This is a genomic window from Halobacillus sp. Nhm2S1, from assembly GCF_019599545.1.
GTDB lineage: Bacteria > Bacillota > Bacilli > Bacillales > Halobacillaceae > Halobacillus.
This window is the reverse complement of the sequence record NZ_JAIEZV010000003.1, coordinates 346,030-712,408: the sequence shown is the minus strand read 5'-3', so window position 1 is coordinate 712,408 and position 366,379 is coordinate 346,030. Positions and strand designations below refer to the sequence as shown.

Sequence of the window (366,379 nt, the reverse complement as noted above, 5' to 3'; positions counted from 1 at the left end):
CTTTATATTGATGTGGTGGTGAAGGCGAAGAGGTCACACCTGTTCCCATGCCGAACACAGCAGTTAAGCTCTTCAGCGCCGATGGTAGTCGGGTTTACCCCCGTGAGAGTAGGACGCCGCCACGTTATACGTCAACCCTTCAGGAATATTCCTGAAGGGTTGTTTAGTTATGGATATCTGAAAACTTTTGGTAAAATAGTAGTGTACATAGAACTCTTAATTTTTTACTAAGCTGATCCAACCGTTGAGTACATGGAAATAAACTGAAATGTAATAAATGAAAATTTATTTAGGAGAGAAAGGATGTAGACAATGGCAGAATTGGTAAGGAAAAGGAATACGTTTTGGAATTGGAAATACGCAATGATGCTTTTATTAATCCCACTTGGTTTTTATTTTGTATCGTTAAAGGAGGACATCGGTTTTCTTCAACATATTTTCTTTGTAGGGATTATTGTATGGCTTGCCTTTGTCGGAGTATTTGGCATCACCAACCGTTATGAAAGACTAAAAACGTATGGATTCTTATATTTATCTAGCAGTCTTCTCTTCGCTTATTTAGGACTTGTATTTATTTGGTAGAAATTGTTGTGTTTCTTAGTAATCCTCGTTATACTGTATATGAGAATGTATGTTCGGAGGGACCCGAATGCAACTAGTGCGTTGGAGCTACTCAAGAAGAAAAATGGTCCGAGGGTATTTTGATAAATTCCCATATTCTACGGTTTATTTTAGAAGGATTCGAAGGTTTTATATTGTGTATATGGTCGATTGGGATGAGAGCGATCCTCTTGTTTCTCACGAAGATCGTGAAGAGATGCAGCATTTAATAAATGAGGAACTAGGTAGATTGAAAGAATATGAACAAAGAAAGTCGAGAAAGGGCTAACCCTCTCTCGACTTTTTTGTATCAACCTTTTTAAACATAAGCTCCCGATTGTGGGAGGCTCAGCTTTGGGTACTTTTGAGGAGCGTTGGGCCTGCAGGGAATGGCTCGTTTTCCGCGGGAGCGTGGTGAGACTCCTCAGGAAAGTCTATCGAGCCTTCCATCATCCTGTCAAAAGGTGAACAAGGTAGGGAAGCTATAGTTATTTTAGAGTTATGACATAGATTCCCATGCAGCGTGCATACCTGCAACTCTACCGGTGACCATGGCAGAGGTGATGTTGTACCCACCTGTATAACCGTGGATATCAAGGATTTCCCCGCAGAAATAGAGGCGTTCCATAAGCTTGGATTGCATTGTATTTGGGATGATTTCTTTTATGGACACACCACCGCCTGTGACGAAGGCTTTTTCAATCGGCTGGGAGTCATGAACATGGACATGGAAGTTTTTCAACATATGAGTGAAATTCCGTAATTTTTCATTTGATATGTTGGCAGACTTTTCATCCGGAGCTATTTCGGATTTCTCAAGAACGAAATCAAGTAGTCGTTCGGGCACCATACCTTTAATCACGTTCCTGAAAGTTTTCTTTGAATGTTCTTCCATCATTTTTTGAAGCCTTTCTAATAGAACATTTTCTTTCTCATCAGGTAGTGCGTCAATTTCAATGGTTACAGGACGATGTCCTTTCATGAATTCTTTCACCACATACTGAGAGCACCTTAGAATTGCAGGACCTGATAAGCCAAAATGGGTGAACAACATGTCCATCCGGTGGGTGACGATTTTTCTACCTTTTTCATTTAACACAGAGACATCCACGTCCCTGAGGGAGAGCCCTTGCAAAGTTTTGTTTTTAATAAATGGATCTTTGGAAAGAAGGGGCACTTCTGTTGGGAAAAGCCGAGTAATGGTATGCCCCGCTTTTTTCGCCCATGCGTATCCATCCCCAGTGGAGCCCGTGTGAGGTACAGCCTTACCACCTACAGCAAGAATCAGGGACCGGGTCACAATCTTTTCCTTGGATTTTAAGATCACATGGTGTTCGTTTTCTCCGTAATGAATGGCGTCCACAGGAGTTTCTGTGCGAACTTCAATATTCAATTCTTCCATACGGTTCAGAAGGGCCTGGACGACATCTTTGGCCTTATTACTGACAGGGAACATTCGTCCATGGTCTTCTTCTTTCAGTGCGACACCAAGGCCTTCAAAGAAATCTATAATGTCATAATTGTTAAATACAGAAAAAGGGCTGTATAAAAATTTACCATTTCCAGGTATATGTTTGATCACTTCATCTTCTGGAAGCCGGTTTGTGACATTACAACGTCCTCCGCCCGATATAGCCAGCTTTGTTCCTAGTTTTTTTCCTTTATCAATCAGTAGAGTGTCGACACCTTGCTCGGCGGCAGCAATTGCAGCCATGAGTCCTGATGGGCCTCCACCAATGACAGTTACTTGGTAAGTCATGGATGTCTTCCTTTCTTAGGTCATTCGTTCCTTGTTCTTCCTTTATCTATGATAAAATAGATGAGGTCGATTCTACAATAAAATTGAAGGTGAAAAGCGAATTATGTCAAAGATACTTAAAGGTACGATGTTATTAACGGCCGGAACATTTTTGTCAAAGTTTCTAGGAATGATTTATACCGTTCCGTTTGAAAATATGGTAGGTACGGAAGGAACAGATTTATTCTCGATTGCTTACGTCCCTTACAGCATATTACTTAGTCTTTCCAGTTTGGGAGTACCTGTAGCTGTCTCCAAGTTTGTTTCAAAGTATAACTCTTTGGGAGACTATGAAACAGGACGGAAGATGTTAAAAGCTGGTTTGACGCTTATGTCCATTACTGGTGTATTGGCATTCTTGATCTTGTTCTTTTCTGCAGAGCAGGTGGCTGCATGGACGGTTGGTGAAGACTCTGATCGCCTTGGACATGCCACGATGGTCATACAGATGGTCAGCTTTGCCTTACTTGTCATACCGCCGATGAGTATTACAAGAGGGTTCTTCCAAGGGCATGAATCTATGGCGCCTACAGCTGTTTCACAGGTGATTGAACAAATTGTAAGAATTGTATTATTGCTTGTTTCTGTTTTTATAATAGTACAAGTTCTTCAAGGACCTATTCCACAAGCGGTTGGTTTTGCAACGTTCGCTGCATTCATTGGAGGAATTGCTTCTTGTATTGTCCTTTATTGGTATTGGAGAAAGCGAAAGCCGTTTCTGGATCGTCAGTTAGAGGCTCAAGAGTACACGTATGGTCTGTCCAACAAGGATATGTTCAAAGAGTTATTCGCATATGCAGGTCCATTTATCCTAGTGGGGATTGCTACACCTCTGTATCAGCTTGTCGATCAGTTTACATTAGAAAAAGCAATCAAAGCCTCAGGGTTGGAGTATAACAATGCTTTTTCAATCATCAATTTCCTGAGTCATAAATTAATTATGATTCCGGTAACACTAGGTCTAGGATTATCGTTAGCTCTTTTACCGGCAATCACTCAGGCTTTCACTAAAAATGAGATGAACCGTTTGAATCACCAAATCAACCAGGCGCTACAAATCGTCGCCTTGTTGATTATCCCAGCTGTCGTCGGTCTTTCCGTAGTGGCTTTTGAGGCTTATGGGACATTCTACGGGGTGGATGAGCTCGAATATCGGGGAGATTTATTACGCTGGTATGCGCCTGTCGGGTTGTTCCTGGCATTATATACAGTAACTTCCTCCATCCTACAAGGAATCAACAAACAGAATTTTGCTGTCATAAGTCTTGGGACAGGCATACTGTTAAAACTGGGACTGAACTGGTGGCTCATTCAACTATTTGGAGCAAAAGGTGCAATCATTGCAACAGGCATTGGTGTTGCTGCAGCGGTTATCCTTAACTTCGCACGTATTTTCACTTCCATTGAATTCTCTTACCAACAGTTGTTTAAGAGGACGTTGCTCGTTATGATTTTGACAACAATCATGGCGCTCGTTGTGCTCTTGGTCAAATGGGTGCTCGGCTTCATTTTAGATCCGATGGAAAGTAGACTGGATGCACTGATTGTCCTGTTCTTCAGTATAGGTGCTGGAGGTCTTGTTTACCTGTGGTTAACCTATCAAACAACACTACTTGAGCGTGTCTTAGGTGATCGTGTTCGTGTATTGGATAGATTTTTAAAAAGAGGATAAAAGGAGGTTCTGACCAAGATGAGAATCGATAAACTTTTAGCAAATATGGGATATGGCACAAGGAAAGAAGTGAAAACTCTTTTGAAGGGTGGAAACGTACGAATTAATGGAAACCCTGAAAAAAGCCCCAAAACCCATGTGAACCCTGGTGAAGATCTGGTCACAGTGATGGGTGAGGAAGTAGAGTATAGAGAATTCATTTATCTGATGATGAACAAACCAGGCGATTTGATTTCTGCGACGGAAGATGCCCACGATCCAACAGTGATTGATATTTTGCAGCCTGAGGACCAGGTCTTTGACCCGTTTCCTGTCGGTCGATTGGATAAAGATACAGAGGGGTTGTTGTTGATTACGAATGATGGACAGCTTAATCATCGACTAACCTCTCCCAAGAAAGATGTCGGAAAAACATACTTCGCTGTCATTGATGGAGAAGTAACTGAAGAAGATGTCAAGAGATTCTCTGAAGGCGTCACTTTGGATGATGGTTATCAAACCAAGCCCGGGAAATTGGTTATTCTTGAATCTGGAGACGTTTCCGAAATAGAGTTGACCATCACTGAAGGGAAATTCCACCAGGTGAAACGTATGTTTGAAGCTGTTGATAAGAAGGTGACTTATCTTAAAAGGGTCATGATTGGCGAACTTGAGCTGGATGAGGATCTTGACCTTGGAGAGTACAGAGAACTGACAGATGAAGAGATTGACTATTTGATGGGAATCACCAACTTAGAACAATAGACATCTTTGAATAATCAACCAAAAAAACACCCGGAATTTTTTCCGGGTGTCATCTATATCCTCATCTTCTATGATATTTTGACTTTCTTTTCAGTGATTGTCCATTTTCCACGATGCGGACTTGATACAAGCCCGTTGTATTCCAAAATGCTTAAGTCCCTCTGCATAGTACGGTCAGTGATACCGAACTCGTCTGCTAACTCATTAGTCGATACTGTTCCTCGGTCTCTAATATAGAGGTAAACAGCTTTAATCCGATTGAGCATGCGGGATGATGGATGATTCAAAAAACCACTCCTTAATCGTCATTGTATGGAACTTGTGGTGCATGTGAATCTCTGAAGTTGGTTTCATTCTACAATAATGAGACGGAACGTGCTACTATAATCGTTTTAATTTACAGATTATTCATCTAATTTACAAAATATTAAAAGTTAGGAGGCTGGAACGATGATGTTACTTCGGAAGATCTTTTTTAAAATGGTAAGAGTCAACAACACTGTCCTTTTCACTGCGAGCGCTCTTCTTATTCTGTTCTCAAGTATTTTAATTGTTGTTGTGGAAAAGGATACCTTCCCAACTCTCTTTGATGGCTTTTGGTGGGTGATGACAACAGTTACGACTGTAGGATATGGTGACTATTTTCCGGTGACGGTAGCAGGACGTTCCATTGCGATACTATTATATGTCATAGGTATTGGACTTATTGGTATTGTGATAGGAAAAATTATTGATGGCTTAGCCATTTTCCGAAAAAAACGACTGGAAGGTGATATTGTGTATAAAGAGAGCGGTCATTTCGTCATTATTGGATGGTCTCAAAAGGCCCACTTTGCTGTAAAGGAAATGATGGAAACAAACAAGCAATGCAATATTGTCATCATTGATCAATTAAAAGAAGCTCCCATCCTTACGGAAAACATCCACTACATAAAAGGCGAGGCTTCAGACGAAGATACATTGGAAAAGGCAAACATTTCTCAGGCAAGAGCCGTCCTAATTTTTGCAGATGAGCGGATGGGGAATGAACAGATGACAGATGGGAAAACCCTCTTAATTGCTTCTTCTATTGAAACTGTAGCACCTAATGTTCATACCATTGCGGAGATCATGGAAGAAAAACATGTGAAAAATTTCAAGCATGCCCAAATCGATGAATTCATCGTTTCCAATGAAACAATTTCTTCTCTTGCCGTCCGTTCAGCTTTTAGAAAAGGTGTTTCGGGGATCTACGGGCAGTTGCTAAAGAGATCGGTAGGAGAAGACTTATATTACATTCCGAAAAAAGGCAATTGGGGAACCTATCGGGATGCTTTTCAGTCTTTACTTGATGATGGTGCGACATTAATTGCTGATCGGAATGATCTAACCATTAATCGTAAATTAGATGAACCCATCCCGGACGGGGCAGAGTTATATGCTGTATGTGACAAACCGACATATGAGAAAATTCTAAGTAGAGGAGATTAAGTATGGACTTTCATGCGTTGAGTAAAAAGTACGAAAAGGAATATGTAGAGAACGTGATGGAGTTATTGGAAATTCCAAGTGTATTTGAGAAAGATTCTATGTATCCCTATGGAAAACCTATTCATGATGCATTGGAGAAAATGCTGAGTATAGGGCAGGATGATGGATTTATCACTAAAAACGTGGATGGACATGGCGGTCATATCGAATTCGGAGAAGGAGATGAAATCATTGGTGTTCTTGGCCATTTGGATGTTGTCCCGGCAGGAGCTGGTTGGACCACACCTCCTTTTGAACCAACCATAAGGGATGGAAAGTTATACGCCCGTGGTGCTCAAGATGACAAAGGGCCTGTGATGGCTGCCTACATCGCTCTGAAACTTTTAAAAGAGGAAGGGTTCAAACCGAAGAAAAAAATTCGATTGATTCTTGGTACTGATGAAGAGCGAGACTGGAAGGGGATTGATTATTATTTTAAGAAGGAGTTGATGCCTTCTCTAGGCTTCACCCCTGATGCATCCTTTCCGGTCATTCATGCTGAAAAAGGGTTGTTAGACAGCTATATCACCTATCCAGTACCTGAAAATAAGGGAGAAACGAAGGTAGTTTCTGTACATGGTGGGGACCGTTTAAATATGGTGCCTGATGAGGCAGTGGCTTGGATTGAATCGCCTCTGAATATAGAGAAGGTTTTCAATGATTATTCAGCCGAGTACAAGCTAGAAGGGACAGTAAAGTCTGCAGCGGGACGATATGAGGTGATAGTGAAAGGGAACGCCGTGCACGCTAGCAAGCCGGAAGAAGGGTTGAATGCCATTACAGCTTTATTACGTTTCCTACAATCCCTCCCTCTGAATGGTGAGTATGAATCATTTATACAAAAAATATATAAGGCTTTTGAAACGACAGACGGTAAAGGACTGAATGTTAAGCAAATGGATGAAGTGTCTGGACCTCTCACTTCGAACCTTGGATCAATCGAAATGGATGAACAGACGTGTAAGCTTGGTTTCAATCTTAGGTATCCTGTAAGTGCAGATTATAGTGCCATAGATCAGGAATTAAATGATTTTGCTGCAAAAAATAAGGGTAGGTATGAGGTCTATGACCACCTGGCATCGATTCACCTGGAAAAGGACCATCCGTTTGTGAAAACATTGCTTTCTGTTTATAACAAAGTCACAGGTGAAGAAGCGGAAGTGAAGACGATGGGAGGGGCGACCTATGCGAGAGCCCTTGAAGCGGGAGTAGCTTTCGGTGCTTTATTCGATGATAGTCCGGACACCGCTCACCAAAAGGACGAACACGTAAGAATTACTGATATGATCAAAGCCATTGAAATCTATGCTGAAAGTCTATACGAATTGACAAGATAAAGAGAGAGGGACCACGTAATGCCCGAACAATCCGCGGAGAAGACATATCGTTTTATTCAGATGTTTTACTTTTTCACTTTTTTTGCCTTCGGTTCCATCTTTCCATTATTATCTGTCTTTTTAGAAGAGGAAAAAGGGCTGAGTCACACCGAAATCGGAATGGTCATCGCAGCCCTCCCCCTGGTCACTATTTTTGTACAACCGGTTTGGGGGATGCTGAGTGACTATACAAGGAATCCGAAACGATTATTGATGATCGCTTCCATTTTCGCTTCTGTACTAGGATTTTTTTATCCCTGGTTGCAATTATTCCCCGTCCTATTACTAGGTATCATTTGTATCGCGTTGTTCCAATCAGGAATTGTTCCTTTGTCTGACAGCCTATCATTGAATTTCGTCCAACGGAATGGAAAGGAATATGGCAACATCAGGCTATGGGGAGCGGTTGGTTTCGCTGTGGCTGTTTTTGTCTTAGGAAGGTTGACGGAAGCAACTGGTTCGATGACCTGGATTTTTTATTCTTTTTCGTTAGGATTAGTATTCGCCTTAACCACGTTATTTGAATTTCCAAAGCGCGCTGATGAGGTGACGGTTTCCTTCAGAGAAGGATTACAGACCTTACTCAAAGAAAAGCCTTTCTTGCTTTTCCTTGTATCTAACTTCCTCATCTTTGGTCCGGTCCTAGCGAATAATTATTATTTCGGTACGTTTATTTTAGCTGTAGGGGGGACACTTTCTGGAGTAGGTTTTGCTTTTTTACTTGCTGCTGGAAGTGAAGCTCCATTCATGAAATTCGCTCAAAGGGTCATCAATCGCTTTGGGATCGTATTTATTATTATCTTCAGTGCATCGATCTCTTGTTTAAGATGGTGGTTTTATTATTTTGAGCCTTCCAGTACAATCGTCTACGCAACGACAGTCGCCCAGGGGATCTCCGTTGGGCTTTACATACCTGCTGCTCTCATTCTAGTTCGGGAACTGGCACCCGCTGATGTAAGGGCTACAGCTGTGGGTTTGTATTCAGCTGTCGGAAACGGGCTTGGGAATGCTTGTTTTACTTTCATTGGAGGGCTGTTGATTGATCTTAGGGGTGTTTCTTTCATGTATGGCGTATTTGCTTTTATGACTTGTATAGGTATCATCATTCTTCTGGTCGTTAATAAAATGTTTCAACCTGAATGGAAGGAGCGTATGGCATGAGTCATTATTTTATTGGTATAAAAGTCAATGATGAGATTAGTGGAAAATTGATGAACTGGCAGTCCATTCTACGGGGCTCAATGAATTATAAAGATTGGACGGCCAAGGAAGATTTGCATGTCACACTAAAGTTTCTCGGCAGTTGTTCCGATGAAACGGTTGAACGATATGTGCAGCGTTTGAGAAATGAAAGTTGGCCTTCTGCGTATCCGTTAACTGTCGGTCCGGCCGGGGGATTCGGTGACCAGCAGCGGCCAAGAGTTTTCCATGCTGGAGTAGAGAGGGTACCTTCCTTAATGGAGACTAAAGAAAAAGTGGACTCTATTGGTGAAGAGTTAGGCTTTCAAAAGGAAAAACGCAAGTTCAATCCGCACATCACACTGGCGAAAAAGCAGGCAGAAGGGTTGTCCCCATTAATGGACGCTTCCAAGGACTCTGCCCTATTGGAGACGTATGAAATGGTCGTGAACGAATTCTCTTTTTTCCGTATCCATCCTGGAAACCATCCTAAATACGAAACAGTGGCGACGATTAAAGGTGGTCAGAAGATTTAATATGGCACAACTAATTAAATTGCAAGATTATATTTCCAGATATGAAACGAATATCTATCAATATCCAAGCCAGTTCGTAAAATTAAAAAATGACCATTGGAATAAAATGAAGAGTCGGTTCGAACAAGGCTGGACTGAAGAACCAACAGAAGAAGACATAAGAAGAGAAGAAGACACGTCTAAAGGAATTAAGAATTTTTTCAAAAAGAAAGCAAAAGAGGAACAGAAACTAAACAATGAAGTTTCGGTTAGTGAGGTGGAATTCCCTTCCTCTGAAGAAGACTTGAAGCAATACTACTTGGATGGTTTAATCCCATTTCAATTGAAGTGGGCGACGACCACGTTAAGGGAAAAATCGTTTCTTGCTTCTTCTTACAAAGAAAACAAGGATCTGAAGTATTTCTTACAACATTTTCCGGATACTTTCCTTCTTATGTTTGAGCCTGTTGTGCAAATGAAGAATGCAGAGGTAGAGATTGACCATCTGCTTATTGGGCCATCAGGTATTGAAATCATCTCTATTCTTTCTCACCCAAACGGTGAAACGATCCATCCCGTTTCAGAAAAAAGTTGGATTATTGAAAAAGAAGGGGTGCAGAGCAAGGTGCTGAGCCCGATGCACTCCCTCCGAAGGACGGAAACATTCGTGAAAAGCGTACTGAACAAATACCGATTGGACTTTCCATACCGCAAAGTCGTCTTATCCAAAAACATGCGATTCGATTCGGGACAGGTGCCCTATCAAACGGATTGGATTGGTAAAGACCACTACTCCTTGTGGTTGCATGAGAAAAGGGCAGCTAGGTCTCCGATGAAGCATAATCAATTGAAGGTAGCAGAATGTTTGTTGAAGCATTGTCGAACAACTGCTGTTAAACGTCCAGAATGGGACATGGATGAAAGTTTTATGGAAGGATGAGTTCCTTTTCCGGCACAGCCTGAGGTTTACCGATGTAATAACCTTGGCCAAAATCAACACCTAATCGTTGAAGCCATTCCCATTCCTCCTGCAATTCGATCCCTTCAGCGAGTACGTGGATGTTCAACTGTTTTGCCCGTTCCATTACATCGAATAGAAAAGCTTGATTATTCACGTCTGTGTGACAATTTTGAATGTAAGACCGATCAATTTTCAAATAATCCGGCTGGAGCAGGCTGAGCATCTCTAATGTGCTGTAACCAGAACCGACATCATCCAATGCCACTTTCATTCCTGAAGCCTTGTATGTTTCGAGGATGGACTTCAAATGTTCAACATCATCGATTTTCTCTGTTTCCACGACTTCAAAAACCAGGTCTTCTGGATCGATGTTGAATTCTTTAACGATTTGGAATGTGTGCTTCAAGCAAAATTCTGGGACATAAATCGTCGATGGTAAAAAGTTGATAAAGATCTTATCTCCTGAATTAAGGTGTTCGGACTTTGCTTTTACCGCCGTCCTTCGGGCTTTTTGATCAAGCATAGATTGTAAACCAGAGCGGCTGGCGTATGAAAATAATTCCCCGGGTGGTACAGAAAGGTCCTTCGTCCGAAGTAGAGACTCATATCCATAGACGCGGTTGTTCTTCATGTCCACGATTGGTTGTAAGTGTGATTGAAAAAGTCCGGAATGGATCAACTCCGCTAGTTCAGGGTATTGTAACCTTTCATATAAATGTCGAATGGATATCGGAAATGATTGAGAATTTTCGGTATTGAGAATATGTACCCAATAATCTGGTATCGTCTCTTCAAACCAATCGACGAGTGCCAGTCTTAATTCATCTTTATTATTATAGGTGTATATTTTTGCCTCTGGACTTTCATAGGTGTGACGAAGCGGAAATACATTCCCTTCTTTATTGGAATGTTTGGAGTTCAAAACTAATGCTCCCTGTTCGGGTATAAAGACTGAAGTACCACAATATTGACAATCGGTAGCCAAAATATATTCCTCCTTTTTTACTAATAGTATACTAGAATAATAGGAACGTTGTATAATGATATGATTACATAGGTAGGAGAAATGTCTCATGTACATAATGATTGTCAATCCCGCAGCTGGTAATGGCAAAGCGATGAACCTGTTTCGGCGGATACAAAAAGAACCGTTATACAAGAAAGAGAATTGTCGGTCATTTCTAACTCAAGAACCCGGGCATGCAGAAAGGTTGGCACTTCAAGTGACGAAAATACACCGTGAGACTTTAAAAGGTATTATTGTCCTTGGTGGCGACGGGACACTTCATGAAGTTGTGAATGGTATAAGACATTATTCTGAAACTCCTGTTTGTTTTATACCCGCGGGTTCAGGGAATGATTTTGCCCGGGGCCTAACCTTGAAAAAGGGAGGCTTAAAGCTGTTCCGATCCTATGTGAGAAATCCAAAGAAAAAAAAGGTCCTTCTTTCTGACTACATTCTTAATCAAAGGCAGAAGCAAGGAAGACGTACGTTTATAAACAGTATCGGTTTTGGGCTTGATGGTTTAGTAGTAGCTGCAGCGAATCAGCCAAAATACAGATCTTGGACTAGAAAGTTTCACATAACTAAACTTACCTACCCCTTTGCTCTTCTTCAGTCTATTTCTAAAGCCAAACCCATCCATTTTGAGCTTTTTCTTGATGGAAAACAAATCAACATCAACCAGGCTATGATGGTGACCATAACCAACCATTCTTATTATGGGGGTGGAATGAGGATTGCCCCGAAAGCGAAGATAAATAGTAAAGGGTTATCCATACTAGTGGTCAAACCGATTTCTAAAAAAAAGCTGTTGGCCATGTTTGTCAGCGTATTTTTTGGTTTGCATACGAGGATGAAGGAAGTGGAAGAGTGGAGAGCCTCCACTGTGCATATAAGCTCAGAACAACCGCTCCCTTTTCAAGTGGACGGTCAAAGTGGATCTTGCTTTGATTGCAGCATTAAGAAAGCGGAAACATCGACAACATTCTACTCGGATTGATAGATATCTCTTGAAAGTTGACAGAATGATGGGTTAATCTAAAATAAGGTAACTGTTGAATCGGTATCATGAAAATTTTGGATCATTACCAAAGTACGATATACTAGAACAACAAACAAAGACGTAATTCAATCACAAGAGGATTTGAGGAATTGAAGGTGAATTGGTTGGAACATATTCTTGGTAGTAATTGGACGATAACACCAGCAGGCGGTTCGACAGGAGAAGCCTACTACGCTCAGACCGAAGGGAAACGTTTATTCTTAAAACGAAATTCTTCCCCCTTTTTAGCCGTTTTATCTGCTGAAGGTATTGTGCCAAAGCTTGTTTGGACCAAACGGCTTGAGAACGGAGATGTAATCACAGCACAGGAGTGGCTGGAAGGGCGCGAACTAAAGCCTGAGGAAATGAAACATAGACGTGTGGCTAACCTTCTTAGCAAGATCCACCATTCCACAGAACTTCTTGATATGCTAATGAGACTAGGGAAACATCCGTTAACACCGGATGAAGTCCTGAAAGATATCAAAGAAAACCAAAAAATCCTGGATCAAGTCGATCCACGTATAGAAATTCATCAAGCCATTAAATTTTTAGAAAAACATGCTCACCATGTCCACCATGATGTACACGTCGTTTGTCATTGCGATACAAACCATAATAATTGGTTGTTGTCTTCCAAAGACCAGCTGTACCTTATCGACTGGGATAACGCAATGGTAGCTGATCCAGCTCTTGATCTTGGCATGCTTCTATACAATTATATCCCTGAAGATCACTGGAATGTATGGTTAAAAGAATATGGAATTTATCCTGATTCTCATATGTTTGAACGAATGAAGTGGTACTCTGTGTCGCAGGCGTTGGCTTTCATACAATGGCATCAAATGAGAGGCGAATACGATGAGGCTTCCATTCGGACAGAGAAGCTGAAAAAAATTATGAGAAAGCATGAAATCATATAAAAAAGTTCCATCTGAATTTATTCAGATGGAACTTTTTAAATTTCATACATATTCAACTAAATGGTAGGATTGTGGAAGACTCGATTTCGAGACTTTTATGGAAGATTAGGGGCTCCGGGAAAAGGTTCGCTTTCCGTGGGCGAGTGATGAGCCTCCTCGAGCTAACGCTCTGCGGGGTCTCATCTACCACGCACTCCCGCGGAAAGCGAGTTATTCCCCGCAGCCCCCGCCCACTCAAAAAAGACTCGAAACTTAGTCTTCAAGTAAAGGGAGCGATAGTGAAGGAGTAGAGAATTTGATGTAAAAAGAAAAACCGCTGCTTAAGCAACGGTTTTTTCAGTAGCTGGTGTATATTTAAGTTTCTTTTCTTTCACTTCAGCGCTCATCATTTCTGATAATTTTTCAAAAGGATATATAAATAGTGCATAACCTGCAAATAGTACAGAGAAAACAGCCAATACAGTCAGTTCAATTGCTTTAGAGATCATTTTCATATTCTTGATCATCACTCCTGTCTATTTAATAAGGCACGATACTAATGCTATATCAGAAAGCGCTTACAACCCAACCCCTTAAACCATTCATATTTCGAAATTTATCGTTGATATTCATATTGGTGTATTATTAGCTCATGCATCGTCTGATATAAACGGTTTACATCCGTTTTCCCTTATATAGCAAGGAAAACGAGAAAAATTTTTATTTTAAGCAGCTTCGTGGTACCATTTTATCGATAAGAAGGAGGAATCCATTACATGCGTTTAAGAAATAAACCGTGGGCTGATGACTTTTTAAGGGAAAAAGATGAAGTGGTCGTCCAACAACCGTTTGAAATGAAAGGCAAATGGAAGGAGCTTTTTGATAACCAAGAACAGCCCTTGCATTTAGAAATAGGTTCAGGTAAAGGTCAGTTCATTGCTGGTATGGGGAAACAGCATCCGGATATTAATTTTGTAGGATTGGAATTTGTGAAAAGTGTAATTGTCGGAGCTGTCAAGAAAGTCCTGGCAGCTGAAACAACCAATGTCCGCATGGTTAACGAAAATGCGAAAGACCTAAGGGATCTGTTTGAAGATAACGAAGTGGATCATATCTACTTGAACTTTTCAGATCCATGGCCTAAGAATAAACATGAAAAACGCCGTTTGACTTTCCATACGTTTTTAGAACAGTATCAAGCTGTGTTGAAGGAAGAAGGACAAGTTACATTGAAGACAGATAACAAAGGACTCTTTGAGTACTCTCTCGTAAGTTTCTCAAATTACGGGATGATATTGGAAGATGTCTCAGTGGACTTGCATGCAGATGAAGATCCTTTAAATGTCGAGACTGAATATGAAGAGAAATTCTCCGCAAAAGGGCAGCCCATCTATCGTTGTACAGCACGTTTCCCTGAATGATACCGTTTTCATTAGCTCTAGTTATTGTGATAAACTAGAGCTATCTTTGGTATTGGGAGGAGATTACGGTGGAAAAACTGAAATTGGGACGGGCTTCATTGACCTGGTTGAATGGTGGGGTGACTCATATGGATGGGGGAGCTATGTTCGGAGTAGTTCCGAAACCATTATGGAGCAAAAAATACCCTGTCAATGAAAACAATCAAATAGAATTGCGAACAGATCCGATTTTGTTAGAGGTTGATGGGAAAAAGATGCTGATTGATTCAGGAATAGGAAATGACAAGATGTCTGAGAAGCAAAAACGGAATTTTGGAGTTTGGGAAGAGTCTTCTATCCTGCGTTGTTTAGATAGCTTAAATATAAAGCCGGAAGAGATCGATGCCTTGCTTATGACTCATATGCACTTTGATCATGCTTGTGGAATGACGAGATGGGAAGATGATCAGCTCGTTCCTACTTTTCCTAACGCGATCATCTACACAAGCAAAGTGGAATGGAATGAAATGCGCCATCCGAATATGAGGTCAAAAAACACGTATTGGCAGGCGAATTGGGAAGCTGTCGAAGGAAAGGTACATACGTTTGAAAATTCCTTGGATGTGCTGCCCGGCTTGAAGATGATCCATACAAGTGGCCATAGCCATGGACACTCCATTATCACTTTTGAAGATGGGGATGATGTATTCATTCACATGGCAGACCTTATGCCAACGCATGCACACCAAAATCCGCTCTGGGCCCTCGCGTATGATGATTATCCAGTAACCTCTGTACATGAGAAGAAGAAATGGATGGAGTATGGGTATCAACGGCGTGCGTGGTATGTTTTCTACCATGATGCTGTGTACAGAGCGTTGAAGTTTGATGAGGAAGGACAAGTTCTGGACAAGCTAAAGGAGAAGGAACACCACTATCAATAAAAAATACCCTCGAGACCGAGGGTATTTTTTATGTTTAGGCTGTAGTTTCGGCAACGTCAACAATCGTTCCTGTTTCTGTATCGATGTAAAATTCAAATTGAGATGTTTCTCCGTCCTGGTTTTTAGAAATACCTCCACGGTACACATCGTAATTAATTCCATTCTTGTTCAATTCTTCCGGTTTCATGTAAATCCATGAACCACTGATCGGTCCTTGCTTTTTAAAAGCTTCTTTAGCAATTTTCAATGCTTTTTCAGGAGTCACTCCTTGGCCATTACTCAATTGCTCTTTTACTACATAGCCTGCCAATGCTCCTACACCAGCTGCTAGTGCGACTTTTTTCCAGTTCATTAACCAATCACCTCACAACTTATTTCTAACCCACAGTATACTAAATATTCCCGATAAAAGGAAATCAAAACTTATAAACACGACACATTTGTAGAAACGTTTTCAAAATTCCGTTAAACTATGGAAAGAAGGAAAAAAAGGAGATGTACATATGAATCAAGAAACGCAAAGTCTTTTTAAAACATTGACAGAACTCCCGGGCGCTCCTGGGAATGAACACCTTGTTCGACAATTTATGAGACAGGAACTTGAAAAGTACTCAGATGAAATTGTACAAGACCGTTTGGGCGGCGTTTTTGGATTGAAGAATGGGAAAGGACCTACTGTCATGGTGGCAGGCCATATGGATGAAGTAGGTTTCATGGTTACGCAAATCACGGATAACGGTATGCTTCGCTTCCAAACCCTTGGAGGTTGGTGGAATCAGGTCATGCTTGCCCAACGTGTTCAGGTCATGACAGAGAAAGGCCCTGTAATCGGAGTGATCGGCTCCATTCCTCCCCATAATTTGACACCTGAACAACGGAAAAAACCGATGGAAATTAAAAATATGCTCATTGATATTGGTGCCGATGACAAAGACGATGCTAAAGAAATCGGAATTAAGCCAGGGCAGCCGATTGTGCCGATTTGTCCATTCACGCCGATGGCTAATGAAAAGAAAGTCCTGGCAAAAGCATGGGACAACCGTTATGGTTGCGGCCTTTCCATTGAGCTATTAAAAGAGTTGCAAGGAGAAAAGGTTCCGAACAAACTTTATTCAGGTGCTACAGTTCAGGAAGAAGTAGGACTGCGAGGAGCACAGGTAGCCGCTAACATGATTCAGCCAGATATTTTCTATGCGCTGGATGCTTCTCCTGCTAATGATATGAGTGGGGATAAGAAGGAGTTTGGCCAGTTAGGTAAAGGTGCACTCTTAAGAATTCTCGATCGTTCAATGGTGACACATAGAGGGATCCGTGAATTTATACTCGATACTGCTGAAACTCATGATATTCCTTATCAGTATTTTGTTTCTCAAGGGGGAACGGATGCAGGAAGAGTTCATATGGCGAACGATGGGGTTCCATCCGCGGTCGTTGGTATATGTTCCCGTTACATCCATACATCTTCTTCCATTATTCATGTAGACGACTATGCAGCGGCGAAAGAGCTTCTAGTCAAACTGGTAAAAACAACAGATCAAAATACCGTGGACCAAATCAGAAGAAATGTGTAATAGAAATGGAAGTCACGCCAGCTGATTTCAGCCGGCGTGACTTTATGCTAAAATTGGTGAACAGGTCCCATTGATCTTGTATGAAGTCCTCAATCAAGAGAAATAATGGCAATAAACGGCTAGAGAAGGAGAAAGGTGCTCGCTATGCTGAAAATTTATGTGGGATCCCAAAACCCTACGAAAATTGAATCCGTAAAAAGTGTATTTCCGGACATGGAAGTCATCGGAATGGAAGTAGAATCGAAGGTTGCAGCTCAACCTTTTTCTGATGAAGAGACATTAGAAGGGGCAATCAACCGTGCGAGGGAATGTGCATCTCAAAACAAAGCCAATATAGGAATTGGACTTGAAGGTGGAGTCATGGAGATTGAAGATGATCTCTACCTATGTAATTGGGGGGCCTTAGTAGATGGGAAAGAGAACGTCTACACCGCGAGTGGTGCTCGTATCCCCCTTCCTGATGAAATTAAAGCAGGATTGGAAAAAGGGAAAGAGCTTGGAGAAGTCATGGATGAATATACGGACAAACATGATGTAAGAAAAAAAGAAGGGGCCATCGGTATTTTTACGAATGGCGTCATTCACAGGGAAGAAATGTTCACTCATGTAGTGAAATTGTTAAAAGGACAGTGGTCCTACGATCAATAAGAAAAGGATGCATCTTTATTCGATGCATCCTTTTCTTATGTCTTTCGTACATAAGATCCCAATTGAGGAACACTCAGTATCGAGATCATTGGGGATCGTTTGCCGCGTTGAGAGTCAGGGATGGTTGGGAATCGAGTCATTCCCTGCAGCCCCATCTACTCAACAAAAGCTTCGAAATCGATTCGACCATAATCCTGACCGTTACTTTAGTAGCCAATTAGAGGTTTATTCGTATAAGTAGGTGAGGACTTCAAGGGCTTGATCCAATGTCTCTACGGTGACATCAGCTTGATTAGATAATTCTTTGAGCGGGTGAATAAGAGATTCTGGTCTTACTAAAATTAACGGTTTTCCTGCTTGGATGGCCGCTCCTGCGTCCATTGCTGTATTCCACTGTTTGTATGACTCACCGAAATAAGCAATGACAGCATCAGATTTCTGGAGCATAACACGTGTTCTGAAATTATTTACGCTGGATGCAGCATCATCACGATAAACTTTACTTGGCTGTTCCCCTAGAATCTTCTCTCCGATATCGTCAGAAAGCGCATGATTTTCTTGGGGACTTACGAAGTGGATGGGCAACTTTTCTTTTTCTGCATTTTTTCTTATCTCATTTCGCCAATCATCATGAATCTGACCTGCTAAATAAATCGTTAACTCCATTGGTTTTTCCTCCTTAAAATTCCCTTTAGTTTAGTATGAAAGATGTGAAAAAGGAAGTCCAGCAAAGGGTCTTTTGCTGGACTTCTCTGTAGTTATGAAGATAATCTTTCCTCTTCATGGATGGGTTCTTTTTTGTTGTTAGTACTGGAAATTGAATGTTCTTCAAAGTCTCCCGTTTCCAATTGGTCTTCCGCTTCCTTGAAAGCTTCATCCATGACTTCCGATTCCAATCCTTCCTGAATCTGCTCTGTATTTTCTTCTACTGCTGTATTTTCATTGATGGTGAACTGGCTGATCTCAGCAGAAAGTTCCTGTGAAAGTCCTTGGAGATCCATAGCTGAATGGTGAACTTTTTCTATGGATGTTAATTGATTCTCACTAGAAGCGGCGACTTCCTCTGCTGTAGCTACTGCTTCTTCGGAAATTACACTAATACTTTGGAGCCTTTCTTTCACTTCCTCATTTACACGATCTACACCGTCAACGGCTTCATTTACTTCCCGGATTTGTTCATTCATAGATTGTACGTAGGAGGCGATTCGGTCGAAGGCATCTTTCGTTTGAGTGACAGCTTTACCTTGTGAAGATTGGTAGTGTTTAAATTTCTCTGCTTCATCAGAAAGAGTCGTCATTTGGGTGGACATGACTGTGACCATTTTTTGAATGCTTCCTGCTTCCTGTTTTGAACGCTCCGCTAATTTCCTAACTTCATCTGCAACGACAGCGAAGCCTTTTCCTGCTTCACCGGCCCTGGCTGATTCAATAGCGGCATTAAGGGCTAACAGGTTTGTACTGTCCGCAATTCCTTCAATGGTTGTGACCACTTTGTTTACTTCTTCAGATTTTCGTGAAGCGTTCTGAACTTCCTCTGCCATGTGGGAGGCAAGTTCGATGAAGTCTTTGGAAGTCTTTTCTAATTCGGCGACTGTTTGTAAACCGGCATCACCTTCGGTTTCTGCTTCCATCAGTCTGCCTGCTATTGTTCCTGTAGCTTTTTTTGTATTGGTGATCGCTTCTGTGACTTGCTGGATAAATTGGTGAGTTTCATCAATCTTTTGAGCTTGATCCTGAGAGCCAGCTGCTACGTGACTAATGGCTTCGTTCACTTCCTCCGCTTGATTTGCCGTTTGATTAGAAATTGTTGCCAGACTTTCAGAAGATGTATTAAGTATACCTGTTGCTTGAAGTACCTTCCGTACGGATTGTTCCATTCTGTCAGCCATGTGGTTAAACTGTAAGCCCAGCTCAGCCATCTCATCTTTGGAGGTCAAATCCACGCGATGAGATAGATCGCCGTCACCAATAATTGTGGCACTTTCCTTTAGACTGTTAATGGATTTTTTTATGGAACGAATCAAGAAGAAACCAGTGGTCAATATGGCTAATAATATGATTGCGCCAATAATTGCGAGTAATGTTGTTAACCATTGCTGTCTTTGTTGCTGCTCTTCAAGCATCGAAGCATTTAATTGATTGGCTGTAGACATCACTAGATCCACCTGACTTGAAACATCGGCTGCAATCCCTTCAAAGGATGCGCGAATGGAGTTTGCCTGTGTGAATGTATTATCCATGGAATTAATTGTCTGTTCATACTTTAAAAGGTTCTTGCTTAAGATGGAAGACTGCTCAGCATCCAAATCCATTTCTTTAATGGTTTCCTTGAAATTTTGAGAACTGGTTTTAAATGCAGATAATTGCTCAGAGTTTGGTTCATTAATGTAATTTCGTTCGCTTACTTTCATGGCGAGCAAAGAATTTTTCAATGGTTCACTATTCACGGACTCAATCACATCATTGAACTTTTTATAGGACGTTTGTATGTGTTGGTGCAGCCCTTTATCTTCAGTAAAGCCCACTAATTTGTACATATTCACCAAAGGACCTAGTTCTTCTTCATACTCAATAGCTTTTTTAGTGATTTCCGTGAATTGATTGCCAATCTCAGGATAACTTTTATACGTGTTGGCAAAGTTAGTGGCTTTTTCTTTTACTGATTGGATGGCTGCAGCTGCTGTCTCCCCTTGGTCAGCGCTTGGGTTATGGAAGAAAGTTTGTTGTTCAATCAAGGTTTTAGACATTAAGTAATTAATTTCTTGACTATCAGCGAGTGACTGTTGAACTTTTTTTGATCGTTGTGCCATCTCTTTCTGTTCTTGAAAAAAATATGTAGAAAAAACAAAGATGGCGAAAATTCCAACGACCGCCACGATCAACAGAAAACGCATCCGGCCTTTAATCGATCTCATTCGACCCCTCCTTCGAAAAATTTGCAAATTTCTCTATATACTGATTAATTATAGAACTTTTTATCTAGTAAAACAATAGGAGGAATACGCTGGAGAGGGTGTCTTTTGGCTTATATTGACTAAACATAAGTGTATTTACACCTGTTTGAATTGGGTGTATGATAGTTTTGGTCGAATCAGGAGGTTTAGCAATGCTTACTTTTTTAAAAAGAAAAGGGATTCAGTTGTCCTTTCAGGCATATTTTGTAACGGCGTTAAGCTATATGGCGTTAGGGCTCTTTTCTTCACTAATTATTGGATTAATTATTAAAACGATTGGCGAACAGACAGATATTATTGTTTTATCTGAATCATTTGTAGAGATGGGTACTTTTGCAATGGACACGAAGATATGGGGCGGAGCCATTGGAGCTGCGATTGCTTATGGTTTAAAAGCGCCTCCGCTCGTCATATTTGCAGCATTATTCAGTGGAGCTTCCGGCGCAGAGTTAGGCGGCCCGGCAGGAAGTTATATTGCAGCTCTAATAGCGACGGAATTCGGAAAAATCGTCAGTAAAGAAACCAAAATAGATATCATTCTGACTCCTTTTGTCACAATTATTATAGGTTATTGTGTGGCGGCAGCGATCGGGGCCCCCATTGGACGTTTTATGGCAGGGGTAGGGAGCCTCATTAATTGGGCGACTCAACAACAACCAATCATCATGGGGGCACTTGTAGCTGTTTTAATGGGAATTGCATTGACAGCACCTATTTCCAGTCTGGCCATTGCTTTGATGCTCTCTTTAGATGGCGTGGCGGCCGGAGCAGCCACGGTGGGTTGTGCAGCACAGATGATCGGTTTTGCCACCATCAGTTACAGAGATAACGGATTTGGCGGTGCTCTCGCTCAAGGGATCGGAACATCCATGCTTCAAATTGCGAATGTGGTAAAAAAACCACTGATCATACTTCCTCCAACCATAGCGGGAGCGGTGCTGGCTCCTATTGCCGCCGTCTGGTTAAGTGTAGAAAATAATGCGGCAGGTTCGGGAATGGGGACAAGTGGATTTGTGGGCCAAATTATGACATTTGAGTCCATGGGTTTCTCCTGGGAAATCTTCTGGATCATTGTCGTTTTTCACTTTATAGGTCCTGCTTTGATCAGTTATCTCGTAGCCTTCTGGTTCCGCAGAAAAGGGTGGATCCAACCAGGTGATATGATTATTCAATACGATTGATGGTATGCTAGAATAGCTGTGGAGGTGACCAGAAATGATTACACTAGAATCAGATCAGCAGATGAAAGAACTACAAAATAAAGAATCTGTCATTTTTCTATTTTCGGCAGACTGGTGTCCAGATTGCAGGGTGATTGAACCATTTCTTCCAGAATTGGAGGATAAGTATCCAGATTGGACATTTGTATATGTCGATCGTGATCAATTCATCCACATCTGCGCAGAAAACGATGTTTTCGGTATTCCGAGTTTTCTTGCCTTCAAAGATGGAGAAGAAGTTGGCCGTTTTGTCAGTAAAGACCGAAAAACAAAAGAACAGATCGAAGACTTTATCAACAAACTTGACCAATAAAAAGAAACAGACCGTGCCAAGGTGCGGTCTGTTTCTTTTTATTCAATCTCCATCCCCCAGACACTTGTGTCATAAGCTGAACATCAAAAGAATGAAAAAAATCCTACCATATCTTAGAATAGCGTTGTGCTTTTGTTATGAAGGTATAAATGTGTATAATAGAAAACGATGTAGTTTGAAGAAACGAAAATAAGAACAAATTCTTTCTTCCCATAATAAAGGAGGAAAAAAGATGAAAATGACAAGTATCAAGATGAAGAAAAAACTTGAAGAACGATTAGCGAATGATCAATGGAAGACGACATTCAATAGAGATAAAGATACTTTCCGTGTCGAGTGGAGTCACTCAGGAAAAGGAATTACAATTACACTGCCTAATGTAATTTCAAAGTATGAGGCACGGGGAGAGGAAGCTATTGATGAGCTTGAAGACCATGTGAAAGAAGCTCTTCGAGTTATGAATGAAGATCATAAGTTGACAGGCAAAGAGCAGCACATTTTCCCTGTTATAAGAGCCGCTTCTTTTCCAACGGAAACAGAACAGGGGAAAAAGTTGATTTATGTTGACCATACAGCAGAAACACGTATATATTATGCTTTGGATTTAGGCAAATCTTATCAATTGATCGATGAGAAAATGTTAAAAGATGAAGGTTGGTCTCTAGAGAGGGTCAAGGAAGTGGCTGGCTTTAATGTGCGTTCTCTTCCTGTTGAAATGAAAAAAGACAGCGTGTATGGAAATGACTTCTATTTCCATTCAGCAAGGGACGGCTATGATGCAAGTCGTATCCTGAATGAAGCTCTTCTGGAAAAGCTAAAAGCCGAGTGTAAAGGTGAGCTTGCCATCAGCATCCCTCACCAGGATGTTATTATCTTTGCAGATGTCCAAAATTCTGAAGGATATGATATATTAGCCCAGATGGCTATGAAATTCTTTGCAGAAGGAACGGTGCCTGTTACCTCCTTATCGTTTTTATATGAGGATAAGCAGCTGGAACCGATTTTCATTCTTGCTCAGAAGAAACCGAATAAGGATCGAAAGGAAGAGTAGACCATGGATGTATTTTACAACAAGCAAGGAATCGGAGATGTCCTGATTATTCCAATTAAAGAAGGAAACCGCGATACTTTTAAACAGGAAGCATACGGAGATGTAGTGAAAATAACGGATAGCAAGGACGGTTCTTTGCTTGGCTACAATATCTTCAACGCCTCTAAGTACTTTAACCTCGATGGGCAAGGGAAAATGCGTATGACCGAAGAAATGCTAACTCCAATCAAAGACCTTTTTACTGAAAATCAGCTCAACGATGTTCTAGACTTTGATTTAAGTCCAAAGTTCGTGGTTGGATATGTGAAGGAAAAAGCGGGCCACGAGAACGCCGACAAATTGAGTGTGTGTCAAGTGGATGTTGGAGATGAAACATTGCAGATTGTCTGCGGTGCGCCAAACATCGATCAGGGGCAGAAAGTCGTTGTTGCTAAAGTAGGAGCGGTTATGCCTAGTGGAATGAAAATTAAAGATGCGGAGTTGAGAGGCGTTCCTTCCTCCGGCATGATTTGTTCCGCAAAAGAGTTGAACCTACCAGATGCACCAAAAGAAAAAGGAATCTTAGTTCTTGACGAAGATGCTGTTATTGGGCAGCCTTTTGAAGTTTAATCAGGATACAGATAAGCAAAGTAGCCCAGCTGCTTTGCTTTTTTTGATTCAAAAGTCATTTTTAAAGGTATTGTAAACCAACCAATGCCTTAAACCTGTTAAAATAGGGATAATCCTATAAGTGATTTTAAAATTGAAAAGAGAGTGAACGTAATGTGGAAAGACTTAAGAAATAAGATGAAAAAATTGCTGGATACAGAAGAAAAAAATGACCAGGAGACGCTACATAAAATAGAAGAAAGAAAAGATGTAAACGCTAAAACAAAAATGACGTACCGCTACCCGAAACAAGGTGAATTTCGTTTTCCTGTTATTCCGGACGCTCCAGGAAAATCTCAAAATGAAAATGGAAGTTATCAACGTCCTCGCCGCAAGAAACCAGTTGAAAAACAGGAACCTGTGGAGGAGTTTTCCCAAAGAAAGAAAAGGCCGAGGAAAGAAGAAAATGGGACTGATGAGCTTCCGGAAGCTTCATCTATCCCCTTCACACCGACCGATGTTCCATCCCCTATTTACGGTTACCAAGCACGCCAACTTACTAAAGGCTTGGAAAGGTTGGAATATGCCGTTGAAGAACAGCAATCAAAACCGGAATTTTTTACTGATTCCAATGATGAAAAGCAATGGCAGGAATTGCGGAAGCGGATGAGAGCACGTGTCGATGAAGAAAATTCCAGACCAAAAGCTGTTTCCGATCTACCGAAACTCCTGGAGCGGGAAGAGGCGGCCACTACGGAAAACACCTTGTCCAAGGAGACGAAGGAAGAGCCAGGAAGTGAGTACCGGGGAGACATCAGACCAAGTATATCCAAAGAGTATCGGGGTCTCACCTTCGCTGATGAGGAAATGGATCAACCTGCAGAAGACTCAGTCGAAGAAACTTTATCGATGGACAATGAAAATTCAGGTGAAACGAACACACAGGATGTAGCCTTAGAAAAAAGAAAAGGAGAAGAACATGAAGAGGATGAAGTAGAAAAGGGGGGGCAAGAGAGCCTTTCTGAATCTCTGCAAGAGGCTATTCAAAGAGGAGAAGAAGACTCATTAAATCCTTCGGAAGTGAACGAATATGATGAGGATGAGACGACTTTAAATTCCTTTGATGATGAAAGAGAAACGAATGAAACACAGACAAGCTCGTTGGCTGAACTTGAGGAAACACACAGCGTGAATCATGACAAAGAAGAGCCAGCTTTATCCATGGCCGATGACCAAGAAGAAACAAGCACAAAAAATGAAGAAGTCGAAGCTGGGGGACTGGATCATTCAGATTCTAAAGTCACGGAATCACAGGGCACTGATGAGCAAACAGAACTTGAAAATGAGCAGGAGAACGAAGAGGGCCAAGAAGAACCTTCCTCTCTTAATAAGGAAGAGGAGATGTCTCCCAAAGAAAATACGGACCAGACGGAATCCGAATTAGTAGAAGAACACAGGGTAGAGAATCTTTCGTCCTCAACAGAACCTTATGATGAAGAAACGGAAATGTATCAACAAACGGAAGTGGAAAAACCTAAGAGTGCAGAACCACCTCAATCTGGGAACGAAACGCAAAATAAAATGGCCACAAATTCACATGAACCTTCGAAAAAGAAAGAGGAAGCAAAACGTAGTGTGCCATTTAATGTCCTTATGACGCCAAGGGACAAAAGAAATCGTGATCATGGCAATCCACCTAAAAGGCAGGAGAAGAAGCCTGAACCAATAAAAGATGAACCTGCAGGCAGCGAAGTCGTAGAAGAAAAAAGCAAAAGAATAGAGTACCATACGCCTCTTCATCTGCTTGAAGACCCAGTACGTCCGACTTCTCTAGATGATAGTTGGATAACAGAACAAATGGAACTGCTCGAAACCACTCTTCGACACTTCCATGTGCGTGCAAAAGTCGTTAATGCAATGAAGGGCCCGACAGTCACAAGGTTTGAAGTGCAGCCGGAACCAGGTGTTAAAGTAAGTAAAATTACCAACTTGTCTGATGATATCAAACTTAGTATGGCGGCAAGGGACATAAGAATAGAGGCGCCGATCCCAGGAAAACAAGCCGTAGGAATCGAAATCCCCAATAAACAATCCATGATGGTCGGTTTGCAGGAGATTTTTGAATCCGATGCTTTCCAAAATGATGATTCACCCCTGACGGTCGGATTAGGTCTAGATATCGGTGGAGATTCTATTGTTACAAACTTGAAGAAAATGCCTCATGGTTTGATTGCGGGTGCGACAGGATCAGGAAAGAGTGTATGTATCAATACGATCTTGATCAGTCTTTTGTATAAAGCCCATCATGAAGATGTGAAGTTTTTGCTTATTGATCCGAAAATGGTTGAACTAGCCCCTTATAATGACCTTCCACACCTTGTGTCACCGGTTATTACAGACGTTAAAGCAGCCACCACCGCATTGAAGTGGGCTGTGAAAGAAATGGAAGAGCGTTATGAGAAGTTTGTAAAAGAAGGGGTGCGGGACGTTGAGCGTTACAATGAAAAAATGAAGAAGCAACAGAGAGACTCTGAGAAACTTCCTTATTTAGTCATTGTCATTGATGAGCTCGCCGACCTAATGATGGTTTCCCCACAGGATGTCGAAGATGCTATTTGCCGCATCGCTCAAAAAGCAAGGGCCTGCGGAATTCATTTGCTACTAGCAACCCAGCGACCGTCTGTGGATGTCATTACTGGATTGATCAAAGCTAATATACCGACAAGGATTGCTTTTAGTGTATCATCACAAGTGGATTCTAGAACCATCATCGATTCAGGAGGAGCCGAAAAACTCCTGGGTAGAGGCGATATGCTCTTTGTTGAAAATGGTTCAGGTCAGCCAGTTCGTATTCAAGGGGCTTTTGTTTCTGATGATGAAATTGAAAGAGTGACTCACTATGTGAAAAAGATCGCTCCTCCGCAATACCTCTTTCATCAGGAAGAGTTGATGAAGCAGGTTTCCACAGAAGAAGAAACGGATGAAATATTTGACGAAGCTGTAGAGTTTGTTCTCGAGCAGAATGGTGCGAGTGCGTCACTTATTCAGCGCCGATTCAAGGTAGGGTACAATCGGGCTGCCCGATTGATTGACCAGATGGAAGCCTATGGAATTATATCGGAACAAAAAGGAAGTAAGCCGAGAGACATCTTATTAACAAGGCAGCAAATTGAAGAAATGATGGAGTGAATCCTTCATTTCGGCAAAAACCTTGTGCAAAACTTCTCAATTTTATATGATTAACAATGAATGAAAACGAGAGAGATTATGACCTCTATGTTTAAGGAGTTAAGCCATGAAGGAAATAGCACTGAAGTTGAATGGCGAAATCAGCCGGTTAACGAACAAAACGTTTAAATTTGATGAACGTGTAGCAGAAGGCTGGTTTTCTGCTGTCTACTTTTTAAAGACAAGAGATATTGTAGAAAATCATTTACCTGATAATAAAGTAACGATGCAATTTTTTCAAAAGGATCATGCGGTATTATGCGGAACCGATGAAGTCATCGCGTTGATTCATACGTTCGCCGAGCACCCGGAAGAGCTTGAAATCCATTCTTTGAAAGACGGAGATAAAATCAGTCCTTATGAGACTGTTCTAACAGTTACTGGTCCTTATCAGTATTTCGGGTTTTTAGAAGGGATTATTGATGGGATCCTAGCGAGACGAACTTCTGTTGCCACCAATGTATATAATGTCGTCAAAGCAGCTCGTTCATCCGGTAAGCAGAAACCAATCATCTTTATGGGGGACCGGGATGATCATTTCACGCAGCAATCAGGCGATGGGTATTCTGCTTTTATCGGTGGTTCCACAGCACAAGCGACCCACGCCATGAATGAGTGGTGGGGCAAAGAGGGCATGGGGACCATGCCTCATGCGTTGATCCAGATGTTCAAAGGCGATGTTGTAGCAGCAACGAAAGCCTATCATCAACAATTCCCGGATGATCAATTGATGGCCCTTGTTGATTACAACAACGATGTCATTACTGATTCTTTAAAGGTAGCTCGAGAATTCGGAGATGAATTGAAAGGTGTTCGTTTAGATACTTCACGTAACCTGGTGGACAAATATTTCTTAAGAAATCAGCATCTCATGGGTACTTTTGACCCAAGAGGAGTAAACCCTGAATTAATTTTTGCTCTCAGACGTGCCTTGGACCAGGAAGGCTACAAGCATGTGAAGATTGTAGTCAGCGGCGGATTTACCAAGGAACGAATTCGAGCATTTGAAGAAAAGAAAGTACCTGTAGATATGTACGGTGTCGGTGGTAGTTTATTGAAAATTGGAATTGGTTTTACAGGGGATAATGTATTAATTGATGGTGAACCTGAAGCAAAGGAAGGTAGAAGGTACAAACATAATCCACGTTTGGAGTATGTTGAATATACTGGAGCAGAGGAATGATCGCTTGAGAAAGGCACGGACATCGATGGTTTGTGCCTTTTGATTGGGTCATATTTACTTTTTCTGCAGTCCATTCCGTGATATGATTAGGTAATGCAGATGCGCGGTTTTATATAGTGCAACTTTAAATCGCATATCCATGATTATTACATATACTATACTTAAAGTGACCCACTTTATTTTGGAGGTTCTTGTTTATGACAACTTACCATTTCATTGGTATCAAAGGAACAGGAATGAGTTCGCTTGCCCAGATTCTTCATGATTCTGGTGAGAAAGTTCAAGGATCAGATGTTGAAAAACGTTTTTTTACTCAAGAAGTTTTAGAATCTAAGAATATAGAAATCCTGCCTTTTTCAAAGGGAAATATTCATGAAGGATTGACGATCATTGCTGGGAATGCATTTAGTGATGACCATGAGGAAATCCAAGAAGCAAGAGAGCAGGGATTATCTTTTTATCGGTATCATGAGTTTTTAGGAGAGTGGCTGCAAAATTATACAAGTATTGCAGTGACTGGTGCACATGGAAAGACCTCAACAACAGGATTATTGGCACATGTTTTATCTGAAAACTACCCGACGTCATATCTCATTGGAGATGGTACAGGTAAGGGGCATGAGAATAGCCAATATTTTGCTTTTGAGGCGTGCGAATATCGCCGTCACTTCCTTTCGTATCAACCGGATTATGCCATCATGACGAATATTGATTTTGATCATCCTGATTATTTCAGTAGCATTGATGATGTGTTCCAGGCCTTTCAGGAAATGGCGAAACAAGTGAAAAAAGGAATCATTGCTTGTGGGGATGATGAGCACCTTCAACATATCCAAGCGAATGTACCGGTTCTGTATTATGGACTGGCGGATACCAATGATTTCCAAGCTCAGAACATAACTGAAACATCAGAAGGAACTTCATTTGATGTGTTCGTGAGAAATAATTATTATGATACATTTACCATTCCACAATACGGCAATCACACCGTATTGAATGCGTTAAGTGTCATAGCGTTGTGTCATTATGAAAACATGCAGTCAGAGGAAATCAAAAAGCTTGCTACATTTAAAGGTGTTAAACGGCGTTTCACTGAAAAACAGTGGCATGATCAGGTGTTAGTAGACGATTATGCACACCATCCCATTGAAATTACAGCCACGATTGAAACGGCACGTAAAAAGTATAAGGACCGGCCTGTTGTCGCGATTTTCCAGCCTCATACGTTTACTAGAACTAAGACCTTCCTTAATGAATTTGCGGAAAGCTTGAATGAAGCGGATGAAGTTTACCTTTGCGATATCTTTGGCTCAGCCAGAGAGAATGAAGGGAAACTGACGATTAATCATCTGCAGGAATTAATTCCAGACTCCCGCGTATTGCAATTGGAAGAAGTCGATCAGCTTTCAGCACATGAAAATGGTGTTCTCTTGTTCATGGGAGCAGGGGATATTCAGAAGTTCCAAGAGGCTTATGAAAAGCAAAATGACTAATCTAACATGCGGCTTTTATAAAAGCCGCATGTTTTTTATTCTTCAATCAAATAGATCGCTAACTTGAGGATGACTTGATTTTGATCCAGCCAGAATCCCCTGACATATGAAAAGTCAATGGGGTTGGGAAACTACCAACTTTCCATTACATCCGGGCCTAAGGAATGACAGGGAATAAACCAATCCATTCCGCGGAAGTCTGCCTTCTTCTCAAGCACCCTCATTTGACTTAGAGGAGAAAAGAACCGTTATCCCAAAGGGGAAGTTCCATCTCCTACATGGTTTAGAGGGATATGTATGTTATAACCACTGTCCAACGTAATGGCAACATCTTACTGTTATGAAATTAAGTCATCTAGAACATATTTGGTGGAGTGGAATGTTTAGGCAAACGATCAAAGTAAAAGGGAACTTTTTCGAACAAAATATCCGAATCGTGAAGGAATTTGGGGATTAGATAGCGAATAAGTCCATTTATAGTAGCCATCACGTTTAGAAATGCCCATTTAGGGTATAAACTAAACTGTGTTGATTACATAAGAAGGAGTGTGCAGGGGGAATGATTATTATTCTGTACATTGCTGCACTGATTGCAGCAGTGGCTTTTGCTGTTCTTGTCATATTTTTGGCGAGGACACTTACGGCGGTGCGCCGTACGATGAACAATGTTGCTGACACACTTGAGGGTGTGGAAAAGCAAATGGAAGGAATCACCTTAGAGACAACCGAGCTCTTGAATAAAACCAATAAATTGGCTGAAGATGTCGGAGAAAAGTCACAAAAGTTGAATACTTTAGTTGACGGAGTCAAAGGCATTGGTGACACAGTTCAAGAGTTCAACCAGTCCATTCGATCTGTATCCAAAGGGTTAACCCAATCAGCCCATGAAAATACGGATACAGCAGCTCAAGCCATGAAATGGGGGCAAGTGGCCATCAATTTGTGGAAAAAAGCAAAGAAAGATGAGACTAAATCTTAAGGAGGAATTCGTTTATGACTCAACAAAATCAACAAAATGGTAATGGGAGAGATTTCGTACTAGGTTCCTTAATTGGTGGACTTGTAGGTGCTGCCGTCGCACTCCTTTTCGCACCAAAGTCTGGTCGTGAACTTAGAGAAAATATCAATAATAGTTCCAGTGAATGGAAAGAGCGTGCAGGGGAGTGGAAAGACGTTGCTTATGAAAAAAGTGGCGTATGGAAAGATAAGGCGGTAGAGTCTTCTTCCCAACTTTCTAAAAACGTAACAGAGAAATCCCAGCAGTTCAGTGGAGCTGTGAAAGATAAAGTGAAGAACTTCCGTTCAAATGAAGAAGATGAAGCTGAAAAAGCAGCTCAAGAAGTGGCAGAAGCCATTGAAGAAGCTGCACAAGAGCTTGAAAAGCAGCAAGATTCCACGACATCATCTAATTTATAATGAAATATGAGATGGGGGTTGAATATTCAACCTCCATCTTTTCTGTTGAAGGAGGAAACATCTTGAAACAAGAAGTGATTAAAAATAAAGAGGAATTTATAAACATCGTAGAAGCGAATCATGAGTTTTTCTTACTGAAGCATAGTTTAACCTGTCCGATCAGTGGAGCCGCTCACCAACAGTACGATCGCTTTGCTGAAGAAACATCTGTTCCATGCTTTATCCTTTATGTACAGGAATCGAGAGAATTATCCGACCACATCGCGGAATTTACAGGAATCCGTCATGAGTCTCCTCAGGTCATTCAGTTTCAAGAAGGAGAAGCTGTATGGCATGACAGTCACTCAGCAATCACTAAAGAGAGATTATTGAAAGTCTAACGTGTTTAGGCCTGCAAAAAAGCAGGCCTTTTTTGTTTAGGAAGCTAAGGATTATGAAAGTTCATTAAACTTTTCATAAAGAATTTCATGAAAACCTTTTATAGGGGTGACAACTGTCGAAATATTAGCTATAATTGTCCCTAATTATTTAAAGTATTCATCCATTTCATAACACTAAATTCTTTGTAGGGGGACGAACATAATGAGTAATCAAAATCTTGACCAGCTGCGTAGCCAATTAGATGAGGTAAATTTACAGCTTTTGAATTTAATCAATAAACGCGGTGATCTGGTAAAGGAAATTGGTCAGATCAAAGAGCAGCAGGGGATGAATCGTTTTGATCCTGTGAGGGAAAGAGCGATGCTCAATCAATTATCTCAACATAATAAGGGTCCTTTCGAGGATTCAACAATCGTTCACTTATTCAAAGAAATTTTCAAGGCAGCCTTGGAGTTACAAGAAGATGATCACAGAAAAGCCCTGCTTGTATCACGGAAGAAAAAACCTGAAGATACCGTTGTAGAAATTAAAGGAGAAAAAGTTGGAAGTGGAGCACCATCCTTCATCATGGGGCCTTGTTCCGTAGAAAGTTATGAACAAGTGTCAACGGTTGCAAAAGCTGTCAAAGACCAAGGGCTTAAACTTCTGCGCGGAGGTGCATTCAAGCCAAGAACATCCCCTTACGATTTCCAGGGGCTGGGGATCGAAGGTCTCAAGATGCTTAAACAGGCAGCAGACGAACAAGATTTAGCAGTTGTCAGTGAAATCGTAAATCCTGCGGACCTGGAAGAAGCACTGGATTACTTGGATGTTATCCAAATTGGTGCACGTAATATGCAGAACTTCGAACTTCTTAAAGCGGCCGGCTCTGTGAATAAACCGGTCCTATTAAAAAGAGGAATGTCTGCGACAATTTCTGAGTTCATCAATGCAGCGGAATACATTATTTCAAGAGGGAACCAGGATATCATTCTTTGTGAACGGGGCATCCGAACGTATGAGAAAGCGACCAGAAACACCCTGGATATCTCTGCGGTACCTATCCTAAAACAAGAAACTCACTTGCCTGTAATGGTGGATGTCACACACTCTACAGGGCGTCGTGACCTATTACTACCTGCTGCAAAAGCGGCTCTAGCCATTGGTGCAGATGGAGTCATGGCAGAGGTTCACCCAGATCCAGCTGTAGCCCTGTCTGATTCAGCACAACAAATGGATATCCCGACGTTCCACTCATTCATGGAAGAATTAAAAAATATTTAAAGACCCATATTTTATACATTCGAAGTCATAGATGAGAGCAATTGTTATAAAAAGTTAGGCTGGTTAGCCAGTCTAACTTTTTTTGTGTTCTCACGCTCTTCCAATTGATGATACTATGGAAATCTTATGAATCGAGTTTACCTTTACCATATTCTTTTGCAGGGAAGCGGCTATCCGTTATAATATTTAGGGTATAATAATACAGAGAAAAGTAACGAATATTGCGCGGGTAAGCGATTTATCGTATGATTATCCTATTGAACAAAATGAACGACTGGATTTGACGAAGGAGGATGCATGATGAATGTAACAATATATGATGTAGCAAGAGAGGCCAATGTATCGATGGCGACGGTATCAAGGGTGGTTAATGGGAACCCGAATGTAAAACCGGCGACTCGGAAAAAAGTACATGACGCCATTGAAAGACTAGGATACCGGCCGAACGCTGTGGCTCGTGGATTAGCAAGCAAGAAAACGACAACCGTCGGAGTAATCATTCCCGATATTTCAAGTATTTTCTTTGCTGAACTAGCACGCGGAATTGAAGATATCGCAACGATGTACAATTACAATATTATTCTGAGTAACTCTGATCAGAATAAAGATAAAGAACTACACTTAATTAATGCCATGTTAGGTAAACAAGTGGACGGGCTGATCTTCATGGGCGGAGACATTACCGAAGATCATATCCGTGAATTCAAAACTTCATCTGTTCCGATTGCTCTAGCTGCAACTGTGGATGAGACAAAAGAAACACCATCTGTCAATATCAATTACGAAGAGGCTGCATATGATGCGACGAAGCTGCTGCTTGAAAATAATAAGCAAATCGCTTTTGTTTCAGGACCGGAAAATACGGTGATTAATACAGAAAAAGTAGAAGGCTTCAAACGTGCCATGAAGGAAAGTGGTGAAGACCAGCCGGAAAAATGGATGGTCACGGGCGATTACTCTTATGATTCAGGACTTGAAGCTTTAGAACAGATCGTGGAGATGGACAATCAGCCAACTGCGATTTTCGTCTCTTCAGATGAAATGGCTCTCGGTATTATACACGGCGCACAAGACCGCGGAATTCGTGTTCCAGAGGACATGGAAGTCTTCGGGTTTGATAACACACGTTTAGCTACAATGGTACGCCCAACGCTTTCTACAGTGGTGCAGCCGATGTACGATATTGGTGCGGTGGCCATGCGTCTACTGACGAAATTCATGAATAAGGAAGAAGTAGAAGAGCAGAACGTCATTTTGCCACATAGAATTATCGAAAGAAACTCAACTCAGCAGAAATAGTACCGATATATGTACTATAAGGTACTTGTTCGAAACTGAGGAGAGAGTGGAATGACAAAAAAAGATTTATTGACTCCCATCGGAATTACTGTCGGATTTGCCATGGTCATGTTTGGGATCATGGCAAACGCCGGTTTCGGGGGATTTAAGTCGTTTATTCAAGTGTCTTCGATCTTGATCGTTCTTGGGGGACTTGCGGCAGCGATTCTAGTAAACTTCAATATGAATGAAGTGAAGCTCACGTTCCGTGTGACAAAAGAGGCTTTCAAAACGAGTGACATGAATTTAAGAGAGTTGATTACCTTATTCGTAAGCTTATCGGAAAAAGCAAGAAGAGAAGGTTTGCTTGCTCTTGAGACAGAATTGGAAGAAGTAGAAGATCCTTTTATTAAGAAGGGGATTCTTCTCGCTGTAGATGGGATCGAACCAGAAGTCATCAACGACATTATGAAAGCAGAAATCGTAGCTGTGGAAGAGCGGCATCAAAGAGGCAGAGCAATTATTGAGAAGGCAGGAGAGTATGCCCCTGCATGGGGGATGATTGGGACTCTGATTGGCCTGGTTCTTATGTTACAAAGCTTATCCAACCCTGCTACTCTTGGCCCTCAAATGGCTGTAGCTCTGCTCACTACTTTTTACGGTACATTGCTTGCTAATTTAGTTTTTATTCCAATGGCCGGAAAGCTTGAAAACAAAACGTATGAAGAAATATTCATAAAACAAGTCATTATTGAGGGTGTCATTGGGGTTCAGTCAGGACAAAACCCTAAAATCTTAGAAGAGAAACTGAGCGCTTTTCTATCTGAAAGCGATAAAAAACTAGAAGAAAAAGAACAAGTAGAGGAAGAAACATTAGGAGCTACAGCTAATGAATCTTAGGCGTAGTAAGGAAAAAAAGAAGGGTGCACCGAAATGGATGACTACATATGCAGATATGATTACATTGGTGCTCGTGTTCTTCATTCTTCTATTCTCCATGTCTCAAATTAATCTAGTAAAATTTGAAGCCATAGCAGAATCCTTTCGTAATCGGATGATCTTCGATTTTTATCCATCAGCTATTGAGAGCGACTATCCTACAGAACAGACCAAGATTCAGGAGAATGGGGAGAAAAACAATGAATTTGAAGACCCCACAGAAAACCCGGATCATGTTGCATCCAAAGAGGCCGAGCAGACGGAAGATCTCGAAGAACTAAAAAAAGAAATTGATGAGTTTCTTAAGGAAAACGAACTCAGCGACATTATTGCTGCCACTCAAACAGAGCGGGGAGTTGTGCTGGTCTTAGAAGAACAATTGCTGTTCGAAACGAGCCGTGCTGAAGTTCTGGATGGAGCGAAACCTTTCCTTACAAAAGTAGGGACACTGTTAACGAACATTCCTAATTTCGTGAAAGTGGAGGGCCATACCGACAATCGGCAGATCAACACCTATCGTTATCCTTCAAATTGGGAGTTATCTGGAGCTAGAGCAAGCAGCGTCATCCGCTATATCCTTACGAATACGGAAGGATTAGATCCTAAACGTTTTACTGCGGTCGCTTATGCAGAAACAAGACCGGTTGCACCGAATGACTCGGAAAAAAATTGGAGTAAAAACCGGAGAGTGGAAATTGTAATTCTTGATCCGGATTATGAAAGTTCCTCTAGCTAATTAAAGCCACTACTGAAAGAGTAGTGGCTTTTTCTTTGTTACATAGAATTGAATTTCTTTTGATTGTGGATTAATTGTAAGGCTTTTGCCAACACTTTTTTGTTTTTTTCCGTTATTTCTTCCCGGCGGGGGATTGGCTTGAATGCATCAGATGGATCATGCCATGTTTCTATCAGATTCACCGGAGCTTCCTTCTGCCATTTTTGAACCCACTCTACTGGTAAGGAACCTTGAAAAGGAGTTTGATCATTCATCACTTTCCAAATCTGTGCCCAGGCACGTGGGACCACTCTCCAAATGTCATAACCGCCCCCTCCGAGAGCAATCCATTTGCCTTCACAATATTCGTGAGCGAGTTCATGAGCCAATTTAGGAATAGCTTCGTAAATTTTCATTGTGGAGCACAAATGAGTTAGTGGGTCAAAATGGTGGGCATCCGCCCCATTTTGTGTGACGATGACATCCGGTTTAAAGAAGTCGACAATTTCTCTGAAAGCGGATTCATAAACATTTAAAAAAGATTCATCTTCCGTAAAAGCATCGATTGGTATATTGAAGGAATAGCCATAACCTTCTTTCAATCCACGTTCATTTACGTTTCCCGTGCCGGGAAAGAGGTATCGTCCTGTTTCATGAATGGAAAAAGTGCAGACGTTCGGGTCATCATAAAAAGCCCACTGAACACCATCTCCATGATGCGCATCGGTATCTACATACAAGACTTTAGCCTTGTATTTTTCTCGTATATATTTTATTCCTACGGCTCCATCGTTATAGATGCAAAATCCAGAGGCTTTACGTTCAAAACCGTGATGCAAGCCCCCGCCAAGGTTCAATGCGTGCTTCACGTTTCCTTCCATGACTGCATCAATTGCCGATAATGTACTCCCGACGAGTAACTGAGATGCTTTATGCATGCCTTTAAACATCGGAGTATCTTCAGTGCCTATCCCATACTCCATACCTTCATCTTCTGTCAATAACCCTTGCCCAGCTTTCTTGACAGCTTCGATATACTTCTTACTATGCGCGAGAGCCAACTCCTCTTCTGTAGCCAGACGTGGAGCTATCATATCCTTTTCAGATAACGCACCTGCAGCTTCTAACAATTCTTTTGTCATCACCACACGCATTTGATTGAAAGGATGATCCTCACGAAAACGGTACGTCGTAAAATCTTCGGAGTATACGAATCCAGCATGACAGGTCATGTTGGAATTCCTGGCATTTGAGGCCACAGAACTTCGTAGCCTTCAGATTTTAAGTCTTCGATCGTAGGCAAGGGATTCATTGTTTGGATTCTTACAACAATGATTTTATATTTAGGATCAGGTTTGTAAGGATAGATCAGAACAGAGCTGATATTCACTTTTCTTTTACCGAACACTTGAGTGACTTGTGGGAGTATGCCTGGTTTGTTGATCACTTTTACTTCGATTTGTGAACTTTGGACGTGGGTGCCCGTCAGTTGAATAAGCGTGTACAACATATCTTTTTCTGTTATGATTCCGACCAGCTTTTCATCTCGAGTCACGGGTACACAGGCAATTTCCTGCTCATAAAAGATTGATGCCACTTCCTCTACAAAATCGAGTGGATGGACCGTTGTCACAGGAGATGTCATAATGGAGCGAATCGGATTTTTCAGCTCTTCATAATTGGTTTCTTTTTCAAAGGTTGAAGGACTTGCATCTCTGACATCGCGATCTGAGACGATTCCAATGACTTCATTTTCTTCGTTGATAATCGGGATATGGCGAATATGATGTTCATGAAGGAGTTTCAGTGCTTTCTCAATAGTATCTTCAGGTGAAAGTGTAATGACTTTCTCTTTCATGATTTCTTCCACTAACATATGACTACCTCCTCATTCGGTATTGGTGTCTTGTTAAAAACCTTAATTTATCAAATTGTTCAACAGAAGACTCGGAAACATGGCGTCCTATTTTCACCATCAAGCAGTTTGCAGGGTGGGAAATGATTTCTGGATCATCGGTAGGAGAGGGGGTAAGTCCACCTGCTGCCATCATTTTTTCCATGACTTTTCGGTAATCCCAAATGTTCAGTCCCGTTCCTTTCAAATCCCAGTGCCAATAATATTCGGTTGAAATGATGATGTAGTTTTCCATGTACTCATCCATCATAGAGACTTTCAATAGTCGAGAACCAATCCGATAGCCACGAAACTTGGGTATGACTTCAATCGCTCCGAGCTCTATGAGGTCCTCCATGTTTCCTTCTGACCAACGTTCTAGAGGGTCTGGGTGGAGATAAGTTACATACCCGATGATTTCTTCGTTGTGCCTTGCAATAATAATGCGTCCTTCTTCAAAGTCTGCAATTCCTTTAATGGCCTCGAATTGTTTTTCTGAAGGACGGAAGGCAGTCAAACCTTCATTGAATGTGTACTTCTCAAGATCTTTAGCGGGCAATGGACCTTCTACGATGACAGGTCCATGTTCTGTGTCAAATGCCTCGTAATAATACGTCTTTTCATGATTCATTCAGCCACCACCTGTCATAGATTGATAGATTATTTTACTAATTTCCTCCATTATACATGAAACCCTGCTTGTTTTTCATGATGAATACAAAAATCCGACCGGCAAGCCGATCGGATTTTTCCTTTAATGTTCAATTTTATTGAGAGTCTGCTTCAGAATCACTTTCTCCTGAATCATTACCTGAATCATTACCTGAACCATCTCCAGAGCTTTCTCCGTCAGAATCCCCTCCAGAGTCGTCGCCTCCGGTTTCGCTGTCTCCGGAATCATTGTTCTCTGATTCGTCATCCCCATCTGAACTTCCATCATCAGATTCATTCTCACCAGAGTCATTTTCGTCTGAATCATTAGAGTTCCCATTCCCATTATCGGAAGAGTCATTTCCTGAATCAGAATTGCCTTCAGAATTGTCGGAAGAGGTTTCTTCATCATCCGACGGTTCTGGTGCGCCAGGATTCCCTACGGTCGTCGTTCCGGATAATCCTGAAGATTGACCGAAGTAATCGACGGCTCTTACAGCATAAATTCCGCTTCCTCCTGAGAAGCCGAGGGAATTGTCTGTCGTATTTCCAATAAACGAGAAGGAGCCACCCGGAGTAGAAGCGCGATAAACGCGGTATCCTACAACATCGCTACTGGAGGATGGTGTCCAGGAAATAGCCGATCCACTAGCACTTACGGAACTTGGTGCAGCCGGTGCCTTTCCATCGTTTTCGATAGAAGAAGCCGTGGATCCGATACTTTCTGTAGAAGGGAGAGCCACTTTAGACCATGCGCCTGAATTCGGTAAGAGTTCTTTTAATACTTCAGAACTTGTATATCCATTTTCTTCTAAGAATTCAGGGCTGAGTGTAACTCCGCCACCATCAATAATAAATTCACCAGGTGTGTTTGGACCTGCTACAACCAGTTGATCTTTGACACGTACAAAATCACCGCTGATCAAGCTGTCATCTACTTCTGTTGGTGCATAGTCGGCATCGTACAGATCGCTTTCCACAAGACCTACAGAAGAACATAGATCCGATGCCAGTAATCCTGATGTTGCACAATAAGACCGTGTCACCAAACCACCTGGGCTTTGAAAGTCGTTCTTTGGAACCATCAATTCTGGTCGGAGTTCAGAAACGGCATTGACAACATCCGCCCATAAGCCCTGTGTACGCCGGTTGTAGTTCAAGTGCTGCATGTTTCCTTCAGCAAAACCTGTCCACATGCCAACCGTAACATTAGGGTTTGTCGCCACAAACCAGGAGTCTCGGGTTGATTGTGATGTTCCGGTTTTTCCGGCCCAGTCCACGCCTCGATTATACAGCATACCGCGAACCCTGGAACCTGTTCCATATTCCAATACATCACGCATGACATCGATCGTCAGGTAAGCCGCCTGTGGGCTATATACTTCTGTTTCTTCCACTTCATGTTCGTAGATGGTTTCTCCATCTTTTGTTTCGATTTTTTCAATCATATACGCATCCACGAATTTACCCATGTTTCCGAAGGTAGCATAAGCGTTTACGTTGTTTTCGACAGTAATTCCGTACGTTAGACCGCCAAGTGCCATCGATTCGTTGGTATAGTCGGCTTTAACCAAATTCTCTCCCATTCCCATTTTGACCAAGTAGTTTTGCACGGGCTTTTGAGATTGAATCTGGTGATACTGTTTCACTGCTGGTACGTTATAAGATTGAGCGAGAGCATAGCGTGCTGAAACAAATCCTTTATGGTTCCTGGAAAAGTTACGAACTTCCTTACCCCCGTTGTAATAATAAGGTACGTCTGCAATGACTGAGCCGGGTTGAGCAGCCCCCATATCGAAGCTAGGACCATAGACGAGTAAAGGCTTCATGGTACTTCCATTCGAACGACGAGCTTGGGTTGCGTGGTTCAGATTTTCTTCTCCAAAATCGTATCCACCGATGAAACCGTAGATCTTTCCTGTCGAGTTTTCAATTATCACACTTCCCAGCTGCAGAGGAGAGTCAACTTTTATTTCTTCGCCTTCACTGTTTAAGGCTGTTTCTTTACCCCATGGCCAATTCCCTTCCGTATAGGAATCTCTCACTTTCTGCATAGCGTCATAGACTTCTTTATCTAGTGTCGTATGAATCTGGTAACCGCCGGAAGAAAGTTCTCGCTCGGCCATGGTGTTATATTCCTCCGATAGCTCATCATCCTCAGCAAGGTCTTCTTCGGTATGACCGTTTTCCTTCATTAAATGCTCTTTAATTCGCTCTTTCGCTCTGCCTTGGACTTCCTGGTTAATGGCAGGGTAAGTACCAAGAGCAGTAGCTTTTGGCTCGGTTAGTGTTTCTTCATTGATCTGGAACTTCATTGCTTCATCATACTCTGCCTGGGTGATGTACCCAGCCTCGTGCATACGTTCCAGAACTTCGTGCATCCGGTCGATTCCCGCTTCCAGGTTTTCTGGTTCTTTTATCGTTCCGTCATTATAAAAAGGAGTATAGCCGAACGGAGATTGAGGTAAGCCTGCAATATAAGCGGATTGAGCCAATGTTAAGTCTTTGGCATCTACACCAAAAATACCTTGGGCGGCTGTTTGTACCCCTGCTACATTTTGTCCATTCGCATTTCGACCGAAAGGTACAATGTTTAAGTAGGCTTCCAAAATCTCATCTTTATCAAGGAACCGCTCAATTCTCAATGCTAGCAGCATTTCCTTGGCTTTCCGTTCAAACGATACTTCGTTCGTTAGAATCTGATTTTTGACCAGCTGCTGGGTCAATGTACTGCCACCTGTTTTTACGGAGGAGTTGGTTACTTCTTGAACGACAGCTCGCATAACTGCTTTTGGAACCACACCTTTGTGTTCCCCGAAGTATTCATCCTCTGTCGCAATTACAGCATTTCTCAAATCTTCACTGACCTGATCCAGTTGGACTTCCTCACGATAGAGATCTGACCTGACGTCACCAATCTCAGTTTTTTCATCATTGAAAAACATGGTCGAGGTCTCTGAATAGTTATAAATCGTTTCTTTCATTTGCTCTTCGCTTCTAACCTCTTCATCTTTAACAAGAGAAGCAAAATAGCCGGCGCCTACACCACCTGCGAAAAATAACCCGATAACACCGATGATGATAAAAAATAAGATGACGTTCCATACGACATCATAGGTGATCCGGCCATTTTTCTGGATGGTCCCACTCTTCCATAAAGAGCGTAAATCCAGCTTTTTTCGCTCGTTTTCCGGTTTATTAGACATGATAATACCTCCTAAAAAATCCACCAATATTATAACACACCAAGGGGAGATAGCATATAATTCTACCCGTGGTTTATTGCTTTTTGGATTGTGTTGTGATAAATATATACGTAGATGAATATATGTGCGTTGAAGGACTGGAGTAAAAAACAATTCCCTGTTTCAGAGAGCCGGCGGTGGGTGAGAGCCGGTATATAGTTGTTTTTGAATTACGACCTGGAGCATTCTTCTGGTATGAATCAGAAGACGGTGAAATGCCGTTATCGATCGGAGTGGCACATGATACGTATGTGCAACAAGGGTGGTACCGCGAGACCTCGTCCCTTTATACAAGGGGATGAGGTCTTTTTTGTTTTCAGAAAATTCATCTCTTAGACCTTAGCACAAGTCTACTTATAACAGATTGAGGAGTGATCCAATGGATATTTTGAAGGATTTGCAACAACGTGGTTTGATCAACCAGATGACAGACGAAGAAGGATTGAAAAAGCACCTTGAAACAGAACAGGTGACGCTATACTGTGGTTTTGATCCGACAGCGGATAGTCTGCATATTGGACATCTGCTTCCAGTACTCATGTTGAAAAGGTTCCAACACGCGGGACACCGTCCGATTGCCCTTGTTGGTGGCGGTACAGGCATGATCGGTGATCCGAGTGGCCGTTCAAGTGAAAGGCAGCTGAACAGTGCGGAGGTCGTTCAAGGGTACAGTGAAAGTATTAAAGAACAGTTGGCGAGAATACTGAATTTTGATGAAGGTGAAAATGCAGCGGTTGCGCGTAATAACCATGAGTGGTTATCTCAAATGACTATCATTGATTTCCTTCGGGATACTGGAAAACACTTTGGCATCAATTATATGTTGGCAAAAGATTCTGTGGAGTCCCGCATAGAGCAGGGAATCAGCTATACAGAGTTCTCTTACATGATTTTGCAGTCTCTTGACTTCCAACAGTTGTATCAAAAAGAGAATTGCACCCTTCAAATCGGTGGAAGTGATCAGTGGGGGAACATTACAGCGGGTCTTGAACTGCTGAGACGATCTGCCGCAGGAGAAGAAGAAGTGGAAGCCTACGGTTTGACTGTTCCGTTGATTACGAAAGCTGATGGATCGAAGTTCGGGAAGACAGCTGGTGGAGCAATCTGGCTTGATCCTGAGAAAACGTCTCCTTATGAATTCTATCAGTTCTGGATCAACGCAGATGATCGTGATGTCATCCGCTTCCTGAAGTATTTCACATTCCTAAGCTTAGAGGAAATTTCTGAACTTGAAAAAGAAGTAGAGGTCCAACCGGAAAAACGTGTGGCTCAGCGTCGTCTAGCTGAAGAAATGACAAAACTTGTCCATGATGAGGAAGCCTTGAAACAGGCGGAGCGCATTTCTGCTGCTTTATTCAGTGGAGATATCAAGGCTTTATCAGGCGCAGAAATCGAGCAAGGATTTAAAGATGTTCCAACATACAATTCTGAGGAAAAAGAACCGCAGCTTCTGGATTTACTTGTGAACGCAGGCATCTCCTCTTCTAAGCGTCAGGCGCGGGAGGATATCGGCAATGGTGCTGTTTATATTAACGGAGAACGTAATCAGGATCTTAAACATACGATTGGTCAGGAAGATCGAATTGAGGATCGCTTTACGATTATCCGTCGTGGAAAGAAAAAGTATTTCTTGATCAAGTTCCAATAACAAGTGGAGAGGCAGACCATTGTGGTCTGCCTCTTTGTTTAATTAAAGCAGAGGGAGACTACTTCCTTTTCTGCACAATAGTTTTGATAAAAAAAGCGCCTATGAAATGTAAATAACATTCCATAGGCGCTTTTGTCGTGAATCTGCAAAAGCAGAAATTAACGAGAGTAGAATTCAACGATAAGAGCTTCGTTGATTTCAGAAGGAAGCTCAGAACGCTCAGGGAAACGAGTGTACGTTCCTTCACGCTTGTCTTCGTCGAAAGTAAGATATTCTGGTACGAAGTTATTTACTTCGATCGCTTCTTCTACGACGTTAAGCTTTTGAGATTTTTCGCGAAGGCTGATCACTTGACCAGGAGCTACGCGGTAAGATGGGATATCAACGCGACCACCATCAACAGTAACGTGACCGTGAGTAACTAGCTGACGAGCTTGGTTGCGCGTGCGAGCTAGACCTAGACGGTAAACAAGGTTATCCAAACGGGATTCAAGAAGCATCATGAAGTTTTCACCGTGGATTCCTTTCATGTTACCCGCTTCTTCAAACAAGCGACGGAATTGACGCTCAGTCAAGCCGTACATGAAACGAAGCTTCTGCTTCTCTTGTAGTTGAAGACCGAATTCGGATAGTTTTTTACGTTGGTTTGGACCGTGTTGTCCAGGAGCGTAAGGGCGCTTTTCAAGCTCCTTACCAGTTCCGCTTAAAGAAATACCATAACGACGTGATTTTTTCCAGGTTGGACCTGTATAACGTGCCATAGAAATTTCCTCCTTTTTATTTTATTTTGCATAAAATAAAAACAGTGTGTCCCTTCGATCATTGCTCATTATGTTTTCATGCACCTTCGCCCCAGCAGCAGAGAGTTACACGATGCACCTCATAGCGAGGAACAAAATGATGACAATGGTGGTTCACATAGGCTGCCATTTATTTTACACAACGAACATTGTAATCCTATTAGGGATAGAAGTCAAGGGGGGATGGAATGAAAAATGGGAAAAGCAATGGTGAGAGGACAATGAATAACTAAACAGCAATAGAATGATATAATAGTGAACAGTTAATAAAGATATATATTTACATATTAATGGTCGTTTTTGTGATTAAAGTAATGGTACAATATACTCAAATTGTTTGTTAGGGAAGATAGGTGAGTCGAATGATTGTCCAATCCCTCATAAAAAAGAGACTGGAAAAACTACAAAGTCTTTTGTTCGAATTTATGACTTCAGAATCACCCTATACGTTCGAACAGTTTGTTGTCAACCTGACTGATGAAATAAAAAGCTTTTCACATTCTTCTGTTTGTGCCATTTATTTACTGGATGAATGGAAAGGGCGCTTTCAACTTTATTCAAAGGGGGGAGCTGCTGAAGAATCATTGAGAATTCACTTTTCTTTGGATGATTTACATAACCAAAAGACAAGTGAACCTGACGTGCACCAGCTCATTGATGCAAAATCAGTCGGTTCCTCGTTAAGAATAACGTCCCTGTACTCTGAGGGTACCGTTTTTGGGTATCTAGTTTTGAAAGGGGCGTCTTCGGTGCAGATAGAGGATGGGTTCCTGGGTGCCATCGGTTTAGAGGTTACGAAATGCATAAAAAAGATCGAAGGCTTTTATATGTCCATGGAAGAAGAGAAAAAATACGAGTTGTTATATAAAGTAACTTCTCACTTTCATTCTTCGATCGATACAGATGGAGTCTTAATAGAAATCATTGAAACCTTAAGAAAAACCTATCCCGATTTTCAATACTATTTGCTGTTGTCGAATGATTATACGAAAGATAATGATCTGCCTGTCCGCGAGCTCACCTACGACATGGACCTTGAGTCAAGCGCAAGTACCCAGGCTTATTTAACAGGTGAAGTACAAATAGAAGATCATTTGGGTGAAAAGCGTTCCATTCTGTATGCTCCGCTTAAAGGGAAACAAGGCATATACGGTGTGTTAAAAGTAGTGACCCCGGATTATTTGTACTTTCCTAAAAAAGATGTTGAATTTTTTATTTTCATAGCAAATACAGCAGGGAAGGCTCTTGAAAATGCCCAACTTTATCAACAATCAAGAAAGTTAAACAGTGACCTGCAATTAATTAACTCCACCTCACAAAAGCTTAATTCCAATATGCGTTTAACTGAAAAGATTCGTTATATGGCTTATAAAATTCAACAGTCTTTTCATGCAGATGAAGTAGGTTTTGTGACGTATGAAGAGCTTTCAAGTCATAACGTTCTTGAGGGGAGTACGGAATACTTTACTTCTTCCGAATCAAGCGCTCTTGTGCATTATGTAATGGAATCCATATCTCATCAAGAAGGGCCGCTTTTCATAAGTGATTTGGAGGCGAAGCCGATCGACCATGTTCTGCAATATCGTTCTCTGATGGCTGTACCAATGAAAGATCATGAACATATCAGCGGTCTGGCTATCGTTCTCCATAAAGACCCGTATTTTTTTACGTTTGAGTCATTCAAGCTTCTACAGTCGCTGGTTGCCCACTCTACGCTGGCTTTTGCAAATTCAATTCTGAGAGAAGAGTTGGAGAAGGCGGTCATCACTGATTATCTAACGAAACTTCATTCCAGGGTTCATTTAGATCGGTGCGTGGAACAACATGTCAAGCATGATGAGAATGGCAGCTTGATTCTATTTGATATCGATAATTTTAAAAACATCAACGACACCTATGGCCACCAGGTGGGTGATGAAGTCATTTGTCAAGTGGCTGACATCATCAAAACCGTGATTGGTGATCAAGGTCTATCCGCACGGTGGGGAGGAGAAGAACTCGCTGTCTATATTCCCGTGCTTCCATCTGAAAAAGCCCATGATTTAACAGAAATAATCCGAGAAAAGATTGCGTTGTCAACTTCTCCTGCTGTAACCGTTTCATGCGGGATTGCTCCGTGGAGGTCAGAATGGCTCAGGCCGGACCGAAAGCAAATTGTCCAGCAAGCGGATCAAGCATTGTATAAAGCTAAAAGTTCTGGAAGAAACCGAATTGTAACCGCCCATCCAATTAAGGAGAAAGGCTAAAAGAAAGCCGCTGGAGTAAAAAACACTCCAACGGCTTTCTTTTAAATGTATTCTTGTAAAGTTTGGACAAATTCAACTAGTTTCTCTTCGTCCACTTCATCAAATCTTCCTTTGGAAGGGCTGTCGATATCCAGGACGCCGAAAATTTCATCATCTTTTACAATAGGTACGACAATTTCAGATTGGCTGGCAGCGTCACAAGCAATATGACCAGGAAACGCGTGGACATCTTCAATGCGCTGAACTTTTTTTTCGGCTACGGCTGTACCGCAAACCCCTTTGCCAGATGGGATCCGGACACAAGCGGGAAGACCTTGAAATGGACCGAGAACAAGCTGGCTCTCTTTCCACAGGTAGAAGCCGACCCAATTGACATCATCTAGGAACTGGTTGAGAAGGGAAGATGCATTGGACAAGTTTGCGATTTGATCTGGCTCGTCCTCGATGAGAGCTTTTAATTGTTTGATGACCAGATCGTATTTTTCATTTTTTGTACCTGTATAAGAAGTGGATTGGAACATGAATATACCTCCTAAGCTTATAATATTCGACAAAGAACAGAATTTTCTGTCGGTATTTGATGGACGATTGCAAGCAGGAAATCCAACAAATGTAGAGAATCTTTTCCTGAGGGGGAAAAATAATGAGCCGACCAAACGTAACGCGTGACAAAGTGTTAGATGTAGCCTGCCGCCTTTTCTACAGCCAAGGTTTCAATGGAACATCTGTCCGAGATATCGCGAAGGCAGCTAATGTTAATGTCTCGTTGATCCATTACTACTTTAAGAGTAAACAAGGCCTTTTTGAATCACTCGCCGTCAGCTATTTCGAGCCTTATCTTGAAATGCTGGAAAACGAGGAACCCTCAGAAGGCGAATATCGTCTAAATCAATTAGTGAAAAAAATTCTACATTATAAACAGTCAAATTATCAACTATCTTGTTTATTAAATAGGGAGCTTACGTTGAACACAACGTTTGCACGAGAGATGCTCGTCACTTACTTGGCGAAAGAGAACCATTTACTTACTCAAATCCTTTTCGATAAAAACTCCCATATTGATGTCACTTTTAAAGAAAAATTATGCCTGCTTCAATTGAAAGGACTATTAAATGCTCCGTTCATGATGCCACATGAGTTTAAAGATCCATTTATTACAGACGCTTCTCTCAACCACTTTGTAGAAATGTATAGTGGACTAATGAACGATCACCGCTCCGTCCAAGAGCTTGCTAAAGCTTGAGAATCCGGTGGTCGATCGAACTGTATCCTTGACCTAGCCCTGATGCTGTGTGAGCGTCAGAACCATAAATTAAAGGAATACCCATGGAAGAGGCTTGTCTTGCCATTTGTAATGGAGGGTAAGTCTCTTTGCAATGTTCCTTCACTACTCCTGCACCGTTATAATCAAGGGTAAATCCATGATTTTGAACGAGTTCAAGGAACGAATGAGCCTGCTTTTCCCAATTTTTCGGTGCGGGATAGAGGTGTTGGAATTTCTTCACAAGCGTCATATGACCGACACGGGTTGGTTTGTAATCGCCTAAATCACGCAGTACCGATTGAGTGAGCGTATCGTAGTAGGCTTGGTAAAGCCGCTCCACTCCACCGAAATCATGGATCGCATCCTTATACATATCGGGACTGTAGTCGATGCAGTACCAATGGCTTGGTCCCTTTAAGAAGTGAACGGATAGGATGCTGTCATCAAGAGAGGGGCCATAGGTATTTAGAAAGCTTTCCACCTCTTTTTCATACCCTTCGATATAATCTACTTCAAATCCTTTCTGAATCTGAATTTCCTTTTTGTATTCTGCTTTTAGCTGGTCGATTTCTTTTAAATATTCTTCCACTTGTTGAAAAGACATCCCGCTGTCCTTTTCTGGAACGGGATCTTCAAATGAGGAAGGAAGCGGCGCGTGCTCTGTAAATGTCATGGAATGATACCCGCGTTTTATGGCGTGTTCAATGTAACTTTTCAGGGTGTCTGAAGAGCCGTGGGGGCAATAAGGTGTATGGATGTGACCATCAATCATAGTCGTCTCTCCTTTGCGCTTGAAATTTTTGTCAATATGATAATAAATTTGAAATATTTTAGCCAAAAGGATGTTTTACATGGTATCATTATAAACAACTAAATCACAATTCGGAACGTAATACATCCGTATGGCACGTTTATTGTAAGGAGGCTGTTTATGAAGTACGTCATCGGGGCTATTTTACTACTCATCGCATTGTTCATCATAGGGCTGATTTGGCGGAAAAAGGTCTATGATGAAGTGGATCGCCTGGAAGGTTGGAAAATGGATATCATGAACCGACGCGTCACTGAAGAGTTATCCAAAGTGAAAAGTTTAAACCTTTCTGGTGAGACTCAGGAAAAGTTCGAAGCGTGGCGGGCTCGCTGGGATCAAATATTGACAAAAGAGCTGCCTGAGCTTGAGGAAGACCTTTTCGATGCAGAAGAAGCGGCGGATCGCTATCGTTTTAAACGAGTGAAAGTCGTCTTGGCAAACACCGAGAAAAAGTTAGTAGCCATTGAGGAAGACATCAAAATGATGCTCCAAGAGTTGGAAGACCTCCTTGATTCTGAAAAGCAAAGCCGTTTGGAAATTGAATCGATGGAGCCGGAATTGAAAGAGCTTACCAAACTTCTTATTCAAAACCGTCATCAATACGGCAAAGCTGTCCGCGTTTTTGAGCAAAGAGTGAGTGAATTGAAGGACAAGCTCCACGAATATGAACAATTAACTGAGCAAGGGGATTACATTGAAGCCAATACTCTTGTGCAAACGATACGTCAAGAGACTACTCAATTGCAGGAGGATGTCCAGCATTTTCCTGATCGATTGAAACAAGTGAAGATTGAATTACCTGAACAGTTGAAAGAGCTGAAAAACGGTGTAGAAGAGATGAAGTCGGAAGGTTACCGTATCTCTCATTTTGATTTCCTTCCAGAGTTACATAATTATGAACGGTCTCTGGAGGAAATGCTCGTTCAAATGGAGCAGGGGGATCAATCAGGAATTGAAGAAGCATTGGCAGAAATACAGACAAGAATTCAGGAAATGTATCAGCTGCTGGAAAGTGAAGCGGTGGCACATCATTATGTAGAAAAGCAATTTGTACCGCTTAAAGCTCAGTTGGATGAGTTGGAATATGTTTTGGCAGACACGGAACGGGAACTGGAGGAAATACAACAGACGTATCAAGTAGAGGAAGGACATTTGGAGTCTCACCGAAGCTTGAAGAAGTGGTTGAATCAAATGCGTAAACGCGTAACAAGCCTTGATTTCAGACGAGCAGATGGTGAAACTTCCTATGCCCTTCTCCGCGAAGAGGTTGAAGATACGGAGAAACAATTGCAAGAGCTTGAAGAACAACATGGATATTTCCAAGAGCGTGTCCAAAACCTCAGGAAAGATGAACGAGAAGCCAAGCAGAAATTAACGAAGATGGAAAGCCTTCTTTTGGATACTCATCGTAGATTAAAAAGAAGCAATATTCCTGGTATTCCTACGTCGATCTATGAAGATATGAAAGCAGCAAGTCATAAAGTAGATGAGGTGTTCCAGAGTCTTGAAGCCCAGCCGCTCGATATGGCTGTGGTCAACGAAAAATTGGATGAAGCTATGGAAATGACAGAGCAGTTGAGTCACGATGCTGAAAAGGTTATGGAAACAGCTCAGCTTGCAGAACGCGTGATTCAATGCGGCAATCGTTATAGAAGCAAGTATCCAATCTTAGCAGCTAAACTCCTTGAGGCGGAGGAAAAGTTCAGGTCTTATCATTATGAACAAGCGTTAAACCTCGCTACAGAGGCCATTAAAGAAGTGGATCCGTCTGCACTTTCCAAAATTGACAAAGAGGAAGAAGTCCTCGTTTAGGAAGTGTTTCATTTGAAAAAACGAATTATGGTTGGATTGATTTCGGGAACCGCTATCATATGGGGGATTGTCCTTAGTTTGATCGTTCTGAGCCCAGATGCTACGGTTTTCGATAGTAAAGAGCATGGCTTAATCAGGTCCTTCGATACAGAGGGTAAAAGCTTGAATCATTCACTAGCCGCTGGATTTTTTGAAAGAAACATGGGAGTAGAAAATGAGGTTTCAACGATCATTGGAGACAGAGCATTGACGGAAGACTGGATTAACGATGTTCGTGAAGACGGAAAACTCAGCATCGATACCCTCCTTGATTCTCTTGAACTAAATAAGAATGATAATAGTTAAGATGTAGAGCACCTGCGTAAGGCAGGTGCTTTTTATTGTTCATGGAGCAAGTGTTTCATTTGCCTTCGTGTTATGATAAAATAATGAGCTGCAATTCGAAAAAAAAGGAGTCAGAGCCCATGATTTACCTAGATAATAGTGCCACTACTCATCCGCACCATGAAGTGTTGGAGAGTTTTCAAAAAGTTGCGGACCAATATTTTGCCAATCCCTCATCCGTTCACCGTTTTGGGAGCGAAGCTGAACGTTTATTGGATCGATCAAGGAAACAAGCGGCCCAGCTATTAAATGTTGACTCTCAGGAAGTGGTTTTTACCTCAGGGGGAACGGAAGGAAATAATATGGCTATTAAAGGGATTGCGCTTCAACACCAAACAAGAGGGAAGCATTTGATTACGACTGTAATTGAGCACCCTTCTGTGATGGAAGCATTCAAGGCACTGGAAACATTGGGTTTTGAAGTCACTTATATAAATGTTGATCAGAACGGGAAAGTTAACCCCGAAGATATAAAACAAGCGTTACGAGACGATACGATTCTTGTCAGTGTGATGAGTGTGAACAATGAGCTTGGTACTATTCAGCCCGTGCAAAGAATCGGAGAAATACTCAAGGCTTATCCTAAAGTCTTCTTCCATGTCGATCATGTTCAAGGGTTAGGTAAAATAGACCTCTCCGTTAAAGATTGGGGCATTGACCTTTGCACTCTCTCCGGACATAAGATTCATGGATTGAAAGGGACAGGGGCTCTACTCATGCAAAGGCACGTGCGTATTTTCCCTCTGTTGCATGGAGGAAGCCAGGAATCAGAAGTCAGAGCTGGAACAGAAAATCTACCTGGAACGGTAGCGTTTGTAAAAGCCCTCCGTCTTCTCCATGAGAATCGGGAACAAAAAGTAAACCATTTAAGTACCATGAGAACGATGTTATGGAAAGGACTTATGCTGCGGGATTATAGTAAAATCAACTCACCGCAGGATGGAGCTCCTCATATCATAAACTTTTCCATTCCAGGATTTAAACCTGAAGTTATTATTCACGCCCTCGGGGAAGAAGGGATTTTCATTTCCACCAAATCGGCTTGTTCTTCCAAACAGCCGGACGTGAGTGCTGTACTCAAGGCATGTAACTTGGATTATGAGCGGACGACTTCTGCTTTGCGCGTCAGTCTTTCTGCATGGAATGAAAAAGAGGAAATGGATCTATTCCTGAAAAAGTTAGATCAAACCGTTGAAAACTTACAAGCGACGATGGGGTGAGCATAATGAATTTTGATCGGATTTTGATTCGATATGGTGAAATGGCGTTAAAAGGGAAAAACAGACGGGCATTTGAACAAAAACTGCAAAGTAACATTGCTATAAAGTTGAGAAAGTACCCAAACACAACGATTAAAAAGACACAAGGGCGCATGTTTGTCCTGTTGAACGGGGAAGATCCTCATGAAGTTATGAAAGAATGCCAGGAAGTATTCGGCATCCATAGCTTGAGTTTCGCTGTGAAAGTGGAAAAAGAAGAAGAGCAAATGAAAGAAGCTGTTATGCTGGCGTTCCGTGATGCAATGAATGCCAGCACATTCAAAATATCATCAAAACGAACAGACAAAACATTTCCTATTCCTTCTCAGGAGCTTAATCCTTTATTAGGTGGACATATCCTCCGTCAAACGGAAGATGTCAAGGTCGATGTGCACCACCCTGATGTGGAAATAAAAGTCGAAGTTCGACATGAAGGGTGTTATGTGACGGCACAGGATTACCGAGGAGCAGGCGGGCTTCCTGTTGGTACCACAGGGAAGAGCTTATTGATGCTTTCAGGAGGAATTGATAGTCCTGTCGCCGGTTATTTGACTATGAAACGTGGAGTCGAAATTGAAGCGATTCATTTCCATTCCCCACCATATACTAGCGAGCGGGCAAAGCAAAAAGTCATCGACCTTGCCCAGGCCCTATCCAAATATGGTTCAAAGGTAAAGATTCATGTCATTCCATTCACAGAAATCCAGCAGAAGATCCATCGTGAAATGCCAGAAGGATACAGCATGACCATTATGCGCCGAATGATGATGCGGATCAGTGAGCAGGTAGCTGCGCAAAATGACCTTCTTTCCATTACGACAGGTGAAAGTCTTGGACAAGTAGCCAGTCAGACGATGGAGAGTATGAATACAATTAATGAAGTCACAAACTACCCAATCATCCGGCCGCTTGTTTCTATGGACAAGTTAGAGATCATCGATATTTCCAGGAAAATTGGAACGTATGAGATTTCTATACGCCCTTTTGAAGATTGCTGTACAGTATTTGTGCCGAAAGCACCGAAGACAAAACCGACACGAAAAAATGCCAATTATTATGAATCCAATTCAGATTTTACCCGTGATATTGATAAAGCGTTGGAAGAATCCTATATCATTGAAGTCTCCCCTGACCATCAATCGGGACAACAAGACGATGAATTCGATGATTTACTCTAGATGATTTACCCTCTGGCCCGATAGCCAGAGGTTTTTTATTGTCCAGAAAATAAATGGAATGCAGAATGATGACACCTCGCTACCTGAAAGGAGAGATTTTCCCTTGTCTTTTAATGGCTAGTACTTCATTTCTGTACCTATATAGATTAAGGTATAGATAAAAGGAAGAAAGAGGGAGTGTTTATAGTGAAGCTTTGGTATGGTGGGAAAATATATACGATGAAAAAAGAAGGAGAATGGGTGGAAGCGGTCGTGACTGCAGAGGGAAAGGTGAAAGCAGTTGGTGATACCCAGCTTTTATATCAAACCTACAAAGATCAAATTACGGAAGAACACGATTTAAAAGGGGCTGTCATGTACCCTGGATTTACGGATAGTCATTTGCATATTATCGGCCACGGGGAGCGCTTGATGAGGCTTGACCTTTCGTTTATGAAGTCTGCAGAAGAAGTGAAACAGGCCTTACAACAGCACGCAGAACAACTTCCAGCGGGAGAATGGATTATCGGAGACGGATGGAATGAAAATCAATGGGAAGAAAAACGCATTATACATAAAGATGAGCTTGATGAGATTTCATCCGAACACCCGATGATGCTGACGAGGGTGTGTCGACATGCCCTTCTAGCCAACACAAAAGCGATGACCATGGCCGGGATTGAAGCAGACACCGAAGACCCACAAGGTGGGGTGATTGTAAGGGACGAGCGAGGAGAAGCGACAGGTTACTTCCATGACCAGGCACAGGAACTAATTAAAGATGCCATGCCTGAAGTGACACCTGAATATTTGAGAAAAGCTACGGACTTAGCCGTTAAGGACATGCATTCTTTTGGCCTTGTAGGCGGCCATAGTGAAGACTTAAACTACTACGGGGGTTTCAGAAAAACTTTTGACGCTTTTCTACATGTGATTGATGGGGTAAAAACAAAATTTCGTGCCCATCTTCTTATTCATCATGGCGTCATTGAACAGGTAGATCAAGAAAAACTAGGGTTCAAAAAAGGAACAAATTTTGTGGAATTAGGGGCCTTGAAAATTTTCTCTGATGGAGCTTTAGGAGGTAGAACGGCATGGTTAAAAGATGCATATGCAGATGACCCGGAAAACCATGGAGTGGCTATCCACACAAATGAAGAGCTTGATCAACTTGTAAAAGAAGCAAGGAAAAGGGACATGCCGGTAGCGGTCCACGCTATTGGTGACGGGGCTGTCGAAGCGGTTGCCAACGCCATCGCATCTAATCCCCTAAAGAACGGAGAACGGGATCGGATTATTCATGCACAGATTCTAAGCCCTGGATTAATTCATCAATTGCAGCGTTTAAATATCGTCTTGGATATCCAGCCGACATTCGTTGCTTCTGACTTTCCATGGGTCATTGAACGTCTAGGGAATTTAAGGTTGAAGAATTCCTACTCCTGGAAAACGTTGCTTGATGCAGGAATTAAGTGTGCCGGGGGATCTGACGCCCCCATCGAAGAAATTAATCCTCTGCTTGGTATCCGGGCAGCTGTAGACCGAAGGGCATCTTACGATCACGCTGTCTATCAATCCGAAGAGAAGCTTACCGTTTATGAAGCCATATCCCTTTATACAAAGGGGAGTGCTCAAGCCATTCACAAGGAGGATGAGCAGGGGATGATTCAGGAAGGCTTCCTTGCAGATTTCACTGTATTGGATAGGGATCTCTTTGCCTTGAAGTCCCATGAACTGGCAGATGCAACGGTTACCATGACCGTTGTAGACGAAGAAATCGTCTACCAACGCTCTTGATATCTTAACATTACTAGTTATTCAACAATCTGGCAGGATTGTTGAATACTCGATTTCGTGACTTTCATGGGAGCTTAGGGGCTCCGGGAAAAGGTTCGCTTTCCGTGGGCGAGTGATGAGCCTCCTCGAGCTAACACTCTGCGGGGTCTCATCTACCACGCACTTCCCACAGGAGTCTCACCGTTTCCCTCCGCCCCTTTGCCATAAAGAGGTTCTCGAAATCCATCTAACAAATTGACAAGTTCTGTAGTGAAAACCCGCTCAGGCACGCCGTTAAAGAGTTGTTTTAATCAAAGATTCCACACGAATAAGCGTGGAAGCAGGGTCTGGGAAACGTCCGCATGAAAAGCGAATGGAGACACGAACGTGTGTGTTTTTCTACTGTCTGATCCAAACCACTGCAAATTGTCGTTTCCCTGACCCCGTATCCATGGCCAGGGAGGGTCCTTCATTATTTCAACCAGGCCAGGCTTCCTTTAAGGGAGCGCGGTATATGCTCACCGCACTCCGTCGGAAAGCGAGTTATTCCCCGCAGCCCCCCACCCGCTCAACAAAAGTCTCGAAACTGAGTCTTCAAGTAAAGGGAGCTTATGTATAATAAGTATTTTTTTATGAAAAAGGAACTTCCAATGTGCTGGAAGTTCCTTTTTCAGGTGTTGGGTATTTTTAGAGAAACGTACGTTTAACGCGGTCCCAGTACGTATTGTTTTTAAGTTTGACGGTCTTAATGACATTTTCACTAAGATTGATCGTGACGTCATGAATATTACGAATGGAAAAGGCTTCGTTATCCATGCCGATAATCGGATAGTCATTACCATCTTGGCGGACTTTCAGCTTCAATGATCGTTCTCCACTCAAGATAAAGGAGGAACCGAGTGTGCGGTAGCGGTTGTTGTTAAGAGATGCGAGCTCACTGATCTGGAAACATGGAAGTTTTGGATCCACGACTGCGCCGTTGATGGATTTATTGTAAGCGGTGCTCCCAGTAGGGGTGGCGATGATTAACCCATCTCCGCGGAAAGTTTCAAAATGCAAGTCGTCGATGTGGACATCAATCACAATGGATTTGATCAACGTCGAGCGTACACTGCATTCGTTTAAACACATGAAGGTGGATTCATCATTAATGGTGGTTTCAATAACTGGGAAACGGCGTACTTCCACTTCAGAATTCTTCATCGCATCAATCATTTCATCGTGGTCATCAATATCGAAGTCACAGTAAAGCCCTGCTTCATGACCGGTTCTAATTCCTACATAAAGGCAGTCCTGTCGGAACCCCGATTTGCGGACAGCCTGCAAGAAGGTGCCATCGCCCCCTACAGCGATGATGATGTTGGCATCTGTGGAATCCTCAACGATATGGAAATCGTTGTCTCTGGCGAGTTGGAATAAGGACTCCAATTTATCATTTAATTCTTCGGTTTGCTGATAAAAAAAGTATAAATTTCTTCGTTGGTCGTTCATCTAGCATCCTCCTCTTATGTATAGCTTGATGTCATTTTATCATTTCATTCTTGAAACCGCACACAATTTTCAAACAAATCGGGAAAGTTTAACATTGTTGAATTGAAGGGTGGAATTCGATATGGTGGGTATAGACGAAAACGTAAACGAAGGTTGGCGCATCATGTTTGATTCAAACAGCTGCGCCAATTTCTTTTGAGATGGTCCTATAAAGTTTACCAAGCATGATTTTATTTGAAGGAGAATGATTATGAAGCAGGAACAAGTGGAAAAACTATTTCAATGGATCGATGATACTTCAACGGTAATATCTGAAGACTTGAATATTACCTATTTAGAAGCGATTGCAGAAACAATGGATGTCCTGTTCAATGGCCAGCCATTTGATGACATGGGAGAGGCTTTGCAGACATTTCTAACGAATGAACTGTTAAAGGTAAAAAAAGAAGAGTTTGAAAAAGAAGAAATAAGAAAAGCGGTTCAACTGGCCATTCTCAAGGGTATGAAGGGAGCTACTCAGCAGCAACATTTGATCACACCAGATTCTGTCGCCATGTTCATGGGTTACCTGGCTTCCAAATTGTTTGAAGGGGAAGAAAGCCTGAAACTCTTCGATCCGGCTTCAGGAAGCGCAAATTTAATGACTTCCGTTATGAACCAGCTGGATATGACGCTGCAAGCATATGCCAGTGAAGTAGACCCTACCCTTATTCAGCTTGCCGTTGCGAATGCCAACTTGCAAAAAAATGAAATTGAATTCTTCCACCAGGACAGCCTGGCTCCGTTCTTAATGGAGCCTGTCGATTTTGTACTGGCTGATCTTCCTGTCGGATATTATCCGGATGACGCTCAAGCAGCAAGATATAAGCTTAAAGCGGATGAAGGCTTGTCGTATGCTCACCACCTGTTTATTGAGCAGGGATTGAATTATACAAAAGAAGGCGGCTTCCTTATGTTTATTGTGCCGAACTTCCTTTTTGAAAGTGAGCAGTCTAAGGCGCTGAATGAATTCTTACGTGAGCATGCTCACATCGTGGGAATGCTGCAGCTTTCCGATAGCTTATTTAAAGATGAAAAGCATGGAAAGAGCATCTTGATTTTACAGAAAAAAGGTCAAGAAACGAAAGCACCTAAGCAAGCATTGTTGGCCAAGCTTCCTTCCTTTAAGAATCCGAATGGAATGGCGGATATCCTTGCTCAGATGAACCAATGGTTTGATGAATATAAAAGAACGCAATTGTGAGAAAATAACGAATATAACAAGTAAACGTTATCATAGCTCAGCGACCTTGAAATCGATGATAACGGGTGATTAAATAGTAGTGGTAGAAAATTACGAACCTATATTTTTAAGGGGATGAGCAACGTTGAGTAATAAAATTCTTGCTATAAATGCAGGTAGTTCATCACTGAAATTCCAACTGATTGAAATGCCTGAAGAAACTGTAATTACCAAAGGTCTAGTCGAGCGTATCGGCTTGAATGATGCTGTATTTACCATTGAATTCAATGATGAAAAAGATGAAACCGTAACAGATATCCCTGATCATGGAGAAGCTGTAAAAATGCTTCTTGATAAATTGACTGCGAATGGAATCATCGACTCTCTTGATGAGATCAATGGTGTGGGTCACCGTGTCGTTCACGGAGGCGAGCGCTTCAGCGAATCTGTACTCATCACGGATGAAGTTATCCAAGAAATCGAGGAAGTATCCGACTTGGCTCCATTGCATAACCCTGCAAACTTAACTGGAATCAACGCTTTCCGTGAAGTGCTTCCGAATGTCCCTCACGTAGCGGTATTTGATACGGCGTTCCACCAGTCCATGCCAGAACAGTCTTACCTGTACAGCCTGCCATATGAGTATTATGAAGACTATGGCATCCGTAAGTATGGTTTCCATGGTACTTCCCACAAGTATGTTTCAGAACGTGCTGCTGAGATGTTGGGACGTCCAGTGGAAGAACTTCGACTTCTATCCTGCCACCTAGGGAATGGTGCTAGTATTGCAGCCATCGAAGGCGGCAAGTCCATTGACACATCTATGGGCTTCACACCACTTGCTGGGGTTACCATGGGGACGCGCTCTGGTAACATCGACCCTGCATTGATTCCATTCATCATGGAGAAGACAGGTAAAACAGCGAATGAAGTCATGAATGTATTGAACAAAGAAAGTGGTATGCTTGCACTTTCTGGTTTCTCCAGTGACTTGAGAGATATCGAAAAGCGTGCCGAAGATGGAGATGAGCGTGCCGAGCTTGCTCTTGAAGTCTTTGCCGCTCGTATTCACAAATATATCGGTTCTTATGCTGCACGTATGCACGGAATCGATGGAATTATCTTTACAGCTGGTGTCGGTGAAAACAGTGTGGCTATGCGTGAACGTGTCCTGAAGGGACTTGAGTTCATGGGCGTGTACTGGGACCCTGCTCTTAACAAAGTTCGTGGAAAAGAAGCATTTGTAAACTACCCTCACTCCCCAGTGAAGGTCATGATTATTCCAACCAACGAAGAAGTCATGATTGCTCGTGACACCGTTGAAAAAGGACTATAAAAGGAAAAGCAATCGCACCCAGGTGCGATTGCTTTTTTTTGAGCTTTCAGTCTACAATATATGGTAAGGAACAAAGACGAGGAGGGAACGCTTTGTCACACCAACGAATACGTACGGAACTAAAAACATGGTTGGAGCAATACCAGCAATATCAGCCGAATGATTTTGAAATGGTTTATGATCATTGGGTTCAACAAAGTTTGACGAATGTGGATCCTCAAGTGAAAAAAGCATTTTTCTCAAAATTAGATGCCTGGTTTTTTCATACCCATGCTTTTTTACAGGGAACCTCTTATCAATACGAGGCCAGAGAACGGATACTAACGGTGGGGAGAATTTTTTCCAATCAGATTGAAAAAATTGAAGATATGGAGAAAGAGTTGACCGTAGAACAGTTAACCTACATAGCTGAGCAGCAGATGGCCAGGGGGCGTCTTTATTCATTTGCCCAGGGTGGCTTGACAGGGGCCGGCGGCTGGCTTTTCCTCGGGATGGATTACCCTCTGATGATGCTTATGAATATAAGAGCGATACAGCTGATTGGTTTAACATTTGGCCATGAAATGAACCATCCTTATGAAATGATGATTTCCCTCAAAGTATTTCATGCTGCTACCTTACCGAAAAGACTAAAAGCGAGTGCTTGGAACGAGTTAATTGAAGAAGTGAAGAAGAAAGAACACCCTTTCATCTTTGCGGGGGAGGATCAATTGACAGATGAAGGTTGGATGGAACAACCCATGAAACAGTGTTTTAAATCCTTATTCATCCTCATGTTCAGAAAGAAGCTCGTTCAAGGTCTACCATTCATCAGTATCGCGATAGGAGCTTACTCGAACTACCATTTAACAAAACAGGTGACAGAGTTTGCCATGAAGTTTTATCAATACCGTCACATAATGAACAAGGAAGGAGTGTCTTGATTGGCTGTTGAAGAACATAAAGCAAGAGGAAATGATTCCGTTTCCTGCCTTGTGCTCACCGTGAGCGACACACGCACAGAAGAAACCGACAAAAGTGGTAAGTTGATGATCGAAAAGCTTACGAATACAGGACACACGGTAAGGAAGTACCATATTGTGAAAGATGAACAAAGTCAAATTCGTGACTATACGAAGCGAGGGGTGGACGATCCCGACATCGATGCGATTTTAATAAACGGCGGTACAGGGGTTGCCCAACGGGATATAACGATTGAAGTGATTGAAGAGATGCTTGAGAAAGAGATGCCTGGCTTTGGAGAAATTTTTAGAATGCTTAGTTACACAGAGGATATCGGATCTGCGGCGATCTTGTCACGGGCCATTGCTGGTGTAACTGGACGAACGGCTATATTTTCTACACCGGGCTCTTCGGGCGCCGTAAAGCTCGCGATGGATCGATTGATACTTCCTGAACTTCCACACATTGTCGGAGAACTGAATAAAGACAAATAAAAGAACCCCGGGTCCGGGGCTCTTTTATTTATTTTCTTTTTCTTTTGCATCATCCGGGCGAACTACAAGCACATCGCAGGTCGCGTATCTTGTGATATGTTCGGATACACTACCGATAAAGAAACGTTCCATCGCATTTAAGCCTGTTGCGCCGCAAATAATAAGGTCAGCATTATATTTCGGAGCGACATCTTTAGCAATTTTCACTTTTGGGGAACCGTATTCAATATCAACAACTACGTTCTTCACACCGGCTTTTTCTGCTTTTTCCTGGTAGTCATTTAATAATTCGGTCGCATATTGTTCGGCGCGGATTGCAAGGGAACGATCATAGGCTTCTACGGTTGCAAAGGCTCGTGTATCCACCACGTGAGCTAGTACCAGCTTCGCCTCATTTCGGTTCGCAATGTCAATGGCTTTATTAAAGGCCACTTCTGCCGTAACGGAGCCGTCGACTGCCACAACAATATCCTTATATTCAAAAGTCATGCTGGATGCCTCCTCTCTTTTCTATATCTTTATTATATCATGCCTGATTATTGGATAGACGCGCATTTGACGCATAATTATAACAATTTTGAGAAAACTAAACAGGGAGGTGGTACACGTGAAGAAACCGAAGAATCCAATCGAGAGAGAAAAAGATATGGAGCAGGAACAACAACTTATGCAGTCGATCAATGAAAGTTACCAATCCGGCAATAAGAAAAAAGACTCCCGTTAATAAAAGCCCCAACAGCTTTATGCTGTTGGGGTAATTAAGTTATCTTCTCTTTATAAAGATAGGGTATATTGTGAAAATGACTAAGAATGTTGAAAAACCTGGTGACCATGCATCAGGAAGAAGGAAATAAAGTACACTTCCTGTCAAAATCGCTCCCATAGCTAAGATGTTCACGTATCGTGGTTTCGTTAATAAAGACAAATCTTCTTCGTTTAAACGTGTTCTTTTTACAATGAGGTAATCACTGCAAATCACAGCTGAGATAGGAATGATTAATCCACCAAGCATAGAAATAAAAGATTCTGCTTCATTTACAAGAGCAGGGAAACCGCTGAGCATCACACCTACTGCACCGAACACAACAGCGGCTTGAACTCTAGAAAGTTTTGGGAAGGTATTCAAAAGGCTGAACCCACCTGTATAAGCATTACTGACATTAATGCTGATCATGGAAATAATGGCTGTCCCTGTAATAATCGCTATAAGAAGCGGAGAATTCGTCAAGGCAGTGGATGATACATACGGGTTAATATCGTGAAACAGATAAGCAGAAGCAGACCCGATGACCGCTGTAATGAAAAAGCCAATCCCATTACCAATCAGTAGTCCATAAAACCCGTGAGCAGGGGATTTTGCATACCTCGTCATATCCGCTGATGCACTTACGCCTGATACATACTGAACAAACGCAAGGCTTGCAAAAAATAACATGGACGAGAATGACCCTTCCATCCCTCCATCATGAAGCATCATCAGTGAACCGGGGGTTTGATTTGTAGTAAAGTAAACATACAAGATCGTTGCTTCACCGATGAGTAATAAAGGTAAAAAATAGCTCATGGTTTGTTTTACCGCATCAAAACCAACAATCGCAAGTGCCACCATGAGTATGGAAAGCGGAATAGAGTAGACCCAAAATGGAAGATCTATCCCGGTCAGACGTAAGATTAGTTGCTGGATGACATAAGTTCCACCGATGGTTTGTACACTAAACCAATAAAGGGAAGTGAGGCTCCGGATCGGGGCGGATAAAAATCGGGTACCATTTACTCCGAGAATTGTACGCAGTGCATATTGAGCCGGGATGCCAAGTCGGGCACCTGGTAAGGATAAGAAGGATACTAGTAAGAAGCCGAGAAGTGCTCCGATGATCGTGGAGATGACCCCTGCCCAGAAGGAAAGTCCTCCTTCCAAGACAGCCAATGCGGGAACGAGGAAGTTGCCTGCATTGGCAGCTATGGCAATCTGTATGAAAGCAAAGCGGTACCAAGGGGTGTCCCGTTTTTCAGCGGGAACAGCCTCTAAACCATAATGTTCAATCATTTGTTTCCGGGGAGCATAAGCTCTCAAGACATTCACGTCCTTTCTGACCCAATCATTGTACAGAAAGGCGACCTAAGTGTAAATAAAAATAGAGACTTAAGGAGGTTTTAAAAGATGAGGCATGCACTGATTACAGCTGGCACCAAAGGGCTCGGGAGGAAGGTAGCCGAGCATATGCTGAAACAAAATCATTCCATTACTGTTACATATAGAAGTGATGAAGCTAAAGCCCTTTCTTTGCTCGACGATTTCCCTGAAGATCAAGACAGAATTCAAATTATAAAGGCTGACATGACAAAGAAGGAAGAGATCCATTACCTTACAGAAAAAACTTTGAAGCGCTTTGGTAGAGTAGATTTTTTAATTAATAATGCAGGTCCCTATATCTTTGAAAGAAAAAAATTAATGGACTACACAGAAGAGGAATGGAATTCGATGATTCGAGGAAATCTTGATGCGGTATTTCACCTTATGAAAGCCATTGTTCCTCAGATGAGAAAACAAAACTTCGGTAGGATCATCAACTACGGCTTCCAAGGGGCGCAATCGGCTTCAGGGTGGATCTATCGTTCTGCTTTTGCAGCAGCAAAAGTTGGTCTTGTATCCCTGACTAAAACCATTGCTTATGAAGAAGCAGAATATGGCATCACATCAAATATGATCTGTCCGGGAAACATAACAGGAGAGTGGAAGGAATCTTGCATTGAAGTGAGTAGAAAAAGTAGAGATGAAGAAACTCCGATCGGCCGCCCGGGGACGGGGGAAGATGTAGCAAGAACCATCGATTTTTTATGTCAGGAAGATTCAGATATGATCACAGCTACGATTTATGAAGTCACCGGCGGATTGGACGTTATCCACAGGCACCGGTAAGGAATAAGGAAGTGGTCGAATTTTGGATGTTCTTCATCCTATAGAAAACATTTGGTACAATGAAAGGGCTTTCTTTTCTTATTTTTGAAGACTTGCAAGATAAACATTACTAGAAGAAGTAAATTTCATGTATAGAATAAGGAGGATGGGCTGCGGTGAAAATAGGAGTACCAAGAGAAGTGAAAAACAATGAGAATCGTATAGCGATGACGCCTGCAGGGGTGGTCAGCTTAACCAATGCAGGGCATGAAGTATTTGTAGAAACCAGTGCAGGACTAGGTTCAGGATTCACCGATGAGCAGTACAGGGAAGCTGGTGCTTCAATCGTTAGTTCAGCTCAGGAAGCATGGAGTCAGGAAATGGTGATGAAAGTAAAAGAACCTCTTCCGGAAGAGTACGGATATTTTTATGAAGGATTGATCTTATTTACTTACTTGCACTTGGCTCCGGAACCGGAATTGACGAAAGCTCTTGTAAGTAAGAAGGTTATTTCAATTGCCTATGAGACCGTTCAAGTGCCGAGTGGATCTCTTCCGCTTTTGACCCCGATGAGTGAAGTAGCAGGAAGAATGGCCTCCCAAATCGGTGCTCAATACCTTGAAAAATCAAAAGGTGGAAAAGGAATTCTATTAGGGGGGATCCCTGGTGTAAGACGCGGAAGAGTCACCGTGATCGGTGGAGGCGTTGTAGGAACGAATGCAGCCAAAATTGCCATGGGTCTTGGAGCGGATGTCACCATCATTGACCTCAATCCTGAGCGTTTACGTCAACTTGATGATATTTTTGGTTCTGATATCAACACGTTAATGTCGAACCCGCTAAATATTCAAGAGGCCTTGGAGGAATCTGATCTTGTCATTGGAGCCGTTCTTATTCCAGGAGCTAAAGCGCCAAGTCTCGTTACAGAAGATATGGTCAAATCCATGAAAGAAGGATCTGTCATTGTTGATGTTGCCATCGACCAAGGCGGCATTTTCGAAACGACCGATCGAATTACCACTCATGATGATCCTACTTATGAAAAGCATGGGGTTCTCCACTATGCGGTAGCTAACATGCCGGGCGCTGTACCGAGGACCTCCACCATCGGGTTAACGAACGTTACGGTTCCTTACGCTCTTCAGTTAGCGAATAAAGGATATAAGAGGGCCTGTCAGGAAAATGAGGCACTTTATAAGGGCCTTAACACGCTTGAAGGACATGTGACCTACAAAGCGGTTGCTGAAGCTCAAGGTCTTGAATATACAGATGCCAATCAACTTTTTAATAAATAGAGAAATGTAAAAAAAAGCGCGGACTCCACGTCCACGCTTTTTTCATAACTTCTAAACCATCCCTGATCCCTAGCTCAGTGTTGAACTATGTCTATCAGAAAACCTGAGTGTTGGACAATCGGGAGTTTTTTGAATATTAATCTTTAACGTTGTTTTTAGGCAGATTTGATGTGATTCTGTTTTGTATCTTTTATGTCAGTATCCTTCTGTTTTCTAAAGATGGTAGCAATGATGGGGCCGGAAATATTGTGCCAAACACTGAAAATAGCACTGGGTACAGCAGCGAGCGGGTTAAAGTGTACAGCTGCAAGTGACGCTCCAAGACCTGAGTTTTGCATACCAACTTCAATGGAAATCGCTCGTTGTTTGGCCGGTTCCATATGGAACAGCTTTCCTAAACCGTAGCCAGCTAGATAACCAAGGATGTTGTGAACGACAACAATCGCGAATATAGCTGCCCCCGTCTTGGCGATTTGAGATTGATTGACACTTACGACTGCAGCGACAATGGCTACAATGCTGATCACTGATATAAGCGGTAGAGCCTTCACCGTTGCTTGTATTCTTTTCTTGAAAATGGCTTGGACGATCAAACCTAGTATAATCGGTACAAGAACCACTTTAACAATGGAGACAAAAAGGGCCCCTGCTGAAACCGGGAGCCACTGACTGGCGAATACCCAAACGAGTAAAGGGGTGAAAATAGGCGCCAGCAGAGTCGATACGGCTGTAATAGAAACGGAAAGAGCCGTGTCACCTTTGGAAAGGTAAGTCATAACATTGGAGGAAGTTCCACCCGGACAACATCCTACAAGAATGACACCTACCGCTACTTCTGGTGAGACAGGAAGGATAGTCACTAATAGAAAAGCGAGAAGCGGCATGAGCGTAAACTGTGCTCCCACACCTATGGCTACACCTTTCGGCCTTTTGAATACCTCCTGGAAGTCTTGTTTAGATAGAGTCAGCCCCATTCCAAACATGATAATTCCCAATAAGGGAACAATATAGGGGGCAATCCATGTGAATCCTCCTGGAAGATAAAAAGATAAGGCCGCAAAAGGAGAACCCAGATAGCGAAAGTGCTGCCTGCAAATTGACTTACTTTTTCTAATGTTTTCATCATATTCAACTCCTTATGTAGAAAGATATTTTCTGATTATACGCTCTTTTCAGAAAAAACAAAGGTGATTGACTCAGAAAAAAATGAAAAAAATCACGATATGGCCAAGAATTTGAGATTCTTTAAGTTCCTGCGTAAAATAAAAAGAAAAAGGTGAAACCTTTTAAGAACGAGACACGTACATACAGGTACACAGGGTCACAGTTGAAGGAGAGGTGAAGATTTGGGTTTCTTTTCTAGATTGTTTTCAAAAAGTGAAAAGCAGGCACCAGAAGTAAAAGAACGGACACCGTTGAATATCCAAGTCGGTGACATTGTCACATACGATCTTGTGGATTATGAAGTTGTAGGGAAAATCACGTATCGTGACGGTGGTTATGAGTGGTTCTCATATCAGCTATTAGAAGGTAATCAAACGAAGTGGCTGGCTGCTGAAATGGATGATGAGCTTGAATTAGGGGTATATGAGACGGTCAAACTTCCCGTATCTCTACCCTTCCCTGAAAAACTCGAATACGAGGGTCAAACCTTCTTTAAAGATGAAGAAGGGGAAGCACGCGTAACGGGAGAGGGGAGAAGTACAAACATTAATGGCCGGACGTCCCGTTATGCAGAGTATATGTCTGAAGATGAAAAGACGTATCTAAGCCTTGAATCATGGGGCAGTGAAGTAGAAGCGAGTGTTGGGTATGAGATCGAAGCCTATGAAATCAAAATTTTGGCAGGTTCAAAATAAGGAGGAAGAAAAATGTTTAAATTTTTTAATCGTGTAAAAACAGTCGTAGGTTCAGAGTTGAACGCCATGTTGGATAAAGCAGAAGACCCTGTGAAAATGCTTGATCAATTCATGCGTGATATGGAGAATGACATCCGCGAAGCTGAAAGTGCGGTAGCGAAGCAGATCGCGAATGAAAAGATGTTGAAACGAAAATACGATGACTCTCAGGCCCTTGTAGATAAGCGCATGAAGCAAGCTGAAAAAGCCATTGAGGCTGGAAATGAAGATTTGGCCCGCCGTGCCCTCGAAGACAAGAAGAACCATCAGGACCAGGCGGACCAATTCAAGGCTTCTTGGGAGCGTGCTCAACAGGATGCGAACAACCTTCGTCAAAAACTAGACGAAATGAAAAAAGAATATCAGGAAATGAAGCTGAAGAAAGATTCCTTAAAAGCGCGTGCCGAGTCCGCGAAAACGCGCACGAAGATGAACCGCACGATGTCTAACATTGGTGGGGATCAGTCCCGACAAGGTTTTGAGCGTATGGAAGAAAAAGTCATGCACTATGAAGCAGAGGCTGAAACGAGTGAGGATATGTCTTCTCAAAGCCGCTCCTTAGACGATGAATTCGAAGACTTAGATAACAAAGACAGTGTTGATAATGAGTTAGAAGAATTGAAGAGAAAGATGAACAAAGAGTAATCTCTGGTCCATGATTCGTGCCTGGCCAAGTGGTCAGGCACGGCTGTTTTATGGCCTGGGATTTTAACAAAGTCCGAGATACGGATGGGATTTTCCAAAATAGCGACATCCGGCTCCGGTGCCCGGTCTTCATGATATAAGCCATTCGGCTTGCAAAGGGGAAGTTTATCTTCTTACGGCCGTTTGATTAGGCGTGTGTTGACTCCGGGGCGTCCCTTGAGCCTTTGTTCTGTGGAAGGAGGATGTGTGTTGAAAGATTATGCAGGGATCATAGTCGTAGGAATCATTGCCTTTTTCTTATTGTTTAATGTATTTGGCGGAGATGACCAAAGAGGAATGTCAGGTTCTTATACCGAAGATACATATGGTGAATTGCCTTCGGAACCCGATCGGTCAAAAATTTTAAGTGGAATTGAAAATTCGGAAGAGGACGATATCGATTCATTGATTGAGGATCATTTCCCTCTATTGGATACGGTCCGATCCGAACAGGGGATCTCGAAAATTTATATGACAAGAGAACTGACGTTAAAAGAGGTGTCAGATTCTTTGTCCTCAGCGATACCTCCAGAAGAAATAAGTGAAAGGCAGGAAAATAAGCAGGCTCTCATTTATCCAGATCATTTTGTTATCCTACAGGAAAGTACGGAGGAGCCCGGGGTCATTACGATTGAACTTGCATCCGATAATTTTGTGAGGAACCATTATTCTCCGGGTTTCTTCAGTGGTTTATTTTTAGGGTCTATTCTTAACCGTTCTTTGGGGTCGAATGATTGGTATGAGCGCCGAAGGGCAAATTGCCAGCAGACAGGGAACTGTTATGGTGGATATGGGATGTACGGGAATTATAATTCAGGTGGAACCACTTCTATGAGAGGGTCCTCAACTCGCGGCGGCGGCCCTGGTACAGGAAAATAAAGGAGGTTATCATTATGGAACCATTTTTGGCTACGTTAGGCTATTTTGTGATGGCTGTTGTGATTGTTGTAATTGGTTTAGTTATCTTTGAGTGGTTAACCAGACAGTATAAGGATTGGGAAGAGGTAAAGCAGGGGAATCAGGCAGTGGCGATGTCGATTGCTGGAAAAATCATAGGAATCTGTATTGTTCTATCATTCGCCATTTATCATAGTTTCACTGTATGGGATACGTTAATTTGGGGAGCGTACGGAGTTGTCCTCCAAATGATTGCCTACCTTTTATTTGAATTGTTCACACGTAAGTTTTCTGTGGAAACGAAATTGAAGGAAAATAATACAGCGGTCGGAATCATTACGATGGGTGTCTCGATTGGTTTAGCCTTTGTAATCGGTGCGTCCATTACATAACGGCCAGAAAATATTTGAGAGAAGCCACTATGAATCATTCTCATAGTGGCTTTTTAACATACAAGTTTAAGTGGAGTGAACAAAGTGGAAGCGAATATTAGAAAAAGTCATTTTATATACTGGGCCTCAGGCATTGTTTCCATATGCGGGATTATCTTTGAAGTTTTATTTGGTGCGCTTGGCTCTTATATTCTCGGTGATGGTGTAAAGCAGTACACGTTAACGATCAGTTTGTTCCTTACCGGCATGGGGATTGGTGCTAGTATAAGTGAGAGAGTGATGAAGCAGCTGATTGTCACGTTCATCTGGATTGAATTCATGGTGGCCCTAATTGGAGGCTTTTCAAGCTTCACGATGTTTGGGATGACGGCTTTTGCTCCTGCAGGAACGGATGCCCTGTTCCTATACTTGGTCACATTTACTATAGGAGCCTTGACTGGTCTTGAACTGCCGATCCTGATTAGAAAGGCCAATGAAATAGGTGTGGAGCTCAACCGAAGCACGGCCAGGGTGCTATTTTCTGATTATGCAGGTGGATTGATTGGTGGGCTGCTTTTCGCTTTTTATCTCAGGCCGCAAATGGGCATGGTGAAAAGTGCATTCTTTGTGGCTTGTATTAATTTAGCCGTCGCTGTTTTAGTCTTGTATTTATTTCGCTCTGAAATTAAGCGTTTCTCTATCCATCTGACAGGAGCCATCCTAATCGGGGCACTTCTTATTGGTGGATTATTTTTCGGTGAAGAAATGGCCTTCTCTTTCGAACAAAAGCTCTATAAAGATCCAATCATTCATATGGAAGAAAGCGCTTATCAACGAATCGTACTTACAAAAGAGCAAGGGGATACACGCCTCTATTTAAACGGGTCCTTGCAGTTCAGTTCAACAGATGAACATCGCTATCATGAAACACTTGTCCATCCTCCTGTAGCTTCTTCTGATAAGCAGGACCATGTACTGATCCTTGGGGGAGGAGATGGGATTGCTGCGAAAGAGCTATTAAAGTATCAGGAAATCAAGAAGATTACGCTCGTGGACCTTGATCCTGCTGTCACAAATCTTGCAAGGTCCAATTTTCATCTGCTGCAAGTGAATAAGGGAGCGCTAGATGATCCTAAGGTCAGTGTAATGAATAAAGACGCGTTCGAGTTTCTGGAAAATGCGGATCAATTGTATGATGTGATCATCATCGACCTTCCTGATCCGAACAACGAAAGTCTGAACAAACTCTACACACGGGAGTTCTATTCTTTAGTGAGAAACCATTTATCTCCTGGAGGGGCAGTAATGATCCAAGCGACAAGTCCCCTCTTTGCGACAGAGGTTTACTGGACGATTGATAAAACGGTAGCCTCTACAGGTTTGTACACGGAGAATTTCCATGTAGATGTTCCGAGCTTTGGGAATTGGGGGTTCATTATGGCCTCGAGGGAACCGCTCGAGGTCGAGGATATCCAGTTTACGGTGGAAACTAAATTTCTGACAGAGGAAGTTTTCCAATCGATGACAGTGTTTGGAAAAGATGAAGATGGGGAAATCTTGAATGGTGAAGGCCAAGTGGTCAAAATGGAACCCAATACCCTTATCAATCCACATCTCATTCAAAAGTATGAAGAAGCTTGGCGGAACTATTAAATTAGCAATCGATAAAAGGAGTGTTATGGATGAAAGTTTCTTATCATGGTCACGCTGTAGTGAAAGTTGAAGCCAATGGAAAAACCATTCTTTTTGATCCGTTCATTTCAGACAATGGGAATACAGATCTGGATGCAGATCAAGTGAAAGCGGATGTAATTTTACTTACTCATGGTCACAACGATCACGTTGGGGATACTTTTGAGATTGCAAAAAGAAATGATGCTCAGGTTATCGCTCCGTTCGAGTTAGCTACTTACCTTGGAAATAAAGGCTTGAATGCTCACCCAATGTATATTGGTGGAGGTCACGAATTTGATTTTGGACAGGTGAAATTCACCCAGGCTTTTCACGGTTCTTCTTATCAGGAAGAGGATGGAACAATCGTGTACACAGGGATGCCTACGGGTATTTTACTGACGATTGATGGAAAAACCATATACCATGCCGGAGACACTGGTTTGTTCTCGGATATGAAGATGATCGGGGAACGGAATGACATTGACCTTGCTTTCCTCCCTATTGGTGACAATTTCACGATGGGACCTTCTGATGCGCTCGTTGCTGCTGAGTGGCTCCAAGCGAAACAGGTCGTGCCTGTCCACTACAACACCTTTGATTTAATAGCTCAGGACGGGGATGCATTTGCCCAAGAAGTGAAATCAGGTAAAGGTACGGCATTAAAGCCGGGAGAATCCATCGAGCTTTAAGCCTGCAATATTCAAAGCCGTTTGTCTACTCAATGACAAACGGCTTTTTCTGAAACTTCAGGAAGAAATTGCGGATCATCTGTATCAACTGTATAATAACAATTATAAGAAATTGGATTAGTACAGTTAGAAAGTTTGGTGGGCGTATGGCAACAAAACATGAACAGATCCTGGAACATATTGAATCCCTGTCAGTGGGCAGTAAAATATCTGTCAGAAGAATAGCGAAAGCATTGAATGTCAGTGAAGGTACAGCCTACAGGGCCATCAAAGAAGCGGAGAATCAGGACCTTGTCAGCACGATGGAACGTGTCGGAACCATCAGAATTGAAAAAAAGAAAAAAGAGAACATAGAAAAATTGACGTTTGCTGAAATTGTAAATGTCGTTGATGGTCAAGTGCTTGGCGGACGAGAGGGTTTATATAAAACCCTAAGTAAATTCGTCATAGGTGCGATGAAGCTTGAAGCGATGATGCGTTATACAGAAGCGGGCTCTCTTCTTATCGTAGGGAACCGGACAAATGCTCATGAGCTTGCGGTTAAAGAAGGGGCAGCCGTTTTAATTACGGGTGGATTTGACACGAGTGAAACGGTTAAGAAGCTAGCTGATGAAAAGAAGCTTCCCGTCATCTCTACCAGCTATGATACATTTACAGTCGCAACGATGATCAACCGAGCCATTTATGATCAATTGATAAAAAAAGAAATTGTGCTTGTTGATGATATTTATACTTCCTTTGAGGAATCAAAGTTCCTGCAGTCATTGGATCCGGTTTCGAAATGGCATGAATTTAACACAGCCACTGGCCACAGCCGTTATCCAGTCGTAGATCAGCAGAATCGAGTGGTCGGAATCGTCACCTCAAGAGATGTGATCGGTAAAGATAAAGAGACACGGATTGAAAAAGTCATGACTCGAAATCCAATGACCGTACATGCGAAGACCTCTCTTGCGAATGCTGCCCATGTCATGGTTTGGGAAGGAATTGAACTGATGCCCGTTGTTGACCCTTCTCATAAACTTCAAGGGATCATTTCCCGACAGGACGTGTTAAAAGCTTTGCAGCATATCCAAAGGCAGCCTCAGGTAGGCGAAACGATTGATGATTTGGCCACAAACCGTATGGAGGTCATTGCAGAAGATGACTCAAACCCTGTATGGAAGACCAAAGTAACACCTCAGATGACGAACCCACTAGGGACGATGTCTTATGGCGTTTTCATTTCGTTAATCACTGAAGCCTCGAGTAGACTATTAAGGAAATATAAAAAGGGCGATCTTGTGGTTGAAAACATTTCGGTCTATTTTATTAAACCTGTTCAAATTGAAAGTGATATCGAAGTGCGTCCTCAGATTTTGGAGGTCGGAAGGAAATTTGCAAAAGTAGACATCGAGGTTCATCATGAGAAGTCCATTGTTGGAAAAGCTCTCCTCATGGCCCAGCTCATTGACCGATAAAAAAAGTCGCTGAACAACAGCGACTTTTTCTTAGATATTCAAGATTGGGGACTTGTCCGGTGCTTTTGAAATTCTGCCCGGTAGTGCTTGCTTGCTTTCCACCCCAGCTGGGCTTGGAAAATACCAAGGGCAATGAATACGAGGCCTACAAATAGTGAAAGTTTCGTTTGGTAGAATACATATTGGTTAATCCCAAAAAAGAAAATGAAACTTCCAAGGAATAGCTTGGACTTACTATTTAAGTATTCTTGAGTTAGAGGATCGTTGGAACGGACAATCATTACCTTGTAGTAGATGTAAAGCACAAAAGAGATTAATATAAGGATCGGAAAAATAATCATTTGATCGACTCCTGCGTTTGAATTTCTCTTTTATTGTAGCTTGTTTTTTCGGAAAAGGCTACCTGTGCATAGAATTCTATGATTAAATAACACGCAAAGCAAAAGAGGAGGACTTTTTTATGAGTAAGCAGGCCATTATGAAAGCTATCAAAGATCATGAAGTCATTATCATCCATCGCCATGTGCGTCCAGACCCGGATGCCTATGGATCGCAGGCTGGTTTAGCTACATTAATTCAAGCCACTTTTCCACAAAAACAAGTGTTCATCACCGGCGCAGGTGAACCCTCGCTAGAGTTTCTTGCTTCGATGGATGAAGTACCTGATGAAGCCTTTAAAGGGGCTCTTACGATCGTGTGCGACACCGCAAACCAGGCTCGTATCGATGATCAGCGCTATGATCAGGGAGACGTATTAATAAAAATCGATCACCACCCGGAAGTAGATGCCTATGGAGATATTCAATGGGTGGACACATCAGCAAGCTCCACCTCGGAAATGATCTATCAATTGTACTCTGAGTTCGCAGAGGAAGGGTTGGTCCTTAATGATGAGGCAGCTCGACTTCTTTACGCAGGAATTGTGGGGGATACGGGCCGGTTCCTTTTTCCGAGTACGACGAAACAGACGCTCTCGTATGCAGCTGATCTTGTGAATTTTGAGTTCGATCGACCAACTTTATATAATAACATGTATAAGACACCTGTTCATGTTGCTAAGTTGAAAGGGTATGTGTTACAAAATTTCACCGTTCATGAAGCTGGGTATTCAACGATTCGTCTCGATCGTAAAACGTTGAGCGAGTTTAATGTTTCTCCTTCGGAAACGAGTCAGCTCGTAGGTTTGCTTGGCGACATAGAAGGAATGCTTGCATGGGCATTTTTCGTGGAGGAAGAAGATACCATCCGTGTCCGTTTACGCTCGAAAGGGCCGGTGATTAATGGGATCGCAGCCAACCATAATGGAGGCGGCCACCCGATGGCCTCAGGGGCTTCAGCTTCTTCATGGGAAGAAACGGAGGATATTGCTAAAGAACTTGAAATGGTATGTCAGAAATATAAGAACGAGCAGGCGGACTAAGCCTGCTCAAGTTTTTAACGTTTCAGTTTAATTTCCAGATGTAGCTGCAGGGTTTCAGCTACAATTAATCTCGTCACTTTTAACTCATAGGTGAAATCATCGACAACATAATTTTTATTTTGTATCGTTGAAATGATGAGATCGACTTGATCAGCAACGATGGAGACATCTTTTCCTGTTACAGTAACGAGTTGATCTTTGACCAACGCATTCAACTGGTGCTGGGTCAGCAGATCCACCTCAAGTTTTTTTGCATTTGTAAACACGACACTTATTTCTTTAACATTCATGGGCTTGCCTTCTGATTCTTGATCCTGGTTATTCAGGAGAGCTTCATATTTGGTTTCCCATTCACTTAATTGTGCCGTCATCTCTATATGTTCTTCTGTATATTTTTGCTGGAGTTGCCCATGAACATAAATGAAAAAGGCATAACCAATAATCGCACCTAACACAAGACCTGCAAAAAAACGTCTCCATTCTTTATTTTTATGATAGGCAGGAAAGTGCATTATGTCACCTCATCACCCAATAACCATTCAAAAAGAAGCAGTGCTGTTTTCACTCCACCCATCGCGGCAATAATAATCATCACCTGCTTGAAGATATCAAAAGTGGAACCATCAAAAATTCCTTTTTCGAAGTTGCTGATGGCATCAAATGTTCCACCAATGGCTGCCACGATCGCCCAAATCCTCAACCCTTTGGCAATCCGAAACATGGATGTTAAAGCGGCTTCCCCAGTTAATAAACTTCCAATACTTCCGATAATGGTTCCGCCTACGATCACACCGAACGCGATAAAGAAGCATTGAATCATGGATATGACTAAACGATCTTCCATCTTGTCCCTCTTTTCGCTATCTGAAAATTGTCTCTTACCTAACCATTATTCTTTCATCTCTTTCTTTATGCAGAAGGCTTTCATCCAATCTCCAGAGTAGCTATAATTTACATGAAAGAAGGTGTGCGAAATGACATTTACCCATTTGAATGTGCAATCAGGGTATAGCTTGATGAACAGTACGATTAAAATCAAGGATCTTGTACGAACAGCCAAAAAATCCGGATTTGGTGCTGTTGCTCTTACTGATCAGGATACGATGAGCGGAGCGGTTTCCTTTTATGAAGAATGTAAGAGCGAGGGGGTAAAACCGCTTATTGGTCTGAAGACCACTGTCATTGATCAATCATTCTCCTTTCCGATGATTCTGTTGGCGGAATCGAACAGAGGGTACCACAACCTGCTCGAGATAAGTACGATCGTGCAAACAGAAAAGGAAAACATTACACTAGAGCAATTGGCTATGTACAAAGAAGGGTTAATTTTCATTCAGATCACCGCTAGTTCTCCGTGGGCCGAGTCGATTTCTAATCGTATGGCTGACAAAATAGAGAACTCTAGAGCGCGCTGGGTAAATCTCTTAGGAAAGAATCGTTTATATTTGAGTATCCAGGATCGTGATCTTCAGTCAGAGCGCCACTTACATACACCTCTTAAAGAATGGGTGAATAGAAACGGAATGAAAGTCGTGGCCATTGGGGATGTGCGTTATCTGGATCCCCGGGATGCGGATGCTTTCCAATGTTTGCGTGCCATTGATGAGGGAGTGCGGTATAACTCTGAAAACAAGGATCACCATTACTATATGAAGTCTCAAGAAGACATGGAGAACTTTTTTGGAGAATGGTGGCCGGAAACCCTTGAAGCAACGAAGGAAATTGTTGATGCGTGCCAGGTAGATTTGGAATTGAACAGGCAATTACTTCCTTCTTATCCTTCGCCGGAAAATAAAAGCTCAGATGAATACTTACGCGAGCTATGTGAAGCTTCACTGCCTCAAAAATACGATGCAGAGGATCGCCATCAAGCGGAGGAGCGACTGAATCATGAGCTATCCATCATAGCTTCTATGGGCTTCAGTGATTATTTCCTAATCGTTTGGGATTTCATCAGTTACGCAAGGGAAAATGGGATTCATGCAGGTCCGGGTCGTGGTTCTGCGGCGGGATCTATCGTCTCCTATTTGCTGGGGATTACTCAGGTGGACCCGTTAGCGTATCACTTGTTATTTGAACGATTTCTCAACCCGGAAAGAATTACGATGCCCGATATAGATATCGACTTTCCGGATCATCGTAGGGACGAGGTGATCTCCTATGTAGCTGAGAAATATGGAAGTGACCATGTGGCTCAAATTTGTACATTTGGTACGTTTGCGGCACGGAGTGTGTTAAGAGAGTTGTTCAAGGTATTGAAAATAGATGAAAGTGATGCCTCTTTCATCCTTCACCAAATTCCTAAAACGGCTACTTCTTCACTCGTGGAAGTCGTGAAGAAATCGGAGGAGCTGAAAGAATATATTAGAAACTCGGAACGTTTAAAGTTGTTGTTTCGAGTGGCTACGAAGCTAGAAGGGCTTCCGCGACATGTATCGACCCATGCGGCCGGTGTCGTATTAAGTGAAGAACCACTAGTGAACTATACGGCTCTATTGAAAAGTCAGGGGCCTGTATCTTTAACCCAATACGCCATGGGGGACCTGGAAAAAGTGGGACTTCTCAAAATTGACTTTTTGGGTCTTAGGAATCTCTCTTTCCTGGAAAGGATGGAACGGAAAGTAAAACGATATCGTCAAAAGGATTTTTCAATCAGTCATATTCCGCTGGATGACGGTCCAACATTTGAACTCTTAAAAGAAGGACGAACGAATGGAGTTTTTCAATTGGAGTCTCAAGGAATGAAAAATGTGCTGCTTCGGTTAGAACCGAGTCACTTTGAAGATGTTGTTGCCGTTAACGCGCTTTACAGACCAGGCCCGATGGAATATATTCCTTTGTATATTGACCGAAAGCATGGAAGGAAAAAGATTGAATATCCACATCCTGATTTAAAGCCGATTCTTGACCGTACGTTTGGGGTACTGGTTTATCAAGAACAAATCATGGAAGTCGCTCGTCGTGTGGCGGGATATTCTTTAGGTGAAGCCGATCTTTTGAGACGAGCAGTGAGTAAAAAGCAAGGCAGTGTTTTGGAAGAAGAACGGTTGACCTTTCTCCACGGTTGTAAGGAAAAAGGCTATGTTGACTCGGTTGCTCAACAGTTATTTGATTGGATTGTCAAGTTTTCCAATTATGGATTTAATAGAAGCCACGCCGTGGCTTACAGTTTGATTTCTTACAGATTAGCATACATGAAAGCCCATTATCCTTCTTATTTTATGGCAGAGTTGATGAATGCTCATCTAGGAGATCATGAAAAGATGACGTTATATATTCGTGAGGCCAGAGATATGAACGTAAAGGTTAAAGCTCCCTCTGTGAATAGAAGTCAAGCGCTGAATCACGATGATTCAGGAGAAATCAGAATTGGAATGACAGCTGTCAAAGGGGTTGGCTACCAGGCCGCCCAAGCAATCATTGAAGAGAGAACGAAGGGACCTTTTCGGAACCTTAACGATTTCTGCCTGCGTGTGGACGGAAAGGTTGTTTCAAGAAAAGTGATTGAAAACCTTGTCCTTGCGGGCGCCTTCGACGATCTTCACCAAAATAGAGCGAGCGTTCTTGCGAGCATTGATCAAGCTTTAGAGCAGGGCGAGCTTTTTAAGGAATTTCAAGATCAACCTGGATTTTTCGGCAATGAGCTGGACATGGAAATGGTGGAAGTGGATCCATTCCCACCGTTGAAGCGTTTGTCGATGGAAAAAGAAGTGTTAGGCACCTACATGTCCCAACACCCATTGGGACATCAACGGGAAGAACTTGATGAGAAGGGGATTCTTCCGGTTCGGGAGGCGCACCGTCTTACGAAGAAGCAAGTCGAGGTTGCTGCGGTTATTGATGGTCTCCGTGAAATACGTACGAAACGAGGCGACCCGATGGCGTTTTTGACCATTAGTGATGAAACCGCTGAAATGGATGCTGTTCTTTTCCCAGAAACTTATCGAAATATAAAAGTTTGGGTGAAAGAACAGATGCTTGTGCATTTACAGGGGAAAGTCGAAGAAAGAAAAGGACAAAAACAATTGATCATTAACCATGCGGACCCTTTAGGGATAGATGAAATTCCACGGCAACAAAAACAACGGCTTTTTATCAAGGTGACGGAAGAACAGGAACACTATTCTATAGAAAAATTAAAAAAGCTTGCTGAATATTTCCCGGGGAATACACCAATCTTCATTTTTCGATCAGAAGATCGAGTGACTTATAAACTGGATGAAACCTATTGTATTGAGGTCAATGACGTTTCGATGGGGAAATTGAATGAATTTTTCGGGGAGTCATCTGTAGCGATCAGGCCTGTGAAAGCAGGACCAGATCGATAAAACCTCAGTCCGGATTTTTGTATTTCTTTACACGCTATATTCATCTGTTATAATTAAGAGGTTAATGGTGGTCAGACCACCAAGGTCGGTTCACTATAAGTTTAAAAGGAGAGTGTCGTCGTGTCGAATTTAAGAGATGAAGCTTTGCATATACACCGTGTCAATAAAGGGAAACTTGAAACCCATTCGAAAGTTCCTGTCAGAAATGCCAGAGACTTGAGTCTTGCCTACTCCCCTGGAGTGGCAGAGCCTTGTAAAGAGATTTATGACCATAAAGAGACGGTGTACGATTATACAATGAAAGGCAATATGGTAGCCGTTGTTAGTGATGGATCAGCTGTTCTTGGTCTTGGGAATATTGGTCCTGAGGCTGCCCTGCCAGTCATGGAAGGGAAAGCTGCTTTATTCAAGAGTTTTGCAGGAGTAGATGCATTCCCCATTTGTTTGAACACGCGTGATATTGACCAGATCGTTCAGACAGTGAAATTGATGGAACCTACTTTTGGCGGTGTGAACTTGGAAGATATCGCCGCACCCAACTGCTTCATCATCGAAGATCGACTAAAGAAAGAAACGAATATTCCAATCTTCCATGACGACCAACATGGCACGGCAATCGTTACAGTAGCAGGATTAATGAATGCATTAAAAATAACTGGAAAAACCTTCTCAGAAATCAAAGTGGTGGCTAATGGCGCTGGAGCTGCTGGAATTGCTATTATTAAATTGCTCTATCATTTCGGTGTTCGTGACATCATTATGTGTGATTCCAAAGGAGCTATTTTCGAAGGCCGCGATTATGGAATGAATGATGTAAAAGATGAAATTGCTAAAATTACGAATAAGGACCGTACAGAAGGGAATCTTGAAGAAGTCATGGAAGGCGCGGATGTGTTCATTGGGGTATCCGTCGGAGGGCTGCTCTCAAAAGAGACTGTATCTAAAATGAACGATGATTCGATCATCTTTGCCATGGCGAATCCTGAACCTGAAATTATGCCGGAAGATGCAAAAGAAGCCGGAGCGCGTGTCATCGGGACAGGCCGTTCTGACTTCCCTAATCAGGTAAATAATGTGCTTGCATTCCCGGGGATTTTCCGTGGTGCATTGGATGTAAGAGCGACTCGAATCAATGAAAAGATGAAGATTGCTGCCGCCGAAGCCATTGCCTCTTTAGTAAGTGAGGATGAATTGAGTGAGGATTACGTAATCCCTGCACCATTTGATCCACGGGTAGCACCAGCAGTTGCTGCAAGTGTAGCGAAAGCCGCGATGGAGTCCGGGGTCGCCCGTCATCACGTAGACCCTGAAGAAGTGGCAGAAAAAACTAGACAACTGACTTTAATTGACGAAGATTGATATGAGAGGGGGGAGCCTTTCGGTTTCTCCTTCTACATAATTTGATTGTGGTTAGAGATGAAAAGAGGTGTCCGGGAACGTGACCCAGGAGCAGCGAGGAAAAGTTTATGAAGGTGTTCTTCAACAATTGAAATCTTACATTGAAGAGCATCGTTTAAAGCCTGGAGATAAGCTCCCTTCAGAACGAGAGTTGAGTGAACAGTTGAATGTAGGCAGATCATCCATTCGTGAGGCCTTTCGAGCGATGGAACTTCTAGGATTGATTGAAACCAGGAGGGGTGAGGGCACCTATATGCGAGCCTATCGTCCTTACCATATGGTCGAACTGCTTTCGAATTTTTTACTTAATGAATCGAGGACCAAGAGTGAGTTGATGACTGCTAAACAAATGATAGAGAAAGAAGTACTGTTCTTATTGAACGGGAATTTGGACAGCCGGAATAGGAGTGAGTTAAAAGCAATCATTTCCGGTTATTCATACACACAGAGACACCAAAAGGTATTTGAATATTTATTCAGCCTCTGTGATCAACCTCTCCTTCTGTCGATGTGGCAATTCATCTCAGGATTCACCCATACTGTCCATGATGTAAACTATTCAGATGAATGGTATGAAGAATTGATGAACGTCATGGAGGAAGAAGATACACTGAAAATTATACGTCTATTTCAATAATCGTATCGTGTCGAATCTACTTCGACAGAATGAGTCATATTATGAAATGGAATTTATGTATATTGATAAGAAAGGAAGCTTTGTCCCAAAGGAGGAATCACCTTGCTAAGAGACTTTTTCAGCAAGAAAAAAAGATACGCATCCATTCCCAGCCAAGAAGCAAAGCAGGATGTACCTGAAGGTTTGATGCAGAAATGCCCAAACTGCCAAAAAATCTTTTATAGAAAAGAATTAAATCGAAATATGAATGTTTGCCCTCATTGTGATCATCATCATCGTCTCAGTGCGTATGAACGCATCCAACATTTATTTGATGAGGAATCCTTTGTAGAATGGGACAAGCACATGATCTCAAATAACCCATTGCATTTCCCTGAATATGAAGAAAAACTGGAAAAAGACCGTCAGAAGTCTGACCTGAATGAAGCAGTGGTTACCGGAAAGGCAAAAATGAATGGGATGGAAGCAGCAGTAGCTGTCATGGATGCCCGTTTTCGTATGGGGAGTATGGGTTCGGTCGTAGGTGAAAAAATTACGAATGCCATCGAGAATGCCAGGAAGGAAAATCTTCCATTTATCATATTTACAGCATCCGGTGGAGCAAGGATGCAGGAGGGTGTTCTCAGCCTAATGCAAATGGGGAAAACATCTGTTGCTCTCCAGCGCCTACATGCTGATGGTGGTCTGTTCATTTCAGTCATGACTCATCCGACAACCGGTGGAGTTTCAGCGAGCTTTGCATCACTTGGAGATTATAATTTTGCAGAGCCAGGTGCTTTGATTGGATTTGCAGGTCGGAGAATCATTGAACAAACGATTCGCGAAAAACTGCCAGAGGACTTTCAGACTGCTGAATTTCTTCTAGAGCACGGTCAATTAGACAAAGTCATTCACAGACATGAGATGAAAAAGACATTAACGACGGTTCTTGATCTTCATAATGTGGGAGGTGACCAATCGTGAAGCACGTACTTGAATTCGAGAAACCTGTCATTGAATTAAGAGAGAAGATCTCTGATTTGAAGCGACTGACTGAGAATAGTGAAATGGATTTAAGCGACGAAATCGTCACACTAGAGAAACGATTGGAAAGACTTGAAACAGATGTGTATGACCGGATGGCTCCATGGGATCGTGTACAAATGGCACGGCACCCTGAGAGACCGACGACGCTCGATTATATTGAATATCTTTTCACTGATTTCCTTGAGCTTCACGGGGACCGTAATTTTGGGGACGATGCCGCGATTGTCTCTGGAATCGCTAAGTTCAAAGGTCAGCCCGTAACCGTAATCGGGCATCAGAGAGGAAAAGATACAAAAGAAAACATTCGTCGTAATTTCGGTATGCCGCATCCTGAAGGATACAGAAAAGCTCTCCGTTTAATGAAACAGGCGGATAAATTCAAAAGACCGATCATTACATTTATTGATACCAAAGGAGCCTACCCTGGAAAAGCAGCAGAAGAAAGAGGTCAGAGTGAAGCGATCGCGAGAAACTTGATGGAAATGGCAGGACTCACAGTCCCGGTCATCTGTATAGTGATCGGTGAAGGTGGTAGTGGGGGTGCACTCGGTCTTGGCATCGGAGATCGCATTTTCATGCTTGAGAATTCCACCTATTCCGTCATATCTCCTGAAGGGGCTTCCTCTATTTTGTGGAAGGATGCAGGCCTCGCCCAAGAAGCGGCAGAGTCCATGAAAATTACTTCTTATGATTTGAAGAAATTGAATGTGATCGATGGTGTCATTCCAGAGGTAAGAGGAGGAGCACACAGGGATATCCAGGCCCAGGCTCAGGAAATTGAGAAAATCATTTCCGACTCTTTAGAAACGTTGAGCGCTCTTGAAGTTGACGAATTATTAGAAAAACGTTTCTTAAAGTATAAAAATATTGGCGATTATACCTATCTTGATTTATAATAGGATGGTTGAAAATAATAAGTCCGTAAAGAAAGGTCGCACTTTGGTGCGGCTTTTCGCATCTTAACAGGATGGTAACGCTATCATTGATGAATGGAATGTTGAAGTTTTATTAATTGTATAGACTAGAGGATAGGCTATCCTTATAAAAATAGACGGAGGTTTCGATTCATCTTTGGTTGGGGACAACATAACTAGAAAACTTTTGAGGTGATGAGAATGAAGAAAATCGGAGTACTTACTAGTGGGGGCGACGCTCCAGGAATGAATGCAGCCATTCGTTCAGTCGTTCGTAAGGCGATTTATCATGGTTTAGAGGTTTATGGGATTAAGTACGGATACCAGGGCTTAATTGATGGTGACATTGAAAAGATGGAGCTCGGTTCTGTTGGGGACATCATTCAACGAGGAGGTACAAAGCTTTATTCTGCTCGTTGTGAGGAATTCAAAACAGAAGAAGGTCAGCTTAAAGGGATCGAACAAATGAAAAAACATGGCATCGAGGGCTTGATAGCCATCGGTGGTGATGGTACCTTTATGGGGGCTAAAAAAATTACGGAAAAAGGATACCCATGCATTGGTGTTCCGGGAACGATCGATAATGATATCCCTGGAACTGATTTCACAATTGGGTTTGACACAGCCTTGAATACGATTATTGATGCCATTGACAAAATACGTGACACAGCTACGTCCCATGAACGTACATTCATTATCGAAGTTATGGGTCGTGACGCTGGTGATCTTGCCCTATGGGCGGGACTCGCAGACGGAGCTGAAAGCATCATCATCCCAGAAGCTGAGGATGATTTTGAAGATATTATCGATCGTTTGAAGCGTGGACATGATCGTGGCAAGAAGCACAGCATTATTATTGTAGCTGAAGGTGTCGGCAGTGCTGTGGACCTTGGTCGGAAAATTGATGAAGCTGCTGGTTTAGAATCACGTGTAACCGTTCTTGGGCACACGCAGCGCGGAGGTTCTCCAAGTGCTGCTGACCGTGTACTGGCAAGTCGTCTTGGCGCTTATGCGGTGGACTTATTGTTGAACGGCCATGCCGGTCGTATGGTAGGTATACAGGAGAATAAATTGGTAGATCATGATATTGTAGAAATCCTGAACACGAAGCACAAGATCGACTTCGATATGTATCGTCTTTCCAAAGAACTATCTATATAATGCAAGAGGCACTTGAGGAGGAAATAAAATGTTTAGAAAAACAAAAATCGTTAGTACAATCGGACCTGCTTCTGAGTCTGTAGAAAAATTGACCCAGCTGATTGAAGCAGGGATGAATGTTGCTCGTTTGAATTTCTCTCACGGAGATTTTGAGGAGCACGGAGCTAGAATTGACAACATCCGTGAAGCTTCTAAGGCAACAGGAAAGACTGTAGCTATTCTACTTGATACAAAAGGCCCTGAAATTCGAACGGGAATATTGAAAGATGGAGAAGCTTACTTGGAAAAAGGCTCGACGACTTATGTTTCTATGGATGAAATTGAAGGGAATGCCGAACGCTTCTCTGTTACTTATCCTGGACTGATCAATGATGTTCACCCAGGCTCTAAGATCTTGTTGGATGATGGCCTTGTTGAACTTCAAGTAGAAGAAATCGACAAAGAGAAAAATGAAATTAAGACGACTGTATTGAACAATGGCCCATTAAAAAACAAAAAAGGTGTCAATGTTCCTAACGTAAGTGTCAACTTGCCTGGAATTACAGAAAAAGATGCGAAGGATATCGAGTTCGGAATTGAGCAAGGGGTTGACTTTATCGCTGCATCTTTCGTACGTCGTGCGTCAGATGTCCTGGAAATTAAAGAACTTCTTGAGAAGCATAACGCCAGTCACATTCAAATCATTCCTAAAATCGAAAACCAAGAAGGTGTCGATAACATCGATGATATCCTTGAAGTCAGCGATGGCTTGATGGTTGCTCGTGGTGACCTGGGTGTCGAAATTCCAGCTGAAGATGTACCGCTTGTACAAAAGCGTTTAATTCGTAAGTGTAATGAAGCAGGAAAGCCTGTCATTACAGCTACTCAGATGCTTGACTCTATGCAACGTAACCCACGCCCAACACGTGCAGAAGCGTCTGACGTTGCGAACGCCATCTTTGATGGTACAGATGCTATTATGCTATCAGGTGAAACCGCAGCAGGAGATTACCCTGTTGAAGCCGTTCAAACCATGCATAACATTGCAAGCAAAACAGAAACAGGCTTAAACCACATGGCTCTATTGCAAGAACGTTCCAAACATAGCGATATGACAATTACAGATGCGATCAGTCAATCGGTTACTCATACCGCTATCAATTTGAATGCAGCAGCGATTGTTACACCTACGGAGAGCGGACACACGGCACGGATGATTTCTAAGTATCGTCCAAAAGCCCCGATTGTAGCGATCACTTCTGATGAAGAAGTAAACCGTAAGCTATCACTCGTTTGGGGTGTTTATGCTGTGATGGGTCCTCGTGCTTACTCTACGGATGATATGCTGGACGTTGCAGTTGAACGCAGTCTTGCTTCCGGTCTTGCCATTCGCGGTGACCGTGTAGTCATTACTGGCGGGGTACCTGTGGGTGAAAGTGGTACGACAAACTTGATGAAAGTACACGTCATTGGAGATGTCCTTGTCAAAGGACAAGGCGTCGGCCAGAAGAGTGCTTATGGACGTGCTATTGTTACTAAAAATGCGCAGGAAGCTATCGACCGCATCGAGGATGGAGACATCCTGGTCACTCAAGGTACTGACCGTGACATGATGCCAGCCATTGAAAAAGCGGCCGGTATTATTACAATGGAAGGTGGACTTACATCTCACGCAGCTGTTGTAGGTTTAAGTCTTGGTATTCCAGTAATTGTTGGGGTTAATGATGCTCTTGAATTGATCAAGGATGGCTCTGATATTACAATTGATAGCTCACGCGGAGATATTTACGAAGGTCATGCCAGTGTTTTATAAGTCAGATACCGATTGAAAAAGGCAGGGGAGTATTAACTTCCCTGCCTTTTCTTTTCATTGTGTTCTGAAAAAAGGTATAATAGAGGAAATGGAAAGAAGGGAAGATGCTATGTTTCGTTGGTTATTGCTGTTTATTTTAGTGGTACCCGCATTAGAGATTGGCGTGCTCATATGGACAGGAAACTTAATTGGACCATTATGGGTCATTCTATTAATTATTCTGACGGGTGTTTTAGGTGCATGGCTGGCGAAGAAGCAGGGATTAGAAACGATTAGGAACTTTCAACAGTCCGTGCAGTACGGACAGATGCCTCAAGATACCCTTTTGGATGGTGCCTGTATACTTGTCGGTGGTGCGGTATTGCTTACACCTGGCTTCATCACAGATGCGATTGGTTTTTTACTGTTGTTCCCAGCAACCAGACTCCCTATTAAACGTGTGATCCGAAATGCGATTCAAAAAGCCATGCAAAAAGGGACGATTACAATATACAGAAAATAAACGCAAACTCAGAGATTCATTTCTCTGAGTTTTTTTCATTTTTCTAATTCTCATTTTAAAATTTTACATAAGCTCTCTATACTTGAGGACTCAGTTTCGAGACTTTTGTCAAATGGATGGGGCTCAGGGGAATGGTTCGCTAGGTTTTTCCGATGATATATGTCCAAATTTCTCTCGTCACCCCTGTCTTAACTAATGTCTGTAATGTCATGAGCACCATAGGGCTGATCAGCATTCCTAAACCTCCAAAAAGTTGAAAACCGAGAAAAAGACTGATGAGAAGAATAATTGGAGGAACTCCGAAATGGTCAGCCAACAATTTTGGTTCTAAAGTTTGTCTTGTAAGCATGACAATCATATAAAGAATGGATAAACAAATCGTCATCATAAATTCTCCCGTAAGGAATTGATAGATGATCCATGGGATGAAGATGATGCCTGTTCCTACATAAGGGATGAAATCGACAAGAGCAGCAAGAAATGTTATGGTCAGAGGGTGTGGAGCGCCAATAATTAGTAAACCTGTCGCAATGATTGAAGTAGATATCATAACGAGAATACACTGAGCGCGGATCAGTCCTTTGATGGTTTGAATAAATTCACCACGGAAGATGTACATACGTTCAGCAAGCGCTTTAGGGAAGCTTTTTCTTAAGAACTTCACGATTATATTCCAGTCTTTACATATGAAAAAAGTAGCAAGCAGGGTAATGAAGATGAAGGCAAAAGAAGATGGCAGCTCTGCAAGGAAAAGGCCTGTTGCTTCAAGAGCGGTGTTTAACAAGGAAAGGCTTGTCTCACTGAATTTTTCCTGGGCCATTCCTAAGTATTCTTCCAATCTTTGTTGCTGAGTCACACTCAACTTGTCGGTGAATGCCTCTCCCTTTGATACCAGGGGTCTCAAGAGATTCATTACCCCTTGAGTTAAGTAGTTCGTTAGTAGATAAAAGTGACCAGGAACTCCAGACGCTAGATATTGAATACCTCGAATAATTTCTGCCACTAATAAAGCAAAGATCCCACCTGCAAGCCCGCCGAAAATGAACAGAACTAGCAAAATAGCCGTTCCCCTTGGGATTCGCAATTGTTTGGTTAACAATCGAATAAAGGGCTGGAAGAAGAACGATAACAAAAGAGCAAAAATAAAAGGCTGCAAGTAGATCCAGGAGAAAAAAATTAGAAATAGAAGGCTGATTGTGATAAGTACAACGAAAATAATGCGCAGGAATACTTGCAATATTTGGTTATTCATATCATCTACCTCCTCAACGTTAAAAGAGTTCAAGCTTTGATCAGACAATGAATCTAGAGGAATCAATGAATATATATCCCTAACAATCAGGTAGGAATATTCGATAAAATCCTGCAAAATTAAACGGTTTCAATTCACATTCTCTTCAGAATACTTTATAATTGTCTGTGGGGTAGTTTTCCTATAAAGGTAAATAAGCAAATAGTAAAGCGTTTTCTTATCGGTAATGTTAAGAAAAATGGAATTTTTTGAAAGGGAGAGATTGTATGTCATCATCAACTAAAGGTCTTGAAGGAATTACAGCAACTGAATCATCCATAAGTTCTATCATCGACGATAAACTGACATATGTCGGATATGATATCGATGACTTGGCCGATAATTCCAGTTTTGAAGAGGTTGTCTATCTTCTCTGGAATCAAAAGCTACCAAACAAAGAAGAATTGGATGCTTTTAAGGAAGAACTTATTTCTAATATGGACATTCCGACTGAGGTTGTCGATCATCTGAAGTCTTATGATCTATCGACAGTACACCCTATGGCTGCTTTACGTACGGCTGTTTCCATGCTTGGACTCTATGATCCTGAGTCTGATGTCATGGAAGAGGAAGCGAATAAACGAAAAGCGCTTCGTTTACAAGCGAAAATTCCTACGGTTGTAACTGCATTTGCTCGTATCCGTAAAGGAGAAGAGCCGGTTTCACCTAAAAAAGATTTAAGTTTTGCAGGAAATTTCCTTTATATGCTTAACGGAAAAGACCCGGAAGGTTTAGAAGTAGAAGCCTTTAACAAAGCACTTGTCCTTCATGCCGATCATGAGCTGAATGCATCTACGTTTACAGCCCGTGTTTGTGTGGCTACGCTCTCTGATGTGTATTCTGGAGTGACGGCAGCGATCGGAGCTTTGAAAGGTCCATTGCACGGTGGTGCAAATGAACGTGTTATGAAGATGCTGACCGAAATCGGAAGCGTAGAGAACGCCATACCTGCCATTGAGAAAAAACTTGAAAATAAAGAAAAAATCATGGGTATGGGACACCGTGTCTATCGTTCAGGAGATCCACGTGCAAAACACTTGAAAGAAATGTCCCGTGAATTGACAGGACTTACAGGTCACTCCAAATACTATGAAATGTCTATTAAGATCGAGGACTATATCAAAGAAAACAAAGGTCTCCCTGCAAACGTGGATTTCTACTCTGCTTCTGTCTATCATAGTCTTGGAATCGATCACGATATTTTCACACCGATCTTTGCCGTTTCCCGTGTGTCCGGCTGGTTGGCGCATATTCTTGAGCAGTACTCCAACAACCGTCTGATTCGTCCACGTGCGGAATACGTAGGACCTAAAGGCCAGAGCTATACACCAATTGAGGATCGATAAGAGTGCAGCCGGTACGCCGGCAAGCCTCCCTTTTTATTCAACTTATTTTAACGTATGATAGAAGAGGATGATCCATCCATATTTCTTACAAAATATTAGGAGGGTTTATTGTGACACAAGCACAAAAAATTACAGTCGAACAAAACGGAACACTAAATGTACCAGAGCGTCCGGTCATTCCTTACATCGAAGGAGATGGAATCGGTCCTGATATTTGGGCAGCCGCTAGCCGCGTTATCGAAGCTGCCGTTGATAAAGCATACAATAGTGAGAAATCCATCGAGTGGAAAGAAGTACTTGCTGGTCAGAAAGCCTATGATGAAACAGGTGAATGGCTTCCTGAAGCAACCCTCGATACTATTAGAGATTATAAGATTGCAATCAAAGGGCCTTTGACGACTCCAATCGGTGGCGGAATCCGTTCATTGAACGTAGCTCTTCGTCAAGAGTTGGACTTGTTTACATGCCTGCGTCCTGTACGTTACTTCGAAGGGGTACCTTCCCCGGTTAAGCGTCCCGAAGATACAGATATGGCAATCTTCCGTGAAAACACTGAAGATATTTATGCAGGGATCGAGTGGCAAAAAGGAACACCAGAAGTGAAGAAAGTGATCGACTTCCTTCAAAATGAAATGGGTGTACATAACATTCGTTTCCCTGAAACTTCCGGAATCGGAATCAAGCCGGTATCCGAAGAAGGTACGAAGCGATTGGTTCGTGCAGCAATTGATTATGCATTGAACGAAGGACGTAAAAACGTCACGCTCGTACACAAAGGAAACATTATGAAGTTTACAGAGGGCTCTTTTAAGGCTTGGGGTTATGAAGTTGCTGAAGAGGAGTATGGTGATAAAGTATTTACATGGGCAGAATATGACCGCATTGTAGAAAAAGAAGGCAAAGACGCTGCAAACAAAGCTCAGGATGCAGCAGAAGCTGAAGGTAAAATCATCGTAAAAGATGCGATTGCAGATATCTTCCTTCAACAGATCCTTACTCGTCCGAAAGAGTTCGATGTTGTTGCAACGATGAACCTGAATGGCGATTACATTTCTGATGCACTGGCTGCACAAGTGGGTGGAATTGGAATTGCTCCAGGAGCCAATATCAACTTTGAAACAGGACACGCGATCTTCGAAGCAACACACGGTACAGCTCCGAAGTATGCTGGTCTTGATAAAGTGAATCCATCTTCTGTCATCCTTTCTGGTGTGCTTATGCTAGAACACCTTGGTTGGAGAGAAGCAGCTGACTTAATTACGAAGTCTATGGACAAGACGATCGGAAGTAAAGTTGTCACGTATGATTTCGCTCGTATGATGGATGGTGCCACAGAAGTTAAATGCTCTGAGTTCGGTGATGAACTTATTAAGAATATGGACTAATCAATAAGGGAGAGTGGGTCATGATGGCTATTCGTAGAAACAAAATATCAGTAATCGGTGCTGGTTTCACTGGTGCTACGACAGCGCTTATGCTCGCACAAAAAGAGCTGGGAGATGTTGTTCTCGTTGATGTTCCTGATATGGAAGATCCAACAAAAGGGAAGGCTCTGGACATGTTGGAAGCTAGTCCTGTACAGGGTTTTGATGCCAAGGTTACTGGAACGTCTGACTATAAGGATACGGAAGGGTCAGACCTTGTCATCATCACTGCAGGGATTGCTCGTAAGCCTGGTATGAGTCGTGATGATCTAGTCAATACAAATTCAAAGATCATGAAGAGTGTAACGAAAGAAATCGTCAAAAACTCTCCTGATTGCTTTATCGTTGTATTGACAAACCCTGTTGATGCCATGACTTATTCAGTATTCCAGGAAGCTGGTTTACCTAAGAATCGTGTCATCGGGCAGTCCGGCGTTCTGGATACAGCGCGCTTCCGCACGTTTGTGGCTGAAGAACTTAATGTATCTATTAAAGACGTTACAGGCTTTGTCCTAGGTGGTCACGGTGACGATATGGTCCCACTTACACGTTATTCTTTCGCTGGCGGCATTCCTTTAGAGAAATTAATCTCAAAAGAGCGTTTAGATGCGATTGTAGAAAGAACGCGTAAAGGTGGAGGAGAAATCGTAGGTCTTCTTGGAAATGGAAGCGCCTATTATGCACCTGCTGCTTCGTTAGTTCAAATGGCAGAAGCAATCTTGAAAGATCAGCGTCGAATTCTTCCTTCCATTGCTTATTTAGAAGGTGAATATGGATATGATGGAATCTATCTAGGAGTTCCTACTATCCTTGGTGGAAATGGAATTGAAGAGGTTATTGAACTTGAACTGACAGAAGAAGAAAAACAGCAGTTGGATAAATCGGCGGATTCTGTTAAAAATGTATTGAATGTATTAAAATAAAGAAGAAGGGATTCGGGGGAAACCCTCGAATCCCTTTTTTAAACGGTGAAGAAAACGTTTACAAGAGGTGAGGATATGTTAGGCAGAAAAAGAAAGCTTGGAAAGAAGATCAATGATATAAAAACCGGCGAAAAATTCACAACTTCTTTTACAGTCGAAGACCGTGATCTACTCATGTACCTAGGTTTGACCGATGATGCGAATCCTTTATACATCCAGCATGATTATGCTTCGCAAACTCCATTTAAACGTCCGGTAGTACCGACAGTTATGGTGTTTGGTATGGTTTCTTCTATTGTGTCCATGCATTTACCAGGTCCAGGTAGTCACATTATTCAGCAAAACCTAGAATACCCTAAGCCGGTTTATCATTATGCAGATGTTCGTTTTCATGCCGAAGTGACAGCTATCCATAAAGAAGACCATCAAGTTGAACTTCAAGTAGTAGGATATGATGAAGAAGGTGACGAGGTCGTGAAAGGTACGCTTATTGTTCAACCCCCGTATGAGCCCGATTCTATGAATTCAATCTCGTTAGAAAACTTTTATTAAGTCTCGTTTAGTTTTTAATCCATACCACAAGCCGCTTGGACTCAAAGAGACCAGCGGTTTTTTTCACTTTTCTATGCACATATAGAGATTGTCGCACCCCCTGCATCCTTTTCCAATTCGTCTAAGAGTCTTTAAGCGGATGAAAAAGAGCTTAGTGTCTATATTAAGATTAAGTAAAAATGGTAAAGATCCGTATTCAAATTGTAAACTTCATTGTATGATGAAAGTAACTTGTAGTAGAGGTGATGGCATTGGAACAAAAAATTCTAATCGTAGATGATGAGGAGTCTATTGTAACTTTATTAAAATATAATATTGATCAAGCTGGATATGAGACAGATGTGGCTTATAACGGTACGGATGCTCTCGAAAAAGCATCGAAAGATCACTTTGATTTGATTGTTCTTGACGTCATGCTTCCAGGGATGGATGGGATGGAAGTCTGCAAGAAATTAAGGCAAATGCAAGTGAATACTCCTGTCCTTATGTTGACAGCTAAAGACGATGAATTTGATAAAGTTCTTGGTCTTGAACTTGGCGCAGACGACTATCTGACCAAACCATTCAGTCCTAGAGAGGTCGTAGCTAGAATCAAAGCGATTTTAAGAAGAATGGTTAGAGAAAATGTTGTAAACGATCAAAAGATCATCCAGATTGCCGATCTATCTATTTACCCCGAACAATACGAAGCAACAATAAAGGACGAGCCTTTAACGTTTACTCCTAAAGAATTTGAACTTCTCCTGTACCTTGCACAAAACTTAGGTCGTGTTCTTTCAAGAGACCAACTTTTAAGTGCCGTATGGAATTATGACTTTGCCGGTGACACTCGTATTGTTGATGTTCATGTTAGCCATTTACGTGAGAAAATTGAACCTGAGACGAAAAAGCCAGTGTATATAAAAACGATACGCGGTCTCGGTTATAAGATGGAGGAACCTAAGTAAATGACCTCCAATACTAGGCCACTAATGACCTATACGGTTTTAGTGGTCATTGTCATGCTCGGGCTGGGGATCATTCTTGCTCAACTGACCCGCGGCTATTTTATCAACATATTTGAACAGCGTGTAGAGTTAGAAAGTCAATATTTCATCACGTATTTGGATCGATTTACAGAAGACCGGGAAGTGAGTCAGGATGAGTTATATAACTTTAGTGAACAGTTGAATACAGGCATGATTTTTATATCAGATTCCGGAGAAAGAATGATTGATACTGTTGATGCTGTACCTGTTATAAGTCAAGACGAGAAGCAGGAAGTGATCACACGTGTGGAAAGTGGCACTTCCCCGATGAATGAAGGGCAGATGCTGGATGAGATCTTCTATTATCCTGTGAATAATAGTGTAGATGGTATAAATGGCACCCTTATTCTTCTTTCACCCGTGGAGGCTTTGACCAATATTACAAAAAACATTTGGCTTCTAATTGGATTTACGTTACTTCTTGGGCTTTTAGTCATTTTTGTTATTGGATTTAACGTGTTCTCTAAATATATCCGTCCAATTCGATCAGCCTCTAATGTTGCTACAGAACTTGCGAAAGGAAATTATAAAGCAAGAACATATGAAGGGCATTTTGGTGAAGCGGGACAGCTTAGCCAGTCGATCAATATTCTGGCTAGGAATTTGCAGGAGATGACGAGTACAAAGGGTATGCAGGAGAATCAATTAGAAGCGGTCATCAACAATATGGGGAATGGGTTAGTGCTGATTGATGAAAAAGGCTATATTCTTCTTTTGAATCGTGCTTTCTTAGAAACGTTCAAAGGAGAACAAAAAGATTTTATCGGCCATTTGTATCACGATGCTATTCCTTACACAACCATCCACGAAACTGTACAGAAGATATATATGTTTGAAGAAACGGTGAGCGAAACGTTTGTGCTGCCTGTTAATATTGACCGTAAGCACTTGGAAGTAACCGGAGCACCCATTTTCAGCGAAGACCGAAAGTGGAGAGGTGTCGTATTGGTTTTCCATGATATATCAGAGCTAAAACAATTGGAGCAGATGAGAAAAGACTTTGTAGCCAACGTCTCACATGAATTGAAAACTCCGATTACTTCCATTCGCGGCTTTTCAGAAACCCTGCTTGACGGGGCTATGAAAGATGAAAAGATGCTTGAGCAGTTTTTACAGATTATCTTGAAGGAAAGTGGCCGGTTGCAGTCCTTAATTCAAGATCTTCTGGAGTTGTCCAAACTTGAAAGGGATGACTTCCTTTTAAATGTTGAACAAGTGGAAGTCCAACGGTTGTTAAATGATTTACTGCCTATTGTTGAACAACATGCCGAGCAAAAAGAAGTGAAGCTCCACGCTTCCGTGCATGGAAATACTTTGATTCAAGGTGACTCCAGCCGCTTGAAGCAAGTGTTCATGAACTTGTTGACAAATGCCATTAATTATTCAGGAGATGAAGGGGAAGTTACATTAGAATTTCAAGAATCTGAAAATCATGTAACGATTAAAATCACTGATAATGGTGTTGGAATACCTGAGGAAGAAATATCCAGGATTTTTGAAAGGTTCTACCGTGTGGATAAAGCGAGAAGCAGGAATTCAGGAGGCACAGGTCTAGGTCTTGCCATTGTAAAACACATTGTAGAAGCCCATGAAGGGACCATCCATGTAGAAAGTGAAGTGGATGTCGGGACGTCGTTTTATGTTGAGATTCCAAAGAAGTTTACGGAAAATTAATATTTTATTAAATTAAGGTTAACAATACTTCGGTAGAATACCTTTGAAACCCTTTCATCCAAGGTGTTTTCTCTTTATGGCAGAAGCTTCCCTCGCTTCTGCCTTTTTTTATTTCGATTCCGTTATGATCTTGTAAAAATACACCCCCAAACTTCCCATTCATAATTCATCCTTTAACCCGAAATTCTACTATATGGCAGGATTGTTGAAGACTCAGTCTCAATATGCTCTCGGGGATCGTTCCCTGGTTGAGCGTCAGGTATGTATGGAAAGCCACTCGTCCAGTTCTATCGCCCAGACACTCGCGCCACAAGGAGAATAGCTTCCTAGGGAGTTGATTCCTCTCAGATTACCATGTAAATCAAAGCAGCTTATTCCGGAAGGGGTTTCTAGATACATATATGGAAAAGAGAATGGGGAGACTGCGGGAATTGAGCTATTCCCCGCAGTCTCCCCACCCAGTCAACAAAAGTCTCGAAACGGAGTCTCCCACAATCAGGATCTTTAGTGATGGAAAAATGATGTTACTTTTTTGAAACCTTTTTGTTACATAGTCGTAATTATAGTATCCATAAAAAGACAAAGGGGAAGTCGATATGAGTCTTAAACAATTTTACAAATGGACGGGCCTAGTCGTCGTGGGTGTGTTGTTGGTTATTGCCCTTATTACAACATGGTACACCGTGGATGAATCAGAGCAAGCTGTGGTGCTTACGTTCGGGAAAGCTGAAGATGGCATCACCGAACCAGGCTTGCACTTCAAAATGCCATGGCCGATCCAAGAAGTAGAAAAAATGTCGAAAGAAACGTTCAGCTTGGATTTTGGTTTCGATGACAGTGGAGAAGAAACAGATAAAGTAACGATGATTACAGGGGACGATATGATCTTACAGGCAGATCTCGTCGTCCAATGGAAAATCACAGATCCAGCGGCTTATTTATTTGCCTCAGAAAACCCTGAACAAGTATTATTCAATGCCACATCCTCTTCACTTCGAGGTGTGATTGGGAGTAGTGAAATTGATGAGGCTCTAACTTCCGGTAAAGCAGAGATAGAAAATGAAGTAAGGGAAGGCTTGGTCAGCTTGGTTGAAGGCTATGAAATTGGTGTATCTATTATAGATGTCCGACTTCAAGAGGTTGATCTTCCGAATAAGGAAGTGCGCTCTGCGTTTACAAAGGTGACCGATGCTCGGGAACAAAAGCAAAGTAAAGTGAACGAAGCGGAGAAATATGCCAATCAGAAGCGCGAGGAAGCGCTTGGTGAAAAGGACGCGATTATTCAACGGTCGGAAGGTGCCAAAGTTGAGAGAATTCAACAGGCTACCGGTGCTGTTGCTAGCTTTAATGCCTTGCTTGAAGAGTATCAGGGTAACGAAACAATTACCCGTGATCGTCTTGTCATGGAGACACTTGAAGAAGTGCTACCAGAGGCTAACGTGTACATTATGAATGATGATGGAAACACAATGAAATACTTGCCTTTAAATCAAGGAACGGTTCAAAATGTAGTGCCTCCTAGTTCGGCGGAAGATGAGGAGAGTGAAGAATCATGAGTGAAGAAATCTTTAATGAAAATGAAAAACAAAAGAAGGATCTCAGGAAGTACGTAAGAGCTGGAGTTACATTACTCGTCATTATAGGGATTCTCCTTATTGGTATAAATTCAATCGTGATTGCTAAAGAGGGAGAGTATAAGGTCGTTCGTCAATTTGGAGACGTTGTGAAGATTCACGAAGAACCGGGGCTTAAGTTCAAAATCCCATTAGTACAAGAAGTTTCCACCCTCTCCAAAAAGAAAATGGTCTATGATGTAGATGAAAAAGAGATAACCACATTGGATAAAAAGCGGATGATCATTGATAATTATGCCATTTGGAGCATCACGGACCCAGAAGATATGATTGCTAACGCCCGTACTGAGATGAATGCAGAAGCGAGAATGGGAGAATTTATTTTCTCCATTGTCCGATCTGAATTAGGAAAGATGAATTTTTCGGAGATTATTAATGAGGAAGAGAGTTCCAGGGGAGTATTGAATGAAGAAATTACAGCTAAAGTAAATGAATATCTACAAAGAGATAATTACGGCATTGTTGTAGATGATGTGCGAATCAAGCGTTCAGATCTACCGGAAGCCAATGAAGAAGCAGTTTTTAATCAAATGATTACAGACCGCGAGAAAATTGCTCAACAGTATTTATCCGAAGGAGAAGCGGATAAGAGCAGAATACGTGCAGAAGTGGATCGTGAAGTACAGGAAATGTTGTCTACAGCTCGAGCCAATGCTGAAAAAATTCGAGCAGAAGGTGAACAGGAAGCGGCACAGATCTATAACAATGCCTTTTCTCAAGATCCAGAGTTCTACCAACTTTACCGGACCCTGGAATCCTATAAGAAGACGATCGATGGCGAGACGACCATTATCCTTCCCCAGGATTCTCCTTATGCTGAATTACTTTTAGGTTATTTTGAATAAACGATCAGGCACGCCTTTTTCCTCTCTACTGTAAACATGGTAGAATGATGAAAAAGGCGTTTTTTATCGGGTGTTGTAACCTCAGATTCGATGGAAGAAGCATACATTGATTCATTAAACCCAACGAAGACTAAGGAAAAAGAAACAGACGAAGATCCTCCATCGAGCATCTTCTATAACGAGGAGTGAGCCAATGGCTGAGAAAGTGGTATTAATTGATGGGAACAGTATTGCGTACCGGGCATTCTTTGCACTGCCTTTGTTAAACAATGATAAAGGGGTGTATACGAACGCGGTTTATGGTTTTACAACCATGTTGTTGAAGATTCTGGAAGAAGATCAACCGGATCATCTGCTCGTTGCTTTTGATGCTGGTAAAACAACATTCCGTCATAAAACATATGAGGATTATAAGGGTGGTCGGCAGAAAACTCCTTCTGAACTATCTGAACAGTTCCCGGTGCTAAAGGAGCTTCTGGATGCATTTGAAGTCAATTATTATCAGCTTGAGAATTACGAAGCGGACGATATCATCGGAACTCTTGCTACACAGGCGGGAGATAAGGGCCTCGAAGTGAAAGTGATCTCAGGAGACAAGGATCTCCTTCAACTTGTGAATGAGAAAATCACCGTGAGCCTCACTAAAAAAGGGATTACTAATGTGGATACATATACCCCTTCTTTCCTTATGGAGAAGATGGAAGTCCGGCCGGATCAGATTATTGACCTGAAGGCGCTCATGGGAGATAGTTCTGATAATATTCCAGGTGTCCCTGGGGTGGGGGAGAAAACGGCGGTCAAACTGTTGAAGCAATTTGATACGCTGGAAAAACTCTATGAGAATTTAAATGATGTAAGTGGTAAGAAATTGAAAGAAAAACTGGAAACGAATAAGGAAGAGGCGTTGATGAGTCAGCAGCTTGTAACCATTGAGCGTGAGGCGCCGATCGAAATCAGCATTTCTGATATTGGATATTCCGGTTATCAGTCCCAAAAAGTGAGCGAGTTTTTTAAAGAGCTTGGATTCCAGTCGTTGCTTTCCCGTGTTCAAGAAGGCGGTGTAGAATCTGAAGACGCCCAAGAACTCCCAGAGATTGATGTGGAAGTAGTCCAGGAAATAACAGCAGATCTTTTTACGGGGAAAGAGTCGGTGGTAGTGGAGATGCTTTACGACAATTACCATACGGCGCCAGTGGAAGGCATTGCTGTTGTAAATGATCAAAGAAAATTCGTCCTTTCCATGGAAGATGCTAAAAATTCGGACGCGTTTCAAACGTGGGCGGAAAGTGCAGAAAATGAAAAATGGGTCTTTGATGCGAAACGGACGAGTGTGGCGCTTTTACGTCATGGCATTGAGATGAAGGGAATCACGTTCGATTTATTGCTTGCTTCTTATTTGATTAACCCCGCTGAGAATAACCATGACATTCCTGCGATTGGCCATCGTTTAGGTGAAACAGCCGTCAAATACGATGAAGAAGTGTATGGAAAAGGCGCTAAAATGAAACGTCCAGAAAATGATGATGAGTTCTATGAGCATATTGGACGGAAAGCATCTCTTCTTTATAACATGAAAGAGGACATGGAAAAGAAATTGAAAGAAAATGAACAATATCAGTTATTCAGAGAACTTGAAATGCCATTAGCGCTTATTCTTGGTCGAATGGAGCATCGCGGTGTTTGTGTGGACGTTGAGAGGTTGGAAAATATGGGGGAAGAACTGGAAGAACGGTTGAATAAGGTTGAACAGGAAATTTATGAACTTGCAGGAGAGAGCTTCAACCTCAATTCCCCTAAACAACTAGGGCCCATTTTATTTGAAAAGCTGGAGCTTCCGGTAATCAAAAAGACGAAGACTGGTTATTCCACTTCTGCGGATGTTTTAGAGCAATTGGAAGATCAACATGAGATCATCCCTAAAATCCTCCTTAACCGTCAGCTCAGGAAGTTGAAGTCGACATATATCGAAGGTCTTCTTAAGGTCGTTCATGGAGAGACTGGGAAAATCCATACACGCTTTAACCAAGCTCTTACACAAACCGGGCGATTAAGTTCCACGGACCCTAACTTACAAAATATCCCGATCCGTCTTGAAGAGGGGCGTAAAATAAGACAGGCCTTTATCCCATCTCAAAAAGGGTGGGTTATGTTTGCGAGTGACTATTCTCAAATTGAACTTCGTGTCCTCGCCCATATTGCTCAGGATGACAAGCTTATGCAGGCGTTTAAAGAAGGGGAAGATATCCACACCCAAACAGCAAGTGAAGTTTTCGGTGTATCGAGGGACGACGTTACAAGTGAAATGAGAAGACAGGCGAAAGCCGTAAACTTCGGGATCGTTTACGGAATCAGTGATTATGGCCTGTCTCAAAGCCTGGGTATTACTCGTAAAGAAGCACAAGCTTTCATTGATAAATATTTTGAGAGCTATCCAGGAGTCAAGTCTTATATGGATGAGACCGTGAGGGAAGCGAAAGAGACAGGATATGTATCCACATTTATGAACCGTAGACGGTACCTTCCTGACATTAAAAGCCGAAATTTTAATAAGCGCAGCTTTGCCGAGCGGACGGCGATGAACACACCGATTCAGGGAAGTGCAGCCGATATTATCAAAAAAGCGATGATTGACCTTGAAGAAAAACTTCAAGAAGAGAACATGCAAGCCAAAGTTCTGCTTCAAGTGCATGACGAATTGATCATTGAAGCACCAAAAGAAGAAGTAAAACAACTAGAAGAGATTGTATCATCTGTCATGGAAAATACCGTAAATTTAGATGTTCCTCTAAAAGTCGATTCATCTTATGGGGACACTTGGTATGATGCAAAGTAAGAGGAGAATGAAACAATGCCAGAGTTACCTGAAGTAGAAACAGTTAGAAAAACTTTGAAACATCTCGCTTTAGGAAAAGAGATTGAAAAGGTATCCGTGTTTTGGGGGAATATCATTAAACAACCCCAAGATCCTAAAGAGTTTGAGCAGTTATTGGTGGGGCAGACCATTCAGGACATTGATCGTAAAGGGAAATTTTTAATCTTCCATATGGATGATATTGCCCTCGTTTCCCATTTGCGGATGGAGGGGAAGTTTGGTGTTTACGAGGGTGCGACCGAAAAGCCGAAGCATACCCACGTGATCTTCCATTTTACTGATGGAACAGAACTTCGATATAACGATGTGCGGAAATTCGGGACCATGCACGCTTTTCCAAAAGGAATGGAGCTTAAAAACAAACCGCTTATTCAATTAGGACCTGATCCATTCAATGAAGCTTTCACCGTCGATTATTTTTATGAGAGGCTGAGGAAAACGTCTAGAAATATGAAAGCGGTCCTGCTTGACCAATCGATTGTAGCAGGCCTTGGGAATATTTATGTAGACGAAGCCCTCTTCAGGGCAGGCATTCACCCTGAGCGAATCGCCAATACTTTAACAAAAGCTGAGGTTGAAAAGATTCGTGAAGCCAGTATTTCGGTCATCCTTGAGGCTATCGAACAAGGCGGGACGACCATTCGTTCTTACTTGAACAGTCAGGGGGAAATCGGGATGTTTCAGCAGAAGCTCCAAGTTTATGGAAAGCAGGATTCGGAGTGTGTCCAATGTGGTACTCCGATTACGAAGTTGAAGGTCAGTGGAAGAGGGACTCACATTTGTCCTAAGTGTCAACCCTTACACACTACTAGGTAAACCCCCATATACTATCCCACAGCTTAAGATATGAAGGTGTGGGATACATGGGGATTGGCATGTTCATTTTTTTGTTCGTTACAGCAGTCAGCATAGACAGCTTTGGAATCGGCTGCGTATTGGGTTTGAAAAAGGTCGGCCTTACTTTAAGAGGCGTCTTTTTAATTGCGAGTGTTTCCGGTTGTATGTTTCTGTTGTCCTCTTATTTTGGACATTTGCTGGCAGCAGTGGTGGCAGCGGAAGACGCCGAACGCGTGGGAGCACTTGCGTTAATCGGAATCGGTATCTATTTTTTATGGCAATTTTTTAAGAAAGAGAAAGATAGTGAAGAAAAGAAAGAGCCATGGCTTAATCCGGCAAAAGTATTGAATGACCCTTTAGCTGCGGATGTGGACCACTCCGGTGGTATCCGTGGAAAAGAAGTATGGCTGCTTGGGGCCGCTCTATCCCTCGATACCATTGGAGCTGGAATCAGTGGAGCGCTCATCGGAATTCCTATCTTATTTACAGCGGTTATGATTACTGTAGCGACTTTCTGCATGCTTGGTTGTGGAATTTTGAGCGGCTCAAAGCTTAGTGATAAAGCAGAAAGTTTGTCCATTTTACCTGGAGTGTTACTCATCATCATCGGACTGATTAAGTTGTCTTAAGGAGGTGGCAGGATGACTTTAGTCATCGGATTAACAGGAAGTATTGCAAGTGGAAAAAGTACCGTAGCAGAAATGTTCAGAGACATGGATATTCCTGTTATTGATGCGGATCAAATATCAAGGGATGTCGTCAAGCCGGGGAAACCGGCTTACAAAGAAATAGTTGAAACCTTTGGAGAACAGGTGCTGGAAGATGACGGGGATCTGGATCGAAAAAAACTTGGTAAGGTCGTATTTAGCGACGAGACGAAGCGAAAACAGCTGAATGGGATTGTCCACCCTAAAGTAAGGGAAGAAATGATCAGGCGGCGTGAGCAGTATAAACAGCAGCAATATCAAGCAGTCGTCCTGGACATTCCATTGCTGTTCGAAAGCAACTTAACTGATTATGTAGAGAAAATTCTTGTTGTGTATGTGGATGAAGAAACACAAATGGAGCGTTTGATGGAAAGAGACCAGTCAGGACGTAAGGATGCTGAAGAGCGGATCCAAGCGCAGATCCCTGTGAAAAAGAAAGCAGAGATGGCGGATGCGGTCATTGACAATACTGGAACAATCGAGAAAAGTTTACACCAATTAAAAGACATACTTCAGGGTTGGGGCATCGTATAATAACACGTCTGGGCAGACGTGTTATTTTTTGTGGAAAGTTTTCGTTCTGTATGTAAAACCGCTTACAATATGTTATACTAATCTAGGAATTACAGAGTAAAAGTATATCATATATAGGGGGCTGGAACAGCATGGGGAAAACAAAGATTGCTATTAATGGTTTGGGAAGAATTGGTCGCATGGTATTTAGAAAGGCTGTGGCGGATGAATCTATGGATTTGGTAGCCGTTAATGCAAGTTATCCAGCTGAAACAATTGCTCACATGATTAAATACGACAGTGTTCACGGGCGTTTTCAAGGTGAGGTCAATGTCGTGGATGGGGACTTGGTCGTCAATCGGAAAAAAGTGAAGCTGTGCTCAACAAGGAACCCATTGGAGCTGCCGTGGGACGAACTGGATATCGACATTGTAATTGAAGCGACAGGCAAGTTTAAAACAAAAGAAGAAGCAGGTCTTCATTTAGAATCAGGAGCTAAAAAAGTCATCATTACAGCACCTGGAAAACAAGTAGATGCAACGATTGTGATGGGTGTTAATGAAGAAACCTATATGCCGGACAGTCACGATGTCATCTCAAATGCATCCTGTACAACCAATTGTCTTGCCCCTGTAGTAAAAGTGTTGGAGGATGAATTTGGCATTGAAAATGGTTTGATGACGACCGTCCATGCCTTCACCAATGATCAGAAGAATTTAGATAACCCACATAAAGACTTACGACGCGCCCGCGGGTGTACTCAATCGATCATCCCGACGTCAACAGGAGCAGCAAAAGCCTTAGGAGAAGTGATTCCGAGTCTTCAAGGAAAATTGAATGGTATGGCCTTGCGTGTACCGACTCCAAATGTATCCCTCGTTGATCTTGTCGTCGATTTAAAAAGGGAAGTTACAGCAGACGAAGTGAATGAAACCTTTGCGAGAATGGCAAAGGGTGAAATGAAAGGAATATTGGAATACAGTGAAGAGCCACTCGTTTCCGTTGATTACACGACTTCTTCATCTTCGGCGATCATTGATGGGTTAACTACACAAGTTATTGATGACCGTAAAGTAAAAGTTCTGGCCTGGTATGATAATGAATGGGGCTATTCCTGCCGCGTGGTAGATCTTGCTAAGTATGTCGGGAACATGATGAAGCAAGAAAAAGAGGCGCGCGTATCATAATCAACAATCTCCTGTTGTATCTGAGTCCCCCAGGGGAGCAGCAAGAAGAGTTGTCCAAAAGCGAGTAAAATATTTCTTGCAAAATAGGGGTAAACCATATATACTTTCTCTTGAACTTCTGAATTTCATATAAATTCATGTCTACTCAAAGGGTTAGGACCTCTCAGGACTAACTTTCCCCCGTGGTAGTTCATGGCTGTTATTTCAGAGGTATTGAAGTGAATGTACAAAGGGGGATCCTTAATATGGATACAATGGGAAGACACGTAATTGCTGAATTATGGAATTGTAATGAAGAAAAATTGAACGATATGTCGTATATAGAACAAGTTTTTGTAGATGCTGCTCTTAAAGCTGGTGCGGAAGTGCGGGAAGTCGCATTTCATAAATTTGCCCCTCATGGAGTTAGTGGAGTAGTCATCATTTCTGAATCACATTTGACGATTCATAGTTTTCCAGAGCATGGATATGCTAGCATTGATGTTTATACATGTGGAGATCGCATTGATCCCAATGTCGCTGCACAGTATATTGTTGATGCACTAGAAGCAGGTAAGAATGAAACGGTAGAAGTACCAAGAGGAATGGGACCTGTAGAAGTACAGCAGTCTCGTGCCCTATAATAGAAAGAGAAGCCACGCAGGGGGATCTGCGTGGCTTCTTTTATCATGATAGATCGTCCTCTACTTCTTTAATCAGTTGTGCCACTCAAGTGGAGTATTCCTAGAGACATCCTTGGAAGGTTTGATTGATGATTATGGAGGGTGTCAAGAGCTCTCCTCCTTCCATAATCATCCCTACTAAAATCTGTTAAAGACGTTAGGTTTCAATAATTATTTCTTATTTGTATGAGTCGTGTTAAAATAAAGGGAGATTATGTCGAATGGAATTGAAGGGGTTAGGTAAGTGAAAGCATTTATTTCCAGGTATTTCAGCAAACATTCCGAAACGAGTGAAGAGCATAAGGATTCTGCGCTTGTCACACACTATTATAAAGCCAAGCATGATGATCTTTTCCGTGCTGTTGAAGGACTGTTTACATCGCCTTCAGAAATTGTAGCAAGTTCTAAAGAACGTGGAGAACTGACCGTCAAATATAAAGGGAACAGACGCGCGTTTATAGTGGCGACGATCATCATGGTGCGCCCTTTTCGAACAGCCGTAGACTTTTCTGTCACAACGGACTCAGGAGGTCCTGTTGATTTTGGATACAGCCGGAATTTAATCGTTCAGCTTTATAAAAAATTGGACAGTCAGTTCACAACGGTGGATCCTTCCTGACTACTGCCGAAAAGAAGATGATGTGGAGTTGATCATACGTGAAGTGCCCGAATTGCCACTATAAAAGTACAAAAGTCCTTGATTCCAGGCCGATTGAAGAAGGACAGTCCATTAGACGACGTCGTGAGTGTGAACAATGCCAATTCAGGTTCACAACTTTTGAACGGATTGAAGAAGTCCCGTTGATTGTTGTGAAAAAAGAAGGCACAAGAGAAGAATTCAGTCGTGAAAAATTGATGCGTGGATTGATTCGAGCATGTGAAAAGCGACCGGTGGCCGTGGAGGAATTGGAACGAGTGACCATGGATATCGAAAAGGAATTAAGAAATCGTGGCGTTTCTGAAGTCATGAGTGAAGATATTGGTGAAATGGTGATGGAGCGTCTTTCAGACATTGATGAAGTTGCTTATGTTCGTTTTGCTTCCGTATATCGACAGTTCAAGGACATCAATGTTTTCATTGACGAATTAAAAGAACTAATTAAACATGAAGACAATGAATGAGCCTGTTCCGGCTCATTTTCTTTTTCTAGGATCATAGATTAAGGAGGCCGTTTTGGTTTCACGTGAAATGGATGCCGGCTTCCTGTTTGGAATATAATGAATAAGTTTTAACGATTGAAGGAGGTGGAGGCGGTGAGTTACTCTATTGGCAAACTCCTCCCTGTGGACGGTTTTAAAATCATACGTAATGGAGAGCTGCCTCGTAGTTTTCATCGTTCCTTGTCACATTTATACCAGCCGATTGTAGGGAGGCTGGCGATTTCACTTTATCATGTCCTTATATCCGAATCGGATATGATGGAAGGGGAACAGATACAGTCTCACCATACTTTAATGTCTTACCTGTCTGCGCCATTGGACAAAATTTATGAAGCCAGAGGGAAACTGGAGGCCATCGGTCTACTACGAACGTTTCGCTCTATGGATGAAGATCACCAGGCGGTATATCTGTACTCAGTACATCCCCCTTTCTCCCCAGAAGAGTTTTTCCTTGATGATATGCTCTCTTTGTTGCTGCATCATGAGTTGGGGAAGGAAAAGTATGAGCGTTTGAAAAAGCGGTTCTTGAACGCGGGACAATCGTTTGAGGGTTTTACTGAAGTAACAGCTACTTTTGATGAAGTTTTCCATAATAAAATGATTGAATCTGTCCAGAGAGAAACGGAAACCATTGCAAAACAGCAGAAACACCAACAAGAATCCAGAGGACCGATAGCTTCTATGGACCGAGTGGATTTCCAGTGGCTGAACCATGCATTAAAAAAGCGCATGTATCCATCAGAACAAATACTAAATGGGCGCAATAAGAAATTGATTGTCCAGTTGGCGACGTTGTATGATCTCTCAAACACTGAGCTGGAAAAAGCAATCACGTGGGCTATTGATGAAAATCATTATTTAGTGGAAGAAGAACTGAAGGCAGCTTGTCATGATTTCATGAAAGAACAGAAGAATGACAGGGATAGAGATTCGGCTCTAGATCGTAGAGAGAAAATGAAAGTGGAAAACACGTCCACAAGTGGGACAAAAGAGGATCAATTTATTCAAATGCTTGAGGAAATCTCTCCAAGGGAACTGCTTGAGGATGTATCCAGTGGTAACCGTGCCTCTGAACAAGACTTGAAAATGATTCGTGACGTGATGACAGAACAGGGGATAGCACCAGGGGTTATGAATGTACTCGTCCATTACGTCCTATTAAAAACGGATATGAAATTGTCGAAGCCTTACCTTGAGAAAATTGCAAGCCACTGGGCTAGAAAAAATGTAACGACCGTGAGACAAGCGATGAACCTGGCCAAGGCTGAGCACCAGAAATATCAGCAATGGGGCAAACAGAAGTCTCAAAAGCGGAAAAACCAAAAGGAAGAAGTCATCCCTGCCTGGTTCAAACAGCAAGAAGTGCCTGAGCATGAGAAAGAAGAAGCGGTACAAGTGAATACGGATGACATAGCGGCAAGGATTAAGAAGCTGACGAACAAAGGGAATTAAAAAGGGGGGATACCAATGGAACCTATTCAACAATCATTAAAAAAATGGATGCGTAACAACGAGCAGTTTCAAAAAAGAATGAACCATATGAAAGCGGAAGTGATGGAATCCTCGGAAGTAAAAAAGTTAATGCAGGAGCATGAGGAGTTAACGGAAGAAGCCATCGAGAAACAGTTGATCAAACTCTATGAATACCGGACTCAATCAAAAAATTGCGAGAAATGTCCAACACGTGAAGAATGTATCAATATCCTTCCTGGTTACGTTCCAAGAGTAGAAGTAGAAGGTTCTGATGTGAAGCTGATCTATGACAAATGTCGCCGTCAGCGGAAACATGAACAGCAGGAAGAGCAGAAATCCTTAGTGAGAAGTCTCCATATGCCACGTGAAATCCTTGAGGCTTCATTAGAACGCATGGATCTTCAAGACCCGGATCGGGGAGCTGCTGTGGAACGAACCGTCCAATACATTGAAGGTCTTAACGATGAACTGCCAAGTAAGGGACTTTACTTTCATGGGCCGTTTGGTGTGGGGAAAACTTATTTCCTGGGAGCTATCGCTAATGAACTAAGCTCTAAGAATATCCCATCTATGGTTATCTATATGCCGGAATTTGTAAGAGAGATTAAGGCATCCATTAAAGACGATTCCATGAATGAAAAGATTGAAGCATTCAAAGAGATCCCTGTACTGATGCTTGACGATATAGGGGCAGAATCTCAGTCGGCTTGGTTCAGAGATGAAGTTCTCGGAAGTATTCTCCACTATCGGATGATGGAAAGACTCCCGGTTTTCTTCACCTCCAACTACAACTTGAACGAGTTGGAAAAAGTGTTGATGACGAGCAACCGTGGAGATGTAGAACAAGTAAAAGCCAAAAGAATTACAGAGCGGATCCGCCAACTGAGTGAAGGTGTCCATGTAAATGGTAGGAATAGACGAGGATAACGATTACAAAACAGAAGACAATAGCATGATTCCCTCTCCTGTCACATAAATATAACAGGGAATAGCCAACTTTATGTCATAGAAGCGTCAACTTTTAATGGCTGATAATCAGGGCTGATTCCTGGTGTCTTCCATTGAACATAGTGGTTGAATGAAGTCGGGACGAGGGGGAATCTTGGTGTTTTGCATTCATTTTTCTAATCGTACGGAAGCGATCCAATTCTATAATGCAATTGTCTCAGAACAAAAGCTTTGGATTTTCAAGGAACATAAAGACGGTTTTGATGTGAGGTTGATGAATGCTTCATTGAGTGGAGCGGCTTATGTGGAGGCGATCCGTGCCTTTTTACAATTAATACGGAAAAGGAAAATGCTCGGTTGGATGGAAGGCGTATTGAAATACCGTTACTATTACGAGGATGCACAAGAAGTTCAACGGATGCTTGAAATTGGACAAGACTTCGAAGATAAACCACCCGCAGGTCTTAAGCTTCCACCGATCTACCACTACTTACGCGCTTTTATTCAGGATTATTTGATTGCCAGAAGTTTTGTAGAATTTGATGAACTCAGTGCTGCTTGTTTGCAGTCCGTGCATGACTCGCTTATTGAATACACCGGGAAAATCATTGATGAGTACAAACAAGAAGAGTCCTATCAACTGATGGTGGATTCATGGCGTTACCGCGTCCATCATAAGGATACAGGTGTTCAACTGCTTCATTTGCTGGATGATGGTCGTTTAACTTACTATCATGATGAAGGCAATCCAATCAGTGAATCAGAAACAAAACTGTACATGAAGCAATACCCGGATGATTCTATTGCTCATCTGCCTATTGAATGGCCGGTCACACCAGCTCTAGCTCATGCACCTGATGAGTTAATCATCTATTCGGATGCAACGGACCATTCAAACTTAGAGTTATTGATGAATATTTTCGAAGAAAAAGCTTCGTGGAGGCCTAAATCACAATTTCCTTTTAAAATGGGTTGATTTCCTTTTCCTAAATGGATATAATAACGTACATATCTAAACAACGGCTTGGAAAAGGACACGAACATAAAGTGGCGCAAGACCAGAGAGAGGGGCCATCGGCTGGAAGCTCCTTGTTGACGGCTTTACTGTTTACCACCTTGGAGCTCTGTCTGTGAACATACCATTAGTAATAGACAGCGTCTGATCCGCGTTAAGGAGAACGAAGCCGCATGGTCTAACGTTGCGGGAATTTGGGTGGAACCACGAGTGATAACGCTCGTCCCTTAGCTTATATGCTGAGGGACGGGCGTTTTTTATATTTATTTTAGATAAAGGAGTGTTAAACATGTCGAATGCGATTCAAATCAAATTTCCAGACGGTAACATCAAGGAGTTTGAGAGAGGTACGACAGGTGAAGAAATCGCACAGTCGATCTCCCCTGGCTTGAAAAAACAAGCCCTGGCGATCAAATTAGACGGCGAACCTTATGATTTGAGAAGGCCGATTGAACAAAATGGTGACATCGAAATCTTGACATATAAAAATCCTGAAGGGTTGGAAGTGGTCCGCCACTCTTCCGCTCACTTGATGGCACAGGCGATTAAACGTCTTTATGGCAATGTGAAGCTTGGTGTCGGTCCAGTCATTGAAAACGGGTTTTATTATGATATCGATATGGAAGAATCCCTTACACCAGAGGACCTTCCGAAGATCGAAAAAGAAATGCAGCGCATTGTTGATGAGAATTTAGAGATTGAACGTATCGAACTTTCCCGTGAAGAAGCGATTGAAAAGTATAAAGAGATCGGCGATGACTTGAAGCTTGAGCTAATCGAAGCGATCCCTGAAGGAGAGCAAGTGACAATCTACCAGCAGGGAGAGTTTTTCGATTTATGCCGCGGGGTACACGTCCCACAGACAAGTAAGATCAAAGTCTTCAAGCTGTTAAGTATTTCTGGTGCCTACTGGCGTGGAGACAGCGACAATCAAATGTTGCAGCGTATTTATGGGACAGCTTTTGAAAAGAAAGCCCACCTTGATGAGTACCTGAAAATGCTCGAAGAAGCAAAAGAAAGGGATCATCGTAAGTTAGGAAAAGAACTCGATATTTTCACAGTTAATCAAAAGGTTGGTCAAGGGTTGCCGATGTGGCTTCCAAAAGGAGCGACAATCCGTCGTACGATTGAACGCTATATTGTAGATACAGAAGAACGTCTTGGCTATGATCATGTCTATACACCTGTTCTGGGAAGTGTGGATTTGTATAAAACAAGTGGACACTGGGATCATTATCAGGATGACATGTTCCCAACAATGGAAATGGACAATGAAGATCTTGTCCTTCGTCCAATGAACTGCCCGCACCATATGATGATTTACAAAAATCAATTGCACAGCTATCGTAATCTTCCTGTTCGTATTGCGGAGCTCGGCATGATGCACCGTTACGAAATGTCCGGCGCACTTGCAGGATTGCAGCGTGTACGTGCAATGACATTGAATGACGCCCACATCTTCGCTCGTCCGGATCAATTGAAGGATGAATTCAAACGTGTTGTTCGTCTCGTACAGGAAGTGTATCGCGACTTTGGTATCAATGATTACTACTTCCGTCTTTCCTACAGAGATCCTGAGGACAAAGAAAAGTATGTAGACAATGATGCGATGTGGGATAAAGCGCAGGCGATGTTGAAAGAAACAATGGAAGATATGGAGCTTGAGTATGTGGAGGCAGAAGGAGAAGCGGCCTTCTACGGTCCAAAACTGGATGTTCAAGTGAAGACAGCTCTTGGAAAAGACGAAACATTGTCCACTGTTCAGCTTGACTTCCACCTGCCAGAGCGTTTTGATCTGACATACGTTGGAGAAGATGGAGAAGATCACCGTCCGGTTGTTATTCACCGTGGAGTGGTATCAACAATGGAACGCTTTGTTGCTTTTCTTATTGAAGAATATAAAGGTGTATTCCCGACGTGGCTTGCTCCTGTTCAGGCGAAAATCATCCCTGTCTCCGCAGATGTTCATCTCGATTATGCAAAGAAACTTGAAGATGAGTTGCGTGAAGCAGGTGTGCGTGTCGAAGTCGATGAGCGTAATGAGAAGATTGGTTATAAGATCCGTGAAGCTCAAATGCAAAAAATTCCGTTCCAGCTTGTGGTTGGTGACAAAGAAATCCAGGACAATGCGGTCAATGTCCGTCGTTATGGAGAACAAGACTCCGCGACAAAACCACTGGATACATTTAAACAGGAAATCCGCAACGAAATCGATCAAAAACTTCTACGCAAGTAAAAGGACAAAACCCGAAAGTCTCCCCAAAGACTTTCGGGTTTTTATTTCTCTATATGGCAGGATTGTGGAAGACTCAGTTTCGAGACTTTTATGGGAGCTTAGGGCTCCGGGAAAAGGTTCGCTTTCCGTGGGCGAGTGATGAGCCTCCTCGAGCTAACGCTCTGCGGGGTCTCATCTACCACGCACTTCCCACAGGAGTCTCACCGTTTCCCTCCGCCCCTTTACCAAATGAGGTTCTCCAAATCCCTCTTAAAGTAACATGCCTAGTTGTGTTGGGAAATCCTGCTTAATCTGCATCGGTATAGGATTCCTAACTACAAAAGCTCTTATTACTGGAAGGTAGTTTCGAGAATGTCTTACGAAAAGCGAGCTATTCCCCGCAGCCCCATCCACTCAACTAAAGTCTCGAAACTGAGTCTTCAAGTAAAGGGAGCTTTAGTGGAAGAAGGTGGATTGGGGGCGTGGCTAAAAAAGCCTTGATTTTTGTGGGTGCATGCCTTATCCTAGTTTAAGTAGTCATGTCGGCGGAATTTGGTTGTTGACATGCATCATAAGGCATGCTATCATAATTTAGGTAACTGAATGAACGGATCTAGAGACAAGTAGGAGCACCCGCTTCTCACCTGATCGACGCAAAGCGCAGTTGGCAGGTCACTTATTCCTTTGATTATTAGGAGTCGTGTGGGTGCAGTATGTGTACCGACACTTTTTTTATTTGCATCAGGAAATCTTGTCGATGACAGATCTCATATAAGTTTTCTAAAATTTGTTGGAGGTGGCTCGATATTAGCAAGGATAACATGAACGTTAATGAAAAAATCCGTGCCCGTGAAGTTCGTCTGATCGACGTGAATGGTGAGCAACTTGGAGTTAAATCACGTAACGAAGCTCTTGATATTGCAGCAAATGCGAATCTTGACCTTGTTATGGTGGCACCAAATGCGAAGCCTCCGGTTTGCCGAGTGATGGACTACGGTAAATATCGTTTCGAGCAGCAGAAGAAAGAGAAAGAAGCTCGCAAGAAGCAAACGGTCATCAAAGTTAAAGAAGTTCGTCTCAGCCCAGGGATTGAAGACCACGACTTTAACACAAAACTTCGTAACGCACGTAAGTTCTTGGAGAAAGGTGACAAAGTGAAAGCATCTGTCCGTTTCCGCGGTCGTGCAATCACACACAAAGAACTTGGACAAAAAGTACTTGAACGCATGGCGGAAGAGTGCAAAGACATTGCCCAAGTTGAGACCAAGCCTAAAATGGAAGGTCGTAGTATGTTCTTAATGCTTGCTCCTCTTAACGAGAAGTAAGAAATTGTATCAAGTTAAAGGAGGAAATTCACATGCCAAAAATGAAAACCCATAAAGGTTCTCAAAAACGCTTCAAAAAGACTGGAACAGGTAAGGTGAAACGTTCTCACGCTTACACTAGCCACTTGTTCGCGAACAAATCTACAAAACAAAAGCGTAAGTTGCGTAAAGATGCACTAGTTTCTGCTGGAGACTACCGTCGCATCAAGCACATGCTTCCAAACGACTAATATACATTGATTTAATTAGGAGGGATTACCATGCCACGAGTAAAAGGTGGAACAGTGACACGTCAACGTCGTAACCGTGTCCTTAAACTAGCAAAAGGTTATTATGGTTCAAAACATGCACTATTCAAAACTGCAAAACAACAAGTAATGAAATCAGGTCAGTATGCTTACCGTGACCGTCGTCAGAAAAAGCGCGACTTCCGTAAGCTATGGATCGCTCGTATCAACGCTGCAGCGCGTTTGAACGACATTTCTTACAGCCGTCTAATGCACGGTTTGAAGCTTGCAGGTGTTGAAGTTAACCGTAAGATGCTAGCTGATCTTGCTGTAAACGATGAGCAAGGTTTCGCAAGCCTAGCAGAGCAAGCTAAATCTGCTCTTAAGTAATAAAATGACAATGATAAAGAGCCATTTCCGATCGGTAGGAAATGGCTCTTTTTTATACTCGTAAACTTAGCCATTTACATAGTACATTATTTTGGAAAGTTCATTTTCGAGCCGTTTGTTTTGCAAATGGTCTAGAGGAGGGGAAGGAATTTTTATGGATGTTGCTATCCTTGTTGGTATATATGGACTGGTGATCAATCTTGTCCTTTTCATTATGATGGGCGTGGATAAACGTCGTTCTAAAAGAGGGTCTTGGCGTATTAAAGAAAAGAAACTATGGGGAATAGCTTTAGCAGGTGGAGTCCTTGGGGGATGGGTTGGAATGAGTGTATTCAGGCATAAAACGAAACATACCTCCTTCAAACTCGGTTTTCCACTCCTAAGCCTCTTTTATATCGCTGGAGTGGCCTACCTGGCGTATCGGTTCTATCTCTAGCTGCTCTGTCATATTATGTAGACAGGGAGGGGGATGAGATGGGCGAAACAACAAGTACCATTTTTGCATGGTTAGAACATCAAGAAGCCTGGGCACCGCTCTTATTCATCGCTATTCATTTATTACGTCCTTTTTTGTTTTTACCTGTTATGATCGTCTGTATCACGGGTGGCGTTTTGTTTGGTCCGATTGCTGGTAGTGCATATTCGGTGGTGGGTACAATGCTCTCTAGTTTATTGTTTTACCGCACCATCAGGCTCGTTCCTTCTGGCTTTAAGAAATTGAGAGCCTTAAAAGAAAAATGGTTGAATAAGAACTCTCATTTGACGGTGAAACAGGTCGCAGTCTTAAGACTTGTACCTTTTATTCATTTTCATTTACTTTCCTACTGTCTCTTGGAAATCAGTGCAGACTTTAAAGAATATGCGAAGTCATCCTTGTTTGCAAACTTACCTTTGGCCGTTGTTTATACGTCTGTGGGACAATGGATATCCTTGTTTTCCATTCCAATGATGGTTCTTTTTTCGGGAGCTTTGATTGGGTTATGCTTCTTGATACGCAAAAAATATGAAGTTTTTTTATGGAGAGACTTTTTCCAGACGAGTCCATAAAGGAAAGCCTCACTCAAAGGAGTGGGGCTTTTTTTCATCGTGATTCTTTAATGGCTGAATGATTAAACGGTTCATTGGGTATTTCCACTCAATGGAAGCATAAGGGTATCGAATCAATATTTCTTTTTCCATAAAGTAAAGATCTTCTCTGTCCAGACCCTGTAACTTTTCAGGGTTGTGTACACTCACGCTAATGTTAATGACTTCAAACGAATCCTCTGTGGTTCCTAAGTATTTCTCTCCTTCAAAGACATGTCCTTTTAGCGTCATCAAGAAGTTCTCTTTTGTATTCTCCTTGTTATCATGAAAGTAAAATTGTTTCTTGTCTCTGGCAAGCTCTAATTTTCTCCTTGGATTGACTATGAATTTATAGGCGGTATAAATAATGAAAGCTATGGCAATCAGTAAGAGCAACCGGAATAATAGGATGATCATTTCTTTCATCTCCCTGTAAACTGTTCTTTTGCTTCCATACGGATGAACGTATCCTTTTGTTTCAAAAAATGATACATTTAATTAGAAAATTTTTTAATAAAGCTCTGCTTGATGCTTATGCTGATTATTAAAGCATGTGGCAGGAGTGTTCATTTTCAAGATGTTCGTGAGGTTCGAAGGCATCGGGAAAAGGTTCGTCTTGCTACGACGTCGAAACACTTCACTCATAAGCAGAACAGTGAAAAGGCAGTATGAAGGAGAGATCGATCATGAATTGGACGAGTTTGTATGATATGCAGCGGAAATTAGATCATTATATAGAACGGCAGCACAGAATTGAAAGAGGACAAAAAGTTGAGGAAAAAATATTGGCTCTGCTTGTCGAGTTAGGGGAGCTCGCAAACGAAACCAGATGCTTTAAGTTTTGGAGTACGAAAGGGCCGAGTGACAAATCTGTGATATTGGAAGAGTATGTGGATGGAGTGCATTTCCTCCTTTCTTTAGGTTTGGATCTTGAGTATCGTTATACATCAACTGAACTCGTGGAAGCCGATTCCCAGACAACGGCTTTTCTATCTGTCTATTCTTCGATTGAAAATTTGAGGATGAAAAAGGACGAACAATCCTATGTAAAAGCTTTTTATGATTATTTAATACTTGGTCTTACGTTAGGAATTACAGAGAAAGAATTGATTGAAGCGTACGAAAGAAAAAATGCTATCAATTTTGAGCGGCAAGATGAAGGGTACTGATGATCAGGAAACTGAATTTTTTGTGAAATCGCTTCAAAAGGTATATAATATCCATTGGATAGGAAAAGGAGGAATGATTACATATGGCTAAAAAAGATGAAACACTGCAAATGTTAAAAGATTTGACAGATGCTAAAGGCGTTCCTGGTAATGAGCGGGAAGCTCGTGATGTGATGAAGCAGTACATCGCTCCTTACGCAGATGAAGTGTTTACAGATAATTTAGGCAGTTTAATCGCGAAAAAGGTAGGAAATAAAAAAGGCCCAAGCGTTATGGTAGCAGGTCACCTGGATGAGGTAGGCTTCATGGTTACCCGTATTGATGACAATGGCTATATTTATTTCCAAACCGTCGGCGGCTGGTGGAGCCAAGTAATGCTTGCCCAGCGTGTGACTATTATGACACGTAATGGAGATTTGACAGGGGTGATTGGATCTAAACCACCACATATCCTGCCTCCGGAACAACGGAAAAAAGCGGTAGATATTAAAGACATGTTCATCGATATTGGTGCTTCGAGCAAAGAAGAAGCGATGGAATTTGGTGTGAAACCAGGAGATTCAGTCGTTCCGTACTTTGAATTCACCCAAATGAAAAACGAGAAAATGCTTCTTGCTAAAGCTTGGGACAACCGTATTGGTTGTGCGATCGCTATCGAGGTACTGAAACAGCTGAAAGGTGAAAAACACCCGAATATCGTCTATGGTGTTGGAACCGTTCAGGAAGAAGTAGGTCTTCGCGGAGCACGTACGTCTGCGAATGTGATTAACCCGGATATTGCTTTTGGTGTTGACGTTGGAATTGCTGGTGATACACCTGGCGTGTCAGACAAAGATGCCTCAAGCAAGATGGGCGAAGGTCCTCAAATCATCCTTTATGATGCTTCTATGATTTCTCATAAAGGTCTGCGGGATTTTGTAACAGACACGGCCGATGCCAATGAGATTCCATACCAATTTGATTCTCTTGCAGGCGGTGGAACGGACTCTGGTGCGATTCATTTAAGTCATGATGGTGTTCCTGCATTGTCCATTACGATCGCAACACGCTATATCCACTCTCATGCAGCGATGCTTCACCGTGATGACTTCGAAAATGCGGTACGTTTAATTGTTGAAGTCATAAAAGGACTTGATGCAGATAAAGTGCAGGAAATAACATTTAACTAATGCAATGATTTAAAAAAGCCAACCTTCTTCAGGTTGGCTTTTTATTATTGGTTTTGCTTCAATCCCTGCTCTAAAGTATCTAGAATTTCTTGTCTTTCTTGTTCATCGGATTCTTTCCATAACATTTCAAAAAAAACACCAAGGCCGGGAAGCATTTTTTCTTCTCCTTTTTGCAAGGCATCATCGATTGTTGCTTCTAATTGTTCGGCATTATGTCCGCTAACGTTAGAAAGAATCGCTGCTCTTAAGTTCAAGTTCATTGATCATTCACCCTCCTTTTCTGCATAACTTCGAGAATATTCTTCTTTAGTTTGACCAACCATGGTCCTGCTATGTATGATGAATGAGAAATAAACACGTAAATGAGGGACTACTATGTTGACTTCCTTACAAAATACAAAGGTGAAGGAATGGAAAAAACTACATAAACGCAAATATAGAAATCAAACAGGAACCTTTATTGTAGAAGGTTTTCATCTCGTAGAAGAGGTGTTGAAAAGCGATTGGGAGATCGTTGAAATGATTGTTCGTGAAGGAACGGATTTTTCAATCCCAACAGATATTCCTACGGTAATGGTGAATGATGTTGTGTTTCAGGCTATTTCAGAAACTGAAACACCTCAAGGTATTGCAGCAGTCGTGAAACAGAAGGAATCATCTGTAGATCAAGCAGCATTAACTTTAATGCTTGACTCCGTGCAGGATCCTGGGAATGTAGGTACACTGATTCGGACAGCCGATGCAGCAGGTTTCGACCAGGTGATTTTAGGTTCAGGAACCGTTGATGTTTACAATGATAAAGTCATCCGGGCTACGCAGGGATCCATTTTTCATATCCCTGTCCTCTCAGGGGAGTTAGAAGAGTTTATAGACCCAATGAAAAGAGATGGGGTTCAGATTCTGGCTTCTGCTCTTAAGGATGCTGTCCCTTTTCAACAACTGCAAGCTCCTTCTAAAGCAGTTCTTATTGTAGGGAATGAAGGACAGGGGATTCAGGAGAATCTTTTGAACCAAGCTGATCAACGTGTCTACATTCCGATATATGGACAGGCAGAGTCTCTGAATGTAGGAATCGCTGGTGCTGTTCTTATGTATCATTTAAAGGGATGAGGTTGCATCCATAAACTTCTTTGACTATAATATATTCAGTTGATAAAAATTTAAAAATGAAAAGCTTAGATAGAGCAAAGTAGATGAATGTAAATCGTTATAGGGAGGAAGCATCTTGGACTGGAAGTGCTTCTAACGTGGCATGTATCGAAATTTCACTCTGGAGCTGGCCATAGGCCCGGATTTTATCCGTTATTTTCATCAAAGTGGGCACATGTCATTGTGCCAACAAGGGTGGTACCGCGAAACGACCATACAAGTCTCGTCCCTTTTTTAAGGGAGGGGGCTTTTTTTATTTTCCTACCGTTTATACAGTTAAGAAGTTCAACAAAAGGAAGGGAAATAGAACGATACAATTTAAAGGAGGAAAAAGCATGAAGGAACGTTTAGAAGAGCTGAAACAGGAAGCTCTGGCGAAAGTTGACCAGGCGGATTCAGTTCAAGGCTTGAAAGATGTAAAAGTCGAGTACTTAGGGAAAAAAGGTCCGATTACGGAAGTTCTTAGAGGAATGGGGAAATTGTCTAAAGAAGAGCGTCCGGTCATCGGCCAATTGGCTAATGATGTACGGGAAAGTATTGCTCAAGCCATTGAGACCAAGCAGACAGCGCTTGAGGATGCGGAATTAGAGAAGCAATTGGAAGAAGAAAGCATTGATGTCACACTCCCTGCTCGTCCTGTAAAAGTCGGCGGGCCGCACTTATTGACGAGCATCGTAGAAGAAATTGAAGACCTCTTCATCGGTATGGGCTTTGAAATCAAAGAAGGGCCTGAAGTGGAGACAGATTATTACAATTTTGAAGCATTGAATCTTCCGAAAGGCCACCCTGCTAGGGATATGCAGGATTCTTTCTACGTTACGGAAGAACTTTTAATGCGTACCCATACGTCTCCTGTTCAAGCACGGACAATGGGAGCTAAAGATGGCAGTGAACCCGTCAAAATGATCTGTCCTGGTAAAGTGTACCGTCGTGACACAGATGATGCTACGCACTCTCACCAATTCACACAAATTGAGGGTCTTTTAGTTGATAAAAACGTCCGAATGAGCGATTTGAAGGGCGTACTGAATGCCTTCGCGAAGCAAATGTTCGGAGCGGATCGGGAAATCCGTCTGCGTCCAAGCTTCTTCCCATTTACAGAGCCATCTGTAGAAATGGATATCTCCTGCAAAGTTTGTGGAGGTAAAGGCTGCTCGGTATGTAAAGGAACCGGCTGGATCGAAATTCTCGGTGGGGGAATGGTTCATCCGAACGTGCTTGAAATGGCAGGCTATGATCCGAAAGAATATTCCGGATTTGCATTCGGTATGGGACCAGAGCGAATCGCCATGTTGAAATATGGAGTGGATGATATCCGTCACTTCTACACGAATGATGTTCGATTCTTAGAACAGTATCACAAGGCTTAAAGGAGGAATAAAACCATGCTTGTATCATTAAATTGGTTGCAAGAATATATTGATGTCAGTCGTTATTCGCCAGAAGAGCTGGCAGAAATCATTACGAAGACCGGAATTGAAGTGGAAAGTGTTGAACCTGTAGCAGAGGAGGTCACAGGTGTTGTGGTCGGGTATGTTCGTTCTTGTGAACAGCATCCGAACGCCGATAAACTCAACCTTTGCCAAGTGGATGTAGGAGAAGAAACGCTTCAGATTGTTTGTGGCGCACCGAACGTTGCTGAAGGTCAAAAAGTGGCTGTAGCAACACCGGGAGCGGTTCTTCCAGGAAATTTTAAAATTAAAAAGACGAAGCTGCGTGGAGAAGAATCGAATGGAATGATCTGTTCGCTCCAGGAGCTTGGAGTCGATGAGAAAGACGTCCCGAAAGAATACGTGGATGGTATCTTTGTATTTCCTGAAGACGTGGAAGTTGGAGCAAATGCTGTTTCCTTGTTGAACCTTGATGATTTAATCATCGAGCTTGGTTTGACACCAAACCGTTCGGATGCTCTAAGCATGGCAGGCGTAGCCTATGAAGTGGCAGCGGCGATCGATGGGACGTATGAATTGGCTGATGAAAATGTCCAAACATCCGAAGAAAAAGCAGCAGATCATGTCTCTGTAGTTGTGGAAGACTCGGAAGCGAATCCTTATTATGGAGCTTTCATTATTAAGGACGTTCAAGTGGGTCCATCTCCACTATGGATGCGCAACCGTCTGACTGCCGCAGGTATCCGCCCAATAAACAATGTGGTGGATATTACGAATTATGTACTTATGGAGTATGGTCAGCCCCTTCATGCTTTCGACTATGATCGCTTTGGCTCGAATACCATCGTTACACGTCGTGCGAAAGATGGAGAGAAGATAACGACGCTTGATGACCAAGAGCGTACGCTGAAAAGTGATCATCTTGTCATTACGAATGGAGAGATAGCCCACGCCATCGCTGGGGTCATGGGCGGAGCGGAGTCCGAAGTACAAGAGGATACGAAGACAATCATCTTAGAAGCCGCATATTTCCACCCATCCGTTGTACGTGAAGCTTCTAAAGATCATGGACTTCGCAGTGAGTCCAGTACACGATTTGAAAAAGGTGTCGATCCAAACCGTGTAGAACGTGCGGGCAAGAGAGCCTGCGAACTTCTTGCGAAATATGCAGGAGGAACGGTCTTGGAAGGTGTCGTGTCCCATGACGAACTGGACCGTTCTGAAAAACAAGTCACTGTAAACACGAGCACCATCAACGATCGACTTGGAACCGAAATTTCTAATGAAGATATCGCTGACATTTTCCGTCGTCTTCAGTTCAATTATGATCAGAATGGGGATGAGTTCCAGGTATCTGTTCCGACACGCCGTGGGGACATTACGATCTTTGAAGATATGCTGGAAGAAGTGGCACGGATTTATGGCTACGATAACCTTCCATACACGCTTCCACAAGGTGCGTCTCAAGCAGGAGGCCTGACGCTTGAGCAACTGGTGAAACGTAAAGTGAAAGCATACTTTGAAGGTGCAGGACTTCATGAGACCATCACTTATTCCCTTACTCATAAGGATAAAGCTCAAATGCTTGTCAGTCCTGAAGTGAAAGAAAAATCCTTAAGTCCTGTCGCTCTAGCTATGCCTATGAGTGAAGATCATGGAACGCTTCGGTTGAGCATGGTTCCTGAGTTGTTAGAGTCCTTATCCTATAACGTGGCACGTAAACAAGAAAACCTTGCTTTCTATGAAGTGGGTACCGTGTTTATCAGTGAAGAGGAAAAAGTAACGAAACAGCCGCAGGAAATGTTGCGTGCATCAGGCGCATTGACAGGGGAATGGCTTTCCCACCCGTGGCAGCAGGAGAAAAAAACGGTCGACTTTTTCGTTGCAAAAGGTATTTTGGAAGGATTAAGTGAACTGCTGGACCTACCTTTCACTTATGAAAAAACGAAGTTGGATTATATGCACCCGGGACGTACGGCAACCGTGTCGGTCCATGGAGAAGTCATCGGCTTCGTTGGTCAGGTTCATCCGAAGCTTCAAAAACAGCTTGGATTGAAAGAAACCTATGTCTTCGATGTGAACTTGGAAGCTCTCATTGAGGAATATAAGAAAGAAGAGAAATTCCAGACCATCCCTCGCCACCCATCTGTTTCTCGTGACATTGCACTTGTCGTAGATGAAAGTGTCCCGGCAGGATCAATTGAGAAGACGATCGCAGAGGCTGGAAGTCCATTAGTGAAGGATGTTCAAGTATTCGACCTGTATCAGGGTGAACATTTAGATGAAGGGAAGAAGTCTCTCGCTTTCCGTCTGCTTTACCTGGATCCACTTCGTACATTGAAGGATCAAGAAGTAGAAGAGGCTCACAATGCTATCCTGGAAGCGGTGAAAAATCAGCATCAGGCTGAGCTTCGTGGATAAACCAAAGGATAAACACAAAAAGCTCAGAGTTCTCTAAACTCTGAGCTTTTTGTATAAGCAACTGTTGGTTATTTGACAAATTTTTTCGCTTTTTGCGTGGTGGCAAAGTGAACTTTAGCTAATTCATCCAGCTTTTCTTCACCGTAAGCTTCAATGATAGCCGCTGCAGCACGATCCACTTTTCCGGAAGCTCCTTTTGGTATCGGAAGACCGGTATCAAATTCCATCTGATTCATCGCTTTTACAAAAGCAGACCTTGCAATGATGGAAGCAGTTGCGACAGCTATCGAATAACTTTCCGCTTTTGTCATAAAGTAAACATGTTCTTGAAGTTGCTGGTTTTCACTTCTCAGGTGTTTCTTGTACACATCTGGTTCTGAGAATTGGTCAATTAATATGCCATCTGGTTTATCAGGTGCAATCTTCTCAAGAAGACGGTTCAAGGCTTGATGGTGGAGCATGGTTTTCATTTTTCCTTGACTCCACCCTTTCCTCTGCCACTGGTTGTATTTTTTATTTGGCAGCCTCAGGAGACTGTATGGAATTTTCATAGCCACAATATCTTTTGCCAGGTTGGTAATTTGGGCATCGGAAAGGTTTTTTGAATCTTTGACACCGATCGCTTTCAATTGTGGAATTTGTTCTTTTGTAACAAAAGCGGCTGCTACAGTTATGGGCCCAAAATAATCTCCGGTCCCTGCTTCATCAGATCCAATATGTGAGCTTACGAAAAGCTCGTGATCAGGGTGATAAGCATGACGTTTATTCTTGCTTTTGTTCGGACCTCCGGAGGCCGTGGGAGAAACGGTTCCCCATTTCTCAGCCTCTTCTTCTGGTTTCTGACCTTGGAAAAGTACCTTGCCTGATTTATAGGCTGTAATCGTACAGTTCGCTGTTTTAGCTGCAAACAGTGCCGTTGGGGGACAATTCTTTTGGCTTGAGGCGTAATACTTCTTCATCTTCTCTAGTGTAGAGACAGGTAATTTCAATACAACTTGGGGCATAATGGATTCCTTTCTGTCTAAAATGATAGGATTAGTATAGCAAAGTGGATGGCAAAAGAGAACATTTGCGAAAAACATCCATATTGGTTTCCTATTTGTCAAGCTTCGTGTTAATATAAAGTTTAGGATTGAGAGAAACTAGGGGGTATGAATGTGTCGCAGTCAGACCAAGAGAAAAAAAGAATTACAGTGGAGATCAACAAGCGATCTTACACTATAGTTGGTCATGAAGAGCCCCATCATATCCGTATGGTATCCAGTCTGGTGGATCAAAAGATGCGAGAGATCCATGAAGCAAATCCTAGCCTGGATACGGCAAAGCTCGCCGTTTTGACCGCTGTGAATACGATGAATGAATATATGAAATTAAAGGAAGAATGTACAGAACTTATGAATTATATTGAAAAGAAAGAGAAAGAGGACAGAGGGTAAAATGATTGATTTATTGTTGTTGTTTATTTTGTTTATTGGTGTAATAACGGGTTTGAAAAGAGGTTTTATCCTCCAGCTTTTCCATCTTATCGGATTTATTGTAGCCTTTGTACTCGCTGTCATCTACTATGATGACCTTGCGCCGAAACTTACGTTATGGGTCCCATATCCAGAACTGCCTCAGGATTCTTCCTGGGCGATCTTTTTAGAAAATTTGCCTCTGGAACAAGCCTTTTATAACGCTGTTGCTTTTGCCATTATCTTTTTTGGAGCCAAAATCATCTTACATATTATTGCGTCCATGTTGGACTTTGTTTCGGAACTGCCGATTCTGCATTCGTTGAACACGTTGTTGGGTGGAATTTTGGGCTTTATTGAAAATTATGTCATCTTATTCGTGGTGCTGTACATAGCTGCGCTTGTACCTCTTGCTGGAGTGCAAAGTGCTTTGGACGGATCGATTCTTGCACAGCTGATCATCGAACACACACCAGTCTTTTCAGAACAATTGAAAACGCTGTGGATTGAACATGTAGCTGGCTGAGTAAGACGTTAGGATGAAAGTACAGGTAGAGCCGCTATGATTATGATCATGGCGGCTCTTTTTCAGCTTGAAAACAGGATAAAACGTGAAGGAGTCGTTAAATCATGGCAATCGATAAAAAGCAAGTCATTAAACTGTTGGAAAAAATCGCTGTTTACTTAGAATTGAAAGGCGAGAACCCTTTTAAAATTTCTGCTTACCGTAAGGCAGCCCAAGCTTTAGAGCGTGATGACAGATCATTAAGTGAGATCGATGATTTCACCAAAATGAAAGGAATAGGAAAAGGTACGGCAACGGTCATTGATGAATACTTGGAAAACGAGGAATCAGACACGTTGAAACAATTACAGGCTGAAGTCCCGGCTGGCCTTGTCCCGTTACTTGATCTTCCAGGTCTCGGTGGGAAGAAATTGGCGAAACTTTACCAACAGTTAGGTGTGACCGATGCAGAGACGCTGAAGGAAGCTCTGGAGGCTGGGAAAGTAGAAGCACTGGATGGTTTCGGGAAAAAGTCTGCTGAAAAGATGTTGAAGGCGATTGAAGAAGCAGGAGCGCGCCCTGAACGTCTACCAATTGCTGTCATGCTTCCATTAGCTGAGAAAATTGAGCATTTTTTGGAACAAGGGAAAACATTCACACGCTTTTCAAGAGCGGGAAGTTTAAGAAGAATGCGTGAAACGATTAAAGACTTGGATTTCATCATTTCGTCTGAACATGCTGTTGAAACTCGAGATGAGCTTTTGGCTTATCCAGATATAAAAGAGGTTATTGCCTCCGGTGAGACGAAAGTTTCTATAGTTGTCAATGAGGGCTATGATATAGGCATTGACTTTCGTATTGTAGCACCAGAAGAATTTGCTACGACCTTACACCATTTCACAGGGTCCAAAGACCATAATGTGGCTATGAGACAACTAGCAAAAGAGAACGATGAAAAAATCAGTGAGTATGGGATTGAAAAAGCGGAAACGGGAGAAGTCCAAACGTTTGAAACGGAAGAAGAATTTTTCCAACATTTTGGTCTTCATTTCATCCCTCCTGAAGTTAGAGAAAATTATGGGGAAGTAGAGAAATTCAAGGAACCTATTGAACTCGTGGAATTAGACGACATTCACGGGGATCTTCATATGCACTCGACTTGGAGTGATGGAGCGCAATCCATTAAAGAAATGGCGGAGAAAGCAAAAGCGAAAGGGTATGAGTACATCGCCATAACTGATCACTCAAAATACTTGCGTGTAGCAAACGGCTTGAATGAGGAACGGTTACGTCTGCAAAGGAAAGAGATTGAAAAGGTGAATGCAGAAATGGAAGATTTCCATATCTTTGCTGGTATTGAAATGGACATTCTTCCAGATGGATCTCTGGATTTTGACGATGAGTTCCTAAAGGAGATGGATTTTGTCATCGCATCCATCCACTCAAGCTTTCAACAATCACAGGAACAAATTATGGAAAGGTTGACCAATGCCCTCGAAAACCCTCATGTCCATATGATCGCTCATCCGACCGGACGCTTAATTGGCCGACGCGAAGGCTATGACGTGGACCTAGAAGCATTGATTGAAGGAGCGAAACGAACAGGGACGATCCTTGAACTCAACGCGAACCCCAACCGGCTGGATTTGAGTTGGGAATGGTTGATGAGAGCTCAGGAAGAGGGCGTGAACATTGCTGTTAATACGGATGCTCACAGTTATCCAATGTTGGAGCACATGAAAATAGGAGTTGGAGCAGCTCGAAAAGGGTGGCTGAGAAAAGATACAGTCATTAATACATGGACGAAAGAACAGTTGATGGATAAGTTCAAGATCCATAAGGAGTAATAAAGGAGACGGTTACACATGAATCAACGCATCCTTCATGTACTAGAATTCAAAAAAATCATAGAACAATTGAACGAACAAGCAGCATCTTCCTTGGGGAAGGAAAAAACGGCTGCTTTGAAACCATCTTCTGACTTGGAAGAGGTTCGTCACTTGCAAATGGAAACGGATGAAGCTGGACAAGTGCTGCGTTTGAAAGGCCATGTCCCACTTGGCGGTATTTTCGATATCAAACCAAGCTTGAAGCGAACCACAATCGGCGGTACTTTGAGCGCTCTTGAATGTTTAGATGTTGCGAGTACGATCTATGGTGGGAGACAACTGAAGCGTTTCATTGAAGACATGGAAGAACCGGAAATGCCGATTTTAAGAGATATGGTTTCGAAAATCGCTCCATTGAGAGAACTGGAGAGTGAAATCAGAAACTGTATCGATGATCATGGTGGAGTCATGGATGGGGCATCTGAGAAATTGAGATCCATCCGTTCGAAAATCCGTACCTATGAGAGTCGGGTAAGGGACAAGATGGAGTCTTTTACAAAATCTAAATCCAAAATGCTTTCCGATGCGATTGTCACGATAAGAAATGAACGTTATGTTCTTCCAGTTAAACAAGAATATCGCGGATCTATTGGCGGGATTGTTCATGATCAGTCATCTTCTGGGGCGACATTGTTCATAGAACCCCAAACGGTAGTTGATTTGAATAACCAACTGCAGGAAGCTCGTGTCCAAGAAAAAAATGAGATTGAGAAAATCTTGAAAGAACTTTCCGATGCGATTGCTGAAAACCATGAACCCTTATATGAAAACGTCAATGTCTTAGGGCATATGGACTTTATGTTTGCCAGAGCGAAGTTAGGTAAGCAGATGAGAGCAGCCATGCCTAAGATGAATGACGAAGGTCGCATCGATATAAAACAAGCGAGACACCCGCTAATACCTGAAGAAGAAGTCGTGCCCAATGACATTGAAATAGGTACGGACTACACATCCATTGTTATAACTGGTCCAAACACAGGTGGGAAAACGGTTACTCTCAAACTCGTAGGTTTGTGTACGCTGATGGCACAGTCCGGCCTACAGGTACCTGCATTAGATGGATGTGAGATGGCTGTATTCAAAGAGGTTTATGCAGACATCGGAGATGAACAGTCCATCGAACAAAGCTTATCTACTTTTTCTTCCCACATGACCAATATCGTAGACATTTTGGATAAAGTGGACGATCAGTCCTTAGTCTTGTTTGATGAACTTGGTGCTGGAACGGATCCGCAGGAAGGTGCCGCTCTTGCGATGTCCATTCTAGATGAAGTGGTTAACCGGAAAGCCCGGGTCATCGCAACGACGCACTATCCAGAATTGAAAGCTTATGGATACAATCGTCCCGATGTTATTAATGCTTCGGTGGAATTTGATATTCAAACACTAAAACCGACCTACCGCTTGTTGATCGGCGTTCCAGGTCGAAGCAATGCGTTTGAGATTTCCAGACGCTTAGGTTTAAGAGAATCCGTGATTGAATCCGCAAAAGGCCATATCGGTGTGGATTCTCAGAGTGTTGAAAATATGATTGCTTCATTAGAGGAATCGAAACGGGGAGCAGAACAGGATTATGAAGAAGCAGAACGATTGCTTGCAGAAGCGGAAGAGCTCCGGAATGAATTGAAGCAAAAATGGGACCAATTCGAAGATCAACGTGAAAAGTTATATGAGAAGGCTGAACAAAAAGCAGAAAAAGCTATTCGACAGGCCAGAGAAGAAGCGGAAACAATCGTCGGCGAGATCCGAAATATGAAATCACAGGCACAAATGAAAGAACATGAATGGATTGAAGCTCGAAAGATGTTTGACGAGGCGCAGCCTGAACTAGCGAAAAAGAAACCGAAAGCAGATCCAGCACCTAAGAAAGAGTCGAAAGAGTTGAACCCTGGAGATGAAGTAAAACTACTGACTCTTAACCAGCAAGGGACCATTGTGGAACAGACAGGTAAGAATGAATACCAGGTCCAGGTTGGTGTAATGAAGGTAAAAGCCAAACGGAAAGAACTTGAATTCGTAAAGGCCAAGCAACCATATAAAGAAAAGCCTATGGCGACAGTCAAAGGGAAGAACTTCCATGTGAAAACAGAACTAGATTTACGTGGCGAACGATATGAAGATGCGTTAAACCGTTTAGAAAAATACATTGATGACGCTCTGTTAGCAGGCTATCCACGAGTATCCATTATCCACGGAAAGGGGACGGGCGCTCTTCGGACAGCCGTTCAAAGTTTTGCGAAAAATCACCGTAGCATATCCAGCCATCGGGCAGGAGGCATGAATGAAGGTGGAAGTGGAGTGACCGTACTTGAGTTTCGGTAATTCATTAAAAAGGGAGCGGAGGAATGAGTAATTTTTGGGAATACACGTTAGTGGAAACCGCCGCTCGTTACAGTGTTGTTGTTCTTTGCTTAGTTCTTTTTATGGCGATATTTGAAATCGTTACTTCCTATAATAACTGGGAAGAAATCAAAAAAGGCAACATTGCTGTAGCGATGGCGACCGGGGGGAAACTATTTGGAATTGCAAACATCTTTCGATTTTCAATTGAACATAACGACTCACTCACCCAAACGATGGGGTGGGGCTTGTATGGTTTTGCCCTTCTCCTCTGCGGTTATTTCATTTTTGAATTCTTAACCCCATCTTTTAAGATTGATGAGGAAATTGCAAATGACAACCGTGCCGTTGGATTTATTTCCTTAGTCATTTCCATCGGCCTTTCGTATGTAATTGGAGCGAATATCATTTAAGGAGAGAGACAGTGGAAACCTTAGCCAAAATATTAATGGTCGTTGCCGCGGCCTTTCTCATCGTCGGCATCCTGTTTTTTATCATATAAGTGTTAGATTTATCATTAAACAAGAAGCTCATCGAGCTTCTTGTTTTTTATGTTCATGTAATAATAATTATTAAAGTAAATGGCAGGATTGTGGAAGACTCAATTTCGAGACTTTTGTTGAGTGTGTAGGGCTGCAGGGAATGACTCGCTTTCCGCGGGAGCGCGGTGAGCCTCCTCAGGCTAACGCCTTGCGGGGTCTCACCAAGCACTCTGTTCCCGCAGGAGTCCCGCCATTCCCCTCCGCCCCTTTGCCATGGAAGATTCTCGAAACCACTTCTGGAAAGCAGTATGTATCATTGAAGAAGCGGATCGTATAAACCGCTCCAGAGTACGTAAAAGCTTGATACAGAGCATTTTATACTACTAACAGTGGGATAAAATGCAACTTGGTACAGAGGTTCGTTTCTCCCTTACATGGAATGGGGTGGTTGGGAAGCTGCGAGACTCCCGTGGGAGAAGGAGATAGGCGAGATCCCGCAGGACGCAGTCCGAGGAAGCTCGGCGCTCCCCCACAGGAAAGCGAGTAGCTTCCCAGGCACCCCTGACGCTTAACCAGGCAACGAACTCCGGAAATATCTCGGACTTGAGTCTTCCACAATCGGGAGCGTATGTGCAGGAACGGGCTTGGTTTCAAGGGTAATATTTTCAATTTTTTAAATAATAATTCAAATATGAGCCTATAGTCGTTATAATAGGAGAGAAGACAATTATTAGGGAGGTCTGTCAAAATGAGTGATTTTCAACGTCCATGGCACAAGTTGTACCCACCAGAAGTCCCTGTCACCATTGATTACAAAGAACAACCACTCCACGATTACCTTAGAGAAAGTGCTGAAGTTTACGGAGAAAAGAAAGCGCTTTATTTTATGGGCAAGGAGTTGGACTATAAAGAAATTTATGAACAGGCACAAGCTTTAGCCAGTTATTTGCAGGACCTTGGGTTGGAAAAAGGCGATCGTGTGTCCATCATGCTGCCGAACTGCCCTCAATCCGTCATCTCCTATTATGGAGTCCTTATGGCTGGAGGAATTGTTGTCCAGACGAACCCTCTCTATATGGAAAGGGAATTGGAGTATCAAATGAATGATTCAGGAGCCAAAATGATCATTTGTCTTGATATTCTTTATCCAAAGGCAGCCAACATCAAACCTGATACCCCTCTTGAACATATCATCGTGACAGGTATTAAAGATTACCTTCCTTTCCCTAAAAATAAAATTTATCCTTTTATTCAAAAACGGCAATATCAAGTACTAGTCAAACCAGAACAGTCTACAGATACCCATCTATGGACTCATATTTTGAAAAACGCAAGTGGAAACGTCTCAGAAGTAGAAATCGATCCAAAAGAGGATCTTGCTTTATTGCAATACACAGGAGGAACGACTGGTTTTCCAAAAGGTGTCATGCTTACTCATTACAATTTGATTGTCAACACACAGATGTCGAAGAAATGGTTGTACAAGTGCAAAGACGGTGAAGAAACCGTTCTCGCTATACTGCCGTTCTTCCATGTATATGGGATGACTTCAGTCATGAACCTTTCTGTCATGATGGGGAACAAAATGATTCTCATGCCAAAGTTCGAACCGGAAGATGTTTTGAAAGTCATTGAAAAACAAAAACCGACCTTATTCCCTGGAGCTCCTACGATTTATATTGCCTTATTGAACCACCCGAACTTGAAAAAATATGATCTTTCATCAATTGAAGCCTGTATAAGTGGCTCGGCTCCGTTGCCTGTTGAAGTTCAAGAACGTTTCGAAGCTGTGACTGGTGGCCGGCTCGTTGAAGGGTATGGGTTGACGGAAACCTCTCCAGTCACTCATTCCAATCTCGTATGGGGTCAGCGTATGAGTGGAAGCATCGGTGTACCGTGGCCGGATACAGACGCAAAGATCTACAAGATGGATGCTGATGAAGAGGCTGAAAATGGGGAGATTGGAGAAATCGTTGTCAAAGGTCCTCAAGTAATGAGAGGTTACTGGAACAGGCCGGAAGAAACAGCTCAGGTTCTCAGTGAGGATGGCTGGTTCCGTACTGGGGATATGGGGTATATGGATGATGCGGGATACTTTTATATCGTTGATCGGAAGAAAGATATGATTATCGCAGGTGGGTATAACATTTACCCGCGTGAAGTAGAAGAAGTCCTTTACGAGCATTCTGAGATTCAAGAAGCAGTTGTGGTAGGAGTTCCTGATCCGTATCGTGGAGAAACTGTCAAAGCCTTCATCGTTAAAAAACAGGGAAGTGAAATTACGGAAGATGAACTGAATGAATATTGCCGTAAAAACATCGCTTCCTATAAAGTTCCGCGTTTGTATGAATTCAGATCCGAGCTACCGAAAACAGCAGTTGGTAAAATCTTGAGGAGGACTTTGATCGATGAAGAAAAGCGTAAATATGAGGAATCAGAAAGTATTCAATAAACTAAAAAAAGAAAGTTGACAGAATATTTCTTTGCTTGTAGAATAATAGATGAATGATGATTCATTCATTTTTCAGTTCGCAATAGCAAGGAGATATACCATTGAAGAAAAATAAACCGAAGTTCAAACAAATCATTGATGCAGCTGTCGAAGTCATTGCTGAAAATGGCTACCACTCTTCCCAGGTTTCTAAGATCGCGAAAAAAGCGGGAGTGGCAGATGGAACCATCTATCTTTATTTTAAAAACAAGGAAGATATCCTTGTATCATTGTTTCAAGAAAAAATGGGGCAGTTCATAGAAAAGATTGAGCAGGAAACAACCTCTAAGCAGTCAGCGGAACAAAAACTTTTAACTTTAATTCAAACACATTTTGAACAGCTGGCTGCCGATCACCATCTCGCAATTGTGACACAGTTGGAATTGCGCCAATCGAATAAAGAGTTGAGACAAAAAATCAACCATGTATTGAAGCGCTATTTAAACGTTATTGATCAAATTGTTGAAGAAGGTGTCGAGGAGGAGCTGTTCCGTAGTGGCCTGGATCGCCGTCTTGTACGTCAAATGATTTTTGGAACGATGGATGAGACGGTGACAAACTGGGTGATGAAGGAGCAGAAATATAACATAGAAGAACAGGCAAAAGAAGTCCATAGCTTAATTGTGAATGGATTAGCCCGTCATGATAAGTGAGAAAGGTGATGATGATTTGTCGACTTTATCTTCACAGGTAAAAGGAAATGTAGCAGAAATCACGATTCAAAGCCCACCTGCAAATGCATTGTCCAGTTCCATCCTTCAGGATCTTTCCAAGGAACTGGACCAGATTGAGAGTGATCCTTCCATAAAAGCCATTCTTCTTAAAGGGGAAGGACGCTTCTTCTCTGCAGGAGCAGATATCAAGGAGTTTACTTCTCTCCAAGGAGCAGATGATTATAAGGGCTTAGCAGCTAAGGGGCAGCAATTGTTTAGCAGAATAGAAAATTTCCACATCCCAGTAATTGCTGCTATTCATGGAGCAGCGCTAGGTGGGGGCCTTGAGCTCGCCATGTCCTGCCACATCCGCTATGTAGCGGATGATGCAAAGTTAGGATTGCCTGAATTGAATCTTGGAATTATTCCTGGCTTTGCAGGTACCCAAAGATTACCGCGACATGTAGGCACAGCGAAAGCTTATGAAATGATCCTGACAGGTGTGCCGATTAGCGGGGAAGAAGCTGCACGAGTGGGGCTGGCAAATCAAAGCTTTTCAAATGAGGAACTCTTTGAGAAAGCAGGACAACTGGCTAAAGCCATTGCCCAGAAGAGCGGGCCAACGATTCACCATGTGATGAAGTTGATTCCGTATGCTCATACCTCTCAGTTTGAAGCAGGGAACAATGCGGAAGCAGAAGCTTTTGGCGAGGTCTTTGGAAATGAAGATGCTAAAGAGGGCATCCAAGCCTTTATTGAAAAAAGAAAACCAGAATTTAAAAATCAATAGTCCAGGAGGTATATAGACATGAATATTTACGTTTTGCTGAAAAGAACGTTCGACACAGAAGAAAAAATCTCTGTAAGTAATGGAGTAATTGCTGATGACGGGGCAGAATACATCATCAACCCTTACGATGAGTATGCGGTAGAAGAAGCCATCAATCTGCGCGATGAGCACGGCGGTGAAGTGACAGTTGTAACGATTGGAGAAGAGGAAGCAGAGAAACAACTCAGGACAGCTCTTGCCATGGGAGCGGATAAAGCGGTTCTGATTAACACGGAAGATGATCTTGAAGAAGGTGACCAGTTCACCACAGTTAAGATTCTTGAAGCATTCTTTGAAGATAAAGATGTCGACATTATTCTTGGCGGAAACGTTGCCATTGATGAAGCAAGTGGTCAAGTAGGTCCTCGTCTTGCCGAACGTCTTGATATGCCATGTGTAACGACGATCACGGATATTAAAATTGATGGCACAACCGTTAACATTGAACGTGACGTCGAAGGAGATGTCGAAAAGGTCGAAACAACACTTCCTGTACTGGTTACATGTCAACAAGGTTTGAATGAACCAAGGTACCCTTCTTTGCCAGGGATCATGAAAGCGAAGAAAAAACCACTCGATGAACTGGAAATTGATGACCTTGATCTTGATGAAGATGACGTCGAGCCAAAAACGAAAACGACTGAAATTTTCCTTCCACCTGAAAAAGAAGCTGGAAAAGTGCTCGAAGGAGAAGTCGATGATCAAGTGAAAGAACTTGTATCTTTATTAAAAACAGAAGCGAAAGTACTTTAAATAGACAAGGGAAAGGAGAATCTTTATGAGTAAAAAAGTTTTGGTGATTGGGGAAGCTAGAGAAGGATCCCTTCGTAATGTTACATTTGAAGCCATTGCAGCAGCGAATATCGTCAGTGATGGGGGAGAAGTTGTTGGAGTCCTTTGTGGAGATGGTGATTTAAGTGAAATGGGTCAGGAGATGGTTTACTACGGGGCGTCCAGAGTCATCACTGTTTCAAACCCAGATTTGAAAACGTATACATCTGACGGTTATGGTCAGGCTGTATATCAGGTTATCCAAGATGAATCACCTGAAGGGATCATCATGGGTCATACTGCAATTGGTAAGGATTTGACTCCGAAACTTGCAAGTAAACTTGAGTCTGGATTAATTTCAGACGCTACTGAAGTAATCGCAGAAGGTGGAGACGTTGTTTTCACACGTCCGATCTACTCAGGGAAAGCATTCGAGAAGAAAATGGTTACAGAAGGACTCGTGTTTGCGACCATTCGTCCAAATAACATCCCCGCTCTTACTAGAGATGATTCTTTAGCAGGAAGTATATCCGAAAAAGAAGTGGAAATCTCGAATATCCGTACAATTATTAAAGATGTCCTCCGCAAGTCTTCGGATGGTGTCGATCTTTCTGAAGCGAAAGTCATCATCGCAGGCGGTCGTGGCGTGAAGAGTGCGGAAGGTTTTGAACCACTGGAGAAACTCGCTGAGGTCCTTGGCGGTACAGTCGGTGCCTCCCGTGGTGCTTGCGATGCGGGTTATTGTGACTATTCTTTACAGATCGGTCAGACAGGGAAGGTTGTTACGCCGGACTTGTATATTGCATGTGGTATATCCGGAGCCATTCAACACTTAGCTGGAATGTCAAACTCTAAAGTCATAGTCGCGATTAACAAGGACCCGGAAGCCAATATATTTAATGTAGCGGATTATGGAATAGTTGGCGATCTGTTCGATGTTGTTCCTAAACTAATTGAAGAAATCAAAGAAATGAAAGTAAACGCCTAACTTCAAAGCCGAAGCCAAATATTTGGCTTCGGCTTTATTCCATGTTTAAATAAGGTATAAACAAATTGTTAGTCACTAAAAATAGATAGTGATATACTCTTAACAGACTATTAGGTCGAGGAGGAATTATAGAATGTCAATTGTAAAAGCAACTGATCAAAACTTTACAGAAGAAACAAATCAAGGTCTTGTCCTAGCTGACTTTTGGGCACCATGGTGCGGACCTTGTAAAATGATCGCACCCGTATTAGAGGAATTGGATGCGGAAATGAGCGATCAAGTCAAAATCGTCAAGCTTGATGTTGACGAAAACCAAGAAACAGCAGGTAAATTCGGTGTCATGAGTATCCCGACACTCCTTCTGTTCAAAGATGGTCAAGTGGTTGATCAAGTTATCGGCTTCCAACCAAAAGAAGCCCTAGCTGAACTGATTCAAAAACATTCCTAATGAATGAAGTTACCATGAAAGCCGCGTTGCCAAGCAGCGCGGCTTTCATCATCTTTTTAGGATATTCCCAGGTTCAAGATCTTAAGCAGCTTTTTGCGTGATTGTCATGACTCGAGACGCTGCTTAAGTTGGTCCAGACGATTGAACCTGCATACTTGTTCCATAGTTGTGGTATTTCCAATATATAATCTACAAGTCATGGAGTGAACTTATATGAACTCAACAATTAAAGAGAAGCTGGCTGTACTACCGGACCAGCCTGGTTGTTATTTGATGAAGGATAAAAATGATACAGTCATTTACGTAGGAAAGTCTAAAGTTTTAAAAAACCGAGTCCGCTCCTATTTCACTGGTGCACATGATGGGAAAACACAGCGACTTGTCCGTGAAATCATCAACTTTGAATATATTGTGACCACTTCAGAGATTGAAGCTTTAATATTAGAAATGAACTTGATAAAAAAATACGATCCAAAATACAATGTTTTATTAAAAGATGACAAAACCTATCCATATTTGAAGGTCACATCAGAGAGACATCCCAGGCTGATCGTCACTAGAAATGTGAAGAAAGATAAAGGGAAGTATTTCGGCCCCTATCCAAACGTCATTGCTGCAAGGGAAACAAAAAAGCTTCTAGATCGATTGTACCCATTAAGAAAATGTAATACCATGCCCGACCGTGTCTGTCTTTATTACCACATGCACCAGTGCCTTGGACCATGTGAGTATAAGGTCTCTAAAAAAACGAATGAAGAAATTGTGCAAAATATAACGTCCTTTCTGAACGGTGGTCATGCAGATATTAAGAAAGATTTAAAAAAGAGGATGCTCGAAGCTTCAGAAGAGCTTGACTTTGAACGTGCAAAAGAATTAAGGGACCAAATTGAGCACATCGAGTCTGTCATGGAACAGCAGAAGATGACCATGAATGATCAAGTTGACCGGGATATTTTCGGTTATTCCTATGATAAAGGATGGATGTGTGTCCAAGTCTTTTTCGTCCGCCAAGGGAAACTCATCGAACGGGATGTCACGCTGTTTCCATTTTTCGATGATCCAGACGAAACGTTCATCAGCTATATCGGACGCTTCTACTTGCATCAAAACCATCCATACCCTAAGCAGGTCCTCGTCCCGGTGGCAACGGATGTGAATGTTCTAGAAGGAGCATTGGATACGAAAGTTCACATTCCTATGCGTGGTCGGAAAAAAGAGTTGGTTGAGCTTGCCATGAAGAACGCAAAGATATCCTTAGAGGAAAAATTTGCTTTAATCGAACGAGATGAAGAGCGGACCATTAAAGCAGTGGAAGCACTTGGGGATCATCTTCACATTGAGACACCTCATCGGATCGAAGCTTTTGATAACTCTAATATACAAGGGGCGGATCCTGTTTCAGCTATGGTTGTTTTCATTGATGGAAAACCTCAGAAAAAAGAGTACAGGAAGTATAAAATCAGGGATGTAGAAGGACCTGATGATTATGAAACCATGAGAGAAGTAATTCGAAGAAGGTATAAGCGGGTGTTAAAAGAAAATCTTCCCCTCCCTGATTTAATCGTGGTCGATGGTGGGAAAGGCCAGATGACGGCCGCTCTTGATGTGCTTGAGAATGAACTCGGGGTTGACGTTCCTCTATGCGGATTAGCGAAAGACGATAAACACAAAACCAGTGAATTATTATATGGAGATCCTCCGAGTCCTATTGATCTTGATCGTCAGTCCCAAGAATTTTATCTGGTCCAGAGAATACAGGATGAGGTACACAGATTCGCTATTTCTTTTCACCGGCAACTTCGGGGCAAAGGTGCCATTCAATCCGAATTGGATCGTATTCCAGGTGTCGGTCAAAAGCGTAGGCGGTTGTTGTTGAGACACTTTAAGTCTGTTGCGGAAATTAAAAATGCATCCATTGAGGATATTACAAAATTAGGCGTTCCTGAGCCTGTAGCTAACACGATTCTTATCCATTTGAATCAGGACAACGTAGAAGAACCAGCTGAAGAATAACAGCTGGTTCTTTGCTATCTTTATTTATCCTTTTAGTGCTTTAATCTCAACAAAGTTTTCTTTGTGGTTTTTCTCTTCAAAACATTCATATGTATGATCACTCATCTGGCAGATAATCTCTGCCATAAACCCACATTCCATGCGAAAATCGACTTCAAACATCTTTTGATTCAGCCTCTTCTCTATCATATGGCCGCTCAATTTAAAAACCATTTCTTTTCTTTTTTCTTTGACTAAAACAAGCTCTCCCCAGCCCATGTACTGGAAAAACTCATAGAGTTCATCCATGGTGCTGATCTCTGTCTGTCTAGCCATGTTTTTCCCCATATAATAAAGGAGGTAGGGGGCATCTTTCCCTAAGAAGTCCGGAAGGGTGTAATAACGCATCAGATCAAAGCCTGCGCCTGTCCCTACAAGCGATGAAATGTTGCCAGTTGTTAGCTTCGTAGATTCTTTCAAAACGCTCAGTCCTTTCTCTCCTTATTATCACTCGAAACGAGGTTCGGTGCAATAAAAATTGTCCCTTTTTATCGAAAGGAAATAAATGTGTATTTTCGAGCAAATTATGAACGTGCTTTCTTGACGCTCATACGGGATAGAAGTACAATAAACATGTCACAAATTGTACATTGGTCAGACAAGTAAGAAGGGAAGAGGGGCTTTTCCTATTATTTTTAACGCTAAATTAAAGCGCTTAACTGTCTGAAAAATGTTCATATTCAAACTGTTATCATCTTGAGGGGGGTAAATATGGCGGGAACACGCGGATACGTTAATCGAAGACTGCATTCACTTTTGGGAGTCGTCCCGATCGGGATCTTTTTGATCCAACACTTGACTGTGAACTATTTTGCAACACGTGGACCAGAAGCATTTAACGCTGCAGCTCATTTTATGGAGAGCTTGCCATATCGTTATGTACTGGAGACTTTTATCATCTTTTTGCCACTGTTGTTCCACTCTATTTATGGAGTGTATATTGCTTTCACAGCGAAAAGTAATTTATCTAACTTCGGTTATTTCAGGAACTGGATGTTCATCTTCCAACGGATCACTGGAATCATCACACTCATATTCATTGCATGGCATGTATGGGAAACGAGAATTGCTATTGGTTTCGGTTGGGCAGAATTGAACTATTCGTTGATGGAAGGCATCCTTACAGAACCTTTCTTCTTTTGGTTCTACATAGTAGGGGTCATTTCAACGACTTTCCACTTCTCTAATGGTCTTTGGTCGTTCTTTGTCAGCTGGGGAATTACAGTATCACCTCGCTCACAGAAGATTATGACCTATGCAAGCATCATCATTTTCCTTGCGATTTCTTATGTTGGTGTTCGTACACTGATTCAATTCGCATATGGCATATAGTCAATGAAAATTTCAATCACAAAACGGTAGATTTTTAGTATTCAAGGGAGTGAGCTTCAATCATGACAAACCGTAATATTGTTGTTGTCGGTGGTGGTTTAGCCGGCCTAATGGCAACAATTAAAGCAGCAGAACAAGGGGTTCACGTGGACTTGCTTTCCATTGTTCCTGTTAAGCGTTCTCACTCTGTATGTGCCCAAGGCGGAATCAACGGGGCAGTTAATACGAAAGGGGAAGGCGATTCCCCATGGGAACACTTTGACGATACAGTTTATGGAGGCGACTTCTTAGCGAACCAGCCTCCAGTAAAAGCGATGTGTGATGCAGCACCAGGAATTATTCACTTGCTTGATCGTATGGGCGTTATGTTCAACCGTACTCCGGAGGGATTGCTTGATTTCCGTCGTTTTGGCGGAACACAGCACCACCGTACAGCATTTGCTGGAGCAACGACTGGACAACAGCTTCTTTACGCTTTGGATGAACAAGTGCGTCGCCACGAAGTCAATGGGCTAGTAACGAAATATGAAAATTGGGAATTCCTATCCGCAATCGTCGATGACAATGGTGTAGGCCGAGGTATTATTGGTCAGAACCTTAGTGACCACGAAATTAAGGCCTTCCCAGCAGATGCAGTTATTATGGCAACTGGCGGACCTGGAATCATTTTCGGTAAGTCGACAAACTCTGTCATCAATACAGGATCTGCAGCAGGTGCCCTTTATCAACAAGGCGTAGACTATGCTAATGGGGAATTCATTCAAATTCACCCGACAGCCATTCCTGGGGATGACAAACTGCGCCTTATGAGTGAATCCGCTCGTGGTGAAGGTGGACGCGTATGGACATATAAAGATGGGGAGCCTTGGTACTTCTTAGAAGAGAAATATCCGGCTTATGGAAACCTCGTTCCACGTGACATTGCGACACGGGAAATCTTTGATGTTTGTGTCAATCAAAAGCTTGGAATCAATGGTGAAAACATGGTGTATCTTGACCTTTCCCATAAAGATCCGAAGGAATTGGACGTTAAGCTTGGCGGAATCATTGAAATCTATGAAAAATTCGTAGGCGATGATCCGCGTAAAGTACCGATGAAGATTTTCCCTGCCGTGCACTACTCTATGGGTGGCATGTGGGTCGATTATGACCAAATGACCAATATTCCAGGTATTTTTGCTGCCGGAGAATGTGATTATACTCAACACGGCGGGAACAGACTCGGGGCAAACTCACTTCTATCCTCCATCTTTGGTGGAATGGTAGCTGGACCGAATGCAGTTAAATATATTGATGGACTAGAAACACTGGCGGATGATATGACATCCAAGCTGTTTGAAGAGAAAGTAAAAGAAGAACAGGATAAATTTGAGGAAATTATGAACATGGATGGCGACGAGAATGCTTACCAAATTCATAAAGAGCTTGGGGAATGGATGACTGACAACGTAACAGTTGTTAGGGAAAACGAAAAGCTTCTCAAAACCGATGAAAAAATCGTGGAATTGATGGATCGATACAAACGTATCAACATCAATGACACTTCTCGCTGGAGCAACCAGGGAGCGATGTTCACTCGTCAACTTTGGAACATGCTTCAATTGGCTCGTGTTATTACTCAAGGTGCTTACAATCGTAATGAAAGCCGCGGTGCGCACTATAAACCTGAGTTTCCTGAACGTAATGACGAAGAGTGGCTGAAGACAACGGTTGCTAGCTTTGATAAGGAAAACAATAAGCCGGTATTCCGTTATGACGAAGTCGATACATCCTTAATCGAGCCTCGTAAACGTGATTACTCGAAAAGTAAATAAAGGAGGTAACGATCATGAGCGAAAATAAAACGATCACGATGATCATCACTCGTCAGGACCACCCTGATGAACCATCTTATGAAGAGAAATTCGAGATTCCTTATCGTGAAAATATGAACGTCATCTCTGCGCTTATGGAAATTCGCCGTAACCCTGTCAATGCAGATGGGGAACCGACGACTCCTGTTTATTGGGATATGGGTTGCTTGGAGGAGGTATGTGGTGCGTGTTCTATGGTGATCAACGGAACACCGCGTCAATCCTGTACAGCACTTGTTGACCAACTTGAACAGCCGATCCGCTTGGCTCCTATGACGACATTCCCAGTCAACCGTGATCTCGCTGTTGACCGAAGCCGGATGTTCGATTCATTGAAGAAAGTGAAAGCCTGGATTCCAATTGATGGAACCTACGATCTTGGTCCAGGACCCAAAATGCCAGAAAGTAAGCGTCAGTGGGCTTATGAGCTATCCAAATGTATGACATGTGGAGTATGCTTGGAAGCTTGCCCGAACGTCAATAGTAAGTCTGACTTCATCGGACCTGCTCCATTGTCTCAAGTTCGTTTATTCAACTCCCACCCTACAGGGGAAATGAATAAGAGCGAGCGTTTACAGACAATCATGGATGAAGAAGGACTTATGGGCTGCGGGAACGCACAAAACTGTGTTCAAGCGTGTCCAAAAGGAATTCCATTAACAACTTCCATCGCTGCACTTAACCGTGACACAGCTATTGAATCTTTCAAAAGCTTCTTCGGAAGCGATCAACGCGTATAATCTTACTATTAAAAGAAGTCTCCATTTTATATGGGGGCTTCTTTTTTCTACCATATATATCTATCTCCTCCACAAAAGGTCCCTATTCTGGAAGAATCAGTTTCGAGATGTTTGAGTGAGTTGGGGATCAGGGAAACAGTTCGGTTACCGTGAAAAGACTATGGGTTGTAGGCTGAAAGTTCCGTAGTATAATAGACTTGGTTGAATAATGTTCGAAGGTGGATTTATATGCTTAATTTCAAATGGTCTCAGTGGCTGGTCCTGTCTTTTTTTATCCTATCCGGCTGTTACATGATCGTATTATCCGTCACACAGCCATACCTTGGAATCGACGTGAACGAAAGACAAGGAGAGTGGGTGGTGACCTCTGTTCATAGTGGAAGTTGGGGAGACCGTCATGGAGTTCCTCTCGGGGGGGAAGTCCTTACAATAAATGGCGCATCCCCAGAAGAACATCGTTCTGTTTCAATGTTTGATGAACTAGAGGGAGCGAACTCCTTTTCGATACAACACAACGGAGAAGAAATTCTCTTCAATGACATTGAAAATTCAAGTCCCATTCATTGGTTATTGTATATTGTCCTCCCTGCTCTTTACTTTTTAGTCATTTTGGGTATATCCTATTTGGTCTATAAACGGGTGCCGAAAAGGTATTCGGCGGGACAGTTAATTTTGTTCTTTCTTGCTATTGCAACTGGTTACTTAAGTAACAGCGGGGCTGTAAGAGATGATTTGTACGGGTTGTTTTTGAACACTGGGTTGTTCTTGTTTGCGCCTGTCATTTTAATCCATTTCTTATATAATTATTTTCAGGAGTTGGACATTTATTGGTTTTCTAAGAAAATGGTGTACTTGTTATACCTTACTGTAGGGCTTGTATCTTTATTAGAAGGCTACTTCCTTCTCACTGAATCTTATCCAGCATTTTTTGAGCCTGTTCCAGGCCAGTTGCTTTTAGTGTTGTATATTATTTCTTTTTATATCATTTACCGAGGATTGTATATTCACAAAGGTGCAGCGGTAGGACCTATTTTCAAATATATGGCTGTAGGAATGACGATTGCTTTCTTTCCTTACATTTTCCTTTATTTAATCCCTGGACTTGCTTTCGGGGTGAAAGTGATTTCTCTTGAAGTTGGAGCTATGTTCCTCATCGCTTTACCAATCACCTTCCTGTATTTGGTGACGAGAGAAAGATTAATTGATATTGATTTTGTCATGACACGTGTACGGTATTATATGATCCTCTCGGTCCTTCCAAGTATAGCGCTGATGTTTACAATTGGTTGGCTGGTTGAAGAAGATCTATACGTTGTCAGTTACATTCAAATGTTCCTATTGTTTCAATCTTCTTTAGTTATATTTCTATCAGCAAAAGAAGTGCTCGATTTCAAACTTCAGCGTTATTTATTTTCCGCTCGCTATGGTTATCAGGAGAGCATGCACCGTATGGCGCAGGACATGAAGGACCAATCCAACGCGGTCGATTTGATGAAAGTCATGCGTGACGAAGTGAAAAATGTGCTGAATGTTCGAGATATTTACATTTATTCCAAGCATAATAAACGAAATATGTACTGTGTCTATGATCAGATTCCAGGGGACATCATTGACCATTTTGATGAGCATTTGAACAACCACCATTATGATATTGGTTCGGTGATTGAAACGGAGAAGGGGTTTGGGGTCATTGTTGGCTACTCATTAGAAAAGCTGACTATGATGTGGTGTAAAGGCAAAAAAGATTACACAAACTTGAACCGGGATGAGAAGACGTATTTGCAAACCATCTCCCATAATGCCAATATTGCCATTCAAAATATGAACACGATTGAAGATCTTTTAAAAGAACTTCGCAAATTGAGAAGTGACCAGACTCAGAAGTATCCGACCTGGCTTTCCAGGTTACTGTTCACGATCGCTGAAAATCAACGAAAACAGCTTTCCATTGATTTACATGATACGGTGCTTCAAGAGCAACTGTACCTTTACAGAAAGATGGATGATTTGATCAGGCAAAGAAATGATTTAACTCCAAGTTTACATGCAGAATTGATGGTTTATAAAGAGTCTCTCCTTGATAGTATTCATTTGATACGCGAGACATGTAACGAGCTGCGTCCGGCATTCATTGAGGAGATGGGACTTGTTCAATCTTTAAAAAACTTGATTCATCAATATCAGCTCCGCTCAAACTTTACCGTCTATTTTACGGATGAACGTTTTGACGCAGCACTAGATCAAGAGCGGATACTAGCTATTTTCCGAGTTGTTCAAGAGCTTTTGACAAATGCCATGAAACACTCGGATGCAAAGATTGTTAAACTCTCATTATCCAGCCAGGGGAATCAAGTGATGCTTTTGTATTCCGATAACGGCAGAGGCATGGACTATTCGGTTCAACGTGATTTGTTCTCACACATTGGGTTATCAGGTATTGAACAACGGGTCAATGGTCTGAATGGACATCTGGAAATAGAGACAGCACCAGGCGAAGGGTTTAAGACGATGATTACTTTCCCAATCGAAATAAAAAGGGAGGTCCAAGTATGATGAATGTGTTAATCGTCGATGATCATCCTGCTGTAGGGGCAGGTACGAAGTCGATGCTCGAGCAAGAAGGGGACATGAAAGTAGATGTCACCCATGAAAATCAAAAGGTAGAACCCCTTCTAAAAGAAAAAGACTATGATATTGTTTTATTGGATTTATACATGCCGGGGATAAACGGAATTGAGCTGGCGAAGAAAATTCGTAAGTCCTATCCTGATCTTAAGCTCCTTATTTATACAGGGTTTGATTTGAACACCCATTTTAATATGTTAGTGGAAGCAGATATTAATGGTTTTGTCAGTAAGACGGCAACTAGTGAGCAACTGGTAACCGCGATTCGTTGTGCATGCAGAGATGAGGTAGTTATTCCTATCCATTTGTTTAAACAGTTACGAAGATCAGAGGCTAGTGTAAGTACTCCTTCAAACGCAGAAGAAGGCAATGGATTTTCATTAAATGAAAAAGAACAGTCCATTTTACAGGAAGTAGCCTCTGGTTATACCAACAGAGAAATCGCACAAACCCTTCACATGTCGCAGCGAAGTGTGGAATACACCTTGACTGGGATTTTTAATAAACTAAATGTAAGATCGCGTACGGAGGCGCTCTTTAAAGCACAAGAACTCGGGCTTGTGTCTAAATCGTGAAAGCGTAGCACAGGGCGACCCTCCTGTTCATACGATACAGAGACTAAATAATTCCCCTCATATAAGCTCAGGGACAACAAGGAGGGGTACGCTTGTGAAGGAGGACGGCTATCGGCCAACACAAATTCTTACCAAGCGGGAGCGAGAAGTTTTCGAGCTTCTAGTACAGGATAAGACGACACGTGAGATCGCAAAAGAGCTCTTCATTTCAGAGAAAACTGTGCGGAATCACATCTCGAACGCAATGCAAAAGCTAGGGGTGAAAGGGCGCTCCCAGGCAGTGGTAGAACTTCTGCGTATGGGAGAACTGGAATTGTGATCTCCATAGAACAGCAAACCATTGCTTTTGAGATGGAGAGGGTCCTTTCAGGTAGGGTCGCGTAAAACGCAGCCATACCTGAAAGGGTTTTTCTTATAAAGAGAAGTTAGACCTTGAATTTTTGTGCTCAAACCATGAGAATGGAATTTATAAAGTATTTTCGTGAGGAGTGCTGAATGTGACAAAATCACAACAGACGTCCATGATGGCTGATGTAGAAAAAGAGTTGAGATACATAGCCGGAATTATTAAACAAAGAGGACGAGTTATCTTAAACCATTATCCAATTACAGCTCCACAATTCGTTGCTCTCCAGTGGCTTTTAGAAAAGGGAGACATGACAATTGGAGAGCTCTCCAATTATATTCACCTTGCTTGCAGCACGACAACAGACCTTGTGGACCGTATGGAAAAGAATGAGCTTGTAGAGAGAGTTCGTGATCCTAAAGACCGCCGTGTTGTCCGTATTCATGTATTGGAAAAAGGAGAGAAAATCATCCATGAGGTGATTGAGAAACGCCAGAATTACCTCGAAGAAGTTTTGAAGGACGTACCGGAAGAGGATGTAGAAACACTCAACCGCTTACTCCACGTTCTCCATGAAAGCATGAAAGAGACAGACAAAGAAGCAGACAACTAAGATATAAAAGAGGGATGCGAAGTGAAACAACCGATAGGAGTTATAGACTCAGGCGTGGGTGGTTTAACGGTAGCAAGAGAATTGATGCGTCAATTACCTAAAGAGACTTTTCTTTATCTAGGTGACACAAAAAGATGTCCATATGGTCCTCGTTCTGAGGAGGAAGTCCGGGCTTTCACTTGGCAAATGGTCAATTTCTTATTAGAGAAAAAAATAAAGATGTTGGTAATCGCCTGTAATACAGCCACGGCTTTTACGCTAACAGAACTTCAGGAAACGCTGGATATCCCTGTAATTGGCGTCATTGAACCGGGAGCCCGTGCAGCCATTAAATTCAGTCGTAATAAACGAATTGGTGTAATCGGTACGGAAGGAACAATCGAAAGCAAAGCGTATCCAAATGCACTTGTTGCCATTGACCAAAACATACGAGTCAATGGTCTTGCATGCCCTCCTTTTGTGCCGATGGTAGAAGATGGAATTCTCTCTGGTCCGAAAGCAGAAGGGATCGTTTCCAATACGCTACATCCTCTGAAAGAGATGAATCATATCGACACCCTTATTTTAGGTTGTACCCATTATCCTTTGATTAAGGACCTCGTGCAAAAAGAGATGGGAGATCATATACAAGTGATTAGTTCAGGAGATGAGACAGCAAGGGAAGCCAGCCTGATCCTTGCATACCATAAGCTTTTAGAGAAAGGGAACGAGTCTCCTGTTCATGAATTTTATACAACGGGTAATATTGAAAAGTTCCGTTTAGTAGCAAACAGTTGGTTTGAAGAACCCGTTCAAATCCTTAAATCTGTGCAAATTGAACATGTGCCAAGCTCTGCTTACTAAGCAGAGCTTTTTTGTTGAAAGTCATGTGAAGTATTGATCACAAACCCTGGCACCTCAAAGAAGTTTTTTGATGCCTGTCCCTGTATAGGGGCCTCCAGGGTGCCGGGCACCGTCATAATAGTGTCTAGTGTCAGGCACGTATATAAAGTATAAGTCAGCAAGCCGGTATACACTTTTTCAATAAACATCTCAATCTCATACATAAAATTCTCTGGTCTAATCCTTCAAGGGGCTCGTATATATGGTAGTACAATCTATCTCAGGAGGGAAAACTATGAAGAATTACGGCTACAAACCCTTTATACTCGCGGTTTTATTACTGTTGAGTACAGGGTTACTTTCAGGCTGCCTTTTTGAAGGAGAGCAATCATTAGAGAAAATGGATACACCTGAAGAGGCGGTTACAACAACGCCAGATCCGAGTAGTGATGAACCTCAACCTGAAGGAGAAGGTGAAAATACAGAAGGGGAAGATGGAGAAGGAGCAGAAGGAACAGAAGGTGATGCTTCTTCAGCCACAGTCGCTCGTGAGGTGTATTTAATGGACGCGAACGGCATGGTTGCACCACAAACACTAGAATTGCCGGCCTCAGAAGAGGTTGCTACACAGGCACTTGAGTATATGGTGAAAGATGGACCTGTGACGAATTTACTGCCGAATGGTTTTGAAGCGGTTCTTCCTGCTGGAACAGAGATTCTTGGAGTGAATGCCAAAGAGGATGGAACGCTTGTGGTGGATGTATCAGAAGAATTTAAAAACTATGCGGCTGAAGATGAAGAGAAGATTTTACAAGCTATGACCTATACACTGACTCAGTTCGAAAATGTGAAACGAATTAAGCTTTGGATCAACGGTCACGAACAGCAAGTGATGCCTGTCGATGGGACTCCAATTTCAAAAGGGGTCTCCCGGGCTGACGGGATCAACCATAGTGTAGGGAACAACACTGATATTATAAACAGTGAAGCGGTCACGGTTTACTTCCCTGCTCAAAATGGAGAACAAGTTTATCAAGTCCCTGTAACCACTCGGGTAGCAAAGGGAAGTGACGAATATACCGCAATGGTTCAGGCGTTACTCGAAGGCCCTGAACTCGGGAGTGCACTGATGAACCCATTCAATGAAGGGGCACAATTGGTCAAATCCAAGCTTGAAAACGGGGTTCTGACGGTGTCCTTCAATGAGAACATCCTGACGAGTGTGGACGAGCAACCCTCTTTATCTGATGCGGCGTTAGCGAGCCTTGTCATGAGTCTTACTGATCAAGCGGACGTTGAGTCCGTTGAGGTTCATGTCGATGGAACAGAACAAGTGTTCAATGAGGCGGGAGAGCCTCTGGCTGAGCCTGTTTCAAGACAGGATATTAATGGCGCAGAAGCCATGTAGTGATAAAATATAATCATGATGCGCTTCAAAAGTGAAAAGCTTTTGAAGCGCTTTTCCATTTGAGCTTTAACTACCTCACGCATGTAATTTGTGTTAAGATGGGCAAGGATAATGGTGTAGGTAAAAGGAGGTCGTTACTGATGAGAAATGATCATCGGGAAGTCAACGAACTAAGAAAAGTAACAATCGAAACGGATTATGTGAAGCATCCAGAAGGGTCCGTACTGATCAGCTTTGGAGATACGAAAGTAATTTGTAATGCCAGCGTAGAGGATCGTGTACCTCCTTTTTTACGTGGACAGGGAAAAGGTTGGATTACAGCTGAATATGCAATGCTGCCTCGTGCAACTGAACAAAGAAATATCCGTGAGTCTTCCAAAGGGAAAGTTTCCGGCCGTACGATGGAAATCCAACGTTTAATTGGCCGTTCCCTCCGTGCCGTTGTAGATTTAGATAAAATAGGCGAGCGTACCATCTGGGTTGATTGTGATGTCATCCAGGCTGATGGAGGAACACGTACAGCTTCCATTACTGGTGCCTTTGTTGCCGTGGTTATTGCCCTAGGTAAATTAGTGGATAAAAAGGCGATCAAAGAACTGCCGATTACAGATTTCTTGACAGCTATTTCTGTAGGTGTATTACCTGACGGCAACGAGATCCTTGATCTTTGTTATGAAGAAGACAGTAAGGCACAGGTGGATATGAACGTCATTATGACGGGTAAAGGTGAATTTGTTGAGTTGCAGGGGACTGGAGAAGAAGCAACATTCTCTATGCAGCAACTGAATAAGATGTTGTCTCTTGCAGAGGAAGGCGTTGCAGACCTAATCAAACTCCAGGAAGAAGCCATCGGAGAATGGTCAGACGTCATCCGTACAAAAGCGGAGGCAGCTAAGTAAATGAAGGAACTGATAGTAGCGACGAAGAACCCGGGTAAAGTGGATGAGTTCCGTCAGATGTTTTCAAAGTACAATATTTCTGTGAAATCCTTGCTGGATATTGATCGTTCCATAGATATAGAAGAAACAGGATCAACATTTGAAGAAAATGCGGTCATTAAAGCGGAAGCGATGGCAGAGCATTTTGGGGTCCCTGTCGTGGCTGACGATTCAGGATTAGAAGTCGACGCGTTGAACGGAGAACCAGGGGTTTATTCTGCCCGCTATGCAGGAATAGAGAAAGATGACGGGAAGAATACAGAAAAACTTTTAAAAGAGCTACATGAAGTACCTGAAGAAAAACGTTCAGCCCGGTTTGTGTGTGCCGTAGCGGTCGCTCGGCCAGGCGAACACACTTTTGTCAGAAGAGGGACATGTGAAGGGACGATTGCGGGGGAACCTCAAGGCACGAATGGTTTCGGTTATGATCCTGTCTTTATACCGGAAGGATCATCCCGCACGATGGCAGAACATTCCTCTGAAGAGAAGAACGCAATCAGCCACCGACACCACGCCATTCAACAAATTGAAGAGTGGTTGAAAACTCAAAGCTAATTGAGGTGACTTGTATGCCAAAAGTTTTAATAGTGAGTGATACCCACGGTTTAAAAAGTGAAGTGATGGAAATTAAAAAGAGACACCAGGATGTCGATGCTATGATTCATTGCGGGGATTCTGAACTTGCTTATAATTCCAAAGAACTGGAAGGATTCTCTTATGCAAAAGGGAACTGTGATTTCGAACCAGAAATGGAGGAAGAACAAACTTTTGAAGTAGGGGAAGTAACGTTTTTGGTCGTTCATGGACATCTGCATCAGATCAAGTCAACGTTGATGCCGCTCTCTTATCGTGCAGAAGAAGTTGGTGCTCAAGTTGCCTGTTTCGGGCACTCGCATAAAGCAGGGGCAGAAAAAATCGGTGACACGCTTTTCATTAACCCAGGCAGCGCAAGGCTTCCGAGAGATCGGGAAGAACCAACATATGCGATCTTGGAATGGAATGACCTTAGTGATGTACAATTGCAATTTTATCATGTGAACGGCGACATTATGCCTGACTTGCACATGACAACAGCACTTGCAGCGAAGAATTAAATTCTTTGCTGCAAACCTGTTGACATTTCTCCATATCCTTAATATAATAATTCTTGTCCGCTTCACAAGACAGCAACAAAAACTTGTTTTCTTAAAAGCTGATTTTCAACTACGCGGGTGTAGTTTAATGGTAAAACCTCAGCCTTCCAAGCTGATGACGAGGGTTCGATTCCCTTCACCCGCTCCATTACATAACTTAAACTTTTCAAGAGTATGTCCCAGTAGCTCAGCTGGATAGAGCAACAGCCTTCTAAGCTGTGGGTCGGGAGTTCGAATCTCTCCTGGGACGCTAACTGCGAAAACGCTGAAACCTTTGATATATAAGGATTTCAGCGTTTTTCTTTATGGATACTAATATAGGTTGTAATTATTAGAAAACCCCATTTGGGGCAGAAATGGGGCAGGATTTTTTATAAGTACTTTAACCTTCTCATTTTTTTATCTTAAGTGGTGATTTTTAAACTAATTATTTTTGCTAATGAGCATTCAATAAAGGGAAATAATGTTAAAATTATTCTATATACATAAAATTATTACTGTGTGAAACAAAAGGGGAGGAAAGACTTTGAAAAAGGGAATAGTAGGCATTTTCCTTTTATTTATTCTTTGTGCGTGTTCTAATCAAAAATACAACGATGGAATGCAGGATTTAGAATTGTTGCTGGAGGAGCAAAAATTTGATCAAGCAGAAGCGAAATTAAGTGAAGTGATAGAAGTAAAAGAAACTGAGGAGAACACTGTAACTCAAAATCTTTTGGAATCGTTATTATATGCTATAGAAACTGAAAGTGATAATGAGCTTGCTTCAGCAAAGTTATTGTATGAAGATATTCTAAAATACAATAATGAACATAACTACAAGACGATATCTATAATTAAACGGTATGCAAATCAAAGTCATGAACAGATTAATAGTTGGATAACTCATGAAGATAAAATTAATGAATCGATCCAAACCGCATTTTCTTACGCAGAAGAAAATGAATATGAGGATGCGCTGACTTTATTGAATGAGTTAAAGAATGAGAAGACCACACATCCCAATAAGAAAGAGTTGATGAGTAATGTCGATTCTTCAATTGAAAGTGTTGAAAATAACAAAAGAGACTATGAAGCTGAGCAGATGGAGTTAAAGAAAGCTGAAGAAGAACGTTTAGCTAAATTAGAAGCTGAGAAAAAGGCTCAAGAGGCAGCAAGAAAGAAAGAAGAGGAAGAGGCAAAATTAAAAGCTGAAAAAGAGGCTCAGGCGGAGAAGGAAAAAGAAAAAGAAAAAGAACAACAAAAAGAAAGTAATGAAGAATCCACACCTTCTAATTTATCTAAAGAACAGGCTGCGGGCTACGTAGTAGAGTATGCTCAAGTCCCAATAGATAACCCGAATGTCTTTGTAGAATATGATCATGATAATCAGCATGGTGATTGGGTTTATCAAGTATATGAAGTGGTAATTGATAATCCTGAAACAAAAGAGGGGCATACGGCAACGTGGGGATGGTACGCAGTCGACCCTAACACAGGATATATATATAACAATATGCAATAAGAATTGACAGCCTCCTTAATTTTCAAGGAGGCTGTTATATTATGAAAGATCTTTTTTTTGAAAGAATTGACTAAAGTGATCGGCTGCAACCTGATCAACTTCTTCAATATGATGGCCATAAATGTCCATGGTAGTTCCAATCTTTCTGTGACGTACACGCTGACTTATGGACTTGGTAGGTACATTCTGTTGTATTAAGTAAGTTACTGAATAGTGCCTTAAGTCATGAAACCTTAATCCATCGATTTTATGGCGCTTTCTAAATCTTCCCCACCATTGACTAACACTATCAGGCCTCATAGGCTTCCCTAATTCATCTGCAAAAAGGAAAACTCTATTAGGATCGTACTGACGGTCTCTAGTCCGAATGAATTCTTTTTTACGCCGGTTCTTAATCTGAGTAACCATTTCCAGAAGTTCATTAGGTATGGAGGCTGTACCCTCCATACCGTTTTTAATGTCTTTAATAAGTAATTCTCCACTCTTTTGTTGAGAAAGCGACTGTTCAAAATGAATAGCGCTTTTCTCATTAAGTATATGTTTTTCTTCTAATGCAACGAGTTCACCCTCTCGACATCCAGTTACAAAAGCAATCCAGAACATTACCTGTTTTTCAAAAGGCTCCTGGTTAATACATTTGATTAGGTGATCTATTTTCTCCCTGGAGTAGGAGAGAGGTTTCTTTTGTTTAACAGTAGGTGGCTTTATATTCCTTGCAGGGTTATTCTTTATTAGATCAAACTCATCTGCAGCTGTCAGTAAGCTTTTAAAAGCCTTGTAACAGTTCCTGATAGTTGAAGGGGATAACGCCTCTTCTTTACCATCTAACCTCCTCGTGGCGTCCTTTAAATCATCTAGAAAGTTAACTACATGCATGGCTTTGATATCAGACAACTTTATATGACCATAGTCAGGTAAGATTCTTTTCTCAATAATACTCATATACTCTCTCAGCGTCCTGGGGGAAAGTTTGTCTTCCGCATACTTCTTAATCCAGTCAGGATAAAAATCTTCTAGCCTTGTGTAGTTGGGCTTTGAATAATCGCCACTCAAGACTTCTGCTTCGAATTTTGCTAACTCCTGTCGGGCTAATGTTTTATTTTTAACTTTAACGTTTTTTCTTTCACGAATCGGTTTCCCTTTAGCATCATAACCTGTAACCACAGAGAGTCTAAATGATCCTTTACCTCGCTTTTCAATGCTACCCATAGATACCACCTCCATATTTTATTTTAATAGCTGACATAAAACTGGTTGGTACAATTTGAACGTCGTTTTATTTGGTCAAGTCTTTCCTCGCATAGCTCATAAGATACCTTAAAATCATGAGACCACCGGTCCAAGATTTCAGGATCATCAAGATCATATCGTCTAATCATGTGATAGGGGAGAGCTGCGTATAGCGTGAAATGCCTTGCATCACGTTCTTGCAATTCTCGAAATGCTTCTGGCATCATAGATTGTTTTCCAACATGCCTCATAGCATGACAGAATTCATGAAAGAACTGTTCGCGTTGTTGTAAGGGGTCCAATGAAGTATTGAGAACGATTTCCTTATACCGTCCAAAGCGGACATAGCCACTTTGCATGGGTTTGTAGTGAATAAAGATTTCGTATTTCATGGCTATTTTTTTTAGTTTTAGGTCTATTGGATATTGGAATTTGTGCTTTATGTACCAATTAGATACCCAATCTTCTAGTGCAGTTGTAGTGTATTGTGGGAACTTCATACTATCACCATCCTCGACAGTATTATACGAACAAATGTTCTTATTTTCAATTCATAAACATAAAAAAAGAAGTGCCTGGAATTATCCAGACACTTTTTTGTCACTTTTTATTTCGTAATTTGTTTAAAAGGTTTTCTGCTTTCTCTCTAGCTTTCTTTGTTTCATCTTCTAGAATGGTTGCATTTTTCAGCGAACCATCATTTGCAAATTGCACGTCTAAGATGTCGCCTTCTTTAGCATTAGCTGGCAAGTTATCTTTGTCGGCATTTACGATGACTGTTTCATCAGGCCTATACAAAAGTACAGCATACTTTCCCTCGAATCGATCAAGTGTATATTTACCGTTTGAACTCATCAATTAATCCCCCTTGAGGATCATAAAGTCTAGCAGTATCACCATTATTATCCCAAAGATAAGCTCGAGACCACTGCAATACGCTTGGTCGATTCTCATATGAGCTTCTTCCGGAGGTCACAGTGACAGTTGCGCCTTCCTTCAGTGTGTAATCGCTAGGGAAGTTAAACGTTTGGTTTCCATCAACACTTACTAATCTCCAACCATCCATGGAAATATCTCGATTATCAATATTTTTAATCTTAACCGTTTCTGCATCAAGATCTAAGTTAGTAATATCAAGCTTTCCTGTCGTTGGTTCAGGATCTGGTTCTGGATCCGGCTCAGGAGCAGGCTCGTCCGTGTTACAAGCAGATGGAGAGGAACTTGCTGAAAGTGATGAATCTCCCTTATTAGTAAATACGACATCTTCACCATTTAGCTCCCAAATCATATAGTCGCTTACCCCAGCTCTATGAAGCCTTTCGATAACTTCACTGTCAGGATGTCCGTATTGGTTATCAATACCGGCAGAAATAACGGCAAAGTCCGGAGAGACTTCATCTAAGAATACTTGAGTGGAGCTTGAGTCTGACCCGTGGTGTCCAACTTTGTAAACTTCGGATTGTAGGTCAAAGTTTTGAACCATATTCATTTCTGCTTCTGCAGCAGCATCCCCAGTTAGAAGGTAATCATTCTCACCATAAGAGACTTTTAACGCTACGGAAGCGTTGTTGTTATCTGAATATCCATCCCCATTATTTAGTACTTGGATATCCACAAGAGGATCTACATTAAGATAGGATCCCACTTCAGGAACATCGAATGGAATATCCTTTTGATCTACAAGGTTAAGATAATCCATGTAAGTTTGAGATGTATGTGATTTTCCACTGTCTATAACCTGTTTCACAGGGAACTCATTCATTACATCAATTAAGCCGCCAATATGGTCAGCATCTGGATGTGTAGCGACTACCATGTCTAAAGATTCCACCCCGTGATCTTCCAAATAACAAATCACATCATCACCAGCACTTCTTTTACCGGCATCAATAAGAATGTTTTTACCATTAGGGGTTTGAATTAATGTGCTGTCCCCTTGACCTACATAGATGAAGTGTACCTTCATATCACCTATAGTGAGGAGGTTAGTTACAACATTTTGAGATATAGCGTTTTTGCCACCCAAGATTACTGCTTTACCATCTACAGTCGAAAGATATTCTTTAGTTTCTAAGATTGTAGAGGTAGGATGGGACAAAACAATGTCCATTCCAAGTTTATTAGCAAGTCCAGAAGCAGCCACGGCATCTGGATAGTCTTCAGTAGACTTACTTACAGATGTTCCTCGGACAAGAATGAAGTCATCGCTTGAAGTGTTTAAATCTTTAGCAGCTTGAATATTTGTAGTATATCGGTTCTTGCCGGAAATACGTTCAACTGTAATTCCTTTTTGTTTAAGAGACGACTCAATACTTGGGCTTACTACACCTGTACCACCATAGATGGTTACCTTGTTGATGTTACTAGGTAAACTCGCTGGTATCTTGTCTTTAGTAGATAAGTAGATTGGAACTTCATTTATAGCTGAATTACTGGATGCAGATAATGCGTCAGCTACAGTTAATCCGTTAACAAGGATCGCTTCGGAGTTTTTATCTGTTCCAGCTTCTTCATTGATAGCAGAAGCAGTTTCAAATCGGTTCTTACCACTTACGCGTTCCACGGAATAGCCTTTACCCTTTAGATCGGAAATGACGACGTTGCTGATGGCGTTAGTCCCACCAAGAGCATAAACTTTTTCTGCTCCAAGTCTCTTTAGCTCATTATGTACAGAACTAGGAAGGCTGTTTGTACTTGTGAGCAAAATTGGTGCATCTTTAACCCCTGCTAGACTGGCAGAGGCTAGGGCGTCAGCCGGGTTATCAGCTCTAGCTAATACTACGGCCTTTTCACTAGTTTCTAAGCCATTAGGCCATCCTTTCTTTGAAATAGCAATAGCTGTTTCATATCGGTTGTCACCTTTGACCCGTTCAGAACCACTAGCTGCACTTGCAGTACTAGGGACTTGATACACTAATGACAACGAGAGTAGGAAAATAGTTATTAAACTAACGAACTTCTTCATGTATATCCTCCTTGTAAATTTATGTAATATACTAGTTATCTTATCATATTAGGAGAGGTATTAAACAGTGGATTGGTGTATAAAAAATATTTAAAACCATTGTGAAAAACAACCTACTAGTTTTGCAATTGTGTGGTGGTATTTTATATTATTACAATCTTATGTGTTACACGAGCAAGGTTCTTTTTAAAATAAAATGCAGCTCTTGGGTATATTCCAAGCGCTGCATTTTATCGAGGGAATTTTAACTAAGCACGTTTAGTATTAACCCTTACATATTTAGCTTTTTTGGTCAATGAGGAGATATAATCGACTTCTTTAAGCTTATTTAATAAGTCATCAACAAATTTATTCCTATCTATTTTAGGTGCTTTTCCTTTAACAGCAATATCACTAAAAGGATAACCTAACAATTTTAAGGAAGAGCTAATTGTATCTTTATTTATTGTATATATTTGTTCAGAAAGTATTCTAATCTTTTGATTAATATTTATATCTGTACACAATAGGCTAATCCAGATTTCATTCGGTGGTGTTTTTGAATAGACTAGCACATGATTTACAAAGTTGCTTGTAGTTGATAAATTTGAGTTCTGTATAATCTCTACATCTAAGCTGTCGATTAGTTCTTTTTTATTATCCTTACTCAATAAATTGTTTGATAATATAGCGTTGGCATCATCTAAGTTAATCTCATATAAATCCTGATTAACAACGAATTCAGTGAAGTTATATTGGAGTAGGATTAAATATAGATCGTGATGCTTTTCCTTTAAAGATTCGGCAACGTTTTGTGTTAGAGGCAGTAGTTGTTCTCTTATTAAATTTTCAATTCTCGCTTGGTGAATCTCATCTAGATCGTATCCTTCTGAAGGTATTAAACTTGGTAATAACATTAAGAAATTATCCTCAGAGATTCTAGTATTTTTCGCTATGCTCTCAGACACATAAAAAACAGTTTGTTCTTCAAATTCCTCAAAATAATTCTCTAGATTAATTTTAGATAAAGAAAAACAATTCTCTTTATTGTTTAAATAATTACCAATAATGTTGTCAATTTTTCCATATTCATAAGAGTAAGCTATTATGTTTGACCAGTCTGCAGCTATCTTCATTTCATTGAATAGCACATCCCATAATTCAACCTCATTTATATCTCTTATATTTTCAATTCTTATATTTATCTGAGAGATGATTTTACTTTTTAGATTAAACTCAATCTCTTCATCATTTAACAACATTATTATATTATCTTGTGTCTCATGCTTGATATGTCCCTTTTGCGCTATTTCCTTTATATACTTAATTATATTTTCTTTGATATAATTATATAGTGATTTATGTTCTGCATTTTGGAGTTGATCTAACGATAGAACTTCTGATTTGGTAATAGTAAGAAGGTTTTTCTCGTTAATTTCAAATAAATTATTGCGGTATATAAAGTCAAAGAGTTCTTCTACTTCAGAGTACAATTGAATGGATTTAAACTTGACATTAAGTGTATATAATACATTCAATATCTTGCTTAATCCGTTTTGCGAAGTATCTAAATCTAAATCTAGAATGTTTTCTTTAGCCGATAAAACTGATGTCAAAGTATTGTTTTTGTTTAATGCTTCAATATTATTAAGAGTTACATACTTTATTATGTCTCCTAGAATATCCTCCAGGGCTTCGTGTGATAGTGCGGAACTTTCATATAAGTAATCCCACATCCTTGGCCAATGCTCTGTTAAATTATTATAGAATACTTCATTGTTTTCTATGTGGAATCTGTATTGATTAATGAAATCAATAGATGTCTCTGATTCGTCAGAAAGTTGGGTTATTATAGTTTGAAAGCTCAATTCATACTGACGGACATGTTTAATTAGAAAGTTCATTAAATCAAAATTTAGAATGACCTTATTTTTAAAATCATTAGTGTTTAAGCGCTCTAATATAGAAGGGATATTAGTTAAATTGAACCTATATGGTAAAGATTCCCTGTCTTTAACGCTCATGATGAATTTCATGTCTTCTGTTGTGATAGAGCCAGAGTAAAAATAATTAATATACTGACTGTATAATTCATCTATATATCCATTCCTAATTAAATTCACTAATAACTTCTTACTGAAAATTTCTTCTGTGAATATACTTTCTTTAATATAACTTTCATCATTCATTTGGATAATATCTTTTAATGATAGGGCCTTAACTTCTTCTTTTTCCTTCCTCAGTTGATTCAGTTGGTCTCTTAGGTCTTTTAACTTCTCTTCTTCTTTAATGGTAATATAGTGTTCCCTTTTGAAGTAATCCTTCTTTTTGCCAAATACTGTAGAGATCTCCTCAATGGTTGCAGATTCCATGCCTCTCCCGAAGTTATATTGTATATTTTTAGCCTTTTTGAGTTTACTGAAAAAGTGGGGATCCCAAGAATCTATTGTAGTATTATCTATTTTTATTACCTTTTTATTGTAAGATGTATTCTGCCTATAAATTCCTAAGGCAACAAAGTAAGCAATTTGAAGCTCTTCAATCGTTTCGAGGTTTTCTGTTTCTGAATTACTAAGATCTTTTGCAATTTTATTAATCTCATTATCCAATCTACTAATGCGCTCTTTAATAATAAGCTGTTTTTTGTTAAATACACTATAAACCCAGCCTTTATTAAATAGTAAATTAGCGTAGTCTTCTGGATAAATGTTTTTATAGATAATCATAGCCAATAAATTATTCGATATTAAGTCTATTTGGTTCAATTTCTCTTTATAAATGAAGAATTCGTTCAAGATATTTTTTAGTATCCGCATGTCATCTATGTATATAGTCACATCGTTAAGGAAATCTGATGTCACCCCATCCCCTAGAGATGAATTGCTTAATTTCTTCTTAAATACTTCTCTTGAATTTGAGGATGTAATAACAGGTATTACTGGTATTATAAAATCGAAAAATTTAGTTCTATTTTTACTTTCTAAACTACTTCCTTCCAAAGCAAAAATGTCATCTTTAACTGCATATATGAAGGTGATTTTCCTTCTTATATTCTCTGAGTTATTGATTAGTGCATTGAGTTCTCTTAATCTTTCGAATATTTCTATATTATTAAATCTGTCTAAATCTTCAAATATTACCACGTTATAATTAGTGACTTCAAAGTAATAAATAATTTCATCAATATATTTATCAAAAGCTGAAAATTCTTCTGAAGAGTTATTCATTTCGAGAGTGGTATTCGCAAATGTTAACTTGCTCAAGTTTACATTACTTTTAATTATGCTGTAAAAACTGGTTGCAAAAAAGAATGTGCAGAACCCAACAAATGCTATTAAAGCAAATAAACTTATAATTTTTAGAAAAGATGGGTTGCTTATAACGGTCTCTATATATGTTGATTTATAGAATGATTCGATCCCTTTTGGGGTTAACAATGCAAACATAGATAAAATAAACGTGATTAAAAGTAGAGTATAAAAGGTAACTAGTTTACGTGAAGTATGATTAATTCTCTTAAATCTCGAGAATGGTATTTTTGAACTCTTCACCCTATAAAACATTTGCTGAAGAATACTTTTTTCTAACTCTTTTTCATCACCTTCTTTGTTTTTAAAAGTAGCGAGTGATATATGTAAAAAATTCAATTGACTTTTACTGATAAATGTTTTTAAAATACTACTTTTTCCTGAACCATAAGGGCCGGTTAAAGCAATATTTTTTATTTCATCATCATTCAATGCCCAATTCAAATTCTTCACATATTGTCCATCTTCGTTACCATCTTCACTTGGAGTTAAATTTTCAAATGGTTGTTCTGCTATTACACCCTTATTATCTTCTTTAGTAGAATTGAACTGTAATAATTTCCACAATATCTTCCACCATTCCTCTACTTTTTTATTATTGTAGTAACCTTCAAGTTCCATAATTTGTTTCAGGAGTTATAACTTTCTAGTTTCATTTAGTGATTTTCTTAGTGCCTAATTATTTATTATTGCTGGTATTATATTCACTATTGCACGATTTATTTGAGTAAACTTTCAGCTATTTAATTCTCATTATAGCTCTATATGCATTTTCATTCATCATGGTCCTCCTTAGATATAATAGATAAAGCACACCACATAAAAAAACATCCTCCCGGACGTGTTTATTTTTTATTTCGTCCTTGTCTTTAGATTTTTGCACTAAATACTGAAAATAACTCTCCAGCTTACGGATCTGCTCCGCCCACATCAATATCCACTTTTCACTATCGAAGAGAACACTTAGAGTGATCTCTTCGGTAGAATTTTTATAAAATAAGAATCTTCCAATACTCGGGGACAACTATACTACTTTGCAACAGTTCGTAATTCCATGGTGGTCAACCCTTTAGGGTGTTTTGAGTGAATAATTTATTTTGTGAAACTGTTAACGTGTAATAATGTATTCTACTAGATTAGGGTATTTACTGGCTACTTCAGTATCACTTAGGAGGTCTACAATATATGGATATATATCCAAACCGGAATGTAAAGCTGATTGAGTCTCTGTAAAATTAGGACTGTATCCATCGTGTACAATATTATTCCTCATTAAATAGGTGTTGCTCCACCATTTTGATATTACAGTATTAGATTTCTCGAGATCAAAATCTCCCCCGATTCTGTATTCTATTTGGTGGGTTACTAGGTTTTTGAATCTTATATCTCGGGCTTTTTTTGTTGCTTCACCTTTTTCTATCCCTTCATCAATTAAAAATACTTTATATAAATTTGATAGAAATGATTCTATAGATGTTTGTATAGTTATGACGGAATTTCTGAAATCGCCTATTTTAAATTCCCTCTGAGACTCTAGTTTTAATTTTATTGAATAAGTGAATGGATTGATTTCGTTATCTAGAACGTCAATAAAATCCATGATAGTGCTCGTGTCCATAGGTAACAAGGTATCTCTATGTTTATCCAATTTATTGCTATGTAATATGAATAATCCAGTATTAATTTCTTTGAACCGTTTCCCATCACACACTCTGTACAATATTGTGGGATCAAGCATTTCTTTAGTTATGTTATAAATATCATAGTCTTGTTGCTTTATCCTGTAGGAATCTATAACAATATTCAGTTTACGTAACAGAGACTCGAAAATATCGGTAAGAGAATCGTTCTTATCGTCTTCTTGGATTATAGACTCAGGAAGCGAATTTTTGGTGATAAAAGTCATTTCTACTCTACTTATCTTATTTTCAATTACAAATTCTTCTTCTATATAGGCGCCTGAGTAAATCTTATCTTTGGAAGTGATAGCAGAAAAATGAAAATGTGCGAGCTCGTTGTTGTTTAATTTATACGTAAGGTTGGTGTTATCCTTGAAAGGTACGTAAAAGGGTAAGACTATACCAAATTGTATAATGTATTTTGGATTGAAATACTTTTTGATTTCAGGCAGCATTTTCATAAAGTAATTTCCTTTGGTGTAATAAAAAGGTCTGTTTTCCATTAGTAATCATCCTTATCAGTGAAATTTTGTTTATTCTACACCTAACATCAGCCTTTTAACTAAACTATTTATAAAGATTTTTCATTGCTCCATAGAAAAAACACGTCAATTGACGTGTTTATTTTTCACCCATACCTTTCGACTTCTGAACTAAGTATTGAAAGTAACTTTCTAATTCTCTAATCTGTTCAGGACTCATAGATTTCCACTTCTCAATATCGAAAAAAGACATATCATCGATTTCGTATTTAACAAGTAGTCTATTTATTTCTGCGATAGAATCATTCGAGCTTTCTACCTGAGTATTATGTGCATTAGACCGACCTAATAGGTAGTCTGTTGTAACATCGAAATGATCAGCTATTTTCTGTAAGGTATCATAATCTGGCTTTCTGGAACCTCTTTCGTATGCTGTATAAGCAGGACGAGTTACCCCTAGCATATCAGCCATTTCTTGTTGAGTCTTTCTATTTTCTTTTCGTAGGTAAACTAATCTTTGACTTAGCATTGGGACTCACCTTCTTTCTAACTATATTTTACTGTAACAGATAGTTACTTTAAATATTATGTAACAAAATGAAACTTTTTATACGTTAATTGTTGACTATGTAACAAAATGATACTATTATAAAAGTAACGAAACGAAACATTTTAGTTTCTAGGAGGTGAATTCATTGAGGGAATGGTTAAAAGATATTCGTGATGAACATGGATATACTCAAGATCAAGTAGCCAAACTATCAGGAATCGAAAGGTCATACTATACCATGATTGAAAAGGGGAATAGAACACCTAGCGTATTTGTTGCCAAATCAATTGCAGTTAACCTAGGGTTTGAATGGACTATTTTTTTTGATATTGAATGTAACGAAACGAAACATTTAAATTCCGAGGAGGTAATCTAAATGAATAGACGAACAATGACCGTCGTTGAAGCAGCTGAATATCTCGGTGTATGCAAAGACACTATCTACACGATGGTAAGGACTAATGAAATTCCGCATTTTAGATTGCGCCGTAGGATTTTCTTTTCACAAGAGACCATCGACGCTTGGATTAATGAACAAGAACAAAACCTCATGCAAGAATCAGAGGCTATGTAATATCTCAACTTTAGATTAGCACCATGATAACTAAATAATGGTACCTCTTTAGGTACAAAAGGAGTGCTAAGAAATGAAAAAGAGTAAAGCTGCTCGGATGATGAAAGAAGCTAGGATACAGAATGGAAAAACACAGCAACAACTCTCGATGGACATGTTTCAGTCACGTGAGTATGTAGCTAAACAGGAGAACGGAGAGAGAAAACTTACTCCTTCAACAGTTCAACATTTCACAGAGACAAATAACAATCCATGGATAGCGTTAGAAGCAGCATTTGAATACACAGGTTGGGGAGTGACTCGGTTAGATGGTCCGGCAGTTGATCTCCATCGATCAGCGGTAAGAGAGAAAGCGCTGGAAGAGTTAAGGGAGGCTATTGATGCGATGGAAGAAGTGAAACTCACTAAGAATCCCTCCTTTACTCAATCATTCGAGCTTCAGGACATAGAACGATCCGCAAGAGAGCACATCGATGTTATTGGAGCCTCGATTACTTACGTTGCCACACTTTGTGAAGAGTATGGATTGAGCTGGAATCAGCTATGGGAGGACCACCACCGAAAACTTCAATCTAGGGGGTACGTCACGACATGAATAATTTAGATAACTACTTGGAGCAGGATGCCGGTAAAGCAGCTAAGGAGATTCGTTGCTTATATGATCTTAAGAGGAAGCAGGAAGAGTCCATCACTCAAAGTAACTTTTCAAAAGCAAAACTGTTAGGCGTCGATATCTTGAACAGCCTCAACGAATTAGAGTTCTTGCGTGAAAGAAAGATGAACCACGATAACCTTAAGAAAGTTGCCATAGATCTTGAGAATCAAGGCCTGATGGTTGCTGTGGTGAGACACGGTTATGAGTAGGAGATATACCAGGCTTGATGTAACATACCTCGTACTTTTTATTATCGCTTTTGGAATATTATACACGTCATTTATCAGCTATTAATTATTGAAAGGAAGATTGAAATGAAGGCACTTGGAATCGTACGGAAATTGGATGAATTAGGACGGGTTGTTGTACCAAAGGAAGTCAGAGATTCACAGGGTTGGAGGCATGGACAGCCACTGGAAATGTTCATGAATGATGACTCTTTAGTGATTCGACCTTATGGAAAAGAAGAGGAGAAGCAAATTGTTATTGAAGAGTTAAACCAAATTAAAAGAAAGTTGTCTAAGGAATCACAAGAGACTATTCAAAAGGTAATCGATTATGTGGAGTAATAAAAATAGCCACCTGGATGGCGGTCCAGATGGCAAAAACATATCAAAATAAATAAGCATTCTTAGTTTACCACGCATTCTTCTCTCCTAGCAAGGTAGTGAAGTGGAGGTAGGTACAAGGACATTTAGTTACTTCGACAGGCCCAGCCTGTCGTTGAAGCTAGGAACAATACCGCTTTATGAAATGATTCGTCTATACATGTTCCTGGCTTCAACGATGCGCTGGCATCAGAAAGGTGGTGTGAATATGAATCACCCAGTACTAGATCAAATAGAAAGAACCGGTTATCCAGTAGGTGTACCTGAGCCTGATCATTATGGTTTAGATGGTCTTGGTAATGAAGTGTTTTCCGGTGATGAAATTTATGTATTGAATGATGAGTTTTTCTTGAAAGAAACGCTCATGCAGGAATCCCGAGAGGTTTTAGAGACTCTTGGCGCAGAAGAAAAGAAGGCATGAAAAAATCCGCACGGCAATGCGGATACTTAAGAAAGTTCTTTGACAACATTATATCAGAAATCTTGAGGAGGTCCAATATGGGAGTAAAAGCACAGGTTCTTCAAAGCACGGCTGACATGGAAGAAAAAGAATGGTTGGAGTCTCGACGGAAAGGTATTGGAGGTTCAGATGCAGCTGCAATTGCTGGCTTTAACAAATGGAAGTCTCCGGTAGTTGTTTATATGGAGAAGATCGGTGAAGTGAAGTTAGAGTCCTCTAATGCAGAAGCTGCTTACTGGGGGAACGTGATGGAGACAACTGTTGCTCAGGAGTTTAGTAAGCGAACAGGTTTGAAAGTCCGGAAAAGGAATGCGATACTTCAACACCCTGAACATGAATGGATGCTCGCAAACGTTGATCGTCTTATCGTTGGGCACAACGAAGGCTTAGAGTGCAAAACGGCTAGTGAGTATCTCAAGGATGAATGGGACGGGGAAGAGATTCCGATAGCTTACTTACTCCAATGTCAGCATTACATGGCTGTTACTGGCGCTGATGCTTGGTGGATTGCTGTTCTTATAGGGGGAAATAAATTCGTCTATAAGAAAGTGGAGCGCGATGAAGACCTTATCCAGAACCTCATTGCTCTAGAAAAGGAGTTTTGGGAAGGGAACGTTTTAGCGCAGAATCCACCGGAGATTGATGGTTCAGATGCTTCTGTAGACTTCATAAAAGCAATTTACCCAGATGCGGATCCAAGCAGTGAAACGGAACTGGATTCTGAATCGGATAAGCTGCTTGAAGCATTAGAGCAAATCAAACGTGAAGAAAAAGATCTCAAAACCAAAAGAAACGAATATGAGAATCGTTTGAAGCAAAAGCTAGCAACCTATGAAAAAGGTTTCACCAATCAATACGTTGTTACTTTCAAGAATCAAGAGAGACGTACGGTAGATTCCAAACGTTTGAAAGCTGAAAAGCCGGACCTATATGAAGAGTACTCGAAGGTCAGCATTTCAAGACCATTGAAATTTAAGGAGGCTAAATAATGGCGACAAATAATACCGCGAAAAACCAGCTAGCTAATAAGAAGAATAAGAGCTGCACTCCGCAGCAATCAAATAATCAAGTGAACACCATTCAAGCGTATCTCAAGAAAATGGCTCCGGAGTTCGAACGGGCCCTTCCAAAACACATGGACGCGGATCGTCTGGGGCGAATTGCGATGACAACAATTCGTCAGAACCCGAAGCTTCTTGAGTGCTCCATTCCGTCTTTAATGGGAGCTGTCATGCAAGCTGCACAACTCGGACTTGAGCCTGGATTGATCGGTCATTGCTATCTGGTACCTTTCTATAACGGAAAGATGAAAGAGACTGATGTTCAATTCATTATTGGTTATAAAGGGATGATTGATCTTGCTCGTCGGTCCGGCCACATCGAGAGCATTTACGCTCACACAGTCCATGAGAATGATGAGTTTGAATATCAGCTCGGATTACATCCGAAACTCGTTCACAAGCCTTCAACGGGCGAGAGAGGGGACATGAACTTTGTTTACTCTGTAGCTCATTTTAAGGATGGTGGCTATCAATTTGAAGTCTTCAGTCGTAATGATGTAGACAAGGTGAAAGAACGATCTAAAGCAGGTAAGTTTGGCCCTTGGCAGACGGACTATGAAGAGATGGCCAAGAAAACGGTCATCCGTCGAATGTTCAAATACCTACCTATCAGTGTGGAAATTCAGAATCAGGCGACTCAGGATGAGACGGTGCGAAAAGATGTCACAGAGGGCGCTGAGTCGATCTACGATCAAGAATATATTGATATCCCTACGAATGAAGAGCATCCGAAACAGGATGAAGAGAAAGATCGGTCGGCCGTATCTCCAGAGCAAGCTGCTATGGAACTGAAGTAATGGAAAGAAAAATAGCCATCCCGCATTTTTATGTGTGGATGGCTCAAGTCAATGAGGATCCAAAAGAGTTATTCCGGTTTTATGTAGCCGGTTATGTCCGTAAAACATCTCCAGGCTGGAATCTGGTCGCATAGAGAAGATGTACGCAGTGATTTCACGTGAAAAACATGAGAGGCGGTGACAGCATGGTTCGACCATACAAAGAAGGTATTGATTACTTCCCGTTAGATATTGATATGGATCAGGATGATAAAGTTGCGATCATAGAAGCAAAGCATGGCATTGAAGGTTTTGGGGTCTTAGTGAAGCTGTTAATGAAGATTTATAAAGAAGGATACTATTACGAGTGGAACGATAGGGAACAATTACTCTTTTCCAAGCGAGTTAATGTCAACATTAACCTCGTTAAAGAGATAGTAAATGATTGCATTGAGGAAGGTTTATTCGACAAGAACCTCTTTAATGAGCACCGAGTGTTAACAAGTAAAGGGATTCAGAGACGGTATTTAGAGGCAGTAAAGCGAAGAAAAGAGGTTCGATTCATTGCTGACTTCTTCTTGATCCAGGACGTGAAATCAGTGCTTGGGAACTCCAAAACGGCTGTTTTATTGGTTAATGATGACGGAAACGAAGTTAATGTTAACAATAACTCCAAAAATGCTGACATTAGTACACAAAGGAAAGTAAAGAAAAGAGAAAGTAAAGAAAAGGATAGTAAAGAACAGCAGAGTAAAGAACCTGCGCCTGAAAAAACACATGATGCTGATAACGATGCCCTGGTATTCTACCAGCAAAATTTTGGACTTCTACGACCGAACATGTCTGAAAAGATCTTGGCATGGATTGAAGACCTTTGTGATGGCATGGTGATCAAAGCTATGGAGAAGACGCTTGAGCAAAACAAGAGCAATTGGGCATATACAGAATCCATACTCAAGAACTGGTCGTCGAAAGGTATCACCACACTGGAGCAAGTAGAAGCTGAAGATGTTCAATTCCAGAATCAGAACAAGTCTAAATCTAACGGCAATAAGAGCAGCGAAGTCATACCAGCCTGGTTTAATGATCAGAAGTCTGAGAGTCAACCAAAACCAAGCATAGACTCTGATGCGCAAGCTCTTGATCTCGGTATTCGGTTGAATCGATCTCTAGATGATCTTCTTACTGGGTCACTGGAACGCTATGGTCTTACTGGTGAAGAGGTTGAAACTGTGAAGAATGGGTCCATGACTGCCTTAAATTTGCTGCAATCAAAGTCAAAACTTAGAGCTGTTGGTAATTAGGAGGTGAGCTGATGTGTATGTCACTGTCAGAAAAACAGAGAGTGAGAGAGGTTGCTGATCGTAAGGAGGACTTGAAGAATTACCTCTACCGTCGAGGGCTTACTAAAGCTCCTGATGGTCGGGATATTGAGCAGTTGAGCTTGTTCTCGCTTGAGCATGTGGTAATTACCGTGAAGGCTAATATTGCTAGAGGAGTTGTTGGGTGGGGAGTAAAAGAGTGAACCATGGAGGTTCACTCCTATATTCTAGCGACTCATCGGACGCTCTAGCGTGCGTACTTCTTCTTCAATTGAGGAGTACTGAGTTTGCAGAACGCTTATGGCATCGTTTACCGCATTATTATAAAAGTGTGAGGCTAGTGAATCTTTGAAGAATTCCAAGATGCTTTCAGCTGCAAACTCGGATATTTCTTCCCCTCTTTCGTTTAAGAAGAAATACTGGATGTCTTCAATCATCACATGTCTCTGTTCTTTGGTTAATTTGAATTTCATGAGATCACTCCTTTAAATAAGCAACAGGAGCATTATACAATCCAGTTTTATAGCATGGTAGTCTTTAATTCTTGGATTTTTTATGTACAAGGAGTAATTAGGTATAAAAAAAGCCAAGGACAAGGCCCTCAGCTGAAACATGACAAATATATTATAACACGGGGGCCTGCTTTATGCGATTGAATCAATTGCCGGTAGAAATAAAGGATGGAAAAATTAATATAGAATTGAATATTCAAGAAGGAGATACGCCGATTTGTGTCGTATATTGCGGTGGTAAGGCCAAAATGACTACTTTACCTGATCATGGTGAGACGAAAGTCATTACTCACCAGGGGAAGGTGAAGAGGGTTAAGTTTGATGAGGGGGAAGAGTTTTGAAATGGATTAAAAAGCCTGAATTTAGTTTGTTCTTTATAATAATAATTTTCTTGTCGCTACTAATAGCTACGCATTGGAAGTATAACGTAGGATGGGAGGCTATTGTCCAAACAATAGGTTCTATGTTTGGTGTTTTAATTGGTAGTTTTTTAGCTGGAAGATATGCCATTAACTCAGTTAAGGAACAAGTAAATTATGATAAAGAGAAAGTTAAACAACAAGAGGAAATCAGTGAGCGTAAATACGATCTTTTCTTGAAAGGACATATAAATATTATCAAGAAATGTACACGTAGTATAGAATTTTATATTAAAGAACATGAAACTGGGCTGAATGTGTATGAAGTGGACTTCATAGAAAAAATAGAGATAACCATCAATGAAATGAAGAACATCTTCGATAGAGTATATAATATAGACCCTATTCATATCTCATTCAAGCAATATAAGTTCCTTGGAGAAATGTATGAAATGTTACATGAAATAGAATCTAGTCTAGAAGCGTACCAATCGGTTACAGACGAAGACGATGTAAGAATCAATGCTGAAAAAATATACTCCAGAGCTAAAAAATTAAATGAATATGCATGGAATTATTCATGGAGTAACAAATTATTGTAATTGCTACTAGCTACTGGAGAACACCGATCGAGAGTATCACACGCTTGGTTTGTGTCCTTTTTCTGCGCTTGCTCTGAAGGAAATGCTCTGTTCTGTGTCTTATATTTCGTAGGAAAGACAAAAATTACTACTCTTCCGGATCATGGTGAGACGAAGGTTATCACGCATCAAGGGAAGGTTAAAAGAATTAGGTACGATGAGGGGGAAGAGTTTTGATTCAATTAAATCCTGGAGAAGTTATCAATAATAATGACTTAATTGATATGTTCAAATGTGCACCTCAAGGAGGTATGAGGCGGGGAACTAGGACAAATGTTCTAGTCTTAGTTGCAAGTTACATTAAAACTTTATGTGTTAGATTAATTACTACTAGAAAAGGGTGCAGGACTGAAAGATGAAGTTGCTCAAAAAGCTTAAAAATAAACTTAATAAAGATAGAGTGGAGGAAGGAAATGTAGAGCAAAATAAAGGTGTAGATATTTTTGATCAAATTTTAGCCCAAAGTAAAAATCAGAGGGAATCTTCAAATGAAATAGAGAAGGACTTTAGTCATTTAACACTACAACATGCTCTTGTCCTCTTTATATTTACGACCTTTATATACAAAATAACTCTCTCCTTATGGAAGATTTATTTTGAGAAGATGAGTTTTGATTACTTGAGAACTCAAAGTGAGTTCATTACAATCTCCACGCTTCTCCAAATTTATGTTATGAGTGTCTTTATTGTAATTTCTGTACTTTTCCTATTCTATTTAGTAAGGCTGGCACTATTCATGATGAACCTAAATCAAGATAAGGTCACATTGATGCATTTAACATATAGTGAGTTTACATTTAACTTAATAAAGTTGTTCTTAGAACTTCCCTTCATGTTATTGTTTATGTACAATTTTTATTATTCGACTCTAGGGTCATTTAGTAATAACTCATTGTTTACGTGGAATGAGGTCTTTACACTCCCAATATGGGGGATAGTGATTTGCCTCTTCATCTTTCTCTATTTGCAAAAGCTTTACAGAGATTTTTTCTACGCTAAAGGGTTTAACTCTAAATTGACACACATCATGCTTATAATTGTTATTTTCATATACAGTGGATTTTCTATTTATTACTTTTATAATAATCAATTTGCCTTGAGGTTGGACTTTCCAAAGCACGTTTTTTATTCCAGTGAAGATTCAGGGATAAAATTTGAAAGCAATAGATCTATTGTTGGCATAGAGCTTAAAGAAAAGTTTAGTGAGAAGAAAAGATTACTGAGGTCTGATACTGAACGACTTAATAATGTCTATGAATCTAGCCTTAACTTTAATGAAAACTATATTACACAAGGCAACTATGTACTTCTAATCGAATTAAACCCTTCTCTTGGGACTGAAACTAAAATAGTAGAGAAAGAGTTTGTGTACCAACACACAGGAAGAGGTAAGGAAGATTTCGAGGATTACCTAAATCGATACATAGGGCAAATAATTTTGGAAGTTGGTCGTGAAAACTTTATTGAGTTACAACCCACGATAAAAACTTTGAAGAAGAGTTTATTAAAAGGCGAAGACAATATAGAAGATATGGAACAGAGGTTAATTAATCAGATTAATGACAAGAATATTAGCGACGAAGTGAAATATATACTACTAGATTTAAGGCGTGAATATTATAATTTTCATGCTACTAATAATCCAATAGAATACTTTGGTGGAAATTAATTTTATATCTTAATATAAGTATATGGTAAGGTGGTTATTTAGTTGTTAACTACCTATTAACTACGGACCTTTAACAAGGAGGATGTAAGTGACTATATTAAAGAATATAAAAGCCAAAGCTTCAGACTTAAGTATCACTTTGCCTATAATAGCTTATGGTTACTTGTTTCAGTATGCCGATTATCAATTTTTAATAGATAACAGTGAAAAATTAAGTGAGTTGTTTTTTTTGATAATGATTGCCCTAGGTACATTTACTCTAGGTTTAGCTGGCTTTGTTGAAAAAGGTATAAATGAAGAAGTTAGAAGAAAGAAAGAATTATTTAAACATTATATCCTATCAGTAATTACTTTTTTGTTTTTTAATTTAAATTTTTATTTCATTAATATAGATGGTGACGTTAGTAAGTGGGAAATTATCTTATCTTATCAACTTTTAATGATCATAATATTGGTTTTAGTGAATAGAAAAATAAAACTGTTGAATATACTATTGAGTTAGTAGTTCTACCAGCCAACTGGAGGACACAAATTGGGCGTAATGGACGCTTTGTTTGTGTCCTTTTTTAATTTTTACGATAGGAGTGTTATCCATGGACAAGAAGCAAACAGAAAACACATTGCGTGATTATAACTGGATGATTAATGAGATTAAGAGACAGAGAGAGCTTCTTAAACATGCCGGAACGAACCTTGTTGCTCAATCTGGTATTGAATCAACACTTCCTAAGGCACACGGTGAAACTGGTGATCCAGTGGCGCGTGAAGTAGTTCGTCGCGATAAGAAGCTCACCTGGATTCATAAGCTTGAAGTGAAAGTTTCTTTTATCCAGGAACGCATGATTGTGATTGAAGAGGAGAGAGAGAAGGCAGTTCTGGAATGTTTGCTCGATGGCATGAGTATGGTGGCTATTAGTAGACATATGGGATTATCAAGAAGGCACATATATAACCTAAGGGATAACATAGTTGAGAAAATCTCAAAAAAGCCCAATTACTCACTACCAAAGGCCAATTGTTCATAATATTATACGTTGGTATAATGTTCCTCTATATCTAATTTATGTAGTGGGAGGATACTATGAAATTTAATACACTGTTTTTTAATGGGAAAAGAGTAGATATTACAGGACAGTATTCTCATAGAATAGACGGTTCATTAGTACTGCAATTAGACAAATCAATGCCATCTAGAGAAATGCATAGGTTGACCGAGGAAGGGATTTCATACTTAGGGATAGAGAGAGCTGAAGGAGGACAGTGGGTAGTGCAAAAAGGGCCATTTTCCTTGAGTGAAAAATATGGACTTATAGTACTATCCCTTTTTAAATGATTACACATATTGCACACTTTTCCCTAAAGATGACGAGTACATCTTGAAATGTGTAAACTAGATGGCAGGACGGACAGGCGGAGATCCTTGGCTAGGAATAATGAATAGGTTATTATGCAGGCACCCTTTTGGGTGTCTTTTTGTGCAGGAATATCCCTTCTTTTGTCTAATTAGTAAGAAAAGGGGGATTATAATGTTTGGTAACAAAGAAGAAAAGAACCAAAAGAAAATGGAAAAGTTATTGGAAAAATACCACTTAGAAGAAATCGACGAGAAGGATATGGAGGTTCTCAATAATATATCTGGAGAGTTATTAGGCCTTGGTAAAGTAGCTGGCATGATGACAATGAACTCTACGGAACAATCGAAAATACAACATCTGTCGGTGTTAGTAGAGCAAAACTGGTTAATTATTAAAAAACTTAGTGAAATAAGTAGAAAACTTGATAAGTAAGAGCATCCCATTGGGGTGCTTTTTTTTTCAATCTAAACAGTAAAGTGAATAGTGCAAGGGGGGAGGTGTCATGTGATGGTGAAGATGACTGAGAGGCAAAGAAGGTTCGCTGACAAATATATCAAGACGGGAAATATATCACAGTCCTATAAGACAGCGTACCCTAATGTTAAGAAAGACTCAGCAGCGAGAGCTTCTGGGAGTCGTCTGCTAACAAAGGCTAACGTTAAATTCTACATTGATGAACGCTTAAAAGAGTTGAAAAAGGAAGCCATTGCTGATCAGGATGAAATCCTCCAGTACCTCACATCAGTCATGCGAGGTGAGGTTAGTGATGAACAACTGCTTGTCATAGGTGATGGTGAGTTTGGATCAGAAGTCGGGCGACACAGCAAACGTTCTGATACAAGTGATAGAACTAAAGCGGCTGAACTTCTTGGGAAACGCTATGTTATGTGGACCGATAAGAACCAGGTTGAAAACATCACCCCTGAGTTTATTGAGGATGTGCCATACGATGACGACTAAGCAACGCCTGAGAATATCAGTCAGCAGGATCATAGGGAAAGGGTACAATCGGTTCTGGAACAACAAGCAATTCTACAGAGTTGTAAAGGGGTCTCGCGGTAGTAAGAAATCAAAAACGACAGCTCTAAACTACATTCATCGCATCATGAAATATCCATGGGCCAACCTGTTAGTGGTCCGTCGTTATTCGAACACGAACAAACAATCAACTTATACAGATCTAAAATGGGCAGCTTCCATGTTGGGAGTTGCTCATTTGTTTAAGTTCAATGAATCCATGCCGGAAATCACTTACAAGCCCACTGGCCAAAAGATATTATTTCGTGGACTAGATGATGAGTTGAAAATCACTTCAATTACAGTCGATGTTGGCATTTTAGCCTGGGCATGGTTTGAAGAAGCATATCAAATTGAAACAGAAGATAAGTTTCGGACGGTCGTAGAATCGATTCGGGGTATGTATGATTCTCCAGACTTCTTTAAGCAAATCACAGTTACCTTTAACCCCTGGTCTGAGAGACACTGGCTTAAGAAAGTGTTCTTTGATGAAGAAACCAGGGAGAAAGATACTTTTGCTACTACAACTACATTTAGAGTGAATGAGTGGCTGGATGATGTAGACAAGCAAAGGTACCTAGATTTATATCGTACTAACCCCAGGCGTGCTCGCATAGTTGCAGATGGGGAATGGGGTGTAGCTGAAGGTCTTGTATTTGAGAACTTTGAAGTTAGGGACTTTAGTATCCAACAGAAAATCAAAGAGATTCAAGAAACAGCTCACGGAATGGATTTTGGTTTTACAAATGATCCGACCACAGAAGTGAGCTCTGTTGTTGATCTAGAGAATAAAGAGCTCTGGATCTACGATGAACATTATGAGAAGGCCATGCTCACTAAAGATATTTATGACATGTTGGTTGAAAAAGGATTGGATGAAGCGACAATTACAGCTGATTCTTCCGAAAGAAGATTGATTCAAGAACTTATCAATAAAGGTATTCGACGAATGAGAGGATCGCTTAAAGGATCTGGAAGTATCAATCAAGGTATCCTCTTCATTCAAGGATTCAAAGTGTATATTCATCCTCGGTGTGAGAGTACGATCGAAGAATTCAATACCTACACCTTCGATCAGGATAAAGAAGGTAAGTGGCTAAACACACCAATTGATGCGAACAACCATATTATCGATGCTCTTAGATACAGTCTTGAGCAATACCATTTAGGCGTCGAGAAGAAAGCCAATACGTACAAAGCGTTGCAGAATTTAGGTTTATAGGAGGTGTGGATTTGACAAGTGCAAAAGGTTTTGAACGAGCATTAAACGGTGTGGAAAATACTAAACGACGATTTAGTAGGGAGGCTAACATTCAATACACTTATGAATCGTTAGAAGAGTTATTGAAGAACACGAATGATTTATCTGCTATGATTAAGCACCATATCGAGCACCAACAGCCAAGGTTAAAAGAGTTAGATGATTACTACAAAGGCAACAATACTGTGATTTCAGTAATGAATAGGCGAAAGGAAGATGACAAGGCCGATCATAGAGCAAGACACAACTATGCGAAGTATGTCTCGAACTTTATGCAGGGCTTTCTTGTGGGTGTTCCAATTGTCATGACTCATACAGAAGATGCAGCTCAAAAGAGGATTGATGAGGTTAATAAGGCGATTGAGAGCGATGCATTAAATGCTGACTTGATTTTAGATATGTCCATTTATGGTCGAGCGTATGAGCTCGTTCATCGAAACCAGAGTGATGAAACTAAAGTTTATTTATCATCGCCCTTAGAGACATTCTTAATCTATGATAATACGATTGAAAAGAACATTGTAGCTGGTGTGAGGTACTTCATAGTAGGTTATGGCCACGATAAAAAAGTGAAGGTACTTCTCTACACGCCTACCAATATCCATACGTATTACACAACAAATTTCGGTGATTACAACCTTACCTTTGATAGCACGGTTGACCACCCTTTTGGAGATGTGCCGATAAACGAACATTCGAACAACAGGTTTAGACAAGGTGATTTTGAGAATGTGTTGGATCTTATTGACCTCTATGATTCAGCTCAATCGGATACGGCCAACTACATGACCGATTTAAATGACGCTATGTTAAAAATCGTGGGGAATGTAGATTTGGATCCAGAAGAAGCCAAGAAAATGAAACAGAGTAACATCATCTTCTTAAAGCCTTCCACTAATAATGCTGAGGGTAAAGAAGGCTCTGTTGATGCTGATTATATTTATAAACAATATGATGTTGCCGGAGCAGAGTCCTACAAAGATAGGCTGCAAACGGACGTTCATAAGTTTACGAATACTCCCGACCTTACTGATATTAATTTCAGCGGCCAGCAAACAGGCGAAGCTATGAAGTACAAGCTCTTTGGTCTGGAACAAATCCGTATTAATAAGGAGCGTCTTTTTAAACGATCACTCAACCGTAGGTATCAGTTAATTGGAAATGTTATGAGTCTTGCCAGTGAAGCGAAGAAAGAGGAGTTCACCGGCATCACTTATAAGTTTACTCCGAACCTTCCGAAATCAACGAAAGAAGCAGTGGAGATGTTTAATGCTCTTGGTGGTGAACTTTCTCAGAAGACTAAGCTCAAGACAATACCGATGATTGTAGAAAATGCTGAAGAAGAAGAGCATCAGATTGAAGAAGAGCGAAGTAAGCAACGCCAGGCATCTAGTTATATGGAGAATTGAGGTGGTTAGGTGGCTGACGGTAAGGATTACTGGATAGAGCGCGAGCGGGACAACATTACAAGAGAACAAATGAAGGATGCTGAGGTAACAGAGCGATTAAGGAAGATCATTAATCAAGCTCTTAGAGAAGCTGAGAAAGAGATTTACTCATTCTATGCTAAATATGCTTATAAGAACGAGATTAGCAAGGCGGAGGCTAAGAAGCGTGTTTCTGAGATGGATGTCCAAGCGTTTGAAGAAACTGCTGCACGATACGTAAGAGAAAAGAACTTCAGTGAGAAGGCAAACCGTGAGCTAATGACTTACAACACGAAAATGCGTATTAGCCGACAAGAGCTACTAATGATGCAACTGAACGCTCACTTAGTTGCTATGGCCGATGATCATATTGATGTGTTCCAGAATTACCTCGAACAAGCTGGCGTTTCTGAAGTGGCAAGGCAAGCCGGTATTCTTGGAGCTAACATCGTTATATCTCAGGAAACGCTCCTATCGATTGTGGGAGCTTCTTTTTATGGGGCTAAATGGTCTGACCGCATATGGAGTGATATGAAAGCACTTAGAGAAGAGCTTGAAGTTATCATCAACAGTTCCATCACTCGAGGGGTCCATCCTCAACGATCCGTAGCAAAGATCAGAGAACGCTTTGAAGTCACTACGTTTGAGGCTCGTAGGTTATTGATCACTGAAACAGCCCGAGTTCAGACGGATGCTCAGAAACTTTCTTTCGAGGCACTAGCTGAAAGTGATGAGGAACAGGAATATGAGTTTGTAGCAAAGCGTGACAAAAAGACCTCAGAAACGTGTGAGAACCTTGATGGAAAACGATTCAAGGTAAGTGACATGATGCCAGGAGTAAACGCTCCACCCATGCATCCATTCTGCCGATCTGGCACTATGCTGGTCTTGGGAGAGTGGCGAGATAAACTTTTTGGTGACAAGAAAGAGAAGTATATCCTTTGAATTTGTCTTTGAGCAATAGACGTTAAACAGGCTTATAAATTACTATACTATCTGGGCTTTTAGCAATAACTGAATAGTTCTACTGAGGATAAGCACTAAACGGGACGTTATGGACTGTGAGGGGCTTATTTTTTATGGATTTAAAAGTTATTTGTTAGGGACTGGGTGGGATAAGGAGAATGGAAATGACTGAATTGCAAAGTAAGTTATATCGGTTGAACCTACAGTTCTTCGCAGAAGGTGCTTCTGACAATAATAACAACACAGAAAGTTCAACATCTGATGACAGCGACGATAATTCTGATAACGACAAAGACCAGACCTTTACTCAGTCAGAAGTTGACTCGGCCATTAGTAAAGCTGTAGATACAGCAATCAACAACAAGCGCAAAGAGTTTGAAAAGGAAAAAGAGAAAGCTGTGGCAGATGCAAAGAAGGATGCTAAAGCATACGCCAAAATGACCAAAGCTGAACAAGAGGAAGCTGACTATCAAAAACGATTAGAAGACTTAGAAGATCGAGAGCGTCAACTAAACCTCAAACAACTTAGCACAGAGGTGGAAAGTGACCTTAAAGAAGAAGGTCTCCCTACTGACTTTGCAGCTTCATTAGTTGCAATGGATGACAACGAAAAAATAAAAGAATCTATCTCTAATATTAAGAAAGTATTTGATGAAGCAGTTAACCACGCTGTGAAAGAGAAGTTGCGACAGGATCCACCTGAAGGCAGTCAGTCATTTAAGGAGCGTCAATCATCTAGCAACAGATCCCGTGCAGAGATGGCGAGAAATGCACGGATTATTTAACTAATAGGAGGAATGATGGAGTGACTACAAAGAAACCATATCTAAAATTGAATCTGCAGCACTTCGCAGAACAAACCTTTAACCCAGACAACGTAATGATGAGCGATTCTAAAGACGGTACTGTACCAAAGGAATACGGAACATTGATCATGAATGACATGATGCAAAATTCGAAAATCATGCAGTTGGGTGTCTACGAGGAAATGAACAAACAAGAGAAAGAGTTTGATTACTTTGCAGAGGGTCCTGGGGCGTACTGGGTCAATGAAGGTGAGCGTATTCAGACATCCAAAGCTAAATGGCTGAAGATCACGATGAAAGCTAAGAAACTTGGGGTTATCCTTCCGGTCTCCCGTGAGTTCCTGCAATATAGCATGTCTGACTTCTTTGAGCAGATGCGCCCGAAAATCAGCGAAGCGTTTTATAAGAAATTCGATGAAGCGGGTATCTTGAATGTATCGAACCCATTCTCTCAATCGATCGAACAATCCGTAACAGCTGCAGACCACGTTGTTGAAGGTGATATTACAGGAGACAATATTTTGGTTTTGGAGGATCAATTACTCGATGACGATTTCGAGGCCAATGCTTTTATATCAAAAGCTCAGAACGCAACTGCTTTGCGTCAAGCGACGATTGGAGAAGGGAACTTGCAACAATCCATTTACGATCGGTCCAATAACCGGATTGATGGACTTCCTGCAGTAAACTTTAAGTCATCAAACCTTCCGAAAGGAACTCTTTACGCTGGAGACTTTGATCATCTCCACTATGGTATTCCTTTTGATATTTCCTACAAGATTGCTGAAGAAGGAACTATTTCAACAATCGTGGACCAAGATGGTGAACCGATTAACCTATTCGAACGTGAAATGGTTGCTCTACGTGCCACGATGGATGTGGCGATGATGATTGTTAAAGATGATGCCTTTGCTAAGTTGATGCCGGCTCCTACAGTGTAATAAAGAAAGGGTGACGTAAATGCCTTACAAAGTAATCAGAGGATTCAAGGATAAGAATACTCAAATCCATTACCGAAAGGGAGTGTTTTATCCAGGAGGTAGTGTATCTGATGAACGTCTTAAAGAATTGATGTCTGAAGGGAATGCTGTGAAGACCCCCGTATTGGTAAAAGTAGAAGAAATACCAGGGTCAAAAGAAGAACCACCGGAAGAAGAAAAACAACCACAAGAAAATGAGTTTCCTAAACACAAGGGAGGACCCTGGTATGAACTCTCAAACGGTGAAAAGATTCAAGGTAAAGAAGAGGCTGTTCAAGCTGAAGAAGAATTGAAGTGATTTCATGGACTCTATTAAACAAAATGTAAAAGCAATCTTGGGGATCGATGATGATCTTCAAGACCAAGTCATAACTATCCTTATTAACAATACACAGTCTCACTTGAAGCTGTGGTTGAAGAAACATGCCGGACTGGATGAGATACCGGCTGAGCTTACTTTTATTATTGAGGAAATTACTATTAACCGTTTCCAGAAGATCGGAAGCGAAGGAATGAAGTCCGAAGCTATTGAGGGCAGATCTGTAACCTATCGTGAGGACGATTTTAAATCGTATTTGTCTATTTTAGAGTCTTACATTCCAAAGCAAGATGGATCTGGGAAGGTGATGTTTTTCTGATGAGGTATGCAGATCGTGTGACCTTACACAAGACAGTCGGTAGTGGATATAACCCCGAAACAGGGAAGAACAAAGTTCAAGTCGATATCGGAGTCATTCTACCTTGTAATACTTCGCCTTTGAGCATGGAAAGAGTGAAGACCATATTTGGTTCTATAAATAAAGAAGTTACTTCAGTAAGGATTCAACGTCCCTTTAAAGGAAATCCAGATAAGGCCATGATCGGTGGTCACAGATATAACGTTCTTCGCCATGTAAGACATCGGTCGGAGAGCGTTTTTTATTTGGAAGAGGTGAGCGTATGGAGTTAGACGGTTTAGATGCACTGCTCGCCAAACTGGAACGAATGGAAGAAGATATTGAGGACGATGTGAATACAATCGTCAAAAATAACACGATCGAGATGACTGGAGAGGCCATACAGAATGAGCGGGCACGATTCAATAAAGGTTACTGGACAGGACATACCGTGAGAAATACAAGGACTCAAAAGCTAGGGAGCTTACACTATCGAACCTTTGTAGATTCTGAATATGCAGGGTATCTCAATTTTGGTACTCGTTATATGGACCCGACTTGGTTTCTTAGAGATGCTTATTACAAGCAAAAAGAAAAGTTTAAAGAAAATCTTGATCGACTCGTAAAGTAGGTGGATGAATGTTATCACCACAAATTCAATTATTTAACGCGATATTCGCCGCATCTTTAAATCTTGGATATAAGACTATTGATTACTCTCCAACGAGTGATGACAGTCTGCCTTATCCATTCGTGTTTGTTGCAGAAACTAATAGCGATGACGTGATCAATAATAAAGATGTCATTACAGGGAGAGTCAGGCAAACCGTGCATGTGTGGGGGTATGCTCATGACCGCGCCACGTTCACTGATATAGTCTATCAATTGGAAATGAAATTGAGACATTTAACAACACTTAAAAACTACCGCTTGGAAATTACCGAGTTAAATTCCAACCAGATAATCGATAACACTACTACGGATAATTTGCTCCATGGAACAATTGAAGCAGAGTACAAATTAAGTTAGGAGGAACATGCATGAGTGAAATTGCGAAAGGCGTATACAAGGTCTTGTACTTCCGTAAGCTTGGAGAAGCTGCCGAAGGTGCAAAGCTTGTATTTCAAACGGAACACTCGAAGTCTTATTCTCGTGAGCGCGAAAAAACAGAAACCAAAGACGGTTCGGTTTCTGGATCATCCACACTGGAAGATGAAGTGAGTATCTCAGCCCTTCAATCTACAGAGGATCCAACGTTCAGTATGCTAGAAGATTCTATTGTTGATGACTTTCCAGTGGAAATGTGGGAGGTCGATTTAGCCACGAAAACAGTGGACGATAGCGGGACTGAACCTGTAACAAAATTCGATGCTGAGTATCGCCAAGGCTATATTACAGAGTGGGAACCTACGAACCCAGCTGAAGGAGATGCGGAAGTTGAAGGAACATTTATGACTGAGGGAAAACGTCAGAAAGGTCAAGTGACCTTACCGGATGGAGATCTCCAAACATTATCATATGTATTCCATGATCTATTGTCCGATGATGTAGCTAACGATGGTTTGGCACCAGAAGAACCTGCTGTATAAGGGAGTGGGAGAACCTCTCTCTTTTTCTATGGAAACTTTTAAATAAAGGTGGAATTGAAATATGCATATTAACTTTAACGGAAGAGAGATTCAGCTTGTTTTCGGACTACGGACATTAACAGAAATTGATCGAGAACTAGGATTTGAAATTGAAGGAGCAAGCCTTGGAGAAGGACTAGAAATGCTCATTCCCAAACTGCAAACCGGGAATATCGTTGGGCTTTCTAAAATTATTAAAGCAGCCACTTCACATGATAAAAGATCCCCTGAAACGTTCGATGAATTGGAAGAGGTATTGAACGATATTGCGGAAGAAACAGGGTTTGAAGCTTTTGGTGAACAAGTTATTGAAGAACTGGGAAAGCGACCTATGACCCAAAGTCTTCTTCCAGACGATCTAAAGGAAACTCAAGAGAGCAAGGAGAAACCAACCAATCTAGAAACGGTTTAACCTACGATGAAATTGTGATCTATGCTTTGAGGAAGTTGGACATGGAGCGCTTACGAGATGTGGAACAAATGACACTATCTGAGTTTCACTATAAATACTACGCTCAAGAATACAAAGAAATCGACAATGAATACGAACTTCATAAAATGGCATTCTTAATTCGCAATGCTAAAGCAACAAAGAATGTCGGGACGGATAAGAATCCGAAAGAAGAATATGTGTTCAAGGAGTTCGAGGACTTTTTTGATTATGAAAAGGCATTGAAGCTCATTGACGAGCCATTTGAAGAAAAGAAAGAGGATGTAGCAACAGCTAAGCTGTCACCTGCTCAATTAGCAGCTCAACATAACAGTCGAAAGGGGGGGAATTATGGCTGAGTATTCAATTGAAGCTGAATTAAAGGCGAATGCTAGTAAGTATAAGCGGGCTATTCAATCTGCAAAGCGCGTAACGGAAAAATTCAAACGGGAGTCTGAAACCATCAAAGAAGCTAGACTTGGAGCTGATACATCGCCTTTGAAGCGGAATTTAAAGAGAGCTCGTAACATGATGAAGTTGTTTGCGCGTAATAAGACTAAAGCAGATGTTGATGTTGGCGTCGATGATTCAGAAGCTAAACGTAAAATGGGCCTGCTCATGGCTGTTAAACAAGCTCTAAGCCGAAGAATTGTTATCCCGGTGGAAGCAAGAATTGAGAAATTCCAGAAGACCATGGGGCGCATAGCTAATTCCATACAAGCCTTTGATACGGTTGCGGGCAACACTTTCAGAGGTTTAGGTCTTATGGTGTCATCAAGTCTTGTACCAATAATCGCCTCCATGATTCCGGCTATCATGGCTGTTGGTAATGCATTAGGAGTGGTTGGATCGGGAGCGGTTGCTTTAGCTGCTGCGTTTGGGGTAGCTGGTAGTGCGGCCATTGCTTATGGCGCGGCTGCGGCCCCTACGATCCAATCCATTATTGAAGGAACGGCTGAGTCTACAAAAGAAAACATCAAAGCAGCCAAGCAGTTAGGCTCTCTTAAAAACGCTTGGAGACAAGTTCAGGAAGCCATTGCACCTCAAGTTGCTGTAGCTTTTGGTAATGCGATGGAAGGATTAGAGACGATCATTCAGTCTTTGAATCCAATGTTCACCCATATAGCAGACAGCGTAGCCAGACTTTCAGAAAAATTCAAGACGTTCTTTGAATCCTCATCAGCGCAGAGTTTCTTTGATTATTTAAATGGAAGTGCAGCCCCTATCCTCGAAAAGATAGTTAATGGAATTACTGGTTTCATAGAAGGTCTTATGAACCTCACAGTCGCTTTCGGTCCATTAACTGATTTCATGGCTCAAGGATTCGAAGATATGGGTGGATCATTCGCTAGCTTTACAGAGAGAGTAGCTAAGTCGAAAAAGCTCCAACAATTCATCAAATACATTAAGGAAAACTTGCCGGTAATCAGACAAATCTTTGGTGATGTGTTCAAAGGAATTATTAACTTATTCGTAGCGTTCAGCGATAACAGCGCATTAATCTTTACGTCATTATCCACTATGGCTGCCAGGTTTAGAGAGTGGTCAGCTGCCATATCGGAATCGGATGGCTTTCAAAAGTTTATTCAATACGTCCAAGAGAACGGCCCGAGGGTTATATCTCTTATCGGTAACGTTATATCATTCATTATCAACCTGGGAATTGCATTAGCTCCATTAGGATCTAAAGTGATGGAGATTGCCAATAGTATACTGAGATGGACAAACTCCATGTTGGAAAATTATCCGGTTATCGGGGAAATCGTTGCGATTGCTACTGTACTTGGTGGAGCGCTAATTGCCTTAATTCCTAACATCGTAGCATTAGCCAGTCTGTTTTCAGGACTAGGAGCTAAGTTAGTCGTCTTGTTCACAAGGGTGAATGGCGTTCTGCCAATTATGACGAAGTTACGCGCAGCCTTTTTAGCCATAACAGGACCGATTGGGATTGCTATCGCTGTGATCGTTGGGCTAGTCGCTTTATTTGTGACGATGTATAACCGCTTTGATTGGTTCCGGGAGATGGTTCACAAAACTTGGGCTGCTATCCAATCTGCATTTTCTACCGCGCTCTCCTTTATACAACAAGTTGTGACTTCGGTTTTGGCTGCGATCGTTTCTTTTGGAGGTGCTCAGCTTGAAAAATTCCGTGGTTTTTGGGATGAGAACGGCGCTCAAATTTCTAGCTTAACAAAAAAATATTTTCAATTAGTCCTATCTGTGATTCAAACGATAATGTCCACCATTCTTGGGGTCTTTCAAACAGTCTGGCCCATTTTGTCTAACACTGTGAAGGTAACGTGGTCCCTTATTAAAACCATTGTTTCAACGGGAATAGACATTTTACTGGGTCTCTTTGAGGCAGGACTAGCTATACTGCGAGGTGACTGGTCAGGTGCCTGGCAAGCGATAGAACAAATCGGAAAGAATATCTGGCGTAATATTGAGTCATTTTTCTCTAGCATTGACCTTACACAAATGGGTAGAGACATTATCCAAGGGTTGCTTAATGGTATTAGTTCCATGTTTGGTTCGATTAAGAGGATGGTTTCTAGAGCAGCGGACCTGGTTCCTAATTGGCTGAAGAAAAAATTAGGAATTGCTTCTCCTTCCAAAGTTACGACTCGATTAGGTGAGTTCACAGGGGAAGGGATGGTCGTAGGTGCTGGAAAGATGCTTCCTAAAATCGCTAAGAGGGCGAAAGAAATGGCTGGAGCGATTACCCCTAAAGAGAAGGACATGGCCATAACTCCTACACTTCAATCAACAAAAATCTCATCAAGCTTGAGAAAGCTTAAGAAAAACAGCGCATCTAAAGTTAGAAGTGCTGTGAATGCTAGTGTGGAATATCGGGATAAACAACCTGCTAATATCCAATTAACAATTGGCAGAAGAAGCTACCGAGCTTTTGTTGAAGACATCACAAACGAACAGGAATTGAGAGAAGAGTTGAATCGGAATTTCGCATAGAGGAGGCACAATATTGTATAAGTTTGTAGATTTCACCGAGAGAGGTACAAGAAGTGCCTCTTCTTCTATACAAACAATTTTCAATGAGGCTAATTTAGATCAATTGCTTACAAATGAAACTGGAAGCTTTCAAACACTCACTGTTCAAGGAAGATCCAATGTTAATAATCGAATTAATACTCAAGAAGTGGCTGGAATGGATGGGTTGTTGGAAACAGAGAGTACTACATTGAGTGAGAGAACGCTAGTAGTTAAATATCAAATTAAAGATAAAACACAACAAGGGTTGAGAGATAGATATAATCAATTGAACCAATTGTTGCAAGGGTCTCAGAAGCAGTTGATATTTACGGATGAGAATAAGTACTTTTATGCCACTTTAAGCGTGCATGATGTCCCTGAAGAAGATAGTAATACTTTAATTGGAAAGATTACTTTCTTATGTTCAAACCCTGTGAAATACGGAGAAGAGGACGAAGCTTATATATCTAGTACAGATGCAACGACAGTGTTCATTGAAGGAACTGGCAATACAAAACCCATCTTCGAATTGGAAGTATTAAATAAAATCACTTATGTCCTGGTTGCTAAAGACGATAGCGAGTATATGATGATCGGGCAGCCATACGATATAGAAAATCAAGAGTATGAAAAGTATGAGACTGTCTTGTTTGAAGACGCATCAAGTGTGAGCGGGTGGACATCGGCAAATGCAGGGGAAGTAAACGGCACAATTACTGGAGAAATGAAAAGCAATGGCTATCGCTTTCAAACTGTTGATTATGGTGTAGGTTCTTCTTGGCATGGTCCAGCAATTAAGCAGGGACTAAGTAATGCTATTACCGATTTTCGGGTAGAAGCGAAAGTGACATTTAGAAATACAGAGACAAAGGACATCGGTCGAGTCGAAATTTATGGCTTAGATGTTCATGGGAACCAGCTCTTCAAACTCGCGATGAAAGACATCCTTGGAGGTAAGAAACAATCCTTTGGTGAGGTAAGAGCGGGTGGAGGATCCACAAACCATTTTTTAATTGCAGAAGCAGGTGATAAAGGATGGGAGTGGAATGATTTTGAGGGTGTTCTTCGAATTGAACGAGATGGCAAACATTGGACGGCCTATATTGCTCGTATTAATGATGAAGGGCTACACTCTGCGAGTCGAACGAGAGAATGGGATGACAATGAAGGAAAGTTCACAGCTGACTTAGCGCAAATTGTTCTTCATACTTCTCAGAATGGAATATATCAAGTCCCCATGCAAGGGATTGATTCAGTTAGGGTGGAAAAAATTAATCAACAGTCTACAGGGGTTCCTTATATTGCTGGGCCAGGCGACACAATTGTCTTCAACCATAAAACTAAAGAAATCTTCATTAATGGGGAGCTTCGCAAGGATCTAAAGAACTTGGGGGCTCGCCATTTTTCATTGCCACCGGGGTACAACATATTATCCGTGCTTCCCACGGGAGATGTCCAAGGACTTGTGAACTGGCACCCTACTTACCGTTGAGGAGGTGTTCATATGGGACAAACGAAGACTATTATCCACATATTTGACTGCCAATCAGGAAAGTTGCTTGACTATTTGGGTGAGGATGAATACTGGGGTGACGAGCGAATCCGTCATTTGAAAAATCAGCAGGACACGTGGGATTTCGAAACCTTTTCCGACCGGTCCTATTCTCAACACCTGCGAGATCGTAACCTTCTCCTGATTCCAAACAAGAAGAGTCCTGGTTATTCAGAATTCATTATAGAAGAAAACAAACCTTACATGGGCACTGATGGATCTCATAAACTCATCGCTTATACATCAGCAAGTTATGTTGAAATTAAAAAGCAAAAAATCATTGATCCACAGGTTACGGGGGCACTTACTGCAGAACAACATGCCAATGCAGCCGTTTTAGGGACAGAGTGGAAGGTAGGGCAGATTGACTTCGACGGTGTGCGAACTTTTACTTTTGAAGAACACACAAACCCTCTTCATTACCTAAGGAAAATTGCGAATGAATTCAAGTTAGAATTGAATTTCAGAGTTGAGACTGATGGATTAAAGGTCACTGGTCGTTATGTTGACTTAGTTAAGCATATTGGATCCTGGAAAGGGTATGAAGCTACTCTTGGACATAACCTTCAAGGAATTGAGAGACACGAGAATAAGCGAGGAATTTTAACAGCTCTTGTTGGCGTTGCTCCAGCAGATGAAGAAGGGAATCGAAAGACGGTATTCTTGAGTGATGATGATGCTCTTCAGCGATGGGGTAATCGAGGGAACCACTTAATCGAGGCCTATTATCCAGAGTCAACGGACCAAGACATGTCAGAAGAGACACTGATACTGCTTACTGAAAATGAATTGGAAAGACGAGTAAATAGTAACGTCAAGTACTCCGGGGAAATTGCAGTGGTGGCTGAGCAAGCCGGTATTGAAGAGGTGGATTTACACTTCGGGGATACCATCAAATTGAAAGATGAAAAATTCAGTCCCCCACTATACTTGGAAGCGCGAGTTTATGTTATGAAAGAATCTGTTAAACAGGATGGACCAGTTGATGTGGAACTGGGCGAGTATATCGAGTACACCGAGAAGCAAGTCTTTTCTATTTGGAGACAACTACAAAAAGAAGTATCTAAAAAGGTAACGGATGAGAAGTTAAGAAACTATGCAGAACCCAAGAAAATTCGGTCAAACAATCCACCTTCAGACAAGAATGCCGTATGGATTGATACCTCTGGTGAAGAAGATGTATGGTATTCCTATGATTTTGAAGCAGGAAAATGGAGGCCGGGTCCAAGTGGTCCTCAAGGTGTCCCGGGGCCGCCTGGTGAAGATGGCCAAACCTTATATACATGGATTAAATTCGCTGATGACGTAAATGGAAACGGACTTACTGACACGCCTGAAGGTAAAAAGTTCATCGGGATTGCTTATAATAAGCAAACGTCCATTGAATCTAACGAACCAGGTCACTACACCTTTTCTCAATGGGAAGGGGACCAAGGGGTACAAGGACCACCAGGCGAAGACGGCAGAGAAAAATATACCTGGATAAAGTACGCTGACGATGCAATAGGAACAAACATGACCGACGACCCGACGGGGAAAGAATACATCGGTTTGGGATACAACAAGAGTACGCCCTCTGAAGGAACCGACTCTACAGCATATACATGGGCAAAAATGAAAGGGGAAGAAGGCCCTCAGGGTCCTCAAGGAGAAAGGGGATTGCAAGGTCCACGAGGTGACCAAGGTATCCAAGGACTTACCGGAGAGGACGGAACTTCGAGTTACACACACATCGCCTATGCCGATAGTGCCGACGGAAGTGCAAACTTCTCCATATCTAACTCTGACCGAGATTTCATGGGTATGTATGTCGACACAAACCCGATGGATTCAACTGATCCAAACAAGTATAACTGGACGCGCACGAAAGGAATAAAAGGCGATCAGGGCATACCTGGACCAACAGGTGACGATGGGCTAACCTCTTACCTCCATATCGCTTATGCTACGAATTCATCAGGGACGAGTGGTTTTAGCACTACCACATCGACAAATAAAACGTATATTGGTCAATATACAGACTTCACCCCCGCTGACTCTAATGATCCGACTAAATATATATGGACAAAAATCAAGGGAGATAAAGGTGACACAGGAGCAACTGGATCACAAGGACCACAAGGTGAAAGAGGCCTCCAAGGCCCAAAAGGCGACCAGGGGATCCAAGGACCACCGGGAGAGGATGGGAGTTCGAGTTATACACATATAGCTTACGCTAACAGTGCGGATGGCACTAGCGGATTCTCAACGAGCAACAGCAGCAACAAATTGTACATTGGTATGTATGTTGATTTTAATTCGACTGATTCCACCGATCCGACGAAATACAATTGGACACTTATCAAAGGGCAGGATGGATCCCAAGGCATCCAGGGACCAGCTGGTGATGATGGACAGACTCCGTACCTCCATATTGCTTATGCAAATAATTCATCGGGCACAAGTGGTTTTTCGACTACAGATAGTAGAAATAAATTATATATTGGTCAATACATCAATTACACAGCAGCAGATTCGACTAATCCTTCTATGTACACATGGACACGAATTAAAGGGGAAAAAGGTGATCAAGGATCCACCGGACCAACCGGACCCAAAGGAGACCAGGGAAACACAGGACCTCAAGGACCGCAAGGGACACGAGGTCCCGAAGGGCCTGAAGGACCTGAAGGACCACAGGGGCCCAATGAAGTGAACTCGGGTACTTTATTTGGAGAAGAATTCGAAATGCTTAGTAATAATTATTATTACTATACGACGGTAGAACAAGAAAACTCGGGATCATGGTATAGAATAGCTAGGAACAACGGTAGTAGAGCTTTTGCGAAGTTCTTGTTAAAAGACACTACAAGTGGCAAGCACCAAACAGTTTCTTTTGAGGCGGCAATCCATTACGGTAGAAATCCATTTATCGCAGTAACGACAACTAGCACATATTCAGCGCCGACATTTGAGAAGTTGAGAGTCGTATATAACGGAACCTATGATGATGTTTACCTGGAGGTATTCATTCCTGATACTGGGCGTACCAGCAGCATGCACCTCTATATTACGGACAACATTCAAGACTCCGGGTGGGTAGGTGTTGACTGGGAAAAGATAACAACCGTACCCTCTGGATATCGCACATATGAGCGTATGTGCTCTAACGGGCACACGTCGCAAGATTATGCTGATAGCGCAAAAGGAAGCACTGATCTGTGGAAACACCCCAACTCTACTTATATAGACGGAGGAAAAATTTATGCTGATAGTGTAACAGCTAACCAAATCAGCGTCTCACACCTTTCTGCAATTGCTGCAGATTTAGGAGATGTGACAGCTGGTAACCTTACGACTGACACTTTCATAAATGTAGGAACGAACCTGGGCGTGGGTGATGCTATTTTTATAGGTGATCCAGGAGATAACTCGAGTACAAAAAGGATCATATTTGAACCCGAGGAAGACCCGGATCCTTATGGTATGCCGAGTCTGATTGGTTACAATATATCTGGGGGAGGTTCATCAGGCATAGGCGAGGTTTATTTAGGACAAACATTAAGATTACAAGCTGGACGACTCGAGTTAGGTCTGGGAGTGACAGACTTTTGGGTTGAACGTGATGAACTCGGATCAGGGGATGTGAAAATTTCATTTGATGATGCCAACCCTTCATATAATGGTGCTTCCTACGGCAGTGAATTTTCATTTTACGGAGATGGGAGCATAACTAAGTCCCTTTTGAATGCTGGTGGTCTTCGGCTTCATAATTCGAAAATGCATTTCACTAGTGGCCCATACTTAAATGCAGGAGGGGGAGTTTTCCGGGCAGTAACTGATGCACAAAATTACTTGAGAATTAATTCAGGGTCGACGGATATTGTTAATGCCTCAGAATTAGCATTCCGTTTCAAGGTAGATAAGGCAGATAATAATCATAGAATCATAGATGCAGGTGGTAGGACTTCCTTAAAAATGTTGTCAGGTTCATCAACCAGCACACCTCAGGTACAATCCAGAAATGGAAATGACACAGGTTACGGGATTTTTGTAGGGTCAGACTTTGTAGTGGGGTCAAGTAAAAAAATAAAAGATAACATCATACCAGTTTCAGACGTTATTGAGAAACTTATGGCCTTGGAAGTAATTAATTTTAATTACCTTGAAGCAGAAACAGAGCCCAAAATTGGTTTGACTTATGAACAAGCTAGTGATGTGTTCCCAGAGATAACCAGGGTGGCTGATGATGGTTTCAGTGGAGGGATTAATCAATCTAATCTACTGAACGCTTTGCTAAAAGGGTTTCAAGAAGTTGTAGCGAGATTGAATAAAATAGAAGAATCTCATTAATGAATTTGCAGACTTATCCTGAGGAGGTTTCGAAGAGCATGGAGGAGTTGAAATTTAATCAAAACGATGTGAATGGATACCTTTGTAGCCGAATCGCTGTTCTGGAAAATGAGAAAGCCATTCTCCTGGCAGAAAAGAATGCATTGATTCGGCGAGTAAATGAAATAGAAGGAAATGACTGCGCCAATTAAGGCGTATTTTTTATGCGAAAAAAGGGAGTGACCCAACCTGCCACTCCCTCCAAGGCTCAGTACGAGAAGAGGTTCCAACCTCCATATGGGGGACTGAGCTAAATCGATTATGCACCAGGTAGTTAAATATTACCACTACTTTAGGTGGTATTTACAAAATATTAACACAAATAGATTTTCTTCTTATGTGTTATTTAGAAGGGGGACAAGCATGACAGAGCAGAAGGAAGTGGAGGACATGGAAAAATTCATGAATGTACTCATGGATGTGAAAGTGGCTTTAGCAAAGCAAACGGAAAAGCTAGATAATGTCCTTGATATGAAGCAAAAAGTCGATGCAGCACACGACACAGCCAAGGAAGCAGATGCAAGGTCGACTAGAAATGAAAAAGCTATTAAAGAGTGGAACCACAACATGGATAAAAAAGCTGATCAGGATGATGTAGAACGCATCATTAAAGAAAAAGATAATTGGCAACGGAACCTTCCAGCGTGGATTGCGGTGGTTATATCTATTATCGTGTTCTTGTCTAACTACATTTCAATAGGAGGATAACTATGAAAGAGAATATTAAAGAAGTAGCCACCTTAGTTGGTGGCTTTTTTACTGCCATCATGGGGTTTCTAGCAACTTTGAATATCAAATATGCCTGGTTAACGGAAGCGAGTATTAGTGCTTTTGTAACTGTCATTATTGCAGGAGGGATGTTAGCTGTCGGTATCTATACAGCTTGGAAAAACACTTATGTCAGTAAGAGAGGGAGAAAGCAGAAAGCAGAACTCCAAAAGAAAGGTTTGAAATAAAAGGGGCTTGAGACAGCCTCACCATCTTAAACGACTTGTCATAAAGTATACAGTCTATGAAAGGAGACAAAAAAATGGCCAAGTTACTAAAGCCAAAGAGTAATTGGAATGGGAAATTGATTGCGTTGGATGATGGACATGGTATGCAAACACCAGGAAAACGAACACCTTATATCCCGGAATTAGGTAGGTCGATTAGAGAAAACGAATTTAATCGTAAAGTTGTCGCTTTTCTCTCTGATATTCTGTTAGAACATGGTTTTAGAGTCTTATTAGTAGCTCCAACAGATGTAGACACACCATTAAACTACCGGACCGATTCTGCAAATAATTATAAGGCTGATATCTATGTATCTATCCACTACAATGCCATGAGCTTCGATTTTGATTACTCTACAGCTAGCGGAATAAGCGTGCACGTCTATCTCGATAACTTGAAATATGAATCTGGCAAGTTAGCAAGAGCAGTAGGTAAATACCTACAACGAGGGACTAGACAAAACTGGCGAGGATACAAGGAGGACAACTTCCATGTTCTTCGAGAAACAAATATGCCTGCTATTTTGACCGAAAATGGATTTATGGATAATAGAGAAGAAGCACTAATGATGTTGAATGAGGACTTCCAAAAAGAAGTAGCCATTGAACATGCTCAGGGTATTTGTGAATACTTTGGCGTTTTTTATAAAGGTACAGGAGGTCTTTGGGATAAGGGATACTTAGAAAGAGGGGATTATGGTGTTCAAGTTAAGCAGCTCCAGGAAGACCTTCTTTTTCTTGGATATGATCTAGGTGGTTACGGAGCCGATGGATCTTTTGGTCCAGCTACTGAGAATGCATTGAAACAATTTCAGAAAGATCAGGGATTAGTACAAGATGGTATATATGGCCCGAATACGAAGGCGGCCATGGATGATGCTGTCGCAGCTTATGAAGAAAAATTGAGGGAGGAATTGATTATGGAAAAGAACATCTTCATCGTGAACAGCTTTAAGGATGTAGCCGCCGTCGAAAAGGCATTGAAACGTAATGGTGGTGCACTGAAATTCAGATACAATGCTGAGCGCGAAGAAGTTAATGCTACTGATAATCTTTATATTGTTGGTGGTGGTAGAGACGGTCTAAAGCTTGGTAAGGGGAAAGTAATAGATTTAAGTGGTGACACGGCTGAAGCAACTGCTTCAAATTTGTATAATCATTTCAACTTAGTGTAATTTATTATTTTTTATAGTAGCCTTTCTGATTAGGAGGGGCTATTTTTGTTGAGCGATATTTAATATTAATGTTAAATGTAGTAAGATACCCATGAATGCTTACTTAAAGGGGAGAAATCAAAGTCTTGAATAAAGACGTAAAGATATTTGAGGTTTTTTCTTCGTAAGCTTTGATCTTAAATTAAATCAGTAGGTTTTAAATTAAGAGAAGCAATCAACTGAAAAAAATTACAAAAAAGTAAAAAGGTGGGTTTACAATGCTGGAAAATTTTAATATCATTGGCGTTGTCGTTCTGATAGTTGTTGTAGCGATCGCTATCTTGGCAATTAAGAGCATATTAAAAAAAATGAAAGGATGATTTTCATGAGGAAATTATTTACTAGTATCATGGTAGCTCTTTTACTTAGTTTCTTTACTGGGTACATAGTACAGGCGGACACGTTAACAGAGGATGAAATCACAGAAAGATTCCTTGAAATCAATGAGAAATATGATGTTGGTGAGGAGCTAAATGAGGTGGACAAAGCTTTTGTTAAAAAGTATGCTGAACCTCAAAATGAAGAAAAAGTAAGCGAACCGATAGTCCAACCTTTAGCTCTCGATTATTTCTATGAAACTAAAACATACGGATCATTTACTGGTTACCTATCTGGTAATGTAACTTCTGACCATGGTTTCCTTGAAAACTCATTTAGTGTAGATGCATCCTCTGGAAGATACTCAAGTGACGATGCAACTCCTTCTGAAATTGAAACTTTTGCCACTCACGTAGCTTTTGGAACAGTAGGAAGCGGTGGGGTTGGTAAGGTTTATGGAAAAACTGTATCAAGTAAATCAACTGATTCTAATGCTAATTACTTAAATACTTCTAGGAGCTATACAGCAAGTGTTGTATATTCCACAACACGAGCATATACAGATATCTCTGTGCTTGGTGGAGAATTTACCATTGAAGTCGATGCTCAATAATAGTCTCTTGAACTATATAAAAAATCCCCGACCTTTAATCTAGTTGGGGGTTTTTTATTTGTTTATTTATTTAGTTAAAGGTAAAAAAGCGTGGTCAATTTGTAAAAAAGGATTTTTTTATTTCATTCAATAGACGAATAACAGTCGGGATATCAGCAGGCGCCCACTTGAGATCACTAAGTTCTTTAACATTCATCCAGTGTAACTCTTCATGTTCAATGGCCTAAGGGGTCCCAGCAATAATTTTAGCTCTGTATGTAGAAAGGCTTATGGTATTGGTGTCACTTTCCGCAATGGTTTTTTCAACCACAGAGTTTACCTCGATATCACAATTAAGTTCTTCATTTATTTCCCTCTTCAATGCTTCCTCATGAGTTTCTGTCTCTTTAATTCTGCCTCCTGGGAATTCCCAAAGAAGCCCCAGTGACATTCTTGAACTTCTTAAAGCACAAAGAACATATTTATCCTTTTCAATAACGGCCCCTACAACTTCAGTAACTGGTTTCAGAAAATCACTCCTAATAAATTCTTCAAGCATAAACTTGTTTGTTTAATTCTAAAACTACACTCATAATATTCCTAAATATATATAATCATTTTAAACTACCATTGGAAAAAATATGAGATTATGGGAATACTTTTTTTCAAATTCTCTAAACATATAATTTTTTCTTCCGATATCACTATTGAAACGTCAAGGAGGATGATAGTCATGGCTTTAGTATTGGGCAGGAAGCCTGGAGAAAAGGTGATTATAGAACACAATGAAGAACTGTGTGAGATTGAAGTTGTTAAATCTCCAGAAGGACATTTGCGATTGAAACTTACTGGAGATAAATCTTTTAACTTCTATCGTGAGGAAGTATTCTATGATAATGACTCTATAAAATAGAGTGATTATAGATTATGTAGCCAAATGGATGTGGCTATGTAGAAAACAATTACACGGAGGTTTTATTAATGAGAATTAATCACAACATTGCGGCGCTAAATACGCACCGCCAACTAGGTCAAGCAAACCAAGGTCAACAAAGTTCGATGGAGAAATTATCTTCTGGTCTTCGTATTAACCGTGCAGGAGACGATGCTGCCGGCTTAGCAATTTCTGAAAAAATGCGTGGTCAAATTCGTGGATTAGACCAAGCGTCTCGAAATGCTCAAGATGGAATTTCATTAATTCAAACGGCTGAAGGTGCTTTGAATGAGACACACGACATCCTTCAAAGAGTACGTGAATTAGCTGTTCAGTCCTCTAATGATACTAACACGGATTCAGATCGAGCGGAAATTCAAAAAGAAGTAGACCAGTTAGTAGATGAAGTTGATCGTATTGCTGGTAATACAGAATTCAACACGAAAAATTTACTAGGTGCTAAAGATGCTGGTGGTAATTTCACAGGAGCTGCTCAAAGTTTCACTTTCCACATTGGGGCAAACTCCGATCAAAAATTGAATCTTTCCATTAACTCTATGGATTCAGCAAGAGTTGGTACTGACACAACAGATAACCTTGCAAGTTTGAAAACTGGTGGAGCTAATGAGATGAAGACTTCTCAAGCAAATTCTGACGGGGCAATAACAATTATTAATGATGCAATTGAACAAGTTTCTGCGGAGCGATCAAAATTAGGTGCTAACCAAAACCGTTTAGAACATACTATTAATAATTTAGGTACTTCTTCAGAGAACCTTACTGCAGCAGAATCACGTATTCGTGATGTTGACATGGCTGCAGAAATGATGAACCAAACTAAAAACTCTATCCTGGCTCAAGCATCTCAAGCTATGTTAGCTCAGGCTAATCAACAACCACAGGGTGTACTTCAGCTTCTTCGATAAAGCTATATAAAAAAGCATTTTACTTATATTAGGAGGAAGAACATATGAGAATTAATCATAATATCGCTGCGCTGAATACACACCGTCAGTTAAATCAAGCAAACCAAGGGCAACAAAGTTCGATGGAGAAATTATCTTCTGGTCTTCGCATTAACCGTGCAGGAGACGATGCTGCCGGCTTAGCAATTTCAGAAAAAATGCGTGGTCAAATTCGCGGGTTAGACCAAGCTTCCCGTAATGCTCAGGATGGAATTTCATTAATCCAAACGGCTGAAGGTGCTTTGAATGAGACACACGACATACTTCAAAGAATGCGTGAATTAGCTGTTCAATCATCAAACGACACTAATACGGATACTGATCGCCAAGAGATTCAAAAAGAGGTAAATCAGCTAGCTGAAGAAATCACAAGAATTGGTGATAATACAGAGTTTAACAGTAAGAATTTGCTTGATGGAAGTTTTAGTGGCACATTTCATATTGGTTCTAATGAAGGACAAAACCTTCAGCTTAGTGTTGGGGACATGAGATCTGATAATTTAGCTGTTGGTACGAAATTTGAAGCTGGAACAAATGGAGATACTTTATTAGATCCAACTGATGGTACTACAGTAGTTGCGACTTATGTTGATGCTGCTACAGCTGATAGTGGGGTTGCTGGCTATTATGCAGGTGCCGGTGCTAGTCATGCCATAGGAGACTTAGCTTTAGAGGCTGGTTCCAAGTTAACTGCAGGAGATACGGGGTCGTTTGGTTTGAATGTCACTTCTCAGGGGAACGCAGACTCAGCTATTACCACTATTAATCAAGCTATAGAAACTGTTTCGGCCGAACGTTCAAAGCTGGGTGCTACCCAAAATCGATTAGATCACACAATTAATAATCTTGGTACTTCATCTGAAAATCTTACTGCAGCAGAATCACGTATTCGTGATGTTGATATGGCTGCAGAAATGATGAACCAAACTAAAAACTCTATCCTGGCTCAAGCATCTCAAGCTATGTTAGCTCAAGCTAATCAACAACCGCAAGGAGTTCTTCAACTTCTACGTTAATTCTTAATTTATTTAAAAGCCCACTTTTTTAGTGAGTGGGCTTTTTGTTATACTCTTAACTCTACTTTCACTTTATCTGGAATATATAAAATATATGGATAAGTGACAGAAAAAGACAATATTATAAGGAAGAAACTCGATTCAACTTATACAACCTGGGGCAGAAAATGGGGCAGATTTTTATTATTATTGCCCCATTTTTATTTTGATATATCTACTTTAATCATAAATAACGTTGATTTAATAGTGTTCTGTATTAGTTCATCTTGTGCAATCATACCCACTCCAACAGCCTTCTAAGCTGTGGGTCGGGAGTTCGAATCTCTCCTGGGACGCTAAATGAAAAAACTGCTTCTTTTGCTTTAGCAAAAGAAGCAGTTTTTTATTGATATTAAATCAATATCTTTGCATAATTACCATTATAAAGTCTTCAAAGAAAGGCTTGATTTAAAGCATGATCATGGACATTGCAATCATGAATGGTTTTTGACACATTGTTCTGAATTTATTAAGCATAGCATCCAGTTCCTGAGATTTAACAAGAGCATTGGAGTAATTTTGATCGATGAGATACGCTTGGTACATCTCTCTTCTTTTATCTTCTATTTCATTTCTTAGTTTTTCACAATCCATACGACTTCTCCTTTTTAAAAATAATTTTACCCTATGGAATTGTTGGTAAGTAATTATTTGACACTTTTTTCGAAAAAATGTCACAATTTCGAGGTCTTGTGCTGATTTGAAAAATGTAGTCAAACTGAAACTTCGAATATCATGTGAATCAATTTCTCGATATCCAAAAGAAAGCGATGTATTCGTGTAATAGCATGGGTCAGAGATATAAAAACGAAAGAAGCATCCAGATATAAGGATCTGCATGCTTCTTTTTCTTTAAAAACTCATAAAAATCGTTTCTTCATCTCGGGTGATGGCAGTTGGCAGGCCTCTTGTTTACCAAACCAATCATAGCGGTTTTTAGACAAGATTTCGTATGCCCAATCCCTAATCTGTTTAGGGACTAAGGTGAAAACAAATCCAAATTTCCAAAAACCTTTCAAGCCTTTACATATTCTTAAGGCAGCCGTGGATTGAAGGTAAGCTTCAGAACCTTCAATGAGGACCAGGCTGTCGACTTCATTTGGAATATCATATTCCCGCATGAACGATGCTCCAACTCCACTTTGTTGAGAAGCAAATTTGAAACGACCTTTTGGATCTCTTTTAATAATGAACTGCACACTTTGATTACAAAAATTACATTCCCCGTCAAACAGGATGATCCGTTGCATGTCCAATCACCTCTACATTTATTTTATCATGTTTAACTACAAAAGGTGTGCTTATCATGAGGCACATGTCACGTATTCTTCATACGCTATGGTGTAGAAGGGGTGATTGGTTTGATTGCTTTCACATATATCCTCATTGGTTTGTTTTTTTGCTTTCATCAAAAAGAACCTGTAGACCAGACCAAAGAAGAACAATCCATATATATGTTCGTGCTATTAGGTTGGATCATTCTTTGGCCTCTATTCTTGACCTTTATATTCCTTAAAGGTAAATAAAGGATAGAGAAGATGGTTTTAACTCACATAGATGCACCTTTTCAGGCACACAATAGGAATGGCTCTTAGGCCAAGCGATTTGAGGAGTGATCAGGATGGAGAAGATGAATGTTCAGTGGTTGCCGATTGTCGCTTCTATCGGAATCGGTGCTGCCACCTACAGCATGATGACTGGTCAGGCAGGGCAGTTGCAGAACGTTATCCCAAGCATTGCTAAAATGTCTGGACAACGCCAAGGCAACTCAACCTCTAATCAATAAAAAAAGGGTGTGCATGGTATGCACACCCTTTCTATATTCCTCTATAATAACGTTCTCATTTTGTGCGAACGTTTGATGTCGATTCATGTAAGTTGGAGATTTTCTTTAGGCAATTCCATAGATCGCTTATCAATTTCTCTCGTCAGTAAGTGGACGAATTCATCATCTAATTGAAGTTTTACGGACTCTATGTACGTTTCCAGCAATGTTTGATCATCTAGCAATGACAAAACGATACATCTCCTTAAATTTATAATTCGGTGAAATTTTATTCACATTCACTAATTTTAGCAAAAAAAATGAAAACATCATGAGTAAAAAGTCCTGTTTTTTGCTAAGATGAAACAAATAAGGATATTATATTGAGATAAAGTTCCCGAATGATTAAAGGAAGTGTCCATCTATGTCTGTACACAACGAATGATGACGCAATTTCCATTTAAATAGAAAGCAGAAGTGTTTTCTTTGTGTTTGTTGTGAATATACTTTAGTATATCCTAATAAGCTGAATGAATAGAGGTTTGAAAAACATACAGTAAGGTTAAAATGAGGGAAGTATAAACTCTAGGGAAGGGTGTCTTATGGAAAATAAAAACGGGAACTTAGTCATGTTCCCAAAATGGAAAACCACTCTGGAACGAGTAGGACTGGAAGCTTTAAAGGAAAAAAGGTATAAAGATGCTTCAGAAGCCTTGGAGCCTCTTGTGGAGTATGGCGTTGCGAATGCGGATGTGATCACAGGACTTTTGATGAGTTGGATTGAACTTGGATTGTTTGATGAAGCGGAAGAGTTATGCCAAAAGCAAATGAAAGAAGATTACGAACAGTACTACCATTATTTACATATCTATATCACCATCTTATTTCAAAGTAATCAGTATGAGGAAATCATCAATCTTTTGGAAGAAGTATTTGAATCAGAGGACATTCCTCAGCAAAGTCGTACTCAACTCTGGCAAATGTTTGAGGTAAGCCGGAAACTTCTCGAAGATCGCCATAAAGAAGAAGGTACAAAGTATTTTGATGAATTTCATCAAGCGTTGGATTCTGATGATATACATAAGCAATGGCAGGCACTTGACCAATTGAAAAAACAATCTCCTGACCCTTTTAAGGAGGATTTTCAACAGACTTTAATGAAAGAAACCGTCCACCCGATTATTAAATCCTCCATATTGGAATGGTTCCGGGATGCAGGATGGAGTGAGGAGTTGACAATCAAAAAATTTGGGCAGACCTCAACGATTGTCCCTTCGGAATTAACACAGCTTCATTCCGATTACATTATTAAACAAATACAAATGAGACTTGGGCAAATTGAACAAAACAATCCGACGATGTATGAGATGATTAACCGTCTTTTATATCATTATTGCTATGTCCGGTATCCAATTTTTCCTAATGAAAAGGAAGTCCCGGTTATCGTTGAAGCCCTTAAACAATTAGGGCATGAATATTTACAGCTTCCGTTGTCTGTAAATGACGAATTGGAGAACGTGGAGAAATACAAATCTGAAATTGAACTATGTGAACAACATTACGTATTGATCATAGGGGAATAAATGAACAGGTCACGGCTTGAAAGGCTGTAGGATTATGTTATAATGTAGTGGTTGCAAACGAGATTCGTATGTAAAAAGAGTCATAGAATCATCAGATCATCGTCTTCGGACGAAAATGAATGAATAGATGTTGGAGGGAATTTTTTATGTCAGCAAAATGGGAAAAGCAAGAAGGCAATCAGGGTACTTTGACTGTAGAAGTACCTGCAAGTGAGTTCGACAAAGCACTTGACCAAGCCTTCAAAAAAGTAGTTCAACAGGTACAAGTACCTGGTTTCCGTAAAGGTAAAGTACCACGTAAACTTTTCGAACAGCGTTTCGGAGTGGAGTCCCTTTATCAAGATGCCCTTGATATCGTTCTTCCGCAAGCTTACACAGAAGCTGTTGAAGAAACAGGAATCGAACCTGTTGATCGTCCAGAAGTAGACGTGAAACAAATCGAAAAAGGTCAAGACCTTGTATTCACAGCTGAAGTTACTGTGAAGCCAGAAGTGAAACTTGGCGACTACAAAGGTCTTGTTGTAGAAGAGCAGGATACTGAAGTTTCTGATGAAGATGTTGAAAACGAACTGAAGCAAATGCAAGAACGTCAAGCAGAGCTAGTTGTGAAAGAAGATGCAGCTGTTGAAAATGGCGACACAGTCGTTATGGATTTTGAAGGTTTCGTTGATGGCGAAGCATTCGAAGGTGGACAGGCAGACAACTACTCCCTAGAAGTTGGTTCTGGCTCTTTCATCCCAGGTTTCGAAGAACAGCTGGTTGGTAAAAAAGCAGGAGAAGAAACAGAAGTTGAAGTTACTTTCCCTGAAGAATACCATGCAGAAGATCTAGCTGGTAAAGCGGCTACTTTCAAAGTGAAAATTCACGAAGTAAAAGGAAAAGAACTTCCTGAGCTTGATGATGAATTCGCGAAAGATGTCGATGAAGAGGTCGAATCTCTTGAAGAACTGAAGACAAAAACTCGTGAGCGTCTAGAAGAGCAGAAGAAAACAGACGCTGAAAACAGCAAGCGTGACACGCTTGTAACGCAAGCTTCTGAAAATGCAGAAGTTGAAATTCCTGATGCGATGGTGGATACAGAACTTGACCGCATGGTCCAAGAATTCGAACAGCGTCTACAAATGCAAGGGATGACTAAGGACATGTACTTCCAGTTCACTGGTCAAGACGAAGATGCCCTTCGTGAGCAAATGAAAGAAGATGCTGCGAAGCGCGTGAAGACGAACCTGACTCTTGAAGCAATTGCAGAAGCAGAAAATGTCGAAGCTTCTGAAGAAGATGTGAACGCTGAACTTGAAAACATGGCTTCCATGTATCAAACAGACGTTGCGCAATTGACTCAAATGCTTGGCGGAAACACAGACATGATCAAAGAAGATCTTAAAGTCCGTAAAGCGATTGACGTTCTAGTTGCAAATTCTAAAGCTGAATAATAAACTAAGAAGACAAGGTGCATGATCGTACCTTGTCTTCTCATATATTTCTATAGTATAGAGTATATAGAAAGAGATTAATGGGGATGATAGTTGATACTTCTCCAGCTGTTTACATACAATAGTATTGATGCTCCATTGTTTGACTTATCTGCAGTTGAATTACATAATGAGGATGGTGCAGGATGAGTTGCGCACACCTCTGAAAAGGTATTGCTTTTTTGTTTGAAGTTAATCTGATATGATGGGCAAAAGAAGTGAAGTGGAAACGTAAGCGTCGTATCATGAAACTTCAGTCGCAACGATTGCGTCATTATAATAAGGGGTGAAACGAATGTTTAAATTTAACGATGAAAAAGGACAGTTGAAATGTTCTTTCTGCGGTAAAAGTCAGGAACAAGTCCGTAAACTCGTAGCAGGACCTGGCGTATATATATGTGATGAATGTATTGAACTATGTACGGAAATTGTTGAAGAAGAGCTGGGTAATGAAGAAGAAGTGGAATTCAAAGAGGTACCGAAACCTCAAGAAATCCGCGAAATCCTCAGTGATTATGTTATTGGGCAGGATCAAGCTAAAAAGAACTTGTCCGTAGCGGTTTATAACCACTATAAACGTATCAATGCAGGGGTAAAAAATGATGATGTAGAACTTGCAAAAAGTAACATCCTCATGCTTGGACCTACAGGTAGCGGTAAAACTCTACTTGCTCAAACTTTGGCGCGTATTCTGAATGTGCCATTTGCCATTGCTGATGCCACTTCCTTAACAGAAGCCGGTTACGTTGGTGAAGATGTTGAAAACATTCTTTTAAAGTTGATACAAGCAGCAGACTATGATGTAGAGAAAGCAGAAAAAGGAATCATCTATATCGATGAAATCGATAAAGTTGCTCGTAAATCAGAAAACCCTTCCATCACAAGAGACGTGTCTGGTGAAGGGGTGCAGCAAGCGCTTCTTAAAATCCTGGAGGGAACACAGGCGAGTGTACCTCCACAAGGTGGACGCAAACATCCTCATCAAGAGTTCATCCAAATCGATACAACCAATGTGCTGTTTATCGTTGGAGGAGCATTTGATGGCATCGACCAGATTATTAAGCGTCGTTTAGGGCGTAAAGTAATTGGCTTTGGTTCTGAACAAGCAGCTGATGAAGCTGAGAAGAAAGAATTGCTTACAAAAGTTCTGCCAGAGGACTTGTTAAGCTATGGTTTGATCCCAGAATTCATCGGACGTCTTCCAGTAATCGGCAGCCTCGAGCAGCTTGATGAAGATGCGCTTGTAGAAATCCTTACAAAACCGAAGAATGCTCTTGTGAAGCAATATCAAAAGCTGTTCCAAATCGACCATGTCGAATTGGAGATGGAAGAAGATGCGCTTCGTGAAATCGCACGTCTGGCTATAGAACGTAAGACAGGGGCTCGTGGATTGCGCTCTATTATTGAAGGAATCATGCTGGATGTTATGTATGAACTTCCATCGCGCGATGATATTGAGAAATGTATCATCACAAAAGAGACAGTCACTGCTAAAAATGGACGTCCTAAGCTGATCTTAACGGATGGCACTGTGGAAGATGATAATAAACAATCTCCTAAAGAGAGTGCGTAAACCTTAAGGAATAAAATCCAAGAAGCCGTGCTACGAAAACGTTGTAGCACGGCTTCTGTATTATAAAAGAGACAGATGGCTACATAAGCATGAAAGGCAGGTTTCTGTTCATAATAAAGTATTAGAGGAGTGAGCCCCTTGACAGTAGTTGGTTAGGGGATTTCGGTGTTGGAATCATTTGGGGCCGTTTCGTTTACTTTCCAAGTACATTTATATATGATTAAAATACGTAGTTGCTATAATCGGAGGTGCAAGAAATGACAGACAAACAGAGAAAGAAGATACCTCTACTTCCTCTCAGAGGGTTGCTTGTGTACCCTTCTATGGTCCTTCACTTGGATGTGGGGCGTGAAAAATCGGTACAAGCGTTGGAGCAATCCATGATGGATGACAATGAAATTTTTCTCGTGTCACAAAAAGAAGTGAATATTGATGAACCATCGAAAGATGACCTATATGAGATCGGAACGATTGCCAGAGTAAAACAGATGGTTAAATTGCCGAACGGCACCAATCGAGTCCTTGTAGAAGGTCTGTATAGAGCCCGTGTTGAACAATTAGTCGACGATGAAGACTTTTATCACGCGAATATCTCAAAAATTGAGGATGAGCATGTAGGGGGAAATGAAGAAGAAGCTCTCATGCGAACGCTTATGGATCAATTCGAGAAATTCGTGAAAGTGTCTAAAAAAGTAAGTCAGGAAACGTTCAATACCGTATCCGACATCGATGAACCGAGTCACATGGCTGATATGATTGCTTCTCATCTGCCTGTGAAACTGAAAGAAAAGCAGTCTATACTAGAAACAGCGAATGTGAAGGAGCGTCTTCAAAAGCTTGTCGACATGATTGGAAACGAACGTGAAGTTTTGCAGATTGAGCAAAAGATCGGAAAAAGGGTTAAAAAATCCATGGAAAAAACGCAAAAGGAATATTATTTGCGTGAACAGATGAAAGCGATCCAAAATGAGCTGGGTGATAAAGACGGAAAATCTGGCGAGGTAGCTCAGCTTAAAGAAAAAATAGAGCAGGCCAATATGCCTGAGAGAGTGGAAGAAGTAGCATACAAAGAGCTTGGAAGGTATGAGAAAGTACCACAAAGCTCTGCGGAAAGTTCAGTCATCCGAAATTACATTGAATGGCTTGTGGCCTTGCCATGGTCCAATGAGACGGAAGATAACCTGGATGTGAACCGTGCAGAAAAGATTTTGGACGAAGATCATTATGGTTTGGAAAAGGTTAAGGAGCGCGTCCTCGAATACTTAGCCGTTCAAAAGCTGACTCAAACGATTAAAGGACCGATTTTGTGTCTGGCTGGACCACCAGGGGTAGGGAAAACCTCCCTTGCCAAGTCCATCGCTCGTTCCATCAATCGAAAATTCGTAAGGATCTCTTTAGGCGGAATCCGTGATGAAGCTGAAATCCGCGGCCACCGTAGAACTTATATAGGCGCTATGCCTGGGCGTATCATTCAAGGAATGAAGCGTGCTGAGACCGTGAACCCTGTATTTTTACTTGATGAAATCGATAAAATGGCAAGTGACTTCAGAGGAGATCCTTCCTCAGCCATGTTGGAAGTGCTCGATCCCGAACAAAACGGAACGTTCAGCGATCACTTCATTGAAGAAAACTACGACCTGTCAAAGGTCATGTTTGTTGCCACAGCTAATAATATTTCGAACATTCCTGGACCATTGCGTGACAGAATGGAGATTATTACCATTGCTGGTTATACAGAAGTTGAAAAGGTTCATATTTCGAAAGAGCATCTACTTCCTAAGCAGGTAAAGGAAAATGGTTTGAAGAAAGGGCAGTTGCAATTACGTGATGATGCGCTCTTAAAATTGATCCGTCGCTATACGAGAGAAGCGGGTGTCCGTGGGTTGGAGCGTGAATTAGCCAGCCTATGTAGGAAAGCTGCCAAAATCATCGTCTCTGGAGAAAAACAGCGAGTGGTTGTGACGGAGAAGCAACTGGAAGAGCTTCTTGGCCGCCCGAAATTCCGTTATGGACGTGCGGAACTGGAAGACCAGATTGGAGCTGCTACTGGTCTTGCTTATACGACAGCTGGTGGAGACACACTATCTATTGAAGTTTCCATATACCCTGGAAAAGGGAACCTTACATTAACAGGGAAACTCGGAGATGTCATGAAGGAATCCGCACAAGCGGCTTTCAGCTATATTCGGTCAAGAGCGAACGAACTGAATATCGATCCTGAGTTTGTAGAAAAGAACGACATCCATATTCACGTCCCTGAAGGCGCGACCCCGAAAGATGGACCTTCCGCAGGCATTACGATGGCGACTGCACTCGTATCTGCCTTAACAGGCCGTCCTGTCCGTAAAGAAGTGGGGATGACAGGTGAAATCACATTAAGAGGCCGTGTTTTGCCTATCGGTGGTTTAAAAGAAAAATCATTGAGCGCCCACCGTGCAGGATTGACAAAGATCATCATACCAGATCAGAACGAAAAGGATTTGGAAGACATTCCGGACAGCATCAAGGAAGGTTTGACTTTTGTCCCTGTGAAGCATTTGGATGAAGTTTTAGAACAAGCATTAACGGAGGCAGTACATGAAAGTTAACTCGGCTGACATCGTCATCAGTGCGGCGAGCAAAAAGCAGTACCCAAAAACACCGATTCCTGAAATTGCACTGGCAGGAAGATCGAATGTTGGTAAATCTTCATTTATCAACCGAATGATTCAACGTAAGAATTTAGCACGGACTTCTTCAAAACCCGGTAAAACACAAACATTAAATTTCTACATCATTAATGATAAATTTCACTTCGTTGATGTTCCTGGATACGGGTATGCGAAAGTTTCTAAAAAGGAACGAGCGAAGTGGGGAGAGATGATGGAAGAATATTTTGCAGAGCGTGAACAGTTGAAGGCAACAGCTTTGATTATCGACATCCGTCATAAACCAACAGAAGATGATCAATTGATGTATGATTATTTGAAGCACTTTGAGCTCCCTGTTATGGTGATCGCTACAAAGCTTGATAAAATCAAAAAGGGTCAACGGAAGAAACAACTGAAGATGATCTTTGATGTCTTGGAAATGGAAGAGGAAGATGCATTGATTCCCTTCTCATCCGAAACCGGTGAAGGTAAGGATGTCGCATGGAGAACCATGCTTTCCCATTTGAATTTATAATAACAGAACCACTTCTCTACACAGAGAAGTGGTTTTTTTAGTGGATGTGTATATTCATGCAAATATCTATTATATTAGAGCAAATTCATGCATTTGTACGAAAAGTCTGGCATTTTGCAGGTCATGTCTATGATCAGCATAATTTCGTAGATTTTGGACTATGTTTAATTTTGGGAATTGTTAGATAACTAGATATAATTTAAAGTGTCGCTATTATTACAGAAAAATGACAAATTGATGAAGGGGAGAATTTTGGTTATGAAAAAATATTTACTAATGATCACCCTGAGCATCTTCATGATTATTACACTGGCTGCATGCGGTGGCAGTGAAGATGAAGGAGAAACTTCAGGGGATACAAACGAAAATGATTCTAGTAGTGAATCATCCGAAGAAACAGCCTATGACCTTGTTGAGGAAGGAAAGTTCACGTTTGCAGCTTCTGGTGAATTCCGACCATTCAGTATGACAGATGCAAGCGGGGAAATGACAGGTTTTGATATCGATGTTGCGAATGCTATTGCAGAGGAATTGGGCTTGGAACCAAACCCTCAAAAACAGAAGTTTGCAAGTATCGTAGAAGGTGTGAAGACAGGGCGTTTTGATGCGGCAGTCGCAAGTCACACCATTACTGAAGAAAGACAACAGGAAGTAGATTTTTCTACACCTTATTATTATTCAGGCGCACAAATCTTCACGCGTGCCGATAGTGATGTGGAAACATTAGAAGATTTAGAAGGAATGGAAATCGCTATTTCAAAAGGTTCGACATATAGCACATATGCAGAAGAAGTAACAGATAACATCAAGACTTATGATAGTGATGTAGTTGCTTTGCAATCCCTGGCCAAAGGTCGCCATGACGCTGTAATCACGGATTTTCTGACGGGTAAGGAAGCTTCTGGAGAAGGACTTGAAATTGAAGCGAAAGAAATGATTGAGCGTAGTGAACAGGCGGTTGCCGTTGCAAAAGAAAACGAAGCCTTACTTGAAGAAATCAATGCAGCTCTAGAAACACTTCGTGAAGATGGAACCCTTGCTGAAATCAGTAAAGAATACTTTGGGGAAGACATTACGACTTTGCCAGAGTAAACGCTCGTTTTTCAGTTGAAGACCGAAGTTAAGAAGAGTGCGCAATGGGCGTACTCTTTTTGACATTATAGAGGAGTTGATTTGAATTGTATTTGTATTCAGCGAATTTTTGGACAGCACTCATAGATAGTCGGGGAATGTTCTTTGAAGCCGCCCAGATGACCCTCGCCCTTACGGCGGTCTCCATTTTAATCGCAATCGTCATTGGTTTAATGTTTGCTTTCATGAAAATATCCAAAATCAAGCCCTTGGAATGGCTTGCAAATATATACATTTATGTGGTTAGGGGTACCCCTCTGATTGTTCAGATCTTCGTGTTCTATTATGGACTGACAGAAGTGTGGATGATCAGTGGATTCTGGTCTGTAGCTCTTGGACTTGCCTTCCACAATGGCGCGTACATTGCAGAGATTTTCCGAGGATCCATCCAATCGATCGGCAAAGGCCAGACAGAAGCGGGTCGCTCACTTGGAATGAGCGGCACCTTAACGATGCGTCGTATTATCCTGCCTCAGGCTTTTAGACGTGCATTGCCTCCGCTTGGGAATCAGTTTATTATTGGTTTGAAGGATTCATCATTGGCGGCTTTCATTGGTGTCTCCGAGATATTTGCTGTAGCCACCACTCAAGGGGCCAATACATTCGACTATATGACCTGGTTGCTCGTAAGTGCCGTATGGTATTTGATTCTCGTATTCCTTCTGACACTTGTTGTCAGTGCGATTGAGAAGAAAATGGCTGTGAGTGACTAACAGAGGAGGAAACGCAATTGTCAGAGCAAATGATTCAAGTTAATAAATTGAATAAATCTTTTGGGGACCTACATGTCCTGAAGGATATCGATTTCCACGTGGAAGAAAGTGAAGTGGTCGTCCTGATCGGGGCCAGCGGGTCTGGAAAAAGTACAATGCTTCGGTGTTTAAACTTTTTAGAAATGAAAAATAGTGGGGAGCTCTTTATTAAAGGAGAGCAGATTGATCCTAAAAAAGATAATCTGAACAAAGTCAGACAGCAAGTGGGGATGGTATTCCAGCACTTTAATCTATTCCCGCATATGACGGTTTTAGGGAATGTTATTGAAGCACCGACCCAAGTTAAAGGGATATCTAAAAGCCAGGCGAAAAAAGAAGGCCAGGAACTCTTAGAGAAGGTTGGACTCGGTGATAAAGCCAATGACTACCCTTCAAGACTTTCAGGTGGTCAGAAACAAAGGGTAGCGATCGCCAGAGCTCTTGCAATGAAACCAGAAATTATGCTGTTTGATGAGCCAACGTCAGCGCTCGACCCGGAACTTGTCGGAGAAGTTCTTGCTACAATGAAAGATCTCGCGAAGGAAGGAATGACAATGGTTGTCGTTACGCACGAGATGGGATTTGCAAGAGAAGTCGCCGACCGTGTTGTTTATATGCATGACGGAAAAATCGTAGAGTCAGGAGCTCCGAAAGACTTGTTTGAAAATCCACAAGAAGAACGAACCCAAGCCTTTCTAAGTTCCATTTTATAATACACAATCCCCCCAGAGGCGGCCTCTGGGGGGATTGTGTATTGATTCTTTCAAAGAAGTTACTAAAGAAAATGGCAGGTTTGTTTAATACTTAGTTTCGAGATGTTTGTGTGCATTTAGGGGCTCCGGGAAACAGTTCGCTTTACATGGGGCGGGCGCTGAGCCTCCTCAGGCTAATCTTTAGCGAAGGGTTGGTTATTTCTTTTTTAGTAGGTAAAAGCCAAAAGCGATCAGGGCAAGGGGCCAGAATCGTTCGATCAGCTGAAAAACGCCCTGAATCCATTGAAACCAAGCAGGGCTTGTAGGGGCAAACATGGCAAACAAACCAATGCCAAGAAATAGAAGTGCAGGAACCAACCCATTTTTCGTTTTTCTATAATGCAATAGAAAAGCTACCCCCACAATAACAAGATACATGCCCCAGTGATCTCGCCAGAAAGGGACATAGTCAACAGCGGCGAAATGCAGACCGAACCCAGCCAAAATCACTCCGGTAAACAAGGAAGAATGATCTTTTGCCCAATAGCTATGTAATAGAAAGGCCAGTCCTATGAATATTACTAAAGTAGGCCATGAGTAGAATGGGGCCAGTTCGGGAATATTGAGGTGACGAAGGAAATAGTAAACGCCCAACCCTATGAATAAAAGTCCGATAAGCGAATTTTGCTTATTCAGCATCAACACATCCTTTTCTATTGTAAAAAAATGTCGCATCCTTGCGATTATGCGTAGGTTTTGGTATATTACAAACGGATTATAATTTAAAGTTCTTCTAAACAAATCGTTATTATTTTCTATATCATCTAATTTTATCCTATCATAAGAGTTTCAAAATCTGTTCATATTTCTAATGAAAAATCGTCCGGATTTTGTGCTATACTAATGGATATGTGATAAGTTTTGAACGTTTAATGGGGGTAGATGAAATGCACATTTTAGCTATCGGTCTTAATTACAGAACAGCCCCTGTGGAAATTCGCGAGAAGCTCACATTTTCTGAGGATGAGCTGACAGAAGCCATGCAGCACCTCAACATACAAAAGAGTGTATTGGAAAATGTGATTATTTCTACATGCAACCGAACGGAAATCTATGCGGTTGTGGATCAAATCCACACAGGCCGTTATTATATCAAACAGTTTTTATCTGACTGGTTTGAGATCGACAAAGAAGAGTTCTCTCCATTTCTTTCCATTTACGAAACGGATGGAGCGATTGAGCACCTGCTGCGCGTGACGGCTGGTCTGGACTCTATGGTTCTTGGAGAAACTCAAATTCTCGGTCAAATGAAGCAATCTTTTCTGCAGGCTCAGGAGGCCGGAACAACAGGAACTATCTTCAATCAGTTGTTCCGTCAAGCGGTCACCATGGCGAAAAAAGGCCATAAAGAGACGGAAATCGGTGAAAACGCTGTATCTGTAAGTTATGCAGCTGTAGAGCTTGCTAAAAAGATTTTTGGTGATCTAGTTCATAAGCATATCGTCATTCTGGGTGCAGGGAAAATGGGGGAATTAGCTGCCAAGAACCTTCATGGTTCCGGTGTCCGAAAAGTTTCGGTCGTCAACCGCACGTTAGCTAAAGCCCAAAACGTAGCTGATCAATTCAACGGTCATCCGCACACAATGGACGAGCTTGAGGGTGTGTTGGAAGATGCTGATATCGTCATCAGCTCAACAGGTGCAACAGACTATGTCATTACGAAGGAAAAGATGGAACCTATTCACAAAAAGCGAAAAGGAAAACCTCTCTTCTTTGTAGACATTGCAGTTCCACGAGATTTAGATCCTGCAATGGAATCTCTGGAAAGTGTCTTCTTGTATGACATCGATGACTTGCAAGGGATTGTAGATGCCAATCTTGCTCTCCGGAAACAAGCTGCAAAAGAAATAGAAATCATGATTGAAGCAGAAATTGTGGAGTTTAAGCAATGGTTACAAACGATTGGTGTTGTTCCTGTGATTTCAGCTCTTCGTTCAAAAGCTTTGAATATTCAGGCAGAAACGATGAAGAGTATTGAGAGAAAGATGCCGGAATTGACCGATCGCGAACGGAAAGTATTGAGTAAACACACAAAGAGTATCATCAATCAGATGTTGAAAGAACCGATCTCACAAGCGAAGGAAATGGCGGCACAGCCAGATTCAGAGGAAACCTTGCGTTTATTCACCCAGATCTTCGGTATAGAAGAGCAAGTGAAAAAAGAGGCGGAAGAACAGGAAAAAAAGAACAACGCGAAGGTGAAGAACGATACAGAGGCGAGTGATTCCATCTCCATGATCAGCCCTGTAGCCCATTCATAAGGTGGAAGTGAAATGCTTGAATTCAAATGGGTTTACGAACTTATCCTTTTTCTATATGGATTGAGTATCATTGGATACTTCATCGACTTTGTACAGAATAACCGGAAGGCGAATCTTACTGCCTTCTGGTTACTTAGTATGGTTTGGGTTTTGCAGACCTTCTTTCTACTCTCACAGGTTTTTGTCAAAGATGATTTTCCAATCATGACGGTTTATGATGGATTATATTTTTATTCATGGATTTTAGTGACGTTCTCTCTCATCATTAATAGACTTTTTAAAGTGGATTTCCTCGTATTCTTCACCAATGTGGTGGGTTTTTTGATCATGATCATTCACATTTCCACGAGGGCACAAAATGTCTTGGAAAACAGGGGAGTGGCTCTTGTCAATGAGCTGCTTGTCATCCATGTCAGTTTAGCGATCATTTCTTATGGTTTTTTCACATTATCGTTTATCTTCTCCGTTATGTATTTATTGCAGTACCGCTTACTGAAGAAAAAGAAATGGGACGCAAAATTATTCCGGCTTGGTGATTTAACGAAGCTGGACCATTTTTCTTATGTGTCCATCATATTAGGTGTCCCTTTGCTGTTAATCGCCATCATTCTAGGTGTCGTTTGGGGATATGTTTCTACAGCAGCTTTTTACTGGTATGATTCTAAGACACTTGGGTCGTTACTCGTATTAGTCGTCTATATCGTTTATTTGACGTTGAGAGTCATAAAAGGGTATCAGGGAAGGACTATTGCCATATTCAATGCAGCAGCATTCTTGTTTCTATTGATCAACTTCTTTTTATTTGGTTCATTATCTAACTTTCATTTTTAGTATCGAGGAGGAAATGTTTTGAGAAAAATCGTCATCGGATCACGCAAAAGTAATTTAGCGATTACCCAAACTGAATGGGTAATCGATCAGTTGAAACAGATCGACCCATCTTATGAATTTGAAATTAAGAGAATTTCGACGAAAGGGGATCAAATCCTTGACGTAACCCTCTCTAAAGTTGGGGGGAAAGGGCTTTTCATCAAAGAAATTGAACAGGCGATGTACGATGGAGAAATCGATATGGCGGTTCATAGCATGAAGGATATGCCGGCGGTTGTTGCAGAAGGTTTGATGGTAGCGGCTGTTCCAATTCGTGAAGATCACCGTGATGCCTTTGTATCAAATGGAAACGTTGCTCTTAAAGATCTTCCTGCTGGAGCAATCGTTGGGACGAGCAGTCTGAGACGCGGTTCTCAAATTAAAGCCGTCCGCCCGGACTTGGAGATCAAGTGGATTCGCGGAAATATTGACACACGTCTTCGTAAGTGTAAGGAAGAGGACTACGATGCAATTGTTCTCGCCGCTGCAGGCTTAAAACGCATGGGCTGGGATGATGACTTCGTAACTGAATATCTTGAGCCTGATGTCTGCGTTCCTGCTGTTGGGCAGGGAGCACTGGCGATTCAATGCCGCGAGAACGATTCAGAGTTACGCGACTTCCTTAAAAAGTTAAATCATGAGTACACAGAAACAACGGTGTCTGCTGAACGTAAATTCCTTCATGATCTGAATGGAGGTTGCCAGGTTCCAATCGGTGGTTATGCCTACCGTAAAGGGGAGGAGATCGTTTTAACAGCACTTGTCGGAACACCTGATGGAAAAACCATCTTACATGAAACGGTTTCAGGTACAGACCCCATTGAAGTTGGTAAAGAAGCAGCAGATCGTTTGAAAGCTCAAGGAGCACAGGAGATTGTGGATCGTGCTAAAGAGGAGTATGACCAATAATGCAGCCATTGCAAGGGAAGAGAATTCTCGTGACGAGAGGACAGTCCCAAGCACGCTCATTTATTGAGAGAATAGAAGCAGAAGGTGGAGTTGTCTATCATGCTCCACTTCTCTCGTTCCAATTGAATGATTCTGAATCTCATCAAGAGGTTTTGACACGACTTCACGACTATTCCTGGGTGTTTATCACAAGCGCGAATGGCGTGAAGTTTTTTTTCGAGCTTCTTAAAAAGTACAGCGTTAAGGTTCCCCCACATTTAAAGTTTGCCATCATCGGATCAAAAACCGAGAAGCGTTTAAACGATTTTGGATTTCAGGCGGATTTTATCCCTTCAAAATACCATGCGTCCTCGATGGGGGAAGAGTTTCTAGAAAAAAAGCCTCTGCCTGGTCCCATTTTGTACATAAGAGGGAGTCGTTCAAGGGACGCTCTTCCCCGCATGTTTGCTGACAAGAGTGTATTTTTCCATTCCATGACTGTATATGATACGCTACTATTGGAAGACAAAAAGCCTGAACTCCTTACGTGGATTCAGGAAGGAAAGATTGATGCATTGACCTTTACAAGTCCGTCGACTGTCCGTGCGTTTGTGTCTATGGTCAAGGACCAAGGTGCGGGGATTCCTTGTTTTTGTATTGGTCCGACGACAGCCAATGAAGCAGAGAAATGTGGGTTTACCAACATACATGTTCCCGAGCAGTTCACGATCCCCCATCTGCTGAAACAAATGACATACTATTTTTCTAACGAAGGGAAAAGATAAATATGAAAGATTTGCAGTTCAAACGCCACCGTCGCTTGCGCCGAACGGACTCTATGAGAGCGCTAGTGAGGGAGACCCATCTTCGTACGGAAGATTTAATTTATCCGATTTTTGTTGTAGAAGGAGAAGGCATCAAAAATCCTGTTGCTTCGATGCCGGGAGTCCATCAAGTCTCCCTCGATCACTTAAACGAGGAAATGGAAGAGTTGGTAAGGTTAGATATTAAATCCGTTATTGTCTTTGGTGTACCAGCAGAAAAAGACGACGTAGGAAGTCAAGCCTATCATGAGGAAGGGATTGTGCAACGTGCCATCCGTCAAATCAAAAAAGATTTTCCTTCCTTAACTGTGATCGCTGATACGTGTCTATGTCAGTACACCGATCACGGTCATTGTGGAATTGTCCGTGATGGGGATATTGCCAATGATGAGTCTTTAACTTACATTACGAAAACGGCCATCACACAAGCAGAAGCAGGGGCAGATATCATTGCTCCATCGAACATGATGGATGGTTTTGTTGCAGCTATTCGTCAGGGTCTTGATGAAGCTGGCTTCAGTCATATCCCTGTCATGTCCTACGCGGTTAAATATGCTTCTTCTTTCTACGGTCCATTCCGTGATGCGGCCCACAGCTCCCCTCAATTTGGTGACCGCCGTGCCTACCAGATGGATCCAGCGAACCGTCTGGAAGCATTAAGGGAGGCAGAATCAGATGTTGAGGAAGGCGCGGATTTCTTGATTGTTAAACCGGCGCTGGCTTACCTTGACATCATGCGTGAAGTGAAAGACCGTTTCAATTTGCCATTGGTCGCCTACAATGTCAGTGGTGAATATTCCATGATTAAAGCGGCAGCTCAAAATGGCTGGGTCAATGAAGAAGAAATTGTTCTTGAAAAGCTGACCTCTATGAAGCGAGCAGGCGCGGACCTCATCATTACTTATTTTGCAAAAGATGCGGCTCGTTATTTGAATCAATAACGCGGACAGAAAGGGTGTCGTATAATGAAAACATTTGATCGTTCAAAGCAAGCTTATACAAAAGCAGTAGAATTAATGCCGGGTGGAGTGAACTCCCCTGTACGCGCATTTAAATCTGTCCAGATGGACCCGATTTTTATGGAAAAGGGTGCAGGTTCTAAACTCTATGACCTTGATGGCAACGAGTATATCGATTATGTTTTGAGCTTTGGTCCATTAATTTTAGGCCATGCCGATGAAAAGGTGACAGAAGCCTTAACCAAAGCGACAGCTAATGGGACGAGCTTCGGTGCTCCTACTGAAATGGAGAACAAATTGGCATCCCTTGTGAAAGAACGAGTACCCTCTATTGAGATGCTTCGTATGGTGAACTCAGGAACAGAAGCAACAATGAGTGCCCTTCGTGTGGCTCGTGGGTACACAGGCCGGGATAAAATCTTGAAGTTTGAAGGGAATTATCATGGGCACGGAGACTCCTTGCTGATCAAGGCAGGCTCTGGCGTAGCCACTCTTGGACTGCCGGACTCTCCTGGTGTACCGGAATCTATTGCACAAAATACGATTACTGTACCTTACAATGACTTAGAAAGCGTTCGTTACGTTTTCGAAGAGTTTGGAGACGATTTGGCCGCTGTCATTATTGAGCCTGTCTCCGGCAACATGGGTGTCGTCCCACCAAACGAAGGGTTCCTGCAAGAGTTGAGAAAGATGACAGAAAACAATGGAACGGTCCTCATCTTTGATGAAGTGATGACTGGCTTCCGTGTTGGTTACTACAGTGCTCAGGGCCACTTTGATGTGACTCCTGACATGACTTGTCTTGGAAAAGTAATTGGAGGCGGTCTCCCTGTAGGAGCCTATGGTGGAAAGCGGGAAATTATGGAACGGGTCGCTCCCGTCGGTGATATCTATCAAGCAGGTACGCTTTCTGGAAACCCACTCGCAATGACGGCGGGTTTCGAAACGATCTCTGCAATGACGGAAGAAGCGTATGCTTCCATCAACAAAAAAGTAGATCGCTTAATTGAAGGTTACGAGCAAGCCGCTGAAAAGTACAATATTCCACTGACAGTGAACCGTGCAGGTTCCATGGTCGGTTTCTTCTTTACGAATGAACCTGTAACGGACTTTGAAACAGCCAACCAATCAGACTTGGAATTATTTACACATTATTTCCAAGGAATGATTGAAGAAGGGGTGTATTTGCCGCCTTCTCAATTTGAAGGGCTGTTCTTATCTGTTAAACATACGGATGAGGATATCGAGAAAACGATTCAAGCGGCTGAGAAAGTCTTTTCACAAATTAAAGCGAACTAATAAAAGCGCGTGGGGGATGCCCCATGCGCTTTCGTTATGTATATTACTCTAACTCTCGCATAAGGTGATAATAGAGAAAAGTGTTTATTACCTTAGGGAGGGGACCGTACTTTGCAAAACAAACAAAATGTATTTTCCTTTTATTTAGATGAATCCATATGGTTCAAGGAAGGACAGGGCGTTCGAGAGTTAATCGGTATATCATTAGAACCTGAAATTACTATTGAAGAGCTTGGAGATGAGGTCCGTTTGAAAGGGACTGTCGATCTTGCAGGCGAATACATTCCGACGGGAAGCCAGGATGCACAGGATGAAAGTCCTCTTGCACCTTCTGTTCGAACTATGGATGTAGTTGAACCATTAGAAGAAGGGATTCATACATTTAACCATTCTTTTCCGGTAGAAATCACTGTGCCTTTAGAAAGAGTATCAAATTTAGAAGATGTGCTGATCGACATTGAAAGTTTTGATTACGAACTTCCAGCTAATCGTCAGCTTCGTCTTCATGCCCATGTGAACATTAACGGGCTGGAAGAAAAACAACAGGAAGCGTCAAATGAACCAACGTTCGATGAATCAGCAACGGTCGGTCCTGTCAATTTCCAACAACAAAGTACAAAGGAATCTCCTGTATTCCCGGAAAGGGAAGCGCCTATTTTCCGTATCAATGAAGAAGAGCAGACAGAAGAAGAGGACGACGGAAGATGGTTTTACAAAAAATCTCAAAGCTTTCCGGAGTTTTTCGGTCATGCACAGGAAAACGTTCATGCTGCACCTGAAGAGCCTTCTTATGACAGTAGTGAATGGGGCGAGGTTAGTGTAGAAGAAGTGGAGGAGTCAAGCAGCGAGGAATCCGATCAGGAAAGTGCACAGGCACCTGGTGGAATGGACGGCATCAAACAAATTTTTAAACACCTGTTCCCGAACAGAGAGGACACGTACACTCAGATGAAAATGTACATTGCCCAGGAAGAAGAAACGTTGTCGTCCATTGCGGAAAAGTATGAGGTATCTGTGAAACAATTAGAACGAGTCAACGATTATAAAGACGATGTTTCACCTGGGCAGATTGTGTATATTCCGAACTAAATCCATTTATATTTGAAAGCGAGATACAAACCGAGGACCAATCCGAGTAGGAAGATATCGAACGTAGTTGGGAAGATGATGGTGCGCAGCGCCTGAAAAATTACGATAGGAAGCAAAGATTTCTCAATGACAAACAACCATGTTCTGCACCAAGGGGGCAGGCGATATCGATACAAACGACTCATAAAAAGCACCTCTTTTCTTAGAAGGGTAATGGCTCCTGGGCAATCTGCTCAGGGGTTTTCGCCTTTTTCTTTGACGTAGTTGACTAAATGCCTCTTTTTTATATACAATATGTAATATAGTCTTTATACGTGAAATGCTTAGATAGGGAAGAGTACATGAACAAGTCCTTCAGAGAGGAAAACAATTGGTGAGAGTTTTCCAGGAACCCTGTTGATGGAATGTCGCCCTTGATGCAGCTTCTTTGAACAATGAGTAGGAGAAGCCGGTTAGAAGCCGTTATTTTTATTTGAGTGTACAGGAATGATTTCCTGTAAATTAAAGGTGGTACCACGGAAATGAACCCTTTCGTCCTTTTTGAGGATGAAAGGGTTTTTTATTTTTATAAAGAGAATAAAAGGAGGAAGATCACATGGATCAACAAGATCTTTCAATGCCTACAAAGTATGATCCGGCCGCTGTTGAAAAGGACCGGTATCAGTACTGGGTAGATGGTAAATTTTTTGAAGCTACAGGAGATAAAAACAAGGAACCTTATACAATCGTCATTCCACCGCCGAACGTAACAGGTAAGCTGCACCTCGGTCATGCGTGGGACACGACATTACAGGATATCCTGACACGTGTGAAGCGGATGCAGGGCTATGATGTACTGTGGCTTCCAGGTATGGACCATGCGGGGATTGCTACACAAGCAAAAGTAGATGCGAAACTTCGTGAAGAAGGCATCTCCCGTCATGATCTCGGCCGTGAAAAATTTCTGGAAAAATCGTGGGAGTGGAAGCATGAGTATGCGAAATTCATTCGTGCCCAGTGGGAAAAACTAGGGCTTGGACTGGACTATTCTCGTGAACGTTTTACTCTTGATGATGGTCTTTCTGAAGCGGTTAAAGAAGTGTTTGTCACCCTTTATGAGAAAGGTCTGATTTACCGCGGAGAGTACATCATCAACTGGGACCCTGCTACCCAAACAGCTTTGTCTGATATCGAAGTGGAGTATAAAGATGTGCAAGGTGCCTTTTACCACATGCGTTATCCATTGAAAGATGAAGAAGGCACGATTGAGATTGCGACGACACGTCCGGAGACGATGCTTGGGGATACAGCCATTGCGGTGCATCCGGAAGATGAGCGCTACAAGCACCTGATTGGTAAAAAAGCGGTTCTGCCGATTGTCGGCCGTGAAATCGATATTGTGGCTGATGATTATGTCGATATGGAGTTTGGTTCTGGTGCTGTGAAAATTACTCCTGCGCACGACCCTAACGACTTTGAAATCGGTAACCGTCACAGCTTGGAACGAATTCTTGTTATGAATGAAGACGGAACGATGAATGAGAACGCCGGTAAGTACAAAGGGATGGATCGTTTTGAATGCCGGAAACAAATCGTGAAGGATCTACAGGCGGACGGTGTCCTCTTTGAAATCGAAGAACACATGCACTCCGTCGGTCACTCCGAGCGAAGCGGAGCAGTCGTTGAACCTTATCTTTCCACACAATGGTTTGTTGATATGAAACCACTTGCTGAGGCTTCAATCGATTTGCAAAAGGGAGACGATCAAGTACAGTTTGTCCCGGATCGATTTGAAAAGCCGTATCTGCACTGGATGGAGAATACAAGAGATTGGTGTATTTCTAGACAATTATGGTGGGGTCACCGTATACCAGCCTGGTACCATAAAGAAACAGGCGAAGTATATGTGGGCAAGGAAGAACCGAAAGATCCAGAAAACTGGAAGCAGGATGAAGATGTGCTTGATACTTGGTTCTCCTCCGCCCTCTGGCCTTTCTCGACAATGGGATGGCCTGATGAGAATAGTGAAGATTATAAGCGCTATTTCCCAACCAATGTACTTGTTACAGGGTATGACATCATTGGCTTCTGGGTTAGCCGTATGATTTTCCAATCGCTTGAATTTACGAACGAGCGTCCATTCAATGATGTTCTTATTCACGGACTTGTTCGTGATGCAGAGGGACGTAAGATGAGTAAATCGCTAGGAAATGGTGTCGATCCGATGGATGTCATCGATAAATACGGGGCCGATTCTCTTCGTTATTTCTTGTCCACAGGCTCATCTCCTGGTCAGGACTTGCGCTTCCACTGGGAAAAGGTTGAATCAACGTGGAACTTTGCCAATAAGATCTGGAACGCCTCCCGTTTTGCTTTGATGAACATGGGTGATTTGAAATATGAAGATATTGATATCACTGGTGAAAAATCAGTAGCTGATCAATGGATTTTGACTCGTCTCAACCAAACCATTGAGCACGTGACAACAAACATTGATAAATATGAATTCGGGGAAGCCGGCCGTCACCTTTACAACTTCATTTGGGATGACTTCTGTGATTGGTATATTGAAATGGCGAAGCTGCCGCTGTATGGAGAAGACGAAGGGCGTATCCATACGACCCGTTCCATTCTTGCGTACACACTCGATCAGACGATGCGGATGCTTCATCCATTTATGCCTTTCATTACAGAAGAAATCTGGCAGCACCTTCCTCATGAAGGTGAGTCCATTACCCAGGCATCATGGCCGGTGGTAAGGGAAGATTTCCATAATGAAGAAGCGGTTGAAGAAATGAATCGTCTTGTTTCGATCATCCGATCTGTTCGTAATATCCGTTCAGAAGTGGATACACCGATGTCCAAGGAGATCCAGCTGATGATCCAGGCGAAAGACGATGCCATCGTCAAAGAACTTGAGAAGAACCGCGACTATTTAGAGAGGTTCTGTAACCCTAGTGAATTGACGATTGCCACAGACTTGCAGGCCCCTGAAAAAGCGATGTCTGCTGTCATTACAGGAGCGGAATTGTACCTTCCATTAGCTGGATTGATTAACATCGAAGATGAAATCAAGCGACTTGAGAACGAATGGAAGAAATGGGATCAGGAAGTCACACGTGTTCAAAAGAAACTTTCCAATGAAGGTTTCGTAAGTAAAGCCCCAGAACATGTCGTTGAAGAAGAACGCAAAAAAGAAACAGACTACCTTGATAAGCGTGCTAAAGTAGAAGCGCGAATTAAAGAGTTAAAAGCATAATGGAGGAGGAGGGTATTCTACGGAGTACTCTCCTTTTTTGAAAAGAGGGAATAGAACATGCAGTATGAGGAAGCAATTGATTGGATTCACTCCAGAGAGAAATTTAAAGTGAAGCCAGGTTTGAAGCGGATGGAATGGATGATGGAGAGGCTCGATCACCCAGAGAAAAAATTTAAAGCCGTTCATATCGCAGGAACGAACGGAAAAGGGTCCACCCTCTCTTTTCTTCGGCATATTCTTCAACAGCAAGGGATGTCTGTCGGCACCTTCACTTCTCCTTACATCGAGAAGTTTAATGAGCGAATCAGTGTGGATGGCCAAGCCATTCAAGATGAAGTTTTGGCAGAATTAGCTCTTAGAGTCAAACCTCTTTCTGAAGAATTGAAACAAACGTCTTTAGGTGAACCTACAGAATTTGAAATTATAACAGCCATGGCCATGTTGTATTTTTCTGAAGCTTCCCTTGATTTTGTGGTCATTGAAACAGGTTTGGGAGGAAGGTTTGATTCAACGAATATCCTAACTCCTGTTCTATCCGTTATTACGAATATTGGACATGACCATATGAATGTTCTTGGTTCTACGATAGAAGAAATCGCAGGAGAAAAAGCGGGGATCATCAAGCCTTCCATCCCTGTAGTTACTGCGGTTAAACAACGGGAAGCCCAAAATGTGATTACCAACAAAGCAAGGTCATGTCATTCTAAGGTATTCAGACTTGGAGATGATTTTGATGTCGTCCATCAGGATAGCAGTAAGGAAGGCGAGAGATTTGTCTTCTCAAATGAATCGTTCCATCCTGAGGCCTATGTAAGTCAAATGAAAGGACCTCATCAGGTGGAAAATGCGGCTTTAGCCATTCAGTCGGCAGAAGTGTTAAGGTTTCTTGGAGTTCAAATAGACCGAAGTCTTTATGAAAAAGGAATTGCATCTACCCGATGGCCCGCGAGGTTCGAGAAAGTGAAGGACAAGCCTTTGACGATTATAGATGGCGCTCATAATGAAGAAGGAACGAGTGCCCTTGTTGAAACGGTGAAACGTCATTACTCTGGCAAGAAAATTGTTCTCGTTTATTCTGCACTGGAAGACAAGCCTGTCAAAAAAATGTTGAGACAACTGGAGAGTGTTGTTGACAAAGCTTATATGACAACCTTTGAATTCCCGAGAGCCTTAAAGGGCCATGAGCTTGCTGAGTACTCTCCGATTAAAGAGACGATCGCTATTGAAGACTACAGGCATGCCATTCGTAACGCCTCTATCGATGTTGGAGAAGAGGGTGTCCTGCTTATTACGGGATCTCTGTATTTTATTTCCCAGGTGAGGAAATATTTTGAATGTAATGAAAATTTATGATAGTATAGGAATGTTCTGAATATTCTTTTGGTGATATAGTCTTTTAATAGTATAGGTCCTTGGGGCGGGGTGGTAGGATGACGAAGCAAAAGAAATATGTAGTTTGGATGGTATGGGCATCTATTTGGCCAGCTAGTTTAGTTTACTTGTACTTGTGGTCATCCCCCGTATTAGAAGGAAACAGGATCGAGATTGCTGCGTTTATTATCCTTGCTTCCATCGTAGCTTTATTTCCGCTGCAAATCGGAGACCACCCCGTATTTTTTACGCAGGGAATCGCATTTGCAGTTTTTTTATATTATGGACTTTTCATAGAAATTATCGTTTCCCAAGTGGCTATTTTAGCATTAATGGCAAAAATGAGGCTTGGTAGAACAAACCTTCACCGATTGCCCATTAACTTGTTTATGTTTTTACTAATATCCGTAGTATCCGCTTGGATCTATTATGCCCTGGGTGGGACGCACGGCCCATCAGCTGTGAGTGATATCGGGGATGCCATTCCCATCGTGAGTTATGCACTTTCACAAATTTTGCTCAACCAATTCTCAATTAAATTTGTAGCCAATGTACTATATAACAAAGAGATTAAATGGAACGATAGAGGCTTTGTCTGGGAACTGCTGACATCGGGTCTTGTCCTGCCCATTGGCTTTGTGCTTTATATCGTTTATACAGAATTCGGAATGAGTGCGATTTTCTTTGTCGGTATTCCTTTCGTTTTCATTTCAGGGATGATGATGCTTTACCACAACAGTAATCAAGTGAATACATATTTAAGAGAGACGAGTATTATCGGGCATGAACTGACAGGAAAACTTGGAGTCAAAGAAGTGCTTGATGTCTTCGTCGATCGATTGAGTAAACTGCTTCCTGTGGATTATATCTATGTGTATGACGTTAAAAAAGACAAACAGTTGGAGCTGATTCGTTTTTTTGATCGCTCGGGTGAAATCGATTTTCCTAATATCCAACTTTCCATGGGTCAAAGCATCAGTGGCAATACATGGAAGGAAGGGAAGAGCGTTTTCTATAAAAAGCAATCAGAATGGTCCCACTTAGAGAATGAATACACGCCTGACCGCGCTGAAACGGTCTTATCTGTACCTGTAGAAAGAAACGGGGAAACTGTTGGAGTCATTACAATCTACTCAACCAAAAAGAGAGCTTTCCTGCAATTTCAGTTTATGATAGTAAATATACTAGGCAACTATTTAGGTGTGGCCATCGATAATGCCAGGCACTATGAGAAAACAAAAGCAGAAAGTGAGCGTTGTGCACTTACAGGCTTATACAATTATCGATTTTTTGAGGATCACATTGTGAACGTTTTTGAAAAAAATCAACAGCAAGAGAATGTAGAACCCATTTCCCTCGTTTTATTGGATATTGATCACTTTAAGCGTGTGAATGATACATACGGACATGAGAGTGGCAATGAGATCCTTGCTTCATTAGCGGAGAGGCTCCAAGAGGTAGTACCTGAACAAGGGACGCTTGCGAGGTATGGAGGAGAAGAATTTGTGCTTCTTTTGCCGGGATATCATCAAGGAGAAGCTTTAGAAACGGCTCATACTATACGCGCACACATCACACAAAAACCGTTTCTTTCCCATTTGCATATCCATGAACTACAAGAGCCTGTCTCTATTTTCATTACAGCAAGTATTGGAGTAGCTACCTATCCTGATCATTGTGAGGAAGCATTTGATTTAATTCGTCAAGCGGATCGAGCGATGTATATTGGGGCCAAACAAAGAGGGAGAGATCGTGTAGCAAGTTACAAAGAACTCATTCAAACTGTTCAATGATTATTATTGAACAGTTTTTTTGTGTGCGTAATGGGTAATTTGTCGAATTCTCACAGGACAAAGTCCTATATATACGTTATAATTTTGATATTAGATGTGAGTTGGGAGAGAAGGCGAATGCCTGATTATAGGGAGGAGCATGCATTTTCACTAGTAGAAGTTGTTGTTGCTATGGCTTTGCTTCTTGTCGTATTCATTGTCTCTGCACAAATGGTTATGAATACAATGACACAATCCAATACGATTGATGCGGACTTTACGACCATGGAAATTGCTGATGGTTTATTGAAAACCTATCAATCTAAATCTCTGGAAGATTTGGAAGAAGAGAAAGGCAAGGGGGAAATAGTAGTGAACATCCCTGATCTGCTGGAATTGCCGTCCGCTTCAAGCCTCGAACAATATGAAGGTCGTGTACTGGTGACAGATCCTGATAAGACGAGTTTGAGTGACTACTTAACAAAAATTGTCGTTACAGTGTCATCAAACAATAAAGAGACTCGATTAGAAGGATATGTTGAGCGATGAATATCAAAAGCGAAAAAGGGATGACATTGGTAGAACTTCTTGCAGTCGTCAGTCTCTCTATGATTGTTATGGTTGCTGCTTATCATGCGTTCTACTTCGTCACAGGTGCCGTTGAAAAGTCCTCAACAAAAACCGAAATAAGAAAAGAAGCGAATATCCTCATCTTAAGCTTAGAAGAACACTTGATCAATGTGGATACAATTGAAATTCAAGACGATGACCCAACCACCTTTCAAACTTTCGAAGCAACCTCGACTCATTTAGATGGAATGGATAAAGATTCAACTTTTGCTTACATAGAAGAAACGACAGACGTCTCCATTCAGAATGGTCATTTATTTATAGACGATATTCAGCAAAATGCTGATGATATGGACTTATCTAATACAACATTCGGACTTGCTGGTGAAAAGTTGACGGTCCATTTAGAAATTTCTAAAGAAAATACAGATGAAACTTACAGCCTTGTAAAAATCTTTCGCCTTGGGACTGAGTGATGCTAATGAGAAACCTTTTTAAAAATGAAGATGGCTATGTCCTTGTTACCGTTCTAATTATGTTTGTCATCTTTAGTATCTTAGGCTTGAGTTTGATGAGTTATACGATTGGTTCTCAACAATTTTCTTCTGCCAATACTGATTTTATAGAGACAAAAGCGGACGCTGAAATGGTCGTACAGGAAGCTCAGGCCCATATCATGAAGGGTGTCGATGAAATCAATGATGATCTTTCAGAAGCGACTCCTGGTTTAGGCGGAGTGATCAGTAAAATCAACCGTGTGATTCATCAAGCAGAACAAGAGTTAGGTGAGGAAGGTTTCATTAAGAAGAAGGTTTTAAAAGACGGAGAGAATGGTGTTTTTTTACAAAGGATTGACATAGAGGTTGATGTTGAAGGTTCGAATAAAACGTTAGTCCGCACATTTACGATTTCTACAATTGCGGATGTATTCAGGTATGGGGCTGTTACCCCTGGAGATATGAAGTTAAATGGTGCTCCTTTTATTAAGGGAGATGTCTTTGTTGGTAATGATTTAAGGCTGCATGATGAGGCCAATTTTATAGCAAATAACTATAGCCTATGGGCTGAAACTTCATACCCATCGATCCAGGGGGATTTATCAGTCAAGGGACGGTATGAGATCCCGGGCTGGCTTTGGGATTGGGGAATTTCAGAAGAGGAATTGGACTCCTATTTTGAATTGAAACCTAGGATTGTAGATGAAAACCCTGATGTTTCCCCGCTAAAGGTATTAGAGTATATCAATCAGAAAAAAAATGATTCAATGAGCAAGATTACCACGAGAGGGTATCCTGGCAACATAGAAGAGATTGAAGGCTACCAGGTCATCAAAAAAGGTTACGAAAGAAAAGGGAAGTCTCCAAAAGCTCCCGATCGGTTTTATGGAGATACCTACATCCGTGGTGATCTCAAATTAACAGGATCTACCTTAAAAGTGGATGGAAACTTAATCGTGGATGGTGATATAACTATTGAACCAGATGGAAATGATGAGTCATCACTCACTGTTGATGGATCCATTTATGTTCATGAAAATGCGACCTTAACTGGAACCATCCTATTGCCAGAAGGAAAGTTTATGTATATCAATGGATATCCCGCAAATGAAAATTGTAATGGAAACAACTCAAAAAACAATAAGTGCGGGATTGATATCAGCGATCTGACTTTTCAAGGAAGCCTTTACACAAATCATGAAATTGATATAAGAGAAGACTTAAATATGAACGGGACATTTTACACTCGGTTGGGAGGACGTATAGAAAACTTGTCCAACGAAAGTGGTGGAACACTCGTTGTAGTAAGTGAAGGGGAATTAAGAATCGCGAATAATAATTTGTATAACAATGAACCGAAAACAATAAATGCCTTCTTTTATACGAACAGCCATTTAGATATCTACGGGGTCGGCTCAAACTTGAAGATCCTAGGAGGCGTATATGGAAGAAATGTAACATTAAATGCTGTAAAAGGATCGTCCAGTAACAATTATTTCCCTGGTTCCACCAACTTCTCAACTAACCGTGATCCATTGTATGTCCAGAATAATCAAGATTCTATTAATCCACAATTATCAAGGCTGACCATAGAGTATGCTCAAGGACTTATTCTAAATCCACCTGATGGGATACCTACGGTTGAAAAAGTAACAGTAAAAGAAATCGATCAACACTTTTATAGTCAATAAAGGAAGGAGGCAACGCAGTGACCGATTTACTAATATGGCTAGCAACAATTTCTATTGCATTTATCATCCTTCGATATATTCCAATGAAATTGGCTCTGAAAGGCCGAATGGTTTTGTGGCTTACGGGGGCTTTAATTAGCTCATTAGCGCTACTTGCTACAATTACATATACTTTCTGGATGGGGATACTTGCTGCGCTTACCCTTGGTGTTGTATTTGCAATTCTACTGCAGGAGAAAGCATCCCACGTTTTTGAGGATGGACAAGAACTAACCAGCGAGCCATCAGGTGTGAAAAAGAGTCACCTTTATAGCGAGTGGTATGAAGAGGTGCAACCTAACGAAAATGATGAAGATTTGTCAAAAGTTACACCCCCCCTGTCTGATGAGGAACTTGAACAGGAGGACCATTCTTTATATGAGAACTATGAAAAGAAGGAAGAACAACAAGGAATTCCCGCTATTGAAGTAGAAGACGAAAATTCTTTGCCGTACATAGAAACTGAAGTTCTTTTGGATGAAGCCATTCAAGAGAATGAACAACCAACTTCAAATGTCCAAGGTATAGAAACGCTAGATGATAAGCTCAGCTATACCGACAATGCTGATGAAGGATTCCTATTAGACGAAGAGCTTACGCAGTTAAGAATGAAAGAAGAAAGTATAGTCATTGAGGAAGGCTTTGAGGCATCCGAGGTTGATACAGAAGAAGAGTTAATGGCGGAAAGGAACCTCCAACTAGATATTGAAGAAAATGCTTTCGGAATTGAACCTGTGCAAGTTGAAGAGCTTCCGAATGAAATGGAGGATATAGACGATAGGATCGAGGAAGAAAATCTTGATTCTGAAGAAGATGTCATGAATGAAATTAACAAACCAACAGATTCTGACAAAGATATTACCCGGGAAATGACCGATCAGGAAAAAGAAATGACTCCAAGTAATCAGGAGGAACATGTACAATCATCCATCAATTATGATTTGGAATCGGATATTGAAGATAACGAGGACAGTCTTGCTCTCGAAGAAGGACCAGTGAAAAAATTGGTGGCAGATGAAGCGCTAAGGAAACAGCTCCTTGATTTAATGATTGAGAAAATAGAATATATGAAAGAACAAATGACTGGAGTTGAGTATGAAAATTATGTTAAAGCTCATCTATCTGAAAAACTACCTGATTTGGAATACTACTCTGTCTCTAAATACTTAATAAAGTATTATATCAAGTACCAAAAATCAGATGAGCTTGAATTATTTGTAGGTGAGTTGATCGAAAGGTTCGAATCATACTCCCTGCTTGTCGAAGAGTTAAGGTATGTACTGCAACAACAAGGTCAATTTATAAAATAATGATGGGTGTGTAGGAAGGTATGAAAAAAAGCGTAGAAATTATCGGTTTTCCAATTATAAGTATTTCAGCCGGGGAAGAGATCGGCAAAGTGAAGTCAATCGTAATTAATCCAGAAAAAGGTTCTGTAGATTTTTTGACGGTAGAGCATGAAGACTGGCAGGTAAGCGTCAAGGCAATTCCATTCCAAAAAATCATCGGAATCGGAGAATATGCGATTACGGTTGAAAGCAGTCATTCCATATTGGATTTAAATGAGATTCCGATTGCGAATCAATTGATTAACAAAAAGGTTTCTATTACAGGAGCTCGAGTAATGACTAGAGTCGGAGAGTTAGTTGGAGAAATTACGGAGTACTATGTTAACGAAACGAATGGACAAGTCATTTCTGTAGATGTGAGTACAGCTGAGCAAAACAACTTTGAAGTCTCTTCGGAGTATATTATTACCTATGGTGAAAACCTGATCATTCTAAATGAAGAGTTTCCAACAGGAGATGTGGAAACTAGGGAAGTAGAGAAAGCTCCCGCACAAGTAGAATCAAAGAAAACTCTTCACTTCTCTACAACCGCTAACCAGGAGCGTGTGGATGAGCTCGACCGTAAGCAGGATGAATTGTTGGAAGGGAAACAAGCGACAAAAAATATCGTAAATTCCCATGGGGAGACCGTTGTTACAAAAGGTGCAGTCTTGACTAAATCTGAAATAGATCAATTAAAGCAGTACGGTCCGAGCGTCATGGTCGAATTGAGCATGAATGTAAAGTAATTCAAATAGATCCGGAGGAGGTGTTTAACGTTGAAACAATCATTGAATCTAAAGCTGCTTTCTTTAGTAGTTGCTGTTGGGATGTCGATGTTTCTATTTACAATCGGTAGTTCAGCAGCTATTCAATATGTCACCACTGGAAAACACCTCCCGGAGAACACCGTGATTGCTTCTGTAAACATCTCAGAAAAAAGTAGGGAAGAAGCAGTTCAACTGCTGTCAGAGAAGGTACAAAACTGGAAAGACAATCATTCGATAGTTGTCAAGGCGGGGGAGAAAGAACTAACCGCTGATACGGAAGTCATCCAATTTGATGTAGTATCAACGGTTGAACAAGCAATGAATACAACCATTCGTGATATCCAGGTGACCATTGATGAGTCTTATATGAAGGATTTGAAATCTTATATGGATGATTCTCTCGCTGCGGAATTTTCGGAAGAACAATTCATTGAAACTTTGAAAAGGGATGCAGCACAAATGGTTGATTCACCTCTAACTTATGTCGCTTATGACTTTGTGAAAGGGAATGCGGCATCACTATTTGAAAGCATAGGTGGACAAAAGGTCGTGATTCCAAAAGAAACGAGCATGGAACGAGCGATCCAGCTGTTTGATGGAGAAGAGCTTGAAGATGGGACCGTCTTTTCGTTCAACCGCTTGTTAAATCGTGATGGAGTGTACGATGAAGTTTCCCTCGATGTGCTGGCATCAGGGATTTATGGAGCAAGTGTTAAGGCAGGAATGATTATACAGGAAAGACATATCAGTCACCGCTTGCCGGATTACGCGGAAATCGGTATGGAAGCGAATGTAGACCTGGAGCAAGACCAGGATTTGAAGGTGTACAACCCATTCTCCGGGGACTACCTTTTGTCTGTAAGTGTAGAGGGTGGAACCCTTGAGGTTCAATGGGTCGGGTACCCGACAACTTCTGACTTTCATGTTCAATTTTTGGATCGTGAAAAAATATCACCTAAAACAATTATTCAATATTCCTCTCTTGTAAATAATGGGACATTTAACCTCTTACAAGAAGGAGAAGATGGTGAGGTGGTATCGGTTTATCGTATCGACAGGTCTTTATCCGATGGTGAAGGGGAGTTTATTTCAGAAGACTATTATCCACCGGTAGCCAGAGTGGAAGAGCACCCTCCTGGTTCAGAGGGGAGTTCAGAAGAGAATATTGAATCGGAAACCGGAGACAATCGCTCTAATTCTGAAGATGAAGAATATAGTGCCGAAGAAGCAGACGGGGAAGGGAACTCCAGTGATTCTAAATCATTGGAAAAAAATGAGGATGGCATCTGGGAGGTCGTTCCTGATGGAGAATCTAAGTGATGGAAGAAAAAGGGTGAGCTGGTCATGATCAAGAGAAAAAGGTTGGGCGATTTGCTGAAAGACGCGGGGATTATTGAAGAGAACCAGATCCAGGAAGCTTTAGAAAGCAAAAAGCCGGCCCAGAAGCTTGGTGACGTACTTGTAGAAAAGGGCTACGTAACAGAAAAGCAATTGATTGAAGTGTTGGAATTCCAACTCGGTATTCCACACGTTTCTTTGTTTCATTTTCCTATTGATCCGAATGTGATCAGCATAGTAAGTAAAGAATTTGCCCTTCGTAACCTCCTTGTTCCTATTCAACGGAAAGGGGAGGAGTTGACTGTAGCGATGGCTGATCCGATGGACTATTTTTCTATCGATGATTTGAAAATATCTACAGGTTTCAAAATTTCTCCTGTCATTGCAACGAAACACGAAATCCTCCAAGCCGTTAACCGGCACTATAATTTGAATGATTCGAGTCTTGATGAAAATGAAGAAGACACGGATGAAGCACCTGCGATTAAATTAGTGGACCAATTGCTTCAGGCAGGTGTCCAACTAAAGTCGAGTGATATCCATATTGACCCTCAGGAATCACGGGTGTTGATCCGCTATAGGATTGATGGTGTGTTAAGAACAGAACGCACGTTACCGAAGTCTTTCCAAAACAGTCTGATCGCACGTGTGAAGATCATGGCTAATTTAAACATTACTGAAAACCGGCTGCCACAGGATGGGCGAATCAAAACGAACGTTGATCGGTCACCGGTTGATTTAAGGATCTCCATCCTTCCTACAGTCTATGGAGAAAAAGTCGTCATTCGGATCCTTGACCTTTCGAATGCATTAAGTTCAATCGAAGACCTTGGCTTTAACAGGATCAATGCACAGAAATATAAGCAATTGATTGAGCAGCCCTCTGGCCTCATCTTAATCACCGGTCCTACGGGTTCGGGGAAATCTTCAACGCTTTATGCATCCTTGAATCGCTTAAATACAGACGATGTCAACATCATCACGATTGAGGATCCTGTTGAGTATCAAATCGAAGGACTGAACCAAGTCCAGGTAAACACTTCCATTGGATTAACCTTCTCTAAAGGGCTCCGCTCGATTTTACGTCAGGACCCTAACATCGTTATGGTTGGTGAGATTCGGGATTCAGAAACAGCAGAGATCGCCATTCGTGCTTCTCTCACGGGGCACTTAGTTTTGAGTACGTTACATACGAATAGTGCGATAGCGACCATCCCTCGTTTGTTCGATATGGATGTAGAGCCCTATCTAGTCGTTTCTTCCTTATCAGGTGTGGTAGCACAACGGTTGGTCAGGAAAATTTGCCGGGATTGTAGACACGCACATGAACTGACGGAGATGGAAACAAAACAGTTCCAAAAACGTGGAATGAGGGCAGATACCATCTATAAAGGATCGGGTTGTGACAGCTGTCAAAACACTGGATACCGCGGCCGTATGGCTATTCAAGAAGTGTTAGTTATTGATGATGAAATCAGGACTATGATGATGAACAATGGCAGTATGGACCAAGTCCGGCGTTACGCATTGAAGCAGGGCATGCTTTTTTTATTAGACGATGGTTTGTTGAAAGTAAAGCAGGGATTGACGACGTTAGAAGAGGTGCTTCGCGTCGCAAAAGTCGACTAGCGAGGTGGTAAGGTGTGAAAGAGAAATTTGATCAGCTCCTGACGGTTGCGAACGAATATGAGGCCTCCGATATTCATTTGACAGTTGGAGTGCCTCCGATATTCAGGATCCACGGTCAGTTAAGGAAGTATGGGAAAAACCCATTAAAACCGGCAGATACGGACGGGATGGCGAAGGCGATCTTATCTGAGGATTTGCACCAACAGTTGGTGAGTAACCGCGAAGTGGATGTATCGTATGGAATTGCAGGTGTTTCGAGGTTTCGGATTAATATTTACTATCAAAGGAATTGTCTTTCTATGGCGGTTAGGATTGTACCCCGAGAGATCCCTTCGATTGAAGACCTCCATATGCCACAAGTATTAAAGAAGATCAGCAGCTATGCCCAGGGCCTTGTTCTCGTCACAGGCCCTACAGGATCAGGGAAATCTACGACCCTCGCTTCGATGGTTGATTACATTAACCAGTCCGCTCGTAAGCATATCATCACCTTGGAAGATCCAATTGAGTACACCCATAACCATAAAAACTGCATTGTAGATCAGCGGGAAGTCGGATTTGATACAAGAAATTTTGCCAATGGTTTACGTTCCTGTCTTCGTCAGGATCCTGATGTCATTTTGGTTGGAGAGCTACGAGACTTTGAGACAATTTCAACAGCACTGACGGCGGCCGAGACCGGTCATCTTGTGTTTGGCACCTTACATACAACCAATGCACCGGATACGATTGACAGAATCATTGATGTGTTTCCTCCGAATCAACAAGGGCAGGTAAGGGTTCAGCTGGCAAACGTTTTGCAGGCGATTATTTCTCAGCGCTTATTCCGCCGTTTAGATAAAAAGGGGAGAAGGGCTGCGGTAGAAATTCTATTGAATACACCAGCGGTTAAAAATCTGATTAGAAACGAAAAGATTCATCAAATTGAGAATGTGATGCAAACATCTAAGGCTCAGCATATGCAAACATTGGAGATGTCGCTCCAGGAATTGCTTAGAGAAAAAGTCATTGATGAACGTGATGCGGCTCCATACTTGAAAGAAGGGGGCTTATAGTATGCCCTATTATTCCTATCAAGGGCGCAGTCTCCTAGGGAAAGCTCAAAAGGGGAGGTTGCGTGCAAATTCCAGAAAAGAAGCGGTCCTGTCATTGAAAGAGCAGGGCATTACCATTTCGGAAATTAAAGAAATCGACAGTATCTTCCTGAAGGACATCCAAATAGGAAGCCCTGTAAAGCCTAAGGACTTTGTCATATACCTAAGGCAATTTTCTACACTCATGAGAGCGGGGATTTCATTACTTGAATCGACAAAAATTCTTGCCAAACAATCCAATAGTCGTGCATTAAGTGAAGCTCTCTATGACATCAGTGATCAGTTGGAAAGTGGACGCGCATTTTCTGAAGCAGCAGCTTCCCATTCGAAAATCTTCTCCAACTTATTCATTAATATGGTACGGGCAGGGGAAGTCGGAGGTAATCTCGATGACATCCTGGAACGCCTGGCGGTTTATTATGAGAAACAGTACGACACAAGGCAGAAAATCATTTCGGCTTTGACCTACCCGCTTGTGGTTGGGCTGATAGCGGTTGGTATCGTCATTTTCCTATTAACCTTCGTCGTTCCCAGATTTGCAAGCATGTTTGACACCATGGGGGGAGAGCTTCCCTGGATCACTCAGCTCACGCTTAGTATGAGCCAGTTTTTTCAAAGCTTTTGGTACCTTGTGATCCTTATCCCGGTGGTTTTATTTATTGCTTTTAAGTTGCTCGTAGATCGAAACCCGAAACTGCAATATACGTTGGATGTATTAAAGCTGAAAATTCCTGTGTTCGGACCTTTAATACAGAAAGCGGCTTTAGTACGGATGACAAGTACATTAAGTTCTCTTATGAATAGTTCTGTGCCCATTTTAAAATCACTACAAGTGACACAAAACGTTGTTGAGAATAAAGTCGTCGAACGAGCGATCATGAATAGTTACAAATCGTTGGAAAAAGGGAACAACCTGTCCGATCCATTGCGGGAGTATCCCATTTTCCCCCCTCTGGTTATTCAAATGATGGCTGTAGGAGAAGAGACAGGGTCTCTCGACTACATGCTTTCAAAGGTAGCTGAATTCTATGAATCTGAGCTGGAATATACAACCGATCGATTAAAAACGTTAATTGAGCCTCTCATGATCCTAGTCCTGGCACTTGTGGTCGGAGGAATTGTTGCAGCGATTGCAGTGCCGATGTTTTCAATCTTCGACACGATTAATTAAGAATTTGTAAGAATGTGCAAAAATGCTAGTTTGCAAACATTTTATCCTTTATAATGAACATAGGACATTTTGCTAATGAAAAAAGTAGGACATATCCATTGGCAGAAATTCGAAAATACTACATAAGGAGAGAGAAAATGAAAAAGTTAAGAAAAATGTTAAAGAATGAGAAAGGTTTCACGTTGATTGAGCTTTTGGCTGTTATTGTTATTTTGGGGATTATTGCTGCGATTGCTATTCCGGCAATTGGTAGCCTGATTGCAAGTACAGAAGAGGATGCACATGATGCAAACGCTCTTTCTCTATTAGAATCAGCTAGATTAGCTTACGTTAGCGGGGACGTTACTGAAGCCGACTCCCCAGTTACAGCTGCGGAGTTGGTTACTGCAGGTTACCTGGATGGAGTTCCGCAAGACCCTGAAACAGATGACACTTATGCTCTTGCTCAAGTTGCGATTACCTTGAATGCTGATGCTAATTCTAATCAAGTGACTTATGAAGTCAGTCTTGGCGCAGCAGCAGATGGATCTGACAATTATATAACTAATGCCACTAAATCTTCATTAAATGGTGAATAAAGTTTTCATTACTATGAGAAACGTATTAAATGAAAAATGACCCGGGGTGACCCGGGTTTATGCACATAAAGAGAGGTAAATTAATGGACATTTTCACGGATTTTTACATATTTATTACGGGCACAATCCTAGGTTCATTTTTTAACGTTGTCGGCCTCCGTTTACCAAAAAACATCCCATTCACAACCTCACGTTCCGCTTGCCCCCACTGTTCCACACTTCTACAAGCAAGAGACTTAATCCCACTCTTTTCTTACCTCATATCCAAAGGTAAATGTAGACACTGTAAACATTCCATTTCGATGGCATACCCTCTCGTTGAGCTGATCACAGGGGTTCTTTTTTTAGTGGCATACATAAATCTGGGTTTATCGTGGGATTTATTAGGCGCGCTCCTGCTAATTTCCCTGGGAGTTATCGTGACAGTGAGTGATATCAGCTACATGTTGATCCCAAATAAACTGTTACTCTTTTTTGCGGGAAGCTTCATCATCTACCGGACGATTCATCCATTACAACCATGGTATGACTCCATATATGGTGCTTTAGCCGGCTTTACCATCATCTTTATGATTATTTTACTGAGTAAGGGCGGTATGGGCGCAGGGGATATGAAGCTGTTAGGAACGTTAGGCATCCTGCTGGGTTGGAAACTAACTTTACTCACTTTATTTCTAGCGACTTTAATAGGAACGGTTGTCAGTCTGACTTTATTAGGCTTCAAAGTGATTGGAAGGAAAGATCCTTTTCCATTTGGCCCATCCATTATACTCGCTGCAGTCATCTGTTACCTATTCGGCTTTGATCTATTACGACTTTATTATGATGCATTTTTCTTATAGGAGGAGGAGAGACATTTGTTTCGTTTTTTTAATTCAAGCGGTCGGGTGAATTTCGTAATCAAAAACCACTGCATTCGCTATGTGTATTCAAAATCAGAGAATGCGTGGGAAATCGACGACACCGGAGATATTGCTCTACCTCCTCATATTATGGAGGACGGGAAAATCAAAGACTCCAGGGAGCTTGCCCGAATCGTTGAGAACTTTATTGAAAGTAAAGGATGGAGCAACAAATCGCTCTATTTTACTGTGCCGGATCACTCGGTTGTTGTTCGTCCTTTTGAAGTACCCGTTCATGTGAAGAATGATGAAATCAAAGGCTATTTATATATGCAACTGGGCGAAACGCTGCATCTTCCTTTTGATGACCCTGCATTTGATTTCAGTGTGATGAGTGAGAATGAAGAAAAGAAAAAACTGCTTCTTTTTGCTTATCCTGAAGAACAAATTCGTATGTTAGACCAGGTTTTTAATGATGCCAAACTGAAAACGAAAGCGGCGGATGTTAGTGCGCTTTCTATTTATCGTCTATACGAATATTTGGATTTAACGTCAGAGGGAGAACATCTGCTGATCATCGACTGGAACTTGGACGGGTGTGTGTTGACGGTATTTAACGAACATGTACCGGCATTTATCAACCACACAAGAAGTCCGCTTTCTATGACGTTATGGAAAAGGGAAAACGGCCGTTACGTTTGGCTTGGGGATGATGGTGGCGGTCCGACTGAATTTACTTATGATCAGGTCAATGAAGTGGAAAGAATCATGGATTTTTATAGGTTCTCTGTGATGAATGGAGAAGCCTCCGTATCCAAAGTCCTTCTCACTGGAGATTGGCCGGAGAATGGTCTGGTAAGAGAGTTGCTCGAAGCAAAAGGGATCCAGGTCGCCGCTTTGAAAGAGGCAGACGTATTTTTGGATTCAGGCCAACCTTCCAGCGGTGAATACATGGATGCGATTGGATTGTCCATCAAGCCATAAAGGATGTAGGGGATGAGAGAATGGTTGTAGAGATTAATTTACTGGAACAAAAAGAAAAGAGAAATATCCTCCCGTATTTAGTTGTCACTTTCTTTGCTCTCCTTTTATTAGTCTTGGGAATCGTATTTAATGCTCAAAAGGCAAGCCTGGTCGAAGAGTCTTCCCGATTGGATGAGCAAATTTCGCAGGTGCAGGTTGAGCAGGAAAGTTTTGCAGTTACATCTGGTGGAGAGGGTACCGAAAGAGAACAGTTGAAAGATTCACTTGAGCAGTTGAAAGGTACGGTTATCCCTACCATTCCTGTGGTGGAAGAGCTTGTTTCTCTGCTGCCTGAGCGTGGGTTCTTTGAATCATTCGCGTTAACTGGTGCCTCTGAAGTCACTGTAAATGTAAGGTTCGATACCATTCAAGAAGCGGCGAAATACACGAATACCTTAATTCAACAATCATTTATCTCTGATGTTGAGTTAGCCGGGGTAGATACGGATGTTGTGGACGATACTGAAGATTTGTATGATTATCAACCTCGTTACATAGCAAGTTATTATATTGTTCTCGAAGAATCGACGCTCGCTGATGAGGGGGTGTCTCTCCAATGAAGATTGAATGGAATCGTCACAGTTTATGGATCATCATTGCAGGAGTCGTCCTTGTCCTAGTGTTCTCCATACTCGGTCAAAGAGTCATTCTGGCTCCATACAAGGAAGAGGTAGTAGAAAAAGAAGCCATCTTAACCCAGGAACAAAAGATTCTTTCCGCTATAGAGAACAATCAAGAAGGTACCGAAAGAGACCAAATCCTCACTTCTCGTATCATTCAGCAGCAGTTGCCGGTTATTCCTCTCATGGATCAACTATTGATTGGCCTTGATCGGGCAGAAAATGCCTCAAGGAGCATAATCAACAGTATGGCTATTTCCGATTCAGAGTCAACGATCCCTATGATAGAACCAGAAAATGAACGAGAAGAAAATGGCGTAAATAACGACGAGGAAGAGGGTTTAGATGAAACTATAGCAGAGGAACCTGTGGAAGATGAGGCAGAGAGACTCATTGAAGGTCTACATACCCTTCAATTCACTCTCGATGTGACTTCTGAAAATTATGATGAAATGGTCTCTTTTATGAGTGAGATTCAATCTTTATCTCGGGTTATACAAATCGAGTCGATCCAGTTTGATGCACCTGAAAGCGAAAATGAACTGGGCTATTCCATCGTCATGAATAGCTATTATCAGCCATTATATGCCAGCCTCGCGAATGAAGCACCGCAATACCATTATGGTGGAAGTCCAAATAAAGTGGACCCTTTCGCCATGGAACAATGGGATGATCCGAACCAAACTGTATCCACTACACCAAAGAAAGAGGAAGAGACCGTAGATGAAGGAAAACGTGACAATGAAGAAGAGGAAGAACCCTCAGATTCAGAACTTGAAAGTCAATTGTAAGCCAAAATTGTCGAAGACCTACTGACAAATTTCAGCGTGGTTTTCAAAACTCCTGTGATAGTGTGGGAACAAACCTTGCAGGAGTGATCAAACTATGGATTCCAAAAATAAGATCTCCATCTCATTTCGGAACGAACATCAGCAGGAAACGAAACATGAAGTTGTTCGGACACAAAAGGAACAAGCTGCAGCAGTTGAGGAAGATAAGGAAGATGAACGTCCTGCAACCCGGGTGTACCACATTCCATTTAAAAAGAAACGCTTTTCTTCAACACCAGTCAGACCGTTAATCACAACAGCTTTGACCGCCCTTTTTGTCAGTCTTGGACTTGGTTTTCTACTGCTTCGTATGTTTGTGTCTCTAACGGATTCGTCTGCGACAGGACCGGAATCTGTGCCAGTGTCTGGTGAGGGGAACACAGATACAGAAGTGGTCGCTTCTCAAGAGGAGCCTATGTCTGAGCTCCCAAGTGGTCCTACGCAGACCTTTGATACGTATATCGTTCAAGCAGGGGCTTTCTCCACAGAGGGAAAAGCGAATGAATGGAAGAGCAAACTGACAGCTCTTCTTGTACCCTCCATCGTCTGGCAGAGGGATGGGCAATATTATTTATTTGTTGGGAGTGCGGCGAATAAACAGGACGCCGATCAGATTGCTGGACGTCTTGCTGGAAAGAGCATTGAAACTTATGTGAAGCCTTTTGTTGTAACGATTGAAAAGGAAATCCCGCAAGAACTGGTTACTCCTATTGAGACCCATGAAATGAAAGATTTATCGGAGAATCAAAGAAAGAAGCTTATGGATGAAGTGGGTGAGAATACACCACTTGGACAAGCTTTGAATGAATGGGAATCTCAGGATGATACCAATATCAATTGGTTAAAAGTGACTCAATCATTAGAATAAGGAATACATCACGTGATATTCTAAGAAAAAAGGAGTTTTCTCAACGGGAAACTCTTTTTTTATATCTTTTTCCTGTAGAAAATGGTTCTTTCTATAATCTTCTGTTATATGAAAATCTTGTAGAATAGAAAGAGCCCCATGTATAGAGAGGATGAGGTTTGGGATGAAGCGCTTAGTTTTAGGGTCACAATCTCCAAGAAGAAAGGAACTCCTTGAGCTTGCAGGCTTCGAGTTTGATGTACGCCCTTCGAACGCTGAAGAAGTGATCGAGGAGGGGATGTCACCTGAAGAAGCCGTCCTTCACTTGGCAAGAGTAAAGGCTGAAAACGTGAAGGTTGATGAGAATGAGGTGTTGCTCACTTCAGATACCGTCGTGGCTTTCAATGGTGAAATTCTAGGGAAACCGAAAGATGATCAAGAAGCAAGGCTGTATTTAAGATCTTTAAGTGGTACGACACACGAGGTATATACGGGAGTTTGTTTAAAGACAAACCAATCAGTGGATCTGTTTTATGTCCAGACAGAAGTGACCTTTTACGCATTGTCAGAAGAAGAGATCGATGCCTATATACGGACAGGAGAGGTGTGGGATAAGGCAGGAGGATACGGCATCCAAGGGAAAGGATCCTTGTTTGTTGAAGAAATTAATGGAGACTATTACAGTGTAGTCGGTTTGCCACTGTCACGGGTCGCACGTGAACTTAAGAAATTAGGCATCTTCCCTGAGTGATTCTTTCTTGCATGGGGACTTAGAAGGAAAGGATGCGAATCATTGACCCAAACAAGTGTAATGATCAAAGATGTTCCGAGACAAGACCGGCCGAGAGAACGGTTGATTGAGCTCGGGGCCTCTCATTTATCCAATCAGGAACTTTTCGCCATCCTGTTAGGAAGTGGAACCAAACGTGAGTCTGTCATGGAGCTTTCCAACCGGCTTCTTGTTCATTTTGAGGGAATCATGCTCCTGAAAGATGCCACGATTGAAGAACTGACAGCTATCCGGGGAATTGGATCTGCAAAGGCGGTCCTGCTCCTGGCAGCGATTGAATTAGGGAAACGAATGCAGAAAATGAAACCTGTGGAACGTTACATGATTAGAAGCCCGGAAGACGGGGCGGACTTTATCATGGAAGAAATGAGAGATTTAAAGCAGGAACACTTCATTTGTTTGTTTTTAAACACGAAAAACCAGGTCCTCCATAGACAAACCATCTTTATCGGCAGCTTGAATGCTTCGATTGTCCATCCAAGAGAGGTGTTCAAAGAAGCGGTGAAAAGGTCTGCCGCCTCCATCATATGCGCCCACAACCACCCTTCCGGAGACCCGACTCCATCACAAGAAGATATCCAGGTGACACGCAGATTGAAAGAATGCGGAAAGATGATTGGCATTGATTTATTGGATCACCTTGTCATTGGTGATCGCAAATTCATTAGTCTTAAAGAAAAAGGCTATTTGTAACACTATCTATTTTTGTGGATTTTTCGTATAATTGAATAGATGAAAAAGAAAAAGCGCCATTTATAGGATTTTCTTATAAATAGGCGCTTCTTCTAATCATGATTCTATATAGATGCCTAACCCCCGTTGATAGGAAAGCGGGTTTTAGAAAGGAAGATATTATTGGGGATTTTTGGATTCTCTCAAGATTTAGGAATTGATTTGGGCACTGCAAATACACTCGTCTTTTTGAAAGGTAAAGGGGTCATTGTCCGAGAGCCTTCGGTTGTTGCCAAAAATACACAAACCGGTGACATCGAAGCGGTCGGAAATGATGCGCGAAATATGATCGGGCGAACGCCAGGTTACATAAATGTTATCCGACCGATGAAGGATGGCGTGATTGCCGATTATGATACGACTGCTCAAATGATGAAATATTATATAAAAAAGGCGTTAAAAACGCGTTCCTCTTTTGCAAGTAAACCGAATGTCATGGTCTGTGTACCCTCAGGCATTACGATGGTTGAAGAGCGTGCGGTCATTGATGCGACGAAACAGGCGGGAGCAAAAGAAGCTTATCCGATTGCGGAACCATTTGCGGCAGCGATCGGTGCAGGCCTTCCTGTATGGGAACCAACCGGAAGCATGGTCGTTGATATTGGTGGTGGCACAACAGAGGTGGCGATTATCTCTCTTGGTGGAATCGTTACAAGCCAGTCCATCCGTATTGCCGGAGATGAGATGGATGACAACATCATTCAGCATGTACGCAAGAAGTACAATTTAATGATTGGTGAGCGGACGGCTGAAGAAGTGAAAATGGAATTGGGCGGTGCAGGAGAAGTCTCCGAAGTTGACGAAATGGATATTAGGGGACGGGATTTGCTTAGTGGTTTGCCGAAAACCATCACGATTCAAAGTGATGAAATTGTAAGTGCTATGAAAGATACGATTGATTCAATTATTGAAACGGTCAAGAACACATTAGAAAAAACACCTCCAGAACTGGCAGCGGATATTATGGAGCGCGGGATTGTCCTTACTGGGGGAGGCGCCTTGCTAAGGAACATCGATACAGTCATCAGTGAAGAAACGAACATGCCCGTATTTATTGCCGACAATCCACTTGATTGTGTGGCGGTTGGAACAGGGAAGTCTTTGGAGTATATCCATCATTTCCGTTCCCAGCCGAATGTAGCAAGCCGGGCGAAAATGGAGTAGTTTAACTCGTTATGCCTTCGTTATTTCGCAGAAAAAGACTGATGATTGTATTAGTAGGATTTATCGTACTCGTAGCATTGATTGGCTTTTCAATCCGTGACCGTGATTCGTTAAGCACACCTGAAAAATTTCTCCAGGATTCGATCGGTTGGATGCAAACCGTCTTCCATAAACCGGTCAGTCTTGTGGATAATACCATTGAAAATATTCAAGACATGTTTGGTGTTTATGAACAGAACGAAGTATTGAAAGCAAGGCTTTCTGAATACAAAGGTGTCATTCAGGAAAACCAAAGACTTCGTAGTGAAATTGATGAACTACAGCAAACATTGGATAAGTCTGATAGTTTGAGTGACTACTCTCCCGTGCAGGCAACGGTCATTGCAAGAAGTTCAGACCGTTGGTTTGAGCAGATGACCATTAATAAAGGAGAAGAGCACGGCGTTGAAAAAGATATGGCTGTCATGACAAGTGATGGCCTGATTGGGAAAATCAAGTCCGTTGGGGCTTTTCATTCCACGGTCCAACTCTTAAGCGGGTTCGATCGTTCGAACAAAATTTCTGCTTGGGTCGTTCGGGAGAATCAGGATGAAGCTTTCGGTCTGATCGAAGGTTATGATGATGAAACGGGTCGTCTATTGCTGGAGGAGATTAAGCTTGATGAAGAGCTCAAGCCGGGCGATACGGTTATCTCTTCTGGATTAGGGGGCGTTTTCCCGAGCAACTTGAGAATTGGAACGGTCGAAGAAGTCGTCAATGATCAGTTTGGTCTGACACAAACCGCCTATGTAGAACCTTTTGCCGATCTGTTTGATATCAATCACGTGATGGTAGTGGATCGTACAGCAGAAACGGTAGATCCGGAACCTGAACAGGAGGAAGAAGCATCATGAGTCGATACTTCATTGCACTCCTATGTTTGTTTTTCTTGATCATGCAGGGGATGGCCATGAGTATGCTTCCGGCTAATCTTGTTTACTCTGATTTGCTGATGACCCCGCATTGGATATTGATCTTCCTTCTGATTATTGCGATTTTCTATGACAAGGACGATACGTACAATGCTGTCTGGTATGGCCTTGCTTTCGGCTTATTGATTGATGTCGTCTACACGGGCGTGCTCGGGGTATATATGATTACATATACCTTGATCATCTATACCGTACATGGTTTAAACAAGTGGCTGCACGCCAATTTTTTTGCGGCATCCTTATTAGCTGTCGTCGGAGTGGCTTTAGCTGATACGATGCTTTATATCATTTATTCATTCGTACAAATTACATCCATGACTTGGGGAGATTACGCTCTATTGAGGCTGCTGCCGACCTTGGCAGCGAATATGATCTTCTTCATCCTCCTCTATCCACTCGTGAAGGAAAAAGTGTATGCCTGGGGAGAAGAAGTGAGCAATATCTAATCTGGTGGAAATGTTTGAGGTTTGAGGTGAAAGAGCCTATGGCTGCTAATGTACAAAAGGTGATGATTAAAGGAACAAGAGACGGTCTGACCTTGCATTTGGATGATCAATGTTCCTTCACATCCCTTTTAAAAGAATTGCAAAACCAATTGTCAATGAACGGACTGACAGATGAACATCCGATGATCCGTGTGACGATCAAGCTTGGCAACAGATATTTGAATGAAGAACAAAAAGAAAAGCTCACAGAGGTTGTCCGGGAAAAACAGAAACTCGTGGTGGAAAAAATCGAGTCGGACGTTCTGACGAAAAAGGAAGCTCTTGAGTGGAAAGAGAATACGGAAATCACCCCTGTCGCTAAAACCGTACGGTCCGGGCAATTAGTTGAAGTCAAGGGAGATCTGCTTTTGATTGGTGATGTAAATCCCGGAGGGCAAATCAAAGCCACAGGCAACATTTTTGTCATGGGGAGTTTGCGTGGAATTGCTCATGCAGGATTTGAAGGGGATACGAATGCGGTCATTGCATCCTCCTACATGCAGCCGAGCCAACTAAGGATAGCCGATCAATTAAGCCGCTCACCGGACTATGAATCTGAGGGTGTGTATATGGAATGTGGATTCATTGATGAGTCCATGGAAAAAATTCGTATCGATCGAATTCAAGAGGTTGTAAAAAAGAGACCGCATCTGGTTAGTTTTGAAAGGAGAATGATCAATGGGTGAAGCGATAGTCATTACCTCTGGAAAGGGAGGAGTCGGAAAAACGACAACTACTGCGAACCTGGGGACCGCTTTGGCCTTGCAGAAAAAGAAGGTGTGTCTCGTTGATACTGATATCGGTCTCAGAAATTTGGATGTCGTGATGGGGCTCGAGAACCGCATCATCTATGACATTGTCGATGTCGTAAACGAACGCTGCAAGACGAAACAGGCCTTAATTACGGATAAGCGCTTTGATTGCCTGCATTTGCTTCCAGCGGCCCAGACATCAGATAAATCAGAAGTGACTCCGGAAGCGGTCAAGGCCATTGTTCAGGAACTAAAGCAAGAGTACGATTATGTCGTCATCGATTGTCCAGCCGGGATTGAGCAAGGGTATAAAAATGCGGTCGCAGGTGCGGATAAGGCGATTGTCGTCACGACTCCTGAAAAATCGAGCGTCCGTGATGCAGACCGGATTATTGGCCTTTTGGAGCAAGAAGATATGGAATCTCCGAAGCTCGTAATCAATCGGATCCGGAATCATATGATGAAAAACGGGGACATGCTTGATGTTGACGAAATCGTCAATGTTCTATCTATTGATCTACTGGGTATCGTTATTGATGATGATGCGGTCATAAAAGCATCCAATAGTGGAGAGCCTGTGGCCATGAAACCTAATTCCAAAGCTTCTCTCGCTTATCGAAACATTGCTAGAAGAATCTTAGGGGAAACGGTACCCCTTATGAAGCTTGATGAAGAACGAGGTGTTCTTGCGAAAGTGAAGAAATTCTTCGGCATGCGCACGTAATTGTTTTACCTGTCACATCCTGTGGCAGGTTTTTTTATTTTAAATTAATAAACCACCTCCTTGTCCCATAGACTGATAGAAAAAGACGTAGAGAGGGGTTTGGTTGTGAAAAAGAACATTCGTGATGTACGCAAGAATATAGCGGATCGAAAAAAGAGAAAGATGCATCGTCAGGGGACAAGCCCGCCTGGAGGTTTCTCTCCACCACAGGATGAAGAAATGCATGGCTATCCCCCACTGGTTAATGGCTATGGCCATAAACCAGTAAAGAAAGAAGAACCGACAAGTGCAACGAGCCGTATAGGCATGCAGGTGTTTTTCGCGGTTTTACTGTTTGCTGTTGTTGCTTTAGGAAAAAATACTGACCTCGCCGTTGTTAAAGTACCAGGGGATTGGGCGGTCAGCCAAATGCAGGAAGAATTTCCTTTTGCTAAAGTAACCGCATGGTACAGCGACCGTTTCGGAGATCCTTTACAGGTCATTCAACCCCAGGATGAAACGGGCCAGGAACCTCTCGCAATGCCGGTGAATGGGACGGTGACGACCCCATTCCAAAATGACGGCAAGGGAATCATTTTAACGACGGAAAATGGATCTCAAGTAAAAGCAGTGCGGGAAGGGACCGTCATTTTTGCAGGTAATGACCCGGAATCAGGGAAGACCGTCGTCTTACAACATGAAGATGGAACGAAAACGACGTACGGATATTTATCATCCATCGATGTCCATTTATATGAACATGTCCAATCACAAAAGGATTTGGGGTCCGTGAAAGCGGAAGAGGGGCAGGCCGCGGAGTTTTTCTTCGCTATCGAAAAAGACAATACATTTCTAGATCCAGTACAGGTGATCAAAGTGAATGAAGGTCCTTAAGTTTCACGACTATATCCATATCCACCCCCTCTTCTTTTTGCTCGCTCTTTCAGCTCTGTTGACAGGAGCCATCTATGAATTCGTGGTTTTGTTTTCTATAGTCATTGTTCATGAACTGGGCCATTTCCTTATGGCCAAAAGGTTCGACTGGCGCGTGGAAAAAATGGAAATCTGGCTGTTCGGCGGGGCAGTCGTGAGCGAAGAACACAATACAAGGCCCTTCCGAGAGCAGATGCTTGTGGTCTTGGCGGGTCCATTCCAGCATTTGTGGATCTTTGTTCTGCTCCTAACCATGCAATCCATCATAGGTGTTCATCCTTTATTAGACGCCGCCTTCTTTTATAATGGAGTCATTTTTCTATTTAACATGCTCCCTGTTTGGCCGTTAGATGGTGGAAAGCTGCTCTTTTATTTATTGAATCGTTTATTTGCATTCAGGGTGAGTTTGGCTATTGCTCTTAGCCTATCCCTCTTTTTCATGGCAAGCGCTGGATTCTGGATGTTTACGGAAGAACGATGGACGTTAGCCGCCATCCTTCTGACCGCCTTTTTATTCATTGAAAACGTCCTCGAATGGAAAAGGAAATCATACACGATGATGCGGTATCTTCTTTATTGTACGTATCAGGACAGGAAAAGATTGAAGGCTAAGTACGTCAATGTTCATGAAGAAACGCTCGTTCGTGATGTCCTGAAGAACATTCACTCCAACAGGCGCCACAAGTATGTATTGAAACATACGAATCCTTTCTATATAGTAGATGAACAAGAGTGTCTCCGGGCTTTCTTTGAACAAAAGAAGCCTCATTTAAAAGTGCGGGACATTGCTGAAATCGCTATATGATGAGGGATGACATGAGACAATTACTATTACATACAAAGGCAGCTGAAAAATCGGGAGTGGTCATTGAAAATGGGGAAATCCTTGAATATGTGATTGACCGGCCCGGTGCTGAAAAGCTCACGGGCTCTATTTTTTTCGGGAAAGTAGAACGGGTGGAACAAGGGTTGGACGCAGCCTTTATTGATATAGGAGCGGGACGCTCAGGTTTTCTTCGGAAGGAAATGGTCCCTTGGTGTGAAGGGAAATTATCAGCGGCATTGAATGTAGGACAAAGGGTTATTGTACAAGTGATCAAGGATCCTGTTGGGAACAAAGGTGCTCAATTGACCGCTGACGTGACTTTGCCTGGATTGTACACGGTCTACCAGCCTTTTGCTCAAGGGAAGATTTCTATTTCTCGAAAGCTGGAGAGCGAAAAAAGAGCTGAGATCGAATCATGGTTGGAGAACGAATTAAAAAATGCTGAAGGTTGTATCATCCGGACGGCAGCTGGAGACGTGGATCCCAAGACGATTATTGAAGAGCTAAGAGGGCTTAGGGATGAGTGGAAGACGTTGGATGAGAGAAAGAAAAATCAAATCTACCGCTTATGGAGTGAGCCCAGCATCCCAAATGCATGGATTCGCAAATTTCCAGCGACTACCATTCAGGAAGTGCTCATTGATGATGCGGGCACATCTAAGCGTTTAAAGGAGAAGTTTCCATCGTTGGCAGAACGCATACGCTGGGAAAGTGATATGGAAAGAAAACTGCCTGTTTCCTTGTCGCGTCTCCAAGAACAAATCATCTCTCCTCTTGTTGAGTTGAACAATGGGGTGAGCTTAGTCATTGAAGAGACAGAAGCCATGACAGTGATCGATGTCAACAGTCATAAAGTTAAAGGGCGGTCCTTTTCAAATTCCCAGGCCCTTGATGTCAATATCCTTGCTGCAAAAGAAATTCAAAAGCAGGTACGTTTAAGAAATCTATCCGGCATCATTCTTATTGATTTCATTTCCATGAAAAATGAGAACAATGAGAAACAGCTCATCTCAGAAATGAGGAGGCTGGTGAAAAGCGATCCTACGAAAACAAATGTGTTCGGGATGACAAGGTTAGGGCTTCTTGAAATGACGAGGAAGAGGGAGAACGCCAGCCTGACTGCTCAATTAGCCAAATCCAGGGAAGTTAGTTTTACAGATGAGACAGCCCTTTATCGTTTAGAAAGAGAACTTCTTCAAAAGAGAGAAGCGGAGGCCTTGATGATCGCGGTGCATCCGACGTTTATGGATTGCAAAAAACGATTGCTTTCTGAGCCGATTTCTAGTAAAATTCCACAGGAGCTGTTTGTTAGGCAGGATGCTGACATCTCTGGCTATCAAATAGAGCTTGAAGGGTCTTTAGACATGATCCGGGAAGCTGTTCAGCGTCGCGGATATCATGTTGACAACTTGTTTTGATCTGTGGTAACATTGTTTTGTTATTCTAGTAGCACTCCGTTGCTACAACCGCACAGAACAGGTTTTTAAACCGATTTCCGGTACCTGAATGGCGAGTCTGAGTATATTGAGGAGGTGCAAGTATGTACGCAATTATTGAAACTGGTGGTAAGCAAGTGAAAGTAGAACAAGGCCAGGAGATCTATGTTGAAAAAATGGACGTAGAAGCTGGTGAGTCTATCACTTTTGACAAAGTTCTTTTCGTAGGAGGAGACAACACAAAAGTTGGTGCTCCTTACGTTGACGGTGCTTCTGTAACAGCTAAAGTTGAAAAACAAGGCCTTCAGAAGAAATTGACTGTCTTCAAATACAAGCCTAAAAAGAACTACAAGCGCAAACAAGGTCATCGTCAGCCGTACACGAAACTTGTCGTTGAAGCGATCAACGCGTAAGGTTCGTATCGGATGATACAAGTATCGATGTTTCGCTCACAAGGAAAAATTAAAGGCTTTGAAATTTCCGGACATGCAGAGAGTGGTCCTTACGGTCATGATCTCGTCTGTGCAGCCGTATCGGCTGTTTCGTTCGGTGCTGTCAATGCCGTTATAAGTCTTTGTGGATTTGAACCTGATGTCGAACAAGGTGGCGAAGGTGGTTATTTGAAAATCACCCTTCCTGAAGATTTGGATGAATCCGTTCATTCAAAAGCTCAAACCTTATTAGAAGGCATGCAGGTGTCCTTGGAAACGATTGAACAAGAATACGATCAATATATGAAAATATCCCAACGATAAGGAGGTGAAGACTCATGCTACGTCTTGATTTGCAGTTTTTCGCCCAGAAGAAGGGTGTAGGTAGTACAAAAAACGGTCGTGACTCTGAGTCCAAACGTCTTGGAGCTAAACGTGCAGACGGACAACAAGCAACTGCTGGTTCCATCCTTTACCGTCAACGCGGTACAAAGGTGTACCCTGGTGCGAACGTTGGCCGTGGTGGAGACGACACATTGTTCGCGAAAGTGGACGGTGTTGTTAAGTTCGAGCGTTACGGACGTAACCGTAAAAAAGTCAGCGTTTATCCTGTAGCACAGGAAGCGTAAGCGAATAGTCCATCAGCAAAAAAGCCGCGCTTTGCTTTTCGCATAAGCGCGGCTTTTTTATATCTTCAACTTCATTTTCTGTTCAGCAGTTAAAAAGGATTTTTTGCCCGTTGGTGTGTAGAGAGAGATTCTCCAGTCTAATTGAATCCATGCATGACTAGTGGATTCACACTCACCTCCATTTACCTGACAATAGTAACAGAACCTATACGTTAAGGTTTTTTGTTTCCTTGAATTTTTGCTATACTTTTTATTATTATGGGTTGAACGAGGGAGCTGAAAGGATGGAAGAAAAAGAAATCATTGAGCTGCTGAGACATAAGCGTCATGACTGGATGAATCAAATTCAATTGCTTCAAGGATACGCTACCCTGGGAAAGCAGGATCGCTTGCTTTCACAATTGGAAGAAATTAAAGAAGAGGCAGAAGAAGAACGGAAATTATTGAACAGTGATGCTCTGAAATTCCCTTTGTGGCTGCTATCTTTTAATTGGGTACATAAGACCTACCGACTCCGGTATTTCATAAGGGGAGAAGTTGATTTATCCCGTCATGATCCTACATTGTTGGCTTATGGAAAACGGATGATTGAAATCATGGATGGACATATTGGAAATGAAGAACTTTATGAAGGCACATGTACCATCTATGTAGGTGGTCAGGATACACTTGGGTTGAGCTGGGAGTGGGAAGGTCTGTTTCATGAGCCGGAACGTTTGAAAGAAACGCTCAATGAAGAAGGATTTATTGCAACGATTTTTGACAGTAAAGAACTTTCTATTGAAATGACAATAGAATGAAGAGGTGAATAGACATGTTTGTCGATCAGGTGAAAGTATTTGTAAAAGGTGGCGACGGTGGAAATGGCCTTGTGGCCTATCGTCGTGAAAAGTTCGTACCAAGAGGTGGACCTGCAGGTGGCGATGGTGGAAATGGCGGAGATGTCATTTTTGAAGTCGATGAAGGGCTCAATACGTTGATGGACTTCAGGTATCAACACCATTTTAAAGCAGCTAAAGGTGAGAATGGGATGAACCAGAAGCAGCATGGGAAGAACGCAGACCCATTAGTCGTCAGTGTACCTCCTGGGACAACAGTGAAAGATGCGGCGACAGATAAAGTGATCGCTGATTTGACGGATCATAAACAAAGAGCTGTCATTGCTAAAGGTGGTCGCGGCGGACGAGGGAACGCTCGCTTTGCTACAGCCAGAAATCCCGCTCCTGAAATTGCTGAAAATGGGGAGCCAGGCGAAGAACTTGATGTTGTTGTCGAACTAAAATTGTTGGCAGATGTAGGATTAGTCGGTTTTCCGAGTGTCGGTAAATCAACATTCTTATCCGTTGTAACCGCAGCGAAACCGAAGATTGCAGATTATCACTTTACTACTCTTTCTCCAAACCTTGGGGTTGTAGAAAGTCAGGACCATCGTAGTTTTGTGATGGCCGATCTTCCTGGGCTTATTGAAGGAGCGCATGAAGGAGTCGGTCTTGGTCATCAATTCCTTCGGCATGTCGAGCGCACGCGATTGCTGTTGCATGTCATTGACATGTCTGGAATGGAAGGCCGCGATCCTTATGAGGATTATGTAACGATCAATAATGAATTATCATCCTATGATCAACGGTTGGAAAACCGTCCTCAAATCATTGTGGCGAATAAAATGGATATTCCTGATGCAAAAGACAATTTAGAGCTGTTTAAAGAGCAGCTGGGGAATGATGACATTCCCATTTATTCCATCTCTACTGTTACACGGGATGGGTTGGATGAATTGTTATATGCCGTAGCGGATAAACTGGATGAAATTCCGAAACAGGAAGAACAAGTCGAAGAAGTGGATGAGCGGGTCATCTACAAGTTTGAAAAAGAGGAAGCGCCATTTAAGATTACCCGTGATGATGATGGTGCCTATGTCCTTTATGGGGAGAAGATTGAATCCCTGTTCAAAAGAACGGACTTTTCTCATGACCAATCGATCAACCGGTTTGCTCGTCAGATGCGGAGTATGGGTGTGGATGAAGCGCTCAGAAAACGTGGCGCGAAAGATGGCGACACGGTTAGATTAATGGATTATGAATTCGAGTTTGTCGATTAAAGGGGAGGATTTTTCATGGCGGATTACAATGAGAAATTTTATTTAGTCCGTAGCGACATTCTTCCTGAAGCTATGATGAAGACGATCGAGGCGAAAGAATTATTAGAGCGGGGGAAAGTAGAGTCCATTTTTGAGGCTGTCCAGCAAGTGGGCTTATCCCGCAGTGCTTTTTATAAATATAGAGATGCTGTTTTTCCTTTTCAGGCGATGGTCAAGGAACAGATGATTACATTGTTTTTCCATCTTGAAGATCGAAAAGGAACGTTGTCGAATTTATTAATGACGGTTGCTCAGTCAGGTTGTAATGTTTTGACCATTCATCAGACAATTCCTCTTCAAGGGAAAGCAAATGTGACGCTTTCTTTGAATACTTCCGGAATGGAAGACAGCATAGAAAAACTGTTGCAGCAGCTGCACAAGTTAGACTTTGTAGATCGTGTAGAGATCTTAAGTACGGGAGCTTAATTGGAGGGGAAATCATGACGGAACAACGGGTTGGATATTTAGGACCAAGAGGTACGTTTACAAAAATGGCAGTGGATGCTTTGTTTGAAGGTGGAGAGTTCATCGGCTACGAAAACATTCCTGCTTGTCTGGACGCGGTAGAGGCAGGGGAGATCAGTACAGCCGTTGTCCCGATTGAAAATGCGATTGAAGGTTCCGTGCATTTGACGGTCGATTACCTCGTGCATCACGTAAATCAATCGATTATTGCGGAATTAACGGTCCCAATTAAACAACACCTCCTTGTCCATCCGGATCATGAAGGCGAAATTAAGAAGGTTTATTCTCATAGTCATGCCATTGCCCAGTGTCACCAGTATTTGCATACAAAGTATCCGGACGCTGAAATTGAATATACAGCTTCGACAGGGAAAGCGGCAGAAATTGTAGCAAGTGAAGGTCCGGGTGTTGCTGCCATAGCCAATCATTTAGCGGCAGAACAGAACGGATTGAGGTTCATGGATACGGATATCCATGATTATGACAATAACCACACGCGGTTTGCAGTCGTTCAAAAGGTGCCGACCACTTTGAAAGTGAAGGACCACCCTGTCACGAAGCACAAAACGACGGTCATGGTAACGTTACCTAAGGATTATGTCGGGGCCCTGCATCAAGTACTCGCGGCCTTTGCATGGAGAAAAATGAACTTATCAAAAATTGAATCCAGGCCGCTGAAGACCGGTCTTGGTAACTACTTTTTCTTGATAGATGTAGATCAACCTTATGATCACGTGCTTTTTCCTGGCGTGCAGGCAGAACTTGAAGCGTTAGGTTGTCAGTTGAAGGTGCTCGGAACGTATCCGAGTTACCAGGTCGATGTTCCGGCCCCTGTGAAATAAGCTTGGCTTTCATAACCCCTGAATCCCTTTGTTAATAGGGATTCAGGGGTTTGTTTATATTTTTTATCAAATTATTATAGGCTTTTTCATCAATGTTTTGGCTTGTGTTGCATAGAGTGTTATGAAGCTATTATTGCCTTATTGTTTTTACAGAATTACAGGAAGGGAGTTGCAGATGTGAGAATTCACATTGTACAAAAAGGAGATACACTCTGGAACATTGCCAAGAAATACGGGGTCGACTTTGAACAGTTGAAATCCATGAATACCCAGCTTTCCAATCCTGATATGATTATGCCGGGTATGAAGATCAAAGTCCCCCAAGGTACGAAGCAAGTGAAAAAAGAGGCTCCTAAGAAAGAAGCCCCTAAACAACAAGCACCAGCACCTAAGAAGGAAATGCCTTCTCAACCACCATATAAAGATACGACACCAAAGCCAATTCCTAAAATTAAAGAAGATGAGAAGAAGCCAGTAGCTAAAGGTGTTATGGAAAAACCGATGAAGCCGATGCAGCCTATTAACATGAATATGCCAATTACCATGCCGAGCATTGATCAGCAGATGCAAAATTATTATACAACTTTCCACCTCCCGCAAATGCCTATGCCTCAACCGAAAGAAGAATCGCCGAAAGAAGCTCTAAAAGAAGATGTCAAAGGAGAAAAAATGGAGGAAGTAAAGGGGATGAAATCTCCGGAACAAGCTCCTATGGCTGAGCAGCCTTATTATCAACCGATGCAGCCAATGCAACAGCCGATGCAGCAGCCAATGCAACAACCGATGCAGCCGCAGTTGGTTCATACAGACTATTATTGCTGCCCACCGTATCCAGTAATGATGCCGATGCACATGCCGATGTACCAACAGCCAATGCCGATGCAGCAACCCATGATGGGGGACGAATCAAGCGATGATATGGTCCAAGGCGTGCAAGCAGGTGGAGACTGTGGGTGTGGTGACGGGCAGGGACAGCAACCATATGGACCAATGATGGGACCTTGGGGTCACTCTCCATACGCCGCTCAGCAGCCATGGGAGCAAGCTCCGTATGGGGGTATGCAGCACCCGATGGGTTATGGGCCACAGCAACCTCCTCACATGGGATGGGGCATGCCACAGCAAGGCTGGGGTCAACCGTATCCACAACAAATGGGGCCGTGGGATCCTCAACAAATGAGCCAAGGATATCAACAGCCTTGGAGGGAAGATGATTTAGATGAAAGCTGAACATCGAATGGGCGATTCATATACGGATCGCCTTTTTCAATGGATGCAAACGGAGGAAAAGCTTCCGATTGAATACGAACAGACCATCAAACCGAAGGTGTATAAAGTAAATTTCGAAGGGCTGCCTTTTATTTTGAAGGGGTATCGCAGGTATCATGTAATTGAAAAACAAGTGGAGTTTTTCGATCACTGGAATTATGCCTATAAAATAGCTGCAAGACCGTATCCTTTCTATGATCGTGTTTTTACCATCAGTAAACTGGGGTGCGACTGGGCATTATTTGAACGCGTGGAAGGAAGGCATGCAGATTTTAACCGGCATAAGGATCGAAAACAAGCGGTGCGTATTCTCCATCATTTCCATCGAACGACCAAGGGGATTGGAGTATTATCCATTCCTAAGGACCCATTGTATGTAAAATGGGAAAGGCGTTTAGAACAATTTGAAGAAACGAAAGATCTATTCACAGAGTTAGGGAAGAGGGAAATGTTCCAGGAACTGCACGCTTGCATGAGCAAACGCTTGGAGGATTTTACGGATCATCCTTGGGGGGAAGTAGAGGAGGAGGCATGGGATCGTCATGAATGGCTCCACGGTGACGTAGCTCATCATAATTTCATTGTGGATGGAGATAAGAATATAAAAATGATTGATTTTGACCTTTTGCATACAGGACCTCGTTTATATGATCACATTCAATTGGCTCAACGTTTTTTACCATACGTGGAGCTTAGAAAATCTACACTGTTGCCATACTTCCCACATGTTTCTGACAAGGATATATGGTGGAAAGGGGTCCTTGTTCCTGCTGATCTTTTAAGGGAATGGCTATATGGGTACCGTTTAAGCCTGAGAGAAGAAGCATCGATGCCCCGCCATATGAGAAAATTAGAAAAAGCATGGGAAAACCGGAAGAAGTTTGTCCGATATGCTGAGCATATGCTATGATTAGGTATCATATGTGTGAAAGGATGAACAATCCGGTGGAACAAAAAGTTGAAAAAATCGTATCCTGGCTTCAGGAACAAGTCAAAGAAGCAAATGTAGAAGGTTTGGTCGTCGGGGTCAGTGGTGGAATCGATTCCGCTGTCGTTGCCAACCTGATAAAGAAAGCATTCCCAGATAACTCTTTGGGTGTCATCATGCCATGTAAAAGTCAATCCGATGACCAAGTGCATGCAAAAAGCGTGGTGGAAGCGTGCGATCTTCCAGTTATGACCGTTGATTTAACGGAAACACACAACGTTATGTTCCAAACAATTAAACAGCAATTGAATGATGCTGGATCTTTCAATGAAGAACAAGAAAAGTTAGCTGATGCTAATTTGAGAGCCCGCTTACGAATGAGTACTCTCTATACAATAGCAACCAACCATAAATATTTAGTGGTCGGGACAGATAATGCAGCCGAATGGTACACTGGGTACTTCACAAAGTTCGGGGATGGAGGCGTGGATCTCGTTCCTATTTCCAACCTCACCAAAGGTGAAGTTCGAGAAATGGCTAAATATTTGGGTGTGCCTGATGAAGTTATCCATAAACAACCAAGTGCAGGATTGTGGGAAGGGCAGACAGATGAGAACGAAATGGGCACGAGTTATGATATGATTGATCGTCATCTGAAAGGGGAAGAAATCCCTGAAGAAGACCGAAATATTATTGAAGCGATGCACAAACGCTCTGCTCATAAACGTCAAATGCCTACGGCTCCTCCGAAATAAGCTTGGCGAATATTGACAGACTAAAACATTCTTCTTGAACCCATAGTAAGGGTAAAAGGAGAATGTTTTTATGTGGAAAATCGTTAGTATCCTTATGTTAACCTCGTTATTTATGTTTGCATGTCAGGCGGATGAAACCGCGGAGCCGAAAGAAGAAGAATCTTCCCCTTATCAACCTCTTGGTTACGCACAAGATGGAGCCATTGAACGAAGAGGGCAGATTCCTACAGGGAAAGACAGTTATTTCAAACGTACAGCAGAGGAAGAGTTTAGAAATGCGAAATATAGCGAAACCAATCGTTCCCACGACAATGATTTCAACAACGAAGATGCCATGGCAGTTGTGGAGAAAGTTAATGAACTGAAGGAAATTACGATGGCTCAAGCCTATTCAACCGATGATCGTATGTATGTGGCTGTCATGATTAACCCATATGATCTCAGAGATGAGTCGATCCCTGAGAAAATAGAAGCTAAGGTAAAGCAAGTGACAGATAAAGATTTGATTGTCTATACGAATAACAATAGCTGGGATGAAATGAAAAATTTCAACGCAAGAGAAAGGGAAGCACCTGACAAAATCAGACAGAGATTTAAGAACTTCTTCAACCAAGAATAGGGGATAAGGGTCCGCTTTCAAGAAAAATGGGGATTGTGATATATTAGAGAGTAGAGACCAATGCGTAAGTAAACTTACGTAAAGATACATGGAACTAAAAGATTTGTCTGGGAGAGGAGAATGTCCAATGGCTGGCCATTCAAAATGGAGTAATATCAAGCATCGAAAAGGTGCTCAAGATGCGAAACGCGGAAAACTCTTCATGAAGCTTGCCCGTGAGATCTTCATGGCCGCGAAACAAGGGGGCGGAGATCAGGAAACGAACCCTGCGCTGCGCATAGCTGTAGATAAAGCAAGATCAAACAATATGCCGAAAGATAACATCGACCGGGCCATAAAAAAAGCGACCGGGGATCTTGAGGGTGTCAATTATGAAGAATATACGTACGAAGGATATGGTCCTGGGGGAGTAGCGGTTATGGTTAAAGTATTGACGGACAACAAAAACCGTACAGCTGCAGACGTCAGACACGCGTTCAATAAAAATGATGGCAATTTAGGTGAGAATGGCTGTGTCTCCTTCATGTTCAACCGCTGGGGCTATCTTGTCATTGACAGAGAAACCACAGAGGCTGATGAAGAAGAACTGATGCTTGAAGTTATTGAAGCGGGTGGAGAGGAAATGGAAACAACAGAAGAGCAATTTGAGATTTATACAGATCCCGAATCTTTTTCGGATGTGAAGCAGTCCCTCGAAGAAAGCGGCTATGCTTTTACCACTAGTGAAGTGACCATGATTCCTGAAACCTATATGGAACTCGGCGAAGAAGGCGTAGAAAAGATGTTGAAGCTGATTGATATGCTCGAGGATAATGACGACGTTCAAGAAGTCTATCACAACCTTGATGCTGATGAAGCCATTCTAGAAAAATTATCGTGATCTCCCGTTGCTATGATAATAACTTCTGTTTCTGGACACACTAGAAACAGAAGTTATTTTAATTTAGGGGGGATCCTGTCATGAAACGATGGGCCTTAATTGTTGGGTTAGCCATAGGGATGGCCGTATTGAGTTGGTCGATGATCGATCATACTCCTCAGAAGACCTTTAAAGATAACATGCCCCAAAGAGTTATCCAGGGTAAAGGGAGTCAATCAGAAGCAGTGGCCACATTAGTGAAGCCTGAACCTTTGAAACTCACGGTCATTCTGAAAGAGCATTATATAGATGGTGTGACAGAAACCACGAAGAAAGAAGAAACCATTTGGTCTATGATGGATTTTTGGGCTTCGTATGAGGGATGGGTGGTTGAAGAACAGGAATTGGATCAAGTAGTTTTTCAAAGGCAAGTTGATGATATTTCTCCCTTGACTAAACAGACGGGGTATTTTGGATTGACAGAGGATGGGGAGTTAGCGGTCTTTCAAGGCCTTCCTGATCAGGGGAAAGTCATAGAATCCTTTAAACCTGTACCTATAAAGCCTTTGGAGACAAAAAGAGAGAAAGAGTTGAAACAGGGGATCAAAATCAAAGATCATCGTCATTTTGAGCAGGTCGTCCGTCAATTCTCCAAAGAAGAAGAAGTATAAATGAAGTAAAACAGCCACGAATTGTAGTGGCTGTTTTATGCCGTTTCAAGGGGGATTCACGGCTTTTATTCATGGGCGAACATGTGCTTGTATGTTACAATAGGAAGGATAGCAATAAAGGGTAGAGAGGGAATTTTACAATGATTAGTTACGTGAAAGGTCAATTGACGACACTCGATGAAGGGTCGTTGACAATAGAAACAGGCGGCATAGGATACGAAGTACTATGCGCAAATCCATATCATTTTCAAGATGCGATGAACAAGGAAGTCAAAGTACATACGTACCACTATATAAGAGAAGATAATCAATCGCTTTTTGGATTCAAGAAAAAAGAAGACAAACAACTATTCGCTCAATTACTGAACGTTTCCGGGATTGGACCAAAAGGAGCTCTTGCTATTCTTGGAACAGTCAGCGTACCAGAATTCGTTTCGGCCATTGAGCAGGAAGACGATAAATACTTAACGAAATTTCCAGGAGTAGGAAAGAAGACAGCACGGCAGATGATTCTTGATCTGAAAGGAAAATTGATTGTCTGGCTTCCTGATGAAGAAAATGAGGACACCCTTTTCTATCAGGAAGATTTGACCTCGAAAGAGAAAAGGGCCGTAGTAGACGACGCGATAGAAGCATTAAAAGCTTTAGGGTACACAGAAAAAGAAGTGAAGTTTGTCCGTACAGAACTTGAGAAAGCCAAACATGGCAGCGTAGATGATTATGTCAGACAAGGGCTGCAACTATTGATGAAATCTTAAGGTGAGGAGGGATGAATGTTGGAAGATCGCATGATATCTGGGGAACAACAGGATACCGATCAGGAGATTGAGCTTAGTTTACGACCAGAAACTCTGAAGCAGTATATTGGTCAGGATCAGGTGAAAAATAACCTAAGCATCTTCATTGAAGCGGCAAAAATGAGAAACGAGCCGCTTGATCATGCGTTGTTGTATGGACCTCCTGGTTTAGGTAAAACAACACTTGCTTCGATTATTGCAAATGAGATGGGCGTCCAGTTTCGAACAACAGCTGGTCCAGCCATTGAAAGAGCCGGGGACTTAGCAGCGATTCTATCATCATTGGAACCAGGAGATGTTCTTTTCATTGATGAAATCCATCGCCTTCCACGTTCTGTTGAAGAAGTCCTCTATCCTGCAATGGAAGATTTTTGTCTTGATATTGTTGTAGGTACGGGTCCAAGCGCGCGCTCCGTAAGACTTGATCTTCCGCCTTTCACTTTGGTCGGAGCCACGACTCGAGCAGGATTGCTTTCTGCCCCTCTAAGGGATCGTTTCGGAGTGCACAGCCGTCTGGAATATTATGATACGAAGGCGCTCTGCGCAATTGTAGAAAGGACAGCAGAAATCTTTTCTGTTGAAATCGATGCTGCGGCAGCTGTCGAAGTGGCACGTCGTTCGAGAGGGACACCAAGAATTGCCAACCGCTTGTTGAAGCGTGTCCGCGATATTGCCCAGGTGAAAGGGGAGACAGTCATCAGCAAGGAAACGACGCAGGAAGCGCTTGAAATGCTTCAAGTAGATGCGGAAGGTCTTGATTTTGTCGACCACAAGCTGCTGAAAGGCATCATGGACAGCTTCCAGGGCGGTCCCGTAGGTTTGGATACGATAGCCGCAACGATTGGAGAGGAGCCTCAGACCATCGAGGACGTTTATGAGCCTTTTCTTCTGCAAATTGGTTATATCCAACGGACGCCAAGAGGCCGCGTAGTCACACCAAAAGCTTACGCACACTTCAACAGGGAGGTGCCTGGCTCTTGACGGGCTTTGGTAAAATCTTTATTGTGATAGGGATTGTGTTCATCGTGATCGGAATTTTATGGAGTATATTTGGAAAGTTACCAGGTGACCTAAGCTTCAAAAAAGGAAACGTCACGTTTTACTTTCCGATTATGACGTCCATTATCGTGAGCATTGTCCTCTCATTGATTTTCTATTTCATAAGGAAATTTTGATACATTAAACATAAGAATAGGGGATTCACATGGAAATTAAGCAATACGATTTTGATTTACCGGAAGAGCTGATCGCTCAAGTTCCATTGGAAGATCGGACAGCTTCCCGGCTCATGGTTTGTGACCGCACAGAGCAAACCATTGAACATCGTCATTTTTCTCAAATCACCGATTACTTAGAAAAAGGTGACTGCCTTGTTTTAAATAATACGAAGGTTTTACCAGCTCGCTTATATGGAGCGAAAGAGGGGACTGGTGGGAAAGTCGAGGTCCTTCTTCTTCACCAGACTGAAGATGATGAGTGGGACGTGCTTGTCAAACCCGCGAAAAAGGTGAAAGTGGGCACGAAGATTGTCTTCGGAGAAGGGAAACTTGTAGCCGAGTGTACAGAACTGCAGGAGCACGGAGGACGCAAGGTCAAATTCCGTTACGAAGGAATTTTTCTTGAAGTATTGGAATCTCTGGGAGAGATGCCTTTGCCTCCGTACATCAAAGAGCAATTGTCTGATAGAGATCGATATCAGACCGTCTATGCGAAAGAAGAAGGCTCAGCAGCTGCTCCCACAGCCGGATTGCACTTTACCGAAGAACTGTTGGAGGATTTGCAGGCCAAGGGAATCGAACTTGCGTATTTGACGCTCCACGTAGGGCTTGGCACCTTCCGACCTGTCAGTGTAGATCAAGTGGAGGAACATGATATGCATGCCGAATTCTATCAGTTGAGTGGAGAAACAGCCAATCAGTTGAATGCTGTCAAAGAAAGAGGCGGAAGAATCATATCTGTTGGGACGACTTCAACGAGAACTCTCGAGACGATTATCCGTGATCACGGAACATTCAAAGAGGCAAGCGGTTGGACGGATATCTTCATCTATCCTCCTCAAAAGCTGAAAGCCATCGATGGATTAATTACAAACTTCCATTTACCGAAATCCACACTAATTATGTTGGTGAGCGCCTTTGCTGGACGCGATTTTATTTTGGAAGCCTATAAACAGGCAGTAGAAGAAAGGTATCGCTTCTTCAGTTTTGGAGATGCGATGTTCATTAAATGATCTTATGGATCAAGAGTGAGAAAGGGTAGAAATCATGGCAATCACATATGAATTGATTAAAACATGTAAGCAGACAGGCGCACGTTTAGGAAAGGTCCATACTCCACACGGATCTTTTGAAACTCCAATGTTTATGCCTGTTGGTACACTAGCAACCGTTAAGACAATGAGTCCGGAAGAGTTGGAGCGAATGGGCGCACAAATTATCCTCTCAAATACGTACCATTTGTGGCTTCGTCCGGGAGAAGACATCATCGAAGAAGCGGGTGGTCTTCACAAGTTCATGAACTGGAACGGTTCCATTCTAACGGACTCCGGCGGCTTCCAAGTCTTCAGTTTGAGTGATCTTAGAAAAATTGAAGAAGAGGGTGTCCATTTCCGTAATCATATTAGTGGGGAGAAGCTTTTCTTATCTCCAGAAAAAGCGATGCACATTCAAAACGCCCTTGGACCGGATATTATGATGGCCTTCGATGAGTGCCCTCCATATCCCGCCGAGCATAAGTACATGAAAGATTCTGTGGAGCGTACAAGCCGTTGGGCTGAGCGCTGCTTGGAAGCACACAAGCGTCCACATGATCAGGGCTTGTTCGGGATCATTCAAGGTGGAGAGTATGAAGATTTACGCCGTCAGAGTGCTCGAGACCTGACATCCATGGACTTTCCGGGTTATGCGATCGGAGGACTGTCTGTGGGTGAACCGAAGGACGTCATGAACCGTGTGCTTGAATTCACTACGCCTCTTATGCCGGATCAAAAGCCCCGTTACCTGATGGGTGTTGGTTCACCGGACTCCTTAATTGATGGAAGCATCAGGGGCATTGATATGTTTGACTGTGTGCTCCCAACACGAATTGCAAGAAATGGGACACTGATGACTTCTGAAGGAAGACTTGTGGTAAGAAATGCGAAATTTGCACGTGATTTCCGTCCAATTGATGAGAATTGTGATTGCCACACATGCAGAAATTACAGCCGTGCTTATATCCGCCATTTAGTCAAAGCTAACGAAACATTTGGTTTCAGACTTACGACTTATCATAATCTTTATTTTCTGTTAAACTTAATGAGGCAAGTGCGTGAAGCCATTAGAGAAGATCGACTCGGTGACTTTAGAGAAGAATTCTTTGAAATGTATGGTTTCAACAAACCAAACGCAAAGAACTTTTAGAAAGGGGGAAAATAAATGGATACATTAGTGGGTTTACTGCCAATTATTCTAATGTTTGTCATTTTCTATTTCCTATTGATTCGACCGCAGCAAAAGAAACAGAAGCAAGTTCAACAAATGCAGTCGGACCTCCAAAAAGGCGATAGAGTTATAACAATCGGAGGACTTCACGGAACGATTCATGCGATTGATGAAGGTACTCTTGTGATTTCTGTACAAGATGGTACTCAACTGAAATTCGATCGTTCGTCCGTACGTGAAAAATTGAGCTAATCAAATGCAATCCCGCTACATATCCTTGTAGCGGGATTTTACGTTTTATCATCTTTTTACAGTTTTTCGTGGCAGGTTGACCCCTATCATACCTCCAAGCCAGGCTGCAAGGACCAGTCCTCCAAAATAACTCAACTGAGGCAGGGACACCCAGGAGTTTTCAAAAATAACCTGAAATAAAATCATGGCACTGACGAAGATCACCCCTGTCATCCCTCCAGAGAGCCATCCCTTTTGCTCTCCCTTATAGGCAGCGAGCATGCCCCCAATGGCGAGTATGCTAATACCGGCGACTAATGCCATTTGATTGAGCGTCTCGTATTCCATTCCAGTGAACCTTAGTAAAAGTGCCAATACGCCAGCAAACACAATCATGAGAATAAAAATAGAGCCGACTCCATACCCCAGGACCCCTGACAATAGCTTTTTCATCCTATCCCCCCTTGATATGCTTGTCACTTTTATCTATATGCACGAAAACTCTATAGATAGAAGCAGATATTTTCATCTGGACTTGAATAAGTATTAGTAAAGTCCGTCCAAAAAGGGGAAGATCTATGTCAACTGTACTCGCAATCCTTATCTTTGTAGCTAGCTATGTACTGATTATGACGGAGAAGTTAAACCGTGCACTGGTAGCTGTAGCAGGTGGCGTACTTCTTTTAATGACAAAGATTTATGAGTGGGAACAAGCATTTGGTTTCATAGACTGGAATACCGTTGCCCTCCTTTTTTCTATGATGGTGTTAGTTTCTATCACGAAAAAAACAGGGATTTTCACTTTTTTAGCTATTTGGTTAGCGCAGCTTGTAAAAGGAAGGCCTGTTCCGTTGTTGCTTGTAACCGCTCTGTTTACAGCGGTAGGGTCTGCCTTTTTAGATAATGTTACGACGGTCCTCTTGTTTGTACCTGTGTTATTAACCCTCGTAGATCGTTTGAAGCTACCAGCTTTTCCCTATCTGATCATGACGATTTTCAGCTCCAACATTGGGGGAACCGCTACGCTTATTGGTGATCCTCCAAACATTATGATCGGACAGGCGGTGGACCATTTCAGCTTTGTTTCCTTCCTTTATCATCTAGGGCCGGTAGTATTGATTATCTTTATCCTCGTAACGATAGGCGTCATTTTGTTATTCCGCAAAGGGCTTACGTATGATCAGGCATTAGCTGAAGATTTAATGAGAGTAGATGCAAAAGAACACTTGAAAATGTCTCCGTTGCTCTTCCAATCCATCTCAGTCATGCTTCTTACCATCGTCGGTTTTATGATGCATCCATTTATCCATATGGATATTACGACCATTGCCGTCAGTGGAGCACTCTTATTGTTGTTCTTGTCTGAGAAAGAGCTTGATGTTGAACATGTCTTTCAAGAAGTTGAATGGGTGACATTATTTTTCTTCATGGGCCTGTTTATGCTTGTAGGTGGATTAGAGACGGTTGGAGTCATTGATGAATTAGCTAGAGGAATGGTATGGATCTCTGGTGGAGATATGCCGGTCACTTCGATGGTGATGCTTTGGAGTGCGGGAATTCTTTCAGGTGTCGTTGACAATATTCCGTTCGTTGCCGCTATGATTCCTGTCGTTCAAGAACTTCAAGGGTATGGAATGATGAACGTTGATCCAGTCTGGTGGTCTTTAGCGTTAGGGGCATGTCTTGGAGGAAATGGCACACTTGTCGGCGCATCCGCCAATGTGGTTGTTGCCGGCTTAGCAGCCAGTCATAATAAACCGATTCCTTTTATTAAGTTCTCCCTTTACGGCTTTCCGGTTTTGATCCTTTCCTTAGTGGTATCGTCTATTTACGTTTGGTTTCGCTATTTGCTTCCATTCCTCTAATAAAACAGGAAAAATAGGTGATGTTAACTAGAGGGAAACCTTTAGGAAAGGTTGTGCTCGGATTGCTCGTATTCAGCATTATCATTCGCACACTTATCACCTATTTGATCATCCTTTTTGTTTTTCGATTCATGGGGAAAAGAGAAATAGGTGAACTTAGTGTTATGGATCTAGTCGTATTTATTATGCTAGCTGAAATCGCCGTCTTTCTTATCGAAAATCCAGATGAGGCTATTTGGAAAGCCATCGTCCCCATGGCCGTTCTCCTTGCGATTCAAATAGGGAGTGCATGGATTTCTTTGAAAAACCAGCGGTTCAGAAATTGGTTCGATGGAAAGCCTTCCATTATTATTAAGCATGGAAAAGTAGATGAAAAAGAGATGAGACGGCAACGCTATAATTTCAACGATTTGTTATTACAATTACGAGAACATGGCATTCAACAAGTCGGAGACGTTGCATACGCTATTTTGGAACCATCGGGGAAACTGTCTGTGTTCGAAACGAAAGATGACGGAAGCTCTGATTATGCTGTTGTATTAATTGCTGATGGCGAAGTACAATACAGTGGCCTTCAAACAATTCGAAAAAACAAACAGTGGCTTGTAAATGAAGTCCGAAAACAAGGGTTTCATTCTTTCAAGGAAATATCTTTATGTACAATTAACGACCAGGGCGAAGTCCAAATTGATCGAAACAACGAATTCCAATAATCCAACTCTTTAAGAAAGATATTTGAGTTTATTTAACTAACTGGCAGGTTTGTGGAAGACTCCGTTTCGAGATGTTTCTGGGGTTCGTTTCCTTGTTGGGCGTCAGGGGTGGCTGGGAAGCTACTCGCTTTCCTGCGGGGATGACGGCAAGCCTCCTCGTGCTTTTGCACTGTGGGGTCTTGCCAGTCGATCCATTCCCGCGGGAGTCTCGCAGCTTCCCAACCACCCCTTTCGATGTAAGGGAGAAACGAACCCTTATACCCAGTTGGAGGGTCTGCAACTATCCAGCTGTTAGAGGTATAAAGCGCTCTGGATTAAGCTTTTAAGTGTTATGGAGGTGTTTTATAACCCCCTTCCCATAATTATACGAGCTGACCATTTGGTAGTGGTTTCTAGAATCTTCCATGGCAAAGGGGCAGAGGGGAATGGCGAGACTACTGCAGGAAAAAAGTGCAGGGTGAGACCCCACAGGACGAAGTCCGAGTAGGCTCACCGCGCTCCCGCGGAAAGAGAGCTATTCCCCACAGCCCCCATCCACTCAACAAAAGTCTCGAAACTGAGTCTTCAAGTAAAGAGAGCTTTTGTGAACTAATATGAAATCAAAAAAGAGGACAAAAAAATAACCGCTTCCAGGCGGTTATTTTTTGTGGAAGAGGCGGTTCCAGGGGATCATTTTTACTTCTTCCATTCGAATTAATCGAAAAACGAATAACAGTAGAAGGTACAAAACAGTAAGTCCCATACCCATCGTCAACAACTGCGAAAGTGGTTTGCTCTCAAGAAGCCAGTTGTGTTTCCATTGAAACCCAACAATCCCGATAATGCCGATTACAAGACCGAATCTAATGAACATCTGGAATGGGAAGGTGATGACTTTGTATTTCATAAGTACACCTAAATGCAGCAGGGTAACAACAACGACACCGACTACGATGGCAAGCGCCACGCCATGAATGCCGAACTCAGGACGAGAACTTAATCCGACTAGAACAATAAACTTGATAATGGCCCCAATCAGCGTGTTCCACATGGCCGGTCGGGCTAAATCCAAAGCCTGCAAGGTTGCTTGAAGAGGCGTCTGGATATAATGAAGTAGAAAGAATGGTGCCATGAACTGAAGCATGAAAGAGGCCTGGCTCGTCCCATACACCGTCGTAAGGATGACAGCCGGGAAGATCATGAACACAATCGTGATGAGCCCTCCGGACGCAATAGATAATCGGATCGACTGCATGATTCGGTAAGCAATTGTTTCGTTTTTACCTTGAGCTGCCGCTTCACTGATTGAAGGAACGAGAGCAATAGAAAGAGCGTGAGTTAAAAAAGTCGGCAAAAAGAGCAGGGGCAGTACATAGCCCGTGAGCTCTCCATATTGTTTGGTAGATTCAATAGCCGTAATTCCTGCAATAGCCAGGCTTTGTGCAACGAGGATCGGTTCAAAGAAATACGTCAAAGAACCAATAAAGCGGCTTCCCGTCGTTGGAAGAGCGATTGTCATTAATTCATTAAGCGTCTTCTTGCCCTCATGGATATGCTTTTTCCACGATTTTCGCAAACGGAAGCTTTTGTGGATGTTGAATTGTCTCAACATATACATCAAAGAAACAAATTCACCTATCACAGCAGATACCATGGCTCCAGCGGCTGCATATTGGACGCCATAGGGATAAAGCATTTTAGTAAGGATCACGACTGAACCAATTCGGACGACTTGTTCAATAACTTGAGAGATCGCCTGTGGTTTCATGTTCTGTCTGCCCTGGAAATAGCCTCGAATCACAGATGATATGGCGATAATAGGGATGATGGGAGTGACGGCTAGCAATGGATACAAGGCTCTTGAATCTGTGAGAAAGTAGGTGGCTACAATTGGGGCTAAAAGAAAGAGTCCGATTGTGAACAAGATGCTTAACGAGCCCGTGATTGCAAGCGAAACTAATAAAATGCGCTTGATCTTGCTTTCGTTCCGAGTCGCCTCTGCTTCTGACACTCTCTTTGATATGGCTACAGGAAGACCGAACTGTGTGATGGTAATGGCTAAAATCAAAGTAGGTAAAGCCATCATGTAAAGCCCCACACCTTCAGGTCCCATAACGCGGGCAACGACGATCCTATTAACGAAACCGAGTAAACGGGTGATCAGTCCAGCAGCAACCAGAATCAGTGCACCATGTAGAAAAGTTTGTTTTGACATATGATTGATCCGCCTTCTCAAAGAAATGAAATTCCGCTACAATGAAGTATATGCGTAAGGATGGACAAGGCATGACACCCGTTTACGAAAACCTTAGAGTGAGGAGTAACTTAATGGATCAGACAAAAGTGGTCACAAGCTGGAGAAATGAACTGAAAATAGTCTTGCAAAGCAAAGTAGAGGAGTTACACTTATTAGGTTATAAACGTGCGACCGAAGAAGAAGTGTGGGATTGTTTAATAAAGAAAGTTTGGAATGGCGAACCAGAAAAGAGGCTGCACCAAATCGTCCAGGATATCTTACACTTGCAGACACATACATACACAAGTTATCTGACTACAGAGGCCTATCAGAATGATGATCTTCTATCTTCCATTGAAGCACTGAAAGGAACTTCAGAATATGAATAAGGCAGGAGATCTTTACGGTGATCTGCGTAAAGTTTTTCCTATTGTTGCGAAAGTTTGAAAAAGTAGTAGAATAGGTACGGGGATTATCAAATATTGTCTATTAGCATTTATACATATAGTCGATGGATCATCGCATGTGTTCGTACATAAAGGAGGAACAGGACAGTATGGTGAAACGAGGGCGGATCGTAGCCTTTTTTATCGTGGTTTTATTACTGGCTGCTACGATTGGGACGACCATAACAGGAGTTACAAAAGATATTAAGTTAGGATTGGATTTGCAGGGTGGCTTTGAAATCTTATACGATGTCGAGCCGCTAGATGAGGACCAGGAAGTGAATGACCAGGTTCTCGAGGCTACGGCACGTTCATTGACAGAGCGTGTGGATACACTAGGTATAAGTGAAACGAACATCACCATTGAAGATGGGGGAAGAATTCGAGTACAGCTTGCTGGTGTGGAAGATCAGCAAACAGCAAGAGAACTGCTCTCGACAACAGCTGAACTTTCTTTCCGGGGCACGGATGGAAAATTGTATATGGATGGTTCCGATCTTGTTGAAGGAAGTGCTCAGCAGTCTTATCATCCAGACACGAATGAACCCATCGTAACGTTGAAGGTTAAAAGTGCTTCAAAGTTTTATGATGTTTCAGAGGAAATTTATAACACTCCGAACGATCCAAACACACCATATCCGGACAATCTATTAGTGATATGGTTGGATTATAATGAAGATACTTCCTTCGCTGAAGAATGGGGGAAAGAAGACCCGGCTTACATTTCTGCACCAGGGTTCTCAGACGGACCCGTCCGTAGTAATTCGGTAATGATCAGTGGAGATTTCACTCAGGAATCCGCTAAACAATTGGCAGATATTCTGAATGCTGGATCATTACCTGTTAATCTTGAAGAAACCTATTCGACATCTGTCGGTGCTCAATTCGGTGAGCAAGCCATGAACAAAACCATCCTGGCAGGCTTCATCGGAATTGCAGCCATCTTCTTGTTCATGATTGCGTATTATCGTTTCCCGGGGATCATTGCAACACTAACGTTGAGTGTGTACATCTATTTAATTCTCGTGGTTTTCGAATTGATGAATGGTGTTTTGACACTGCCTGGTATTGCCGCCTTAATTCTTGGTGTCGGTATGGCCGTAGACGCCAACATTATTACGTATGAAAGAATTAAGGAAGAATTGAAATCTGGTAAATCTCTTCTAACAGCCTATAAGGCAGGAAATAAGCGTTCCTTAGCAACCATCCTTGATGCGAACATTACAACATTGATTGCAGCCACTGTGCTTTTCATTTTCGGAACAAGTTCAGTCAAAGGTTTTGCAACGATGTTGATTGTGAGTATTCTCGTCAGTTTCATAACGGCCGTGTATGGTACGCGATTATTCATGAGTTTATGGGTGAAGAGCCGTTTCTTGAATAAGCGTCCGAAATGGTTTGGTGTGAAACCAGAGGATATTCATGATATTGCTGAAGGAGATGAAGTCGAAGCAACCTTCATGAAACGCAAATTCGATTTCGTAGGTTTGAGAAAACGATTCTTCACGATTTCCATCGTCCTCGTAGTGGCGGGAATCCTGGCCCTTGCTTTCTTCCGCTTGAATCTGGGAATTGACTTCACTAGCGGTTCCAGGGTGTCCATTTTGTCTGATGGCAATATTACATCAGAACAAGTGGAACAAACATTGGAAGAAGAATTTGATGTCAGTCCGAAACAGGTCATCATTTCCGGGGACAATAGTGAGATTGCAGTCGCTCGTTTCGATGATGAACTGAGTAAAGATAAAATCGGTGAAATTCAAAGCTATTATGAAGAAGAGTTCGGCAACACACCGAACGTCAGCACTGTATCCCCGATTGTTGGTCAAGAGCTTGCTAAAAACGCAGCCCTGGCTGTTTTATATGCGTCCATCGGGATCATCATCTATGTTACGATTCGTTTTGAAATCTTCTTCGCTTTGACAGCAATTATTGCCTTGCTGCATGATGCTTTCTTCATCGTTGCTTTCTTCAGTTTAACGAGATTGGAATTCGATATTACCATCATTGCAGCGATTCTTACCATTGTCGGTTACTCGGTGAATGATACGATTGTAACGTTCGACCGGATCCGGGAAAACTTGAGGATGAAGAAGAAAGTGAAATCATTTAAAGAGCTTGCGAAAGTCGTCAATGACAGTCTCATGCAGACGCTTGCCCGCAGCTTCAATACAGTCCTTACTGTCATTTTCGCAGCTGTGATGCTGTTATTCTTCGGAGCATCATCCATTACGAACTTCTCATTCGCTCTAGTTATCGGATTATTGGCAGGAACGTATTCGTCCCTGTTCATTGCGTCTCAGCTCTGGCTCATATGGCGTGGCCGTAACATCAAAGATAACCCGATCAACTATGTGAAAAAGAAAAAGACTGACGGCCCTCAAGTGTAAGGTTAGAGGGGCTGCATATAATAAGGCCATCCTCCATGAGGATGGTCTTATTTGGTTATTACAGACTCTTTCAGGGTATATGAATAATAGGAAGAAAACCTTTATCTACGAAGGAGTGTGTAAGTTATGAAAGGACAAAGCTATCTCATTTTGGCTTTCATCTTTGCCCTAGTAATTGCTATTTTTGCCGTCATCAATGTAGATCCTGTTCAGGTCAATTACTTGTTTGGGTCAGGAGAGGCACCACTGATTCTCGTCATTCTTATATCTGTTTTATTAGGTGGGTTAGCCACAGCATCTGCAGGGGCTTTACGTTATTACAGATTAAAGAAAGAAAATAGCAGGTTGAAATCAGAAGCCTCCTCCTCTGACAGCTTCTCAGAAGAAAATGGGGATGTGTCAGAAGAAAAGGAAGCAGCTCCTGAAGAGGAAAGTTCTTCTTCGAAAGTCACATAATTGCGTTTGCTCCCCCTGGTTCCCTCTTGTATAATAGATGGGTCAGGGGTGAACTTATGATACAAAGCAAGATGAAATGGAAATTTACATATAAAAATTCGGAAGAAAGTTCGACAGGCCTACCAGGTGTAACTCCGCTTACTCATCAGCTTTTAGAAAAAAGAGGGGTGCATAGCGCGGAAGCAGCGGACCGTTTTTTAAACCCTTCGATTGATCAGCTTCACGATCCGATGCTCATGGAGGGGATGGATACTGCCGTGGCTCGTGTGAAAGAAGCCATCGCATCTGATCAGTCTATTCTTGTGTTTGGTGATTATGATGCGGACGGAGTTACCTCTACATCTGTCATGGTGGAAGCGCTCCGAAAAGCAGGAGCGGACTGCGACTTCTATATTCCCAACCGTTTTACAGAAGGGTATGGACCAAATAAAGAAGCGTTTCAGTTTGCCTATGACTCTGGTTATGCGCTGATCATAACGGTGGATACAGGTATTGCCGCTATGGAAGAAGCGTCATTCGCGAAAGAACTGGGTCTGGATTTGATTATTACGGATCACCACGAAGTCCAGGAGGTTCTTCCTGATGCCTATGCCATTATCCACCCAAAGACTTCAGCGGATTATCCATTCCAGGAATTAGCTGGTGTCGGTGTTGCATTTAAATTCGCCCATGCTTTATTAGGACGGTTTCCAAAGGAGTTTCTTGACCTTGTTGTGATTGGTACGATTGCCGATCTTGTGCCTCTGAAAGGGGAAAACAGGGTGCTTGCTTCCATTGGTTTACAGGCAATCTCCCACTCGTCCCGCCCTGGAATTCAGGCGTTGAGAAAAGTGTGCAACATTGAGGGGGATATGAATGAAGAGACGATTGGTTTTACAATCGGCCCCCGCCTCAATGCTGTAGGGCGTTTGCAGGATGCAACACCAGCGGTCGATTTATTGCTTTCAGAGGATTTGGAAGAAGCTGAACAAATAGCAAGCTTTATTAATCAGTTGAACCAGGAAAGGCAGAAAATTGTTGCTGCCATTGCGAAGGAAGCCGAAGAAATGGTTTCCGTTGAAAATGGGGAAGCTGAGAATGTCATTGTGGTTGCTAAAGAGGGTTGGAACCCAGGCGTTCTTGGAATCGTCGCTTCCAAACTCGTCCGTCAATTCGACCGCCCGGCGATTGTGCTTGCCATTGATGAAGAAAAAGGGGAAGCTAAAGGTTCAGCACGCAGTATTGATGCTTTTGACTTATTCTCGAACTGTATGGAAATACGACAACGGTTTATACACTTTGGTGGGCATGCTCAAGCGGCAGGGATGACATTGGCTCTTGATCAGATTGATGGTTTGCGAAGCGATTTAATTTCCTTAGCTGAGGAAAAACTATCCGATGACGACTATCAACAAGTTCTTGATATTGAAACAACGGTTGAGCTGGAAGACATATCCCTGAAACAAATCGAGGAAGTGAACAAGCTTCGTCCATTTGGAATGGGTAACCCGAAACCTTTGTTCCATCTCAAGCACACCCCAAAAGAAGTACGGTTAATTGGCAGTAAGAAAAATCATCTGAAGTTCCAATTCCAAAGTCAGCAATCACGTTTGGATGGAATTGCATTTGGGATGGGAGATCTTTATCAGCAGATATCCCCCCAGGCCGCATTGGACGTTGTAGGAGAACTTGGTGTCAACGAATGGAACGGCCGCAAAAATCTGCAAGTGATGATCAAGGATCTCCGTGTGAAAGATTGGCAGTTATTTGATCACAGAGGCTCTAAGCATATAGAGAAAAATTTGATGATCCCGCCAAACCAAACGTATGCAGCTGTCAGCTTTCAAGGAAAAGAAGAAGCACCATGCGATGTTCCCGTCCTCCAGGCAGGGGAAGTGGAGCATGGAGAATCCTATGATGGCCTTCTGATTATCGATCTTCCAAAACGTATGTCGGATATGACGGATCTTTTATCTAAACTTGAAACTCGTAAAGTCTTTGTCTGTTATCATATACAGGAGAGTACTTTTCTAAAAACATGGCCTTCGAGGGACCACTTCAAATGGTTTTATGGTATGCTATTGAAGCGTGGTCGGTTCAACCTTCATGAAGAAGCGGATTTACTTGCCAATCGTAAGGGATGGGACAAGTCCATGGTGGAATTTATTTCTGAGGTGTTTTTTGAACTCGACTTTGTTAAAATAAAAGACGGGATTATTACAGCAGAATCCGAACCTTCTCAAAAAGATTTACGCGAATCTTCGCTTTATCGTCAACGGGAAGAACAGCTGCAAATCGAACGTACCTTGTATTATTCCACATATAAAGAATTGAAGAGTTGGTTTGACCAATATATGAACCAGCGTTTTAAGCAAGTCAAGGAGGAAGTAACGAATGGATTATAAAGAGCATATTGCAATCGTTGAAGATTGGCCGAAAGAAGGTGTCCAATTTAAGGACATCACTCCATTGATGGATAATGGCCCGGCATTTAAAGCAGCGGTTGATGAAATTGTAGAATACGCAAAAGACAAAGAAATCGATATTGTAGTAGGACCGGAAGCTCGTGGGTTTATCGTCGGATGCCCTGTCTCTTATGCATTGGAAATTGGCTTTGCACCTGTGCGTAAAGAAGGAAAGCTTCCACGCGAAACAATTAAAGTGGATTATGGTCTGGAATACGGAAAAGACGTATTGACGATTCATAAAGACGCAATTAAGCCAGGTCAACGAGTACTGATTGTCGACGACCTTCTTGCGACTGGTGGTACCATTGAAGCGACCATCGACCTTGTCGAGCAGTTGGGCGGGGAAGTAGCGGGGTGTGCGTTCCTGATCGAACTCACATACTTAGATGGCCGCAGCAAATTGGACGGACATGACGTCCTTACTTTAATGCAATATTAATGGAAAGAGTGCCCTTATTAGGGGCGCTCTTTGTTTTACAATTGATCATCGGGCTTTTCCCTTTACAAGAAGAGTCCTTTTTTTGATAATGTTAATCAAATATATTTTGAAAGTTCTAAAGAAACTAGGGTGATTGAATGGCGAAAGATACAGTTCTAACTGCGGAAGAAGTCATAGAACAAGCGAGTCAGTATTTGAACGAGTCAGATCTGGCGTTTATTCGTCGTGCTTATGAATTTGCTGAAAAGGCTCATAGCAACCAGTTCCGAAAGTCGGGAGAACCTTACATTATCCATCCCATTCAAGTAGCAGGTATTCTTGTGAACTTAGAGATGGATCCTGAGACGATTGCAGGTGGTTTTCTTCATGATGTCGTTGAGGATACCGATGTATCACTAAAAGAGATCGAAGAAGCCTTTAACGAAGAAGTTTCCATGCTGGTTGATGGTGTAACGAAGTTAGGTAAGATCAAATATAAATCCAAAGAAGCTCAGCAGGCAGAGAACCATCGTAAAATGTTTGTCGCTATGGCAAAAGATATGCGCGTCATTTTAATTAAGCTTGCAGACAGGCTTCATAACATGCGTACCTTGAAGCATCTTCCAGCTGAAAAACAGCGCCGGATCTCAAATGAAACGCTGGAGATATTTGCACCTCTGGCTCATCGACTGGGTATTTCCACAATTAAATGGGAGCTGGAAGATACAGCCCTTCGGTATTTAAATCCTCAGCAATACTACAGGATTGTTCATTTGATGAAGCAGAAGAGGAATGAGCGGGAGCACTATATTGAGGAAGTCATTGAGGAGATTCGAGCTCAATTAAAAGAAGTCAACATTGATGCGGATTTATTTGGACGGCCGAAGCACCTGTACAGTATCTACCGGAAGATGGTTCTTCAAAATAAGCAGTTCAACGAAATTTATGACTTGTTAGCCGTTAGAATCACAGTCAACAGTATCAAAGATTGTTATGCCGTACTCGGAATCATACACACGTGTTGGAAACCGATGCCCGGTCGCTTTAAAGACTATATAGCCATGCCGAAGCCGAATCTATATCAATCGCTTCATACAACGGTGATCGGACCTAAAGGAGACCCTCTTGAGGTCCAAATCCGTACACACGAAATGCATGAAATTGCGGAATATGGAATTGCTGCTCATTGGGCTTATAAAGAAGGAAAGCAGACATCGGCAGAACAATCGTTTGAAGAGAAGCTTACATGGTTCCGTGAAATTCTAGAATGGCAGAGTGAAACACATGATGCCGAAGAGTTCATGGAATCCCTTAAAGTGGATTTGTTTTCAGATATGGTCTATGTTTTCACACCAAAAGGAGACGTGATCGAGCTTCCTTCTGGTTCAGTACCCGTGGATTTCGCCTATCGAATCCATACCGAAGTTGGAAATCAAACGATTGGTGCAAAAGTGAATGGAAAGATGGAGCCTCTGGATTATGAATTGAAAACCGGAGACATTGTCGATATCATGACATCTAAACATGCCTATGGACCTTCCAAAGACTGGATAAAGCTTGCACAGACATCACAGGCGAAGAACAAGATCAAACAATTCTTCAAGAAACAGCAAAAAGATGAGAACATCTCTAAAGGGAAAGAACTTGTCGAGCGCGAAATTCGTAATTTTGGTATTCAACCGAAAGATGTGTACACGACAGATAACCTGAATCGTGTTTCTGAGAAATTCAATTTTGCAAACGAAGAGGACATGTTTGCAGCTGTAGGCTACCAGGGAATTACAGCTGCTCAAATTGCTACTCGATTAACAGAGAAAATCAGGAAGCAGAAGCAGCAGGAACAAGACCTGGAACAGACGCTTGCGGATGTGAGTACAACTGAAATCAAAACGCCGGCTAAAACAGGTAAAAAAGATTCAGGAGTACGAGTGGAAGGGGTGGACAATCTTCTTGTCCGTCTATCCAAGTGTTGCAATCCAGTACCTGGAGATGAAATTGTCGGTTATATTACAAAAGGACGAGGAGTGTCTGTCCATAGAAGTGACTGCCCTAATGTCCATACCGAAGAAGCACAGACACGTCTGTTACCTGTTAAATGGGAGACATCCGTCACAGATTCCAAGCAATATCATGTAGACCTTGAAATTTGGGGATATGATCGACGCGGTCTTCTTAATGAAGTACTTCAAGCGGTCAATGAAACAAAGACGAACATTACCGCAGTATCAGGGAAGTCAGATCGAAACAAAATGGCGACCATTCATATTACCATTTTGATACAGAATACGAGCCATTTACGTAAGATTGTTGAACGAATCAAGCAAATTCAGGAAGTGTACACGGTTCGTCGTGTTATGCAATAGAAGTTAAAGGGGAATCTACGATGAAAGCAGTGGTTCAAAGAGCCGTAAACGCCTCTGTCACCGTTAAGGAAGAGTCCGTAGGTAGCATTGACCAGGGCCTTGTCGTATTATTAGGTGTCACCCATGAGGATACGGAAGAAGATGCACGTTATTTAGCTAAAAAGATTCCATATTTGCGGATTTTCGAAGATCAAGATGGGAAAATGAATCATTCCCTGGTGGATTTAGGGGGGCAGATGTTGTCTATTTCCCAATTCACTCTATATGGCGACTGCCGTAAAGGGCGCCGTCCGAACTTCATGCAGGCAGCAAAGCCTGACCAAGCTGAACAGTTGTATGAATCCTTTAATCAGATGGTGGAGCATGAAGGGGTTAAAGTGGAAACAGGCCAATTTGGAGCCATGATGGATGTTCAACTGACCAATTCAGGACCTGTGACATTAATTCTTGACAGTAAAGAACGATAAAAAAAGCTGTACTCAATTCGAGTACAGCTTTTTTTAATTCTTATGAAGGTCTCTTGAACCATCATTGCTAGTTGAAGTAATGGATTAAACCTTCTGTGATTCCTTGGCTGGCTTTCGTCTGGTAGGAACGTGTTTTTACGGTTTGTTCTTCTCTTGCATCAGATAGAAAGCCAAGTTCTAATAGGACTGCCGGCTTATTATTTTCCCTGATGACATGGAAGTTCCCTTTTTTCGTTCCCCGATCCCTCAATCCTGTGTGTGCAACGATTGAGGCCTGCAAGGAATCTGCCAATGCCTTGTCTTTAGAAGAGTAATAGTAACTATTAAGTCCACTGGCAATGACATTCACTGGTGCTGCATTGTAATGCAGACTAATGAAAGCATCTGCATTGGATCGGTTCGAATGGAATGAACGGATGGAAAGGGAGATGTATTCATCATTCGTCCTCGTCATCAGCACTTTAGCCCCGTTGCTTTCAAGTTGACTTTTAAGAATAAAAGCCGTATTCAGCGTCAGTGTCTTTTCGTAGCTTCCACTTCTTCCAACTGCTCCGGGATCGCGTCCACCGTGTCCAGCATCAATCATGATGGTTTTCCCTTTAAGGGAATTTGAAGTTGGCGGGGCCGTGGAGACACTTTCTTGATTAACCTCTTCTACAATCCATCCTGCCACGTAAGCTGTTTTACTGTTATATGAGATTTTATACCATTGCCCCTCCTTGCTAATGATTTCAAATCGGTCACCCTTGTGGCCACGGCCGACAATTTTGTAATTAGTAGATGGGCCTGATCTTAAGTTCGTGCCGTTATAGTTTAAAGATACATAGGTATTTTTCGAAGTAGGGGTGTTTGTTTGGTTATTGTCTGTTTCATTTACAAGCCAACCGGCTACCCAACCTGTCTTTCCGCTGCTGTATTTAATTTGATACCAGCGGTCTTTCTTCGCTATGTATTCATAGGTTTCCCCTTTACGTATTGTCGTAAGGATTCGACCTCTAGTAGAGTTTTCACTTCTGACATTGAGAACGGCTGTTCCAACTTTCACTGTTCCCTTGACGGTTGATGACTGATCCTCATCTGCTTTCTTTTCTTTCGGAGGTTCATGAGTTTCTCTATTTTCTCTCGTCAGATAGTCCCCATGCACCCAGCCTTTCGTATTTCCTTTTTGTACATAAACCCATTTCCCGTCTTTTTTCTTTGGCTCTACTACATCGCCTTTCATCAAGTAGCCTTCAATTTTCCCATCTAAATTCGGTGCGGATCGAATTCTTAGATAATCATACTTGGAAGAATAGCTTCCACCTGTGGCTTGTTCCGTTTTTACTTTTGTCAGCCATTTGGCGACCCATCCATCCTTACCGCTTCGCTTAATCTTGAGCCAATTGTCTTTCTCTTCCAATATTTTGTACGTTTCCCCTGTATGGACTTTGCCAATACGGTCGTAATCTGTTCCAGGTCCGGTCCTTACATTCAAGTGATCGACCTGGATGACCGCTTTGTCTGCATACACGGAAGGAGTTTCATAAAAGCTAAGAACTCCTAGAATGAAAATGAAGAAAATAATTCCTTTTTTCAAAAAATATTCCACCTCCTCTATAGTCTCCTTTCACTATTCGACAAATGCTACCAATATCCTGCTCCATTGAAAAAAGATTGATATCATTTATTTGTGGTCATAAACTTGACATAGGGTGAACGGAGATTATATGATTATAATCAATTCTAAAATGATTCGAACAAAACCATTGAGGAAAAAAGTAGTCAGTTTCCATGCGGACAGAGAACGAATGCCTTAGGCTGAAAGCATTCGATCGTTATATTCTGATGAAAGACATTTCTTAGGTTCTACATCGAAATGACAGTAGCTGTAGACGTACACAGGCGTTAACTGTTTTGAGTGGAGGCTTGAACAGCCTCAAATCAGGGTGGCAACGCGGGTAATCCCGTCCCTTTTTCGCAAGCGCGGAAAAGGGACGGGATTTTTTGTGGTAAAAAATGGTTTATTTCGTTAGGAGGAGTTACAAATGAGTATGAATGCCCCTCGTGGTACGCAGGATATTCTGCCTGGTACATCTGAAAAATGGCAGTATGTAGAAGAACAATTAGCTGACCTATGCCGTCGCTATCATTATAAAGAAATCAGAACACCGATTTTTGAACATACCGAGCTTTTCCAACGTGGTGTCGGGGATAGCACAGACATCGTCCAAAAAGAAATGTACACGTTTGAGGATCGAGGAGGAAGAAGCATCACCTTGAGACCTGAGGGAACAGCTTCTGTCGTTCGTTCTTATGTACAGAATAAGGTATATGGTTTACCAAACCAGCCGACCAAATACTTTTACATGGGTCCGATGTTCCGCTATGAACGACCGCAACAAGGAAGAATGAGGCAGTTTGTGCAGTTTGGTATCGAAGCCTTAGGCAGTGATGATCCGGCTATTGATGCAGAAGTACTTTCCCTTGCCTTGAACTCTTACAGAGAATTAGGACTTCAATCGTTGAAACTAGTGGTGAACAGCCTTGGTGACCAGGAAAGCAGGGAAGCACACCGAGCAGCTTTGGTCCGCCACTTCGATCCACACCGTGAGGAACTTTGCGCAGATTGTCAAGTGCGACTCGATCAAAATCCACTTAGAGTCCTGGACTGTAAGAAAGACCGTGAACATCCGGCAATGGAAACAGCTCCTTCCATTCTTGAATACTTGAATGATTATTCTAAGGATTACTTTGAACAAGTCAAACAGTATTTGGATGTGATGGACATCGATTATGTTGTTGATCCAAATCTCGTTCGCGGACTTGATTACTACAACCACACCGCTTTTGAAATCATGAGTGAAGCAGAAGGCTTCGGCGCCATTACTACACTGAGCGGCGGTGGTCGTTATACAGGGTTAGTACAAGAAGTGGGCGGTCCTGAAACATCAGGCATCGGCTTTGCCATGAGTATTGAGCGCTTGTTGATGGCTTTAGAAGCAGAAAACGTAGAACTTCCTACGGATGAAGGATTAGATGTATTTTTTGTTTCCCTGGGCGATGAGGCGAATCGTACAGCTGTAAAGTTAACAGACGAATTACGCCGTGCTGGTATTCAAGTCGACAAGGATTACTTAGGGAAGAAAATGAAAGCTCAGTTTAAAGCAGCTGATCGTCTTGGCAGTAAATTTGTCCTTGTCCTTGGTGATCAGGAACTTGAAAATGGGGTCATTAATGTTAAAAACATGGCATCAGGCGAGCAGCAAGAGGTGGCTCTTGATAGCATCATCGAGCATATGAAGAATGAACTGACAGGAGGCAAATAAAATGGAAAGAACGAAATGTGGATCTTTACGCAGAGACCATCTGGAACAAGAAGTCACTCTTAAAGGATGGGTACAAAAACGCCGTGATCTAGGTGGTTTGATTTTTATCGATTTGAGAGATCGTTCAGGCTTAGTACAGGTTGTTTTCAATCCAGAGACTTCCGGAGAAGCGTTAGAAAAGGCTGAGAATGTCCGCAGCGAATATGTCCTTGAGGTGAAAGGGACCGTAGTTGCCCGTGACGACCAAACCGTAAATAACAACCTGGGTACAGGAGAGATTGAAGTAGCTGCAAAAGAGTTGACGATTCTTAACAAAGCAAAGACACCACCGTTTATGATAGAAGATCAATCGGAGGTATCCGAAGATCTTCGTCTTAAGTACCGTTATCTGGATTTGAGAAGAAAAGAAATGCAGGAGACGTTCAAAATGCGTCACCAAACGACCCAGTCGATTCGTAATTTCTTGAATGAAGAAGAATTTCTGGATATGGAAACACCGATGCTGACGAAGAGCACACCTGAAGGAGCCCGTGACTATCTCGTCCCAAGCCGTGTTCATGAAGGTGAATTCTATGCATTGCCTCAATCTCCGCAGCTATTTAAACAGTTGTTGATGATGTCAGGGTTTGAGAAGTATTACCAAATTGTGCGTTGCTTCCGTGATGAAGACTTGAGAGCAGACCGACAGCCTGAGTTTACACAAGTCGATGTTGAAACGTCCTTCATGTCGAAAGAAGAGATCATGGCGATGACAGAACGTATGATGAAACGCGTCATGAAAGAAGTCAAAGGACAGGAAATTGAAACACCTTTCCTACGTATGCCATATGATGAAGCGATGGAACGATACGGATCTGACAAGCCTGATACCCGTTTCGGCCTTGAATTGGTGAATCTTTCCGAAGATGTGAAGGATTCCGGTTTTAAAGTCTTTAGTGGTGCCGTTGCTTCCGGCGGGCAAGTGAGTGCCATCAATGTGGAAGGGAAGGCAGCCGAATTCTCCCGTAAAGACATCGATAAAATGACGGAGGATGTCAAAGTTTATGGAGCTAAAGGATTGGCATGGCTGAAAGTAAAAGACGGGGAATTCAACGGGCCGATTGCCAAATTCTTCTCTGGAGAAGAAGCGGCATCGATAAAAGAAAAGATGGTTGCGAAAGACGGAGACCTTCTTCTCTTTGTAGCAGATCAGACCTCCGTTGTTCATGACAGTTTAGGAGCTTTAAGGCAAAAGCTTGCTCGTCGTTTAGACCTGATTGATGAGACCATGTTTAACTTCCTTTGGGTAACAGACTGGCCGCTATTTGAGTACGATGAAGATGAAGGTCGATATCATGCAGCCCATCACCCGTTCACGATGCCTGCAGGGGGTCATATGGAAGAGCTCAAGAAGAATCCAAAAGACGTCCGTGCAGAAGCCTACGACATCGTCCTCAATGGTTATGAACTTGGTGGAGGTTCGTTGCGTATCTTCGAAAAAGATATGCAGCAGGAAATGTTCGAAGTGCTTGGCTTCACCCAGGAAGAAGCGAATGAACAGTTTGGTTTCCTTCTTGAAGCCCTAGAATATGGTACCCCGCCACATGGCGGAATTGCCTTTGGCCTGGACAGGCTCGTCATGCTTTTAGCCGGCCGGACGAACTTGCGTGACACGATCTTGTTCCCGAAAACAGCATCAGCTCAAGATCCAATGACAAACGCTCCTGGACCTGTTAGTGAATCACAGTTGGATGAACTGCACCTACAGTTAAAAGCATCTAGTCAGTCTGACTCAGATAAATAATGTTGTCGGTTAATTGTTGATTCTGTTTTCGTTATATGCTAAGATTACATTACAAAATTAAAGAGACCAATCCTGATGTGTACGTTGTTCGAATGTACGTTTTGACCGAACATTTTTGAAACGGGAGCCTGGTGTTTTCACATGGAATGCATGCCTCATAACCATCACTGATGGGAGGACGCAAGAAATGTGGAACAGGGCACCCACCTGCCTAGAGCGGGTTCAAAACTCATGATACGACGGCACAATTGGGATTGGTCTTTTTAATTCCTATATTAAATAAGACTCAATACATAAAAAAAAGCGTTTCCCTTCAAGGGAAACGCTTTTTTATATTAGCGCGCAAGGTTTTCAAGATTACCGTTTTTCTCCATACGAAATTGAGGTTTGTAAGCATGCTCAGAATCATCAAACATGACCATTTTTCTAGCACGGTCCATAATTTGAATTAAGGCTTGATAATCTTCAGTCATAGCTTCGAGCTGTCCATTTAATTGTTGATTCTGTTCAAATAATTCTTTATTCTGACGCTCTAGTTCTGAGAGACGGTTTTGAAGAGACCCCGATTGTTTGCTTTCTTGCTTAAGGTTTGTCAAGAATGCAATCACGTCTTCTAAACCAAGCTCCTGATGAGTCTGTTTCTCCTCATGGATTTCCGAAGTAGCGGGCTCTGGTAGTAGGTAGTCTTCTTCTTGTATTTCTGCTTGATACACAACAGGAGCCTGAGGTCTTTGATAGACGGGTTGCTGCTTCGCTTCTTTCCTTTTCTTCTCTTTTCGCTGCTTCTTCGCAAGCTCAACGGCCTGCTCATATTTTTGCCGGACTTCTGCATTCCATCTAAAGCCGCAGGCAGCTGAAGTACGGTTCAAAATATCACCGACTTCATCAAAAGCTTTCAATTGTGTGCTTCCTTCCCTTATATGTCTCAGAACGGTTTCAGCTAATAAAAGATCATCTTCATGAGACCAGGCATCTTGTCTTACTTTAGGCATATTCACCACTCCTAATTTTATCTTTAAAGATAATAGTTTGTCAGATTTAGTAGTAGTGTAGCCAAGAAGATGTGGAAATATACTCAAGTAGACTTTTGCTTTTTGATTTTGCTATAAACCTGTTCAAGGGCTTGTTCGAATTTACCCGTCCGTTTCGGTTCATAGTATTGCCGTGTACGTATGAGGTCAGGAAGGTATTGCTGGTCCACCCATGCATTATCATAATTATGAGGATACTTGTAATCCAGACCTCTTCCTAGTTTTTCTGCTCCTTTGTAATGAGAGTCTTTCAGATGTTGAGGAACTTCTCCGCTTTTTCCATTCCTTATATCAGACAGAGCAGCATCAAGTGCTTTGTACGCACTGTTGGATTTCGGCGAGAGAGCGAGTTCCGTCACAGCCACCGCTAATGGGATGCGTGCTTCAGGAAATCCGATTCTTTCTGCTGCTTCCACCGCGGACAGGGCTCTAGGGCCTGCTTGAGGGTTGGCTAGACCAATATCTTCGTATGCAATGACTACTAATCTTCTAGCGATACTATCAAGGTCCCCAGCTTCGATTAATCGGCCCAAATAATGAAGGGAAGCGTCGACATCACTGCCACGAATTGATTTTTGAAATGCTGAGAGGACATCATAGTGAGCATCTCCATCTTTATCATGTGAGAAACTTTTCTTCTGCATACATTCTTCGGCAACCTCTAAGTTGATCTCTACACGCCCATTTTCATCAGCAGGTGTAGAAAAAGCGGCTAGTTCCAACCCATTCAAAGCGGCGCGCAGATCGCCATTGGAAGATTGAGCAAAATGATCAAGAGCCTCATCCGTGATTTCGATGTTCATGTGACCAAGTCCCTTTTCCTGATCTTCCAACGCTCTGGAAATGGCCTGTTTGACGTGATAGCTCTCTAATCGAAATAGCTCAAACAAATGACAGCGGCTTCGAATCGCGGGATTGATGGAATGGTAGGGATTACTTGTTGTACAACCAATCATGGTCAAACGGTTGCTTTCCAGGTGAGGAAGAAGGAAGTCCTGCTTTGCTTTATCCAGGCGGTGGACTTCATCAAGGATTAACACAAGCTGCCCGTGCATTTTTGCTTCTTCAACGGCAATTTCCATGTCTTTCTTCTTATCTGTGACCGCATTCAGTGTCTTATGAGGGATATTCAGACTTTTGGCAAGGGCCGTCGCCATCGAAGTTTTGCCTGTACCTGGTGGTCCGAATAAAATCATCGATGCCAAGCGTTCAGCCTTGATCATACGGTTGATGGTTTTTCCTTCGCCGACGAGGTGGGACTGTCCGATGATTTCATCTATATTAGCTGGTCGCAATCGAAAAGCAAGTGGTTGCTGACTCATAGAACATTCTCCTTTTGACAGTTATGAATGTAAGCGTAGAATGATTCTTAGGAAAATGCAAGGGACTTGCCATTCATGCTATAATAGCGTTTGGTATAATAGAGAGAGGAAGATGGCCATGACTTATTTACAAAGGAAAAACCGCGAAAACTTCATTCGCTGGAGCTTTTTCTTTATTGGTTTAGTCATCCTGGGCCTCGGTATTTCAATGACGATGCAGGTGAAAGAGTTTGGAATTGGACCATGGGATGTGTTTCATTATGGGCTGTTCCTAAAACTTGGGCTCACCGTAGGAACCTGGTCGATTATCGCAGGATTGCTGATTGTTCTAACGAGTTCGGTTTTACAAAAGAGGTGGCCGCAGGTTGGGACAATCTTAAATATGGTCCTCATCGGTGTTTTTATTGATTTCTTTAATTGGCTATTGCCAGAACCTGAAACATTGATTATGCAATTGTTTATTTTTATATCAGGAACGTTTGTCATTGCTCTGGGAATTGGTGTGTATGTTGCACCTGAAATTGGAGCAGGACCGCGAGATAGTCTCATGTTATTGATTACAAAGGCAACAGGATGGAAAGTGTCGAGTGTTAGAAATGGAATTGAAATCATCGTAGCCGTTTTAGGCTTTGCCCTTGGAGGCCCTGTAGGAGCAGGGACAGTATTTATTGCTCTGTTTCTAGGTACATTCGTTGGATATACCTTACCTCAGGCCAAAACATGGCTACAGTTTTTAATAATGAAGGGTGACATGTATGAAGATATCTACCAAAGGCCGTTACGGGCTAACCATCATGATTGAACTGGCAAGGAAGTATGGAGACGGGCCTATTTCCTTGAAACAGATTGCCAGGGACAATGATTTGTCTGAACATTACCTGGAGCAACTGATTGCTCCATTGCGAAATGCAAGTCTAGTGAAAAGTGTGCGGGGTGCCTATGGAGGCTACATGCTGACAAAAGCTCCTCATGAGATTACAGCAGGAGATGTGATCCGTGTATTAGAAGGACCGATCACCCCTGTTGAAGGTATTGAAAATGAAGAGCCTGCCAAGCAAGCGTTGTGGAAGAGAGTCAGAGATGCGGTGAAAGATGTCCTTGATACCACGACTCTTGAAGACTTGAAAGATCATGTCGATGATCAGACTCAGGATGCTTATATGTTTTATATATAATGGTTGGAGGTGGAAAGATGAAATCAATTTATTTGGACCATGCAGCGACTTCACCTGTCCATCCCAAAGTGATTGAAGAAATGATGCCTGTTTACAAAGATGTATATGGTAATCCGTCAAGTGTTCATCAGTTTGGGAGGAAAGCCCGTCGGATCCTGGATGAAGGGCGTGGTAGAATTGCACATGGCCTTGGTGCGAACGAAAAAGAAATTGTTTTTACAAGCGGTGGTACAGAAGCGGATAATCTAGCAATCATTGGTACGGCAAGAGCCAATCGTTCCAAGGGTAAGCATATCATTACCACTTCAATTGAACATCATGCTACATTACATGCAGTCGAATACTTGGAGTCTAATGATTTTGAAGTGACTTATTTACCTGTAAATGCTGGTGGAATCGTAGAAGTGGATGATGTAAAGGCTGCCCTTCGTGAGGATACCATTCTTGTGTCCATCATGATGGTTAATAATGAAACGGGAGCGATTCAGCCGATTGAAGAAATAGCCGCTTTGTTAAAGGAACACCAGGCTTATTTTCATTCTGATATCGTCCAGGCCTACGGTCTGATGAATGTGGATGTTTCACAACTGGGAGTCGATTTAATGGCGGTTTCCGGTCATAAGATTAATGGCCCCAAAGGCATAGGCTTTTTGTATATCCGTGAAGGCACAGTGATGGAATCTCTCCAATATGGGGGAGAACAGGAGAGAAAAAGACGAGCAGGTACAGAAAACATTCCAGCCGTTCAAGGGCTGAAGACAGCTGTTGAAATTATGGAAGCTGAGCGTTCGACATATAAAGAAAAATACCTTCATTATAAGCAGCTCTTTCTTCAAACCTTGGAGGACGAGAATATTTCATTTGAAGTGAATGGGTCCCATGAAAAAACGATAGAATCCATTGTAAACATCAGTTTTCCTGGAATGAACGTGGAAACTCTGCTTACCAATTTTGATTTATCCGGCATCGCTGCCTCCAGTGGAAGTGCTTGTACGGCAGGGTCTGTAGAGCCTTCACACGTTCTTTCAGCAATGTTTGGTTCCGACCATCCAAAAACGACAAATTCGATACGGTTCAGTTTTGGACTCGCAAATAATGAAGAAGATATAACAGAAGCAGCAAGGAGAGTCAGCCAAATTATTAAACGGCTGGCTTGATAAAGGAAGGTGAAAGGAATGAAAGATCCTAAAGATACACGCGTAGTTGTTGGTATGAGTGGCGGGGTGGATTCATCTGTCGCAGCTCTTCTTTTGAAAGAACAAGGCTATGATGTCGTAGGTATATTTATGAAAAACTGGGATGATACCGATGAAAATGGTGTTTGTACTGCTACGGAAGATTATGAAGACGTCATCCGGGTCTGCAACCAGTTGGATATCCCTTATTTCGCAGTAAATTTCGAGAAACAGTATTGGGATAAAGTGTTTACGTATTTCCTTGATGAGTACAAAAAAGGCCGAACACCAAACCCTGATGTCATGTGTAACAAAGAAATCAAGTTCAAAGCCTTCATGGACCACGCGATGTCCCTTGGCGCAGACTACTTGGCGACGGGCCACTATGCGCAGGTTCGTGAAAATGACGGCACGTACGAAATGCTTCGTGGAGTCGATCATAACAAAGATCAAACCTACTTCTTGAATCAACTATCACAGGAAGTACTTGCTAAAGTTATGTTTCCACTAGGTCATCTTGAGAAAAAAGAAGTGCGTGCCATTGCGGAAGAACATGGTCTTGCTACAGCGAAGAAGAAAGATTCTACAGGAATTTGCTTTATCGGGGAGCGTAATTTCAAGGAATTCCTAAGTGAGTATTTACCTGCACAACCGGGGAATATGGAAACACTTGATGGTGAAGTGAAAGGGAAGCATGACGGGTTGATGTACTACACCTTAGGTCAGCGTCAAGGATTAGGGATTGGAGGCGCTGGAGACCCATGGTTTGTCGTAGGTAAGAATGTGAAGGATAACATTCTCTACGTGGGACAGGGCTTCCATCATGATGCTCTGTATTCTGACGGTCTCATCGCTTCTGAAGCGAGTTGGACAAAAGGAGACGTTCCGACTGAGTCCTTCAAATGTACCGCTAAATTCCGTTACCGACAAGAAGATAGTGGAGTGACGGTCTACCCTATGGAGGATGGAACGTGGAAAGTCATGTTTGACGAACCAGAACGTGCTATTACTCCAGGACAGGCGGTTGTCTTTTATGATGGAGAAGTTTGCCTCGGCGGGGCGACAATCGATGTCGTGCTCAAACAGGATGAAGCGATCACTTATGTAGGATAGAATGAAAAAGTCATGTCCGTATCTTTTGGACATGACTTTTTTATGAGTATATCGGCATGTCGACTTTCCATACGAGAGGAATAAGCAAAGAAACGCTGTTAGAAATGTAGTAGATGGTATGAGAGTGTCGATCGAGGAGAATATGGAAAGGAGAATTTTGAGAATGGATAAACTGAAGCAAGGAATTGAACAGATGCAAAACCATAATTATGAGGAGGCAGCGAAGCTATTTACGGAGGCCATTGATGAGAACCCAAAAGAGCCTGTCGGGTATATCAATTTCGGTAATTTGCTGACACATATGAATGACCATGAAAGAGCAGCACGCTTCTTTCATCGGGCCATCGAATTGGATGATACGGCCGCAACGGCCTACTATGGTTTGGGAAATGTTTATTATGAGCAGGAAAAGTATACGAGGGCGCAGGAACAGTTCATCCAGGCGATTCAGCAAGGATTGGATGAAGCAGATGTTCACTTTATGTTAGGTATGACATTTATTCATCAAGAATATGTGAAGCTTGCTTTACCTTATCTTTTGAGAGCATCCGAACTTGCCCCGGAAGATGTTGATGTCCAATTCCAATATGGCCTGTGCCTGGCTCAAAATGGACAGATTGATCAAGCTGAACAAGTGATGAACCATGTGCTACAATTAGAAGAACAACATAGTGATGCGCATTACAACCTTGGTGTGGTAGCTCTCCATCAGGAGAACGCCCAAAAAGCCCTGGAGCACTTTTCTAAGGCATTAGAAATCAATCCGGAGCATATGCTGGCAGCTCACGCCAAAGGGCAAGTGGAGCAAGCTTTAAACGAGTAGAGGAGTTCGATGGTCATGACTCAACAATCGCTCTTTCAAGAATCGAATGAAGAACGGCCATACGTCAAAGGGGAACTGAGTCGGATGATTTTTCACAATGAATCCGAGCATTTTTCGATTGCTTCCATTCATGTGAAGGAAACGAATGAAGCTTTCGAGGAAAAGTCCCTCGTAATTAAGGGACATTTTTCTCCTTTGGAGGAAGGCGAAACCTATATGTTTTATGGGGAATTTCAAAACCATAAAAAATTCGGTCTGCAGTATGAAGTAGACATGTACAATCGTGTCCTTCCGGAAACGAAAGATGGAATCATCCTCTACTTGTCTAGTGACCTTTTTCACGGCATCGGAAAGAAGACGGCCGAACGGATCGTTGATGAGTTAGGAGAACAAGCGATATCACGAATATTGGAAAACCGAGATGTATTGGATGCTGTTCCAAAGCTGCCTAAAGAGAAAGCAGATCAATTGTATGCGGCTTTGAAAGAGCATCAAGGGTTCGAGCATGTCATGATCCACTTATCCCAATATGGATTTGGCTTGAAGCTGGCGCAAAAAATTTACGAAGCCTTTAAAGATCAAACGATGGCCATTATTGAAGAGGATCCGTACCAACTTGTCTTCCATGTAGATGGATTCGGTTTTCATAGAGCGGATGAAATGGCAAAGATGCAGAACCTTTCGCATGATCATCCGACAAGGATTCGGGCAGCATGCTTGTATATGATGCAAAAAAGCATGAGTGCTGGACATGTCTATCTGCCGACAGAAGAGTGTCTTGTTCAGGTTGAACAGCTGTTAAATCAGGGTTCCGAGCCTGCTATTACTTTCGAACAGCTATCTGAGCAAATGATCCACCTCGGTGAAGAACGATTTGTGTATATTGAAGAGGAACGGATCTACCTGCCCACTCTATATTTTGCCGAAAATGGCTTTTGCAGTCATGTAGATCGTATTCAAGAAAAAGAGGTCGATGTAACGCATACACAAGCAGACTTGATGAAAATTATTGGAGACCTGGAAGAAGAGGAAGCGATGAGTTATGGAGAAGATCAGTTCGCAGCCATTGAAAAAGCCCTTCATTCCAAGTTGATGATTCTAACAGGTGGACCGGGCACGGGGAAAACAACAGTCATCAAAGGAATCATTCATACGTATGCAGAATTGAACGATTTTTCAATCCATCCGGAAGATTATGATAGTGATAAACCTTTTCCATTCGTCCTTGCGGCACCTACAGGGAGAGCGGCTAAAAGGATGACCGAATCGACAGGGCTGCCGGCAAGCACGATCCACCGTTTGCTTGGTTGGGATGGACATGATTCCTTTGAACGCAACCAGAACAATCCACTAGAAGGAAGCTTGTTAATCATCGATGAATTTTCGATGGTCGATATCTGGCTCGCTAATCAGTTGTTCCGTGCCATACCTGATGATATGCAGGTCTTGCTTGTGGGAGATGAAGACCAATTGCCATCTGTAGGACCTGGACAAGTGCTTGCTGACCTCTTGGCTTCTGGAACGCTTCCTTCTGTGAAGTTGACAGAAGTCTATCGTCAAAAGGAAGGTTCGAAAATCATCCAGCTGGCTCATGAAATAAAAAAGGATGCTTGTACTTCTGCCTCCCTTGAAAAGGATCATGATTTTAACTTTATCCCAGCAAGAGAACACCAGTTAAGTGATCTCGTCACCAACATTGTTCAAAAAGCGTTGGACAAGGGGAATGAATTGAAAGATATCCAAGTACTTGCGCCGATGTACCGTACAGATGTAGGGATTCATAAGTTGAATGAAAGCATCCAGCAGACGGTTAATCCGAAAAGTAAGCAAAAACGGGATTTGAGACACTTCGATGTTATTTATCGAAAAGGGGATAAGGTCATCCAATTGGTGAATCAGCCCGAGGATGGTGTTTACAATGGAGATATCGGTGAGATCGTAGCGATTTTCCGTGCGGAAGAAAATGTCGACGGCGTTGAGCAGGTAGTCGTTGATTTTGAAGGAAAAGAAGTCGTCTATCCAAAAAAAGACTTAAACAGCATCATGCACGCCTATTGTACATCGATCCATAAATCTCAGGGCAGTGAGTTTTCCATCGTTATTCTACCAATCGTAAGAAGCTATCGAAGAATGTTGAGAAAGAATCTAATCTATACGGCTATTACAAGATCCAAACAGTCTCTTATCATTTGCGGTGACCCGGCGGCTTTTCTTGACGGCGTGGGAACGACCGATACGAATACGAGATATACCAGATTGAAAGAGAAACTACAGGAAGAAACAGCCCCTGAAGTGGACACATCAGAAGAGGAAGAACAGTTGTCACCATATGATTTTATGTAGGAGGGAACGTTTTGGCTCATTCTATTGGGATGTCTGGAAGTACCATCTTGTCAAATCGTGATCGGCTTCCAGAGCTGTTTAATAAAGGATTGCCTCATGTTGAAATAGGAGAGTTTGGGGACAGAGATTCCTATCTCTCCTTTTTGAGTTTAGCCAGAGAGAACAAGGTGAGTTTTGGTATTCATGTTCCTCACTTCAGAGAAAACAGCAAGTATGACCTACTAGAAGAAGTGAAAATGGAACCCACCCACGCAAGGGAGTTGTTTGTAAAGGAAGTGCAAGAAGCGTCTCGATCAGGGGCTTCCTATGTCCTTGTTCATTTTCCTTACTTTAAAGGTGAGGCGGAGTTTACGCACAAAAAGATAGAGGAAGGATTGCAGTTTTTACATCACTTACAGGAGTTGTATGACATTCCGATTGTGTGTGAACCAAAACTCGGGCAAAATAAATCACCTGCAGGCATTCAGTACTTGTATGATTTTCCTATGAAACTTTGGGAAGAATATGGTCTGAGTATTTGTATCGATATCGGCGATTATAGGATTGCAGTGAGAGACAAGTGGAGAGAATATATCGAGCCGCTTCTTCCATTTACAAAAGTCGTACATATGCATAACGTCCGGTTCACTGATGAAGGGTATATTTGGACACCCATTCACCCGGATTTTAGAAAACAAGGCACGGCTTTTGATATGACGCCTTGTATAGAGCTTCTGGCTAAAGGCAGGGATAAATATTTCATACTCGAGCACACCCCGCACACAAACCCTTCTGAAAAAGCTGTTGATGAAGGGATCGAATGGGTTACCCAACAACTCAAGTAATGTATGAATCTCATGATCGTGGACATACTATTTGGTAAAAAAAGGAGTATGTCCGATGAGATGTCCGAACTGTAATAATAAGAACCTCGGGAAGATCGGCAACGAACAATATTATTGTTGGAATTGTTGCCTTGAATTAACGATTGAAGATGGGAAAATGAATATCAACCAAATTGAGGAAGATGGCAGTTTAAGTTCTTTGAATGATATATTTTATCAACAAGGATCTTGATGATTCATGAGTGATCGCTCCTCTAAATGGTTGCGGAGATTCACCATCTTTTTTATTATCCTACTTTCTCTCTTATTGTTAGCCTGGTTGTTCCCCTACTATGACGGTGTCCTCATCGTCATAGGGAAAGTGGTGCTGCCGTTTTTACTTGCGCTCGTATTATCTCTTTTGCTGCATCCACTCGTACACGTAATCGAGGATCTCGGTCCATCTCGTACGATCAGCATCCTTGTGATTTTTGTCGTGTTCTTTTCATTGACAGCCTTTGGGTTATATAAAGGGATTCCACGTTTGCTTGATCAATTGAAGCTTTTAAATGAGCATCTGCCTTACTTAGTAGAGTCGTATCAGGATTGGACAAAACAGCTGTATGCTCAAACTGAGAAATTGCCGGATGGACTGCATCATGAAGTGGATGCGCGTTTTGCAAGTTTTGAAGAGTGGGTGAGCGGAAGAGTGCTCGCCGTGCTAGCTGGCCTCAGTGGTATTTTTAACATGGTTGTTCTCCTTGCTGTTGTGCCTGTCATGACGTTTTATTTTCTCAAAGACTACAAGAGTATAGGAAAGGCATTGGTGTCCATCCTCCCTTCTAAGTGGCATGAGGAATCTAAGAGGTTGGTTAGAGAGTTGAATCACTCCCTGGGAGGCTATATTCGGGGGCAGCTATTGATCAGTCTATTTGTCGGTGTCTTAGCTACTGCAGGTTTCTGGTTAATTGACCTCCCTTACCCTTTAGTCTTAGGGTTGGTTGCTGGTCTGACGAATATTATTCCCTATTTCGGACCTCTTCTTGGAGCAGGCCCTGCGGTCATTGTTGCTCTTACCGTCAGTGTGAATACACTGCTCTTTACATTAGCTGTCATTTTGATTATTCAACTGATTGAAGGTAATCTCCTTTCCCCGTATATCATGGGGAGGAGTATCCATATCCACCCCTTGTTCATCATATTGGCGTTGCTGATCGGTGGAGAAGTAGCCGGCATCCCAGGGCTGATTTTAGCTGTTCCTGTATTGACCTGTGTAAAAGTAGTAGCAGCGGAAATTCGTACAGGAAGGTTAAACATTGACAGATGAACAACAGTTATCTATAATTACGCTTAGCAAAGACTATAAGGACGAAAGAACACAATGAAGGAAAAAGTAGACGACTGGTTCATGAGCAGAGAGATGCGTTCCAAGGCTGAAAAACGCATTGCATGATGGTCGTTGAAAGCTATTCCGGAGTGCGGTTAATTCCCGCCGGGGTCATGCCACGTTACAGGCATTCAAGCTGATAGACGTGGATGTCTATAACCAGGGTGGTACCGCGGAAAAAACCCCGTCCCTGCCGATTTAAAGGCAGGGACGGGGTTTTTTTGTTCCTTCTTCGTCCGGAACGGTCTCTAATACTAGCGATGAAACTGAGGAGGTTATTGAAAATGAAATCATTAACATCAGCGGAAGTCCGTCAAATGTTTCTTGACTTCTTTAAAGAAAAAGGACATAGCGTTGAACCCAGCGCATCACTTGTTCCCCACGAAGATCCTACACTCCTTTGGATCAACAGTGGTGTGGCAACCTTAAAAAAATATTTCGATGGTCGCGTCATTCCTGATAACCCGCGCATCGTCAATGCGCAAAAATCCATTCGTACGAATGATATCGAAAATGTAGGATTTACGGCCAGACACCATACCTTCTTTGAGATGCTTGGTAATTTTTCTATTGGAGATTACTTCAAGCAAGAGGCCATGGAATGGGCGTGGGAATTCCTTACAAGTGATCAGTGGATTGGATTCGACCCAGAAAGGTTATCTGTAACTGTACACCCGGAAGATGATGAAGCTTACCAAATCTGGAAAGATAAAATCGGACTGGATGAAGAGCGCATCATTCGCATCGAAGAGAATTTCTGGGATATCGGAGAGGGACCAAGCGGCCCGAATACAGAAATCTTTTATGACCGTGGAGAGAAATACGGAAATGATTTGAATGATCCAGAATTATATCCAGGTGGGGAAAATGAACGCTATCTGGAAATATGGAACCTTGTTTTCTCCCAGTTCAACCACAACCCGGACGATACCTATACACCACTTCCTAAGAAAAACATTGATACAGGAATGGGACTTGAGCGTATTGTTTGCGTCATTCAAGAAACGGAAACGAACTTTGAGACCGATCTATTCCTTCCAATCATTGAAGCAACGGAAAAAATGGCTGACAAAAACTATGGGGACAGCTTCGATACAGATGCTTCCTTCAAAGTGATTGCAGATCATATGAGAACCGTGACATTTGCTGTCAGTGATGGAGCCCTCCCTTCCAATGAAGGACGTGGTTACGTGTTGCGTCGTCTGCTGCGTAGAGCGGTACGTTTTGCTAAGCAGATTGGAATTGACAAACCGTTCATGTATAAACTAGTGCCCGAAGTTTCTAAAATCATGGTCGACTTCTATCCTGAAGTGAAGGAAAAAGAAGCCTTCATTCAAAACGTCATTCAGACAGAAGAAGCACGTTTCCATGAAACATTGAATGATGGGCTACAGATTCTTTCCACCATCATCAAACAGGAAACCGAGAAAGGAAGCAATGTGTTCCCTGGTACGGAAGTCTTCCGTTTATATGATACGTATGGCTTCCCGAAAGAACTGACAGAAGAATACGTAGCAGAAGCAGGCTTCACTATTGATGAAGAAGGTTTCCAAAACGAAATGCAGAAGCAGCGGGAGCGCGCACGGAGTGCTCGTCAGAAGACCGATTCCATGCAAGTCCAGGATGGAGTATTGGGTGACGTTCATGTCGAAAGTGAATTCATAGGATATGACAGACTTCAAGTGGAAACGGAAATTGTAGAAATGATCAAAGGGAAAGAGTTCAGTGGATATGCCGAAGAGGGCGACACGATTTACCTTTTCTTATCCCAAACTCCTTTCTACGCCGAGAGTGGCGGTCAAATCGCCGATCGCGGTTTTCTGAGAACGGATTCCGCTGTAATCGAGATTACCAATGTCCAAAAAGCACCGAATGGTCAGCATATGCATGAAGCGGTCGTTAAACAAGGTTCTATTGAAAAAGGTGCCACAGTAAAAGCAGAAGTCGATCAAAGTGGACGTTCCTTTATTGTTAAAAACCATACCGCGACACACCTTCTGCACCAAGCATTGAAAGATGTCCTTGGCGAACATGTCAATCAAGCGGGTTCTCTTGTAGCTCCAGACCGCCTGCGCTTTGACTTTTCTCACTTTGGTTCAGTAACGAACGAAGAAATGGAGAGAATCGAGGCCATCGTCAATGAAAAAGTATGGCAGTCTATTCCGGTCTCCATTGAGCTTAATTCCATTGAAGAAGCTAAAGCTAAAGGCGCAATGGCCTTATTCGGTGAGAAATATGGCGACACAGTCAGAGTTGTCCAAGTCGGCGATTACAGCCTTGAGCTCTGTGGAGGTTGTCATGTCATGAACACGGCTGAGATCGGCTTATTCAAGATTATTTCAGAGTCCGGTATTGGCGCTGGCACCAGAAGAATAGAGGCTGTCACAGCTAAGGATGCCTATTTGTATATGAATGGCAAAGAGGCATTGCTGAAAAAAGCCGGGGAGCAGCTGAAGACCAAGCCTGATCAGGTTCCAGAACGAATTGAAGTCCTTCATAAAGAAATGAAAGAACTTCAAAAAGAAAATGAATCGCTAAGTGCAAAATTATCAAACATGGAAGCCTCCAATATTCTGGATGAAGTGGAGGAAGTCAACGGAGTGAAGATTCTTGCTAAGCAAGTAGATGTGAAAGATATGAATGCTCTCAGGACTATGGTTGATGATCTCAAACAGAAACTTGACTCCGGGATGATTCTTCTTGCCGCTCCGAATGGAGATAAAGTTCAATTGATTGCAGGAGTATCGAAGGACTTAGTAGAAAAAGGATATCATGCAGGTCAATTGATTAAAGAAGCAGCGACCCGATGCGGTGGTGGCGGTGGCGGCCGTCCAGACATGGCCCAAGCGGGTGGTAAAGACGCTTCTAAAATTCCAGAAGCACTACAATATGCCAAGGAATATGCAAGTCAAAACGCCTAGTTTTTCCTATAGAAGAATTAGGTATATAATAGAGTAAATACTAAAAAGTGCGAGGTGAATGTAATGAGTTCAATGGATAAAACGATGAGGTTCAACTTCTCTGAAGAACCGTTTGATCAAGATGTCCAATCCGTACTACTATCTGTTTACGGAGCATTACAAGAGAAAGGGTATAATCCGATCAACCAGATTGTCGGATATTTGCTTTCAGGCGACCCTGCATACATTCCTCGTCATCAGGATGCCAGAAACTTGATTCGCAAAATTGAGCGTGATGAGTTGATTGAAGAGCTGGTTAAATCTTACATCAAAGAGAATAAAGAGGGCATTGAATGAAAAAAATAGGGTTGGATGTGGGCGAAAAAACGATTGGCATCGCCATATCGGATGCTTTGGGCTGGACGGCCCAAGGCCTCACCACACTCCGTTGGGACGAGCAGGACTACAATACGGCTAAAGAGCCGCTAAGAGAAGTCATACGTGACCATAACGTGACGGAAGCGGTCGTAGGGTTTCCGAAGAATATGAATGGTACGGTCGGTCCCCGAGGAGAAGCGAGTCAAACTTTCGCCTCATGGCTAGAAGAAGAATTTCATCTCCAAACACACCTTTGGGATGAACGTTTAACAACAATGGCAGCCGAACGCGTGCTGCTGGATGCAGATGTCAGCAGGAAAAAACGGAAAAAAGTCATTGATAAAATGGCCGCTGTCATGATCTTGCAAAGTTATCTGGATTCGAAACAATAAGGAGGACGTTTTATATGGCACTAGAAAAAGAAGAGCGCATCATCATTCCGGATGAAAATGGGGAAGAACATTTATTTGAAGTTCTGTTCACATTCGATGTTGAACAAACAGGACATTCCTACATTGCAGTCGTCCCAGCTGAACAAAAGGATGGGGAAGAAGTAGAAGTCTTCGCCTTCCGTTATGAAGAAAAAGGGAACGAAGAGGATGATCTTGCACTCTTCCAGATCGAATCTGACGATGAATGGGAAATGGTTGAAGAAATGTTGAACACGTTAACAGATGAAGATTTAACATGATTCCCGCGCCTGCAGCAATTCGCTGCAGGCTTTTATTATTCTTCGTTATGCAGCACTTGCTCAAACCTACATTCATTCGTTTATCCCATATAATAAAAACCGGAGAGTCTCGCTCCTTGTAGAAAATTAAGGGAATATGTAGAAAGATTCTTTCACTTTATAGTATAATGAACCGGTGGAAAGGGGGAAGTCCGTTGTCCAATTCTGACTTTAAAAACCAATATAAAAAAAGATTGAAAAATAGAATAGAGGAAGCGAGTACAGTGAGAAAAATAGTGTCCATCATTCTCACGGTCTTGATCGTTGCTCTTTTAATTGGCGGTGTTTCTGGGTACTTTTACGTGAAGTCTGCTCTAGAGCCCGTAGAGCCAGGGAATGATAAACAGATCAATGTCGATATACCTTTGGGGTCTTCAACTTCTTCGATTGCAAGGATTCTTGAAGAGAATGATGTCATCAAAAACGATTTGATCTTTCGTTTTTATACAAAATTTAAGAACGAATCAGGTTTCCAAGCGGGGAATTATCAATTTACCTCTTCCATGACGCTAAATGAAATCATTGAGACGTTGAAAACTGGGAAGCTTGTGAAAGAACCGGTTTATAAAGTGACCGTTCCTGAAGGACGTAATCTTGAGCAGATTGCAGAGGTTTACGCAGAAGACTTACCATTTACAAAAGAAGAATTTATGAAAAAAGTGAATGATGAATCTTATGTAAAAGAAAAAATGTCTGAATATCCTCAGCTACTCACAGAGGATATTTTAAACGAAGACGTCCGCCACCCACTGGAAGGGTATTTGTTTGCTGCGACCTATGACGTGTATGTCGAGGATCCAACCATCGATCAGCTTGTGAAGAAAATGCTGGATAAAACTCAGGCGGTTGTCCTTCCTTATGTGAATCAAATAGGGGACCTTGAGGGGATTGAAAATGTTCATGATCTCGTCACGATGGCATCCCTTCTGGAAAACGAAGCTCGAACAGCAGAAAGCCGTAAAATGATATCCGGCGTGTTTCAGAACCGCCTGGATAAAGATATGAAGCTTCAAACAGATCCGACCGTCCTTTATGCCCACGGTGAGCATAAAGACCGGGTTCTGTATGAAGATCTTGAAATCGAATCGCCATACAACACTTATTATATAACCGGGCTCCCGGTAGGGCCGATTTCAAACTTCAATGAGAACGCTCTACAGGCAGCTGCTGAACCGAAGGATCACGATTATTTCTATTTCTTAGCTGATAGTAGTGGAGAGATTCATTACGCAAGCTCACTGGAAGAACATAACGAACTGAAAAATGAGTATATTAATTAACATGTTTTTAGGAGGAATGCAAAAAGATACTCGCATTCCTTCTTTTTTTTATGTTAAAATAGTGGGGTTGTAAATCGGGTGTAAAATTGATGAGAAGGGTGAAACAGAATGAATCAAGAAGAATATTTACAGTCATTGCTTTCAAAGCCCTCCACAGCTGTGAAGAAAATGGAATCCCAGGCAGAAGAACAACGAGTCCCCATTATGGAACCGTTGGGGATTGATTTTCTTATGCAGCTTCTCAGGATCCAACAACCAAAAAGAATCCTGGAGATTGGTACAGCCATTGGTTATTCAGCCCTACGGATGCTGGAAGCTTGTCCAGGTAGTCAAATAATAACGGTCGAACGTGATGAACAACGATACAAGGATGCCTTGAAAAATATTAAGGATTTGAACGCCGAGGGACAGATTCAAGTCATACATGGAGATGCTCTAGAGGTAGCATCTACCATTGAAAATGAAGGTCCGTTTGATTTATTATTTATCGATGCAGCTAAAGGGAAATATGAACAATTTTTTCATATGTATTCCCCACTGGTATCCGACACAGGCGTCATTATATCTGACAATGTACTATTTAAAGGTTTTGTTGCTGACGATTCAGAAGCAAATCCAAGAATGGCGAAAATCGCTAATAAAATCAGGAGCTTCAATGAATGGCTTGTTCAACATCCTGATTACTATACAACCATCGTCCCGATCGGAGATGGGGTTGCTATTACGAAAAAGAAGGAATCCTAAGAGCAATGATAGATAAGAATGGAATGGATGAAAGGAGCACCCAGGAGCATGAGTGATAAACCAGTAGTGATTGGAGTAGCGGGAGGATCAGGATCAGGGAAAACGAGTGTGACTCGTTCGATCATCCAGCGCTTTACAGATAAGACTTTACTAATGCTAGAACAAGATTATTATTATAAGGATCAAAGTGATGTGCCGTATGAGGAAAGGTTACAGACAAACTATGATCACCCTCTAGCTTTCGATAATGATCTTCTCATTGAGCATTTAGAACAACTTCTTGATCAAAAACCTGTAGAAAAACCGGTCTATGATTACAAGATGCACACCCGCTCAAATGAAACCATTCATGTCGAACCGAAAGAAGTAATTATCGTTGAGGGTATTCTTGTTTTAGAAGACGAACGTCTCCGAGATCTCATGGATATTAAAGTTTTTGTAGATACAGATGCAGATGTGAGAATTATCCGTAGATTAATGAGAGATATTAATGAGAGAGGCCGTTCACTCGACTCTGTTATTGAGCAATATATCAATGTTGTACGTCCTATGCACTTGCAGTTCGTAGAGCCGACCAAACGATACTCGGATATTATCATCCCTGAAGGTGGACAAAACCACGTGGCCATTGATCTTATGGCAACGAAAATTCAAACGGTTCTTTATGAAAAAGGACAAACAGTGACGAAAGAAAATAGTTGAAATACTACCAAAAATCTGGCATAGTTTTCACTAGTAGTTCTAAATCATAATGTCCTCGGGTAAAGTATAGTAAATCATCTTTAATGAGCGTACAGTCGTACTGCTCATTTCCTATATTAAGGACATCATTTTTTCTTGTATTTAAAGGAGTGTATTCGGACCATGGCAGAAGAAAAAAGTTATTATATGACGGAAGAAGGAAAACAAAAGTTAGAAGAAGAATTGCATCATTTAAAAACAGAGCGACGCAAAGAAGTAGTAGAACGGATTAAGATTGCTCGCGGTTTCGGAGATCTATCAGAGAACTCTGAGTACGATGCAGCGAAAGACGAACAAGCATTTGTAGAAGCGCGTATTACACAAGTAGAAAACATGATTCGAAATGCAGTTATCATTGAAAACGATAATGAAAACCCTGACACAGTGACGTTGGGTAAATCCGTAACGTTCCAAGAGCTTCCGGATGGAGACGAAGAGACCTACACGATTGTTGGAAGTGCAGAAGCCGACCCATTTGAAGGTAAAATCTCAAACGACTCTCCGATGGCTCAAAGTTTAATTGGACATGTTGTTGGTGACAAGGTTAAAGTTGCGACACCAGGTGGAGAAATCGACGTAAAAATCATCACAGTCGAATAATAAAAAAGACAGGGGCTTCCCCTGTCTTTTTTCATGCCTACATACTAATTCTCTTAAAGAATATGGCAGGATTGTGGAAGACTCAGTTTCGAGACTTTTATTGAGTGGATGGGGGCTACGAGGATTAGCTCGCTTTCCGCGGGAGCGCGATGAGCCTCCTCAGGCTGACGCCTTGCGGGGTCTCACCTAGCACTCTTTTCCGCAGGAGTCTCGCCATTCCCCTCTGCCCCTTTGCTATATAAGAGTCTCGAAACCACTTCCAGAATAAACAGTTATTCGGTTTGATTGGAGTATAAGATTAAGATTTCCACAAACTCTGAGAGCTTAATACAGAGTGCTTTATGCTTTTAACAATCGGGATAGCGGAAGACAATCCAACTTGGAAAGGAGTTCGTTTCTCACATACATCGAAAGCGAGTAGCTTTCCAGCCATCCCTAACGCTCAACCCGGGTAACGAACCCCGAAAACGCCTCGAAACTGAGTCTTCAACAATCGGGAGCTATAGTGAGGTTTGGAATATAGCCCGGGAAATGAGATAGGAAAAAGAAAGCATTGGTAACAGTCAAAACTTCATGTATAATAAACGGCGAGTAAAAAGGAGGCAGAAAAATCATGTCAAACAAACAATCCCCTTATTCCCGCTCAGGTCGTTATGAGAAAAAGCGTCGTAGTACGAAGGTGTTGACTTGGCTTATAGGGGCAGGCAGTGTTTTCATGGTGTTACTCTTCGGATTGATGATCTTCGGAGGAGAGGATCAAAAAGGACAAGCAAAGGATACTGAAAGTCAACAGGTCTCAAAGGAAGATCAGGGTCAGAATGATGATTCTCAGGCGGAAGCCAACGAGAACAGTGAAGAAAAAGATAAAGAAGCAAAGGATAAACAAGGTGAAGATACGGAGGAACAACCAGAAAAGCAACAGATCTCTATTGAAGAGTTTGAAGAGCTGAAGCCAATCGAGGACGAAAAAGGGTTGAAAATTGAAAAAAGTGATGACCCTAATGTAGAACGAGTCATCACAAAGGATTGGCCGGTTATTCCTACAGAGATGGAAACGAACGGAGAACATGGAATCACATACCAACCAGGTACTCAGGACTATGAAGAATTAAAACAGGCGATAAGAAGCGCTGTCGGCCTTTCTGAGGACAATATTATCTATTGGGATGTAAGTAATAGAGGCCACCATCAAAAAGCTAAGGCAACAGTCTCTGACAAAAATAAGACAGGATACCTCAGGGTGCAGATTGACTGGATTGAAGGACAAGGGTATAAACCAGTCAAACTTGAGATTCTAAAAAATAAAAACGGTTGAGAGAGGAAGTTTGGTTATGGCAATTGGAATTATTGGAGCTATGGATGAAGAAGTAGAATTATTAAAAGCGAATATGGATGTAGCATCAGAGAAAGAGGTTGCGGGCAGTCTTTTTGTTGATGGCGTTTTGCATGGAAAGAAAGTCGTTCTATTAAAGTCGGGCATTGGTAAAGTCAATGCAGCCATGGCTACGACGATTCTTCATGAGCAATATGAAATTGATGCCGTCATCAATACAGGGTCAGCTGGGGGATTTGCCAAGGACCTTGAGGTCGGAGATGTAGTCATTTCTTCCTTAGTGACACATCACGATGTGGATGTGACTGCTTTTAAGTATGAATATGGTCAAGTTCCGGGAATGCCTGCCATGTACGCAGCGGATGAAAGTCTTGTGCAACAAGCGATGGATGCTGTTGAGAAGACAGATGCAAAAGCAGCGAGAGGGATCATCGCTACAGGTGATTCCTTTATGCAAGAGGAAGCGAGAGTGGATTTTGTTCGAGGTAAGTTTCCTGAGATGATTGCAGCAGAGATGGAAGCCGCTGCGATCGCCCAGGTTTGTTATAAGTACGGAACACCTTTTGTTGTCATTCGGGCGTTGTCCGATATCGCTGGTAAGGAATCCTCGATTTCATTTGATCAATTTTTACCGAAAGCTGCCGAAAATGCAGCCGTCATGATCATGGAAATGGTTAAGAATTACGAATGACAATCATTTCCACCGACACTATGATTCTCATATGTTAAGATTTTCATAGTAGGAGGTGGACCTTGTTGGATACTTCCCAATGGTTAAAGGAAAAAATATCGGATTATAAACGGTTCGTGATTACGCTATTAATCATGAGCACTTATCTCTATATAGGCACACTGATCAGTCTCTATGAATACGGGACAAAAGCTTACTTGTTTTTGTACCCTGTCATGGGTATAGCCCTTGTAACAGCATTCGTCATGACTTGGAAGATTAGAAAATGGAAAAAGAAACTCGTAGAGGACTGAATGAAACAGCCACTCCATTCTAATAAGATGGTAGTGGCTTTTTTTTATCCATTTTTCCCTTGTTTACTCTGCTTGTAGAATTCATGGAAAATCTTCATTAATGCACGCTTTTCAATTCTTGATACATAACTCCTCGATATACCAAGTTCTTTTGCGATCTCACGTTGAGTCTTTTCTTCTGTCTGATTCAGTCCATATCTGAAGATAATCACTTCTTTTTCCCGCTCATCTAATACAGTAATGAAATCCTTGATTTTTTCCAATTCCATATGAAGTTGGATTTCCTCCACTATATCCGTGACATCCGCCTGTAGAATATCAAGAAGGTTCAATTCGTTTCCTTCTTTATCATGACCGATCGGATCTTGGAGCGAAATATCCTTACTCATTTTTTTCGTCGACCTGAGGTGCATGAGAATTTCGTTCTCAATACAGCGTGCGGCATAGGTGGCAAGTTTCGTCCCTTTTCCTGTCGAATAACTTTCAATTCCTTTGATCAAACCGATCGTACCAATAGAAATAAGGTCTTCAAAGTCTTCTTTCGTGTTTTCAAACTTCTTCACAATGTGTGCGACAAGTCGCAAGTTATGTTCAATCAGTTTGTTCCGGGCGTCATGACTACCTTCTGCCATTAATTGGAGCTGTTTGGCTTCTTCTTCTGGAGGCAGGGGGTTCGGAAAAGCCTGGTTTTTAACATAAGACATGAAGAAGAGAGACTCTTTAAAAAAATAAAGGATGGAAGCGATGAGACTGCTCATAGGACGCACCTCCTCAAGGATTAGGCGAATGCCTACAACATACTTATGTCCTTAAGAAGTCGTCTGTGCTTGTCTGTCGTTAAAAATAATGTTCATAAAGGTAAAAAAATGCCCCCATTAGAATGGAGGCATGTCGATTTATGAATCTGGTGCTTGTCGCTTCTGTTCTTCTTTTAAAACTTCTGCGTATTCATCTTTTACACTCTTTTCCCAAAGAGGTACTCCGGCACGGTAGGCAGCTCTTGAGATCATATGTCCAGAAACAGGGGCTGTCAACAGGACAAAGAATATGCCAAGAAGCAGTTTACCACTCACGATGTCATGTTCAACATAGTGGAATAGAAAGGCACCAATCATGATTCCGGCGACACCGAGGGTCGAGCTTTTTGTGGCTGCATGTAGACGTGTGTAAACATCAGGAAAACGCAAAATACCGATAGAACCAGAGATAAGGAAAAAGGCACCGATCAATAGAGACAGACATATGGTGATGTCGAAAATTAAATTAATCCACGTCCCGCTCAATGATAACACCCTTTTCTAAGAATTTCGCCAGTGCGACCGTACCGATGAAGAGAAGAATACCAATCAGCAGGACGACATCATTAAACCTTGTTGTTACGAGCAGGACGGCGATTAGTCCTGCTAAGGCCATAAGATTGATTCCAATGATATCAAGGGCAACCGCACGATCCGGATTCGTCGGGCCGAGAATTGCGCGATATAAAAGGAGGATCACGGAGATTGCTACAGCTACAACAGCGATGGTAGCTGATATTTGGATCCATGTTTGTGTCATATCAAGGATATCTTCCATTTAACGGGTCACCTCCAAGATACGCTTTTCAAATGAATTCTTAATTTCACTGACAGATTCTTGAACATCCGGCATATCCATCGCATGAATAAAGATTTTCGTATGATCTTCACTCACGACCACCGACAATGTCCCGGGAGTCAAAGAAATCAAGTTGGCAAGAAGTGTAATTTCAAAGTTTGTTTTCACGTCAATTGGTAATGCGAATATCCCTGGCTGCATATCCATTTTTGGCTTATACACATGCTTGACAATGTCGATGTTGGAAAGGACAAGCTCTCGTATAAACAAGAGAATGAGAAGGAAAAACTTCCACGCCCGTTTCATATAAAATGAATCTGGTATAAAACGCTGAAGGACGAAGAGAAGTATGATTCCTAAAATATATCCGACAAAGAAAGTTGTGAAATTGTATGTTTCACTCAGGAACATCCACATCATAGCGATGATGATGTTCAGTACGATTTGTAAAGGCATCAGCTTCTACTCCTTTAACACAGAATCAATATAGAGTTCTGGATCCATTATATATTGAGCGATGGTTTCTATTGTCGGGAAGAACCATTCAGCACCTACGCCGAGGAGGATGGAAACGGTAAGTAGCCCAGCAGCAGGAATAGCCATTCGTTTTCCTTTCTTTTCCCGATCAGGAACAGGAATGTCCATTTTTTCTCCCCAATACCCTCGAATGAAAATTCTGATCATCGAGAACAGAATCAATAGACTTGAAATAAGAGCGATAATGACGATGAAAATTTCTTCTTCGCCCAGGCCGCCGCGCAACAATAATAGTTTACCGATGAAACCACTAAATGGTGGTATTCCGGCCAACACTAAAGAGGCTAGAAACATAAGCCATCCGAGGACGGGATAATGATGGATCAAGCCACCCATTTTACGAAGGTCAGATGTGCCCGCTACATAAGCAGTGGCTCCCACAAGGATGAAGAGAGCTCCTTTGATCACCATATCATGAACAAGGTAATAGATCGTACCGGTTATGGAAACCTCAGTAAAAATTCCAATTCCCATAAGCATAAAGCCTACGGCTGGTATGATATTATACGCAACGATCAGCTTGATATTGTTCGTGGACAAAGCACCAACAACTCCAAAAATCATAGTCAAAGCTGCTAGGTAAATGAACAAGGTATGGGTCAATTCCACCTCGTGATTGAAGATCAAGGTGAACGTCCGCAAGATGGAATAAACCCCTACTTTTGTTAACAGCGCTCCGAACAAAGCGGATACGACCGGATTTGGAGATATATAAGGCCGTGGCAGCCAGTAGTAGAGAGGGAAGACGGCCGCTTTTGTTGCAAATACAAAAAAGAACAAAATGGCAATTGTCGTCAAAATCCCTTGCTGGTCCACTTCCTGGACACGCTGAGCAGCTTGAGCCATGTTGACTGTCCCTACAACCGAATAAAGAAAGGCTATGGTCGTTACGAACAACATGGAAGAAAATAAGTTGATCAATACATACTTAATCGATTCCCTAAGCTGTGCCTTCCCATTCCCAAGTACGATCAATCCATAGGAAGCCATCAGAAGGACTTCGAAAAATACGAAAAGGTTGAATAAATCCCCTGTTAAAAATGCACCACTGACTCCGGAAATCAGCATAAAGAAGAAAGTATAGAAGTAAAAAGACTCTTCTTTTTTTGATAAGGATTGAGGTGCAAAGAAAACACTAGCCACCGCAATGATATTTGTCGTAAGAACCAGCGTCATGGCTAGCAGATCAGCGACAAGGACGATCCCAAAGGGTGCATCCCAGCTCCCCATCTCCAGGACAATGTTCCCGTTGTCTCTCACTTGCATGAAAATCCACCCGACAACGAGGAGATTAATAATCGCGAAAGCTTTGGATAAAGTGCGTACTAATTTTGTTTTTTTGTGTATAAAAGCTAAGAAGATGCCTGCTAATAAAGGCAGCAGAATAGGCAATACAGCTAAATTACTCATAATCGTTACCCCTTAATTGCTCCATATTATCAGTGCCGTTAATTTTCGCAGCACGATAAGCTAATACAAGTAGTAGGCTTGTAACACCGAAACTGATGACGATTGAAGTCAAGATCAATGCCTGCGGGAGCGGATCCGTGTAGTTTTCTACTCCTTCAGTCAGTACTGGTGGTGCTCCTGTTTTCAACTCTCCCATTGTCAGGATGAACAGGTGGGCCCCATGAGAAATGAGGCCTGTCCCTATGATAATACGTAACAATTGTTTTTGAAGGAGGTTGTAGACACCCATAGTGAAGAGAATGCCGGCTAGAACGGCCATAATAATTTCCATGTATTATTCCTCCTCCTTGTTCTTTCTAAAACGAATCAATCCGTAAATTGCCATAGCGGCAATCCCTAGTACAACAATTTCAAATAATGTATCCAATCCACGGAAGTCTACAAGGATGACGTTGACGATATTGTCCCCTCCGCCAAGCTTGTAAGAATTTTTCGTGAAATAATCAGATATAGACTCAAAGAACTTACTGCTGTGAGAAGAAATAGCTACCATCGTCATCAACGCACCAAAACCGACTGATATGACGAGGTTCAGTGCCTTGGTACTTACGGGTTCTTCTTTTTTACGTAGCTTCGGTAAATGATAAAAAACAAGTAAGAACAAAGCGACAGTTACTGTTTCTACAATCAACTGAGTAAGAGCGAGATCAGGTGCGCGGTACAGGACAAATAGCATCGATAATCCATAACCTACCACACCTAAAATAAGAATTGCGGCAATTCGGTTATTGGTAAGGGCGGTACCTATGGCTGCGATCACCATTGTAACAGCGACAAGTATTTCAGGAGCCGTAATTTCAGCTACATTCGATGTATCCAATGTAAATCCGCCCGTTATGGCCATAAAGGCAAACGAAATGACAATGATAGCCGCTAGAATCAGTCTGACATATCGTCCGAGAGAACCATTCATATATCCTTTTGTAATCGTCGTAGAGTATCTTTCAACTCGATCAACGGTACCGTCATAAACTTTATTCATACTTAGCACTCCGGGCACAACATTGTACACCGGCGCCCATACTTTCCTTGAAAGGGCTAAGATACTTCCAAAGACGAGAACAGTAAGGGACATAATGAATGGTGGAATAAATCCATGCCAGAAATAGATGTGTTTTTCTTCTAACGCGGCACCTTTGACAGCTTCAGCCGCATGGGCAATAAATGGCTCATTGATCACACTTGGGAACAAGCCAATGATCACTACACCTGCTACGAGAACAATCGGTGATATGAGCATACCGATGGGCGCTTCATGCGGCTTTTTAGGCAGTTCATTCAAGTGTGATTGACCACGGAAAGTGCCGAAGAAAAAGTACATGGAATATACAAAGGTGAATATACTGCCGAATACAGCTAAGTAAGGTACACTCGTTTGCAGTATTCCAGCAATGCCGGTACTCGCTGCTTCCAAATGTAACGAAGATTCAAAGAACATCTCTTTACTATAGAACCCGTTTAAGAATGGCAGGGGTACGCCAGCCATAGAGAACGAGCCAAACAGTGCAAGAGTGGCTGTCATCGGCATGAACGTCATCAATCCGCCAAGTTTACGGATGTCCCTCGTTCCTGCTTCATGATCCACAATACCGGCAACCATAAATAGACTACCTTTGAACGTGGCATGGTTAAGAATGTGGAAAACAGCCCCAAAGATTGCGGCTTTTGTGCCGAATCCCAGCATAGCCATGATCATTCCAAGCTGACTGATTGTTGAGAATGCTAGAATTCCTTTTAAGTCCGTTTGTCTTACAGCCATATAAGATCCCCAGCATAATGTGATAATCCCTGCCATCGACACAATGATGAAGAACCATTCATTTGCGGAAAGCATTGGGGAATAGCGGGCAACCAGATAGATACCTGCCTTCACCATTGTTGCCGAGTGTAAGTAAGCACTCACCGGAGTTGGAGCTTCCATAGCATCCGGCAGCCAGATGTGGAATGGGAATTGAGCAGACTTTGTAAAAGCACCAAGCAATAAAAGAACGAGGATCAGTGGGAAGAATTCACTGTTAAGAATTAATTGTTGCTGATCAATCATTCCTCGGATGCTTGACGTGTTCGTCAAGACACTCATAAAGATAAGAGCGCCCAATAGACTTAACCCACCAAATACGGTAATAAGCATTGATTTTAATGCACCGTATCTGGATTCTTTCTTATAGTTCCAAAATCCGATCAATAAGAAAGATGATAGGGAAGTGAATTCCCAAAAACTGTACAGGGCAAAAACGTTATCAGACAATACAACTCCTAACATAGAGCCCATGAATATGAGAAAGTACACATAAAAATGTCCCAGTTGCTCCGATTTATGTAGGTAAAAAACCGAATAGAAGGCAACTAGGGCGCCAATTCCGCTGATTAGTAGAACAAATAGTAAACTTAGTCCATCCAGGTGAAAGACCATATTCATATCCAGAGACGGGATCCAGGAATACTCGTGAACGACCGGTTCGAAACCAGCCCCTAAAAAGCGGGCAAAATAAATAAAAATTAACACAGGTACAATCGTAACAAAGAATCCTGTGTGAATCTTTTCTTTCCATTTACTTAAAAATGGGATAAAAATTGCAATGATAAAAGGCAATAATACAGCCACCAACATGTGGTATGTTCCTCCTTTGACGTAACTTTCCTCTATTTTTAATTGGATTTTGGATGTTCGTAACAATGTGTTCACTCAATTGTAATCAAAAAAAGGTTCATTATTCAACTGTAGCATACCGGGGATATACGGCGGTATGCTTTATTTAGTCTGTCCTTATAAATAAGAAGGAAGACATCATTTAGTCAAATAAAAAAAGTCATAAAAAAACTCGTCCTTTGCTGGATGGACGAGCGTTCCTAGAAAGAAAAGTCATTATTTGTCATGAAATGTAAAAATCAGCCTACATGTGAGATATGCTTATCTAAAAGGTGCTGGATGGATCGCGAGTTTATTTCACGTTTAATTTGTTCTATAAACTCATCTGAAAGATTGAGTTCAATGGCTTTGTGGTAAGATTGTATTAGTAGGGAATCCGATAATTGCTTCATGCCGCTGTCACACATGTGACAGTCACCTCCCGCTTGAATTGAATCATTGAACGTTCGAATTTTTAATGTATTCTTACCTTATCACGACCCTTATTTCGCCACAATATGGAAGTTATCTACATAAAATTGTAGATAACTTTTTGAAAAAAGAGGTTTAGATGAGTGATAACAAAGAAGTTACTGTGTGGAATATGTGTATAAACTTATCCACAACCTATTATTGTCGGTAATTGTCGAACGATTTTTGTTCTTATCGTAAGTCTTTTTGAAACATCCTTCGATTTTGTATATGATGGTGAAGGAGATTTTGCGGTTGTATGAGGAGATGAACTGATAGATGTTAAAAAACTTTTTACCAGATGAACATGTGCCGAGCGTTTTTGATATTGACCCGGACCATTTAAAAGAAAAAGGAATCAAAGGTGTCATTACCGATTTGGATAATACCCTTGTCGCCTGGGATGAACCGGATGCAACAGAAGCCATCAAAGGATGGTTCGATAAAATGAGCGAGCACGGCATCCAGGTTACGATTGCTTCTAATAATAATGAAGCTCGAGTGAAGCTCTTTTCTGAACCTCTGGATACTACGTTTATCCATAGTGCCAGGAAGCCATTATCGAAGGCTTTCAAGAAGGCTCAGAAGCAGATGAAGCTCGAGAAGGATGAAGTCGCTGTTATTGGAGATCAACTGCTCACCGATGTCCTGGGCGGGAATTCTGCTGGTTTCCATACAATCTTAGTTGTTCCTATCGTTGAAACGGACGGATTTGTTACGAAGTTCAACAGAAAGATTGAAAGGCGAATATTAAATTGGATGCGAAGAAAAGGAAAGATTACATGGCAGAGGAGAGATCAGTGATGGCTGAATTACAATGTCAAGGATGCGGAGCCGTCATTCAAACGACAAACCCAGAAGAAGCAGGATATGCACCTGCGTCAGCACTTGAAAGGGAAGACATCATTTGCAAGAGGTGCTTCCGCTTAAAACATTATAATGAGGTGCAGGACGTTCCATTTCAAGATGATGACTTCCTTGAGATGTTGAACCAAATCAGCGATACAAAAGGACTGGTGGTACAGCTAGTCGATATCTTTGATTTCAATGGAAGTTTTATTTCAGGATTGAAGCGTTTGACTGGAAACAATCCTGTTATTCTCGTAGGAAACAAGATGGACGTACTTCCGAAGTCAGTGAACCACGGGAAAGTAAAACATTGGTTAAAACGTTCTGCTAAAGAGAATGGCTTAGAGGTTGAAGATGTGTATTTAATCTCAGCTGAGAAAAATCAAGGTATTCAGCAATTGTCACAAGCCATCGATCAATATCGTGAAGGTGGAGATGTATATGTGGTGGGGACGACGAATGTTGGGAAATCAACCTTTATCAATACCCTTATTTCAAATACATCCGGTGTTAAAGATGCCATTACGACGTCGTATTTTCCTGGTACGACTTTAGGTTTTATTGATATTCCTTTAGACGAAACAAGCTCACTATATGATACACCTGGAGTCATCCAGCGCCATCAGATGGCTCACTATGTGTCTGATAAGGATCTGAAACTCATTACACCACGTAAAGAAGTTAAGCCGAAAGTGTATCAGTTGAATGAAGAACAGACGCTTTTTGTAGGTGGACTCGCCCGTCTGGATTTTGAGACAGGCGAACGTAGTTCTTTTGTCTGTCACTTCTCTAATGAATTGAATATTCATCGAACAAAATTGGAAAAAGCAGATGAACTGTATGAAAATCATTTAGGGGAACTATTATCACCCCCAGACCAAGATACAATGACAAAGCTTCCTCCATTAAAAGGTCATACATTAAAGATTAAAGAAGACAAAACGGATATCGTCTTTTCTGGACTTGGTTGGGTCACGGTTCCAGAAGGTGGCATCACGGTTACTGCCCATGTACCTGAGGGAGTGAAAGTGTCCTTGAGAGAGTCACTCATATAGGAGGGGATCATTTGTACAAACTAGGATTGATCGGCCACCCGATTGGTCATTCCATGTCTCCATGGATCCATGAAAAACTAATGGAGCAGCAAGGGATTGAAGGGAAGTATGAACTGCTGGAAATCCAGCCGGATGAGTTTGATGAAAAAATCAATTTATTGAAAGAAAAAGGGCTGGATGGTTTCAATGTAACCGTGCCATATAAAGAGAAAATTATCCCTTATCTGGATGGTCTGGATGACAGCGCCCGGCATTTAGGTGCAGTGAACACTGTGCATCACACGAATCACGGTTGGATTGGGTACAACACTGACGGAAGAGGGTTCGTTCATTCTCTGAAAAACCGTTACCCTGATCTTTTTCACGAGAACGCCAAAGCCTTATTGTTAGGAAGCGGAGGAGCAGCAAGAGGGATATTTGAAGCTCTTACGAGATCTACCATCAATCGTGTAGACATAGCCAATCGAACGTTGAAAAGGGCGGAGGATCTTATTCAGGATATCCCTTCCAAGGCTTATGCTGGTGCCCTGACACTCGAACAGGCGAAAAACACCCTCACGGATTACGACTTAATTGTCCAAACCACGACGGTCGGGATGAACCCTGATCATGATCAAATGATCATATCACTGGATCACTTGACAAAAGGGACTGTTGTAAGCGATATTGTTTACCGTCCTATGAAAACTAAATTCTTAAACGAAGCAGAAAAAAGAGGAGCGCGGCTCCATTTTGGACATGAAATGCTGCTGCAGCAAGCTGTTTATGCCTTTCAAATATGGACAGACACCCAGCCTGAGTCTTCGCTACTGCTCAATGAATTCGAACAGAAATTGAAAGGGGTATAGAATGTTAACAAGTAAACAGAAGAAGCATTTACGGGCGGCTTCCCATAATATACAGCCGATTTTTCAAGTAGGGAAAGCCGGCGTGAATGAAAATATGACGAAACAAATTGATGAAGCCCTTGAAAAGAGGGAACTGATAAAAGTAAGCATTTTACAAAATTGCTTCGAAGACAATCATGTCGTTGCAGATGAGATTGTTGAAGCCACAGATGCTCATATTGTCCAAGTGATAGGAAATACGATCATCCTTTATAAAGAGTCCAAAGAAAATAAACAAATCGAATTACCATAAAGGGGAAGGTCAATGAAAAAAGTTGGAATTCTTGGTGGAACGTTCGATCCTCTTCACCAAGGTCATTTGATTATGGGCGAGTTTTCCCGTGAAGCCATGGACCTTGATGAAGTGTGGTTCATGCCTTCCTATATCCCACCACATAAACAGGAGTCTACCACTAATCCGGAAACACGACTGGCTATGGTGAAGACAGCCATCAGGGAACATCCACATTTTCGAATTTGTGATGTGGAATTAGTACGGAAAGGGACATCGTTTACGGTTGATACGATGACTGATTTGGTCGAGCAATATCCAGATCATCAGTTTTTCTTCATTATTGGAGGCGACATGGTTGAACATTTACCAAAATGGCACCGGGTCGAAGATCTTTCAGAGATGGTCCAATTTATTGGAGTTGAGAGGCCTGGGTATGGGTGGAACGATGAAATTCCAGTCCATTTTGTTGATATTCCCTCAATCGATGTTTCTTCCACTATGATACGTGACCGTATTTCAGAAGGGAAAAGTGTCCGGTATTTACTGCCGGAAGTTGTTGATTCTTTTATAAAGGAGCATCACCTGTATGAAAATGAATCGTGAAGAGGCACTTGGATATGTACGTCCTGCCTTAAAGAGCTCTAGATACGAACACACAGTGAGGGTAACAGACAAGGCAGTTGAACTTGCTGAGAGGTTCCAAGTAGATGTTAAAAAGGCGGAACTGGCCGCTGCTTTCCACGATTATGCGAAATATAAACCGCTGGATCTCATGGAACGATGGATAAAAAGTGACCGTCGACTTTCAAAGGATCTTCTGGATTATCATCATGAGCTTTGGCATGGGCCAGTAGGTGCTTTGATGCTTGAGCAGGAGGTCGGTCTTTCGGATGCTGAGATCATCTCTGCTATCAGCTGCCACACGACAGGAAAAAAGCACATGTCCAATTTAGATAAAGTTGTATTTTTAGCTGATTATATAGAACCTGGTCGTGATTTTCCCGGGGTGGATCAAGTACGGCAGAAAGCCGAAAATAATTTGGATGAAGCATGCGCCTTAGCTTTGAAAAATACAATCATTTTTCTTGTTGGTAAGGAAAGGACCGTTTATCCGGACACGTTTCATGCATATAATGATTTAATATGATCCTTTGATCATGGAAAAGATAGAGATGAAATAGGGAGGAAACCCATGGAAAGTAAAGAATTAGTAAATTTAGCAGCACAAGCGTGTGATGAGAAAAGAGCACAAGATATTGTCGTTTTAGATATGTCAGAAGTTTCTCTGATTGCGGACTATTTCTTAATTTGCGAAGGGTCCAACGAACGCCAAGTGCAAGCAATAGCGAGAGAATTGAAAAATCAGGCGGAAGAAAACGGGATAGAAGTGAAGCGGATGGAAGGATTTGAGCAGGCACGCTGGGTACTTGTCGACCTTAATGATATCGTCTGTCACATCTTTCACAAAGATGAACGCCATTATTACAACCTGGAAAGACTTTGGGGCGATGCAGATACGGTCGTTGTAGAAGGATTAGAAAACTAAAATGAGCTACGGGGATATGGCGCGCGTGTACGATCTTCTCATGCAGGATGCACCCTACGGACAATGGGTTAATTTTACGAAGCAAATGCTTCAACAATATCATGCCAACGGTCAAAAAATTCTTGATGTGGGTTGTGGTACAGGGGAAATCACACACCGACTCCATGATGAGGGGTATCAAATGACGGGGATCGATTTGTCTTCTGACATGTTGACCGTAGCGCAACAGAAAAACCCTCGAGCTGCAATTGAATGGCTTCAACAGGATATGACAGCATTGGAGGGGTTGTCAGGTTATGATTGCGTCATCAGTTACTGTGATGTCGTCAATTACTTAACTGATGATCAGAAGGTGCAGCAAGCTTTCGATTCTATTTACCAAACCCTTACTCAAGGAGGAGTGTTTTTATTTGATGTACACTCTATAGATCATATTCACAAGGACCTTAGTGGTGCAACATTTGCTGAAGTCCGTGATGATCTATCTTTCATCTGGTTTTGTGATTCGGGGGAATTGGAAAACAGTCTCATACACGATTTGACATTTTTTGTTGAAGATGATGGGAAGTATCAACGATTCGATGAAATTCATGAACAGCGAGGGTATGACCAGACGGTTTTGCGTTCCTGGCTCTCTCGATCAGGTTTTAAAGTCCAAGGGGTGTTCTCTGATTTTAGTGAGGAGCCATCCTTAGATGGAGAACGCTGGTTGTTTGTTTGTACAAAGGAATAGAAATCATGAAAGAGTCCGTAAATGTCGGACTCTTTTTTTATGAGCTTTGTTAAGCGTTAGAGCAAGTTTTATAAAACGTCGAGCTTAGGGTAACTTTTTGCAGGATAATGTGAATTTCTGTCGAATATATGATTATAAATCAATGTGTTTTTTATCCTCTTTATGTTTATTTTGGGTCGCTTCAAACATTTTTTGAAACAAATTTCCAATGTGATCTTCTAAAGCCTGCAATCCCTCACCTGTAACTCCGCCTTTCACCGTAACTTTTTCCATTAATTCCTCCAAAGTCATCACTTTCTGTGCTAAGAGGTCTCCCAATCCAACCATCATATTTTCCGTCAACGAGGTAGCTTTATCTTTAGGGAGGCCCGCAACATCACCAGCAGCTGCAATCCATTGGCTGAGCAAATAGCTAATAAATGCAGGGCCGCATGATACGATGTCGGACGCTACGCGTATGTGCTCTTCTTTGACTTCAATGGGAGTGGAGATATGCTGGAAAGTCCGTCTCAATAATTCTCGATTTTCGGTTTTTATTTTTGATCCAAACGTGAACAAACTCACTCCAGACCAAGCATGATTTGTTATAGATGGAACAATTCTTGCCACCTGGCAGGGGGTGACTTTTTCTAACTGCTCAACAGCGACCGGACTTGTAATGGAAACCAGACATTGTTCTTCAGACCATTTTCCTTCTAGTGCATCAATGATGCTCTTGTAGTGATGGGGCTTTACGCAGATGAAAATGATATCGCTGTTATTTTGGAGTGCGGTTAAATCCTGCGCTACTTTGAGGTTTGGAAATTCTTCTTGGATCTTCTTCGCTTTTTCTAACGTCCGATTGTAAATCGTCAACTTCTCAGCAGGTACGGCTCCGCTCTTTATAAGCGTAGAAATGAGCATACTTCCCATATTCCCTGTGCCGATGATTCCCCATTTCATTGGAATCCCTCCTTAATGATTACCTATATATCCTTATTCTGAAAAACAATAATTATGAAAGAAGGTCAAAGCATGAGCGTATTAAAGAGATACTCTTGGATGATCTTGATCCTCACAGGGATTGGCTTCCTGTATTTTTTAAATTCATCAAGTGATGGAGCTTCCCAAATGACGAAGGTGAAGGAAGTGACAATTGAGGAAACAGTTGATGAAAATGCTGGTTCCGGTACTGTAAAAGTAGATGTGAAAGGAGAAGTTCACCACCCTGGTGTTTATTCAATGCCAGAAGAAACGAGAGTAGATGATGTGATTATTGAAGCTGGAGGCATGACAGATGGAGCGGATCCTACCAGTGTAAACCTTGCGCAAAAATTACAGGATGAAATGGTGGTTTTTATAGCCTCTTACCAATCTTCCGCTAACGAATCAGGTGAAGTGGATTCATTAGCCGGAGAAAAAGTGAGTATCAACCGTGCTTCAGCCAGTGAGATGGAAACATTAAATGGAATTGGTCCTTCTAAAGCTGCTAGTATTATTAAATATAGAGAAGAAAATGGTCCATTTTCTTCTGTAGAAGATCTTGTGAATGTGCCTGGTATCGGTGAAAAAACGTTAGAAAACCTAAAGGAACTGATCACTGTTCCATAAGTTTGACGGAATCCAGTGGTCAGAGTAAACTTGATGAAAAAAGTGGGGGTTACATAATGGAGCGGATTACTTGGAATCAATACTTCATGTCACAAAGTTATTTATTAAAATCACGCAGCACCTGTCAGAGGTTAGCTGTGGGAGCGGTTATTGTAAGAGATAAGCGCATGATTGCCGGGGGGTACAATGGAAGCGTCTCTGGGGGTGTGCATTGTATCGATGAGGGTTGCTATGTCGTTGATGGTCATTGTGTCCGCACCATACATGCTGAAATGAACGCACTCCTTCAATGCTCCAAGTTCGGTGTTGCTACAGAAGGTGCAGAGATTTACGTAACTCATTTTCCATGTCTGCACTGTACGAAGGCAATTATTCAAGCAGGGGTGAAAGCTGTCTATTATAGCGAAGATTATAAAAATGATTCCTATGCAATCGAGATGTTGCAGCAGTCAGGCGTCCGTATGCAAAAGGTCCCTGTAGAAACGGAGCCACTCGAACAGAAACAAAAGCTTCTCATAAAGCAAATGCTTGAGAAAATCGAGTTGAACGGGGACCCTGAGTCAGAACAACTCGTAAACGAAGCATCACAACTTTTAAAACTGGACAAACAGTGATCATCTTGAGAGGGTCCTGGCATCTTCCCGTCACAGCCTTTGTGCTTGGCGGGGTGTTATCTATTCAACGAGGTTTTCCTTTTTATGTCGTTGGGATTGTTTTTCTTTTTTGGTTGTTCAGTTTTCGTCGAAACCTCCTCTTCCTCTTCTTCCTCCTTCTATTCGTGATCGGTGGGTACTCCCACCTATCACTTGATTCCTCGCCTGTTTCTTCTCAATCCCTTGATGGCCATGCCGTGGAAGGTGAAATTGTATCTGATGTGACGGAAAGTGCTCATGCTTTTTCAGTCGTATTGGAAGGGGATGCCGGTAAAGTGCTTGTTCGTTATGTGAAAGAAAAACCAAATGATCTTCCACCTGAAAGTTTGAAACATGGGGCTCTCTGTATGGTGAGAGGAGAGGTGAAGCCTTTCGATGGTGCACGCAATCCGGGCCAGTTCGATTATCGTGCTCATATGGCGGGTAAGGGAATTTATCTTCAGATTCTACTCCAAGATGAAGCGTTTCTCCAGTGTCAAGGAGAATCGTGGATCAATCACTTGTATGACACAAGAGAACAATTAAAAATGTCTGTGAAGGAGCGTGTCCGCCCAACTACTTATGTATGGATGGAGGCTCTGATTTTCGGAGATATCAGGCTGATCGATTCTTCGACAATTGAATGGTTTAGAGAGTTTAATTTATCCCATATACTCGCCATATCAGGCTTGCACGTTGGACTGACACTGGGAGGGACTTACTTTCTTCTATACCGGACAGGCATAGCAACAAAGAAGCAATCTAAGATTTTCTTGCTTGCCCTTTTACCTTTTTACATGTTTATATCAGGTGGTGCTCCATCTGTCATGCGTGCTGGACTTATGGGGGTTCTTCTTATATTCACAGGTTCATTCCAAAAAAAGATCCCTATCATTGACCTTCTCTCCTTCACCTGTTTCTTCTTGTTAATTTTTTACCCGTCTTATTTTTATCACCTGGGTTTTCAATTTTCGTTTTTAGTCACCTTCAGTTTACTGCTTACGATTCCGGTGTTGAAGCAGTATGAGAGTAAGTGGATGCAGTCTGCGATTATAGGGTTGGTCAGCCAGCTCTCCCTCCTTGCACTACAGGTCCATTATTTTTATGAGTTTCAGCCTTTATCTTTATGGGTCAATATGATTGCTGTTCCGTATTTTTCATTCTTTGTTATCCCCTTATTGATGGCTGTTTTTCTTCTTTCCTTTTTGCTTCCTTCCCTATGCACATTCCTTTCCGATGCCTTTGCGACGATTCATGATTTTGTTATATCTTTCCTCATCACACAATCCGATGCTTTCGATTACCCCTGGGTGATTGGTGAGCTTCCCTCCAGTTACATCTTCTTGTACACCGCCTGTTTCGTAATTATGATGAAAAAATGGGAACAGAAGGAAAAGGTAAAAGCATTCCTGGCTTCCGTGGCCGTGGTTTTTGTATTTGTTTATTATAGTTTGATTCCGTATTTTACTAAGGAAGGAGTCGTAACCATGTTGGATGTGGGCCAGGGGGATTCCTTTGTCATAGAGCTTCCACAGAGGAATGGAGTCATTATGATCGATGCAGCTGGGCCGCCGGTCTTTTCTTCGAATAAAGAAAAGACGGCCGATGAGGTGATCCTGCCGTTCTTAAAATCAAGAGGTATTCAGCAAATAGATGCTCTATTCATTACTCATGAAGATTCTGATCACAGTGGAAGTGTTCCTTTTATACTTGATGAAATGAATGTTGGGAGCATCTATGTCAGTCCTTTTCATTCAGAGGAATACGGAGTTGGAATTGAGAAAGTAAGCGCAGGACAGAGCATTTGGGTTGGAGGGCATGAATTTTATGTGATGCATCCGGTCGAGGGTGAAGATCAAGGGGACCCAAATGACAATTCACTCGTGTTGAATAGCCTGTTGGGAGGAAAGTGGTGGTTCTTTACGGGAGATATATCTGCTCCGATTGAAAAGGACATCTTAAAGAGGAGTTTGTCGTTACAGACAGATGTCTTAAAAGTGGCTCACCATGGAAGTGATACATCCACTTCAGAGGAACTGTTGAATGGGCTGCAACCAAAAATAGGTTTAATATCTGCAGGAGTGGATAATCGCTACGGCCATCCTCACGAAGAGGTTGTAGAAAGGTTATCCGAACATGGGGTCGTATTGCTTCAAACCAATCGGCATGGTTCCGTTCAATACATTTTTTCTGGGCAAACTGGAACGTTTTCAACGTTTATCCCGTATAATGCGAGCAGAGAATAAAAAAAGACTGCCAAAAACAGCAGCCTTCCGGTTTTGCATTTCATTACTGTCCAAGAAAAGAAAACAAAACACCGATGAAGAAGATGACGAAGAAGAAAACAAATGAAAATACAAACCCTAACCCAGAGTCGATCACATCATTAGTTTTGGATTGAATATCGTTTTTAAACTCGTTCACTGTTACCCCTCCTATATCAATTATTAAGTATAGTCCATTTTTAACCAAAAATCTACATTTACCGGGCATGAAATACGAATTTTATCGATGATTCATACCTTTCCCACTCCTAGCAAGACTTGTCACAGATAATTATCCTGTAAGCGGTCAAACTAAACGCAAGAGAGGAACAACATCGTCCTCTCCAAGAGCTCCCGGGGCTTTTGGAATGGCGTTTATATAGATGGTTCATACGGCGATATCAGCACACCATTTTGACAGAAATTCCAAAGAAACATAAAATGGTGACACTGAGTTCCCCATTTTGGGGCGCCGTACTCTTTTTTTATAAAGGAAGGACAACCACTTTATGGTCAATGTAAAACAGTCACAAGTGTACTTATTATATGGAGAAGAATCCTACTTAATTCAGGAACATAAGAATAAAATCATCGAAAAAACATTAAAGAAAGAAGATCGGGAATTTAATATTTCCCAGTATGATTTAGAAGAGACCCCCATTGAGGATGTCATTACAGATGCAGAAACTTTTCCATTTCTTGGTGAAGGGAAAGTCGTCATTGCCAATCATCCCGTCTTTTTAAAGGCAAAACCGGATAAACTTCCGTTTGAACATGATACGGAAGTACTTTTAGAATACCTTCAAAATCCTGCTGAATATACGGTGTTAATTCTAATTGCTCCATATGAAAAGCTGGATGAACGGAAAAAAGTGTTTAAGCAATTAAAGAAGAATGGAGAAGCCATCAGCTGCCAGCCGGTGAAAGAATGGGACATTGACAAATGGATACAAACCTTAGCAAACGATTTACATATCACCGTTCCTTCAGAAATTCATGAACTGTTCACTCAGGAAATTGGTGCAAATCTTATGGCACTTAGAAAGGAAATGGAGAAGTTGGCATTATATGTCGGAGAAGGAGGCGTAGTCACCAGAGATATAGCAGAGCAGCTACTTTCCCACAGTGCAGAAGCTTCGGGGCTTAAACTGGTTGATGCCGTTATGGAAAAGGACCTGGGTCGTGCGATACGAATTTATAAGGATCTGGAAAAACTGAATGAAGAGCCGATCGCTTTGACTGCCCTGCTTGCTTCTCAATTCAGGATTATCAGTCAAGCGAAGGTACTCAAGCAAAAAGGATACGGCCAGAACCAAATGAGAAGTTACATTAAAGCCCATCCTTACGTTATCAAAATGGCGTTGAAACGGGAGCGAGCCTTCTCACAGCAGGAACTGGATCAAATTATGAATCAACTTGCTGAAACGGACTACAATCTGAAGCAGGGGAAAATGGAGAAAGCCCTGGCTTTTGAAATGCTCCTCTATCGATTGATCAACATTAAGCAAGACACCCCTGTCTCTTTATAATTTCCATATTGGGCGATTTACGATTTTGGGGTGAGGTGAAGTTGGACGGATCGTTGTGGACTTTCTTCTCTAAAGCATCTCCAACATAATTTGTCAGTGATATAAACAATGAAAAGAAGCCCTCCGATAACTCGGAGGGCTTCGTTCATGTAAAAACGATCCATTCCAAAAAGAAGGATCGTCTGTTGGTCATAAATTACGAATGAATTATAATGCGTTGACTAGTTTTGTTAGGCGGGATTTTTTACGGTTCCCTGTATTTGTAGGAAGGGCACCACGTTGAACAGCTTTGTCGATTTTCTTAACAGCTGTAGGAAGGGCTTCTTTCGCGTTCTCCACATCCTTGCTTTCAACAAGCTTTTCTACACGTTTAACCGCTGTACGCATGTCAGATTTGAAAGCTGCATTCAAAGAACGAGCGTCATCATTCGTACGTACACGTTTTTTCGCTGATTTAATATTAGGCATAGTTTCACCTCCTAGGTAAAAACAAAAGACTCATTCATATCGAACAAGAGACATTTTACCAGAGCGGTACGCTGTTTTCAATACTTATCTATATATGAATCCCTTCATTTGCATAGTTTTTATCTCCTTGGGAGATGATTTTCTTAAGGAGGTTGAGTTGAATGGAGGAAAATTTCGACTACACGTTAAGAACGGACTTGGCGCTTGAAGCTCAGGAGATGAATGTGAAAGATGAACCGGGATCTTCAGATTCTGATGGGGTTGAGGTCCATGAAAACGAAAAAAACGATATTAAGATTACGTATGTAACGGTAGATGAAGCAGGAGCTGAACGGATCGGGAAAAAGGCGGGGCATTATGTCACCTTGGAATCACTCGCTATTCGTAAACAGGATCATCAATTACAAGTGAACTTAGCAAAGACGTTATCCGGACAGTTAAGGAAATTAATGAATGAATGTGGAATAAAAGAAATGGACCGGGGTTTAATTGTCGGACTTGGTAATCATAATGTGACGCCAGATGCTCTGGGGCCATTAGTGACAGAAGAAGTCTATGTTACGAGCCACTTATTTGAGCTTCATCCCGAAACCGTATCTGATGGTTACCGACCTGTTTCTGCATTCACACCTGGGGTTATGGGCGTGACTGGGATTGAAACCAGTGATATGGTTCATGGGATCATTGAACAAACGAAGCCGGATTTTGTTTTGGTCATCGATGCGCTTGCTTCACGTTCAATCAATCGTATCAATGCGACCATACAACTTTCTGATACAGGGATTCACCCAGGGTCTGGGGTAGGCAACAAGCGGAAAGAAATCAGCAGAGAGACATATGGCATCCCTGTAATTTCCATTGGAGTACCAACAGTAGTAGATGCCGTGACAATTACAAGTGATGCCATTGATTATGTGTTAAAACATTTTGGCAGAGAGTGGCGGGAAAAAGATCGCCCTTCAAATGCATTGTCGCCCGCCATGAACCCGTTTGAAAGAAAGACGCTGACGGAAGAAGACCATCCGAATGAGGAGCAAAGCAAAGCGGTTATGGGCATGTTCGGCCAATTAGAAGAGGTGGAAAAGAAACAACTGATTAAGGAAGTACTGACCCCACTTGGCCACAATTTAATGGTTACACCTAAAGAGGTGGACAGCTTCATTCAGGATATGGCGCATGTCATCGCGAAGGGGATCAATGGGGCTTTGCACCCGGGGATAGAAGATGGCGAAGCACAATCTAATTTTTAATAATGATTTACTAGAGAGGTTCTATTAAATTCCTCTCTCTCATACCATTTACTAGATAGTGGATGAGGGGGAGGATTTTTCATGTCTCGTTACCCGATCATGAAGAAAAATAAGAAAAGTTATATGAAGCAGGGGACTAGATGGACCATCATCGCAGTCACCGTTTTGCTTTTATTGTTTATTGGTATTGGTATTCTTACAGGTGCAAAAACGACCTACCGTATTTATTCAAGTACGATACAAGAATGGACAACCAAGCTTGAAGGCAGTGCTTTTTTATATCTCTTTGAAATGGAAAACCGCGCATTCAAAGATGCCCACCCTGAAGGAAATCGAATCCCGAGTCTAACGACATTGTCTTTTCAATTACTTACAAGCCTTACACCCAATGATCCAAGAAGCCTCCTAGGAAGAGAAATTCCGGGGTTATCTTCCTATAACAGTCAAATTATCATTGCTGGTAAAGGGACGGACTACTCTACACTCCCTATTGAGTCAGAACCTCCTATGATTGTAGATGACCGCGGGGAGGAAGGAGAGGTGGAAGAAACAAACGAAGATGAAGGAAAGCAAGAAGAGAGGCCGGTTGGTGAAGATCGTGTTTACATTTACCACACCCATAACACAGAATCCTTCTATCCGCATTTACCTGATGAGTCCACGGACCATGATGGAAAAGTGAATATTACGCTTATCGGAGAGCGTCTTGGAGAAGGGTTGGAAAAAAGAGGGATTGGAGCGATTGTTGATACAACAGATGTAGCTGCATTAAGAAGTGAAAAAGGAATGGAGTATTATCAATCCTATGATGCTGTAAGACCTGTAGTGGAAGAAGCCATCAGTCAGAATGGAGGCATCCAGTACTTGTTTGACCTTCACAGGGATTCCCTTTCTAAGGAGCACACGACAACCACAATCAACGGAAAAGATTACGCACGCTTTGCTTTTGTCATAGGAGCTGAACACCCTCAATATGAACAGAACTTACAACTTGCATCCAGAATTCACCAGCTCTTGGAGGAGAAATATCCAGGGATCAGCCGTGGGGTTATAACGAAGAAGGGTTCAGGTGTAGACGGCATCTATAACCAGGACTTGCATCCGAATGCCATCCTTATCGAGTTTGGCGGAGTTTATAATCATCTAGACGAATTGTATCGTTCGGCAGATGTTATGGCGGAAGTTTTCAGTGATTATTACTTTGAAGATGAAAAGGTATCCACAGAGTAATGGAGGAGGGGCACAATGAAATGGTTGGCGGGGGGACTCATCGTTGTCGTTGTTTTTATTACGGGAGCTTTTTATGGCATTAATAAAACAAACGAAAAGCTGGATGACCGCCCCGCTGTGGTGACGATTGAAAAAGCGGAGCAAGAAGTGGACCACAGGGTAGAAGAGCAAATATCCTCATCACCGGGTACCGATGATTTTTGCGCTCCTCCTAAAATAGATGCTGGGGCGCCCTGGATCTCACAACTTGCTGGAGGGATGGGGGAAGGGGTGGCTTCAAGCTTCAATGGAGTCATCGTTGTTTTGTCTGAAATTATTCAGGCAGGGGAATAAGATTCAGATGTTGTTGGGGGTTTACATTGAATAATGCTTGCCGTATTGCTATAATCAACCTAGATATTTGTGTCGAATTCAGTAGGAGTGATTTAAGTTGACAGCACAATCTAAACAAGAAAGGGTCCGCAATTTTTCGATTATTGCCCATATCGACCACGGGAAATCGACACTTGCAGACCGTATTCTGGAAAAAACGAAAGCACTAACCCAAAGAGAAATGAAGGAACAATTCCTTGACGCGATGGATCTTGAACGTGAACGTGGAATCACGATTAAATTAAATGCCGTTCAATTGTCTTATGAAGCGAAAGATGGACAGGATTATACGTTCCACTTAATCGATACCCCAGGTCACGTCGACTTTACATATGAGGTCTCTCGTAGTTTAGCGGCCTGTGAAGGTGCGATCCTGGTTGTAGATGCTGCACAGGGAATAGAAGCACAAACATTAGCCAATGTTTACCTGGCACTGGAGAACGATTTAGAAATTATTCCGGTCATTAATAAAATTGACCTTCCAGGTGCTGACCCTGAACGTATCAAACAAGAAATTGAAGATGTCATCGGGATTGATGCTTCTGATGCCATTCTTGCTTCTGCTAAAGAAGGAGTAGGGATCGATGAGATATTAGAACGGATCGTAAGTGATATTCCGGCTCCTCAAGGCGATGTGAAGGACCCTACGAAGGCGCTGATTTTCGACTCCTTGTACGATTCCTATAGAGGTGTCGTAGCCTATACGTGTGTTCGTGAAGGTTCTATCAAACTTGGGGATAAAATTAAAATGATGGCCACTGGCAAAGAGTTCGAAGTGAATGAACTAGGCGTCTTCCGTCCGACTCCTACCCCATTGAAAGAGTTGAATGTTGGGGATGTCGGTTATTTAACGGCCTCAATCAAGAATATTGGGGACAGCCGTGTGGGGGATACCATTACGCTTGCTAATAATCCCGCCACTGAACCTCTGCCTGGATATAAAAAGATGAATCCGATGGTATTCTGTGGGATGTATCCAGTGGATGCGAGCAAATACAATGACCTTAGAGATGCTCTTGAACGCTTGGAACTTAATGATTCCTCCCTTCAATTCGAGCCTGAAACTTCCCAGGCACTTGGTTTTGGGTTCCGTTGTGGTTTCTTAGGAATGCTTCATATGGAAATCATCCAAGAACGTATCGAACGGGAATATAAGATCGATCTTATTACGACAGCGCCAAGTGTTATTTATCAGGTGACCCTTACGGATGGATCTGTGGCCAATGTCGATAACCCTTCCATGATGCCGGATAACCAGAAACTTGAAGAAGTTCAGGAACCTTTTGTCAAGGCAACGGTCATGGTACCGAACGATTATGTCGGTCCAGTTATGGAAATCTGTCAACGCAAGCGCGGCAATTTCATGGATATGCAGTATCTAGATGACAACAGGGTCAATATCGTTTATGAGATTCCATTGTCTGAAATTGTATATGATTTCTTTGATTCCTTGAAATCCCAAACAAAAGGGTATGCATCCTTTGATTATGAGTTGATTGGGTACCGTGTCTCCAATCTTGTGAAAATGGATATCTTGTTGAACGGGGATACCATTGATGCATTGTCCTTCATCGTACACCGTGACTTTGCGTACGAACGTGGTAAGCTCATTGCTGAAAAGCTTAAGGAATTAATTCCAAGACAGCAATTTGAAGTTCCTGTCCAAGCTGCCATCGGAAATAAAATCGTTGCTCGAACGACGATCAAAGCGATGCGTAAAAACGTCCTTTCCAAGTGTTACGGTGGAGACATTTCCCGTAAGCGTAAATTGCTTGAAAAGCAAAAAGAAGGGAAGAAGCGCATGAAGATGGTTGGATCTGTTGAGGTCCCACAAGAAGCATTCATGTCCGTCCTTGATTTGAACGAAGATTAAAGCAAAAGGAAGACAGTTGAAACCGCAGGAGATTTTTCTCTTGCGGTTTTCCTTATGAAAGGTGGTAACAACCATGAAAATCCCATCCGCATATATACACATCCCTTTCTGTCAGCAGATTTGTCACTATTGTGATTTTACGAAGTTTTTCTATAATGAGCGTCTGGCAGACGACTATTTGGAGGCCCTTGAAAAAGAAATTCACACCTATATCCCGGGAGAAAAAGCGGACGTGCGAACCATTTTTGTCGGGGGCGGAACCCCGACAGCCGTGAACCACAAGCAGTTAGAAAAGCTTTTGAAAATGATTGATGATCATTTTGATATTTCTGGCTGTGAAGAGTACACCTTTGAAGCAAACCCGGGAGACTTAGATGTCGAAAAAGTACGTTTGTTGAAGGCGTATGGTGTCGATCGCATATCACTCGGCGTTCAAGTTTTCGATGATGAGATGCTTGAAAAGATTGGCCGTGTCCACAAGGTGAAAGATGTTTATACGAATATCGATCGTCTCGTTCAAGCGGGGTTGACGAATGTGAGCATAGATCTTATGTACGCTCTCCCTGGACAGACGGTGGAAGACTTTGAAAAGACTATTGATGAAGCGATGCAATTCGGTTTGCCGCATTACTCTTCCTATTCTCTGCAAATTGAACCGAAAACCGTGTTTTATCAACGGTATAAAAAGGGTAAGCTCACCAAGGCTAAGGAAGATGATGAGGCAGAAATGTATGAGTTGTTACAGCGTAAATTAGCAGAAGCTGGTGCTGTGCAATATGAGATCAGTAACTTCGCAAAGCCCGGGTTTGAAAGTAAACACAACCTGACATACTGGAATAATGAATATTATTATGGCATCGGAGCGGGTGCCCACGGGTACCTTCCGGGTAAGCGGACGATTAATATCCGCCCTTTGCCTGCCTATGTTAAGAAAGCCACGGAAGATGGGAAGCCTGTTCTTCATGAGGAACCTATAGGCCTTAAAGAGCAGCTGGAGGAAGAAATGTTTCTGGGCTTGCGAAAAACCAGAGGGGTTTCAAAAGAACTCTTCCATCAAAAGTATGGGAAAACACTGGTCGATGTTTTTGGCAATAAGCTGACAGAGCTCAAAGAGCGTTCGTTAATAGCTGAAGACACTGACCATATCCGCCTTACATCCAAGGGACGTATTCTTGGTAATGAAGTTTTCCAAGAGTTTTTATTGGATGAATAATCAAACAAACATTATTCATTATAAATGGTTGCTTTAACATGGTAGGGGGAAGGTGGGCAAGAGGCTTTTGAGAGGCTCCCCTCCTTCATACCTGCCTCTCTAAGTCACGAACTAGATTTCCTATCATCCATACGGCTATAGGGAACGTAAAATCGGTGTTAAAAATGGACATTTTTAAAGAGAGAAGAAGGACCTTGAGGAACGATTAAAAAAAAGAAGTTTATCCGTTGACATCCCTCAACCCTTTTGATAATTTATTATTAGATTTAGCACTCACTTCAAACGAGTGCTAACAGGGGTGATCATCGATGTTAACAGATAGACAATTGCTCATTTTGCAAGTCATTATTGATGATTTCATTCTGACCGCACAACCTGTAGGTTCGCGGTCAATAGCCAAAAAAGATGCTGTAACATTCAGTTCAGCAACGATAAGGAATGAAATGGCTGATTTAGAGGAACTGGGTTTCATTGAAAAAACTCATTCTTCTTCAGGAAGGGTACCTTCTGAAAAAGGGTATCGTTTCTATGTCGACCATCTTCTTTCTCCATTGAGCCTTTCCAGTCAAGAGATTGTGACCATTAGGGAAGCATTCGATGATAAAATGATGGAGTTTGAACGTGTGGTTCAGAAGTCAGCAGGTATTCTCTCCGATTTGACGAACTACACATCCATCGTTCTCGGACCGGAAGTATTTGAAACAAAACTGAAGCAATTGCAGATCGTCCCATTATCTGATCAGTCTGCTATTGCGATTCTAGTTACGGATACCGGTCATGTGGAGCATCGCGCTTTCAACGTTCCTGTTGAAATCAAGGGTGCAGATCTGGAAAAGATGGTTAACATTTTAAACAGCCGGCTCCAAGGAGTCCCGTTGGTAAAATTGCATGAAAAACTCTATTCTGAGATCAATGATCTACTAAAAACACATACAGATCATCACGAAGAAGCTTTCCAATATTTGCGTGCAGCTCTTGTGGATGAGCATCCGACGAAACTGTACATTGGTGGAAAGACAAACATTCTCATGCAACCTGAATTCAGGGACCTTGATAAAGTCAGGTCTTTATATGCTACCATCGAACGGGAAAGTGAGATGGCTGACTTACTGCGGACAGGCAAGGAAGGGATCCAAGTCCGGATAGGACAAGAGAATCCTTATGATGCTATGCAAAACTGCAGTCTGATTACAGCAAGTTATCAGCTTGGGAATGATCAAGTGGGGACGATTGCCCTCTTAGGTCCGACCCGGATGGAGTATAACCGAATGTTTTCATTGATGAACGTCTTATCCAAGCACATGACAGATACTTTCCGCGGTTGGTATTAGGGCGGAACAAAGGAGCAAGTGCTCGAGCGTATCTTATGTCTCATGCTTTTTCAGGATAAGGATTCATGTTATAGTCAGTAACGGTGTAATGGAAAGTAGGAGGTGGAAGTCGTGGAAGAGAACAAGCAAGAGATCATCGATGAAAAAGATGAAACTCAAAATGAGGATTCTGAACAAACGGTAGTAGAAGAGACAGATGAGCTGGAACAGCTTCGTCAGGAAAAAGAAGAAATCAATAATCGACTGCTTCGTTTGCAAGCGGATTATGATAATTTCCGCCGCCGTACTCAAAAAGAGAAAGAGGCGGATAGGAAATATAGATCCCAGAGCCTGGTAGAGGAATTAATACCGGCTTTGGACAACTTTGAAAGAGCTCTGCAAGTGGAAGTGGATGGCGATGCTGCCAAAAACTTCGCAAATGGAATGAAAATGGTCTATGACCAATTCAAAGCAGCTCTGGAAAAAGAAGGCGTCGAAGAAATCCCTGCAAAAGGGGAAGAATTCGATCCTCATATGCATCAGGCGATCATGCAAGTCGAAGACGAAAATTATGAAAGTAATATCGTCGTAGAAGAGTTGCAAAAAGGATATCGCCTGAAAGATCGGGTCATCCGCCCGTCAATGGTAAAAGTGAACCAGTAAAAAATAATCTTATGAACGAGTACGTAAAGGAGGACATTTAACCATGGGTAAAATCATTGGTATTGACTTAGGTACAACAAACTCTTGTGTAGCAGTAATGGAGGGTGGAGAAGCGAAAGTAATTCCTAACCCAGAAGGGAATCGCACGACTCCATCTGCTGTTGCATTCAAGAATGGTGAACGTCAAGTAGGGGAGGTCGCTAAACGTCAGGCGATCACAAACCCGAACACGATTCTTTCGATCAAACGTCACATGGGAACAGATTACAAAGTAGAAGTTGAAGGTAAAGAATACACTCCTCAAGAAGTTTCTGCCATCATTCTTCAGTATATCAAGAGCTATGCAGAAGATTATCTTGGAGAAACAGTAGATAAAGCGATCATCACGGTTCCAGCTTACTTCAACGACGCTGAGCGTCAAGCTACTAAAGATGCTGGTAAAATTGCTGGTCTTGAAGTCGAGCGTATCATCAACGAGCCGACAGCAGCTGCACTTGCATACGGCATTGATAAAGAAGACCAGGATCAAACGATTCTTGTTTATGACCTTGGTGGCGGTACATTTGACGTATCCATTCTTGAAATTGGCGATGGAACATTTGAAGTTATTTCTACAGCCGGTGACAACCGTCTTGGTGGAGATGATTTCGACCAAGTCATTATCGATCACATGGTAGCTGAATTCAAAAAAGAAAACGGCATTGATTTGTCCCAGGATAAAATGGCAAAACAGCGCCTGAAAGACGCGGCTGAGAAAGCGAAGAAAGACCTTTCTGGCGTTGCTCAGACACAAATTTCTCTTCCATTCATCACTGCAGGAGAAGCGGGGCCGCTTCACCTTGAGATGAACTTGACTCGTGCTAAATTTGAAGAGCTTGCATCTGACCTAGTTGAGCGTTCTATGAAACCGACACGTCAAGCTCTTAAAGATGCTAGCATGAGTGCAAGCGACATCCACAAAGTTATTCTTGTAGGTGGATCTACTCGTATCCCAGCTGTACAAGAAGCTATTAAGAAAGAAATCGGCAAAGAACCTTCTAAAGGTGTAAACCCTGATGAAGTTGTAGCCCTTGGTGCCTCCATCCAAGGTGGTGTACTTCAAGGAGACGTGAAGGACGTAGTACTTCTTGACGTTACTCCACTTTCCCTTGGAATTGAAACAATGGGTGGCGTATCAACGAAATTGATCGAGCGTAACACGACAATTCCGACAAGCCACTCTCAAGTGTTCTCAACTGCTGCTGACAACCAGACAGCTGTTGATATCCACGTCTTGCAGGGTGAGCGTGAAATGGCTCAAGATAACAAGACACTTGGCCGTTTCCAGTTGACAGATATTCCACCAGCACCACGCGGTGTGCCTCAAATCGAAGTAAGCTTCGACATTGATGCCAACGGAATTGTTAACGTCCGTGCGAAAGACATGGGTACAAACAAAGAACAATCCATCACGATCAAGTCTTCTTCCGGCCTTTCTGACGAGGAAGTAGAAGAAATGGTTCGTCAGGCGGAAGAAAACGCTGAAGAAGACAAAAAGAAACGTGAAGCGATTGAACTTCGTAACGAAGCGGACCAGCTGATCTTCACAACAGACAAGACCATCAAGGATCTTGGTGAACAAGTAAGTGAAGAAGAAAAACAAAAAGCTGAATCTGCGAAAGAAGAACTTCAGACGGCCCTTGAAGGCGAAGATCTAGAAGCGATTAAAGAGAAAAAAGATGCACTTCAAGAACAAGTGCAAGCTCTTTCTGTGAAGCTTTATGAGCAGGCCCAAGCACAAGCGGAAGCTGCTCAAGGTCAAGAAGGCGGCGGAGCTGACGATGATGTCGTTGATGCGGATTATGAAGAAGTTAACGACGATGAGAACAAGAAGTAAGAAAAGGTAGAAAAAAAGTCAAAGTCAGGTTCTTCTTGACTTTGACTTTTTTCATGAGTAGGCAAACAGGTGATGTTTGCCTGCCTAGATTTTCAATGTTAATATAAACCTTATGTAATAGCGTCCGGGAGAGTGATCGACAAGTGAGTAAACGTGATTATTATGAAGTCCTTGGCGTGTCCAAGGATGCTTCAAAAGACGAAATAAAGAAAGCCTACCGTAAACTGGCGCGTAAGTATCACCCTGACGTCAGTGAGGAAGAAAATGCTTCTGAAAAGTTCAAGGAAGCGAAAGAAGCTTATGAAACATTAAGCGATCAGCAGAAACGTGCCCAATATGATCAATTCGGTCATGCCGGTCCGAACCAGGGCGGCTTTGGCGGTTTCGGTGGAGGCGCAGAAGACTTCGGCGGCTTCGGCGATATTTTCGATATGTTCTTTGGAGGCGGTGGACGACGCCGTGACCCGAACGCACCACGTAAAGGTGCAGACTTGCAATATACGATGACCCTCCAATTCGAAGAGTCTATTTTTGGTAAGTCTACCGATATCGAAATTCCGATGGAGGAAGACTGTGACACGTGTGATGGTTCCGGTGCTAAGCCAGGAACAACACCTGAAACTTGCTCCCACTGTCAAGGCTCAGGACAGGTCAATCAAGAACAGAACACACCGTTCGGCCGCGTGGTCAACCGTCGTGTTTGTCACCACTGCCAGGGCACAGGGAAAATCATTAAAGACAAATGTAACACTTGTGGCGGCGATGGCCGTGTGAAAAAACGCAAGAAAATTCACCTCGATATCCCAGCAGGTATTGATGATGGTCAGCAAATTCGTGTGCAAGGAAAAGGTGAAGAAGGGGTCAATGGAGGTCCAGCTGGAGACTTGTTTGTAGTTATCCGCGTCCAGCCTCATGAATTCTTCCAACGCGAAGGCGATCACATTTTCTGTGAGATTCCTCTTACCTTTGCACAAGCAGCACTTGGCGATGAAATTGAAGTCCCTACCGTACACGGGAATGTGAAGTTAAAAGTGCCTGCAGGAACGCAAACTGGAAAAACATTCCGTCTGAAAGAAAAAGGTGCACCGAACGTCCACGGCCGTGGCCAAGGTGACCAGCATGTGAAGATGAAAGTCATCACTCCTAAGAACTTGACGGAAAGACAGAAAGAATTGCTACGTGAATTTAATGATATTAGTGGTAATGATGCAACAGATGAGCAGCACGGGAACTTTTTCGAACGTATGAAACGTGCGTTTAAAGGAGACAGCTAAAGGTTAAAAGGAAGGTGTCTGTACGATTGGTTGATGGGTAGTTCATGGAATTTCCCGTTCTCTCGTGCAGGCACTTTTTATCTTGAGACTCTGGTTAACTATCCATAAATACTTAGAAAAAATAATGAAGAGGGTGGATCATCAATGAAATGGTCTGAAGTATGTGTCCATACGACAACAGAAGCAATTGAACCGGTATCGAATATTCTCCATGAATCAGGAGCGAGTGGCGTTGTCATCGAAGACCCGTCAGATATGAAAAAAAAGAAGACGAAGCTAGGAGAAATTTATGAATTGAATCCAGACGATTATCCGGCAGAAGGGGTGTATGTAAAAGCCTACCTGCCTATGAACAGTTTTCTTGGTGAAACCGTTGATGGGATTAAAAAAACCGTATCAAATCTGACAGAATTCGGCATTGATATTGGGCATAATCATGTGACGATCAGTGAAATTCAGGAAGAGGATTGGGCAACCGCTTGGAAAAAATATTATAAACCAGTCAAGATCTCAGAAAGAATCACGATCATCCCAACATGGGAAGACTATACGCCGGTGTCCAGTGATGAAATTATTATTGAAATGGACCCTGGCATGGCTTTTGGAACTGGTACGCACCCGACTACAGTTCTTAGTATACAAGCCTTGGAACAGTACCTAGAAAAAGGAGATAAGGTACTCGATGTCGGTGCTGGATCCGGGATTCTAAGTGTAGCTTCTGTCCTTTTAGGTGCCGAACATGCTTATGCTTACGATTTAGATGATGTAGCCGTCTCAAGTACGAAGAACAATGCTGCTTTAAATGGAGTGGAAGATAAGGTCACATCAAAACTCAATGATCTTCTTGAGGGAGTAGACTGGGAAGCTGATTTAATTGTATCGAACATTCTCGCGGAGATTATTGTCAAGTTCACAGATGATGCCTATCGTGTTGTCAAACCTGGAGGATATTTCATCACTTGTGGAATTATTTCTGGACGTAAGGAAATGGTTCGAGAGCAGTTGATTCAATCAGGTTTTGAAATTGTAGAGACAAACATGATGGAAGACTGGGTCAGCATCATCGCTAAAAAACCGGAGTGATTGCATGCAACGCTATTTCGTAGATCAAGAATGTTGGAACAATGATACCCTTTATGTGAGTGGGGAAGACACCCATCATATTGTAAGAGTAATGCGGATGAGGGAAGGGGACAACCTAGTAGCGATCCATCCAGAAAAAGGTCCCGCTTTATGCGAAATCACAAAAGTGGCTCAGGACGATGTTCATTGTATTGTTGTTAAATGGATGGAGGAAGACCGGGAACTTCCTGTCCATGTGACGATCGTAGCGAGTCTTGGAAAAGGAGATAAGCTGGAGCAAATTGTCCAAAAAGGGACAGAACTTGGAGCGTCTGCTTTCATTCCTTATCAAGCTGCTCGCTCCGTTGCCAAATGGGATAATAAAAAAGCAGTCAAGAAAATTGAAAGATTGCAGAAAATATCCAAAGAAGCGAGCGAACAATCCGAACGAACGGTCGTGCCTGAAGTTCAAAGTGTCCATAGTCTTCAACAGCTTTTAGAAATAAAAACGCATTATGACCACTGCTTTTTCGGATATGCGGATGAGGCGAGACATCAAAAATCCGAGTTGTTAAGTGAAGCTTTCAAACCATTGAAACGAGGGGAAACGGTACTAGTTGCTTTTGGGCCGGAAGGTGGATTTTCTGAAAGTGAAGTGGAAAAGCTATCAAATGAAGGATTCAAGTCCATTCGACTAGGACCAAGAATACTACGTATGGAAACCGCGCCCCTCTATTTTCTTTCGAGTCTTTCTTATATGTTGGAAGAATTTTGAATCCACAGAGACAAGCTCGCATTTTAATCGCTTTCATGCTAGAATATAAGAGATGTACGAACAACTTAATTTTGAAAGGACGATTCAAGAATGGAACAAAATTTAGCTAAAATGATTGATCATACACAGCTTAAACCTGATACACCAAAAGATAAAATCACACAAATTTGTGAGGAAGCAAAAGAAAACAACTTTGCTTCTGTTTGTGTTAACCCTCACTGGGTTTCTTACTGTGCAGAACTACTAGATGGTACAGATGTGAAAGTTTGTACAGTCATTGGCTTCCCATTAGGGGCAACAACCAAAGAGACAAAGGCTTTCGAAACAAAGCAAGCGATTGAAAAAGGCGCAACGGAAGTCGATATGGTTATCAACATCGGTGAGTTGAAATCGGGAAATAAAGAACTTGTTCAACAAGATATCGAAGCCGTTGTTCGTGAAGCGGAAGGAAAAGCAATTGTCAAAGTAATCATCGAAACTTCCCTTCTTTCAGAGGATGAAAAAGTAGCAGCATGTGAACTTGCAAAAGCTGCTGGAGCAGATTTTGTGAAAACATCTACAGGCTTCTCTGGTGGAGGAGCAACGGTTGAGGACATCAGCCTAATGCGTAAAACTGTCGGCCCGGATCTGGGTGTGAAAGCTTCTGGCGGAGTGCGCGACTACGAAGGTGCAAAAGCGATGATTGAAGCTGGCGCCACTCGTATTGGTGCAAGCTCCGGAATCGCCATCGTTAACGGCGAACAAGGAACTTCTGACTATTAATAATACTAAAGAAGCCATCCCTATTAAGGGATGGCTTCTTTAGTAAATATTCTCCTTTTTGAAGAGGTCGAGTTATCCAAAGTCTAGAACTATAATGTGAGAACGAATAGGGATTTGACTTTAGGGTGAGGGGAAAGATGGTATAGGAAAGGAGAGACGGGATGAATAGGAAGGATCATGTCAAGATGCATAGTTACCCTGGTATGGTAGCGGTGGTGGGAGTTTTTAACGAAGGAAAGGTTAACTTTATGGCTGCCGGGTGGCACGCTTACTTATCCATGACACCACCCATGTATGGTGTAGCAATAGGAAGAGAAAGACATACATATAAGATGGTAAAACAATCAAAAAGGTTTACGATTAACTTCCTTCCTTTTGAAGAAGCAGGTTTCATCCAATATAGTGGCACTGTTTCAGGGGTTGATGTTGATAAGGACCATACTTACAATCAGTCTTGGACAATGGAACAAGAAGGGTTTCCTCTGATTGAGGATGCCTATCTAGCGTACGAGTGTAAGGTCCACCAAATCGTCAATACAGGTGATCATGACTGGGTAATCGGAGATATTGAAGGGTGCCACTACAAGGAAGAAAATTTTCTTGAAAATGGTTTGCCGAATTTTGAAAAATTGAACATTCCGCTCTACCTCGGGCGTTCAAGTTACATGAGGCTGAATGAAGAGGTACAGATCAGTGAAGTTAAAGAACCTTTATCTTTCAAAAAAAGTTGACCATATGACATGCATATAATATAATTGTCAAAGGTATGGGGGGTTCCCATACAAGAGAAACAGTTTTGTTTGCTTCGGAGGGAGGGAAATTAGCATGTCAAAAACAACTCGCGTTCGTAAAAACGAGTCTCTTGAAGATGCTCTTCGTCGCTTTAAGCGTGATGTATCAAAAAGTGGTACATTAGCGGAATATCGTAAGCGTGAATATTACGATAAGCCTAGCGTACGCCGTAAGAAAAAGTCTGAGGCGGCTAGAAAGCGTAAGTAATTAAAGAGGGTGTTGAAGAGATGACAATTACAGACCGTCTCACCCAGGATATGAAAACAGCCATGAAAGCCCGAGATAAGGAAAGATTATCGACGATCCGCATGGTGAAAGCTTCTATGCAAAATGAAGCCATAAAACTGGGGAAAGACTCATTATCTGAAGAAGAAGAATTGACTGTTTTATCTCGTGAGGTAAAGCAGAGAAATGATTCCCTCCATGAATTCAAAGAAGCTGGACGTGAAGATCTTGTAGAAGGACTCGAACGTGAAATTGAGATTTTACAAGTATATATGCCGAAACAGCTGACAGATGAAGAACTCAAGCAAGTCGTTGATGAGACGATTCAAGAAGTAGGCGCTACTTCTAAGAGTGACATGGGTAAAGTCATGAGTGCCGTCATGCCTAAAGTCAAGGGCAAGGCCGACGGAACCAAGGTCAATAAGCTCGTTCTTCAGCAACTATCGTAAATATAAAGGCCTCTCTTCGTTAAGAGAGGCCTTTTTACATATGCTAAACATCTCTTGGACGTGTTTATGAAAGTATTAAACTTTTTGAAACCAACCATGGTTTTGATTCGTAAACGTATTATATGGTGGGAAGGCTACCTGTAAAGGAGGTGAAAATGAATGAAGCGGTCTTTACGTATAGGTGTTTGGGGAATGCTCCTTGTCTTAGGAAGCGTTTTATCCTTCTTCCATCTACAATCATCGGTTCAAGCAGACGGAGAAGGTCAGACGGTATATGTCATCCCTGTAAAAGATACGGTGGAACGAGGGATGGCTGCTTTTCTTAACCGTACGACAGAAGAAGCTCGCGAGAATGGTGTAGATCATATCATATTTGAAATCGATACACCCGGAGGTCGTGTAGATGCGGCGGGTGATATCGGAGAGATCTTTCAAGATTTGGATGTTCCGAATAGTGCATTTGTAACGAACAGGGCATATTCGGCTGGCTCATACATTGCTTTAAATGCAGATTCGATCTACATGAAGCAGACGGCGACCATGGGTGCTTCCGGTGTTATTAATTCTGATGGAACAGCTGCTGATAAGAAGGCACAGTCTGCCTGGATATCAGCTATGGTAGCCGCGGCTGAGTCTACAGGACGTGATCCATTATATGCACGTGCTATGGCCGATGCATCTGTCGATTTGAAGGATTATGGAGCCCCTGAGGGAGAATTTTTAACATTAGGTGCAGCGGATGCGGAAGAAGTAGGCTATGCTGAAGGAATTGTAGACGACCGTAATGAACTGCTCAGTGTCCTTGGTTTGTCTGATGCAACCGTTATAGAGGAGAACCCTACCCTTTCTGAGAATATTGCCAGATTTTTGACAGATCCCGTTGTTATTCCGATCTTATTATCCATCGCAAGTATTGGTCTCGTTGTGGAATTGTATTCACCAGGCTTTGGCATACCAGGAACAATGGGTGCGCTCTCACTTGTCCTGTTTTTTTATGGTCATATTGTTGCTGGTCTGGCCGGTTATGAAGCAATTATTCTGCTCGTTCTCGGAATTGGATTAGTGATAGCTGAATTCTTTTTACCGGGAGGCATTGCAGGCATAGCGGGGGTAGTTGCCATTGTATCCTCATTGATGCTTTCGTCAGCGGATATGGGACATATGGCTATGAGTATAGGAATTGCTCTATTGGTGACAATTGTTGTATCGATTGTACTATTTAAATTTGTTGGGTTGGAAAGAGGATTTTTTCGACATATCATTTTGAATGATTCCACATCATCGGAAAAAGGATATGTATCCTCACAAAACCGTTTGGACTTAATTGGTATGGAAGGGGAGGCGATCACTCCACTCCGCCCGTCCGGTACAGCTGATTTTAATGGTGAACGGTTGGATGTCGTATCTGAAGGTGGTTTCATTCCTGTTCATCAAACAGTGAAAATTATGAAAACAGAAGGCTCGCGTATTGTCGTGCGCGAGGTTAAAAAAGCAGAACAAGAGGAGGAAACAAATTGACACTTGAACAATTAATGCCAATCATCATTATTGGTATCATCATTATCGTAGTAGCGGTGTTGTTTACATTTATTCCTGTCATGCTATGGATCAGTGCTTTAGCTGCAGGCGTAAAAATAAGTATTTTCACGTTAGTAGGTATGCGATTGAGAAGGGTTATTCCTTCACGTGTAATCAACCCATTGATTAAGGCTCATAAAGCTGGTGTGAATGTAAATACAAACCAATTAGAGAGTCACTACCTGGCAGGGGGTAATGTTGACCGCGTCGTCAACGCTCTTATCGCAGCACAAAGGGCAAACATTGAACTAAGTTTCGAGCGCTGTGCAGCGATTGATCTTGCTGGCCGTGATGTTCTCGAAGCTGTTCAAATGAGTGTTAATCCAAAAGTTATTGAAACTCCATTCATCGCTGGTGTGGCGATGGACGGTATTGAAGTAAAAGCAAAGGCACGTATTACCGTAAGAGCAAATATCGATCGACTTGTAGGTGGTGCTGGTGAAGATACAGTCATAGCTCGTGTTGGTGAAGGAATTGTATCTACGATCGGGTCCAGTGAAAATCATAACAAAGTATTGGAAAATCCAGATAGGATTTCACAGAATGTATTAGGAAAAGGGTTAGATGCTGGAACGGCCTTCGAAATTCTTTCCATTGATATTGCGGACATTGATATCGGCAAGAACATCGGTGCTATTCTGCAAACAGACCAAGCGGAAGCAGATAAGAATATTGCACAGGCGAAAGCGGAAGAACGTCGTGCCATGGCGATTGCTCAAGAGCAAGAGATGCGTGCGCGCGTACAGGAAATGCAGGCCAAAGTGGTCGAAGCGGAAGCCCAAGTCCCTCAAGCGCTTGCCGAGGCTTTGCGTTCCGGTAAGATGGGTGTCATGGATTACATGAACTATCAGAACATCAATGCGGATACGGATATGAGAAACACGCTTGGTAAAATGTCCGATGAAGAGGAAGAAGAAAAATAATCCTTGATCAGCTAAAAGGAGAATTTGTATGGGAGATTTAATCGAGCTCATTTTTAGTAATTTCCTCATTCTCGCTGCTATTATTGGTGGGATTATCAGTTGGTTCAGCGGCATGACGAAAGAAAATGGGAAGAAACAAAATCCGGAAAGGAAAACCTCTCCAATTCCTCCCGCCTACCCTAGTGGTCCTTCTCCAGATTTTCAGGAAACAGAAGCGATGGAGAAGTCTGGGGAAGAAAGGTTGAAGGATTACTACGAGACCAAACAGAAGAAACTTGCAGAAGCGAACACGGCTGGAAATTTAGAAACTCAAGAAGAGGAAGAGGGAATTTACTCCCACCGCTCTGAGTCAAGAAGAAGCAAACAGACCGTTTCTGAACAGTTGAATCAAAATGGTCCACTCATAGAAAAAACAAGGAAGTGGGATAAAAAGCGGTTAGCTGAAGGGATTTTAATGGCTGAAGTACTCGGTCCGCCCCGTGCCCGCAAGCCTCACAGCTCCCACCCACGAAAAAGATAAGCAGAACGCACGAATTGTAGTGATACAATTCGTGCGTTTTTCGTATAAATGAAAAGAGGGGAGGGCGTCGCATGTCAAAATGGCAGCAGCAAATACGGACTTGGATCAGTCGTTACTTTGATTTACCATCTGATGTCATGTTGGATCTTCCTAGAATAACAACGATCGGGTCCATTCATGTGTACATAGAAAATCATACAGGCCTCCTTCATTTTTCTGATGAAGAAGTTCGAATTCAATACAAAAAAGGTCAGGTTCGCATACTGGGAAAAGACCTTGGAGTGAAAATGATGTTAAAGGAAGAATTATTACTGGAAGGTGAACTCAAATCCGTAGAATTTTTGCCGGATTCCAAAGGGGGGTGAGACGATGAAGAACCAGCATGATTTCTTTCAGGGAATCATGACGGTACAGGTAGAGGGACCGTTGATTGAACCTTTTTTACAAGCATGTACGAAACGTGGCTGTCAAATCACCAATATGAGAAGATTGGATGATTCTCTTGTCATTTTAACAATCCGGTTAAAGGATTGGAAAATACTCAGGCAATTGAGGAAGAAATACCGTTGTAAAATATCCATCAAAGGCGGGAAAGGGCTCCCGTTTCTTGTTCAGCATATGATTGGAAGGCTGTCGGTTCTTCTCGCCTTCATCGCGGCGGTTGTAATCATTTTTGTTCTCGCGAATACGTTGTGGTCCATTAAGGTGGACGGCCTATCACCGGAACTTGAAGCAGATGTCGAAAGTAAATTGAATAGTTATGGTGTTTCTCCTGGAAAACTAACGATAGGGATGAAGGATCCCATTGAAATACAACAGCAGTTATTGGAAGATATTCCTGACCTTCTATGGATTGGTGTGAAAAAACAAGGGACGAGCTATCAATTGTATGGGGTGGAGAAAACGAGATACGATACAGAGATGGACACTCGACCTTCAAACCTTGTAGCAGCCAAAAAAGGGATGATTATTGAAACATTTATTAAAAAGGGTCGTCCGATGGTATCCGTCTACGATGTCGTTCAAAAAGGACAAATTCTTGCCACAGGGCAGCTGGTAGAAGATGAGGACCTATTTATACATTCTGAAGGGGAAGTCATCGCAGAAACATGGTACCGTGTCGCTCAAAACCTCCCTATGAAGCAAGTGCTTTCCTTGACCGATGGTTCTGTGGAAAGTGAATATCAATTAAAATTCGGAAAGTTCGCGATTCCTGTTTGGGGATTCTGGCGTGGGGAAGAAGGGGACTTCAGGGAAGAGTCTCATACATCGGACTGGAGGATTTTTGGGTTCCAAATTCCTGTGAACTTGAAGACGGTCGATTATTATTCCATTGACAGGAAATCTTATGAATCATCTCGAAAAAACCTTGAAAAAATCGGGATTTCATCAGCACGGAGCAACCTTCATCAGGAACTCGAACCAGATGCGGAAATAAAGGATGAAAAAGTTTTGCACCTCAGTGAGGAGAATGGTAAAGTAAAATTAATCCTATTGTACAAAGTTTATGAAAATATTGCAGTGACCAAGTATGTAAGTCAAGGAGATTGAGTATGCCAGAAGATTTAAAAACAATGGACATTCAATTAGATAATACAACAGAAGCATTAGCCCTTTTTGGTACAGAAGACCGCAACCTCAAGCAAATTGAGGAACAACTGAAAGTCACTATCATTTCACGTGGAGAACAAGTAAGAGTATCCGGTCAAGCAGAGCATGTACAGCTTGTTGAAGAGATATTAAACAGCGTTCTTGCGATTATTCGTAAAGGTTTGACTGTTACAGAACGAGATGTCGTTTACGCAGTTGAGCTTGCTAAAAAAGGGAAAATTAATCAATTCGAAGCTTTGTTCGAAGATGAAATCACAAAAAATTCAAAAGGAAAATCCATCAGGGTTAAAACCCTTGGTCAAAGAAATTATATCGCAGCGATCAAGAAGAATGATCTTGTCTTTGGTATTGGCCCTGCTGGTACAGGAAAGACTTACCTTGCTGTGATTATGGCGGTCAATGCTTTGAAAAATGGAGATGTGAAGAGAATCATCCTGACTCGTCCGGCAGTGGAAGCAGGTGAAAGTTTAGGTTTTCTTCCAGGAGATCTAAAGGAAAAAGTCGATCCTTATTTAAGGCCGCTTTATGACTCCTTACACGATGTATTTGGAGCAGAGCATACGGCACGTTTGATCGATAGAGGAACGATTGAGATTGCTCCGCTTGCTTATATGAGAGGCCGTACGTTGGATGATGCATTCGCTATTTTGGATGAAGCTCAAAACACGACACCTGAACAAATGAAGATGTTTCTGACTCGTTTAGGATTCGGTTCAAAAATGATTATAACTGGAGATATCACGCAAGTGGATCTTCCTAAAGGCGTGAAGTCCGGTTTGCGAGTCGCCGAGGAGCGGTTAGCTAAAGTGAAAGGGTCTGCCTTTATTCATTTGGATCAATCCGACGTAGTCAGGCACCCACTTGTGCAGCGGATTATTGATGCATATGAAGAGGACAATAAATAAGACCCGGCTTGGGTCTTATTTATTGTTTTTATTTGGAATAATATGGGGAGGGGTGGGGTGGTTTGAAGGAGCGATTCCTTCGACAACTTCAGGCATTTAACATGAATCAGTCTAAGTTGTTGCTGGCATTACCTGCATTCGTAGTTGCTGTATTCTTTTTTGCGCTTGCCATTCCAAATGTTTACACTCAAACGTATGAGCTTGAGAAATACAGCACGGCACCCGAAACGATCCGATCCCCCATCACTATAGAGAATAAACAAAAGACAGAGCAGCAATTGAGAGCCGTTACTCAGGCTGTAGAGGATCAATACACCATTTCAGAAGATATTGCAGAAGAACGTTTGAATATGGTGAGCGAAATTTATGACGTGATAGAAGAAGCGAAAAGTCAGGGAGAGAATATGACGAGAGAGGAACAGCTCCCGCTGATTGAATCGCTTTTGACGGACGAACTCTCTGAAGGTCTGCCCGCAGAGGTATTTCTTCCGTTGCTGAGAGCGGATCAACAGTCGCTGAATGAGAGCCAGAGGATGCTTGAAACCCTTCTACATAAATATTTTAAAGTAGGGGTGCAGAGCTCAGAAGTTGAAGATTTAGCACGAAGGATTGATCTGGAAGTTCAATATACAGAAACGCCATCTTCTTTGAAATCAGTGATTTCGGATATAGGTGCTTTTGCCCTTGTTGAAAACTCCTTGTTCGACCCTGAAAAAACAGATAAAGCCATTAAGAGCGCAGCAGCTACTGTTGAACCCGTCATGATCAGGGCAGGGGAAGTCATTGTTTCAGAGGGATCTACGATTACGGGTGACATCTATGATGATCTACAGCTGACAGGATTGCTCGATCAACAGCGTAATTTACTCCCATCCATTGGGTTGGCCATGTTTGCGCTTCTCTTAGGCGCATTTTTGTACGCAGAGTGCATAAGGGCCGTTAACAAGGATAACTGGACGATACGCCATATCTTCATTTCCACGTCTGTATCCTTATCGATGATCACGTTCATGAAAGTGTTCAGTTTGTTCGGAGCGATGGAACAACCTGTGTACTATCTCGTCCCGGCTGTTACAGGGGTCATGATTGTCAAAATTCTTTGTTCTGAACGTTATGCGATCGTGCTGGCAGTGGTCTATTCTTTAATGGCTTGTTTGTTGTTCAATGGCCATTTAGCTGGCGCTCTTCATGCAACTGCAGGAATGTATTTATTGCTCTCTCAACTGTCTGGAATCTTTTTTCTTACTAAAAGTAAAGACAGGTTGTCCATTATTCGTGCGAGTGCGGGTGTAGCTTTTACCAATATATGTGCGATTCTGTTCTTTGTATTCATTTCTTTTGAAAAATACTCATGGTCAGAAGTGTTTTTATATAGTGGATATGGAGTTAGTGGTGCTTTTCTTTCCGCAGTTCTGACGCTTGGTTTTCTGCCTTTTATAGAGACAGGGTTCGGGGTCCTGTCTGATCAGAAGTTGCTGACGCTTGCCAGTCCTAACCACCCTCTTTTGCGTAAAATACTCATGGAAGCTCCTGGTACGTATCATCACAGTGTCATGGTGGCCAACTTAAGCGAAGCGGCGTGTGAATCAATTGGGGCTCATGGTCTTCTGGCACGTGTGGCATCCTATTATCATGATCTCGGAAAAACCGCCCAGCCTCATTATTTTATTGAGAATCAAATGGGGATGAAGAATCCACATGATTTCCTGGAGCCTGAGCAAAGTGCGGAGATCATCATTAGCCATCCTTATGAAGGAGCGAGAATGCTGAAAAAGAATAAGCTTCCAGAGGAGATCGTTGAGATTGCTAAACAACACCATGGGACGTCGCTTTTAAAGTACTTTTATTATCAGGCAAAGGAAATGGATGAAGATACGAAAGAAGATGATTATCGGTACCCAGGACCGAAACCACAAAGCAAGGAAGCGGCGATTGTTTGTATCTGTGATTCTGTGGAAGCTGCTGTGAGGTCATTGGATCATCCGACAGAGGAAAAGATAAAAGAAATCGTGAAATCCATTATAGAAGACCGTATGCTCGATGGTCAGTTGGATGACAGCAATTTGACGTTTAATGAGTTAAAGACAATGGAAACAGCCATATGTGAAACACTGCATGGTATTTTTCACACGAGAATTCAATATCCGGAAACAAAACCATTAGTCAAGGAGGCAAAATAATATGATTACCATTGATTTTCAAGATGAAACCAATTCAGTAGATGAAGCATTTGTAGATATGATTCAGCGTATCATCCGTTTTGCAGGAGAAAAAGAAGGAGTTACAGGGGATGCAGAAGTCTCTGTCAGCTTCGTGGATAATAAAGAAATACAGGAGATCAATCGCAATTACCGTCAAAAAGATGAACCCACAGACGTCATATCTTTTGCTATGCAGGAACTTGGCGAAGATGAAATGAATGTGTTGGATGAGAACATGCCACTTATGCTTGGGGATATTATCATTTCTGTCGATAAGGCAAAAGAACAAGCGGAGGATTATAATCATTCTCTGGAACGAGAATTCGGCTTCCTGGCTTTGCATGGCTTCTTACATTTGCTTGGTTATGATCACATGAATGAAGAAGATGAGAAGAAGATGTTCGGGAAACAAGAGGAAATTTTACATGAGTTCGGACTTCAAAGATCGTAGAAGGAAGACAGGGGTGGGGTTCCGTTTCGCTTGGAATGGGATAAAAGAAGTCTACCAGTCAGAGAGGAATTTTCGGATTCACCTCTCAGTAGCTTTACTAGTTACCCTGGCAGCCTTTGTATTCGGTTTATCTAAAGGGGAATGGGTGACGATCCTCCTCATTATGGTTATCGTCTTCAGCCTGGAAATGGTTAATACAGCTATGGAAAGGCTGCTTGATTTTTACCATCCTGAACAACACCCCGTCATTGGCTCTATTAAAGATATTACAGCTGGGGCGGTCCTTGTAGCGAGTATTGGATCGGTGATCATAGGAATGATCATTTTCCTCCCTAAGCTTTTCATGATATGAGAATAGGAATGAGCCTTAGAAGATGATATAGTAAAGTGGAGCAGTTACGACTGCGTGAACATTTATTGGAGGAACAATTATGACAGAGAATTTCAAATCAGGTTTTGTTACAATCGTTGGTCGTCCAAATGTGGGCAAATCGACGTTCATGAATCGTGTAATTGGTGAAAAAATTGCCATCATGAGTGATAAGCCTCAAACAACAAGAAATAAGATTCAGGGAGTTATGACAGATAAAGAGTCGCAAATCATCTTTATCGACACTCCTGGAATTCATAAACCGAAGCATAAGCTCGGAGATTATATGGTGAATGTTGCAGAGAACACATTGAACGAAGTGGATGCTGTTCTTTTTATGATCAATGCTGAAGAAGGATATGGGAGAGGGGACCAATTCATTTTGGACCGTCTGCAACGTGTAGACCAGCCAGTATTTTTAATCATCAATAAAATTGACAAAGTACATCCGGATGACTTATTACCATTGATTGACCAGTACAAAGAGAAGCTTGATTTTGAAGAAATCATTCCAATCTCTGCGCTAGAAGGCAATAACGTCAATCATTTGCTGGACGTTCTAAAAAAGCATTTGCCGGAAGGTCCTCAGTTTTACCCTGAAGACCAAATCACGGACCATCCAGAACGCTTTGTCATTAGCGAATTTATTAGGGAAAAAGTTTTGCATTTAACTCGTGAGGAAATTCCACATTCCATTGCTGTGGTCATTGAAGGGATCGAGCCTCGAAATGAACATGACAAAGTGGAGATTCAAGCGGCCATTATCGTGGAACGGAAGTCTCAAAAAGGCATTATTATCGGTAAACAAGGCAGTATGTTAAAAGAAATTGGTAAGAGAGCCAGAAGAGACATTGAGTCCTTGTTAGGAAGCAAAGTGTATTTGGAACTATGGGTAAAAGTACAAAAAGACTGGAGAAACAAACAAATCCAACTCAGTGATTTCGGCTATCGCGAAGACGAATATTGATGGTTGGAAAATATTAAGCCTTATGTTTTCAGTCAGGGGAAGCATTCTAGTAATGTACACTCGTTTAGCGATGATAAGAAAGGCGGTGTTTCTTGTGCGCGACAAGCTTTCATGGAACGTTTTCAGTCAAACAGGCAGTGTGGAAACCTATTTATTGATGAAAGAATTGGAGTCTCAAGATCAGCAGTCTCAAGAACAGCTCGCTTCCCCTACTGAACCAATATCTACGGATGATTTTCATTCGTAAACGGAGCAGGTGAGCCATTTGATGGACAAGGTGGAAGGAGTCGTCATCCGGACGAATAATTACGGGGAAACACATAAAATCGTCACGATGATGACACGAGAAAAAGGGAAAATTGGTGTAATGGCTCGTGGGGCTAAAAAACCAAAGAGCCGGATGTCCTCAATCACCCAACCATTCATCCACGGCACATTTTTAATTCAAACAGGGTCCGGCTTAGGATCAATGAGTCAAGGGGAGATGTTATCTTCCCTCAGGTCGATTCGCGAGGATATTGTAAAAACGGCTTATGCGTCTTACATCGCAGAATTGACAGACAAGCTCATTGAAGAAAAGCAGCCGGATCCTTTTCTTTATGAACAGTTACTTCAAACGTTCCAATGGATGAATGAAGGAAAGGACCCAAACATCCTAACGTTGATGTATGAATTGAAAATGTACAAAAAAGCGGGGTTCGCTCCGGTCGTCGATCACTGCATCCAATGCGGCAGTCAGGAAGGACCTTTTGCATTTTCTATGGTAGAGGGCGGCCTATTATGCTTTCGTTGTAAACAGCGGGACCCGCAAGCCTATGGTTTGCCAGATCCTTTACCTAAACTGCTGAGAGTCTTCTTACATATGGATGTGAAGCGGCTTGGTCAGATTACGATGAAGGAAGAAAATAAAAAATTGTTGCGTCAGATTATGGATGAATATTATGATCGTTATGGTGGATACTTTCTCAAATCAAAGAAGTTTTTAAAACAGCTGGACTTGTTTTCAGACTGAGGTTTGACATTTTTGCTGAAATTAGAGTATGATTCTATTACTAAATAACGTGTTGCTGTGAAGGAGAGTAGTAACCAGTTTTTCTGTTTCCAAAAGCGAGCTTGTGATGGTGAGAGACAAGCGGAAACCAGCTGGTGAAGGCGTTCTGGAGCAATGTTCAAAGTGGCTTCCTTTTTTGGGGGAGCAATTAGGGTGGAACCGCGGAGACCCCGTCCCTATGTCTGGATGCAGACGTAGGAACGGGGTCTCTTTTCTTTTGAACAAGTCATTTTCTAGGAGGGAACGTATGAATATTCAAGATATGATTTTAACTTTACAGAATCATTGGTCAAAACAAGGCTGTTTGCTAATGCAAGCCTACGATACTGAAAAAGGGGCAGGGACGATGTCACCGATGACGCTTTTACGGAGCCTGGGGCCTGAGCCGTGGAACGTGGCTTATGTAGAGCCGTCACGTCGGCCTGCTGATGGCCGCTATGGCCAAAACCCGAACCGTTTATATCAACACCATCAGTTTCAGGTAATAATGAAGCCTTCTCCGGATAATATTCAGGAATTATACTTAGAATCATTGGAGGCCCTTGGAATTGATCCGAAGAAACACGACATCCGATTTGTAGAAGATAACTGGGAAAACCCAACCCTTGGCGCTGCGGGGCTTGGTTGGGAAGTGTGGCTTGATGGTATGGAAATCACTCAATTTACGTATTTCCAGCAAATTGGTGGTCTTGAAGCGAAGCCGGTTTCTGCTGAAATTACGTACGGGCTGGAACGATTGGCTTCTTACATTCAGGATAAAGAAAATGTTTTTGATCTAGAATGGACCAACGGAGTAACGGTAGGAGATATTTTCACACAGCCGGAATATGAACATTCGGTTTACACGTTTGAAGCTTCTGATGAGGATATGTTGTTTGAACTTTTCTCAACTTATGAAAAAGAAGCACAGCGAATTATGGAGCAAGGGCTTGTTTTCCCAGCTTATGATTACGTGTTGAAATGTTCTCACACGTTTAACTTGCTTGATGCAAAAGGAGTCATTAGTGTAACAGAAAGAACGGGTTACATATCCCGTGTAAGAAACCTGGCTCGGAAAATAGCTAAGACTTATGTAGAAGAAAGGGAACGTCTTGGCTTCCCGATGTTGAAAAAGGAGGAGGGTTATCATGAGTAATACCGTATTATTTGAACTAGGTGTGGAAGAACTTCCTGCTCGCTTTATCAATGATGCTTTAGATCAACTGCAAGAAAAAACAGCTCAATGGTTCAAGGATAACCGGATTCCCTATGGAAACATCACCGGATTTGCGACCCCTAGAAGGTTGGCCGTTAAAATCACGGATGTTGAAGAAAAACAGCCGGATATAGAAGAGGAAGCGAAAGGACCAGCTAAAAAAATCGCTCTAGATGAAGAAGGAAACTGGACGAAGGCAGCCATCGGGTTTTCTAAAGGGCAAGGGAAAGATGTCGATGATATCTACTTCAAGGAAATCAAGGGAACGGAATATGTTCACGTCAATAAGTTTATCGAGGGAGAACCAACCACAAACCTTCTTCAAAACTTCCGGGACGTCTTCTTATCTCTTACTTTCCCTAAAAATATGAGATGGGGAAATCGTGACCTTCGTTATGCACGTCCGATCCGTTGGATGATTGCTCTCTTCGGTGAAGAGATCATTCCTTTTACAATCGAAGGAGTGGAAACAGGAAATAAGACCTTTGGGCATCGCTTCCTGGGATCCGAAACGATAGTTCCTGAAGCAGATGTTTATGAAGAGGCGTTGAAAGAGCAGTACGTTATGGCATCTGTAGAGGAGAGAAAAGCGGAGATTGTGAATCAGCTGAAGAAGCTTGAAAGTGAAAATGAGTGGAAGCTGATCATCGATGAAGATTTATTGAATGAAGTGACGCACTTAGTGGAATATCCAACCGTCTTCAGTGGCACTTTCTCTGACGAATTCCTCGATGTTCCGGAAGAAGCACTGGTTACTTCAATGAAGGAGCATCAGCGGTATTTTCCGGTCCGTTCTCTTGATGGTGAATTGAAACCTCATTTCGTAGGCGTTCGTAACGGGGATGACCAACATCTTGAGACAGTTGCAAAAGGAAATGAAAAGGTTTTGAAGGCACGTCTCAAGGATGCACAGTTCTTTTATGAAGAAGATCAGAAAGGAAGCATTGATGAAAAGATGCAGAAACTTTCCCGCATGGTCTATCAGGAAGAGCTTGGCACGTTAGCTGATAAAGTCCAGCGAATTGTAGCCATTACTGGTAAACTTGGGGAATGGATTGGCCTTGAAGGAGCTCAACTGAAAAAAGCGAAACGGGCAGCAGAGATTTGTAAATTTGATCTTGTGACCCAGATGGTCGATGAATTTACAGAACTGCAGGGAACGATGGGTGAAAAGTACGCACGTATTTTCGGTGAGGATGAAGAGGTAGCCATAGCCATCAATGAACATTACATGCCTCGTCAAGCAAATGGAGCCTTACCTTCGACAACGATCGGTTCTCTTGTCAGCATCGCAGATAAGCTGGATACAATCGTAGGTAGTATTTCCATCGGTATTATTCCGACTGGCTCACAGGACCCTTACGGATTGAGACGCCAGGCTTTGGGAATTCTGCAAACCTTAACGGCCCATGGATGGTCCATTCCAGTTGAACAATTGATTGATCTCGTACATCAATTTTATTATGAACTGGAGCTCCCGACTCGTAATGAAAAAGAAGTCCATAACGACTTACATGAATTCTTCCGCGTGCGTGCGGCTTATTTAATGAGAGAAGAAGGAGTCGCACCAGATGTTGTGGAAGCTGTGTTGGCAAGAGGTATCGGCGTCTATCCAACTACGAAGGAAAAAGCGGTCCTCCTAGTAGAAAAACGTCAGGACCCTTCTTTCAAAACTGTGCATGAAGCACTGGGTCGTGTGTTGAATTTGGCGAAGAAGGCAGATGCTGCAAATGTCGATCCTGCATTGTTTGAAAATGACCAAGAGCGAAAGTTGTATGATGTTTATCAGCAAGTACAGGAAGATTATCGCCACGCATTGAGTGGGACTCAACTGGATCTTGCTCTTGATCAGTTATCCAAGCTTGCGAACCCAATCCATTCCTTCTTTGATGCAACGATGGTAATGGCAGAAGATGAGAGCATCCGCCGTAACCGCTTAGGTCTGTTGAAGCAGATTTCCGAGGACGTTTATGCGTTCGCCGACTTGAATGCGATTGAATGGAAACAACAGTTCTAATCAGCTTTCTTTTACCGATAATTAAAATGAGCTATAATTAAGAAATAGTATGTCACAGTTAGTGATCGGGGTGAAGAAAGATTGGAACTATCAAACCGGCAAGAACAAATCATTCAAATCGTGAAAGATAACGGACCCATTACAGGTGAGAATATCGCAGATCAGCTGAACTTGACACGGGCCACACTGCGTCCAGACTTAGCCATTTTAACAATGGCTGGTTTCCTGGACGCCCGCCCACGGGTCGGTTATTTCTTTACGGGAAAAACAGGGTCTGAGCTTTTTACGGAGAAGTTGAAGAAGTTCAAAGTGGATGAATATCAATCCCGCCCTATTGTTGTGGAGGAAGATGTATCTGTTTACGATGCCATCTGTGCCATGTTTTTAGAGGATGTGGGGACGTTGTTCGTAACGGATCAACATTCCATTTTAACAGGAGTCTTATCAAGGAAAGATCTGCTTAGAGCGAGTATTGGCAATCAGGATCTTACGTCTGTTCCGGTCCATATTATTATGACAAGGATGCCAAACATCACGGTCTGTGAACCCGAAGATTTATTATTAGATGCCGCCCAGAAATTAATTGAAAAACAGATTGATGGTCTGCCTGTCGTTCAACCAAGTGAGGAAGGGTTGAAAGTAGTCGGACGATTAACAAAGACAAATATTACGAAAGCACTTGTAGAATTGGCCAGGGACCAACACTTGTAGTTTTAAAGGGAAGGAGGGATTGTATGGAAAAGCCTTTAATTTATGTCTTATCAGATTCAGTGGGTGAGACTGCGGAACTGGTCGTAAAAGCATGCCTCAGTCAATTTGATGACGGGCCTTTTGATCTGCAGCGAATTCCTTATGTGGAAGATAAAGGGACGATCAATGAGGCGGTGCAGCAGGCGAAAGAACATAACGCGATGATCGGTTTTACACTAGTGATCCCAGAGTTTAGACAACATCTGAAGCAGGAAGCTGAAAAGCATGGCATTCAATGTGTCGATATTATGGGACCGATGATGGAGGTCATGGAAAATCATCTGCAAATCAAACCTCGCCTTGAACCGGGACTTGTTCATAAATTGGATGAAGATTACTTCAAGAGGGTAGAGGCGATCGAATTCGCTGTCCGGTACGATGACGGTCGTGACCCACGTGGTATTTCCAAGGCGGATATCGTGCTGATTGGTGTCTCTAGAACTTCCAAGACTCCACTGTCTCAGTATTTGGCTCATAAGCGTCTTAAGGTTGCGAATGTACCGATTGTACCCGAAGTGCAGCCACCATCAGAATTGTTCCGTGTCGATCCCGATAAATGTATTGGCTTAAGTATCAGTGCAGAAAAACTAAACGACATTAGAAAAGAAAGATTAAAGTCATTAGGGCTTGGAGATCAAGCCAGTTATGCGAATATGAATCGCATACAGCAGGAAATCGACCACTTCAATCGGATTGTGGACCGGATCGGGTGTCCAGTAATTGATGTTTCAAACAAAGCGGTTGAAGAGACAGCCAATGTTATTATGAACAAATTACGTCAGAATGCCCAGGAATAGCACAAATAGCGGAAGTCGCGCTTTGATTAAGCGCGACTTTTGTTGGGAAGAATGAAATTAGGTACAATTAGACATAGCGTAATTGAAAGGAATGTATTATAATATCTATTTGTGGTAAAAATCCTTATAATGAAGGGATGTCCATTCCTAAGAAATTTTTCTGACCATGTCTTATTAAAGGCACATACTTTTCAGAAAAATAAAACATTCACTTTTAAGGAGGATTCTACCGCTTATTGTAGAAATATTGATACTATGCCAAATTTAAATGTTCATATTTATGTCGATGCAGATAGCTGTCCTGTACAAGAAGAAATCATCGATGTTTGTATGCAGTACGATCTACATCCTTATTTCATAGCGACCGTTAATCATTATAGCCAAGAGAAGGCAGAGGCTGGATGGAGGTTCATGGATGATGGATCGCAATCTGTCGATTTGTATATCCTCAATCAAGTGGAAGAAGGCGATGTCGTCATTACCCAGGATCTTTCTCTGGCTGTATTATTGACTTCTAAAGGGGTTTATGTACTTACTCCAAGAGGTAAACTGGTTAGAGAAAATGATGCAGATAACATCATGAACCAAAAGTTCATACGGCAGCAAACAATGAAGCAGAGAAAGAAATGGAAGGGTCCATCGGCATTTACAGCGGATGATCGCGCAAAGTTTCGATCTGTTTTCCAAAAATTGTTGTCAGAACATGAAGGAATTTAAGCTTTGAACGAGAATAATTGAGTAGTATGGTGATCTTATGGCTGGACATATTCCAGAAGAAAAAGTCGATGAAATCAGAAGATCAACGGATATTGTAGAAGTGATCGGCAATTACGTCGATTTGAAGAAACAAGGCAGGAACCATTTCGGCCTTTGTCCTTTCCATGGGGAAAACACTCCTTCCTTTTCCGTTTCTCAAGATAAGCAGATCTTTCATTGCTTTGGTTGTGGAAAGGGAGGGAATGTCTATACCTTCCTGATGGAGATTGAAGGGTTTAGTTTTATCCAGGCACTAAAACAACTGGCTGAGCAGACAGGTACTGATCTTCCTGATCAATTATCTGAAGAAGCTCCGTCAGAAAAGAGCCAGGAATCTCAGGCAATGCTCGAAGCCCATCAATGGTTGACTAAATTATACCACCATTTGTTAAAGAATTCCAAGGATGGTCGGGAAGCGTATCAGTATTTAATCGACCGTGGTTTTACCGATGAAACGATCCAGAAATATCAAATAGGATATTCACCGGATTCCAGAGACTTTGTTGTAACTTTTCTTGAAAAGAAAGGGTATCATCCACAATCGATGGTCAAGGCAGGACTACTCAGTACCAATGATCATGGAGAATATGCGGACAGGTTCCGTGGGAGAGTGATTTTCCCACTAAGGAACCACTTAGGGAAAACCGTAGCTTTTGCAGGAAGGTCTCTTGGACAACAGGAACCCAAATATCTAAACAGTCCGGAGACGGAACTTTTCCACAAGGGGCGTCTGCTTTATAACTTCGACCTTGCCCGCTCCGCCATCCGAAAGGAAAAAACGGTGATCCTGTTCGAAGGTTTTGGAGATGTCATATCTGCAGACCAGGCAGACATTCACCATGCCGTAGGTACGATGGGTACTTCGTTATCAAGCATGCAGGCCAACCTTTTGAAGAAATACGCCGAGCAGATCATCATTTGTTATGATGGTGATCGCGCCGGGATCGAAGCAGCTGTTAAGGCAGCGAAACTTTTGAAGAGTGTAGGATGTCAAACCTACGTTGCTCGTGTCCCTGATGAACTTGACCCGGATGAATTCATTCAAAAGTATGGCGGGGACCGGTTCAAACGTGAAATCATCGATACTAGTGATACGTACATTTCCTTTATGATGAATTACTTGCGTAGAGATTATAATCTGCAAGTAGAAGGAGATCGCATCACTTATATCGAAAAGGTATTACAAGAGATTGCAGGGCTTGACCGTGCTGTCGAACGAGAGCATTACCTGAATGAGATTGCTACAGAATTTCAGCTCTCCGTAGAAACTCTGAAAGAAGAAGTTCAGCGTATTCGATCGCAAAGCGGTGTCAAGGATAAGGAGCCAAAGAACCGATATACTAATGATACAAGGCAGCCAACGGTTCAAAAAAAACTTTTACCCGCTTTTCATAATGCAGAAAGAAAACTGATTGCGTATATGTTGAGAGATCCATATATCGCTGATAAAGTTCAAGAGGAAATCGGAGGAGCTTTCAATATTGAAGACCATCAGGTCATTGTCACCCATCTTTATGCATATTATGAAGACGGCAATGAATCGGATATCAGTCAGTTCGTCGAGATGATTGAAGATGCTTCCATTAAAAATCTGGCGATCGAGCTTGCAATGGCCCCTGTCAGCGAAGAAGTTTCTGATCAGGAAATCCATGATTACATCTCAAGGATTCGATCAGAACAGTGGGATCGAACGGATATTAGAAACCTTGAATCTGAGTTGAAAAAGGCTGAACAGCAAAACGAGCCGATCAGAGCAGCAGAAATTGCGATGGAAATCATCAAACGAAAGAAAGAGTTAAAACATCACTAGGTAGAGTTTGTATAGATTGTTGGAAGGAGGGGGACTTATGGCAGATAAGCAACAGCAGCCATCACGTTCTAAAGAAAATGAGAATCAAACAGAATTGACACTTGAGCAAGCAAAAGAGCAAGTGGTAGAGTTAGGAAAAAAACGAGGGATCCTCGCATATGAAGAGGTAGCGGAAAAACTATCGAGCTTCGATCTGGATTCTGATCAAATGGATGAATTCTATGAGCACCTGAATGAGCAGGGTGTAGAAGTGATCGGGGATTCGGAATCAGATCCAAGTATGAAGCAATTGAATAAAGAGGAAGAGTTCGATCTTAATGACTTGAGTGTACCACCAGGAGTCAAAATTAATGACCCTGTGCGTATGTACCTCAAAGAAATTGGCCGAGTGAACCTGCTATCTGCTAAGGATGAGATCAGCCTTGCTCAACGTATTGAGAATGGCGACGAAGAAGCGAAACGTGACTTAGCGGAAGCCAACCTGCGACTTGTCGTAAGTATCGCTAAAAGATATGTAGGCCGAGGCATGCTTTTCCTTGACTTGATTCAGGAAGGGAACATGGGTCTGATCAAAGCGGTAGAAAAATTCGATTATCGTAAAGGCTATAAATTCAGTACCTATGCCACATGGTGGATTCGCCAGGCGATTACAAGAGCGATCGCCGACCAAGCACGTACGATCCGTATCCCTGTCCACATGGTAGAGACGATTAACAAACTGATTCGTGTCCAGCGTCAACTTCTTCAAGACCTTGGCCGTGAACCAACGCCGGAAGAGATTGCACAGGATATGGACCTCACTCCAGATAAAGTCCGTGAAATTCTAAAGATTGCTCAAGAACCGGTATCTTTAGAAACACCAATCGGGGAGGAAGATGATTCTCATTTAGGTGATTTCATTGAAGATCAGGAAGCGACATCTCCTTCAGATCATGCAGCCTATGAACTGTTGAAAGAACAGCTTGAAGATGTCCTTGATACATTGACAGATCGAGAAGAAAATGTACTCAGACTCCGATTCGGTTTGGACGATGGACGTACAAGAACACTTGAGGAAGTAGGAAAAGTGTTTGGGGTAACTCGTGAGAGAATCCGACAAATCGAAGCGAAGGCTTTGCGTAAACTCCGCCATCCAAGTCGGAGCAAACGTTTGAAGGACTTCATGGAATAAGGATTTTACGACTCAGGGACCTTTTCGCAAATGGATGCGGGAGGGCTCCTGAGTTATCTTTTCTGTTGGAGGCTGCTATGAAACATGAAAGGACAAAAACCATTGTTGATGAGATCAAGTACTGGAAACAAAACCAATTGCTTCCAGAGGAATATTGTAATTTCTTGTTAGCGCTTTATACCCAAGGTGAAAACCTGGAGCACAAAGAGAGTGCTGAAAGTTCACAAACCCTTACTTTTTATATTTTCATGGCCATCCATCCTATTTTGTTATCCCTTTCATTTCTTGTCATTTATTTTACTGAAATGGGAATCATAATGCAAACAGTGGTTTTGTCGAGTTTTGTAATCGGGGTATGGTTTCATATTCGTTGGTTACAATATAAAAAGTCGGATTGGCTTTTTGTTCCGCTATTTAACGGTGCATTGATTCTTCTGCTTATGACTGTCCACTTAAATCAAAATATGATAGGTTTGGAGTACTCCTTTTACATAACCCTCATCTTAAATTTGGTTTTATGGATTTTTCTTGGATGGTTTTGGAAGGTGAAAACGCTTTTCTACTCAGGTGTAATCGGCTTTATTTTTTTAATTATTTACATTGTTTCATAAGTTTTCACATGATATCTCTTTAATAAGTAACGGTTTTCAAGTAAAATAAATATAGTCGAATAGACACGAAAATTCTATATGAGGGAATACATAAGGAGGTTGCAACAAATGAGAAAGAACCCTGTGATTCCATTCGCAATTATCGCTGTGCTGGGGATCGTCGTCATGATTGTCGTATCTGCAGCGGGGATTAATCAACGCGAAGCTATTCAGAATGAAGAAGAAGGCGGCGGTGAGAAGCAAGAAGAGACCGCAAGCGCAAGTCCTGAAGAGTTGTTTCAGAACCAATGTGCAAGCTGCCACGGCGGAGACCTTGGCGGTGGAGCTGGCCCTAACCTACAGGAAGTAGGAAGCCGTTATTCAGCTGAAGAAATCAATGACATCATCGTAAATGGTAAAGGTTCTGCCATGCCTGCTGGTCTTTATACTGGAGAGCAAGCAACAAAATTGGCTGAATGGCTAGCTGAAAAGAAATAACAATAAGAAGAAGACCGAAAAGCTTTCTGGCCAATCAGAAAGCTTTTCTTTTATGAGAGGGAAGAGTATATGAATGTTAATCAATTATCAAAACGCTTAGCACTGGTGGCCGATTACTTACCGAAGGGAGCTCATTTTGCGGATATCGGTTCGGATCATGCCTATCTTCCGTGCTTTGTATGTATGAAAGATCCAGAGGCAAGAGCAGTAGCGGGTGAAGTGAATCAAGGGCCATATGATAGTGCCAAAAGTGAAGTGGAAAAACACAAGCTTGAAGATCGCATTGATGTCCGTCTCGGCGACGGGCTCGCTGTTGTTGCTCCTGGAGAAATAAAACAGGTGGTCATTGCAGGGATGGGCGGACCTTTAATCCGAGATATCCTTGAGGGAGGAAAAGAAAAGCTTTCACACGTCAATCGAATTGTCGTTCAACCCAATATCGATTCAAGGTCTCTTAGAAGGTGGTTCTTCCAGCATGACTATAAGCTTGTCGATGAAACAATTGTAGAGGAAAGTGGTCACATTTATGAAATTCTTGTTGCAGAAAAGGGAGATCCATCCTCTCCTTACCAGCAGCAAATGATAGAGAAAGAAATGTGGCTTGGACCGTATTTATTAGAGAAACGACCAGAGCCGTTTATAAAGAAATGTAAAGAGGAATGGAATAAGAAACAATATATTATAAAACAGATGAACCAAGCGACCTATCCCGATGAAGAGAAATTGAAACAACAACAAAAAGAGTTGAAATGGTTAGAGGAGGTATTGCAATCATGAACCAAACGTCCACAGCCCAGGACATCATCCGTGAATTTGAAAAATGGTCACCGAAGGGCCTTGCCTTTGATTGGGATAATGTGGGTCTTCAAGTAGGCACACTCAATAAACCGGTGAAAAATATCATGGTTACCCTGGATGTGTTGGAGAATGTTGTAGACGAAGCAATTGAAAAAGAAGTGGATTTAATCATTGCCCATCACCCTTTGCTTTTTGTGAAATTGAATCAAATCAATTTGGATACACCGAAAGGGAGAATCATCCAAAAATTGATCAAGCATGACATCGCGGTCTATGCTGCCCACACGAACCTTGATATTGCCAAAGGTGGTGTCAATGATGTCATGGCTCAATTGATCGGAGTAACGAACTCCCGTCCTTTGATCGAAACAGGAAGCGACTCTCTTGTAAAACTTACCGTCTTTGTTCCTGAAGATCACGCTGATCTATTACGGGATGCAATTAGTGAGGCAGGAGCAGGGCATATCGGTCATTATAGTCATTGCACGTATCAACTATCCGGCCATGGAACTTTCAAACCGGAAGACGGTACTAATCCGTATTTGGGTGAAGAAGGACAACTTGAAATCGTGGATGAAAAAAGAATAGAGACGATCGTACCAAAGTCACGCCTATCAAGGGTTTTGAAAGCGATGGAAGAGGCTCATCCGTATGAGGAAGTCGCTTATGATGTTTACCCATTATTGAATGAAGGGGAACCATTAGGAGCAGGGCGTGTAGGAGAACTTGAAAAACCCATGCCTTTGCGGGAGCTTGTCGAGCTGATAAAAAAAGAATATGATGTTCCTCATGTACGTGTTTCCGGAAAAATGGATAAAGTTATAAAAAAAGTGGCCCTTCTTGGAGGCAGTGGAGAAAAGTACATTCATCATGCGAAAAGAAGCGGTGCGGATGTTTATATTACGGGAGACATGACTTTTCATATGACACAAGATGCCATGGAAATGGGCCTTTCCGTCATTGATCCTGGTCATCACGTGGAAAAAGTCGTTTGTCCTAAAGTAAAAGAATATCTTGAAGAGAAGTGTAATAAACAAGGGGATTTGAACATCTTCGTTTCCGAAGCATATACGGAGCCATTTACAATTGTATAAAAAAAGGATGAAAGCTTAAGCTTTCATCCTTTTTTTTATCTCTTCACTTTTTTTCTGGCACGGACGGGAGGTAAAATCTTTTTCTGTTCAACTTTTGACTCGCGGACCCACGTGCTTTCATCGTTGTGATCGAACTGCTCGATGAATTTGATGACTTCTTTTGTTATAGGAGTTGGAGTTGAAGCACCAGCTGTAACGGCCACTTTCTCGACACCTTCCAACCATTCTAATTGGATTTCTGTCACATCAGCAATGCGATAAGCGGTGGTACCTGCTTTTTCCATAGAGACTTGGGCAAGTCGATTCGAGTTGTTACTCATCGGATCACCGACAACTAGAGTCAAATCGGCTTCACCCGCCTGTTCGGAAACAGCTTCCTGACGAACCTGAGTCGCCATACAGATTTCCTGCTGCTTTTCGAGTTGCGGAAATTTCTCTTTCGCTTTTTCCATAACATCATAAACGTCCCACTGACTCATTGTCGTCTGGTTGGTGATCATCAATTTATCATGATCAAGGTCGAGCTCTTCCACATCCTCTTCCGTTTGGACGAGGTGGACTTTTCCTGGTGCTACGCCCATAGCGCCTTCCGGTTCCGGGTGTCCCTTTTTCCCCACGTAAATGACCTCAAATCCCTCAGCCACTTTTTTTCTAATCAAGTTGTGGGTATTGGTCACATCAGGACAAGTGGCGTCTAAGACGGTGAGCCCTTTTTCTTTTGCGCGTTCCTTAATTAGAGGGGAAACACCGTGAGCTGTAAAAATGACTGTACCATCATGAATGCCTTCTAACATGTCACTACGATTTTTCCCATCTACAGTAATGATTCCTTCTTCCTTGAAGGCCTCTGTTACATGTGAGTTGTGGACAATCATGCCTAATATATATATAGGACGTGGCAGATTCGGGTCTTTAGCTGCGTTTCGAGCAATGACCATTGCATCTACTACACCATAACAATAACCGCGAGGGGCGATTTTAATGACTTCCATTGATTAACGTCCTCCTCTATAAATCCAATCCAATAACTTTAAAGATACCATTATCATTATAAAGGGTAAAGGGAAAGATGACAAAGAAAGACGTTCTAAAACAAGGTTATCGTGCAATTTGTCCTCTGCTCTATTATAATAAGGAAGGAACATTTTACATTAAAGGAGAACGGTTATGAGTAAGCATACATTTGATCAATATGCCATTACTTCTACAGTCAGTCAAATTGTAGAGGGATTAGGCTTTAAGAAACCCACCCCCATTCAAAAGCAGGTCCTGCCAGCAGCTTTGAGAGGGGAGAGTCTCATTGGACAGTCCCATACAGGATCAGGTAAGACACATGCCTACTTACTTCCACTGTTCAATCAGTTGGATGATGAGGCAGAACATGTGCAGTTTGTGATTACAGCACCTACAAGAGAATTAGCCATTCAAATTCAAGATGAAGTAAAAAAAGCCATTCAAATGGCTGGGAAAGAAGAAATTTGGCGTTCAAAGCTCCTCATAGGTGGTACGGATAAGCAGAAAATGGTCGGAAAACTATCTTCGAGACCCCCTCATATTGTGGTCGGCACACCGGGCCGTATTTTAGACATGGTCAAAGAAGAAGCGATCGACCTTTACCAAGCCAAAGCATTCGTTTTGGATGAAGCAGATCTGATGCTGGATTTAGGCTTCATTGAAGAGGTCGACCAAATTCTTGTACGGATGGACCAGGATGTACAGATGCTCGTCTTTTCAGCGACCATTCCTGAACGTCTACAACCATTCTTAAAGAAATATTTAACGAACCCTACACACATCCAAATTGAAGACGACAAGCCATCACCGGAAACGATGGAGCATCGACTTGTCCCGCTAAGACATAAGGATCCAGCCGATGTCATTGTGGAAATATCAAAGGCCATACAACCTTATTTGGCCATCATTTTTACAAATGGAAAAAATCATGCCGACGATCTCGCTGATGAGTTAATGAAGCGAGGTCTTGAAACAGGAATCCTTCACGGCGGGCTTTCGCCAAGAGAAAGAAAAAGAATGCTTAAAGAGTTGCAAAACTTACGTTATCAATATATTGTAGCGACAGACCTTGCATCACGTGGAATCGATATTCAAGGTGTTAGTCATGTGATCAACGCACAGATGCCGAAAGAGGAAGAATTCTACATTCACAGAGTCGGACGAACAGCACGAGCTGGAATGCAAGGGACAGCTATTAATTTGTATAAGGAATCTGACCTTCCTCTCATTCAGAAGCTTGAGAAAAAAGGACTTACGTTTGAATTTTATGAAGTGAAAAATGGAGAATGGAAAGAAACAAATGCTTACAACGAGAGACAGAACCGTGAACGGCATGCCTCGGATCTTGAGAAAAAAGCGAAGCAGATGGTACGGAAACCGAAAAAAGTGAAGCCGGGTTATAAGAAGAAAATGAAGCAGCAGACAGACAAAAATATGAGAAAGCTGAAACAGAGTCGTTTCAAGAAGAAATAAGAAAGGGTAGATCGTATGTTGAAGATTGGATCACACGTATCTATGAAAGGGAAAAAAATGCTGCTGGGCGCCAGTGAAGAAGCCACATCCTATGGTGCTAGCACATTTATGATCTATACAGGAGCCCCGCAGAACACAAGGCGCCGTCCTATTGAAGAATTGAACATTGAAGCCGGGACGGAACACATGAATGCGAATGGCATCGGCGACATCGTGGTTCATGCTCCTTATATCATCAATATCGGAAATACAACCAAACCGGAAACATTCCAGTTAGGTGTTGATTTTCTAAGAAATGAAATCGAACGAACGGAAGCACTCGGAGCAAGGCAAATTGTACTTCACCCAGGGTCTCATGTTGGACAAGGAGTGGAAAAAGGGTTGCCGAAGATCATTGAAGGGTTGAACGAGGTCCTTCATAAAGATCAAAAGGTTCAAATCGCTCTTGAAACGATGGCTGGGAAAGGTTCTGAAATCGGCAGGAGCTTTGATGAATTGGCACAAATCATTGATGGCGTGACCCACAATGAGAAATTATCGGTCTGTATGGATACGTGTCACATTCATGACGCGGGTTACAATGTCGTGGAGGATTTTGACGGAGTATTGGACGAATTTGATAAAATCGTCGGGATCGATCGTCTAAAAGTCATCCATGTGAATGATAGTAAAAATATCCAAGGGGCAGCCAAGGACCGCCACGAAAATATTGGATTCGGTCATATCGGTTTTGATGCTCTTCATAAGGTGATTCACCATCCGACACTCAAAGAGCTTCCAAAAATTCTTGAGACTCCGTATGTAGGGGAAGATAAGAAAAATAAAAAGCCGCCGTATCGTTATGAAATTGATATGGTCAAAGAAGGCATATTTGATGAAGGTTTAAAAGAAAAAATTATGCAACAATAAAGAAGGAGCCCTTGTGCTCCTTCTTTTTTTTAGTTATTAAAGTAAATGGCGGGTTTGTGGAAGAATCAGTTTCGAGATGTTTCCAGGGTTCGTTGCCTTGTTGGGCGTCAGGGGTGGCTGAGAAGCTACTCGCTTTCCTGTGGGGGAGTGGCGAGCTATTCCCCGCAGCCCTCATCCACTCAACATACTTCTCGAAACTGAGTCTTCAAGTAAAGGGAGCGTTTGTTGAATTTAGAATAGAGGTTTGTTAGGTTTTTTATTTTAGCCAATGTTCTACTCCATATTCTTTTGCCATTTTCATGAGTAGTTTATATACAGATCTCGCCGTATCTTTTGAAGTGATTTTGGCGAGTTTGCTCAACATTCTCTTCCGTCCATCCGGGTCGAAGGGGTTATCCTTGTTTTTTTTCAAAGCTTTGACTATGGCAGCAGCTTCATCCTTTGTTATAGGGATTTGATATTTCTGACTATAAAAAAGTAGTTCTTTTACGGTTAACTGCTTCAATTTCTGGGTAATTAACTGTTGTGCCACATTCTTCATAGGCTTATACTCCCTCTCTCCTTATTTACTACACCATATGAATGTTGAGAAGGATTTGTGTTTTTAAAAAATTATGTCTATAGGAGTTTCAATTGAAATACATATACCAATCGGTTAGTATAAGCCAATGGGTTTAGTGGCTGACTGGGCAAAAGTACCAGTGTGCATAAAGTGAAGGAGTGAAACATTATATGAAGGAACAAAAACCTCTTTGGACAACGAGTATATTGATGCTGCTCGTTTTGGCGATATTCTTTACTATAAACCAATGGAACCAGAAGCAGGAAAAAGCACTGGCTGATCAAAAGCAGGAATTGAAAAATAAAAATGAACAGCTCTCTCTTGAAATTGAGCGCTTACAGTCTACGAACGAGTATTTGAAGGAACAGCCTTTAAAAAGGGAAGAAAAAAATGGCTATCATACCTGGCCGGAAATTGAAAAAAAGGCCGACCGTCTTGTAAAAGAAAGTGATGGAAATTTCAAAAAATCCTGGGCCATGTATCTGGTTAAGGAAGCACAGCGCTATGAAATTAATCCATATCTTGTTTATGAACTACTGAATGTGGAAACAGGAGGAACCTTTGATCCTAACCTCGTGGGTCCAGAAACAAAATATGGACATGCTTATGGGATGTCACAGTTTATGAAAAACACAGCCCCATGGATCGCTGATATGGCTGGTTTACCTTATGAGGAAGAGTTGCTTTTCGATCCTTATTATTCCATGCAATTATCCTTAGTTTATTTAGATTTTTTACAAAACAAGTACGATAATTGGGATGAAGCACTCACGGCTTATCACCGGGGTATGGGCGGCTTAAAGGAATATAAAAAAGAAAACGGGCACGCCGAAAGCTGGTATGCCGAAGAAATTCAGGAGAAAGCAGAAAATCACACGACTGTAGTATTAGCGAATTGATTGTAAGCGTCTGACGTATAGTCAGGCGCTTTTTTACCATCAAATCCCTCATGTAATTTCTTATACTCTCCATATAATAATCATGATTCTTTAAACAGAAAGTGAGGGTATTCTTATGCATGATCCGAAAGAAACTGTTGAGAATCGTCACAAAACACAAAAAGCCCCTGAACATGGGGATGAATTAGAGCAAGTTCATGAAGAAGCCGTGGACGAGCATGATGAGCCGTCGACGGAACAAGTGCTGAATGAAGCTTTTGAAGAAATCCAAGACCATGATTTAAGACAAGAGCCCGGGTATAAAGAAACTAGAGCGTCTGAATTTGATGACGTTGCCGTAGATGACCATGGTCGTGGGCCGGATCAACCTGTATATGGTGATAGTTATGAGGAGGAGTTTGCTCAGGAAGCGGCTGTAGGGCCGATTGATGAGCCGATGAATAACGAGGAAAAAGAGACGACAATGAAAGAAGAGGAAGATGTAAAAGTGGGGATGGGCTGGTTGGGATTATCTGCCGCAATCCTTTCTTTCTTTTTTGCTCCGTTAATTCTCGGCGCAGCCGGGATTGTTCTCGGGATCATTGGTAAGCGACGTGGAGCCGATACATTAGGGAATATGGCGATTATTGTAAGTATCGTTTCCATCGCATTTTCATTATTCTTTGCTCCGATCTATAACTTGATATAAAAAAAGGTGGCCCCGAATCCGGGGTCACCTTTTTTATGATTGTTCTTGCTCTTGTTTAAGTTTCTCTTTTTCTTTACGCTCTTTTTCGTAATGTTCTTCAGCTAACTTGTCGACTTCTTTCTTCAGTTCATCGACCATGATTTCTTCAGGTACTTTACGGATGATCTCCCCATGACGGAATAGTAGACCTTCTCCACGGGCGCCGGCAATACCGATGTCTGCTTCTCTAGCTTCACCTGGACCATTGACAGCGCAGCCGAGTACAGCTACTTTAATTGGTGCTTTGATGGTTTGGATATATTCTTCAACCTCATTGGCTATAGAAATCAAGTCAATTTCGATCCGTCCACAAGTCGGGCAGGAAATGAGAGTTGCGGCGTTCGATGCAAGACCAAATGATTTAAGAAGTTCTTTAGCTACTTTCACCTCTTCTACAGGGTCAGCACTCAAGCTGATCCGTACGGTACTACCAATTCCTTTACTTAAGATAGCTCCAAGTCCTGCAGCGCTTTTTACTGTACCTGCGAAAAGGGTCCCTGATTCAGTGATCCCCAAATGAATCGGATAGTTGAAGGCTGCCGCAGCTTTTTCATAAGCTTCGATAGCCAATTTCACATCAGAAGCTTTAAGGGATACGATGATATCGTGGAAATCAAGATCCTCAAGAATTTTAATGTGATGCAAGGCACTTTCAACCATTCCGTCTGCGGTCGGATAACCGTATTTCTCAAGGATATGACGCTCAAGTGAACCAGCATTGACTCCGATTCGGATTGGGATGCCCTTTGCCTTTGCCGCTTTCACGACTTCTTCAACTTTTTCGCGTTTCCCGATGTTCCCAGGGTTAATACGAATTTTGTCTGCTCCACCTTCAATGGCCTTCAAAGCTTTCTTATAATCAAAGTGGATGTCAACAACCAAAGGAATGTTGATGCGTTTTTTAATTTCAGGAATGGCGTCAGCAGCTCGATCATCCGGGCAAGCCACTCGGACGATTTGACAACCGGCTTCCTCCAGTCGCTTGATTTCAGCGACTGTTGCTTCTACATCGTGTGTTTTGGTGGTGGTCATAGATTGAATAACAACCTCATCAGATCCACCTATCGTAACGTCGCCGACTCTTACGGGACGAGTGTCTTTTCTGTGCGTAATTGCCATTAATATCGCTCCTTTGTATATTCACAAAAAGGTATGCAAGATGAATTCCAATCTTCATTATAAGGGCTATTTTTATAAATGAGAAGTCAGGAACCTTAAATATGCACATTTGTAAGTTAAATTTGTGTAAACTCATAAATGTTGTCATCATTATATCATGGGATGATTGGAGAAAAAATAATTGCACTTCTGAAACAAAAGTACATCTTCGAACGTACATATAGTAATTAAGGAGAGGATGTGAACCATCATGTTTACTTATGATTGGATCGCTTTATTTATTACTTTTCTGGGAACTATGTTTCTAATTGGTGAATTACTCGTAAACATGCGTGGAGTGTTCGCTATCATCGGATTCGGCTTTATAACTGTCTACTTCTCAGGTTATTTAGAGACAGAGATGTTTATCGTCATGATGCTCGTATATTTTCTGGGGATTATTCTTATGATCATTGATGGAAAACTATTAAATGATGGTACTCTTGCGATTATTGGCGCTGTCACGATGATCATTGCCGTCGGCTTCAGCGCACCTAATTGGGTAGCAGGTTTGTACAGTGTTATTGGGGTTATTTTAGGCGGATCTGCATCCTTGTTATTCCTGAAGGTTTTCAAACAAAGAAAGATGTGGTCGAAAATGGCTCTGAATGACCAACTGACCTCAGAAATGGGGTACAATTCCATGAATGAAACGTATCAGTACTTACTTGATCAACAAGGAGAAGCTCTCACAGATATGAGACCTGTAGGGACGATAAAAATAGAGGAGGAAGAATACAGCGCTATTTCAAATGGTCAGTGGATTACCTGCGGCGATAAAATTAAGGTTGTGAAAGTAGATGGTACAAAAATCCTGGTCAAGAAGTTGTGAAATTACCAAACCTTAATACATTATTAACAATCCCTTAACACTCTGTCGTCATACTTTGTTTGTGCAATCAATCAAAGAGATGGAGTGTTTATTTTTATGAAAAAAAGGATACGCCTCAAACCGATGGCATTTAAATTACGATGGCCGCAATTCAATTTGCAGATAAGGTTAACAGCGATCGTTTGTGCTCTTGTTCTAATTTCAGTTTCTATGATTGGTTTCTTTTCTTATACGAAGGCTGAGGAAAATCAAATGAATCTTGTTCAAGACCGTCTGGAGCGTGAGTTATTGATGGCTCAGGATGTAGCTGAGCAATTAATGTATGCTTTCGTCGGAGATCAGGAAGAATTCACAAAGCGCATGGAAGGGTATTCGAATGCACAACAAGCGCACATCCAACAAGATGGTTTATCCTCTGAAGCTTATCTTATAAACAAAGAAGGTGTTTATACTTACCCGGCTATGGAACAAGCTTCTCTTCCTGAGTCACTTGTGCACCAATTCCTGCGTACAGAGAATGGCACTGAAACTATACAATTGGCTGGTGAAAGCTACGTACTATCCTTTGCGCCGGTCCAAGAACTGCAAGGAATTTATGTCCTTGGAGTACCGGAGAAGGATTTTATGAGTGGCGTGCGCCAAATGGCTTTGTACACAGTGTTATTAGGAATCATTACCGTCCTGGTCATTGGAGTGATTGTTTATTTTGTTGTTGGAAAAATCGTTCATCCAGTGAAACAGATGCAACGTGTCATGAAACAAGCAAGAGATGGCATCTTATGTGATGCCAGTTCCATAAAAACGAGTCTCCCTGAGATTCAGTCGTTGAAAAAAAGTTACGAAGAACTTATACATAAGATTGCGGATATCCTTTCTTCCCTTCAAGGGGCTGTCGATCAACTTGAAAAGGGTGGAGAACAGATGGGTGATTCATCCAGGAAGTTGAAGCTTGTCCATCAGGATCTTAGCAGAAGTGTGAATCATGCCCAGGACGAAAGTGACCGAACTTCAGAATACATGGATAATCAACAAGAAGTTTTCTATGAAATAAACAATGTGTTCGTTCAATTGCATGAAACTTTGGAAGCTCTTTTTGGTGAGCAGGAGAGAATGAACGAAGCGGTTCTTTCAGGAAATGGCGGAGTGGAACAGGTCGAACAATCTTTTCACAGCCTTAGAAAAGAAATTCAGGGCATGACATCAAAAATCGAATCTTTTCAACATTACATGTTGAACATCCAGGATTCGGGCACCAAAATACAAGATATTGCAGAGCAGACGAGAATGCTTGCATTGAATGCCTCCATTGAAGCTGCCCGTGCTGGAGAACATGGAAAAGGGTTTGCCGTCGTTGCACAGGAAGTGAGAAAACTTGCGGACCGATCCAGAACAGCTGCTGTGGATATTGAACACCGGATGCAGCAGGTCATGTCGCTCGGAGGAGATCTTTCCACACAGTTTGACCAAATGGAAACGGAATTACAGGAAAGACAACTTCAAATGAATATATCAAAGGATGCTTTCAAAAATTTATCTGAAGGAATGAGATCGTTTAATATACAATTAGAGTCCACTAAACATCAGTTGAAAGAAGGCAAAGAGGTTATGCCGCGTATGGAAAGTGTAATCGAAGGTATGAAAAAGGTTACCTCAAACCAGTCTCTTTCTACAGGGGAGTTAGTGGAAACTTCTAACCGACAACAAATGACGATGCAAACCTTTGATGCATTTACTACTGACTTGATTGGACTTACCCAAGAGCTTTCACTTATTATTTCCTCGAATCAATTTGGAAATGAAAAAGTCGTAGAGGAACAATCCCAGCAGGTTGGTAGTGAAGAAAATGAAGGTGTCTCTACAATAAAAGATAAGGCATCATAAAAGGCCCCGCCATAAGGGCCTTTTTTTATCGGAAAATTCCAATAACATACGACAGTTATGCTAACATTATGCGAATGTAAATTTAATGTTAAGATTCATGAATTGTCTTTACAAAAGTTTTTTCCATGGTTACTATGAGTGAGGTTGTTTTAAAAAAGAGAAAAATGATGAAACTTGGATGAAGAAAGGGTGGAGAACATGGAAATCGATGTGCAACAGATGATATTTGAATTCATCGGTGGACTCGGTATCTTTCTATTCGGCTTAAAGTATATGGCGGATGGACTACAACGGACAGCAGGAGATCGTTTGAGGGAGCTGCTAGACCGTTTTACGAGCAATCCATTTATGGGTGTGATTGCGGGTACGGTCGTTACTGTTCTTGTACAGAGTAGTAGTACGACAACCGTATTGACTGTTGGACTTGTCAATGCAGGATTCATGACATTCAGACAAGCGATTGGTGTTATTATGGGTGCCAATATTGGTACAACCATGACTGCATTTATAATTGGTATAGATATTAAAGCTTATGGATTGCCAATCCTTGCTGTTGGTGCTTTCTTGCTATTCTTTTTCAAAAGTAAGAAAGTCGCGAACTTTGGTCAGACCATCTTCGGCCTAGGTGCTTTGTTCTTTGGACTGGAGGTAATGAGTGGAGGGGTGAAGCCACTACGGTCATTACAGGCATTCCAAGATTTGACGGTATCCATGAGTGATAACCCGATTCTGGGTGTTATTGTAGGTACTTTATTCACAGTAATTGTGCAGAGCTCCAGTGCAACAATCGGGATTTTACAGACGTTGTTGGGAGAAGGACTTGTTGATCTACAAGCAGCTATCCCTGTATTGTTTGGTGATAACATCGGTACAACCATTACGGCTGTTCTTGCATCCATCGGCGCAAGTGTCGGTGCTAAGCGGGCTGCCTTTGCACACGTCATATTCAACGTGTTAGGAGCTACTGTATTTTTAATTTTCTTAGTTCCTTTTGAAAGATATGTGAACTGGTTACAAACGAGTATGGATTTAGAGCCTGAAATGACAATTGCCTTTGCTCACGGATCCTTTAACATTGCTAATGCGATTGTACAATTCCCGTTCATTGCAGTCCTCGCATGGATTGTCATTAAACTGGTACCAGGAAAGGATTCAGAAATAGATCACAAGCCGCAGCATTTGGACCCGATCTTTATTGAACAATCTCCATCCCTTGCTTTAGACCAAGCAAAAGAAGAAGTTGTTCGTATGGGTGAATATGCTTATAAAGGTCTTGAAGAAACAAGCCTTTATTTAAATAATAAGCAGCAGAAGCACTCTGAACTCGCAATGCAGATTGAAGACGCTTTGAACAACCTTGATCGTAAAATTACTGATTATCTCGTTGATCTTTCTCAAGCTTCCCTTTCTGATGAGGAAAGTCATAAGCACTCTGCGCTAATGGATTCTGTTAGAGATTTAGAGCGTATTGGTGACCATTTTGAGAATATCATTGAGCTGATTGATTATAAAAATTCAAATAAAGTGAACCTTACTCCTCAGGCTATCGAGGATTTGAATACAATGTTTGACCTTACGCTAATGACCGTTAAGCAGGCGACAAGATCTCTTGAAACAATGAGCCGCGAAGAAGCATTGGCTGTTGTTCAAAAAGAGAATGAATTGGATCGTATGGAACGCAGTTATCGTAAGAAACACATCATCCGTTTAAATGAAGGTGTATGCACAGGGCAAGCAGGTATTGTATTTGTAGACATGATCAGCAACTTAGAACGTATCGGTGACCATGCCGTGAACATTGCTGAGGAAGTTTTGGGTGAAAAAGAAAGTTTATAATGTAAAAAAGGCGGCTGCCAAAGCCGTCTTTTTTTTTTGAGGGATAAGCAACCTGAAATGTCGGGGAAAGGGTTGAATGGTAGAAAGTTTGGTATCGAGGGGAGAGTTTTAACACGATCCCTTCTATACAATAAGCCCACTTTTCTGGTAACTGGTCCTTACGAATGAGGAAGGTGAGGTGAAAGAATAATTAATTCAATGTTTTTTATTAAAAAACCCTTGAAAGGAAAAGGAGGGCGTGATATATTATTTTTGTCGCTGATTTGAAAGAGAAAAACAGTTGACGTCTTAAGTAGGAAATGTTATATTAATAAAGTCGCTCGCAAGCGATATTACTTGGCGGTGTAGCTCAGCTGGCTAGAGCGTACGGTTCATACCCGTGAGGTCGTGGGTTCGATTCCCTCCACCGCCACCAAACATACATAATTGAAAAACGTGGCGGTTGTGGCGAAGTGGTTAACGCACCGGATTGTGGTTCCGGCATTCGTGGGTTCGATTCCCATCAACCGCCCCATGTGGACCCTTAGCTCAGCTGGTTAGAGCTATCGGCTCATAACCGATCGGTCGCAGGTTCGAGTCCTGCAGGGTCCACCACAACATGTTACGGAGGAGTACCCAAGTTTGGCTGAAGGGAGCGGTCTTGAAAACCGCCAGGGGCTTTACGGCCCGCGGGGGTTCGAATCCCTCCTCCTCCGCCATGATACATACTCAGCGGAATTTCCTGTAACAAGTAAGCACAGAACACCTCAAAAAGAAGATATAGGAAATTTTCTTCTCTTACATGGCTCGGTAGCTCAGTCGGTAGAGCAACGGACTGAAAATCCGTGTGTCGGCGGTTCGATTCCGTCCCGAGCCACTCTTTTTAAACAATCAAGTGATGCTTGATTGTTTTTTTATGTTTTAAAATTTTCTTTCAGGGAATTCTTAATATCGTGATGCAAAACATTTGCTAATCAAAATCCCGTTTGATAATGTAAAATGTGAAGCATAATGCTTCGGTTTTACATATTAATTTAAAGGAGGAGTTACATTATGGCTAAATTTGAACTACCAGAACTACCTTACGCTTATGATGCACTAGAACCTACTATTGATAAGGAAACAATGAACATCCACCATACGAAGCACCACAACGGATATGTGACAAAGCTTAACAATGCACTTGAAGGACATGCAGATCTTCAAGACAAATCCTTGGAAGAGCTTCTTTCCAATAATCTTTCTGTAGTACCGGAAGATATCCGCACAGCGGTGCGCCGAAACGGTGGCGGCCACGCAAACCACAGCCTTTTCTGGACAATCATGTCTCCGAATGGTGGCGGTGAACCAACAGGTGACCTTGCTACGAAAATCAATGATACATTCGGTGGTCTCGATCAATTCAAAGAAAAATTTGAAGAAACGGCAAAAGGCCGCTTCGGATCTGGTTGGGCTTGGTTAGTAGTCAATAATGGTGACCTTGAAGTAATCGATACTCTTAACCAGGATTCTCCGATTATGGAAGGCAAAACTCCAATCTTAGGTCTTGATGTTTGGGAGCATGCGTATTACCTGAATTATCAAAACCGTCGTCCTGATTACGTTTCTGCATTCTGGAACGTTGTAAATTGGGATGAAGTGGCTAAGCGCTTCGACGCAGCTAAATAATTGAAATATTACGGAGAGGCATGGATATGAATCCATGCCTCTCTTTTTGTATATCTCCTTTTGTTCTGAAAACACTAAAGGTGAACACAAAGGAGACATGGATATGGTGAGTAAGCTGCGTGTGTGGCTCAGCCACGAAAATGTATCAAAAGATTTATTGCTGTTACTTCTCATTGGAGGCTTATACTCTCTCGGTATATTCCTATCCAGTACATTTGTGAACATATACTTATGGAAACAATCCAATAGCTACATTGACATAGCTCTATATAATTTAGCCATTTATGTATTACAACCATTAACTTTCATTTTAGCGGGCAAATGCGCGAAGCGAATAGATCGTGTAATCGTATTGAGAACTGGTGTAACTGTTCTCTCTTTGTTTTTTTTAACTGTGTTACTCGTGGGTGAACGAGCAGCTACATTCAATATCATGCTCGGGTCACTATTGGG

The 366,379-nt window shown here is 41.9% G+C and carries 368 protein-coding genes, 8 tRNA genes, 1 rRNA gene, 1 other RNA gene, 2 pseudogenes and 6 other annotated features (1 of these 386 cut by a window edge); of the genes and pseudogenes, 321 read left to right on the top strand and 59 right to left on the bottom strand.

All coding sequences use genetic code 11. The annotated features are described in order from the left end of the window. The first annotated feature begins 11 nt into the window (after positions 1 to 11). The 3 genes from rrf to K2225_RS15485 all read left to right on the top strand — a co-directional run bounded on the left by rrf (position 12) and on the right by K2225_RS15485 (position 889). Positions 12 to 125, top strand: a 5S ribosomal RNA gene (gene rrf / locus K2225_RS15495). Between the two features lie 187 nt (positions 126 to 312). Then, a complete protein-coding gene (locus K2225_RS15490) occupies positions 313 to 582 on the top strand; it encodes a hypothetical protein (protein WP_220585536.1) in 270 nt (89 codons plus the stop codon). Between the two features lie 67 nt (positions 583 to 649). Further along, complete coding sequence (locus K2225_RS15485) at positions 650 to 889, top strand: hypothetical protein (RefSeq protein ID WP_255574570.1); 240 nt, start codon at positions 650 to 652, stop codon at positions 887 to 889. 210 nt (positions 890 to 1,099) lie between these two features. Here the strand turns inward: K2225_RS15485 and K2225_RS15480 are convergent, their stop codons facing one another. Beyond that, positions 1,100 to 2,359: a BaiN/RdsA family NAD(P)/FAD-dependent oxidoreductase gene (locus K2225_RS15480; RefSeq protein ID WP_220585535.1), complete on the bottom strand. Its 1,260-nt coding sequence runs from the start codon at positions 2,357 to 2,359 to the stop codon at positions 1,100 to 1,102. Positions 2,360 to 2,462: 103 nt separating this feature from the next. On the opposite strand from K2225_RS15480, the gene K2225_RS15475 reads away from it, so the two are divergent. Both K2225_RS15475 and K2225_RS15470 read left to right on the top strand, forming a co-directional pair. Then, entirely contained in the window at positions 2,463 to 4,070 is a 1,608-nt protein-coding gene (locus tag K2225_RS15475; protein ID WP_220585534.1) for a putative polysaccharide biosynthesis protein, read from the top strand. An 18-nt stretch (positions 4,071 to 4,088) separates the two neighbouring features. Continuing rightward, on the top strand, positions 4,089 to 4,814 hold the full coding sequence (locus tag K2225_RS15470) for a pseudouridine synthase (RefSeq protein ID WP_220585533.1): 726 nt from the start codon (positions 4,089 to 4,091) through the stop codon (positions 4,812 to 4,814). Positions 4,815 to 4,882: 68 nt separating this feature from the next. Here K2225_RS15470 and K2225_RS15465 read toward each other — a convergent pair whose 3' ends face one another. Next, positions 4,883 to 5,080, bottom strand: a complete 198-nt coding sequence (locus tag K2225_RS15465; protein ID WP_370551134.1) for a DeoR family transcriptional regulator — start codon at positions 5,078 to 5,080, stop codon at positions 4,883 to 4,885. A gap of 184 nt (positions 5,081 to 5,264) precedes the next feature. Here K2225_RS15465 and K2225_RS15460 point away from each other — a divergent pair, with 184 nt between their 5' ends. The 5 genes from K2225_RS15460 to K2225_RS15440 are packed head-to-tail and all read left to right on the top strand — an operon-like array spanning position 5,265 to position 10,333. Continuing rightward, positions 5,265 to 6,284, top strand: coding sequence for a potassium channel family protein (locus K2225_RS15460; protein WP_220585532.1), 1,020 nt, complete (start codon positions 5,265 to 5,267; stop codon positions 6,282 to 6,284). A gap of 2 nt (positions 6,285 to 6,286) precedes the next feature. Beyond that, positions 6,287 to 7,660 (top strand): dipeptidase PepV, encoded by a 1,374-nt coding sequence (pepV, locus tag K2225_RS15455; protein ID WP_220585531.1) that lies wholly within the window; start codon positions 6,287 to 6,289, stop codon positions 7,658 to 7,660. Between the two features lie 18 nt (positions 7,661 to 7,678). Then, positions 7,679 to 8,860 carry an MFS transporter gene (locus K2225_RS15450; protein ID WP_220585530.1) on the top strand — a complete coding sequence of 394 codons (1,182 nt, stop codon included), beginning with the start codon at positions 7,679 to 7,681 and terminating at the stop codon, positions 8,858 to 8,860. Beyond that, positions 8,857 to 9,414 carry an RNA 2',3'-cyclic phosphodiesterase gene (thpR, locus tag K2225_RS15445; RefSeq protein WP_220585529.1) on the top strand — a complete coding sequence of 186 codons (558 nt, stop codon included), beginning with the start codon at positions 8,857 to 8,859 and terminating at the stop codon, positions 9,412 to 9,414. Before K2225_RS15450 ends, thpR begins: the two co-directional genes overlap by 4 nt. Position 9,415: 1 nt before the next feature. Continuing rightward, entirely contained in the window at positions 9,416 to 10,333 is a 918-nt protein-coding gene (locus K2225_RS15440) for an NERD domain-containing protein (RefSeq protein WP_220585528.1), read from the top strand. Here the strand turns inward: K2225_RS15440 and K2225_RS15435 are convergent. Continuing rightward, positions 10,320 to 11,339, bottom strand: a complete 1,020-nt coding sequence (locus tag K2225_RS15435) for an EAL domain-containing protein (protein ID WP_220585527.1) — start codon at positions 11,337 to 11,339, stop codon at positions 10,320 to 10,322. The two genes, K2225_RS15440 and K2225_RS15435, sit on opposite strands and share 14 nt — an antisense overlap. A gap of 88 nt (positions 11,340 to 11,427) precedes the next feature. Here K2225_RS15435 and K2225_RS15430 point away from each other — a divergent pair, with 88 nt between their 5' ends. After that, a complete protein-coding gene (locus K2225_RS15430) occupies positions 11,428 to 12,357 on the top strand; it encodes a diacylglycerol/lipid kinase family protein (RefSeq protein ID WP_220585526.1) in 930 nt (309 codons plus the stop codon). A gap of 158 nt (positions 12,358 to 12,515) precedes the next feature. Further along, positions 12,516 to 13,322 (top strand): phosphotransferase, encoded by an 807-nt coding sequence (locus tag K2225_RS15425; RefSeq protein ID WP_220585525.1) that lies wholly within the window; start codon positions 12,516 to 12,518, stop codon positions 13,320 to 13,322. 320 nt (positions 13,323 to 13,642) lie between these two features. Here the strand turns inward: K2225_RS15425 and K2225_RS15420 are convergent, their stop codons facing one another. Next, positions 13,643 to 13,816, bottom strand: a complete 174-nt coding sequence (locus K2225_RS15420) for a hypothetical protein (protein ID WP_220585582.1) — start codon at positions 13,814 to 13,816, stop codon at positions 13,643 to 13,645. Positions 13,817 to 14,077: 261 nt separating this feature from the next. Between K2225_RS15420 and trmB the strand changes: the two genes are divergently transcribed. Together trmB and K2225_RS15410 are read left to right on the top strand one after the other, a co-directional pair. Beyond that, on the top strand, positions 14,078 to 14,722 hold the full coding sequence (trmB, locus tag K2225_RS15415; protein WP_220585524.1) for a tRNA (guanosine(46)-N7)-methyltransferase TrmB: 645 nt from the start codon (positions 14,078 to 14,080) through the stop codon (positions 14,720 to 14,722). A 68-nt stretch (positions 14,723 to 14,790) separates the two neighbouring features. Continuing rightward, a complete protein-coding gene (locus tag K2225_RS15410) occupies positions 14,791 to 15,645 on the top strand; it encodes a YtnP family quorum-quenching lactonase (protein WP_220585523.1) in 855 nt (284 codons plus the stop codon). A gap of 34 nt (positions 15,646 to 15,679) precedes the next feature. Here the strand turns inward: K2225_RS15410 and K2225_RS15405 are convergent, their stop codons facing one another. Continuing rightward, positions 15,680 to 15,997, bottom strand: coding sequence for a PepSY domain-containing protein (locus K2225_RS15405; protein WP_075034533.1), 318 nt, complete (start codon positions 15,995 to 15,997; stop codon positions 15,680 to 15,682). 151 nt (positions 15,998 to 16,148) lie between these two features. Here K2225_RS15405 and K2225_RS15400 point away from each other — a divergent pair, with 151 nt between their 5' ends. Both K2225_RS15400 and K2225_RS15395 read left to right on the top strand, forming a co-directional pair. Then, complete coding sequence (locus K2225_RS15400) at positions 16,149 to 17,216, top strand: M42 family metallopeptidase (protein WP_220585522.1); 1,068 nt, start codon at positions 16,149 to 16,151, stop codon at positions 17,214 to 17,216. Positions 17,217 to 17,363: 147 nt separating this feature from the next. Continuing rightward, on the top strand, positions 17,364 to 17,864 hold the full coding sequence (locus tag K2225_RS15395; protein WP_220585577.1) for a DUF84 family protein: 501 nt from the start codon (positions 17,364 to 17,366) through the stop codon (positions 17,862 to 17,864). A gap of 225 nt (positions 17,865 to 18,089) precedes the next feature. On the opposite strand, the gene K2225_RS15390 is transcribed toward K2225_RS15395, so the two are convergent. Next, positions 18,090 to 18,530: a YtoQ family protein gene (locus K2225_RS15390; RefSeq protein WP_220585521.1), complete on the bottom strand. Its 441-nt coding sequence runs from the start codon at positions 18,528 to 18,530 to the stop codon at positions 18,090 to 18,092. A gap of 92 nt (positions 18,531 to 18,622) precedes the next feature. Further along, complete coding sequence (locus tag K2225_RS15385; protein WP_220585520.1) at positions 18,623 to 20,779, bottom strand: methyl-accepting chemotaxis protein; 2,157 nt, start codon at positions 20,777 to 20,779, stop codon at positions 18,623 to 18,625. 191 nt (positions 20,780 to 20,970) lie between these two features. On the opposite strand from K2225_RS15385, the gene K2225_RS15380 reads away from it, so the two are divergent. The 14 genes from K2225_RS15380 to motS all read left to right on the top strand — a co-directional run bounded on the left by K2225_RS15380 (position 20,971) and on the right by motS (position 35,907). Next, positions 20,971 to 21,999, top strand: a complete 1,029-nt coding sequence (locus K2225_RS15380) for a PTS sugar transporter subunit IIC (protein ID WP_220585519.1) — start codon at positions 20,971 to 20,973, stop codon at positions 21,997 to 21,999. Between the two features lie 34 nt (positions 22,000 to 22,033). Then, complete coding sequence (locus tag K2225_RS15375) at positions 22,034 to 22,351, top strand: thioredoxin family protein (RefSeq protein WP_220585518.1); 318 nt, start codon at positions 22,034 to 22,036, stop codon at positions 22,349 to 22,351. A 232-nt stretch (positions 22,352 to 22,583) separates the two neighbouring features. Further along, positions 22,584 to 23,402 (top strand): DUF1444 domain-containing protein, encoded by an 819-nt coding sequence (locus K2225_RS15370; protein ID WP_220585517.1) that lies wholly within the window; start codon positions 22,584 to 22,586, stop codon positions 23,400 to 23,402. Between the two features lie 3 nt (positions 23,403 to 23,405). Then, entirely contained in the window at positions 23,406 to 24,011 is a 606-nt protein-coding gene (gene ytpR, locus K2225_RS15365) for a YtpR family tRNA-binding protein (protein ID WP_220585516.1), read from the top strand. A 153-nt stretch (positions 24,012 to 24,164) separates the two neighbouring features. Continuing rightward, positions 24,165 to 27,179, top strand: coding sequence for a DNA translocase FtsK (locus K2225_RS15360; protein WP_220585515.1), 3,015 nt, complete (start codon positions 24,165 to 24,167; stop codon positions 27,177 to 27,179). A gap of 106 nt (positions 27,180 to 27,285) precedes the next feature. Beyond that, complete coding sequence (locus K2225_RS15355) at positions 27,286 to 28,401, top strand: nicotinate phosphoribosyltransferase (protein WP_220585514.1); 1,116 nt, start codon at positions 27,286 to 27,288, stop codon at positions 28,399 to 28,401. A gap of 197 nt (positions 28,402 to 28,598) precedes the next feature. Continuing rightward, on the top strand, positions 28,599 to 29,894 hold the full coding sequence (gene murC, locus K2225_RS15350) for a UDP-N-acetylmuramate--L-alanine ligase (protein WP_220585513.1): 1,296 nt from the start codon (positions 28,599 to 28,601) through the stop codon (positions 29,892 to 29,894). 559 nt (positions 29,895 to 30,453) lie between these two features. Beyond that, complete coding sequence (locus K2225_RS15345; RefSeq protein ID WP_146812546.1) at positions 30,454 to 30,873, top strand: DUF948 domain-containing protein; 420 nt, start codon at positions 30,454 to 30,456, stop codon at positions 30,871 to 30,873. Between the two features lie 14 nt (positions 30,874 to 30,887). Continuing rightward, positions 30,888 to 31,310, top strand: coding sequence for a YtxH domain-containing protein (locus K2225_RS15340; RefSeq protein WP_220585512.1), 423 nt, complete (start codon positions 30,888 to 30,890; stop codon positions 31,308 to 31,310). 62 nt (positions 31,311 to 31,372) lie between these two features. Then, complete coding sequence (ytxJ, locus tag K2225_RS15335) at positions 31,373 to 31,690, top strand: bacillithiol system redox-active protein YtxJ (protein ID WP_220585511.1); 318 nt, start codon at positions 31,373 to 31,375, stop codon at positions 31,688 to 31,690. A gap of 202 nt (positions 31,691 to 31,892) precedes the next feature. Next, the gene (locus K2225_RS15330; RefSeq protein ID WP_146812549.1) at positions 31,893 to 32,954 is read left to right on the top strand and encodes a bifunctional 3-deoxy-7-phosphoheptulonate synthase/chorismate mutase; all 1,062 of its coding nucleotides are present in this window, start codon (positions 31,893 to 31,895) and stop codon (positions 32,952 to 32,954) included. A gap of 300 nt (positions 32,955 to 33,254) precedes the next feature. Beyond that, entirely contained in the window at positions 33,255 to 34,253 is a 999-nt protein-coding gene (ccpA, locus tag K2225_RS15325; RefSeq protein WP_220585510.1) for a catabolite control protein A, read from the top strand. A 51-nt stretch (positions 34,254 to 34,304) separates the two neighbouring features. Continuing rightward, positions 34,305 to 35,132, top strand: coding sequence for a flagellar motor protein MotP (motP, locus tag K2225_RS15320; RefSeq protein WP_220585509.1), 828 nt, complete (start codon positions 34,305 to 34,307; stop codon positions 35,130 to 35,132). Then, complete coding sequence (motS, locus tag K2225_RS15315; RefSeq protein WP_220585508.1) at positions 35,122 to 35,907, top strand: flagellar motor protein MotS; 786 nt, start codon at positions 35,122 to 35,124, stop codon at positions 35,905 to 35,907. The genes motP and motS overlap by 11 nt, the downstream gene beginning before the upstream one ends. Before the next feature lie 38 nt (positions 35,908 to 35,945). On the opposite strand, the gene K2225_RS15310 is transcribed toward motS, so the two are convergent. From K2225_RS15310 to K2225_RS15295, 4 genes are all read right to left on the bottom strand, one after another. Continuing rightward, a complete protein-coding gene (locus K2225_RS15310; protein ID WP_220585507.1) occupies positions 35,946 to 37,118 on the bottom strand; it encodes an acetoin utilization protein AcuC in 1,173 nt (390 codons plus the stop codon). Next, positions 37,115 to 37,762: an acetoin utilization AcuB family protein gene (locus K2225_RS15305; RefSeq protein WP_220585506.1), complete on the bottom strand. Its 648-nt coding sequence runs from the start codon at positions 37,760 to 37,762 to the stop codon at positions 37,115 to 37,117. The genes K2225_RS15310 and K2225_RS15305 overlap by 4 nt, the downstream gene beginning before the upstream one ends. A 4-nt stretch (positions 37,763 to 37,766) precedes the next feature. Then, entirely contained in the window at positions 37,767 to 38,411 is a 645-nt protein-coding gene (locus K2225_RS15300; protein ID WP_220585505.1) for a GNAT family N-acetyltransferase, read from the bottom strand. A 136-nt stretch (positions 38,412 to 38,547) separates the two neighbouring features. Then, complete coding sequence (locus K2225_RS15295; protein WP_220585504.1) at positions 38,548 to 41,637, bottom strand: transglycosylase domain-containing protein; 3,090 nt, start codon at positions 41,635 to 41,637, stop codon at positions 38,548 to 38,550. A gap of 120 nt (positions 41,638 to 41,757) precedes the next feature. Further along, positions 41,758 to 41,965, top strand: a binding site (T-box leader). A gap of 90 nt (positions 41,966 to 42,055) precedes the next feature. Here K2225_RS15295 and tyrS point away from each other — a divergent pair. Further along, the gene (gene tyrS / locus K2225_RS15290) at positions 42,056 to 43,324 is read left to right on the top strand and encodes a tyrosine--tRNA ligase (RefSeq protein ID WP_220585503.1); all 1,269 of its coding nucleotides are present in this window, start codon (positions 42,056 to 42,058) and stop codon (positions 43,322 to 43,324) included. A 158-nt stretch (positions 43,325 to 43,482) separates the two neighbouring features. Here tyrS and rpsD read toward each other — a convergent pair whose 3' ends face one another. Then, positions 43,483 to 44,085: a 30S ribosomal protein S4 gene (gene rpsD, locus K2225_RS15285; protein ID WP_220585502.1), complete on the bottom strand. Its 603-nt coding sequence runs from the start codon at positions 44,083 to 44,085 to the stop codon at positions 43,483 to 43,485. Positions 44,086 to 44,486: 401 nt separating this feature from the next. Between rpsD and K2225_RS15280 the strand changes: the two genes are divergently transcribed. After that, positions 44,487 to 46,370, top strand: coding sequence for a sensor domain-containing diguanylate cyclase (locus K2225_RS15280; RefSeq protein WP_220585501.1), 1,884 nt, complete (start codon positions 44,487 to 44,489; stop codon positions 46,368 to 46,370). 41 nt (positions 46,371 to 46,411) lie between these two features. Here the strand turns inward: K2225_RS15280 and K2225_RS15275 are convergent, their stop codons facing one another. Further along, a complete protein-coding gene (locus K2225_RS15275) occupies positions 46,412 to 46,891 on the bottom strand; it encodes a GAF domain-containing protein (protein ID WP_220585500.1) in 480 nt (159 codons plus the stop codon). Between the two features lie 122 nt (positions 46,892 to 47,013). On the opposite strand from K2225_RS15275, the gene refZ reads away from it, so the two are divergent. After that, the gene (gene refZ, locus K2225_RS15270; protein WP_146812560.1) at positions 47,014 to 47,613 is read left to right on the top strand and encodes a forespore capture DNA-binding protein RefZ; all 600 of its coding nucleotides are present in this window, start codon (positions 47,014 to 47,016) and stop codon (positions 47,611 to 47,613) included. Here refZ and hisJ read toward each other — a convergent pair. Continuing rightward, positions 47,603 to 48,406 carry a histidinol-phosphatase HisJ gene (gene hisJ, locus K2225_RS15265; RefSeq protein ID WP_220585499.1) on the bottom strand — a complete coding sequence of 268 codons (804 nt, stop codon included), beginning with the start codon at positions 48,404 to 48,406 and terminating at the stop codon, positions 47,603 to 47,605. The two genes, refZ and hisJ, sit on opposite strands and share 11 nt — an antisense overlap. Positions 48,407 to 48,565: 159 nt before the next feature. Here hisJ and ezrA point away from each other — a divergent pair, with 159 nt between their 5' ends. The 5 genes from ezrA (at position 48,566) to K2225_RS15240 (ending at position 54,854) form a co-directional block, all read left to right on the top strand. Further along, positions 48,566 to 50,257, top strand: a complete 1,692-nt coding sequence (gene ezrA / locus K2225_RS15260; protein WP_220585498.1) for a septation ring formation regulator EzrA — start codon at positions 48,566 to 48,568, stop codon at positions 50,255 to 50,257. Positions 50,258 to 50,269: 12 nt separating this feature from the next. Then, complete coding sequence (locus tag K2225_RS15255) at positions 50,270 to 50,602, top strand: hypothetical protein (RefSeq protein ID WP_220585497.1); 333 nt, start codon at positions 50,270 to 50,272, stop codon at positions 50,600 to 50,602. A gap of 119 nt (positions 50,603 to 50,721) precedes the next feature. Then, a complete protein-coding gene (locus K2225_RS15250; RefSeq protein ID WP_220585496.1) occupies positions 50,722 to 51,861 on the top strand; it encodes a cysteine desulfurase family protein in 1,140 nt (379 codons plus the stop codon). 5 nt (positions 51,862 to 51,866) lie between these two features. Further along, positions 51,867 to 53,078 (top strand): tRNA uracil 4-sulfurtransferase ThiI, encoded by a 1,212-nt coding sequence (gene thiI / locus K2225_RS15245; protein WP_220585495.1) that lies wholly within the window; start codon positions 51,867 to 51,869, stop codon positions 53,076 to 53,078. Between the two features lie 186 nt (positions 53,079 to 53,264). Next, positions 53,265 to 54,854 (top strand): amidohydrolase, encoded by a 1,590-nt coding sequence (locus tag K2225_RS15240; RefSeq protein ID WP_220585494.1) that lies wholly within the window; start codon positions 53,265 to 53,267, stop codon positions 54,852 to 54,854. Positions 54,855 to 55,520: 666 nt separating this feature from the next. Here K2225_RS15240 and K2225_RS15235 read toward each other — a convergent pair. Next, positions 55,521 to 56,324, bottom strand: coding sequence for an NAD kinase (locus K2225_RS15235; protein WP_220585493.1), 804 nt, complete (start codon positions 56,322 to 56,324; stop codon positions 55,521 to 55,523). A gap of 250 nt (positions 56,325 to 56,574) precedes the next feature. On the opposite strand from K2225_RS15235, the gene K2225_RS15230 reads away from it, so the two are divergent. The 4 genes from K2225_RS15230 (at position 56,575) to K2225_RS15215 (ending at position 60,318) form a co-directional block, all read left to right on the top strand. After that, positions 56,575 to 57,567 (top strand): class I SAM-dependent methyltransferase, encoded by a 993-nt coding sequence (locus K2225_RS15230; protein ID WP_220585492.1) that lies wholly within the window; start codon positions 56,575 to 56,577, stop codon positions 57,565 to 57,567. Between the two features lie 124 nt (positions 57,568 to 57,691). Next, entirely contained in the window at positions 57,692 to 58,882 is a 1,191-nt protein-coding gene (locus K2225_RS15225) for an acetate kinase (protein WP_220585491.1), read from the top strand. A gap of 92 nt (positions 58,883 to 58,974) precedes the next feature. Next, positions 58,975 to 59,805, top strand: a complete 831-nt coding sequence (locus K2225_RS15220) for an EcsC family protein (RefSeq protein ID WP_220585490.1) — start codon at positions 58,975 to 58,977, stop codon at positions 59,803 to 59,805. Beyond that, complete coding sequence (locus K2225_RS15215) at positions 59,806 to 60,318, top strand: MogA/MoaB family molybdenum cofactor biosynthesis protein (protein WP_220585489.1); 513 nt, start codon at positions 59,806 to 59,808, stop codon at positions 60,316 to 60,318. A gap of 24 nt (positions 60,319 to 60,342) precedes the next feature. Here the strand turns inward: K2225_RS15215 and K2225_RS15210 are convergent, their stop codons facing one another. Next, complete coding sequence (locus K2225_RS15210; protein ID WP_220585488.1) at positions 60,343 to 60,807, bottom strand: universal stress protein; 465 nt, start codon at positions 60,805 to 60,807, stop codon at positions 60,343 to 60,345. 274 nt (positions 60,808 to 61,081) lie between these two features. Further along, the gene (locus tag K2225_RS15205) at positions 61,082 to 62,392 is read right to left on the bottom strand and encodes a purine-cytosine permease family protein (RefSeq protein WP_220585487.1); all 1,311 of its coding nucleotides are present in this window, start codon (positions 62,390 to 62,392) and stop codon (positions 61,082 to 61,084) included. Between the two features lie 87 nt (positions 62,393 to 62,479). Here K2225_RS15205 and K2225_RS15200 point away from each other — a divergent pair, with 87 nt between their 5' ends. Together K2225_RS15200 and ald are read left to right on the top strand one after the other, a co-directional pair. Then, a complete protein-coding gene (locus tag K2225_RS15200) occupies positions 62,480 to 63,238 on the top strand; it encodes an SDR family oxidoreductase (protein WP_220585486.1) in 759 nt (252 codons plus the stop codon). Positions 63,239 to 63,393: 155 nt separating this feature from the next. Then, positions 63,394 to 64,512: an alanine dehydrogenase gene (gene ald, locus K2225_RS15195; RefSeq protein WP_220585485.1), complete on the top strand. Its 1,119-nt coding sequence runs from the start codon at positions 63,394 to 63,396 to the stop codon at positions 64,510 to 64,512. Positions 64,513 to 64,667: 155 nt separating this feature from the next. On the opposite strand, the pseudogene K2225_RS15190 reads toward ald, so the two are convergent. Next, positions 64,668 to 65,635 (bottom strand): annotated as a pseudogene (locus K2225_RS15190) (bile acid:sodium symporter family protein). A gap of 223 nt (positions 65,636 to 65,858) precedes the next feature. On the opposite strand from K2225_RS15190, the gene K2225_RS15185 reads away from it, so the two are divergent. The 7 genes from K2225_RS15185 to K2225_RS15155 all read left to right on the top strand — a co-directional run bounded on the left by K2225_RS15185 (position 65,859) and on the right by K2225_RS15155 (position 72,185). Next, a complete protein-coding gene (locus K2225_RS15185) occupies positions 65,859 to 66,371 on the top strand; it encodes a DUF4178 domain-containing protein (RefSeq protein ID WP_220585484.1) in 513 nt (170 codons plus the stop codon). A gap of 12 nt (positions 66,372 to 66,383) precedes the next feature. After that, entirely contained in the window at positions 66,384 to 67,055 is a 672-nt protein-coding gene (locus tag K2225_RS15180; protein WP_146812577.1) for a PspA/IM30 family protein, read from the top strand. A gap of 249 nt (positions 67,056 to 67,304) precedes the next feature. Further along, positions 67,305 to 67,973 carry a DUF4247 domain-containing protein gene (locus tag K2225_RS15175; protein ID WP_220585483.1) on the top strand — a complete coding sequence of 223 codons (669 nt, stop codon included), beginning with the start codon at positions 67,305 to 67,307 and terminating at the stop codon, positions 67,971 to 67,973. A gap of 14 nt (positions 67,974 to 67,987) precedes the next feature. Continuing rightward, on the top strand, positions 67,988 to 68,383 hold the full coding sequence (locus K2225_RS15170) for a DUF350 domain-containing protein (protein WP_160916238.1): 396 nt from the start codon (positions 67,988 to 67,990) through the stop codon (positions 68,381 to 68,383). An 84-nt stretch (positions 68,384 to 68,467) separates the two neighbouring features. Beyond that, complete coding sequence (locus K2225_RS15165; RefSeq protein WP_220585482.1) at positions 68,468 to 70,015, top strand: polyamine aminopropyltransferase; 1,548 nt, start codon at positions 68,468 to 68,470, stop codon at positions 70,013 to 70,015. 29 nt (positions 70,016 to 70,044) lie between these two features. After that, positions 70,045 to 70,725 carry a metal-dependent hydrolase gene (locus K2225_RS15160; RefSeq protein ID WP_220585481.1) on the top strand — a complete coding sequence of 227 codons (681 nt, stop codon included), beginning with the start codon at positions 70,045 to 70,047 and terminating at the stop codon, positions 70,723 to 70,725. Between the two features lie 146 nt (positions 70,726 to 70,871). Then, positions 70,872 to 72,185 carry a DRTGG domain-containing protein gene (locus K2225_RS15155; protein WP_220585480.1) on the top strand — a complete coding sequence of 438 codons (1,314 nt, stop codon included), beginning with the start codon at positions 70,872 to 70,874 and terminating at the stop codon, positions 72,183 to 72,185. Positions 72,186 to 72,223: 38 nt separating this feature from the next. Here K2225_RS15155 and K2225_RS15150 read toward each other — a convergent pair whose 3' ends face one another. Next, complete coding sequence (locus K2225_RS15150; RefSeq protein WP_220585479.1) at positions 72,224 to 72,526, bottom strand: YtpI family protein; 303 nt, start codon at positions 72,524 to 72,526, stop codon at positions 72,224 to 72,226. Between the two features lie 119 nt (positions 72,527 to 72,645). On the opposite strand from K2225_RS15150, the gene K2225_RS15145 reads away from it, so the two are divergent. Next, positions 72,646 to 73,605, top strand: coding sequence for a DHH family phosphoesterase (locus K2225_RS15145; protein ID WP_220585478.1), 960 nt, complete (start codon positions 72,646 to 72,648; stop codon positions 73,603 to 73,605). A gap of 14 nt (positions 73,606 to 73,619) precedes the next feature. Here the strand turns inward: K2225_RS15145 and ytrI are convergent, their stop codons facing one another. Then, positions 73,620 to 74,117, bottom strand: a complete 498-nt coding sequence (ytrI, locus tag K2225_RS15140) for a sporulation membrane protein YtrI (RefSeq protein ID WP_220585477.1) — start codon at positions 74,115 to 74,117, stop codon at positions 73,620 to 73,622. Then, on the bottom strand, positions 74,117 to 74,449 hold the full coding sequence (gene ytrH / locus K2225_RS15135; protein WP_089650537.1) for a sporulation membrane protein YtrH: 333 nt from the start codon (positions 74,447 to 74,449) through the stop codon (positions 74,117 to 74,119). Before ytrH ends, ytrI begins: the two co-directional genes overlap by 1 nt. 130 nt (positions 74,450 to 74,579) lie before the next feature. Between ytrH and dnaE the strand changes: the two genes are divergently transcribed. From dnaE to K2225_RS15095, 8 genes are all read left to right on the top strand, one after another. After that, positions 74,580 to 77,933 (top strand): DNA polymerase III subunit alpha, encoded by a 3,354-nt coding sequence (gene dnaE, locus K2225_RS15130; RefSeq protein WP_220585476.1) that lies wholly within the window; start codon positions 74,580 to 74,582, stop codon positions 77,931 to 77,933. A 120-nt stretch (positions 77,934 to 78,053) separates the two neighbouring features. Further along, complete coding sequence (gene ystJ / locus K2225_RS15125) at positions 78,054 to 79,292, top strand: NADP-dependent malic enzyme (RefSeq protein ID WP_220585475.1); 1,239 nt, start codon at positions 78,054 to 78,056, stop codon at positions 79,290 to 79,292. A gap of 79 nt (positions 79,293 to 79,371) precedes the next feature. Continuing rightward, positions 79,372 to 79,968, top strand: a complete 597-nt coding sequence (locus K2225_RS15120; RefSeq protein WP_220585474.1) for a FadR/GntR family transcriptional regulator — start codon at positions 79,372 to 79,374, stop codon at positions 79,966 to 79,968. A gap of 102 nt (positions 79,969 to 80,070) precedes the next feature. Beyond that, positions 80,071 to 80,931, top strand: a complete 861-nt coding sequence (gene accD / locus K2225_RS15115) for an acetyl-CoA carboxylase, carboxyltransferase subunit beta (RefSeq protein ID WP_220585473.1) — start codon at positions 80,071 to 80,073, stop codon at positions 80,929 to 80,931. Further along, positions 80,928 to 81,890, top strand: a complete 963-nt coding sequence (locus tag K2225_RS15110) for an acetyl-CoA carboxylase carboxyltransferase subunit alpha (RefSeq protein WP_220585472.1) — start codon at positions 80,928 to 80,930, stop codon at positions 81,888 to 81,890. Before accD ends, K2225_RS15110 begins: the two co-directional genes overlap by 4 nt. 219 nt (positions 81,891 to 82,109) lie before the next feature. After that, the gene (gene pfkA / locus K2225_RS15105; protein WP_146812590.1) at positions 82,110 to 83,069 is read left to right on the top strand and encodes a 6-phosphofructokinase; all 960 of its coding nucleotides are present in this window, start codon (positions 82,110 to 82,112) and stop codon (positions 83,067 to 83,069) included. A 28-nt stretch (positions 83,070 to 83,097) separates the two neighbouring features. Continuing rightward, positions 83,098 to 84,861 carry a pyruvate kinase gene (pyk, locus tag K2225_RS15100; protein ID WP_220585471.1) on the top strand — a complete coding sequence of 588 codons (1,764 nt, stop codon included), beginning with the start codon at positions 83,098 to 83,100 and terminating at the stop codon, positions 84,859 to 84,861. A 109-nt stretch (positions 84,862 to 84,970) separates the two neighbouring features. Beyond that, positions 84,971 to 85,363: an FxsA family protein gene (locus K2225_RS15095; RefSeq protein WP_220585470.1), complete on the top strand. Its 393-nt coding sequence runs from the start codon at positions 84,971 to 84,973 to the stop codon at positions 85,361 to 85,363. A 139-nt stretch (positions 85,364 to 85,502) separates the two neighbouring features. On the opposite strand, the gene ytvI is transcribed toward K2225_RS15095, so the two are convergent. Next, entirely contained in the window at positions 85,503 to 86,615 is a 1,113-nt protein-coding gene (gene ytvI, locus K2225_RS15090) for a sporulation integral membrane protein YtvI (protein ID WP_220585469.1), read from the bottom strand. 266 nt (positions 86,616 to 86,881) lie between these two features. On the opposite strand from ytvI, the gene citZ reads away from it, so the two are divergent. From citZ to K2225_RS14965, 25 genes are all read left to right on the top strand, one after another. After that, positions 86,882 to 88,000 (top strand): citrate synthase, encoded by a 1,119-nt coding sequence (gene citZ / locus K2225_RS15085; protein WP_220585468.1) that lies wholly within the window; start codon positions 86,882 to 86,884, stop codon positions 87,998 to 88,000. Between the two features lie 110 nt (positions 88,001 to 88,110). Next, positions 88,111 to 89,385 carry an NADP-dependent isocitrate dehydrogenase gene (gene icd, locus K2225_RS15080; protein ID WP_220585467.1) on the top strand — a complete coding sequence of 425 codons (1,275 nt, stop codon included), beginning with the start codon at positions 88,111 to 88,113 and terminating at the stop codon, positions 89,383 to 89,385. A gap of 23 nt (positions 89,386 to 89,408) precedes the next feature. Next, on the top strand, positions 89,409 to 90,347 hold the full coding sequence (mdh, locus tag K2225_RS15075) for a malate dehydrogenase (RefSeq protein ID WP_220585576.1): 939 nt from the start codon (positions 89,409 to 89,411) through the stop codon (positions 90,345 to 90,347). A gap of 75 nt (positions 90,348 to 90,422) precedes the next feature. Further along, on the top strand, positions 90,423 to 90,899 hold the full coding sequence (locus tag K2225_RS15070; protein ID WP_220585466.1) for a MaoC family dehydratase: 477 nt from the start codon (positions 90,423 to 90,425) through the stop codon (positions 90,897 to 90,899). A gap of 251 nt (positions 90,900 to 91,150) precedes the next feature. Further along, positions 91,151 to 91,846, top strand: coding sequence for a response regulator transcription factor (locus K2225_RS15065; RefSeq protein ID WP_220585465.1), 696 nt, complete (start codon positions 91,151 to 91,153; stop codon positions 91,844 to 91,846). Then, on the top strand, positions 91,847 to 93,601 hold the full coding sequence (pnpS, locus tag K2225_RS15060; RefSeq protein WP_220585464.1) for a two-component system histidine kinase PnpS: 1,755 nt from the start codon (positions 91,847 to 91,849) through the stop codon (positions 93,599 to 93,601). A gap of 596 nt (positions 93,602 to 94,197) precedes the next feature. Next, positions 94,198 to 95,157: an FtsH protease activity modulator HflK gene (gene hflK, locus K2225_RS15055; RefSeq protein ID WP_220585463.1), complete on the top strand. Its 960-nt coding sequence runs from the start codon at positions 94,198 to 94,200 to the stop codon at positions 95,155 to 95,157. After that, positions 95,154 to 96,080 carry a protease modulator HflC gene (hflC, locus tag K2225_RS15050; RefSeq protein WP_220585462.1) on the top strand — a complete coding sequence of 309 codons (927 nt, stop codon included), beginning with the start codon at positions 95,154 to 95,156 and terminating at the stop codon, positions 96,078 to 96,080. Before hflK ends, hflC begins: the two co-directional genes overlap by 4 nt. 193 nt (positions 96,081 to 96,273) lie before the next feature. Next, complete coding sequence (gene polA / locus K2225_RS15045; protein WP_220585461.1) at positions 96,274 to 98,913, top strand: DNA polymerase I; 2,640 nt, start codon at positions 96,274 to 96,276, stop codon at positions 98,911 to 98,913. Between the two features lie 15 nt (positions 98,914 to 98,928). Beyond that, a complete protein-coding gene (gene mutM / locus K2225_RS15040) occupies positions 98,929 to 99,768 on the top strand; it encodes a DNA-formamidopyrimidine glycosylase (RefSeq protein WP_220585460.1) in 840 nt (279 codons plus the stop codon). A gap of 47 nt (positions 99,769 to 99,815) precedes the next feature. Continuing rightward, complete coding sequence (gene ytaF / locus K2225_RS15035; RefSeq protein WP_220585459.1) at positions 99,816 to 100,418, top strand: sporulation membrane protein YtaF; 603 nt, start codon at positions 99,816 to 99,818, stop codon at positions 100,416 to 100,418. Between the two features lie 12 nt (positions 100,419 to 100,430). Continuing rightward, the gene (gene coaE, locus K2225_RS15030; protein WP_220585458.1) at positions 100,431 to 101,030 is read left to right on the top strand and encodes a dephospho-CoA kinase; all 600 of its coding nucleotides are present in this window, start codon (positions 100,431 to 100,433) and stop codon (positions 101,028 to 101,030) included. A 131-nt stretch (positions 101,031 to 101,161) separates the two neighbouring features. Beyond that, positions 101,162 to 102,196 (top strand): glyceraldehyde-3-phosphate dehydrogenase, encoded by a 1,035-nt coding sequence (locus K2225_RS15025; RefSeq protein WP_220585457.1) that lies wholly within the window; start codon positions 101,162 to 101,164, stop codon positions 102,194 to 102,196. A gap of 245 nt (positions 102,197 to 102,441) precedes the next feature. After that, the gene (gene speD / locus K2225_RS15020; protein ID WP_115824217.1) at positions 102,442 to 102,819 is read left to right on the top strand and encodes an adenosylmethionine decarboxylase; all 378 of its coding nucleotides are present in this window, start codon (positions 102,442 to 102,444) and stop codon (positions 102,817 to 102,819) included. A gap of 283 nt (positions 102,820 to 103,102) precedes the next feature. Beyond that, entirely contained in the window at positions 103,103 to 103,477 is a 375-nt protein-coding gene (locus K2225_RS15015) for a cytosolic protein (protein WP_220585456.1), read from the top strand. Positions 103,478 to 103,515: 38 nt separating this feature from the next. Next, a complete protein-coding gene (nrdR, locus tag K2225_RS15010) occupies positions 103,516 to 103,980 on the top strand; it encodes a transcriptional regulator NrdR (protein ID WP_146812607.1) in 465 nt (154 codons plus the stop codon). A 132-nt stretch (positions 103,981 to 104,112) separates the two neighbouring features. Beyond that, the gene (locus tag K2225_RS15005; protein WP_220585455.1) at positions 104,113 to 105,471 is read left to right on the top strand and encodes a replication initiation and membrane attachment family protein; all 1,359 of its coding nucleotides are present in this window, start codon (positions 104,113 to 104,115) and stop codon (positions 105,469 to 105,471) included. 15 nt (positions 105,472 to 105,486) lie between these two features. Continuing rightward, positions 105,487 to 106,419: a primosomal protein DnaI gene (dnaI, locus tag K2225_RS15000; RefSeq protein ID WP_220585454.1), complete on the top strand. Its 933-nt coding sequence runs from the start codon at positions 105,487 to 105,489 to the stop codon at positions 106,417 to 106,419. A 178-nt stretch (positions 106,420 to 106,597) separates the two neighbouring features. After that, entirely contained in the window at positions 106,598 to 107,416 is an 819-nt protein-coding gene (gene ytxC / locus K2225_RS14995) for a sporulation protein YtxC (protein ID WP_220585453.1), read from the top strand. A 328-nt stretch (positions 107,417 to 107,744) separates the two neighbouring features. Continuing rightward, a complete protein-coding gene (gene thrS, locus K2225_RS14990; protein WP_220585452.1) occupies positions 107,745 to 109,691 on the top strand; it encodes a threonine--tRNA ligase in 1,947 nt (648 codons plus the stop codon). A gap of 594 nt (positions 109,692 to 110,285) precedes the next feature. Further along, positions 110,286 to 110,409, top strand: a sequence feature (ribosomal protein L20 leader region). An 82-nt stretch (positions 110,410 to 110,491) separates the two neighbouring features. Beyond that, positions 110,492 to 110,995 carry a translation initiation factor IF-3 gene (infC, locus tag K2225_RS14985; protein WP_146812617.1) on the top strand — a complete coding sequence of 168 codons (504 nt, stop codon included), beginning with the start codon at positions 110,492 to 110,494 and terminating at the stop codon, positions 110,993 to 110,995. Positions 110,996 to 111,027: 32 nt separating this feature from the next. Continuing rightward, the gene (rpmI, locus tag K2225_RS14980) at positions 111,028 to 111,225 is read left to right on the top strand and encodes a 50S ribosomal protein L35 (RefSeq protein ID WP_079479460.1); all 198 of its coding nucleotides are present in this window, start codon (positions 111,028 to 111,030) and stop codon (positions 111,223 to 111,225) included. A gap of 30 nt (positions 111,226 to 111,255) precedes the next feature. Continuing rightward, positions 111,256 to 111,612: a 50S ribosomal protein L20 gene (gene rplT / locus K2225_RS14975; RefSeq protein WP_089650567.1), complete on the top strand. Its 357-nt coding sequence runs from the start codon at positions 111,256 to 111,258 to the stop codon at positions 111,610 to 111,612. Between the two features lie 154 nt (positions 111,613 to 111,766). Beyond that, complete coding sequence (locus K2225_RS14970; protein ID WP_255574558.1) at positions 111,767 to 112,048, top strand: DUF1294 domain-containing protein; 282 nt, start codon at positions 111,767 to 111,769, stop codon at positions 112,046 to 112,048. A 38-nt stretch (positions 112,049 to 112,086) separates the two neighbouring features. Next, complete coding sequence (locus K2225_RS14965; RefSeq protein ID WP_220585451.1) at positions 112,087 to 112,659, top strand: TVP38/TMEM64 family protein; 573 nt, start codon at positions 112,087 to 112,089, stop codon at positions 112,657 to 112,659. A gap of 9 nt (positions 112,660 to 112,668) precedes the next feature. Here the strand turns inward: K2225_RS14965 and K2225_RS14960 are convergent, their stop codons facing one another. After that, complete coding sequence (locus K2225_RS14960; protein ID WP_220585450.1) at positions 112,669 to 113,094, bottom strand: sigma-w pathway protein ysdB; 426 nt, start codon at positions 113,092 to 113,094, stop codon at positions 112,669 to 112,671. 269 nt (positions 113,095 to 113,363) lie between these two features. On the opposite strand from K2225_RS14960, the gene K2225_RS14955 reads away from it, so the two are divergent. Together K2225_RS14955 and K2225_RS14950 are read left to right on the top strand one after the other, a co-directional pair. Next, positions 113,364 to 113,846, top strand: a complete 483-nt coding sequence (locus tag K2225_RS14955) for a dUTP diphosphatase (RefSeq protein ID WP_220585449.1) — start codon at positions 113,364 to 113,366, stop codon at positions 113,844 to 113,846. Between the two features lie 83 nt (positions 113,847 to 113,929). Continuing rightward, positions 113,930 to 115,015 (top strand): M42 family metallopeptidase, encoded by a 1,086-nt coding sequence (locus tag K2225_RS14950; protein WP_089650571.1) that lies wholly within the window; start codon positions 113,930 to 113,932, stop codon positions 115,013 to 115,015. 44 nt (positions 115,016 to 115,059) lie between these two features. Here K2225_RS14950 and sspI read toward each other — a convergent pair whose 3' ends face one another. Continuing rightward, entirely contained in the window at positions 115,060 to 115,275 is a 216-nt protein-coding gene (gene sspI, locus K2225_RS14945; RefSeq protein ID WP_035509556.1) for a small acid-soluble spore protein SspI, read from the bottom strand. A gap of 115 nt (positions 115,276 to 115,390) precedes the next feature. Here sspI and K2225_RS14940 point away from each other — a divergent pair, with 115 nt between their 5' ends. The 3 genes from K2225_RS14940 to pheT all read left to right on the top strand — a co-directional run bounded on the left by K2225_RS14940 (position 115,391) and on the right by pheT (position 119,976). Beyond that, positions 115,391 to 116,125, top strand: a complete 735-nt coding sequence (locus tag K2225_RS14940; RefSeq protein WP_220585448.1) for a TrmH family RNA methyltransferase — start codon at positions 115,391 to 115,393, stop codon at positions 116,123 to 116,125. A 57-nt stretch (positions 116,126 to 116,182) separates the two neighbouring features. Further along, positions 116,183 to 116,398 (top strand) — a binding site (T-box leader). A gap of 101 nt (positions 116,399 to 116,499) precedes the next feature. Beyond that, positions 116,500 to 117,534: a phenylalanine--tRNA ligase subunit alpha gene (pheS, locus tag K2225_RS14935; protein ID WP_220585447.1), complete on the top strand. Its 1,035-nt coding sequence runs from the start codon at positions 116,500 to 116,502 to the stop codon at positions 117,532 to 117,534. A 15-nt stretch (positions 117,535 to 117,549) separates the two neighbouring features. Further along, a complete protein-coding gene (gene pheT, locus K2225_RS14930; protein ID WP_220585446.1) occupies positions 117,550 to 119,976 on the top strand; it encodes a phenylalanine--tRNA ligase subunit beta in 2,427 nt (808 codons plus the stop codon). A 68-nt stretch (positions 119,977 to 120,044) separates the two neighbouring features. Here the strand turns inward: pheT and rnhC are convergent, their stop codons facing one another. Continuing rightward, complete coding sequence (rnhC, locus tag K2225_RS14925; RefSeq protein ID WP_220585445.1) at positions 120,045 to 120,980, bottom strand: ribonuclease HIII; 936 nt, start codon at positions 120,978 to 120,980, stop codon at positions 120,045 to 120,047. A 147-nt stretch (positions 120,981 to 121,127) separates the two neighbouring features. Between rnhC and zapA the strand changes: the two genes are divergently transcribed. From zapA to uvrC, 12 genes are all read left to right on the top strand, one after another. Then, positions 121,128 to 121,412, top strand: a complete 285-nt coding sequence (gene zapA / locus K2225_RS14920) for a cell division protein ZapA (RefSeq protein WP_089650576.1) — start codon at positions 121,128 to 121,130, stop codon at positions 121,410 to 121,412. A 1-nt stretch (position 121,413) separates the two neighbouring features. Then, positions 121,414 to 121,956 carry a CvpA family protein gene (locus K2225_RS14915; RefSeq protein WP_146812625.1) on the top strand — a complete coding sequence of 181 codons (543 nt, stop codon included), beginning with the start codon at positions 121,414 to 121,416 and terminating at the stop codon, positions 121,954 to 121,956. A 104-nt stretch (positions 121,957 to 122,060) separates the two neighbouring features. Then, positions 122,061 to 123,782, top strand: a complete 1,722-nt coding sequence (polX, locus tag K2225_RS14910; protein ID WP_220585444.1) for a DNA polymerase/3'-5' exonuclease PolX — start codon at positions 122,061 to 122,063, stop codon at positions 123,780 to 123,782. Positions 123,783 to 123,800: 18 nt separating this feature from the next. After that, a complete protein-coding gene (locus tag K2225_RS14905; RefSeq protein ID WP_220585443.1) occupies positions 123,801 to 126,146 on the top strand; it encodes an endonuclease MutS2 in 2,346 nt (781 codons plus the stop codon). 23 nt (positions 126,147 to 126,169) lie between these two features. Next, positions 126,170 to 126,577 (top strand): DUF350 domain-containing protein, encoded by a 408-nt coding sequence (locus K2225_RS14900; protein WP_089650580.1) that lies wholly within the window; start codon positions 126,170 to 126,172, stop codon positions 126,575 to 126,577. 817 nt (positions 126,578 to 127,394) lie between these two features. After that, the gene (locus tag K2225_RS14895) at positions 127,395 to 129,098 is read left to right on the top strand and encodes a long-chain-fatty-acid--CoA ligase (protein WP_220585442.1); all 1,704 of its coding nucleotides are present in this window, start codon (positions 127,395 to 127,397) and stop codon (positions 129,096 to 129,098) included. Between the two features lie 101 nt (positions 129,099 to 129,199). Continuing rightward, positions 129,200 to 129,790, top strand: coding sequence for a fatty acid metabolism transcriptional regulator FadR (locus tag K2225_RS14890; RefSeq protein WP_220585441.1), 591 nt, complete (start codon positions 129,200 to 129,202; stop codon positions 129,788 to 129,790). A gap of 16 nt (positions 129,791 to 129,806) precedes the next feature. After that, positions 129,807 to 130,580 carry an enoyl-CoA hydratase gene (locus K2225_RS14885; RefSeq protein WP_220585440.1) on the top strand — a complete coding sequence of 258 codons (774 nt, stop codon included), beginning with the start codon at positions 129,807 to 129,809 and terminating at the stop codon, positions 130,578 to 130,580. A gap of 18 nt (positions 130,581 to 130,598) precedes the next feature. Next, positions 130,599 to 131,372 (top strand): electron transfer flavoprotein subunit beta/FixA family protein, encoded by a 774-nt coding sequence (locus K2225_RS14880; RefSeq protein WP_146812632.1) that lies wholly within the window; start codon positions 130,599 to 130,601, stop codon positions 131,370 to 131,372. A gap of 25 nt (positions 131,373 to 131,397) precedes the next feature. Next, positions 131,398 to 132,378, top strand: coding sequence for an electron transfer flavoprotein subunit alpha/FixB family protein (locus tag K2225_RS14875; protein WP_220585439.1), 981 nt, complete (start codon positions 131,398 to 131,400; stop codon positions 132,376 to 132,378). A 133-nt stretch (positions 132,379 to 132,511) separates the two neighbouring features. Continuing rightward, positions 132,512 to 132,826, top strand: a complete 315-nt coding sequence (gene trxA, locus K2225_RS14870) for a thioredoxin (RefSeq protein ID WP_146812635.1) — start codon at positions 132,512 to 132,514, stop codon at positions 132,824 to 132,826. A gap of 213 nt (positions 132,827 to 133,039) precedes the next feature. Then, on the top strand, positions 133,040 to 134,839 hold the full coding sequence (gene uvrC / locus K2225_RS14865) for an excinuclease ABC subunit UvrC (protein ID WP_220585438.1): 1,800 nt from the start codon (positions 133,040 to 133,042) through the stop codon (positions 134,837 to 134,839). 24 nt (positions 134,840 to 134,863) lie between these two features. On the opposite strand, the gene K2225_RS14860 is transcribed toward uvrC, so the two are convergent. After that, positions 134,864 to 135,298 carry a YslB family protein gene (locus K2225_RS14860; RefSeq protein ID WP_246139233.1) on the bottom strand — a complete coding sequence of 145 codons (435 nt, stop codon included), beginning with the start codon at positions 135,296 to 135,298 and terminating at the stop codon, positions 134,864 to 134,866. A 291-nt stretch (positions 135,299 to 135,589) separates the two neighbouring features. On the opposite strand from K2225_RS14860, the gene K2225_RS14855 reads away from it, so the two are divergent. From K2225_RS14855 to K2225_RS14785, 15 genes are all read left to right on the top strand, one after another. Beyond that, positions 135,590 to 136,210, top strand: a complete 621-nt coding sequence (locus tag K2225_RS14855) for a succinate dehydrogenase cytochrome b558 subunit (RefSeq protein WP_089652712.1) — start codon at positions 135,590 to 135,592, stop codon at positions 136,208 to 136,210. A 62-nt stretch (positions 136,211 to 136,272) separates the two neighbouring features. Beyond that, positions 136,273 to 138,024 carry a succinate dehydrogenase flavoprotein subunit gene (gene sdhA, locus K2225_RS14850; protein WP_146812639.1) on the top strand — a complete coding sequence of 584 codons (1,752 nt, stop codon included), beginning with the start codon at positions 136,273 to 136,275 and terminating at the stop codon, positions 138,022 to 138,024. 14 nt (positions 138,025 to 138,038) lie between these two features. Further along, complete coding sequence (gene sdhB / locus K2225_RS14845) at positions 138,039 to 138,803, top strand: succinate dehydrogenase iron-sulfur subunit (protein ID WP_146812641.1); 765 nt, start codon at positions 138,039 to 138,041, stop codon at positions 138,801 to 138,803. Between the two features lie 228 nt (positions 138,804 to 139,031). After that, on the top strand, positions 139,032 to 141,356 hold the full coding sequence (locus K2225_RS14840) for a sensor histidine kinase (protein ID WP_220585437.1): 2,325 nt from the start codon (positions 139,032 to 139,034) through the stop codon (positions 141,354 to 141,356). Then, complete coding sequence (locus K2225_RS14835; protein WP_220585436.1) at positions 141,353 to 142,003, top strand: response regulator transcription factor; 651 nt, start codon at positions 141,353 to 141,355, stop codon at positions 142,001 to 142,003. The genes K2225_RS14840 and K2225_RS14835 overlap by 4 nt, the downstream gene beginning before the upstream one ends. A 94-nt stretch (positions 142,004 to 142,097) precedes the next feature. After that, positions 142,098 to 142,322, top strand: coding sequence for a helix-turn-helix domain-containing protein (locus K2225_RS14830; RefSeq protein WP_008635211.1), 225 nt, complete (start codon positions 142,098 to 142,100; stop codon positions 142,320 to 142,322). A gap of 202 nt (positions 142,323 to 142,524) precedes the next feature. After that, positions 142,525 to 142,962 carry a MarR family winged helix-turn-helix transcriptional regulator gene (locus K2225_RS14825; protein ID WP_220585574.1) on the top strand — a complete coding sequence of 146 codons (438 nt, stop codon included), beginning with the start codon at positions 142,525 to 142,527 and terminating at the stop codon, positions 142,960 to 142,962. A gap of 21 nt (positions 142,963 to 142,983) precedes the next feature. Then, positions 142,984 to 143,805, top strand: coding sequence for a glutamate racemase (gene racE / locus K2225_RS14820; RefSeq protein ID WP_220585435.1), 822 nt, complete (start codon positions 142,984 to 142,986; stop codon positions 143,803 to 143,805). A gap of 274 nt (positions 143,806 to 144,079) precedes the next feature. After that, positions 144,080 to 145,192: a GerMN domain-containing protein gene (locus K2225_RS14815; RefSeq protein ID WP_220585434.1), complete on the top strand. Its 1,113-nt coding sequence runs from the start codon at positions 144,080 to 144,082 to the stop codon at positions 145,190 to 145,192. A 140-nt stretch (positions 145,193 to 145,332) separates the two neighbouring features. Further along, positions 145,333 to 146,091, top strand: coding sequence for a ribonuclease PH (gene rph, locus K2225_RS14810; protein WP_220585433.1), 759 nt, complete (start codon positions 145,333 to 145,335; stop codon positions 146,089 to 146,091). Continuing rightward, a complete protein-coding gene (locus tag K2225_RS14805) occupies positions 146,092 to 146,685 on the top strand; it encodes an XTP/dITP diphosphatase (protein WP_220585432.1) in 594 nt (197 codons plus the stop codon). 14 nt (positions 146,686 to 146,699) lie between these two features. Beyond that, positions 146,700 to 147,224: a metallophosphoesterase family protein gene (locus K2225_RS14800; RefSeq protein WP_220585431.1), complete on the top strand. Its 525-nt coding sequence runs from the start codon at positions 146,700 to 146,702 to the stop codon at positions 147,222 to 147,224. A gap of 113 nt (positions 147,225 to 147,337) precedes the next feature. After that, positions 147,338 to 147,411 (top strand) — tRNA-Gly (locus K2225_RS14795). Between the two features lie 28 nt (positions 147,412 to 147,439). Beyond that, positions 147,440 to 147,513 (top strand) — tRNA-Arg (locus K2225_RS14790). Between the two features lie 276 nt (positions 147,514 to 147,789). Beyond that, positions 147,790 to 148,767: a hypothetical protein gene (locus K2225_RS14785; protein WP_220585430.1), complete on the top strand. Its 978-nt coding sequence runs from the start codon at positions 147,790 to 147,792 to the stop codon at positions 148,765 to 148,767. A 39-nt stretch (positions 148,768 to 148,806) separates the two neighbouring features. On the opposite strand, the gene K2225_RS14780 is transcribed toward K2225_RS14785, so the two are convergent. From K2225_RS14780 to K2225_RS20155, 7 genes are all read right to left on the bottom strand, one after another. Further along, positions 148,807 to 149,976 carry a tyrosine-type recombinase/integrase gene (locus tag K2225_RS14780; RefSeq protein ID WP_220585429.1) on the bottom strand — a complete coding sequence of 390 codons (1,170 nt, stop codon included), beginning with the start codon at positions 149,974 to 149,976 and terminating at the stop codon, positions 148,807 to 148,809. A gap of 23 nt (positions 149,977 to 149,999) precedes the next feature. Further along, complete coding sequence (locus K2225_RS14775) at positions 150,000 to 150,497, bottom strand: ImmA/IrrE family metallo-endopeptidase (RefSeq protein WP_220585428.1); 498 nt, start codon at positions 150,495 to 150,497, stop codon at positions 150,000 to 150,002. Positions 150,498 to 150,597: 100 nt separating this feature from the next. Beyond that, positions 150,598 to 150,852, bottom strand: a complete 255-nt coding sequence (locus tag K2225_RS14770) for a DUF3006 domain-containing protein (protein ID WP_220585427.1) — start codon at positions 150,850 to 150,852, stop codon at positions 150,598 to 150,600. Continuing rightward, complete coding sequence (locus K2225_RS14765; RefSeq protein WP_220585426.1) at positions 150,836 to 152,962, bottom strand: cell wall-binding repeat-containing protein; 2,127 nt, start codon at positions 152,960 to 152,962, stop codon at positions 150,836 to 150,838. Before K2225_RS14765 ends, K2225_RS14770 begins: the two co-directional genes overlap by 17 nt. A 248-nt stretch (positions 152,963 to 153,210) precedes the next feature. Further along, positions 153,211 to 156,816, bottom strand: coding sequence for a YobI family P-loop NTPase (locus K2225_RS14760; protein WP_220585425.1), 3,606 nt, complete (start codon positions 156,814 to 156,816; stop codon positions 153,211 to 153,213). Between the two features lie 541 nt (positions 156,817 to 157,357). Continuing rightward, positions 157,358 to 158,431 carry a hypothetical protein gene (locus tag K2225_RS14755; RefSeq protein WP_220585424.1) on the bottom strand — a complete coding sequence of 358 codons (1,074 nt, stop codon included), beginning with the start codon at positions 158,429 to 158,431 and terminating at the stop codon, positions 157,358 to 157,360. Between the two features lie 118 nt (positions 158,432 to 158,549). Beyond that, the gene (locus K2225_RS20155; protein ID WP_220585423.1) at positions 158,550 to 158,939 is read right to left on the bottom strand and encodes a helix-turn-helix domain-containing protein; all 390 of its coding nucleotides are present in this window, start codon (positions 158,937 to 158,939) and stop codon (positions 158,550 to 158,552) included. Positions 158,940 to 159,105: 166 nt separating this feature from the next. Here K2225_RS20155 and K2225_RS14745 point away from each other — a divergent pair, with 166 nt between their 5' ends. The 11 genes from K2225_RS14745 (at position 159,106) to K2225_RS14700 (ending at position 164,619) form a co-directional block, all read left to right on the top strand. Then, positions 159,106 to 159,336, top strand: coding sequence for a helix-turn-helix transcriptional regulator (locus tag K2225_RS14745; protein WP_220585422.1), 231 nt, complete (start codon positions 159,106 to 159,108; stop codon positions 159,334 to 159,336). After that, positions 159,337 to 159,534 carry a helix-turn-helix domain-containing protein gene (locus K2225_RS14740; RefSeq protein WP_220585421.1) on the top strand — a complete coding sequence of 66 codons (198 nt, stop codon included), beginning with the start codon at positions 159,337 to 159,339 and terminating at the stop codon, positions 159,532 to 159,534. A 73-nt stretch (positions 159,535 to 159,607) separates the two neighbouring features. After that, positions 159,608 to 160,129, top strand: coding sequence for a helix-turn-helix domain-containing protein (locus tag K2225_RS14735; protein WP_220585420.1), 522 nt, complete (start codon positions 159,608 to 159,610; stop codon positions 160,127 to 160,129). Continuing rightward, positions 160,126 to 160,398 carry a hypothetical protein gene (locus tag K2225_RS14730; protein ID WP_220585419.1) on the top strand — a complete coding sequence of 91 codons (273 nt, stop codon included), beginning with the start codon at positions 160,126 to 160,128 and terminating at the stop codon, positions 160,396 to 160,398. The genes K2225_RS14735 and K2225_RS14730 overlap by 4 nt, the downstream gene beginning before the upstream one ends. A 105-nt stretch (positions 160,399 to 160,503) precedes the next feature. Then, positions 160,504 to 160,758, top strand: a complete 255-nt coding sequence (locus K2225_RS14725) for an AbrB/MazE/SpoVT family DNA-binding domain-containing protein (protein WP_220585418.1) — start codon at positions 160,504 to 160,506, stop codon at positions 160,756 to 160,758. Positions 160,759 to 161,005: 247 nt separating this feature from the next. Continuing rightward, the gene (locus K2225_RS14720) at positions 161,006 to 161,218 is read left to right on the top strand and encodes a YqaI family protein (RefSeq protein WP_220585417.1); all 213 of its coding nucleotides are present in this window, start codon (positions 161,006 to 161,008) and stop codon (positions 161,216 to 161,218) included. Between the two features lie 77 nt (positions 161,219 to 161,295). After that, positions 161,296 to 162,246 carry a YqaJ viral recombinase family nuclease gene (locus K2225_RS14715; protein WP_220585416.1) on the top strand — a complete coding sequence of 317 codons (951 nt, stop codon included), beginning with the start codon at positions 161,296 to 161,298 and terminating at the stop codon, positions 162,244 to 162,246. Further along, positions 162,246 to 163,115, top strand: a complete 870-nt coding sequence (gene recT / locus K2225_RS14710; protein ID WP_220585415.1) for a recombination protein RecT — start codon at positions 162,246 to 162,248, stop codon at positions 163,113 to 163,115. Before K2225_RS14715 ends, recT begins: the two co-directional genes overlap by 1 nt. Continuing rightward, on the top strand, positions 163,115 to 163,249 hold the full coding sequence (locus K2225_RS20110; protein ID WP_255574555.1) for a hypothetical protein: 135 nt from the start codon (positions 163,115 to 163,117) through the stop codon (positions 163,247 to 163,249). Before recT ends, K2225_RS20110 begins: the two co-directional genes overlap by 1 nt. A 51-nt stretch (positions 163,250 to 163,300) precedes the next feature. Next, positions 163,301 to 164,398, top strand: coding sequence for a Lin1244/Lin1753 domain-containing protein (locus K2225_RS14705; protein WP_220585414.1), 1,098 nt, complete (start codon positions 163,301 to 163,303; stop codon positions 164,396 to 164,398). Between the two features lie 11 nt (positions 164,399 to 164,409). Beyond that, positions 164,410 to 164,619 (top strand): hypothetical protein, encoded by a 210-nt coding sequence (locus tag K2225_RS14700; protein ID WP_220585413.1) that lies wholly within the window; start codon positions 164,410 to 164,412, stop codon positions 164,617 to 164,619. Between the two features lie 24 nt (positions 164,620 to 164,643). Here K2225_RS14700 and K2225_RS14695 read toward each other — a convergent pair whose 3' ends face one another. Next, positions 164,644 to 164,889: a DUF2164 domain-containing protein gene (locus K2225_RS14695; RefSeq protein ID WP_220585412.1), complete on the bottom strand. Its 246-nt coding sequence runs from the start codon at positions 164,887 to 164,889 to the stop codon at positions 164,644 to 164,646. Between the two features lie 173 nt (positions 164,890 to 165,062). On the opposite strand from K2225_RS14695, the gene K2225_RS14690 reads away from it, so the two are divergent. The 30 genes from K2225_RS14690 to K2225_RS14545 all read left to right on the top strand — a co-directional run bounded on the left by K2225_RS14690 (position 165,063) and on the right by K2225_RS14545 (position 190,177). Continuing rightward, entirely contained in the window at positions 165,063 to 165,269 is a 207-nt protein-coding gene (locus K2225_RS14690) for an XtrA/YqaO family protein (protein WP_220585411.1), read from the top strand. After that, complete coding sequence (locus tag K2225_RS14685; protein ID WP_220585410.1) at positions 165,266 to 165,889, top strand: hypothetical protein; 624 nt, start codon at positions 165,266 to 165,268, stop codon at positions 165,887 to 165,889. Before K2225_RS14690 ends, K2225_RS14685 begins: the two co-directional genes overlap by 4 nt. A gap of 51 nt (positions 165,890 to 165,940) precedes the next feature. Further along, entirely contained in the window at positions 165,941 to 166,105 is a 165-nt protein-coding gene (locus K2225_RS14680) for an XtrA/YqaO family protein (RefSeq protein ID WP_220585573.1), read from the top strand. Positions 166,106 to 166,283: 178 nt separating this feature from the next. Beyond that, positions 166,284 to 167,597, top strand: coding sequence for a hypothetical protein (locus tag K2225_RS14675; RefSeq protein WP_220585409.1), 1,314 nt, complete (start codon positions 166,284 to 166,286; stop codon positions 167,595 to 167,597). 88 nt (positions 167,598 to 167,685) lie between these two features. Further along, a complete protein-coding gene (locus K2225_RS14670) occupies positions 167,686 to 168,099 on the top strand; it encodes a hypothetical protein (protein ID WP_220585408.1) in 414 nt (137 codons plus the stop codon). A 91-nt stretch (positions 168,100 to 168,190) separates the two neighbouring features. After that, positions 168,191 to 168,622 (top strand): LuxR C-terminal-related transcriptional regulator, encoded by a 432-nt coding sequence (locus K2225_RS14665; protein ID WP_220585407.1) that lies wholly within the window; start codon positions 168,191 to 168,193, stop codon positions 168,620 to 168,622. 56 nt (positions 168,623 to 168,678) lie between these two features. Continuing rightward, entirely contained in the window at positions 168,679 to 168,930 is a 252-nt protein-coding gene (locus K2225_RS14660) for a hypothetical protein (protein WP_220585406.1), read from the top strand. Positions 168,931 to 169,123: 193 nt separating this feature from the next. Continuing rightward, positions 169,124 to 169,384 (top strand): hypothetical protein, encoded by a 261-nt coding sequence (locus K2225_RS14655; RefSeq protein WP_220585405.1) that lies wholly within the window; start codon positions 169,124 to 169,126, stop codon positions 169,382 to 169,384. Between the two features lie 75 nt (positions 169,385 to 169,459). Then, complete coding sequence (locus tag K2225_RS14650) at positions 169,460 to 169,912, top strand: terminase small subunit (RefSeq protein WP_220585404.1); 453 nt, start codon at positions 169,460 to 169,462, stop codon at positions 169,910 to 169,912. Next, complete coding sequence (locus tag K2225_RS14645; RefSeq protein WP_220585403.1) at positions 169,902 to 171,191, top strand: PBSX family phage terminase large subunit; 1,290 nt, start codon at positions 169,902 to 169,904, stop codon at positions 171,189 to 171,191. The genes K2225_RS14650 and K2225_RS14645 overlap by 11 nt, the downstream gene beginning before the upstream one ends. An 11-nt stretch (positions 171,192 to 171,202) precedes the next feature. Next, complete coding sequence (locus K2225_RS14640; protein WP_255574552.1) at positions 171,203 to 172,639, top strand: phage portal protein; 1,437 nt, start codon at positions 171,203 to 171,205, stop codon at positions 172,637 to 172,639. Positions 172,640 to 172,648: 9 nt separating this feature from the next. Then, the gene (locus K2225_RS20215; protein WP_220585402.1) at positions 172,649 to 173,602 is read left to right on the top strand and encodes a minor capsid protein; all 954 of its coding nucleotides are present in this window, start codon (positions 172,649 to 172,651) and stop codon (positions 173,600 to 173,602) included. Positions 173,603 to 173,787: 185 nt separating this feature from the next. Continuing rightward, positions 173,788 to 174,408 (top strand): DUF4355 domain-containing protein, encoded by a 621-nt coding sequence (locus K2225_RS14630; RefSeq protein ID WP_220585401.1) that lies wholly within the window; start codon positions 173,788 to 173,790, stop codon positions 174,406 to 174,408. 95 nt (positions 174,409 to 174,503) lie between these two features. Beyond that, positions 174,504 to 175,370, top strand: a complete 867-nt coding sequence (locus K2225_RS14625) for a phage major capsid protein (protein ID WP_255574598.1) — start codon at positions 174,504 to 174,506, stop codon at positions 175,368 to 175,370. Positions 175,371 to 175,389: 19 nt separating this feature from the next. Further along, positions 175,390 to 175,707, top strand: a complete 318-nt coding sequence (locus K2225_RS14620; RefSeq protein WP_220585399.1) for a hypothetical protein — start codon at positions 175,390 to 175,392, stop codon at positions 175,705 to 175,707. Positions 175,708 to 175,711: 4 nt separating this feature from the next. After that, complete coding sequence (locus tag K2225_RS14615) at positions 175,712 to 176,047, top strand: phage head-tail connector protein (RefSeq protein WP_220585398.1); 336 nt, start codon at positions 175,712 to 175,714, stop codon at positions 176,045 to 176,047. Then, entirely contained in the window at positions 176,047 to 176,358 is a 312-nt protein-coding gene (locus tag K2225_RS14610) for a hypothetical protein (protein ID WP_220585397.1), read from the top strand. The genes K2225_RS14615 and K2225_RS14610 overlap by 1 nt, the downstream gene beginning before the upstream one ends. Further along, a complete protein-coding gene (locus tag K2225_RS14605) occupies positions 176,349 to 176,696 on the top strand; it encodes an HK97-gp10 family putative phage morphogenesis protein (RefSeq protein ID WP_220585396.1) in 348 nt (115 codons plus the stop codon). Before K2225_RS14610 ends, K2225_RS14605 begins: the two co-directional genes overlap by 10 nt. Positions 176,697 to 176,704: 8 nt before the next feature. Next, complete coding sequence (locus tag K2225_RS14600) at positions 176,705 to 177,094, top strand: hypothetical protein (protein WP_220585395.1); 390 nt, start codon at positions 176,705 to 176,707, stop codon at positions 177,092 to 177,094. An 11-nt stretch (positions 177,095 to 177,105) separates the two neighbouring features. Then, positions 177,106 to 177,654, top strand: a complete 549-nt coding sequence (locus K2225_RS14595; RefSeq protein ID WP_220585394.1) for a phage major tail protein, TP901-1 family — start codon at positions 177,106 to 177,108, stop codon at positions 177,652 to 177,654. 61 nt (positions 177,655 to 177,715) lie between these two features. Next, a complete protein-coding gene (locus K2225_RS14590) occupies positions 177,716 to 178,105 on the top strand; it encodes a tail assembly chaperone (protein ID WP_220585393.1) in 390 nt (129 codons plus the stop codon). Positions 178,106 to 178,146: 41 nt separating this feature from the next. After that, positions 178,147 to 178,482 (top strand): hypothetical protein, encoded by a 336-nt coding sequence (locus tag K2225_RS14585; protein ID WP_220585392.1) that lies wholly within the window; start codon positions 178,147 to 178,149, stop codon positions 178,480 to 178,482. Continuing rightward, positions 178,475 to 181,093, top strand: coding sequence for a phage tail protein (locus K2225_RS14580; RefSeq protein WP_220585391.1), 2,619 nt, complete (start codon positions 178,475 to 178,477; stop codon positions 181,091 to 181,093). Before K2225_RS14585 ends, K2225_RS14580 begins: the two co-directional genes overlap by 8 nt. Before the next feature lie 13 nt (positions 181,094 to 181,106). Next, positions 181,107 to 182,606, top strand: coding sequence for a distal tail protein Dit (locus K2225_RS14575; protein WP_220585390.1), 1,500 nt, complete (start codon positions 181,107 to 181,109; stop codon positions 182,604 to 182,606). Between the two features lie 12 nt (positions 182,607 to 182,618). Then, positions 182,619 to 186,998, top strand: a complete 4,380-nt coding sequence (locus tag K2225_RS20150; protein WP_220585389.1) for a phage tail spike protein — start codon at positions 182,619 to 182,621, stop codon at positions 186,996 to 186,998. 38 nt (positions 186,999 to 187,036) lie between these two features. Further along, a complete protein-coding gene (locus tag K2225_RS14565) occupies positions 187,037 to 187,189 on the top strand; it encodes a hypothetical protein (protein WP_220585388.1) in 153 nt (50 codons plus the stop codon). 211 nt (positions 187,190 to 187,400) lie between these two features. Next, positions 187,401 to 187,745 carry a hypothetical protein gene (locus K2225_RS14560; protein WP_220585387.1) on the top strand — a complete coding sequence of 115 codons (345 nt, stop codon included), beginning with the start codon at positions 187,401 to 187,403 and terminating at the stop codon, positions 187,743 to 187,745. 2 nt (positions 187,746 to 187,747) lie between these two features. Then, entirely contained in the window at positions 187,748 to 187,993 is a 246-nt protein-coding gene (locus tag K2225_RS14555; protein WP_220585386.1) for a phage holin, read from the top strand. A gap of 74 nt (positions 187,994 to 188,067) precedes the next feature. Beyond that, positions 188,068 to 189,207, top strand: coding sequence for an N-acetylmuramoyl-L-alanine amidase (locus tag K2225_RS14550; RefSeq protein WP_220585385.1), 1,140 nt, complete (start codon positions 188,068 to 188,070; stop codon positions 189,205 to 189,207). Positions 189,208 to 189,571: 364 nt separating this feature from the next. After that, on the top strand, positions 189,572 to 190,177 hold the full coding sequence (locus K2225_RS14545) for a hypothetical protein (RefSeq protein WP_220585384.1): 606 nt from the start codon (positions 189,572 to 189,574) through the stop codon (positions 190,175 to 190,177). 94 nt (positions 190,178 to 190,271) lie between these two features. Here K2225_RS14545 and K2225_RS14540 read toward each other — a convergent pair. Next, positions 190,272 to 190,685 (bottom strand): annotated as a pseudogene (locus K2225_RS14540) ((deoxy)nucleoside triphosphate pyrophosphohydrolase). Positions 190,686 to 190,889: 204 nt separating this feature from the next. Between K2225_RS14540 and K2225_RS14535 the strand changes: the two are divergent. From K2225_RS14535 to K2225_RS14520, 4 genes are all read left to right on the top strand, one after another. After that, the gene (locus K2225_RS14535; RefSeq protein WP_220585383.1) at positions 190,890 to 191,069 is read left to right on the top strand and encodes a carbon storage regulator; all 180 of its coding nucleotides are present in this window, start codon (positions 190,890 to 190,892) and stop codon (positions 191,067 to 191,069) included. Between the two features lie 68 nt (positions 191,070 to 191,137). Continuing rightward, positions 191,138 to 192,016, top strand: coding sequence for a flagellin Hag (gene hag, locus K2225_RS14530; protein WP_220585382.1), 879 nt, complete (start codon positions 191,138 to 191,140; stop codon positions 192,014 to 192,016). Positions 192,017 to 192,060: 44 nt separating this feature from the next. After that, the gene (locus tag K2225_RS14525) at positions 192,061 to 193,071 is read left to right on the top strand and encodes a flagellin N-terminal helical domain-containing protein (RefSeq protein ID WP_220585381.1); all 1,011 of its coding nucleotides are present in this window, start codon (positions 192,061 to 192,063) and stop codon (positions 193,069 to 193,071) included. A 253-nt stretch (positions 193,072 to 193,324) separates the two neighbouring features. Beyond that, positions 193,325 to 193,406, top strand: a tRNA-Ser gene (locus K2225_RS14520). A 112-nt stretch (positions 193,407 to 193,518) separates the two neighbouring features. On the opposite strand, the gene K2225_RS14515 is transcribed toward K2225_RS14520, so the two are convergent. Together K2225_RS14515 and K2225_RS14510 are read right to left on the bottom strand one after the other, a co-directional pair. Continuing rightward, on the bottom strand, positions 193,519 to 193,704 hold the full coding sequence (locus K2225_RS14515; RefSeq protein ID WP_220585380.1) for an aspartyl-phosphate phosphatase Spo0E family protein: 186 nt from the start codon (positions 193,702 to 193,704) through the stop codon (positions 193,519 to 193,521). A gap of 266 nt (positions 193,705 to 193,970) precedes the next feature. After that, positions 193,971 to 194,360 carry a thiol-disulfide oxidoreductase DCC family protein gene (locus K2225_RS14510; protein ID WP_220585379.1) on the bottom strand — a complete coding sequence of 130 codons (390 nt, stop codon included), beginning with the start codon at positions 194,358 to 194,360 and terminating at the stop codon, positions 193,971 to 193,973. Positions 194,361 to 194,740: 380 nt separating this feature from the next. Here K2225_RS14510 and K2225_RS14505 point away from each other — a divergent pair, with 380 nt between their 5' ends. Continuing rightward, a complete protein-coding gene (locus K2225_RS14505; RefSeq protein ID WP_220585581.1) occupies positions 194,741 to 194,896 on the top strand; it encodes a hypothetical protein in 156 nt (51 codons plus the stop codon). An 83-nt stretch (positions 194,897 to 194,979) separates the two neighbouring features. Here the strand turns inward: K2225_RS14505 and sda (K2225_RS14500) are convergent, their stop codons facing one another. Then, positions 194,980 to 195,126, bottom strand: a complete 147-nt coding sequence (gene sda / locus K2225_RS14500) for a sporulation histidine kinase inhibitor Sda (RefSeq protein WP_255574550.1) — start codon at positions 195,124 to 195,126, stop codon at positions 194,980 to 194,982. Positions 195,127 to 195,477: 351 nt separating this feature from the next. On the opposite strand from sda (K2225_RS14500), the gene K2225_RS14495 reads away from it, so the two are divergent. The 8 genes from K2225_RS14495 (at position 195,478) to K2225_RS14460 (ending at position 205,264) form a co-directional block, all read left to right on the top strand. Then, positions 195,478 to 196,458 carry a tetratricopeptide repeat protein gene (locus K2225_RS14495; RefSeq protein WP_220585378.1) on the top strand — a complete coding sequence of 327 codons (981 nt, stop codon included), beginning with the start codon at positions 195,478 to 195,480 and terminating at the stop codon, positions 196,456 to 196,458. A gap of 146 nt (positions 196,459 to 196,604) precedes the next feature. Continuing rightward, positions 196,605 to 197,891 (top strand): trigger factor, encoded by a 1,287-nt coding sequence (gene tig / locus K2225_RS14490; protein WP_220585377.1) that lies wholly within the window; start codon positions 196,605 to 196,607, stop codon positions 197,889 to 197,891. A 334-nt stretch (positions 197,892 to 198,225) separates the two neighbouring features. Further along, entirely contained in the window at positions 198,226 to 199,503 is a 1,278-nt protein-coding gene (clpX, locus tag K2225_RS14485) for an ATP-dependent protease ATP-binding subunit ClpX (protein ID WP_220585376.1), read from the top strand. A gap of 257 nt (positions 199,504 to 199,760) precedes the next feature. After that, complete coding sequence (gene lon, locus K2225_RS14480; protein ID WP_220585375.1) at positions 199,761 to 202,091, top strand: endopeptidase La; 2,331 nt, start codon at positions 199,761 to 199,763, stop codon at positions 202,089 to 202,091. Then, positions 202,081 to 202,668, top strand: coding sequence for a ribosome biogenesis GTP-binding protein YihA/YsxC (yihA, locus tag K2225_RS14475; protein WP_220585374.1), 588 nt, complete (start codon positions 202,081 to 202,083; stop codon positions 202,666 to 202,668). The genes lon and yihA overlap by 11 nt, the downstream gene beginning before the upstream one ends. A 258-nt stretch (positions 202,669 to 202,926) precedes the next feature. Further along, complete coding sequence (locus tag K2225_RS14470) at positions 202,927 to 203,760, top strand: transporter substrate-binding domain-containing protein (RefSeq protein ID WP_220585373.1); 834 nt, start codon at positions 202,927 to 202,929, stop codon at positions 203,758 to 203,760. A 137-nt stretch (positions 203,761 to 203,897) separates the two neighbouring features. After that, positions 203,898 to 204,512 carry an amino acid ABC transporter permease gene (locus K2225_RS14465; protein ID WP_115822637.1) on the top strand — a complete coding sequence of 205 codons (615 nt, stop codon included), beginning with the start codon at positions 203,898 to 203,900 and terminating at the stop codon, positions 204,510 to 204,512. A gap of 29 nt (positions 204,513 to 204,541) precedes the next feature. Then, complete coding sequence (locus K2225_RS14460; RefSeq protein WP_220585570.1) at positions 204,542 to 205,264, top strand: amino acid ABC transporter ATP-binding protein; 723 nt, start codon at positions 204,542 to 204,544, stop codon at positions 205,262 to 205,264. A 195-nt stretch (positions 205,265 to 205,459) separates the two neighbouring features. On the opposite strand, the gene K2225_RS14455 is transcribed toward K2225_RS14460, so the two are convergent. Beyond that, positions 205,460 to 205,942, bottom strand: coding sequence for a LiaI-LiaF-like domain-containing protein (locus tag K2225_RS14455; RefSeq protein ID WP_255574549.1), 483 nt, complete (start codon positions 205,940 to 205,942; stop codon positions 205,460 to 205,462). Between the two features lie 248 nt (positions 205,943 to 206,190). Between K2225_RS14455 and hemA the strand changes: the two genes are divergently transcribed. The 7 genes from hemA to spoVID all read left to right on the top strand — a co-directional run bounded on the left by hemA (position 206,191) and on the right by spoVID (position 213,493). Beyond that, the gene (gene hemA, locus K2225_RS14450; protein ID WP_220585372.1) at positions 206,191 to 207,564 is read left to right on the top strand and encodes a glutamyl-tRNA reductase; all 1,374 of its coding nucleotides are present in this window, start codon (positions 206,191 to 206,193) and stop codon (positions 207,562 to 207,564) included. A 12-nt stretch (positions 207,565 to 207,576) separates the two neighbouring features. Then, positions 207,577 to 208,395 (top strand): cytochrome c biogenesis protein, encoded by an 819-nt coding sequence (locus K2225_RS14445; RefSeq protein WP_220585371.1) that lies wholly within the window; start codon positions 207,577 to 207,579, stop codon positions 208,393 to 208,395. Between the two features lie 18 nt (positions 208,396 to 208,413). Next, complete coding sequence (gene hemC / locus K2225_RS14440) at positions 208,414 to 209,343, top strand: hydroxymethylbilane synthase (RefSeq protein WP_220585370.1); 930 nt, start codon at positions 208,414 to 208,416, stop codon at positions 209,341 to 209,343. Then, a complete protein-coding gene (locus tag K2225_RS14435) occupies positions 209,343 to 210,107 on the top strand; it encodes a uroporphyrinogen-III synthase (RefSeq protein WP_220585369.1) in 765 nt (254 codons plus the stop codon). Before hemC ends, K2225_RS14435 begins: the two co-directional genes overlap by 1 nt. A gap of 2 nt (positions 210,108 to 210,109) precedes the next feature. Continuing rightward, complete coding sequence (gene hemB, locus K2225_RS14430; RefSeq protein ID WP_220585368.1) at positions 210,110 to 211,087, top strand: porphobilinogen synthase; 978 nt, start codon at positions 210,110 to 210,112, stop codon at positions 211,085 to 211,087. Positions 211,088 to 211,111: 24 nt separating this feature from the next. Further along, entirely contained in the window at positions 211,112 to 212,404 is a 1,293-nt protein-coding gene (hemL, locus tag K2225_RS14425; protein ID WP_220585367.1) for a glutamate-1-semialdehyde 2,1-aminomutase, read from the top strand. A gap of 111 nt (positions 212,405 to 212,515) precedes the next feature. Continuing rightward, the gene (gene spoVID, locus K2225_RS14420; RefSeq protein WP_220585366.1) at positions 212,516 to 213,493 is read left to right on the top strand and encodes a stage VI sporulation protein D; all 978 of its coding nucleotides are present in this window, start codon (positions 212,516 to 212,518) and stop codon (positions 213,491 to 213,493) included. On the opposite strand, the gene K2225_RS14415 is transcribed toward spoVID, so the two are convergent. Next, positions 213,490 to 213,678, bottom strand: coding sequence for a hypothetical protein (locus tag K2225_RS14415; RefSeq protein ID WP_089652686.1), 189 nt, complete (start codon positions 213,676 to 213,678; stop codon positions 213,490 to 213,492). The two genes, spoVID and K2225_RS14415, sit on opposite strands and share 4 nt — an antisense overlap. Positions 213,679 to 213,808: 130 nt before the next feature. Further along, positions 213,809 to 214,035 (top strand) — a binding site (T-box leader). Positions 214,036 to 214,088: 53 nt separating this feature from the next. Between K2225_RS14415 and K2225_RS14410 the strand changes: the two genes are divergently transcribed. The 47 genes from K2225_RS14410 to yajC all read left to right on the top strand — a co-directional run bounded on the left by K2225_RS14410 (position 214,089) and on the right by yajC (position 257,609). Next, on the top strand, positions 214,089 to 216,731 hold the full coding sequence (locus K2225_RS14410) for a valine--tRNA ligase (RefSeq protein ID WP_220585365.1): 2,643 nt from the start codon (positions 214,089 to 214,091) through the stop codon (positions 216,729 to 216,731). A gap of 57 nt (positions 216,732 to 216,788) precedes the next feature. After that, complete coding sequence (locus tag K2225_RS14405) at positions 216,789 to 218,084, top strand: bifunctional folylpolyglutamate synthase/dihydrofolate synthase (protein WP_220585364.1); 1,296 nt, start codon at positions 216,789 to 216,791, stop codon at positions 218,082 to 218,084. A gap of 77 nt (positions 218,085 to 218,161) precedes the next feature. Continuing rightward, positions 218,162 to 219,895, top strand: a complete 1,734-nt coding sequence (locus K2225_RS14400) for a sensor domain-containing diguanylate cyclase (protein ID WP_220585363.1) — start codon at positions 218,162 to 218,164, stop codon at positions 219,893 to 219,895. A gap of 117 nt (positions 219,896 to 220,012) precedes the next feature. Then, complete coding sequence (locus K2225_RS14395) at positions 220,013 to 220,423, top strand: PulJ/GspJ family protein (RefSeq protein WP_220585362.1); 411 nt, start codon at positions 220,013 to 220,015, stop codon at positions 220,421 to 220,423. Beyond that, on the top strand, positions 220,420 to 220,920 hold the full coding sequence (locus K2225_RS14390) for a PulJ/GspJ family protein (protein ID WP_220585361.1): 501 nt from the start codon (positions 220,420 to 220,422) through the stop codon (positions 220,918 to 220,920). Before K2225_RS14395 ends, K2225_RS14390 begins: the two co-directional genes overlap by 4 nt. A gap of 5 nt (positions 220,921 to 220,925) precedes the next feature. Next, on the top strand, positions 220,926 to 222,632 hold the full coding sequence (locus K2225_RS14385) for a polymer-forming cytoskeletal protein (protein ID WP_220585360.1): 1,707 nt from the start codon (positions 220,926 to 220,928) through the stop codon (positions 222,630 to 222,632). Between the two features lie 17 nt (positions 222,633 to 222,649). Next, positions 222,650 to 223,981, top strand: coding sequence for a hypothetical protein (locus tag K2225_RS14380; RefSeq protein WP_220585359.1), 1,332 nt, complete (start codon positions 222,650 to 222,652; stop codon positions 223,979 to 223,981). Positions 223,982 to 224,001: 20 nt separating this feature from the next. Then, on the top strand, positions 224,002 to 224,748 hold the full coding sequence (locus K2225_RS14375; protein WP_220585358.1) for a PRC-barrel domain-containing protein: 747 nt from the start codon (positions 224,002 to 224,004) through the stop codon (positions 224,746 to 224,748). Between the two features lie 30 nt (positions 224,749 to 224,778). Continuing rightward, complete coding sequence (locus K2225_RS14370; protein ID WP_220585357.1) at positions 224,779 to 226,089, top strand: VanW family protein; 1,311 nt, start codon at positions 224,779 to 224,781, stop codon at positions 226,087 to 226,089. Between the two features lie 24 nt (positions 226,090 to 226,113). Continuing rightward, entirely contained in the window at positions 226,114 to 227,736 is a 1,623-nt protein-coding gene (locus K2225_RS14365; protein ID WP_220585356.1) for a GspE/PulE family protein, read from the top strand. A gap of 14 nt (positions 227,737 to 227,750) precedes the next feature. Then, positions 227,751 to 228,791, top strand: coding sequence for a type IV pilus twitching motility protein PilT (locus K2225_RS14360; RefSeq protein WP_220585355.1), 1,041 nt, complete (start codon positions 227,751 to 227,753; stop codon positions 228,789 to 228,791). Position 228,792: 1 nt separating this feature from the next. Beyond that, positions 228,793 to 230,001, top strand: a complete 1,209-nt coding sequence (locus K2225_RS14355) for a type II secretion system F family protein (RefSeq protein WP_220585354.1) — start codon at positions 228,793 to 228,795, stop codon at positions 229,999 to 230,001. Between the two features lie 137 nt (positions 230,002 to 230,138). Further along, positions 230,139 to 230,579, top strand: a complete 441-nt coding sequence (locus tag K2225_RS14350; RefSeq protein WP_220585353.1) for a prepilin-type N-terminal cleavage/methylation domain-containing protein — start codon at positions 230,139 to 230,141, stop codon at positions 230,577 to 230,579. 59 nt (positions 230,580 to 230,638) lie between these two features. Beyond that, positions 230,639 to 231,421 carry a prepilin peptidase gene (locus tag K2225_RS14345; protein ID WP_370632762.1) on the top strand — a complete coding sequence of 261 codons (783 nt, stop codon included), beginning with the start codon at positions 230,639 to 230,641 and terminating at the stop codon, positions 231,419 to 231,421. Between the two features lie 15 nt (positions 231,422 to 231,436). Continuing rightward, positions 231,437 to 232,405 carry a type IV pilus biogenesis protein PilM gene (gene pilM / locus K2225_RS14340; protein ID WP_220585351.1) on the top strand — a complete coding sequence of 323 codons (969 nt, stop codon included), beginning with the start codon at positions 231,437 to 231,439 and terminating at the stop codon, positions 232,403 to 232,405. Positions 232,406 to 232,425: 20 nt separating this feature from the next. After that, positions 232,426 to 233,004 (top strand): hypothetical protein, encoded by a 579-nt coding sequence (locus K2225_RS14335; protein ID WP_220585350.1) that lies wholly within the window; start codon positions 232,426 to 232,428, stop codon positions 233,002 to 233,004. Continuing rightward, positions 233,001 to 233,855, top strand: coding sequence for a hypothetical protein (locus tag K2225_RS14330; protein ID WP_220585349.1), 855 nt, complete (start codon positions 233,001 to 233,003; stop codon positions 233,853 to 233,855). Before K2225_RS14335 ends, K2225_RS14330 begins: the two co-directional genes overlap by 4 nt. 94 nt (positions 233,856 to 233,949) lie before the next feature. Next, the gene (locus K2225_RS14325; protein WP_220585348.1) at positions 233,950 to 234,762 is read left to right on the top strand and encodes an SPOR domain-containing protein; all 813 of its coding nucleotides are present in this window, start codon (positions 233,950 to 233,952) and stop codon (positions 234,760 to 234,762) included. Between the two features lie 163 nt (positions 234,763 to 234,925). Then, the gene (locus tag K2225_RS14320) at positions 234,926 to 235,492 is read left to right on the top strand and encodes a Maf family protein (protein WP_220585347.1); all 567 of its coding nucleotides are present in this window, start codon (positions 234,926 to 234,928) and stop codon (positions 235,490 to 235,492) included. Between the two features lie 60 nt (positions 235,493 to 235,552). Further along, entirely contained in the window at positions 235,553 to 236,224 is a 672-nt protein-coding gene (gene radC / locus K2225_RS14315) for a RadC family protein (RefSeq protein WP_220585568.1), read from the top strand. Between the two features lie 162 nt (positions 236,225 to 236,386). Then, positions 236,387 to 237,427: a rod shape-determining protein gene (locus K2225_RS14310; protein WP_255574545.1), complete on the top strand. Its 1,041-nt coding sequence runs from the start codon at positions 236,387 to 236,389 to the stop codon at positions 237,425 to 237,427. A 41-nt stretch (positions 237,428 to 237,468) separates the two neighbouring features. Beyond that, positions 237,469 to 238,320 carry a rod shape-determining protein MreC gene (mreC, locus tag K2225_RS14305; RefSeq protein WP_370632761.1) on the top strand — a complete coding sequence of 284 codons (852 nt, stop codon included), beginning with the start codon at positions 237,469 to 237,471 and terminating at the stop codon, positions 238,318 to 238,320. Beyond that, a complete protein-coding gene (gene mreD / locus K2225_RS14300; RefSeq protein WP_220585345.1) occupies positions 238,317 to 238,844 on the top strand; it encodes a rod shape-determining protein MreD in 528 nt (175 codons plus the stop codon). Before mreC ends, mreD begins: the two co-directional genes overlap by 4 nt. Before the next feature lie 38 nt (positions 238,845 to 238,882). Beyond that, positions 238,883 to 239,569, top strand: a complete 687-nt coding sequence (gene minC / locus K2225_RS14295; protein ID WP_220585344.1) for a septum site-determining protein MinC — start codon at positions 238,883 to 238,885, stop codon at positions 239,567 to 239,569. Continuing rightward, positions 239,562 to 240,359 (top strand): septum site-determining protein MinD, encoded by a 798-nt coding sequence (gene minD, locus K2225_RS14290; protein WP_220585343.1) that lies wholly within the window; start codon positions 239,562 to 239,564, stop codon positions 240,357 to 240,359. The genes minC and minD overlap by 8 nt, the downstream gene beginning before the upstream one ends. A 105-nt stretch (positions 240,360 to 240,464) precedes the next feature. Continuing rightward, a complete protein-coding gene (locus tag K2225_RS14285) occupies positions 240,465 to 241,232 on the top strand; it encodes a peptidoglycan DD-metalloendopeptidase family protein (protein WP_220585342.1) in 768 nt (255 codons plus the stop codon). Next, positions 241,219 to 242,076 (top strand): site-2 protease family protein, encoded by an 858-nt coding sequence (locus tag K2225_RS14280; protein WP_220585341.1) that lies wholly within the window; start codon positions 241,219 to 241,221, stop codon positions 242,074 to 242,076. The genes K2225_RS14285 and K2225_RS14280 overlap by 14 nt, the downstream gene beginning before the upstream one ends. Before the next feature lie 11 nt (positions 242,077 to 242,087). Next, positions 242,088 to 243,515 carry a ribonuclease E/G gene (locus K2225_RS14275; RefSeq protein ID WP_220585340.1) on the top strand — a complete coding sequence of 476 codons (1,428 nt, stop codon included), beginning with the start codon at positions 242,088 to 242,090 and terminating at the stop codon, positions 243,513 to 243,515. A 36-nt stretch (positions 243,516 to 243,551) separates the two neighbouring features. Beyond that, positions 243,552 to 243,624, top strand: a sequence feature (ribosomal protein L21 leader region). A gap of 13 nt (positions 243,625 to 243,637) precedes the next feature. Further along, a complete protein-coding gene (gene rplU, locus K2225_RS14270; RefSeq protein WP_220585339.1) occupies positions 243,638 to 243,946 on the top strand; it encodes a 50S ribosomal protein L21 in 309 nt (102 codons plus the stop codon). A 12-nt stretch (positions 243,947 to 243,958) separates the two neighbouring features. Further along, the gene (locus K2225_RS14265) at positions 243,959 to 244,288 is read left to right on the top strand and encodes a ribosomal-processing cysteine protease Prp (protein WP_220585338.1); all 330 of its coding nucleotides are present in this window, start codon (positions 243,959 to 243,961) and stop codon (positions 244,286 to 244,288) included. Between the two features lie 14 nt (positions 244,289 to 244,302). Beyond that, positions 244,303 to 244,593 (top strand): 50S ribosomal protein L27, encoded by a 291-nt coding sequence (rpmA, locus tag K2225_RS14260; protein WP_035509352.1) that lies wholly within the window; start codon positions 244,303 to 244,305, stop codon positions 244,591 to 244,593. Positions 244,594 to 244,877: 284 nt separating this feature from the next. Continuing rightward, positions 244,878 to 245,393 carry a Spo0B domain-containing protein gene (locus tag K2225_RS14255; RefSeq protein WP_220585337.1) on the top strand — a complete coding sequence of 172 codons (516 nt, stop codon included), beginning with the start codon at positions 244,878 to 244,880 and terminating at the stop codon, positions 245,391 to 245,393. A gap of 14 nt (positions 245,394 to 245,407) precedes the next feature. After that, on the top strand, positions 245,408 to 246,691 hold the full coding sequence (gene obgE, locus K2225_RS14250; RefSeq protein WP_220585336.1) for a GTPase ObgE: 1,284 nt from the start codon (positions 245,408 to 245,410) through the stop codon (positions 246,689 to 246,691). A gap of 15 nt (positions 246,692 to 246,706) precedes the next feature. Further along, on the top strand, positions 246,707 to 247,156 hold the full coding sequence (locus tag K2225_RS14245; RefSeq protein WP_089652653.1) for an ACT domain-containing protein: 450 nt from the start codon (positions 246,707 to 246,709) through the stop codon (positions 247,154 to 247,156). Between the two features lie 14 nt (positions 247,157 to 247,170). Further along, complete coding sequence (gene pheA, locus K2225_RS14240) at positions 247,171 to 248,037, top strand: prephenate dehydratase (RefSeq protein ID WP_220585335.1); 867 nt, start codon at positions 247,171 to 247,173, stop codon at positions 248,035 to 248,037. Positions 248,038 to 248,214: 177 nt separating this feature from the next. Continuing rightward, positions 248,215 to 249,267 carry a SafA/ExsA family spore coat assembly protein gene (gene safA, locus K2225_RS20145; protein WP_220585334.1) on the top strand — a complete coding sequence of 351 codons (1,053 nt, stop codon included), beginning with the start codon at positions 248,215 to 248,217 and terminating at the stop codon, positions 249,265 to 249,267. After that, entirely contained in the window at positions 249,257 to 250,216 is a 960-nt protein-coding gene (locus K2225_RS14230) for an aminoglycoside phosphotransferase family protein (protein ID WP_220585333.1), read from the top strand. The genes safA and K2225_RS14230 overlap by 11 nt, the downstream gene beginning before the upstream one ends. A 35-nt stretch (positions 250,217 to 250,251) precedes the next feature. Further along, positions 250,252 to 250,989 (top strand): NAD(+) synthase, encoded by a 738-nt coding sequence (gene nadE, locus K2225_RS14225; protein WP_220585332.1) that lies wholly within the window; start codon positions 250,252 to 250,254, stop codon positions 250,987 to 250,989. Positions 250,990 to 251,059: 70 nt separating this feature from the next. Further along, complete coding sequence (locus K2225_RS14220; protein WP_220585331.1) at positions 251,060 to 251,608, top strand: YhcN/YlaJ family sporulation lipoprotein; 549 nt, start codon at positions 251,060 to 251,062, stop codon at positions 251,606 to 251,608. A 127-nt stretch (positions 251,609 to 251,735) separates the two neighbouring features. Next, positions 251,736 to 252,488 carry a YebC/PmpR family DNA-binding transcriptional regulator gene (locus tag K2225_RS14215; protein ID WP_220585330.1) on the top strand — a complete coding sequence of 251 codons (753 nt, stop codon included), beginning with the start codon at positions 251,736 to 251,738 and terminating at the stop codon, positions 252,486 to 252,488. 80 nt (positions 252,489 to 252,568) lie between these two features. Further along, positions 252,569 to 253,138, top strand: a complete 570-nt coding sequence (locus tag K2225_RS14210) for a BofC C-terminal domain-containing protein (protein ID WP_220585329.1) — start codon at positions 252,569 to 252,571, stop codon at positions 253,136 to 253,138. Between the two features lie 140 nt (positions 253,139 to 253,278). After that, on the top strand, positions 253,279 to 253,896 hold the full coding sequence (gene ruvA, locus K2225_RS14205; RefSeq protein ID WP_220585328.1) for a Holliday junction branch migration protein RuvA: 618 nt from the start codon (positions 253,279 to 253,281) through the stop codon (positions 253,894 to 253,896). Positions 253,897 to 253,914: 18 nt separating this feature from the next. After that, positions 253,915 to 254,916, top strand: a complete 1,002-nt coding sequence (ruvB, locus tag K2225_RS14200) for a Holliday junction branch migration DNA helicase RuvB (protein ID WP_220585327.1) — start codon at positions 253,915 to 253,917, stop codon at positions 254,914 to 254,916. Further along, positions 254,913 to 255,110, top strand: coding sequence for a DUF2905 domain-containing protein (locus K2225_RS14195; protein WP_146812733.1), 198 nt, complete (start codon positions 254,913 to 254,915; stop codon positions 255,108 to 255,110). Before ruvB ends, K2225_RS14195 begins: the two co-directional genes overlap by 4 nt. A gap of 29 nt (positions 255,111 to 255,139) precedes the next feature. Then, a complete protein-coding gene (gene queA, locus K2225_RS14190) occupies positions 255,140 to 256,165 on the top strand; it encodes a tRNA preQ1(34) S-adenosylmethionine ribosyltransferase-isomerase QueA (protein WP_220585326.1) in 1,026 nt (341 codons plus the stop codon). A gap of 31 nt (positions 256,166 to 256,196) precedes the next feature. Next, positions 256,197 to 257,336 (top strand): tRNA guanosine(34) transglycosylase Tgt, encoded by a 1,140-nt coding sequence (gene tgt / locus K2225_RS14185; RefSeq protein ID WP_146812735.1) that lies wholly within the window; start codon positions 256,197 to 256,199, stop codon positions 257,334 to 257,336. 15 nt (positions 257,337 to 257,351) lie between these two features. After that, positions 257,352 to 257,609, top strand: a complete 258-nt coding sequence (yajC, locus tag K2225_RS14180) for a preprotein translocase subunit YajC (RefSeq protein ID WP_089652641.1) — start codon at positions 257,352 to 257,354, stop codon at positions 257,607 to 257,609. A gap of 48 nt (positions 257,610 to 257,657) precedes the next feature. On the opposite strand, the gene K2225_RS14175 is transcribed toward yajC, so the two are convergent. Next, positions 257,658 to 258,041, bottom strand: coding sequence for a TIGR04086 family membrane protein (locus tag K2225_RS14175; RefSeq protein WP_220585325.1), 384 nt, complete (start codon positions 258,039 to 258,041; stop codon positions 257,658 to 257,660). A 125-nt stretch (positions 258,042 to 258,166) separates the two neighbouring features. On the opposite strand from K2225_RS14175, the gene K2225_RS14170 reads away from it, so the two are divergent. Both K2225_RS14170 and K2225_RS14165 read left to right on the top strand, forming a co-directional pair. Further along, on the top strand, positions 258,167 to 259,453 hold the full coding sequence (locus tag K2225_RS14170) for an ArsB/NhaD family transporter (RefSeq protein ID WP_220585324.1): 1,287 nt from the start codon (positions 258,167 to 258,169) through the stop codon (positions 259,451 to 259,453). 20 nt (positions 259,454 to 259,473) lie between these two features. Further along, positions 259,474 to 260,166, top strand: coding sequence for a DUF421 domain-containing protein (locus K2225_RS14165; protein WP_220585566.1), 693 nt, complete (start codon positions 259,474 to 259,476; stop codon positions 260,164 to 260,166). A 637-nt stretch (positions 260,167 to 260,803) separates the two neighbouring features. On the opposite strand, the gene spoVB is transcribed toward K2225_RS14165, so the two are convergent. Beyond that, complete coding sequence (spoVB, locus tag K2225_RS14160) at positions 260,804 to 262,360, bottom strand: stage V sporulation protein B (RefSeq protein ID WP_220585323.1); 1,557 nt, start codon at positions 262,358 to 262,360, stop codon at positions 260,804 to 260,806. A gap of 113 nt (positions 262,361 to 262,473) precedes the next feature. Between spoVB and K2225_RS14155 the strand changes: the two genes are divergently transcribed. The 7 genes from K2225_RS14155 to dtd all read left to right on the top strand — a co-directional run bounded on the left by K2225_RS14155 (position 262,474) and on the right by dtd (position 271,368). Then, positions 262,474 to 262,770 (top strand): post-transcriptional regulator, encoded by a 297-nt coding sequence (locus K2225_RS14155; RefSeq protein ID WP_220585322.1) that lies wholly within the window; start codon positions 262,474 to 262,476, stop codon positions 262,768 to 262,770. Between the two features lie 167 nt (positions 262,771 to 262,937). Then, positions 262,938 to 265,217, top strand: a complete 2,280-nt coding sequence (gene secDF / locus K2225_RS14150) for a protein translocase subunit SecDF (protein ID WP_220585321.1) — start codon at positions 262,938 to 262,940, stop codon at positions 265,215 to 265,217. Positions 265,218 to 265,343: 126 nt separating this feature from the next. Further along, the gene (locus K2225_RS14145) at positions 265,344 to 265,673 is read left to right on the top strand and encodes a LapA family protein (protein WP_220585320.1); all 330 of its coding nucleotides are present in this window, start codon (positions 265,344 to 265,346) and stop codon (positions 265,671 to 265,673) included. Between the two features lie 56 nt (positions 265,674 to 265,729). After that, positions 265,730 to 268,057 carry a single-stranded-DNA-specific exonuclease RecJ gene (recJ, locus tag K2225_RS14140; RefSeq protein WP_220585319.1) on the top strand — a complete coding sequence of 776 codons (2,328 nt, stop codon included), beginning with the start codon at positions 265,730 to 265,732 and terminating at the stop codon, positions 268,055 to 268,057. Continuing rightward, complete coding sequence (locus tag K2225_RS14135) at positions 268,047 to 268,559, top strand: adenine phosphoribosyltransferase (RefSeq protein WP_146812750.1); 513 nt, start codon at positions 268,047 to 268,049, stop codon at positions 268,557 to 268,559. Before recJ ends, K2225_RS14135 begins: the two co-directional genes overlap by 11 nt. 137 nt (positions 268,560 to 268,696) lie before the next feature. Beyond that, a complete protein-coding gene (locus K2225_RS14130; protein ID WP_220585318.1) occupies positions 268,697 to 270,901 on the top strand; it encodes a RelA/SpoT family protein in 2,205 nt (734 codons plus the stop codon). Positions 270,902 to 270,921: 20 nt separating this feature from the next. Continuing rightward, positions 270,922 to 271,368, top strand: a complete 447-nt coding sequence (gene dtd / locus K2225_RS14125) for a D-aminoacyl-tRNA deacylase (RefSeq protein ID WP_220585317.1) — start codon at positions 270,922 to 270,924, stop codon at positions 271,366 to 271,368. 67 nt (positions 271,369 to 271,435) lie between these two features. On the opposite strand, the gene K2225_RS14120 is transcribed toward dtd, so the two are convergent. Then, positions 271,436 to 272,944, bottom strand: a complete 1,509-nt coding sequence (locus K2225_RS14120; protein ID WP_220585316.1) for an N-acetylmuramoyl-L-alanine amidase family protein — start codon at positions 272,942 to 272,944, stop codon at positions 271,436 to 271,438. Positions 272,945 to 273,104: 160 nt separating this feature from the next. Beyond that, positions 273,105 to 273,322: a binding site (T-box leader), on the top strand. 70 nt (positions 273,323 to 273,392) lie between these two features. On the opposite strand from K2225_RS14120, the gene hisS reads away from it, so the two are divergent. The 3 genes from hisS (at position 273,393) to ssrS (ending at position 276,715) form a co-directional block, all read left to right on the top strand. Beyond that, positions 273,393 to 274,673, top strand: coding sequence for a histidine--tRNA ligase (gene hisS, locus K2225_RS14115; RefSeq protein ID WP_220585315.1), 1,281 nt, complete (start codon positions 273,393 to 273,395; stop codon positions 274,671 to 274,673). A 1-nt stretch (position 274,674) separates the two neighbouring features. After that, positions 274,675 to 276,456: an aspartate--tRNA ligase gene (gene aspS / locus K2225_RS14110; protein WP_220585314.1), complete on the top strand. Its 1,782-nt coding sequence runs from the start codon at positions 274,675 to 274,677 to the stop codon at positions 276,454 to 276,456. Between the two features lie 66 nt (positions 276,457 to 276,522). Continuing rightward, positions 276,523 to 276,715, top strand: a non-coding RNA gene (gene ssrS / locus K2225_RS14105) — 6S RNA. A gap of 76 nt (positions 276,716 to 276,791) precedes the next feature. On the opposite strand, the gene K2225_RS14100 is transcribed toward ssrS, so the two are convergent. Further along, positions 276,792 to 277,448, bottom strand: coding sequence for an RsfA family transcriptional regulator (locus K2225_RS14100; protein WP_220585313.1), 657 nt, complete (start codon positions 277,446 to 277,448; stop codon positions 276,792 to 276,794). A gap of 83 nt (positions 277,449 to 277,531) precedes the next feature. Then, positions 277,532 to 278,809, bottom strand: coding sequence for a replication-associated recombination protein A (locus tag K2225_RS14095; protein ID WP_220585312.1), 1,278 nt, complete (start codon positions 278,807 to 278,809; stop codon positions 277,532 to 277,534). A gap of 118 nt (positions 278,810 to 278,927) precedes the next feature. Here K2225_RS14095 and K2225_RS14090 point away from each other — a divergent pair, with 118 nt between their 5' ends. The 20 genes from K2225_RS14090 to K2225_RS13995 all read left to right on the top strand — a co-directional run bounded on the left by K2225_RS14090 (position 278,928) and on the right by K2225_RS13995 (position 297,318). Continuing rightward, entirely contained in the window at positions 278,928 to 279,611 is a 684-nt protein-coding gene (locus K2225_RS14090; RefSeq protein ID WP_220585311.1) for a YczE/YyaS/YitT family protein, read from the top strand. Further along, positions 279,565 to 279,984 (top strand): cysteine metabolism transcriptional regulator CymR, encoded by a 420-nt coding sequence (gene cymR, locus K2225_RS14085; protein ID WP_146812759.1) that lies wholly within the window; start codon positions 279,565 to 279,567, stop codon positions 279,982 to 279,984. Before K2225_RS14090 ends, cymR begins: the two co-directional genes overlap by 47 nt. Positions 279,985 to 280,001: 17 nt before the next feature. Continuing rightward, positions 280,002 to 281,141: a cysteine desulfurase family protein gene (locus K2225_RS14080; protein ID WP_220585310.1), complete on the top strand. Its 1,140-nt coding sequence runs from the start codon at positions 280,002 to 280,004 to the stop codon at positions 281,139 to 281,141. Between the two features lie 18 nt (positions 281,142 to 281,159). Then, the gene (mnmA, locus tag K2225_RS14075; protein ID WP_146812761.1) at positions 281,160 to 282,272 is read left to right on the top strand and encodes a tRNA 2-thiouridine(34) synthase MnmA; all 1,113 of its coding nucleotides are present in this window, start codon (positions 281,160 to 281,162) and stop codon (positions 282,270 to 282,272) included. A 163-nt stretch (positions 282,273 to 282,435) separates the two neighbouring features. Then, positions 282,436 to 283,095 (top strand): tetratricopeptide repeat protein, encoded by a 660-nt coding sequence (locus tag K2225_RS14070; protein WP_220585309.1) that lies wholly within the window; start codon positions 282,436 to 282,438, stop codon positions 283,093 to 283,095. Between the two features lie 15 nt (positions 283,096 to 283,110). Next, positions 283,111 to 285,438: an SF1B family DNA helicase RecD2 gene (gene recD2, locus K2225_RS14065; protein ID WP_220585308.1), complete on the top strand. Its 2,328-nt coding sequence runs from the start codon at positions 283,111 to 283,113 to the stop codon at positions 285,436 to 285,438. A gap of 11 nt (positions 285,439 to 285,449) precedes the next feature. Then, positions 285,450 to 286,262, top strand: coding sequence for a TIM barrel protein (locus K2225_RS14060; RefSeq protein ID WP_220585307.1), 813 nt, complete (start codon positions 285,450 to 285,452; stop codon positions 286,260 to 286,262). Positions 286,263 to 286,317: 55 nt separating this feature from the next. After that, positions 286,318 to 286,494, top strand: coding sequence for a hypothetical protein (locus tag K2225_RS14055; protein ID WP_089652618.1), 177 nt, complete (start codon positions 286,318 to 286,320; stop codon positions 286,492 to 286,494). A gap of 6 nt (positions 286,495 to 286,500) precedes the next feature. Continuing rightward, the gene (locus tag K2225_RS14050; protein WP_220585306.1) at positions 286,501 to 287,568 is read left to right on the top strand and encodes an AI-2E family transporter; all 1,068 of its coding nucleotides are present in this window, start codon (positions 286,501 to 286,503) and stop codon (positions 287,566 to 287,568) included. Between the two features lie 344 nt (positions 287,569 to 287,912). Beyond that, positions 287,913 to 290,549, top strand: coding sequence for an alanine--tRNA ligase (gene alaS, locus K2225_RS14045; RefSeq protein WP_220585305.1), 2,637 nt, complete (start codon positions 287,913 to 287,915; stop codon positions 290,547 to 290,549). A 63-nt stretch (positions 290,550 to 290,612) separates the two neighbouring features. Further along, positions 290,613 to 290,885, top strand: a complete 273-nt coding sequence (locus K2225_RS14040) for an IreB family regulatory phosphoprotein (protein WP_115822523.1) — start codon at positions 290,613 to 290,615, stop codon at positions 290,883 to 290,885. Next, entirely contained in the window at positions 290,882 to 291,298 is a 417-nt protein-coding gene (ruvX, locus tag K2225_RS14035) for a Holliday junction resolvase RuvX (protein WP_220585304.1), read from the top strand. The genes K2225_RS14040 and ruvX overlap by 4 nt, the downstream gene beginning before the upstream one ends. A 14-nt stretch (positions 291,299 to 291,312) precedes the next feature. Next, on the top strand, positions 291,313 to 291,597 hold the full coding sequence (locus K2225_RS14030; RefSeq protein ID WP_089652614.1) for a DUF1292 domain-containing protein: 285 nt from the start codon (positions 291,313 to 291,315) through the stop codon (positions 291,595 to 291,597). Between the two features lie 194 nt (positions 291,598 to 291,791). Beyond that, complete coding sequence (gene mltG / locus K2225_RS14025) at positions 291,792 to 292,916, top strand: endolytic transglycosylase MltG (RefSeq protein ID WP_220585303.1); 1,125 nt, start codon at positions 291,792 to 291,794, stop codon at positions 292,914 to 292,916. Positions 292,917 to 293,024: 108 nt separating this feature from the next. Beyond that, on the top strand, positions 293,025 to 293,660 hold the full coding sequence (locus K2225_RS14020; protein ID WP_220585302.1) for an O-methyltransferase: 636 nt from the start codon (positions 293,025 to 293,027) through the stop codon (positions 293,658 to 293,660). 48 nt (positions 293,661 to 293,708) lie between these two features. Continuing rightward, positions 293,709 to 294,362: a uridine kinase gene (udk, locus tag K2225_RS14015; RefSeq protein WP_146812771.1), complete on the top strand. Its 654-nt coding sequence runs from the start codon at positions 293,709 to 293,711 to the stop codon at positions 294,360 to 294,362. Positions 294,363 to 294,524: 162 nt separating this feature from the next. Further along, the gene (gene greA / locus K2225_RS14010) at positions 294,525 to 295,001 is read left to right on the top strand and encodes a transcription elongation factor GreA (RefSeq protein WP_220585301.1); all 477 of its coding nucleotides are present in this window, start codon (positions 294,525 to 294,527) and stop codon (positions 294,999 to 295,001) included. Between the two features lie 613 nt (positions 295,002 to 295,614). Then, on the top strand, positions 295,615 to 296,316 hold the full coding sequence (locus K2225_RS14005) for a YrrS family protein (RefSeq protein WP_220585300.1): 702 nt from the start codon (positions 295,615 to 295,617) through the stop codon (positions 296,314 to 296,316). Between the two features lie 16 nt (positions 296,317 to 296,332). Further along, a complete protein-coding gene (gene mtnN / locus K2225_RS14000) occupies positions 296,333 to 297,025 on the top strand; it encodes a 5'-methylthioadenosine/S-adenosylhomocysteine nucleosidase (RefSeq protein WP_220585299.1) in 693 nt (230 codons plus the stop codon). Between the two features lie 62 nt (positions 297,026 to 297,087). Further along, positions 297,088 to 297,318 (top strand): YrhC family protein, encoded by a 231-nt coding sequence (locus tag K2225_RS13995; protein WP_255574542.1) that lies wholly within the window; start codon positions 297,088 to 297,090, stop codon positions 297,316 to 297,318. Positions 297,319 to 297,362: 44 nt separating this feature from the next. Here the strand turns inward: K2225_RS13995 and sigK are convergent, their stop codons facing one another. The 8 genes from sigK to sda (K2225_RS13955) all read right to left on the bottom strand — a co-directional run bounded on the left by sigK (position 297,363) and on the right by sda (K2225_RS13955) (position 303,963). Further along, the gene (sigK, locus tag K2225_RS13990; protein WP_146812776.1) at positions 297,363 to 298,076 is read right to left on the bottom strand and encodes an RNA polymerase sporulation sigma factor SigK; all 714 of its coding nucleotides are present in this window, start codon (positions 298,074 to 298,076) and stop codon (positions 297,363 to 297,365) included. A gap of 138 nt (positions 298,077 to 298,214) precedes the next feature. Continuing rightward, a complete protein-coding gene (mnhG, locus tag K2225_RS13985) occupies positions 298,215 to 298,601 on the bottom strand; it encodes a monovalent cation/H(+) antiporter subunit G (protein WP_089654341.1) in 387 nt (128 codons plus the stop codon). Then, entirely contained in the window at positions 298,582 to 298,893 is a 312-nt protein-coding gene (locus K2225_RS13980; protein WP_146812777.1) for a Na(+)/H(+) antiporter subunit F1, read from the bottom strand. The genes mnhG and K2225_RS13980 overlap by 20 nt, the downstream gene beginning before the upstream one ends. Next, positions 298,894 to 299,370 carry a Na+/H+ antiporter subunit E gene (locus tag K2225_RS13975; protein ID WP_146812778.1) on the bottom strand — a complete coding sequence of 159 codons (477 nt, stop codon included), beginning with the start codon at positions 299,368 to 299,370 and terminating at the stop codon, positions 298,894 to 298,896. Positions 299,371 to 299,376: 6 nt separating this feature from the next. After that, complete coding sequence (locus K2225_RS13970) at positions 299,377 to 300,861, bottom strand: Na+/H+ antiporter subunit D (protein ID WP_220585298.1); 1,485 nt, start codon at positions 300,859 to 300,861, stop codon at positions 299,377 to 299,379. Continuing rightward, positions 300,854 to 301,192, bottom strand: a complete 339-nt coding sequence (locus tag K2225_RS13965; RefSeq protein ID WP_089654337.1) for a Na(+)/H(+) antiporter subunit C — start codon at positions 301,190 to 301,192, stop codon at positions 300,854 to 300,856. Before K2225_RS13965 ends, K2225_RS13970 begins: the two co-directional genes overlap by 8 nt. A gap of 3 nt (positions 301,193 to 301,195) precedes the next feature. Continuing rightward, positions 301,196 to 303,532 (bottom strand): Na+/H+ antiporter subunit A, encoded by a 2,337-nt coding sequence (locus K2225_RS13960; RefSeq protein WP_220585297.1) that lies wholly within the window; start codon positions 303,530 to 303,532, stop codon positions 301,196 to 301,198. A gap of 278 nt (positions 303,533 to 303,810) precedes the next feature. Further along, the gene (gene sda, locus K2225_RS13955) at positions 303,811 to 303,963 is read right to left on the bottom strand and encodes a sporulation histidine kinase inhibitor Sda (protein ID WP_146812869.1); all 153 of its coding nucleotides are present in this window, start codon (positions 303,961 to 303,963) and stop codon (positions 303,811 to 303,813) included. A 337-nt stretch (positions 303,964 to 304,300) separates the two neighbouring features. Here sda (K2225_RS13955) and K2225_RS13950 point away from each other — a divergent pair, with 337 nt between their 5' ends. Genes K2225_RS13950 through K2225_RS13915 form a run of 8 tightly spaced genes read left to right on the top strand, consistent with a single transcriptional unit; the run spans position 304,301 to position 309,326 of the window. Beyond that, complete coding sequence (locus K2225_RS13950) at positions 304,301 to 304,825, top strand: YqeG family HAD IIIA-type phosphatase (RefSeq protein WP_220585296.1); 525 nt, start codon at positions 304,301 to 304,303, stop codon at positions 304,823 to 304,825. Then, positions 304,825 to 305,925 carry a ribosome biogenesis GTPase YqeH gene (yqeH, locus tag K2225_RS13945; protein WP_220585295.1) on the top strand — a complete coding sequence of 367 codons (1,101 nt, stop codon included), beginning with the start codon at positions 304,825 to 304,827 and terminating at the stop codon, positions 305,923 to 305,925. Before K2225_RS13950 ends, yqeH begins: the two co-directional genes overlap by 1 nt. An 11-nt stretch (positions 305,926 to 305,936) precedes the next feature. Beyond that, positions 305,937 to 306,773, top strand: a complete 837-nt coding sequence (gene aroE, locus K2225_RS13940) for a shikimate dehydrogenase (RefSeq protein ID WP_220585294.1) — start codon at positions 305,937 to 305,939, stop codon at positions 306,771 to 306,773. 1 nt (position 306,774) lies between these two features. After that, the gene (gene yhbY, locus K2225_RS13935; protein ID WP_089654332.1) at positions 306,775 to 307,065 is read left to right on the top strand and encodes a ribosome assembly RNA-binding protein YhbY; all 291 of its coding nucleotides are present in this window, start codon (positions 306,775 to 306,777) and stop codon (positions 307,063 to 307,065) included. A 12-nt stretch (positions 307,066 to 307,077) separates the two neighbouring features. Beyond that, entirely contained in the window at positions 307,078 to 307,650 is a 573-nt protein-coding gene (locus K2225_RS13930) for a nicotinate-nucleotide adenylyltransferase (protein ID WP_220585293.1), read from the top strand. Next, positions 307,634 to 308,194: a bis(5'-nucleosyl)-tetraphosphatase (symmetrical) YqeK gene (gene yqeK / locus K2225_RS13925; RefSeq protein WP_220585292.1), complete on the top strand. Its 561-nt coding sequence runs from the start codon at positions 307,634 to 307,636 to the stop codon at positions 308,192 to 308,194. Before K2225_RS13930 ends, yqeK begins: the two co-directional genes overlap by 17 nt. A 45-nt stretch (positions 308,195 to 308,239) precedes the next feature. Then, positions 308,240 to 308,593, top strand: a complete 354-nt coding sequence (rsfS, locus tag K2225_RS13920; protein ID WP_220585291.1) for a ribosome silencing factor — start codon at positions 308,240 to 308,242, stop codon at positions 308,591 to 308,593. Between the two features lies 1 nt (position 308,594). Continuing rightward, positions 308,595 to 309,326, top strand: coding sequence for a class I SAM-dependent DNA methyltransferase (locus K2225_RS13915; protein ID WP_220585290.1), 732 nt, complete (start codon positions 308,595 to 308,597; stop codon positions 309,324 to 309,326). A 132-nt stretch (positions 309,327 to 309,458) separates the two neighbouring features. Here the strand turns inward: K2225_RS13915 and comER are convergent, their stop codons facing one another. Continuing rightward, positions 309,459 to 310,268 carry a late competence protein ComER gene (comER, locus tag K2225_RS13910; RefSeq protein WP_220585289.1) on the bottom strand — a complete coding sequence of 270 codons (810 nt, stop codon included), beginning with the start codon at positions 310,266 to 310,268 and terminating at the stop codon, positions 309,459 to 309,461. 72 nt (positions 310,269 to 310,340) lie between these two features. On the opposite strand from comER, the gene K2225_RS13905 reads away from it, so the two are divergent. The 3 genes from K2225_RS13905 to K2225_RS13895 are packed head-to-tail and all read left to right on the top strand — an operon-like array spanning position 310,341 to position 313,794. Beyond that, positions 310,341 to 310,916, top strand: a complete 576-nt coding sequence (locus tag K2225_RS13905; RefSeq protein WP_220585288.1) for a helix-hairpin-helix domain-containing protein — start codon at positions 310,341 to 310,343, stop codon at positions 310,914 to 310,916. A gap of 56 nt (positions 310,917 to 310,972) precedes the next feature. Next, positions 310,973 to 311,530 (top strand): ComE operon protein 2, encoded by a 558-nt coding sequence (locus tag K2225_RS13900; protein WP_220585287.1) that lies wholly within the window; start codon positions 310,973 to 310,975, stop codon positions 311,528 to 311,530. Further along, positions 311,527 to 313,794: a DNA internalization-related competence protein ComEC/Rec2 gene (locus K2225_RS13895; RefSeq protein ID WP_220585286.1), complete on the top strand. Its 2,268-nt coding sequence runs from the start codon at positions 311,527 to 311,529 to the stop codon at positions 313,792 to 313,794. The genes K2225_RS13900 and K2225_RS13895 overlap by 4 nt, the downstream gene beginning before the upstream one ends. A gap of 43 nt (positions 313,795 to 313,837) precedes the next feature. Here K2225_RS13895 and K2225_RS13890 read toward each other — a convergent pair whose 3' ends face one another. Continuing rightward, positions 313,838 to 313,972 carry a YqzM family protein gene (locus tag K2225_RS13890; RefSeq protein WP_089654323.1) on the bottom strand — a complete coding sequence of 45 codons (135 nt, stop codon included), beginning with the start codon at positions 313,970 to 313,972 and terminating at the stop codon, positions 313,838 to 313,840. 349 nt (positions 313,973 to 314,321) lie between these two features. On the opposite strand from K2225_RS13890, the gene holA reads away from it, so the two are divergent. Beyond that, positions 314,322 to 315,341 carry a DNA polymerase III subunit delta gene (gene holA, locus K2225_RS13885; RefSeq protein WP_220585285.1) on the top strand — a complete coding sequence of 340 codons (1,020 nt, stop codon included), beginning with the start codon at positions 314,322 to 314,324 and terminating at the stop codon, positions 315,339 to 315,341. 207 nt (positions 315,342 to 315,548) lie between these two features. On the opposite strand, the gene rpsT is transcribed toward holA, so the two are convergent. After that, positions 315,549 to 315,809, bottom strand: coding sequence for a 30S ribosomal protein S20 (rpsT, locus tag K2225_RS13880; protein ID WP_146812792.1), 261 nt, complete (start codon positions 315,807 to 315,809; stop codon positions 315,549 to 315,551). Between the two features lie 161 nt (positions 315,810 to 315,970). On the opposite strand from rpsT, the gene gpr reads away from it, so the two are divergent. From gpr to K2225_RS13690, 38 genes are all read left to right on the top strand, one after another. Next, positions 315,971 to 317,059: a GPR endopeptidase gene (gene gpr, locus K2225_RS13875; RefSeq protein WP_220585284.1), complete on the top strand. Its 1,089-nt coding sequence runs from the start codon at positions 315,971 to 315,973 to the stop codon at positions 317,057 to 317,059. 81 nt (positions 317,060 to 317,140) lie between these two features. Further along, positions 317,141 to 318,289, top strand: coding sequence for a stage II sporulation protein P (spoIIP, locus tag K2225_RS13870; RefSeq protein WP_220585283.1), 1,149 nt, complete (start codon positions 317,141 to 317,143; stop codon positions 318,287 to 318,289). Between the two features lie 15 nt (positions 318,290 to 318,304). After that, positions 318,305 to 318,622 carry a hypothetical protein gene (locus K2225_RS13865; protein ID WP_220585282.1) on the top strand — a complete coding sequence of 106 codons (318 nt, stop codon included), beginning with the start codon at positions 318,305 to 318,307 and terminating at the stop codon, positions 318,620 to 318,622. A 97-nt stretch (positions 318,623 to 318,719) separates the two neighbouring features. Beyond that, on the top strand, positions 318,720 to 320,534 hold the full coding sequence (gene lepA / locus K2225_RS13860; RefSeq protein ID WP_220585281.1) for a translation elongation factor 4: 1,815 nt from the start codon (positions 318,720 to 318,722) through the stop codon (positions 320,532 to 320,534). Positions 320,535 to 320,607: 73 nt separating this feature from the next. Beyond that, the gene (gene hemW / locus K2225_RS13855) at positions 320,608 to 321,747 is read left to right on the top strand and encodes a radical SAM family heme chaperone HemW (protein WP_220585280.1); all 1,140 of its coding nucleotides are present in this window, start codon (positions 320,608 to 320,610) and stop codon (positions 321,745 to 321,747) included. 308 nt (positions 321,748 to 322,055) lie between these two features. Further along, positions 322,056 to 323,078, top strand: coding sequence for a heat-inducible transcriptional repressor HrcA (gene hrcA, locus K2225_RS13850; RefSeq protein ID WP_220585279.1), 1,023 nt, complete (start codon positions 322,056 to 322,058; stop codon positions 323,076 to 323,078). A 111-nt stretch (positions 323,079 to 323,189) separates the two neighbouring features. Beyond that, positions 323,190 to 323,720: a nucleotide exchange factor GrpE gene (gene grpE, locus K2225_RS13845; protein WP_220585278.1), complete on the top strand. Its 531-nt coding sequence runs from the start codon at positions 323,190 to 323,192 to the stop codon at positions 323,718 to 323,720. A 43-nt stretch (positions 323,721 to 323,763) separates the two neighbouring features. Continuing rightward, complete coding sequence (dnaK, locus tag K2225_RS13840) at positions 323,764 to 325,596, top strand: molecular chaperone DnaK (RefSeq protein ID WP_220585277.1); 1,833 nt, start codon at positions 323,764 to 323,766, stop codon at positions 325,594 to 325,596. Between the two features lie 143 nt (positions 325,597 to 325,739). Continuing rightward, the gene (gene dnaJ, locus K2225_RS13835) at positions 325,740 to 326,870 is read left to right on the top strand and encodes a molecular chaperone DnaJ (RefSeq protein WP_220585276.1); all 1,131 of its coding nucleotides are present in this window, start codon (positions 325,740 to 325,742) and stop codon (positions 326,868 to 326,870) included. 144 nt (positions 326,871 to 327,014) lie between these two features. After that, positions 327,015 to 327,953: a 50S ribosomal protein L11 methyltransferase gene (prmA, locus tag K2225_RS13830; protein WP_220585275.1), complete on the top strand. Its 939-nt coding sequence runs from the start codon at positions 327,015 to 327,017 to the stop codon at positions 327,951 to 327,953. A gap of 4 nt (positions 327,954 to 327,957) precedes the next feature. After that, entirely contained in the window at positions 327,958 to 328,707 is a 750-nt protein-coding gene (locus K2225_RS13825) for a 16S rRNA (uracil(1498)-N(3))-methyltransferase (RefSeq protein WP_220585274.1), read from the top strand. Positions 328,708 to 328,797: 90 nt separating this feature from the next. After that, the gene (gene deoC, locus K2225_RS13820; protein ID WP_220585273.1) at positions 328,798 to 329,469 is read left to right on the top strand and encodes a deoxyribose-phosphate aldolase; all 672 of its coding nucleotides are present in this window, start codon (positions 328,798 to 328,800) and stop codon (positions 329,467 to 329,469) included. Positions 329,470 to 329,630: 161 nt separating this feature from the next. After that, positions 329,631 to 330,200, top strand: a complete 570-nt coding sequence (locus K2225_RS13815) for a flavin reductase family protein (RefSeq protein WP_220585272.1) — start codon at positions 329,631 to 329,633, stop codon at positions 330,198 to 330,200. A gap of 94 nt (positions 330,201 to 330,294) precedes the next feature. Further along, a complete protein-coding gene (rpsU, locus tag K2225_RS13810) occupies positions 330,295 to 330,468 on the top strand; it encodes a 30S ribosomal protein S21 (protein WP_008638284.1) in 174 nt (57 codons plus the stop codon). A gap of 20 nt (positions 330,469 to 330,488) precedes the next feature. After that, positions 330,489 to 330,935 (top strand): GatB/YqeY domain-containing protein, encoded by a 447-nt coding sequence (locus tag K2225_RS13805; protein ID WP_146812806.1) that lies wholly within the window; start codon positions 330,489 to 330,491, stop codon positions 330,933 to 330,935. Between the two features lie 159 nt (positions 330,936 to 331,094). Next, on the top strand, positions 331,095 to 332,453 hold the full coding sequence (locus K2225_RS13800; RefSeq protein WP_220585271.1) for an NfeD family protein: 1,359 nt from the start codon (positions 331,095 to 331,097) through the stop codon (positions 332,451 to 332,453). 14 nt (positions 332,454 to 332,467) lie between these two features. Further along, positions 332,468 to 333,436: a flotillin-like protein FloA gene (gene floA / locus K2225_RS13795; RefSeq protein WP_167356116.1), complete on the top strand. Its 969-nt coding sequence runs from the start codon at positions 332,468 to 332,470 to the stop codon at positions 333,434 to 333,436. Positions 333,437 to 333,464: 28 nt separating this feature from the next. Continuing rightward, a complete protein-coding gene (locus K2225_RS13790) occupies positions 333,465 to 333,956 on the top strand; it encodes a hypothetical protein (protein ID WP_220585270.1) in 492 nt (163 codons plus the stop codon). A gap of 71 nt (positions 333,957 to 334,027) precedes the next feature. Next, complete coding sequence (yqfC, locus tag K2225_RS13785) at positions 334,028 to 334,321, top strand: sporulation protein YqfC (RefSeq protein ID WP_146812809.1); 294 nt, start codon at positions 334,028 to 334,030, stop codon at positions 334,319 to 334,321. A 4-nt stretch (positions 334,322 to 334,325) separates the two neighbouring features. Then, on the top strand, positions 334,326 to 335,507 hold the full coding sequence (gene yqfD, locus K2225_RS13780; protein WP_220585269.1) for a sporulation protein YqfD: 1,182 nt from the start codon (positions 334,326 to 334,328) through the stop codon (positions 335,505 to 335,507). 2 nt (positions 335,508 to 335,509) lie between these two features. Then, on the top strand, positions 335,510 to 336,472 hold the full coding sequence (locus K2225_RS13775; protein ID WP_146812811.1) for a PhoH family protein: 963 nt from the start codon (positions 335,510 to 335,512) through the stop codon (positions 336,470 to 336,472). A gap of 62 nt (positions 336,473 to 336,534) precedes the next feature. Beyond that, complete coding sequence (locus K2225_RS13770) at positions 336,535 to 338,652, top strand: HD family phosphohydrolase (protein ID WP_255574540.1); 2,118 nt, start codon at positions 336,535 to 336,537, stop codon at positions 338,650 to 338,652. Between the two features lies 1 nt (position 338,653). Beyond that, on the top strand, positions 338,654 to 339,124 hold the full coding sequence (ybeY, locus tag K2225_RS13765) for an rRNA maturation RNase YbeY (RefSeq protein ID WP_255574539.1): 471 nt from the start codon (positions 338,654 to 338,656) through the stop codon (positions 339,122 to 339,124). After that, complete coding sequence (locus tag K2225_RS13760) at positions 339,099 to 339,476, top strand: diacylglycerol kinase family protein (protein WP_220585268.1); 378 nt, start codon at positions 339,099 to 339,101, stop codon at positions 339,474 to 339,476. The genes ybeY and K2225_RS13760 overlap by 26 nt, the downstream gene beginning before the upstream one ends. A 79-nt stretch (positions 339,477 to 339,555) precedes the next feature. Continuing rightward, positions 339,556 to 340,461, top strand: a complete 906-nt coding sequence (gene era, locus K2225_RS13755) for a GTPase Era (protein WP_220585267.1) — start codon at positions 339,556 to 339,558, stop codon at positions 340,459 to 340,461. 52 nt (positions 340,462 to 340,513) lie between these two features. Then, entirely contained in the window at positions 340,514 to 340,708 is a 195-nt protein-coding gene (locus K2225_RS13750) for a YqzL family protein (RefSeq protein ID WP_370632760.1), read from the top strand. Between the two features lie 18 nt (positions 340,709 to 340,726). Next, on the top strand, positions 340,727 to 341,473 hold the full coding sequence (gene recO, locus K2225_RS13745) for a DNA repair protein RecO (RefSeq protein WP_220585266.1): 747 nt from the start codon (positions 340,727 to 340,729) through the stop codon (positions 341,471 to 341,473). Between the two features lie 286 nt (positions 341,474 to 341,759). After that, complete coding sequence (glyQ, locus tag K2225_RS13740; RefSeq protein WP_146812815.1) at positions 341,760 to 342,647, top strand: glycine--tRNA ligase subunit alpha; 888 nt, start codon at positions 341,760 to 341,762, stop codon at positions 342,645 to 342,647. Beyond that, positions 342,640 to 344,724 carry a glycine--tRNA ligase subunit beta gene (gene glyS / locus K2225_RS13735; protein WP_220585265.1) on the top strand — a complete coding sequence of 695 codons (2,085 nt, stop codon included), beginning with the start codon at positions 342,640 to 342,642 and terminating at the stop codon, positions 344,722 to 344,724. Before glyQ ends, glyS begins: the two co-directional genes overlap by 8 nt. Before the next feature lie 81 nt (positions 344,725 to 344,805). Continuing rightward, positions 344,806 to 345,435 carry a transcriptional regulator CcpN gene (ccpN, locus tag K2225_RS13730; RefSeq protein WP_115822482.1) on the top strand — a complete coding sequence of 210 codons (630 nt, stop codon included), beginning with the start codon at positions 344,806 to 344,808 and terminating at the stop codon, positions 345,433 to 345,435. Positions 345,436 to 345,458: 23 nt separating this feature from the next. Beyond that, complete coding sequence (locus tag K2225_RS13725; protein ID WP_220585264.1) at positions 345,459 to 346,271, top strand: pyruvate, water dikinase regulatory protein; 813 nt, start codon at positions 345,459 to 345,461, stop codon at positions 346,269 to 346,271. A 255-nt stretch (positions 346,272 to 346,526) separates the two neighbouring features. Next, on the top strand, positions 346,527 to 346,988 hold the full coding sequence (locus tag K2225_RS13720; RefSeq protein WP_220585263.1) for a YaiI/YqxD family protein: 462 nt from the start codon (positions 346,527 to 346,529) through the stop codon (positions 346,986 to 346,988). A 37-nt stretch (positions 346,989 to 347,025) separates the two neighbouring features. Further along, positions 347,026 to 348,837, top strand: a complete 1,812-nt coding sequence (gene dnaG, locus K2225_RS13715) for a DNA primase (protein ID WP_220585262.1) — start codon at positions 347,026 to 347,028, stop codon at positions 348,835 to 348,837. A 37-nt stretch (positions 348,838 to 348,874) separates the two neighbouring features. Further along, positions 348,875 to 350,008: an RNA polymerase sigma factor RpoD gene (gene rpoD / locus K2225_RS13710; RefSeq protein ID WP_220585261.1), complete on the top strand. Its 1,134-nt coding sequence runs from the start codon at positions 348,875 to 348,877 to the stop codon at positions 350,006 to 350,008. Positions 350,009 to 350,085: 77 nt separating this feature from the next. After that, the gene (locus tag K2225_RS13705; protein WP_220585260.1) at positions 350,086 to 350,619 is read left to right on the top strand and encodes a hypothetical protein; all 534 of its coding nucleotides are present in this window, start codon (positions 350,086 to 350,088) and stop codon (positions 350,617 to 350,619) included. Positions 350,620 to 350,727: 108 nt separating this feature from the next. Next, complete coding sequence (cccA, locus tag K2225_RS13700) at positions 350,728 to 351,096, top strand: cytochrome c550 (protein WP_206945738.1); 369 nt, start codon at positions 350,728 to 350,730, stop codon at positions 351,094 to 351,096. 69 nt (positions 351,097 to 351,165) lie between these two features. Then, positions 351,166 to 351,873, top strand: coding sequence for a tRNA (adenine(22)-N(1))-methyltransferase (locus K2225_RS13695; RefSeq protein ID WP_220585259.1), 708 nt, complete (start codon positions 351,166 to 351,168; stop codon positions 351,871 to 351,873). After that, a complete protein-coding gene (locus K2225_RS13690) occupies positions 351,870 to 352,988 on the top strand; it encodes a Nif3-like dinuclear metal center hexameric protein (protein WP_220585258.1) in 1,119 nt (372 codons plus the stop codon). Before K2225_RS13695 ends, K2225_RS13690 begins: the two co-directional genes overlap by 4 nt. 35 nt (positions 352,989 to 353,023) lie before the next feature. Here K2225_RS13690 and K2225_RS13685 read toward each other — a convergent pair whose 3' ends face one another. Then, positions 353,024 to 353,980 carry a 4-hydroxy-3-methylbut-2-enyl diphosphate reductase gene (locus K2225_RS13685; protein ID WP_146812825.1) on the bottom strand — a complete coding sequence of 319 codons (957 nt, stop codon included), beginning with the start codon at positions 353,978 to 353,980 and terminating at the stop codon, positions 353,024 to 353,026. A 175-nt stretch (positions 353,981 to 354,155) separates the two neighbouring features. On the opposite strand from K2225_RS13685, the gene K2225_RS13680 reads away from it, so the two are divergent. Continuing rightward, positions 354,156 to 355,475: a DEAD/DEAH box helicase gene (locus tag K2225_RS13680; RefSeq protein ID WP_220585257.1), complete on the top strand. Its 1,320-nt coding sequence runs from the start codon at positions 354,156 to 354,158 to the stop codon at positions 355,473 to 355,475. A gap of 15 nt (positions 355,476 to 355,490) precedes the next feature. Beyond that, the gene (locus K2225_RS13675) at positions 355,491 to 356,384 is read left to right on the top strand and encodes a deoxyribonuclease IV (RefSeq protein ID WP_220585256.1); all 894 of its coding nucleotides are present in this window, start codon (positions 355,491 to 355,493) and stop codon (positions 356,382 to 356,384) included. A 256-nt stretch (positions 356,385 to 356,640) separates the two neighbouring features. Here K2225_RS13675 and K2225_RS13670 read toward each other — a convergent pair whose 3' ends face one another. Further along, positions 356,641 to 356,925, bottom strand: coding sequence for a DUF2624 domain-containing protein (locus tag K2225_RS13670; protein ID WP_220585255.1), 285 nt, complete (start codon positions 356,923 to 356,925; stop codon positions 356,641 to 356,643). Positions 356,926 to 357,116: 191 nt separating this feature from the next. Here K2225_RS13670 and K2225_RS13665 point away from each other — a divergent pair, with 191 nt between their 5' ends. Then, on the top strand, positions 357,117 to 357,845 hold the full coding sequence (locus tag K2225_RS13665; protein WP_255574538.1) for a transglycosylase SLT domain-containing protein: 729 nt from the start codon (positions 357,117 to 357,119) through the stop codon (positions 357,843 to 357,845). Between the two features lie 115 nt (positions 357,846 to 357,960). Beyond that, positions 357,961 to 358,533 (top strand): DUF4190 domain-containing protein, encoded by a 573-nt coding sequence (locus tag K2225_RS13660; RefSeq protein WP_220585254.1) that lies wholly within the window; start codon positions 357,961 to 357,963, stop codon positions 358,531 to 358,533. Between the two features lie 33 nt (positions 358,534 to 358,566). Here K2225_RS13660 and ispG read toward each other — a convergent pair whose 3' ends face one another. After that, positions 358,567 to 359,691, bottom strand: a complete 1,125-nt coding sequence (ispG, locus tag K2225_RS13655; RefSeq protein ID WP_146812831.1) for a flavodoxin-dependent (E)-4-hydroxy-3-methylbut-2-enyl-diphosphate synthase — start codon at positions 359,689 to 359,691, stop codon at positions 358,567 to 358,569. A 250-nt stretch (positions 359,692 to 359,941) separates the two neighbouring features. On the opposite strand from ispG, the gene K2225_RS13650 reads away from it, so the two are divergent. The 10 genes from K2225_RS13650 to K2225_RS13605 form a co-directional block, all read left to right on the top strand. Beyond that, positions 359,942 to 360,562 (top strand): NfeD family protein, encoded by a 621-nt coding sequence (locus tag K2225_RS13650; RefSeq protein WP_220585253.1) that lies wholly within the window; start codon positions 359,942 to 359,944, stop codon positions 360,560 to 360,562. Between the two features lie 96 nt (positions 360,563 to 360,658). Then, on the top strand, positions 360,659 to 362,443 hold the full coding sequence (locus K2225_RS13645; RefSeq protein WP_220585252.1) for a methyl-accepting chemotaxis protein: 1,785 nt from the start codon (positions 360,659 to 360,661) through the stop codon (positions 362,441 to 362,443). A gap of 198 nt (positions 362,444 to 362,641) precedes the next feature. Further along, positions 362,642 to 364,279: a Na/Pi cotransporter family protein gene (locus K2225_RS13640; RefSeq protein ID WP_220585251.1), complete on the top strand. Its 1,638-nt coding sequence runs from the start codon at positions 362,642 to 362,644 to the stop codon at positions 364,277 to 364,279. A 338-nt stretch (positions 364,280 to 364,617) separates the two neighbouring features. Continuing rightward, positions 364,618 to 364,694, top strand: a tRNA-Met gene (locus tag K2225_RS13635). A 23-nt stretch (positions 364,695 to 364,717) separates the two neighbouring features. Continuing rightward, positions 364,718 to 364,793: transfer RNA gene (locus tag K2225_RS13630), tRNA-His, on the top strand. A 3-nt stretch (positions 364,794 to 364,796) separates the two neighbouring features. Continuing rightward, positions 364,797 to 364,873 (top strand) — tRNA-Ile (locus K2225_RS13625). An 11-nt stretch (positions 364,874 to 364,884) separates the two neighbouring features. Then, positions 364,885 to 364,977 (top strand) — tRNA-Ser (locus K2225_RS13620). 85 nt (positions 364,978 to 365,062) lie between these two features. Further along, a tRNA-Phe gene (locus K2225_RS13615) sits at positions 365,063 to 365,135 on the top strand. A gap of 176 nt (positions 365,136 to 365,311) precedes the next feature. Further along, on the top strand, positions 365,312 to 365,926 hold the full coding sequence (locus K2225_RS13610) for a superoxide dismutase (protein ID WP_146812835.1): 615 nt from the start codon (positions 365,312 to 365,314) through the stop codon (positions 365,924 to 365,926). Between the two features lie 103 nt (positions 365,927 to 366,029). Further along, positions 366,030 to 366,379: the 5' end (the start) of an MFS transporter gene (locus K2225_RS13605; RefSeq protein ID WP_220585250.1), read on the top strand. The gene runs 886 nt beyond the window's last position; 350 of the gene's 1,236 nt are visible here — the first part of the coding sequence; it begins with the start codon at positions 366,030 to 366,032; the stop codon falls past the right edge of the window.

Coding starts and splice junctions, on each gene's coding strand:
- K2225_RS15490 (WP_220585536.1), top strand. CDS start 313: ATGGCAGAATTGGTAAGGAAAAGGAATACGTTTTGGAATTGGAAATAC.
- K2225_RS15485 (WP_255574570.1), top strand. CDS start 650: ATGCAACTAGTGCGTTGGAGCTACTCAAGAAGAAAAATGGTCCGAGGG.
- K2225_RS15480 (WP_220585535.1), bottom strand. CDS start 2,359: ATGACTTACCAAGTAACTGTCATTGGTGGAGGCCCATCAGGACTCATG.
- K2225_RS15475 (WP_220585534.1), top strand. CDS start 2,463: ATGTCAAAGATACTTAAAGGTACGATGTTATTAACGGCCGGAACATTT.
- K2225_RS15470 (WP_220585533.1), top strand. CDS start 4,089: ATGAGAATCGATAAACTTTTAGCAAATATGGGATATGGCACAAGGAAA.
- K2225_RS15465 (WP_370551134.1), bottom strand. CDS start 5,080: ATGCTCAATCGGATTAAAGCTGTTTACCTCTATATTAGAGACCGAGGA.
- K2225_RS15460 (WP_220585532.1), top strand. CDS start 5,265: ATGATGTTACTTCGGAAGATCTTTTTTAAAATGGTAAGAGTCAACAAC.
- pepV (WP_220585531.1), top strand. CDS start 6,287: ATGGACTTTCATGCGTTGAGTAAAAAGTACGAAAAGGAATATGTAGAG.
- K2225_RS15450 (WP_220585530.1), top strand. CDS start 7,679: ATGCCCGAACAATCCGCGGAGAAGACATATCGTTTTATTCAGATGTTT.
- thpR (WP_220585529.1), top strand. CDS start 8,857: ATGAGTCATTATTTTATTGGTATAAAAGTCAATGATGAGATTAGTGGA.
- K2225_RS15440 (WP_220585528.1), top strand. CDS start 9,416: ATGGCACAACTAATTAAATTGCAAGATTATATTTCCAGATATGAAACG.
- K2225_RS15430 (WP_220585526.1), top strand. CDS start 11,428: ATGTACATAATGATTGTCAATCCCGCAGCTGGTAATGGCAAAGCGATG.
- K2225_RS15420 (WP_220585582.1), bottom strand. CDS start 13,816: ATGAAAATGATCTCTAAAGCAATTGAACTGACTGTATTGGCTGTTTTC.
- trmB (WP_220585524.1), top strand. CDS start 14,078: ATGCGTTTAAGAAATAAACCGTGGGCTGATGACTTTTTAAGGGAAAAA.
- K2225_RS15405 (WP_075034533.1), bottom strand. CDS start 15,997: ATGAACTGGAAAAAAGTCGCACTAGCAGCTGGTGTAGGAGCATTGGCA.
- K2225_RS15400 (WP_220585522.1), top strand. CDS start 16,149: ATGAATCAAGAAACGCAAAGTCTTTTTAAAACATTGACAGAACTCCCG.
- K2225_RS15390 (WP_220585521.1), bottom strand. CDS start 18,530: ATGGAGTTAACGATTTATTTAGCAGGTCAGATTCATGATGATTGGCGA.
- K2225_RS15385 (WP_220585520.1), bottom strand. CDS start 20,779: ATGAGATCGATTAAAGGCCGGATGCGTTTTCTGTTGATCGTGGCGGTC.
- K2225_RS15380 (WP_220585519.1), top strand. CDS start 20,971: ATGCTTACTTTTTTAAAAAGAAAAGGGATTCAGTTGTCCTTTCAGGCA.
- K2225_RS15375 (WP_220585518.1), top strand. CDS start 22,034: ATGATTACACTAGAATCAGATCAGCAGATGAAAGAACTACAAAATAAA.
- K2225_RS15370 (WP_220585517.1), top strand. CDS start 22,584: ATGAAAATGACAAGTATCAAGATGAAGAAAAAACTTGAAGAACGATTA.
- ytpR (WP_220585516.1), top strand. CDS start 23,406: ATGGATGTATTTTACAACAAGCAAGGAATCGGAGATGTCCTGATTATT.
- K2225_RS15360 (WP_220585515.1), top strand. CDS start 24,165: ATGTGGAAAGACTTAAGAAATAAGATGAAAAAATTGCTGGATACAGAA.
- K2225_RS15355 (WP_220585514.1), top strand. CDS start 27,286: ATGAAGGAAATAGCACTGAAGTTGAATGGCGAAATCAGCCGGTTAACG.
- murC (WP_220585513.1), top strand. CDS start 28,599: ATGACAACTTACCATTTCATTGGTATCAAAGGAACAGGAATGAGTTCG.
- K2225_RS15345 (WP_146812546.1), top strand. CDS start 30,454: ATGATTATTATTCTGTACATTGCTGCACTGATTGCAGCAGTGGCTTTT.
- K2225_RS15340 (WP_220585512.1), top strand. CDS start 30,888: ATGACTCAACAAAATCAACAAAATGGTAATGGGAGAGATTTCGTACTA.
- K2225_RS15330 (WP_146812549.1), top strand. CDS start 31,893: ATGAGTAATCAAAATCTTGACCAGCTGCGTAGCCAATTAGATGAGGTA.
- ccpA (WP_220585510.1), top strand. CDS start 33,255: ATGAATGTAACAATATATGATGTAGCAAGAGAGGCCAATGTATCGATG.
- motP (WP_220585509.1), top strand. CDS start 34,305: ATGACAAAAAAAGATTTATTGACTCCCATCGGAATTACTGTCGGATTT.
- motS (WP_220585508.1), top strand. CDS start 35,122: ATGAATCTTAGGCGTAGTAAGGAAAAAAAGAAGGGTGCACCGAAATGG.
- K2225_RS15310 (WP_220585507.1), bottom strand. CDS start 37,118: ATGACCTGTCATGCTGGATTCGTATACTCCGAAGATTTTACGACGTAC.
- K2225_RS15305 (WP_220585506.1), bottom strand. CDS start 37,762: ATGTTAGTGGAAGAAATCATGAAAGAGAAAGTCATTACACTTTCACCT.
- K2225_RS15300 (WP_220585505.1), bottom strand. CDS start 38,411: ATGAATCATGAAAAGACGTATTATTACGAGGCATTTGACACAGAACAT.
- K2225_RS15295 (WP_220585504.1), bottom strand. CDS start 41,637: ATGTCTAATAAACCGGAAAACGAGCGAAAAAAGCTGGATTTACGCTCT.
- tyrS (WP_220585503.1), top strand. CDS start 42,056: ATGGATATTTTGAAGGATTTGCAACAACGTGGTTTGATCAACCAGATG.
- rpsD (WP_220585502.1), bottom strand. CDS start 44,085: ATGGCACGTTATACAGGTCCAACCTGGAAAAAATCACGTCGTTATGGT.
- K2225_RS15280 (WP_220585501.1), top strand. CDS start 44,487: ATGATTGTCCAATCCCTCATAAAAAAGAGACTGGAAAAACTACAAAGT.
- K2225_RS15275 (WP_220585500.1), bottom strand. CDS start 46,891: ATGTTCCAATCCACTTCTTATACAGGTACAAAAAATGAAAAATACGAT.
- refZ (WP_146812560.1), top strand. CDS start 47,014: ATGAGCCGACCAAACGTAACGCGTGACAAAGTGTTAGATGTAGCCTGC.
- hisJ (WP_220585499.1), bottom strand. CDS start 48,406: ATGATTGATGGTCACATCCATACACCTTATTGCCCCCACGGCTCTTCA.
- ezrA (WP_220585498.1), top strand. CDS start 48,566: ATGAAGTACGTCATCGGGGCTATTTTACTACTCATCGCATTGTTCATC.
- K2225_RS15250 (WP_220585496.1), top strand. CDS start 50,722: ATGATTTACCTAGATAATAGTGCCACTACTCATCCGCACCATGAAGTG.
- thiI (WP_220585495.1), top strand. CDS start 51,867: ATGAATTTTGATCGGATTTTGATTCGATATGGTGAAATGGCGTTAAAA.
- K2225_RS15235 (WP_220585493.1), bottom strand. CDS start 56,324: ATGAACGACCAACGAAGAAATTTATACTTTTTTTATCAGCAAACCGAA.
- K2225_RS15230 (WP_220585492.1), top strand. CDS start 56,575: ATGAAGCAGGAACAAGTGGAAAAACTATTTCAATGGATCGATGATACT.
- K2225_RS15210 (WP_220585488.1), bottom strand. CDS start 60,807: ATGACTTTTGAATATAAGGATATTGTTGTGGCAGTCGACGGCTCCGTT.
- K2225_RS15200 (WP_220585486.1), top strand. CDS start 62,480: ATGAGGCATGCACTGATTACAGCTGGCACCAAAGGGCTCGGGAGGAAG.
- K2225_RS15180 (WP_146812577.1), top strand. CDS start 66,384: ATGTTTAAATTTTTTAATCGTGTAAAAACAGTCGTAGGTTCAGAGTTG.
- K2225_RS15170 (WP_160916238.1), top strand. CDS start 67,988: ATGGAACCATTTTTGGCTACGTTAGGCTATTTTGTGATGGCTGTTGTG.
- K2225_RS15160 (WP_220585481.1), top strand. CDS start 70,045: ATGAAAGTTTCTTATCATGGTCACGCTGTAGTGAAAGTTGAAGCCAAT.
- K2225_RS15155 (WP_220585480.1), top strand. CDS start 70,872: ATGGCAACAAAACATGAACAGATCCTGGAACATATTGAATCCCTGTCA.
- K2225_RS15150 (WP_220585479.1), bottom strand. CDS start 72,526: ATGATTATTTTTCCGATCCTTATATTAATCTCTTTTGTGCTTTACATC.
- K2225_RS15145 (WP_220585478.1), top strand. CDS start 72,646: ATGAGTAAGCAGGCCATTATGAAAGCTATCAAAGATCATGAAGTCATT.
- ytrI (WP_220585477.1), bottom strand. CDS start 74,117: ATGCACTTTCCTGCCTATCATAAAAATAAAGAATGGAGACGTTTTTTT.
- ytrH (WP_089650537.1), bottom strand. CDS start 74,449: ATGGAAGATCGTTTAGTCATATCCATGATTCAATGCTTCTTTATCGCG.
- dnaE (WP_220585476.1), top strand. CDS start 74,580: ATGACATTTACCCATTTGAATGTGCAATCAGGGTATAGCTTGATGAAC.
- pfkA (WP_146812590.1), top strand. CDS start 82,110: ATGAAGAAAATCGGAGTACTTACTAGTGGGGGCGACGCTCCAGGAATG.
- pyk (WP_220585471.1), top strand. CDS start 83,098: ATGTTTAGAAAAACAAAAATCGTTAGTACAATCGGACCTGCTTCTGAG.
- K2225_RS15095 (WP_220585470.1), top strand. CDS start 84,971: ATGTTTCGTTGGTTATTGCTGTTTATTTTAGTGGTACCCGCATTAGAG.
- ytvI (WP_220585469.1), bottom strand. CDS start 86,615: ATGAATAACCAAATATTGCAAGTATTCCTGCGCATTATTTTCGTTGTA.
- citZ (WP_220585468.1), top strand. CDS start 86,882: ATGTCATCATCAACTAAAGGTCTTGAAGGAATTACAGCAACTGAATCA.
- mdh (WP_220585576.1), top strand. CDS start 89,409: ATGGCTATTCGTAGAAACAAAATATCAGTAATCGGTGCTGGTTTCACT.
- K2225_RS15070 (WP_220585466.1), top strand. CDS start 90,423: ATGTTAGGCAGAAAAAGAAAGCTTGGAAAGAAGATCAATGATATAAAA.
- pnpS (WP_220585464.1), top strand. CDS start 91,847: ATGACCTCCAATACTAGGCCACTAATGACCTATACGGTTTTAGTGGTC.
- hflK (WP_220585463.1), top strand. CDS start 94,198: ATGAGTCTTAAACAATTTTACAAATGGACGGGCCTAGTCGTCGTGGGT.
- hflC (WP_220585462.1), top strand. CDS start 95,154: ATGAGTGAAGAAATCTTTAATGAAAATGAAAAACAAAAGAAGGATCTC.
- polA (WP_220585461.1), top strand. CDS start 96,274: ATGGCTGAGAAAGTGGTATTAATTGATGGGAACAGTATTGCGTACCGG.
- mutM (WP_220585460.1), top strand. CDS start 98,929: ATGCCAGAGTTACCTGAAGTAGAAACAGTTAGAAAAACTTTGAAACAT.
- ytaF (WP_220585459.1), top strand. CDS start 99,816: ATGGGGATTGGCATGTTCATTTTTTTGTTCGTTACAGCAGTCAGCATA.
- coaE (WP_220585458.1), top strand. CDS start 100,431: ATGACTTTAGTCATCGGATTAACAGGAAGTATTGCAAGTGGAAAAAGT.
- K2225_RS15025 (WP_220585457.1), top strand. CDS start 101,162: ATGGGGAAAACAAAGATTGCTATTAATGGTTTGGGAAGAATTGGTCGC.
- speD (WP_115824217.1), top strand. CDS start 102,442: ATGGATACAATGGGAAGACACGTAATTGCTGAATTATGGAATTGTAAT.
- dnaI (WP_220585454.1), top strand. CDS start 105,487: ATGGAACCTATTCAACAATCATTAAAAAAATGGATGCGTAACAACGAG.
- thrS (WP_220585452.1), top strand. CDS start 107,745: ATGTCGAATGCGATTCAAATCAAATTTCCAGACGGTAACATCAAGGAG.
- infC (WP_146812617.1), top strand. CDS start 110,492: ATGAACGTTAATGAAAAAATCCGTGCCCGTGAAGTTCGTCTGATCGAC.
- rpmI (WP_079479460.1), top strand. CDS start 111,028: ATGCCAAAAATGAAAACCCATAAAGGTTCTCAAAAACGCTTCAAAAAG.
- rplT (WP_089650567.1), top strand. CDS start 111,256: ATGCCACGAGTAAAAGGTGGAACAGTGACACGTCAACGTCGTAACCGT.
- K2225_RS14970 (WP_255574558.1), top strand. CDS start 111,767: ATGGATGTTGCTATCCTTGTTGGTATATATGGACTGGTGATCAATCTT.
- K2225_RS14965 (WP_220585451.1), top strand. CDS start 112,087: ATGGGCGAAACAACAAGTACCATTTTTGCATGGTTAGAACATCAAGAA.
- K2225_RS14960 (WP_220585450.1), bottom strand. CDS start 113,094: ATGATCATCCTATTATTCCGGTTGCTCTTACTGATTGCCATAGCTTTC.
- K2225_RS14955 (WP_220585449.1), top strand. CDS start 113,364: ATGAATTGGACGAGTTTGTATGATATGCAGCGGAAATTAGATCATTAT.
- K2225_RS14950 (WP_089650571.1), top strand. CDS start 113,930: ATGGCTAAAAAAGATGAAACACTGCAAATGTTAAAAGATTTGACAGAT.
- sspI (WP_035509556.1), bottom strand. CDS start 115,275: ATGAACTTGAACTTAAGAGCAGCGATTCTTTCTAACGTTAGCGGACAT.
- K2225_RS14940 (WP_220585448.1), top strand. CDS start 115,391: ATGTTGACTTCCTTACAAAATACAAAGGTGAAGGAATGGAAAAAACTA.
- pheS (WP_220585447.1), top strand. CDS start 116,500: ATGAAGGAACGTTTAGAAGAGCTGAAACAGGAAGCTCTGGCGAAAGTT.
- pheT (WP_220585446.1), top strand. CDS start 117,550: ATGCTTGTATCATTAAATTGGTTGCAAGAATATATTGATGTCAGTCGT.
- rnhC (WP_220585445.1), bottom strand. CDS start 120,980: ATGCCCCAAGTTGTATTGAAATTACCTGTCTCTACACTAGAGAAGATG.
- zapA (WP_089650576.1), top strand. CDS start 121,128: ATGAATGTGTCGCAGTCAGACCAAGAGAAAAAAAGAATTACAGTGGAG.
- K2225_RS14915 (WP_146812625.1), top strand. CDS start 121,414: ATGATTGATTTATTGTTGTTGTTTATTTTGTTTATTGGTGTAATAACG.
- polX (WP_220585444.1), top strand. CDS start 122,061: ATGGCAATCGATAAAAAGCAAGTCATTAAACTGTTGGAAAAAATCGCT.
- K2225_RS14905 (WP_220585443.1), top strand. CDS start 123,801: ATGAATCAACGCATCCTTCATGTACTAGAATTCAAAAAAATCATAGAA.
- K2225_RS14900 (WP_089650580.1), top strand. CDS start 126,170: ATGAGTAATTTTTGGGAATACACGTTAGTGGAAACCGCCGCTCGTTAC.
- K2225_RS14895 (WP_220585442.1), top strand. CDS start 127,395: ATGAGTGATTTTCAACGTCCATGGCACAAGTTGTACCCACCAGAAGTC.
- K2225_RS14880 (WP_146812632.1), top strand. CDS start 130,599: ATGAATATTTACGTTTTGCTGAAAAGAACGTTCGACACAGAAGAAAAA.
- K2225_RS14875 (WP_220585439.1), top strand. CDS start 131,398: ATGAGTAAAAAAGTTTTGGTGATTGGGGAAGCTAGAGAAGGATCCCTT.
- trxA (WP_146812635.1), top strand. CDS start 132,512: ATGTCAATTGTAAAAGCAACTGATCAAAACTTTACAGAAGAAACAAAT.
- uvrC (WP_220585438.1), top strand. CDS start 133,040: ATGAACTCAACAATTAAAGAGAAGCTGGCTGTACTACCGGACCAGCCT.
- K2225_RS14855 (WP_089652712.1), top strand. CDS start 135,590: ATGGCGGGAACACGCGGATACGTTAATCGAAGACTGCATTCACTTTTG.
- sdhA (WP_146812639.1), top strand. CDS start 136,273: ATGACAAACCGTAATATTGTTGTTGTCGGTGGTGGTTTAGCCGGCCTA.
- sdhB (WP_146812641.1), top strand. CDS start 138,039: ATGAGCGAAAATAAAACGATCACGATGATCATCACTCGTCAGGACCAC.
- K2225_RS14840 (WP_220585437.1), top strand. CDS start 139,032: ATGCTTAATTTCAAATGGTCTCAGTGGCTGGTCCTGTCTTTTTTTATC.
- K2225_RS14835 (WP_220585436.1), top strand. CDS start 141,353: ATGATGAATGTGTTAATCGTCGATGATCATCCTGCTGTAGGGGCAGGT.
- K2225_RS14825 (WP_220585574.1), top strand. CDS start 142,525: ATGATGGCTGATGTAGAAAAAGAGTTGAGATACATAGCCGGAATTATT.
- K2225_RS14815 (WP_220585434.1), top strand. CDS start 144,080: ATGAAGAATTACGGCTACAAACCCTTTATACTCGCGGTTTTATTACTG.
- rph (WP_220585433.1), top strand. CDS start 145,333: ATGAGAAATGATCATCGGGAAGTCAACGAACTAAGAAAAGTAACAATC.
- K2225_RS14805 (WP_220585432.1), top strand. CDS start 146,092: ATGAAGGAACTGATAGTAGCGACGAAGAACCCGGGTAAAGTGGATGAG.
- K2225_RS14800 (WP_220585431.1), top strand. CDS start 146,700: ATGCCAAAAGTTTTAATAGTGAGTGATACCCACGGTTTAAAAAGTGAA.
- K2225_RS14780 (WP_220585429.1), bottom strand. CDS start 149,976: ATGGGTAGCATTGAAAAGCGAGGTAAAGGATCATTTAGACTCTCTGTG.
- K2225_RS14775 (WP_220585428.1), bottom strand. CDS start 150,497: ATGAAGTTCCCACAATACACTACAACTGCACTAGAAGATTGGGTATCT.
- K2225_RS14770 (WP_220585427.1), bottom strand. CDS start 150,852: ATGAGTTCAAACGGTAAATATACACTTGATCGATTCGAGGGAAAGTAT.
- K2225_RS14765 (WP_220585426.1), bottom strand. CDS start 152,962: ATGAAGAAGTTCGTTAGTTTAATAACTATTTTCCTACTCTCGTTGTCA.
- K2225_RS14755 (WP_220585424.1), bottom strand. CDS start 158,431: ATGGAAAACAGACCTTTTTATTACACCAAAGGAAATTACTTTATGAAA.
- K2225_RS20155 (WP_220585423.1), bottom strand. CDS start 158,939: ATGCTAAGTCAAAGATTAGTTTACCTACGAAAAGAAAATAGAAAGACT.
- K2225_RS14740 (WP_220585421.1), top strand. CDS start 159,337: ATGAATAGACGAACAATGACCGTCGTTGAAGCAGCTGAATATCTCGGT.
- K2225_RS14735 (WP_220585420.1), top strand. CDS start 159,608: ATGAAAAAGAGTAAAGCTGCTCGGATGATGAAAGAAGCTAGGATACAG.
- K2225_RS14730 (WP_220585419.1), top strand. CDS start 160,126: ATGAATAATTTAGATAACTACTTGGAGCAGGATGCCGGTAAAGCAGCT.
- K2225_RS14725 (WP_220585418.1), top strand. CDS start 160,504: ATGAAGGCACTTGGAATCGTACGGAAATTGGATGAATTAGGACGGGTT.
- K2225_RS14720 (WP_220585417.1), top strand. CDS start 161,006: ATGAATCACCCAGTACTAGATCAAATAGAAAGAACCGGTTATCCAGTA.
- K2225_RS14715 (WP_220585416.1), top strand. CDS start 161,296: ATGGGAGTAAAAGCACAGGTTCTTCAAAGCACGGCTGACATGGAAGAA.
- recT (WP_220585415.1), top strand. CDS start 162,246: ATGGCGACAAATAATACCGCGAAAAACCAGCTAGCTAATAAGAAGAAT.
- K2225_RS20110 (WP_255574555.1), top strand. CDS start 163,115: ATGGAAAGAAAAATAGCCATCCCGCATTTTTATGTGTGGATGGCTCAA.
- K2225_RS14705 (WP_220585414.1), top strand. CDS start 163,301: ATGGTTCGACCATACAAAGAAGGTATTGATTACTTCCCGTTAGATATT.
- K2225_RS14700 (WP_220585413.1), top strand. CDS start 164,410: ATGTGTATGTCACTGTCAGAAAAACAGAGAGTGAGAGAGGTTGCTGAT.
- K2225_RS14695 (WP_220585412.1), bottom strand. CDS start 164,889: ATGAAATTCAAATTAACCAAAGAACAGAGACATGTGATGATTGAAGAC.
- K2225_RS14690 (WP_220585411.1), top strand. CDS start 165,063: ATGCGATTGAATCAATTGCCGGTAGAAATAAAGGATGGAAAAATTAAT.
- K2225_RS14675 (WP_220585409.1), top strand. CDS start 166,284: ATGAAGTTGCTCAAAAAGCTTAAAAATAAACTTAATAAAGATAGAGTG.
- K2225_RS14665 (WP_220585407.1), top strand. CDS start 168,191: ATGGACAAGAAGCAAACAGAAAACACATTGCGTGATTATAACTGGATG.
- K2225_RS14660 (WP_220585406.1), top strand. CDS start 168,679: ATGAAATTTAATACACTGTTTTTTAATGGGAAAAGAGTAGATATTACA.
- K2225_RS14655 (WP_220585405.1), top strand. CDS start 169,124: ATGTTTGGTAACAAAGAAGAAAAGAACCAAAAGAAAATGGAAAAGTTA.
- K2225_RS14650 (WP_220585404.1), top strand. CDS start 169,460: ATGGTGAAGATGACTGAGAGGCAAAGAAGGTTCGCTGACAAATATATC.
- K2225_RS14645 (WP_220585403.1), top strand. CDS start 169,902: ATGACGACTAAGCAACGCCTGAGAATATCAGTCAGCAGGATCATAGGG.
- K2225_RS14630 (WP_220585401.1), top strand. CDS start 173,788: ATGACTGAATTGCAAAGTAAGTTATATCGGTTGAACCTACAGTTCTTC.
- K2225_RS14625 (WP_255574598.1), top strand. CDS start 174,504: ATGATGAGCGATTCTAAAGACGGTACTGTACCAAAGGAATACGGAACA.
- K2225_RS14620 (WP_220585399.1), top strand. CDS start 175,390: ATGCCTTACAAAGTAATCAGAGGATTCAAGGATAAGAATACTCAAATC.
- K2225_RS14615 (WP_220585398.1), top strand. CDS start 175,712: ATGGACTCTATTAAACAAAATGTAAAAGCAATCTTGGGGATCGATGAT.
- K2225_RS14610 (WP_220585397.1), top strand. CDS start 176,047: ATGAGGTATGCAGATCGTGTGACCTTACACAAGACAGTCGGTAGTGGA.
- K2225_RS14605 (WP_220585396.1), top strand. CDS start 176,349: ATGGAGTTAGACGGTTTAGATGCACTGCTCGCCAAACTGGAACGAATG.
- K2225_RS14600 (WP_220585395.1), top strand. CDS start 176,705: ATGTTATCACCACAAATTCAATTATTTAACGCGATATTCGCCGCATCT.
- K2225_RS14595 (WP_220585394.1), top strand. CDS start 177,106: ATGAGTGAAATTGCGAAAGGCGTATACAAGGTCTTGTACTTCCGTAAG.
- K2225_RS14590 (WP_220585393.1), top strand. CDS start 177,716: ATGCATATTAACTTTAACGGAAGAGAGATTCAGCTTGTTTTCGGACTA.
- K2225_RS14585 (WP_220585392.1), top strand. CDS start 178,147: ATGGAGCGCTTACGAGATGTGGAACAAATGACACTATCTGAGTTTCAC.
- K2225_RS14580 (WP_220585391.1), top strand. CDS start 178,475: ATGGCTGAGTATTCAATTGAAGCTGAATTAAAGGCGAATGCTAGTAAG.
- K2225_RS20150 (WP_220585389.1), top strand. CDS start 182,619: ATGGGACAAACGAAGACTATTATCCACATATTTGACTGCCAATCAGGA.
- K2225_RS14565 (WP_220585388.1), top strand. CDS start 187,037: ATGGAGGAGTTGAAATTTAATCAAAACGATGTGAATGGATACCTTTGT.
- K2225_RS14560 (WP_220585387.1), top strand. CDS start 187,401: ATGACAGAGCAGAAGGAAGTGGAGGACATGGAAAAATTCATGAATGTA.
- K2225_RS14555 (WP_220585386.1), top strand. CDS start 187,748: ATGAAAGAGAATATTAAAGAAGTAGCCACCTTAGTTGGTGGCTTTTTT.
- K2225_RS14550 (WP_220585385.1), top strand. CDS start 188,068: ATGGCCAAGTTACTAAAGCCAAAGAGTAATTGGAATGGGAAATTGATT.
- K2225_RS14545 (WP_220585384.1), top strand. CDS start 189,572: ATGAGGAAATTATTTACTAGTATCATGGTAGCTCTTTTACTTAGTTTC.
- K2225_RS14535 (WP_220585383.1), top strand. CDS start 190,890: ATGGCTTTAGTATTGGGCAGGAAGCCTGGAGAAAAGGTGATTATAGAA.
- hag (WP_220585382.1), top strand. CDS start 191,138: ATGAGAATTAATCACAACATTGCGGCGCTAAATACGCACCGCCAACTA.
- K2225_RS14525 (WP_220585381.1), top strand. CDS start 192,061: ATGAGAATTAATCATAATATCGCTGCGCTGAATACACACCGTCAGTTA.
- K2225_RS14515 (WP_220585380.1), bottom strand. CDS start 193,704: ATGGATTGTGAAAAACTAAGAAATGAAATAGAAGATAAAAGAAGAGAG.
- K2225_RS14510 (WP_220585379.1), bottom strand. CDS start 194,360: ATGCAACGGATCATCCTGTTTGACGGGGAATGTAATTTTTGTAATCAA.
- K2225_RS14505 (WP_220585581.1), top strand. CDS start 194,741: ATGAATGTTCAGTGGTTGCCGATTGTCGCTTCTATCGGAATCGGTGCT.
- K2225_RS14495 (WP_220585378.1), top strand. CDS start 195,478: ATGGAAAATAAAAACGGGAACTTAGTCATGTTCCCAAAATGGAAAACC.
- tig (WP_220585377.1), top strand. CDS start 196,605: ATGTCAGCAAAATGGGAAAAGCAAGAAGGCAATCAGGGTACTTTGACT.
- clpX (WP_220585376.1), top strand. CDS start 198,226: ATGTTTAAATTTAACGATGAAAAAGGACAGTTGAAATGTTCTTTCTGC.
- lon (WP_220585375.1), top strand. CDS start 199,761: ATGACAGACAAACAGAGAAAGAAGATACCTCTACTTCCTCTCAGAGGG.
- yihA (WP_220585374.1), top strand. CDS start 202,081: ATGAAAGTTAACTCGGCTGACATCGTCATCAGTGCGGCGAGCAAAAAG.
- K2225_RS14470 (WP_220585373.1), top strand. CDS start 202,927: ATGAAAAAATATTTACTAATGATCACCCTGAGCATCTTCATGATTATT.
- K2225_RS14465 (WP_115822637.1), top strand. CDS start 203,898: ATGTTCTTTGAAGCCGCCCAGATGACCCTCGCCCTTACGGCGGTCTCC.
- K2225_RS14460 (WP_220585570.1), top strand. CDS start 204,542: ATGATTCAAGTTAATAAATTGAATAAATCTTTTGGGGACCTACATGTC.
- K2225_RS14455 (WP_255574549.1), bottom strand. CDS start 205,942: ATGCTGAATAAGCAAAATTCGCTTATCGGACTTTTATTCATAGGGTTG.
- hemA (WP_220585372.1), top strand. CDS start 206,191: ATGCACATTTTAGCTATCGGTCTTAATTACAGAACAGCCCCTGTGGAA.
- K2225_RS14445 (WP_220585371.1), top strand. CDS start 207,577: ATGCTTGAATTCAAATGGGTTTACGAACTTATCCTTTTTCTATATGGA.
- K2225_RS14435 (WP_220585369.1), top strand. CDS start 209,343: ATGCAGCCATTGCAAGGGAAGAGAATTCTCGTGACGAGAGGACAGTCC.
- hemB (WP_220585368.1), top strand. CDS start 210,110: ATGAAAGATTTGCAGTTCAAACGCCACCGTCGCTTGCGCCGAACGGAC.
- hemL (WP_220585367.1), top strand. CDS start 211,112: ATGAAAACATTTGATCGTTCAAAGCAAGCTTATACAAAAGCAGTAGAA.
- K2225_RS14415 (WP_089652686.1), bottom strand. CDS start 213,678: ATGAGTCGTTTGTATCGATATCGCCTGCCCCCTTGGTGCAGAACATGG.
- K2225_RS14410 (WP_220585365.1), top strand. CDS start 214,089: ATGGATCAACAAGATCTTTCAATGCCTACAAAGTATGATCCGGCCGCT.
- K2225_RS14405 (WP_220585364.1), top strand. CDS start 216,789: ATGCAGTATGAGGAAGCAATTGATTGGATTCACTCCAGAGAGAAATTT.
- K2225_RS14400 (WP_220585363.1), top strand. CDS start 218,162: ATGACGAAGCAAAAGAAATATGTAGTTTGGATGGTATGGGCATCTATT.
- K2225_RS14395 (WP_220585362.1), top strand. CDS start 220,013: ATGCCTGATTATAGGGAGGAGCATGCATTTTCACTAGTAGAAGTTGTT.
- K2225_RS14390 (WP_220585361.1), top strand. CDS start 220,420: ATGAATATCAAAAGCGAAAAAGGGATGACATTGGTAGAACTTCTTGCA.
- K2225_RS14385 (WP_220585360.1), top strand. CDS start 220,926: ATGAGAAACCTTTTTAAAAATGAAGATGGCTATGTCCTTGTTACCGTT.
- K2225_RS14375 (WP_220585358.1), top strand. CDS start 224,002: ATGAAAAAAAGCGTAGAAATTATCGGTTTTCCAATTATAAGTATTTCA.
- K2225_RS14365 (WP_220585356.1), top strand. CDS start 226,114: ATGATCAAGAGAAAAAGGTTGGGCGATTTGCTGAAAGACGCGGGGATT.
- K2225_RS14355 (WP_220585354.1), top strand. CDS start 228,793: ATGCCCTATTATTCCTATCAAGGGCGCAGTCTCCTAGGGAAAGCTCAA.
- K2225_RS14350 (WP_220585353.1), top strand. CDS start 230,139: ATGAAAAAGTTAAGAAAAATGTTAAAGAATGAGAAAGGTTTCACGTTG.
- K2225_RS14345 (WP_370632762.1), top strand. CDS start 230,639: ATGCACATAAAGAGAGGTAAATTAATGGACATTTTCACGGATTTTTAC.
- K2225_RS14335 (WP_220585350.1), top strand. CDS start 232,426: ATGGTTGTAGAGATTAATTTACTGGAACAAAAAGAAAAGAGAAATATC.
- K2225_RS14330 (WP_220585349.1), top strand. CDS start 233,001: ATGAAGATTGAATGGAATCGTCACAGTTTATGGATCATCATTGCAGGA.
- K2225_RS14325 (WP_220585348.1), top strand. CDS start 233,950: ATGGATTCCAAAAATAAGATCTCCATCTCATTTCGGAACGAACATCAG.
- K2225_RS14320 (WP_220585347.1), top strand. CDS start 234,926: ATGAAGCGCTTAGTTTTAGGGTCACAATCTCCAAGAAGAAAGGAACTC.
- radC (WP_220585568.1), top strand. CDS start 235,553: ATGATCAAAGATGTTCCGAGACAAGACCGGCCGAGAGAACGGTTGATT.
- mreC (WP_370632761.1), top strand. CDS start 237,469: ATGATTGTATTAGTAGGATTTATCGTACTCGTAGCATTGATTGGCTTT.
- mreD (WP_220585345.1), top strand. CDS start 238,317: ATGAGTCGATACTTCATTGCACTCCTATGTTTGTTTTTCTTGATCATG.
- minC (WP_220585344.1), top strand. CDS start 238,883: ATGGCTGCTAATGTACAAAAGGTGATGATTAAAGGAACAAGAGACGGT.
- minD (WP_220585343.1), top strand. CDS start 239,562: ATGGGTGAAGCGATAGTCATTACCTCTGGAAAGGGAGGAGTCGGAAAA.
- K2225_RS14280 (WP_220585341.1), top strand. CDS start 241,219: ATGAAGGTCCTTAAGTTTCACGACTATATCCATATCCACCCCCTCTTC.
- K2225_RS14275 (WP_220585340.1), top strand. CDS start 242,088: ATGAGACAATTACTATTACATACAAAGGCAGCTGAAAAATCGGGAGTG.
- rplU (WP_220585339.1), top strand. CDS start 243,638: ATGTACGCAATTATTGAAACTGGTGGTAAGCAAGTGAAAGTAGAACAA.
- K2225_RS14265 (WP_220585338.1), top strand. CDS start 243,959: ATGATACAAGTATCGATGTTTCGCTCACAAGGAAAAATTAAAGGCTTT.
- rpmA (WP_035509352.1), top strand. CDS start 244,303: ATGCTACGTCTTGATTTGCAGTTTTTCGCCCAGAAGAAGGGTGTAGGT.
- K2225_RS14255 (WP_220585337.1), top strand. CDS start 244,878: ATGGAAGAAAAAGAAATCATTGAGCTGCTGAGACATAAGCGTCATGAC.
- obgE (WP_220585336.1), top strand. CDS start 245,408: ATGTTTGTCGATCAGGTGAAAGTATTTGTAAAAGGTGGCGACGGTGGA.
- K2225_RS14245 (WP_089652653.1), top strand. CDS start 246,707: ATGGCGGATTACAATGAGAAATTTTATTTAGTCCGTAGCGACATTCTT.
- pheA (WP_220585335.1), top strand. CDS start 247,171: ATGACGGAACAACGGGTTGGATATTTAGGACCAAGAGGTACGTTTACA.
- K2225_RS14230 (WP_220585333.1), top strand. CDS start 249,257: ATGAAAGCTGAACATCGAATGGGCGATTCATATACGGATCGCCTTTTT.
- K2225_RS14220 (WP_220585331.1), top strand. CDS start 251,060: ATGTGGAAAATCGTTAGTATCCTTATGTTAACCTCGTTATTTATGTTT.
- K2225_RS14215 (WP_220585330.1), top strand. CDS start 251,736: ATGGCTGGCCATTCAAAATGGAGTAATATCAAGCATCGAAAAGGTGCT.
- K2225_RS14210 (WP_220585329.1), top strand. CDS start 252,569: ATGAAACGATGGGCCTTAATTGTTGGGTTAGCCATAGGGATGGCCGTA.
- ruvA (WP_220585328.1), top strand. CDS start 253,279: ATGATTAGTTACGTGAAAGGTCAATTGACGACACTCGATGAAGGGTCG.
- queA (WP_220585326.1), top strand. CDS start 255,140: ATGGAAATTAAGCAATACGATTTTGATTTACCGGAAGAGCTGATCGCT.
- yajC (WP_089652641.1), top strand. CDS start 257,352: ATGGATACATTAGTGGGTTTACTGCCAATTATTCTAATGTTTGTCATT.
- K2225_RS14175 (WP_220585325.1), bottom strand. CDS start 258,041: ATGAAAAAGCTATTGTCAGGGGTCCTGGGGTATGGAGTCGGCTCTATT.
- K2225_RS14170 (WP_220585324.1), top strand. CDS start 258,167: ATGTCAACTGTACTCGCAATCCTTATCTTTGTAGCTAGCTATGTACTG.
- K2225_RS14165 (WP_220585566.1), top strand. CDS start 259,474: ATGTTAACTAGAGGGAAACCTTTAGGAAAGGTTGTGCTCGGATTGCTC.
- spoVB (WP_220585323.1), bottom strand. CDS start 262,360: ATGTCAAAACAAACTTTTCTACATGGTGCACTGATTCTGGTTGCTGCT.
- K2225_RS14155 (WP_220585322.1), top strand. CDS start 262,474: ATGGATCAGACAAAAGTGGTCACAAGCTGGAGAAATGAACTGAAAATA.
- secDF (WP_220585321.1), top strand. CDS start 262,938: ATGGTGAAACGAGGGCGGATCGTAGCCTTTTTTATCGTGGTTTTATTA.
- K2225_RS14145 (WP_220585320.1), top strand. CDS start 265,344: ATGAAAGGACAAAGCTATCTCATTTTGGCTTTCATCTTTGCCCTAGTA.
- recJ (WP_220585319.1), top strand. CDS start 265,730: ATGATACAAAGCAAGATGAAATGGAAATTTACATATAAAAATTCGGAA.
- K2225_RS14135 (WP_146812750.1), top strand. CDS start 268,047: ATGGATTATAAAGAGCATATTGCAATCGTTGAAGATTGGCCGAAAGAA.
- K2225_RS14130 (WP_220585318.1), top strand. CDS start 268,697: ATGGCGAAAGATACAGTTCTAACTGCGGAAGAAGTCATAGAACAAGCG.
- dtd (WP_220585317.1), top strand. CDS start 270,922: ATGAAAGCAGTGGTTCAAAGAGCCGTAAACGCCTCTGTCACCGTTAAG.
- hisS (WP_220585315.1), top strand. CDS start 273,393: ATGAGTATGAATGCCCCTCGTGGTACGCAGGATATTCTGCCTGGTACA.
- aspS (WP_220585314.1), top strand. CDS start 274,675: ATGGAAAGAACGAAATGTGGATCTTTACGCAGAGACCATCTGGAACAA.
- K2225_RS14100 (WP_220585313.1), bottom strand. CDS start 277,448: ATGCCTAAAGTAAGACAAGATGCCTGGTCTCATGAAGATGATCTTTTA.
- K2225_RS14095 (WP_220585312.1), bottom strand. CDS start 278,809: ATGAGTCAGCAACCACTTGCTTTTCGATTGCGACCAGCTAATATAGAT.
- K2225_RS14090 (WP_220585311.1), top strand. CDS start 278,928: ATGACTTATTTACAAAGGAAAAACCGCGAAAACTTCATTCGCTGGAGC.
- cymR (WP_146812759.1), top strand. CDS start 279,565: ATGAAGATATCTACCAAAGGCCGTTACGGGCTAACCATCATGATTGAA.
- K2225_RS14080 (WP_220585310.1), top strand. CDS start 280,002: ATGAAATCAATTTATTTGGACCATGCAGCGACTTCACCTGTCCATCCC.
- mnmA (WP_146812761.1), top strand. CDS start 281,160: ATGAAAGATCCTAAAGATACACGCGTAGTTGTTGGTATGAGTGGCGGG.
- K2225_RS14070 (WP_220585309.1), top strand. CDS start 282,436: ATGGATAAACTGAAGCAAGGAATTGAACAGATGCAAAACCATAATTAT.
- recD2 (WP_220585308.1), top strand. CDS start 283,111: ATGACTCAACAATCGCTCTTTCAAGAATCGAATGAAGAACGGCCATAC.
- K2225_RS14055 (WP_089652618.1), top strand. CDS start 286,318: ATGAGATGTCCGAACTGTAATAATAAGAACCTCGGGAAGATCGGCAAC.
- K2225_RS14050 (WP_220585306.1), top strand. CDS start 286,501: ATGAGTGATCGCTCCTCTAAATGGTTGCGGAGATTCACCATCTTTTTT.
- alaS (WP_220585305.1), top strand. CDS start 287,913: ATGAAATCATTAACATCAGCGGAAGTCCGTCAAATGTTTCTTGACTTC.
- K2225_RS14040 (WP_115822523.1), top strand. CDS start 290,613: ATGAGTTCAATGGATAAAACGATGAGGTTCAACTTCTCTGAAGAACCG.
- ruvX (WP_220585304.1), top strand. CDS start 290,882: ATGAAAAAAATAGGGTTGGATGTGGGCGAAAAAACGATTGGCATCGCC.
- K2225_RS14030 (WP_089652614.1), top strand. CDS start 291,313: ATGGCACTAGAAAAAGAAGAGCGCATCATCATTCCGGATGAAAATGGG.
- K2225_RS14020 (WP_220585302.1), top strand. CDS start 293,025: ATGAATCAAGAAGAATATTTACAGTCATTGCTTTCAAAGCCCTCCACA.
- udk (WP_146812771.1), top strand. CDS start 293,709: ATGAGTGATAAACCAGTAGTGATTGGAGTAGCGGGAGGATCAGGATCA.
- greA (WP_220585301.1), top strand. CDS start 294,525: ATGGCAGAAGAAAAAAGTTATTATATGACGGAAGAAGGAAAACAAAAG.
- K2225_RS14005 (WP_220585300.1), top strand. CDS start 295,615: ATGTCAAACAAACAATCCCCTTATTCCCGCTCAGGTCGTTATGAGAAA.
- mtnN (WP_220585299.1), top strand. CDS start 296,333: ATGGCAATTGGAATTATTGGAGCTATGGATGAAGAAGTAGAATTATTA.
- sigK (WP_146812776.1), bottom strand. CDS start 298,076: ATGAGCAGTCTCATCGCTTCCATCCTTTATTTTTTTAAAGAGTCTCTC.
- K2225_RS13980 (WP_146812777.1), bottom strand. CDS start 298,893: ATGGAAGATATCCTTGATATGACACAAACATGGATCCAAATATCAGCT.
- K2225_RS13975 (WP_146812778.1), bottom strand. CDS start 299,370: ATGCCTTTACAAATCGTACTGAACATCATCATCGCTATGATGTGGATG.
- K2225_RS13970 (WP_220585298.1), bottom strand. CDS start 300,861: ATGAGTAATTTAGCTGTATTGCCTATTCTGCTGCCTTTATTAGCAGGC.
- K2225_RS13965 (WP_089654337.1), bottom strand. CDS start 301,192: ATGGAAATTATTATGGCCGTTCTAGCCGGCATTCTCTTCACTATGGGT.
- K2225_RS13960 (WP_220585297.1), bottom strand. CDS start 303,532: ATGTTGGTGGCTGTATTATTGCCTTTTATCATTGCAATTTTTATCCCA.
- sda (WP_146812869.1), bottom strand. CDS start 303,963: ATGAAGCAATTATCGGATTCCCTACTAATACAATCTTACCACAAAGCC.
- K2225_RS13950 (WP_220585296.1), top strand. CDS start 304,301: ATGTTAAAAAACTTTTTACCAGATGAACATGTGCCGAGCGTTTTTGAT.
- yqeH (WP_220585295.1), top strand. CDS start 304,825: ATGGCTGAATTACAATGTCAAGGATGCGGAGCCGTCATTCAAACGACA.
- yhbY (WP_089654332.1), top strand. CDS start 306,775: ATGTTAACAAGTAAACAGAAGAAGCATTTACGGGCGGCTTCCCATAAT.
- K2225_RS13930 (WP_220585293.1), top strand. CDS start 307,078: ATGAAAAAAGTTGGAATTCTTGGTGGAACGTTCGATCCTCTTCACCAA.
- yqeK (WP_220585292.1), top strand. CDS start 307,634: ATGAAAATGAATCGTGAAGAGGCACTTGGATATGTACGTCCTGCCTTA.
- rsfS (WP_220585291.1), top strand. CDS start 308,240: ATGGAAAGTAAAGAATTAGTAAATTTAGCAGCACAAGCGTGTGATGAG.
- K2225_RS13915 (WP_220585290.1), top strand. CDS start 308,595: ATGAGCTACGGGGATATGGCGCGCGTGTACGATCTTCTCATGCAGGAT.
- comER (WP_220585289.1), bottom strand. CDS start 310,268: ATGAAATGGGGAATCATCGGCACAGGGAATATGGGAAGTATGCTCATT.
- K2225_RS13905 (WP_220585288.1), top strand. CDS start 310,341: ATGAGCGTATTAAAGAGATACTCTTGGATGATCTTGATCCTCACAGGG.
- K2225_RS13900 (WP_220585287.1), top strand. CDS start 310,973: ATGGAGCGGATTACTTGGAATCAATACTTCATGTCACAAAGTTATTTA.
- holA (WP_220585285.1), top strand. CDS start 314,322: ATGGTCAATGTAAAACAGTCACAAGTGTACTTATTATATGGAGAAGAA.
- rpsT (WP_146812792.1), bottom strand. CDS start 315,809: ATGCCTAATATTAAATCAGCGAAAAAACGTGTACGTACGAATGATGAC.
- gpr (WP_220585284.1), top strand. CDS start 315,971: ATGGAGGAAAATTTCGACTACACGTTAAGAACGGACTTGGCGCTTGAA.
- spoIIP (WP_220585283.1), top strand. CDS start 317,141: ATGTCTCGTTACCCGATCATGAAGAAAAATAAGAAAAGTTATATGAAG.
- K2225_RS13865 (WP_220585282.1), top strand. CDS start 318,305: ATGAAATGGTTGGCGGGGGGACTCATCGTTGTCGTTGTTTTTATTACG.
- hemW (WP_220585280.1), top strand. CDS start 320,608: ATGAAAATCCCATCCGCATATATACACATCCCTTTCTGTCAGCAGATT.
- hrcA (WP_220585279.1), top strand. CDS start 322,056: ATGTTAACAGATAGACAATTGCTCATTTTGCAAGTCATTATTGATGAT.
- dnaK (WP_220585277.1), top strand. CDS start 323,764: ATGGGTAAAATCATTGGTATTGACTTAGGTACAACAAACTCTTGTGTA.
- prmA (WP_220585275.1), top strand. CDS start 327,015: ATGAAATGGTCTGAAGTATGTGTCCATACGACAACAGAAGCAATTGAA.
- K2225_RS13825 (WP_220585274.1), top strand. CDS start 327,958: ATGCAACGCTATTTCGTAGATCAAGAATGTTGGAACAATGATACCCTT.
- deoC (WP_220585273.1), top strand. CDS start 328,798: ATGGAACAAAATTTAGCTAAAATGATTGATCATACACAGCTTAAACCT.
- K2225_RS13815 (WP_220585272.1), top strand. CDS start 329,631: ATGAATAGGAAGGATCATGTCAAGATGCATAGTTACCCTGGTATGGTA.
- rpsU (WP_008638284.1), top strand. CDS start 330,295: ATGTCAAAAACAACTCGCGTTCGTAAAAACGAGTCTCTTGAAGATGCT.
- K2225_RS13805 (WP_146812806.1), top strand. CDS start 330,489: ATGACAATTACAGACCGTCTCACCCAGGATATGAAAACAGCCATGAAA.
- K2225_RS13800 (WP_220585271.1), top strand. CDS start 331,095: ATGAAGCGGTCTTTACGTATAGGTGTTTGGGGAATGCTCCTTGTCTTA.
- floA (WP_167356116.1), top strand. CDS start 332,468: ATGCCAATCATCATTATTGGTATCATCATTATCGTAGTAGCGGTGTTG.
- K2225_RS13790 (WP_220585270.1), top strand. CDS start 333,465: ATGGGAGATTTAATCGAGCTCATTTTTAGTAATTTCCTCATTCTCGCT.
- yqfC (WP_146812809.1), top strand. CDS start 334,028: ATGTCAAAATGGCAGCAGCAAATACGGACTTGGATCAGTCGTTACTTT.
- yqfD (WP_220585269.1), top strand. CDS start 334,326: ATGAAGAACCAGCATGATTTCTTTCAGGGAATCATGACGGTACAGGTA.
- K2225_RS13775 (WP_146812811.1), top strand. CDS start 335,510: ATGCCAGAAGATTTAAAAACAATGGACATTCAATTAGATAATACAACA.
- ybeY (WP_255574539.1), top strand. CDS start 338,654: ATGATTACCATTGATTTTCAAGATGAAACCAATTCAGTAGATGAAGCA.
- K2225_RS13760 (WP_220585268.1), top strand. CDS start 339,099: ATGAGTTCGGACTTCAAAGATCGTAGAAGGAAGACAGGGGTGGGGTTC.
- era (WP_220585267.1), top strand. CDS start 339,556: ATGACAGAGAATTTCAAATCAGGTTTTGTTACAATCGTTGGTCGTCCA.
- K2225_RS13750 (WP_370632760.1), top strand. CDS start 340,514: ATGTACACTCGTTTAGCGATGATAAGAAAGGCGGTGTTTCTTGTGCGC.
- glyQ (WP_146812815.1), top strand. CDS start 341,760: ATGAATATTCAAGATATGATTTTAACTTTACAGAATCATTGGTCAAAA.
- glyS (WP_220585265.1), top strand. CDS start 342,640: ATGAGTAATACCGTATTATTTGAACTAGGTGTGGAAGAACTTCCTGCT.
- K2225_RS13725 (WP_220585264.1), top strand. CDS start 345,459: ATGGAAAAGCCTTTAATTTATGTCTTATCAGATTCAGTGGGTGAGACT.
- K2225_RS13720 (WP_220585263.1), top strand. CDS start 346,527: ATGCCAAATTTAAATGTTCATATTTATGTCGATGCAGATAGCTGTCCT.
- dnaG (WP_220585262.1), top strand. CDS start 347,026: ATGGCTGGACATATTCCAGAAGAAAAAGTCGATGAAATCAGAAGATCA.
- rpoD (WP_220585261.1), top strand. CDS start 348,875: ATGGCAGATAAGCAACAGCAGCCATCACGTTCTAAAGAAAATGAGAAT.
- K2225_RS13705 (WP_220585260.1), top strand. CDS start 350,086: ATGAAACATGAAAGGACAAAAACCATTGTTGATGAGATCAAGTACTGG.
- cccA (WP_206945738.1), top strand. CDS start 350,728: ATGAGAAAGAACCCTGTGATTCCATTCGCAATTATCGCTGTGCTGGGG.
- K2225_RS13695 (WP_220585259.1), top strand. CDS start 351,166: ATGAATGTTAATCAATTATCAAAACGCTTAGCACTGGTGGCCGATTAC.
- K2225_RS13690 (WP_220585258.1), top strand. CDS start 351,870: ATGAACCAAACGTCCACAGCCCAGGACATCATCCGTGAATTTGAAAAA.
- K2225_RS13685 (WP_146812825.1), bottom strand. CDS start 353,980: ATGGAAGTCATTAAAATCGCCCCTCGCGGTTATTGTTATGGTGTAGTA.
- K2225_RS13680 (WP_220585257.1), top strand. CDS start 354,156: ATGAGTAAGCATACATTTGATCAATATGCCATTACTTCTACAGTCAGT.
- K2225_RS13675 (WP_220585256.1), top strand. CDS start 355,491: ATGTTGAAGATTGGATCACACGTATCTATGAAAGGGAAAAAAATGCTG.
- K2225_RS13670 (WP_220585255.1), bottom strand. CDS start 356,925: ATGAAGAATGTGGCACAACAGTTAATTACCCAGAAATTGAAGCAGTTA.
- K2225_RS13665 (WP_255574538.1), top strand. CDS start 357,117: ATGAAGGAACAAAAACCTCTTTGGACAACGAGTATATTGATGCTGCTC.
- K2225_RS13660 (WP_220585254.1), top strand. CDS start 357,961: ATGCATGATCCGAAAGAAACTGTTGAGAATCGTCACAAAACACAAAAA.
- ispG (WP_146812831.1), bottom strand. CDS start 359,691: ATGGCAATTACGCACAGAAAAGACACTCGTCCCGTAAGAGTCGGCGAC.
- K2225_RS13650 (WP_220585253.1), top strand. CDS start 359,942: ATGTTTACTTATGATTGGATCGCTTTATTTATTACTTTTCTGGGAACT.
- K2225_RS13645 (WP_220585252.1), top strand. CDS start 360,659: ATGAAAAAAAGGATACGCCTCAAACCGATGGCATTTAAATTACGATGG.
- K2225_RS13640 (WP_220585251.1), top strand. CDS start 362,642: ATGGAAATCGATGTGCAACAGATGATATTTGAATTCATCGGTGGACTC.
- K2225_RS13610 (WP_146812835.1), top strand. CDS start 365,312: ATGGCTAAATTTGAACTACCAGAACTACCTTACGCTTATGATGCACTA.